This window comes from Paenibacillus sp. FSL M7-0420 (genome assembly GCF_038002345.1).
Classification (GTDB): domain Bacteria; phylum Bacillota; class Bacilli; order Paenibacillales; family Paenibacillaceae; genus Paenibacillus_AQ.
Map to the genome: position 1 here is coordinate 1,210,715 of NZ_JBBOCJ010000001.1, position 461,373 is coordinate 1,672,087.

Consider the following 461,373-nt stretch of genomic DNA (forward strand, 5'->3'; position numbering starts at 1 on the left):
GGACATCAGATGGATAATGCAGCCCGAGGTAGATCCGGGAGAAGCCGACTGTGCAGGCCAGAGGAAGCAGGACCGCAGTCAGGACAGGAAAGGCTATCATATAAGGAACCGTTGAGGCGAAGATAGCGGTCGTATGGCCTGAAGGAAAAGAATGATCCTTAAGCGGATTGCGGAACGTATTGGTGTCCGGCAGGGCCAGATAGGGCCGCAGGCGCGGGTAGAGCTTTTTGGCGATAGCGACGGGCACATGGCTTATCGCCAGCGCGACCAGTGCCTGAAGTCCTGTAGTTCTCCATGGCTGCGGGCACACTGCCCAGACCAGGAGATTGATGCCGATCGCGCTTGTTGCACCTCCGAGATGAGTGAGGTAGAAGAGCCAGAAGTTCAGAAACGGATTGTGCATCCGTCCGTTAATCCATTGAAACACCCGCTGCTCCAGGAGATGCAGTTTCTTGAATAAAGGTCTCATATCATGTCCCTCCGATAGTCCGGCTAAAAGAGTTCTGGCGCAGCTTAAGCAGCAGATTTCACGGCCTGAAGCTGTCTTTATCATACTTTTTTAAGGTAGCCCGTTCAAGAAAAAGCTCGGGTCCGCTCGAAAAATGTCTCTTTTGACTTGTGAGCCCCAAAGCGACTACAATGATTCAAGCAGGAAGATCGCGTTTATAAGGTAACAGAGAAATAAGGAGCCAGCCAGTACACTGGAATCCATATTCATATCTTGTGAAACGGGACATAACACAATTCGGAATCCTGCCCGGAACTAAGGGGAAATTCTTGTCTACAGTAAGGGATGCAACAAAAGGGTCAGATAGAACGTTAGCAAGTTAGAGAGAGAAAGAGAAAAAACATCAAGATTTGGAAAAAGGGGGCATCTAAAGATCATGACAGACGCATTGTTTGTTACGCTCCAAGTGATCTTGGCGGCAATCGCAGTTTATCAGTTTGCATTTTCGCTGTTTGGACTGCGCAAGAAGAAGAACAAGGTTAGGCATGCGCCGCAAAAGTCATTTGCCGTACTGGTCGCCGCACACAACGAGGAAGAAGTGGTTGGCGCTCTGATGGAGAACCTGAAGCAGCTTAATTATCCCCAGGAACTGTACGATGTATTTGTCATCTGTGACAACTGTACGGATAATACCGCTGCGATCGTGCGGGAGCACGGCATGAATGCCTGTGTACGTACCAACAGCAACCTGCGCGGTAAAGGCTATGCCATCGAGTGGATGCTGAAGGAGCTGTGGGCGCTGCCCCGCCAGTACGACGCTGTAGTCATGTTCGATGCCGACAACCTCGCACATACAGAGTTCCTGACAGAGATGAACAACGATCTGTGTTCAGGCGGACGGGTCATTCAAGGCTACATTGATACGAAGAACCCGGAGGATTCCTGGATCACGGCTGCTTACGGCGTATCCTACTGGTACATCAACCGGCTGTGGCAGCTGTCGCGCCATAATCTGAAGATGGCCAACTTCCTCGGCGGTACAGGCATGTGCTTCGAGACGAACCTGCTGAAGGAAATGGGCTGGGGGGCAACCAGTCTGGTTGAGGATTTGGAATTCACCATGCGCAGCGCCTCCAAGGGCGTATATCCAAGATTTAATTATGATGCCAAAGTATTCGATGAGAAGCCGCTTACCTTCAAGGCTTCCTCCAGACAGCGTCTGCGCTGGATGCAGGGTCATTTCACCGTAGCCCGCCGTTACTTCTTCCCGCTGCTGTGGCAGGGGATCAAGGAACGCAGCCTGACGAAGTTCGACCTGGCACTGTATGGAGCGAATGTATACATTGTGTTGCTTACGTTCCTGATGACTGCCGTAATGTTTGTGGATAATGCTGTGTTTGGCGGTCCGCATATTGCCAATATTTACGGACATCTGCCGCTGTGGCTCGGGTACTTTGCCGTAGGGGCGAACATTCTGACCTTCCTGCTGGCCATGGCGCTGGAGCGGGTGAAGTTCAAGAAGGTCTATCTGTACCTGCTGGTGTTCCCGGTCTATCTGCTCTCGTGGTATCCCATTACGTTCTATGCGTTCTTCACGCAGAACAACAAGCAGTGGAGTCATACCAAGCATACGCGCGTAGTCCGGCTGGAGGAAGTGCAGAGCAAGCAGGTTTCATAATCCGCACTGTAAATTAATAATTTCAGAGGATGTTGACATCTTCAGTCTGATGATGTATAGTATTCAAGTGTGCAAAACATAGGGATTGCAAGCAGAAGCACCGGCTTCTCACCTGACTGGCTAACAGCCTGCTGGTTTTGATCTCAATGCTTTATGAATGGTTACAATTCATGAACGTTGATCAAACGGGGTGTCGGGGAATTACCGGCATCCCTTTTTTATGGAGAACCGTAATATATGATCTGAAAATTATTCGGAGGTGGAGGATTATCAGTAAGGAACATATGATCAATGATGAAATTCGTGCCAAAGAGGTTCGGCTGGTCGGAGCAGAGGGTGAACAAATCGGGATCAAGCCGATCCGCGAGGCGTTACAAATGGCGATCGATCTTAATCTGGATTTAGTCAACGTAGCACCGCAGGCGAAGCCGCCGGTATGCCGCATCATGGATTACGGCAAGTTCCGTTATGAAACGCAGAAGAAAGAGAAGGAAGCCCGCAAGAACCAGAAGATCGTGGATCTCAAGGAAGTCTGGTTCCGTGCAAACATTGAGGAACATGATTATCAGACCAAGTTCCGCAATGTAATCAAGTTCCTGGGCGAAGGCGATAAAGTGAAGTGCTCTGTCCGTTTCCGCGGCCGTGAGATTACCCACGCTAGTATCGGCCAGAAGATCCTGGAGCGCGTGAAGAGCGAAGTAGAAGAAATTGCTGTTGTAGAGCGCCAGCCTAAGCTGGAAGGCCGCAGCATGATTATGATTCTGGCTCCGAAGCCCCAATAATCCTGGAGTCACTTGCATAGCAATTTGGCGCCGCATAATATTCAAGGAGGAAACACCATGCCTAAAATGAAAACACATAGCAGCCTGAAAGGCCGCTTCAAGATCACTGGAACTGGTAAAGTATTGCGTTACAAAGCTCACAAGAACCACTTGCTGTCCCACAAATCGAAACGTGCAAAACGCGTATTGAACGGCAATCCGGTAATGGCCCCTGGGGATGTAAGACGTTTGAAACAAGGACTCGCTAACTTGAAATAGTTAATCACACATTTTTGGGAGGTTTATTAATATGGCAAGAGTTAAAGGCGGATTTGTAGTTCGTCGTAGACATAAAAAAGTATTGAAGCTGGCAAAGGGGTACTTCGGTTCCAAGCACCGCATTTTCAAAACAGCTAAAGAGCAAGTAATGAAATCGATGGTTTACGCATACCGTGACCGTCGTCAGACGAAACGTAACTTCCGCAGACTGTGGATCGTTCGTATCAACGCTGCAGCCCGCTTGAACGGTCTGTCTTACAGCAAGCTTGTATACGGCCTGAAATTGGCTGGTGTAGAAGTGAACCGTAAGATGCTGGCTGATCTGGCAGTGAATGATCTGAACGCCTTCAACTCCCTGGCTGTTGTTGCCAAAGAGAAGATCAACGCGTAAGACGCTATAAACCGAAAAGCACCGCCTGCGGGTTCTCCCGTGTGACGGTGCTTTTTTTGCGCGGTGGGAACCGCCGGATGGACAGCTATTCCCAGTATTTCGTTGTGCTAAGCAGCGAAGCGAGTTTCTTGCTGCTGGAGCGTCTCAGCTTGCGCAGCGCAGACCGCTCGTCAGCAGACTGGCAGATCAGCTTCTCTTCGTCGGTCTGGGCCACGATGGCCGGAACAGGGGCTGTAGTGCCGTCTTCATTCATAGCTACGAAGGTCAGGAAGGAAGTTGCGGCAACGGCGCGTTCGCCTGTGTAGAGATTCTCGGAGATAATCTTGACGAATACCTCAATGCTGGTGCGGCCCGTCCAGGAGACAAAGGATTCGAAGCAGACGGAATCCGTCGGCCGGATCGGCAGGAGGAAGTCGACAGAGTCAGCGGATGCTGTTACCACGTTGACCCGGCAGTGGCGCATGGCCGAGATGGAGGCCACTTCATCAATGGTGCTCATCAGCTTGCCGCCGAACAGGGTCTTGTGATTGTTCACATCATTCGGGAAGACACGGCCGGTTTTGAATACGCGGGATTCGTGACAGTATTTGAAGTCGGGTGCAGCTTGTGGTGTGTGTTCTTGTTCCATTTTCAGTAACTCCCTTTGCGTACAAGATGTAATCATACATGATAATAGAAAAGCTTTCCCTGTGCAATAATAATGTTAATGCACTTGGAGCCATAAGTTACATTTTGAGGTTTTCTAACATATATCGGACATAAAGATAACAGCTTGTGTCAAGGTAAGCGATTTCTTGTTGAAAAATGCAAATTATTATTGACCTGAGGTCATTAATAGACTGGATTTTAGCTTTTTTTGCAGGTATAATTTGTACTAATGGTATGTCCAAAGCAGAACACAGAAGACATCCAATTTACTAAGGGGGATCACTTTCGATGAAGAAGTTTTACCAACTATCATTGGTTATGGTTATGGCCTTCACTGTCATTCTGGCAGGTTGCGGTAACAATAACAGCGCTAATTCCGGCTCCAACGCTGGAACAGCAACTACTGCACCAACCGACGCAGCTGCCACAGAAGCACCAGCACCAACAGAGGCTCCTAAGGCTGTCAAGCTTGGTCTCGTAACTGACGTAGGCGGAGTTAACGATAAGTCCTTTAACCAGTCTTCCTGGGAAGCACTGGAGGCTATGGAGAAGGAATTCGGCGCTGAGATCAAATACCTGCAGAGTAAATCCAATGCAGACTATGAGCCTAACCTTAACCAGTTCGTTAAAGGCGGCTATGATCTGACTTGGGGAATCGGCTTCGACCTTGGCGATGCCGTACTGAAGGTTGCCAAAGAGAACCCGAATGCTAACCTGGCGATCATCGACAGTGTAGTGGACGCTCCTAACGTTGAATCTGTAACCTTTGCCGAGAATGAAGGTTCGTTCCTGGTAGGGGTTGTTGCTGGTATGACAACTAAAACCAACAAAGTAGGTTTCATCGGCGGTATGGAAAGCCCGGTTATCAAACGTTTCGAAGTGGGCTTCAAAGCCGGCGTAGAAGCGGTTAACCCTAACGCAACAGTAAAAATCACTTATGCAGGCGCTTATGACAAGCCGGATACCGGTAAGTCCTTGGCAGCAACATTGTATAATGATGGCAACGACATTATCTTCCCTGCTGCAGGCGCAACAGGCAACGGTGTATTCAACGAAGCGAAATCCCGCAACAAAGCCGGAGGCAGTAAAGTATGGGTTATCGGCGTTGACAAAGACCAGTCTCTGGAATTTGGCGATGACGTAACGCTGACTTCCATGATCAAACGTGTGGACGAAGCAGTTAAGAAGGTTTCCCAGCAGGTTGTTGACGGAACATTCAAAGGCGGCACTACAACTGTTCTTAGTCTGAAAGACAACGGTGTAGGTCTCCCTGAAACTTCCAAAGCTAACGTTAGTGCAGATATTCTGGCTAAGGTTGACGAATACAGCAAACAAATCATTGATGGAACAATCGTTGTTCCTTCCGAGTAATTCATTGCTTCAGCTTAACCCGATTTAACATAACGACGAAGCAGGGCCGGTTCAAGTACTGGCCTTGTTCTCTGTCAGCATCTGTTATAGACAATCACAACTGTACCGTCCTGTCTGGGGCGGTACAGCCGTGTCTTGAAGGCAATATTATATATATTCTGTGATGAGGGTGATTCCATGAGTGCTGCGGCTCCTGTCGTAGAGTTGAAGCAAATCACAAAACGCTTTCCCGGTATCGTTGCGAACGACTCTATTAGTCTGACGCTGGAAAAGGGGGAGATTCATGCGCTGCTGGGCGAGAACGGGGCAGGCAAATCGACCTTGATGAATATCGTATTCGGACTGTACCAGCCCGATGAAGGCAGCATCGAAATCGACGGGAAACCGGTTATTATTGATAACCCCAATAAAGCTATTGAGCTTGGCATTGGGATGGTTCACCAGCATTTCAAGCTTGTTGATCCTTTTACGGTCACCGAGAATATTGTTCTGGGCATGGAACCGAAGAAAGGTCTTAAAATTGACTATAAATCCGCTGCGGAGCAGGTTCGTAAGCTATCTGAGCAGTACGGGCTACAAGTCAATCCAAATGCCAAAATTCATGACATTTCGGTAGGCATGCAGCAACGGGTAGAAATTATGAAAACCCTGTACCGCGGAGCGGATATACTTATATTCGACGAGCCTACCGCTGTACTTACGCCGCAGGAGATTACAGAACTGATGGCGATTATGAAGCGGCTCGTTGCAGAAGGTAAATCCATTATTCTGATCACACATAAGCTGAAAGAAATCATGCAGATTTCCGACCGTGTCACCATTATCCGGCGTGGTAAGGTAATTGATACGGTGAAGACCGCCGAGACCAATCCTAACGAGCTGGCTGAGAAGATGGTCGGACGCGGGGTAACCTTCAAAGTGGACAAGCAGCCGCCGCATATTGGCGAGAGCATTCTGAAGCTGTCTAATGTCAGCAGCAAGAGCAAGGATGGCGTGCCTGTGCTGAACGGCCTGAGCTTCGAGGTTAAGGCGGGAGAGATTCTCGGAATCGCCGGAGTGGACGGTAACGGCCAGAGTGAGCTGATTCAGGCCATTACCGGACTGCGCAAGATTGACTCTGGTTCGATCCAGGTCTCCGGCAAGGAGATTGCCAATCTGTCACCGCGCAAGGTATCTGAAATGAATGTCTCCCATATTCCGGAGGACCGTCACAAGCATGGTCTGGTGCTGGACTTCACTGTGAGCGAGAACATGGTTCTGGAGACGTATTATAAGAGTCCATATAACCAGAACGGGTTCTTGAACACAGATGTGATTAACAAGCATGCCGAAGATCTGGTCAGACAATTCGATGTGCGCACACCTTCCATAGAGAACAAAGCCCGCTCCTTATCCGGCGGTAATCAACAAAAAGCGATTATTGCGCGGGAAATAGACAAGAATCCGACTCTTCTTATTGCCGCACAGCCAACACGCGGTCTGGATGTCGGGGCGATTGAATTTGTGCAGAAGCAGCTCATTGCCCAGCGGGATCAAGGCAAGGCAGTATTGCTGATTTCTTTTGAATTGGATGAAATTATGAATGTATCTGACCGGATTGCCGTTATTTATGAAGGACAGATTGTCGGAGAAGTATTCCCGCAGGACACGAATGACCAGGAACTGGGTCTGATGATGGCGGGCAGTTTGAAGCGGGGAGGTCATGCGGATGTCTAGACTCCGGAAAATATTCGCAACAGACAGCTATATCGTTCCGCTTGTAGCGATTCTGATGGGCTTCCTGGTGGGTGCTATTGTCATGCTGTTTGGCGGTTACGATCCTATCGCAGCCTACTCTGCGCTGTTCAAGCGCGTGTTCGGCAGCCCGTATGATTTCGGTGAGGCGATCCGCGAGATGACTCCGCTCATGCTGACGGGTCTGGCTGTAGCCTTTGCCTTCCGCTCAGGGATGTTTAACATTGGTGCGGACGGGCAGGTAATGATTGGAATGACGGCTGCATCTGTTGTCGGCATTAAGCTTGGCGGGGTATTGCCGGGCTTCCTGTTAGTCCCGCTTGCAGTCATTGCAGCCGCTGTGTGCGGCGGGCTATGGGCTGGTATTGCCGGATATCTGAAGGCCAAGCGCGGAATTAATGAAGTTATCACAACGATCATGTTGAACTGGATTGCGCTCTTCCTGTCGAATTATATTGTCCGGACGTTCCTGCTTCTGCAAGGGCAGAACCGGTCGGAGGATAATCCGGCTTCTCTATCCATGACCTTCCTCTTCTCCACCTTTGATAATGCCCGCCTGCACTGGGGAACCGTGATTGCCCTGGCAGCAGCTACCTTCTTCTATGTCTATCTGTGGAAGACCAAGCAGGGTTACGAGATGCGCGCAGTAGGCTTGAACCCGCATGCTGCCGAATATGCAGGAATGAATGTTGGACGTAACGTTGTTAAGGCTATGTTCATCAGCGGCGTGTTCGCAGGCCTCGCAGGCGCTGGTGAAGTGCTTGGCGTCTTCCATTATCAATCCGTATTTGCAGCTTCACCTGGTTATGGATTTGACGGTATCGCTGTTGCCCTGCTTGGACTGACCCATCCGCTGGGTGTCATTCTCGCTGCCATTCTATACGGCACGCTGACATACGGTTCGGCAGGCATGAGCTTCGGTGCGGATGTGCCTCCGGAGCTGATCCGTATTGTAATCGGTTCGATCATATTCTTCATTGCTGCGCAAGGCATTGTACGCTGGGTGCTCAAACCGTTTTACTTCAAGCGCAAGAAAGAGAAGGTGTTATAGATGGACTTCGTAGTCTTAGGCCAACTGCTCAATACGACGCTTGTTTTTTCCACAGCGCTAATATTTGCCTCCCTCGGCGGCATCTTCTCTGAACGATCCGGCGTCGTGAACATCGGACTTGAAGGCTTAATGATGTTTGGTGCCTTTGCAGCTGCTGTAGGTGGCTACTATGCTCAAGATGCAGGCATGGGCGAATGGGCCCCTTGGGTCGGTGTGCTTTGTGCCATGGCTGTAGGAGTAATCGGTTCACTGATCCATGCAGTGGCTGCGATTACCTTCAAGGCTGATCAGACGATAAGCGGTACGGTTATTAACTTCCTGGCTGCAGGCAGCACACTGTACATGGTTAAGCTGTTCTTCGAAGGATCAGGCGAAACTCCGCTGATCGACGGATTCAGCAAAGTGGCGATTCCCGGGCTCTCCAAGATTCCGGTCATCGGAGAAGGGATATTTAACTCCTATCCCACCACTTATCTGGCGATTATCTTAGTCATTGTTATTTATTTCATCCTGTTCAAAACTCCGTTTGGACTCCGTCTGCGCGCAGTCGGTGAACATCCGAGTGCGGCTGATACCTTGGGTGTCAATGTCAACAAGATGAGATATATCGGCGTCATGCTGAGCGGACTGCTGGCAGGTATCGGCGGAGCTACCATTACCTTGACTACTACAGGTACGTTTGCGCACAATACGATCTCGGGACAAGGCTTCATTGCCATTGCTGCGATGATCTTCGGGAAGTGGAATCCGCTCGGTGCCTTCGGTGCTGCGGTATTCTTCGGCTTCTCTCAGGCGATCCGCAACTATGTCCAGCTGTTTGAATGGTCCAAGAACATTCCGCAGGAGTTCATCTTCATGATTCCTTATGTGTTAACCATTATCGTACTGGTGAGTGCAGTGGGCCGTTCTTCGGCACCCAAGGCGCTTGGTGAACCTTACGACCCAAGCAAACGTTAAGGCTATAGGTATACCATTCCTAGTGCTTAACACAACAGAGCGCATTTCCGGATTTCCGGGAATGCGCTTTTTTGATAGATAAGAATTTATATGTTTTGGGGTCCCCGCAAAGTACCTGAGTCATCACCTACGCTAAAACCCCACTTTGTGGGGGGGGGGGGGTTGTAATCATTGCAGGCAGCAGCTGCGGATACTTCAGCCCGGAGGCGGGCGGATGTACAGGCAAATACCGGGTGAGGCGAATAGACTGTTGAGAAACAACTACAGGAGGGATATTATGGCGCACCCGGTTACGAAGCAACAAGTGATCAAGCTGATTGGCAAACATATCGTGGCGGTTAAAAAAGACGGTTCCAAAGTGACGGGCAAGCTGGTCCGCATCTCAGGAAACCAGCTGATTCTACAGCGTATCAGTGGTAAAAAAGTACAAACCAAGGCACTGATTCCGCTCGTGTTGTTTGATTTGCTGGCCATTGGTACGGCTCCTTACGGTTATGGCGGAGGCTACGGGTATGGCGGTGCTCCTTACGGGGGCGGTTATGGTTATGGCCATGGTCCTGTTCCCGGCCCTTATGGCGGCTACGGCCCAGGTCCTGGTTATGGAATACCGCCGATTGGATTCTTTTAAGCTATAGAACTTGCCTGCTCCATCAGCGGAACTGTTTTTCAAGCTCATAACAGTAATTTTGCGGTTGATAACGGGCTACGCTGTAGCCCAGTTTTTCATAAAAGTTCAGACCGGCGGTATTTCCGGTATCTACAGAGACCTTTGCTCTGTGGCATGCACGGGATAGTGCAAACCGCTCCGCCCTGTCCATAAGCATATTTCCGTATCGCTTACGCCTTGCGTCCGGGGCAATGGCGAGCATATCAATGTATAATAAATCGCCATGCAGCAGAAAATGCACGAACCCCAGCGGATCACTGTCGTAGTCGGGACAAGCAACAAGTGTGACTCCCTGTCCCAGGCGGCGGGGCAGATCCTTCCTGACCTGATTAATGATGGTCTGCGGAAGATGGGATAACGGGACAAGCTGCTTTTCAATCAAGTCATAAATAATCGTGTCATCCTGCCTGGGTCTGCGGTAACGAATCATAAATATTGCCCCCTTTCCACGCATTGTCGTACATCATATGCCCCGGGCGGTGTGGGCGTTCCGGCAACAATAGAACAAGATTTTATGAAGAATTTAAGGTATAACCCGCAGATGGGTATTGACTAACCGTGTGAGGAATCATATAATGTGTCTAAACATTTAACGAGCATACATGTATCGGCAATGATGAGGACGAAGTTTTAAGGGCTCTTTTGTTCAGAGAGTGAGAGGAATTGCTGCAACCTCCACCAGAATCCCTTATATACGAGCTCACCTCGGAGCTGTTTCCCTGAAAGGTCCACCAGCAGGAGCGGTGGAATTATTAGGGGGAATCGTTTGGTCCGCGTTAGGGACTTCAGGTTACGAAGATTTGGGCCCTGCCTACATCGATGGATTTTTGTATCCTGATAAGGCATATCATCGTGAGATGTTATGCAAACATGGGTGGTACCACGGAAGCTAAACCTTTCGTCCCTCACGCGCTTCTTCTGCGCGTGGGAGGCGAAAGGTTTTTTTGTTGAAACAGGAAGGATTCAGACCTGTTCGCTAATATTAAAGGTTGGATACTGACGTCCTGTCATTTGAATAATGCATGTGAACGAACGAAGGGAGGAATACTGATGAGCGCGCAATTACCGGAAGAAGTGCGGTCGATAGAGCAGTTACGTGAGAAATGGAAGAATCCTGAGGTGGTATCGGGGTCTGAGATCCTGCTTCGCAGCCTGGTACTTGAAGGTGTAGATACGGTATTCGGATATCCGGGCGGGGCTGTACTTTATATCTATGATGCGCTTTATGGCTTCGAGGATTTCAAACACATTCTGACACGCCACGAGCAGGGAGCGATCCATGCGGCTGACGGGTATGCAAGAGCGAGCGGTAAGCCTGGCGTATGTATTGCGACTTCAGGTCCGGGAGCAACTAATCTGGTAACCGGAATTGCTACGGCCTTTATGGACTCCGTTCCGCTGGTGGTGATCACCGGGAACGTATTCTCCAGCCTGATCGGTACAGATGCTTTCCAGGAAGCAGATATTACCGGGATCACGATGCCGATTACGAAGCACAGCTATCTGGTACGGGATGTTGAAGATCTGCCGCGTATTATTCATGAAGCCTTCCATATTGCGAATACGGGCCGTAAGGGTCCGGTACTGATTGATATTCCGAAGGATGTATCGGCGGCCAAGACCTTGTTCACGCCGGTTCAGCAGCAGGGAGTTAACCTTCGCGGCTACAATCCGCGCACGGTTCCTAACAAGCTTCAGCTGGATAAGCTGGTGAAGGCCATTGCTGTTGCAGAGCGTCCGATCATCATTGCAGGCGGCGGGGTTATCTACTCCGGAGCGCATGAGGCGATGTATGAATTCGTGAAGCGTACGGAGATTCCGATTACGACTACCCTGCTGGGTCTGGGATGTTATCCGAGCGGTGAAGATTTATGGATGGGCATGCCGGGAATGCACGGCACCTATACGGCCAACAATGCCATTCAGCAATGCGATCTGCTGATTAACATCGGCGCCCGGTTCGACGACCGTGTAACCGGCAAGCTGGACGGCTTCGCTCCGAAAGCGAAGATCGTGCATATCGATATTGATCCGGCCGAGATCGGCAAGAATGTAGCAACCGATATCCCGATTGTGGGCGATGTGAAGACGGTTCTGGAAATGCTGAACCCGGATGTGAAGCGTGCCTCCCAGGCTGATGCCTGGAGAACGCAGATTGCCCAGTGGAAGCTGGACCAGCCCTACCGCTATAAGGATTCGGAGACAGAGTTGAAGCCGCAATGGGTCATCCAGATGATCAATGACACCACTAACGGCGAAGCTATTGTAACTACGGATGTAGGTCAGCACCAGATGTGGGCTGCACAATATTACAAGTTCAATCATCCGCGCTCCTGGATTACTTCAGGCGGCCTTGGAACAATGGGCTTCGGCTTCCCTTCGGCAATCGGGGCACAGATGGCCCATCCGCAGCGGCTGGTTGTCTCCATTAATGGTGACGGCGGGATGCAGATGTGCTCCCAGGAGCTGGCGATCTGTGCGATTCATAATATCCCGGTCAAAATTGTGGTTATTAACAATCAGGTGCTCGGAATGGTCCGCCAGTGGCAGAACCTGATCTATGAGAAGCGTTACAGCTATACCGATCTGGCGGGAAGTCCGGATTTTGTAAAGCTGGCTGAAGCTTACGGGGTGAAGGGCCTGCGTGCCACCAACAAGGAAGAAGCCGGCGCTGCCTGGAAAGAAGCTATGGAAACACCTGGACCCGTCCTGGTAGAATTCGTTGTTCCAAAGGATGAGAATGTCTATCCGATGGTAACTCAAGGCTCTACCATTGATCAAATGCTGATGGGGGATGAATAACAGTGATGAGACATACGATTGCTGTGCTTGTAAATGACCAGCCTGGGGTGCTGCAGCGGGTATCCGGATTATTCGGCCGCCGCGGCTTCAATATTGAGAGTATTACGGTAGGACAATCCGAAGAGGTCGGATTGTCCCGGATGGTAATTGTAACACTGGGTGACCAGCATACCCTGGAGCAGATTGAGAAGCAGCTGTACAAGCTGATCGATGTAATCAAGGTGGTTGATCTGGGCGCAAAACCAATGGTGGCCCGGGAGCTGGCGCTGATTAAGGTGAAGGCAGAGCCGTCAGAACGGCCGGAGATTATGGGTGTAGTCGAAACCTTCCGTGCTTCTGTAGTAGATATTGGTTCAACCAGCCTGCTTGTACAGGTCGTTGGGGATACTACCAAGATTGATGCCATGATCGAGCTGCTGAAGCCATATGGCATCAAGGAGCTGTCTCGAACCGGCGTAACAGCAATGATTCGCGGGAATGCCTGATCGTCACATTTTACAGCTTTAACGAATTGCTGCTTGCGTGCATTAATTTATTAAGATTAGCTTAGAGTTGCCCGCGAAAGAGCGGGGGCTTGAGGAGCGCGTCCTTATATAGTAAGACTAATAAGCAACGTGTTCTTGAAGCACCCGCTCTTTACGATGGGTCCCAAATTAAAGGAGGATTTTGACATGGCAGTTACAACGTACTATGAACAGGATGCAGAGCTTAGCGTATTGAAGGGAAAGACAATTGCAGTAATCGGGTACGGTAGCCAAGGACATGCCCAGGCACAGAACCTGCGTGACAGTGGTCTTCAGGTGGTTATCGGTCTGCGTGAAGGCAAATCATTTGATACTGCCAAGAATGACGGCTTTGAAGTATTGTCTGTAGCAGAAGCGGTATCCCGTGCAGATGTGGTGCAAATCCTCATGCCGGACGAAACTCAGGCATCTGTATATAAGAACGATATCGAACCGAACCTTAAGAACGGCGCTGCTCTGATGTTCTCCCACGGTTTCAACGTGCATTTCGGACAAATCGTAGCTCCTAAGGATGCGGATGTGCTGTTGGTAGCTCCTAAATCCCCGGGACACATGGTACGCCGTACTTATGTTGAAGGCTTCGGAGTTCCCGGCCTGATCGCTATTGAACAGGATGCAACCGGCAATGCCAAGGCTATTGGTCTGGCGTATGCCAAAGGCATCGGCTGTACCCGTGCCGGAGTCATCGAAACCTCCTTCCGTGAAGAGACAGAAACGGATCTGTTCGGTGAACAGGCTGTTCTCTGCGGCGGTGTGTCCGAACTGATCAAGGCTGGCTTCGAGACATTGACTGAAGCCGGATATGCGCCTGAGATGGCTTACTTCGAGTGCTTGCATGAGCTGAAGCTGATCGTTGACATGGTATATGAAGGCGGATTGTCCAGCATGCGCGATTCCATCAGTAACACTGCTGAATACGGTGACTATGTAACTGGACCACGCATCATTACAAGCGAAACCAAGAAAGCCATGAAAGAAGTGCTGGCTGACATTCAACAGGGTAAATTCGCCCGCGACTTTATTCTTGAGAACCAATCCGGCCGTGCCTTCCTGACAGCTACCCGCCGCAATGAAGCCGCTCATCCGGTAGAAGTAGTGGGCAGCCAGCTGCGTGAAATGATGCACTGGATTAAGAAATAGGTCATATACTTACAATTACAATGAACCATAGGTGATTCTCAGATGCGGCCGTAATTTTGCGGGCCGCATTTGAGGGTTTATGGACAATCTTCAGGAGGTGCTCAGCATGCGGAAAATTCATGTGTTCGACACGACACTGCGTGACGGAGAGCAGTCGCCGGGTGTGAACCTCAATACACGTGAGAAGGTAGAAATCGCTTACCAGCTGGAGAAGCTGGGAATTGACCGGATGGAGGCAGGCTTTCCAGCCGCTTCGCCGGGAGATCTGGCTGCGGTGAACGCAGTGGCCAGAGCGGTCAAGAACGTCACCGTAATCGGTCTGTCCCGTTCCAGAGAGAGCGATATTGATGCGGTCAAGGAAGCGCTGCAGGGAGCACAGGACCCATGCATTCATATTTTCCTGGCTACATCGCCGATACACCGTCAGCATAAGCTGCGCATGGAGAAGTCACAGGTGCTGGAAACGGCACAATCGGCGATCCGCTATGCCAAGAAGTATTTTCCCAAGCTGGAATTCTCCCTGGAGGACGCCGGCCGTACCGAGCGTGATTTCATGGCTGAAATGGTATCCATGGCGATCCGTGAGGGTGCGAATGTGGTAAATATTCCAGATACGGTCGGTTACCTGAATCCGGCGGAATACGGTGCCATCTTCAAATTCCTGAAGGATACGGTGCCGGATATCGAGCGGGTACAGCTTAGCGCCCATTGTCATAATGATCTGGGGATGGCTACTGCCAATACGCTGGCTGCCATTCAGAATGGCGCAGACCAGATTGAGGGTACGATCAACGGGATCGGGGAGCGTGCCGGTAATACAGCGATTGAAGAGGTGGCTCTGGCGCTTGAGACCCGCAGTGAGTATTTCGGCGCCAAGACCTCCCTGGTCCTATCCGAAATCTCCCGTACCAGCCGTCTCGTCAGCAAGCTGACAGGGATGGTTGTGCCGGGGAACAAGGCGATTGTCGGCGCAAATGCCTTCGCCCATGAATCCGGGATTCATCAGGATGGCATGCTGAAGGAGAAGACGACCTACGAGATTATGACACCGGAAACCATCGGCCTCAAAGAAAGCAAGCTGGTGCTCGGCAAGCATTCGGGCCGTCACGCTTTCCGCGATAAGCTGAGTGATCTGGGCTATGACATTTCTGAGGAAGAGGTCAATGCGGCTTTTGCCAAGTTCAAGGATCTCGCAGATAAGAAGAAGGAAGTCTCGGACGAGGATATCCTTGCGCTTCTGGAAGAGAAGCTGATCGATACGCCGGAGACCTTCAGCCTGCAGACAATTTATGTTACGTATGGCAATGAGGCTACTCCAACCGCCAAGGTGATTATACACGGTCAGGACCCGCAGCCGATTGTGGCGGTTGCCGAAGGCAACGGATCGGTAGACGCGATCTACAATGCCATTGACCAAGCTACAGGGGAAGAAGTCACACTTGGCGATTATTCGATCAAAGCCGTCAGCAGAGGGAAGGATGCTCAGGGTGAGGTGCACGTCGTGCTCTCTCAAGGTGAGGTGGCTGCACAGGGCCGCGGACTTAGCACCGATATTCTGGAAGCGAGTGCCAGAGCCTACCTGGATGCACTGAACAAGCTGATTGAGAAGCGCAAGACCTACACCAAGCGGGAGCATGCCAATCTCTAATTCAACTATTTAAAAGAAGCTTCACCGGACCAGTTCATTTTGTCCGGGGAGGCTTCTTTTTTTGTTCAAAAATCTGTTGAAATTTTTTTGCGCTGAGCATTCGGGGGTAGAATCCAGCTGGGGAGGATTTGAAACAACCTTTTACATAAAAAGAATGAACAAGATGAGTCGGAAAAATGAAAAATAGTTCATAATTCAGGGCGGATTCCTCATTTTCAGCGTTTGAAACCACTTTTTTGTCGATAAAAATATTTTATTTTTAAGTTATCTATGATTTATCTCATAATCTGTTCAGAAATTGTTCAGAGGCGGCAAGTAAAGTTACGGAAGTACAGTACAAGCGAAATCGAAGGCCCACATACATATTAGTGACAGGGGGACGATCGGGAAGAAGCAGGCTGGAACGAGTAATTGCGACGCTGGAGCAATCATTTTGCAGAAAGAGAGAGAGGTTATAGTGATCATGAAGAAAAAGACGATAGGCGCCTGGTTGGTTGTTGTCATGCTGATTACACAGTTTGCCAACGGTTTCGGGTTCATGACGAAGGTTAAGGCGGATGGGACGGAGAATATCATTACCAGTGTTACGATGGCTGTGTATGAGAATGGCACACAGGTCACGGATAGTGTGTATAAGCTTGATTCGGAGGTTAAAGTCGGGCTGACCTTCAAGCTTCCGGTAACGGACCCTGAGACTGGAGCGCATGGCTACAAGGGTGGAGATACGTTCGTGTATCAGTTGCCTTCCCAGTTAGCCATCGATAAAAATTACTCGGGAAAATTGTTCTACGACGGAGTGGAGTCGGGCAGTATCGGAGACTACACAGTAGGTACAGATAACAAAGTGGTGCTTACATTCAATAGTGAAATCGAAGGCTTATTTGATGTAGGCGGTACTTTCAATGTGACGTCCAAACTTAGCTCTACCAAAGTCACAGGAACCACGACTCAGGAGCTGTTATTCCCGATCGCCGGGAACCTGAATAATACGATTGTGATTAAAGTCCATCCTAAGGGCGGCACCAGCATTACCAAGGACGGAATTCCGCAGCCGCAAAAATACAATCCGTCCAGTATCCTCTGGACCGTTGATGTAAACACGGTGCAGGACGAAGTATACAAAGCGGTCGTTACGGACTCCATTCCGACAGGCCTGGAGCTTGACCCAAGTTCAATTAAGGTCTACAAGCTTGCCGTGGATGTTCAAGGGAATGCATCGCAGGGAGCTCAGATCGGTTTGGATCAATATGATGCTTCAGGCAGCACGGCAAGTAGCTTGAACGTGAAGTTTAATAATACGATTAAAGATGCGTACCGGGTGACATTCTCGACCAAGATTACAAATACATCGGCTAAAAATTTCACCAATACAGCTACACTTACGGGTGAAGGAATCGATAAGAGTTCTTCTAAGACGGTTGATATTGTGCGCGGAGCACCGTTGAAGAAAATTGCAACAGGAAACTTCGATCCCGTGACCGAAACAATTCCTTGGGAAATTCAATTCAACTATAACGTACAAACCATTACATCCGCGAATGCGGTGTTGCTGGATTATTTTAACGACTCCCAGGTGTTGGTTGAAGATTCAGTAGTGGTCTATAAGATCAAACTGGACCAGAATGGAAATGCTAGTGAAGACGGCACCCTAACTAAGGGAACGGATTATACAATTACTACTGCGACTTCGACCCCAGAAGGCAAGACCGGGTTCGAACTGAAATTTAATAATGATATCAACTCAGCTTACAAAATTGTCTATAAAACAAAGGTCAAAGACCGTGTATACGGTAATACAGAAACGATCCGTAATGATGTTACTTACAATGGTGAGACTAAAGGAGATCAACGGGATATTTTCCAGCAAATAGTTAAGAAAAATTTTGCCGATGTTGACTATTTGAATAAAACTGTAAAGTGGACCATTGAGGTAAACAAAGATGGTAGAGTGATGAACGATCTGGTGCTGAAGGATACCTTTGATAATGGCGGGTTGAAATTAAGCGAGCCGATCAATATCACTTTGACACCAGCTATGAACAGCGCAGATTATACGATTACACCAAACGGTTCGAATTATGCCAAGGGTGACGGGTTCACCATCACATTCTCTAAGCCGATCAATAAGCCGTTTACGGTGACGTATACAACCAGTTTTGACTATTACAAATTGCAGAGTGGTGCGACCAGCTTCAAGAACACCGCACAGCTTGATTGGAAGGATGCTAACGGCAAGGATCAAAGCATTAAGGGTGATGCAACCTTTGATCCGCGGTCTGAAGTCAAGAACAACGGTAATAAAACAGGTTCATACGATGTAAAGACCAAACAGCTTACTTGGACAGTAAGAGCCAACTATAATAAACGGGAGCTGGCTGCAGGAGCTACGCTGGTGGATACGATTCCCGCAGGTCAGAAAGCAACTAGCGTTACTGCAGTAGTGTATAAATTTGATTATGCTGCGGATGGAATCCCTGTTAAAGGTGCTTTGATAGACGCTTCGAAATACGATTTGACTGTCACAGACAAGCAACTTACAGTGAAATTCAAAGAGCAGGTTGATTATGCCTTCCAGGTGGTCTTCAGTACAGAGTTCATTGATGGTGATGTTAATAAAGGTACAGTTAAGAATACAGCCACCTTATATGACAAGGACAACGAACCGGTTTCTAAGCCTCTGGAAGCCACAGTAACGATTCCTAAGGGTGGAGAATATGTCGCCAAAGGGTTTACACAGGATAACAATGATCAGACTCTTCTGAACTGGAAAGTGGTCATCAACGCCAACCAGTCCGTTGTCAAAAACGTTAAACTGGTAGATGATCCTAGCTCGAATCAGGTGCTGCTGCCGGACAGCTTCCATCTCTTTGAAACGACTGTTGATCAGAATGGGAATGCAGGAACCCCGGGGAATGAACTGAAGAAGGATGTAGATTATACGCTTACTTTCAAAACCGGCACTGACGGTAAAGAAAGCTTCGAGCTTGTCTTCCTGAACCCGAACCCGATCAGCAAGCCGTACATTCTGGCTTATCAGACTGTCGTCACTGAAGCCGGAAATAATGTACAAGTGAAAAACGCTATATCGTTTAGCGGCGACGGTGTAAATCGGATTACAAAACCTATTACATCTGACAAGAGCATTCAAATTGTAGACACCTCCGGTACAGGTAGTGGTGTAAAAGGTTCGCTAATTGTAACCAAGACGAATCAGGCCGGCGATGAGAAGCTTAAAGGCGCTGAGTTCGCACTCTCACGGGTGATTGGAACTGAACTGAAGGAGACTCAAAAACAGACTTCTGCAGCAGACGGAACCCTGACTTTCACAAATCTTAAGGCTGGTAAATATGTACTAAAAGAAACTAAAGCTCCGGCAGGCTATTCGCTGGACAGCTCAGAGATTAAGGTGACAATCAATTCGTCTACGGCCGTACAGCTAACCGTCAAGAATGATTTCTTCGGTTCACTCAAGCTGACCAAGTTGGATGTGAATGATTCCTCCAAGAAGCTGGAAGGCGCAGTATTCGAACTGTACGACTCCAAGAACGCACTGGTGGGAACGAAAACAACCGATGCGAATGGTGAGCTGAAATTCACTAAGCTTAAGGGCGGGGAGTATACCCTGAAGGAGAAAACCGCTCCTGCCGGTTATATCCTGGATACCAAAGTCATTAATGTTACCATTGATCCATCACAAGAGAAAACTGTTACAGTAACTAACGCACTGATTCCTGCCGAAGTCTTCGGCTCGCTCAAGTTGACTAAGGTTGCGGAGCAGGATGCCAGCAAGAAGCTTAAAGACGCAGAGTTCGGACTGTATGATTCCGCCAAGAAGCTGGTGGCAAGCGGTAAAACAGACGCAGACGGCGTATTGGAATTCAAATCGCTGAAGCTCGGAACATACACACTGAAGGAGCTTGCTGCTCCGGCTGGTTATGTGCTGGATGCAACAGAGCACACCGTAACCATTGATTCAGGCGTACAAAAAGTACTTTTACCAATCACGAACAAACTGATTCCAGTCGAAGTCCTCGGTTCGCTCAAAGTGACGAAGGTTGCTGGTGAGGATACGAACAAGAAGCTGGAAGGTGCAGAGTTCGGACTGTATGATTCCGCTAAGAAATTAGTGGCAAGTGGTAAAACAGACACTAACGGCGTATTGGAATTCAAATCGCTGAAGCTGGGAACATACACACTGAAGGAGCTTGCTGCTCCGGCTGGTTATGTGCTGGATGCAACAGAGCACACCGTAACCATTGATTCAGGCGTACAGAAGGTATTGGCCCCAATCACGAACAAACTGATTCCTGTTGAAATCCTCGGCTCACTCAAAGTAACGAAGGTTGCTGGGGAGGATACGAACAAAAAGCTTGCAGGAGCAGAGTTCGGACTGTATGATTCCGCCAAGAAATTGGTGGTAAGCGGAAAAACAGATGCAAATGGTGAACTGGTATTCACATCTCTGAAGCTGGGGAATTATATTCTGAAGGAAATTACAGCTCCGGAAGGTTATGTTCTGAGCACAACAGAGCATTCTGTAACGATTGATTCCGGCGTGCAAAAGGTGCTGTTACCAATTACTAACCAAAAAATAACGACACCGCCGACAGAACAACCAGCGACACCAACACCAACACCGACGCCAGTTACAGTACCAACATCAACACCAGTACCAACATCACCGCCGGTGTACTATACACCGACACCTGAACCATCAAGCATTCCTGGAGTTATCGGTACACCAACGCCGACACCATCGGTAACGCCAGCGCCAACGGGGACTCCGGCTGCTTCAAGTACGCCAGGAGTAACGGCAACACCACAGGTGACGCCAGCAGCAACACCGGCCCAGCCTGGAACGGTTAGCACTCCAACGCCGCAAGCCACACAGGTGACTACGATTGAAGAAGTGCCTATCGACGGCGAGATCCCGCTGGGAGGTATTCCTAGCATCGGCGAACAGCCGGCGCATGGTACGGTAACTATTACACCGGATGGCAAATGGACGTATACTCCTGATCCAGGCTACACCGGCAAGGATAAATTCACGATTGTCATAACAGATGAAGACGGCAATGAGGAAGAGATTACAATTGAAGTTGGCGTCGATGAAGTGCCTAAGGGCACGGTTACAGAACCAACTGACAAAGGCAACAACAGCGGACTTCCCGGCAAGCTTCCACAGACCGGAGAAGAAAGTCCTCTCCCGCTGTATCTGACTGGCGGCGGATTGATTATTCTGGGAGCGGTACTGGCCAGAAGATTCAATGCCCGCAAGAAGATGTAGGAAAGTACAACTCATCAAGCATTAACAAGCTAATATGGCAGTATACAGAAAGACACCCGCAGCCTGCTGCGGGTGTCTTTCCTTTTAGAAATATAAAGGCGCTGAAATAAAACCGTCCTTACAAAGGACAGCATAGTCGTTTCTATTGACGAAGGATTACATGCTTCTGAGGTTAAGATGCTTCCATTCCTCATACCAGCGCTTAATACTCGCGGGCGGCTTCACGCCGAGTTCCCGCTTCAGTAAATCCGTCAGAGTATGATATTGTTCCTCTACCGCTGAACGCTCCCCAATGCTGTCGTAGACCTTCATCAGCCCGAGATGCCCCTGTTCAAAATAAGGCTGGAGCTGCACCACTCTTTGGTACACAGTCACCGCTTCCGGTATCCGTCCGCTGCTGACATAGAATTCGGCGATATTCATTGCGTGATGCAGCCAGATGGTCCGCAGACGCTGCCGTTCCCCTTCCGCCCAGAGGTAATCGTAATCGTTCAGATAGTCGCCCGAATAGAAATCGAACAACCGCTGATGCTCCTCATAGTTGTCCTTATTGATGGCATCTTGAGTCAGAATGCCCTTCTCCCATTCGTAGCTGTCTATCAGCAGGCTGCCGGTCTCCAGGGTGTAGCCTTCTCCTCCGCTGGCATTGCTGATCTGCAGATCGATTCCGGCCTGCTTCAGGCATTGCCGAACCTGATAAATCGTTGTATAAAGATGAGTGGAGGCCTTCTTGAGATTGAAATCGGGCCACAGCAGATCGGTTAGGGTATCTTTGCTTACGAACCGGTTGCGGTTATGAAATAAATAAGCAAATAATTCCTGTGCCTTGGAGGTGCGCCAGCGGATATTGGGCAGCGGCTGGCCGCTGCGTTCGAATCTTAAGGACTGGAAGCTGCGGATCATGACGGTCTGGTCAGGCTTGCGGGCATCCTCCTGTGCCTGGCTGACACGCTCCTCCAGCCGCTCGATGGTCTTCAGCAGACGGCCACGCTGTACAGGCTTAAGAACATAATCAAGCGCATACAGCTCGAACGCCTCGATGGCGTAGCTGTTATGGGCAGTCACAAATACGATGCTTGCCTGCGGGCACAGCCTTTGCATAGCCTCCGCAGCCTGGACGCCATTCATCTCAGGCATATCAATGTCGAGGAAAATCACATCAGGGCGTAGCAGCGGCACTGCATTAACCGCCTCGGAGGGATCTGTAAATATAGCGATTACATTTATAGTTGTCAGTTCCTCCAGCATCATTTTCAGCTTCATAAGAGCAAGCCGTTCATCATCTACCAGCAAGGCCTGAATCATGTCTATCCCACCACTTCATTAAGGAATGTTGTCTTGTCATAGGCTGTTTAAGGATAATTCGACAAGGATGCGGGTTATCCTCCCTCTGAGGTTGCACTTGAGGCTGATTTTGAATAGAAATGCTGCTATTCTAAAATAATTTAAAAAACTATGCAGGGGAACCTTAAAGCCAGACGTCTAACGTTATGTAGCTGAAGGAGGGAAGAAAGACTTGGAAGAGACGGAGTGGATCAGTGCTGTGCTAAGCGGGGAGCATCAGGCCTTCGGGAATCTGGTGAACCGTTATCAAGGCATGGTATATAGCGTATGTATCAAAATTACAGGAGAAGCCGAGTCTGCCAAGGATATGGCTCAGGAAGTCTTCATCAAAGCCTATAAAGCCCTTCCCACCTTCAGAGGACAATCTTCCTTCTCCACCTGGCTGTACCGGATTGCTTACCGCACCTGTCTGGACTGGAAACGGGCCAATGACCGGGAATGGCGGCACCGGAGTGCAGCAGATTACACAGAGAATGACTGGGTGACTTCACAGACACCTGAACAGGCAGTGCTTCGCAAGGAGGCTTCCCGGGAGCTGGGTGAGAACCTGAATAGTCTGGCGGAACCGTACCGGTCGGTTGTGCAACTGTACTATTTTCAGCGCCACTCCTATCAGGAGATCGCGGAGCAAAAAGGAATTTCGGTTAAAACGGTTGAATCGCAGCTCTATCGGGCCAGACAGATGATGCGCAAAAGCGGGGAGGAATGGCGATGAATTGTTCAACAGTAAAAGAGTGGATGCCGCATTATATAGATGGACAGTTGTCACCTGAGGCCCAGCAGGCGATCTATCTGCATACCCAGACCTGTCCCGGCTGCGCGGAATGGCTGGAGGAGGCGCGGGAGCTTGCGGCGATGTGGAGCGAGATGGAAGCCGGGCTGGATCTTAACGGGCAGGAGCCCGTGTTGCCGCATGACTTCCCTGATTTGACCGGGGATGTTATGGCAAGGATCGGCCAGTTGGAGAATGGACGCAGAGAACGGATCGTGAAACCAACCATGTCCAGACGGCGTACGGCCCGGGGTACATCCTGGATGCATTACGGCGTGGCGGTCGGTCTGACGTTTCTCCTGCTGCAGCTTGGCGTATTTGAGAATTTGGCCTATGGCATCACTGAAATCAACGGGCATATGTCCACATCGGTCAGCTCCTGGTTCGGCCCGTAAGGTAACAATAAATAAATCCATAGCGGCTTCGCCGGTTATCTAATTTATTTCGACAAAACTTTTGGGAGGGTAACATATGATTAAGAAAAGACGCTGGCTCACGTTTCTCCTGGCTATGGTTCCAGGACTGGGCCACATGTATCTGGGCTTTAAAAAAATGGGCCTGGAGTATATGATTGGAGCATCGCTCTGTATTATATTCATTCCGTCCATGCCCGCCGTGTTTCCATTCGCGCTTGCTGCGCTCTGGTTCTATCAATTATTCGATGCGCTGCAAAAGGCGGCTTGGATGAAGGTGTCGGCTGCCGAGCATGAGCGGATGATGTTCCATCCGGATAGCTTTGGAGCGCCCTGGTCGATGGGGATGTCTGCGCCCCCGATGTACCCGCATGATGATGTGAATCCGGTGTGGGTCGGTATAGGGTGTGTTATCGCGGGCATCCTGCTGCTGCTCATCACTGCATTTCCCTCTCTGTGGGAGATGCTGAGCGATATGAACATCGGAGCGATTCTGCTGTCGCTTGCCCTGATCGGGTATGGATTCAGAATGCTGAAGAATAATTCAAAAGTATAGTGAAATGGGGAATTGAAGGATGGGGAGATGGAAAATCGGCAGCTTTACCGCCGCAATAGGGTGCATAATAGTAGGAGTTATTGTAGTCATGGCTCAATATGGTGTAATCACGTACGATGTGCTGGGTTATATCTGGCCGGCCCTGCTTATCCTGTTCGGCCTGGAGATGCTGCTTAGGCTCTTCATTAAATCTGATGTCAAAAGCCGCGTAAGCGGCTGGGCCATTCTGCTGATCATTGTGCTTATCGCGGCAAGCGGGGCACAGACGGTGCTGGTCGGAGGATCGCTGAGCAGTATCTTCGGCAATACCAAGCTGGTGCCGGTGAATGGGAAGGTAGAAGTGCAACAGGATATTAAGAATGTGCGGATTGATCTGCCCCAAGGCAAGGTTAAGCTCCAGGGTGTGGATGGGAACACGCTGACGTATGAAGGAAAGCTGGAGCTGCCGGGCAATACAGACAATGAAGCGGCAAGTGCTCTGGAGCGTAAATGGAAGGTGACAACCGAGGGCGACACGCTTGTGATGGAGCTGGAGGGAGATTCAGGCTGGCTCTCCAATATCCAGATCGGCTTTAATAACAATGCGCCATATCTGAATGTCGGCATTCCGCAGAATCTGGCCGCTCAGGTAGAGACCAGTGACGGTTCCATCGAAGCCGGGGGACTGGCCGCAGGCATTAATGTGGATACGAGCAACGGAACGATGGATATTCATGATGTCTCCGGAGGTGTGAAGGCTCATAGCAGCAACGGCACGCTGACGGTAAAGAATGTACAGGGCGGAGCAGACCTGGTTAGCTCGAACGGTGCGATTACGCTGGGGAATATTGACGGCGCGGTGTCGGCCAGTAGCAGCAACGGCAAGATTACAGTCAATTCGGCAATCACAGGTGCATGGGAGCTGAAATCGAGCAACGGCAAGATTGTCTTGGGTCTTCCGGCGGTAACGGATGCCAAGATTACGGCAGATACCACTAACGGATCGCTTAAAGGCAACGTGGACTGGGGCGGCGGCGATGAGGACCATGGAACGGCTGTACTTGGAAAAGGCACCCATGAGGTCACCTTGTCCACGAGCAATGGTTCTATAACAGTGGATACGGCGCAATAAAGGACATAGAAGCATAAAGAGCTGTTCACCGGATATGTTATGCCGGTGAACAGCTCTTTATTGTTAGAGAAGAAATGATATCGGGAGGTTATGCGGGCTGCAGCCAGTTAGTCCTGATTACCATGCATAAGCCTTCGGAGCCGCACCGCCGGGTCCGGGGAAAATCTCGTCCAGACGCTTCAGCACGGATTCGTCCAGGACGACCTCCAGGCTGCGCAGCGCGCTCTCGAACTGCTCCAGCGTACGCGGTCCGATGATTGGAGCTGTTACGGCAGGGTTGGCCAGCAGCCAGGCCAGAGCGATATTATCCTGCGGCTCGCCCAGCTCCAGACTCAGCTCCGCAAAGGCTTCAAGCTGCTTCTTGTGCTGCTCCACACGCTCCGCGTTGCCGCCGCTGCGGCTGCCCTCGATCTTCTTCAGCGCATTGCGTCCCAGCAGCCCTCCGTCAAGCGGACTCCACGGAATAATGCCGAGGCCCAGATGCTGCGCGGCGGGCAGAACCTCAAGCTCCGGCAGACGGCAGGTCAGGCTGTATTTATGCTGCTCGGATACCAGTCCAAGGAACCCGCGGGCCTTCGCTTCCTGCTGGGCAACGGCAATATCCCAGCCGGCGAAGTTGCTGGAGCCGGTGTAGCCGATCTTGCCTTGGCTGACTGCAAGCTCAAAGGCGCCCCACAGCTCGTCCCAGGACACGTTACGGTCGATATGGTGCATCTGGTAGAGTTCGATGTGATCGGTCTGCAGACGCTGCAGGGAGCCCTCCAGATGGCGGCGGATAATGTAGGAGGAGAGGCCGCCTTCATCATTGGGTCCATCCAGCTTGTCACTCATCGCCCCGTAGACCTTGGTCGCCAGGACAACCTTCTCACGGCGTCCGCCGCCCTGCTTGAACCAGCGGCCGATAATAGTCTCGGTCAGACCCGAGTTCTCACCCCATCCGTACACATTGGCGGTATCAAAAAACTGGACTCCCGCATCCAGCGCCGCATCCATAATCCGGAAGGCTTCCTTCTCGTCGGTGATGGGACCGAAGTTCATCGTTCCCAGACAGAGGCGGCTTACCTTCATACCAGACTTGCCAAGCTTCGCGTATTGCATCTTAAGATCACTCCTCTTCCATATGATTAGAGATCCGATAATTTCACCTGCCCATTAATTGTAATCAATTGGCGGGACAAGGGCAAATTAGGGATATGTCTCACTTATAGGCTATATCTATGAACGTGATAGAATCTATATCTTTGTCCTTTGTCCTTCGTTATGATACAACAATATACAGAAGAACTATGTCTGCGACCAGCAGGACTACCTAAGGAGTGACAGGAATGAGCGAGGTCAAAAAAATCGCCGTAATTGCCGGGGACGGTATCGGACCTGAAGTTGTGGCGGAAGCGGAAAAGGTATTGAAAAGAACGGAAGAGCTGTTCGGGTATACATTTGAAACAGAGCATGCCCTGTTCGGCGGAATCGCCATTGATGAACGCGGAACTCCGCTGCCTGAGGATACGCTTGCAATCTGCCGCAGCGCCGATGCTGTATTGCTTGGAGCCGTAGGCGGACCGAAATGGGATAACAATCCGAAGGAGCTGCGTCCGGAGACCGGACTGCTCGGTATCCGCAAGGCGCTTGGCCTATTCTCCAATCTGCGTCCGGCGGTGGTCTTCGATTGTCTGAAGGATGCTTCGACGCTGAAGCCGGAGGTTCTGGAAGGCACAGACCTGATGGTCGTGCGTGAACTGACAGGCGGGATCTACTTCGGGGACAAGCTGCGCCGTCAAGGTGAGCATGGGGAAGAAGCGGTAGATACTTGTGTCTACAACGTCACTGAAGTGGAGCGGATCGTACGCCAGGCGTTCGAGATTGCCGGGAAGCGCCGGGGCAAGCTGGCGAGTGTCGACAAAGCCAACGTCCTGGAGACCTCCCGTCTGTGGCGTGAAGTGGTGAACAGACTGGCACCGGAATATCCGCAGGTTGAAGTTGAGCATGTGCTGGTGGATAACTGTGCGATGCAGCTGCTGCGCCGTCCTTCGAGCTTCGATGTCATCGTGACCGAGAATATGTTCGGTGATATCCTGAGCGATGAAGCAGCGATGCTGACAGGCTCCATTGGTATGCTGGCCTCCGCTTCACTGGGAGAAGGCAGCTACGGCCTCTATGAGCCGGTTCACGGCTCCGCGCCTGATATTGCCGGACAGGGGCTGGCGAACCCGATCGCTACGATCCTGTCGCTTGCACTGATGTTCCGCATGACCTTCGGCTACGAGAATGCAGCCGCTGCCATTGAAGCCGCAGTTGCGGAGGTACTGGATGCCGGTCACCGGACGAGCGATATCGCAGTGGATAAGAGCAAGGCGATCAGCACCACAGAGATGGGTGACCTGATTGTAGCCGCTATCCGCACAGCCTAGTTCTACCACATGTATCCCTTTTGACGCAGAACAAGTGGAAACGGCTTTGCCGTCCTTTTAAGGACGGTACCGTTTCAGCGAGAAATAGAAGGAGAACGTATAGCGTGAAACCTATACGTTCTTCTATTTTGAAGAAAAACTTCACAAAATGTTGCTTATTTATAATTATTATAAAAAAGTAATCAATGTAATATTGACTTTGATTTTGTACGATGATAACATTTGGTCTGTACCCGTAAGAATGTAACCATCCAATAAAATCAAGAAAAGCATATTGCATCCGGCAACGGTCCGGTAGCTGTTTTTCTTACATAATCAAAAGGAGGATTTAAGCAATGGCAGAACGTTTGGTAGGTAAACCCGCTCCTGACTTCTTCATGGAGACAGTAACAGGCGACGGTAAGGATTTCGGTAAGGTAAGCTTGTCCGACTATCGCGGCAAATGGCTTGTATTCTTCTTCTATCCGCTTGATTTCACCTTCGTATGTCCAACTGAAATCACAGCCCTGAGTGATGCTGCTGCTGATTTCGCAGAGCTTGATACAGAAATTCTAGGTGTGAGCATCGACTCGATCCATAGCCACAAGGCTTGGTTGTCTACACCTAAGGATATGAACGGTCTTGGCCAGATCAACTTCCCGCTGGCTTCTGATATCACGAAGAAGGTTGCCAGCGATTATGGCGTCCTGATTGAAGAAGAAGGCATTGCGCTGCGCGGACTGTTCATCATCGATCCTGAAGGTGAACTGAAGTATCAGGTTGTTAACCATAACGATGTGGGCCGCAGCGTTGAAGAGACATTGCGTGTGCTACAGGCTCTCCAATCCGGCGGGCTGTGCGCTATGAACTGGAAGCCAGGCGACAAGAACCTGTAAGCTTCAAGGCCTCATGAGCCGCGATCTTTGATATACTAAAAGGACCTCCTTGCGGGAAGATTTATTCCCTTCAAGGAGGTTTTTTGCAAAAAGATAAGAATGTATATGCTGAAACGGTACCGTCCTTTAAAAGGACGGCAAAGCCGTTTCCACTTGAGATATGGACAGACGTTTGAAAATGGGCATAAAGGTTAATATATAGCGTGTAAGGAGAGGAATCTCTCCCGCTGTTTTGTAATATACTAATAGGAAATCAACGACAACACTCAAGGAGGGTGAACAAAAATGAGCTTTTGCTGTGGAGCGAGTATGGTTGGAACGAAGGGAACCCTAAAGCATTATCGCACGCAAGTCCATAATGTTCCCCTGCTTTTTTGTCCGGTATGCCACCGGGTAGAGGTACATTACAAAGTCGAGAATGAATATGAAATTCTGGCGGAATATGCTCATGGCGACGGCGTCACGGATGTGGATTTCCAGGATTATGTGATGGAGGAAGAGGAAGCGATCTTCGAGAACGTCATCAATATGGAGAGCGAGGACCCGCTCGCGATCATACGCAGCCAGATCGATATGTCGCTGGACTTGCTGGCGGTTGCCAAACAGATCGGCGACTCCAAATGGGAACGTGAGCTGAAGAAGCGTCTGGCTGTCATGAGCCAGCGGCGTCACCGGCTCCAGCAGAAGGCTTGATATCTGTCTGGATCTGCCACCATCATGTTATAAATCAGTGAGCTCCCGCCGCCTGGCGGGGGCTCTTTTCAATGTATTTGCAGGAAATAAATCATTCCCCTCCTACTTAAATGTGTCTTTAGAATCATTTTAGGAATATTTTTGCCATTCGACAGATTCTCTGATTGCGTTGTCTTCTTCTCTTGGATATGATTGGAATATAGTTGAAACGGTTGGATAATACAATACGATTTTCGAATGTTCTGGCGGCTTCGTCATATACTCAGATACATAGTAATTTGATGTCGCTTAAGCGTCTTCGTCAATTGCAGTAAAAGGGGGAACTTCGTATCGTGATAAGCCAATATCAGGAAAGCTTGCTATTATCGGCAAGAACGTTTCAAACTGGTCCGATGGATACCACATTTGAGGATGTGCTGGAGCACATCGACAGCGGGATTCTGCTTTTTGATGATGAGGGTGTGCTGACTTTCGTCAACAAGCAGATGTACGGCATTCTGGAGCTTAACCGTCACTCTCTTCTGGGCTGCACCTTGCATCATCTGTTATCCCATATTCAGCTCAGCCGCTTCAAGAAGAAGCAGGTGCTCAGGAGTTACCGTGAAATGGTGCTCAAAGGTAAGCCAAGCTATGAATTCGTGGATGAATATGGACGGTACTGGCGCGCAACCCTGTCCAGCGGAGAGGAGATGAAGGGCAGCTACCTGTTCACATTCAAAGAGATCTCCGACTACAAGCTGATTGAACAGACGGCCTACCAGAACGACAGCCTGGCCATGCTGGGCCGGTTATCGGCCTCCATTGCCCACGAGATCCGCAATCCCCTGACAGCTATCCGGGGGTTCATACAATTGCTTCATCCCCATCTGCATCTGCTTGGCAAAGAAGAATATGCGAAGATTATATTAGCGGAGATTGACCGTGCCAATGACATTATTCATGAATTTCTGACTTCCTCCAAGCCTTCTGTGCCGCAGATCAGCATGATTCGTGTCTCTGCCTTGCTGAAGGAAGTGGTCCTGCTGACAGAGAGCGAGGCGCTGATGAAGGGCTGCCAGATCAACTTGCAGGTGCTCCAGGAGGACCTGGTCATCTCAGGGGATATTAAGCAAATGAAGCAGGTTGTGCTGAATATGATCAGAAATGCGATGGAAGCGATCTCGGAGCGGGTGGATGATTCTGTAGGTCGGATTGAGGTAGGCGCACGTAAAGAAGGAACAGAGGTGCGCATCTTCATCTCTGACAACGGCAAGGGAATGGATATCTGCACACTTGACAGACTATTCAATCCGTTCTTCACCACGAAGGAGAATGGGACGGGACTCGGACTTTCCGTCAGTGACCGGATCATCAAGAATCATGGCGGCTGCATCTCGGTCAGCAGCCGGCTGAATGAAGGAACCCGGTTCGTCATTTCGCTTCCGCTTACTCATTAATGCTATCTTAAGCCCATTGTTCTCGGTGGAGGGCCTACGGGTTATAATCAATATGCAAGGGCTGATTCCTGCAATGCACGAACAAGTGCGGGAGATCAGCCTTATCTGCGTTAGTGGTGTATTTGTTAATAGTGTAGGGCAACCAGGATGCGGAGGGATGGAGCTTGATCTTTGAATGGAGCAGTGATGCCGGTGAAGCTTCGCCGCAAGGAGATGCTGTATGTCTAATCATCTCAGAGGCACAGGCACAGGGAGAGGGACTTCCGGCGGATTGGGCCGCGAGAGTCCGCCTATTGTCCGCAGCGGGCCTGTTCAGCGGCAAGCAGGGGCAAGTGTATATCCTGCCCGTAATGGAGCGGCCTGAGCAGCCTGTGGTCATTCTGGCCGGAGGCGGAAAGGGCCAGATGGGGATGCACGAGCTGCGGCAGCTGATGGCGCAGACTGCCAAGGCGGCTTACAGGCTGAAGGCCGCTGCGCTGGTTGTGCAGATACCGGCGGTACCGGGCGGGCTGAGCGGGGCGCTGAAGGCGGAGCATGCCGGCCAGGCCATCGCGGAAGGGCTGGTTCTGGGATCGTACCGCAGAAGACAATATAAGCTGGACCAGGCAGCCTATGCGGGTATAGATACGGTACATCTGCGTACGGAAGGCAAGAGCGAGGCAGCAGAAAAGGAAGCCTGGAGACAGGGCATCAAGCGGGGGAAGGCTTTCGGGGAGGCTGCCAACCTTGCCCGTGAGCTGACCAACCGTCCGGGGAATCTGCTGACTCCTTCGGGGCTTGCAGTGGCTGCTATAGAAATCGCTGAACGGCACGGGCTTCCGGCTGAAGTGCTGGATGAACGGGAGCTTGCGCTTAAGGGAATGGGCGGCTTGCTTGCAGTCGGCAGCGGCAGTGTGAATCCTCCCCGCATGATTGTTATCCGCTATCAGGGGACGAATCAATGGGAGAACGCAGTGGGCTTGGTCGGCAAAGGAATCACTTTCGATACCGGGGGCATCTCCCTGAAACGGGCACAAGGCATGGAGAGCATGTTCAGTGACATGGCCGGGGCCGCAGCCGTTCTGGCGGTTATGGATGCGCTGGGGCATTTGCGTCCCAAGGTCAATGTGGTCATGCTGATTCCGGCGGCAGAGAATATGCCGGCCGCGAATGCTTTTAAACCGGGCGATATCATTACTACCCTCAGTGGAAGAACGGTCGAAATCATCAATACGGATGCGGAGGGGCGGATCATTCTGGGAGATGCGCTTACCTATGCCCGGGAATGGGGCGCACAGCGGATCATTGACGTAGCCACGCTGACAGGAGCTGTGGTGTCGATTCTGGGAGATGTGGCTACAGGGGCAGTAACGAATGATCAAGCATTCCTGGAAGAGCTTCTGGCAGCCTCAAGGCTGTCAGGAGAGCACATCTGGCCGTTGCCTGTCTATCCTGAATTCCGGGAGCTGCTGACAAGCGAGGTTGCGGATCTCCGCAATGCTGCCGGACGATATGGAGCTGCCAGCACGGCGGGGCTGTTCATCGGAGAATTCGCCGGGGGATCGCCGTGGGTGCATCTGGATATTGCAGGGACTGCTTTTCTGTCTGCGGAACGGGGTGTGAATCCTAAGGGCGCCACGGGCGTAATGGTCCGCACCTTGCTGGAATATCTGCTGAGCGCTGCGGCTGAACCGGATTACCGCTCCCCTGAAGCCTAACCCGAATCGTCCTAATAGACAAAGAGCCGCAGATTCTCAGTTTCCTGAGACCTGCGGCTCTTTGTTCATTTGGAATCCTGCTTCTCATAACTGCGGGGATAGCAGCCTATTTACGGGCCTTCATCTGGGCAGTCAGGGATTGGACGCCATTCATAATCTTATCCCGTGTATTCTTATTCTTCAGCAAGTAGGCGGCTCCCAAGGCTACCGTTGTAAACAAAGTCTTCTTGGTGTTCATGGTGATTCCTCCTTGGCAATAGTCTGGTTGTTAAAAGCTTATAACTAACATACCCGCATGCCAAGGTTTCTAAACGAAAGAATATGAAGTCTGTATCCGCTAGAACTGCATCCTAGCGCTTGCTGCCCAGTGAAGCACTGCCGCAGGACAGAGGTGAATCCATCGCTGCTGCGGGGCAGGTCTTGCCCTTGTCACAGCCCGCACAGGCCCCCTGCTTGCCCTTCTGCACATGGCGGTAGATCATCCAGCCGGAATATCCGAATATTAGCGCCACAATCACAATATTAACGATCATTGCTGTCATCGCTTCCTCTCTTAATAACTTGGACTTGCTGCGGGGCTACGACCATCCGAGCAAACGTCCTCCTTGATAGATCACCAGTGACACGGTATATGCCAATATCAGAGAGTAACCCATGGAGAAGAATGTCCATTTCCAGGACGCAGTCTCTTTCTTGATAACGCCGACAGTGGCCAGGCAAGGAATGTAGAGCAGGATAAAGGCCATGAAGCTGATCGAGCTAAGCGGTGTAAAGACTGAAGCAATCTGGCCTTCCAGCCCTGCTGCATCCGGGGCATGGTAGATGATGTTCATGGTGGAGACCACAACCTCTTTGGCGAGGAAGCCGGGCACCAGAGTAGATCCCGCCTGCCATGTTCCGAAGCCGAGCGGCTGCAGCAGCGGGGCAATGAAGCCGCCGAATTTGGCCAGGAAGGAGTGATCCATGTCCACATTGAGGCCGCCAGGACCAGCGTAGGACATCAGCCAGATCAGGACCGAGCCGGCCAGGATGATGGTCCCTGCTTTGCGCAGGAAGCCCTTGCCCTTCTCCCAGGTGCTGCGGCTCAGTGTCTTGAGCTGCGGCATCCGGTAGGGAGGCAGCTCGATAATGAAGATAGACGTCTCATTCTTGAACAGATGCTTGGAGAAGAACTTACACAGAATCAGGGCGAATACAACACCCATCACATACATAGAGAGCACAGCTGTGGCCTGCTGGGCAGGGAAGAAGACCGCTGCGAACAGCAGATAGACCGGAAGCCGGGCAGAACAGGACATCAGCGGCATGAGCAGTGTCGTCAGCAGCCGGTCCTTGGGCTGTTCAATGCTCCTTGCAGCCATAATCGCAGGTACGTTGCAGCCGAAGCCGATAATGAACGGAATGAAGGCCTTGCCATTCAGTCCCATCCGTTCCATCGTGCTGTCCATCAGCAGGCAGACACGGGCCATATACCCGGAATCTTCCAGGAAGGAGATCATCAGGAACAGGATGAATATCTGTGGAACAAATACGAGCACGCCGCCCACACCGCCGATGAGACCATCAACGATCAGTGCGTGCGTGAATTCCGAAGCCCCGATGGCCCCCAGCAGCGAATTCGTCCAATCGCTGAGCTGACCGCCGATGAAGCCATCCAAGAGATCTGACAACGGTCCGCCAATCCAGTCAAAGGTAGTTTTGAACATCGCATACATAAACAGGACGAACAGGGGCAGTCCGAGAAAACGGTGGGTAAGGATGGAATCCAGACGTTCGGTCAGATTATGCGGTTTTTGCAGGGTGGAGTCTATAGCTTCAGCGCACACCTTGCGGATGTAGTCCATGCGGACCGAGCGAATCCACTGGGGAAGAGTGAGTGCAAGCTTCTCCTGCTGCAGCCGGGTCTGAGCGGTGTCTGCAATCAGCAGCAAGCCGGAAATATCCATCCGCTTCTTAAGCAGCTCCAGGATTACGGGGTTCTGCTCCAGCAGCTGGAGAGCAACCCAGCGGAGATTAGGCAGACCAGAGATCTTGTGCAAATGTGTAACAATGGAGGCTATGGCTTCTTCAGCGAGTTCGCCATAATTCAACTGGAAGGTAACAGGCGGGATATGGGAAGGCTGCTCCAGCACGCTAAGCACCTGACCGGTTCCTTTGCCTGTCCGGGCAATCAGCGGCAGCACGGGAATACCGAGCTGTTCCGTAAGAATGTCGGGGTTCACCTGAATGCCGCGCGCCTTGGCGACATCGGTCATATTCAGTCCGAGGATCGTCGGCTTGCCATACTCCAGCAGCTGCAGGGTAAGCAGCAGGTTCCGTTCCAGCTGCGAGGCATCGACAATATTGATAAGTGCTTCAGGGCTTTCTTCGATCAGATATTGTGCGGCTACGCCCTCATCACGCGAGAGGGGGTGAAGGGAGTAGATTCCCGGCAGATCGATGAGCTTCCCGGCTCCGTTCTTCAGACTGCCGATTTTTTTCTCAACCGTAACGCCTGCCCAGTTCCCCACATATTCATAGGAGGAAGTCAGGGTATTGAACAGCGAGGTTTTCCCGGTGTTGGGGTTCCCCACAAGTGCGATAGAGCTCATGAGACCTTCACCTCTATCATAGATGCTTCCTTCCGCCGGATAGCAAATAGCTGACCGTTGCATTCAAGCGTAATCGGACCCATGAACGGCCCTTTGCCCTTGAGACGGATCATTACACCCTCAGATACTCCCAGATCTGCTAGCCGGCGGCGCAAGATAGGGTTCATGCCTTCGATTCTTTGAATGGAGCCGGTAGAGCCTGGTTGCAAACGCAGCAAGGAGCAGGATGTTAGAGCCATTGTTATCCCTCCGAAAGAGACTGATAATCAATCTCAATGATTTCTTGTAATGTAGCATTTTACTTCCATTTATTCTGTGATTAATGTCATTGTTTCTGTTCGCGAAAATCGATATGAAGATTACTGAAATTTTCTTTACAATATCTTCTTCATTAAAGTATGATTGAACGATAATATAAGCATAGTACTAAAGAGATACCCCGAAGGGAGAACAGATTGTGAAGACTAATCATAGTAAAATTGTCGATTGTACCATCCGTGATGGGGGATTGGTAAATAACTGGGATTTCAGTATTGAATTTGTTCAGAAATTATATGCCGGACTGAATGAAGCCGGTGTTGATTATATGGAAATCGGATATAAGAACTCGCCGAAGCTGCTCAAAGGGGCAGAGGGTGCAGGCCCTTGGCGCTTTTTGAATGATGACTTCCTGCGCAAGGTCATTCCGCAAAAGGGGCATACGAAGCTGTCGGCTCTGGTCGATATCGGCCGGGTGGACGAGAATGATATTCTGCCACGCAGCGAGAGCATGCTTGATCTGATCCGTGTGGCTTGTTATAGCAAGGATGTGGACAAGGCCCTTCAGCTGGTGCAGACATTCCATGACCTGGGCTATGAGACGACCATTAATATTATGGCCCTGTCCAATGTGATGGAGAATGAGCTGCTGGAAGCCTTCGAGCAGATCCGCGAGAGCGTGGTTGATGTGGTCTATATCGTGGATTCTTACGGCAGCCTGGATCATAATGACTTTCATTACCTGGTAGAGAAGTTCAAGACACATCTGCCGGAGAAGCGGCTTGGTGTGCATACCCACAACAATCTTCAACTGGCCTTCTCCAATACGCTGATTGCAGCTGAGAAGGGGGTAGAGCTGCTGGATGCTTCCTGTTATGGAATGGGCCGCGCCGCAGGCAACTGTCCTACAGAGCTGCTGGTTACCCATCTGAAGAATACGAATTATACGCTCCGGCCTGTTCTGGATATCGTTGAGAACCTGATGATCCCTCTGCGGGAGAAGGAAGAGTGGGGCTATATCATTCCGTATATGATTACAGGAACGCTGGACGAGCATCCCCGCTCGGCAATGGCGCTGCGATCTTCGGCCGATAAAGATAAGGCGGTTGACTTCTACGACACACTGACAACACCCGAGGTCAATTTCGGGGACAAATAACCGTCTGGAAGGAGAAAGCACTGGCCTCTGTTTGTAGGCAGGTGCTTTTTTTCTGCCGAAGCGGCTTCCTTGCAATATTAGTAGGTGAACAATGTAACTTTACGGAGCTGTCTGGCCGATATTTATACATAGGACATCATACACATCCATCTGACTTTATAGATATTATTTTTAGACGCGAGGGACTTATGAGACAAGAAGAGAGAAAGACGATTCATGCGGCTATTCTGGGGGCTGTGCTATTCCTTCTGATCCAGATTTTTCGTACACCGCTGGGCCGAATCGAGGACAAGGATTTACTGATGGCCTTTTACCTTATTTTGGGCTGCTGTACTGTCGCGTTCGGTTTTGCGATTTTTGCCCAGGGCTGGCTGCTGTTCGCCAATAGTTTATCTAAGGCCAGACTGTACACCTCTGCATTGTTCCTGGGGGTGAGCATTTTTGATTTCCTGCATGTACTGGGGTTTGTAGGTATTCCCGGAATCACCTCGTATATCAGCCCGGAGCAGGCCTTATGGCTCCTGACGTTCTCCCGGCTGGCCAGTGCACTGGGGATTATGCTTATTTTCAGCAGAGAAGACCAGCTTGTAGGAAACGGCGTCAAGGGGAAGGTGTTCAGGAATGCTTTTGTGGTGATTCTGCTGTGTTTGGCTGTGTTTGGTCTCGGCAACCTGATTGTCTCCGGGCTGGCGGACGAACCATGGGCAGAAACGGCAAGAGACCTGATGAATATGGCGATACTGTTCGTCTATTTGCTGGGTGCTGCGATTATTATCTATCCTGGCAAAAGCGAAAAGTCAGCCTCTCTGCTGATTATTATCCGTTCCCTTGTGTTCTTCTCACTGGCTCAGGTCTTCTTCATGAATCTGTTCAGTGTCGGAGAATTGGATTATCTCTTCGGGATGCTCAGCAGCGCAGCGGCCTATTATCTTCTGCTGACCGGAGTCTACAGATTGACGATTGAGGAGCCATTTCAGGAGAACCAGCAGGCGGAAGCGCGGATTAATTATCTGGCGTACCACGATGAGCTGACAGGTCTTCCGAACAGACGCCGCCTGATGCAGCGCATGGAAGAGGTGGTGCTCCAGAGTGAGCAGGACAAAAGCCGCGGCTTCGCCGGGCTGGTCATTATGAACATTAACCACTTCAAGAATATCAATGACTCTCTTGGCCATTATGCAGGAGATCTGCTGCTGCAACTGGTCGCCCGGCGGATCGGGGATGAGGTTAGAGTCAATGAAGAGCTCTTTAGTATGGGAGCGGACGAGTTTGCTTTTCTGATGACGGAGCGGACGGGTCTGGAGAATTGTCTGGTCCGGGCGGGTGAGCTGCTGCGCCTGTTCGAGACACCGGTAGGCCTGGAGTCGGGCGAATACCATATTTCGCTGAGTCTGGGGGTAAGCATCTATCCCGGGGATGGAGATACGGCAGAGCAGTTGATACAGAATGCAGACACGGCGGTGCACAATGCCAAGGAGCAGGGGGTGGAGATCCGCCGCTATATTCCGGCTATGCAGATGAAGGCGAAGGAACGTCTCAAGCTGGAGAACGATCTGCGCCGGGCGCTGGAGCGGGGGGAGTTCTATCTGGTCTATCAGCCCCAGGTACTGCTTGAGACAGAAGAGATTGTCGGCATGGAGGCGCTGCTGCGCTGGAACCATCCCAAACGCGGCTTGGTCTCTCCGGTGGATTTCATTCCTATCGCTGAAGAGAGCGGGCTAATTGTCCCCATTGGGGAATGGGTGCTTAAGACGGCCTGTATGCAGAATAAAATGTGGCAGGATGCCGGCTATCATCCGATTTGCGTGTCCATTAACCTCTCGATGCGCCAGTTCCTGCAGCCCAATCTGGCCGGCAAAATTGATGCCATCCTGAAGGATATCGGTCTAGATCCCTGCTATGTGGATTTGGAGATTACCGAAAGTATGACCCTGGACAAGGAGACCGCCTTCGACCAGCTGAACCGCCTCAAAAGACTTGGCGTATGCATCAGCATCGATGATTTCGGCACAGGCTACAGCTCGCTGCATTATCTGAAGAATATGCCGATTGACCGCTTGAAGATCGACCGTTCCTTCGTATCCGATGTCATGGAGGACAGCAACAATGCCGCGATTGTCTCTACGATTACCTCGATGGCCCACCATTTGAAGCTCAAGGTCACCGCTGAAGGTGTGGAGAACAAGGAGCAGCTGCACTTTCTGCGCCAGCAGCATTGCCATGAGGCCCAGGGGTATCTGTTCAGCAAGCCGGTGAAGGCGGCCGAATTCGAACAGTCCTTCCTGAAGCCTCTGCTGGAAATGCCGTCGTGACCTAACCTCCGTTATCTGAATGTAATAGGGTTGCAATTTATTCGCAGTGATGCTACAATGTTTCTTGTACTCAATTCGAGTTGCGGGTGTAGTTCAATGGTAGAACTTCAGCCTTCCAAGCTGATAGCGTGGGTTCGATTCCCATCACCCGCTCCATATTTAACTTCCGAAATCCTTGTCCGCAAGGGTTTTTTTGTTATTTCGGAGTTGTTGCAGGGAACTAGAATGTGTGGATAATGCTGATCAGGGAGGATAGGGTACAGGGAAGAAGAGTAGTGGCAGGACGTGAGGGAGTACCTAGTGATAGAAGATACGTGAGTACATAGGGACAGAACATAAGGGATAGTACATACTGGCAGAACAATTACTAAATCTGCTGAAAGTAGGGTGCGGATTCTTTCAAAGGTAAAAGTCCCTCTAATTCGGCCTGAATTGGGCGATAGGTGAAAATGAGAGGGATAAATCCCTCTGATACGGCTGAAAGTTGGCTAAACGGGAAAATGAGAGGGATAAATCCCACTGATGCATCTGAAAGTCAGTTACACGTGAAAATCAAGGGGATAAATCCCACTGATTCCGCCAGCTGTGGCCATACGAGAAATTAGATGGCTGGATTGCAAAGGTGAGTAGTAGCACAAAGACTGCATACGCTCCAGCATATAAAACTTAGCCGAAAGTTGACGGTAAGCAGAAATGAGGAGCATTAGTGCACCTGAATTCGCCGAAAGTTGAGGGTAAGCAGAAATGAGGAGCATTATTGCACCTGAACTCGCTGAAAGTTGACGGTAAGCAGAAATGAGGAGCATTATTGCCAATGTCATTAAGATAAGTTCAAAGATAAGTTTGGAATTAATAAAGAGAATCCAAAACGGTATGGGGAAACGTCCTATGCGGTTTGTTTTTGGTGTAAGGAAGGAAAAAAGCGCATAGCAAACAAAGCGGATGGAAGATCCACTTAAAAAAATGTTCATGCGAACCGAATTATGCTACTCTGTAGACGAAGCTAATGGCGGATTTGCTACGTATTCTGCGTGTATTCCTTTGCCCAGGACGGGTGAGACGAATCGGCAACATATTTTTGCGAATCAAAGCTTCCACATCAGGCGGGGGTCCATCGCCCTTGGAGCGCAGGAAATGTCTACAGACGTGAACGGCCACCGTGAAGTTGACTTGGTAGAGGTGCCGTTTATCCTTTTGGGAAATGACTACGTGCGAGGTAATCATTTCAGCGAAATTGTAGAGGATCATTCTTGCGAATATCTCTTGGGTAATGGACTCTTGCTTCTTTGCGTGAAAATGGGTCAGACCGATGGTGTATTTTAAGGCCCGGAAAGAGGTCTCAATCCCCCATCGCAGGTGATACAGTTCCCGGAGTTCATCCGGTGAGAATTCAGCAGCCGGTAGATTGGTAATGACGGTTTCATAATCGCCACTGGGCAGGAGGAAACGAACCACCCGAAAGGAAATCGGGTAAAACAGGTTCTTTTGCATGTCCAGAAAATCAAAGCTAGAGGTGGCCGGAAGAATTTTATAGATTTCGGGGTGATCCCTGAACGCTTTCGTTCGTTTTTTAGTCAGCGTCAGGTGAATCTCCTGATCAAACGCCCCTTCAAAGGTCAAGTGCAAGCCCGAAAGAATGCCATTCGAATGCAAATCCTTGACCCGTATGACGTACTTCCATCCTTTCCGTTCCAGATGCGCGAACGTATTGTAGCTTTCCAATCCTCGATCCGCCAACACAATGACGTTCCCCTGAATAGGGGACCGATCCACCATCGTGGACAGCGCCCTTCCTTCGTTGCGCAGCTTTCGAGGTTGAAGGATGGCGTCCACGTAAATCCGGTTACAGAGGTCATAAGCAGCGTTCAAGTGCAGAAGGTTAAAGCCTTTCGAGTGGGGCTGACTTTGAGAATAGGTCAACGGGTCCGCAGGATCTGTTGCAATATGCAGATCGGAACCGTCAATGGCCAATAATCGATAGCCTCGATAATCCTTGAATTCCGTATGGGACGCGGTAAAGGTGTGAAACAAAGATTCGACCGCAGACGGCAAAATTTTATTTCTTTGCTGAACAAAAGCAGAAGAAGTTGCGGTGTTAACGTCATAGCCCTGCGATTCCAACAGTTCCTTATAGAGGCTGTTGCCGCCCATAAAGATCAGGGTTTGCATAACCATTTCAAAGGGTAGTTTTTTCGTTCGGGTAAAATCCTTTCCCGGGTTTCTGACGTAAGGCGCGGGGGCAGCCGCCATCTCACGGATGAGAGATGTCAGTCTGTCTTTCAGCGAATTTGCATAAGCATTCATTGGCGTAACCTCCTCGTTTTTTCAAGGGGCTTCGCCACACGTTTTCTACGGATTGTCAAGATTTTTTTGTGCAAAAAAAGAGCAGGCTATCTTTTCGATAACCTGCCTTTTTCTTGTTTTTGGCTCTATATCTTAACTTAATGACATTGGCATTATTGCACCTGAACTCGCTGAAAGTCGGCAGTAAGAGAGAATGAGCACAGGTGTCACAAGTCACACCGGCTACACCAGCCACAGCTAATTCATCTGTTGAAAAAGGCAGGCCCCCGATCCTTAGGGGGCCTGCCTTTGCTGATAAATGTGTCCCGATGACAGGTAAGCCGTCTGCCTTGGATGTTAGACGGTCTTCAGGAACTCGACCAGGGTCAGCAGGCCTTTGTCGAAGTTCTCCAGGTTGAAGTGCTCGTCCGGAGCGTGCAGGTTCTCGTCATCGAGTCCGAAGCCCATCAGGACGACCGGTGCCTTCAGTATGCGGGCGAAGCTCTCCATGATCGGGATGGAGCCGCCGTCTTTGGTGAAGAGGGCGCGGGTGCCGTAGACCTTGCCGTAAGCATCGGCAGCGGTCTGGAGGATCGGGTGCGACGGATCGATGTTGAAGGCACGCGCCTTCTCCATCTGCTTCACCTGAACCTTGGCGCCGCTCTGGATATGGGCCTTCAGATGGGCTTCAACGGCATCCAGGATATGCTGCGGGTCCTGGTCGCCGACCAGGCGGCAGGTAATCTTGGCATGGGCTTCCTTCGGGATGACTGTCTTGCTGCCTTCGCCTTGGAAGCCTCCGTATACGCCGTTCAGCTCCAGCGTTGGACGCGCGCCGACCCGTTCCACGAAGGTGTAGCCTTCTTCGCCATACAATTGCTCCAGGCCGAGGGCGGTCCGGATTTTGTCTTCATCCACGCCTTGCTTGGCGAATTCTTCGCGCAGCAGCGGGGACAGGGCAGGTACGCCTTCGTAGAAGCCTTCTACAGATACGCGGCCCTTGTCATCGTGAAGGGTGCTCAGCAGCGACACCAGCGCATGCAGCGCATTGGGAACGCCGCCGCCGTAGGAGCCGGAGTGCAGGTCAGTCAAGGCGGTGTTCACGGTGACCTCCATCGAGCAGAGACCACGGAGCCCGGTGCAGATGGCTGGGCGTCCGCGTTCCAGCAGAGAGGTATCCGAGACGAGAACGGCATCTGCCGCAAGCTTGTCCTGATTCGTTTCGAGGAATGGCGGCAGGTTGACACTGCCAATCTCTTCTTCCCCTTCGATGCAGAGCTTGATATTGACCGGCAGAGTGCCCTCTTGCTTCAGGATAGCCTCGATGGCTTTGATATGCATGAATACCTGGCCCTTGTCGTCTGTAGCGCCCCGCGCATACAGCTTGCCATCACGGATCTCCGGTTCAAACGGAGGCGTAGTCCACAGGTTCAGCGGGTCAACCGGCTGTACATCATAATGGCCGTAGACCAGAATGGTCGGCTTGCCGGGAGCGTGAAGGTAGTCTGCATAGATCACCGGATGACCGGCAGTAGGGTGCAGCTCGATATTCTCAAGGCCCGCACGCTTCAGGGTCTCTACCAGCCAGCCGGCTGCGGTATTGATATCTTCCTTGTGGCTGGACAGGGCTGAAATGCTGGGGATCGCCAGCCATTGCTTGAGTTCGGTGAGCTGGGCTTCACGCTCAGCCTGAAAGTAAGTTTCATATGACATTGTGGTTATGTACCTCCTTGGAATTCGCTGCTTAATACCACAGCTACCCGTATTATGCGGCAACATGCATAACGGAGGGTCTCTGCGGCTCAGGTTCGGCAGTGTAATGCATTCATTATACTGGAGATATCTCCATGGATCAAAAAAGGATTGACCCAGCCCTTCATCAGAGGTTGACCGGAGCTGCGCAGCCGGGGATACAGTTCCTTGCAGGCTGTTGATTACTGGCAGTAACCGTGATAGACTTACTTAGTTTAAGCAAAGGAACCGCCGGGAGCGGCGGAAGCGACAGGAGCGAAATTGTAGTGTCAATGAATATACCTGCAAGTGTTGAACCGATATATATTTATACGTATGCCCATTCACCGGATGAGACCTCGCTGTGCGGGATGGAGCTGCGCTGCCTGTTCGGCCGGGAGATCCCTCCGGCTATATTTGCAAGCGGGGTAGAGGTGGATGTCAGCCGCAGTCCTTTTATCAAAGAGCGGATTGATGTGATGTACGAAGGGGACACGCTCCCGGAGATCTACAAGCAGACGGAGCAGGTAGAGGTTACAGGGCGGAGCTTCAAGGTTATTTTTGTGAAGACTAATGATCTGGCTCCTGAACATAAAATCGAATACGGTGAGCGCAGAGTGATTGAGCGGGAAATCGGCCTGCGGATTGAGGGAGAGGCGGATGTGAACCATCCGGAGCTGGTGTACGGGATTGTAACGCTCGGCGGACGCTGGTACTTCGGCCCTTATCATAAGAACAATGCCACCTGGTTCCGGCAGATGCACAAGCCCCGCAGCTACTCCATAGCGCTCAGTACACGGGTAGCCCGGGCGGCGGTCAATATGGCGGTTCCGCGCATACCCGGTGTGAAGCTGATCGATCCCTGCTGCGGAATTGGCACAGTTATGGTGGAAGCTCTGTCGATGGGAATTGATGTCGTCGGCCGTGATATTAACCCGCTCATTGCTGCTGGTGCACGGACGAATATCGCCCATTTCGGCTTCGAGAGTGAGGTCACGCTTGGAGATATTGCAGACATTGAGGAGCATTACGATGCGGCTATCGTGGATATGCCCTATAACCTGTATTCCCGGATTACCCCCGAAGAGCAGTTTGCGATTCTGAGCCATACGCGGCGGATTGCGGACAGAGTGGTCATTGTAGCGATTGAGGCGGTGGATGAGATGATTGCTGCGGCCGGTTTTACGATTGTAGACCGTTGTGTGGCGCGAAAAGGTGCGTTCTCCCGTCATCTGATGCTGTGCGAGTAGAACGCCTTGAATTAAGGGCGTAACTAAATCCGAGTGAAGGCGGTGTGCTTATGGAACCGAAATGGTTAACCTGGGCCAAAGAAATTCAAGGGATTGCCCAGACAGGACTGACGTATGCCAAGGATGTATATGATATTGAGCGTTATCAGGCGCTGCGGGAGCTGAGCGTGGATATCCTGGCGAACTATACGTATGAGAGCAAGGAGCGTATCCGGCTCTCCTTCGCGGGCGAAGGCGGGTATAGCACACCTAAGGTGGATATCCGGGGAGTAATTTTTCAGGATGATAAAATTCTGCTCGTACACGAGAAGCTCGACGGAAAATGGGCACTGCCCGGAGGGTGGGCGGATATCGGCCTGTCACCAAGCGAGGTAGCGGTGAAGGAGATCGCTGAGGAATCCGGCTACCAGGCGGAAGCGGTCCGTCTGCTTGCCGTGCTGGATAAGAAGTTCCATCAGCATCCCCCGGAGCCGTACCATGTCTACAAAATGTTCATCCTCTGCAGAATTACCGGCGGGGAAGCGGCGGGTGGTGTGGAGACGAGCGGTGCGGGTTTTTTTGCCGAGGATGCATTGCCCGAATTGTCTGAAGAGCGCAATACGGCGGAGCAGCTGCACACCCTTTTCCAATATTTACATCATCCCGAAAAAGAAGTAATATTGGACTAAAGGACTGCATATAATGGATAACCAAGAGTGTATATAAGTTTTATGGATACATTTTTTGGTTAATATTATTTATGTAAGCCTTTACAGTGATCATCCGCTGAGCCTTTATATCTAAAAAAATTATCGAAAACATCTCTTTTTGGGCCTGGCGGTCTACATTTTTTCCTCTGCTTTGACGATAAGAATTTTAGGAGGGGATCGCATGGAACAAGAAGAGCTAAGACTTCCGCTTGCGCAGGAGGGGATGACCCGGCCTACAGAGGGCAATATTGCCACGGGCCTGGTGTGGGGTGTCCTGATCAGTATTCCCTTATGGATCTCGTTGATCGGCTGGATGATGGGCATCTGGAAATTCTAAGACCCGTCCGCAGCAGCTATATTCCACTACTAAACTTACACATATACAATGAAGGCTGCCTCTTCGAAGTGAAGAAGCAGCCTTTTTATGCTGAAATTACAAGTCGTTGTTGATATGCACCAGCTGGAAGGTCTCGCAGACCACCCGCATATCCGGGTTGAAGGGCTTGCCCTCACGTTGCAGCTCCCTGGTGAAGTACACTTCATGCTCGTAGCGCCAGGATTCGAGGCTGCGGTCATCCTCCCCTTCGGAGTATGCAAATTCAGCGGTTACCTCAGCGAACGGAACGACCTCCACCTTCGTTGTTTCGATGATCGCACGCGGTTGCCCCTGACTGTCCAGCAGGATGGATAACCCGCCTGTAAAAGGCATGGCCAGCCCCTGTGCTTCAATCAGCTCGTAATTCTGCGCGGTTCCTGTCTTGATTCCGCTCAGAACCAGATCCAGCAGCTCATCTGCCAGCCGGGGATTGTCGCCGAATGCCCAGGCGCTGTCGAATTTGTCTGCCGCTTCCGGATGCTTCACCAGATAACTATCCCAATATTTTGCAATTTCCGGGGTTAATGTCATTACGGTCACCTCTACCTTAGATTTGTAAGTGTATATTCATCTATCGTGAAGCCAAGCCGATTCCAGTTGGGCGAGGACGGGAGAGCAGTGCAGATCAGTCCGCTTCGCTTAACCAGCCGCTATACAGGTCATCAAGCTTCTGCTGTGCAGCATCTCTCATTCCTTGCAGCCCGGCCAGCTTCTCTGCATTGCTCGACAGCTGCGGGTCCAGCATCTCGGCATCGATAAGAGCAAGCTGCGCTTCCGCTGCGGCAATGTCCTGCTCCCACGAAGCCGCCGGACGCGGCTTGCGGTTCGGACTGGCAGGGCCGGAGGGGGATGCTTCTGCCCGCCCGCTTGCCGTGCGGGTCTTGCTAATGCCGACCCCGGAAGGTTCCGGCTGGATGACCTCCTGCCGCCGGGCGGCTTCGGCCTGCTTTTCCTTATAGTACTCGTAGTTGCCCGGGAAGGAGGAGAACCGTCCGCCGTCAATATGCCAGAGCTTGCCGAAGCAACGGTTGATGAAATAACGGTCATGGGATACCGCCAGCACGGTGCCGGGGAACTCCTCCAGCGCTTCCTCCAGCGCTTCGCGGGAATCGATATCCAGATGGTTGGTCGGCTCATCCAGAATGAGCAGATTCGGCCTCTTGTGCATCAGAATAGCGAAGCGCAGCCGGGTCCATTCTCCTCCTGAGAGATTGGTGATGCTTTTGAAGACATCGCTGCCGTAGAAGAGGAAGCGGGCCAGCTGGCCGCGGGCTTCGCCTTCTTCAAGTCCGGCCTCCTCGCGGAAATACCGCAGCACGGAGTGGCCGCCCTCCTCCGGCACAGCTTCCTGGGCCAGATAACCAACGACAGCTCTGGAAGCGAGCGTACAGCTCCCGCTGTCCGGTGTCTCCTGGCCAAGGATGATCTTCAGCAGGGTGCTTTTGCCTGCTCCGTTGCCGCCGATCAGTGCGGTGGTCTCACCGTATCTGAGAATATCGCTGGCGGCCGAGAAAAGCCTGCGCTCCCCGTAAGACTTGCTGATCCGGTCCAGGATGACGACCTGGTTGCCGGTCCGGTCCTCCTGCTGGAGCTGCAGATCCATGGACTTGCGCTCCAGGATCGGGCGTTTGACCTTGACCATCCGGTCCAGCGCCTTCTGCATGGACGCCGCACGGCGGTGGAAGGAAGGGTTCGGCGGATTGGAGCGGTTGCCCCATTCAATCAGCCGTTTGATACTCTCCTGCATCTGCTTGATCTTCTTCTGCTGCTCCTGATAGTCAGCGAATTGCTGAAGCAGCCTGGCTTCCTTCTCTACCTGATAGCCGCTGTAGTTCGTATGGAAGGTGAAGGCCTCCCCGTCTTCAATCTCGATGACCTTCTTCACCACGGCATCCAGGAAGTAACGGTCATGGGAGATCGCCAGTACCGTGCCGTCATAGCTCTGCAGGAATTGCTCCAGCCACTCAATAGCCTCCATGTCCAAATGGTTGGTCGGCTCATCGAGCAGCAGGATGTCGGGACGGCGCAGCAGCAGCTCGGCCAGCCCCACCTTGGTCTTCTCCCCGCCGGAGAGGGAGGAGAAGCGGCGGTCGTATTGCTCCGTTCCAATCCCCAGCCCTGAGGCTACACGCTGGATCGAGGCTTCCAGCTCATAGCCGCCTGCGGCCTCGAACTTCTCCTGAAGGGTACCGTATTCCTTAAGCAGCCGGTTCCAGGCCTGCTCGTCTTCGCCCGCACCGGAGGAAGACATCTCCTGCTCCAGCTCCCGCAGGCGGCGCTGCCAGCCGAGCTGCTCCGCGAAGCTGCGCTGAAGTACGGCATAGACTGTGTCGCTCTCGTTCACCTCCTGAATCTGGGCAAGCAGACCGATGACGCTGCCCCGGCGGATGGAGAGCTGCCCTTGGTCCGGGCTTTCCTCCCCGCTCAGCAGGTGGAAGAGGGTGGTTTTTCCGCAGCCGTTGCGGCCGATCAGGCCGATTTTTTCGCCTTGGCGGATATCGAAGGTGACATCGCTCAGGACGAGCTGGGCACCGTGGTATTTTTGGATATTTTGGCATGAGATAATCATCGTTAGGCTCCTTTTATTAGAATGCCCTCTGCTCGCCGCTTCTGGTTATCCGAATCCTCCGGTCAAAAGCACATAAAAAAGCCGCAGGGAAATTTCCCTGCGGCCTGAGAATTCTTCGGGTTAGGACATCCGTTGAAGTGTAGGCGAGAAAGGCATTTCACAATGTTGTAGTGTTATTAAGTTCGTGTAAATGGACAGACTTCTCCCGTTGTCCGATTTCACATGAACGATGCCAGACATGATATTAATCAGCCGGCTGCTAACACTGTTGGTCACATTGCGATCCATTCTCCTACACCTCCTTTGTGATAAATGTAAAGCTAGTGTAACCAAAAATCCCGGAATAAGCAAGGGAGAATTATTCCCGCAGAGACATAAATGCATGGTTCTGCAAGTAGTATGGAGTGTGGCAAAGGGGCGTTGCCCTTATAACGGCTGCGGGAAAAGAGGAGAGCTATGGCGATTTTTAACGGATTGCTGGGCAATGCGACCCAGGTCGAGCTGGGAGAGGTGCAGCGGGAATACGGACGGATTCTGGCTCCGGATGAAAAGATTGAGCGCGCTTATAAGCTGGTCCGGGACATGTTTATTTTCACAGACAAGCGGCTGATTCTTGTAGACAAGCAGGGGATGACCGGCAAGAAAACCGAATACCACTCTGTTCCTTACAAAAGCATCACCCATTACTCTGTGGAGACGGCGGGGCATTTCGACCTGGATGCGGAGCTGTGCCTGTATATCTCGGGCGCGGGGCTGCCACTGAAGAAAACCTTCAATAAGTCGGTCGATATCTATGAGGTGCAGGCTGTGCTGTCGCAATATATTCTGAAGTGAGGGGGGAGCACAGACAGGGCGTACTATGGCTGTAGCCTGCTGCAGCTCCATCTAACAGACGGATAAAAGAGATGCCAGGCCTTGGCGGATTCCATCCGGAAATTTGTGCATGGCTCACAAAATAAGCGGCAGCAAATGTACGGTCCTGCGCAAACCGTTGACAGAGGTTCCTGGCCTGCTGTTAAATGACACTAACTTAATTAAGCGGCAGGGAAGGGAGGCGGAGGTGAACATGAGCAGAGGACCGGTGACCGGAACGAAAACGATGGTGGTCAGCCCGCACTATCTGGCCTCGGCAGCGGGCGCGCAAGTTCTGGCTAAAGGCGGCAACGCCTATGATGCGGCCGTTGCAGTCAGCGCGGCGCTGGCTGTGGTCTACCCGCATATGACCGGGCTCGGCGGCGACGCCTTCTGGCTGGGGTACAGCGCCAGTGAAGGACGCGTGCGGGCCTACAACGGCAGCGGACGCTCGGGCTACGCCGTCCGCCGGGACTGCTATGCCGGGGAGGAGGCCATTCCCCGGCGGGGTGTGCGCAGCGCCATTACGGTACCCGGAATGGCGGATAGCTGGTCAGCCGTCCAGCGGGAGTATGGACGGCTGACCCTGGCCGAGGTGCTGGAGCCGGCTATCGGCTACAGTGCCGGGGGCTTTCCGCTGTCGCCGGATCAGCATGGCGGCAGCGTGCTGGCCGGAGCCGCGCTGTCGTCTGAAGCGGCGGCGGTGTATCTTCCCGGCGGCCGGATACCGGCGGCGGGAGAGCGGTTTGTGCAGCGGCAGCTGGCCGGGACGCTGCGGGCGCTTGCGGCGGGAGGCCGGGATGCTTTTTATAAAGGGAGCATTGCGGAAGAGATCAGTGATTACATGCAGGCTTCCGGCGGGTACCTGACCCGCGATGATTTCGCGGACCACCAGGGGAGCTGGGAGGAGCCGCTCCAGACTGAATACCATGGGCATACCGTCTATCAGGTTCCGCCGAACTCGCAGGGCTTCACAGCGCTGATGGCGCTTAATATCCTGGAGCATTATAACTTTGCGGAGATCAGGCACGGCTCCTATGAGTATTATCATCTGCTGGTGGAGGCGCTGAAGCTGAGCTTCCGTGACCGCGACCAGGTGCTCACCGATCCGTCCTTCAGCAGCATTCCGCTGGACCGCCTGCTGAGTAAGCCTTATGCGGCACAACTCGCGGCGGCGATTTCTCCCCGTAAGTCGCTTGCTCTCAGCAGCGAACCTGTTGGAAGGGATACAGCTTACGCGGCGGTGGTGGATGAAGAGGGCAACGCGGTGTCATTCATCCAGAGTCTGTATTTCGAATTCGGGTCGGGGGTGGCGGCCGGGAATACGGGAATTCTGCTCCAGAACCGCGGGTCCTTCTTCTCGCTCGATCCTGCCCATGTCAATACGCTGGAGCCGCACAAGCGCACCTTCCACACGCTGATGCCGGCGATGGCCTGCCGGGACGGGAAGCCGGCTTATCTCTATGGCACACAGGGCGGTGAAGGACAGCCGCAGACGCAGACCCTGCTGCTCACGCGCATGCTTCACTATGGGATGGACCCGCAGACTGCGGTGAGTGAACCGCGCTTCGTCTGGGGCAGAACCTGGGGGGAGCCGACTCAGGAGCTGCGGATCGAGAACCGGGTGGCGGAAGAGGTGCGGGCGGAGCTGGCGGAGGCGGGGCATCTGGTCCGTGAGGCACAGAGCTATGACGGGGTGATGGGGCACGCCCATGCGATCTCGATTGACGGTAACGGCTACCGCAGCGGGGGAACGGACCCTCGATCTGATGGAGCGGCTATCGGGTGGTAGAGGGATTGAATGGGTGACGGGAGTAAGGAAATAAGGGAACTGGAAGACAGGAAGACAGGAAGACAGGAAGACAGGAAGACAGGAAGACTAATAGAGCATCAGATTTCAGCTTGTGAAAATTACTTTAACTATTCGCTTTAACTAATCGCTTGCTAACTAAACATTTGCTGAATTTTTGCCGCGCCCCGATCAGGGTGCAAGGGGGAGGCTTAATTGCAGTCTGTACAACTAATTCCTCGAATGTGCCGCCGAATCTCCGTTTAGCTGTATTTCGTACAATTAAAATGCCGCTGTACTTGGAGTTTCGCCCATTAGGGCAGATTTAGTTGCACAGAGTACATTTAGAAGAGCAAAACCTTTCATTTCACTGTATTTAGATGTACAGAATACAACTATCGCCGAATGCTCGGCTTAAACGAAGCTTCATCCCTTGCCTGCTCTGCTAGAAGAGAAGAAGGCAGAGTGATTAGGGAGGCACGCAGGGTGTGATTAACCGGGGTTGTCCGGGAGGGAAAGGGTGGAGCAGCATGGTTCTTGATAATCGGCACGGTGCATTCCGGGTCCCGGAGCTGGAGATTCCCGGCAGCGGGCACGGGGCATTGCACGGTCTGACCTTCACGGTAAAAGATGTCTTCGCAGTGGCCGGGCACCGCTCTTCCGCCGGTAACCCGGACTGGCTCCGCAGCCATGGACCTGCGGACTCTCATTCAGCTGCGGTACGCAGGCTGCTGGAAGCTGGAGCTACGCTGCGGGGGGCGGCCCATACGGATGAGCTGATGTACAGCCTGGGCGGAGAGAACTATCATTACGGTACGCCGGTGAATCCGCACGGGGAGAACCGGATTCCCGGCGGCTCGTCCAGCGGGTCGGCGGTGGCTGTGGCCTCGGGGAGTGTGGATTTTGCCCTCGGGACGGATACAGGCGGCTCTGTCCGGGTTCCATCCGCTTATTGCGGCGTCTTCGGCTTTCGTCCGACACACGGCGCGGTGTCACTGGAGGGTGTCATTCCGCTGGCCCCGGCTTTTGATACGGTGGGCTGGATTGCTGGAAGCACGGAGCTGCTGCTGAAGACAGGGCGCGTTCTGCTTGGGGCTGCGGACAGCGGTGGTGGTGCTCAGGGCAGAGAGAGTGGGAAGAAGGCAGGCGTTCAGCTTAGGTCTGCGAACTGCGGTTGTGATGCCCAAGGAGGAGAGAGGAGGGAGAAGGAAGAGGGCGTTCTACTCGGGTCTGTGGGCAGCAGCGGCGATGCCTGTGACGGCGAGAATAGGAAGAGGACGGGCGTTCTGCTCAGGTCTGCGAACAGCGGTGGTGATGCCCAGAGCGGAGAGAGTAGGAAGAAGGAGGAGGGCGTTCTACTCGGGTCTGTGGACAGGGGAGATATTGCCCAGGGCATGGAGAATAGTATGGAGCAGAGCGAGAGAGGGGTGGTTGACGAGTCTTCTGGTGATCTTCGAATGTCCCGGATGTTCTTCCCGCCAGAAGGCTGGGCGCTTGTGGAGCAGGACAGTGCAGACTACCTGAGGCGGGGGCTGGACAAGCTTCAAGCAGGCGCTTCGCTACAAGCTGCTGAAGCCGTGGTTGCCCCTGAAGGCTTGAAGACCTGGATGGACGCCTTCCGTGAGCTGCAGGGTGCCGAGATCTGGGCAACCCATGGGGAGTGGATCGGGCGGGAGCAGCCGGTCTTCGGGCCGGACATTGCCGCCCGGTTCGCTTGGGCGGCGGGGCTGGCCGGGGCGGATCACAGCCCGGCCGCTATGCTGCGCAGCCGGATCACTCAGCGGCTGCGGGTGCTGCTCGGGAAGGACGGCTGTCTCGTCCTTCCGACCGTGCCGGGTCCGGCCCCGCTGCGCGGCGCCGGACCCGGGCAGCTGGAGCGGAGCCGCAGCAGCGCCATGATGCTCAGCTGCCTGGCTGGACTGGCCGGGCTGCCGCAGGTTACGCTGCCGGTGCCCGGCCCCGGCGGACTGCCGCTGGGGTTGTCCGTCATCGGCGGGCACGGACAAGATCTGAGACTCCTGTCCTGGATACAGGAGGTATGGAAGTAGGAAGTCATAGCCCTGGTTCTCAGAACGAAGAGAACCAGGGCTATTTGCTGATTGCTCAGTGTATGCGGAAAACAGCATCCAATTGTAATCGGAAAACCGATTACATCGGGCGGCGCGATGGCTGACGGGGCGAATGTAATCGGAAAACCGATTACATTGGGCGGTGCAATGGTTGACGGGGCGAATGTAATCGGAAAACCGATTACATCGGGCGGCGCGATGGCTGACGGGGCGAATGTAATCAGAAAACCGATTACATTGGGCGATGCGAGGACTGACGGGGCGAGTGTAATCGGAAAACCGATTACATCAGGCGGCGCGAGGGCTGACGGTGCGAATGTAATCGGAAAACCGATTACATCGGGCGGCGCGAGGGCTGATGGGGCGAATGTAATCGGAAAACCGATTACATCGGGCGGCGTGATGGCTGACGGGGCGAATGTAATCGGAAAACCGATTACATTGGGCGGTGCGAGGGCTGATGGGCGAATGTAATCGGAAAACCGATTACATCGGGCGGCGCGAGGGCTGACGGGGCGAATGTAATCGGAAAACCGATTACATCGGGCGGCGCGAGGGCTGACGAAGCGATTGTAATCGGAAAACCGATTACAATGGACGGTGCGAGGGCTGACGGGGCGATTGTAATGGGCCGGTGCGGGGGTGAGTTGACCGAATGTGTGCGAAAAACAGCATACATTGGCCGGTGAGGAGATGAGTAGGTCGTATGCAGCTCCAAGGGACCGAATGAGGTTCGATGCTGCTGAATGTTACTTGTGAGTAATATTATATAACGCAAACTAATCAAACTCTAACTTTTCTCTTTCCAACAGCGGTCATTTTATCTATAATGTTACATAAAGTAACATATGACTCGAATAAACCTATTATGAAGGTAGAGAAGGAGTGGTGGCTATGCATCTTACGGTGGAAGAAGCGTTGTCCATTTATCCTTTATCCGAAGCGAAGCTGATTGCCGGGTCCAAGGGGAAGCACAGGATTGTGAAATCGATCAATGTCATGGATGCTCCCGATATCTCGGACTGGATCAAGGAAGGGGAAATGCTGCTGACCACAGCCTATCTGATCAAGGACAGTCCGGAGGATGCTTCGGCACTGCTGCAGATGCTGAACCGGCGAGGGTCAGCGGGGCTGGGCATTAAGCTGGGCCGGTTCTGGGAGGCTGTGCCGCCGCCCTTGATTGCGGAGGCGGAGCAGCTGAATTTTCCGCTGATCGAGCTGCCATTCCAGTTCACCTTCTCCGACCAGATGAACGGCTTGTTCCGCGCGGAGCTGTCGCGCAGCGTGGGCACCCTGCAGAGCATGATGGAGAAGCAGCGGCTGCTGATGCGTCTTGCCTTGCGTTCCGGGCGCAGCCGTCCGCTGCTGGATACCGTTTCCGAGATCATCGGTTATCCGCTGGCTGTAATCAGTAGCCGCGGAACGGTAGTATTCAACAACTCGGGGTACACCGAAAGTGAGCTGCTGGAAGGCTGGCCCTGGCAGTCCCGCAATCAGCGCTTCCGGCTCAGCGCGAGCACGGGCTACCGGATTCCGCTGCTACAGGCCGGGAAATGCCTGGGTTACCTACATTATTGCGATATTGATCCTTTGCTGCTGCCCGTGGAGGAAAGTCTGTTCGTCCAGGGGGCAGAGCTGATTTCTTATCATATGCATACCGGACTGGAGGATTATTTCGAGCAGGCCGGACACCGGGAGTTCAGCGGGCTGCTGCGGCGGTTCCTGAAGGACGGGCTGAAATACGCTGAGCTGGCGCAGGCAGCGCTCCGGCTGGAGATTACGCTGCTCCAGTCCCCGTTTCAACTTCTGCTGACCGATGTGGCTGCTGCGGGAGAAGCCCGGCAGGCAGAGCTGCTGCGGCTGAAGGAGGAGTATTCGGAGCATCCGGTGCTGAATGGCCTGCAGGCGGTCCACTTCCTGGTGGAGGAGGGACTGGTGTCGCTGTATCCGGCCGGGCCGCATCAGCCGGAGGAGTTCCGGGCAATGATTCAGGAATGCTTCGACAGCCTGAAGTTCGATAAAGGGTATTATCCGCAGGCGGCTGTCAGCAGCGTGAAGCTGAAGCCGGAGGAGTTGAAGGAAGCTTTTGCCGAGATTAAGGAATGTATGGGCATGGCCCGGCAATGGGGCGCACACGGAAATGTGGTGCATTACCGCCAGCTGGAGCTTGATCTGCTGCTGAGCAAGATTCCGGCAGAGACCATGGAGCGTTACTACAGCGGCAGCCTGCGGGGGCTACTTAGCCGGGAGCCTGAATATGTTAAGGAGATGCTCCACACGCTGGAGGTCTACCTGGAGAATGACGGCCATGTGAACGAGACGGCCAAGAAGCTATTCATTCACCGCAATACGGCCACTTACCGGATTGAGAAGCTCAGTGAGCTGCTGGATGTCGATTTCAAAAAAATCAATGATCTCATGAAGCTGAAGCTGGTATTCCTGTTCCGCAGAATGCTGGAGCGCGAATAACAGCCGTCCCTCAGCAGATTGCCCAAAAAAAGGAGTGGAGAACAATGAAGGTGGCCGGAATCTTTTTGGCGGCAGGCCGCAGTAATGGAGCAGGGGCCTCTGAAGGTTCTCAGAACAGGGCGGGCGCGGGTTCAGCCGGTGCGGCGATGCTCAGTGAGCTGGAGACCTGCGGGCTTGTGCCGCTGGTTGTGGTGGTTCGCGCGGATGATCCTTTGGGCTGGCTGCCGCCGGCCGGGATGGCGGAGAATATGCGGCGGATTGAGACTTGCCTGACGGCCCATTTGGGCCTGTCTTTCTCCCTGCGCTGCGGCTTGAATGCTGTAGCTTCGCTTCAGCCGGATGCGGTGGTCATTGCGGCGGCAGATCAGCCGTTTGTGGCAGCGGCTCAGATCCGCCGGTTCATCCAAGCGTATGAGCAGCACCCGGAGCTTGATTATGTCACCAGTGCGCAAGAAGGATTGCTGATGCCGCCTACTCTGTTCTCAAGCACGCTGTTCGGCGGACTTCAAGAGCTGGACGATGAAGAGGGCGTAGCTGCCATTATGCGGACCAAGGAGTATAAGGGGCTCATCCTGCCGCAAGAGCCTGTTCAGGCGTTCGCAGAGAACGGGCTGCCGGAGAGCTTCGGAGAATACCGCAGAGAATGGAGCGTGCGGAGCGGGAATAGACAGTGAATTCGCTATTTTTAAAAAGTGATGTAAGGTAATATCTCATAATTTAAGTTTAATTTGAGATGACTTCGTGCATGAAGCACAAAAGTGACCCCTCATCTTATCCACCCACACAAAGCTATGTTATATAAATTTACGTAAGTGCTGCTCCTCAGTATAGTAGAGATACATTAATGGCTGTAGCCATTGGGAGAGATATCCTGGAGGAGGAGAATTATGAAACAAAGGGGTCAGGCATTCAAATTTAGTGTTATTACGATGTTCCTGCTGGCGATGGTTCTGACGGGGTGCGCAAAGAATAATACAGCATCTAATACGGGTGCAGCAGCAACGACAGAGCCTTCGGCGGCAAGTACACCAGCAGGCAGCGAGGCGGCGGCAACCACTGAGCCGGCAGCGAAGAAGCCGACGGTTGCTTTTGTCTATATCGGGCCTCCGGGTGACGGCGGGTATACGTATCAGCATGATCAGGGCCGCCTGTATATGGAGAAGGAGCTTGGAATCAAGGCAGATTTCGTGGAAAATGTACCGGAAAGCGCCGATGCCGAGCGGATCATCACAGAGCTTGCGCAGAACCATGACATCGTGTTCACCACAAGCTTCGGCTATATGGATTTCACCTTGAACGTGGCCGGCAAATTCCCTAACGTGAAGTTCATGCATGCCTCCGGCTACAAGACAGCCGAGAACATGGGAACCTACTTCGGCAAAAACTATCAGGCAAGCTATCTGTCGGGGATCGCGGCAGGCAAAATGACAAAGAAAAACCATCTCGGCTATGTGGGAGCCTTCCCGATCAGCGAGGTGATCTATAATCTGAACGCCTTCACGCTGGGCGCGCAGAGCGTCAACCCGGCGGTTAAGGTGGATGTGGTCTGGACGAATACCTGGTATGACCCTGCCACGGAACGTCAGGCGGCCATCAGCCTGCTCGACAAAGGTGCGGATGTTCTGCTGGCGTATCAGGATTCACCGGCTACCCTTCAGGCTGCGGCGGAACGGGGAGCTTTTGCCGGGGGAAATGACTCGGATATGAGCAAGTATGCACCGGACAACTATTTAACCAACCCTGTATGGAACTGGGGTCCTTATTATGTAAAAGCTGTACAGTCTGTGATGGACGGAACCTGGAAAAGCGAGCAGTATTCCGGCGATATGGCCGACGGCATGGTGGAGCTGGCGCCATTCGGTAACAAGGTTCCCGAGGATGTGAAGAAGCTGGTGGAGGACGCTAAGGCCAAGATTATCAGCGGCGGGCTGGAGGTCTTCACCGGACCGATCTCGGACAACAAGGGCAATGTAACTGTTAAGGACGGCCAGAAGCTGACCCTTGAAGAGGTGCTTGGCATGAACTGGCTGGTCAAGGGTGTCGAGGGCACGATTCCGCAATAACAGCAGCTGCAACACATCTTCATACAGCACAGCCTTACGGGTGGGGCGGGTTCCGGATACCGGAGTCTTCCCCACCTGTACTATAACTACCCTGAAAGGAGCGTAGCATTATGCAGGACCCTTCGGTTGAAATGCGCGGGATAGTGAAGACATTCGGTGCTGTAACGGCCAGCGATCAAGTTGATTTTTCGGCAAATGCGGGGGAGATTCACGCGCTGCTCGGGGAGAACGGGGCAGGGAAAAGCACAGTCATGAGTATGCTGTCAGGAGTGTATCGGGCGGACGCCGGAGAGATTCTTATTTATGGCAAACCGGCCAGAATCCGTTCCCCGAAGGATGCGGCATTGCTTGGTGTAGGAATGGTCTTTCAGAACTTCAGACTGGTGCAGAGCCTTACAGCGGCGGAGAATATCGTGCTTGGCGAAAAGTCGTCTTTCTGGCGCGGCAGCAGGTGGATCAAACGTAAGCATGAAGAGATAGAGGCGCTTGGGGAACGCTTTGGCTTGAAATTTCCCGTCGACCGGCCGATCTGGCAGCTGTCTGTCGGCGAGCAGCAGCGCGTTGAGATTGTCAAGACGCTGTACCGGGGGGCAGACATCATCATTCTGGATGAGCCGACCTCGGTGCTGACGCCGGGGGAGGCGGAGCAGCTGTTCGAGACGCTTCAGGTGATGAAGCAGGCGGAGAAGACGGTGATCATGACTACGCATAAAATGAAGGAGGTCATGGCCTCCTCGGACCGGATCTCCGTAATGCGCAAGGGAAAAATGATTGCTTCGCTGATGACGGGCGAGACGGATGAGCTGGAGCTGGCCCGGCTTATGGTAGGCCGGGAGGTTACGATCAGCCGCCAGGAGCGCGAGGCGACGGCCGGAGAGCCGCTGCTGATCGTCCGCGATCTGGAGGTGGCTGCGGATCATGGCCGCAAGGCACTGGATTCCCTGTCACTTACTGTTCATGAAGGCGAAATTGTGGGTGTGGCCGGCGTTGCGGGCAACGGGCAGAAGGAGCTGGCGGAGGTATTGACGGGGCTTAGAGCATGGAGAACGGGCGAGATCCGGTTCGACGGCAGTCCCGTGAAAACAGCTTCGGTAAGAGGAGCGATTGATTCGGGCATCTCGCATGTGCCGGAGAACCGGATGAAGAGCGGTCTGGCCGGACGGCTGGGGTCGGTTGACAACCTGTTGTTCAAGTCTTACCGCAGCGGGGAGCATTCCCGGTTCGGCTTTCTGAAGGCGGCCAGGAACCGCTCCTGGTCGCAGGAGCTGGTCCGCCGCTTCAATGTGAAGACGCCTGAGCTGGATACTCCCGTGCAGCAATTGTCCGGCGGGAATCAGCAGAAGCTGCTGTTCGCCCGCGAGGTCAGCCACCGTCCGAAGCTGATGGTGGCCGTGCATCCGACGCAAGGGCTGGATGTCGGCGCAGCGGCAGGGGTGCATGAGCTGCTGATGGAGCTGCGCAGCTCCGGCAGCGGGGTGCTGCTGATCTCCGAGGATCTGGATGAGCTACTGCAGTTATCCGACCGTATTCTGGTGATCTATGGCGGTTCCATTATAGGCGAGAGCGATCATGAGCAGGCGGACCGGGAACAAATCGGTCTGATGATGGCCGGTATCCGGAGCAGGGAGGGAAGCGCCGTATGAGTCCGAAGCCTGGAAATGAATCTGCAACGCTTACGCCGATGGCGGGGCGTAGCGGGAGGTGGTACTCCCTCAGGCTGGAATATGATTCAAGCCGTACCCGTTCACCGTGGTGGACGCCTATCCTGTCCGTTGTTCTGGCGCTCTTGCTCTGTGCCGTATTCATTGCTGCTAATGGAATGAGCCCGCTGGTCGTCTATGAGAAAATGTTTCGGGGAGCCTTCGGCACCTCCTACGGCTTCACAGAAACCATGGTCAAGGCTATTCCGCTGCTGCTCTGCGGGCTAGGCATTGCAGTAGCTTACCGGATCTCCGTGTGGAATATCGGGGCAGAGGGTCAGTTGACAGTAGGCGCTATGGCGGCTACTGCGGTAACAATCTATTTCCCCGATCTGTCTTCCTTCTGGTCGATTACGCTGATGCTGGTTTTCGGTACAGCAGCCGGAGCCTTGTGGGGCCTGATGACGGCGGTGCCGCGAACCCACTTCGGTGTCAATGAGCTGATTACCTCGCTGATGCTGAACTACGTGGCCTTGCTGGCTCTGGATTATGTAGTATTCGGCCCCTGGAAGGACCCGAAGGGGTTCAACTTCCCGGGTTCGCCGATGTTCACGGCCGCCCAGTCCCTGCCGGTGCTTGGCAGTACCCGGCTGCACATCGGGCTGGTCTTCGGCCTCGTGGCTGTGCTGGTCTATTATCTGATGATCCGGTTCACCCGCTGGGGCTATGAGCTGCGTCTGATCGGCGCCAATCCCACAGCAGCCCGTTATGCAGGCATCCATATCAAGAAGCATATTATCATCGTCATGCTGATCAGCGGCGGTCTTGCCGGGATTGCCGGCATGGCTGAAGTGTCGGGGGTTACGCATAAGCTGATGCAGGGGATCTCTCCGGGCTATGGCTATACAGCGATCATCGTAGCCTGGCTTGCCAAGCTGAACCCGCTGGGTCTGATTGTGACTTCGGTTCTGTTCGGCGGCCTGATTGTAGGCGGCTATAGTGTTCAGACGATCGGACTGCCTTCGTCCATATCGGAAATGCTGCAGGGCGCGATCCTGTTCTTCCTGATTGCCGGCGATATGATTCACCGGTTCCGCATCCGCCGGAGCGCGTAACAGCATTCTCGTACAGGAGGGAGTTCACTCATGGATTTCACTACACAGTTATTAATCGCCGCCATCTCCGCCGGAACACCGCTGCTGCTGGCTACGCTGGGAGGCATTCTGACCGAACGGGCCGGTATTATCCAGCTTGGCGCGGAGGGTCTGATGCTTATGGGGGCAGTGACGACTTGTATCGTCTACATCCGCAGCGGGAATCTGATTCTTGCGCTGCTCGCGGCGGTAGCCATTACCGCTCTTCTGGGTATGGTTCATTCGTTCCTATGTGTCACCCTGAGGGCGAATCAGACGATGTCGGGCCTGGCGATGACGCTGTTCGGCAGCGGACTTAGCGCCTATCTCGGCAAGTCCATCAGCGGGATTCCGCTTCCCGGCAGTCTGCCCAAGCTGGATCTGGAGATACTGAAGCCGGTGCCGGTGCTCGGGGAGCTTTTTGGCAGGCTGGATATGCTGACCTGGTTCAGTCTTCTGCTCGTCCTTGTGCTGCATCTGCTGATTCACCATACCTCGTGGGGGCTGCATTTGCGGGCAGTCGGTGACAATCCGGCTACTGCGGACGTCATGGGCATTCGTGTGCAGCTGATCCGTTACTGTTATGTTACTGCCGGAGCGGCGCTGATCGGGCTGGCGGGTGCGGATATGGTGCTGGCGTATGCGCCGACCTGGAATGAAGGGCTGACCGCCGGGCGGGGCTGGATCGCCGTGGGGCTGGTGATTTTCGCCAGATGGAATCCGCTGCGCGCTCTCTTCTGCGCCTACTTCTTCGGAGCGCTTGATTCGCTGGGCTTCCGTATTCAGCTGCTGGGGAGTGCGGTGCCGTCTTATTTTCTGAAAATGATTCCTTACATCGTAACCATTCTCGTATTGATGTATCTGGGATACCGCAACCGCAACAAGCCCTCCGGTACGCCGGAATCGCTGGGAACACCTTATATCCGGGAACAGCGGTTCTAGGCCGGGAGGGCGCAGGCGGCAATATACAAATTAGAGGGATGGAGGCTGGCCTATGACTATACCGGCGGACCGGTTGACTCTGGAGCAGATTAACTCGCTGACAAAAACAGACTTTGTGGAACATCTCGGCGGCATCTTCGAGCATTCGCCTTGGGTAGCAGAGGGGGTGTACAGCAGGCGTCCGTTCGATTCGGTGCAGGAGCTGCATGCTGCCATGATGGAGGTAGCACGGCAGGCGGAGCCGGACCAGGTGCTGGCACTGCTGAGAGCTCACCCGGATCTGGCGACAAGACTTGCAGTTAGTCCGCTCTCGGCGGCTGAGCAGCAGGGGGCCGGACTGGACCGGCTGACACCGGAGGAATTCGCGCAGCTTACCGGGTTGAACGCCGCCTATACAGCGAAATTCCGCTTTCCCTTCATCTTCGCTGTGCGGGGCAAAACTAAAGAAGAGATTCTTAGCGCTATCCGTGAGCGGGTCGGCCGTTCGCTTGAGGAGGAGCATGAACAGGCGCTGCTGGAGATTGGTGCGATTACTCGTTTTCGGCTGGAGGATCTGCTGGGGGCGGAATAGAGGCAGGGCACTGCATATTATAGGAGGAAGGTGACGCAAATGTCTGGAATGAACGGACGGCTGACAACTCATGTGCTGGATCTGTCACAGGGCAGGCCTGCTGCGGGCCTGTCGCTTCAGCTCTGGCGGCTGAGTACCGGAGGGCCTGTGCTGCTGCGTGAGGCGGTCACGAATGAGGATGGCAGGCTGGACGCTCCGCTGCTGGCGGGAGAAGAAATACAGGCCGGAAGCTATGAGCTGCTGTTTATGGCCGGTGATTATTTCCGGGGCGCTCAGGCTGGTGCCGGAGAACCGGAGGCTAAGGAGGAGGAGGAGGAGGGAGCAGACGCTGTAATCCCGTTCCTGGACCAGATTCCGATCCGCTTCAATATGCCGGACCCGTCCGCCCATTACCATGTACCGCTGCTGGTTGCACCTGGAGGATACAGCACTTATCGCGGAAGTTAACGCGGCAGTTAAGTGTACCGCTGCACGCTGCATCTAATCTTAAGCCAATAGACCGGAGGTGGGCCTATCATGAAGGAAGAAGGTTATGAGCTTATCATCAGGAACGGACAGGTGGTCCTGCCCGGAGAAGTCCGCAGGCTTGAGATCGGGGTGAAGGATGGCAAAATCGCTGCACTGGGCGAAGTCTTACAGGCATCGTCCGGGACCAGAATTCTGGATGCGGCAGGACAATATGTGCTGCCCGGCATGATCGACATGCATGTTCACTTCAATGAGCCTGCGTTCGGTCACTGGGAGGGCTTCCGCAGCGGGTCGGCTGCTCTTGCGGCCGGCGGCTGCACCTGTTATGCGGATATGCCGCTGAACGGGAATCCGCCGACAGTGAATCTGGAGGCGCTCCGGCTGAAGGCGGAGGCCGCAGCGGGGAACTCGGCGGTGGATTATGTGCTATGGGGCGGACTGGTGCCCGGGAATCTGGAAGAGCTGGAGGGACTGGCGGCAGCGGGCGTTACCGGGTTCAAGGCGTTCATCTCGAATCCTGGCGGTGAAGGCGAGGGCCGGTTCCGTGAGGTGGACGATGATACCCTGTATCAGGGGATGCTCCGGATCGCCGCAACCGGCGGGATTCTCGCCCTGCATGCGGAGAGTGAAGCGATGACCTCGGCGCTGGGTGCGGCTGCCCTCCGTGCGGGCCGCAGCGGTGCGCGTGATTTTGCCGCTTCGCGTCCGCCGGAAGCGGAGCTGGAGGCTGTAGCCAGGGCGCTGCTGTACAGTGAGCGGACCGGCTGCAAGCTGCATTTCGTCCATATCAGCACAGCGGCAGCTCTGGAGCTGATTCATGAGGCCAAGCTGCGCGGCCTGGATGTGACCGCAGAGACCTGTCCCCATTATCTCGTCCTGGATGAAGACAGTATGGAGACCCTCGGAGCGCTGGCCAAATGCGCTCCGCCCCTGCGCAGCAGCAGTGAACGGGAGCGGCTATGGGCGGCACTTGCTGCGGGGCAGGTGGATCTGGTCGCCTCCGATCACTCCCCCTGTCCGCCTGAATTGAAGCTGGCGCCCGGGCTGTCCTTCATGGAAGCCTGGGGCGGAATATCGGGAGCGCAGAGCAGTCTGGAATTGATGTTCCATGAAGGTGTTCATGTACGAGGCCTGCCGGTTACGCAGATCTCGGCGCTGCTCTCCGGGCTTCCTGCCCGGCGGTTCGGGCTGGACGGGCGCAAGGGCTCCATCACACCGGGGCTGGATGCCGATCTGGTGCTGCTTGATCCAGATGCAGCTTATACCCTGCGTGCAGAGGATCTGTTGTACCGCCACCGGCATAGTCCCTATGTCGGAATGACCTTATCCTGCAAGGTAACGGCAACGATCTGCCGGGGCAATATAGTCTATACTGCTGCGGAAGGCATTGTTGCCGGCAGCGGAGGAGAATGGCTGCGGATCAGGCACAGCCAGCCGGGGCTATGAAGCCGCCGGTCCCGGCCGGAGAGATGCTGAAGCTGCTGGACGAACTCGCAGCCTACAGCGCTCCGGGTCCTGGAGTTACCCGGCTGCTGTATACGCCGGAGTGGCAAGGGGTTCAGCATTTTTTGCAGGAGAGAATGGCTGGACTCGGGCTTGAGGTCAGGATGGATCAGGTGGGGAATGTCTATGGCACACTGGCCGGTTCTCAGATCAGCGACAAGGTCATCCTGACGGGCTCGCATATTGACACGGTGGTGAACGGCGGGCGGTATGACGGCGCTTATGGTGTAGCGGCAGCTGTAACTGCGCTGCACTATCTTCTGGAGACCTTCGGTCCGCCGCTGCGGACGCTTGCGGTGGTATCCTTCTGCGAGGAAGAGGGAAGCCGCTTTCCGCTGACGTTCTGGGGCTCGGGGAATGTGACCGGGCTGTATAGCGGGAAGGAATGTACAGACTGCGCAGATGCGGATGGGATCACGCTGGGGGCAGCGATGGCGGCCTGCGGCCTGGCAGGGGATGAAGGGTTGGCCGCTGAAGCTGCGGCGGGTCTGGAGCGAAGCTTCTGGCGCAATAATAGTCCTGTGCGCAGTGATATTGCCGCATATGTCGAGCTGCATATTGAACAGGGGATTATTCTGGAACGGATGTCCCGGAGAATCGGGGTCGTGCAGGCTATCGCCGGACAGCGGCGGTATCTTGTCAAGGTCAGCGGGACGGCCAATCATGCAGGGACTACGCCGATGGGGTTAAGACAGGATGCACTCGCCGGGAGTGCGGAGATGCTGCTGGCGCTGGAGCGCTCCGCTCTGGCGGAGGGTGATCCGCTGGTAGCCACAACGGGGCGGCTAGAGGTCTATCCGGGTACATCCAATGTGATTCCCGGCGAAGTGCAGTTCACGCTGGATATCCGGCATAGCGAAGCCGGGGTGCTGGAGCGCTTCTGCGCAGCGGTCCTGGCGGAGTTCGCAGAGCTTGGCCGCAGGCGCGGCCTCACGCTTGAGGTACAGCCGCTGCTGGAGACAGCCCCAGCTCCTATGGATCAGGAGCTGCGCGCGGCTCTTGAAGAGATCTGTCTCCAGCAGGAGAAGCCTTATCTGAGCATGGTCAGCGGTGCGGGGCATGACGCCCAGCTGTTCGCCCCGCGCTGCCCGGCCGCAATGATTTTCGTGCCGAGCCGGGGCGGGATCAGCCATTCACCATGGGAGTATACCTCCCCGGAGGATCTCGCTGCTGGACTGGAAGTGCTGACAGCCATATTATATAGATTAGCTTACGAATAAGAGACACTGTTCACCGCAGCGACGACCAAGCTTCGGGTTGTAATTTTAATTTCGCTATAAATAGCGAGATCTGATCAATTGAAAGCCTGGAGGGGAGAGAATCATGAAGCGGTACGAAGATTTGTCGCCGTCCTTGCGGTGCATTATGACCCCCGGCCCCGTGGAGGTTGATCCGCGTGTGCTGCGGGCGATGTCTTATCCGGTGCTGGGACAATTCGATCCCGAATTCACAGAGATCATGAATGAGACGATGGAGATGCTGCGTGAGCTGTTCGCCACCAGGAATCAGTGGGCGTATCCGGTAGACGGGACTTCGCGTTCCGGGATTGAGGCGGTGATGGTCAGCCTGATTGCGCCGGGGGACCGGGTGCTGGTTCCGGTCTTTGGCCGTTTCGGTCATTTGCTCCATGAGATTGCTGAACGCTGCGGGGCTGAGGTACTCACGATAGAACAGACTTGGGGCCGTGTCTTTCCGCCGGAGGAGATAATTGAGGCTATACGGCGCTTCAAGCCGGATGTGGTGGCGATGGTTCACGGTGAGACCTCTACAGGCCGTGTGCAGCCGCTGGACGGGATCGGGCGGGCCTGCCGGGAGCAGGATGCGCTGCTGATTGTGGACGCGGTGGCGACGATCGGCGGGGTGCCGGTAGAGACAGATGCCTGGATGCTGGATGCCGTAGTCGGCGGAACGCAGAAATGCCTGTCCATCCCCTCGGGCATGGCCCCGGTGACGTATAATGACCGGGCCGAGGCCAAGCTGCTGAAGCGCAAGCAGGTAGAGCGTGGACTTAGAACTGACGCCTCTGCTGTCAGCGAGCTGCCCGTAGTGCGCAGTAATTACCTCGACCTTAGTATGCTTCAGGATTACTGGAGTCCCCGGCGGCTCAATCACCATACGGAGATGACCTCCATGCTGTACGCTCTGCGTGAAGGTCTGCGGCTGGTCCTGGAGGAAGGGCTGGAAGCGCGGCATGCCCGGCACAGGTTCCATGAGCAAGCCCTTACTGCCGGACTATCAGCTATGGGGCTGGAGCTGTACGGGGAGGCGGAGAGCAAGCTGACGGTAGTCACCTGTGTGCTCATTCCGGCGGGGATAGACGGGGAAGCCGTCCGTTCCATGCTGCTGCACCGTTTCGGTATTGAGATCGCCAGCTCCTTCGGACCGTTACAAGGCCAGATCTGGCGGATCGGTACCATGGGCTTCAGCTGCCGGGAGAATAATGTGCTGCGTCTGCTTGGCGCGCTGGAGGCCGTGCTAATCCGCCACGGGTACGCGGTACCTGCTGGACAGGGCGTTCAGGCGGCACTTGACGTATATGATTCAAAAGTAAGATAATCATACAATGCGATTTGTTTAAGTGACGGCTTGCGCCCCGGAAGGGGTGTCAGGGCCGTTTTTTCTAAAAAGATAAGAGTAAATAACAAAATTATATAAATTGAACTTAAGTATTTAAGTTAAGGGGAAAGTGGCGGAGGGGAATTTTGGAACTGGAGGAGCGGTAGCGACCGCCTTTGTCTGCGGATTTCAACCGTTAAAAACGGGATAAATCAAGAAATCTGCAGAAGGGCAGCGGCCGGAAGTCCAAAACTTCTCTGGAGTCACGACTCATCCCAAAACATCAAAGTCATTAGTTCAATTTATATAACAACCGGAAGGGAGTGCACATGATGACTTATACACGACAACCATTGGCCGACTGCGTGCCTGAGCTGGTAGCTACAGCCCGCGGAGATCAGAAGGCTACACTGGTCATTACAGGCGGCAAGCTAGTCAATGTCTGCTCCGGTGAGATTCTGGACGGCATGTCCGTCGCTGTACAGGGCGGGCGCATTGCTTACGTCGGCAAGGACGTCTCCCATACGATTGGGGAGAGAACGCAGGTTATTGATGCGGCGGGCAGATACATTGCTCCCGGCTTGATTGACGGACACTGCCATATCGAGAGCACTCAATTGACGGTGACTGAATTCGCCCGCGCTGTATTGCCGCTGGGGACGACCGGAGGTTTCTTCGACGCCCATGAGATTGCCAACGTATTCGGGCTTAAGGGAATTAAGCTGATGCTGGACGAGATGCGGGGAACGCCGCTGGCTGCCTATATGCAGGTGGCATCCTGTGTCCCTTCTGCGGGCGCGGAATTTGAGACAACCGGCGCGTCGATCGGACCGGAGGAAGTAGCGGAAGCCTACACCTGGGGCGAGGATGTGATCGCGCTCGGCGAAGTCATGAACTTCCCGGGTGTTGTCTACGGTGATGAGAAGATGATCGGAGAGATCCAGGCCACGCTGCGTGCAGGACGGTATGTTGACGGGCATTTCACCTGGCCGGCGAGTGACTGGAGACTTCCGGTCTATGCCGCAGCAGGGGTGACTGGGGATCATGAGTGTGTGACAGCGGAAGATGTGATCGAACGCGTGCGTCTGGGGATGTATGCCAAAATGCGCCGCGGCTCTGCCTGGCATGATGTCGCCAAAACCATCACGGCGCATACCGAGCACGGGCTGGACCCGCGCCGGATGATGCTGGTGACGGATGACCGCAGCTCCGAATCGCTGCGCGATGAGGGGCATATGGATTTTGTCGTACGCCATGCGATCTCCCAGGGGGTGAAGCCGGTCACGGCTTTTCAGATGGCAACGATCAACACCGCCGAGCGCTTCGGCGTATCCCGCGATATCGGCTCCATCACGCCTGGCTCCTGCGCGGATATCATTCTGCTGGACGGTAATCTGGCCGATGTTCATGTGGTCATGACGATTGCTGCTGGCGTTGTTGTGGCTGAGAACGGAAGCATGACGGCTGAGCTGAGTCCTTACACCTACCCGGATGAAGTACTGGCCTCTGTGCATCTGCAGCAGCCTCCGGTTCCCGCAGACTTCGTGATTCACGCGCCCATTGCGGAAGGTGTTCTGGCCACGCGGGTTATCCAGGTCATTGAGAATCATGTGGAGACCGGCGAGCTGATCATGAGTCTGCCAGTGGCTGGATCGGAGCTGGTGGTGCAGGACGGCCTGTGCAAAATCGCTGTTCTGGAGCGGCACAAGGGAACGGGCAACAAATCCGTCGGGGTTGTGCAGGGCATCGGCTTCCGCGAGCCTGCGGCTATAGCGATGACCGTAGCTCATGACAGCCATAATGTGCTGGTCATTGGTAACGATGATGGACTAATGGCGCTGGCGGCGGCTGCCGTGGCGGAAGCGCAGGGCGGTGTGGCGGTGATTACCGCTGCCGGAACCACGTTGTTCCCGCTGGCGATTGCAGGACTGATGTCCGCAGAGCCGTTTGAGATTGCCGCCGCGCAATCCGCTGCCATCAGCAAAGCGTTATATGATGCGGGCTGTACGCTGAACTATGCTTTTATGACCCTGTCTCTGCTGGCCCTGGCGGTTATTCCCGCACTGCGGATCTCCGATAAAGGCCTGGTGCGGATTTCTCCTGAAGAGGGAATTCAGCTGGTACCGTTGTTCGTCAGCTAAGGCAGCGGGATATCCTGCCGGAGAAGATATACTAGTAATCTAATCTTGAGCCATTCAGTCTTTCACAGACTGGGTGGCTTTTTGTTTGTTGTTTAGGAAATTAGAGTTCCTGTCTATTGTGGATGAGCTGTGCAACAATGCTATCCATACAATCGGTCGGTGAGAGAAAACGCTTAGAATTGGCAAGAGATAGGCGGAGCACCGCCAGGAAAGGAAGAGACAACATTGGATTCCACGTATAGTTCACCTAAACTCGCCGGAGGTGGGCGAACGTAAATGGAGAGCAGCAGTGCACTTGTATTAGGGTTTGATACTTCCACTCTTAAACAGCGGAGCGTGCTCCTAAGCATAGCCGTAATTCATACTCCATATCCTGCACCGCTTTGTCCTTCGTCTGTGGGCATAAAATAGACAATAATTAACCGATTTTTCGCAGCGTGAAACAGAAAATTTTAAGTTTTTATTGAAAAGCATTAACAATAGGGGCGGAAAAGACGATAATACTTTTAAATTAGTTAAAATTATTGTCGAATCAGCAAAATTCAGCATATACAGATAGTCCAAACATGAGGAACGGGGTGCATGAGAATGATGAGATTAGAAACACAGGACATCTTGAATATCACCAGGAAGCAAATTGCCGGTATTTTTAAAATGGAGCCGGTTGAACTGAAATTTGTCAATGATTATCAGGGTGAGCAATACCTGCTGACCAACGATAAGCTGCATCTCAGCAACCAGCATTATTGGGCAAAGGTCATGGATTGTGTGTTCGAGAACCATGTCAGACCTGTTCTGATGTGTGAGGTGCTCTACTTCCTGCGCAATGAGTTTCTGGAAAGTGACATTAAGCTAATGTTCTCCTATGATTTTGCGGAGGGCTCGGAGGGGGAAGCAGCGGCTTCGGCAGAGATCAGCTTCAAGGATTCGCCGGATCTGCAGCCTGATGAGATTGCCGAATTGATTGATTTTGCGCTGACTTTGCAGGATAAGCAGTGGTTCGAGGAACTGACTGCCAAATATAAACAGCTCACGGTTCAGTAATCGTACTATTTAAAATAAAACGCCCGGCTCACAGGATGATGGCATCCCTGAGACCGGGCGTTTGTGTTGTCTTCATTCGGCGGAAGACAGCCAGCCCTGGGCGGAGCAGTCTACCCGTTCTGCGAGGAAGCTGATCCATTCTTTCGTGTCGTTCAGACAAGGGGCCACCTCCAGCATCTCAGCGTTCCCGCCGCCCATGGCGAAGAGCTCCCGGCCTTCTACGGCCAACTCATGCAGCGTTTCGAGGCAGTCCGTGACAAGTCCGGGTGAGAAAATCAGCGGCCGCCGGATTCCGCGTCCGTGAAGCTCCTTCAGCGTATCCGCAGTCGACGGACCGACCCAGGTCTCCGGCCCGAAACGGGACTGGAAGGAGAGCTGCCACCGTTCCGGGGTCCAGCCCATCGCTTCTGCGAGCAGACGGCCTGTCTCCTGGCACTGCTGCGGATAGGGATCTCCGGTCTCGGCATAACGGCGGGGAATGCCATGGAAGGACAGGACATAATAATCCGGCTCTTCACTCATCGCGCGGATCTGCCGCTGCAATAAGGATTGCATCGCTGCTATATAGCCGGGGGCATCATGGTAGGCTTCTACGAACCGCAGCGCCGGAACGAAGCGCTTGGATACCTGCCCGTAGCGGCTATGCCGTCCCAGAGCGGCGAAGCTTGCAGCTTCATAGACGGAAGCTGTTGTTGTTGAGGAATACTGGGGAAATAACGGAAGAACGATGATACGGGTCACTCCCGAAGCTTCCAGCTTGTGAAAGGCTTCGGCCATACCGGGTGTGCTGTAAGCAAGCCCCAGCTCGACTTGATAGCTGCTGCCCAGCAGGGTCTGGAGCGCTGCCTGCTGTGCTCTGGAGTGGACGAGCAGAGGCGAGCCCTCTTCCATCCAGATCTCCTGATAGAGCTTCGCGGACCGGCGCGGACGGGTGCGCAGTATAATGCCGCGCAGCAGCGGCTGCCAGAGCAGCGGATGATAATCAATAATTCTGCGGTCAGACAAAAATCGCTTGAGATAGGGGCGGACCGCCTTGGCGCTCGGGGCGTCAGGGGTTCCGATCTGAGCAAGAATAACGCCTATACACGACTGATTCATCAGCAGCTGTTACTCCCTTCCATGGACATGACATCGTTTTAAAATATCATATTCAAGCCCAATCACACAATATAATATATCTCACCGTTATCATATGAAGGAGGATATGGGAGATTATGAGAGGTGGAGAGAGTATATATTTTGTACTATTGCAAAAAAGTGATGTTTCTTATAGGGTATGTGATTTTCTACACAGAGAAAAGAGTTTCAATTTTGTTACCATCAAGCCAGAAATATTCACCAGCAGCTTGAAGTCCACTTATGTGAATTAATTCACTGCAATATGTGAATTGTTTCACCTTTTGAAAGATTGTATATATAGATGAATCTTTTCTTACACGGGCTGGGCCGAGCAGGAATGAAGGAAGGAGTGGGAGACGTTCAGGAAGAGTTGGCTGCTCTTCGTAATCAGAAGGAAATGATACGGAACACAACGGTTTGAAAACGCTACATACTACTGGGGAAGAATAAAGGAGAATACGCATTTGAAAAAATTAATTTCTTTGACTGTAAGCGCAGCCTTGCTGCTCGCGCCATTAGCCTACACGATTAACGCACCTGCCTTGAACCTGAAGGTGGATGCGGTTTCAGCAGCCTCGGAAGAAGCGCCGGCAGCGACTGCTAAACCAGCTCCGAAGGCCACAGCCAAACCGGCAGCCACTCCGAAGGCCACAGCCAAACCGGCGGCAACTCCGAAGGCCACAGCCAAACCGGCAGCCACTCCGAAGGCCACAGCCAAACCGGCGGCAACCCCGAAAGCCACAGCCAAACCGGCAGCCACTCCTAAGGCGACAGCTGCACCGGCAGCAACGGCTAAAGCAACTGCTAAGCCGGCAGCAACCGCCAAGGCAACAGCCAAACCAGCGGCAACTGCAAAGCCTGTAGCAACAGCAGCACCAGTTACTGTGCACAAGGATGTATATCAGGATGGAGTATATGTAGCCTATGGCGATGCGTATTCCAAAGGTACAGAGGGTGCAAAGGTAACGATTAAGGACGGCAAGATCGCCGATATCGAGCTGCTCAGAACCAGCCCGAAGATCATCGACCGCAATGCCCGTGAGAATTACAGCGGTGTGTGGGCAGCCTACGGTCTGATGAAAGACAGATTGATGGGCAAAACCAGAGACGGCGCGGCTGCGGTTGACGCTGTATCCGGTGCAACCCGTACCAGCAACGGCTGGAAGCTGTCTGTAGACAGAGCTTTTGAGCGATCGCTTGCGCACCAAGCGGCTGATGCCACTTATTTTGACGGAGTCCACATGGGCGTAGACCCTGAGGCCAAATACGCAGTGTTTGCTACCTATGAAGCAAACAAGCTGACTGAGGTGAAATTGTATCCGCTGAGCGCTACCGGAGATTTCGTGGATGAGAAGACATATACGGCTGAACAGACCGCAGCGATTGCAGCAATCACTCCTGCATTGCTCGCCAAAGGTGCTGGAGCGCAGCCGGTAGCCGGCTTCGAGGCCGAGACCAAAGCCGCAGTGAACGCCTTCTGGGATGCCGAACAGAATGCCAGCATCAACAACAAGGCTGCTTATGTTGACGGATTCTACTCTTCCTACGGTACAGCAAGAAGTGTAGGCGTAGAGAGAGCGGATGTTGTGATCCGTAACGGCAAGCTGGTGGATGTGAAGCTGTTCAGACTTGGCAGCAACCTGATCGACAGAGGGGCAACCGCCTATGCCGAGGTTGTGAAGGCTAATGCTCCGATGACAGCCAAATTGCTGGCTAACGGCTCTTATATCGCTAACTATGATGAGAAGGTAGATGGAATCTCCGGAGCCACCGAGAGCAGCCATGGCTGGAATCAGGCGGTAGAGCAGGCCTTCGAGAAAGCCTTGAAGACTCCGGGTGAAGGTCAAAGCTTCGATGGTAAATTTGCCGGTGTGGATAATCAGTCCAAGGTTATGCTGCTGGTTGATATCGATGCGGATCAGGTAACGGGCATCAAGCTGAGCCTGTTCGGCGCAGATGGCAAGCTGATTGCAGATGACAAGCGTACCGAAGAACAGAAATCACTGGTCGACAAGCTGACCGCAGGACTGCTCGCAAGCGGCGTGCAGGCTCCTGATATCGCCGGACAGGAAGCCCTGTCGGCTGCTGCGAAGGCAGCACTGGCTGATGCTTTGACCAATGCTTCCAAAGTACAAGGCACTTATAAAGACGGCACCTTCACCGCTTATGGTGATGCTTATGACAAAGGCACTAACAAAGCAGACGTTACACTGCGTAACGGCAAGATCGTTAATGTGGCTCTGTCCCGTGTAGGCATGAACATGGTGGATCTGGGCAAAGCCGCTTATGCCGAGGTGCAAAAAGCAATTCCGGTTCTGACCGCCAGCTTCCTGGCCGCAGGCACAAGAGAAGGCGCTCAGGATGTGGATGCGGTATCCGGCGCTACGAGCAGCAGCAATGCGCTGAAGGCAGCCGTTGACAGAGCTTATGGTAAAGCGGAAATTACGGAAACGGATAAGGCCGCGTATTTCGACGGGATTTTCATCGGTGCAAGTGTGGATAAGACTGTAAATGTTATGGTTACTACTAAGTATAATGTTCCAGTAACTATGGCTGTGTACTACCTGGATGATAAAGGGAAAGTAAGATATAATCTGACGGATGATGAGCTGCTGGTGAAATACGAGATCGAGAATACCTCGAACGGCAAAGGACTGCATAAGTACGGGTACCGTGCAGCAGCCTTCGGAGCGAATGATGCCCAGAAAGCCATCTCCGCCAAAGCGGTAGAAGCGATCAAAGCTGCGCTTGAATCCGCCGGCAAATAACTGAATCCATTCACTAAGGGTTGTCTTTGGCCATACAAATGGCCGGGACAGCCCTTTTTTCAGGTGCGGACATAAATAGAAATGCCGATCGTATAGTAATTTAAAGGGATTTGGGAAGGGAGTGTCAAACCTCTAATATACACACTAATATACCCAGCAGGCCCAGGCCTGTAAGTCATAGGAGGCTTCACAATGACATTAATCAAACAGCTAGCCCCGCAGGATGAATTCACCGGCTTCTATCTGCTTAGAGAACTGGTGCTGAAACAGACGAACGGGACTCCTCCCAAGGATTACTTCGATATTGTACTAGGTGATGCCAGCGGCCAGATTTCGGCCAAATACTGGGACGTCAGCGTGACGGATAAGGAGACTTTTTTCCCGATGGCGCTGGTGAAGGTCCGGGGGATGGCTCATACGTACCGCGAGAAGCTCCAGGTCAAAATCACCAAGCTCAGACTGGTCAATGAATCCGACGGGGTATCGCTGACCGACTTCATCCGCTCGGCCCCGGTGCGTCCTGTGGACCTGGTCCATACCATTAAGAACGAGATGGCGAGTATTGCCGATCCGGAGATTGCTGCGATTGTCAACTTCTGTGTCGGGAAGGTTGAGGAGAAGCTGATGCATTATCCGGCGGCCAAGACCCATCATCATGCCTATTTCGCCGGGCTTGCTTATCACATGGTCCGCATGCTGGAGATTGGGGATTTCCTGTGCAAGCAACGTCCGTTCCTGAATCCTGATCTGATGAGAGCGGGGATTATCCTCCATGATATCGCCAAGCCGGAAGAGATGATCTCGCAGTATGGCATTGTGTCGGACTACAGTGTGAAGGGCAAGCTGATCGGGCATATCTCCATGGCCTCCAGCTGGATTACCGAAGCGGCAATCCGCACCGGCATTGATCTGGAATCCGAGAAAATCCTGGCGCTTCAGCATCTCGTCTTATCCCATCATAATCTGGGTGAGTGGGGAAGCCCGGTCCAGCCCCAGACGGCTGAAGCGGTTGCCCTGCATCATATCGATGCGATGGATGCCAAGCTGCAAATGGTGGAGGACGCCCTTGATACCACTCCGGAGACGGAGGAATGGACGCCGTTCATTAGAGGACTGGAGAATAAGGCCGTCTACCGGCTGAAGATATAACGATTGAGACCTTTGTTTCTCTGAAAATAGAGCAATCCCCCCATCCCGTAGTTGCGGTTTGGGGGGATTGCTTTGTTTAGGTTCAGGACGCAGAACGTATGCGAAAAACCGAACACATTTGGCGCTGCGATAGGAAATAAACCAGATGTTCAGGCAGACACCAGCATCATTCACCCGTTAGGTGATTTTGCTCAGTCTTCAGTCTCCGCAGCTGCTGCGGATTCTGCCTGTGCCTTCGCGGCGCTGTCCGCTTCCAGGCCATAGTGGCTGCACAGGGCGCGGAGTCCGCCCGCGAACCCCTCGCCAATTGCAGCAAATCTCCATTTGTCCTTATAACGGTAGAACTCGCCGATAACAACGGACATGCCTGGCATAATGTTCCGGCCGAAGGGGAATACGGCCAGTCTGACTCCCGTCCGGGAATCAACCAGTGATACGGAAGCGTTCCAGACCGGGCCCGGATTCCGGTCACCGCTGAACTCCGCAACCGTGAAGGCCAGCGCAATCCGTGTAATGGCTGCAGGCAGGCTGGTTAGCTGAAGATACAGATGTCCCATGTGCGCAGCGGGCTTAGAGCAGAAGACGGAGCCGCTAGGGTCTTCCATATTTCCAGAGAAGATAAGCTCCCGCTCTTGCTCACAGCGTCCACTCTCCCGGAGCAGGAAGGCAGCGGTCTCCGGCTGGCTCGCTTCCGGGTGCGAAGCCGGTGCATCCCACTCTACAGCAGCAAGGAGTCTGGAGGCGCTGAGCTTATCGCCGATATCGACTCGCTGCCCCCGCACCAATATGGGGACAGCCGCACCTCCGGCGGCTGGCGATGCTTCCGCCGGAAGCTTACCGGGCGATGCCGCTGGCGCTTCACCTGGCGACTGCCCGGCCACCGTTCCGCCCACCGGCAATCCTGGGCTAACATCGACCGCAGGACTGGCCGCTGCCTTCTTCCCGGCGGCCGGCTTCTTCGCGGCCTTCTTGGGCACTGCCTTGAACGGCGTATACCCGCTGTCATACATCGTCCCGGCCTTGTAGCCCTGGCTGCCGGCTAAGAGCAGCGGATCGAACTGCTGCCACTGCTCCATCAATTTCAGGAGAATCAGTGCAGAAGCTCTGGCATCCTCCAGGGCATCATGGTGCTTCAGCCGGATGCCGAAATGCGCCGAGATGACATTCAGCTTATGGGAGGGAAGGTCCTGGAGCATTTTTTTGCCGAGCAGGTAGGTACATAAATATTGAAAGCCGGGATAGCAGAGAGAGTAGTCATCCAGGCAGTAGCGCAGCACACTCATATCGAAGGCGGCATTATGCGCGATCACAATCTCTCCCTGCAGCAGCGGCTCCACCGTGGGCCACAGCTCGGCGAAGGTAGGCTGGCCTCTGACCATCGAGGGCGTAATGCCATGAATGGCAATATTCATCCCGTCGAACCGCTGCCGCGGATCAATCAGCCAGTTATGTTCCGCTGTAACGATACCGTCCCGGACCTGAACAAGCCCCAGGGCACAGGCGCTGGAGCGGCCGGAATTGGCAGTCTCAAAGTCTATCGCAGTAAAGTCCATCAGGTAAAGCCCCTATCTATCATCTAATACCTTTCATATTAAAGGAGCAAAGCTGGAAATACAATCGGTATAGGTTGTGCAATGGTGCCTCGATGGGGTATACCTTATCTATGAACTTCTGGAATAGACTGCTATGAAGAGGAGATGAAGGACTTGCAGCTGTCAAAAGGTCAAAAGGTCGAACTCACCAAAGGAAGAGAGGCTCACGAGATATCCATCCAGCTCCGCTGGAACACGCAGCATAGCGGAGTGGGCGTCGATGCGGCAGCCTTTCTGTTGTCGGATCAGAACCGGTGTGAACGGGATGAGGATTTTATATTTTACGGGAATCCGGTGTCGAGGGAGGGGGGAGTAGCGCATTCTGCGGAGGGGGAGAACGGGGCGGACCTGTCCATTTCGTTATCGAGAATACCTCAGCATTATGCCCGCATTGCGGTAACCTTGACGATCTATGAGGGCGAGCAGCGCAACCACCGGATGAAGGATCTGTCCGGCTTGCAGCTAACGCTGACAGACTGCAGGACTGGGGAAGAGCTGTACCGCTTCGAGTATGGGGCGGATCTGTCAGAGGAGACAGCCGTCGTAGCCGGGGAGCTGTACCGCCATCAGGGAGAGTGGAAGTTCAGCGCCATTGGCAGCGGGTATAATGGAGGACTTGCAGCCTTGTGCCGAAGCTACGGGCTTGAGGTGGAACAGGAGTCCGGGAACGAAGCCGCAGCGGCGGCTGAGGTATTGGAGCGAACACCTGAAGTGGTGGAGCAAACATCTGAGCTAGTGGAGCAGGCACCTGAGGTGGTGAATAAGACCCCGGAGGTAATCCGTCAGCCCGAGGCGGAGCCTCCGGTGAATATGTTGTCTTCGATTAATCTGCGCAAAAAGATTGTGGAGCTCACCCTGGTCAAAAAACAGCTCACCGGTGTAACCGCAAGAGTGGGTATCGTGCTGGACATCACCGGCTCCATGCGCAGCCTCTATGCCAGAGGGGTAGTGCAGGAGGTGGTAGAACGTATCCTCGCGGTTGCCAGCAAGTTCGATGATAACGGCTCCCTGGATGTGTGGGTCTATGATACGGAATTCAGCAGACTTCCGCCGGTTACCGAGCAGGAGCTTGGCAGCTATGTCTTCACTCATATTATGAACAACGATTCAATTCATAAGTTCGGGCGCAATAACGAACCGCCGGTGATGAATGATGTTATTGAAAAATACACCAAGGAGGAGCCGGACACGACGCCAGTGTTCATTATCTTCATCAATGACGGCGGTGTGGTCAAACTGACCCGCAAAGTCATTATGGCTGCCTCCTCGCTTCCGGTCTTCTGGCAGTTTGTCGGCATCGGCGACTCCGACTTCGAGGTGCTGAAGCAGCTCGACACGATGAGCGGCAGACTGGTGGATAACGCCAGCTTCATCCATCTGGACCGGATTGAAGACGTATCCGATGAGGAGCTGTATGACCAGCTGCTGAATGAATTCCCGCAGTGGCTGAAGGCAGCGAAGGCGAAGGGTATTCTGTAGCAGCATTCGCAGGGAAGCGTGGAACAACCGCTCAGTAGCAGCAATCACATGGAGCCGTGGTGCCCCGCTCAGTAGCAGCATTCATATTGAGTCGTGGTGCCCCGCTCTGAAGCGGCAATCACAATAAGCTGTAGTGCCACCGTACAGTAGCGGTAGCAGCATTCACATTGGGCCGTGCTGTTTCGGTCTGTGAGGGCATCCATATCGGGCTATGTTTGCTCCCTTACTGGGGCCGGATAGCACTGCAACGCGAGGAATGTTGCATGTTTTGCAGCTTTGATTCCCGGATACTTAGGCGTCCAAGGGGATTGTTGCAACAAATGCAGGAATTGCCCCGTTAAGCCGCCCGGAGGAGGAGAAATGCTGACGTTTAGACAACAATTTCGAATTTTGGTGCGGATGGGGAGGGGATTGTTGTCTTTTGGGCAAGATTTTTGCAATTTCCCGGCTCAAGTTGCCCTCGGACCAAACACAGCCCTACAGTGCTCCGCTGAATCACCGTGATAGGCCGTAATAAGCTCTACTAAGCCGTAACAAAACGATAAGCCCTAATAAGCCCCTAATATGCCGTAACAAAAGCACAGCTTAGCCCGTTATCCTGGCCGTAGAAGTTGGTTCCGCGTGTGAACCGGCGGAGACCGGCAGCTCCAGGCGGTAGCCTTTGACCAGAGTATCCCCGTTCTTCAAATCCGTTTCATAAGCCCGCTTGAAGCCCAATGCCTCGTACAATCTAATCGCAGAGGCCATCATATCCGAAGTATGAAGATTTAAGCTGGCTGCTCCTAGCGCAACAGCCCTTTCTGCGGCTTCACGGATCAGAAGTCTGGCCACCCCGCGTCCCCGGACCGCCGGAGATACGGCCAGCAGACGGATGATCGGTGTATGGATGCCAAGCTCCGGCCTGCCGTAAGCAGCCTCTGAGGAGGTGAACAGCAGCACGCTCCCTACAATTTGTCCGTCCAGCTCCGCTACAATCCGGGAGACGGGTGCATCGCCATGAACGGAGCCGAGAATAGAATCCCGGTACTCCGCCCAGAACGGTTCGGGCAGCACGGCTGCATATTCGCTGTAAGCTTCGAGCAAGACCCCGGCAATGGCTTCACGGTCGGAAGCTGCGGCTTCACGGATTACAAGTTCTGCTGAGTGATTCATCTGGTGCCTCCTGTCCGGTAATGGTGTTTTGTTATTATAATCTATAAATCCGATAAGTATAAGAGGAATTTAATGATTTTGATTAATGGATAGAAAAGTTCTATCTGTAATTGTGATCAATGTAATGGTTAAGGCCGTATGTTACACAATAAGTCTGTTGACAAAAAAAGGGCCGGTGACTAAGATATAAACAAATTCTATAGGAAAGTGCGGCCCTAATTCATTGTTAGTCAATTGGAATAGTGAAAATTATAAAATGCGGAGGGGGATTACGCTTGAATATCGAGAACATTGAGGCTTTTGTCTACATTAACCACTACGGAAGCTTCAACAAAGCGGCAGATGTGCTCTATATCTCGCAGCCGACAGTGACGGCCCGTATCCAGTCACTGGAACGGGAGCTGGACTGCAAAGTATTCGACCGGCTGGGCAAGCAGATTAACCTGACGGATAAAGGCCGCCAGTTCCTCCCCTATGCGCAGCAAATTCTGCAGGTCTATCAGAACGGCAGGCATCAGATTCAATCCAAAGGCCAAATCCCCGGCGAACTGAGGATCGGCAGCACCGTATCGGTCTCCAATTATCTGATGCCCCGTCTGCTGCTGCATTTGAAGCGGCGGTATCCCCACATCCGTATGAAGCTGACGACTGCTCCTACGGAAGTATTGATTGAGAAGCTGAAGGCGAAGGAGATCGATCTCGCTTTTATCCGCAAGGTAGTGAATCCGGCCATCCAGTCGTTCCCCTTCTGTGAAGACCCGATCTCGCTGTATGTGTATGCCGGTCATCCGCTGGCCCGCAAGGGCCGCGCTTCGATCCGGGAGATCTCTGAGCAGACCCTCGTATTCTTCGAATGCGGCTCGCTGGACTGGATGCGTCTGCACCGGGTATTCGAGAGCATGGAGCGTCCGCCGGGCATTGTCTATCAGGTGGATAACCTGGAGACCGCCAAGAAGCTGGTGCTGAAGCAAGCGGGAATCTGCTTCCTTCCAGCCTTGAGTGTGCAGGATGAGGTAGAGGCGGGAACGCTGGTAAGGGTGGATATCACGGAGACCGAAGGCATCTCCCTGCGGACCAGCCTGATCTCACTGAACGGGGAGAACGCGGAGTTCCTGGACACCCTGCTGGAGCTGGGGACGGGGACGTTGAGTAAGCTGAATTGACTTCTTGAATAACCATATTAAGAAACTCTATTAGCGCATGGCAGCGTGCAGTGATAAAGTTAATTGCATATAATCACCACTAAACAGATAGGGATTATCTAAATTGAAAAGGGGTTTGAGAGATGAACAAGACCATTTCGTTCGCATCCACACTTGTACTAACACTGCTGATCGCTGGCTGCGGCACCAATAACAGCGCAAATAACGGCAAGGTAGCGGGGGCAGCATCTCCGAATAGTCCGGAGTCCACGGCTGCTGCCGCCGATCCGGCTAAGGTGACCAAGATCGTGGTCGGCACCGGCACTGCTTTTCCCAATGTCTGCTTCATCGATGAGAACGGCAAGCTGACCGGCTTCGATGTAGAGCTGCTGAAGGAGATTGACAAGCGACTGCCGGAGTATGAGTTTGAATTCCAGACGATGGACTTCAGCAATCTGCTGCTGAGCCTTGAGACGAAGAAGATTGACCTGGTGGCCCATGTCATGGAGAAGAACCCGGAGCGGGAGCAAAAGTACGCTTTTAACAAGGAAGCTTATGCCCACTGGAGAAACCGCATTGTTGTAGCCAAAGGCAATGATTCCATCCAGACACTGGATGACTTGAAAGGTAAGAAGGTGCTGACCGGCGCGACCAGCGCACAAGCGCAAATTCTTGAGAACTATAACAAGGAGCACGGTGCGGATTCAATCCAAATTGTCTATCAGAACGGTGCCGCCAATGATACGGTCAGCCAGATTGATTCAGGAAGGGTGGATGCTACACTTGCTGCGGATTTCGTATTGCCAATCATCGACCCGCAGAGCAAGCTGCAGGCGGTGGGTCCCGAGCTGTCCTCCGCTGATATTCTGTATGTGCTGCGCAAGGATGATGCCCCTTCGCAGAAGCTGTCGGATGCCATTGACGGTGTGGTCAAGGAGCTTAAGACAGACGGCACCCTTGGCAAAATAAGCACACAGTGGCTGGGGGCGGACGTCACCACCTCATCGGTTCAATAATGCGCAGGCCCATACAGCGGAAAGGAGGTGCAGGATGGGTGCACCGTTTGATCTAGGTTTTGTCTTCTCGTTCCTGCCCAAGCTGCTGACTACGCTGAGCACCACGCTCCTTATCGTAGCCTGTTCGCTGCTCGCAGGAATGGTTGTCGGATTTATCATTGCGCTTCCCCGCCTGTATAAGGTGCCGGTCCTGAAGACCTGCGCTGAGGTGTACATCTCTTTTTTCCGGGGGACGCCCATTCTGATTCAATTATTCCTGTTCTATTACGGTCTGCCTGAAGTGCTGAAGCTGGTGAATCTGGATATGACGCGGACTCCGGTGCTGGTGTTCGTGATTCTGACTTACGGTCTGCATACCGGGGCCTTCATGTCGGAGATGATTCGCGCCTCGGTAACGGCTGTTGATAAAGGCCAGGTGGAAGCGGCTTACGCTACGGGGATGACCTCTTACCAGGCTTTTACCCGTATTGTGCTGCCTCAGGCGCTGGGAATTGCGATTCCCGTCTTCTCGAACCTGGTCATCGCGCTGCTGAAGGATACTTCGCTGGCGTTCACGCTGGGAGTGATGGAGATGACGGGCAAGGCTCAGACCCTGGGCAGCGCGACCCAGCATTTCATTGAGACGTATATTGCACTTGCTCTTATCTATCTTGTGATCAGCTTGTGCATTGAGAAGCTGCTGCTGGTAGCGGAGCGCCGGTTACTCCGGCATGAAGCTCAGGACAGCCCGGCGAAGAAGCGGTTCACTCTGCAGCGAAAAGCATCCTACCGCACAATCGTTGCGGATATGGGAGCGGGTAAAGGAGGCGGCACGTTATGAAGCTGGACCCATCGTTTATCTGGACGGCCTTCCTGCAGATTCTGGGAGCCATTCCTACGACGCTGTATATCACGGTTGTGTCGGTGCTGGCAGGCTTCGTGATCGGTACGGTTGTGGCCCTGATCCGGATTTATAGAGTCCCCGGGCTGTATCCGCTGGCCGCAGGGTATGTCACATTCATCCGCGGCACCCCGATGCTGACGCATCTGCTGCTGATCTATTTCGGGCTGCCGATGATCATCGACGGGCTTGCTGCACAGTTCGGCTGGAGCTTCCGCTCGGTATCAATACCGATGATCGGCTTCGCCTATATTTCTTTCTCCATTACAGCGGGGGCCTATATGTCTGAGGTGGTGCGCTCCGGTCTGCTGGCGGTGGATCGCGGTCAGCTCGAAGCGGCCCATTCCATCGGGATGAGCACTCCGCAGGCGTTGCGGCGGATTGTGTTCCCTCAGGCGCTGGCGGCGAGCCTGCCGAATCTGTCCAATTCCGTAATCGGGATGCTGCACGGGTCTACGCTGGCTTTTACCGTATCGGTGGTGGATATCAATGCCCAGGCGCAGATTGTCGCTTCAACCAACTGGAAGTTCTTCGAGGCCTACCTTGCGGCGGCGCTGATCTTCTGGGGACTGACGTTCCTCATTGAGCGGGCAACGGCCCTGATTGAGAAAAGGATAAATCTATATAACCGGGGGGGAGTCGCATGATTAAGCTGTCACAGCTATCGAAGTCGTTCGGGCGCCATCAGGTGCTGAACCAGATTGATCTGGAGGTGTCCAAGGGCGAGGTGGTGGTCATTCTCGGTCCCAGCGGCTCCGGCAAAACCACCCTGCTGCGCTGCGTGAATGTGCTGGAGAAGCCCAACGGCGGCGAAATCTCCATTGGGGACTTCAAGCTGGACTTCCGGCACGCCCGTAAGAAGGATATCCACCAGCTCCGGCAAAAGACGGCCATGGTCTTCCAGCAATATAATCTGTTCCGGCACAAAACCGCGCTGGAGAATGTGATGGAAGGCCTCCTGATCGTCAAGAAGCTGCCTAAGGAGGCAGCGAGGGAGAAGAGCATCGCCCTGCTGGAGAAGGTCGGACTCGGCGCCAAGCTGGATGCCTATCCGAGCCAGCTCTCCGGCGGCCAGCAGCAGCGGGTCGGCATTGCCCGGGCGCTCGCACTGGAGCCGGAGGTCATCCTCTTCGATGAACCGACCTCGGCACTGGACCCGGAGCTGGTGGGCGAAGTGCTTGCGGTGATCCGCAAGATCGCCAAGGAAGGCATCACGATGATTGTGGTGACGCATGAAATGGGGTTTGCCCGCGATGTGGCGAATCATGTGGTATTTATGGACGGCGGAGTGATTGTCGAGGAGGGCACACCCACGGAAGTATTCAACCACCCGCGTGAAGAACGAACGAAGCAGTTCCTGAAGCGGATTACGCCGGAGCTGAACTATTCCATCTAGGAGGCATATCTATGGCAATTACAATCAGCGTACTCGACCAAAGCCCGATCTATCCGGGGGAGACACCGGAAGAGGCTTTTGCACATACGATCAGGCTGGCGCAGCTATCGGAACGCCTCGGCTTCCGCCGCTTCTGGGTATCCGAGCATCATGATTCCGAGCAGGTAGCCGGGTCTTCTCCCGAGGTACTGATCTCGCACCTGCTGGCCAGGACGGAGCGTATCCGCATCGGCTCCGGCGGAATTATGCTTCAGCATTACAGCCCCTATAAGGTGGCTGAGAACTTCAACGTGCTGGCTTCGCTGGCCCCGGGACGGGTGGACTTAGGGGTAGGACGCGCTCCCGGAGGTCTGCCGCGCAGCACACAGGCCTTGCAGCAGGGAGGCGTGGAAGCCGCTTCATTAACGGACAAAATCACGGAGCTGGACAAATATGTGCATAACCGGCTGGAGGCGGAGCATCCGCTGCACGGGTTGAAGGCAGGCCCGCTCCCCGGCATCCCGCCGGAGCTGCATGTACTTGGCGCCAGTGTCGCCAGTGCCGAGATCGCAGCCAGCCTGGGCTTGCCGTATGTGTTCTCCCTGTTCATCGGCGGCGATCAGGCTGTTGCTCTAGAGGCGGTGCGGGCTTACCGCAGCGGCTTCAATAGAAGCGGCGGGCAGGAGCCGCAGGTGATTATTGCGCTGGCTGTCATCGTGGCCGATACGGAAGAGGAGGCCGGAGAATTGGCCGGAGCGCATAAGCTGATCCGCATCCGTTTCGCCAGCGGCAAGATCCTGACGCTGGCCAGCCGGGAGCAGGCCGAGGAGTTCACACGCCAGAGTGAGGAAGCGTACACGCTGGAGGAGCGGGAGCCTGAGATTACCAAGGGGACGAAGGAGACGGTACGTGAGCAGCTGCTGGCGTTGGCCGAAGCTTCCGGGGTGGATGAGTTCATCATCACTACGAATATACAGCCATTCGAGAAGCGGCAGCGTTCCTTCGAGCTGCTGAGTGAGGCGCTGGCCGGGGCTATTGCAGGGGCTTCATTATGACCAGTACAGCGGCAGAATCCGCTGCCCGTGAAGTGCATTCCCTGGCGTTCAAGGAGCGGCTGGTTGAAATCAGGCGTCATCTGCACCGGCACCCGGAGCTGTCAGGGGAAGAGGTTGAGACTACCGCATACATCACATCGCTGCTGAAGCAGGCGGGGGTGAAGATTACAGATTCCGGGCTGAAGACCGGGGTCATTGCCGAAGTCGGCGGTCAGCAGGGCGGGCCGGTGATTGCGCTGCGGGCTGACATAGATGCCTTGCCGATCCAGGAAGAGACCGGGCTGCCCTATGCTTCGCTGTATCCGGGCAGAATGCATGCCTGCGGGCATGACTTCCATACGGCAGTGCTGCTTGGAGCTGTGTATCAGCTCAAGGAGCAGGAAAGCGCTTTGAGCGGAACGGTTCGCTTCCTGTTCCAGCCTGCCGAGGAGAAGGCGAAGGGAGCGCAGCAGATCATCGCAGCTGGAGGGCTGGATCAGGTCCGTGCCGTGATCGGAATGCACAATAAGCCTGATCTGCCGGTAGGGACCCTTGGCATTAAGGCCGGTCCGCTGATGGCGGCCGCAGACGGCTTCGCTGTCAGTATCCGGGGCTTCGGCTCCCATGCAGCCGTGCCGGAGGCCGGGATCGATCCCATTGTAGCTGCCTCGCATATTGTAACGGCGCTGCAATCCATCGTCAGCCGGAATGTGAGCAGCCTGGGCAGCGCTGTAATCAGCGTCACGCAGATCCACAGCGGCAATTCGTGGAACATCATCCCGGACACGGCGGTGCTCGAAGGAACGATCCGTTCCTTCGATGGGGCGGTGCGCGGCAGGGTGCTGAAGCGGTTCGAGGAGGTGGTCACGGGTGTGGCCGCTGCGCTTGGAGCTGAAGCCAGCGTGCGCTGGATTGGCGGACCGCCGCCGGTCATCAACGATGCGCTGCTGGCCCGGCTGGGGGAAGAAACGGCAGCGAAGCTGGGCTATACCGCTGTACAGCCGGTGCCGTCACCAGCCGGGGAGGACTTCGCCTTCTATCAGCAGGAGGTTCCCGGATTGTTTGTCTTCACCGGCACGGCCGGAAGCCGTGAATGGCACCATCCTGCCTTTGAGCTGGACGAAGCAGCGCTGCCTGTAGGTGCAGAATTCTTCAGCGATCTGGCCGTCCGTGTGCTTGAATATCTCGCGGTGGAAAGGGGTGCAGATCATAGCGGAGCGTTCTGATTATGAAGTTATTATTGTCGGCGCCGGCTCCATGGGAATGAGCGCCGGCTACCATCTGGCCCGGCGCGGTGTGAAGACACTGCTGATCGATGCCTTCGATCCGCCGCATACGGAAGGAAGCCATCACGGGGAGACCCGGCTGATCCGGCACGCCTACAGCGGAGATCCTGCCTATATTGACCTGGCGCTCCGTGCCCAGGTGCTGTGGGAAGAGGCGGAGACAGAGAGCGGCCTCAAGCTGCTGGCTCCGTCAGGTGTGCTCAATCTGGCGGACAGCCGTGTGTATTCCTTCGCCGGACGCCATGCGGAAGCGCAGAAGCGGAAGGTGCGGACCGAACAGCTGGATGCGGCGGAAATCCGCCGCCGCTGGCCAGCCCTGAACCTCCCGGAATCCTTCGAGGCGATGTATGAGCCGGATGCCGGTTACCTCTATAGTGAGCGGTGCATTACCGCTTACCGGCAGCTTGCGCTGGCTCACGGTGCGGAGCTGCTGACGAATACACCCGTGCTGAAGGTGACGGCCCGCGAAGGCAGTGTCACGGTCCATACGAAGAATGGCGATTACCATGGAGCGGCTGCTGTTCTTAGTGCCGGGGCCTGGTTCAGTTCATTGTCGCCCTTCGTCAACTTGCCGATTAAAGCGGTACGCAAGGTAGTAGGCTGGTTTGGGAGTACGCCGGATTTCGATGCCGGGAGATTCCCCGGCTTCACGCTCGGTTCAGAGGATGGCGGGTTCTACGGCTTCCCAAGTATCGGCGGGGCAGGACTGAAGATCGGCCGTCATGACACAGGCGAAGAATGGAAGCCCGGTGAACCGCTGCAGGCATTCGGCAGTCTGGAGAGCGATGAAGGCGACCTGCGCCGTGTGCTCGAAGCCTATATGCCCGGCGCTGCCGGCAAGCTGCTTAAGGGCTCCGTCTGTAAATATGAGCATACGCCGGATGAGGATTTCATCATCGACCGCCATCCGGCTCACAGCCATGTGCTGCTGGCCGGAGGCTTCTCGGGCCATGGCTTCAAATTCTCCAGCGCGGTTGGCGAGATTCTCGCGGATCTGGCTGCCGGGGGACATACCGGGCAGAATATAGCTCCATTTGCATTGTCGCGCTTCAATAGCAGTGCATCCGATTTGAAATCATAGAGGGTGTGCGATGATATCTGGAGGACCGAGGAAGTGGAGCGTCCCCCCTTCATATGGCTAGGCGTAACGGACACTCGTTCGGGGATAGTTGTAGAATGTACACTTAAAAACAGCGAAAAGGCGTACATGTATCGTATAACTGTAGTCTGTACAACTAAATCTGCCCGAATGGTTGAATATCAGAAGCAAATGGATTTTTAGTTGTACGAACTACATTTAAACAGATAACGGGTTGTAAATTAGACGTTTTAGATGTACAAAGTGCAATTAAACATAGTGGCCTGAACAACGATAATCTAAACCTATACTGGAGGGAATTGCAATGAGCAGTGTGGAGCTAACGGGCTACTTGAATACACATGAGCAATTGGTGCGGGCGATAGAGGGGCTATCAGAAGAGCAATTAAGGTGGAAGGCTGGGCCGACAAGCTGGAGCGTGACCGAGGTACTGGCCCATCTGGCGGATCACAGCATTGTGGTCTCCTTCCGTATCCGTGATATTCTGGCGGATACGAAGGTTCAGCTCCCGGCGTTCAATCAGGATGCGTGGGTCAGCGGACAGCATAGTAATCAGGGGAAGGCCGCAGACATCCTGGAGCTGTTCCGCAGCCTGCTGCATTATAACAGTCTGCTGCTGGGAAGGCTGAGTCCCGCAGAATGGGAGAAAAGCGGGATTAACTTCAAAGGCGAGCCGGTGCGGATTACCGATATTGTCCGCAGCTTCTCTGCCCATGTGCAGAATCATCTGGCCCAGATTGAACGGGTAAAGCAGGGTGTACAGGCTAATCAAGCTGCTCAAGCTTCACAGCAAGCGGCTCTATAAGGATAGATCTTGAGGAATCATGCGGACTGAATACCAATTTGAGGAGGAATGAACATGACGAAATCAAGACAGTTGAAGCTGGGAGCTCTATTGCACGGAGTGGGAGGAAGCACCTCCATGTGGCGCCATCCCGATGCGAAGCCCGATGCCAGTGTGAACTTCGAGCTATACAAGGAGTGGGTACGCAAAGCGGAGGAAGGCAAGCTGGACCTGATCTTCATTGCAGACGGTCTGTTCATCAATGAGAAGTCCATTCCTCATTTCCTGAACCGTTTCGAGCCGCTGACCATTCTTAGTGCATTGGCGGCGGTCAGCAGCCGGATTGGTCTGGTAGGTACTTTATCTACCTCTTACAGTGAACCGTTCACGGTGGCCCGGCAATTCGGCTCCCTGGATGTCATCAGCGGCGGACGGGCCGGCTGGAATGTGGTGACTTCTCCGCTCGAAGGCTCCGCGCTCAATTACAGCAAGCAGGAGCATCCGGACCATGGCAAACGGTACCGTATTGCCGCCGAATACCTGGAGGTGGCACGCGGGCTGTGGGATTCCTGGGAGGATGATGCGTTTGTCCGCAATAAGGACACGGGCGTCTTCTTTGATCCGCAGAAAATGCATACGCTCGATCACCAGGGTGAATTCTTCTCGGTGAAGGGACCGCTCAATATCGCCCGCTCGAAGCAGGGGCAGCCGGTTATTTTCCAGGCAGGTTCCTCTGAAGTCGGCAAGGATTATGCCTCCAGCGTGGCGGATGCCATCTTCACGGGTCATGACTCGCTGGAGTCCGCGCAGGAATTCTATAAGGATGTGAAAAGCCGGGTGGCCTCCTTCGGGCGCAATCCCGATGAAGTGCTGATCTTCCCGGGCATCGCACCGATTCTCGGGGCCACCCCGGAGGAAGCGGAGCGCAAATATCAGGAGGTGGCCGGACTGGTGACGATTGAGAATGCGCTGAACTATCTGGGCCGCTTCTTCGAGCATCATGATTTCTCGCAGTATCCGCTGGATGAGCCGTTCCCGGATGTCGGTGATCTGGGCCGAAACAGCTTCCAGAGCGGCACGGACAAAATCAAAAAGGATGCCAGAGAGCAGGGCCTGACTCTGCGGCAGGTTGCCCTGCAATCGGCAACGCCGCGCAGCAGCTTCATCGGGACGCCGGAGCAGGTGGCTGATCAGCTTCAGGCCTGGTTCGAGGGCGGGGCAGCCGACGGCTTCATGCTGGCTGCTGCTGTACCGAACGGGCTGGAGGAATTCGTGGATCAGGTGGTTCCGATTCTGCAGGAGCGCGGGCTGTTCCGCACCGAATACGAAAGCGATACCCTGCGGGGCAACCTCGGCTTGCCGGTTCCGGAGAACCGTTACACCAAGGTCTCTGAACCGGCCGGGCAGCAGTGATTCTTAGACAAGGAAGCAAGTTCTTGGCACTCATTCCAGCCAAGAACTTGCTCCCGCTTATAGTGCATTTATTTGAACTCTCCCGTAACCGGCATCGCAGGATCGTAAGGGATAATAATGGAGCCCTTAAGAATCCGTTCATCCCAAGGCCGTGTTGGACATGTTGTATTGAGCGGAGTAAGTTCATAGACGAAATTGCCTACCGGGAACTGTTGGTACAGGCATAGCTTGACTAAGGATTTACCGGATGGTAATGCTCCTGAAGATGCGCTGTCAGGGGAAAGCCCCATGGAGTCAGACGCCGGCGAATGGCATACATACATCGTAATATAAGCCAAGTCCACGGTGATTTGTTGATAATAGTGCCTGCCGCTCCAATCCTGGAACAAGGCGCAGCCGGTTAATGTATTTCGTTTGCCTTGAATGACCCGCTGAACATAAACCCAGAGATTTCCCACATTGGTGTTGGTCCAAATATACACCCAGGTGTTTGTACACAAGGTTTCAGGAGTCGGGGGAATCGGGATGAACGGCGGGGTGGGATTTGACTGCGGCGGCAGGCCAATAGTCTCTGAATTGCAGGTTTGCGGGGACAGCATTTGATTTTCCAACAGAATCGCTCCTTGGCATTGAAATAAGTTATAGAATATATCTATGCGAATGCCTAGTTTTTGTTACATAAAATGTAAATAAAGCAATTCATATCCTGGTTTTTGTGTGTCGGGAAAATCTAAACCACAAAACAAAAAAAGGATGCCGCCCCTATAACCAGGGAGGCATCCTTTTTGCTTTACCGACGATACCGTCAGCTCACTTCCGGTTACGGAGGCGTTCCAGCTCGGCTTCCACCGCGCTATTGATGGAAGATTCATGAGCCGCTGCGGCCAGCCCCGCTTGCTCGGCCATTGCTTCCTGCATAGCGATCTTGTCTTCCATCCGCTCGAATCCGCGTGAGGCTGTGCCGTTATTCAGCACCTGGCCGGGATAGCCTGCCGGAGAAGCAGTGCTGTAAGCCTGGGCTGCTTGCTTGATCTCCGCGGCCTTGCGGGCACGTTCAGCCAGCTCGGCTCTTTTGGCTTTGAGGCGCGTATGTTCTTCCTTAACACCGGCAAGCTGTACCTCCAGCGAGTCAAGCGCTGCCTGCGTCTCTTGAAGTCCGGCGGTGCATTCCTGTCCGCTCTCCGTGTAGCGGAGCTTAGCCATTACCGCCAGGCGGGCAGCAGGTTCATTGCCCTCGCTCATGAACTGGACTGCTTCCGCTTCACTGCGCTCTGCGAGCACCTTGTATTCGTAGATCCGGCGCTCCAGCACACTGGCTGCTGCCTTGAGTTCACGCTGTTTGCCTTCCGCATTAGCGATCTTGTCCTCCAGATCCCGCAGGTATTGACCGGTCAGCAGGATCGGATCTTCCAGCTTGTTCAGTCCTTCGTGAATAGCAGCCTTGGTTAATGTTGTGATTCTTTGGAATATGCTCATTATAATGATCTCCTTTATATGTGGGTTGGTTAAGGTATGACTCAAGTATTTAATAGAAGGAATTAGTAGTTGAAGCCGTCATCGAATCCGCCGTAGGATTCTTGGGGAACAATTAGGCTGCCGATGATATACAGAAAGACTACAGTGCCGAAGCTGAATATCGTAGCGACAGCAACAATCAATCTTACGAGGGTCGCATCAACGCCCAAGTAGCGTGCCAGCCCTCCACATAAGCCGGTGAGTTTCTTGTCTGTTACGGAGCGGGTTAATTTTTTTGTCATAATATATCTTCCTCTCATATTAGATGACCGCCGGTGTGGCGTGTTCATTTCCGTTGTCTATGTATGTATTGTACGTAATTATTCATCCTGGCAAAACGGCCTGCAGACTGTTCTTGATTCCCGACCTTAGTCGGGGATGGGGACCGCAATAGGACGGGGAGAGGCCGGGAAAACACTTTAGATGCGCGCAGCCGTGCGGATTTTACACAATGGGGTGCTGAGATTCATCCGGGGTTAACACTGGAGGATTAGACTGAACTCTAGCGCAGCCTAACTAACATACGGGAGGACTAGCCTCATGGGAATTCACAAGTATTTCCGGTCACTGAATGAGCTGGAGCGCATCATCCGCTGCCCGGGCAAATTCAAATTCGAGGAGCATAGCGTAGCGGCCCATTCCTGGAAGGTCGTGCAATATGCGAAGACGCTGGCCGACATTGAAGAGAAGCACGGCGCGGTGATCGACTGGAAGAAGCTGTACGAGATTACGAGCAGCCATGATTACGGAGAGATTTTTATCGGGGATATCAAAACGCCAGTGAAGCACTCCTCACTCCAGCTCAGATCACTGATCCAGCAGGTGGAGGAGGGCATGATCGACAACTTCATCAAGGAGCATATTCCGGACGAATTCAAAAGCATCTTCTACCAGCAGCTGCGCGAGGGCAAGGATGAGTCGCTGGAGGGACTGATTCTGGAGGTTGCGGATAAGATGGATCAGGTGTATGAGGCCTTCGCCGAGCTGCAAAGAGGGAACACGGAGAAGGAATTTGTGGTCATGTACCGCAATGCGCTGATCAAGATCAAGCATATTGACCTCAAGTGCGTGGATTACTTCCTGGCAGAGATTCTACCGGACATGGTGAACGAGGAGACGTTGTCTCCGATTGATATCAGACAAATTACGGAAGAGGCGCTGGCTCTGTAGATGAGCTGTGGCTCTTTTTTTGATGCCAGACAGCCGATCCGTTAAATGCAATATGCAGCACAATGGTCAGCACTAGCGACTCCGTCACCTGCGCGAACAGCCCGAAGAAGATCCCTCCGCTCAGCGCAAACAGCATAAACCGGATACTCTCGCGGTTCAGCCGGTAATACTGCAAATGGGAGACGGCGAACAGGAAGGCGGTAAGGAGAATAGCGCCGCTGACATCGATGATTCCCGTGGCATGGAGTTGCCCAAGACCCGGATGCTGCGCGAGAATGGGCAGAACCAGCCCCCGGAAGGCAATCTCTTCAAAGATCGGGAAGCACAGCACGAAGTTGACTGTATTATAAGTACCCACTGGATTATAACCGGAGGACCGGGAGATGATCAGGTTCACAAGCAGTATGATAAGGAACAGCGGAAGCACTCTCATCACCTGATGCGGCATGCCAAACGTATAGCTGCCACTCCAGAGAACGCTGCCAGCAATCATGGCGGCTCCCCAATAATAGATTGTATACCGCACCTGTGTTTTAGCGATCAGCCCGAGAACCCGCTCGATGATCCGGTAGGAAAAAGACAGCAGTACAGCAATAACGCATAACTTCAGTAATAGCATGAATGTTAATCCTCCTGAGATGGTGAAAGTGTTATGATAAAGGAAAAATAAGGATGGTGTATTTCTGTTGCAATATTTTAATCTTATACCTATTTCTACTGCATTAGTCTGGTTCAGCGTTATGTTCCTGATCGTATGGGCTGTCGACTTCTTACAGGGCGGGTCCCACGTACAGCTTCAAGCGGGTAGCCTCCGGGAGCGGACTAAAGTCATACTGGCGGATATTCTGATCTTTGCTGCTTTGAACGGCTTACTTATGTACGTCCTTCATCCCATGAATAATCTGCTGCTGATTTCGCTGGCTGCTGCGGGACTGCTCGTTACATACTACTTGTCTTCAAAAGCGGACAGGAAGCGCTTACCCTTCCGTCCCTGGATCTTATTGATCCACGTTTTGCTTGGCGTCAGTTTCTACTTGCTGTTCGGTATGCTGCTGATGAGCAAGCTGATCTTTACCTATAACCTTAACATGACGAATCAGTTTGATATACTCTTTTTTGTCTATGGCCAGGACCGGCCGGTGGTGTATGGGGTGCTACTGATTATGGCTGTATTGTATTTCGTAATCGGGAAGCTGCTGCTGCGGCCTCTGTATAGCTGGTGCGCGGTGAATTACTACCTGCCTGCGAGAATGAACATTAAGCTGGTTGGAGGAGAGCTTCTAAGCGGAGTGTATATTCTGCGGGACACTGATAGAAGATTCCTGACAGCGAGCGACAGCCTGAACCCGGGACCGGAGGACAGACTCTACAGGATCAACCGGGAGCGGATAGAGGTTATAGAGCGGGACTCTGAATGAAGTCGCGGTAGTAGCCGTTCGAGTATAATAGAAGAAACATAGAGTATAGACGGGACAGGAGGAGCCGGATGGGACAGACAAGGGAACAATTTAGCTGGGTAGGCAGTAATGAGATGTATTTGGATCAACCCACTACATGTGCATATAAGAGTATGGTTATTGGCCGGTACGGAGGAAACACTGCGGCAGGGCCGTAACATCATCGTGATGACCACGGATGGTCTGCTGGAGGTGGGGGAAAGACTGCTGGAGGACCCGCGCAGGCTGTATGAAGCTTTTACGGGCAGAGAGGATCTTGAGGAATGTGTGGCGGGAGTATTGGCGGGGGTGCATGAACAGATTGGGCGGGATAGCGCAACGGTGGTGGCCTGGTGCTACTATAATAGTAGAGAAGCTGCGATGCCGAGTGATTGAGGGTTATTTTCGTTTTGCAACACTTGGATGAGGCCGAGAAGAACCTGTGCCAAGAGTTTTCTGTGGATGGGCTGGCACAGGACATTCGGCATGAGCCGGATAAGTTTGCCCATTTTCTAAAGTGATGTCTACTATATAATGTAGTAAAGAACAACTTAGATACAAAGCAGGTGATGAAGATGGATTTTACATTAGAAGATATCAAGGATATCTGCGGGGATACCTTTTATAAGCGCGGACGATCTTATTATAATTCGGGGCGGGTAAGCAAGCTGGTTTTGGATGCGGAGAATAACCGCTATACCGCCCAGGTAAAGGGAAGCAGAGCGTATCGCGTGCAGATCGACTTTTATTATAACTTGAATGGAGAGCCAGAAGCCCACTGTACTTGTCCCGCCTATGAGAACTATGACTGCTGTAAGCATGTGGCGGCAACACTCATGGCCATACACGCACTGCAGATCAAGAAACCGGCAGGTAGCGAAGTGCAGAAGCCGGGCTCTGCCTCCGTTGCCTCCAAAAGCAAAGATAAACGCAAATATAACCAGATGGATCTGTTGATTTCCTCACTTGCCGAGATGAAACCTGCTATGAATAGAGAGAAAGCTCCTCTGTTTGAGCATGAAGAACAATTGCAGTTTGAGTTCATCTTAAGCACGCTGTACCAGCAGCCCAGAGGATTTACGCTTGAAATGCGGGTGGGCTATAAACACCGGTATGTTGTGACGAAACTGGGACAATTCCTTGAGCATCTGGAGCAGCGGAAGCCGCTGTATTTCACCAGCAAGTTCACATTTGATGCGGAGCAGCAGCAGATAGGCGCTGCCGACCGGGAATTCCTGGAGGTCATGCTTTTACTCAAAAACTCTGAGAAATTACTCAAACCCAGCCCGAACAGCTATTATAACCCCCCTGAGACTGACGGGAGAACGCTGAAGGTCACTCCGCTGGCCTGGGACAAGCTTAAGCCGCTTCTGCCAGAAGTGAATATTACCCTAAGAAGTGTGGGGCACCCGGAGGTTCCTGCTGTTCTTGCGGGCCAAGTCCCGCCGCTTGAATTTTCGATCGGCCAAGGAAAGAAGAAGGATTATGTTCTGACGGCTGCGAATATGGATAAACTTACCTTGCTTGAGGACTATTCTACTCTAATTATGGATGGGCTGATCTATGATGTGGACAGAGCAGCGCTCCGTACAATTGCACTGCTGCAGCAGCAGTTCACGGCCTCCAGCGACATTGCAGTGGCTCCCGGACAAATCGAAGCGGTCGTGCAGCAGGTGCTGCCAGCCTTAAGAAAGCTGGGGAAAGTAAGTGTGGAACAGGCAGTAAGCGAGCGAATTGTGGAGCCTGAACTGCAGGCTAAGCTGTATCTGGATTATGCGGACGGCACCTTAACGTTTCGGCTGGAATTTCATTATGAGGAGATTGTGATCAATCCGCTGGAAGAGAATAGCGTGGATGAAGCGCGCAAGCAGAAAATCCTGATCCGAAATATGCAGCGGGAAAATAAGATCGTTGATATTCTGGACAACTCTCCGCTCAGACAGGAACGGCAGTACTGGGTTTCCGTAAGTGAGCCGGTCATCTACGAGGCGTTATATGAGCTTGTGCCGGTTCTGGAAGAGGTTGCTGAGCTGTTTGTCTCCCCGGCTGTTCAGAGACTTGTGCTGGAGCGTAAAGCTTATCCCAAAGTGAAAGCGGAGCTGAGCGAAGGTCTGGATTGGCTGGATATCTCTTTTGAGCTGGAAGGCTTGAATGAGGAGGAGACTGTTCGGGTCATGCAGGCGATTGTGGAGAAAAGGAAGTATGTCCGCCTGCGCAGCGGGGCTTTTCTGCCCATTGCCGTAGACAGCTTCAGCGAATTCGGCACCGTTGCCGAACAGCTGAATCTCAGGCAAAGGGATCTTAAACACTCGGTAATCCGCCTGCCCTCCGTACAAGCTCTTCAGCTTCCAGAGCGGGGCCATGGCTTCAAGCATACGAAGTGGGGTAAGTCCCTCCGGGAATTCCTGGACCAGCTGCGGGAACCGGACAGTCTGGAATTCGAGCTGCCCGCTGAGCTGAAGCCGGTTCTCCGGGATTATCAGGCCAGAGGCTTCCAGTGGATGAAGACGTTGTCGAAGTTCAGGTTCGGCGGAATTCTGGCAGATGATATGGGCCTCGGCAAGACCATTCAGAGCATTGCTTATATCTGCTCCGAGCTGGCTGAGATGCCGCCTAAGGTACAGGGGAGAGCTCCGGTTCTGATACTGTGTCCGGCTTCCTTAACGTATAACTGGAGCCATGAGTTTGCCCGGTTTGCACCAGCAGTCAACGTACTGGTGGCGGCAGGTCAGAAAGAGGAGCGCAGTGGACTGCTGGAGAGCAAGGCCATGGAAGAAGCAGATGTGATTATTACCTCTTACCCTCTTCTCCGCAGGGATATTGAGCTTTATTCCGGCACAACCTTTCATGCGCTAATTCTGGATGAAGCCCAGGCGATCAAAAATTCAGCTTCCCAGACGGCCCAAGCGGTTAAATCGCTTAAGGCTGCACGGAAATTCGCTCTGACGGGCACACCGATTGAGAATTCGGTGGATGAGCTGGAAGCTATTTTCAGCACAGTCTTCCCGGCGCTGTTCACCGGACGATTGACCTTCAAGGAGCTGCCCGCCGGACGAATCGCCAGCATCGTGTCTCCCTTTATTCTGCGGCGGCTCAAAAAAGAGGTTCTGGAGGAGCTGCCAGACCGCATTGATACGGTACAGCACACAGAGCTGCTGGACGAGCAGAAACAGGTATATCTCGCATACTTATCGAGGCTCCGTGACGATACCGAACAGGATCTGCTTGCGGACGGATTCCACAAGAGCCGGATGAAGATTCTGGCCGGAATCACCCGCCTGCGGCAAATCTGCTGCCATCCGTCGCTGTTCCTTGAGAATTATACGGGCGGCTCCGGCAAGCTGGAGCAATTGCTGGAGATTGTGCAGGAATGCCGTGATTCCGGCCGCAGAATGCTGGTGTTCTCACAATTCTCCAGTATGTTAGAGCTGATCCGGCACCGCCTGGACGAAGCGGGAGTTCAGCCCTTGTATCTGGATGGCTCTACTCCGGGCAAGGAGCGGGTGGAGTTGTGCAGGCTTTTCAACGAAGGTGAAGGGGAAGTATTCTTGATCTCGCTTAAGGCGGGTGGAACGGGGCTGAATCTGACTGGAGCGGACACGGTGATTCTATACGATCTGTGGTGGAATCCGGCAGTCGAGGAGCAAGCCATCGGCCGGGCACACCGGATGGGGCAACGGAATGTGGTCCAGGTGATCCGGTTGATCACCGAAGGTTCCATCGAGGAGAAGATGCTGGAGCTGCAGCAACGCAAGAAAGATCTCATCGAAGAAGTCATCGAAGCTGGCGAGAACAAGACCACCCGGCTGTCGGAGGAGGATATCCGCGAGTTGCTCCGGGTGTAGGAGGCCCGTACCTATTTTCCCCGTACATGCACTTCTAGGCACCTACCCACATACAATAAAAGGACCATGAACCCGTTGTTCTCCTAACTGATCGGTTTCATTGTACATGTGCGGGAGGTGTCGCCAAGTTGCCTGGAATCATAAGCACGATTGCGCTGCTGATCAAAGAACTGACGCTGCTGGTATCTTACGTAAGGAACAACGCTTTTCCCCAGCCTCTATCGGAGCAGGATGAGAGCAAATACTTAGGCATGATGGCAGAGGGAGATGCCAAGGCACGGAACCTGCTGATCGAGCATAACCTGCGGCTGGTTGCCCATATAGTGAAGAAATTCGACAACACCGGCGAAGACATGGAGGACCTGATCTCCATCGGCACCATCGGCCTGATCAAGGCCATTGAGAGCTACCGCCCGAACAAGGGCACGAAGCTGGCTACTTTTGCAGCTCGTTGTATTGAAAACGAAATCCTGATGCATCTCCGTTCGCTGAAAAAAACCCGCAAGGATGTGTCCCTGCACGATCCGATCGGGACAGATAAAGAAGGTAATGAGATCACGCTGATTGATATCCTCGGCTCTGAGGCGGATGATGTCATTAAAGAGGTCGATCTGAAGATTGAGAAGAGCAAGATCTATCGGAATCTGGATATCCTGGATGACCGGGAGAAGGAAGTCGTAGTCGGCCGCTTCGGACTGGACACTGGCGGGGAGGAGCGAACGCAGCGGGAGATTGCGAAGGAGCTGGGGATCTCGCGGAGTTATGTTTCGCGGATTGAGAAGAGGGCGCTGATGAAGCTGTATCATGAGTTTTATAAGGTGAAGCGATAGGTTACAAGAAGAAGTTGTTTGCGTCTAAGCATCTAGTGAAAAGTATGACTCCAAATGGGGGATACTTTTCACTAGATGCTTTTCTTTTCAGAATTTTGCGAATGGTAGTACAATCATTGAATGCCGATGGTTGGATTCTTATGAGACTACGATTGGTATCACTAAATTAGCAGTGGTTGATCAGGAGGTAAAAATTTAAGAGCACCTATTCATTCGGAGATTAGTAGTTTATGATTACTGAACTGAAGGGGTGTTTTTTAATTGGTTTGCAGAAGTGCCGACTTGCCTGCTGGACGGTAAGCTGTAAAGCAAATAAGGAAATTAATCGGGCGAAAAGAAAATTTTGCTATAAAAGAAGCATTCACGATTCAACTCATCTCCACTATCTCATTAACAAAGGATGCTCACTATGGACAAGAAAATTATACAGCTCATGGGAACGGTTATTACGATGGCCGTTCATCATCAGAATGCAGCGGCGCTCTTGGCGGATGCGGAGCAGCAGCTGATTGACTACGAGCAGCGCTTCAGTGCGAATAATCCGAGCTCGGCGCTCATGCAGATTAATAACCAAGCCGGGAAGAGTCCCGTAATTGTCGATACGGATCTGTTCGAGCTGATTGCAATCGGGAAGAGGGAGAGTCTCGTAGCAGACAGTCTGCTGAACATCGCGATTGGTCCCTTAGTCAAGGCGTGGAAGATCGGGTTTGCAGGGGCGCAGCATCCTCCGGAAGCGGTCATTGCGGAGTGTCGGCAGCTTATCGATCCGCATCATATTCAATTGGATGAGGAACGGAAGACTGTTTTCCTGGAAAAGGAAAGGATGGAGGTTGATCTGGGTGCGCTGGCCAAAGGGTACTTTGCAGATCGAATTGTGGAGGTATTCAAGCGTCAGGGGGCGAGCGCAGGGTTCATCGATTTAGGTGGGAATGTGCTGACTTTTGGTGAGAACCCGGCGTCTGAAGACGGGTTATGGCGGGTCGGGATTCAGAATCCACAGCTACCGCGAGGGAATTATGCGTTGGTCTTGAAATTGAAGAACCAATCTATTGTGACTTCTGGCGTGTATGAGCGGAAGTTGGAGGTTGCGGGCCGGAAGTACCATCATATTTTTGACGGACAAACGGGGTACCCGGTACAGAGCGATGTAGCAAGCTTGACGATTGTATCGGAGCAGTCATTGGAGGGAGAGATTGGTTCTACCCGTCTATTTGGCAAGCGTGCGGCCGAGATCATTCGTACGCTGAATTCGACCGCTGAGATTGAGGGTATCGTGATCACGGAACATAACGAGCTGGCTGTTACGGATGCTCTGCGTGCATACATGGAACATCTGTAGTAAAGAGTGCGATCAAATCTTGTTCCACCGAAGATAGAGGTTTGTTTTTGGAATAGGCAATAAAATAATCGAGCGACAACAAATCCAGTGATAAGGGCAACAGGCGGTAGCCCTGAGGGACTTCCGACATGCAGATACTATAGGGGACGAATGCGATACCAACGCCTTTCTTGGCTAACTCCAGCGTGGTGAAAATATTCGTGCTTTCCAATATAACAGTTGGTTTGATCTTAAACTTCTGAAACAGGTGATCAAGCTGCCGGCGAATCGAAGAACCTTTTTTGGTCAGCACAAGGGGACTTTGCAGCAGCAGCTTCGGATTGGCATGGCTCTCCTCTAACGTCTTCGGATTAATGTCATACAACGGGGAGTTCTCTGTCACCACCGCATAATAACCGTGAGGCCCCCATGAGACAACATTCAGATTGGGCGAGAGGGTCTCTGGATTTTGTCCGATAAAAAAATCCAGTTCATGGTTCAACACGCGGATTTCATTGACCTCGGAGTAATCCTCTTGAATCTCGATCTTAATAGACGGGTAATTTTTCATGAAATCGGGCAAAAACAAAGGCAATAAATACGAACCTAAGCTGGATAAGATACCGAGCTTGATCGTCTGGGTGTCTCTTATGGAATAGTGAGCGATTCGTTTGTGGAATTGTTCCTGTGCCATTTCGAGGGACATCAGATACTGATAGTACAGCTTGCCTGCCTCAGTTAGTTGCAAGGGAGAGGTCTGTCGATTCAAAATTTCTGTGCCGATTTCATGCTCGATTCGCTTGATAAGCTGCGTGAGGTAAGGTTGCGAAACATACAGGTCCTTGGCGGCCTTAGTATAGCTTCCGTGCTTGAGAATCGCGTCAAGATAATGAAGGATATTGGAAGAATCAATCGTAGTCATAAGGATCACCTGCTCTCACTAAAGATGGTATAAGAGAACTGTTATAGAACGATAAGAAAATGGATATTTCACAAATGTATTTTTTCATACTAAAATTTATTTGTAAAGGTAAGTGACCAAGTCAAAAGGAATTCGTAGAAATCCGTTTTATATTGTGCAATTATTCACAAAGTAAGAGAGGAAGAAAATTATGAAACTAATCGGTATTGTCGGAACGAACTCGAATACTTCGACGAATCGCAAGCTGTTGCAATTTATGCGAAAGCATTTTTCCAGCCAGGCGGAGATTGAGATCTGCGAGATTAAGCACCTCCCTGCTTTTGATGAACCGGAAGATCGTCAGGCGCCCACTGAAGTACAAGCCTTATGCGAGCAGATTGCGGCAGCGGATGGCGTCATTATCTCGACCCCTGAATACGATCATACCATCCCAGCGGCGCTCAAGAGCGCCATAGAATGGATCTCGTATACCACCCGTCCTTTGATTAATAAACCAGTTCTGATCGTGGGTGCTTCCCACGGTTTGCTTGGTACATCTCGCGCCCAGATGCATCTACGTCAGATTCTGGATGCTCCAGAGCTTAAGGCTCGCGTTCTGCCGAGCTCGGAATTTTTGTTGGGACATTCACTTGCCGCTTTTGACGAGTCAGGTGATCTGGTCTACGCAAATAAGGTTCAGGAGCTGGAGGAGATCTTCGAAGAGTTCCAATTGTTCGTGAAGATTAACCAACAGTTGGTTAAAGAGAACCACTTCAAGACAGAGCAAAGCAAAGCATTTAGCTGGGAATCGGCAATCTGGGGAGGCGAACGGGCATGAAATTTGTCGGAATTGCAGGAACCAACGCGTCGAAGTCTTATAATCGGAAGCTACTGGAATTTATGAAGTCTCATTTTAGCGAAAAAGTGGACATTGAAATTCTGGAACTGAAGGGTGTCCCGATGTTTAATGAGTCGGACGATCAATCGCAGAGTCCGATTATTCAGAACTTTAATACGAAGATTACGGAAGCGGATGGCGTCATTATCGCTACACCGGAGCATAATCACTCGGTCCCCTCCGCGCTGAAAAGTATTCTGGAATGGTTGTCTTGGAATCTTCACCCGTTCGATGGCAAACCGGTCATGGTTGTCGGTGCGGCGTATGATGTGCAGGGGTCCTCCCGTGCACAACTACATCTGCGTCAGATTCTAGATGCACCCGGTGTCAATGCTAGCGTGATGCCTGGCTCGGAGTTCCTGTTGGGCCGTGCGAATGAAGCCTTTGATGAAGCGGGGAAGATCAAGTCGGAGCGGACGGTTGATTTCTTGGAGAGTTGCTTCCATCGCTTTATGCATTTTGCCAAAATCGCTAATCTGCTGAATGTCCCTGAAGACGTTAGCTTTGAACCGGGAACCTATGAAGTAAAGGCGGTCGGACACAACGGTGATCTGCCGATGATCGTTGAGATGAGTTCGACTCGTATAGAGAAGATCGACATCGATACAGCGGGCGAATCACAGGGGATTGCGGATGTGGTATTTACCCGGATTCCGAGTCAGATCATCGAAGGACAGACGCTGAACGTGGATATTTTGTCCGGCGCATCCGTCACTAGCAATGGGGTTATCGACGGAGTAGCGAAGGCGGTCAAGATGGCAGGCGCCAACCCGGATGTATTAAAAAAACGGCCAAAAGCCCAGAGTGCGATCAATCACGGCGACGAAGAGTATACAGCGGACGTTGTGGTCGTTGGTGCGGGTGGTGCGGGACTCGCAGCAGCAGCCAGCGTGCTTCAGCAGGGCAAGAAGGTTATCATCGTCGAGAAGTTCCCAGCCATAGGTGGTAATACGGTACGAACAGGTGGTCCAATGAACGCTGCCGATCCAGAGTGGCAACGTAAATTTGCGGCGATTCCGGGTGAAAGTCATACGATTGAAGAGCTGGCAGCAACCCCGGAAGAACAGGTAGATGCCGAGTATCTGGCGGACTTCCGTATCTTCAAACATCAGGTGGCTGATTATCTCCGCGATACGAAAGAGGGCAAAGAATTCTTGTTCGACTCCGCGATCTTCCACCGGATGCAGACCTATTTCGGCGGCAAACGGAAGGACCTTCAGGGGTATTCCATTTACGGGCAATATGATCTGGTTAAGGTATTAACCGATCAGGCGCTAGCCTCCGTTAAATGGTTGGAGGAACTGGGTGTCGAATTTGACTATAACGAAGTGACTATGCCGGTAGGAGCGTTGTGGCGCCGTGGACATAAACCAGTGAAGCATGAAGGCTATGCCTTCGTAGCGGCTTTAGAGCAATTTGTACGTGCACAGGGTGGTCAGATCCTCACCGATACTCCGGTGAAGCGACTGATTATCGAAGCAGACGGCCGAGTTAGCGGCGTAATTGGTACCGGAGTAGCCGGGCAAACGGTAACGGTTCATGCGCCGGCGGTGGTGCTGGCTTCCGGTGGCTTTGGGGCCAATACGCAGATGCTGAAGCAGTACAATACGTACTGGAGCGAGATCGATGACGACATCAAGACCTCGAATTCTCCGGCGATTACCGGCGATGGTATTCTGCTGGGACAAAGTGCGGGCGCTGATCTGGTCGGCATGGGCTTCTCGCAGATGATGCCAGTGTCCGATCCGCAGACGGGCGCCTTGTTTAGCGGGTTGCAAGTGCCGCCACAGAACTTTGTCATGGTCAATCAGCAGGGCAAACGTTTCGTCAACGAATATGGTAGCCGCGATCAGTTGTCGATAGCAGCAATCAATAACGGAGGCCTGTTCTATCTGATTGCGGATGACAAGATCAAGGAGACGGCCTATAACACAAATCAAGCGAAGATCGATAAGCAGGTGGAGCGAGGCACGCTATTCAGAGCGGACACACTGGAGGAGCTGGCCCGGCAAATTCATATCGATCCGACTACGCTAGTGGATACGATCGCGATGTACAACTCTTACGTTGATCAGGGACATGATCCGGAATTTGGTAAAAATGCGTTCGATCTTAAGGTTGCAGTGGCTCCGTTCTATGCGACACCTCGTAAGCCAGCTATTCACCATACGATGGGCGGACTCAAGATTGATACACAGACGCATGTTCTTCGCGAATCTGGCCAGATCATCCCGGGGTTGTACGCAGCCGGTGAGGTGGCAGGCGGTATCCATGCCGGTAACCGTCTGGGTGGTAACTCGCTCACCGACATTTTCACATTCGGTCGAATTGCCGGACGGACAGCTGTTGAGGAGCAGGCTGTTTTGTGGAGCTGACTCATAAGTAGACTTACTACGAAGATAACAGCTCATCTTGATTCTAAATGTTGTTAAAAAAGCAGCGATTCTCTTGTTATTGGAGGATCGCTGCCTTGCGTTTTTGGTCCGCTGCGGCTTGCTTCAACACATTGTGGGCGAGCGGAAGCTACCCGACCTCAAGGGTCACTTTGGACAGCCCTCGAAGCAGAAAATGCCGGAATCCCCGGTTATTTTTCAGTTGCCCAAACACACTTTCTGGCTCAATCATTCGGCGGACGGCTAAGGTATACCCTTCCTCGCTTCGAAGCAGTTCCCGTGCTTGGTGTTGGTATCTTAGTCGTTCCTGACTAACGACCACCTCTCGGTTTCCTTTTGGTTTCGTAGAGTGATCCTTCAGAGGGCACCCTTCGCAGGAGCGACTTCGATAATGTCGTTTGTGAATTTCGTATCCACTCGATAAGGTTTCCTTGTGTTCTCTATGAATCTCCAGGGTTTGACCGGTCGGACAGGTCCATGTATCCTCATTTTCGTGATATGTCCAGTTCTCGATCTTAGAGATGACGAAGGAATGTAAGGGCAAAGACCCCGCGTGACATGGGAGGGTAAGCCGTCAGGAGACAGATTTGAAGTGATTCATATGCAACTTGAGCTGCAGGCAACCAGATAGCCGAATTTACAGCAGGGCCGCCGCTCACTCCTGTCAACACTTCCCGATAGATTTTTTTTATGAAATGAATTAACAATTAAAATGACATCGTATCGTGTCCACAACCTCAAGAAATTCGGGCAACACTGGCGAAGACATGGAGGACCTGATCTCCATCGGGACCATCGGCCTAATCAAGGCCATCGAGAGCTACCGCCCGAACAAGGGCACGAAGCTGGCTACTTTTGCCGCCCGTTGTATCGAGAATGAAATCCTGATGCACTTACGCTCGCTGAAAAAAAACCGCAAAGACGTATCCCTCCATGATCCGATCGGAACGGATAAAGAGGGCAACGAGATCACTCTGATCGATATCCTCGGCTCGGAAGCGGATGATGTGATTAAAGAGGTCGATCTGAAGATTGAGAAGAGTAAAATCTATCGGAATCTGGATATCTTGAATGACCGGGAGAAGGAAGTCGTGGTCGGCCGCTTCGGACTGGACACCGGCGGGGAAGAGCGGACACAACGGGAGATTGCGAAGGAGCTGGGGATCTCGCGTAGTTATGTGTCCAGGATAGAGAAAAGGGCACTCATGAAGTTGTATCATGAGTTTTATAAGGTGAAGCGGTAAGCACAAGATAAAGTTTAGACAGAAAACAACTTTTAAATGAAACATGGGAAGAGGTCGAACAAAATCTAAAATTTGAAAAAGAGACGGAACTAAAAGTATTAATTACTAGAGTCTTGTGAATTCCACTGGTTTAGGGCATAAAAGGGCAGACCTGTAGTATCTCGGCCAATCGACATTTCAGGCAGACAATTTGAGTTGCTTTAGAATGTCGAAAAGAGGCTTTTTCTCGAGGGCCTGCTGGTACACATAGACGATGATTTGCCCGAAGTACTCTTCTCGAATGCGGAGTACCACATCCCCAAGCGTCAACTCGGCTTGCTTCTTCATTCTTCCTGCCGTAGAGACTCCAGAACGTTTTGTGTCAGGAAATGGATCGCCCAAAAACGCTGAATGCCCGTAAAGGAAAGCAATTGGTATTAATCGAAGCCCAGTGGTTCTTTGAAGTAGCGATACCCTGTCTCGATGTTCCAGCGTACGGCATAGTACCCCTGAATCGTGACGAGATCCAAAGACTAATCCATACCCAAGAGACAAACCTGTAGTTTGCTCGACGCGGTGTATGCGTCCTTCCGGGACAGCAAGAGCTTGGCGTTTTCGATATCGCTGCCCGGTCCTTCGTAAGGATAGATCCAGTACGTCCCTGGCCCTCCACCGTAATGGAGTGAAGGTCAGACTATCGGATGTAGCGCTCAGCAAAATCATCCAGGGGAAGAGATACCCCTGCAGGATGAATTCGGCGGTTGGTTTTCACCGCAGCAATGATATGGAATCCCCTGCGGTTACAGGCGTTGATGACTTTTTCGCTCGTGTACCAGCTGTCCATGAGAACATAGACTCGCTCGTCCTTCTTGGGCTGGAAAAGCTTCGATGATTTCAAGGGCCAGGTTGTTCTTGCTTTTAAAGGGTAGTCGTCCGGCCTGGGAATACGTCTCTTGATAGTAGGGGCGGTAATCCCAAGCGTAGGAACAGCCTCTTGCGACCACGTGAGCCGTAACCAGGCAATGACACCAGACGGATTTGCCGGCTTCATGGGAATACTGGAAGCTTAGCGCCTCCATCTTCTTGGTCGACTTGTCTCTTTTGCAGCATGTGTCGTCCACGATGAGAAACACAAGTTTCTGCCCTACGATTGGCTTGCTTGGACTGAATTTGATTCATGACCATGTCCAGACGACGGCGCTGCATGCGATTGACACACCAAGGGGAGTGATTCAGGAAATTCGTGACGTTGCTCAGGTGACATTTGCCCTTGGCCGCTTGTTGGGTTTGGGGAACATTCTTTCGTTCGGCACACAAAATGATGCCATGGACGAGGGTGAACAGATGACTCAGCTGCGGCTTGAAGAATTCCAATTTCAAAGCCAAAATGAACTTGACGATGGGCAGGTAGAGGGATACCATGATTGTGGGACCTTTATCTTGGAAATTTGGCGTGGTAACCAAAATTTCTCCCATAAAGGCTCGATGTCCTTCTTTTATTCCTGTACTCGACAAAACTTCTTATTTCGTAATTGACTTTAACTCTGTTGACTCGACAGTACAGCTTTCGCAATACTCAAGTAAATACTTAGCAAAGTGCATAATTAGAACGATTGTTTGTAATCAACAATATCACAGAAACGGGCCGATTTTTTTTATAAAAAGGGAGGTTATTATGAGCAATGCAAAAAAAAGAGAAAGCTATATTACAAGTTAAGTATCCAATCATTACATCTTATACGTCCGATGCACATATGCTGGCTATACTCAATAATTACCCATATACGGAAGGGTGGATATTTAATAATTACATTAATTTATGGGGAGAAGAACCGTCATATAATAATCAATTTTCAATGTTAAGATTTCACTCTTGGTTAATTAGAAGAGTGTGCCCTTATTTTAAAATAAATTATTTTGATAAGGTTTTTTTTGTTTCAGATATAGTTGAATTTATTATTTCAAAAATTGATTCAGGCAATTATGTTATTATATTGTATGATCAATATTATATTCCGAATTCAAGAAATTATAATAAGAACCATTTTGAACACGAAATGTTGATTTATGGTTATGATCGATTAAATGAAATGTTTTTGGTTGCAGATTTCTTCGAAAATGGTAAATATTCATTTGAAACTACACCATTTAATTGTGTTGAAAGTGCAATACTAAGTGTATTAGAATCAGAATTATTCTCATGTAGTGAAATAGAATTCTACAACGCAAATTATAAATTTAATGATTATTTTTTGTATAATTCACTAAATAATTTTCTGTATTCCCTAAATACAGTAGCAGAAGGCGAAAATGTTATTATTGCGGATTATGAATTAGAACAAATACAACAAGGTCGGTATATATTTGGTGTAAAAACTTACAGTCTATTGAAGCAAACATTATCGAAAGTATTGCATGATGGAATAGATTTCAATGACATTAGGCCATTACATGTAATCTCTGATCATAAGCTAATGATGTGTGAACGATTAAAGTATTTAGCAAATGCAGGTGTAATAGAAACTAATGATTCTATTATAGATGAATATTTGAACATAAAGAATATAAGTTTAACTAATCGCAATCGTTATTTGAAATTTTTGATTACAAAGGATTATAGGCTAATAAAGGAAATTATTTTTAATATAGATAAAATGGAATCATTGGAAATTAAAGCGATAACTCACCTCGTCAATAAATTATCTGCGAATTATTGAATTATTTAGCAGGTAGCATTTTTAAAATTTCCACGATGATTTTGTGGTATTATTTCAATGATATTAGCCCCAGGGAAATTTGAACGCATAATCATAACTTCTCTATTTAAATGAACCATGATGATTTGCTTGAAGCCTGCATCATATAATGGTTTAATGGGCAGAGTATCTCGTAACCCTCCATCGACATACTTGTTACCGTCAATTTCTTCTACTCCATATATAATGGGAAGATCTGAAGAAGCGAGAAGAATAGATTGTAAACGATTAGAGTGACAATGGTTAGATTGAAATAAGACGACTTCAAAAACGAGAGCTCACAGCAAGTTGCGAATCCTTTTATTTTTGAATTGCATATGTATTCCAAATTTAGATTTTCATCAATGATTTGCTTCATTCCATCACGGGGAAATATGCCATGACGGTGTTTTTCATGCTAACAATCTACCGAAGCAAGCAGTGAATGATTGAAAACGTAGAGCAGCGATCTCTAATAACAGGAGAATCACTGCTCTACTTTATTTTTACTATTTTCCAAAAAAGAAGCTATCGCCTTCGTAGAATACTACTTATGGGATAGCTCTATTTATTTCTAGAATAAGAAAAAATACAGGAAATATATAAATATACAGATTTATGGAATGATATTGAGGATTTTGTTATGGTAATGATATTAAAATAATAATTCATGAAAAGAAAGGGCTGGTCGCTATGAATAAAATGTATCCTTTAACACACGAAAATACCATTCGATCTTTACGAGGAATTTCTGTATCATTTTTCAATTTTCAAACTTGGTGATGGGCATTATGCCTATTACATTAAATTTCACCATAGTATCTCCGATGGTTGGTCGCTAAAGTTACTTACAGAACAGATAAATAATTATTACAATGATTTCAGAAATAATAGTGATAGTGCTTACGAGGATAATGACTCTTATATTCACTTATTAGAAAATGAGACAAAATATTCATTGTCCGAAAGAGCAATGAGTGACAAGAAATTTTGGGTGGACAGATATCAGGATTTTTTGGAAGCTTACACCGGATGAGTCCTAAGCAATACCATGAAGCATGGAGAGCAGGCACGTTGTAAGCTGTAGAGATCCTCCTGTAGTGTATAACCCCAAAAACTCAAAAACTGCGAAAAACAGAGATTTCAACAGAAAGACTCCATAATTAGTGGGCCGAACCGTAAAGATACAGATCCGGGCTATTTATGAAGGGTACAACTAGACCGTGAGCTACCGACGTATCCAAGATGAACTCTGGCGCAGGAACAGGCTTATCGGTAATCAAAAGAAGGTTTTACGCCCCATGAGAGAACTGGGAATTCAAGCAGTCATCCGTCGGAAACGGACATATCGTACGAGCCAAGAGGCTGCGATAAGCGATGGACGTATTACAGAGAATCTGTTGAAATAAGGTTTTACAGCCACAAAACCAAATAAAAAATGGGGTAACCGATGAGACTCGGTATAGCGTAGAGAACGAAAAAGTATATCTTTCAGCGATTAAAGTTCTGTATAGAAACGATATTGTTACCAACCATCTTAGCGGAAATAATGCTAATCCCATGGTTCTGGAGACCTTCCGAAAAGCGTTCGATAGACATAAGGACGTAACCGGCTTGATTGTTCACAGCGATCAAGGTTCCCATCACATGTCCAATGATTACCACAACATGCTGCCAAAGATTTACGCCCGAATCAGCATATCTCGCGTAGGTAATTGTTATGACAATGCTTCCTAGAGAGCTTCTTTTCCCATCTCAAGGTAGAGTAACTCTATCTTTATGACATACGAAGTATAGTTGAAGCATAAAGAAGAATCGAAAAATTCATCCGATTCTATAACAAAGAACGAGTACAACGAAAGCTGAAAATACTGGCGCCGATAGACGTATTGGTGTCAGTTAATGGGCTATGGTTTTTTCCAATGTCCAATAAATGAGGTTTTGACCAGGGATCAGTTTAGGTTTTTTTATTTTTTGTCAATGAAAATTGCATAAAACGCCGACAGATGTAACGATATTCTTTCTCTTATGTTGTTCAATAGTGAAAGGTGGACATGGCGGTAGACCTCCGTCCCGAAAATTCCTAAAAGCATGATGTCCAGGATGACGAGATCAAAACTGGCCTTGCTTAAGCTGCTCCAGCGCCGCTTCGTCATCATAGACCGATTCGAATTCCATGAGTTCCGCCAAAAGATAAGCAGAGATGCTCTGTACACATTGTCGTCGCAGATCAATACTCTAATCTTCGCCTACATGGTTATCTGCCTGTCTGAAGTAAAAAATTGCGGGTTTCTCAAATTTATATTGACATGATCGGAGAAAAAGATAATGCGGCGGCGGTTCACTGTATGTCCGAATGGAAGGCATTACCGCTGCGGAATTGACTTGTTATGCACAAACTTTTGATATCAAAGGGATAAATTCACAAAAAGTTCACTAAATTCCAGCAAAATTCGACAATATATGCCAGACTTTTAAGTTAAACTTAAAAATACCATTATGTATCGTTAAAAGTCTATTGTCCTATGGATTTCCAAAACATGCAGTATTCATTGATTCCTATAACCTAAGCAAAGAGGTCCTGAAGCTATGATAAATTGCAAAAGCGATACGAGACTTTATCCGTTAACCCATCCTCAGAAGAGAATCCTTTATTTGGAAAATATCTATCCCGCCACTTCTTTGTACAATATTGGTGGAACAATTAGAATCAAAGGATTCGTTGATTTCATGTTACTTGAGAAATCGATTCATATCCTGATCGAACGGAACGAAGGATTACGGCTTAAGTTTATTCAGGCTGATGGAGAAGTCAGGCAGTTCGTAGCTTGCTATGATCCTATACATCTTGAATATATAGACTTTTCACAATGTCTTGATCCTGAAGCCGAATTGAAAAAGTGGGCTGAAGCAGAAGCTGAAAAGCCTTTTGTGTTGGAGGATAGCCAACTATTTTATTTTGCTATGTTCAAATTGTCTGACAGTGTGAACGGTTATTATGTCAAACTTCATCATATTGTTGCTGACGGCTGGTCCATTCATATTATGACGGAACAAATTACAGAACATTATATGAAGCTACTGAATGATGAATCAATAAATTTTAACTCACATTCTTATATTGAATATATAGATTCCGAGAAGAAATATTTACTGTCAGACCGCTTCCAGAAAGATAAGCTGTACTGGTGCGAGAAGTTCAGGGATTTAACGAGTCTCGATTTGAACAAAAGTTCAAATAGCATCTCCGGCCGACGAATGACATTTGAACTTGAAACAGGCTTATCTGCAAGAATCAAGGAATTTACCGACTTGCGGAACATTTCACTCAATACATTTTTTGTATCTTTATATTTGATTTATCTATACAGGACCACACAGCAAGAAAATTTTGTTGTAGGAACTCCTGTTATGGGCAGATCTGGGAAAAAGGAAAAAAATATATTTGGAATGTTCACAAGCACAATGCCATTCCGATTCACCTTCGAGAGAAATTTTACAGTTAATGAGATGATAATGAGCGTCAATGAACAGCTCATGGGATGTTATTTTCATCAAAAATATCCTTATGACTTGCTGGTACAGGATTTGGAACTGAAACGCAAGGGCTATGACAACCTATTTCAGACATGCGTGAATTATTACAATACAAGACTTAATCAAGAACTCAACGGTTCGCCGATTGAGAACATTGAATTTTATAATGGCAACCAGATCTATGCTCTGCAACTGGTGATTAAAGATTGGTCCTCTACGCAAGGCTTGACTTTGGATTTTGATTACAAGCTGCATGTCTATTCTGAAGAACAGATCACTGAATTGTATTCTCGGTTGATGAAATTGATTTATCAAATGCTGGAATGTCCTGAAGGAGAAATAGATCGTTTAGCTTTAATCGGCGTTGAAGAGGAAATGGGATTATTATATGAGTTTAATGCTACACGAGCAAAATATCCCAAAGATAAACTTATATATGAGCTGTTTCAGGAACAGGTGTGCAAAACGCCTGATCGGATCGCAGTTAGCTTTAAAGGGAAAGGGCTTACATATTTGGAATTGAACTTTAGGTCCAACCAGCTTGCACGCTATTTAATTGATCAAGGAACAGGCGCTGAAACGGTTATTGGACTGATGACCACGCATTCTATGGAAACTGTTATAGGCATCATGGGTATCCTGAAGGCTGGGGGGACTTATCTCCCTATTGATACCGACTATCCACAGGAGCGGATAGTCTATATGCTCAAAGACTCGAAGTGCAGTTTGCTGCTCACTAATGTAGAAGTTAGCTTTAATTTTGGAGAAAATGTGGAAGTGGTCATCCTTGATAATCTAAGGCTCAACGCAGGTAATGGAACGAACCTGAAATCCCGAAGCACTCCCCAGAATGTGGCTTACATTATTTACACCTCCGGTTCGACCGGGCAGCCCAAGGGAACGATGATTGAACACCGAGGTCTGGTTAATTATATTTGGTGGGCCCGAAAAATCTACGCTCCAGGTAAAGATGAGGTGTTTGCTTTATATTCGTCGCTGGCCTTTGATTTGACAATCACCTCAATTTTTACTCCCTTAATAAGTGGTAACCGGATTATTGTGTACAACGGGAATGACGATGAACAGGAGTATGTATTGTATCGAATTATACGGGATAATCTGGCAACCGTAATCAAATTGACTCCTGCACATTTAGCCTTGCTGAAGGAGTTGGATAATCGAAACTCATCTGTCAGAAGATTTATAGTAGGCGGAGAAGATTTGAAGACACATCTGGCTAAAGAAATCCATGAAAGCTTTGAGGGTAATGTTGATATATTTAATGAGTACGGACCTACTGAGACAGTCGTAGGCTGTATGATACATAAATATGAGTACGGGTTCGATAGCAAGATTTCAGTTCCAATAGGGATACCGGCTGATAATGTACAGATTTATATTCTGGATAAACAATTGAACCCTGTTTCTCCGAATATAACGGGTGAAATTTATATTTCAGGAGATGGGATCGCCAGAGGCTATGTGAACAGACTTGAACTGACAAAAGAAAAATTTCTTGCAAACCCGTATATAAATGGAGCTAAAATGTACAAGACCGGTGATCTGGCCCGCTTCTTAAGCAACGGAATTGTTGAGTATGTAGGAAGGGCCGACCAGCAAGTCAAAATTCGCGGTTACCGGATTGAATTGGGCGAGATTGAAGCCATTATTTTGAGCCATGAATCTATTAAACAAACTGTTTTAATCGATCTTGAAGATCAAAACCATAACAAATATCTGTGCGCGTACATCGTTACCAAACTCGAGGCTAGGGTGTTTGAAAGCGATATCAGAAGATTCCTGCGGCAGTATTTACCTGAATATATGGTTCCCTCTCACATTATTGAACTGGAGCAAATTCCGTTGACCCTCAACGGAAAAGTTAACAGAGAGCTGTTACCTTCACCACTAAATCAATCAGTACATCCTACGGAAAGCATCACCCACAGAAATGAGCAGGAAAGAGTTCTTGCTGCAGAGCTTTGTGAAATTTTGAACTTGAAGCAAGTAAGCATGAAGCATAACTATTACCACCTTGGGGGAGATTCGATCAAAGCGATACAAATTGCTTCCAAGTTAAGCGGGTACGGCTTCAAGATTACCGTCAAAGATATTCTCTCCCACCCAATCATCGAGGAAATGGCATTATGCATACAAAAGAAAAAAATAGCCATCGCTCAACGTGGCCTTTGTCAGGGAACTGTCAAATCTACACCTGTTGTATCGTGGTTTATGTCGCAGAATTTCATCTGCCGGAATCATTACAACCAGAGTATTTTGCTGGAAGTAGGCCGGGAGATCGGAACCACGCAACTGGAGACTATAATGTATCAACTGATCGCACATCACGATGCTTTAAGGCTCAATTATCATCCGCGAAAACAGGAAATGTATTACAATAATGAACATTTAAACAACCCTTATTTGATTCCAGAATATATACTTTCTGTTCTGCCGCCTTCCGCTCAAAGCGATGCAATGCAAAATATGGCTGAACAGATAAAAGGTAGCCTGGATATCGAGAAGGATCTTCTGATCAAGGCCTGTATTTTTATAACAGGCAGTCTTAAGAACAAGCTTTTAATTACCGCCCATCACCTGGTAGTTGATGCTGTGTCCTGGCGAATAATACTTGAAGATATGGCCAATATGCTTAAGCAAATTAGTCTTGGTCAACCGTTGACGCTTCCTGACAAGGGCCACTCCTATCAGGAATGGGCCATTGCGTTAGAATACTACGGGAGCAGACTGCTGACAGAAGAACTGTTGTATTGGGAAGAGTTGCTGAACAAGGATTTTCATTTTCCGATTGAATATGATTTGGGTCCAGATACCGTCAGCAGTTTGCAGACATTCTCCTCCCAACTTAGCAAGCAAGATACTGGAAGGCTGATGATGGAAGCCAATGTGGCTTATCGTACGGAACCAAGGGATATCTTAATTGCCTCTCTGGCCAGAACCATAGAACAATTAACCGGAATCAGTGAGATTGTCATCGAACTTGAAGGCCACGGCAGGGAGGATATTGCAGAGGATATCAACGTTTCGCGGACGGTAGGTTGGTTTACATCTTTCTTCCCGCTCTATATTTCTCGGAGCAGCGATGATTTGGAAATTAATATAAAAGAAGTTAAAGAAAGTATCCGACGAATTCCGGGCAATGGCATCAACTTCGGTGTGCTCAAATATCTGACTGGTGCTTTTAGAGAAGAAATTAACAGGAATATCCGGTTTAATTATCTAGGAGATTTCACGGCAGACTATAGACCCGGGGAAATGGAGCTTCTGACTGAACAGTCAGATGGGGATATCGGAAGTGATAACCATTTATCTTGTCTTATTGATATCAATTGTCTGGTGGTCGGCAGTGAGTTGAAGGTCATGATTTCATCCAGTAGCAACAAATTTTCTGAGTCCTTGATGAAAAGATTCTTACATATTTATATGGATAATCTAACAATGATTATTAACCATTGCTGCGATAAGAAAACTGTTGAATTTACCCCTTCTGATTTCGATACGCTGGATATTACCACTGAGGAACTCGAGAGTCTGTTTAATTGATTAAGAATGAATTGTGAGGTCTGAGCTATGCAAAAGCGAATAGTTGCTGCTGTCTTGCTGGCAATCTTTGTTGTCTTGATGCCGGTTTCACTTATGGTAAAGGCTGAAAGTCAATCTGTCAGTTCGGAGAAACAAATCAAGCGGTCCGAAAACGAATTTTCCAGGATAGAATCGCAGATCCGTATGAATATGAAAAAGGGGAAGATTCCGGGTTTATCGGTAGTAATCATCGACGGAAATAAAACGGTGTACAGTAAAGGATTCGGCTATTCCGACACAGCAACCCAAAAAAAGGTAACCCCGGATACCCTGTTCGAACTAGGTTCGACAAGCAAAGCATTTACCGGGCTTGCAGTCCTAAAGCTCGAAAAAGAAGGATACCTGAATTTAAGCAACCCGGTATCGCAATATATTCCATGGTTCAAAATGAAATTCACAGGCAAGCACAACGGTCAGAAGATTCATGGTGACGTAGAGATCACGTTGGAACAGTTGCTGCACCATACGAGTGGAATACCCTTTAAATCGATTGGCGATATCCCTGCTTCTGAGGAGAACGATGCTCTTGAGCAAAATATCAGGAAATTGACCGGAAAAGAACTGGACTTCTATCCTGGCTCCGAGTTTCTGTACGCCACTATTAACTATGACATTCTCGGATTGGTCATTCAGCAAGTGACAGGGGGCAGTTATGAAGAATATATCGACGAAAAAATACTGAAGCCGCTGGGTATGAACAACACCTTCTTGTTCAGAGAAGAAGCAATGAACCACGACTTTTCAAAAGGATTTAAATATCACTTTCTGGGAGCATCGGAATATAACGCGCCGATGTATCGGGGGAACACTCCGGCAGGCTACATTATTACGAACGTCAATGATCTTTCCGCATGGCTGAAATTTCAGTTGGGAAACTTGGCTATACCTGGACTTGACACTGCTCTGGTAGAAGCTTCTCATGTACCGGATCGAACAGTCACGCCGGATCTCAACGGCTCTTCATATGCTGCGGGCTGGTCGGTTTTTCAAGATGGAACCGGAGAAATCGCTCATTACGGTACCAATCCTAATTTTTCCTCATCCCTTATCATTCGGCCGAATGATAAGGTAGGCGTAGCCATTCTGGCAAATATCAACACAATATATACAGGCAGAATTGCAGAAGACATCATGAGTATTCTTCAAGGAGAAGTAAACGAGAATGATAGCATCACGGATATTTTTAAATCAGTCGACGCGCTAGCGACGGCCATCGTCTTTGGGTCTGTACTATTCATCGTCATGTCATTGGGGTTCCTTGGGGTATTGGTATACGAAATTTGCCGTGGAAAAAGGAGATATAACGGTCAGTTCTCACGCAACCTGAAGAAAATACTATATCTTACCTTATTTGTTATTTCCGTAGGATTCTGCCTTTATAAGATACCAAACATTATATTCTGGGAGCTGAATTGGGATTTCGTGAAGGTTTGGGCTCCACAAAGCTTTCTCATCTCTGTCAGACTTCTTCTAGTAGCCATTGTAATTTTCTGTTTATATTATTTTGTTTCCAGTGTCTATTCGGATTATGGCAAAAACCATTTGTTCCTTATCTCTGTAGTCAGCGTTCTGAGCGGCTTCGGAAATTCACTAATCATTTTTGTCATTAATGAGTCGCTGAACAGAGAAAAGAGCCTGGAAAGCGGATTATGGTTGTACTTCATTGCCGGAATTATTCTATATATTTGCGGGCAGAAGGTGGTCCGAACCAAGCTGGTAACCTGGACCAACGAACTGGTTTACAGTAAAAGAGTCGGGTTGATTAATGGCCTTTTGCGGACACGCTTTCAAAAATTTGAGACCATTGAGAACGGGAAAATACACGCCGGACTAAACAATGATCCAGAGATCATAAGCAATGTTGTAAATATTATTATTGCCGGAGTAACCAATCTGGTGACTTTAATTAGCTGCTTCCTTTATATGGGTATGATTAATTTCTATGGATTAATGTTATCGGTCGCCATCATCCTTTGTGCAGCAGGGCTGTACTTTATCGTTGGCAGATCAACGCATAAACTGTGGGAGCAGACGAGAGATATTCAGGACTTTTTTTTCCGGTTTGTAAACGATTTAATTAACGGATTCAAGGAACTGGCGCTTCACTCAGGAAAAAAAGCTGAATTCAAGAAAAACATGGTAGAGACCTGCGATGAATATAAGCAGAAGCGGATTCTCGGCGACATAAATTTTGCGAATGCGTTCATTGTAGGTGAGTTGTTATTCACGTTTGCGATTGGCTCGGTAGCATTTTTCTTTCCGATTATTTTCACAGATATGCAGAATACCACTTTACGCAGCTACATTTTCATTTTTCTATATATGACCGGTCCGGTTAACGGGCTCCTCAATGTTATCCCACAAATATTGAGGGTTAAAGTAAGCTGGAGACGCTTGAATGAATTTCATGATTCGTTGCAGAGCGAAGCGGTTGAAGAAACAACAGGCGAGCAGGTTTATTATGAAGCTGGCAATCCCAACCGGGGTTTTTCGGCCATAGAGCTGAAAAACGTGGAGTACACATACCAAACAGATGAACAGGAGAGCTTCACGGTAGGACCAGTCAATATATCCTTTAAACCAGGAGAAATCACCTTCATTACAGGGGGGAACGGCAGTGGCAAATCGACACTGGCCAAATTGATTATAGGCTTATATAAACCAAATCAGGGCGAAATCCTCCTTAATGGCCAATCCATTGAGGAGATGGAGTTGTCCCAGAAATATTCCGCAATATTCAGCGATTTCTACTTGTTCAACAAACTTTATGGGATTGATTATGTCAAGCGAGAAGAGGAAATAGTTAAATATCTGAAGCTGTTGAATATAGACGACAAAGTGAATATTACGGACGGAGTATTCAGTACGACCAAACTCTCGACCGGGCAGAAAAAGAGATTGGCGTTACTGGTAAGCTACCTTGAAGACCGCCCCGTTTATCTTTTTGATGAATGGGCGGCTGACCAGGATCCTGAATTCAGAAAATTTTTCTATAATACTTTGCTTATTGATCTAAAAAATATGGGAAAATGCGTAATCGCTATAACCCATGACGACAGATATTTCGATATAGCGGATCAGATGGTCAAGCTAGAGCGAGGCAAGGCTTTGGAGCAGACCGAGCCCTTACTGGTTGCACATATTTAAGTATTTAACATTAGGGAGGAGACGTATCATCCATGGCAAGGTGCGTATTTTTCATTAATCCTTTTTACGGGCATATCAACCCCACGCTAAGCCTGGTAAAGGAGTTGGTAAACAGCGATGAAGAAGTAATCTATTATTCACTGAACAAATTCAAAGACTTGGTTGAGGGTGCGGGGGCAATCTACAAGGAATATCACAAAAGGTATGGGAATAGCATTTTCAATTGGGATCGAATAGATGACCCTGCCAAGGAGAGAGGAGATAACCGTTTACTGGAATACCATTATGGAAAACACTCTTTTATCTTCACAGACTCCTGTAAGCAGATCGTTGATGATTTTGTTGAACAACTGGCAGACATCAAGGTGGATTATATTATATACGATTATTTTGATGCAGTGTGGGGCAAACAGGTTGCCCTTAAATTGGGTATACCAGCGATTTCTACGGTTCCATCCTTTGCTATAAGCAAAAAGATGGTAGAACGGATCAGTGATGAACAATTCCAGAACCAGTATTTACGCTTATCGGGAATGCAAGCCGGGGAACTTGGGGGCGGATCGAAAAGAACGCTCGAACTGGTAGAGCAGACCATAAGGTTTAAGTATAGGCAAAGAGATTTTTCCATATACGATTACGGCAATTCCGAATTGCTTAATATTGTGTTTACCTCGAAATATTTTCAGCCATACGGTGAAGCGTTTGACGATACCTTTGCCTTTGTTGGAGCGTCGGTTGAGCACAGAGACGGGGAATACCCATTCTCTATCGAATTCCCCGATGATAGGCAATTGATTTATATTTCGTTAGGGACAACCAAGGCAAATGAAAATGAACATTTTTATCAGGATTGCATTAAGGCTTTTAGCGGGATGGAAGTAAATGTTCTGATGTCGGTCGGTGACAATATTGACATCCACTCGTTAGGAGAGGTACCTGAGAATGTTATCGTCAGGCAGTCTGCACCGCAGCTTCAAGTATTGGAACATGCGGCACTCTTTATTACCCACGGTGGGATGAACAGCGTGACTGAGGCACTGCACTATGAAGTGCCGATGCTGTTATTCCCGCAGCATGGAGACCAGTATGCCAATGCGAGCCGTGTAATCGAATTAGGTGCAGGAATCATCCTGGAAGGAAATGCCCCGAATTTTCATGAACAGATCAGAGAAGCGGCCTTGGCCGTACTCGAAGACGGCATATATAAATATAATGCCGGACAAATATCGGAAACTTTGCGAAGCTCAGGAGGAGTTAAAAAGGCTGTGGGAAAAATCACTATCTTGAAAGAGCAAGGAATTATTTCAATATAATCATTATATCTTTTTTTGGAGGGAAATATGAAAGTTACATTACTAGCTTTATACACGGAAGGAATGCAACTTTGGCAGGAAGAAATAGGATTATGTTCTCTTGCCTCTTTTCTAAGAAGAGCGGGATACGAAGTTCAACTCATAAGCTATCTGGAAAGCGATATTGACTATAAAGAAATCCTTGATTTCAAGCCCGATCTGCTAGGAATTTCACTGTATGATATCAATAAAAATGCTGCGTACAGAGTAAGTGGTAAATTACGTCAGCTCATGCCGGAGTTGTTTCTCTGCTTCGGTGGAAATCTGCCGACATATTTCGATGAAGGAATTCTGGAAGAATGCAAAGATGTTGACTTTGTTATTAGAGGAGAAGGCGAGAACGTCTTGTTGGAGGTTGTATCCAAGAGTGATCTTAAAGCTTCGATGAGGGAAATTAAGGGGGTGACCTTCAGAGAGGGAGAACAAATTATTGTTAATGAAAGCCAGGAGTTGATCTGTGATTTGGACAGCCTGCCTTTTCCGGCAAGAGATTTGCTGATCCAGAATCATTCGAAATCCGCACAGATTTCAACCTCCAGAGGCTGCAAGGCCAAATGTACCTTTTGTGCCTCCCAGTTATTCTGGAAACGCTGGCGAGGTCGCAGCGTTAAGAACATTGTGGATGAGCTTGAGTACATTGTGAATACCTACGGTATCCGAACTTTTAATTTTATTGACGGAAGCTTCGAGGATCCTGGTGATGATTCGGATCGTCTCTGGCAAATCGCTCGTGAAATTGTTGACCGGAAATTATTCATCTCCTATTTCTGCCATATGCGAGCCGAGTTCTACAAGAATGCAAGCGATGAGCAGCTAAGGTTACTTAAGGAATCGGGGCTTTGCGGTGTTTGCACAGGGTTAGAATCTGGAAATAAACGTGACCTGAGGCTATACGGAAAGATTGCTAACCATTACGACATGGATAGGGCTATTCATATATTTAACGAATACGGAATCAATATCGAACCGGGATTCATCAATTTCAATCCTTATTCTACGTTGGAAGGATTGCGTGAAAACATCCAATTTCTTGAAAAGTACGGGTTTGCCTCCAATATAGAGCATATTTCTACTATATACAAAATGTATAAAGGGACGAGATTGTACGATGTCATTAGAGCCGATGGCCTACTGAAGCCTGATAAATTTAATGAATTTGGATATAAATTTAGGGATCGACGGGTTGAAGTGCTATTTCAAAAGGTTCACAAGTTTATCATGAACAATGACGATCAGGGCATTGTGGATTTATTCGGTAAACTGGTCTATTTCACTACTAAACAATGGACGCTCACAAATTACTATAAACGGATACTACTGGACAGGGGGTCTACAGATGCTGTTGATGCTATAACGGAATTTGAACTCGCAGGCATGCAATACAGAGACAATTTAAACAGTACGATAGCAAACTGGTTCAACGAATTACTTGATTTGGCTGAAAACCAGTGGAGTGAGGAGCAGTCGGATAAAATCACTGGCAATTACTTAAACAAGCAATATATCACAGATATACTAAAAAGTTTTCAAAAAGCAAAAACGGCGCTATACAAGAATTTGATTAAGTATGATATGAACTTTTTAACTAATACTATCGATTTTATCTAGAGAGGAGGGAGGCTGTCTTGATCAAAATTTCCAAGCAAATGCTGGACAGAATGACCAAGAAATTTGGAGCCGATGTGGATAGCCTGGTATTTGTGGGTGGAGGAAAAGAGGAATCGGACGGTATCCTTTATAGTTATAGCTCCGGTTCCAAGGAGATGGTTCTCAAGATTCTATCTATTCCGAAGGAAAATGCCGATACAGCATTCGAAGAAATGGAAGAACGTACTCGGTTTGTAAATTATCTAGGAAGACAAGGTATGGACATCGCTTATCCGGTAAAAAACAAAAATAACAATATCATTGAAACGATAGAAACAGAAGAATATATTCTGGCAGCTTATGAGATGAACAGAGTCTACGGCAATATTCCTCAAGCCCATGATTTTTCTAAAAACTTCTACATCCGATACGGGAAAATTATAGGAAAGCTTCACCAGCTCTCTAAGATCTATCCCAAGTGGAAAGGAAATGCACCGGATGGGGACAGTAAAGTGCTGCACTGGAGTGATGAATGGAAATTCTTTTATTCATGGTGCCAGGATTCAGAGGTGAAACGGGCATGGCAGAATATCAAAGCGGAACTGTCCTCCCTTCCTGTAACGCGTGATACCTTTGGTTTCATTCATAATGATCCTCATGTGGAAAATATTATGATAGAAAAGGGCCGAGTCGTTCTAATCGACTTCGATGTCGCCAATTTCCATTGGTTTATGAATGATATTGCTATAGCTTCGCAGTTTCTGATGTTTTCGACGACTGGAGGAATGGGTGCACCGTTTAAGGATATGGATAAATTGAAATCGTTCTATATGCATTTTATGAATGGTTACGAAACTGAAAATCATATGGATGCCATTTCACTAGATAAGTTAGAGCTATTTATCAATTACCGTAGATTGCTGATGTATACCATTTCACAGCATTGGCTGGAGTCGAATCCGGAGCAAAAGAAATCGTGGAAGCAGATGATTCTTAACAGTCCGTCGCTTCATTTGTTCAATTAACCAAAGCACAAGCGCATGTGGGGAAGCGAATTTGGATACGTTGAAAAACCGAATTGCCACACTACCAATCATGAGAGGCTATGATTCCATGGAACTTGTAAAGAAACTGGACAAGGGCAATGTCGAAGATATTGTAGCGGTAACTCCAATGCAGGCAAGCATGCTATTCCATTATTTCAGCGATCCTTCTAGCGGTATGTATTTCGATCAGTCCTGCTACAGATTGAAGGGCAAGATTAGTGCAGATGCGCTGGTTCAAGCATGGAATGTCGTAGTGCATAACAATGAAATTTTGCGGACCGTATTCCGTTGGCAGGGAATCAGGTTCCCACTACAGATTGTTCAGAAGGAATATGATCTTCCCATCACTCATTATCGGCTTAGTAATTTGAATACAATAGCTAGACAAAGAGACATTGAGAGCATCAGACTTGCGGATATCCAGCGGTTGGCAGATATAACGGATGAGCCCTTCCGGGTAATATTGTGTGAATTATCACCTGACGAGTACGAAATGATTGTAAGTACTCATCATGTTTTGTACGACGGCTGGAGTAATGCGTTGATGCTAAAAGAAGTATTGCAGGCTTATGGGGCTATTACCAACAATGAAGAGCCTAGACAGGTAAGAAAGCCAAGATATAAGGAGTTGGTCAGATGGTATCAGCGGCAGGATAAAGAGCATCATAAAAAATTCTGGAAAAATTACTTGAGGGAATATAAGCCGCAGACCTTGCATGAAGAAGTAAGGTACAGAAAAGCCGAGCGACCTGAAGAATATTCGTTGGTACTGGAGGATAGCCTGGTACAACAAATTCAAAGGTATTTACGAAGTAAGGAAATCACACTTGCTACCTTCATTTATGCCGTATGGGGCATATTGCTATATCAACAGAAAGGCCATAAAGATACCCTTATAGGAGTAACTCTCTCCGGTAGGACTCCAGACATTATTAATGTGGAATCAATGATCGGTTTGTTCATCAATACCCTTCCGCTTAGAATCACATTTGATTCAGAGAAGACTGCCGGTGAACTCCTCCATGATATTAACAACGACCTGTTGATTTTTAAAGAATATGAAGGAACCTCATTGTTGGATATTCACGACTGCGTAACGTCTCCACTTGACGGGCAGTTATTCGACACTCTAGTCGTCATTCAAAACTATCCGGTCGATAAAATTATTACCAATGAAGATGCTAATATTCAACTAAGCTTTGTATCTTCTTATTATTTGACAAATTTTAAACTAACGCTGAGTGTTAAAAATTTTAATGGCCTCCAACTGGATTTTAGTTTTACTAAAGACGATTACCGATTGGATGAAATTGAAGCAATGGGCCAACAGTTAGCCTCCCTTCTTGGCTGGATGGCCGCTGGAGATTACGATGAAATGGCTGTTTCAGATATAACTATGCTCTTGAATCAAAGAAAAAGTGAAGGATTATTCCGAATTCAGGAAACGATCCATCAACTTGATTCGATAGGAAGGATAAACTTCGATGAAATATTTTAGCGTACCTGCGGATTTCAAAAAAGAAACCATCGATAGATATGAGGCACTCAACAGACGGTACAAAGATGCCAAAGTGCTAGAAACCTACGGCCAATTAACATCGGTTGGCCTTGTGAATTCAGGCAGAGTTACGGAAGTGTTACCTAATGTCGATGTCAAAAGCTTTACCGAATATGTGTCCTACTCGAAGGATAAAGGTATTGACTTTAACTATACCCTGAATCCGTCTTGCTTAGGAAATATGGAGTTTTCGGAGGCAGGAATGGAGCAACTGATTGCTCAGCTTAAGCTCATCAAGAGCCTGGGTGTAGATTCGCTTACGCTTACCTCACCTCAACTGATGGAACTGGTGAAAGGCGTTGGCCTCGGATTTAAGATTAAAGCCTCGGCAATCTGTGAAATTACATCTCCCAGCAAAGCACTCTTCTATAAAAAAATGGGTGTGGAGAGAGTTGTTGTAGACCCGGATATTACAAGGAATTTCGAAAAGCTTAAAAATATTTGTAAGGGATTCGGCAGCGGAGTTGAGATTATCATCAACAATGTGTGCTACAAGGACTGCGCATACAAAATGTTTCATTATAACCACGAAGCGCATTGCACCAAAGATCATCCGGAGCAGACAATCAGGAATTATTATTTCAATCGATGCTCGATGCAAAAAGCGAGCGGATATAAAAATTCGGTCAGGCTGAACTGGATCAGGCCTGAGGATCTAAAATATTATACGGAGTCAGGAATATCGTACTTCAAGCTCCAGGGCCGGCAAAATATTGTAAATGGTGATGGCGCTAAGACACTTGAACATTATTTTAATGGAGACTTTGATGGCAATCTATTTGATTTGATTACTATGTTTGCACCGTATAATTCGTTCCAACCTTACATGGACAACAAGAAACTGGACGGATTCGTAAAGACGTTCTACGATCATCCGACATTTTGTAAAGACTTATGCGATTCGTGCAAATATTGCGAGAAATATGCTATGAAGTGTATTGACAGAAGCAGCGTGGAGGAATTAAACAAACAGGCATTAGATTTTTATACTGCCTATGATGACTACACGCATGGCATCCGAAGACATGTGCGGTCAACATCCCGAAATGAAGGTTTTACTAACACAGAGTTGGATTGTGAATTCGAATTCTAGGCCAGAACAATGAAAGGAACATTAACTATGAAATATTTCAACATTCCCGCAGATTTCAAAATGGAAACTATTGATAAGTATGATGAATTAAACCAGCAATACAGTGACTCCAAAGTAATTGAAACCTATGGACAGATTACTTTGGGTAACAGAATCGGCTCCGGAAGGGCTTATGATTTGATCCCCAAACTGGATATTACGGGTCTCCAGAAGTACATTGATTACTCGGCTCAAAAAAATATTGGCTTTAACTATACAATGAATACCACTTGTATGGGCAATAAGGAATTTACCAAGCAAGGGATAAATGAAATTCTGGGGTTCCTGGATGAACTGTATGCAGCAGGTGTCCGTTCATTAACGGTCACTTTGCCTTCCATGATTGAGATTATTCGGCTGAAGAATTACGATTTCGAAATCAAGGCCTCAACCGTTTGTCAAATCATTAATGCTAATAAAGCGTTGGCTTATAAAAATTTGGGTGTTGATAAGATTGTAATCGATGAATCAATCAACCGGGATTTTGAGATGCTGAAGCGAATACGAAACGCATTTGGCGAGAAAGTTGAAGTCATCACCAATGTAATATGCCATAAAAACTGTATATATGAAATGTTTCACCATAATCAGACTTCCCATGACGACGGTATTCGATCTGGTGATTCCAGTGCGACCTATTACTCTCACCGCTGTATGATGAAACGCTCGGAGAACTTCGCCAACATCATGAAGCTGGCCTGGATCAGACCCGAGGACCTAAAATATTACACCGGAATAGGTATAAATTATTTTAAGCTGCAGGGAAGACAAGCGATTCTTAAGGGGGATCCGGTCCGGGCGACCAAATGTTATTTTGAGGAGTCATTTGACGGTAACTTGATGGACCTACTGGACATGTTTTCACCAACGAACTCGTTCAATGTCTATATTGATAATAAAAAGTTAGACGGCTTCCTGAAGCCTTTTTATGAGAAGCAAAATTTTTGCAATAATGACTGTACCTCTTGCCGATACTGCGAATCCTACGCCAGAAGGCATACAGAGTATGAAAAAGTACAAGAGATGTTTGATTTGGCTACAGATTTTTATCAGGAATTCGATCAATTCACTAATATGGTAAAGGAATCCAGTCATGCGGCTACTCCCGCAAAGCCAAAAAAAGATAACGCTGAGCTCAACAAAATCGCCGAATTGAATTTCGAGTTTTAATACGGTATACGACGGAGGAACTATATGTATACAGGGATGATAAGTACGTTAGAAGAATTCAAAGAGTCCAGAAATTATTGGATGGATAAGCTGGGAAGTGAATTTGACAATACGGAATTTCCTGCCGACTTCAGCCCTGAAGCCGCAGGAGCTAAAACTATTTTCCATTTCTCGTTCGATCAGGAGATGTCCGCAAGCCTGTTGAATATGTCCAAAGACCAGGACGTGCTTCTATATATCATGTTAACAGCTGCATTTAAGATTCTGCTCAACAAGCTGACGAACGAAGAGAATATCATAGTGTGTTCTCCGATTTTTAACACATCAGCTGCAGTTAACCCTTCATTTAAAGGTATCTTGCTCAAAGAGCGGATCGTCAGAGCGATGAGCTGCAAGGAGTTTTTGCTCAATGTAAGAAATACCGTTATTGAAGGTTATAAGAATCAGCATTACCCGATAGAGCAACTCCTTGAAGGTGAGGAACGCCGGCAAGCTGCATTTTCCAGAACCATTATACTTCTAGAAAGCATACATGGTTCCACACAGCCGGAGAGCCTAATAAATAATATAGATAACAACGTTACTTTTGCATTTCATAAGAATGATGAGCTTATTGGTGGGAAGATTATTTATCCGTCCGGTATGTACTTGGAAAAGACTATTGGCACCTTCTGCGATTGTTATACGTTCCTGCTGAAACAGATGCTCGCCAACATCAATGCTCCAATCAGAGACTTAGAGCTGGTTGCGGAGGCAGACCGGGACAAGCTATTGCATACATTCAACAATACCGAACGGACTTACCCGTACAATAAACCGTTAAGCCAATTGTTTGAAGAACAGGTGCTGCTGAATCCGGACCGAACCGCTGTCGTATTTGATGGCCAACAATTGACCTACAGTCAACTCAATGAACGGTCTAATCAATTGGCTGCTCTACTGATTGACCTAGGAGTAACGGATAGAGATATAGTGGCTATACAAGCCGAATATTCCCTAGAGATGGTTGTTAGCATTTGGGGGGTTCTGAAAGTCGGAGCCGCATACCTGCCGATCGACCCCAAATATCCTCAAGAGCGAATTCGTTATATGCTTGAGGACAGCAAGGCCAAGTACCTGCTTGCCCAAAGCGAATTCATAAGCACCAGTCCAATTACCGCCATTGATTTGAACGATGAAGTGCTGTTTGTCAACAAACCAGTCCACAATCCGGGGACTTTGGTAAAAGCCGAGAATGCCGCATGCATGATTTATACTTCTGGATCAACAGGATTGCCAAAGGGTGTCGTAATCCGACATAACAGCCTTGTGAATTTTATTGACTGGCGGATTCAGGAATATCGCTTTACAGCTGCTGACGTCATTATGCAACTGCTCTCTTTTTCTTTTGACGGATTCGGAACGAATTTCTATTCCAGTTTGCTTTCAGGGGGGTGTCTAATCCTTCCTGCCGGTAACCGCTGGGGTGATTTCAACTATATTGCGCAGTTGATGAAAGATAATAGGGTAACCAGCATGAGTGTTGTTCCGGTGATGTATGAGGCGATTTTGAACCATGCAGAGAAAAGTCAATTGGAATCGCTTAGGCTGGTTGTTCTTGCCGGTGATAAGTGTAATTCTGAGCTTATCGCCATGAGTGAACAGCAAGCAGGTCATATCTTACTTGTTAATGAATATGGCCCCACAGAAAATACCATAACAACCACAGCGCAAGTTGGGATGCAGGCGGACCAACCGAATATTATTGGCTATCCAATCGCTAACCAGAGCATATATATCATCAATCAAGACAATAATCTCATGCCTGTCGGCATTAAAGGAGAGCTGTGCGTCTCCGGTGCGGGACTGGCAAGTGAATATTGGAACAATCCGGAGTTAACTATTGAGAAATTCATTCAAAATCCGTTTGTTCCCGGTGAACGAATGTACCGGACCGGTGATATTGCCAAGAGGCTTCCAGACGGAAACGTTGAGTTTCTGGGGAGGGCGGACTATCAGGTCAAAATCAGAGGGTACCGCATCGAGCTTGTAGAGGTCGAGAGGGCAATAATGAATACGAATCTGTTAAGGGAAGCAATTGTCATGGAGAGGGAGGATCTCGCCGGAAAGCAATATTTATGCGCATATATTTTGGCTTCCGAACCGATTGATCTGGATGTTCTTAATGAATTGCTGCTGCAGAAATTGCCGAATTATATGATTCCGACGCGATACATCCAATTGGACAGCCTGCCTTTGACTCCGAACGGCAAAATCCATAGAAAGGCTCTGCCCGATCCGTATATGCTTCCAGGGCAATCTGCCGAATATGTTCAGCCTACCCATTATATTGAACATGAAATAGTAGCTATTTGGGCCAACGTCTTAGGAATTGATCAGGATAAAATCGGGATTAATAATAGTTTTTTTCACTTGGGTGGAAACTCCTTGCTGCTAATGCAGGTACACCATGCTATTGATCGGCTGTATCCGGATACAGTATCCATTCCTGAGCTGTTTGTTTACCACACTGTTTCCAAGCTTGCACTGTTTATTGAGGATAAGCAGAGTCAGAATACCGGACAATTCATGCTTGATGGCGTAAAGCTGCCCGAGGATTATTTCCATGTTGAGCCGATAGGGCGCTTAAATGACCGCATTTATTTTGAGGTGCCAGCAGACGTATTCTGCAAAATCAAGCATATAGAGCATGCTACCCCAGAGAATATATTGATTTTCGCCTATGCTTATCTGCTGATGAAGCTGTCTGATACCTCAACTGTGTGCCTGCAAGCGATAACCGGCAGTAAAAATGTAATTCGAAAGGTAACGCTGGATTTCCGGGAGCAGAATGATTTTACAACATTGTTCAGCATGATGGACCGTCAAATCGCTGCGGATGAATCAGCAGGGCTACGGGTTTCGAAACTGGCCCGCAGTAAAGTTGTTCAACAGGTATATACCGTTCTTCCGTTGTTTTACACCAAGCATTCCGTTAATAGGAGCAACACTCTGCACGAATTCTTTGATTTGCTGTTGGAGTTGAATCTGCTTGATGACAGTGCGCAGTTTGCCTGTGAATACAATTCCGCTCTGCTCAAGGATGACAAAGCAGAGGAGATCGTTCACATGTATCTTAAGCTTCTTGAATTAATGGCAGCGCAATTTAGCTGATTGGCTGGCGCAAAATCGGCTCTATGAGGTGAACGTATGACCAAGGGATTGGTAGACTTATTTTCGCTCAATGAAATGAAATCAGCTTCGAAAAATAATATTAAAAAAGCCTCTAATCAGGATATTGCAGTAATCGGCATGTCGGCTAAACTGCCCGTAGTCGACGATCTTGAGGATTTCTGGAACAGCCTTGCTGCGGGGAACGATTTCATTAGGGAAATACCTGAGCAGAGAAGGAAAGATGCGGAGAGTTATCTGAATTTTATCGGCAAGGAGAGCGATGCGGAACGATTCGAAGAAGCGGCTTATTTGCAGGAAATTGATAAATTCGATTACGCTTTTTTTGGGCTTTCGCCAAATGAAGCTGCGTTGATGGACCCGAATCAGCGTCTTTTTCTGGAAACGGCTTATCAGGCAATTGATGATGCCGGCTATGGCGGGGAACAAATCAGGGGAACGCGAACAGCAGTATTCGTTGCTTTCTCGAACGAAAGCGAGTACCGGAGAATTATTAACGATACGGCACCTGATTTATATCCGATTGCAGTAACAGGCAATTTGCCACCGATCATTGCAAGCAGAGTTTCCTATCTCCTCGACCTAAAAGGGCCTAGTATGATTATCAATACCGCATGCTCTTCATCACTTGTGGCTTTGCATCTTGGCTGTCAGGCACTAAAGAATGGCGAGTGCAGCATGGCTATCATCGGCGGTGTACAAGTGCACATGTTGCCGGTTAGACAAGTACAGATTGGAATTGAGTCTCCGGATCGCCGGGCCAGATCTTTTGATGACAGTTCTAATGGAACAGGCGGAGGTGAGGGCGTCATTGCAGTAATGCTTAAGCCTTTGGACAAAGCACTTCAGGACGATGATCATATTTATGCCGTCATTAAAGGAAGCGCTTATAACCAGGATGGGGCCACGATGGGTATATCTGCTCCAAATCCCGCCGCACAGGAGGATGTCATCGTCCAGGCTTGGCAGAACGCCGGCATTGATGCTTCCACGATCAGTTATATCGAGGCACATGGGACAGGGACAAAGTTGGGGGACCCCATCGAGATTGAGGGTATTCAACGGGCGTTCGAACGCTATACGGACAAGAAGCAATTTTGTGCCATTGGCTCGGTGAAATCCAACATCGGACATCTGGATGCTTCTGCGGGCTTGGTCGGTTTTCTGAAGGCTGTTCTGGCGCTGAAGCATAGACAAATTCCGCCTACCCTGCACTTTGAAAGGCCGAACAGAGCAATTCCATTTTTCAACTCGCCAGTTTACATCAATAGCAAGTTACGGAAATGGAAGCAAAACGGCGGAATTCCCAGAAGATGTGGAGTTAGTTCCTTTGGTTTTAGCGGAACAAATTGTCATGTTGTGCTTGAAGAAGTCATACAACGTGAGCCATTTTCGTCAGTTTCATCAAGCTGCTCGCATGTATTGGTACTTTCGGCAAAATCAGAAACTGTTCTGCACTCGTTAATTGAACACTACGCCGTATGGAATACTGAAGGGCTTGCTGTTGACGACATCTGTTATACCGCAGCGATTGGCAGAGGTCATTATAAATGCCGATTGGCACTAATGTTCCAGAATCATGAAGACCTTAAGCAGAAACTGAATGAACTGCTAACGCAAGGCACCGGGAACTACAGCGGTCAGGGTATATTCTTTAAAAGATGTGCCCCTAGCGATGCTGACAAAATTAAGCGGGCAGATGCTCCAAAAAGCCGAAAAAAGGAAAATCAGCAATCGACTGAAATTCTCCTCTCACTATTGCGTTCGGAAGGAGATATTGTTGAAGCTTTGTTGATCCGAATATGTGAACTGTATATCAAGGGCGCAGACATTGAATGGAGCGATTTATACAGATTTAAGAGCAGAAGAAGAGTAAGCTTGCCGGGGTATCCTTTTGAAAGAACAAGATGTTGGGTGAATATTCCGAGTAAGCAAGAACAGCAAATGAATGAATGTTTCTTCACTCAGGACTGGATTGCCAAAGAACTGAAGTCTCCGGCTGATCCTGTTAAGAAAGGGACTTTTCTGGTTATTGGCAATTCACAGCAGGGGCGGGCAATTAGTACTGAGCTTCGAAACAGAGGCCATGGAGTAATTGAAACTGACACTGTCGAGGATGAGTTCATTAGTTTTACGCCGTTTCAGAATACTGGCATCAAGGATTTTACCAATGTGATCTTCGCACTCGACCATGGCTACTCCCCATCTTCGAGCATTGAAGCCCGACTGGAGAAAGAATTATATACCTGCTTTAGGGTGATCAAGCAGATTTCTGCTTCTTCCTTGGAAGCATTAGATATTGTAATTGTAACCCGATACGCGAACAAAGTGGATGGCAGTGAAACTGCTGTGTTCCCTGAATCGGCGGCTGTATCTGGATTGGGCAAAGTCATAAATGTTGAAGATTACCGTCTGAAATGTCGAAGCATTGATATCGATGATTTTACAGACCCGAAGAATACAGCGTCGGAGATTGAAGCAGGGTATCAAGACTACCAAGTGGCTTACCGAGGCGGGCAAAGGTATATTCAGCAACTGAACAATTTGCGGCTGGAGGATTCTCTGAATCGGGAAATAGAGATCCGAGAAAAGGGGGTCTATCTTATCGCTGGCGGTATGGGAGGAATTGGTTTGGAAATCGCCAAGTATTTTGCCTCCATTGCCTGTACGAAGCTCATTCTGATGAACCGCACCGTGTATCCCGACAGGGAGCAATGGGAAGAGATAATCCGGTGTAATCAGCAACCTGAACTTGCAGGCAAGCTGAAGACGGTTCTCGAAATCGAAAAAAGCGGAAGCACTGTGAATATCTGCAGTGTGGACATTACGCAAAGAGAACAACTGCACATAGCGATATCTGATATCAGATCAATGTATGGGAGCATTAGCGGCGTGGTCCACTGTGCCGCAATCGGTGTCGGAAGCCAGGGGGAACTTCTTAAAAATGATGATTTTGATACTTTTAGGCTTGTCCTTTCTCCCAAAATTCATGGAACCTTTTGGCTTGACGAAGAGACCCGGATGGATGATCCCGATTTTTTTGCGGCGTTCTCTTCGCCAATTACGGTTACTGGAGCTATAGGTTCAGGAGGTTATACTGCTGCAAATGCTTTTCTTGACTCTTTTGCGGCCTATAGAAGCTTTTGGGCGAAAAACACAGTCATTATGAGTTGGGCACCATGGATTCAGACTTTGGCGTCTTCAAATTCCGAATATGCAAGCGGCACTCACTTGTTCAATCCGCTGTCTACAGATGAAATTACCGGAGCCTTTAATTATCTGCTGCGCAAAAAAGCGGATTATGCGATTGTTGGACAGATTAACCGGACCGGAGATATTTTCGGCCTTGAGGGGGTATTACCTTTCCGGCTGTCAGAGAATGTTCGCAGAATGGTTGCCGGGGACAAAGCTGTGAAGCCCGCAGAATCGCAGTCTTCCATCAAGAATGGAATCATTTTGAAAGGGGAAGTAATCAACAGGTATTCCGAGTCGGAAAAAACGGTTGCCGCGGTCTGGGGGCAGGTGTTCGGATACAACGAGCTGTCTGTCAATGATAATTTTTATGAGCTTGGCGGAAACTCCATTATCGCAATGAAGGTTATCAACAATATCAATCAGGTTATGGGGCTCAATCTGAATGTTTCACATCTATTGTCCAATCTGACTATCCGGCTGCTGGCAGCTTTAATTGATGCTGGAATTTCCGACGCACATAACCATACTCCAATCGTCATCAAAAAGTATGAGGACAGAGATTACTATCCAGTCTCTATGGCTCAAGAGCGAATGTTCTTGCTGAGCGAAAAAAAAGAGCATGATATCAGCTGGAATATGTCGTGGATTTATCAGATCAATGGAAGACTGGACTTCGCTAAACTTGAGACTGCTTTTCATAAATTAATCGAAAGGCATGATATCTTAAGGACCTCTTTTGAATTGATGGATGGAAAATTGGTGCAGAGAGTCCATCAAATGTTGGAGTTCCATATTCAGACGTTGCCGCAAGATTCGGGCTCTATTGAAGAAATTGCGAAGCGATTTTTCAGACCCTTTAATTTTACGCAAGCGCCTCTAATGAGAGTTGGAGTGATTGAGGTAAATGAGAATGAAAGTTGCTTGCTTCTTGATATCCACCACATCATTGCCGATGCAGCGTCAATGCATATGCTAATCCGGGAAGTGGTTTCCTTTTATAAAGATATAAATATTCCTCGCTTGCCTATTCAATATAAGGATTATGCCATCTGGCAAGAAGAGTGCAAAGCTTCCGGAGAGCTTGTAAATCAACGGGAGTACTGGATTAGCAAATTTGCTGATATCAATGCACTCAAGGTTTTACCTCCCGATTTTTCGGGAGTGGAGAATGGAAGTGTCAGCGGCAGCAGGCTTGGATTTGGACTCACCGAAGACCTTGTCGGCAAGCTCCGGCAATTGGCCTTGGCGACTGACACAAGTCTGTTTCTGGTCTTGCTTTCTGCATTTTATGTGCTGATCTGGAAGTTTTCATCCGGGGAGGACATCACCATTGGGGTGCCGATTGCGAACAGAAACCATGCGCTGCTTGAAGGCTTGATTGGAATGTTTGTAAACACTATTGCTCTACGCACGACCCCAGCAGGGGAGAAGTCGTTCAAAGAATTTTTGGCTGAAGCCAAGGCTGAATTTCTTGAATCCTCACAACATAGCGATTATCCGCTGTTGGAATTGGTGCATGAGTTAGGTATAGAAACAACACACGATAGAAATCCGTTGTTTGATATTTCTTTTGTCATGCAGAATACAGGCAATGAGGAAATTAACCTTGGTAATGATCTGCACTTTATTCCTTACGAGCTTGAACATTCGTTAGCCCGGAACACATTGCTCCTCGAAGTGATCGATAACGGCGATAAATTGGCCTGCTGGTTTGAATACCGCACTGGGCTGTTCCGGCAGGAGACAATAGAACAACTGAAGATGCACTTTATGCGAATACTGAATGAAATTGTCCGTGATTCCGCGGTGAGATTAAAGGATATTGAAACGGTTTCCTTCGGGGAACAAATGTTGATTATTGAAGACTTCAACGAAGTACTGTAAGTCCAAAAATTAATGCAATGGAATATGGAGGAAATGATGGAACGCAGAACCTTTCAACTTCCCAAGTGGCAATACGACGAGTTGCAGCAAATCGGCATTGATTTTGGAAGTGATCAGGAAGTAGAGACATATGATTCCTACATGAATAATATCAGAAGCATTGAACAGGAAATCAGGCAGGCGCTGGAGAGTATTAATTTACAAAGTGACCATACGCTTCTCGAGATAGGCACTGGAACTGCAGAATTGGCAATTGCGGCTGCCCGCCAGTGCAACAAAGTCATTGCTATTGATATTTCAAGTTCCATGCTTGATTACGCCAAGCGTAAAGCAAAAAGATTGGGCGTTCATAATATTGAGTTTTACCTAGGCGGATTTCTGTCTTTCGCAGGAGCGGGTCGGTCGCTTGACGCTGTAGTTACGCAAAATGCCCTGCATCACCTTCCGGATACCTGGAAAATGATAGCTCTGACACGGATATACGACATGCTGAAAACCGGAGGCAAGTTCTATCTTAAAGATGTTATCTATTCATTTGATATCCAAAATTACAATGTGTTTTTCTCCAACCTAGTGGATGCCCATAAGTATTTCCACGGCGATAAAGCTGAGGAGATCGCTCTTTCCTTTATTAAGGAAGAATATCCCACACTGGACTGGATAATGGATGGGATGTTACGGAGAGCAGGGTTTGCGATTGAGAGTGTGGAGCATTTTGAAGGCTTTACCTCAACATTCGTATGCGTGAAAAAGTAGAGCCTGCCGACTTATAAGATTAAACAGGAATTTTTGTGGGAGGGTTAGGATTATGCAGAATACGCTGCAGCATCAATTCAGAGAAACTGTGGGGAAATATGCAGAGAAAATCGCTATTGAATACGGCGAATATACCGTCTCCTACCGGGAACTGGACTACAAGTCGGATCAGATAGCATGTTCGTTGGCCCGGAATGGAGTGCAAAAAAAGGCGCATGTCGGGGTGCTTGCTTCTAGCCGCATAAATCTGATTTATGCCATGCTTGGAATTTTGAAAGCCGGAGCTGTATTTGTCCCACTCGATGGCTCCTACCCCGCAAGCAGGCTAACTGCAATGCTTGCAGCCAGTGGAACCAGTCTGCTGCTCGTTGACAACGATATATGCGGAAATCAGCTGGAAGATATCCGGCGGAACCATTTCGGTATGAAGACGTTCAGCATCGAAGAGATATTTGCAGTAGAACCAGCACATGACGGATTCTCTAACGTGGCCGAAATCTCGCCGGAGGATCATGTATATATTTATTTTACCTCTGGCACCACAGGGCAACCCAAGGCAATCGTCGGCATCAATAACAGCCTACTGCATTTCATAAACTGGGAAATCAAGGCTTTCCAGATTCCCGACAATATAAAGGTTAGCCAACTGACGCCACCCTGCCATGATCCTTTTCTGCGGGATGTGTTTGTACCTTTATTAACTGGAGGGACGCTTTGTATTCCGCCAAGCAAAGTGTTCATCTTATCAGATACAGCTTTGGTCGAATGGATTGAAGCAAACGGCATCTATCTCGTACATTGTACACCCAGCCTCTTTCGGATCATGAATTCCAAAGAACTTACTTCAGAACATTTCAGTCGTTTGCATCATGTCGCTCTGGCAGGCGAGCGAATTAAGCCCAGGGATCTCAAGAACTGGTATGAGATATTTGGCAGCAGAATACAACTGGTCAATCTCTACGGACCAACAGAGACAACCTTGGCGAAGCTCTATTATTTGATTAATCCCGAAGATACAGAGAGAGCTTCAATCCCAATCGGCAAACCGATAGACGGTTGCAGGGCTATCATTTTGAACAGTGATATGAAAGTATGCAGTCCCGGCGAAAGCGGTCAAATCGTTATCCGTACCCCCTTCAGAACAGCTGGTTACTACAATGAACCCGATTTGACTGCCAAAACCTTCGTCCCTAATCCATTCAGTAATCAAGCAAATGATATTGTTTATAAGACGGGTGATCTAGGCCGACTATTGGAAGATGGTAATATTGAGTTCCTGGGAAGAGTGGATCGGCAGGTGAAAATCCGTGGCTTTCGGGTTGAACTGGATGAAATTGAGAATGAAATGCTTAAATTCCCGGGAATTCGTGAGTGTGTCGTCAATATTAAGGAAAGTTCAAGCCGAGAACAGGAAATAATGACTGCTTTTTACACATCTCCACGTCCGCTAGAGGAACAGGAAATTAGGGGATTCCTTGAAACTAAGTTTCAGGATTATATGGTCCCCTCTTATTTGATTCAGCTGGATTCAATTCCTTTGACTGCGAATAACAAGGTAGACTATGCTAAGCTGCCCCATCCGGAACGGTTCAGCTTCAGCTATCTCGCTCCGCAGAATGATATTGAAGTGAGACTGGAACGAATCTGGTGTCAAATCCTACATGCCGACCGGATTGGTCTGAATCGAAATTTTCTGAAGATCGGTGGCACTTCTCTGGATTTAATGACTTTAATTTCTAAAATATATCAGGAATTCGGTGTGAATGTGCCGCTGGGCGAAATTTTCAGAGGAGCAACTATTGAGAAGATTGCCTGCAGTATTGCGTATTTACTGGGGGAAGAGGATGAAAGGAACGGAATCTTCATAGAACCAACTGTCGGTAAAAAGGAGTTTTACCCGTTATCCTCGGTCCAGTCGAGAATGTACACGCTTAGTTTTATAAAAGATATCGGTACGGGTTACAATGTGTCAAGCGCTTTCGTGGTAGATGGAGAGTTTAATACATGGAAGGCCGAACAGGCAATTACGGCCATAACCGAAAGACATGAGGCGCTAAGAACCACGTTCCACCTGGTGAATAACAAGCCCATGCAGAAGATCCATGAACATATTGATATTCATATAGGTAGGGTTGAACTGGGCCACAGTACGCCGGAAGCGCTGGTTCAAAGTATGGTACAACCCTTTAACTTGGAACAACTCCCTTTATTTCGAATTTCACTTATCAACTTGTCCAGCAACAAAAAAATAATCTTTTTTGATATTCATCATATTATCTCGGATGAAGCTTCTATTGATAACTTTATTCATGAATTTACCCTTCTGTATAACGATGAGCGCAAAGCACTTCCCCAATTGTCGATTCAGTACAAGGATTATTCATATTGGCAAGAGGAACAGGCAAATTCGGCAATGACAAAAAAACAGGAGCAATTCTGGCTGGAGTATTTGAAAGGGAGCGTATCCAAACTGCATCTTCAACTGGATAAAACCGCAACCAAGAACCGGAGGTTCCATGGCAGCAATGTATATTTCGATCTCGACGAATCCTTGACCAGTCAACTAAAGAGGATGGCAGAGCAGCATGAATGCACTTTATTTATGGTCCTGATGGCCCTTTATAATGTGCTTTTGGCCAAGTATACGGGCCAGACGGATATCGTTGTAGGAACGCCAGTCCTGGGAAGAACCCATGGCGAGCTGGAGCACTTAGTCGGCGCTTTTATCAATACGCTTGCATTGCGGAGTTTTCCTGGAGAAGAGCTCAGGTTTGTCGAATTTCTGAAGCAAGTGAAAACCCACTCAATACAGATTTTTGAACATCAGGAGTATCCTTTTGAGAAAGTCGTAGACCAACTGGGTACCGGCAGAGGACTTAACCGGAATCCGGTTTTCAGCACTTTGTTTGTTTTTCAGCAGAACAAGGAAGCGGAGATCAGTTTGAAGGATGCTATGCTGACCCCCTTTCATATTGAAGGAAATACAGCGAAATTTGATATATCCCTATACACCGAAGATCGCGGAGAGCGGATCAGATGCTGGTTTGAATACAAGGTGGATCTGTTTAAACAGTACGCCGTGGAGGAAATGGCGGATGAGTTTATAAATATCGCTAATCGAGTTGCCGATTTTCCAAGTATTCATCTCAAGGAAATTGAACTGGCCAGTGTTAAGATGCCTTGATGACAGACCGTGGTGTTTACCGGAAAAATAACCAATGAAAAGAGTGCGATTCTGATGATTTATGACCATATTCTGCAGTTGTCCGGAAATACGCCGTTGATATTATTACATTCTAAAGATATTGAACACATTGATCTGTATGCAAAACTGGAATTTTACAATCCGACCGGCAGTGTTAAAGACAGGGCTGCATCCTACATCATTTCAAAAGTGATAAATACCGGAGAAATTAATCAGGATACGATGATCGTCGAATCTTCCTCCGGAAATTTCGGTATCGCCTTAGCGGCGATATGTAAGAGGAAGGGCCTAAAATTCACCTGTGTCATTGACCCGAATATAAACGAAATCAATGAAGTGCTGATCCGTAAACTGGGTGCCGAGGTTGTAAAAGTTACCGAGGTGGACGAGAACGGGGGATATCTTCTCAACCGGATCAAGAAGGTCAAGGAACTATTGGCCAACACTCCCAATTCCTACTGGGTCAACCAATACGGAAATCCCTATAATTCGGATGCCTACTACCATTTGCTGGGCGGAGAAATATGCGATGGGTTGGATGATATTGACTATGTTTTTTTGGGAGTAAGCTCCGGGGGAACCATTAGCGGCGTATCCAGACGTATCAAGGAGAAATTTCCCCATGCCAAGATTATTGCCGTTGATATTTATGGCTCCGTCATCTTTGGCGGAAAGCCCCATAAACGCTATATACCAGGGATAGGCTCCAGTATGGTGCCCTCTATATTAAGTGAAGCCATGATTGACGACGTTGTGATTGTAGATGAAGAGTCGGTCATTCAGGCATGCTACGAACTGCTGGATGAGAATATCATTTTTGCCGGAGGATCATCCGGATCTGTGTATTGCGCTGTCAAAAAATATTTCCATGATAAAAAGTTTAGTCGCAGACCGAAGGTAGTGTCTGTCTTTGCTGACAGGGGAGAGCGGTATTCTAATACCATATACAATGATTGCTGGGCAACAGAGTTTATCAATAAAAGTCATAGTTTGGTTAATTGACTTGTTGAAATTTGATTAAGGTGGGAGCGACATGATTTATCTGAACGAACATGATCTTTTAGAAATCGGAGTCGATTGGGAGCATGCAATTGCGGCAATTGAACAGGCAGTGCACTGTATCGATAAAGAGGATTATGCTCAGCCGATTAAACCTTATCTTCGGTTTAAAGATCTCAAGAACCGCATTATTGCCATGCCTGCTTATGTTGGCGGCGATATCGATCTGTGCGGCATCAAGTGGATCGCCAGCTTTCCGGACAATATTTACAAGGAAAAGCCAAGGGCGCACAGTGTGGTTGTTTTAAATGATACATCTACAGGCGAACCTGTCTCTATAATTAACACTTCATTGCTAAGTGTAATCCGTACTGCTGCAGTTAGCGGATTAATGATGAAATATTATCTCAAAGAAAGAAAGTCTGCAAAGTATAAGCTCGGTATCATAGGCTGGGGGCCAATTGGTCAATACCATCTGCGAATGTCTCTGGCTGTGCTTGGCGACAGGGCTTCGGAGATCTGGCTTTACGACATCAGACAGATTATACACCTGGAAGATGTGCCTGAAGCGTACAGGGATAAGGTGAAAATTGCCGAATCATGGAAGGAAGCGTATGGGCAGTCGGATATCCTTATAACTTGTACTGTAGCCAGTGAGTCGTATATCGATATGAAGCCCAAAGTGGGGGCTTTGCTGCTGAATGTCTCTTTAAGAGATTTCAAGACAGATGTTTATGAATATGTGAGCCATTCTATCATTGTCGACGATTGGGAAGAGGTATGCCGGGAAAATACGGATATTGAAAATTTCAGCAAATATAAGGGGCTGCGCCAGGAGGATACACGCTCAATTACAGATATCATCTGCAGAAATGGCATGGCGGAGTATCGCATGAATGACACTGTAATGTTCAACCCGATGGGAATGGCGATTTTCGATATGGCAATTGCTTCATATTATCTGGACTGTGCAGTGAAGAATGGGATTGGGCTATTGCTTGAATAGGCACCTAAAATACTCACAAAGGTCTGATGAAAATTGAAAAATAATCTAATTTTCGAGATGTTGGCCACAAGCGCCATGAAGTTCAAAGATAAGACAGCCGTCACCTACAAAAATGAAACGTATAGCTACACGGCAATGCTGGATGAGATTCATATGCTGTCCAAGCATATCCATGAATTAACCGTGACGCTGGATCATCCTGTGGGATTGTTATTTAAAAATTGCCCAGAATTCATCATTGGTTACTATGGCTTAATTAAGGAAGATATTGTGACCATGCTTATAGACCATAAGCTCAAGGGCGATGAGCTGCAGGCGCTGGTTAATGATTGCCATCTAGGAGGCTTTCTGCTGCATCGTGATGAGTTGGAGCATTTCGCGCTTAAGGACAAGTTCGATTGCGTCTTGGAATACAAAAATTTTGCCTTGTTGTACAAGACCGATCATCAATACAACCGGCCTTATAATCAAGCCGAATTGATGGCAGTGACATCCTGCAGATTCTCATCGGGTACTACCGGTGGACCTAAATGTATGATGTACGCAGAGGACAATATTATAGCTGCTGCGACCAATTGGAAGAATACTATTCATTTGAATGAGCAGGATAAAATCCTCTGCCTGGCCAATTATACGCATGGTCTGGCGTTTAACACCTCTATGCTGTCTCCGTTATCCGTTGGGGCGGAGATTCATATGCTGGACAGCCTGATGCCCCGAGCAATCGCAAAATATATCGAGCAAAAACGCATCACGAAACTTGTCGCCTTCCCGGTGCTTTATCAAATTATGGCAGAAAAAAATATGAAGGATGCATATGATCTGGCATCGCTCAGAATATGTGTCTCTTCAGGCACTGTATTGCATGCGGAAATCAAACAAAAGTTCAAAGAAAATATCGGTATCCATATCGCAGATTTGTACGGAGTAGCGGAAACAGGTCTATGCATCCTCAATAATAGCAACAAAACGGACTCGGTAGGCCAGCCATTAGCGGGTGTGGAAATAGCAATTATGGATGATCATGGCAATAAATTGCCAATTGGTGGGGAAGGGCAAATCGCTATTAAGAGCGGTTCCATGGCTAAAGGCTACTATAACGTTCCGGGACTATTTGAGAATCGGGTAACACAGGAGGGATTCTATCTCTCTGGAGATATTGCCGTGATGGATGAAAATAGCTTTGTCTTTGTGAAGGGTCGCAAACAGGATTTTGTCGATATTGCCGGCAAGAAAGTAGATCCTAAGGAAATTGAGGAGGTCCTGCTGAGGATTGAAGGAATTGATGATGTAGCTGTTTTCGGTAAAAAAAGTACTAAAACCAAACTCGAGGTATTATGTGCCGCCGTCGTTTCCAGACATGGAGTCAGTAAAGAGGATATTGTTGAGTTTATCCAGCCGCGGTTAGCTGCCTACAAAATTCCGCAGCGGATTTTATTTATGGAGCAGTTGCCCAGAAATACGTATGGAAAAGTATTGCGGAGAGTACTAATTGATAGCATGAGCGAAATTTGATTAAAACTATGATGTTAGGAGACATGCTATGAGCAGGTTGCAAGTGTCACAAAGGGTACTAGATTTGCCGCCGTATATTTTCGCAAAACTGGAGCAAATGAAAAGTGATTATATCATGAGCCATTCGGATCTTATTGATCTGGGGGTTGGTGATCCAGATTTCCAGACGCAAGAAAATATAGTGCGCATGATGAAGGAGCAATTGGATAATCCGGACAATCATCGTTACCCGAGCTTTAAAGGTGAGAAAGAGTTGAGAGAGGCTATAAGCCGGTGGTATAAAACCAATTATGAGGTAGAACTTGATCCGGAGACGGAAATTTTGGTGCTTATCGGTTCTAAAGAAGGCTTGGCGCATTTGCCCATGGCCATTCTTAACGAAGGAGATTACGCACTTGTACCCGATCCGGCTTATCCGGCTTACCTGTCGAGTATTATTCTGGCCGGAGGAATCCCGTATTTTATGCCTTTGACAAGAGGGGAGAAATATTTCCCAATTATGGAGGATATTCCGCAGGGGATAGCGTCAAAGGCCAAACTGATGTTTCTCAATTATCCCAACAATCCAACTTCCGTAATGGCGGATGAAGCTTCTTATGCAAAGGCCATCCGATTTGCCGAGAAAAATGGTACAGTTATCGCTCAGGACTTTGCCTATTCTGAGTTGGCATTTGACGGTTTGAAGCCACTCAGCTTCTTGTCCGTGAAGGGGGCGAAGAATGTGGGAGTGGAATTCCACTCTTTCTCCAAAACCTTTGCGATGACGGGCTGGAGGCTCGGTTTTGTCGTCGGGAACAGCGAAGTGCTGGCCGCACTTGCCAAGGTGAAGAGCTGTATGGATTCCGGTGTCTTTAAAGCAGTGCAGTATGCCGGTATAGAAGGATTAACTGGGCCTGCGGATGCGCTCGAAGCGATGAAAAAGGAGTATTCGGTACGCAGGGATCTGCTGGCTAAGGGACTTAATCGGTTGGGATGGGATTTCGATAATCCTGGTGCCACTTTTTATTTCTGGGTCAAGGTACCAGAGAAATACAATATGGATTCCATCCGTTTCGCCGAGTATTTGCTTGAGAAGAAAGGAATCATGGTCACTCCTGGCATCGGTTTCGGCAGCATGGGAGAAGGCTATATCCGGATAGCCATCAATCTGCCCAGTCACCAAATCGAGGAAGTATTAAAAAGGTTGGAAACGCTATGATTCTATATAACGATATACTGGGAACGGTTGGGAATACACCGATTGTCCGGATTAACAAGCTGGCGGATCATAAACGGAAGAATATTTTTGCCAAGCTAGAATTCTTCAATCCCGGCAAAAGTGTTAAGGACAGAATTGCCTTGAATATTATCAGCGAGGCAGAAGCCGAAGGGAAACTGAATAAAGACAGTATCATTCTGGAATCATCATCGGGAAATACCGGCATTGGGTTAAGTATCGTGAGCAGGGTCAAGGGTTATCCCAATATCATCGTCGTTGACAAGAATTGCCCCAATGAAAAAATCAAACTGCTCAAGGCGCTCGGAGCTACTATTGTCATGATAACAACAGAAAAGAATGACAGCGAAGATTTAACCGAAAGAAGAATTGAATTTGTCAATCAAGCCAGAGATATACTGGATCATGTGTTTGTTCCCAATCAGTATGAAAATCCGAACGCTCCTCTTGCCCACTATAAACATACCGGACAGGAAATCATTAATTTCATGGAAGAAACCGGTATATATTTCAAAGCAATATTTATTAGTGTCGGGACAGGGGGAACCATAAGCGGTATTTCCAAAAGAATCAAAGAATTCGATCCATCGATCCAGATTATCGGTGTAGAGCCCTTGGGGTCAACGTTGTTCGGTGGGGAAAAGGGACCATATTTACAGCAGGGCCCAGGAAACTATTTTCAGCCCAAAAATCTCATCTACCACGATATTGACTTAGGTATTAAAGTGTCGGATCAAGATGCTTTTAATATGTGCAGAAGATTGGCGCTGCAGGAAGGAATATTGGTCGGCGGTTCCTCCGGGGGAGTGATGCACTCTGCAATAGACATGTGCAATGAAATAGCCGGAAATGTTCTGTGCGTTCTGCCCGACGGAGGAGAGAAGTATCTGGACTCTATTTACTCTGACAAATGGCTGATGGAGAAAGGCGTTGTTGTAGAACAGCAAAATATCAATGATGTCCATATTTTGAACATTGACGGATTGACGGATTACAGCGAATTTATCCGTAAGTTAAGAGGAGTGGTGCTGAAAGATGAGGATCAAGGAACCTTATGAAAATCTATTTGGGTTTGTGCCGGAACTTACAGAAAAAAGACATCAGTTTTCTACGGAAGTAATGCCAGAAATTCTTGAAATTCACGAACTTTTCCGGGAGAAAAGCATGCATTCAGGCGAGCTTGATGAAAAGACGGGTCAAATGATTTTGTTCGCACTGTTAGCCTCGCATATGAGGGAAGGCGCACAAGTCCATGCCATATCTTCAAGAAGACTAGGAGCTACATGGAAGGAACTTCATGCGGTAGCAAATCTGGTGTTTCTATTCTCGGGATTGTCGGCGATGAATTTCGCGATACGTATCCTTTTTGACTTGAAAAGCAAGGAAGAGGCTGGCCTATGATTCTCGGAGAGCAGCGGCAGAAGGCTGTATTATTTTAAAGGGGGAGCTTACAAATGACAACGACTAAAACAGAAGTGGAAGCCAAAGTAAAGGAGATTGTTGCATCCATTGCTGATTTTGAGTTAGAGGCAACTGCAATTGATTCCGGGAAGGACGGACTGAAAAAACTCGGATTAAATTCGCTGGCTCTCATTCGAATTATGGTAGAGATCGAAAAAGAATATGAAATCGAAATGAACATTGACGAAGAGAACGATTATATTATGAACTCTGTCTGCGATTTGGCGGAGTATATCCTATCTTGGGAATCGGATAATTTGGGCCTATAAGAAGGTTGGTGTTTAGAATGAACAAAATCGGGTTTATTGGGCTTGGAAATATGGGGAGTATGCTGGTCGATCGGTTTCTCAACACCCACTGCCTGCAGCCTGAACAAATCTTAGTATCAACAAGATCGGTGTCCACGCTTGAGCTACCCGTGGAACGCTGCGCGGATAATCGGTCATTGGCGAAGCAGTGCAAGTATATTTTTATATGTGTGAAACCTCGCGAAGTGAGGGAGGTACTTGCCGAAATCAAAGCGGAAATATTGCCGGATACGCATCTGATCTCCATTGCTGCTTGCGTAACTCTGGATAATATCTGCCAGGTGATCCCTTGTAAAGCGACCAAAGTGATTCCAAGTATAACATCTGAGGTGAACGAAGGCTATTCGTTGGTGTGTCATAATCTATATGTCAGTCCGGAAGAGGCAAAGTATGTAGAATTACTTTTTTCTTCAATCAGCCAGGTTAAACTTATCGCCGAAACGGGCTTTGAATCGGGTGCCGATTTGACAAGCTGCGCTCCCGGACTGTTCGCTGCTATGCTTGAGAACTTTATTTTGGCGGGAACCAGATGCGGTGACTTTTCGCGGGAAGAGACCGAGTCAATGGTGATCCGGACGTTTTATGCCACCTTGAAATTACTGATCGAAAAGGAATTGACTCTTTCCGAGTTAATGTCCAAGGTTGCCACAAAAGGAGGAATCACGGAAGAGGGGATTAATAGTATCAACAAATATCTTCCAGGAGCCTTTGATGAAGTATTTCGGGTAACCCTGCAGAAACATGAAATGGTTAAAGAAATCTTAAGTAGAGAATATTTGACTGCAGAAGTCAGCGATGGCTAGAGAAATATAATTAACTGTCGTAGGGAGTGAGAAATGTTGGAGGCCTTACTCGATATCAAGCCATTATGGTACGAAAATAGCGACTGTTTTGAGAGTATAATTGCATCTGTCGCTGACTGGAAAGGTTATAACTATGAAATGATTTTTACGCAATCCTGGGGCTTTGGCATTGACGAGGAGAATCCTGACTATCCCGGACTACTAGGCTGGAGAATTCATTCAGGTAAGGGACGAATTGCCCCTGTTCTCCGGGAATTTCATCGTATTGAATTCGTGATGCAGCGCGCGGTCAATTTCGGAGAACTGATGAATATAATTCTTAATGAGTTGAACAAAGGGCTTCCCATAGCGATTGAAGTAGATATTTATAATTGCCCTTGGCAAAACGACTATCAAAAGATCCATAACAGCCATTTTGTTCTGGTTGTCGGAATGGATAACGCAACCTGCAGTCTGATATGTGTAGATACAATGCCTCCTAAGAACAATGTTTCACTTCCCGTAGACTTTTTACAAGACAAGCTTGTCATGTGCGGTATCTTTAATTATTTGCCCGCTGAGAGTTCACCTTTGGATGCGCGACCAGTCTTGCGGGAGGTTACCGCTAAAGTCTTGGGACATAAAGGGTATTACAACAATTTTGGGGACGAATTCGGTCCGAAGAATAATTTTGAAACCATGCGGTTATTCGCAATGTTTGTCCGGGAGAATATGAACTTGCGCGATGAAGTGTACGGATATGACCAGTCAAACTTGAATATGGCTCCTATCATCTGGCGGCTGAAAAACATCGGTTGGAACCGCAAATTGTTTACCAAATCTCTGGAATATATGAGCCGGATTACTCCGCAGCTTGATTTTTCCGGATCTATTGAACAATTGAATCACGCGGCCCTATTATGGGATTGGGTCAGCAATTTATTATGGAAATCAGCTTTATCAGGTAACTTATCCAATAATAATGTGAAAATCGCGGACAAGATTATGCAAGCCGCCGATCTCGAAGAAGAGATCGCCTACATGTTCACCGAAATGTGCTAATGAAGAAGGAGTGTTCACGACTATAATGAACAGTTATATGGATGTGCGCAAAGCGCATAATGGGATGACTTCAACCATACATTCCCTGTTTGAGGAACAGGTATTGCGAACGCCAGAAAGCATCGCTCTTCGTTTCGGCGATGATGAGATTTCGTACAGAAATCTGAATGAAGAAGTCAATTGTCTTGCCAACCATTTAAGGGAAATGTCAATCAGCCACGGTCATGTCGTCGGAGTATTGTTGAACCGTTCTATGAAAATGATCGTAAGCATACTTGCGATTCTGAAATCCGGTGCCGCTTATTTGCCGATTGACCCTCAGTATCCACTGGAACGGATTCAATACATGCTTGAAGACAGTCAAGCGAGGCTTCTGATTACCGAGACTTTGTTCGCTGGCTTAAAGCTGGATATTGAATGCATGTTCATCGATGAGAAGCCATTTGTCCACACTATTATGGAGAATCCCGCAGACATAAACCAACCGGATGATCTGGCTTACATTATCTACACTTCAGGTTCAACAGGCAAGCCAAAGGGTGTACTAATCGAACATAGAGCGGTGGTCAATTTTTTTCAGGGAATGAGAGAAGTTATTGATTTTCAACCTGGAAAGAAAATTCTCGCGGTGACGACGGTATCCTTTGATGTTTTTGTGCTGGAAACACTTTTGCCCTTGACTTGCGGTTTAAATGTTGTTATTGCCGGTGAGGCTGAGCAGAACAATCCTAGACTGCTAAGTCATTTCATCTTCAACAATGGCATAGAAATGATTCAGCTAACCCCAACTCGTGCCCAGTTGCTGGTGAAAGATGAGAAAAATGTGTTTTGCTTAAGAACACTGTCGGAAATAATGATCGGCGGAGAATCATTCTCCCAGATGTTGTTGAACAAGCTGAAGCAGCTAACACAAGCAAAAATATATAATATGTACGGAGCAACTGAAGCAACGATCTGGGCAACGGTCAGCGATGTAACGCAGCAAAAAATGATTGATATTGGCATACCCATCATGAACACCCAGGTATATGTACTGGATGAGGAACTGAACGCAGTCTCCGACAACGAAATTGGTGAGCTATGCATAGCGGGCAAAGGCTTAGCGAGGGGCTACAATAATCTTCCGGAGCTAACTGAGGGGAAATTCGCAATTAATCCGTTTGCAGCAGGTGAGCGGATGTACCGGACTGGGGATTTGGCTAGACGATTGCCTAACGGTAAGCTGGAATGCATCGGCCGGAACGACCATCAATTCAAGCTCAATGGTTTTCAGATAGAATTGGAAGAAATTGAGTACCACATGTTAAATCATGAAGCGATTAAGCAGGTTGTAGTTGTCGGTAAAGAAAGCAAGGGTTCCCATAAATACTTGTGCGCATATTACATCTCAGAATCGCAGCTGAATTCAGCTGAAATTCATGATTATTTGATAGATAAACTGCCTTTAGCGATGATTCCTTCATACTTTATCTGCTTGGACCAGATTCCTGAAACACTGTACGGCAAAGTGGATAGAAAAAGATTGCCAGAGCCTGAAACCGCCATTACGCAACCAGATGAGGATTTGCAGCTGGATAATGACAGCATTGAATATAAGGTGATTACAATTCTAAATCAAAACATCGAAATACCTGTTAACATAAGCCGCATCGATATCCACGAAGAACTGAAAGAGTACGGGGTGAATTCTATTGTATTTATAAAGTTTATCGTTGATCTAGAGGCTGAATTCGGCTTCGAATTCGATGATATGAATCTAAGTATTGAGATGCATCCAACGTTGAACAGTATAATCTCTTATATCAAAAGTTGTACATTTATGATTCATTTGTAAGCCGCAAGATAAATAAATTTTTGAAGGGTGAGAAGTATGTGTGATAGCATAACGGCTAAATATCGGGAAGTGCTGGATTCTTTCATTAAGAAGATTAAAGAAGATAGACTGGTCATTGCCGCAATTCTCGCAGGAAGTCTCTATCATGATAAGGTATGGAGAAAGTCCGATATTGACCTGATTCTCATTGTTGATGATCCAAAGAAACCGTACAAATTTCACAGCCTTATTGAAAACGATATTATTATTAATACAGGTATTTATGACCGTAGCCAATTCAAACGTGAATATGAATCAGCATTGGAGAGCAGCTCGTGGATATTGAAGTCTACTTTGCTGTTCTCCAAGGATGAAACCTTAAACGACTTACTAGGAAGACTGTCAGTAATAGCTGATAATGATCGCGATCTCCTTTTGCTGAGATATGGAACTTTGTCTGTGGCCGGGCTGGCCAAGTCTCAAAAATTTCTTTATATCAAGCAAGACCCGCTATACAGCATGTATATGGCCCAAAGGAATCTGGTCAATGAATTGGCGAGTATTGAAGTTCTGCTGAACGGCGGCGTTCCATTCAGGGAGGTTGTCGATCAAGCGCTCAGCATCCATCCGCAGTTTTTCAATTCGGTTTATACCCAGCTATTGCAACTACACAAAGACGAGAACGTAATGGACAGCATGTTGCGTCTGATCGAGAGTTACCTTGAAGAAAGAACGATGGTGCTTTTCCGACTAATCTTGGATATCCTTCAGGAAGCCGGAATGGAGGTAGCCATGAGCGAAATCCACAGGAAATTGTCTAGAGCGAATATAGACCCGGCGCTCTTGGCGGAAGCATGTGAATGGCTGGTCGAGAAAAAGGTGATCCAGAAACTATCGTCTCCGGTCAGATTAACAACCAAGAGTAGAATGCAGGTGGACGAAGCTGCTTATTATTACGAGGGAGGCAACCAGTAATGATCAAACATATCGAAGTGAAAGGCGCCAGGGAAAATAACCTTAAAAATATTAGTGTGGATATTCCCAAGGATGCTCTCACCGTCGTTACCGGCGTCAGTGGCTCCGGTAAATCATCGCTTGTGTTTGACGTCATATTCAGCGAAGGTCAGCGGAGGTATCTGGAATCGTTCGGGACCTATGCCCGGAGGTTTACTCCCCTCTTGAAGAAGCCTGATGTCGATTTTGTGTTCGGGCTGTCTCCGGTACTGGCGATCGAACAGAAGAAAGGGATCCGAAATCCCCGTTCTACGGTCGGCACCATGACGGATATAACGGATTATCTCCGGCTGCTGTTTGCATCTCTTGGTGTGGCGGCTTGTCCGCACTGCGGGCATGAATTCTATCCCAAAAAGATTAACCAGATTGCCGAGCATATTCTGTCCCTTCCTCATGGGACATCAGTGGAAATTTATGCGCCAGTATATAAAATCTATGGAGAAAAATATACATATTTGTTCGATACAATCAGAAAAAAGGGTTATCGTACATTCAGGATCAATGGAGAACTGTTCGATTCAGGGCAAAAGCATATCCTGGATGAGACTAAGGAATATAAGATCGAAGTTCTAATTGACAAGTTTATTGTGAAGGAGAATATATATAAACAACTAACGGTGGCTATCGAAAGCGCTCTGTTGATTGGGGAAAGATTTGTATGCTTGGAATTGTCGGGAGAAGCGGTAAACGATACTATACGAGAGACGTTTTTTCGGGAGTTCGGTTGCGCGGAGCATCGTACCCTTGTTGGAGAGCTATTGCCTTATTACTTTACACCCAACGACAGCGAAAGTGCATGTATAACTTGCCGTGGTCTTGGGATCTACAAGAAGGCGCAGCCTCATCTTGTCGTGGAAAACTGGAACAAGAGCATCAACCAGGGAGCATTGACCAATACTTTCTTTAACATTAAACACCCGTATAAGTACATGCTGCTGTACAGCCTTGCACAGAATTACCATTTCAGTCTGGATACTGCGTTCAGTGCATTGCCTAAGGAAGCGCAGAATGTGATTTTTTATGGAACCAAAGACCGTAAGATCATGCTGATTCAGCCACCGGGCGCCACCAGGAAGAGTGCAGAAGAGGGTAAGACCGTCATGTACCAAGGTTTAATAAATGAGCTGGATAAATCGTATAAGGATGCGAGCCGGGAGAACAGGGAAGGTGATCTTGATAATTCATGGAGCGCCATGGAATATATCTTCAAAAAGCATATGTCTGATCAGATTTGTCCCGATTGCGCTGGAACAAGATTACGCAAAACACGTTTAGGTGTCAAGCTCAATTCCAGAAATATCTATGAACTGGGTGAAATGCCTGTCGATGAGTTATATGAGTTCATGATTGCATTACCTATGCCGGAAGATAAGATTCAGATCGGCGAATCTATTGTCAAAGAGATCACGACTCGGCTCAAGTTACTGATTGACATCGGTGTGCATTACATCAGCCTTAACAGACGTGGAGATTCGCTCTCTGGAGGAGAAGCACAACGGATCAGGCTGTCCACGCAAATCAGCTCAGGCCTGTCCGGCATGTTATATGTACTTGATGAGCCCAGCATTGGACTGCATTCCAGGGATAGCTACAGAGTCATTGACACAATGAAGAAGCTTAGAGATTCGGGAAATACTGTCATCGTAGTTGAACATGATATGGACACCATATGCGAAGCCGACAATATTATTGAAATTGGGCCTGGCCCCGGCGAACATGGCGGGCACATTATAGCGCAAGGCAGCGTTCAGGAAATTATGAACGATCCGGAATCATTGACCGGGGATTTCATGGCAGGACGCAAAAAAATTCCTGTTCCCGCGTTCAGAAGAATGCCAACAGGCTTTATAAGCATTACAGGGGCCAAAGAACATAATCTCAAAAATATTGATGTGGACATCCCCTTGGGTGTGCTTGTCTGCGTGACCGGAGTTTCAGGTTCAGGAAAAAGCAGTCTCGTCAACGGCATTCTATATAAAAAGTTGCATTCACTGTACCGGGATCAACGGATTGTACCGGGAGAACACGAGTCTATCAGCGGTTACGAACATATCAACAACGTAATTAATATTGATCAATCGCCTATCGGAAAGAACTCCCGTTCTAATCCGGCAACTTACGTTGGGTTCTTCGACCGAATTCGTGAGATGTTTGCCAATACGGAAAAAGCGAAATCCAGAGGATATGAAGTCGCCTATTTCAGTTCCAACAACAAGGACGGCCGATGCGATGAATGTGCAGGCAATGGTATTCTCGTCACGGAATTGCAATTCATGCCCGATGTTGAAACAATATGTCCGGTATGTAAGGGAACCGGATTTAGCAAGGATATTCTGGAGATTGAATTCAAGGGGCAAAATATTGCGCAGGTGTTGAATATGTCCGTGGAGGAAGCAGCCTTCTTCTTTCAGGATCACAAATACATTTTGCACAAATTAAATGTTATGAACGAGTTGGGTCTCGGTTATGTCAAGCTGGGACAATCCTCCAGTACGCTTTCTGGAGGCGAAGCACAAAGAATCAAGCTGGCCACAGAACTCGGCAAAATAAAAAAAGGTGCTCACAACCTATATATTATGGACGAACCCACAACAGGACTGCACTGGATAGACATAGAACGGTTGTTGATTTGTCTAAATAAGCTCGTAGAGGCGGGGCACACCGTATTGGTCATAGAGCACCATATGGATGTGATTAAATCGGCAGATTATATTATTGATGTTGGGCCGGAAGCGGGCCGGAACGGTGGTTATATAGTGGCAACCGGTACTCCAGAGGAAGTGATACATGTACCGCAGTCATATACCGGGAAATTTCTGGGAAAAGCATTGAACTACAATATTTTTTGATATTAAAGGGGGAGTAATGATTGACAGAACAAATCGCGCTAATCGACTCCTGTAAGCTTCGGCTACATGAACAATATGAAATCAGACGAGTTGATGAAGTATTCCAATCCCTGCAGAACGAGAAAATTTTAAAAAATCCCATAATTGTAGTAAAGATGGAGTTTGGATTAAATTATCTAATTCTTGACGGGGTTCACCGGTTCCTGTCCTTAACAAGGCTTGGATATACGCAAATTCCCTGTCAAATCCTTGAACAGAAGGACTTCATCCTGCAATCGTGGTCGCATGTTGTTGAATACGGTGATTGGGTGGAAAGTTTGAGTGATAAAGTGGAGAAATACAACGGCGCTCCGGAAAGTGAAAGTGAGAAAATTAGAATTTGGGTTGGAAATAATCATGACCATCGGGAAATATGGGCAACGAAATTTCCTCCCTCTTCTATTCATGAGCTGGTTACAGAGTGGAATGAAATAACTAGTCTTTATATTAACAGGTATCCGCTGACACGTGTGGAGCATCCTTTCGTGTCAATGGCCGGAGAGAACAAGATTATCGTGCAATATCCGTCATTGCAGTTCGATGAGATTATTCAGCTGGTTAGAGAAGGATGCGTTTTGCCACCGGGTGTAACCAGATTCATTGTCCATCATAAATTCGAGAACGTGAATATCAGGTTAAGTGAATTGGATAGATCACAGTTTTTGGAAGAAAGCAGTTTGCAGCTTAAATAAAGAAAAAAGATCAGGATGAACATATTTATGGCCGCTTGTCTATCGATTTAACATAACAGGAGGGATAACCGCTTGAATATTATTGGAGTTATCGGTGCAGGGGTCATGGGAAGGGGGGTTGCCCAAACATTGGCGTCCTCTGGCTTTCAGGTAATATTGCTCGATAAGAGTACCGATATTTTACAAAGTGCGCAAGAGGAAGTTCGCAATAAGCTGCGAATGACAGCAATGTTTAACCGGAATAAGATTCCAAAAGAGGATATGGAGCTGACGTTGGCTCGTATTTCATATACAACCGAGTATGAGCAATTAGAGCAAGCGGAGTTCATTATTGAAAATGTAACTGAAAACTGGGATGTCAAAAAGGAGGTTTACAACAAGATTGATAGGGTTTGTTCTAAAGAGAGCATTTTTGCTGTGAATACCTCATGCCTGCCAATCACACGGATTGCAGCTTTGACCGAAAGACCTGATCGTATAATCGGAATTCACTTCATGAATCCGGTGCCTATGATTGCCGCAGTAGAAGCCATCAAAGGCTTTCACACATCCCCAAAAACTATCGAGACCACCCGGGGACTTCTTGATCGTATGAATAAGGAAATGATTTTGGTCAATGATTCCCCGGGATTTGTTGCTAATCGTCTTTCACATCTCCTGATGAATGAAGCGGCGTTTGTAGTGCAGGATGGGGTTGCCAATCCATCTGATGTTGATGATATTTTCAAGAAATGTTATGGACATAAGATGGGCCCCTTGGAAACTGCAGATTTAATCGGATTGGACACTGTCGTTCTGTCATTGAAAGTTTTATACGAAGATTATCAGGATCCTAAATTTCGTTGCTGTCCGTTACTGAAGAAAATGGTGGACGCCGGATTGTTGGGAAGAAAGTCAGGGAAAGGTTTTTATGATTATGAGACTTAGCTTGTTTTCGGATAGCAGGGTGTTCTATATCCTTAACTATATTAAAGGAGTGTAATCAATGGAAAATATGATTAAGGAAAAGACAAAAGCGTTTTTATCAAAATACTTCAAAAAGCGCGAACTGGCAGAGGATGAGGACATTTTTTCTCTGGGTTTTGTAAACTCACTGTTTGCCATGCAACTGGTCATGTTCATCGAAAAAGAATTTCTTGTAAGGCTTGAGAATGAAGATCTTGATCTGGATAATTTCCGGTCTATTGACTTGATAGCGGAATTGGTAGAAAAGAAATTGGCCGCTGTTTCATAGTGAATTTGTATTGTAGGAGGAGAGGCTGTGAACATCCAATTGTTGAATACTCACGAAGACCAGACTGTCGTGGAAAAGAAAATCAAATGTGTGGTTTGGGACCTCGATAATACCCTTTGGGAGGGGGTGCTGCTTGAAGATCATGAAGTTGTGCTGCGCGATAGCATCATCGATATCGTTCAAGAGTTAGACAACCGAGGCATTCTTCAATCTATCTCTAGCAAAAATGATTATGACACAGCAATGAAAAAGTTGAAAATGTTTCAAATGGATCATTACTTTCTGTATCCTCAGATAAATTGGAATGCAAAATCCTCTTCCATTCAAACGATTAAGGAGCATCTAAACATTGGCATGGATTCCATTGCATTTGTGGATGATCAGGATTTTGAACTGGATGAAGTCGTTTTCGCCCTTCCTGAAGTTCTATGTATTGGAGCACCAGAAATTCATTCAATGTTGGATTATCCAGCTTTGCATCCAAAATTTATTACGGAGGATTCCAAAAACCGCAGATTGTTGTACATAAATGATATACGGCGAAATGAAGCGGAAGAAAATTATAAAGGAGTTAAAGAAGACTTCCTTGCTTCACTCAAGATGAAGCTTCATATTTCAACCGTGACGGAAAAAGACTTGCAGCGTGTGGAGGAATTAACTATTCGCACTCACCAGTTGAATACGACAGGCTACACTTATAGCTATGAAGAATTATTGGAGTTTATGCAGTCGGACCAACATCTTCTGCTGATTTCCAGTCTTGATGACGCATACGGATCATATGGAAAGATTGGACTTATACTTATTGAAAAAGGAGAAGAAGCTTGGGAAATTAAGCTTTTACTTATGTCTTGCCGTGTGATGTCCAGAGGTATTGGAACAATTATGCTTTATTTCTTAAGTGTACTGGCTTCCAAGAATAAGGTCAGGCTTGAAGCAGAATTTGTGCCGAATGGAAGAAATAGAATGATGTATATTACTTATAAATTTGCAGGTTTCAAAGAGGCGGAGAGCAACGGTGTTATTACCATTTTAAGAAATGATTTGCTCGAAATTCAACAGTGTCCGGATTACATTCAGCTAACCAGTGACGTTAATTTGCAGGAGAGGTGACACTACATGCCTAAAACAGTATTTGTATTTCCCGGGCTGGGGTCGCAGTATGTAGGAATGGTTAAGTCCTTTTATGATCAGTTTGAAGTGGCAAGGCAGACGTTTGAGGAAGCAAGTGATATATTGGGTTACCCTTTAGATAAAGTATGTTTTGAAGGCTCACTCTCTGAACTGTCCAAACCGGAAATTATTCAGCCTGCATTGCTAACCACAAATGTCGCTATGTTTCGGGCGTTTATGGAGGAGATAGGTGTACGCCCATCCTTTTCATGTGGGCATAGCTTGGGAGAATATGCAGCATTAACCTGTGCCGGAGCAATTCGGTTTGCGGATGCTGTTGCAATTGTCAATAAACGTGGCCTTATTACCAGCGCACTCATTCAGCGTTCGATTGGTACAATGACGATATTGGATCAGGTAAATCCACGGAAATTTGAAAAAGAATGCTCAAGGATTTCTAGCGAGGGAAGGGTTGTCTCAATCTCCTGTTACAATTCCCCAAATCAAGTGGCAATCTCCGGGGAAATGGATGCCGTCGAGGAGATCGAAGAAATATGTTTGAATCATGATGGACAGGTAACTCCACTTTTTATGAGTGCACCGATGCATAGTATATTAATGGAAAAAGCTGCACTGGAATTTCGCGAGGAACTGGGAAAACACACGTATTACCCCTTCAAATGGCCTGTCCTTTCTAATGTTACCGGCAGGCCTTACGCTCAACCCGAACAGATTGCGGACTTGTTAGCCAAACAGATGTATATGCCGGTAGAATGGCAATCGACTATATCCTATTTGTTAAAATACGGAGTAAACACTTCTATTGAGATAGGACCTAAAAATGTCCTTAGTAAGCTTATCGGAGAAAGCAATCCGAATATCAAATCTTTATGCTATGGAACGAAAGAGGAGCGCCAGACCATTAAGGAACTGTTTAACGAAACGGGTTTCTGCAAAACTTCTCCCACTGTTATTTCCAAGTGCCTTGCCGCAGTGGCAGCCACACCCAATAAAAATTGGAATGTGGAAGAGTATAACAAGGGTGTGGTTGAACCGTACCGCAAACTACAGTTTATACAGGAAACTTTGGAGAAGGAAAATGCTAAACCTACCGTTATGCAGATGAGAGAGGCGCTAAATTTGCTACAGCTCATATTTGAGACTAAGCGGGTAAGCGAGAAGGAAAGGAATGATTGTATTCATCATATCCTTGATTATACGGGGAATTATTATATGCTGACAGAACAAAAGGATGCAGTGCTAAGCAAGAATTAAGAGGTGTATACAGACATTATCTTTGTTCGTGTGTTTCCAGACACGAATGGATCGGGCACAACATCTATCAGAATTCTGGCGCCAGAGCCTAACACAGCATCGATCAATAATATAACGAGGTGAAAGCAATTGAATACTCAAATCCAACACGATATTGGACAGCTCCGAAGCCAAGAGCTTGTTATTGAAGAAGCGAAAGTATTTGCTGATCAATATATTAGACCTTTGGCCCGTGAACACGATGCAACTGGAAAACTCTCAAGGACTTTAATTAATGAGATTGCCAAACGTGGGTATTTGGGAGCTACTTTCCCCGCTGAGTACAGCGGACTTGAGTTAGATCCAGTATATTACGGCATGCTCAATGAAGAGATCGGAAAGGCGTGCTCTTCTACAAGAGCGCTATTAACGGTTGGGACATCTCTTATCGGGGAAAGTATTTTGCGTTGGGGGACAACTGATCAAAAGAAAAAATGGTTGCCTCTTATTTCCTCAGCAGAGAAAATAGGCGCATTTGCGCTCACCGAACCGAAGGCGGGCACAGACGCCAAGGGGATTGAGAGCAGCTATGAGAAGGACGGAGACAGTTATATAATTACAGGTCATAAGAAATGGATTACTCTTGCAGGTATAGCTGATTTCTTCTTGGTAATAGCAAAGAATGCCGAACAACAAATATCGGCTTTTTTGGTCGATCGGAATCCAGATATAGAGATCAAAGAGATGCTGGGATTAATGGCTGCAAAAGGAAGTCATATCGCTGAAGTCAAATTCAACCGAGTAAGGGTACCAAAAGAGAACCTGCTCGGTGCAGAAGGCAGAGGCTTCAGCTGCATCGTTTCCACAGCGCTCGATCACGGAAGATACAGCATCGCATGGGCTGGTGTGGCGTTGGCTCAAGAAGCTCTTGAGGCGATGGTGAATTATGCGAGGCAGCGCAAGCAATTTGGCAAAAAAATATATCAGTTTCAGCTGATTCGGGGTATCATTGCTGACAGCATTACTGAGATTCATGCGGCTAGAGCGCTTTGTCTTCGGGCTGGTGAACTTCGTAAACAAATGGAACCGGAATCAATTGTTGAAACTACAGTAGCAAAATATTTTTCGTCAAAAGTAGCTATGAAAGTTACAATGGACGCTGTCCAAGTTCATGGGGGTAATGGGTGCTATAACGAATATCCTGTAGAGAGATTATTCCGTGAAGCTAAGGTGTTGGAAATCATCGAGGGCACTTCACAAATTCAACAGGAGATGATTGCTAGTTACGCTTTAAGGGAATATTACAATGGAAAGAAGACGATAGAATAAATGGGCATCTAAAAGGCTTCGGCGCCAGGAGATTCGTGCCAATAATCCTGCCTTATTACTTCGATTCTGATAAAGCGTCGAATCATTGATAATTAATATATCTTTACTCTCTTGGCTAAAGTCAACATTTCGAACTGATGAACAACATGAAGATTTAGCGAATGAAGGAAGGTTTACCAAGAAAATTGGGAGTGGATGGAGGAGCGAATTAGGTATTGGACCTGGATGCAGGGGGAAACCGTATCGAAGAGACGCTGAATTTTGTCCTGAGAAAAGGAATAAAGGTTGCATATATCAAGGGTAAAAGGCTGGTGCTGCCGAAGCACGAGAATTACGCCATGAATAAGCCTTATCCCAGACCCTTGAGTATATTAAAGAGCGAAGTAGAAACGTGAGTGTCTAAAGAAGGAACTAAATCCCCATCAAGTTGGCGAGGATGCGCTATTTTATTATTTTGATACCTGCAAAATACATGGAATGTTTGATTTACCAATAAGAGGATCGCCTGGGAGTTAACGATTATGGCTAAATCATCTTTTATAAGGGCTGGAGCTTGATTATATTTCATGGGGCTAGAGCAAGTGGGAAAAGAGAGACCGGAGTGGCAAAACGTAGAGGACATTCTGGCATCGAGCCCGATGCAGGAGGGGATTTTGTTTCAGTGCTTGAGCGCCCGTAGCTTTATCTAGAGCAATTCATTCTTTGGCTTTCCGGGTCAAGGAGCCGATGCCCATGTATAGGGCTTAGCATCAAGTGGTGCAAGCTAACGAGATGCTGAGGATGATTTTCAGGTGGAAAGGGATGTAAGACCCTGTCCAGATCGTATTAAAATAAGAGGGCACCGGATTGAGCTGGAGGAGATAGAGGATGCGCTGCTGTAATGCATGCCGATTAACCAGGCTACCGTAATCTCATGGAAGGATAAAGAAAACAATAATTATTTATGCACCTATTATGTATCGGACAGCAGTCTGACGCCTGCCGCGATATGCGATTCTTTGAGCCGGACCCTGCATGAAATTATGATTCCTTTCTATTTCTTCAGGCTGGAAGAGATTCTGCGTAAGCCAAACGGGAAGCGGGACCGGAAGGTCCTACCCCCACCAGAAGACTAGCTTATTGCTGAGCAGCCGCAGCCTTGGCCCGATAATCTGCCCGAGCTTGTTGTGAGAATTACAAGAAATTCTCCGGAGTAATCTGGAGTTGTCGATTCCCTTGGAGCAAATCAATTTAAACGGTAGCCTAGCCGATTTAGGCATTCATTCCATCACTTTTATTAAAATACAGGTTTCCATTGAGGCCGAGTTCGGCTTTTAATTTGAAGATGATGAGTTAAATACCGACAAGCTCCCGACGCCCCAGCATCTGGTTTCTTTTATCGAAGCCAAGGAGTCGGTCGGAAGTCAATAAATGTCATGCGAAACAGCGAATCTACATAAAGGGGGTTCGTTGTTTGGATATGTGCCAGCCATCTATGCCTGTGATGAATTAGCCTGCGGGAGAAAAGTGTCTGCTTCACGCCCGAGCTGCTGCACTAGAGCGGAGAGAAGCTGCACTTCCCGCTCTATTAATACGTCAATTATTTTAGCAAAAAGACCGGGCGGAGTCTTTTGTCTGGAAATTTGCTCCTTGAGCATCCGGTTCCGCAGATTGAGAAAATCCTTTTGAAGTTCATCGGAGACGGATAGCAGATGGCTTAAGACAGTCCCAGTGTACTTCTGGATGAAATCTATTCTTTTGCACATGAGATTCTTATGCTCCCAGAGCAGATGGAAGGGACGCACATCGAATGCCGTGAGGGAATGAAACCAGTTGTGATAATAATCCTTAAGCAGCCCGTAAACGGAAATGCCGCATACGGTGCCCGGCATCAGGTCGAATTCGGTGGATTGCAGATAAGATTCAATGGACTGGATAATTAGCTCTAGATCCAGGGGATAATGGTTCGCTTTATATTCCAATTGATAGTCGAAATGCATCCAGTGGCAATCCGCGTAATTCGCTGTAATCAATGCACTTGCGCTGGTGTACGCCTGAACGAAATCCTTAAACGTCACTGTTTGTTCTCCGGGAATTCCGGGTCCCTGGTAGCCAAGTGCGTAAAATACAGCAGAATCTAAATCATATCCGTACAGGAACAGTTCATGCGGCAAATGTTCAGTTTGGTACCACCCCCTGAAAGGAAGCTCGTAGTCATCTGCATAAACGCTTAAGTATTTCTGGTTGTCCAATAATTGAATAAAACTAGTGATAATAGAGTCCTGATTTCCAATACGTTCGGTTCTGGTATTTGCCGCAAAGGGAGATGTGTCATAGAATGGATGGTCAAAATCATAATTAAAGAAGTTCATGATTTTGGTGCGGTCATGGGGGAATTCTGGCGGACACGACAGCTGAATATAATTGCTGTAGAACCAAGGCTCATAGTCAGTGTTTCTGGAGATAACGGACAAGTGGTTCAGATGTACAGGATATGCAACAATAGCAGGCTGGCCAAGCGGTAGTTTCATTGAGACGTTCCTCCTTATTGGTTACGGAATGTGATGAGATATGCATTTAAGTAAATTATATTATATATACCATATTATACGTTAAGAAAATATTCTATAAAAGGAAAAAATATATAATCGGTGAGATCAATAAAACAGGAAGACCGCACAAATCATTCCCATAAGTCGCTGTATGAAATACGGGATAGCGAAGATCATGCCGAACAAAGCAAGTAGTAAAACCCATTGCCCCAAAAGCTGTCACCCGAGAGGATATCGCAGCCGTCCGAAGAAGAGCTGAAGGTTTACAACGAATCTTTCGCCAAAGCGTTTAGGCTGATGATTAAGCAGACGTTCTTCCTAACGGATATACTGCTTCAGGATTTAAATGGGTCATATCTCCAATTGTCCGGCAAGCTTGCCCAAGCTCTAGACCAGTTTCAGGAAAAACTCGTCGCCTACTTTGATAGTGGCATTATGCTAGTTCCTTACGATGAGCAACTAATGGGATATACTCGAACTATAAGCGGAAATGAGGTGTTTTTATATTGATGAATATTACACAGGACCGTGCCAAATTGATTCGACTAACAGGTGACCGTGCCAAATTGGATGCTAAAACAAATGGGATATATATAGTATATAAGACAAATGAAGGGGATAATGTTAGGGGATATAGTCCGGTAAAATCGAGGAGATGAATGAACAGGATTTTATCCATGAATGAGACAGAGGCAACGATGTTTGTGTTTGCGGGTAATAATGGAAGTGGCAAGAGCACAATCCGCAACTTGATTGTGGACCGACTTGGAGTCAGTGTGAATATTGATCCAGATGCACTAGCTCATAAGATCAATAGCTTTCAACCTGATAAGAGTAGAGTTTCCGCAGGGAAAGTGGCTATAAAGATAGCCAGGGAATGTATCCGGAATCCGTTAACAATAGCGCATTTATAAAGCAACCTGTCTGCGGATGAGTTGCTTTTTTTGTGTGCGCCTCACAGTCGCATCATCTAGGTGGTTCAAATCCACCTGGTAACTTTTCCCTTTAAAGTGCCGTAGCCGAAGCAGAAATCCGGCACTCACGTGCGGGATTGGCAGGGTGTCTTCCGTGAGGAAGAATCCGAAGGGCCTGCAGGCAAAGTCCAGCCCGGAATGCGGTGAACCAGAGGTGGCGGCGATGGTAGGGTGACCCGCATAGAAAACGGGGAAACTTATACACAAGTATATTCTACAGGAAAACAAACAAAGGGAGATGACCCGTAGGACTCATCGACGTGATTAGGGTCAGGATGGATGGAACAGAAGATGCAGGTGACTGAGGGAAGTCCCGTAGTCTCCTTGACGCAAACGCGATAAGGTAGGGGCGGTATAACCGAAAGGGAAAGCCAATGCGAAGGATTGCGAGATGGCGGATCGTTTCGTAGTAGTGAGTAAATTCGGGCCAATGAAAGCTGGTAACAGTCTGGATGAGAAAACCCGGATGAGTATGCGCCTGATTTTTTTTGAAAGGCAATTAGTCAGAAAAAAAGTGGTGTCGCATACCCTGCTCTCACTCCAAAAGAGGAGAGACAGAGGCGAAGGGAACGTGCTTTGTCAAAGCTTGTGAGTGTTCGTGAGTGGAGATCGTAAACGTCTTAAACCAGCGAGGGTTTGACCGAGAGGGTACGTCCCGCCGAGAGCGAAAGAACGCTTGGGGATGAGGCAAACTGGCGACCTGAGTACATCCAAAGGCAGCAGGAGCGATTGAAGTTTTTTTCTAGCACGCAGTTGCCGGGATGGAACGAGCAAGGAATCGATGCTCTGTAGCGAAAACAAGACCAGCTTGGTGAGTCACGGTAAAGGTGGTGAAACACCAATGAAACCGAAAAGACGTTACTACTCCTTAATCGATAAGGTATACCAAATGAACAATCTGCACGAAGCGTGGCTATCGGTGAAGAAGAATCAAGGAAGTGGCGGTGTGGACGGCGTAAACACCCTAATGTACGAAAAGAATCTGCACATAAACCTAAGGGAACTTCAGAGGTTATTGCAGCAGGGTCGGTAACTACCCGATCCGGTGCGCAGACGTTATATCGAGAAGGGGAATGGGAAATTAAGACCGCTAGGCATTCCCACGGTCCGGGATCGGATCTGTCAGCAAGCCGTCCGTCAAATCATTGAGCCTATCTTCGAAGAGGAATTTTACTATTATAGCTTTGGTTTTCGGGCAGGATACTCGGCACATCAAGCCATACGGACCATTCGGAGAGCCAAACGAAACGGATATGAACATGTGGTAGACCTGGATATTGTATCTTTCTTCGATGAAATTCCACACGAAGGACTCATGGAGAAGGTGCGAGAGAGAATCACCGATGGAAAAGTGCTGACGCTCATTCGCGATTGGCTAACGGCGGGAATCATGGAAGATGATCAGTTCCATGAAACAGAAATCGGGTCTCCTCAGGGTGGAGTGATCTCGCCGCTCTTGGCGAACATCTATCTGAATACGTTTGACTGGGGAATGAAGGAGCAGGGATTTGCTGTAGTAAGGTATGCGGACGATGCGGTGATCCTATGCAAGACTAAGGAGCAGGCAAAGACGGCATATCTGGCGGCAAAGAAGATACTGGAAGAAGACCTGCGTCTACGGATGCATCCGGAGAAAACAAAGGTTGTGGATTTTGATGAAGGATTTCGTTTTCTGGGTTTCGACTTGAAGAGGGAATATGTGACCTTGCCGGACGCGAAATTGAAGAAATATAAAGAGAAAGTGCGAAACGCGACCCGCAGGCAACAAGGAAACAACCTAGACGGAATACTCAAGAAATTAAATGGAATTGTCCGAGGCTTTGGAAATTATTTCGGTATAGGAAATGTGAAGAAGAAGTTTGAACGTCTGGATCAATGGATGCGAATGAGGGTGCGAGACTTTATGCGTCACAAGAAATCTACGGTGTCAAACCGGCTGAGTTTAAATAAGGTATTGGAATCAGCGGGAATGGTATTTCTAACAAGCTTACTCACCACACGTTCCTAATTCAGGAGTGAAATAGGCAATCCGGCGACGGATGAAGGAAGCTCACTCCTGAAGATGGGGAACTGACGAAGGAAAGCCGTGTGCGGGAAATCCGCATGCACGGTTTGACGGGGAGTCCGAGGGAGTAATCCCTTGTCTTACCCTACTTTTCAGACCTAATTTTGAACAGGTTTTGTTTTACGAATATATCGTCCTGGAGATACCCCTTCTGACTTCGTAAATTGTTTGGTGAATGAATATATATCCCCGTAACCAAGACTGACGGCTACGTGTTTGATGGGAAGTCCAGACAGCAGCATCATTTTTGCCTGTCTCATTAAATGTTCAGTGTGGTATCGCTTAGGGGAAATTCCCGTAGTCTCTTTAAACAATTTCCGAAAGTTCTCGTAGCCCATATTCACGGCAGATGCCACTTCCTGAATATCAAAGTGAATATCATTGGAGGCACTAATCAGCTCGCAGGCTTTTGTTATTTTACTTTCATTTTCATTGCTATGAGCATTTTGAATGCTGCTGTGTAATCTGATAATCAAATCCTGAGACTTCATTAGCAGGGAAGGAAGACTTTCATCTGTTGCACTTTTCAAGGCTTTCAGCAAGGAAACAAAATCAAAGAAAAAATCATTCGTATGCTGTGTCGATTGGACTTCCTTATCGGAATTAATAATGCCAAGTGTCTGTAAGTATGAATAGACAGGATACCCGATACTGATATAAAACTCGATCCAATTCCCATCTGGTTCAATTGCAGTAGAGTGCAAACGTTCAGGTAGACGTTGAACCAAATCGCCTGCTTGCATAGGAGTAACAGTACCGTCCGCAGAAATAAACGTTCCACTGCCTTGCAATACTACAAAACAGCTGTAATATCCTATCTTGAAATCATATTGAGAACGCTCTGCTGATCTTTTCCGCATAAAGCCGCAAGATAAAATACCCTGATTAAAATCTTTGCCGATACACCGGTAGATTACATCATTTTCATTAATGTCTTCAAAATTCATGTATTCACACTCCTGCCAAAATGGATAAATGAAATACCATAATCAACATTTAATATAAGGAATTTTCCTTATATTATAAGGTTATCTACATTGAAAGATCAACCAATTAGAACAATCGATGGGAGTGTTATTTAAGCCTATGAAGCTAAGCAGAGATTGGGAAAATCAATATGTTACTCAAAAAAAACGTTATCCCATGCATGAGCCCTACGGAGTATACGAAACCGTTGAACAGGCTTTAAGCGGAGACCGGAGAAAGTCTAAATACGTAAAAAGCCTGAATGGAATATGGAAGTTTAAATGCTTTGGATCTCCCGATGAAGTAACGGATGAATTCTATAGTCCTGAACATGATGTTTCCGATTGGGATCATATTCCGGTTCCTTCCCATTGGGAGCTTTCGGGGTATGGAAAACCTGTATACACCAATATGTTGTATCCCTTTGTTCAAAAAGGGGAGGGTTCACATCATGAGATTCAACTCAAGCCTAATGAATACATTTTGAATCCGCCTCATGTGCCGGAGAGTAATCTTACCGGTTGTTACGTCCTAACGTTTGAAATTGACGAACATTTTTACGAAAGGGATATATTTATTGATTTTGGAGGTGTAGAATCGTGTTTTTATCTTTGGTTAAACGGCAAGCTGGTTGGTTATTCTCAGGACAGCAAGCTTAACGCTTCTTTTGAGATCACGGATTACATTCAAAAGGGACAAAACCGTATAGCTGTTCAGGTGATGCGGTTTGGAGCCGGTACTTATCTGGAGGATCAGGATTACTGGCATCTCTCGGGAATCTACCGGGATGTTCTCATTTATGCAAAACCACAGATGCGCATCCATGATTATAAGATCGAAACCCTCTTTTCCGGTAATTACAGCAATGCCGAATTATCTGTGAAGGTTGTACCTAACAATCAAGTGAATGGTTATGGTGATGCGCATGTGCGGTTGTCCCTGTATGATAGCGATCAGCAATTGGTGACTGCGTTTGAAACGCCAAAGTTTGCGGACTTTGCATTCTACCTGCAAGAAAAATATGTAGCAAAGGTTACGAAAACCATTTCAAATCCTCACTTGTGGAGCGACGAAAATCCGTATCTCTATAAATTGGTGTTAGAAATGATTGATTGTTCTGGAAATGTGGTTGATATTGAGAGCGCGAATGTCGGCTTCCGTGAAGTGAAGATCGATCGCAAAGGGGTCCTGAGAATTAATGGGAAGCGTCTCATTATACGGGGAACCAATCTTCACGCCTTTTGTCCTGAAACGGGACGAGTCGTAACAACAGAATATATGCGTGAGCAAATCAAGGTCATGAAATCGCTGAATATCAATGCGGTAAGAACAAGTCACTATCCGCACGCCATCGAATGGTATGACCTGTGTGATGAACTGGGCATTTACCTGGTGGATGAAGCGAATATTGAAACACACGGTCTTGGCGGTCAATTAAGCGCATCCCCCGAATGGACAAATGCGTATATGGAACGGGCTACACGGATGGTTCTTAGAGATAAAAATCATCCATCCATTATTCTCTGGTCTCTGGGTAATGAATCCGGTTATGGAGCGAATCATGCTGCTATGTACGGCTGGATTAAGGAGTATGACAAAACAAGGTATGTTCAGTATGAGTCTCTGAGTCCTCCGGCAAATATCTCCGATATTGTGGCGCCTATGTATCCTCAGAAAGATTGGATCTTGGATGTCATGGCTGATAGCGAAGATTTGCGTCCTTTTATTATGTGTGAATATGCGTATGCGAAAAGTAACAGTAACGGAAACTTTAAGGAATTTTGGGATCTCGTTCATAAATTCCCGCGGTTTCAAGGAGGATTTATTTGGGATTTTCAGGATAAAGCGCTAGTTAGGCAGGATAAAGACGGAAATAAAAAGTATGTCTATGGCGGGGCATTCCAGGAAGAGGTTACTGATCCTGCACCTGATATGTGCCTGAATGGTGTTGTTTTCCCTGATCTAACGCTCAAGCCGGCTGCGAATGAAATAAAAAATGTACAAGCTCCTATCCAGATCGATTACATGCCTGGGAATAATGGCTTTCGAATTTATAATCATTACACGCATCGGGATTTAAGCCATTTGAATATGGTTTGGGAGCTGGTTTGCGATGGAAAGGTGACTGAAAGCGGTAGTTTGCCTAGATATCACACAGCACCCGGATCCGTTGATAAGCTGCAAGCGCCATACGATTCGTCTAAAGTCTCCGGGGAAGCTTTTCTGAATTTCTATGCTTATTTGGACGAGGACACCTTTTATTCTAAGAAGGGAGCCTGTATTTATGCCTGCCAGATAGAGATTAAGGATTCTGTGAATAAAGTGCATACCGGAGATATAGAAAAGGATAGCTTGAAGTATGATGAAACGGCAAATGAAATTCATATCTATAATGAAAATACAATGGTTCTTTTCTCGAAAGAAACCGCAGAGTTCATCTCTGTAAAATACAATAACAAGCATTATTTCACGGGAGGAACAAATAACTTCTATCGCCCTCCGACAGGCATTGATGCAGGTATTCATCTCGAATCGTCCAATTATGCAGATGAATGGAAAGCGCTCGGTCTCCATTCCCATCAAAAAGAAATCAAGAATATCCGGGTATTTGCAGCACCAGCTGCTGTTATCATTCAAGTTCATTGTCTATATCATGGATGCATTGAAACCAAAACCAATTACACCGTTGGCGGCAAAGGTATAGAAATCAATAATACCGTTGTGAACAATGCCAAGGTCGACACTCTCCCGAGAATTGGGCTAAGCTTTAAGTTCTCTGATGCCTGGAAGAAGTTGAAATGGTATGGTCGCGGACCATGGGAGAACTACGCGGATCGTAAATCTGCCGCATTCGTTGGAGTATATGAGAGCACTGTAGAACAGCAGCACGTACCCTATATCTTACCGGTAGAATGCGGTGGTAAGGAGGATGTCCGGTATTTATATTTGTCATCCGAAGAACAAGCAGTAAAAGTATCGGCAGCGGGACATTTCCATTTTGATATTCATGGACACAGTATTGAGCAATATGACAATGCCGCCTATGAAGACGAGCTGGGACATTCAGATTCTGTTTATCTTCATATTGATCACAAACATGCAGGTCTTGGTGGAGATACCGGCTGGACCAAAAATATTCACGATCCCTATCAAATTAAGAAAGGTATTTATGTGTATACGGTAACTATAGAAATTATTTCTTAAGAAAAACGCATCCGCTGCAAACTTCAGATGATATCCTTTCGTTTATATGCCGAAATTATTTGAAAAAGATGAGCAACTGGAGATGCCGACAATGATAAGTGAGGGGCAAATGGTTAGAGAATATTGTACAGGAAAGATCGAGAATATGACTGAGCAGGACTTCATCCATGAATAAGACAAAGGCCATCCTTTTTAGGATGGCCTTTCCTTTACACTTTTAACTCCTCTTACTTCCCACTCTCCAGCAATCTCGCCACCATAGTAGCAAACTCTGCCCGGGTAATGTCTTTTGCAGGCTTAAAGGTACTGTCTTCGTAGCCTGTAATAATTTTATTCGATGCCAGGGCATCAATGGAGTTATAGTACCAGGCCTCTTTGTTAACATCTTTGAATGATGTGTTTCCGGTACCTGTCAGCTTAAACGCTCTGGTGATCAGTGTTGCTAATTCACTGCGGCTAATCTTCGCGTTCGGACGGAAGGTGCCATCGCTGTATCCGTTCATCAGGCCGGCACTGGCTGCTGCGCCGATATACTTATTGGCCCAATGTGCCCCAGATACATCGGTGAAGCTGCTTGCTTGTCCTTCAAGTCCCATGTGCGTTGTAATGACCTTAATGGTCTCGGCACGGGTCAGGCCTGAATTCGGACGGAAGGTTCCATCTTCATAACCTGTTAGTAATCCTTTGGAAATCAGCAGGTCAATGCTTGCTTTTGCCCAATGATTCAGTGTATCTGTGAAGCTGACCACTTCCGGCGCAGGTGTTGGTGCTGTTGTTTCTGCTGGTGCTGGTGTAGCTGTAGGAGCCGGTGTAGCTGTAGGTGATGGCGTTGGTGTTGCCGGTGGAGTTACGGTACCTCCTCCAGGACTTGGATTGCTTGGTTCATTGTCTACTGGATCAGGATCAGTAGGGGTTGGAACATATGGGAGTGCTGGTGCAAAAGCGGTAAGCAGTCTGGCTTGACTTTGCTGCTCAAGCGCATAGCCCATGCCCAGAACCTTGGCATCGTCCCACGCTCTGCCCACAAGCTGCATCGAGATCGAATATCCGCTGTCGTTCGTTCCCACAGGAACCACTACCGTAGGGAGACCCACATTAGATGTTAATACGCCCGTGTTGCGGTCCGAACTTAATTGAGAGGCTGATGCGTCATTGTTGTAGACGTCACTGATGAAGCCTGCATAGACAATGGCATCCACGCCATTCTCGTCCATCCAGCCTTTGATCACTTCTTTATAGTCCGTTCTATACTTGATGTAATCTTGTACAGCCTGTTCCGTCATCCGCGTAGGTGCAGTGTAACCTCTCTGATTATAGATAAGCACCTTATCTGAAGCGAGTACACTTGCTCCGTCCGCGTAAGGGAAGGCTTTGTGAAGCTCAATGTAGCGCGCCCAGCCTTCAGTAGATCCGTTAATGCCTTGAGGACGGGTAGGAGCTGCTGGCATTTTTGTCATTTCAACCATTTCCGCTCCCGCAGCTTGCAGTTCTGAGAACTTATTCTTTACGGCTAGTCCGGTATCATCATCCGCATAACTGGAGACAAAGGATTCGGGGATGAATCCGATTTTCTTTCCTTTCAGTGCACTGGCATCCAGAGATTCCTTCCAGTTCACCGGACGTTTATGATCTGCATCAGCAGTTACGGTGAAAATATCCTGCGGGTCCGTACCCGTTGTAGCATTCAGCATAATAGCCAGGTCCGTTACGGTTTTGGCAATGGGTCCCGCATAATCCTGTCCCCAAGTGAGCGGGAGCACACCTGTCGTACTCGCCATGCCGTCTGTACCACGGAAGCTTTTTAGACTGGCACCTGTTGTAGGTGCATAGAGAGATACCCCGGTCTGCGATCCCATAGCTGCCGCTGCGAAATCAGCTGCAACCGATACTGCCGATCCTCCGCTGGAGCCGAAAGAGGTTTTGGAAGGATAGAGTGCGTTCCATGTCTGCATCCAGCCGCTTTCACTAAAGCTTCCGCTGTTCGCGAACTCCGAAGTGTTGACTTTACCAATAATGACCGCGCCGGCTTCCCGCAGCTTATTCACCTGGAAGGCATCCGATTCAGGGCGCCACCCTTCAAGTGCTTTACTGCCGCCTGTTGTAGGCATGTCCTTGGTGTCATAGATGTCTTTGATCGCAATCGGAATTCCCAGCAGATCGCCCTTGGCGCCTTGTGCACGGGCTTCGTCAGCCGCTTTGGCCTGAGCCAGCGCAGTTTCGGATACATGCAGGAAGGCATGGAAGCCGAGTTGCCCCAAATCGTAAGCTTTGATTCGATCAAGATACGCTTGCGTAATTTGGACAGAAGTTGTTTTACCGCTAATCATATCCTGTTGCATCTCTGCAATGGATTTATTCACTACATTATAGGGGGAGGAGGTGATGAAGCTTTGCGCTGCCGGAGCCTCTGGAATGAACAGGTTATCTCCAGTATTAAGTCCCTCTATGCCTGAGATATCCCAGTTGCTGATGGAGCGGATCTGTGCAGGGATTAAGCCGGATACATCCAACTGCTGATGGAGTCCATTAAGCGTGGCAACCAGATTGTTCAGCCCGGCTTCACCAGCTTCTCCAACTTGTACAAAATTCACCAGGGATTTCGACTGGCCCGGTTCAAGATTCAAGGTATTAATGAAGCCATAGAAATTCGCCTCATTACCGGACTTGGCCAGAGGTGTGGTGAATGGATTCTGCTGCTGATTCCCAAGAGCGGTTAATCCATTATTAAATGGATGTGGAGACCCGACTGCAACACCTAGAGGTTTATTGTTTCTGGCACTGCTATCGACCACAATCCATGAATCGTCTGTCGTCACCTCAAGATCATTGGAGTAGGTTGCCTTGACCACTGAAGCATTAGCTGCTGTGCCATAGCCTAAGGAGCCGCCGAAGGAGACATCTACTTTTACAGCCATATCATTCTTATTGGTAAAAGTATCAAAGAATCTAGTTCTATTATTAATAGTGTCCACATACACATCACGGGTGACGGTGACATTTCCGAGATTAACAGATTGAGAGGAAGTGAATCTATTAACGCCATCGTATTTGAGGTCGAACCCGCGCATCATTTGTCCATTCATCAGGGAAGCTGAAGGTGAGGATACTTTAACAAAGATATTACCGAAGCCCTGTACTTGTGTAGTGCCGACGGTACGCAAGCTTCCTGTGTCTAAGCTGGGAGCAAAAGCATCGTGAATCTCCCATACGGTGCCACTAGAAGAAGTAACCCTCGTTAAAGCATCAGCCGTTTGAAACGGAATGACTCCTGAAGCAATGACAGATAACGCAATGGAAGTAGCTATAACTTGCCTCTTCGTTCTACGCAGACGTTTCAACTTACTCATGTAGGCAATCTCCCTTTCCTCTATGTATATTATTAATTGTGTTAAGAAATATAACATTGTATATTAATTCAGTCAATGAATAATATGAAATTGAACTATTTTTAGAGATTTTAACAAAGGGGGAGTACTGTATTTATTAAAAAGTGTATAAAAAATAATATAAAGGTGTTTTATATAACATTTATTGTTATGTATATGGTAGTTATCCTGGTTAGTTTTTTCATAACCCTACTTTTCTGCTGATAGATTATGGAATGTGCTACAATTCACCCATCCTGATCGTTACAGGGGCTGTGGCGGCTTTTCTCATTGTTTTTACAATCCAATTCTATTACCCGGCAGTTTTGGAAAAGCGTGTGGATCGCGTGGAGTCCTTTTTACGCAGCCAGAAAAACAATCCTGCTCTCTACATTCAGTATGTTCTTGCGAACAGGCTTGAGGATGAAGCGGGAACGGTTATGGAGCAGCTGATGAGCAAGCATAAAAGCCGACAACAGGGAGCTTGCGATTAAGTATGCGAGGGAAGCAGTAGAGGCTTCGAGGGGCGTCCAGCGTTATGTGTTATGTAAGGAGTACGAACGAACGTTACCGCAAGCGGTTGAAGTATAGTTTGAAAAAACGGGTATCATCCTCATTCAAGGATGATACCCGCTTCTGTTAGTTAGGATGCCAGTCTTACTGTCCCAAACAAAGCCTGATCAGATCATCGACATGCGCGGTGGCCAGACATTCCACGGTGTCGGCGGCGCCGTAATAGATTTTCACTTCGCCATCGTCCTCCAGGATCATGCCGCCGGGGAAGATGACGTCGTTGCGGAAGCCTCCGTCCATTTCGTAGGGGGCTTCCGGGGCAAGCAGCGGCGAAGCGCTCATCCCGAGAATTTTCTTTGGATTGTTCAGGTCAAGCAGCATAATCCCAGCAGTATACCGCTTCTTCCAGGACGGCTCCCAGCCGTTCTTCCCTCTGGCGGGATCAACATCCACCGCATGGAAGGTGGTCAGCCAGCCCTTATCTGTCTTCACGGGCGGTGCTGCCGGGCCGATCTTGTCATTGGCGAACGGAACCTGCTCCACCGCCAGCAACAGATCCGACCGTCCCCAGTAGACCAGATCCGGCGACTCCGCGATCCAGGTGTCGAAACGGTCCTTGCCTCCGCGGCTATATACGGTGAACGGCCGTTCCAATCGCACATAGTTACCGTTGATCTTCTCCGGGAACAGCACCATATTCCGCAGGTCCGGCGTAGACAAGCTCAAGATTTCAAAGGATTCGAAGTCATCCGTTACGGCGATTCCGCCCCGGATCCCATGCCGCGTATCTACAGCGAAGCACATGTAGCAGCGGCCGCCAATTACCGTCAGGCGCGGATCATATGCACGCACGAACTCTTCATCGTTTAGCTTGAACACTGGCTTCGGCCCGGCCGTCCAGTTAACGCCGTCTTCACTGAATGCGACACCGAGATCCGTTGTATGAGAGGGCTCAAGGGTCTGCTTCTCAAGGGAGCCGTAGTCATTGCGGAATACCATCACATACCGGCCGCCGAACTTCACCACTCCCGCATTGAACACAAGTGCGGTGGGGTAAGGGACCCGAGCCGCATCCAGTACTGGGTTGGCCGGATGACGGCGGATGAGCGGACTTGATGCCAAAGCTCCTATGACGGGTGTACTTGCCTGATTCATCGTTTGAATATCCTCCTTATGAGTAAGAACTGTATTCTAAACAATATGTCCATGGGGGGCGAACGGATAGTCGATTGTAATCCGCCCGGCCTGGCAATCGCCAACTCCGCTGTACAGATCGGCCTTGCCGTCCTCCCGCATCACGATCCCCGAAGAGAAGACGCAGTCCGTCAAATAGGGTAACTTGGCAGGTCCGGGCGGGTAGCAGGAACGGCTTCCGATCAGATGCAGGTCATGGGATTCCCGGGTCACGGGATCGAAGACGAAGGCCATGTTCAAATATACTTTGATTTCCTGCCCGTTCTCATCCTTATGCTGATAACAAATATGGCCGATGATTCCGATTTTGCCGCTGCTCAGCAGGTAAGCCTGATTGACGCCTCCCCATTCACCAGCTCCGAAGATACCGTGGATGTAAGGGGCATTCTCAATGACTTCAGCAGTCAAATCCTCCAGCTTGTCAATCACCGTGAAGCCGATCATGGACTCACTGCCGTATTGGCCTTTCATTTCATGGTTGCGCGGACGCGAGAAGACGCCAATTCTGCCGTCTGCCAGAGCAACCAGGCGAATATCCTTCATTTTGTTCGGACCGGTAGTGAAGTAGTACAAATCGTGGAGGTCCGTCCCCCGGTAAAAATAACCGAAAAACGTACTGTATTTGCCGCTCTGATATTGCACATGGGTTCCGCCCAGTACAAGCTCATCACCTATTTCGCTGATAAACGGGTCTTCCAGCGTGTAGATCATGCTGTTCTCCACCAGGGTCCATTCATCCTGGCCTGTTTCCTCGAACAGCCGGACCCAGGAGCGGGCCCATTCCTCCCGGCGTTCTACCCGGCCGAACAAGTAACGTTTGCCATCCCGTTCAAAAGGAATTGAAATATTATAGACATCGAATCCGTCCACGTTTTTAAATACCAGAGTTGTGCTGTCATAGATGGTTTTGGTTGCTTCAAATTCTAGTTTTTGCTGATGCAGGCTCACGATTTCTCCGCTCCTTTTGTATAGCAGCTCTTTTATTGAAGAGAAGCTTGATATTCCTTGAACTGCTTTTGGTATTCGGCAACGACCTTGTCCAGACCTGCTTTCTTCATTTTATCCAGAGCCTCGGGGAATGCCTTGTCGTAATCCAGAACACCCATATAGATCGGAGTGATGCTGGCGGAAGCTTCCGAGAGAATATTGGTATATTCGGTTCTTACATTCGTCGGGTCAAAAATGAAGTTGGCTGCGATACTATTGACCGCACTCGGATTAGGCTCAAATAAGACCTTGTTATTCTCAGGAATACTGCTCTCCGGGTCAAAGCGCATAAAGTTCACATTCCCGTTCTGCGAATCAGAGCCCCTGTATCTTGGATTATTATTGTTATTCGGGTCTTTGATCGGCTTTAAGCCTTTGTCGCCATCTTTGGTGTAGTGCTCACCCTCGATGCCGTATTGAACGAGATCGTAGTTATCCTGGCTGGCCAGCATCCAATCCATAAACTTAACGGCGGCCTCCGGATGCTTGCTGTTCGCCGGCACGGCATTTCCGTTCTTGAAGGAGAGGGGACGCAGATACTCTTTCTCCGGGTTAAACCATACGACGCCGATATCGTCCACTGTAGCTGCCGGGTTGTATTTCTGGAGCCCGTTCAGGCTTCCGCCGGTTCCCAGGCGTACGAACCATTCTCCGCTGTCGAGCTGGGCATCTACCTGTTCCTGCTTCATGACCAGGATGTCAGGATTCGTAATTCCCTTGGTGTACAGCTCGTGCATGAAGGCAGCATCCTTCTTGAATTCGTCAGTTTCAATCCAGGATTTGACCTCTCCGTTCTGGTTGACATAGAAGAACTTATCCTTAACGGTGAACGGGAAGGTGTCATAGGTCCGGTGCAGGATGGAGGTATGCAGATTGATCGGGTCAAAATCGGCCCGGGTGCCTAAGTAAGGCTTGTTCTTTCCCTTCCAGTTCTTCATCACCGTCTCCCAGGCGCTAATCAATTCAGCCGGAGTTTTAGGCTCCTGCAAATTATTTTCGCGGAGAATATCGCGGCGGATATTAAACTGGCCTTCGCTCGCCATTTCAACCCAGTAGGAGGGGACGATATAATATTTCCCGCCGATGGTTGCGCCGCTAAAGATATCCTCCGGAATATACTTTTTCAGGTTGGCTCCATACTTCTCAATCTCATCCGAGATATCTGCCAGTGCGCCACGGGTATAGTAGTTGGAGAACGGAGTACGGTCCTGCATGACATGGAACAGATCGAAATCATCGCCGGTGGACAGCATCAGGTTTAGCTTCTGGTCCCAGGCATCCCAGGGGATGAAGATTTTCTCCACTGCAACGCCGACACCATCTGCAGCCAGCTTCTCATTGACCTTCTCGAACACCTTCTGGTAGTCTTTGGGCTCGGTGCCGGGAACCACGTATTTGATCTTGACGACCTCAGAAGCATTAGCCTTCTCTGAATTCGGGGATGAAGCATTGCTTGCTCCATTTGCGGCAGGGCTGGCATTATCGGCTTTGCCGCACCCAACCAGGGTGGACAGGGCAAGCACCACAGCTAACAGGGTTGCATAGGATTTTCTCATGAATAATACGGACCTCCTCTTATGATGTCTTCTATATGTTAACCCCTAAGGGATGACATCAGCCTTTCACTGAACCGATCACGAGCCCTTTCACGAAGTATTTCTGTAAGTAAGGATAGAGGAAAACAATCGGCCCGATGGTTACGATGGCTGTCGCCATCTTGACCGACTCCGAGGGAAGCGTAACATCGCTTGTTCCCGCCAGCATGGCCATATCGTTCAGCATACTGATCTCCGATTGCATCTGCAGCAGCATGAATTGCAGCGGGTACAAATCCTTCGTGTCAATCAGCATGATCGCATTCCACCAGTTGTTCCAATAATCCAGTCCATAGAAGAGGGCAATCGTCGCCAATACCGGTTTACATAACGGAAGATAGATCTTAAAAGCAATGACAATATCACTGGCTCCGTCTATGGTGGCTGATTCCCGCAGCGAGTCAGGAATACCGTTCATGAAATTGCGCACCAGGAAGAGATTGAACGGGCTGAACAGCAGTGACGGAATAATCAGAGCGAGAATATTATCGGTTAATCCGAGCGCACGGTTCATCAGATACCAGGGCACAATGCCGGCTGAGAAAATCATGGTGATAAAAAAGTAAAGGGCCAGCAGATTGCGGTGCCTCACATTTTTGTTCGCCAGCGTGTAGCCTGCCATAGAAGTAATCAGCAGGGCCAGCGTGGTACCGGCGAGAGTGACAAAGATCGAAATGCCGTAGCTCTGAATGACCTGGGAACCGCTGGTAAAGATCAGCTTATAGGCATACAGAGAGAATTTCTCCGGAAACAGGCTATAGCCGTTCTTAAGAATAGCATCCTCATCCGTGATTGAGATCATCAGCACGAGCAGCATCGGAAGCAGGCACAGTGCCGAATAGACCGCAGTCAGCGTGTACATGACCGTCCTGCTGATTGAGATTCTTTTCATTAATACTCCTCCTCCTTCCTGGATTTAATATAATGCGCCATCTTTGAAGTACTTGCGGGTAATGGCATTGGTACCAAAGACAAGGATAAATCCGATAACGGACTGGAACAGTCCCACGGCCATGGCTTCGGAAGGGTCACCGATCTGGCGCAAGGAACGGAATACATACGTATCAATAATATCTGTGGTCGAATACAGGGTGCCGTTGTCCCCGATGAGCGCGTAGATCATCCCGAAATCACCGTACATAATTTTGCCGACCGAGAGCATTGTCAGAATAATAACCGTTGGCATCATTAGCGGAAGTGTGATCCGAAAGCACATCTGCAGGCGGCCCGCCCCGTCAATTTCTGCTGCTTCATACAACGTCTCATCGATGCCGGTAATGGTCGCCAGGTAGATGATGGCACTCATGCCGGCGCCCTTCCAGACATGCATGATGGTCAGAATCGCCGGCCAGGACTGGGCTTCGGTGTACCAGTTCACGGAGGTCATACCGAACTGGTTCAGAATTCTATTGATTACGCCCATATCCATGGAGAAAAGCGCATACAGCACATAGCTGATGACGATCCATGAGATGAAATTCGGGAATAACATCAGCGACTGGCTGATCTTCACAAACAGCTTCTTGCGCAGCTCGTTCAGCACCAGTGAAATGGCGAGCGCCATCAGCGTGCCGAAAATAATAAACAGTAAATTGAGGTAAATGGTATTAAAGGTAACTGTAAGCGCTTTATTGGAACGGAAGAAAAACTCAAAGTTTTTGAAGCCCACCCATTCACTATGGAAAATTCCCTTTGTATAATTGAAGCGCTGGAAAGCAATAACCATATAAGGATAGGTCATATAGCCGAAAATAAACGTGTATGCCATGGCCGGCAAAACCAACAAATAGGATGTGCCATTCCTGCGGATGTCTGACAGTATGCTGAGTCCTGGACGCCGTTTTTTCTTCAATTCCTGTTCCCCCCCTATTTGTTTGTTATAGATGACGTTGCCTTGATTTCAGCTTAGCTATAGCCGCAGTAAGAGTCTATTTTAAAACCAGGTAAACGCTTTCGAATTCGCCCACGAGGCTTTCAAAAAAACGGAATGGCTTTCATTTTCCCTTGATTCAGTACCTTTTCAGCCGGAAATGTACTATATTTAGAAATGATACCGAGCAGCATGGGGGGAATACAGCATGCGGGCAACCATCAAGCGGCTTGTTCGATACAAGGCCTTTCAAAAACTCACCATTTCATATTTCCTTCTCGTGCTTTTAACCGTAAGCCTGCTGTCCAGTGTACTCTTCTCCCTGTTCTCCCGAAGCGCCATCAAGGAGATCGAACGCAATTCCCGGGCCATGTTATCCCAGATCACATACGCTTCGGATGTCGTCTATAATCAGGTCATGACAATCGGAAATACACTGCTGATTCAACCGGAGATCCTGTCCTTTCTGGATGAGACGGTGGAGAACAAGGTAAGCAATTATCATATTTATCAGCAGATCGAACAAATTGCCAATCTGAACCCGTATATCCACAGTATCGGAATCCACCGGCCTTCTACAGGCACGACAATCGATACCGCCGGGCTTCCGTTCGACGCATCGCTCACCGCGCTCAGTGCGAAGCAGTACATGGAGTTCAATCCGCGCAGCCTGAAGGTTGCGGGCCGGAATAACGGCAGGCCGTTACAGTTCCTGACCTTCTTGCTGTACCCGAACTTCGCATACCAGACCGCAGGCAATCCGCTGATCTATATCAATGTAGAGGAACAGTCGATTCTGACGACCATCCGCAAGATCGGCAAAGCGGACGCGGCTAATAATGTCTTCGTGATCAATAATGAAGGTAAAGTATTATCTCATACCGATTCCAATCTGTTCCTGGATGATTTATCCGGGGATGAGTATGTGCGGACCCTATTAATCGAGAACCAACCGGAGAACAGCTTCACCACAACGATCGGAAACGAAAAGAATCTGGTCACTTATGTGAAATCAGAGGGACTGGACTGGTATTTTGTAAGCGTTTCACCGTATTCTGAGCTCATCACTGACATTGACAGGCTACGGAGTATTACGCTGCTGGTCACAGCCGGTATTGTACTTGCAGGTTTGTTGATCTCTATCCTGTTGACCTCGAACATGAATAGGCCCTTATCGGCGCTGCTTGAAAAAGTAATGCCTAACCCGGCTAATCCCGCACGCGGATTGGCGCTTATAGATGAGTACAAGATGATGAACGAGGTGTTCCATTCCTATCATGAACGCGAGAAATCGATGCAGTTTGTCATCAGCCGCTCTTCCCGGACCGTCCGTGAGCATTATCTGCATGCCTTGCTGCGTGGTCATTCCCTGGAGGACTCGGCCTCCAGCGAGATGATTAAGGAGATCGGCGAGGAGGTTGCGGGACCGTTCTTCGGCGTGCTGGTGTTCAAGATCAATGAGTTTGAACCGGTAGGGGAGAGGGGAGAGGGGAAACAGCAGTCCTTGCTGCGCTTCGCACTAGGGAATATTGCCAAAGAGCTGCTGGAGCATATCGGCCCCTGTGATGTTCTTATTATGGGAGGGAATGAAGCCGTTGCCATCCTTCAATACACGAAAAATCAGCTCCCGGAGGAGCTGAAGCCTGCCTTGCGTAATGTTCAGAGCTTCCTTAATCGTTACTTCAAGGTGACGGTATCTATAGGGATAGGGGATATGGCCTTTGGAAAAGGAAATATTCCGTCCTCGTATACATCAGCCCAGCAGTATGTGAAATACCGCTTAATCTATGGAAAGGAAGCGATTCTGGATGCAGCAGCGACACGGCACCATGTGTTAACGGCCTTAAGCTATCCCGCCGCCTGCGAGAAGAAGCTGATTGATGCCGTGCAGCAGTGCAAGACGGAACTCATTGTTAGCGCAATCGGAGAATTTATAGATACCATATCCGGCGGTTCCGTTCATCAGGTCATCACCTTCAGCAGTCAGCTCATGTTGTCTTTGCATAAAGCTTTTGACTATTTACAGCATGTGCCGGATTCGAATTTCAATGATTACCTGCAGGCCGTAACCGAGATTGAAGATGCTGAGGATCTGACGGAGATCCGTAACCTGTTTGGCCGCTATTGCAGCACAATATGCACTTTAATTGAAGAGAAAAACCACTGGCTGAATGCGCAGAAGCATAATATTCTCATTGAAAAAGCACAGAATTACATTCATGAGCATTATACCGAGCCTAATGTCTCCCTCGATCTGGTGGCCAAAATCGCCGGACTGTCTCCCAGCTATCTGGGCAAGCTGTTCAAAGGAGCGACCGGGCAATCCTTCAGTGAATACCTGAACAACACCCGGCTGGACAAAGCGAAGGAGCTGCTTGCTTCCACGCCTGACACGGCGGCTAAGATCAGTGAAGCGGTCGGGATCTACAATATCACTTACTTCTCCACCTTGTTCAAGAAAAAATACGGGCTGACCCCTTCGGCCTTCCGTGAGCAGGAGGCGATGAAGAGCGCCGCAGGTGATGATGAGTGATCATTTCCCGCTTAAACAGCGGAGTGGACGGAACGATTGTGGAAAAGCGGCAGCGGTCGCCTTTATCCCCGGATTTTCACCGCTAAGGAGAATCAATAAAATCTGGGGATAACAGCGATTGGAACAACGGTCCGTTCGCGGAGCGTCCATCGAAGAGCTCACGTTGATCCTGCTCCGCAATAAAAAGCTGTCCCTAGCAGCCATTTCATGGCTTTGGGGACAGCTCTTTTCTTCATATGATGTGAGATGATCCGGCCCTCTTAAGGCTGCTCAGCATATCTCCACCAGGCAAAGGTTCCGGCGATTCCGATGATCCCGGTATACGCAACAATGATGATACTGCTTAGCTGCAGCGAACCGGTGCTCTGAAATACCGACGGGATGGTCCATGGGAAGTAGGGAGCAAATCCGAAGGAGGAGAGCACATTGGACAGAATGACGATGATCAGGATGAGTCCCAGGGGTGCCAGATAGCCTTTGGTTACATTAGCCAAAAGAATGCTTGGCGCAGTTACAAAAATGTACAACAGCGAGGTGACCAGGAACTTAAGGAACAAGCTCCAAATGAAAGCGGCGGACCCGCCTTCTACGCCCAGGATGGCCCCTACGGCAAAACCTACAGCAAACATATAAACGGAAAGCAACAGGCACCATGCCAAAATGACCAGGAATTTGGACAATACAATTTTCGCCCGGGAAATGGGCTTGGCCAGTAAATCCTTGATCGTCCGATCCGAAAACTCCCGCCCGAATACCCATGCTGCAACAAAGGTGTATCCGATCAGTCCCAGCGGGGCAAGCGTCTCCAGCAATCCGGTTAAATACGCTTCCCAGGTAACACCGCCAGCGGCACTGGATAATACATTTCCGACGCCCATCATGATGGGCCCGAAGCCCAGAACCAGAAACATGATCCAGAACACATTCGAGCGGATAATCTTGCGGAGCTCACAATGTAACACCGATAGAATATTCATTATTTAATCCCCCTGTTAACCCCGATAGTGCGGAGAAAATAGCCTTCCAGATCCTCTGTAACTACCCGGAGCGATGTGGGCGGCTGATTGGATTGAACCAGCAGTTCGGCCAGCCGTTCAGGATGATCTGCCGCATGTTCATTGGTGAGTCTGATATAGCCGTCCGAGGTATCCTCGAAGGCATAGCCATGCTCCTCCAGCACCTTCTTTAAGGCAGGCTTGTTCCGGCCGTTAACGACCAGGCTTTTCTCTAAGGACTGCTCCAGCTTGTCCATTGCGACTTCTTGCACCAGCTGACCGCCGTGGATAATTCCAATCCGTGTGGACACCTTCGAGAGCTCCTCTAACAGATGGCTGGATATGAACACCGTGATGCCGAAATTGTGCGCCAGATTATATAACATATTTCGTATCTCAGCTACGCCTGCTGGATCAAGGCCGTTGATCGGCTCGTCCAGGATCAGAATTTCCGGGTTGTGAATCATCGCTTTGGCCAGTCCCAGGCGCTGTTTGTTCCCGAGTGAGAGATGTTTTGCTTTTTTCTTTTGGTGCGGCGCAAGCCCCAGCTTGTAGATTACCTGAGATACGGCATCCTTGTCCGGCATCCCTTGCATGCGTCTTGCGATCTCAAGATTCTCTGCTACAGTCAGATCCGGATAAAAGGTAGCCTCTTCTAAATATCCGACGTTGCTCCATAACTTAGAATTTCCGGCGTCAACCTTCTCACCTAACATATAGAGCTTGCCGGAGGTAGGCTTCAACATGGCCAGCAGCATCTTGATCGTCGTTGTTTTCCCGGCGCCGTTCAGTCCCAGGAATCCGTAGATCTCGCCCCGGCTGACCTCCAGCGAAAGATTGTTTAATACGGAATAGTCGCCAAACCTTTTGTGCACTCCGTCAATTTGGATGGCGGGCGTGCTGCCGATTCTTTTCTTGGATAAAATACTCATTCTTCAGACCTCCTACTTGTAAAGCCAGTGTTTGTTGTGTTCTGCTGTAACCTATTGTCACATCCAAACATGAAGCTTTATTAAAAGAAAAATAAAGAGATCTGAAGAAAATATAAAAAACTATAAAGGCAGGCTGAATCTGATCCCGAGACCGCCATATTCGGAGGAGAAGGCCGTAATCTCGCCCCCGTGATGCTCAATAATCGATTTACAGCTGGCCAGTCCCAGTCCAAGCCCGCCCTTGCGGATCTGCCGCGACGGGTCCACCGTGAAGAATTTGAGGAACAGCGAAGACATATCCTTATCCGGCACGCCAATGCCATTATCCTCTATTTGAAAATAGGCATGATGCTCCCGCAGATATCCGGTCATATAGACCTTCAGCTTAGGCTTCCCTCCATATCTTACGGCGTTGCTGAAGAGGTTGCCGAACACCCGGCGGAGCATCGGTTCATTGACCATAAGCCTTATACTGTCGGTGAAGTCATGGCGGCAGGTTAGTTCGATATCCAGTCCAGCAAGCTCGTACTCATATTCAAAAGCGATGTCTGCAAACAGTTCTGTCGCCTTAACAGGTGTAGCGGTCATGGATTCAAGCTCCAGTTTTTCTTTGGTGAAGCGGGAGAAATCATTGAGCAGTTCGACCATAAAGGCTGACTTCCGCTGAATCAATTCATAAAATTCCTGCTTTTCAGCATCAGGTAAGTCCCCATGTGTAGCCAGAAGTTCGGTGAAGCCGTTAATCGAGGTCAGGGGTGTCTTCAAATCGTGGGCGATGGCGGCAATCATATCGGTCTGTTCTCTGTGGGCAAGCTGAAGCCGATGCTCCATTTTATTAAAGTGCTTATACAGCTCTCCGATCTCGTCCTTACGCTTCAAAGCCAGCGGAGGCAGGGGATGGACGACGTTGACTTCCTCCAGCCGGGCATTCAGACGCCGGATAGGCTTCTCAATATAATAATGAATATAGATGATCAGAATAGAAAATATGCAGCCGGCGATGACGAAGATGGGCAGCAGTAATACTACATATGGTGAGTCCAGCAAAGTGGTACGTATGGGGGAATATACGGCGAAGACAAACTTCAAGTACAAACCAATAGAGAACATCAGAATCAGCAGCATCAGCAGGAATAACAGGGGAAGCTTTATTTTCAGTTTCATCCTATTGCTCTCTTTCTGTGTATTTATAGCCTATGCCCCAGATGGTTTTAATGAAGTTATGCTCAAAACCCAGCTTCTTGCGGATATTTTTGATATGAACCGTTACGGTATTGATCTCTCCGTATTCGTCTCCCCACACGTTCTCATAGATCTGCTCCCGGCTGAGTACCTGGTTGGGGTGACGCATCAGGACAGACAGAATTTGAAATTCCTTCGCGGATAAGTCGAGCTTCCGGCTATAGAGGAAGGCTTCATACGTTTTATCATTCAAAAGGAGCGGAGCATCGGCCTTTTCTTTAGCGGGACTAAGCTCGCCCCACTCTTTGTGCAGCCTGTCCACCTTGCGGAAATGAGCCTTGATTCGGGAAGCCAGCTCCTGAATACTGAATGGCTTGGTCATGTAATCGTCTGCGCCGATTTCCAGACCGACAATTTTATCAATGTCCTGATCCCGCGCACTTAATAACAGAATCGGAACATTATAAGACGACCGGATCGTTCGGCAGACATCCAGTCCGCTCATATCAGGCATGACGATATCGAGAACAATGAAATCAATAGGGTGATCCTCCACGGCAGTTAAAGCTTCCCGCCCGGAGCTTGCCGTGATTACGGCAAATTGCTCGTATCTTAGCGTCTTGCTGATGAGCTTCACGATTTCTTGTTCATCGTCTACCACTAGTATTGTTTTTGACATTTGACTACCTCCCGGGCACTAACCGTTCTGAGGTTAATCATAATTGCTGGATAGTGTTGTTGCAATCCTCAGCAGGTCTCTTAATTGGAGAGATTAGGTCCGGTGTATGTTCATAAATAATAGTCTTTCCTGTTAAGGCAATATCATCATTTGCGCCGGGTAATTCCCAGTCAGGGAAAGAAACCTTAACTTCCATTGTTGTCTCGTTATCTTGAATAAAAACAATGTTCTCAGAAAATGTCCCCCACTCTGAACATCCGAGGAAGGAGAGAGAAGAAAGTGATGAAAAATGAGGGAGAGAGATTTGCTGACCTAGACAAGAAATATGATCATCTAATTCTTTGTGTAAAGATGGAATATTATATTTCTCGTTGATTGTATTAGGAAAATAATCATTTAGATTAGGTACCATTATTTCCGGATAAGAAATGGGTGAAATTTAATTTATTATTATTAGAACTGTACATAGGATCAATACAGATCAAAGTTCGATCTTCTTCCGAATAGCCAATGACCAGTATGAAATGACCACGGTCCTCTTTTTGATAGCCGTCAACCCATGGAATCCAAAATGTACTCATATAAATACCAACCGGGTAATTCTAGCCCCCAAGCGCTGGTGTACATTAGTTCATAGTCTCTCCCCCAAAACGAAGAAACACTCACTATTAGGTCTTGTGTACATGTTTTCTTAGGATCATAAACAGGCATTATTTCAAGTAACATAAATTACCCCTTTCATTTAAAATGGGTAGAGAATTAAGAGAAATACATAAAATGTGAAGTAAAACGTTAATTTATTTATTGAGAATATAATTTTATGTATGTGACTGAAGTGAACTTAATCACTATTAGATTCATTATTAGGGATTTTATTACAATCCGGTTACGATGATTGCGCTTTCTAAAAATTAAACTTATACTTTCTTAAAGCCTGTGCCAAAGAGGTGAACTTAAAGCGAATTCTCAATGTTATGCGAATTGAAATTTCAGTATGAAGTCGATTACTTAACAGATTAAGATGGAGGTGTTATTTATGAATGTATACACATTGCCTGTATGCATACCGCAGGTTTATGGATTTCTACATCATGCACATAAGCTCTCTATAGTGCTGGAGAATGAAAAGAACTTACCTTGGTTTTATAGCAATTATCTCCAGTTATACACAGCCGAATACTCAAATGAATTTAAACTGGACTTTTACTCTTTTGATGGGAAATATCCCCGTCATCCCGGAATCAATGAGAACTGGTACGAAAAGGAATTTTTTTTAGACATGCATTTTAATATAGTTCCATTTATTATAAATTGTATAAAAAATGGACGTTATGTTGAAATTTTAATGGATGAATACTATTTGTCCTGCAAACCATCCTATCAAATTTCTCATTTCACACATCAGAGTTTAATTTATGGATTTGATAAAGAAGAAGAATGTTTTTTAATTCTGGGTTTTAATCGTTCGGGGAATTTTAGCAGAATTCAGGCGTCCTTTGAAGAGATTGAAAAGGCATTTCACAATTCCAGTATAGGTGGAGTTGGTTTTTTTGACTGTACTACTTCACTTGATTATTCCAATTCTGATCCTTCACTTAATCTTGCAGTCATAAAAACTTATATAAGCGACTTTATTCATTCTACTAATTCTTTTTTAACATACAATCCCCCAGGGGCTACTTATGGATTAGGTATATACAAAGAATTATGCAACCGATTAACTCTAGTAGAATCCTTCAGAGAAGATATCAGACCGATACATATTATACTCGAACATAAAAGTTGTATGGTTAACAGATTGCGTTATCTGCAAAAAGAAGGGATTTTTACTGATGCTTCTTATTTAATTGATGGATTTTCCGGTCTTGTTAAGGATGTAAGTAGAATAAAACAAGTACAACTAAAATATGTTTTATCAAAAAAACAACAGTTGATAAATTATGTAATACAAGAAATCCTTACTATTATGGAGCGGGAAGAGGAGCTTTTGCATAACTTTTTAAAGAAATTGGATTAGTTGCCCTCCAGACAACCTAGCTCTTATTTTGCTCACATCCTGCGCTTTTTTGTTAAAGCTATCTATTTCGGCGTAAACTGTCGGGATAGATTTTTTTTGATTTAAATTTAAAAAGGAAAAAAGACACTATCGTAAAATATACCATGGTCTTATGTGATTATACATGATGGTCATCACAATTTTTTATATTATTAGGATAAATTATCAATTATGTTACAATGGTTGTGCTTTCATGAATTCGAACGTATACTTTCATTATTGTACGAAAATAGGTATTTTATAGAAAAATATATAAAATATTTGGTTGTGATACTATTTTTGATGATCTAAGGGAGTGCGAAGAAAATTGTATAAGAAGAAGGCATTTATTTTTCCGGGACAAGGTTCACACTACGCTGGGATGGGACAGACGTTCTACAACGACTTTCATTCTGTACAGATATTGGTTGAGGAAGCCGGTGATCTGCTTGGCCTTAATATAAAGGATGTGTTACTTCATTATACAATAGATGAATTGGAACAATCGGAGTTGGTACAGACTGCAATAGTAATAGTAGGTTATTGTTCGTTTAAGGTTTTAACGGAGGAGTACGGCATCTATCCCGATTTACTGGCCGGACATAGTCTGGGGGAATTATCGGCACTCGCCTGCTCTGGTGCGATAACGTATAAAGATACTTTAGCATTGACCCGAAAAAGGGAAAAAATTATGAATATGATTGGTCCCGGGCAAGGGGGCATGATAGCAGTTATGGGAATTGACGCTGATTCGGCAGACAAAATATGTAAAAGCATATCAAGTCATCTCGGATATGTTGCTGTTTCAAATTACAACTCGGATGAGCAAGTGACGATTTCAGGAACGGAACAAGCTTTGAAAGAACTGATATCTCAACTAAACAATCAGGGAGTCAGAATATTACCGGTTCCAGTTCCCGGACCCTATCACAGCAGATTAATGGAATCTTCGCTCCCCTTCATGAAAGATGAATTGAATAAATGTGATTTTTCCCCTCTTGAGTATCCCGTCATTTCCAGCATTACAGGAACCCTATACAGATCAGAAAAAGAAATTTATGAGCGTTTGGCAATTCAATTAACCAACCCCGTTCGCTGGACACAAGTGTTGGCCTGTTTTGCTGAGGGTGGGATAAAAGAATTGATTGAAATTGGTCCTCAGTCAGTCCTGCGCAATCTCTCAATGACTAATTGTATTGACTTGACTGTTCTGGCAATAGAAAACCGTCGTGACTTTCAAGAAATTCTTCGCAGGTTTTCAAAGGTACGAGAGCTTGAAACAGTAAACTCCGTTAGTCGTAATCAACTTCTGAATGATTGTCTGAAAGAAGCGTTGTGCGCTCCTAATTATAATGATGATGATAAGGAGTTTGAACAGGGGTTCCTGAAACCTTACAGAAAAATACTATCGAATTCAAGAAATTCAGAAAAATTGGGAGGAGTGCCAGGATATAAAGAAATGAAAGAAGCTTTAGACATGCTTCATCAAGCTCTAATCATAAAAAAAGTGGCGGATTCTGAACGTCGTGAAATCATGCAAGATGTGCTCTATGTAAACGGGTTGTTTGACGTTTATCCTGATTATCTGAAAATGCAGGTATAAGGAGGTATGAATATGGAGAGTTCGAAGGATATAGCAGTAATAGGGATAGGTGTTAGGTTTCCCCAAGCGGAAAATCCAAAAGAGTTTTGGGAGTGTTTGCGCAACGGAGTGGATTGCGTAGGTTCCCTGCCTGAGGGTAGACGCCAGGATGTAGAGGAATACGTCAAGGCGGTGTATCACGAAGATGAAATCCCCCACTATCGTGAAGCAGCGTACTTGGAACGAATTGATACGTTTGACTATGAGTTTTTTAAAATATCGCCTAAAGAGGCAGCTTTGATGGATCCACATCAGAGGTTGATGCTTGAGACGGCGTTTCAGGCTGTTAACAATTCCGGCTATGCTCAAAAGATAAGGGGGACCCGTACAGGCGTATTTATTGGATTTCCAACGGAATTTTCTGCTGTTATGTATCAGCATTTAATTATGAAACTGAATCCGGAAGAAGCAGATAACTCCTTTTCAGGTAATTTGCCTGCGGTTATCGCGGGGCGCATTTCCTATTTCTTTGATCTCAAGGGACCTTCTCTGCTAGTAGACACCTCTTGTTCATCCTCCTTGGCAGCTGTACATATGGCTTGCAACAGTCTGAACAGCGGTGACAGTGAGTTAGCCCTGGTCGGTGGAATCAATTTATTTATTATGCCAACAGAAAATAAAGTGGTTAAAAATATAGGTATTATTGCTCCAGACGGGCGCACAAAGTCTTTCGATGAGGACTGCGACGGGGTAGGGCAAGGTGAGGGAGTAGGCGTTTTAATATTAAAGCCGCTGTCCCGGGCCCTGGATGATCATGACTATATCCATGCCGTTATTAAAGGCAGTGCAGTGAACCAGGACGGCAAATCTATTGGAATTACTGCCCCTAGCGCAGGTGCTCAAGGACAAGTGCTGATGCAGGCCTGGAAAAATGCTGGAATTGATCCATCATCCATAAGCTACATTGAAACGCATGGAACAGCAACAAAACTCGGTGATCCAACCGAAATTCAGGGAATACGCAAAGCTTTTTCCAATTACACTTCACATAAGCAATTCTGCGGAGTTGGATCAGTGAAAACCAATATCGGGCACACGATCGGCGCAGCTGGGGTAGCGGGTATGATAAAGGCGATCCTCTCACTTAAACAGCGTCAAATTCCGCCCAGTCTTAATCTTATAAAGCCTAACAGGAAAATTAAATTTGAAGATTCACCGGTTTACATTAATCACAGACTCCGCCACTGGACCGTAAGTCCCCGTAGGTGCGGAGTAAGCTCTTTTGGAATCAGCGGAACAAATGCCCATGTCGTATTGGAAGAAGCCCCTGAGTTATACAGGGAGAAATATTTAAGACCGGACTCTAGCATTTTCACTTTATCCGCTAATGGACGGGAACAGATATTAGAGCTTGTAGACCTCATGACGTCCTATCTTAAAGGAGAACGCTCTGACTCACTGGCAGATATCTGTTATACCTCTGCTGTTTGCAGACTTCATTTGAAATACCGCATAGCCATAATAGTGCAGGATGCAGGTGAATTAATAGCTAAACTGGATAATTTAAGACTTAATCCAGAGACGCCGCAGCCCAGTGTGTGGACCAACCTTGGAAATTGCATATCGGTTAATGAGATAGCAACGAAATCAACGACCGATGATTTGCCTGTTATTTGTAGGCGTTATGTTCAAGGTGAGGATATCCCCTGGGAGGCTTATTATGCAGACTTACCAGTATACAAGGTTCCTCTTCCCGATTATCCCTTCAAAAAAACACGCTGCTGGATTCAGAGTGATCCACGTGTACTAGCCTACAAAAAGCGGAATTCCGCTGAGAAGATGTATCGAACGGTTTGGAGTGCCGAACCGCTCCTCTTATCAACGGTACCATGGAACGGCAAGCGAGTAATCCTTCTTACAGATCGCTCAGTTGCGGGAACTTCGATGGCGGACCTTCTGCGGCATCAGGGCAACAACGTACTAGAGATCGAGATAGGCTCCTCCTATGTTCCTTTAGACAAGGACCGTATAAAGGTTCCCGCACGTGAAGAGGATTTCGAGCGGCTGCATCCTCATTTGGAAATGTTTATGCCGGAGAAAATTATACATATGACGACAGCTTTCAGAGATAGAGATCCTGACACTCTTGCGCAATTGGAATTGAATTTAGAAGAAGGTGCCTACAGCCTGTTATATCTAGTCAAAACACTTCAGAAGCTTAAATCACCTGTTGGAGTCGAGCTTGTTATTGTGACCTCAGGTACTGCCCGCATTGAAGCAGATGATCTTGTCCAACCGCATAATGCAGCGTTGGCAGCTCTAGGTAAAACGGTAAAATGGGAAAATCCGCAGATAAATTGCCGAAGTGTTGATGTTGGTCGGGGTATTACAATCGATGAGCTAATGGCAGAAATCCAATATCCGGGCAGTCCATACGCAGTGGCTCTCAGGGAGAGACGGCGATATGTTGAAACGATCGAAGCGGTCTCTGCGGATTCCATTGAACTTCGGTCAGGACCAGTACTTCGTAAGGGCGGTACTTATGTGATTACGGGAGGTATTGGACGTATCGGCAGCCGTCTGGCAGAGACATTGTCTGGACATGAGAGAATCAATTTAGTGCTACTCAGCCGTTCCAGCTTCCCCCCGAAAGAACAATGGGAGAACATTCTTAACAGGTCCGGTGAATTGGAAGACGGTATTGGAGAAATCCTTCTTAAACTTTTGAGGATTGAGCGTAGTGGTTCCTACGTGGATGTGCGTTCTTGTGATATTAGCGATCCGGATCAAGTGAACGCTACATTCCAGAGTATACGGCGAGATTGCGGAAGTATCGACGGCCTGATTCATCTGGCTGTATCTGATGAAACCTGTAGCTTGGCCGAACTAACGAAGAAAGCGATGAATCGTTCGACCAGAGCAAAGGTTCATGGTACATGGATTCTGGACCAGGAGACACGTGAGGATAATTTATCCTTCTTTATTCTGTTTTCATCGGTGATGACATTAGTATCGGGAGCCGGGAATGGGACCTATACGTTATCGAATGCCTACATGGATGCTTATGCCGAATACAGGAACAACAAATTTCCTGGTTCGATGGCAATCAACTGGCCGGAGTGGGAAGGTATTGGTCTCGCTGAGGATAAGCAAACCGATGAAGAACGTTCCATTTTCAAAAAGATTTCTTCAGAAAAAGGTCTGGAGATGTTCTCCAGGATAATGGAGCTGAAGGCGGAGCGTCTTATCCCGGGAGAACTTAACGTAAATAGTCCAATCTTTCAGTTGTTGGATTACATGCCTTTTCAATTATCTGGCGATTTGGTCTCACAGCTCAAACACTATAGAAAAACTAAGCCTTCCGCCAACCACCTGCCCATTGAGAAGAATAGCGGCGTATCGCAGCGGCAGGTATCAGCCGGGAGTATGGATATAAGCCGCACAACTGTTCCTGTTCAGACAGCGGATTCTTTACAGGTCCGTTCTTTACAGGCGAGCGAAGCTTGCGCTTTAACAGGAAGAGCATCAGGTATGTATACACATTATGAACAGCAGCTGGCAATGGTATGGCGTGATATGTTTGGTTATGAAACGATTAATGTTACCGACAATTTTTTTGAAATAGGCGGGGACTCAATTTTTGCTTTCAGGCTTGCAGCAATTCTCTTAGATAAGGGAGTAAATGTGGATGCGGAAGATATCTTGCGCTATCAATCCATTGAATCTATTGCCAAGATTATGGAGAGCAAGGTTGAAGAGGGGGCTGTCCCTACATGATGGATCATGATGAGTATTTTATGCGATTGGCAATTGAGACTGCCCGTCAAGGGATCGAACGTTTTGAATTTCCGTTTGGTTGTTGTATAGCCCAGGACAGCTATCGTTATGTAGTTACCGGAAATCATTGCTTTACTTCCGCCGATCCAACTGCTCATGCAGAGATTACTGCAATACGTGAATGGAGTCGGTTATACGGTGCAATCAGCTTGCAAGAAACAGTCATTTATTCAACTAGCGAACCATGCCTGATGTGCCTTGGAGCCATAAATTGGGCACGCATCCCGCGGATTGTATACGGAACCTCGCTGCACAGCTGTATCCATCACGGATTTGGAGAAGCAGATATTAACTCTGCTGCTTTGCTGAATACCTTTTTGCATTCTGTTTCTATGGAAGGGGGGGTACTGGAGCAAGCGTGTGAGCAACTATTTGAATCGTGGGAAAAAAAGAAGAGGTTGACAGCCTTATTCTCTAAACAGCCATCTAAGCTAAGTACGACGTAAAGGAAGGAGAGGCAATGAAGAAAATCGGAGTATATGAAATCTTCTCTTCCATCCAAGGAGAAGGGATTTTGCAGGGGATTCCTTCTGTTCTGATTCGCCTAGTCGGTTGTAATCTGGACTGTTCCTGGTGCGACACCCAGAGCTTTCTGAAAGGAGGAAGAGGGACTTACTATAAGCTGGAGCAAATAGTTGATGCACTTGATAGCTACTGCTGCAAAAATGTTGTTATCACCGGAGGAGAGCCCTTTATTCATCAAGAACTTCCTATACTCACCCGTGAATTACATGAGCGCGGATATCATATTACGATCGAAACGAATGCGACACTATACCAGGAGGTAGTCTGCGACCTCATAAGCATGAGTCCCAAGTTGTCTAATTCCGTTGTTACAGATCCCGACACGAAGAGCAACAAGATTGATATTGGAGTTATACGTAAGTTCATTTCCAATTTTGACTACCAGATTAAATTCGTTGTCAACGATCAGGAAGATATGGAAGAGGTTAGTTCTATTCTGAAAGAGATCGGAGATTATGATCCTTTTCGGGTGATGATTATGCCTATGGCAGCTACCTTGAAGGATCTGCAGCTAGTGCAGAAAAAAGTGCTCAAATTGTGCATTGATTATAACATGAGATACGCGAACCGTCTTCAGCTGCAAATCTGGGACAATCAAAGTGAGGTTTTAAACTAAAAGGGAGGCTATAGAATGAAAGGACCACTGAGTTTAAAAGAACGTATGGATGATTTTTGGGTGTATCCGAAATTATCGAAAGTGAATGATAAACGCGAGTACAGAGATGATTTTTTTCAATTCCTGCAACAACCTTCTTTAGATAGTAAAGCAGCACTTAACTTGTATATACACATTCCATTCTGTGATTCTGCCTGTATTTTTTGTCCTTATTATAAAGTTCACGGTAGTAAAAATCTGGAAATCAAAATATCAGAGTACATCGACACTCTTATCGCTGAAATGAAGCACTATGCCTCAACTCCATATTTCTATGGGAAAAAGATTGATTCCGTTCATTTTGGTGGGGGCAACCCGCTGCTTATGCAACCTGCAGATTTTGAACGGATCATTCTGGCTGTTAAAACATATTTTCAGGTGGATTTTAAGGAAAATTGGTCAGTTGAAGGATCGATCAATTGTGTGAGAAGCGTCGATCAAATTCGCCAAATGATGGATTTAGGAATTAACAGGATTAGCTTCGGTATTCAGACATTTAAAGAAGATATTCGTAAGGATATGAATATGAGAGTGACTCTGGATGATATTTACCGTGGGGTAGACATCCTGAACTCTGCTGGTCTGACTGATTATTGCATCGATATGATGTACAATATGCCGAATCAATCAATTGATGATGTCATAGAAGATCTGGAGAAAGTGACAGCTTTGAATCCCTATCATATTGATATTTACAATATGGCTGTCTTTCCAAACACTTATCTTGACCGTCAGATCAAGAAAGGTGCCTATCGAATTAAACCATCCAACCCGAACCAGCTTACAGCCTTCCGTGAGGCCCATAAGTGGCTGAAAGAGCATGGATACCAGCAGATAACGACCAATACCTATTCCTTGCGTCAAAAGGAAACACATATTGGCGACCGCCTATACTTAACTAATAACAATGTACTTGGAATCGGAGTATCTTCAAGAGGTTATTTAGACGGTTATGTCTACAAGAATGTGTGTGATATGAAGCAATATACGGAACAAGTGAGTCAGGGTTTATTTCCTGCCAATCTGGCACACAAGCTGACTGAAGAAGAACACAATGACCGGACAATGGTCTTTTTCCCGATCACTTTGGCGATCAGCAAAGCTTCCATCCCCAATTATGCCTTCTATGAAGAAAAGATAAATACCGTTATCGGTATGGGACTTGCCGAATGGACAGGCGACACTCTAAAGCTGACAGAGGAAGGCATCGTATGGGCCGGCAATATAGCGGCACATTTTATTAGTGAGGAACGATGGAACACGTACATGAGTTCATTTTTCCAGTCTGTTCGAGACAAGACGAACTTCTACAACGAAGATGATACAGGGATGAAGGTTGTGGAACTGGAGGTTTAGTTCATGTTGTACTCGAGTCTTCAACAAGCAAAGAATAAATACTCAGAGCGGTGTGCAGTAGTCTGTAACGGACACCATATGAGCTATGCTGAACTCTTGAAAGAAGTTGACTATGCCTCGGAGCGGTTTGGCGAACTGGGACTTGGGGGCGGTCAAACAGCCGCTTTGGTTTTGAGCAACTCACTGGAGTTCATCATCTGTCTGTACGCGTTGTCTAGCAGGCATGTATGTGTGGTGTTAATAAATCCGCAGAATGACGTAGAGAAAATATGCGAAAACCTGCAAATGACTCACTTGGATATTGTAATTATGGAGAATCACGTTTACGACAACCTTAAGGATACGGGCGCATCTTTTCCTTTCCAAGTTATTTTGCGTGAACATCTTTCCGGGTATTGTCGTCCCGGTGCATCAAAGCTTATGAACAGGGACGATAATCTGTATCAATCCAGAAACGAACATGCTCCGGTTGTTATCCAATGTTCTTCGGGGACTACAGGGTTGCCTAAAATGGCCATCCGGACGAACCGGAACCTGTCAGTGGATACGGATAACATTATCTCGACATTTGCTTATACAGAGGAAGATGTTGTCTACTGCGCAGTTCCGGTATGCCATGGATACGGGTTGACCATGGGGTTGTTAGCTCCACTTAAGGCAGGAGCTCAAATATGGCTGGAACGCTGGTTCATGCCGAACCGTCTAATCAGCGACTTATCCAAGACAAGGCTGTCTGTATTTCTGGGAACGCCAGAGTACTATGATATTCTGAACCGCCGTCAATACAGCGAAAGAAACATCAACTTAAGTGAAGTCCGGCTGCTGTTGTGCTCCGGCTCTCCTTTACAAAAAGAGACCGGGTTATCGTTCCACACACGGTATGGATGCTGGATTCAGCAGTTGTACGGAATGATGGAAGTGAGCACGATGTCCTGTAATTTGGCTGCGGATGAAAACAATGTAACAAGTGTAGGACTGGCAGTGAATAATGTCTTGATCAGGCTCGGTGCAGGAGGGGAGATTGAGGTTTTCAGCGAGACGATCTCCGAGAGCTACGTTGGAGACCGAAAGATAACTCCAGCAGAGAAACACGGATGGTTCAGGACTGGTGACCGGGGATATCTCGATGAGACAGGACGGCTGTATATCCAGGAGCGTATCAAGGCTTCGGAGCAATTTGCAGAAATGGAGGCGAACCTATGAAAGTGACTATCGGTAAAGAGTTTTTATTTGAAGCAGCACATCAGTTGCCGCAGAGAGAAGAGTACGGCGCTTGCCAGAACCTGCACGGGCACCGTTACGAATTGACTGTGGAAGTAAGGGGAGAAGTAAATGAACTGGGGTGGGTTTGCAATTTTAAGGAAATAAAATCTATTGTTAAAAATAATGTAATCGAACTGTATGATCATGCATATTTGAACGATCATTTCGACTTACCGACAGTTGAAGTCATGGCTGTACATATTTTCAAGGTGTTGTCTGAGAAATTACGAGACAAACCGTACGACTTGAACCGAATCTTATTATACGAGACTCAGGACAGTTATGCGGAAATTAGAGCATAACTCGAATTAACTATTCTAACAATCATTTAAGGGGAGAAAAACGTTATGGGGAAACCGGAATTTCAAATATCGGAGCGGGAACTGCGGCTTTTCATTATGGATAAAATCAGCGAGGAAAGCACAGATTTAGATGCATTTGATGAGAATACCGAGCTTGTCGACAGTAAAATTATTTCATCAATCTCTTTGATTAATCTGCTTGCAGGAATAGAGGAATATCTGGGTCAAGAGGTTGTTACCAATGAATTCGGCATAGAAGATTTTACATCAGTGAATAAGATCATCCAATCTGTCAGATCCTCCTTGCAGTGGCCGGATCAATCTCTATGAACGCCAGTTCATTTATGGAGTCAGAGTTTGTCTTTCCTAAGGAGTTTGAGTATTACTGCTTTAAAAATTGCTATTGGAATCTTTTGAAATATTATGGTGTTGAAAGTCCCGAGTTATTTCTGGATTGCGGAATCGAATGGCTATTTACTGAAGATGGATCGGATAAATATGGCTACTCATTCAGCACGGGAGATTTTTTCTCCAGCTTTCTGCCTTCTTGGGCTGGGCAAGCACATTTCCACTCTAATTCAGATAACAAGTATCAATGTGAGGAAATTTGGGAGTCCAATCGTCTGAAGTTAATGGCAGGAGTACCTTTAATTGCTGGAGTTGATGTATTCGAACTGGATTATACTCCCTTCTATCACAAAAAGCATTCCTTTCACTCCTTACTACTGACTGGGTATGAGGAAAGGACAGAACAGTATCAGTTAATTGATTGGTACCCTCCCTGGTTCTTTAAGGGAGAACGTACGCAAGCTTTACTTGACCCGGCAAGGTCCTCAGCGAATCAAGCAGACGGAATTCTGAGCGGGAATCCTATCGATTATCTCTGGGTAGAGGTAGAGAGAGAGGGATGGACAGCGGCCAAGAAACATCAAATTGATGAAGCGTTATCTTTGTGTCTAGATCAGTTTTACAGCAGCCCTGAAGAAAGAGGTAATGCGCAGAGAGGCGTTTACGCTCTCCACGCATTGTTGGAGACAATTGAGAAAATGATGGAAGAAACCAAGGGACAAAAGGAGTTTATGGAAGACCTGCATGGTAAATTATTTTTTACAGCACCGCGAAAATCCTTTCTGAAGTTTTATCTGAAATCAGCAGCCCGAGAGTGGCCATCATCCAAATTGTATGGTTGTATCAAGTGCTTGGAGGATACAATCACGGAGTGGAAGAAGCTCTCCTCCATCGTGATTAAGGCATCACTCTCGGAAAGAACCGAACTATTTCAGCAGGTGATCGATTTATTGAGACGTCAGATCTCTCTGGAGAAAAATTTCTACTATGAACTGTATAGCGTAAGCAAAAGTCTAAAGGTGGAAGGATTTCCGATATGGATATAAAACGAGTTGCGGTTATTGGCGCCGGTATCATGGGCAGAGGAGTGGCGGAGGTATTGGCGGCAGCAGGGATCTCAGTCGTTCTGATTGACCGGAAAGATGATGTACTGCGGCAATCCAGAGACCAGCTCCAGGATGATCTGCGGATCCGGGCACTTATTCGCCAATCAGAAATAACGGCTCAGGAGCCTGAGGCGATCATGGAACGCATAGAATGGACAACCCGTTTAGATGTTCTGACCCAGGTCGATTATATTGTGGAAAATGTCCCCGAAGTGACACACGTGAAGAAGGAACTGTATCAACAGATAGCTCCGTATCTTCCAGAATCGTGCTTTATAGCTGTTAACACATCCTGTGTTTCCATTACTGAACTGGCTGCCGGATTACACCGGCCGGAACGGGTTATTGGTGTGCATTTTATGAATCCAGTGCCGTTGATCCCTGCTGTTGAAATTATTCGGGGTTATCATACGTCAGCAGATACTCTGAATATAACCACCTCCTTAATGGAGAGACTTGGAAAACAATCAATCGTAGTAAATGATTTACCTGGTTTTGTATCTAATCGGATATCCCATCTGATGATGAATGAAGCCGTGTTTGTTGTTCAGGATCAGGTAGCAACTGCCTGGGAAGTCGATGAAATATTTAAGAAATGTTATGGACATAAAATGGGACCCCTGGAAACAGCCGACTTAATCGGCCTTGATACAGTAAAAAATTCCCTGGACGTTTTATACAAAAGTTACCAGGATTCTAAATTCCGTTGTTGTCCGCTTTTAAAGAAAATGGTAGACGCAGGCCTTCTGGGGCGGAAGACGGGACAAGGATTTTATCAATACACTTAAACCTATTTCAGAATTTAAGAATGGGAGAGGAATAACCGATGGATGATGTGCAATTGAAAATTGAGCATTTTCTGCTTCGCATGTTCCGTGTCAAACAGATCGGTCTGAATGATGATATCTTTGCGCTGGGTTCAATGAATTCCTTATTCGCGATGCAATTAATTCTTTTTCTTGAGAAGGAGTTTCAAATTCGGATTGAAAGCAAGGATATGGATTTGAACCAGTTTAAGACACTGGGAACTATTATTGAGCTGGTAGAAAGAAAACGTCTTATTCTTAAATCTTCTGGAGAATAAAGGAGGCATTTATGGGGACATTTGGAGTTCAGGAGGCTTTGCGTAAAGAAGAGTTTAGACGTTTTACCGAGTTAGAGGTATTCCCGCTTGCAGACAAGATTGACCGGGATGAACAGATGCCGAGGGAATTAATTCGTAAGTTGGGCGAGTCGGGATATCTGGGAGCCTTTCTGCCAAAACGGTATGGAGGGCATGAAATGAGTATGTCTGATGTGGGATGTCTGAACGAAGAATTGGGGAGAGGCTGTTCTTCAACACGGGGAATTTTGACAGTGCAAGGTATGGTTGAAATAGCCATAGACCGCTGGGGAACACCAGAGCAGCGACAGGAATGGCTGCCGGAGTTGGCACAAGGTTTGGCCATTGGCGCGTTTGCCCTTTCTGAACAAGGAGCCGGGACAGATGCCAAGAGTATTGAAACTGCTGCCGTTGTCCAAGATGGCGTATATATTCTGAATGGTCATAAAAAATGGATTACAATGGGACAACTGGCCGATGTGTTCATTGTGTTTGCCAATTATAACGAGAAGGTAACAGCCTTCTTGATGCCAAGGGATACTCCCGGCTTGACAGTCCGGCCGATCGGCGGAATGTTGGGTCTAAAAGGATCCATGCTGGCTGAACTACAACTGAACAATTGCCGGATACCGCTGGAGAACATGATAGGGTCTGAGGGAACGGGATTGACCAATGTTGCGATGTCCTGTTTGGATTACGGACGTTATACGGTAGCCTGTGGTTGCGTCGGACTTGCGCAAGCCTGTCTGGATGAATCGCTGCTCTACGCCCGTAAAAGAAAACAGTTTGGGAACTCGCTAAGAAATCACCAGCTTATTCAAAAAATGATAACTGAGATGGTAGTAGGTGTTCAAGCGGCCAGAGTATTGTGCACAAATGCAGGGCGCCTGAAGGATGAGGGAGATCCCGAATCCATCATGGAGACTTGGAATGCAAAGTACTTTGCTTCCAAGGTGGCCGTTAAATCGGCCGCTGATGCTTTACAAATTCAAGGTGCTGTCGGGTTCAGTGCGAATAGTCCTGCACAAAGACATTATCGGGATTCAAAAGTTTACGAGATTATTGAGGGTACCTCCCAAATTCACGAGTTAATGATCGCTACGAACGCTTTCCGGAGAATGTAAAATTTCGGAGCAGCTATGGGAAGGGGGAATTAAACGGTGGGCAAAAATATAAAATGTGTGGTCTGGGATTTGGATAATACATTATGGAATGGTGTGCTTAGCGAAGGGGACCCTGTTGAGCCGGATAATGCCGCCTTGGAATTGATACGGGAGCTTGACAGAAGGGGGATTCTCCAATCCATTAGCAGTAAAAATGATTATGACAAAGCGATGCAGAAACTGGATGAGTTTGGCCTAAGGCATTTCTTCCTTTATCCCCAGATACATTGGAATCCTAAGTCGGAAGCGGTGCAGGCTATCATCAACCGGTTAAACATTTCGGAGGATACAGTTGCCTTTATTGACGATCAACCCTTTGAGCGTGATGAAGTAGCGGCTCATCTTCCGGATGTGATGACAATAGATGCTGCTTTTATTAGCAGAATTCCTGATTTTCCAGAAATGAATCCTAAGTTTATTACGGAAGACTCTCTCCGCCGTAGGGAAATGTACATGCAAGATCAACAGAGGAACGAGAGCGAACAGGAGTTCACGGGGACCAAAGAAGAATTTCTTGCCGGGCTGGGCATGGTGATGTCCATTTCTGAGGCAGAGCTAGAGGACCTGCAGCGTGCGGAGGAACTGACAGTCCGGACACATCAATTGAACTCGACGGGTATTACATACGATTTAGAAGAGCTTGACAGTCTCAGGAGATCACCGAACCATCTTCTTCTAATAGCGAATCTTGAAGATCGTTACGGGGATTATGGAAAAATCGGACTTATGCTGGTGGAATGTGGTCCAGAAGAATGGACAATCAAGTTGCTGCTCATGTCCTGCCGGGTCATCTCCAGAGGGGTGGGAACCGTAATGCTTAGTTATATCCAAAAGGAAGCAGAATCATCAGGGGTAAGGCTGCTGGCTGAGTTCCTGCCGAATGAACGAAACCGTATGATGTATGCGACCTATAAATTCGCAGGATTCACCGAATTGCCCGGTAATTGCGGTGGGGATGTCCTTGTGCTGGAGCATGACGCAGATAACCGGGCTGTTTACCCTAAGTATATGACAATCCATACAGGTAACGAAGGGCGACAAAAAAGGAGAGAGAGGCTAGCGAATGGGAGAATTTAAGGATGTCTGCATTCCAGAGCGTACCGAAGCTAATACGGAGGAGATCTCTAAGTATATTCGAAAAATTATAAGCTTAATCGGAGAGGATCCCGACCGGGAAGGCCTGCTGGATACACCGAAGAGAGTAGCCAAAATGTATAATGAAATTTTCAAGGGTTATTCCACAGATTGTGCGGAACTCTTGTCGGCCACCTTTAACGAAAACTACGACGAGCTGGTCGCTCTTAGCCATATTAAGTATTTCAGCATGTGCGAGCATCATATGGTTCCCTTTTACGGACAGGTCCACATTGGTTACATTGCAAATAATAAAATCGTTGGTCTGAGCAAGCTGGCGCGATTGGTTGATGCACTATCAAGCAAGCTGCAGGTTCAAGAACGGTTGACAACAGAAATAGCTGATATGATTGAGCGGCATTTAAAGCCTCTTGGTGTAATGGTGATTGTGGAAGGTGAGCATCTTTGTATGTGTGCCAGAGGCGTCAAGAAACCAGGGGTAGTAACTACTACCTCCGTCAGCCGGGGCGTGTTCAAAACTGATTCCGACCGCAAAAACGAATTCCTGCATTATATCAGACGAGATTAACCGCGTTCTATAGACTTTAGTACTATAAAGGAGCTTTATGATGGTTTTGAAGAAAAAAAAGTATACCTTACTCGACTCCATTTCTATTGCGTATAAAGCAAACCCGGTTATTGTACTTTGCATTTTGCTGTTTGCTGGAGCTAACGGTTTTGTTCCATTTCTACTCATTCTTATGAATTCGAGTTTTATCAATTCCGCGATTGATTATGTGAATCAGAAATCATCCTTTAGTGATGTGTTAGGGCCGCTAATTACAATTTTTCTTTTAATCGGTTATGTTCAGATGTACGCTGTAATCTCTCAAATTCTGTTCTCCAGAGTCACGATCAGCCTTAGAGAAAGCTTTAATACGGCAATCATTCAAAAACAACTGTCGATTAAGTACGAACATATTGAAAATGAAGAAACAAATGAATTATTGAACCGTATCGTTAAAAATCCCGGATTTTACTCCATTAATGAAGTATTCAGGCATCTTGTGGATCTAATTGGAATTCTGATCAATTTTGTTGCCGTAGGCTGGCTGGTATTTGAACTGAAATGGTGGCTTGGTGCGGTTCTGTTTCTGGTATGCATTCCGCTTGTTCTGATCTCTTACGTCTCACAACAAAAAATTTATACTATTCTGCGATCCACCAGCGATCTGGACCGGAAATCAGGATACATCGAATTTGACGTCCTCCGCGGCCGTGATTTAGCTGCAGAGCGCAGACTGTTTGGCTTCACAAGCTATTTCAACGAAAAATTCGAGCAATACTTTACCGGTGCCATCAATTTATCGAAGAAAGTTAAATTTAAATGGCTGGCATTAAACAAAGTTTCTGTCATGTTTATTATTATCACCTGTGTGAGTTTTGCCGTTATGCTGTTGACGCCTTTAAAGAATAACGAAATTACTCTGGGCTTTTTCATTTCACTTGTAACAGCAATCTTTCAGCTACAGGAGAAAATGGCTAACCAAATGTCGGAAATTATCGGATTTTTATCAAAGGACAATGAATATATGAAGGATCTCAACCGCTTTGTCCAGCTCGAAGACGAAGAGGAAAATATAACTGGCTCCCAAGAAAAGAACATCCCTATTCTACGGGTGCAGACAATTGAATTTAAGAATGTGTACTTTAAATACCCGGGGACGTCCAATTATATTCTGAAAGGATTATCTTTTACTATACAGAGCGGGATGCATTATGCAGTGGTGGGTAAGAATGGTTCCGGCAAAAGCACGATTACAAAATTATTATTAGGTCTGTACACACCTGATCAAGGAGAAATTCTTATTAACGGAATCAATATTAGGCATATTCAGTCCCAAACACTCCATATGCTTTTTTCCGTCGTATACCAGGATTTTGCTAAGTATTCTGTAACTGTCGGCGAGAACATTGCAGTGGGCGATACCCGCCAATTTACCGGTAAAGAGAAGTTGGAGGCAGCTAAAATCATTGAAATTGCCGATTATGTAAGATTAAAAGAAAATGTGGAGCAGCTTCCGCAACAGTTTGATACCCCTCTGGGAAAAATTTTACCAAACGGAATTGACCTCTCAGGTGGGCAGTGGCAAAAAATTGCATTGGCCCGTTCGCTGATGAAGAAAGACACCGTGCGAATTTTGGATGAACCGACGGCGGCGCTTGATCCGCTGGAAGAAAGTAATTTGTACACACATTATTCAAGAATATCATCAGAGGATACGACCATCTTTATTTCACATCGCCTTGGCTCTACTAAACTTGCAGACATAATCCTGGTTATTGATGACGGACGGGTAGCGGAATGCGGATGCCATGAGGATTTAATGCAGAGTAGAGGGATTTACAATGATATGTTTAATTCACAAAAGGAATGGTACTATGAAGCCTAAATCCATGTCTTTTCCGAAAATTTTAAAGAGAACCTTATCTTATGGATTTCAGAAGCTACCCGGATACTTTGTTTATTACATCTTAATTTCTTTATGTCTGGCTGCGCTGAATTTCCTGTCTATTGATATTATCAAACGAATGTTCGATACGGTTTCGCTTGCATTCTCTACAGGAGTATGGGAGGGAACCATATCTATCATTTTGTTGGGAGGCCTGGTATTAGTATTATTCCAGTTCATTAGTGGTTATCACAGTTTTCTGAATGAAGACTATTTTCTTCAATTTATTAGCAAAATTCTAAAAGATATGAATGCCAAAGCAGGCAGGCTTGAGCTTATAGAATTCGAATCGATAGAGCTGTATGAAAAAATAAGTTTGGCAATCGGGGGCGTTCATCATGCCATTAAATCAACTATCCTGCTGCTAAACGGTGTGATTTTTCACTTGGTATTCTTTATAAGTATCAGCGTCTATTTCTTTTCGATCAAGCCTATTCTTGTTCTGCTGTGTTTCTTATTTTTCATTCCTAAATTTATCTCCCAACTGATTAAAGGGTCCAATTTATACAAGCTGCAGGAGGATCTTGTACAGACTACAAGGGAGATGGAATATTATCAAAAATGTCTTACCGATAAGGAGTACTACAAGGAAACGAAAACCTTGGAAGCAAGACCGTATTTTTTTAGCTTATATCAATCTAAACTTCGAGAATGTAATCAGAAGGAATGGAAAGCTAATTTAAAAATTGGCATGATCGATCTGCTGCTCAGTTTCATTACATATTTGGGCTATATAGGTTCTTTTGTTTTAATTACGTATTTCCTTCTAAAAGGAGAGTTATCCATCGGGATATTTGCCGCTGTGTACTATTCTTTGAACAAGTTGATGAATAGTATGAGTGACATGATGGAGTTGTTTGGTAGTATCTATCAAAATGCCAACCTGGCCGGTAAGCTCTATGATTATTTAGAAATTCCAGAGAATCCGACGGAAACGGTAGAGCTCCCCCCATTGGAAAAAATTACGTTGCATGATGTTTCATTTACGTATCCCTATAGAAACAAAGAATCACTAAAAAATATTAATTTGGAAATATATAAAGGTTCTAAACTGGCGATTGTCGGTGCCAATGGATCGGGGAAAACCACTCTGGTCAAAATTATTACAGGGTTATTTCAAACCTCCGGAGGGGAGATTTTTTACAACGATATTAATCTGTCTGGTAAGCAGAAAAATCTATACAGCAAAATATCGGCTGTTTTTCAGAATTTCGGTAAATATAAGCTGACATTAAGAGAGAATGTCATCCTTAGTGAGATTGAAAAACCATATGATGTCGAATATCTAAATACCACGCTAGATAAGTCAGGATTCAACAGAAATAAAGACGGGCTGACAGAGGGTGTTGAGACGATGATGTGTCGCTCTTTCGGAGGAATAGATCTATCCGGAGGAGAGTGGCAGCGCTTGGCTATTGCAAGAGGACTATATAAAACGAATGATCTCATCGTACTGGATGAGCCTACTTCAGCGATCGACCCCATCGAGGAAACAAATGTGTATAAGCGTTTTAATGAAATATCAAAGGACAAAACAACGATTTTCGTTACTCACCGTCTGGCTTCAGTCAAATCGGCAGATAGAATTATTGTAATGGATTCAGGAGCTATTCTGGAAGAAGGGAGTCACGAACAACTCATGGCACTCAAAGGTAAATATCATGAAATGTATATGTCCCAAGCCGAATGGTATGTTCGCTAAGAAACATTTCTAACACCCTTAAAAATGTTTTGTGATAAGGAGGTAAAGATGGAGATTATAGAAATTTCTAAGGAAGAATTAAAGTCATTTTTAGTCACCTATCAAGGTTTGCATCCAAACAAGCCTAAGGCTGACAGATCAGAGATTATTCAATTTATTAAGAGAGTGGGGTGTATTCAATACGACCCTTTAAACATGGTTGGGCACAACCCGGATCTTATGCTCCAATCACGCTTCTACAATTACGACCCATCCATTTTAAATCGACTTCTTTATGAAACAAGAGATGTGATTGACGGATGGGATAAGATGATGGCGATATATTTAACGGAGGATTGGCCGTACTTTAGAAGAATGCGAGTTAAAAAGCGTGAGGAGATCGAAGGGATTCTGACATATAGAAATTCAAGTAGTGCTCTTCAGTATGTAGAAGAAGTAAAGGAACACATTGTAAATAAAGGTCCAATTTCTCCTGCCTTTATAGACTTTGGCCGCGCTGAGAAAGGACGATGGGGCCATGGAAAGCTGTCAAGTGCTACGATGGATTACATGTGGAACGTAGGGATTTTGTCGGTGAAGGAAAAGAAAAATACTCAAAAAATATATGATCTTACTGAAAATTTACTTCCTTCTCATGTTTTAGAACAAGAAGATCCTTTTGTGGATGATTACTCCTTTTATAAATGGTACTTTAAAAGAAGAATTGGGAGTCTGGGAGCCTATTGGCTTCGTAACGGAGGAGGGTGGCTAGGACACTTTGTATCAGATAAAAAACTTCGAATCCATGTACTAAATGAATTGTTTGAAGATGGCGAATTAGTTCAACTTAAGATTAAGGGCTCGAAGGAGATTTTCTATATGCGCTCTGAGGACAAAGAAGTTTTGAATCAGATGAGTATGGAGATCCCTGTCTCCAAAGCGCTCTTTCTAGCCCCTTTAGATAATCTTTTGTGGGATAGAAAGCTGATTAAAGATATTTTTGATTTTGAGTACAGTTGGGAAGTGTACAAGCCGGTATCCAGCCGAAAGTATGGTTACTATGTGCTGCCGGTACTTGTGGGCAACCAATTAGTGGCGAGATTTGAACCTGAGAAACATCGTGCTAACGAACCACTTAATGTAAAGAATTGGTGGTGGGAGGATGGAATCACGATAACGGGCCAATTAATTGACGCGGTGTTTGAAGGAATAAACGACTTTTGCTCCTATCTTAAAGCGGACGGTTTATCGCCAAAATCAACTGAGAGAATTACAACCAGTAGACTGAAAGGTATTGATGGGAAGAATACAGATAACAATGTTAATTATGTAGCAAAGGGTTGACGTCCATGTATAATGATCGTTACGACTTAGATACCGGCACTCTCATCCCATACATCCAAATGTTTCAAGAGAGTCTTCAAAAAAATAGGACGAAAACTGCTCTTCTCTACGGCGAAGATGAAATAACATACGAAGAACTGGACCTGCGATCAAGCCGGGTGGCTGCATATTTGAGTCACAATGCTGTTACTAGCCGGAGTATCGTTGGACTCTTTATGAAAAGAACTTTAGACCTACCTATTACACTTCTAGGCATAATGAAGACGGGGGCTTCGTTCCTCCCGCTCGATCCTGACTATCCCCAGCAGCGAATTCGTCATATTATTGAAGATAGTGGCTGTCAACTGATAATTGTAAATCAAGCGCTCAAAACTAGCCTGGATTACTATGGACATACTGTAGTTGCCTATGAGGAAATCCACCAGTATGAAGAAATCGGCTATCAGCTGCCAACAGTGAGTATGGTGGCGGCAGCGTATTTATTGTACACGTCTGGATCGACCGGTTTACCTAAAGGGACGGTTATAAACCAGCAAGCGTTAGCTTCGTTTGTTTACGGAGTTACTAAAGAAATTCAATTCTCACAAGCCCAGACGATGCTCTTTCTAACTACAATCTCATTTGATATTTCATTGTTAGAGTTGTTAATTCCACTTTTATATGGTATGAAGATCGTCATCGCTGATGAGAGGGGACAACGAAATCCATACCTATTGAAGAAAATTATCACTGAGAAGGATATAGACATGCTTCAAATGACTCCATCTGCTATGCAACTGCTAATTAATTATGATAAAGAACTAGATTGTCTGCGGCGGGTAAGCCATGTACTGCTTGGTGGAGAAGCACTTCCGTCACCGGTACTCGAGCATATACGAAACTACACAGACGTTAACATTTATAATCTTTATGGCCCTACAGAAACAACAATTTGGTGCATGGTTTCAGATTTAACGAACCAAGATACTGTTACTATCGGAATTCCGTTTCATAGTGTAAAGGTATACGTGCTTGACTCGGCAATGAATGAGGTAGAGCCTGGGGGAGTAGGAGAGTTATATATTGGAGGCCCTCAAGTGGCTGGGGGATATTGGAATAGTCCAGAACATACGACAGAGAAGTTTAAGAATTATTCGAATATTGAAGCAGGAATAATCTTTAAAACTGGTGATTTAGTACGACTTTCTGAGGTAGGAAAATTCGAATTTATGGGTAGAAGTGATCACCTGGTAAAAATTCGTGGATTCAGAATCGAACCCGGTGAGGTTGAAGCTGTACTCTTGCGGCAAGAAGGAATTACTCACGCAGCTGTGGTGCCAAGAATGGGTAAAAACGGAAATTTGTATTTAAGCGGATATTATGTATCGGATGAATTGGTGGACAAACAGACGCTGGTTGATAGTCTAAGAAACGTTCTACCCAGTTATATGATACCGGAACAGTTGACTCAGCTGGAGCAGCTGCCCTACACTCCGAATTTCAAAGTTGATCGAAAATATTTAGCTAGCTTAGATTTTAATGCTTGCAGATATAATAAAGTAATATCCGATCAGGGAGTGTGAAAAATGGTTTCTATTGAACAAAAAGTGAGAGAAATTATTACAAGTCATGTAGACGTTTCAGTTGATATAGATAAGGTTCATAGCAATTGCTATCTTAATACGATTGGAGTGAATTCTATAAACTTTATCCGCTCAGTGCTTGATTTGGAAACAGAATACTCCATAGAGTTTGATATTGATATGCTAGGGTTTGATAGCTTTGAGACATTTGGCAATCTTGTAAAGTATGTTGAACGAAAGGTTAGCTGATGTATTCAGCGGAGAGATGAGACAAGCAAGCAGCTATATTTTCGAGTATGAACATGTTAATCGGGATGAAGCATCTATGAATTAAAGGTTAATAGTTCTATATTTATCCCCGCCCCCCAATGAAGGTAAAAACTTCATTGGGGGGTTTGCTATGGTTTTGTATAGAAAATTTGAATCAAAGTGATAAAAATTTTTAATATATTTACATTTATTAGGATAGAAGTGTATGATGCAAATGTATTTATTTTACTTTTTATAGAAAAATTTATGAGAATATGCCTTGGGAGGTGATAGGTTTGATCTACGACAATGTGCTGCAATTAATTGGGAACACGCCTATTGTTAAACTGAATTATCTTCCGGACCCGTATGGGGCGCAGGTATTCATCAAGCTGGAGGGGCTTAATCCCGGCGGCAGCATGAAGGACCGCACGGCGCTCTACATTATCAGCCAAGCGGAGGCAGCGGGACAACTGAAGCCGGGCGGCACGATTGTCGAATCCTCCTCCGGGAATCTGGCCATCGGGCTGGCGCTTGTGGCACGGCAAAAGGGGTACAAGCTGATCTGTGTGGTCGATCCCAAGATCAGTCTGGTCAATCTCAGTATTATCCAGGCCTATGGTGCGGAGACGGTAATGGTTGATCAGGCTGATGAGTATGGCAACTATCTTAGAGCCCGCCTGGACAAGGTACAGGATCTCGTCAAGCAACTGGGAGCATTCTGGCCTAATCAGTATAATAACCCGAGTAATCCTGAGGCACACAGACAAACGACCGCGCTTGAAATCTATGAGGCGTTCGGTAATGAGCTTCAGTGGGCGGTGATACCGGCAGGGACCTGCGGTCTCATTACCGGGTGCAGCCTGGGGCTGAAAGAACATATCCCGCACATAAAGATTATGGCTGTTGATGCTGCCGGCTCGGTTACCTTCGGGAAGCCGCCAGGTGTCAGACATCAGATTGGCATTGGTTCCGCTATAGTACCGGGCAATGTGCGAAGAGAGCTGTATGACGAGATTACGCATGTCTCGGATGCGGAGGCCTTCTCCACCACCCGCCGGCTGGTTAAGGAAGAGGGGCTGCTGGTCGGCGGCTCCGCAGGAGCAGCGGTGTTCGCGGCCCTTAAGCTTGCGCGACGTCTGCCCAGCAGGGACAAAGTGCTTACGATTCTTCCAGATCGCGGAGACCGGTACTACAATACTATTTTTTCGGATGAATGGCTGGAGCAGATTGGAATTGAACTGGGGAAGAACCCTGTGAAAATATGATCGGAGGTGCTGGAGATTACCGTTTCCACACGTAATGAGGTTATCGACCGTGCTGTCAGACAGACCCGAAGGCAGCTCGACAAGCTTGCTTCTATGCAATCCTCCGGTGAGATTAGGCTTCCTTATGTTACGAACAACGGAAGATATATGCTGGAGGATAAGTGGTCTTCAGGATTATTCATTGGACTTCTCTACCGGCTCTATCAGTTGACTGGCGATACTCTTTATATTGAGGAAGCTGACCGCTGGATGGGCGGGATTGAGCCTTATAAGAATCAGGGGGATTATCAGGACATTGGCTTCCTGTTCTATTATTCTTATGCGCTCGGGTACGATCTGACCGGTAAGGAAGCATACAGAATGATTGCGCTTGAAGCTGCGGACAGCCTCTTTGATTCGCGTCTCCCGGGCGGTTATCTGGAATGCAATTGGCTGCCCGAGGGGAAGCACTATGCAGGCGTTGACAGTATGATGAACATCCGGTTGTGGCTATGGGCCTACCGGATAACCGGTGAGGAGCGCTATCGCGCCGCTGCCATCGGATCAGCACAGATTACAAGTGCTGCGCTGATGAGGGAAGACGGCTTCACTTACGAATATATGAGAATGAACTCACTTACGGGAGCCCCGGAGCAGCCCTACAACAAGAACGCCAAATTCAGCTCAGCATCGGTGTGGGCCAGAGGCCACACATGGGCACTCTATGGAGCAGTTCAAATGTATGTGCTGGGCCATGAAGAGGAGTGGAGGACAAAGGTTGAGCAGCTCTCCGCCTTCTACTTAGCCCATGTCTGTTCGGATGGGGTTCCGGCCTGGGATCTGATGCTGTCCCATCAGGAGACGGCTATGAGGGATGCTTCCGCTGCTGCGATCGCTTGCTCTGCATTCTACCAGTTTGCCGCAGCCTTAAGCCCTAATGATCCTTTGCACCAGCAGTTCCGGCAAGAAGCAGAGAGGGTGCTCGATATTCTGATTTCTGCGGAGTATGCGCCCCCGGGTCCGGAGCATGAAGGACTGCTGGTGCACGCCAGCACGCCTCTGCATGTCGTTCAAGCCGCAGGCGAATCCCAGATCTGGGGCGATTATTTTCTGCTGGAGGCTCTATATTACTCATTGGAGGTCGGTTCTTAATGAATGTCAGTGCCGGATCGATAGAATCTAGCGATATTAAAATTGTCATCGAAGAAGGTCATGCTGCAATGCAATGCATGAATATGGTGCCGGAGCTTACGGACCGCCAAGTCTATGAATATGTTGTTCCCATTCTGAAGCAGTATGGCTTGGCGGATCTGTCCCCCCAGATCTGGTTCAATGGAGCCAATGAGTGGGTCATCCGCAGCCGCTGTGAAGCCTTGACATGCATGCTGAACGCTGCCTTAGAGCGGGAGGAGGTTACAGGATGAATCAGGCTGCCGAACCCTTAGTCTATTTCTATGTTCCGGGATACAAACCGAATTACATAGAGTACGCTATGACCTTCTATCCTATGAATATTATTCTCTGTCTGGAAGACGGTACACCGGAGGATAAGAAGCTTGAAGCAAGATACGTGGTCAAGAACGCCCTTCAGGAATTCAGTGACTCGGAGCATACTCTTATTGTCCGCGTGAATAGTGTTCATACCTCTCACTGGGAGCAAGATCTGGAGGAGCTTGTGCCAGAGCGCCCTGCCCGAATCCGGCTGCCCATGGTCCGGACGGCGGAGGATTTACGGCAAGTGGAACGCAAGGTGCAGGATATTATACACAAGCGCAGCTTGAACTATTCTCCCAGCTATGAAGTCATGATTGAATGCTGTGAGGCTATATTCAATCTCGGAGAGATTCACCAGGCCAGCCGGAATATTTATGCGTTTACCTTTGGAGGAACAGATTATTTCAATGATTGTGTGGCTAAGGGGCTTGTGGACCCGGCCCTGGAGGTCCGGAAGGCCAAGCAGAAGCTGGGGGAATACTGCCGCAGTGTGGGCCTTCAATGCTTTGACACCACTTACATGGCTTTTCGTGATATGGAGGGGTTCCGCGAGGATTGTCTGCTCTCCAGGGAATACGGCTTCACGGGGCGTTCTGTAATCCATCCGGACCAGGTGGCCGTTGTCCAAGAGATATACGGAATTTCAATAGCGTAGGAGGCTGTTATGTTCACAACATACCGATTGGAATTGCCAGAGCCTGTGACTCTGAATAAGCTGCAAATCCCTGTTTTCACCCATATGTTCCTGCAACATGTATCTGCCCATAAGGTGCAGGTCGATCCGATTCAAGGGAAGCGCATCAGCGTCACTTATTTATCGTCTTATCCCAGAGAGCAGATCGAGCGGGAGGTCGCTAGTTTCCTGGAGCGTTTCACCCCGGAGCATGATGAGGCATCCGCATCATCCGCTGAAGTGCAGGAGCCTGGGCTAAATGTGGTGGAGCTGCATGAGCCGCCGCTTGAGCGGCTGTGCTCCTGCTGCACACCGGGCAATCAGCGGAATGTCTCGGATGATCTGCTGGAGCAGAGGTGGCTGACTTTATTGAAGAATCAGGAGCTGGCCTACCATCGCCCGATCATCCGTCTGCTGGAGTATTTTGACCAGAGTTATGTGGATTATGTCGGCCGGAGGATCGGGGATTGTCAGGAGCGGCAGTATTCAGTCTTGTTGCCTGCTTCCTTTGCCGAGAAGATGAATTACTTCCATAGTGCCCCGATGCATTTGCTGCTGGCCACACATCTTAGCCATGACCAGGACAAAATGATATCCTTCGCGGAGGACGTCTCAGCCAATAACGGCAAGCTTCCCCAGGACTGCGGACCTTATCTGGAGACGCCTCCCTATATTCTGCAATCCGCACCGTGCTATAAAGTGTATATGGAGATGGAGGATCAGGTGTTTGAGGATAATACCGCTTTTGTACTCAAAGGCCAGTCCTTCCGCAATGAGGGGAAACGTGTATATCTGCTTGAACGGTTATTGAATTTCACTATGCGTGAATTCGTATTTCTGGGTACTCCCGAATATGTTACCCGGATGCGTGACTTGACATTAGGGTGGACCATCGAGTGGATGGAAGAGGTAGGGCTGAAAGGCGGGTGTGCCTTAGCCAATGATCCTTTTTTTCTGCCGGGTAAGGTGAAACAGAATTTCAAAGTGCCAAAGCATGTCAAATATGAGGTTCGTGCGGATATTCCGTATAAGAACGATACGATTTCCATTGCTTCCTATGACACGCACGGTGATTTTTTTGCGAAGACCTTTAACTTCGGGCTTAAGGATCATTCCGAGACATGGTCGGGCTGCATCGGGCTTGGCCTGGAACGGGTGGTCTGGAGCTTCCTTCAGCAGTACGGTCTACAGAGTGAACACTGGCCTGCGGCCATCCCGGAGAGCGTAAAGTGACAGCTTCGCAACAGGATACATCCTATTCGCTGGCAGAGGCGATGACCTATAGTGTTCTGGCGGAGGCTGTAAGCTGGCCTTCTCCCGGACTGGTCTCCGCCGTCAGCACGGGTTGTCACGGGGATATGGATATCTACACTTTTCTGAGAAGCGCACTCCGCATTCAGCCATATTACCAGGCAGCAGCCCGCTTGGGCATAGAAGAATCCACGGACAGAACCGGAACGGAAGATCTGTTCAGGATGCTCCAGAAGCTCGGGCGGCGTGCCGAAGCTGGCATGCTGAGGGCTACCGGGGGAGTGAATACCCACAAGGGAACGATCTTTCTGGGACTGATTCTATGTGCGGCTGCGGGAATGACCAGCCAAGGACCATCCGGCGGCGCAGAACCACGGGACATCTGCCGGCTGGCCGGAGGGATCGCCGGGAGTCCGCTTCGCAAGCAGCTTACGGACATCCTGAAGGAGACACAGGTTACAAGTACAGGCGGACGCGCGTACAAGGAATGGCGGATCAGAGGTATTCGTGGTGAAGTGATCGACGGATTTCCTTCCATTCTGCAGCAGGGCCTGCCTTCCTTCCGTTCTGCGCTTGATCAGGGGGCCGATATGCGAACGGCGGTTATTCATTGCTTGTTCTCACTGATGTCTGTGGTTCAGGATACAACGCTTCTGAACCGTGACTTTGACAAGGCACGGATCAGTTATACGCAAGCGTGTGCGCTGGAGGCTCTGGACCGGGGGAGTCTGTTCACCTCTGAGGGCAGGGCCTATATCCGCAATATGGAGCAGGATTTCCAGCTTCGTTCCTTGTCGCCCGGGGGATCAGCCGATCTTCTGGCCATGACGGTTGCCCTGCACTTGTGGGACGGGCATCGAAGGGGGGAAGTGTGTGGAGAACCATTCCGCTATGTCTGCCATTCTTCGTGACCGTGAGCGCCTCCCTGAGCTTAGAGAGGCGAGGGTTCCGGCGGCAGGTTCGCTGATACAGATCATGATGAATATTCCCGGACCATGCAAGAAGCTGGATTGCACCTATGAATTGTTCGAGCTCTGTATCAGGGCTTTGCAGGAGGAGCTGGCTTCAGCAGCTTGTGCGGTGCTGTCCTTGGAGCGGACCGACTTAGATGTTGGTCCCGTAGCCTATATGCAGGTATCCTGGGAAGCTAGAGCATTGAAACGGTTCTGTTTATTATTGGAACAGGGACATCCGCTGAGCGCTTATTGGGATATGGATATTTACAGTCCCTCGGGAAGAGCGGTGGGCAGGAGGGAGATCGGGGCCCCGCCGCGCTCCTGTTATCTGTGCAGCCAATCTGCCAAAGTGTGCGGATCACAGCGGCGCCATTCCCCGGAGGAATTAATAGGCCGCATGACCGCTGATTTGACAGCCTACAGACAGGCGCAGATGGGTGTGCCAGTTGAAAGGAGGGCAGGGACATGAACCTTTTCCGAAAGCTAAAGGTGCCCCGGCCGATATTCTCCATTTGTCTGAACACACTGGTTACCCATCTTGGCTTCTACGCTATGACGGCGATATTAACGGTCTATCTGTCTCAGGTCAAAGGGCTGCCGCTTTCGGTTACCGCTGTAGTTACCATGATCTTCACTGTGTCTTACCGCAGTGCGAGATTCCTTACCGGACCCTTGCTGGACAACATGGACCCGTTCAAATGCATGTGGTTCGGCTGCCTGCTAACAGGAGTCTCCATCGCTATGGTGGATTTCTGGCAGTCTCCGGTGTTGATTACTATACAGCTTATCCTTGCAGGGATCGGCTACTCTGTCAGAGGTTTATCCTCCAAGGCCTCTTTATCCTTCGTGGGGAGTAAGGATGGCAATGCCCTGTTTTATTTTGCGAATTCCAATATGTATACGAACGGTGCAGCCATTGCCGGGCCCTTAATCGGCTCCTTTCTTCTGACAAGCTCCTTGAAGAGCTTCACGTTGTCCTTCGTTGGAGGGTTTTATATTGTGGGTGCCATCCTGCTCAGTATCTTCCCGCCCGGGTGCAATCTGCAGGACCGGGAACGGAAGCCGGTAAGCTTCTGGAAAGGATATCAGACCGTTCTGCTCGATAAAAGCTTCCGTAAGGTGCTGCTGTTCAATATGATCGGCTGCTTTTTCTTCACCCAATTGTTCAATTCCTTTCCTTATTTAATCGGCACTTATTATAACTCACCGGAAAGGCTGGGGAGTCTGCTGATGCTGAACGGAATCCTTGTGGTGCTCCTGCAGATTCCCGTCGGGCGCTGGATGAATACCGCGTTGTCCGGCCAGCGTGAGGGATACCGGCTGATGCTGGCGTTTCTGCTATTCGGCATTTCTTTCTCAATGAATGCGATAATTGGCTCGATCTGGGGCTACTACGTATTCGTTGCGTTGTTCACCCTTGCGGAAATGTTATTCATCCCCACGATAGATGCGTATGTCTCTAACGCTGCCCGCCCGGATCTGCGTATCACATATTTCAGTGTCATCGGATTGTCCACAGCCCTTGGAGAAGGAATCGGTGTATATACCGGGCTGCAATTCATACATATGTGGAGCATATACGGAAAGCTGTCCTATTTCTGGTTGTCCCTAGCTCTTCTGTCTGGGCTGTCCCTTGTACTATACGTAATGCTAAACCGGTCACCTGTTCATCACAAGGAGGAGGAGAAACTATGGCGGTATTAATTCTGAATCAGAGGAGGCGGGCCTTCGCTCCTTATCTGACCTGGCTGGAGGATCTGGATGAAGAAGTATACCTGTATACTTCGCCGGCATATGGTGAGATAACGGAACCCTTTGCCCTTGTGCAGGTGTTCGACAACTGGGTGAGCAATGACAGGGTAGAGATCGATGCGTTACGATTGTATGAGGAACATCCTTACCGTCTGATCATCGCTCTCGATGAGAGTGATCTCATTCGTGCAGCCCGGCTGCGTGAACGGCTGCACCTGCCTGGTCAACAGCTGGAGAGTGCAGTGGCTTACAGGGATAAGGCCGTGATGAAAAGCTTAGTCAGCCCGCAGGTATCCTGCCCGGCATTCCGCAGACTGGCTTCACCGCTTCACTTGTATGATTTTGTGCTGGAACACGGCTTGCCGGTTGTGGTTAAACCGGTGGACGGTATGGGCTCCATGAATACGGACATCATACAGACCCAGGAGCAATTGAACGGTGTATGGGAACGCGGCCTCGGCAGCGGCTTAATGGTTGAAGCCTATGTTGAGGGAGAAATGTATGAGATCGATGGGCTCATGATGGGCCAGGAGATCCGTTTCGCTTCTGTGGGCAAATATTCCTGCAAGCCGCTGGAGATTCTCCGGCAGGATTGCTTCGTGGAATTGCTCAGCCCCGGCTGCGCGGTGTATGAGCGGCTGGTTCATGAAGTTCAGCAGGTCATTGAAGCCTTGCCCTCACCGGGCGTCTCAACCTTTCATTGTGAAATGTTCCATACCCCGGAGGATGAATGGGTATTCTGTGAAATTGCCAGCCGGACCGCAGGCGGGCGGATCAGTGAGTCGGTCAGCGCCATGTATGACGTTGATCTGAACCGGGAGTGGGTCCGGGGGCAATGCGGACTGCCGCTGAAGCTGCCGGTGCCAAGGCCGTCACAGGTAGCAGGGGTATATCTAATGCCGAAACGTCCGGGAACGGTAGAGACCATTCCGCAGACGCTGCCCTTTGAATGGGTGAAGGAATATGTTCCCCGCGTCAGAGCAGGCGAACAGCTGGACGCGGCTCATTCCAGCGTGGATGCCGTGATGACCGTAATCATCGTTGGCGAGAATTCGGCCTCGCTGCAAGCCAGGCTGTCACAGCTGCTGCGGTATCTGGAGCAAGAAGTGCAAATTCTGCCCGCCTACAAGGAGGATACAACCCATGAAGCACCTGTTATTAGTGGAAAGCAATGAGTCTATCGCAGGTATCCAGGCCTGCAAGGAGATGGGGTACACCGTAACGTTGCTGACCCAGAATATTCAGCATTACCTGAAGGGTCAGCCGCTGGAGTCCCATCCGCTCCGGTTGGTAGATTACATTCATGAAGTGGACACCTTTAATGAAGAAGCTGTGGTTGACTTTGTCAAAGCGTACCATCAAGCGAACCCTTTGACCGGAGTGATGTCTTTTGCGGAATTCTATGTGGTTCAGGCAACAGCTGCGGCGCATGCGATTGGTGTGCCGACCATGCAGCCGCTGGCGGCCAAGAATGCCCGGAATAAATATAAATCCAGAGAAATCTGCGTTCAGAGCGGCGTTCCGGTTCCCCGTTCACTGCTCGCAGGCAGTGTGGAGGAAGCTTGCAGACATGCCCATTCCATGGGTTATCCCTGTATCGTTAAGCCGTGTGACGGGGCTATGAGTATTGGGGTGGTCTTTATCAACAATGAGCGAGAGCTGCGCCAGGCTTACGAGAGCTATGTGAACAACAGGAATTTTGGGCGTAATCTCTATGGAAGTACGGATGTGCTCATTGAGGAATATGCAGCCGGGCCTCTGGTCAGTGTGGAGATGGTCACTTATCAAGGGCAGGATCACCTGATCGGGATTACGGACCGCCGTCTGGTTGGATTTCCCTATTTTGTAGAGACTGGCGCCAGCTTTCCGGTTCGGCTAAACCATGAGGCGGAGATCGTGGAGGTGGTCCGCCGGGGACTGCATGCGCTTGGGGTTGACTTTGGCCCCACACATACAGAGGTTGCTCTCACTCCTGAAGGTCCCAAGATTATCGAATTCAATCCGCGGATGGTAGGCGGGCCTGTTCCGGAGATGATTAAATACGCAACCGGCATTGACCTGCCGCGTGAAGTGCTTCGTATGCATATGGGGGAGGCCCCGGAGTTGACGCCGAGCGTCACGCGTGGTGCTGCTTCACGGGAATTCTGTTCCCCGGTTGACGGGAGGCTGATCGAGGTTACGGGGCTTAAGGAATTAGAGGGGCGTGCGGACATTCTGCGATCGCATTTCATTGCTGCCGGGCGCGAGGTGTCCTTTCCGAGATCTAATTTTGACTGGATTGGCAGAGTGATGGTTGGAGGGGACGATGCAGAGCAGGCTGAGCAGAAGTGCAGTGAAATCCAGAATACGATCGGCTTGCATATTGCAGCCAGACCTATAAGCTGAGGAGGCCTTTGAGCATGTTATATCTGAATACCACAAACCTGGAGCAGATGAATCTTCCCTGGGCACTGTGCATGGATACGATACGGAGTACTGTCCAAGTGATGGCAGCGCATGAATTCTCCCAGCCGATTAAACCTTATCTGCTCTTTGATAAAGATCCAAGCAGCCGGATTATTGCCATGCCCGCTTATGTGGGCGGAGAGATCGGGATGGCAGGCATCAAGTGGATCGCCAGTTTTCCCGGTAACCATGGCAGGCAGCTTCCCCGTGCCCACTCGGTTACGATACTGAATGATTCCGGCAGCGGGAAGCCGGTGGCTATCATCAACAGTCCGCTTATCTCCGGGATTCGCACAGCTTCAGTCAGTGGACTGATGATCCAGGAATACGAGAAGGTACACCCTTTTGCCGGTAAAATGATTGCCGGTATTGTCGGGTTCGGACCGATCGGTCAGCTCCATCTGTCGATGCTGAATCAGCTGCTCGGGGACCGGCTGGAGGAGGTTCGGATCTTTGATCAGAATCCGGGTGCTCTGGAGCATATCCCGGAAGAGCTTGGGACAAGGGTGCGTCCCGTGAATTCCTGGGAGGAAGCCTACGAAGGGGCTGATCTGTTCATCACCTGTACAATTTCCAGCTCCGGTTATATTGACCGTAAACCCAAAGACCAGAGTCTGCTGCTGAACGTGTCACTGCGCGATTTCACCCCGGCTATCTTAAGCTACACCTCTGCCATTATTGTCGATGACTGGGATGAAGTGTGCCGTGCGAATACGGATATTGAACATATGCATCATCAAAGAGGGCTGCGGAAGGAAGACACGGCGTCCATCGTCGAGGTGGTCTGCGGCAACGCGCTGGCCAAATTCCCGAAGGAGGAAGCGGTCATGTTCAATCCGATGGGAATGGCTGCCTTTGATATTGCCATAGGATCACTATATTATCGTGAAGCGCTGAATCGCGGGTATGGTAAGGAGTTAGAGGAGTAGGGGGCAGGATCAGCATATAAAATAACCGGGCCGGATAAGAGATACTCTTGTCCGGCCCGGCTGTGTACTGCCTCGTCACAAGGCTACGGATTCTTGCGGTTCTTCTTCTCTTCCGGGTCTGGTGCAAGGCCGGGAGCCGCTACCTCCGGGTCATTCCCCAGCACGGCGCCTACGAGCTCATCCAGCTTGTCTGTTTCCGATTGACCGTCCGCCGGACTGGATTCGCCCTCCGGGATCGGGTGGACACCTGCGGTGCGTCCGTCAAGCGGAGCTTTTGTATCATCCTTCATCTGTATGTCTCCCTTCTAAGTGCAGGTTCTGTCTTAGGATGTGTCTGCGATAACCGTTCTATGTAACGATAACCGCTGCGGGGGCTGATGAAACCATGCGGGGAGCAAATAAAAGCCGGGAGTCCTGATCATGCGGGACTCCCGGCTTTTTCCTGGCTTCTACTATAAAAGGCTATACAGCCGCACCCCGTGCGGAGGCACGGTGGTCTGCAGCACGCCGCCGCCGCTAAGCTCAGCAGGCGTCTGGCTCCACAGCTCCGTACCTGCGGCTGCGCCGCCGAGGCCGATCTCTTCGAGGCTCAGGTCAACCGGCAGCGGACTGTTGCTGGTGTTGAAGACGGCTGCATAGCGGGTACCGTCGTCATGAGCTGCGGTCCAGACGATCAGCTCATCGCGGTACAGGGCTTCCCTGGCGCCATGGCTCTCGCGCTGCATGCGCAGCACCTCGCGGTTGGTGAGCAGCGACAGGGTCCAGTCGTCATTGTCCCGCAGCTCGCCGCCGAAGATCAGCGGCGAACGGAAAATACTCCAGAGCGACATCATCGTCAGCTGCTCGTCCCGGGTGAAGCGGGTCCAGCGGTCATCCCCGCCGCCGTCAACGGAGCGGACGCCGATGTGGCCGAGCGGCAGCATGTCGCAATCCGGCCAGGAGCCGGCCTGCGGGATGCCCTGCCAGCTGCGGCAGCGGCTGAACATGTCCAGCAGCAGCTCCCAGCGGTCCCAGAAATCATCCGTGATGCGCCACATGTTGGCGTGTTCGGTGAAATGTTGTGCGTATTCTACCGGAGCCGGGCCGGGGGAGAGACTCAGGACCATGGGGCGGCCGCAGTTCTCGATTGCCCGGGAGATCAGGGCAATCTCCGGCTGATGGGTATCGTATAGTCTGGAAGCGGCGATGTCATCCACCTTGACCAGATCGACGCCCCACTGCGCGTACAGTTCAAAGAGTGAATTATAGTAGGCCTGAGCGCCTTCCTTGGAAGCATCGACACCGTACATATCTGTATTCCACGGACAGATGGAGTTCGTGTGCGCGATCTCGCGGGCAGTTGCTTCCGTACCGAGAATAGCGGTGCCTGCATGAGCGGCCTGGCGCGGGATACCGCGCATAATATGAATGCCGAACTTCAGTCCCAGGCTGTGGACATAGTCGGCCAGCGGCTTGAAGCCCTGACCGCCTGCTGCGGAAGGGAAGCGGTTCTCGGCAGGCATCAGCCGGGAGTATTCATCCATGACCAGCGGGACAAAGGGGCGGTACAGGGAGGACACGGCACCAGGCTCATACCACTGAATGTCAACGGTAATGTAGCTCCAACCGAAGTCTTTGAGATGCTCGGCCATATATTCCGCATTGCCGCGGATTTCCGCTTCGGTTACGGCTGCGCCGTAGCAATCCCAGCTGTTCCAGCCCAGCGGGGGGACAGGTGCTGCAAGCTTATGATTCATTGTGTAATCTCCTTATCAGATGGATTATTGCTCCTCATAAGTCCATCATAATCAAGGATAAATCCAATATCTATAGTAATCTTATAAGCCGGATAGCACTATATTGCGCTTAGTCAAAAAAGAGCTGGCGGTAAGTCAGGCTCTCGCCCCCACTGCGGAAATCGCCCGGGGTCAGCCCAGTCAGGCTGCGGAACGCCTTGATAAAGTAGCTTCCGCTGGAGTAGCCGATCTGCTGCGCAATAGCTTCAATGCTTAAGCTCGTCCCCCGGAGCAGTTCCATCGCCTTCTCCGTTCGGACCCGGGTCAGATAAGCGCCGGGCGTATGGCCGGTGCTGGCCGAGAAGCGGCGGATGAGATGATACTTGGACAGGGAGACATGCTCCGACAGCTGGTCGATGCTGATCATCTGCGAATAATGCTGCTCGATGTATGCGGCGGCGCGCTTGATATTCTCTGACCAGTTGTCCCTGTCGCGCAGCGTAGCCGCCTGCATTCGGGTCAATTCGGTCATGAATTGATAGACGCTGGACGAGGCGATCAGCGGATCGGAGATTCTGCCCGCTCCGGCATCCATGACAATCATCCGCGCCAGCCGGACAGGGGCACAATCTGCGGGCAGCCGGGGCACCTCGCCCGCTTCGCGCAGGAATCTGCGCCAGTGGGGCAGGATCAGGCTTGGGCGCAGCAGGAGGAACAGGAACTCCCAGGGCTCTGCCGCATCCGGCGGATAGTAATACCGGTGAGATCCCGGGATTTCCGCCAGCAGAGCCTGTCCGGCCCGGACCCGGTAGGTCCGGTTCTCTGACTCGAATACGCCCTCACCGGAGAGCGTGTACTGGAACAGCAGCAGCGGGCCGTCGCTGCGCTCCATCCCGTCCCAGCGGTATGCGGGATCGGAGACGGAATCATAACCGGCTGCGAACAATACGCACAGCTGCAGCTCCTTATCTTCGGCAAAGCGAAAGCCATAGGTCCCTCTGGGGATGTCCATGGATAGCCTCCTTTTTCTTGACAAGTACTTAATATCTTAACATATCATTGCTAATATAAAGCGCCTTTGCTACTGTTACGAATAGAAACGAGAGAAGGAAGGTTATGGAATGTCCCAGATGCAAACGTACCAACCGGCAGCTAATCAGGTCAGACTCATCGGACGGACCCACTGGATGGGGGAGGTGCTGTGGCTGGCTCTTTCGGGGAGCGGAGTGGAATTCTCATTCTACGGCCGGGCGGCCCGGATCACTCTGCAAGGCGATGATATCGCTGTAACCGGCAACAATCTGGCCCGGATCGGAATCAGCGTTAACGGCCAGCGGGTGATAGACGATCAGGTGGATCAGCTACGCAAAACGTATACAGTGTTCGAAAGCGACACCGGGCAAGAGGTTACTGTAAGAATTACGAAGCTGTCTGAAGCAGCCATGTCAACGGTTGGCATTGCGGAGATCGCGGTGCTGGCTGAGGAAGGGATTAAGCCGACTCCATCTCCGCAGCATACGATCGAATTCATCGGTGATTCCATTACCTGCGGGTATGGTGTGGATGATGAAGAAGCGCTGCATACCTTTTCTACGGCTACAGAAGATGTAACGAAAGCTTATGCCTACCTGAGCGCAGAGCAGCTTGGTGCGGATTACAGTATGGTGTGTTACAGCGGATACGGCATTATTACCGGCTATACCGAAAATGATCAGAAGCTCACCACGCATCTTCTGCCCGATTACTACGAGAAGGTAGGCAAGTCAGAAGGGAGGTTCGGCGGCAGTCTGCTGCCTCAGGAGATAGCTTGGGATTTCAGCAGATTCACGCCGGAGCTGATCGTCATTAATCTGGGGACCAACGACGATTCGTACACGAAGGATGACCCTGCCAAGCAGGCGGATTATGCAGAGAACTATGTCGCTTTTCTACAAATGGTCAGACGGAATAATCCCGATTCGGCCATACTATGTACGCTGGGAATCATGGGGGACAGGCTGTATCCTGTTCTGGAGCAGGCGGTTGGCCGCTATACCAAGGAAACCGGCGACAGCAGGATCTCTGTGATGAAATTCGAGGTGCAGCTAGAGGCGGATGGCCACGCTGTTGATTATCATCCTTCGCAGGTGACGCATCGCAAAGCGGCGGATAGACTGGCGTCAGAGATCAGGAAGCTGATGAAGTGGTGATTGACGGTCACCGGTGAATTCCCTTCTCGCGCACAAACCTCTCCAGCACCCCGAACTCCTCCGTCACCTTGGTGAACGGCAGCGCGGCAAGGACCTGCTCCCGGTACGGGTTGCGGGCTCCAGCCGACAGGCGCGAATCCAGGATGCTGAGCACGCCGAGGTCTGTCTCGCTGCGGATCAGGCGCCCGGTGCCTTGCCGCAGGCGGAGCAGCATGTCCGGCACATAGACCTCCATGAGCGGATTCGCCGCCTGCTCCGCCTTGTATTCGTAGACAGGATCCGCCGGAACCGGAAACGGCAGCCGGAAGACGATCAGATGCGACAGATCTGCACCCTCGATATTCACGCCTTCCCAGAATACACCGGTACTCAGCAGCACGCCCTTACTCGCCCGGAACTCAGCGATCACCCCGTCTTGGGACGAGCCTTCCCGCTGCATATGCAGCGCCCATTTCAGCTTCTCCCCACTCAGCTTCTTGTGAATGTATTTCATATCCTCTTTGGCCGAAAAAAGCACCAGCGTCCGCCCGTCCGTTACATTGCACAGCCGCAGCAGCTCCTTATACGCCGCTTCCAGATAAGCTTCCCGGTTATGGTGGTTATAGTAAGGAACGTTTTTGGCAATATACATCATCGTGTGGTTGTCATAATCGAACGGTGAAGCCTGACGCTCCATATACTCCCCCCTGTAGCCCAGCGAGCGGGACAGATAAGCGTATTGCTCCTCCAGCGTGTCACCGGACTGGCTGAGGGTTGCGGAGGTCAGGATGACAGAGGTTTTGCCGCTAAACAGACTGTATTTCAGGAATCGGCTGATCCCCTTGGGGCAGATGCTGACGGCAGCTTCTCCCCGGGGCTGGCTGGCCCAGAGCAGATAGTTGTCCTCCGTCCCGGCAAGCACCTGGAAGAGGCCGATCATTCCGTTCACCGCTTCGAAGGTATTGTCAATCTCCCGTTCATGCCGGGAAGTCAGCACCGAGAGACTGAGGCGGAAATCCTGCAGAAGCTGCACGGCCTGCTGCAGCGGGACTCCTGTAATCTCCGATACTTTAATCCGGTCAGTGTCCTGCTTCGCCGTGTGCAGCAGGTCTGCTTCAATCTGTCTGAATACCTCTTTGGCACAGCGACGGACAAACTGGAAGGACTTCATCAGGCTGCGGTCTGCGGATTGCTTAAAGAGCAGCTGCATAGCATCCTCCAGCACCCGGGAGATCTGCCGGAAGGTGAATTCGAGCGTCTGGGCATCTCTAACCTTGGCTTCCAGATTATGCGCTTCATCTATAATGATCAGCGCGGGGCGTTCTGCGATCAGGCCCTTGGTCCCTTCCTTTTTCTTGATCAGGTCACGGATCAGCAGGTCCTGGTTCACGATGATGAAGTCCATCTCGCCCGGGCCGGCGTTGATCTTGGCCCGCATGTCGTAGAAGGTGCAGGTATGCTTGTAGTGGCAGTGCTCGAACTTGCAATCCGTCACACACACGTTAGACCATAAGGCATCACTGACCCCGCCCTTCAGGTCTGCCCGTTCGTTGATTTCTGCATTCAGGATACGTTCTGCCATTACCGTGAGCGGGGAGCCGGACTCCCCGGACGGGAACAGGTCCGCTGCCCGGTACCGGCAGGCATATTGCCCCATGCCCTTGCCGACTACAGAGCGGACCATGGAGAAGCCGAGCCGGCTGCCGATGAACCGCAGATCCTTATGGATCTGTTCGGAGAGCTGGATGGACGAGGTGGCGATAATGACCGGCTGCCGGGAGAACTGGTTGATGAGCAGGCCGGGAATCAGGTAGGCGAAGGATTTGCCGATGCCGACACCGGCTTCAATCATGGCATTCCGGCCATGGATATAAGCGTCGGCAATATCCAGCGACATATCCTGCTGGCCGAGCCGTTCGGTGAGACCGAGCCGTTTGAACCGGTCATACATGCGGAAGATCGCATTGACTAGAGCAGGCTCGGCGTCTTTGGCCGGCTCCTTCTTCTGTAATTTGTAGAGATCATTTAACCAGCTGATGACGACCGCCCCTTTTCCTGTCAATTGTCCTGTCAATGTTAGTCTTGTCCTGCATGGATTACGGCAGAGGTTGTTATTATCTTAGATGGCGGGCGAAGAGTCAAGGGTTAAGGCTGAATTTGTAATCTAGATTCTGGAAGTTCGTCCCTTGCAGGCGGGAGCGGGGCTACATTCGATCGGAAGGTCCGTATCTATTATAATGAGGGCATAATCTGCGTACTGATCATGAAGGGAGAGAGAGGATATGAGCGAACGTCTGCCTTGTCAGACCCCCGGCTGCACGGGAAAGATTCTTCCAGCAACCGCACTGAAGACCGGAGGCATCTGTATGCCCTGCTACCAGCAGAAGAAAGCGATGGAAAGACAGGCTTATATTGAACAGAACCGCAAAGAGGTGAACAGGTATGCGGGTATCCATGATCCGGTTGAAATTCTCACCATTATGCACAGCCCCCGGAAGCCTGACCCGCTGATCAAGGAAGTTCCTTACCCCCGGACTGCACAGGAGCTGTATCATGATCTGACAGAGGAAGAGAGAGAACGGATGGAGAGCTATGCCGTTCATTTATTGGAAGAAGAGGATATAGACCAGGCAGAGATGGTTCTGGTGTCCCTCCTCTGCTTCACGGATACACAGCTTGGGCCGGGTCTGGAAATGCTCCTCCGCACAGGGAATTATGCACCCGCGATTCTTTTCAAGGATGCTGACGCGAAGGTCCGGGACCGGCTCATTGCCCAGGTGGAGTCGGATCCGGTTAACCGTAATCTGCTGCTGCTGGGGCTGGCCTGGATTGGCGATGAAGAGGTGGTCAGGCTGTTCGCGGCATGGCGGCAGTCCCCGCCGGAGTGGGCAGCAGCGTTATATCAGGCGCCCGAGACATATGCCCTTGAAGCAGGCTGGGAGCTGGATGCCGGAGGCGGCAAAAGGCAGCTGTACCATTCCGAATGTTACCCCTTCCTGGTAAGCAGGGAAGACACTCCGCAAGCCCCCGGCGCTCCGGCGGCAGTTCAAATGCTCCAGACAGGAACGGACGCCTGTCCTTGGTGCGGAGGTGCGCTAACTGTCTTATTCGATTATGATTTGCAGCATCCGCAGGTTAGGTTCATGGAGCTGCCCGGCAAGCGTCTGAGGATTGCAGCCTGTATGCACTGCAACTGTTATGGCACTATATATATGAAGGCCGACCTGGAGGGCGGGTATTCATGGAGTGAATATAATGCTGTTCCCGGATATCTGCCTGACAATACAGGAGGAGCATTGGCGTTCAACACATGGCATGTCATGCAGCTGTCGGAACAGCCGGCAGGCACATATGAGAGTGCATACTGGGTTCTGGAGGCACCGGCCTCGCAGATCGGAGGTCATCCGGCCTGGATTCAGGATGCGGACTATCCGCCCTGTCCCTGCTGCGCACAGACGATGACTTTTGCGGCGCAGGCGGATATGGGCCAGGTGGCGGAGGACGAGGGGATTTATTATGCTTTTCTGTGCCGGAAGTGCCTGATTACAGCGGTGAATTACCAGCAGACCTGAGTTTCGGGATTTGAAATTTTGGGTATATAAGCTATATTTTCGAAATATAAACGCAAGGCATGCCACAAGCTGGAAAGTGAGGGTTCTCATGGATTTTCCGGTCAACATCCTGCTCGTAGACGATCATCCCGAGAATCTGCTTGCCCTTGAGGCCGTTCTCCGCGGAGAGCCTTACCGGTTGTTTCGGGCCTATTCCGGGATTGAAGCTTTACGTTGTCTGCTGGAGGAGGAATTCGCCGTCATTGTGATGGATGTGCAAATGCCGGGCATGGACGGGCTGGAGACGGCGAGCCTTATCCGTACCCGGGAGAAGAATCATGTGGTGCCGATTATTTTCATGTCCGCGAACAGTACTACGATGGAGGATATCTTCGCCGGCTACTCTGTCGGTGCGATGGATTACATGACGAAGCCCTTCGTCCCGCAGCTGTTCAAGTCCAAAATTGAGGGTTACGTCAGCATGTATGAAGCGAATAAGAAGCTGCAGCTCCAGAGCGAGATGCTGAAGCAGCAGGCCCGGCAGCTGGAGAAGACGAATCAGGAGCTGAGGGAAGCCAAGGAAGCCGCAGAAATTGCCTCCAAGGTGAAATCGGAGTTCCTGGCGATGATGAGCCATGAAATCCGCACGCCGCTGAACGGGATCATCGGGATGTCTGATCTGCTGCTCGCCTCGGATCTGCCGGAGGAATATTGTGAGATGGCGGGGATTATCCATACAAGCAGCAATGCCCTTCTGTCGGTGATCAATCCCATTCTCGATTATTCCAAGCTGGAATCCGGGAAGCTGGTGGTGGAAGCGGCGCCGTTCTCCCTGCAAGACTGCCTGAGCGAGACAGTTGCTCTATTCACCGCGAGGACCCGTGAGCGGAAGCTTGATATGGTGGTGGAGATTGATCCTGCTGTGCCGCCTGATCTGGTGGGAGATGTGAACCGCCTCCGCCAGGTACTGAATAATCTCGTAGGCAACGCCGTGAAGTTCACCCATGCAGGCAGTGTATACATAATGGTTAACAAGCAGGAGGGACCGGCGGAGAAGCTTACACTTGAATTCACAATCAGAGACACAGGGATCGGGATTCCCCCGGATAAAATCGGCGAGCTGTTCCAGCCCTTCTCCCAGCTCGACGCCTCTACCACACGCAGGTTCGAAGGTACGGGACTTGGCTTATCGATCAGCAAAGCTCTGGTGGAGCTGATGGGCGGAAGTATCCGGGTGGAGCCGTCGGATGAACCCGGGGCTACGTTTGTTTTTACAATTGTCGTTCAGGAGTATCATGGACCGGTGGCGTAGAAGATGTCATCGCCAGGCCGGTCAGGCTGGAGGCTATACAACAGGTCATGCAAAAATACGTGCTGAATAAGGGGCAGGGTTGATACTATGAGCGATGACAACCAAATTAAAGAAAACCAGGGCGATGGAATAGACGCCGGTGAACTGCTGAGCGCCTTGATGGCGATGAAGAAGGGCAATTTCTCCCACCGGATGCCGTATGACCGGACGGGAATCGCCGGTAAGGTAGCGGATACGTTCAACGAGATTATGGATATTCAGGAGAGCCTGGTGAACGAGGTTCAGACGGTGGCCAGAGTGGTCGGCAAGGAAGGGAATCTGTCCAGGCGGTTCGTGCAAAAGAATCTGGGCGGGTCCTGGGAGACGGTGACCGATTCCTTGAACGGACTGGTGATTGACCTGATTCAGCCGACCAGCGAGATGGTCCGGGTCATTAACGCCGTAGCCAAGGGCGATCTGTCCCAGCAGGTGGAGCTGGCGATTGAAGGACGGCCGCTTACCGGCGAGTTCCAGCGAACGGCAAGCAATATCAATATGATGGTGAATCAGCTCAGCACGTTCGCCTCTGAAGTTACACGCGTAGCGCGTGAGGTGGGTACCGAAGGTATTTTGGGCGGACAGGCTGATGTGAAGGGGGTCTCCGGCACCTGGAAGGATCTGACCGATAGCGTCAATTATATGGCGACGAATCTTACGGATCAGGTGCGCAATATCGCGGCGGTGACCACGGCCGTAGCGAACGGCGATCTGTCGAAGCAGATTACGGTCAATGCACGGGGCGAAATCATGGAGCTGAAGAATACGATCAACACGATGGTGGACCAGCTCTCCATGTTTGCCTCTGAGGTGACCCGGGTGGCGCGCGAGGTCGGGACCGAAGGCAAGCTCGGCGGACAGGCCGATGTGAAGGATGTCTCAGGCACCTGGCGGGATTTGACCGAGAGCGTCAATTACATGGCGTCCAACCTGACGAACCAGGTGCGGAATATCGCGGTCGTGACCACGGCGGTAGCCAACGGCGATCTGTCGAAGAAGATTACCGCCGATGTGCAGGGTGAAATTCTGGAGCTGAAGAACACGATCAATATCATGGTGGATCAGTTATCGACCTTTGCTTCCGAGGTGACCCGGATGGCGCGCGAGGTCGGTACGGAAGGCATTCTTGGCGGGCAGGCTGACGTTAAGGGCGTGTCCGGCACCTGGCGGGATTTAACCGAAAGCGTCAACTATATGGCGTCCAACTTAACGAATCAGGTGCGCAATATCGCGGAAGTGACCACGGCGGTAGCCAAGGGCGACTTGTCGAAGACGATTACCGTCGATGCGAAGGGCGAGATTCTGGAGCTGAAAAGCACCATTAACATCATGGTGGACCAGCTCAGCAACTTCGCCTCCGAGGTCACGCGTGTGGCGCGCGAGGTATCTACGGAAGGGATTCTCGGCGGACAGGCCGATGTGAAGGGGGTCTCCGGGACCTGGAAGGATCTGACCGACAGCGTGAACTTCATGGCGGGCACGCTGACGGATCAGGTGCGCAATATCGCCGAAGTAACGACAGCCGTGGCGAAGGGGGATCTGTCGAAGCAGATTACGGTGAATGCGACCGGCGAGATTCTGGAGCTGAAGAACACCATTAACACCATGGTGGAGCAGCTGTCGATCTTCGCCTCCGAGGTAACGCGCGTGGCGCGTGAGGTCGGCACTGAAGGGATGCTGGGCGGACAGGCGCAGGTGAAGGGCGTAGCCGGGACCTGGCGCGATTTGACCGAGAGCGTGAACTATATGGCGTCTAACCTGACGAATCAGGTGCGCAACATCGCGGTGGTAACGACAGCGGTGGCGAACGGGGATCTGTCCAAGAAAATCACTGCGGATGTACAGGGTGAGATTCTGGAACTGAAGAACACGATCAATACGATGGTGGACCAGCTCTCCATGTTCTCCTCCGAGGTAACGCGTGTAGCGCGCGAGGTCGGTACAGACGGCAAGCTCGGCGGCCAGGCGCAGGTGAAGGGAGTCGGCGGCACCTGGAAGGACTTGACCGAAGGCGTAAATAACATGGCCCGCAATCTGACGGACCAGGTGCGTAATATTGCAGATGTGACCACGGCGGTAGCCAAGGGCGACCTGTCCAAGAAGATCACCGTAGACGTCAAGGGCGAGATTCTGGAGCTGAAAAATACGATCAACACGATGGTGGACCAGCTCTCCATCTTCGCCTCCGAGGTGACGCGTGTAGCGCGCGAGGTAGGCACTGATGGCAAGCTTGGCGCGCAGGCCGAGGTGAAGGATGTCTCCGGCACCTGGAAGGATCTGACCGATACGGTGAACTTCATGGCGAGCAACCTGACGATTCAGATGCGCAATATTGCCGGTGTAACGACGGCGGTCGCGAACGGGGATCTGTCCAAGAAGATTACGGTGGATGTCAAAGGCGAATTGCTGGAGCTGAAGAACACGATCAATACGATGGTGGATCAGCTGAATTCGTTCGCCTCCGAGGTGACGCGTGTAGCGAGCGAGGTCGGCACGGACGGGAAGCTGGGCGGACAGGCCCAGGTGCGCGGTGTCGGGGGCATCTGGAAGGATCTGACTGACAACGTGAATATCATGGCCACCAATCTGACCGATCAGGTGCGGGGAATCGCCAAGGTCGTGACGGCAGTGGCGAACGGTAACCTGAAGCAGAAGCTGACGGTTGAGGCTAAGGGCGAGATTGCCGAGCTGACGGATACGATAAATAACATGATCGAGACGCTGGCCACCTTCGCTGATCAGGTGACTACCGTGGCCCGCGAGGTTGGAGCTGAAGGGAAGCTGGGCGGGCAGGCCAGCGTGCCGGGGGCTGCGGGCACCTGGCGTGATCTGACCGACAACGTCAATTACATGGCGAGTACGCTGACCACACAGGTGCGGGCAATCACCAATGTGGCGACAGCAGTGACCAACGGCGATCTGTCACGGGCGATTGATGTGTCCGCCTCCGGGGAGGTTGCCACGCTCAAGGATAACATCAACGAGATGATCCGTAATCTGAAGGAGACGACCCGCATCAACACCGAGCAGGACTGGCTGAAGACCAATCTGGCCAAGTTCTCGCGGATGCTCCAGGGGCAGCGTGATCTGTATGCAGTCAGCCGGATGATCCTGTCCGAGCTGGCTCCGCTGGTATCGATGCAGCATGGCGTCTTCTACATTAATGAACCCTCCGGCGGGGAAGCGGTGCTGAAGCTGTTCGCCAGCTATGCGTATCAGAACCGCAAGCATCTGGCGAATGAATTCCGGGCGGGGCAGGGGCTGGTCGGCCAGTGCCTGATTGAGAAGCAGCGGATTCTATTAACCAACGTTCCGGGCGACTATGTCATGATCTCGTCCGCACTGGGAGAAGCGACGCCGCTTAATATCATTCTGCTGCCGATCATCTTCGAGGATCAGGTGTTGGCGATTCTGGAACTGGCGACCTTCCGGCCTTATAGCGATATCGACATCGCCTTCCTGGATCAGCTTACTGAATCCATCGGCAGTGTAATTAACACGATGCAGGCGAACCAGCGTACGGAGGAGCTGCTGATCCAGTCCCAGTCGCTCACCGAGGAGCTGCAGAAGCAGCAGCTGGAGCTGCGGAGCACGAATGACGAGCTGGAGGATAAGGCGAAGCTGCTCGTACTCCAGAAGGCAGAGGTGGAGAGCAAGAACCATGAGGTGGAGGTGGCCAAGCGTTACCTGGAGGAGAAGGCGGAGCAGCTTGCCCTGACCTCCAAGTACAAATCCGAATTCCTGGCCAACATGTCCCATGAGCTGCGCACTCCGCTCAATTCCTTGCTGCTCCTGGCAGAACAGCTGGCCGAGAATCCGGATGAGAATCTGCATGAGCTGCAGGTGAAGTTCGCCAAGACGATTCAGGATTCCGGGCTGGAGCTGCTGAACCTGATTAATGATATCCTCGATCTGTCCAAAATCGAATCCGGCACAATCACGCCGGATTTCAGCGAAGTCTCGCTGGCGGAGCTGACGGACGGGCTGGACCGTTCTTTCCGCCATATGGTGGATGCCAAGAAGCTCGACTACCGGATCAAGATTGATCCCGGTGTACCGGCCAGCATCGCTACGGATTCCAAGCGTCTGCTGCAAATCCTGAAGAACCTCCTGTCGAACGCCTTCAAGTTCACCGAGCAGGGACAGATTATGCTGCAGATCCGCAAAGCGGCCGACGGGTGGCACCCGGATAAGGAGTCGCTTGAGCGGGCGGCAACGGTCATCTGCTTCTCGGTAAGTGATACGGGAATCGGCATTCCGGCGGAGAAGCAGCAGATTATCTTCGAAGCGTTCCAGCAGGCGGACGGCAGTACGAACCGGGAATATGGCGGAACGGGTCTCGGTCTGGCCATCTCCCGCGAGATCGCCGAGATGCTCGGCGGAGAGATTAGCCTGTACAGCGAAGTGGGCAAGGGAAGCGTATTTAACCTGTACCTGCCGACAGATGCGGAATTCACTGAACCGGAGCCTCCGAAGGCTCATGTTCCGGAGGTCATTGACATTACCCCGGCCAAACGCAGAAGCAGCCTTGTCAAGCCGGAAGAGGAGCCCTTCGCGGATGACCGCGATGGGATTGAACCGGGAGACCGGGTGTTCCTGATCGTTGAGGATGACCAGAAGTTCAACGAGATCATTCTGGGGATGCTCCACAAAAAAGGAATTAAAGCGGTTATCGCCACCAGCGGCTGGGATGTCCTGGAGCTGGTTCAGAAATACCAGCCGTCGGCCATCACGCTGGATCTGCATCTTGGCGGAGATACGGACGGCTGGCTGGTGCTTCAGCAGCTCAAGAACGATATCGGGGTAAGGCATATTCCGGTCTGCGTAATGACCGTGGATGAAGACGAGGTGCAGCTGCTGCAGAAGGGGGCTTACGACTATTTCCGCAAGCCCGTGACCAATGAGGAGCTGGAGAATGCGCTGGACCGGCTGAACCGGTTCGCGGATCACACCACGGCTAATCTGCTGGTCGCCGTCCAGGATGAACAGGAGCGCAAGCATATAGCCGAGCTGCTGGACAATCCGGATCTTACACTCACTCTTGTAGAGACCGGGCGCAAAGCCTTGAACCAGTTGAACAGCAAGACGTTCGATGCGATCGTGCTGGACAGCAGCCTGGCAGATATGAATCTGATCCGCTTCCTCCGGGAGATGTACAAGAACGCCAGGAACAAGAGAATTCCCGTGCTGGTGCAGATGAACCGGAAGCTGACGCCGGAGGAAGAAACCGAATGGGATGAGCTGGCCAAGATGGCGGTGCTCAAAGAGGTGAAATCAGATGCCCAGCTGATTGATGAATCGACGCTCGCCCTGCACCGCAAGGCAGAGAATCTGCCGCCGCTCTCCAGAGAGAAGCTGGTGAAGCTGTATCAATCGGATGAGATGATCGAGTATAAAAAGGTGCTTGTCGTGGATGATGATATCCGCAACATCTTTGCGCTTACCTCTATTCTGGAGCGTCATCAGATGAAGGTGATCCCTGCGGAGAATGGCCAGGATGCGATCACGCTGCTGGAGCAGACGCCGGATATCGGAATTGTCCTGATGGACATCATGATGCCGGGAATGGACGGCTACGAAACAACCCGGGCGATCCGGGAGAAGCCGGAATGGAGGGACCTCCCGATTCTTGCGCTTACCGCCAAGGCGATGAAGGGGGACCGGGAGCTGTGCCTGGAAGCAGGCTGCTCCGATTATATTACCAAGCCGGTGAACAGCGGACAGCTGTTATCGATGATGCGTACCTGGCTGGACAAATAGGACAGAACGTATAGGACAGGACTATGCAGACAGGAACAGGAGCCAACCCCTTAGCCGCGATCAGGCGGTTAGGGCTGGCTCCTGTTTTTTGCGTATAAGCGGTTAATGCAGCTTACTGATCCGCAGAGGGTTCGAGCCGCCGGCAGGAAGCTCTCTCAATCAAGAGGGTGTCGACTTTGACCTTGGTGCTGACTGTAGACTGCCGGTGAAGAGAAGCGGTGAACAGCTCCACGGCCCATGCAGCCATCTGTTCTTTCTCCACATGAACGGTGGTCAGCTCCGGGGTTACAATCTGTGATTCATTGATATTATCGAAGCCGATGACGGATACATCCTCGGGGATGGAGAAGCCCAGCTCGCTGAGCGCCTTGATCGCGCTGATGGCGATGTAGTCACATTCACAGAAGAAGGCGGTGGGAAAAGGCTGTCCGCTGTCCTTCAGCCGCTGCAGCTTGTCCCGTAACGGTCCCTGGGAGGAAAATAAAGTCGGCGGCACCGCCAGCAGGCTGCTCCGGGGGATCTCCACCTGCGCCTCTGCCATGGCGTCCATGAACCCGCGCTGCCGTTCCCCGAAGTTATGAATCCGCTCCTCGGATGCGATATAACCGATGCTCCGGTGCCCGTGGCCGGTCAGATAGGTGCCTGCCTGATAAGCCCCCATATAATTATTGATCTCGACAAAATGGACAGGCAGCGCATCGAAGCAGGTGTCCAGCACGATCAAGCCGGGCAGCTTGTCCGCGATATCGGCTATTCTGGCCGCATCCAGGCTGGTGCCGAGCAGAATCACGCCGCTGGCGGGCTCCTCCATCACGGATTGAATGCCCTGCTCATAGTGCTTTTCTTCAATCGCGGAGAACATCAGACTGTAGCCCCCCATCCGGCAGCGCTCCTCGATATGATGAATCAGCTCCCGGAAGAAGGGCTGCTGATAGTACTCCTGATGGACCAGTCCGGCATTGGTGAACACCAGGAACCGCAGGGTGGTGGGGTTCGCCTCAGCGGCTGCTGCTCTTCCCCTGCCTGTATATCCGTAGGTCTCCGCCAGGCGCAGGATTCGCCCGCGTGTCTCCGGCCCGACCCCCGGCTTCCCGTTCAGCGCCAGCGAGACGGCCCCTTTGGAGACCCCGGCCAGCCGGGCAAGCTCCTCCATATTCAATGACAAGACCTCCATTCAGCATCGTAGCTTAAGTATGTTTAGTGTAAGGGAAGGTGGTGAATTTAGCAATGAAGCAGGGATTGAGTGTATCTGTTTAGTTTTGTTTAGCAATTAATAATAACATTGACGATAATTATAAGGTGATGTAGGATGGTTTTATCATGGTCGTATAGTTATTTAATCTTATTTTGTTTAGTTATTGTTTAGTTCAGTGTTACTTATTGTATATCTTAGGATTCATACAGAAGGGAGCAGGACTTATGGCTAATCCGAAGGAAGCCGGGCGGGCTGAAGCATTTCAGGGGAGGGCCTCCGTATCGGTGCCTGACCAGACTTCACAGTGGGGCGTATGTGAAATTGTATTGCACGGAGGCCCTGCCGGGGGCAATCCGTTTACGGAGGTAGCGCTGCAGGCGGAATTTTCGATGGGAGAATGTTCGGTTCTTGTTCTGGGCTTCTATGATGGAGACGGGGTATACCGCATCCGCTTCATGCCGGAGCAGCAGGGGAAGTGGACGTTCCGGACCAGCAGCAATGAGCCTGCGCTGCATGAGCTTGAAGGGGAACTGGAATGCACGGCTGCGGCAGGCGGGAATCACGGTCCGGTCCGGGTGCGGAATACCTTTCATTTTGCTTATGCGGACGGAACGCCCTATCTTCCTGTCGGCACGACCTGCTACGCCTGGACCCATCAGGGGGACGAAATGGAGCGCCAGACGCTGGATACGCTGAAAGCGTCTTCTTTTAACAAAATAAGAATGTGTGTGTTCCCGAAATCCTACTCCTATAACGAGAATGAACCGGAGTACTATCCCTATGAAGGCTCGGCCCAAGCAGGCTGGGATTACAGCCGGTTCAACCCGGCATTCTTCCGGCATCTGGAGGAGCGGATTGCAGACCTTGGGGAGCTGGGCATCGAGGCTGACCTGATTCTGTTCCACCCTTATGACCGTTGGGGCTTCGCGGATATGGGCAAGGAGGCGGATGACCGCTATCTCCGGTACCTTGTAGCCAGGCTCTCGGCTTACCGCCATATCTGGTGGTCGCTGGCCAATGAATATGATTTTATGAGAAACAAGATGCCGGCTGATTGGGAGCGGTATGCCCACATTGTAACGTCGTATGATCCTTACGGGCACCTGATCTCTAATCATAATGGCATTGCCTTCTATGATTTCAACCAGCCCTGGGTTACGCATTGCAGCATTCAGCGTGTAGATGCTTACAAGACCTCCGAGAATACGGACGAATGGAGACGGCGCTGGAATAAGCCTGTCGTGATCGATGAATGTGCCTACGAGGGCAATGTCGAGCATGGCTGGGGAAATATTACCGGGGAAGAGATGGTCCGCCGTTTCTGGGAAGGCGCGGTCCGTGGAGGATATGTCGGACATGGGGAAACCTATCTGCACCCGGAAGATAAGCTCTGGTGGGCCAAGGGCGGCCGGCTGTATGGCACGAGCCCTGAGCGGATTGCTTTTCTGCGCCGCGTGCTGGAGGAGGGGCCTTCAGAGGGGCTGAATCCGCTGCCTTCGGAGTGGGATCTGCCCAGAGCCGGGGTGGAGGATGAATATGTTCTCTATTATTTCGGGTTTAACCGGCCGCAGTTCCGCCAGTTCACGATGAACCCGGAGATCCGCTATAAGGTGGAGCTGCTGGATACCTGGAATATGACGGTGGAGGAGCTTGCGGGCAGCTATCAGGGAACCTTCAGGGTCGATCTTCCGGGACGGACTTATATGGCGGTGAGAATGACGCGCCTGCGCGATGAGTATGACCTGGAGGCGAAATAAGATGTGGAAGGTTGGTGTTGTGGGCGCCGGGTATTGGTCGGATAAGCATTTGCAGGCATGGCAGCGTATCCCCGGCGTTCAGCTTCAAGGCCTGTGCGACCTGGATTCGGACAAGATGCGCAGGAAAGCGGAAGCATACGGGATTCCCGGGGACATGCTGTACTCCACGCTGGAAGACATGCTGACTTCCGCAGACATCGATATCGTCGATATCATTACTGCGCCGGATACTCACCCTGAGCTGGTCGGACTGGCCGCACGGGCCGGGAAGCACATCCTGTGCCAAAAGCCTTTTGCCCGCTCCATGGAGGAAGCCTGTGAGATGGTGGAAACAGCCCGTGCTGCGGGCGTCCGGCTGATGGTTACAGAGAACTGGCGCTGGCTGCAGCCGATTCAGGCCATCCGCAAGCTGCTGGATCAGGGAACGGCAGGACGGCTCCAGACGATCCGTTATATCCACACGGATTATTATTCACCGCGGTTTGCCCCGGAGAATGAGCTTCCGCAGCCATTCTTCCGGGAGATGCCGAAGCTGCTGTTCTATGAGATGGGGGTTCACTGGTACGATACGTGGCGCTTTCTGTTCGGGGAGCCGAAACGGCTGTATGCCGAGACCCGGAAGGTCAGTCCGTATATTGCCGGAGAGGACGCCGGGCTGATCACCCTTGGCTATGAGGATTATATGGGCCTTATGGATATGAGCTGGGCCACCCGGCAGAATCTGCCCGGCCCGCTAATCCTGCCGGTGCTGCCGGACCATAAGGAGCAGTTGATTATCGAAGGCGATCAGGCAACGATCAAGCTGTACAGCAGCGGCAGGCTCAGCCTGATTGATAATAACGGGCTGGAGACGGCGATTTCGGAGGATAACGGCCTTGATTTTGAAGAGAGCCATTACCGGCTGCAGTCGCATTTCATTGAATGCCTGGACACTGGAAGGGAATTCCAGACGAGCGGCGAAGATAATCTGAAGACGCTTGAGCTTGTATTCGGGACCTACCGAAGTGCGGAGGAGCATGAGGTCATTCATTTAGCTTAACTCCAAGGTGGCGGCGTGGGATGATGGGCGAGTGTACCTATACGTTCAAATATACGAAGAGCCGGAGAGCCGTTGTCCGGTTCTTCGCCATGCTTACCGGCAAGATTGGCTGATCGCCGGGGAATAGCGTACACTGGGTGGATAGAGTCATTACTGAACTTAAGCTGCGGGGTGAGAAGGATGGACAAGCTGCTGGAGCAGATCACGGGCGAGCTGCTGGGACAGGTTAGTATTGAGAGCGTGAATCCGCTGGAGCCGGTGAAGGTCAGCGGTGTACCAAAGCCCTGGAGTGTGCTCGGAACCGGAAATTATGCAGCTGTCTTCTGCCGACAGGGAGCTGAGGAATTCGCAGTGAAGATCTACGCGCCGGGCAGGCCGGGCATTGAGGAAGAAGCAGAGGTATACCGCCGCCTCGGGTACCATCCAGCCTTCTCGGAGTGCTATTATGCCGGAGCGGATTTCCTGGTTCTCAAAAGGCTGGGCGGAGTCACCTTCTACGATTCCATGCAACGCGGCATTCTCATTACCGGACAGGCTATTGAAGACATTGACAACGCGCTTCAATATGCAAGGTCCCGCGGGCTGCGTCCGCATGATATCCATGCCAAGAATGTGATGCTCCGGGACGGACGGGGACTGATTGTAGATGTCTCTGATTTCCTGAAGGATGACGACTGCAGCATGTGGGAGGATTACAAGCGGCTGTATTACCGGTTGTACCAGCCGGTGGCTTCCCGCCGGGTATTTCCGGTTCCCCGTCTGATTCTGGAGACGGTCCGCAGAGGGTACCGGTTATGGCGTCGGCGGAAGCAGAGGCGGAGCGGCTTCAATCATTTGAAAAGGTAACTATATAACATCTGCACGGAACTAAGCGCGGCCATGTCTGGATTTTGCTATTCCCGTGACTTGAAAGTGAAGGTTTGGCAGAGCGATTCCATTTATAATCGATATAGAACCTAGAATTCAATTGAAAATGGACAGGAGCGCCTCTTCATGCATTATACCAATCCCATCATATCCGGTTTCCATCCCGATCCCAGCATCTGCAGGGTAGGGGATGATTATTATCTGGTGACCAGCACATTTGAATATTATCCGGGCGTCCCTGTCTTTCACAGCAGGGATCTTGTTCATTGGCGGCAGATCGGCCATTGCCTTACCACACCCAGCCAGTTGCCGCTGGAGAATTCGTGGAGCTCAGGCGGAATATTCGCGCCGACCCTCCGTTACCATAACGGCTGGTTCTATATGGTGACCACGAATGTAAGCGGGATGGGCAATTTCTTCGTCAAAACACAGCATCCCGAGGGACCCTGGTCGGAGCCTTACCTGATTGCACAGGGCGGCATTGATCCTTCCCTGTACTTCGATGAGGACGGGCGCGTATATTTCCAGTCCGCCATGGACGGCGGACAGGGGAACGGTATCTACCAGTGCGAGATTGATATCGGGACCGGGGAAATGCTGACCGGGAGCGTGCTGATCTGGACAGGAACGGGCGGCGCTCATCCCGAGGCTCCGCATCTGTACCGGAAGAACGGCTGGTATTATCTGATGATCGCCGAAGGCGGAACGGAGTACGGACATATGGAGACCATCGCCAGAAGCCGCCAGCCTTATGGCCCGTATGCTGCTTGTCCCCATAATCCGATTCTGTCCAACCGCAGTACGGCAATCAGCATACAAGCTACAGGCCATGCCGATCTGGTTGAGGCGCAGGACGGGAGCTGGTGGGCGGTGTGCTTAGGTATCCGTCCGGTCTCCTATCCGATGGGCCATCATCTGGGCAGAGAGAGCTTCCTGGCTCCCGTAAGCTGGACATCCGAGGGCTGGCCGGTTATCGGGAACGGCGGCCGCATCGAGCCGGTTATGGACTCCCCGCTGCTGCCGGAGGTCCGCTGGCCGGCGAAGCCCGTAAGAGACCATTTCGATGATACCCAGCTGGGGCTGGACTGGACTTGTCTGCGTAATCCGGCAGAAGGAAGCTGGTCGCTCGAAGAACGGCCGGGCCATCTCGTTCTGCATGGCTACGAGGCTACGCTGAATGAAGCCGCGGCACCTGCCTTTGTAGGCCGCCGCCTCAGCCACTTCACGACCAATATAGCAGCAGAGCTGGATTATGAGCCGCAGCATGAAGGGGAAGAAGCCGGAATTGCAGTGTACAAGAACGAGAAGCATCATTATGAGCTGGTGATCCGCTCTGTCAGCGGGCGGAGAGCCGCCGTATTCCGGCGGACGGTCGGTTCACTCCGGGTGGAGCATGTGGAGGAGTGTCCTGACGGGCCGGTCATCCTGAGAATCAAGGCGCTGCCCGGCAGCATAGAAGCCTCGGTTGAGGCACCGGATTCCCGGGTGATCGGGCTGGGGTCTGGAGAGACACATTATCTCAGCACAGAAATCTCAGGAGGGTTCACCGGGGTATTCGTTGCCATGTATGCAACGTCCGTGACGGGACAGGCCGCTCCGGCAGCGTATGACTGGTTCGATTATGAGCCGCTGGATCAGCCGGCGGTATAAGGTGTGAGCAGCAGTTCCTTGGGACATGCTGCTCTTTTTTGCGTTAAACGGCGTATGGACCTGGCTGCTGCACAACTACTGCTGATTGCGGTAGGCCTTCGGGGACTTGCCGTACGTTTTTTTGAAGAGACGGGCGAAGTAGTTACTGTCATTAAATCCGCATCTATAGGAGATGTCTGTAATAGGGTGTCTGGTGTGCTTGAGCAGTGAGCAGGCATGTTCCAGCCGCAGACGCTGAATATAAGCAATCGGTGTAGTCAGATAATACGCCTGGAATATTCTGTTCAAATGACGGACGGAAATATCCGATTTGGCGGCAATGGCATCAAGAGTAACCGGTTCATGATAGTGATCCTCAATATAGGAGATCGCACTGGCGAGGTGCATCAGGCTGTGGTCCACGCCCTTCTCCTGAATGTCATAATGTCTGGACAGATACACGACCAGCTCCATGAATTTGGAGGCGAGCATGGTCTGATAGCCGTGCTGCTTCTGTTCATATTCGGTAATCATGCCGGCCACAAGCGATGAGACAGCCTCCAGGCTGACGATGGGGAGGTTCATTTTGCTTTTATAGGCGTTAATGCTGCGGTAAAAGGGTTCTAAGACAAACAGCGCCTGATAGCCGTTCAGCGTTCTTAAGTCCGGTCCGGCCAGCTTAAGCATGCCTGACTTGTACATAATGTTGCAAATTCTGAAATCATAAGGGTCCTTATAAGCATGGGGAGTGCCGCCGTTAATCACGAATACATTGCCTTTCTTGATAAAAGCCTCTTCGTCGTTGACGATATGCGCAGCATGTCCGTTCAGCACAATGACAAGCTCGGAGAAGTCTGCATGCTGATGGAGGGAGGTGTCTTCTTCGTGCCCGCCATATTGGATAAAGAAAGGAAAATGCTCGTCAGTCGTGAACCAGTTCAAATATACATTGCTCACAAAGCTCCCACCTCAGAAATACGTATTTGTCTATATAATGCTAGTCTGCGACTTGAAAATCAAGGTTATCCGCCAAAGGTGACGCTAAAATATAACTGTAAACGCATTCAACCAAAGGGGATGAGACGGATGAAAAAACAAATGCCAAGAAGATTAGGGATGGGTCTGCTGGCAAGTATGCTGCTCATTTCGGCAGGCTGCAGCAACGGCAGCAGTGCCGGAAATAACACAAAGAATATAACGGACGGAAATAACAGCGCAAATGATACAGCTCCCGTAACGTTTACCTTCTTCGGCGCCGATGCCAGTCCGAATTGGAACAGGATGGAGGATGATATCGGCAAGGAGATTGTTGCCAAAACAGGTGTTACCCTGAACGCGGAATATGATGTGGGCAGCGGAGGGGGACAGGACAAAATCTCAATGATGGCAGCCAGCGGAGAGTATCCTGATATGATTTATGCCAAGGGAGAGCTGGGCAAGCTGGTGGATGCGGAAGCCATTATCGACCTGACCGAGCTGATTGATAAATATGCCCCGAATATAAAGAAGGTCATGGGCGGGAACATGAACCGGATGAAATACAGCAACGATAATCAGGCGATCTATTCGATCCCGACGAATGTCGGCATTGATCAGCAGAGCTTCGATGCGACGAACGGATTTCAGATTCAGCACCGCGTATTGAAAGAGCTTGGATATCCCGAAGTCCGGACGGTGAAGGATTTCGAGAATGTCCTCAAGGCGTATGTGGCTAAGCATCCAACGACGGACGGGCAGCCGACCATACCGCTGACCGTCAATGCTGACGGCTGGAAGATCATGATTACGGTGACCAACCAGGGCGATATCACTACCGGAGGAACCAATGACGGCGAATATTATGTGAACCCTGAGACGTACGAGACGATGCTGCATTATAAGAAGCCTGAAGAGAAGGAGTACTTCCGCTGGCTGAACCATATGTACAATGAAGGGCTGCTCGACAAGGAATCCTTTGTTCAAAAGGATGACCAGTACAAATCCAAAATCTCCAGCGGCCGGGTGTTGGGGCTTACCTCAGTGGAATGGGAGTATCAGGATGCGGAGAACGCCCTGAAGGCTGCGGGCAAAGACGAATATACGTACGCCCACTTCCCGGTTACGCTGAGTGAGGAGTACAAGGATCACGCCATGCAGTCTGTCGGAGTGGACGGCTACGGGATCAGTATCACCGCGGCTTGTAAAGATCCGGTCCGCGCGATTAAATTCCTGGACTGGCTGTCCTCGGAAGAAGGCCAGGTGCTGAGAAACTGGGGGATCGAAGGCAAGCATTATAATGTAGAGAACGGGAAGCGCGTCATCCCTGCCGACATTCTGGATCAGAAGGTCAACGATGCAGCAAGTTTCACCAAGGCGACAGGGGTGGGGTTGTATTCCACGCTGGGAGTCCGCTACGGGGACGGTGTGAAGGATTCTACAGGCAATTACTATACAACGAACTTCCCGGAACAGATTCTGGCCGAATATTCGGGTGCGGAGAAAGCGAGCCTGGCTGCGTATAACGCAACAACCTGGAAAGACCTGTTCCCGGCGGAGGATGAATTCCCGGTCAAGGAATGGGGCGCGCTGTACAATATGCCGGTGCCGACAGATGGGGATTATCAGGTAATCTATCAAAAGACGCAGGATATCGTCCACAAACGGATTCCCGAAGCCATCCTCTCCAGCACAGCCGATTTCGATAAAATCTACGACGATTTTATTGCGGAGCTGAATAAAGCGGGTGCAGAGAAAATGGAGAAGGAATATACAGAGCTGGTTAAAGCGAGAGTCTCGCTGTTTACCGGGAAGGAGATTGAGTAGCAGAGCCGCTTAGCTTACGCGGCAGAGATATTCAGAGATATTCAGAGATATTCAAAGATATTCAAAAGGGCCTTCCTGCAGCTGAGAAATTAGCCTGGAAGGCCCTTTTCGTTCGAGTACAGATTCAGCCCTTCGGGATCTTCCGGTAGCTTGAAGGAGAGAACCCCGAAATCTTCTTGAACAGCCTGGAGAAGTAATAAGGGTCGTTGATCCCTATAGCGGAGCCGACCTCCTTAATGCTGAGTTCGGTAAGATCGAGTAGATGGCCTGCGCGCTGGATTTTGAGCCGCAAGAAATACCCGATCGGGGAGACCCCGGTCTCGGCGTTGAAGATATAGATCAGATGCTGCTTCGACACGCCGACCTGCTTAGCCAGCTCAGGCAGGGTGAGGTTGCTGCCCAGCCGTCCGTTCATATACTGGATCGCCTGTTCCAGATAGGTCCCGCGTTTCTTCTCCTGCGCGGACGGGCCTGCCGTAATGCCGATGCCGGAGAGCAGCTGTCTGGCCGTCTGGGCGATGTGCACATGGGTAGCCAGGGCGTAGGTCCGCTCAGCCAGCAGCTCATAGGCAGGGACGAACCATTCAATGAGCCGGGCCTTGCCGCTCGGGGCCAGGGCGAGGGGAGCGCCCGACAATCCGAACAGCTTCACCAGCCGGTCCGCATGATTTCCTTTGAAATGGAACCAGTAAATGCTCCATGGCTCTTCCTGCATGGCCCCGTACCGGTGTGGGGTGTGTGGAGGAATAATCACCATGTCCCCCGGCTGCATGGTCATCTGCTCTCCATGATTCAGCTCCACCCAGCCCTCCCCCGCTTCACACAAGATCAAGATATGCGACGGGCTGCCTTCCAGGCGTTCCCTGAAATGATAACGGGCATTCGGGAAATAACCAATGTCCGTAATGAACAAGGAGGCGGTCAGCTCCTCCTGCTCCAATTCCTTCATCCAGTACTCCGGCAGCACATACAGCTTCTCCTCCACAAACCCTTCCGGCTTGCGGATATTGCCATCATTCATGCCGCTTCCCCTCCTGACAGATCGTATATAAACCAAACGTTAGACACCCTGGCCCAACAAGTAACTTCCCAATCTCTTCTCGCAGGCATCAGCGTATTCATCCGAAGGCTTAGAACGGAATAGCCCCTTCCAAAAGAAGTGCAATGAGTTTGTTGGGAGCTGTAGAGGCTGAATATAGGGAATGCGAGATGCTTGGGTGCTGGAATGCTACGGTGCTTCGGTGCTCGGTGCTCGGTGCTCGGTGCTGGGATGCTGAGATGATGAAAATGTTGCACATTTTGCAATTTTGATTCTCTGGTACAGTGGTGCCGGGGCGGATTGTTGCACAAAATGCAGGAATTTCCCCGTTTGGCCTCAGGAAGGAGGACAGATGTTGATTTTTGTGCAACAATTCCGGTTTAAGGCTGAATTCAGGAGCGGAATGTTGCATTATGGGCAGGATTTATCCCAACCCCAACCCAACCCAACCCAACCCAACCCAACCCAACCCAACCCCAACCCCAACCATCGGTCGGGAAATCGTATCCTCATCGCAGTGACGCCGGGAATCCAAGCTTGCACAGAATAAGAATATAATCCATCACTTCCCGCATTTCGTCAATTGGAAACTCCCCGGCCAGAGGCTAGAGTAGAAGTATCAAGTTAAGGGGGGCCGTGAAGTCATGAAGCGAGCAGCTAGTGGTTATACACCGGAGCTGGCCGGGAGTAACGCGAACAACACGCACAGCGCAGACAACGCAGACAACGCGGACAACGCGAACAACACGCACAACGCTGACTACGGTGGCAATGGGGACAATGCGGACAACACGCACAACGCAGACCGGGTACAGGTACGGGAGACCAGTGTGATCATACCAACCTATGAGGCGGGCGCCGCTGATCCGAACCCCATGTTTCTGGAGAAAAGAGTCTATCAGGGAAGCTCAGGGCGTGTATACCCGCATCCCGTGATTGAGAGCATCTCGGATGTGAAGCAGGATAGACAGTACAAGCTGATTACTCTGGAGAACGAATATCTGCGGATAGAGATCCTGCCGGAGCTTGGAGGACGGATCTACCGGGCGCTCGACAAGACGAATCATTATGATTTTGTCTATTATAACCGCGTCATCAAGCCTGCGCTGGTCGGCCTTGCAGGTCCCTGGATCTCTGGGGGCATTGAGTTCAACTGGCCGCAGCATCACCGCCCGAATACGTTCGGCCCTGTTGAATATAAGCTTGAGGCTGCTGCGGATGGAAGCGCTGCCGTATGGGTGAGCGAGATTGACCGGATGTACGGGACGAAGGTTACGGCTGCGTTCAGACTCTATCCCGGGAGAGCCTATCTGGAGGTCTATGCGCAGTGTTATAACCGGACGCCCCAGGCGCAGACCTTCCTCTGGTGGGCCAACCCGGCGGTTGCGGTGAATGATCAGACGCAGTCTGTTTTTCCGCCCGATGTCACAGCCGTCTTCGATCATGGTAAAAGGGATGTATCGCGGTTCCCCATTGCGACCGGTACCTACTACAAACAGGATTATTCGGAAGGCGTGGACATCTCCCGCTATAAGAATATTCCGGTTCCGACCTCCTATATGGTCTATAAGTCGGATTATAATTTCGTCGGCGGATATGATCACGGCGTCCAGGCGGGGCTGCTGCATGTGGCTGATCATCACATCTCACCGGGGAAGAAGCAATGGACCTGGGGGAACGGGGAATTCGGGCAGGCCTGGGACCGCCAGCTGACCGATGAAGACGGACCTTATATTGAACTCATGACAGGCGTGTACACCGATAATCAGCCTGACTTCACCTGGCTGCAGCCGTATGAGGAGAAGAGCTTCACCCAGTATTTCATGCCGTATAAGGGCATCGGTCTGGTGAAAAATGCCTCGGTAGACGCTGCGGTCAATCTGGAGGCGGATGCAGTATCGGCTCAGGCGGTGGTGAAGGTATACGTGACCTCACGGCTGGAGCAGGCTGTTATCCGCTTAAGCGGAGCCGCAGGCGAATATCTGCGGGAGACTGCAGATCTGTCTCCGGCAGAGGCTATAGAGCGTGCGGTTATGCTGAACCATGGAGAGCAGGAGCATGACCTCAAGCTGACGGTTCATAGTGCAGAGGGCAGGCTGCTGGTCGCCTATCAGCCGAAGCGGCGGGAGATTGAGCGCATCCCTGGGGCGGCGAAGCCGCTGGCAGTCCCGGAAGAGCTGCGCTCAGCAGAGGAGCTGTACCTGGCAGGCCTGCATCTGGAGCAGTACCGGCATGCCACCTTTGAGCCGGAGGCCTATTATATGGAAGGGCTTAAGCGGGACAGCGGGGATATCCGGCTGAATGTAGCATATGGAACGCTGCTGCTCCGCCGCGGGCAATACGCGCAGAGTGAGCCGTTGTTCCGCCGCGCCATTGAACGTCTAACCTCGCGTAATCCTAACCCGTATGACAGCGAAGCCTATTATCAGCTGGGGGTTGCTCTGCGCGGCCAGAACCGATTGGATGAGGCTTTTGCCGCTTATTACAAAGCGGTATGGTCGGCAGCCTGGCAGGCTGCGGGGTATTTCTCGCTCGCTCAGATAGCCTGCCAGCAAGGCCATTATGCCGAAGCGCTGGAGCTGGCGGAGCGTTCGCTGACCCGCAATACGCGTAATTATAGGGCAAGGAATCTCCAGTCTGCTCTGCTGCGCAGGCTTGGCCGGCTGCAGCAGGCGAGGAGATTCGCCAGTGAGACTATGCAGATTGATCCTGCTGATTTTGGCGCATACAACGAACTGGCCCTGGCCCTTGCAGCACTGGAGGATCCTGCTGCGGCCGAAGATGCGCTGACAGAATTAGAACGTCTTATGCGTGGTGACGCACACAACTACCTTAATCTTATGGCGGATTATATGGACTGCGGGCTGTATGCGGAAGCTCTTGCTGTAGGGCGGAGGGCAGTCAAATGCGGAACATCCGAATCTGAAATCGACACCGACACCGACACCGACTCCGTCTACCCGATGCTGCATTATGCCCTTGGCGAATGTTATGAGCGTACGGGACAAGATGAGCAGGCACGGGAGGCCCGCCGCCAGGGGCAAGCAGCCTGTCCGTTGTACTGCTTCCCGAACACCCTGTCCGAGCTTGAATGGCTGTTAAGCGCCATCCGGGCGAATCCCCTGGATGATAAGGCCTATTACTATCTCGGCAATCTCTATTATGACAAGAAGCGGCCGGAGGAAGCGGCGGCAAGCTGGGAACGTTCACGTGATCTGAGAGGGGATTTCGCCATCGTTCACCGCAATCTGGCTCTGGCCTATTACAATAAGCAGAACAATCCTGAGGCGGCGCTCGCTTCACTGGAGCAGGCATTTGCCTGTGCGCCGCAGGATGCGCGGATTCTGTATGAACTGGATCAGCTGCGCAAGAAGCTGGCCTGGTCCCCGGAGGAACGCCTTCAGATTCTGCAAGAGCGGCGGGCGCTGGTCGGGAAGCGGGATGATCTGTATGTGGAATATGTGACCCTTCTTAACAATCTTGGACGCTATCAGGATGCTATTGCTTCACTGTCTCAGCGTAACTTCCATCCCTGGGAAGGCGGAGAGGGTAAGGTGACCGGACAATATAAATTCGCTCATACCGAGCTTGGCAAGCAGGCACTGCAAAAGGGCAACTATAAGTCAGCAGCTGAGCACTTGGAGCAAGCGCTGGTCTATCCGCTGAATCTGGGCGAAGGCAGGCTGGAAGGCGCCCAGGAGAATAATATCTATTATTATTTGGGCGCAGCCTATGAAGGTCTTCAGCGGGAACAAGAAGCCGTCACCAGCTACACCATAGCTTCACAAGGACTGGCCGAGCCGGCAAGTGCGATGTTCTACAATGACCAGCCGCCGGAGATGATCTACTACCAGGGGCTGGCCTGGTTGAAGCTCCGTAACGGGAAGGAGGCCAAGCGCCGCTTCAATATATTGATCGATTATGCCGAGCGTCATCTTTTCGATGATATCAAGCTGGACTATTTCGCCGTATCGCTGCCGGATTTCCTGGTGTTTGAGGATGACCTCAACCGGCGTAATGTCATACATTGCCGCTACATGCGGGGGCTCGGGCTTCTCGGGCTGGGCCGGTATGAAGCAGCGGTAGCGGAGCTTGATTCCGCTCTTGCCCTGGACCCCAATCATCAGGGAGCCGGAGTTCACAGACGGATGGCCGATCATGCCTTGAACCGGGACATCTCTAAGCAGAAGGAGGACAACAGAGTATGCATACAACAGGACGGCATAATATAAGCCTGGACGAAGACTGGTGTTATCAGGCAGATACAGCAGGCATAGGAGAGCGAGAGGAATGGCAGATTACAGGCTTGCCTGCTCCAAGGGAGGCTGCGGTTCCGCATACCTGGAATGTGGAGGAAGGTCTGGAGGAACACCGGGGGGCCGGGTGGTATGAGTATACTCTCAGCATTCCTGAGGAGTGGAGCGGCAGCCGGTTCCGTCTGCATTTTGAAGCCGTCTACCGTGATGCGGTGGTCTGGGTCAACGGCCGGAAGGCCGGTTCGCATGTCAACTCCGGGTATACTGCCTTTGAGCTGGAGGTGACCGCGCATATTCTGCATGGCAAGGAGAACCGGATTACGGTAAAAGCGGATAATTCCCCGGCCGCTCAGGCGCTCCCGCAAGGCCGCAGCTTCGACTGGGCGGACGACGGGGGGATCATCCGGCCCGTACAGCTTATAGTAACCGGGCAAACGGCCGTCAAGCATATCCGCGTCTCCCCGGAGGTCCGGTTCGGACCAGCGGGCCAGCAGGCGTCCGGCCGGTTACTGGCAGACGTACAGCTATGCGGACCCTCTGCTTCAGCAACAATAGGGGCCGCTATTTTCAAGAATGGTACACAAATATGGGAGGATCACCGCCCCCTGCCCCCGCAATCCGGGACCTGGCAGCTTGCAGGGATGGAGTGGCTCCCGGTGGACTTATGGCATTTCGATCATCCGCATCTCTATCAGCTTCAGATCACCATCCGTGAGGGCGGACAGCTTCATGATGAGGTAACCGTCAATTTCGGGTTCCGTGAGATTGTGGTCAGAGGGCAGGAGCTATGGCTGAACCGTGAGCCGGTCCGCCTGATGGGTGTCGAATGGATGCCGGGTTCGAATCCGGCGGTTGGCATGGCCGAGAAGCGGGAGGATCTTGGCGCGATGCTGGAACGGCTCAAGGAGGCGAACGCTGTGATCACCCGTTTTCACTGGCAACAGGGGAATGAGCTGCTGGACTGGTGTGACCGCAACGGCATTCTTGTCCAGGAGGAAATTCCGCATTGGCAGCAGCCGGAGGAGCCGGATCAGCACACCTTCGCGGTAGCCTTGTCCCAGGCGAAGGAGATGATCCGCGATCATTCCCATCATCCGTGTATCTTCGCTTGGGGGATGGGGAATGAGCTGAACGGGCAGTCGGAGACCACCCTCCGGTACATGAAGCAGCTGAAGCAGGAGATCCATACGCTGGATTCACAGCGATTGATTAACTATGTGAGCAACACGGTCCACCTGAATCCGCGTAGTGATGCTACGGGAGCCGGGGACCTGCTGATGTGGAATGACTATATCGGAACCTGGCATGGCGAGCTGGATGAGGAAGAGGTCATCCGGCAGATGCTGGCCGATTACCCGGATAAGCCGGTGGTGGTGGCTGAATATGGCCTCTGCGAGCCGGTGTACGAAGGCGGAGATCCCAGAAGAACAGCGATTCTTCTGCACAAAACAGAGCTCTACCGCAAGTATCCCCAGTTTGCTGCGCTGATCTTTTTCAGTCTGAATGATTACCGCACGCAAATGGGAGAAGACGGGCAGGGGAGATGGAAGCAGCGGGTGCACGGTTCGGTGGATGTACATAACCGGGTGAAGCCTTCGTTTGCAGACTTGCGTGAGGTGGCTTCACCGCTCCTCCTCGCAGATGCCCCTGTGCGGCGGAACGGACGGGAGCTTGAGGTCACCCTGAAATGCCGGAAGGATATTCCCGGCTATGCCGTCCGGGGCTATTATGTAAGGGTGTCAATAGATGGCGCAGAGGAAGCAGCGCAGGTACAGGTGATTCCTGATATGCAGCCCGGAGAGGTCCGTACGCTGAGCCTCAAGTTGCCTGCTGCTCCTGGATCGGAGCTGACCCTAACGGTCTATCGTCCGAACGGCTTCAGCGTGCTGGAGCTGGAAATGGGCCAGTAGTTGACCCGGTAATTCAACTAATCCTAAGGAGTGAAAAGAATGGATGCAGTGCTGAGCAGATTGCCCCGCAAGCTTACCCTCACCATGTGGGATTTCTCCTGGTACACAATGACCTTGCCGGACGAGCCTTATCATGATCTGGCGGCAAGATGCAAGGAGGCAGCCGACAGAGGATACAACAGCATCCGGATCTGTGCCATGCCGTTCCTGTTATTCACAGCGGAAGGCAAACGCCCCGGACCGCTGCACTTCGGCAGTCTGGGGGAAGTGGGACAGCGTACCCGCTGGTATAACTGCCGCGGCGGTGCCGAGCTGGACGGACATGCGCATCTGCTGGAGCTGTTCAGACAGGCCAAGGCGCACGGACTCTACATTATGCTGTCTTCCTGGGAATATCAGCAGAGCCCCAGCTTCCTGGCCTACCCCGCACTGCGTGATGAGCTGGCTGCAATTGCTCCCGCAGAGCGGTTCATGACCCTGGCCCGGTCGATGGACCAGCTCATCCGGTATATCAAGGGGGAAGGCTTCGCTGATCGAATTGTTTATGCCGAGCTGCATAATGAAGTGGAATTCGGGCAGCTTACCGCCGTGGGTACCGTGCAGGGAATCGGCCCAGCGGATACGCCAAGGCTGGTGGCGGCCATGCAGCCTTATATCGAGGAAGCGGTGGGCTATCTCCGGGGGCAGCATCCCGATGTTCTGATCACGGCCAGCTATACGCTGAACGAAGCTTATCCGAAGGCATATGTAGCCCGTAATCTGCAGGTGGCCCACTATCATCTCTATATCAAGGGCGTACTGAATGAGCTTATGGACGCGGCGGGGTTGAATGATGAGGGGGTGTCTTTTCCGAATGCTTTTGTCCGGTCTATGCTGAGGGAAGATGCTCCGCCCTTCGGGGAATGGACCCTGCCCGCAGGGCAGGAGTGGCGGATGGAGGGCAATCCGGTCGGGATGAAGCTGATCTATCTGCATGATTGGGCCGACCCTGATCTATGGGATCTCTACCTGTATGACCGCTATGGAGCCCACAAGCTGGCGATGCTGCAAAAAGCGGCCATGCGCCTGGAAGAAGCGCAGGAATGGGCTATACATTCGGGCCTGCCGGTGGTGATCGGCGAAGGCTATGTCGGCTATACCCCGCTGCTTGCGGGCTTCGAGGAGGGCCCGGTCGGGAAATTCATTGCCGAGTATGCGCTGCGTAAGGGGATGGCGCTGGGCTTCTGGGGCATGACGCTGTGCTCCAACTGTGCGCCGCATCATCCGTTTTGGCAGGATGTAGACTGGCAGCAGCGGTGGAACCGGTACATTCTTGACGCGGAGTAGCATAGCTGTGAAGCGGCATAGTCAGCGCGGCAGACCGGCAGCTTGTCATGCCGCTGGAAGCAGAATAGACCCCGTGGTATATTGGGTGTATTTAGTGGTGAGCAGGAGGGATGCAGCATGGGAGAGCCATCCGGCGGGAAAGCCGAAGATGCTCCGTACTCTATTGGCCTGAAGCGAATCTATGAACCTGCGGACCCCGGGGACGGATACCGGATTCTGGTGGACCGGCTGTGGGCGCGCGGAGTGACGAAGGAGCAGGCAGCCATTGACGAGTGGATGAAGGAGATCGCGCCCAGCCCGGCGCTGCGCAAGTGGTTCGGACATCTGCCGGAGCGGTTCACGGCATTCAAGGAACGGTATACCCTGGAGCTGGAGGAGAATCCGGAATGCGCGGGGCATGCGGAAGTGATCCGGGAGCGGGCGCTTAATCAGAGGGTCACACTGGTCTATGCCGCGAAGGACCCGGTCCATAACCATGCGAAGGTACTCTATGAATGGCTGATTTCACGTTGAAGAAAGCGGGCTTCCTCCGAACCGGTAAGGGTTCGGCAGGCGGCCCCTTTGCTTTTAGATGAACAATCTACGCGTTGCTTAGCTGCAGTGCCGGTCCGAAGAACTCATAATGAATCTGGGTCTCAGTCATTCCCAGCTTCCGCAGTTCGCCAATCATGGCTTCCATAAAAGGAACAGGCCCGCACACGTAAGCATCTCCGGTAACATCTACATAGCTCTTCAGAATTTCGCCTGTAATCACGCCATCCGGTCCGCCGGAGTAGAAGGTTCTGGTCTTGACGTTGCTCAGCGCGGCCGCATGCTTCTCAATATCTGTACCGAAGGCAGCAAGCGATTCGTTCCGTGCAGAGTGCAGGAAGACGACCGGCCGGTCCGGTGTTACATTAGCTACTGTCTCGAGCATGCTCATCATAGGGGTGATGCCGACACCGCCTGAGATGAAGGCTACAGGGGTAGTTAAGGAAGTATCCAGCAGGAACTCGCCGGCAGGGGCGCTCGCCTCAACGGTATCGCCCTCATTCACCCCGTTATGAAGATAGACGGATACCACGCCATTCGGGTCATTCGTCTCCTCGCGTTTCACCGAAATGCGGAATTCATCCGGCTTCGGTGCTTGGGACAGGCTATACTGGCGGATCATGGTGTATTGCTCTCCAGGGATCAGCACACGGACAGAAATATACTGGCCCGGCTTATAGTCTGGTACATTCGAGCCGTCTGCCGGCTTCAGATAGAACGATGTAATGCTGCCGCTCTCCTGAACCTTACGCACCACGGTAAATGGCTTGAAGAAGTTCCAGCCGTGCTCCTGCTCCCGCGCTTCCTTGTACATGCTGTCTTCCACGCCGATGAATGCACCCGCAATCACTCCGTACGCTGCTTCCCAGGCACTCAGGATCTCATCCGTAGCAGCATCGCCCAGCACCTCCTTGATGGCCTTCAGCAGGAATTCTCCGACGATCGGGTAATGCTCCGGCTTGATGCCGAGGCTGACATGCTTGTGGGCGATCTGGACCACCGCAGGGAGTATATTCTCAAGGTTGTCTATGTGGACTGCCGCTGCGTAGACCGCATTGGCCAGTGCCGCCTGCTGGCGGCCTTGCGCCTGGTTGGCGTGGTTGAACACATTCAGCAGTTCCGGGTGGGCCTCGAACAGGTTACGGTAGAATACCGTTGTAATGGTGGTGCCGTGTTCCGCCAATACTGGCGCTGTGGATTTGACAATGTCACGAGTCTCTTGTGTTAAAATATGAATCATCCCCTCTCCATATAGTACAAAATTAATATATACGGTTTTGAAGATAAAAGATATATTTAAAATACCACTTTAACAAATTAGACAAAGAATATGATAAACTTTGTAATAAATATCACTTACGTGAAGCTAAGTTAATATAGAACGGAGCATGACTATGCGGCTGACCTTATATACCGATTACTCCCTGCGAATCCTCATGTATCTGGGAGCCAAGCAGAGGGAGGAGTTGACTACAATCCAGGATATCTCCAGTGCCTACGGCATCTCCAAGAATCATCTGATGAAGGTCTCGCATGAACTCGGCAAGGCGGGCTATCTCGAAACGGTGAGAGGTCGCGGGGGAGGGATCAGGCTTGCGCTTGCGCCGGAGAGGATCAATATCGGGGAGGTTGTGCGCCGGATGGAGGATGATTTCTATCTCGTTGAGTGCTTCAATCCCTCAGGCGGAAGCTGTCCGATCTCACCGGTGTGCAGACTCAAAGGCGTGCTGGGCAAGGCCCTGCACGCCTATCTGAAGGTGCTTGAAGAGTATACACTTGAGGATCTGCTGATGAATAGAGATGATCTGCGTGCTATTCTGCAGGAGAGCGGCAGCAGTCATGCTACTCCCCGAACAGCAGCCGTTCCTCATCCCGGCTATGAATCGCATTCACAACCAGCAGGGCATGGAACTGGTGCAGCACCTCAGGGGTGAGGCCGTCTTCGGCAAGCATGCTTTTGACATCCTGCACGATGATCCGCAGCAGCTCATGATCCCGCTTCAGCCGGATAACGGGTTCTTCCAGGTTCGGATTCTTCACAATCATCTCCTGATAGAATCCGTCTTCCTCCGCATCGGCATGGCTGAGTATCCGCGTCTCCCAGTACTCAATCAAGTGGTCAGCCGCCTGGCGGGCCACCTCCACTTCCTTAAGCGCCAGCAGCTCTTCCACTTCTTCTGTCTTGGCTACAGCGCCGGAGAGCCCGCCCTGATGTATGGCATGATGGGCATGCAGCTGGCGCAGTGAGGATCCTGACATTCTTCTTCATCCTCCCGTACTATAACTATCACAGACGTATCTACTGGTCAGTATAGCATACAGAGCTGCCATGGAATTCCCGCTAAGAGCTTCCCCTGGGCATAAAGAGGGAACTCCCTAATGGGGACCCCTGTCCGGCAGTACACATGCAGAATCAGAGCTTTTCTCCTCAAGGGGGAAGGCTTTTTTGCTGCGGGGTGAGATCAAGGGAATTCCCGAGGTTCAATAGGTGTTTCCCTAATGGGAAGCGCGGCCGGGGAGATCCATAATGAGATTAATTGAATAGATTCGTACAAAGGAGTGTTCTGGACAGATGAAGAAGAAATTCGGCCTTAACTTTTTTAAGCCGGTGGAGAGCTATTCCGGGAACTGGTCCATTCTTGAAGAGAAAAATAGAGATTGGGAGAACATGTACCGCCAGCGCTGGTCTCACGATAAAGTAGTCCGCACCACCCACGGCGTGAACTGTACAGGCTCCTGCAGCTGGAAGGTGTTCGTGAAGAACGGGATCATCACCTGGGAGAACCAGCAGATCGATTACCCGTCCTGCGGACCGGATATGCCGGAGTTCGAGCCGCGCGGCTGTCCGCGCGGAGCTACCTTCTCCTGGTACGAATACAGCCCGCTGCGCGTGAAGTATCCGTATATCAGAGGGAAGCTGTGGCGGCTGTGGCAGACGGCGCTCCAGGAGCATGACAATTATGTCGATGCCTGGGCCAGCATTGTGGAAGATCCCGAGAAGGCCAGCCAGTATAAGAAGGCACGCGGCAAGGGCGGCCATGTCCGGGTAGCCTGGGATGATGCCCTGCGGCTGATCGCAGCGCAGCTGATCTATACGATCCGCAAATACGGCCCTGACCGGATCGCCGGGTTCACCCCGATTCCGGCCATGTCGATGGTCAGCTACGCTTCAGGAGCGCGGTTCATCTCGCTGCTGGGCGGTCAGATGCTGAGCTTCTATGACTGGTATGCCGATCTTCCTCCGGCTTCGCCGCAGATCTGGGGCGAGCAGACGGATGTCCCGGAATCCTCGGACTGGTACAACGCCGGTTACCTGATGATGTGGGGCTCGAACGTGCCGCTGACCCGGACGCCGGACGCCCACTTCATGACCGAAGTGCGCTACAAAGGCACCAAGGTCGTATCGGTCGCCCCGGATCTCGCCGAGAACGTGAAGTTCGCCGACAATTGGCTGGCTCCGAATCCCGGCTCGGATGCAGCGCTTGCCCAGGCGATGACGCATGTTATCCTGCAGGAATTCTACCAGGAACGCCAGGAGCCGATGTTCCTGAATTATGCCAAGCAATATACCGACATGCCGTTCCTGATTCTGCTCGATCCGCATGAGGACAGCCTGAAGGGCGGACGCTTCCTGCGGGCCAGTGATCTGGGCGATGCTTCTCCGCACTCGGACTGGAAGCCGGTGATCTTCGATGAAGCCACAGGCGAGATGATTGTGCCGAACGGGACGATGGGGCAGCGCTGGGAGGAAGGCAAGAAGTGGAACCTGATTCTTGAGCGGGAGGACGGCAGCAAGGTGGAGCCGGCCCTGACCATTGAAGGCCATGGGGAAGAGTGGACGGAGATCGTATTCCCGTACTTCGATAATGCCGGTAACGGCACCTTCAGCAGAATCATCCCGGCCCGGAAGATGAAGCTTGCGGACGGCACGGAACGTTATGTCGCTACCGTATACGACCTGATGATGAGCCAGTACGGCATTAAGCGCAGAGACAGTCTGCTGAACGCCAAGGGATATGAGGATGAAATGTCTCATTACACTCCGGCCTGGCAAGAGAAGATTACTACAGTAAAAGCAAGCGTCGTTGTGCAGATTGCCCGCGAGTTCGCCCAGAACTCCATTGAGACCGGCGGACGCTCCATGATTATCATGGGCGCAGGTATCAACCACTGGTTCAACAGTGATACCATCTATCGTTCCATCCTGAATCTGGTGGTGCTGACCGCATCTCAGGGAGTCAACGGCGGCGGCTGGGCGCATTATGTCGGCCAGGAGAAATGCCGTCCGATTGAAGGCTGGTCCACCGTTGCCTTCGCGAAGGATTGGCAGGGTCCAGCGCGGCAGCAGAATGCAACCTCGTTCTTCTATTTTGCCACCGAGCAGTGGCGGTATGAGGAGAGTGGCACCGATTCCCTGAAATCGCCGACCGGCGGGGATGTTGCTTACCAGCACCCGGCAGATTACAACGTGCTGGCTGCGCGGCTAGGCTGGCTGCCGTCCTTCCCGCAATTCAACAAGAACAGCCTGCTGTTCGCCGAGGAAGCGGCGCAGCAAGGCAAGAAGACGAATGCGGAGATTATCGGCCATGCCGTAGAAGAGATTACATCGCGGAAGACGCGCTTTGCTGTAGAAGATCCCGGCGCACCGGAGAACTTCCCGCGCTCCCTGTTCATCTGGCGCTCGAACCTGATCTCAAGCTCCGCCAAGGGACAGGAATACTTCATGAAGCATCTGCTCGGAGCCTCGGATGGTCTGCTGGCCGAGCCGAATGAGGAGCAGAAGCCGGAGGAGATCGTCTGGCGGGAGGATGTGGAAGGCAAGCTGGATCTGATGGTCGCCCTGGATTTCCGGATGACCACGACGCCGCTGTATGCCGATATTGTCCTGCCGGCCGCAACCTGGTATGAGAAAACAGATCTGTCGTCCACCGACATGCATCCGTTCGTCCATCCGTTCAATCCGGCCGTGAATCCGCTATGGGAATCCCGTTCCGACTGGGATATCTACCGCCAGCTCTCGGAGGTATTCTCCGAAATGGCGAAATCGCAGCTGCCCGGCGTCTATAAAGATGTGGTAATGTCTCCGCTGGGCCATGACTCCATCAGCGAAATCTCACAGCCGATGGGTCTGGTCAAGGATTGGGCCAAGGGCGAGGTGCCGGCCATTCCGGGTAAAACCATGCCGAACTTCACCATTGTCGAGCGGGATTACACGCAAATTCACCATAAATACAGCTCGCTCGGACCGAATCTGGCTACCGGCAAAGCAGGCGCACACGGCGTCAGCTTCTCGGTTGCCGAAGAATACGAAGAGCTGAAGAAGATCAGCGGTGTGCATTACGACGAAACGATCCGGCACGGACTGCCGAAGCTGCAGACGGCCCGCCAGGCGGCGGATGCCATTCTGCATCTGTCTTCCGCCACCAACGGCCGCGTCTCCCAGAAGGCTTATGAGTCGGCCGAGAAGGATCACGGGGTCGAGCTGCGGGATATTTCGGCAGACCGGGCCGCCGAGAAAATTACGTTCCAGAGCATTACCGCACAGCCGCGAGAGGTGATTCCGACACCGGTATTCAGCGGCTCGAATAAGCAAGGCCGCCGGTATTCGCCGTTCACTACGAACATCGAACGTCTCGTGCCGTTCCGTACCCTGACCGGGAGACAACATTTCTATATTGACCATGAGATCTTCCAGCAGTTCGGCGAAGCGCTGCCGGTCTACAAGCCGACCCTGCCTCCAATAGTCTTCGGGCCGCGCGACAAGGCCGTGAAGGGCGGAACCGATGCGCTGGTTCTGAGATACCTGACGCCGCACGGCAAATGGAATATCCACTCGACCTACCAGGATAACCAGCACATGCTGACCTTGTTCCGGGGAGGTCCGACGGTGTGGATCAATAACGAGGATGCGGCGGCTCATGACATTGCGGATAACGACTGGCTTGAGGTCTATAACCGTAACGGGGTCGTCACTGCGCGCGCCGTGGTCAGCCACCGGATGCCGAGAGGCACCATGTTCATGTACCACGCCCAGGATAAGCATATTCAGGTGCCGGGCTCCGAGATTACGGATACGCGCGGCGGAAGCCATAATGCGCCAACCCGGATTCACCTGAAGCCTACCCAGATGGTCGGCGGATATGCACAGCTCAGCTACGGCTTCAACTACTACGGTCCGATCGGCAACCAGCGTGATGTCTACGTAGCCGTCCGCAAAATGAAGGAGGTCAACTGGCTTGAAAATTAAAGCGCAAGTGGCAATGGTAATGAATCTGGATAAATGCATCGGCTGCCACACCTGCAGCGTGACCTGTAAGACCACCTGGACAAACCGCAAGGGTGCGGAATATATGTGGTTCAACAACGTGGAAACGAAGCCGGGTATCGGCTATCCGAAGCGCTGGGAGGACCAGGAGCTGTACAAGGGCGGCTGGCAGCTGCGCAAGGGCCGGCTTGAGCTGAAATCCGGCAACAAGCTGTCCAAGATCGCGCTCGGCAAAATCTTCTACAACCCTGATATGCCGGAAATGAAGGATTATTATGAGCCTTGGACCTATAACTATGAGCATCTGACGAGTGCCGGGGAGCAGAAGCATTCCCCGGTCGCCCGGGCCCACTCTGCTGTCACCGGCGAGAAGATGGATCTGGAATGGGGACCGAACTGGGAGGATGATCTGGCGGGCGCGCATGTGACCGGCCCGCTGGACCCGAACATTCAGAAGATCGAGGAAGAGATCAAGTTCAACTTCGAGAAATCCTTCATGATCTATCTGCCCCGTCTGTGCGAGCACTGCCTGAACCCGAGCTGTGTGGCTTCCTGTCCGTCGGGAGCGATGTACAAACGCGATGAGGACGGCATCGTTCTCGTGGACCAGGAAGCCTGCCGCGGCTGGAGATATTGCATGACCGGCTGTCCGTACAAGAAGGTGTACTTCAACTGGCAGACCAACAAGGCGGAGAAATGCACCTTCTGCTTCCCGCGTGTGGAGGCAGGCCTGCCAACGGTATGCTCCGAGACCTGTACGGGCCGTATCCGCTACCTTGGCGTTCTGCTGTATGATGCCGACAAGGTGCTGGATGCCGCATCCACCCCGAATGAGAAGGATCTGTACCAGGCCCAGTGTGATCTGTTCCTGAATCCGCATGATCCGGAAGTCAGAGCGCAGGCGAGAAAAGACGGCATCTCCGAGGACTGGCTGGAGGCTGCGCAGAACTCGCCGGTCTACAAGCTGGCGATTGAGCATAAGCTGGCCTTCCCGCTGCACCCGGAGTACCGGACGCTGCCGATGGTATGGTACGTACCGCCGCTTAGCCCGATCATGAACTACTTTGAGGGCAAGGATTCACTGAAGAACCCGGATATGATTTTCCCTGCGATCGAAGAGATGCGTACACCTATTCAATATCTGGCGAATATGCTGACGGCTGGCGACACGGAGACCGTGAAGGAAGCTCTGCAGCGGATGGCGATGATGCGCTCTTACATGCGCGCCCAGTCTACCGGCCAGGAGTTCGATCTTAGCCGTCTGGAACGTGTCGGCATGACGGCGCAGCAGACCGAGGAAATGTACCGCCTGCTGGCCATTGCCAAATATGAGGACCGCTTCGTGATCCCGACCTCCCACAAGGAGCAGCACATGAACCCTTACCGTGCCCAAGGCTCTGCCGGTTACGGCAGCGGAATGGGCGATATGGGCTCCGGATCCGGCTGTGACGGCTGCGGACCGGCGAGCCCTTCCGGCGACACCTTGAAGACCGGCAAGGAGATGTATGAAGAGAATTTCTACGGGGGGATCTGGCGTGATTGATCTGAGCAAACTGCATCATTACAAGCAATCCTTCGGTTATTTCGCCCTGCAGCTCATGTACCCGGAGAAGCTGGATTTCCATCCGGCTTTTCTGGAAGAGGCGTTTGACCCCGGCCACCCGGCATATTCCCATGTCCAGACCTACTGGAAGCTCATGCAGAGCTTCAGCCTGGAAGAGATCCAGGAGAATTATGCGGCTACGTTTGATTTTCATAAGGACTGCGCACTCTATATGACCTACTTCAAATTCGAGGATGCCAAGGAACGCGGGCAAATGCTCGCCAAGCTGAAGCTGCTGTACGAAATGTTCGGCCTTGAAATGCCGGAGAATGAGCTGCCGGATTACCTGCCGCTGATGTGTGAGTTCATCTATGCCGCGCAGTGGCTGGACGTCCCCGGCGCGCCGGAGAACTTCCGGATGCTGATGGCGATTCTGGAGGATGGCTCGTATCATCTGGTGAAGGCGCTGGAGCAGCGGGAGAGTCCTTATTATCACCTGGTTAAAGGATTGCGAGAAACCTTCAAAGCTTGTGCGGAACAGGAGGCCCTAAGTCAATGAATATGCTGGGTCAGTTTTTATGGGTTATTTTCCCGTATATGTGTATGGTCGTATTTATCGGCGGGCATATTGCCCGCTACCGCAAGGATCAATTCAATTGGACCGCCAAATCCAGTGAATTCATTGAGAAAAAACAGCTGAAATTCGGCAGCATTCTGTTCCACCTCGGCATCATGCCGGTCATTCTGGGTCACATCGGCGGTCTCGCCGTGCCCAAGTCCTGGCTGGAGGCTGTCGGCGTCAGCGATCATATGTACCACATTGGCGCCGTATACATCGGAGGGATCTTCGGTGCGGCCACCCTGGCTGGAATGCTGATCCTGACCTCACGGCGCTTCACCCTGAAGAACGTCCGCCGGCTCAGCAGCGCCTCCGATCTGATCGTCAACTCGCTCCTGCTGTTCATTGTGTTCATGGGGATGTACTCCACTATTGTCACGAATGCCGTACAGCCTGAGTTCGATTACCGGGATACAATCTCCGTGTGGTTCCGCGGCTTGTTCATGTTCCGCCCGGACCCGTCGCTGATGAGCGGAGTGCCGTTCTCCTTCAAGCTTCACATCCTGTCAGGGTTCGCGATCTTTGCCTTCTGGCCGTTCACCCGGCTGGTTCACGTATGGAGTGTTCCGTTGAATTATGTAGGCAGAAGTTATATCCTATACAGAAGAAATAAATCAAATTAACGGAAGAGCAGCGTGGACTTCTTTCCCTGTTCAATCCGAGGAGAGAAAGCGATGATGAATAAGGTGGATTACCAGACCCGGCTTGACCAGATCCGTAAGTGCCTGGGATATGACTTCATGTCGCTGGCGTTCGCCGAACCGGCGGAGTATGACTATGCGATCCGCTGGAAATACGCCTCAGGCAATATAAGTGACCGATACAAACGGATTGTGCTGCAATCCGGCAGAGGGATTGCCGGCATCGTGTTCAAGACCGGCAAGCCGTTCCTGATCCCTTCGGTGAAGCTTATGGTGAAGCCCGACAGCCTGTTCAATTATCCCATCACCAAGATGGAGAATCTGAACAGCATCGGGGCGGTGCCGATGTGGAATGATGCCCGCGTGGCAGGCGTGCTTCTCGGCGGCTTCAGAGGGGACCGGCAGGTGACCGCTGAGATGCTGGGTGACCTGGAAGCGACGGCGCGGGGCGGCATTGGAGACTTGGACGGGAAGGAATTGTTGCTCAGTTGATGAACCCCGCTACGGATTTGCGCAGTGAGCTAATGACGAAGCTGTTCGAGAACAGCTCGGAGGCGATGTTCTTTTTTGACCGGCAAGGGAAAGCCCTGGCGATGAATCCGGCTGCCGAGACGATCGTCGACAAGGATATTCTGAGGCAGCTGTATCAGGGGAATCCTGAAGCGCTCTGCGGAACCTGCCGGGGATATACCAGCGAGACGGAGCTGCGGACCTGCCTGAATTGTTATTTTCACACCCCGGACTCGGAGGAGTTCACCTCTTATCAGGTCTATCTGGAGACCAGAGACAAGGGGATTGTCCCGTATGCGGCAACCTTTCACACTATAGATGAAGAGAACGGAATCCGGGTGTTCATGCTCAGGGATCTATCGAGACAGTTCAAGACGCAGGAGAAGTTCTACCAGAACAAAATGATGAAGCATATTATTGAAGCCCAGGAGAATGAACGCAAGCGGATCTCCCGTGAACTGCACGACAGCGTTGCGCAAGAGCTGATGAGTGCCGTGATTGATCTGCGTGTGCTGAAATATATGACAGCCGATGACGGCCTGTTGAAGAAAGTGAAGCAAACCGAAGTGTCGATGACCCGCCTGCTGAGTGATATCCGCAACCTGTCGGTGGAGCTTAGGCCGGCTGCCCTGGATGATTTCGGTCTGGAGGCGGCTTTCCGCTCCCACTTCAAGCGGGTGGAGCAAACGTATGGCCTCGTGATTGAGTATGAATCCCGGCTGCCCGAGAAGCGGTACGGGAGTGAGATTGAGACGGTCATGTACCGGGTATGCCAGGAAGCGGTGCTGAATGCCCTGAAGTACGCCCAGGTAGACAGCGTCAAGGTCTCGCTTACCGAGAACGGCGGCATGCTGCAGCTTCTGGTTCAGGATGACGGCATCGGCTTCCAGCTGGGAGATGAGCCTGCCGGAACCGGACTCGGCCTGTTCGGGATGCAGGAGCGGGCGGAGCTGGTGGGTGGAACTTTCAGCGTAGATTCAGAGACCGGCAAGGGGACCCGGATTATGCTGCAGGTTCCTGTATGATGGGCCGAAGGAAAGGAATGAGCTTCTGATGAAGATCGTCATTGCGGACGACCATGCGATCGTGCGCAGCGGGTTCTCCATGATTCTTAATTTTCAGGATGATATTGAAGTGATCGGAGCAGCGGCGGACGGCAGGGAAGCCTACACCATGGTCGCCAAGCTCCGGCCGGATATCCTGATCATGGATTTAAGCATGCCTCCGGGAGAAAGCGGTCTGACCGCAACCGGCAAGATCAAAGAGGATTATCCCGACACCCGGATCCTGATTCTGACGATGCATGACGATGATGAATATCTCTTCCATGTCTTGAAGAACGGGGCCTCCGGGTATGTGCTCAAGAGTGCGCCGGACGAGGAGCTGCTGCTGGCGATCCGGACGATTTACGAAGGCGGTACTTATATTCATCCCAAGATGGCTACCTCGCTGGTCCGTGAGTTCATTAAGCAAGACAAGACCGGCGGGACGGAAGATCTGTTCGAGCTGCTGTCCAAGCGGGAGCTGGAGATTCTGCCGCTCATTGCCAAGGGATACGGGAATAAGGAGATTGCAGAGAAGCTCTTTATTTCCGTTAAGACCGTGGAAGCCCACAAGGCCAAAATTATGGAGAAGCTTAACCTTAAAAGCCGGCCCGAGCTGGTCGAATACGCTTTGAGGAAAAAAATGCTGGATTTCTGACCGGCCACTGGAGGGTTAGCTGTATGCCGGAACATACAGACCTTAAGTTTACGCTGCCCGCGATGCGCATCCTTGAGAATGAACACCGCTATCTATCTTTTCTGATGGAGGAATGGCATGCCATTGTCCTCTGGTTTGAGCAGGAGCAGATTACGCTGGAAGAGGCTAAGGCCCAGCTTGAGAAGCTGCGTAAGGCAGTGCTTGCGTTCAGCGTTCCGCTGAAGCGGCACACGGAGAAGGAAGAGACGTATTTCTTTCCGCTGCTGGGCCAGTATATCGGCTTCGACCAGGGTCCGCTGGCCGGCATCCAGGAGGAGCACCGTGAGATTGACGGGTACATCGGGCATTTCCTGCATCACTCCGAGGGAGATATCAGCCAGATGACACTCGCGGGAATCCGCTCAGCCGTACAGGATGCGGGAGAGGCCTTTGAGGTGCTGACGGTCCATTTTGTCAAAGAAGAGACCGTGATCTTCCCGATGGGCGAGAACCAGCTGAGTCCGAAGGACAAGGAGCGCCTAGGCGGACAGTTGAATACGCTGATTACGTGACAAAAAACAGGCCGCTCCATTCTAACTGGGGCGGCTTTTTTGATACTTTTGATATTTGATAATAGAGGAATTTATACTTTTCAACAGGGGTTCGGTCAGTGCTTCCCCATCTGTGCTTTCAACCTTAGGATTTGTTGTTCTGTGAGACCTGAAGCTTTAAGAATAACTGAGGTCTCTACTCCAAGCGCAAGAAGTTCAAGTACTATAGCCTCTGCCCTTTTTTGTTCACCCTTAGCAATTCCCTCCGCAATTCCTTCCGCACGTCCTTCCGCACGTCCTTCTGCTTTAGCACCATTCATCCGTGAAGCCTCATCACGCAAATACTTCATCCGGGCATCATACTCCATACGTGTAGCGGCATCCTGGCTCAGAAATTCAAGTGTATCCATTGCTTTTTTTAACATGGGTTCATTCATGGTCAGCACCTCCCAGTTTGGTTGTTCAACACCCTTCAGGAATAATAACCAGTTGATTAAACCGCCTGTTAACGGTATGGCCTGATCCTCAAGCTCGGCTTATTATATCATGGCAGAATTACGCGTTGTAGACAAAATCAGCCTTTTTGGATACATATAATGCTATTCTGTCCCTAAAACTCTGTAACGCATACACTCAATTAGGCGGCGTTATTTTTTACAAGAATGTATATGTTTTAGGGTCCCCGCAAAGTACCTGAGTCATCACCTACACTAAAGCCCCACTTTGTGGGGTTATTTTAGGGTTTACCCTGTCAGGGAAAGGGGACTCCCCTATATCTGAGCCGGGGAACGGCGGATACAATGAGTACAGGAAGTATCAATAACAGGAAATCATCACAAGAAAAAACGGCGGAAAGGTGAAACGAATGATTAAAAAAATGCAATTGCCGCTGCAAACCTTAAACTTGATTACCGGATTCATGGTGTGGGTGATTATCTCTTCGCTGATGCCCTTTATCTCGGAGGATATCAGCATTCCTTCCGGACGGCTGGCGATGGTCACGGCGATTCCGGTAGTGCTTGGCTCGATTCTGAGAATTCCGCTGGGCTATTATGCGAATATTCTGGGGGCGCGGATTATTTTTATGTCGAGCTTCGTGCTGCTGCTGTTCCCGGTCTACTTCATCAGTGAAGCGTCCACAGTCACACATCTTATTATCGGAGGCCTGTTTTTGGGGGTAGGAGGAGCTGTATTTTCAGTAGGCGTAACCTCATTGCCGAAGTACTATGCGAAGGAGAAGCATGGTCTGGTTAACGGTATCTATGGAATCGGGAATCTCGGTACAGCGGTTACGACCTTCTCAGCGCCAATCCTGGCAGCACAGTTCGGCTGGCAGACTGCGGTCAAAATGTATCTGATTCTGCTGCTGGTATTCATCGTTCTTAACTTCTTCTTCGGTGACCGTCAGGAGCCCAAGCTCCGCACTCCGATTATTGAACAGATCAAGAGCGTGTCCAGGAACGAGAAGCTTTGGCTGTTCTCCCTGTTCTATTTCATTACCTTTGGCTCCTTCGTAGCCTTTACCATTTATCTGCCTAATTTTCTGGTATCCAGTTTTGGTCTGGAAAAGGTAGATGCCGGGATGCGCACCGCCGGCTTCATCGCGGTAGCGACCTTCTTCCGTCCGATTGGCGGCTGGCTGGCTGACAAGTTCCAGCCTTTATTCTTACTTATCTTCACCTTCAGTGTATATACGGTGGCTGCTATTATTCTGGCCTTCATGCCGGACATGGGCCTGTATACGGCAGGCTGCCTGGCGATTGCGGTAAGTGCCGGAATCGGCAACGGTGTTATTTTCAAGCTGGTACCTCTGTACTTCAATAAGCAGGCGGGGATTGCCAACGGGATTGTGTCGATGATGGGCGGTCTGGGCGGATTCTTCCCTCCGATTATGCTATCTGTGATTCATGCGGCAACCGGACAATATTCCATCGGCTTCATGCTGCTGTCCCAGGTAGCGTTGGCCAGTCTGGTGCTTGTGGTGTGGCTGTACTTCCAGGACCGGCTTGCTCTTACCTCTGAGGTGTTCAATTCGACCGGCCAGGGGATTCTGGTTACGGATGTGTCCGGCCACATCAAGACGGTCAATCCGGCCTTCACGAGGCTTACCGGCTACACCGAAGAAGAGGTGCTGGGCAAACAGCCGAGCCTGCTGAAATCCGGCCGCCAGCCGAAGGACTTTTACCGCGTGATGTGGGGTGAGGTCAAGTCAAAGGGCATGTGGCAGGGCGAGATCTGGAACAAGCGCAAGAACGGGGAAGAATACCTGCAGTGGCTGAATATTAGCGCCGTGAAGGATGAGACCGGTGAAGATGTCCGGTATGTAGGCACCTTCAGCGATATTACGCAGAAATAAACGGATGTACGGATGCTCAGTCCGGTACCCGCTGAGGAGCAGATGAGGGTGGAGATGAACAGAATCTCGGTTACTGTAGCGGAAGCTGTGCTGCGGGTAACCGGAAGAGTATGCCGCACAGGTACAGAGAACGTTCCGCTTCATGCAAGCTATGGACGTATTCTGGCCGGGCCGCTCACCGCAACCCATGATGTACCGCATTTCACCCGGTCCCCGTATGACGGCTATGCCATCGCTTCCAGAGATTCGGCCGGTGCTTCCGGCAGTAACCGGGTAAGCTTCACCGTGGTGGATCATATCGGCGCAGGGGAAGTGTCGCAGGCTGTAATCGGCCCTGGTGAAGCGGTACGGCTGATGACAGGGGCAGCGCTCCCGGCCGGGGCAGATGCGGTAGTTATGTTTGAACAAGCAGTCTCCGCAGGGCGGACATTTACGATCCGCAAGGCGTTTGCGCCGCAGGAGAATCTCTCTCTGCAAGGGGAGGATATGCAGGCGGGGGAGACAGTCATTCCGGCCGGGAGCTTCATTCATCCCGGGGTTGTGGCGCTGCTGGCTACATTCGGTTACGGGGAGGTTAAGGCAGGGAAGCGGCCGGTGGTGGGGATTCTGTCTACAGGCACCGAGCTGCTGGCAGTGACAGACCCGCTCGTACCCGGCAAAATCCGTAACAGCAACGGGCCGATGATTGCCGCCCAGCTCGCGCGGATGGGCATTCCTTACCGGATCTATGATACAGCAGCGGACCGGCTGGAGGAATGCCTGCAGACCGTCCGTCAGGCGCTCGCTGAGACCGACTGTCTGATCACAACGGGCGGAGTGTCAGTGGGCGATTATGACTACCTGCCGGAGATCTACAAGCGCCTTGGAGCTGAGGTGTTGTTCAACAAGGTAGCGATGCGTCCCGGCAGTGTGACTACAGTGGCAGTAGCCGGGGATCAATTCCTGTTCGGACTGTCCGGCAATCCGTCGGCTTGCTTCACCGGCTTCGAGCTGTTCGTAAGACCTGCGCTGCTTAAGATGATGGGGGCGGAACAATTATATCTCCCGCGTACCACAGCCGCTCTGGCGGAGGATTTCACCAAGGCGAGCCCGTTCACCCGGTTCATCCGGGCGGTATATGACGGCACTGCGGTCCGGCCGGCCGGCTTCAACAAATCGAACGCCGTCTCCTCCATCGCACGCGGTAATTCCCTAATAGTACTGCCGGGCGGAACAAGAGGCTTCGCCGCAGGAGATCAGGTGGATGTCCTGCTGCTCGGGGTGGAAGAGGGCATGAATGATTGGGTACTGTAAGGTTAAGTGTACGGGAAGGGAGATAGACGCATATGAATTATCATCCACTACAAGATCAGCTGCGGCGGCCTATCCACGATTTGCGGATTTCGGTCACGGACCGGTGTAATTTCCGCTGCTCCTACTGCATGCCAAAGGAGATATTCGGTGACGACTATGCTTTTCTTCCATCCGGTGAGCTGCTCACCTTCGAAGAGATTGGCCGGCTGGCGGGGCTGTTCGTCTCGCTTGGCGTAAGCAAGATCCGCCTGACCGGAGGCGAGCCGCTAATGCGCCGCCATCTGCCGGAGCTGGTTGCCTGCCTCTCTGCCATTCCCGGTGTCGGGGATATGGGACTGACGACGAACGGGGCTCTGCTGGGCGGACAGGCTGCGCCGCTGTATGCTGCGGGCCTGCGCAGGCTGAATGTCAGCCTGGATGCGCTGGACCCGGAGCTGTTCGGCAGAATGAACGGGCGCGGCTTCAGTCCGGGAATGATTCTGGACGCTATAGATCAGGCGGCGGCCGCCGGGTTCGAGGTCAAGGTGAATATGGTTGTCCAGCGGGGCGTGAACGAATCAGAGATTCTTCCGATGGCCGCCTACTTCAAGAAGCGGAAGATCACGCTGCGCTTCATCGAGTTCATGGATGCCGGCAACGATAACGGCTGGAGCTATGATAAGGTCGTCACCAAGCAAGAAATCCTGCAGCAGTTGCACAGCGTCTATACGCTGGAAGCTCTTGAGCAGAATTACAGCGGCGAGGTCGCGCAGCGCTACGGCTATCTTGGCAGTCCGGCCCAGATCGGCTTCATCACTTCCGTGTCCGAATCGTTCTGTTCCACCTGCTCGCGTGCCCGGCTGTCTTCTGACGGCAAGCTGTATAGCTGCCTGTTTGCCTCCAAGGGCTTTGACCTTAGGGCCATGCTGCGCGGAGGGGCTGGCGATGAAGAGCTGCTGGCAGCGATTAAGCAGGTATGGGAGCAGCGCAGCGACCGTTATTCCGATGAGCGGACGGAAGAGACCCGCAGAAGCAAGGCCAAGATTGGCATGTCCTATATTGGAGGATAATGTCTATCCCATTGTGCCGCCGGGCTCAAGCAATCAGGATATGATCGTAGAATAGGCTGCAGACCTGAAGGAAGCTCCTCACGCGCGGGTTGGCGAAGGAGCTTCCTGGTTTTTGTCCAAATAAGTATTGTGGTTCTCTTAGAAATAGAGCATCAGCACAGACACATACAGCATGACGGAGAAGCCGATCTCGATGATTCCCGTACGTTTGGCCGTAATTCCTGTCCTCGGCAGAATGGCTGCCCGCAGCAGCAGAACCAGCAGCGGGACCAGCAGTGAAGGGAACAGGTACAGCCCGGCTGCTGCGAACAGCAGATGATACAGCACGGAGCCGTAATAGAAGCGGATATTATTCCGCTCACGGATGACGGTTTTGACATAGAAGGCAGTTCCTGTGAAGTACAGCACCGCCAGCACGAACAGCTCATTCACGGCCCTCCAATTCTCCCCCTGCCCTACATAGAAGACCGGATAAATCACCAGACAGAACGCCACAATAGCGGAGATGTCATTAAGCAAGGCACGTTCATTCTTGGTCCGGGCATAATAGAGGTTAACAGCGAATAACGGCAAGAGCAGCAGCACGAATCCCAGCAGTACAGGCTGGACAATTACCAGATAGAGGGCGAACGGAAGCAGCAGCAGCCCATATAAACTTAGCGGCTGGGCATACCGTGCGAACTTCCGGGTCTTCACCCCCTGCAAGAGCGGGAAGCTGAACAGATAGATCAGCAGCCAGCAGATAAACAGCGGAATATGTATGAACTGCCCCTTGGAAGCGGCGACGCCCAACAGAAACGGGAGAACGAGCATCGCCCAGGCGCCGTGCTGGTTGGGGATGTATTTTTTCATGCAGCCATAGACCTCCTTCGCGGATATATCATGGCATGTAAGCTGCCAGACTCTTTAACTATACTTGTATCCGGCGGAGAATGATGGTGATTTGAAGCACAGTGGCGCTGGCAGACGATTGGTCGGGGAATGGGAAGCGGGCAGAATGGAATAGTGTATAATCGGAATAGATCTTCAAGCGAAGGAGCAGACACAGTGACTATGGAATCCCAGCATGCGGCGGTACAGCGCCCAGTTCCTGTACTGCAAATCGTCGGATACAAGAACAGCGGCAAGACAACTCTCGCCTGCCGGTTAATCCACGCCCTGTCTGCGCAGGGACTGCGGGTTGGCTCTGCCAAGCATGATGCCCATCAGTTTCAGCTGGATGATCCGGGAACGGATAGCAGCAGGCATCTCCTGCACGGTGCAGTGGAGACGGTATTGACCTCGCCGGAGGCGACCAGGATCATGCGCAGATCTGCGGCTTCACTGCGGGAAATCGCCGAGTCGATGCGCGGCAGAGTAGATCTGGTAATTGCTGAAGGGTTCAAAGCTGCAGATTATCCCAAGATCGCCCTAATTCGCCGCACAGAGGACCAGATAACGCTGCAAAAGGAAGCGACGAACATACGCCTGTGGTTAAGCTGGGAAGAGGCTGCGGAATGGCAAAGTGCAGCGTTTGATTCCCGGATTAGCCAGGATACTCCTCCGGTATTGTCTCTGCGGGAGCAGGCGCTTGCGGATCAGGCGGTCATCGCGCTGGCGCTGGCGCTGCTTCAGTCCTAAATTCTACTACAGGAGGTGCCCTTGGTGCTGACAGGAATTATACTGGCGGGCGGACAGAACTCCCGGATGCAGGGCCGCAATAAAGCCCTCCTGACTTACCACGGGGAACCGTTCATTGTCCGGCAGGTGAGGGAGCTGCAGACCCTGTGCTCCAGCGTGATTGTAGTCACGAACGATCCTTCCCCGTATCTGGAACATCTTCCATTGGATATTCAATATATACCGGATGTCTATGCCGGGCATGGGCCGCTGAGCGGATTTCATGCCGCTTTTGCCAGCGCGGAGACGGACTATGCCTGGGTGGTAAGCTGTGACAGCCCTGATATATCAGCTCCGGCCGCCTCATGGATGCTTGCCCGGCTGGAAGCAGGCGGTTATGATGCGGTTCTGCCGGTGATTGGCGGCAAGCATCAGATGCTGCATGGCGTATACCGGGCGCACCGGATCTTGCCGGACATTACAGCAAGACTTGCGAACCGTGAGTACCGGCTGGCTGGTTTATTAGAATCAATGCACTGGCTAGGGGTGGGAAGGGATGAGCTGGCCGGTGCGGGGTTAGAGGAAGATTTCGCGGCAGATATAGATACACCCGAGCAATATGAGCAGCTGCTGCATCTATCGAAGGGAAGTGAGCGAATGGGCCATTCGTTATTTGAAATTACAGAGTCCGCGATTATACCCGCTGAGGTATCCGATAAAGTTCTGCGCAGAGAAGCCGGGGCGATTACCTTATTCATCGGGACGGTGCGTGAGTTCACGCAGGGGAAGAAAACCTTGTATCTTGAATATGAAGCATACCCGTCCATGGCTGTAACGCAGCTGAAGCGCATCGGGCAGGAAGTGCTGGAGCGCTGGCCGGATACGAAGGTTGCAGTCACCCACCGGATCGGCAGGCTGGAGATTACCGATATTGCCGTGGTCATCGCAGTCTCCTCGCCCCACCGTAAGGCTGCCTATGAAGCGAATGAATACGTGATTGAGCGGATCAAGCAAATCGTCCCGATCTGGAAAAAAGAAACCGGCGAGGACGGCAAAGCGTGGATTGGCGACCAGCTCGGGCAGCAGACGTACCCCGAGGGACGGCCCGACTTGCCGGATATTCCGGCGGAGGACGAGAGGTAGCTAAAAGGAGGAACGTTCAATGAATGCAGAACAGGTCATGCAGGAGCTTGAAGCGCTTGGCAAGGAACGGACCAAGAAGATATATACCGCAAACGGCGCACGGGAACCGCTATTTGGTGTGGCTACCGGTGCCATGAAACCGATCTTCAAGCAAACCGGAATCAATCAGGCGCTGGCTGAGGAGCTGTATGCCACAGGTAATTATGATGCGATGTATTTTGCCGGGATCATTGCCGACCCGAACGGGATGACAGAGGCGGACTATAACCGCTGGATGGACGGGGCTTATTTCTATATGCTGTCCGATTTCGTGGTGGCTGTCACCTTGGCTGAAGCAGATATTGCCCAGCAGGTGGCGGATGAGTGGATCAGGAGCGGAGAGGATCTTAGAATGTCGGCAGGCTGGAGCTGTTACTGCTGGCTGCTGGGAAGCCGCCCGGATCAGGAGTTCCAGCGCGACAAGCTGGCCGGGATGCTGGAGCTTGTGGGTAAGACCATTCATGACTCCCCGGAGCGTACCCGGTACTCTATGAACAATTTTATGTATACCGTAGCCGTGTCCTATTCACCGCTGCATGATCTGGCATGTGAGACGGCGGAGCGGGTGGGTCCGGTCGAGGTGGGCAAGGACAAGCCGAAGAGCAAGCTTATCAGCGCTTACGATAATATTATGAAGGCTGTGGACAAAGGACGGACCGGCTTCAAACGCAAACATGTGAGATGTTAGTCCGCAAGGATAGGTGAACATCCGGTAACGCTTCGTCTTTTCTGGTTAATAAATGCTATGCATTTGGACAACCTATTCCCTATCCTGGAAGAAAAGAGGCGGTTAAGATGTCAACTACACACCATAGTCACGAGGAAGCCGTTGAGACGGTCCGCAAGCTGATCAAGGGTATTGATATGGCTATGCTTACCACGATTTCGGAGGAAGGGCTGGTCTCCCGGCCCATGAAGACACAGGAGGTTGAATTCGACGGAGACTTGTGGTTCCTGACCAAGAAGGATACGAGCAAGTTCGGGGAGATTCTGTATGATCCCCGGGTGAACGTGGTCTATGCAGATAAGTCCTATGTCTCCATCCGTGGAACGGCTGAGATTGTAACCGACGTGAACAAGAAGAAAGAGCTCTGGAGTGCAGGGTACGATACGTTCCTGAAGACAAGCTATGATGACCCGGATGTGATTCTGATTAAAGTCCATGCCGAAGCGGCGGAGTACTGGAAGAGCGGCAACCTGGCCGAGAAGGCGGTATACATGTTCAAGCGGATGACCGGCCAGGACACGGACAAGCTGAATCTGAATCAGACGGTCGAGCTGGAATAGAGTAGACAGACAGACGGTTTTGGAAGCTTACAGGTTCATAGGTTCTGCAACGGAGAGATCAACAGAGTTCATCTGGGGGTCTCTTTTTTTGCTGTGGAGCCGTAAATAAGATCATTGTCACATTACATACTGCTCATGTGTTATATCTATATGTTTCGCAGAAAGGAGACTATCGTGGACGCTATTGGAGACAAGATTAAGAGGATACAGGACGGGGAAGGAGGCCTTTACTCCGATGTGATCAGGCTATACCAGCAGCGGATTTACCTCTACTGCTATCGCTTGCTGAATAACAAGGAAGAGGCGGAAGATGCGGTACAGGACATCCTGATCAAGGCCTACCAGAATATCGGACAGTACAAGCCGCAGGCAGATTTCGCATCATGGCTCTACAAAATTGCTTACCATCACTGTCTGAACCTGCTGCGGCGGCAGAAATTCCAGCAACAGGTGCGGAAGCTGCTCCTGCAGGAGGTTACGGTGAAGAGCGCCGAGCAGACGGCCCATAACCGGCTGTTCAGCGAGCCTGTCGCGGCCGCCCTGGCGAAGCTCGGTGTGGACGACCGGAATTTGTTGATCCTGCGGATTTATGAAGATAAATCATTTGCGGAAATCAGTGAAATTCTGGGTGTGAGTACGGCTACCGTACGCAAAAGATATGAACGGACGAGGGGAAAGCTGAAAAAAGCGATTGAGAGAAAGGAGAAACAATTATGGGCAAGCGTGAATTAACGCCGGAGGAGCAGTTTCTGAAGGAGGGTGACCGTTCAGCACATTGGAACACCGTTGATGTTCATGAACCAGTCATGAAGGCGCTCGGGCTTGAGGGGGCCTTGTCTGCTGAAGAAGACGAGAACCTGCTGCAGACCCTTCCGCCAAGCGGAGAAGAACCAAAAGTAATGCGCAGAATGGAAACAAGAACCGGGCGGAGACAGAAGCGGATTCCGGTGAAGAGCTGGGCGGCGGCGGTCCTGGCATTGGTCTTGCTGGGCGGCGGCTACACCCAGTTCTCCGGCAAACTTCAGCAAGGGGCTGAAGCCCAGAGTTCGGATGAGGTCCGGCAAGGGGCCGGAGCCCGGTATAAGGTGCTGCCGTATCAGCCGCTTCCGGCGACGGCTTCCGGCGGAACGCTGATTGAGAAGGCGAAAGAACCCTTGAAGCCTTATATTCCAGAAGCACAGCCGGGTATAGAGGATGAAGCCAACCAGAAGCTAAGTATTCTCTATAACCAGAAGTATTCAAAAGGGGCAGAGCTTATGAAGGAGCTGCTGCTTCCTGGAGAGTATGCCACCTATGTAATTACGCGTGAAGACGAGGAGGGAGAGGGGAGTATGAACATGTACCGTCCGCCCCTCACGTTCAAGGACTATACCGCCTATAAGACCAGTGTAGAGAAGTACAACGCTCTGGTCCTGGAGCAGCCGGCGTATCTGCCGGAAGGGTATGCCCTGGACGAGGCAATCATCAAGCCTTCTTTCTTAAAAGTTCCGGATGTGCAGGAGCTGGAAGGCGGAAACGAGAGAGACCTGGGAGACAGCTTCCGGTTAACCTGGAGAGTGGAGAAGGCGGAGAACATTGCCTACCCGTATTCCTCACTGGTATACAAGAAGGGGGAGGTCCAGGTAAGAATCAGTGTCTCGCGTGTGGATGACAACCAAAACCCGGCAGATCCGCTGTCGTGGAGTGAACATACAAAGATGGAAAATATTGAAATCGAAGGCAGACAAGCCGTTTTTTCGGATGACTCCGGCAACAAGGAACTTGACTTGGGGTATAAGTATAAGCTGGTTTGGTCTGACCCCGGTGCAAAGGTTATCTATTCTGTGATCTCCGGCCAGGAGAATGCGGAGCTAACGAAGGATGAGCTTATCGGCATTGCTGCCAGTATGATGAAGTAAGTAACGCAGAGTTGACACTCAGGGCTGTTTCGCTATCTTAGCATAGCGGAGCAGCCCTTGAATGTTTATGGCCTGTCTGCAGGACGGCATATTCGTAAGATTTTATAAGAATTCGTGCATCGCTCTCCTATGAACTTCCAACCTGTCTTGTTACTATAGCAATGTAGCAAGAGAATACAGATGTATACAGGAGGGTTAAAGATGTTGAAATGGAAGCGTTCTCTTTCGGTCCTGGCGATGACAGCGATATTAGGTACACTGGCTGCCTGCGGCGGCGGAGGGAATAAAGTAAACAATGCAGGAGGGGCTACAGAAGCACCTGCCGGCACCAATGCTGCTGCGACGGCTGCTGCAACGGAAGCGCCAAGCACCAATGAGCCGGTCAAGCTGCGGATTATGTGGTGGGGCTCCCAGCCGCGTCACGAAGCTACCCTCGCCGCCCTGGAATTGTACACGAAGAATAATCCGAACGTAACCTTTGAGCCGGAGTATTCCGGTATGGACGGTTATCTGGACAAATTATCCACGCAGGCTGCGGCCAACAATGCACCCGATGTGGTTCAGCTTGACCCGGGCTGGATGCCGGACTGGATGGCCCGCCAGCAATTGGCCGACCTGGCTCCTGAGGTGGATGTCAGCAAATTCGATACGAAGCTGCTGTCCGGCGGACAGCTTGACGGCAAGCAGTACGCTGTTCCGCTCGGTTCCGTAGCCTTCGGTATGGTATATGATAAAGCGGCTATGGATAAGCTGGGGATTGCGAATCCGGCCAACGGCTGGACCTGGGATGAGTTCTTCGCTTTAGCGAAGGAATCCAAGTCCAAGCTGCCGAAGGGTCAATATTTCACCCTCGACTATGCAGGTAACTATTTCATGTACTCGGCGTATCAGTATGCCAGAGGCAAAGGGCAGGTCATCACGGATGACGGTCACTTCAACGTGGATGAAGCCACCTATCTGGACTGGACCCGCAAGTTCGAAGAGCTCCGCAAGGAAGGGCTTGTTCCTCCGGCGGATGTGAATGCCTCCGATAAGGAGAATGATCCGCAAATGGATCTGCTCGCAGCAGGCAAGGTGCTGTTCCGTTACAGCTTCTCCAACAATCTGGGAACCTGGGACAGCATTAAGCCAGGAGCCTACGCACTTGTAACCATGCCACGTGCCGAAGAGGCCGGAGGCTGGCTGAAGCCGTCGATGTACATGGCAGTCTCCAAGAACTCCAAGCATGCTGAAGAAGCCAAGAAATTCATCAACTGGTTCGTGAATGATGCTGAGGCTGCCCAAATCACCAAGACCTTCCGTGGCCTCCCGGCCAACAAGGATAACGCCGCTCTGCTGGAAGCGAATATGAGCGATCTGGATAAGGTAGGCTTAGGCTTGCTCCGTGCTACGGAGCCGGATGGCCAGACCTGGTCGGCCGGAGCCGGCGGCTGGACGAACTTCGTGGATAAAGACTGGGTACTGGTCCGTGACCAGCTCAGCTTCGGTAAATCCACACCGGAAGAGGCGTTCAAGCAGCTGAAGGAAGCCTCGCTATCCTACGAGAAATAAGGTATGAACTGTAAGCCCGGGACAGCAATGTTCCGGGCTTTATCTTTTTATAACGCGGCTATACTCGTGTTTTCGAATTAATCGTTATATTTTGAAAGAATTCGAGCATTGCCCTCCTTTAGCCGGAGTGTGGGCCAATACTATACTTAAGCTATACAAATTGACCACAAGAGGTGACCACAGATGAACCGCTCCACAACCACTTTAGCCCAAGCCTCGCCAGCGCCGAAAAAAAGCTCCTATTTCAAAAGCCGGTGGAACGCTCCGCTTGCAGGCTATTTGTTTATTTCGCCCTGGCTGATCGGGTTCCTGGTACTGACGGCGTATCCGTTGTTCTTATCCCTGTACTATTCGTTTACCGACTACACCCTGATGCAGCCGATGAAATGGATCGGGTCCCGCAATTACGAACGGATTTTCACCGCAGACCCCAAATTCATTCAATCCGCCAAAGTCACAGTCATGTATGTGCTGGCCTCCGTGCCCCTTAAGCTGATTGCGGCCCTGCTCGTGGCCATGATACTCAGCAGAGCGGTCAGAGGGATCAGCGTCTACCGCACAGCGATCTATTTCCCTTCTCTAATCGGAGGCAGTATCGGGGTATCGCTGCTCTGGCGCAACATCTTCGGGGTAGACGGGATTTTCAACAAGCTGATTGCTGTCTTCGGCATCGAGGGCAAAAGCTGGATTACCAATCCCGACACCGCGCTTAGCACACTGATTCTGCTGACCGTCTGGCAATTCGGCTCCACCATGGTTATTTTCCTGGCAGGGTTGAAGCAGATTCCCAATGACTTGTATGAAGCTTCCTCGGTAGACGGGGCGAACAGGTTCATTCAATTCTTCCGCATTACACTGCCTATGCTGTCGCCGATTCTATACTTCAACCTGATCATGGCCGTGATCAACGCCTTCCAGATGTTCACCTCGGCCTTCGTGATTACGAATGGCGGTCCGATGAACGCTACATATGTATATGCCATGTATTTGTATGAACGGGCCTTCAGCCGGTACGAGCTGGGCTACGCTTCTGCACTGGCCTGGATTATGCTGGTCGCGATCGTCGCTGCAACGCTGCTGATCTCCTACACCTCGAAGTACTGGGTATTCTATGAGACTGACACTGGAGGGAAAAAACGCAAATGACAACTCTGAATTGGAAGCCTGCATTCCGGCATGTGTTCATGATTCTCTTCAGCTTCATCATGGTCTATCCGATTGTCTGGTGGATCGGAGCTTCGCTGAAGGACAGCACCGAGCTGAGTTCACCGGGAATCTTCCCGTCCGTTCCGCAGTGGGAGAACTTCACCAAAGGCTGGAACTCGGTGCCCGGACATACGTTCACTGATTTCTACCTCAACACCTTCTGGCTGGAAATTATGGTGCTGATCGCAACGCTGTTATCCTGCACGCTGGTTGCCTTCGGGTTCGCCAGACTGGATTTTCCGCTGAAGAAATTCTGGTTCTCGATTCTGATGCTGACACTGATGATGCCGGGCCAGGTGCTGATCATTCCCCAGTACGCCTTGTTCCATCAGCTGGGCTGGGTGAACACGTATTTGCCGTTTGTCGTTCCCCATCTGCTGGCGGGCGGGGCCGGCGGAAGCTTCTTCGTCTTCCTGCTGATCCAGTTCATCCGCGGTGTGCCCAAGGAGCTGGACGAATCGGCCAAAATCGACGGCTGCTCCTGGTTCGGAATTTTCTGGAGAGTGGTCATGCCGCTGGCCTTCCCGGCGGTCGTTACGGTGACGATCTTCTGCTTCCTGTGGAACTGGGATGACTTCCTGGGACACCTCCTGTACATCAACACGGTAGACAAATACACGGTGGGCCTTGCGCTGCGTATGATTAATGACTCCCAGTCTGCAGCCGAGTGGGGCCAGCTTCTGGCCATGTCGCTTGTCTCTATTGTTCCGGCAACGCTTGTGTTCACCTTCCTGCAAAAGTATTTTGTGGACGGGATTGCGACAACAGGCATAAAGGGATAAGATGCAAGTGGAAACGACTTTGCCGTCCTTTTAAAGGGCGGTACCGTTTCAGCGAGAAATAGAAGGATAAGTTATCGTGTGCAACATATAAATTCTTATATTTTTAAAAAACATCCGTCCGATAACGGTAAAGCGCCTGAGCCTTATTCGACGCTTTACCGTTTATTTCTTGTGAGCCGGAGGCGAAGGAAGGGGATCACTTGACCAATCCTTTTAAAAAGTACAGGATCGACCGTCTGTTTTTTCACAGCTTTGCCATTATAATTATTCTGGTGATAGCGGTTACGGCTTGGACCAGCTACAGCAATTCCTCCAAAGCCCTTGTGCAGACCACCTCCCACTATCAGCAGCGGCTGCTGGATGAGTTGAACAATGAGATTACCACCCGGCTGGATATGATCGAGCAGATCTCACTCTCCACCTCACGGGACAACGAGCTGACGACCTTTCTCTTGAACAGGCAGGATGATTTCGAACGGTACCGCAAGCGTATAAGCGTTGAGAGTGCGCTCGGCAATCTAACCTATGCCATTCCGTTAATTCAGGGGATTGACCTCTATATGGATCAGCCGATGCCGAGCAGCGGGCAGAGCTATATTCAATTCCGCAATATTCTCGATCTGGATAAGCAGTCCTGGGCCAGGAATCTGGTGAAAAGCGATTTCGCCTGGTCGGGGGAACATTCCATTCCCAGTGTGCAGGGAGACATTCCAGTGCTTAGCTTCGCCCGGAAAATCATGAACGAGAACGACTATCTCGGTGTGCTTGTCGTTCATATCAAAGCCAGGGAAATCCGTGCGCTGCTGACCGGCAACTCCTCCGGGTCGAACCGGATCATGGCGGACAGCGCCGGCAAGCAGATTCTGAGCATCGGGGAGACGCTGGAGCAGAGCGAGTGGTCGAAATGGATCGACCTCAAGAGCAACAAATCCGGCTATGTCCACATTCCCGGCGATAAGGATACCGGCAATACGCTGCTGGTCTACTCCAGAATGGATAATTCCATCTGGACGCTGATTGAGTTCACCTCCTGGAAGCAGATTACGGCAAGCAGTCTGGAACTGGCGGAATGGATCGGGCTGATCGGGATTGGAGCGATTCTGCTGGTCCTGCTATTGACGCATTATCTGAGCAGGCAATTCTCCAAGCCGATTAAGCAGCTTGTAAGCGCTATGAGAATATATTCAGTCGGCGGGCACAAGGAGGAGCTGCCAAGCGACTACGAGAATGAATTCGGTTATTTATTCTCCGGCTACCGCAAGCAGACCGAGCGTATCGAGGAGCTGTACCTGTCGCTGGAGCGGCGGTATGAGCAGCAGCGCAAAGCGGAGATTGAGGCCTTGCAGGCCAATATCAATCCCCATTTTCTCTACAATATGCTGGACCAGCTTAACTGGATGGCCATTGAGGCCGGGCAGGATGAGCTGAGCCGGATTCTGGAGCTGATGGGCCAGATGTTCAGGATCGGCTTATCCAACGGGGCGAGCTTCATCATGGTATCGGAGGAATTGCAGCACATCCAGTGTTATCTCGAAATCCAGCAGCTCCGCTGGGGCGACGGTCTGGAGTACACCATCGAGGTGGAACCGGGGCTTCAGGAGGCTTATCTTCCCAAGCTCACCCTGCAGCCGTTCGTGGAGAATTCCATTGTACACGGCTTCAATAAGCAGCGCAGCGGCCATGTGTCGATCTCCTTAACTAAGGTAGAGGAGACGCTGCAGATTATAATTGATGATAACGGGGCAGGCCTGAAGCAGCCGGAGGCGCGGCCGCACAGGCGGCATACCGGCGGCTATGGCATACGGAATGTGAGAGAGCGGATTGCCGGATATTTCGGAAAAGACTACGGGGTTACGCTGCAGGAACGTGAAGAGGGAGGGACCCGGGTAGAGATTGTTCTGCCGCTGCTCACAGAGGCTCCGGCACAGATACTGACTGCTTCTCTCGCTGCGAAGGAAGGCTGATAAGGCTGCTGCGGGCCAGAGAAGCTTAAGGAGGCAGACATGATGTGGAAGATCGCTATTATTGACGATGAGCGCCAGGTACTTCAAGGGATGAAACGGGCGATTCCATGGGAGGAGCTGGGGGCGGAATGGGCCGGTGAGGCGCTGAACGGGGAAGATGGTCTGGCGATGATCCGGGCAACCAGCCCGGACATTGTAATCACGGATATCTATATGCCGGTAATGAGCGGCCTGGAGATGATGGAGCAATTAAGGAACGAGGGCTTCAAGGGCAAAATCATTATTCTGAGCGGTTATTCAGACTTCGAGCATGCCAGACAAGCCCTTCGGCTTCAGGTCAGTGACTATGTCTCCAAGCCGATCAGCCTGCCTACGCTTAGAACGATCCTTCACAAGGTTATTGCAGAGCTGCTCAGAGAGCAGGAGAAGGTGATCAGACAAGGCGAGCTGGAGCTGAAAATGATGCTGTATGAGCCTTTTGTCGAGAAGGAATGGGTCCGGTCCGCTGCGGTCGGCACCCTGGAGCCTTCATACCGGAACAATTCCCATCTTCCGCCTTCGTATCATTATTGGCTGGAAGGCAGGCATGCAAGCATCGGGATCGAGCTGATCCGTGATGACCGGGCCAGTTCCTTCTCGGTCTCGGACTGGAATCTGCTGCGCTTCGCAGTCAGTAACATTGCCTGTGAGGTTACGCGCAAGCATTACGCTAATATGGAATACACCGAGCTGAACAGCTACCGGGCCTTGCTGATTATTCATCCTGAGGCAGAATGCACGCAGCAGCTCGAGGAGCTGGGGACCCGGCTGGTCGACAGCATCCACTCGTATCTCAGGCTGGTAGTCCGCATAGGGATTGGAGGACTGAAGGATACCTGGACGAAGATTCCAGAATCGACGGAGGAGGCGTTCCGCGCTATGGATCACGGAGCCTTACGGATCAGTCCGGCCTATGAGGTGTACTGCTACCGGGAGAGCCACAGCAGCGGGCAGGACCGCGGGGTGCTCTTCCCGGTAAAGTTCTCCTACAAGCTGGCCGCCGCGATGAAGGCTTCACAGGAGGCGGAGGCGCAGCAGCTTGTATACGGATACATTACCGAGCTGCAAGCGCAGCAAGGGGTCTCCGCCAGCTACGTACAGATGCTCGGCAGCGAGCTATGGGGCATTATCACCTACTCCCTGTATGAGTCCGGATTCGTGCTTGATGATCTGTTCACCAATGACCAGATTGCCCAGGAGATCGGCAACCTGGCCATACCCGACCAGCTGGCAGGCTGGTTGTCCGCCAAAATCACAGCCATCTGTGCCAGCCGCCAATGGAAAGGCAGCAGCAAGCACCGGCAGGTCGTTGATTTCATGACGAACTACATTCATGAGCATTATGCCGAGGAGCTTACGCTGGCTGATCTGTCGGATAAAGTGTTCATCTCCCGGAATCATTTGTCGATTATTTTCAAGAACATTACCGGGGAGACCTTCAACAACTATCTGACCCGGGTACGGATTGAGAAGGCCAGGGAGCTGCTCATGGAACGCAATATGCTGGTCTATGAAGTGGCGGAGCGGGTTGGCTACAAGAACATTCCTTATTTCAGCACGCTATTCAAGAAGATCACCGGGATGAATCCCACGGAGCTGATCAAATGATGACACATATAATCCGCTAGAGACAAGTATGATGATAGAAGCCGCGATGACGGAGCAGGGACTTGCGGCTGAGCTGCATCAACATCAATGAGTCATCAAGGAGGACAGGGGTATGCCCGTTAACTTCAGCATTATCGGCGGAGGGGGATTCCGCGCACAGTATTATTTACGAATTGCCCGGGCCTTGCCGGACCTGTTCCGGATCGGCGGCCTTGTAGTCAGGGACCGGGCCCAGGGACAGGAGATAGAAACGGCGTGGGGTGTTCAGACATACCGCTCCCTTGACGAGCTGCTGCGCAGTGAGGACCCGGATTTCGCAGTAGTCTCCGTCAGCGGCGGGGCGGCAATGAACTATTTGTACCGGCTGGCCGAGATTGGCCTTCCGGCACTTACAGAGACGCCGCCTGCCTCCAGTCTGGAAGAGCTGGAGCAGCTGCACAAGGAGCTGACCGTGCACGGGGCTTGGATACAGGTCGCAGAGCAGTACCCGTACCATCCGGTTCAAGAAGCACGGCTGTCATTGATCCGCTCCGGCAGGCTGGGCAGAATCACCGAGACGACGGTTTCGGTATCCCATCTGTATCATGGGGCAGCCCTGATGCGCAGGATGCTTGGCATTGGGTTCGGGGAGGCGGTCATCCGGGGGATGCGGTTCGACTCCAGCTGGGTCGGCGGCCCAACCCGCAGCGGCCCTCCGGCTGAAGACAAGCTGATTCCGCTGCACAGGGAACTGGCCTGGCTGGATTTCGGAGACTGCTTAGGCATTTACGATTTCACCAAGGACCAGCACCGCTCCTGGACGCGCTCGAATCATCTTAGCGTGCGCGGAGAACGCGGGGAGATCTTCGACAACCGGGTGCTGATCCAGCAGGAGAATCTGGTGCCTCTGCAAATGGAGCTGAAGCGCATCAACCGTGGAGAACAGGAGAATGCCGAAGGCTATTACCTCCAGGGAATTATTTGCGGAGAGCAATGGCACTATACTAATCCGTTCATCCCTGCCCGGCTGTACGATGACGAGCTCGCCATTGCGTCCTGTCTGGACAAGATGGCCCTCTATGCGGCTGGCGGCCCCGGCTTCTATGGACTGGAGGAAGCTTCGCAGGATGTATACCTCGGCAAGATGATCGAGAAGGCCATAGAGTCCGGCGAAGCCGTAAGAGCAGAGCGGATGTGCTGGGCGGAGGGGAAGTAGGGTTGCGGCGGGGAGTATAGCTGCTGGTTATGCTGCTATGCTCGCATTACGTCCACATGTATGCCAACTTACACTACCACCGGTGAAGGATGTTATTGACGGTTGCAGTGTGGCGATACTATAATTTGTAAAACGGATGAAGCACATCCCGCACCTTGATTGATTGGGTGCGGGATTTTTTGTGCGCGAATATGCCTGATTTTATAGAGGAGGAAGAGAGAAATGGGATTTGCTGAAGAGCATCAGAGATGGCTGGAGTATCATAAGAAACGCAGGACAGGGGAACGTCTGGACCGGCTGGACCGGGGCCATCGGCATGGGGAGCAAATGTTTGTGGAGCGGGTATGGTGGCCGATTTTCGGGAAGTTGGATGATCTTCATCCGGAGTACGAGGTAGCAGACTGGCGGGGCAGGCCGTATTTTGTGGATTTTGTGTGGAAGCCGGGACAGGTTAAATTCGCTATTGAGATCAAAGGATATGGGCCGCATGTTCAGAACACGGACCGGACCCGCTACCGCCAGGAGCTGAACCGGGAGATGTATCTGCAGATTGCCGGATACCGCGTCATCGCCATCCCGTACGATGATCTGGAGTCTGCACCGGAGCAGACCATCTCCCTGCTGAAAGCTTTGCTAACCCCAAGTTTGTTGAAAACCAGTTCGGAGGGAAGCGGCCAGTTTACGAGGATAGAGCGTGACATGCTGCGGATGGCGAGCCGGATGAATGGCATGATACGGCCGGTGGATGTGGTGAAGGGGCTTGGTATTGATCCGCGAACGGTGAAGAAAAACTTGAATAGTTTGTGTGACAAAGGCAAGCTTACGCCTGTCTTGTTACAAGGAAGTAATAGAATCTGCCGGTATGAGCTTGTTCCATCTATTATGGATAATGAGATATGGTAGATAGTAACGCCTGATCCCGCCAAAAGTGGGCGCGGGGAGGAAACGAGAGGGATAAATCCCTCTGATCCCGCCGAAAGTGGGCGTGGGGAGGAAATGAGAGGGATAAATCCCTCTGATCCCGCCAAAAGTGGGCGCGGGGAGGAAACGAGAGGGATAAATCCCTCTGATCGCGCCAAAAGTGGGCGTGGGGAGGAAATGAGAGGGATAAATCCCTCTGATCCCGCCAAAAGTGGGCGTGGGGAGGAAATAGGAGGGATAAATCCCTCTGATCCCGCCGAAAGTGGGCGCGGGGAGGAAATAAGAGGGATAAATCCCTCTGATCCCGCCAAAAGTGGGCGCGGGGAGGAAATAGGAGGGATAAATCCCTCTGATCCCCCGCAAGCGGCCACAAAAGGGCGCACGCCCAACCCCTCAAGCCGCGCCCCCCGGCGGCCATTCGGTCAGCCGCGCCCCCCGGCCGCCTTCCCCTCAAGCCCCGCCTCGCGGCAGCTTGATCGTGAACGCCGAGCCTTGGCCCGGCTCGCTGCGCACCTCAATGGTGCCTTTGCTCAGGCTGATGATGCGCGCAGCGAGCGGCAGGCCGAGGCCGTTGCCCCCGGCGGCGCGGGCGGGGTCGCCCTGGTAGAACTTCTCGAAGATGTGCTTGCGCACCTTCGGGGTCATGCCGATGCCGGTGTCCGCGATGACCACCGAGATCCAGGCCCCGTCCGGGTGGAGCGCGACCGAGATCGTTCCGCCCTCCGGCGTGAACTTGATCGCATTGCCGAGCACATTAAGCCACACCTGCATCATCAGCTCCTCGTTGCCATAATACCGCTGCTCATCCAGCTCAATATCCAGATTCAGCTGCTTGGCGGACCAGAGGGATTCCAGCAGCAGCAGGGCCTGGCGGAGCTGCTCGTCCAGCGGATATTCGGCCAGTTCGGAGAGCATCTCCTGGTTCTCCAGCTTGGATATCTTGAGGATGTTACCGGACAGGTTGGAGAGCTGCCGTGAGCTTTCAATGATCATTCCGGTGTATTCGTCATGCTCCTCCTTGCTCAGATTCTCTTCCTGCAGCAGCATGGCGTACCCTTCGATTGCGGCAATGGGCGTCTTGAATTCATGAGACACATTCACGACGAAGTCATTGCGGAGGGTCTCGATGCTGCGTAGCTCCTGAACCATAAGGTTGAAATGATGTGCCACCTCACTGATCTCATTGATCCGGTGGGACTCATTCAGGTAGATATTGAAGTTGCCGTCTGCAATCTCTTTGGCTGCCTTGCTGAAGTCTGTAATCGGGGCCAGGATCTTCTTGCCTACCAGGATAGTGATCGTGGTCCCGACGACCAGGCTGAACAGCATCATCGTGAGAACAGGCGGAAACGGATTGCCGTGCTCCCTGGTATGATTGCCCAGCCGGTAATACAAGAAGGCTGTGATTCCCAGGATGAAGACAAAGAATAGAATGATCACGAACACCATTGAGACGAAATACCACCATAGCCCCCTGTCTCTTCTCCGAATCATCCCTGCTTCACCGCCTTATAGCCAAGCCCTCTGACCGTGACGATTTCAAAATCCGGATTGTCCCTGAAACGCTCCCGCAGCCGGTTAATGTGAACCACCACCGTATGCTCATCCGACTCGGAGTCCATCCCCCAGATTTCATCCATGAGCTGCTGCTTGGTGAAAATTTTATTCGGATAAGAGATCATTTTATAGAGGAGATAGAATTCCTTCTGCGGCAGCACGATGCGCTCTGGCCCCTGAATCACGGTTAACGTATCATAGTCGAGCACCGTTTCTGCCCATTCGATTTTGCGTTCGCTGATGATTTTGGCCCGGCGCAGCAGCGCCCCGACACGCAGGAGCATCTCATTCACATTGACCGGCTTGACCATATAATCATCAATGCCAACGAGGAAGCCCTGCTGCTTATCGGCAAAATTCTCCCGCGCCGTCACCATCAGGACCGGAAGCTGACTGTTGTTGTCCCGGATCATCCGTGTCAGCTCGAAGCCGTCCATCACGGGCATCATAATATCGCAGATCATCAGATCGATATAATCCTTATCCAGCATCGCCAGCGCATCCTCGCCATTCACAGCCGGAACCGTGCGGTAGCCGTGTCTGGTCAGTACAGTACAGAAAAGCTGCCGCAGCTTGGCGTCATCCTCCACTACAAGAATAGTAAACATAGGTTCTCCTCCTGGAACGGTTCCATGTTATAGAACGTATAGCCTGTATAGATGTTCTGTGGTTTTTTTTTAAGTATACCTCATCAAGATCAACTTAATCTCAACCGGGAGTTTAGGTTTAGTTTATATTGGACGATTATACTGGGGAACAGCAGGACAGGAAGTGCGTCGCACCTACAGAGAATAAGAGTATAGGAATGGAAAGGGAGACTGGACAATGCTGCAATTAAAAAACATTACCAAGAGCTATAAGACCGGTGAATTCACTCAAGTTGCACTGGATAAAGTAAATCTCAATTTCAGAGAAAGTGAGTTCGTTGCGATTCTGGGCCAGAGCGGCTCAGGTAAGACCACGCTGCTTAATATCGTCGGCGGACTGGATCAGTATGACAGCGGAGAGCTGATCATTAACGGCCAATCGACGGAGCGCTTCAAGGACAGCGAGTGGGATGCGTACCGCAATAACAGTGTCGGCTTTATTTTTCAGAGCTATAATCTGATCTCGCACTTAAGCATCACGGACAACGTGGAGATGGGGATGACACTCAGCGGGGTATCTTCAGCCGAGAAGCACCGCAAGGCGCTGGAGGTACTGGAGAAGGTCGGACTTAAGGATCATGTGCACAAAAAGCCGAACCAGCTCTCAGGCGGACAGATGCAGCGTGTGGCGATTGCCCGTGCGCTCGCGAACAATCCGGATATTATCCTGGCCGATGAGCCTACCGGAGCTCTGGATTCGGAGACCAGTGAGCAGATCATGGAGCTGATCAAGTCGATTGCCGAGGATAAGCTCGTCATCATGGTTACCCACAACCCTGAGCTGGCAGAGAACTATGCAGACCGCGTGATCCGCTTCTCGGATGGTCATGCGATCTCGGACAGCAATCCGCTGCCTACACAGAAGACCTCAAGTGCTTATAAGCTGAAGCAGACAAGCATGAGCTTTTTCACAGCCCTCAAATTATCCGGCAAAAACATTGCCACCAAGAAATGGCGCACGGGGTTGACCGCTTTTGCCTCCAGTATCGGAATTATCGGTATTGCCCTGATCCTGTCCCTGTCCAATGGCTTCGACAAACAGATCAGCTCCTATGAAACCGGGGCCTTATCCAACTTCCCGATCTCCATCAACCAGACGGCAATGAATTTGCAGAATGCAGGTCCTCCAGGGCAGGAAACAACGGAGCTCCCCTCCTATCCGGCTGAGAAAAAGCTGTATCCATACGACCCTACGGTGAATTCAGCCATCCACACGAACGTGCTGACCAAGGAGTATATCGAGTACCTTGACGGAATCGATCCCAAGCTGATTGACGGCGTCTCTTACACCCGTACCGTGAATATGAACTGGCTGGTGAAGAATGGGGACAAGGCGTCGGTTCTGGATAAAAGCAAGATCACAGTAGCACCGTATCCAAGCAAACAGGGCAGTGCCTCGGGCAGCTATCTGGAGCAATACTATGATCTGCTGGAGGGGAAATTCCCGACAGAGAAGACGGATCTTGTGCTGATCGTGGATCAGTACAACCGTCTGACCGATGGAGCAGTGAATGCGCTTGGACTGGATTATGAAGCAAAGAGTATCAATCTGAGTGATCTGGTCGGAACTCCGCTCAAGCTGGTCATGAACAATGATTATTATAAGCAAAATGGTGAACAGTTTGTAGTCAATGCAACCGGAGGAAATCTGAATGACCTCTACAACAGCCCCAAGGCAGTAACACTTAATATTGTCGGTGTGCTGCGCGCACAGGAGGGGTCGACAATCTCAACGCTGTCGCCCGGCCTGGTCTACTCCGATGAGCTGGCGGCTTCCTTCATTGCAGATGCACAGAAGTCGGAAATTGTACTCGCACAAGAGAAATCCGATATCAATGTATTGACGGGGCAAGCCTTGTCGGAGGGGGTCGCAGGCGGGGGCTCCAGTACCGGAATGGGCGAGATGCCGCTCGTGAACGCCGGAATGGCAGCGGCAGCCAACATGTCATCCATGACGAAGGAGAATGCCCTTGCAGCGCTGGGGGCCACGGATATTCCAAGCGCAGTCTCGCTGTATCCGATTGATTTCAGCGCCAAGGAATCTGTAACGGCTTATCTCGATAAGTGGAATGAAGGCAAAGCGGCGGAGGATCAGGTGCAGTACACCGATCTTGCGGCGATTGTGACGAATATTTCCGGCGGAATTATGGACGGGATTACGATGGTGCTGGTTGCTTTTGCGGCGATTTCCCTGGTGGTCTCCCTGATCATGATTGCGATCATTACTTATATCTCCGTAATGGAACGTACGAAGGAGATCGGCGTACTGCGTGCACTGGGTGCCCGTAAGAAGGATATCACGCGGGTGTTCAATGCCGAGACCTTCATTATCGGGGCATGCTCGGGGATTCTGGGCATCGGCATCACTTATCTGCTGACCATCCCGGTCAATGCAATCCTCTACAACCTGACGGAGCTGAAAAATGTCGCCCAGCTGAATCCGCTCCACGCGCTCATTCTTGGTGTCATCAGCGTCCTGCTCACTATGCTGGGCGGAGCTATTCCGGCCAAGATGGCGGCGAAGAAGGACCCGGTGACTGCCCTGCGCAGTGAATAACCAGCCTCAGTCCAGATCCGCCAGATTGAAATAATGAAATGACGAAATAACAAAGAACCAAGGGAATCCGTTCCTTTGGTTCTTTCTGCATTTAATTTCCGCATGATAAATTGCCATAGATCACAGACATACAGGGATATTGTGGGATAAAATAACAGGAAATAGAGATTTAATCATGTATCCAGGAGGGATTAAATGAAGACCAGAGGCAAGTTGCAGGTCGTTGCAGGTTTTCTTATGCTGGCGGCTATCATTACCTTGCACGATGTGCTGGAGAATCAGACGCTGAGAATCGTATTATCGATCACTGTAGCGGTAGCCGCTGCTTATTTTCTTTCCAAAATCAGTCTTCCGAAGCAGGTATCCGGCAGAACGATGACAGTAGCGTTAGTATCACTGCTGATATTCACTTGCGCATACCATATCCTTTTGTCCGTAGTTCTGGAGCAGAGTATATTTGCTAATGGCTTTTGGATGTTCTTATGCGTAATTTATTTGTTAATCTGGATGCGTGTCCGGCTAAGCCTCTCAAGATAACGGCAGCCGCTTGCATTGGAAGCAGCCGGAACAGCAGTCTGGGATTACTCCGCAGAAGGCAGCTGGGCGCGTAGCGTTTTCTTTTTGTTAATCTCCTTGGACAGCTCTAGCTGCTGCTGGGAGATTTTTTTGAGTTCGGCCTGCAGCTTGGTAATGCGGCTCATTTTACTGCTGAGGGAGCTTGGGGATGAGCTTAGCTTGCAGTCTTTTTCCAGCTGGTAGATCTTGAGCTTGGTCTTGCGGGTCTTCTTCTGCAGCTCTGTAATACCAGCTTCCATCTCTGCGATCTCCTGGTTTAAACGTTCCAGCACCGGTCTTGTGAAATTAATAGCCATTCGGGCACCTCTTACTTTTCTTAATAATATGCAGTCAGGATATCATTGTACTATAAGCGCTACGTATATGCGAGGGTGCAGAAGAAGACCCGTGGAGTGCGCTCCGCGGGTCTTCTTCTGTCTGCAGCCTCTGAAACAGCACAGCATCAGGTGCTCTCCTTAGACTTCCTCAGCGACAACAATCTTCTGCTTCACACCCGGTTCTTTGGCCTGCCCCACCTGCTTAATGAAGAAGGAGAGGATCAGCCCGATTATTCCGATGCCCACAATAATCAGATAGGAATCGTTGATGCCCTGGATGGAAGCCTCCATGACCATATGCTGCTGAGTCTCGCCGGCAGCTCCGCCGCTGGCTGCGAGTTCCTGGAAGTGGGTGGCGGTACGGCTGGTCATCACGGTGACCAGCAGAGAGGTACCTACTGCGCCGGCAACCTGCCTTACGGTATTGGAGATCGCTGTACCATGTGAATTCAGCCTGGAGGGCAGCTGATTCAGCCCGAGGGTCTGAATAGGCATCAGCAGCAAGGCCATTCCGATCCGGCGGCCGGTGGACATCAGCATCAGATAACTGTAGCTTGTCGAGTCTGTAAGATTCACGAAGCTGAGTGTAGTCAGAATCGTGATCGTCAGGCCGATAATGGCGAGCCATTTCGCTCCGAAGCGGTCGAACAGCTTGCCGGTGACCGGCATCAGCGCCCCCATAATCACCGCGCCGGGCAGCAGCAGCAGGCCGGATTCCATAGCGGTGAAGCCGCGAGCATTCTGCAGATAGAGCGGCAGCAGCATCATATCCGCATACATCACAATCGTAACCGCCACACTGATGACGGTGGTCAAGGAGAACATATTGTATTGGAAGGCCCGCAGATCCAGCAGCGGGCTCACGGAGGTGAGCTGCTTCCATATGAATAATCCTAGCGACACGGCGCCGGCGGCCAGCGACAATAGCACCTCTGCGCTGGACCAGCCAGCACTGGCTGCCCGGCTGAAGCCGTAGAGCAGGGTGCCGAATCCGATGGTGGACAGGATTACGCTGGTGATATCGATTTTGGGAAAAGAACGCTCGGCCACATTTCTCAGATAAATAAAACCGCATACGATGACCATAACCGTGAGCGGAAGCATGCCGTAGAACATCATCTCCCAAGAATAACGCTCCATAATATATCCGGCCAGCGTAGGGCCGATGGCCGGGGCGAAGATAATAGCCAGCCCGACCATCCCCATGGCGGCGCCTCTTTTCTCACGCGGGAAGAGGGTCAAAATAACCTGGGTGAGCAGCGGCATGATAATGCCGGCACCGGCAGCCTGAATCATCCGTCCGGTCAGCAGCACCGGGAAGCTTCCCGCGAGCGCCGATACAAGGGTACCCGCAAAGAAAATAAACATCGAGGCCTGGAACAGCTCCCGTGTAGTGAAGCGCTGCATCAGATAGGCCGTAATGGGAATCAGCACACCGTTAACCAGCATATAGCCGGTAGTGAGCCACTGGGCCGTGGCCGCCGTAATATTGAAGTCATGCATCAGCTCCGGTGTAGCCACGCTCATGATGGTCTGATTTAGTGTAGCCAGAAAGGCACCCAGAATCATTACGAAAAGAATAGGTCCCTTGGAAATGGATGGGGCTTCTTTGCTTGCTGTCTTGTTACTCACTATTCTTCATCCTTTCAAACCGCCAACTCATGGACTAAATTTACAATGTGTCGTATAGTTTACAATGTATAAAGTAGATTATAGATGAAAATATCATGTAATCAAGCAACGATTTTCGGGAAAATGTAAATTAGTTTACACTTAGAGGACATGTGTAGTGTATGTAGTAAAAAAACGACACTTTCGAGTGAAATTGTAGCCTGCACTTGGGCAGCACAGATTGGAGAGAACAGAAATGACGAATTCCGCCGAGCGGACAGATCCGCGTGTCCTTCGTACACGCCAATTTCTTAAAGAGGCTCTAATAGAGCTGATGGAAGAGATGAGTATTGAGAAAATTACCGTCAACCGCCTTGCGCAGCGGGCCCAAATTAACCGTGTGACCTTCTATCTGCATTACCGGGATATCCCGGATATGCTGGAGAAAATGGCGGATGATATGGCTGAGGAGGTTCTGGAAGTGGTGAGAGAGGATCCGGACTTTATGGAAGCCGCACAGCAAGAGAAGTGGCCGATGCTGGAGCACCTGCTTGTGCATATTGCAGAGAACGCCAAATTCTACAAAATCGTACTTACATCGCGGAAGAGCACGATATTTACCGACCGGCTGTTTAAACTGATGGCAGACATTATTTCTGCACGGGTGGAGAGCAGGGTTAGCGCGCATGACGCTTCTGAAGTAACGGTACAGAAGGACATTGCTGTGTGGTATGGCTCGGCGGCCCTCATTGGTACCATCATCGCCTGGCTTCGGGAGGATATGCCGTATACGCCGCAGTATCTGGCCAAGCAGATCACTTCGCTACGGGCGAATTGATTGCCGGAGGCAGATCAGGAAGGCTCCACAGGTCCAAGAGCAGCCAATTCCTCCCGCATATAAATAGTAGAGACTACTATGTATTCTGAAGCTATTTTGATGAGGTGGGGTGGTGCGAGATGAAGAGACGGGCAAGACCGGCACGGAAGCGGGGGCTTCGCGCCAAGCGGCAGGCTGTACCCGGAGTGAAGCGCAGAATCAAGGTGCAGACAGTTGAATTTGCGGTGTTTGGTGACAGTCACGTGGGATATGGGAACAGCTTGAGCATCTTTAAGAGTCTTTTGCCTAAGGCAGTGGGCAGCGGGAACAAACGGTTTATCATCTTCGGGGGAGATAACACCCAGGCGGGGGCGGATCACGGGAATAACGCCGGGACGTACTATAAGGAATTCAAGGACACCGTTACCAGTACGCTGGGAAGCATCCCTTACAAGGCGTCGATCGGGAATTGGGAGGCCAGCACACGGTCGTTGTTCACCCAGTATTTAGGGGCGGTGGCCGGACAGATGAATTTCCCGGGAACGCAGGGCAAGGTGAGATATGTATGGCTGGATTGCGCACTGGGGCAATTCACGCCGGCCAGCCTCAATCTGCTGCGTAATCTGGATGACAGGTATTTCTATATTATTGATTTCCATTGGCCGCTGCGGGTGCAGGGCATTACGGTGGATTCCAGCCATGTGCTCAGCGCGGCCGAGACCTCCAAGTTCTTCACGGCCATTCCGGCAAAAGCCAGAGAGAAGGTGCTGGCGATCTTCACTCATCACGGGCACAAATTCTACCGGAAGCTGAACAACATCTATCCGGGGTACACCAAGACCAAATTCTTCGTCACCGGCTGCTCCGGGGACTACAAATGCAAGCCCGGCGGGAATATGGGCTACTATAACGCCACATTAACCAGCAGCGGGCCAGGCTATAAAGTTGAGGCTTATATCGCGCACTGAGGGGCTAAGGGAATGAGACATAGCAGCGGGAGAGTGTCGTGAAGACATTCTCTTTATTTTTGGGCGGGCGTCCTGGCGGTAAACTTGACAGCCCTTTCATGGGTTGGGTATGGTTTAACAATACCGAATAATAAAAGTCATCAATACAAATAGAATTACGACAGGAGGAACAATACAATGAATATTCTAATTACAGGGGCGGGACGCGGACTGGGCCTTGAATTGGCGGCAGCTGCGCTGGAGCGTGGACATGCTGTTATTGCCGGGGTGCGGGATCTGACGCGCGGGCAGGCAGCATTAGCTGATCTGGCGGCAGTATACGGGGATAAGCTTACTCTTGTGACGCTTGATGTGACGGACGAGGCCGGAATAGCAGCGCTTGCTGCCAGCCTGACAGAGCAGGCCCGGACACTCGGCGTCATCATCAATAATGCCGCAGTGCTGAATGCCACGGACACCGCACTTGAAGCGCTGGATATGGAAGAGATGCAGCGTGCCATGGATATCAATCTGTACGGGCCGATGCGGGTGGTCAAGCACCTTCTGCCGCTGCTGACCGGGCCGGATGCTTCAATCATCAATATCTCATCAGAGGCAGGCAGTATCACCAATGCTTACCCGGGCAGCTATCCGTATACGATCTCCAAGACCGCGCTCAATATGTTCACGCAGAAGCTCCATGTCACGCTGAAGGACCGCGGCATCCATGTGCTCAGCGTCCATCCCGGCTGGATGCCTACCGATATGGGCGGAGCTAAGGCACCGCTTCACCCGCGCACCAGTGCCGAAGGCATTCTGGACCTGATCGGGCAGAGAGCCGAGCCGTCCGGCCATTTCAGATTCGTGGATTACACGGGTGAGGATATGGATATCTAGCTGGGCATCTCCAGCACTTCACCTGTTAAGAGGCAAGTGGTGTGGTGATTTTCTCGTCCGGTGAGCGGCGGGGCCAGAGCAGCAATCCCAGTGAGCAGACTACCAGAACTACGCAGAGCAGGTAGGAATGGCGGTATCCTAACCACTGGGCTGCGGCTCCTCCCGCCAGGCTTCCGGCCAGTCTGCCGATGGTTGTAGCATTGGTATACAGCGTGGAGGCATAGCCGGGAAGGTCCGGCAGCAGATCCTGAATATAGCTGATGCCAATTGCAGAGATCACAGCGACAAAAAAAGCCAGCAGCACCTGTCCGGCGATGAGCTGCCACAGCTCACCTACTCCGATTACCAGCGCATAATAGATTCCCCCCATTGCCATTCCCCAGCCCAGCAGCACCTTGCTGTCGTATTTGGCTGACAGCAGCCCCAGCACCAGCATGAACGGAATTTCCATTAACGCACAGATACTGGCCACCGAAGCTACATTCTGTGTAGTACCTCCCAGCGTATTGACAATAAACAAGGAGATATTCAGACTATTGGCCCAGTGTCCGGTATAGAGCAGGGTCAGGATGAGAAAAGGAACCAGTACCCTGGCGCTGCGTTGCAGCCCGGACGGCTGCTGGATACGTCTGTGGACCTGCTGCTTAGCGGCTGGAGGCCGTACGAAGCTGAACACCAGAAGGGCATTGAGCAGGAAGATCAGAGTGGTCGATGAGAAGATCCCCTGAAATCCGAAGCGGCTCAGGAGTGCGGCTCCTACCAGCGGACCGCTGATGAAGCCAAGGGAGAACATCGAGCGCAGAGCCGAGTTAGCCAAGGCATGATCAGGAGAGCTGCTGGCGCTCACAGCTTCTCTGGCACTGGCGAATAATTGCGGCATCGCCGGGGCGCCTAATGCGGTGAATATGGTCATATAAGCCAGCAGCGGGTAGAAGTCATGGATGAATATGTATCCGGCAAAAGCAACGGCGTTGAACATCATACAGATCACCATCAGCCTGCGGCGGTTCAGCCCGGCGTCGGAGCGTTTGGCAATGAACATGCTTAAGGCTACTCCGCTAAGGAGCGTCACCGCTGTAAATATTCCGAAGGTTCCGGCACTGACACCGAGTTCTTCTGTGAAGTAGACCGCCAGGAATGGAGCGCTGATAGAGATGGCCATTCCCTGGAACAGCATGCAGAGCAGGAATATAGGGTAGGTTGGAATGAGGAGCAGAGCATAGGTTCTTTTGAGCATAGAGTGTGAGGACTTCCTTTCAGCATCGCTTGTAGTCTTATCTTTGATTTAATTATAGTATAACGTCAATAGCATATGATGTGTCTGATTAGTATCTTTACCATACGGAATCCCTAATAATGAACTGATTTTTGGGCCAATTGTTCAGGTGTTATTGTCCGGGAGAATCTTCTAAGATGGAGGAGGATAGGACAGCCGGGCTGTGCGGACGTTCGGTTTGGCTGGAGATGAAACCGTTATCATGAAGAATGAAGGAGAGATTATATATGGACGCTGCTATGTATCCTTTTAGACAAATGAAATTGCCATTAGATGAACGTGTTCAGGATCTGCTCTCCCGGCTGACGCTGGTGGAGAAGGTCAGTCTGATGCCGCAATATCAGGCTGCCATTGAACGGCTGGGTGTAGGCGGTTACAAGCATGGAACGGAGGGAGCGCACGGGATTTCCTGGCTCGGCAAAGCCACCTCATACCCGCAGCCAAGCGGCCTTGCCTGCACCTGGAACCCGGCGCTGCTGCAAAGAATCGGCTCGGCGATCGGCGATGAGGCCAGAGCCTTTTACCGTAAGAATCCCACCATTAACGGCTTGACCCTGTGGGCACCGACTGTGGATATGGAGCGGGACCCGCGCTGGGGGAGAACAGAGGAAGCCTACGGGGAAGACCCTGAGCTGACAGGCCGATTGAGTACAGCGCTTGTTCAAGGAATTCAAGGCGATCACCCGGTGTATCTGAAAGCGGTCGCAACCCTGAAGCATTTCCTCGGGAACAACAATGAGATTGACCGGGGCGTGGCTTCGTCCAGCATTGACCCGCGCAATATGCGCGAATATTATCTGGAAGCGTTCAAGCCTGCCTTCAAGGAAGGCGGCGCACAATCCATGATGACCGCCTACAATTCGGTGAACGGCGTGCCGGTTATCCTCCATCCGGCGGTGATGGAGATTGTGAAGGGCGAATGGGAGATGGACGGCTTCATTGTCAGCGATGCCGGAGACCTGTTCGGGATTGTGAAGGATCATAAGTATTATGATTCCTTCGCCCAGTCTATGGCGGAGTCGATCAAGAACGGCATAGACAGTGTAACTGAAGAGACAGAGGAGACCATTAAGGTCATTCACGAGGCGCTCCGTGAAGGTTTGCTGACGGAGGAGGATCTGGACCGCGCGCTGGCGAACACCTTCCGCGTCCGCTTCCGGCTCGGTGAGTTCGACCCGGAGGAAGGTAATCCGTATACGATGATAGACGACTCAGCCATTCTCAGCAAAGCGCATGGCGAGCTGTCACTCGAAGCCGCGAAGGAATCCATCGTGCTGCTGAAGAACGATAACGCAGCCCTTCCGCTGAATGCAGCCGCGCTCTCCAAGGTGGCTGTGATCGGCACGCTGGGGGACGAAGCATTCAGAGACTGGTATTCCGGTACGCTGCCGTATGCGGTGACCCCTATGCAGGGAATCACCAAGAAGCTGTCAGGCAAGCAGGTCACCTTCGAGAGCGGGGATGACCGGATCATTCTGACCTCCGCTGCCAGCGGACAAGCGGTGGGGTTAACAGGTGAGGACGGACGGCTCGCAGTGCTGCATGATCAGCCGGAGCGGGGAGAGATGTTCCGCCATACGGCGTGGGGCTGGACCGCTCATACCCTTGAATCCGCCAGCAGGGGACAATATGTTACCCTGACAGATGCCGGCACACTGACCGCTTCCGCGGATGAAATCTATGGCTGGTATGTGAAGGAATCGCTGAACATGGTTCAGGAAGGCGAAGGAACTGTCAGCCTGCGCACCTGGAATGATCAGCCGCTTGTTATCAGTGCTGAGGACGGAACCATTCGCGTTGCTGAAGAAGAAACGTCTGCCGAAGCAGCCCAATTCCATAAGAAAGTTGTCGTGAACGGCGTAGAAGCAGCGGTAGAAGCGGCCCGGGCCGCTGAGGTTGCCGTTGTCTTCGTCGGTAACCATCCGCTCTTGAACGGCAAGGAGGAGATTGACCGGCCGGATATTGTACTGCCCGTAGAGCAGGAGAATCTGGTCAAGGCTGTCTATGCCGCCAACCCGAACACCGTCGTGGTGATCGTCGGCAGCTATCCGATTTCCTCCACCTGGATCGACGAGCATATTCCGGCCGTGCTGTACACCTCGCACAGCGGACAGGAGCTGGGCCATGCCGTCGCAGATGTCCTGTTCGGCGATTACAGCCCGTCCGGCAAGCTGAATATGACCTGGTACCGCAGTGTCAGCCAGCTGCCTGAATTCATGGACTACGATATTATCAAAGGCAAGAGAACTTATATGTACTTCGACGGTGAACCGCTCTATCCGTTCGGTCACGGTCTGAGCTATGCGCAGGTGGACTACAACAAGCTGTCCCTGGCAGCAGAGGAAGTGCAGCAGGACGGCACGATCAATCTGAGCGTAGAGCTTGAGAACAGCGGCGGCGTTGACGGTGACGAGGTAGTCCAACTCTATGTCCAGTGCTTGTCTACCCGGATCAGGCGTCCGCTTAAGCAATTGAAGAGGTTTGACAAAATCCGGCTGGCTGCCGGACAGAAGCAGACGGTCACATTCACCTTACCGGCCGCTGAACTCTCCTTCTGGGACGTCAGCCGCGAACAGTACTGTGTGGAGGATGGGGAATACATGCTAATGGCAGGCCGTTCCTCGGGAGATATCCGGCTGTCCGCCACAATCAGGGTGCATGGCGAGACAGTTCCGCCGCGTGATCTGTATACGCCAGTGAAGGCTGAGAATTACGATGATTACGATAGCGTCTTCCTTGATGAATGCAAGGCAGGCGGCGCTGCGGTGCATCCGGTGAAGGAAGGGGCATGGATCGCCTTCCATAATGTCCGTTTTGCAGAGGGTGCAGCAGGTGTCGAGATGCTGGTATCCTCCGTCCAGGGAGGTATGGTTGAAGTCCGGACCGGCAGCCCGTCCGGCAAGCTGGCGGCTACCCTTACAGTTCCGTCCGGCGGCGTTCAGCAGTGGCACAGCCAGTCCGCTATAGCGAGTGTGGATGCAGGGACCACAGATGTATATCTTGTCTTGCGGGGTGAGGTTCTGCTCAGCCGCGTGCAGTTTACGGTGTAAAAGTCAGCCCTGTTACTGTTCAAATGTAAATTTCTCGCTGAAACGGTACCATCCTTTAAAAGGACGGCAAAGCCGTTTCCACTTGTCCAACATGCAAGAAGCTAACAGAGCAGCGTTTCTCCTGTAACGGGAGAAGCGCTGCTCTGCTGTGTATCCGGTCCCCGGATAAGTCTAGCTTAATTCATCCGTCACATCTGACCATGTGGAATAAGCAGGCAGCTTCTGCAAGCCCCAATAATCCAGCAGTATACGGATCACGCTGTCCCTGTCAGTCATCTCCCGGGAGAAATGCCTGAAGGACCCGTCTGGATAGCCGAGGCGCAATTCAACGACGATGCTGCGGGGAGTATGGCGGATAGGGGCGGCCTGCATATACAGACTTCCCTCTACCGGCGTACTGGGATCAATGACGATGAAATCATCCGGATCTTCGGTGAAGCCGTTAACGATATGGGTGATAAGCGAGGCTTCAATGGCGTAGTTTGCAAAGGTTTCATATTGGGTGCTGATTGTATACGTGACACCGCTGCTGTTATCTTTGCTGGAGTTTAGCGTTTCCATGTTCCATTTTCCTCCTCGATATTTAATTCAATACGAACTCAAAGACGAAGCCCCGCCAGATGCCCCCTGCGCCTTGCGGAATGCGGAGGGGGACATGCCGCTCTGCTTATTGAAGATGCGGTTGAACTGGGAGAAGCTGTTGAAGCCGCATTGCCCGGCGATGTCGGAGATCTTGTACCGGGTATGGAGCAGGAGCTGCTGGGCTTTGCGGACGCGGGTCATCTGGATGTACCCGGTCAAGGTGAAGCCGGTGACGGTTCTGAACTGGTGCGATAAATAATAAGGGCTGATATAGAATTCCTTGGAGATGGAGTCCAGGGACAGCTCGCTGCCGTAATGGCTGTGAATGTGGGCGGTGATTGAATAGATTTTTTGCATCATGGCATTGCCGATCTCCTCAAGCACGTACGCATTCTTGTCATTCTGCTGGGACAGACTGCATAAGAACTGCTGGAACAGACTGTGAATCAGTACCGGATTCAGCGGTGAAGTGTTGCGGGAACAGTTGAAAATAGCATTGAGCGGCTCAAACACGGCACTGCGCAGCCCTCCGGTGAACCGGTAGATCGGAACCTCCTCGGCGAACGGCTGCAGCATTGCATTGTAAGCGGTCTCAAATCCGGGTATATTCCTGGGCAGGTTGAAGTTGATAATTAGTCGCTTATGCGGCGGGCCTGCGGGATACTGGGTCATATGCAGCCGGTACGGAGCAAGCAGAACAATGTCATATTGCTGCAGGGCATGTACATTACCTTCAATAATATGAGTAGCGCTGGAATCCAGCAGAATATGAATCTCATAAAAGTCATGATCGTGCTGGAACTCCATATTGATGTCGTGAGAGCGCTGATCGTAGTCGAAATAGTAAAAGAGCGGATCAGCCGGGGTATTGATACGTATGCTATATCCTTGGTCATATAACAGGTCGCTGTCAAGCATAGCCTCTCTCCTCACCGTTGCCGTTTACTATAGAAGTCCAAGCCGTTTCCACCTGTATATTATAGGCCCAAAAAAGCAAAATATGCAATGAATAGGGCGGAATACAGCAAGAGTAGGGTAGTTTTTGGAGTGAAAGGTTTGCTATAGTGACCATATGAAAGCGGATACAGGGAGTGATAGAGATGTTATTCACAGAAGAAAAGCTGATCAAACGCCAGGCTGAAGTGGAAAAGTATAGATATCTTAAGGTTCAGGAGCTTACAGAGTTCGCGTTCGCTGAGGATGAGGAAGGGGCTAACGGTGTATACCCGGAGTCGGTCTCCTTTGATGGCATCATCAGGCTTCAGGAGCATTGGCGCGGGCGGGACCGTTACATCTGGCTGCGCACAGAGATCGTGCTGCCGCCTGGTCAGGCAGGCTTCAAAATTGCCGGCAGATTTGATTTTGGCAAAACAGGGGACTTCAATAACTCCGGCTTCGAATCGCTGCTGTTCGTGAACGGATCGCCTTATCAGGGCGTAGATAACAACCATAGAGAGGTAATCTTCGGCGATGAATGGGGCGGACAGACGGTAGAGCTGGCCTTCCGGCTATGGTCGGGACTTGAGGGCGGCGGAGTGCCCAGAATTCAGGAGCACCGGCTCAGCGAAGCGTTCATCGGCTATCTGGACGAGAGCATTGATGACCTGTTCTATATGTCGAAGGCGGCGCTCGACACCTTCCGTTATCTTGGCAGAGACCAGCCGGAGAAGCAGTGGCTGTTAAGAGCGCTGAACGAAGCCTTCCGTCTGATTGACTGGTCGGAGCCGGGCTCGCCAGAGCATACTGCTTCGCTGTATAAGGCAGGCGCCAGTCTGAATCAGGCGATAGAGGCGATGCCGCAGACTTTTGACGTAACGCTTACGGCTGTGGGCCATACCCATATTGATGTTGCCTGGTTGTGGAGGCTGAAGCATACCCGTGAAAAGACAGCCCGTTCCTTCTCCACCGTTCTGCGGCTGATGGAGGAGTTCCCGGAGTACCAGTTCCTGCAGACGCAGCCTCAATTGTACGCATATCTGGAGCAGGATTATCCGGAGTTGTTCGGGCGGATCACCGAGAAGGTGAAGGAAGGGCGCTGGGAAGCGGAAGGGGCGATGTGGCTGGAGTCGGATTGTAATATCCCGTCCGGTGAGTCGCTGGTCCGCCAGATTATGCTGGGCAAACGCTATCTCAGTGAACAATTCGGCGTAGAGAGCAAGTACCTGTGGCTGCCGGATGTCTTTGGATACAGCTGGGCGTTGCCGCAGATTCTCCGTAAATCGGGCATCGACACGTTCATGACGACCAAAATCAGCTGGAATCAGTTCAACCGGATGCCGCATGACACCTTCTGGTGGCGGGGGATGGACGGCTCGGAGGTGCTGACACATTTCATCACGACCTCCGAGAAGGATGGGGCAGAGTACACGTATAACGGCCGGATGACGGCGGGGCTGCTGCGCGGAATCTGGAATTCCTATCAGGATAAGGAGATCAACGATCACCTGATGTTTGCATACGGCTGGGGTGACGGAGGCGGCGGGCCGACGCGGGAGATGCTGGAGCTTCGGCGGCGCTTCGACAAGCTTCCGGGCATTCCGAAGATTGAGATGGGCAGTGCCGGGGAATATTTCACCGGGCTGCATGAACGGATCGGGAAGGCGGAGTCGTTCGTACACACCTGGAACGGGGAGCTGTATTTCGAATGCCACCGGGGTACGTATACCTCACAAGCCCGCAACAAGAAATATAACCGCCGCCTGGAGCTGCTGCTGCGCGATGCCGAGTGGCTGCATACGCTGACGGGTGTAAGACAGGGGAATCTTGAAACCGCTTATCCTGCGGCTGAACTGACCGGGATCTGGGAGATTCTGCTGCGCAACCAGTTCCATGACATCATTCCCGGTTCGTCGATCGCTGAGGTCTATGAGGACAGTGATGCTGAATATGCAGAAGGCGAGGCGCGCTCACTGGCTCTGATTAACGGTGTTGTCCAAGAAAAAGCTGACAGCAGGTTCACGCTGCTGAACAGCTCGAACTGGAACCGTCCGCGTTATGCACTGCTTCCTATAGCTGCAGCAGATTCCGCAAGTGTTCATGACGCAGACGGGAACCGGCTGTGGCAGCAGCGGACGGCAGACGGGGAAGTGCTGGTCTACGTTCCGTCTGTGCCTGCATTGGGTACGGCGGTGCTGAAGGTAGTTCACGGGCAAGCAGGCAAGGCTCCTCAGGAGTCACAGGTTCAGCCGCTTGCAGCTGTATCCGGCAACACGCTGAGCACACCGCTTGTGGAAGTGGTGTGGAATGAGCAGGGGCATTTCACTTCGATGATCGACCGGAAGAGCGGCCGTGAGCTGCTGGCTCCCGGGCAGCGCGGGAATGTACTACAGGTGTTTGAAGATAAGCCGCTGGATTTCGAAGCGTGGGATATCGATATTTTCTACCAGGAAAAGATGACCGAGATCTCGCAGCTGACCGGATGTGAGCTGACCGAGAATGGTCCGCTGCGGGCGGTGCTGCGTATGACCTGGACCTATCACCGCACAGCGGTTACCCAGGATATCATCTTCTACCGTGATACTGTGCGGATTGACTTCCATACTGAGCTGGATTGGCACGGACATAACCAGCTGCTGAAGGTGGCTTTCCCGGTGGATATTCATGCGCTGGAGGCTACCTATGATATTCAGTTCGGTAACGTGAAGCGTCCTACACACTGGAATACGAGCTGGGATTACGCCCGCTTCGAAACGGTGGGCCATCAGTGGGCGGATATCAGCGAGAAGGGGTATGGCATTGCGCTGCTTAATGACTGCAAATACGGCTACGATATCAAGGATAGCGTGCTCCGGCTGACGCTGCTGAAATCGGCGGTGCATCCCGATCCGCAGCAGGATCAGGGGCATCATGAATTTACGTATGCCCTGTACCCGCATACCGGTGATTTCGTCGAAGGCAGGGTGGTCCAGGAGGCGTGGGAGCTGAATAATCCGCTGCGCAGTGTGGCAGGTGAGCTGGAAGGGAACCCGCTGCTTTATATCGATGGTGCGCATGTGACAGTGGATGCTATCAAACGTTCGGAGGACGGCAAGGATGTGGTGGTGCGCCTGCATGAGTACGCCGGTTCCCGGACACAGATTACTGTAGATAGCGCCTATTCTATGGCTTCCTGGCAGGAATGCAACCTGATGGAGGAGCCGCTGGGAGACTGGCAGGAAGCAGAGGAGCTGAGCTTCCAGGTGAAGCCTTATGAGATCAGAACGTTCAGAATCAAGCTGCGCGGGACGCAGAGCTGAGAGGAGAGAGGCTAGGATGGGAGCAGGAGAGAAGCAAGCGGTGCCGGTTAGCTGTGTGAGCAAGGAAGAGGTTATGCAGAAGCTGGACCTGGTCACGAATAAGCTGCTGAAGCTGGGCCGGCCGGATAATGAAGCGGAATTGCAGAACCTGGGGGAAGACGCGGGACGCCGGGGGTATTTTGCAAGGGACTTCGGGATGGAAGAGTGGGATTGGCCGCAGGGAGTGGGGCTGTATGGCCTGCAAAAGCTGGACCGGCATTTCGGGGACGGCCGTTATGCGGCATACACCAAGCCATGGATGGACCGGCAGCTGGAGAAGGGATTGCCCAGCCGGAATATTAATACGACTGCCCCGATGCTGTCGCTGATGGAGCTGGAAGAGGCCGGAGAGCTGAGTCTCGAATGGATAGAATGGCTGATGCAGGGGCTACCCCGGACGCTGGAGCAAGGCTATCAGCATGTGACTACAGGGACTCAGAAGCATGAGATTTCGCTCCATGAGAACGAGATCTGGATTGATACGCTGTTCATGGCGATTCTGTTCACTGCCAAAATGGGGGTGAAGTACGATAACCCGCAGTGGCGCGAGACCTCGCTGCATCAGCTGCTGCTGCACATTAAATATCTGTATGACAAAAAGACCGGCTTCTTCTTCCATGGCTGGCATTTTGCAGAGCGCCACAACTTCAGCGAAGCTTTCTGGTGCCGTGGCAACGGCTGGTTCGCGCTCGGTCTGCCGGAATATCTGGAGCTGATGCGGCCCTATCTGGCAGACGGAGTCTTCAGCTATCTCCAGCAGACGCTACAGGCCCAGGCCGAAGCCTTGCTCGCTTGTCAGAGCGGGGACGGACTATGGCATACCCTGCTGGATGACCCCGGCAGCTATACCGAGACTTCGGGTTCGGCTGCGATTGCCGCCGGAATTCTGAACAGTGTGCGCCGGGGGCTGCTCCCGGAGGCCTATAGCGAACCTGCACTACGGGCAATCCGCGCCATCCTGGACAGAATTGACGGCGAAGGCACAGTGCTCGGCGTGTCCGGCGGTACTCCCATCGGCGCAGCCAAGGAGGACTACAAAGGGATCATCATTGCCCCTATGGCCTACGGACAGGCGATGGCGCTGGTCGCGCTGGGCGAAGCGCTGCATTACTGCTGAGGGGTCAGGTGTGTGAATTGAACAAGCGGCAGCCAGGGACGAATGATTCGTCTGAGGCTGCCGCTTGTCGTATTGTTGGGGGAACGCACAGGGGACGGGGGCTGGCCTGTATGCGCAAACCGAATACATTTGGTGTTGGCGAGAGTGTGCGGCCGAATGTAATCGGAAAACCGATCACAATTGGTGTTGGCGAGAGTGTGCGGCCGAATGTAATCGGAAAACCGATCACAATTGGTGTTGGCGAGAGTGTGTGGCCAAATGTAATCGGAAAACCGATCACAATTGGTGTTGGCGAGAGCGTGTGGCCGAATGTAATCGGAAAACCGATCACAATTGGTGTTGGCGAGAGCGTATGGCCGAATGTAATCGGAAAACCGATCACAATTGGTGTTGGCGAGAGCGTATGGCCAAATGTAATCGGAAAACCGATCACATCAAGTATCCAATCCGTGGTCCTCATCGATACACCAATGGAATTCGTCAACAATGGCCATCACCAACCCGGTTATCGCACGCTCCAATGGCTCATCTATCTTAGTTGCTGGCAGAATGACCTCTACCAGGTTCACCGCTTCAATCCCTTCCAGGGTGTAGTAAGCATAACTGCCATCCGAATTTGCGGAGATTCCCTTTACCCCGATATGTGCTCCATGGAGCGCCTTGGAGAAAGATAGAGGACCGATTTTTTCAAACCTCATCGTACTAATAAAAAATCGCTCCAGTACCTCCGTCCTTACCGTCTTGGCGTAGTCCACAGAATGGAGGCTAATGTAGTCATACACTTCACTCACCTCACGTATGCATATACTCAATCTTGCTTCTGTACAGATTCAGAATCCGCACCTGCTCCTCGCTAAGCTCCTCGAAGTTCCAATACATATGCATCAGGTTGTATTCAAACAGCTCTTTCAGTCTCATAAACAGCGGCAGTTTTCTGGCCATCTCAGCGGAGAGGGGATGCTCTTCCTTATATCCGTCCGTGATTGCCTTGGTAATCGTGCGCTTATAGTCCATGAGGTTTTGTCCGCCCGCGAATGAGTACTCCAGCGCAGAATAGATCGGTACAGCTAAATCGTAGGCATAATAATGTCGCTCACAATCCTGCCAGTCAATCATCGTCAGCGCAGAGTCACTGTCCACCAGGGTATTGTTCAGCCACAGGTCCCCGTGGATTAACCCGTAGTTCGCCTCATCTTTGGGCAGCATTCGGATCTGCTTGAGCACATCCTTCGCAATATCCCGTATGGCCCGCTCTTCAGCAGGAATGTACTTGAGAAAATCATATTCATCGTTATCATACCAATGCGGAATCGGCTGGGCAGCGTCAGACTGCTGATATTCTTTGCTCACCTGATGCATTCTGCCTATTTGCTGTCCGAGGGTTCTGAGGATGGTTTTGTCCCATTTGGCCCGGGGCAGGTGGATTCCGGCTGCCGCCCGGAACAAGACCACGAACTTCTCTTCTTCATCCAGCAGCAGGGTGCCGATAAGCGAATTATGTTCAGTAGGTATAACCTCCGGCACCCGTACGCCCCGATTGAACAGATAGGTTGTCCAGTTCACTTCAGCTAATTGTTCCTCATAGGTCTTATAATTCGTAATTCGGGCGAAAAATGTCTCCTTTCCCGAGTGACAACGGTACATTTCGTTGGTGACCGCCTCCACACTGGAGAGTTGAACCGGATAGGTAGTATTCAGAAATTGCAATATTTGTGCTTGCATAGGTTGGTTAACCTCCATTTGACTTACAGATCCTGAGACAGGCGGATCATATCCACCACCTGCATCCCGTTCTCATAGATTTCTTCACTATAATGTCTGATGAAAAAGTCCCTGTCGATCCCCGTGATTCTGAATCCGCATTTCTGATACAACGCAAGCTGGCCGATACTAGAGTTGCCTGTGCCGATCTCCAGCGTTTTGAATCCGAGATGCTTAGCCTCCTGAATCGCGTGATTCACCAGTTGCTTCCCGATCCCCCGGCCTTGGAACTCCTCATCCACTGCAATATTGACCAGCTCGGCGGTCTCCGGTCTGGTAGGCAGTAACACATAGACTCCGACCACTTGTTGATCCGCCTCAGCAACGAAGCATTGTCCTCTTGCAATATAGTCCTTAACCAGCTTCGGTGCAGGGTCTGCCAATAAAAGCAATCCGGTTGGGGGCGGTTCATCTGTGTGTAACGCTCTAATTTCCATTCTAGCATTCGCTCCTTATTCATTAACAGGCCAGATGCAGCCAGTCCGCGATATGAAAGCTACCCTATTAACATTCGTGAAGTCCTGTTAGAGTCTCACAAAAGTGATGTAATCAACGGGAGCCGGTTCTGCCGATTCCATCCGAAGGGCCCGGTTGATCTGTCCCCGGTGATATTGCCCATGTAAAAGCACCTGCAGCAGGATGTCCCGGACGGAGGTCTGGAACGAGGTTCCATTTTGGCTGCTGTAGCTAATCATCTGATCCAGCGCAGATTCTTCCAGCTTGCCGATATAGCTGCGGTATTGCTCAGCATTCTCTTCGAACAGTTGCCGGATTGCCGTCAGGTCTTCCGCTTCTTCCCATAATGCGTATTGTGTGCTGCGCTTACCCTGCAAGCGCGACAGCCAGACTTGCTCCGCCACCGCCACATGCCGCACCAGCTTCAGCAGCTCCGCGTCCTTCGTGTGACTCGCTTCAAGCGCATCCAAAATCCGTCCGTCCGCCCAGTACAGATGGTCCATCATGCGCACGATTGTCTTCATTGGAGTTCCTCCTTAGAGTTTTTTAGCTTATTTCATCTCATTCAGCCTATACAGACAAGCTATTTAGGTAAGCTCCATGAATGAATTAGGGCCCCGTTCTTTTCCAATTGGCTGTAACGTATAGCATTCCTGTTCTTGAGTTCATCAAATAACTGATAATAGTCCCGTTCCAAGGCTTCCCAATCGCTATAATGTCCATTCCCCGCCGATTCTCCGCTTGGACAGCTGACATTGGTCTCATTGTACAGGATGCCATGGGAAGTTTGCCATTCAGGCAGGATGTCCTTCCATTCTCCAAATACATGCCCCCGCCACTGCTCCCCTAAAGCCGACCGTAACAGATTCTTATTCACAGGATCAACTGCCCTGAACATCTCCAGTCCGGCAGGACCAAGATCCATGAAGAGGTTCCCGCAATTGGAGCACTGGTAAGCGGATTTGAACAGTCTAGTGATTAAGGATCTAATCCTCATAGCAGCTTCTTCCTTATCCCGCGGCGTCGGACCCGATTTCTCAATAGCATCGTCAATCTCATCCATAAGATCATCCTGATCCTGGTCCGCAAGGAAGTATCCTTTATAGGGCAAATAATCCGTATTGTCGTGGATTCGGTGTCCGCATTCACATCTGAAATTCATCGGCTCACCTCGCATCAGAACGCAGGCTTGCGTACCAGGAAAGCGCCTGTTGTTCCATCGAGCTCACAAATGCTTTTTTGGCCGGGCCGTACTGGCTGGTATCCTCGAAGTGATCCGCTAATTCTTGTTTGAACTGACTGTATCTTGCCGCTTCCGCCGGATGGGCTCTTAAAAAATCTCTGAACACGAGATGCCGTTCAATCTGAGGGTTGTCTGCCTGATAACAATGAATATGATGCGTCCTTGCCTCACCGCCTTTTCGGAATAATCTTCTGCCAGGAATTCCCCAATCTCCGGCAACATCATATCCGAGCAGTGTCATCTTATCGTTGTACGAGTCGATTTTGCCTATGTCTTTTACAATACACATCATATCAATGACGGGTTTAGCTTTTAAACCGGGTACTGAGGTGCTGCCAAAATGCTCAAAACGTACAATTTCATCTGTGAAAATAGTAGTTAAAAACTCAGTCTCCTGCTGATAAAGTCTGATCCAGTCTGGATTATAGTCGCTAAGTCTGATCTTCATCAAATGTCCTCCAGGTTAATGGCGTTTGGGTATCATTTCATGCTAATCAATGGGCGTTAGCTTATACTTGGAGATCTCTTTCTTCAAATAATAATGAGTATGGCTGCCGGCATTATGTATCGTTCCGAACACTCCTTACCCTTACTTTAAGTAAAATTCCAATGCCTGAAAGCTTAGGGTATCTAATTTGATGAAATCGCATTTGGAACACTCCTTCAAGCAAGAGTTATGATAGCTTAAGTGTATCATTGAGTACCCGTATTTAGCTGTAAAGAACATTTAAAATTAAGCAATACTGCCCCTGCAACTACGTTTATCAATTCATGCTAAGTTCCTACAGGTTCACCCTCTGCGTTGATGGGAACAACGGTTTCTCCAGACTGTAAAGCGAAATTTCGGCCCGCCTCACCCTTACAAAAGACCGCCTCCATGAATGCGGTTGCAGCTTCTGCGGTAACGGCATGAACGGGAACTGCGTGTTGATCACCGTAATGAAGCGGAATATCCGAAAACGACATGTGCTGAGCCCCTTTTACCCGATAGAAATGGGCATTATTCAGAGAGTTGAAGGCATAGCGCTGCCCATCGATGTAATCGTATGCAATGGTCTCATTCATTGATGCTGCCATCGCCCGGTACGCCGAAGCTTCTTGCCGCAGCAGCAAAACTGGAACAGAAGACTGTACGTCTTCGCGGCGTATGAGGTGAAAACTGGGATCGAGCAGGACAGCCGCCTTGATCCGGTGATCCTGCTTGGCGGCCTCCAGGGAGGCGGCACCTCCGAGCGAATGTCCCAAGACAGCAACCTTATCCAGGTCGAACAGCCCGGCGAGCTCAGCATCATCGGAGCAGTTAAGCGTCTCAAGAATGTCCATAACTGCGTTTATGTATTGAACCCGGTTGAGGAGCAGACGGGACCAACTGGTGTAGTCGCTGCTTGCCAGCTCCGCCATTTCCGGTGCCTGCTTGAGATAGCTGCCGTCTGGAAATACGGTGAACACGGACTCATGCGGGGCGCTAATCGTAATTACCACGTAGTTTTTGGAGACTAACTTGGAAATCACTCCGAGATACATATCGCGTTCAACACCAAATCCAGGGGAGAAGAGGACGACGGGATACCCTCCCTGTTTTGGAGCTATGGCCCCGTTGGTTGTTACACTGGTAATATTTAAGTTGTCCAGATCCACGCCCATCTCTGTCAAAAGCTTAGCTGCCTCAGCCTGGCAAGGTGAGTACAGGTCGATACCCTTCACCGGTTCTCCCCCGATGGCTGGATGAAAAATACTAATAACGAGTCTGGAACTTCCTTCCAGAACTCTTGTGAATCTCCCGATCATGTTAGCTCCCCTTTCTTAATGGATATATATTCCTACTAAATAGACGCCTGCTTGTCTGTTTGGTTGCGATGATTATCTCTTAATAAACTCAGTACTAAATCTACGACAGCTTGCGGATAATATAGTTGAATGGAATGCCAGCTGTCCTCTATCACGATCTGCCGGGTTTTTGCGGTTAACTGGAGGAGCTTCTTCTGCGCTTGTTGCCAATCCTCATTCTGCCTTCCGGCAGATAATACGATGATTGGTAATTCCGGAACTAAAGGCTCTGACTCTATTAATTGGAGGGCACTTTCTATAGTGCAGAGAGATTCCAGATATGCCGCTTTATACGCATTATTTCGATATCCGAGTGTATTCACTGTATGTTGAACTGGTGGAGGCAGCCGTTTGGCACCAATAGGTTGTTTTAATAGACGGGGCAACCCAATAGGGGATAAAAGATAACCCAGTCTTAGCCGTCTCAGGTGCCGCAGCCGTTCTTCATATCTGATTTGATTAAAAGTGGATTCTATGAATCTTTGCTCATGTGTGGAGTCCACAAGAATAATCCCGGAGACCTCTTCAGGATACTTAGAAGCAAACAGCCGCATGATCATTCCACCATAGGAGTGCCCTACAAGAATGTATGGGGGTACTAATTCAAGCTGCGTCAATAATTCCCGCAAATCACGAACATAGCCTTCGCAAGTCGGCTCACTTATAGGTGTAGTGCTCCAACCGAAACCGGCCCGGTCATAGGAGAGGACCTTGGTATGCTTGGCTAATGCGGGCTGAACCAATGACCAATCCAGAGCACAACCGCCCATTCCTGCTTCTAATAAAATCGTCGGAAGATTACTTGTGTTATTGCCATCAACAATCGCATGAAGACGGCGTGTTCCCACTGAGATCATTTCTCCTGGAGCCTTATATTTATGTAGAAGATATTTGGAAAGAGCGGCCTGAATCCATGTGAATGGAAGTCCGATCAGAGAAATAATTACACGAAGCAGGCTTTCGGTAAAATTAATTTTGCTCATGAGACAACACCTCTTTTCCTGTTCTAATTTGCATAATATAGGATTCATTTAATTGTTAAAGAGAAATCTCACGGTATCTATTTCCTATTTTATTTCGGCCTACGCTTATCTGATCTTTTTGAGAAAAGATTTGCTTGAAGCTTTCCCGGGCATGAAGTATACTATTCTCGGGAAGGTTAAGCGCTTACCCTCTGAGGAGGATAAGCGAACATGGTTAAACCGATTGTAGTTGGCATTATCGGAGCGGGAAGAATTGGCCGCCTCCACGCAGACAATCTGCGTGCGATGCCGTCGTTCAAGCTGAAGTCCATAGCTGAAGCTATGATGAGTGAGGAATTGCTGGCCTGGGCAGAGAGCAGGGGGCTTGGCTCTGTTTTTGCTGCGGGTGAAGATATACTGAATGATCCTGAGATTGAAGCGGTGTTCATCTGCACGCCGACTGATTCGCATGCGTCCTGGATTGAGCGGGCTGCGCACGCGGGCAAACATATCTTCTGTGAGAAGCCGATTAGCCTCTCCTCGGAAGAGACCCAGCGGGCTTTGCAGGCGGCAGAGGACGCTGGTGTGCTGCTGCAAGTCGGCTTCAACCGCCGGATGGACCCCAGCTTCCGCAAGCTGAAGCGGCTGGTTCAATCTGGAGAGCTGGGGAATCCGCATATTGTGAAGATTACCTCACGTGACCCGCAGCCTCCCGGTGAGGCTTATGTGCGGTCCTCGGGCGGGATGTTCATGGATATGACGATTCATGATTTCGATATGGCCCGTTATCTGGTAGGCAGTGAAGTGGCTGAGGTCTACACCCGGGGGGCGAACCTGATTGATCCGATGTTCGGCCGTTGCGGGGATGTGGACACTGCCGTCATTACACTGACGTTCGGGAACGGGGCGATCTGCGTGATCGACAACAGCCGGCAGGCCGTATACGGCTATGATCAACGGGTAGAGGTCTTCGGAACGCTGGGTTCGGCGACGGCAGACAACTGCCGCCCGACAACAGTGGAGGTATCCACCGCGGCTTCGGTTACCCGCGATCAGCCGGAGCATTTCTTCCTGGAGCGCTATAACCAGGCATTCACGGAGGAGGTTGCTGCGTTTGCCCGTTCGGTAAGGCTACAGGAGCCGGTGATCTGCAGCGGCCGTGACGGCGAAGCCGCACAGCTCATTGCTGAAGCAGCCAGAGAATCGTATCTGAGCGGACTTCCCGTCAAGCTGTCTGTAACTGCTGCGGAAGCAGGATTTTCTGAACTGCAGGCCTTGTAAGCGGATACAGATTCTGAAGACAGAGGAGGTTGAACGAGGATGTCTGATCTACTGATTAAGGCCGGAGCGCCGGATAAGGATGGCTGTATCGCTGCGGTCAGCCCCGAGAGTGCCGGATGGAAGTATGTCGGGTTCGAGGTGTACCAATTGCAAGCTGGGGCTACCCTGGAGCGTGATAGCGAAGAGAATGAAGTCTGTTTGGTACTGCTGGCGGGCAAAGCAGATATAGAGGTGGATGGCGAGCGGTTCGCCGATATCGGCGGACGCATGTCAGTCTTTGAAGATATGGCTCCTTATGCTGTGTATGTTCCGGCGGGAGCGCATTATGAGGTTACTGCACTGACAGAGCTGGAGCTTGGAGTCTGTCTTGCTCCGGGAAGCGGCAAATATCCGGCACGGCTGATTACCCCGTCAGATGCGGCAATCGAGGATCGCGGCTATGGCAGTATGTCACGCAAGGTTGTTAATATCCTGCCTGAGCAGAGTGTGGCCGAGAGCCTGCTGGTGGTCGAGGTGCGCACGGGCGGCGGCAATTGGTCCAGCTATCCGCCGCACAAGCATGACCAGGATAACCTGCCGGCCGAATCCTATCTGGAGGAGACGTACTATCACCGGGTCAATCCCGCCCACGGCTTCGTGGTGCAGCGGGTCTATAATGATGACCGCAGTCTCGACGAGACTATTGCTGTTCCGGATAAGAGCATTGTGCTTGTGCCGGAGGGCTATCATCCTGTCTCAGCACCGCCGGGATATGATTCGTATTATCTTAACGTGATGGCCGGACCGGTGCGCACATGGGTGTTCCACAATGATCCCGATCATGAGTGGCTGTTCAAGCCGGGACAGAGCGTGCCTGCGGCTGCGTCAGCAGCAGAGTGAATAGAGTCGATTAGGGTAGAAGGTTATCCAGCTTGGCAGACAAGTGAATGGATGATTATGGGGCTTCCGCGCAGCGGGAGCCTTATTTAGTATAGAGGAAATTGTGGATAAGTGGCGCGCAGGCGTGTAGCTCGAATATATGCGGAAAACAGCATACATTTGCTGGCGCGCAGGCGTGTGGCCCGAATGTATGTGAAAAACAGCATATATTTGCTGGTACGCAGGCATGTGGCCCGAATGTATGTGAAAAACAGCATATATTTGCTGGCGCGCAGGCGTGTGGCCCGAATGTATGTGAAAAACAGCATACATTTGCTGGTACGCGCAGGCGTGTGGCCCGAATGTATGCGGAAAACAGCATACATTTGCTTGCGCGTAGGTAATCTCATTCACCTGTAAGGGTTAATTAATAGCTGCGTTGGAGAAGACACACATACCCGATAGATAGACAGCATGGGAGGACTTCCTTATAATCGAAGGATAAGAAGGCATGAACGCAAAGGCGGGCTTAATAACGATGAAACCTACGATCTATGATGTGGCACGGGAAGCAGGCGTCTCTATCGCTACGGTGTCCAAGGTATTGAATAAGAGCGGCCGGATCAGCGACAAGACGCGGGAAAAGGTAGGGCGGGTCATGGAGGAGCTGAACTACCAGCCCAGTCTGGTAGCCTCTGCCCTGACCAGCCGCCGGACGGGAACCATCGGACTGATGATCCCCGATATTGCCAATCCGTTCTTTGCGGAGACGGCCCGCGGCATCGAGGATTACGCCCAGGAGCAGGGCAGCGACTTAATCGTATGCAGTACGGACCGCAGCGATGAGAAGGCGGCCCGGTACATCTCGCTGCTGCTGCGCAAACGGGTCGATGGCCTGATTATTGCCTCACATACGGGGAATCCTGAGCTGATTCGCGGAATGGTGGCTGATCATGTGCCGCTTGTGCTGTTCTCAGCCGATATCCGTATGCTGGAGGGCAACAGCGTCACCGTCGATGATTACAAAGGCGGCTATCAGGCCACGGAATATTTGCTGTCCCTCGGTCACCGCAGGCTGGGAGTGATCTCTGACAATCTGCCGGGGAGCAGGCTGCGGGTGGAGGGATTCCTGGATGCGCTGAAGGCGGCGGGGATTTCTTTTGACAATCCGGCGAATATGATCCACACCTCGGCAACGCTGGAGAACGGGCGTACGGCAGCAGCAGAAATGTTGAACCAGGCACAGAACATACGCCCGACCGCCATCTTTGGCTGCAATGATCTACTGGCGATCGGGGTGCTCAAGGAGGCGCGCAGTGCGGGCCTGTCCATTCCCCGCGACCTGTCCGTAGTCGGCTTCGACAATACGATGCTGGCAGAAATCTGCCATCCCTCGCTGACCAGTATCGCCCAGCCTCTGCGCGAGATGACCGAGCAGGCGATGCTTCTGCTGAATGAATCGATCAGTAACCCCACCAGCCCCAAGCGCAAAATCATGCTGATGCCCGAGCTGGTCATCCGCCATTCGACGGGTCCGGTTCCGCACTAACCACACACTATCTATTCAAGACCTGTTCCGGCTGCGGCTGGGAGCGGGTCTTTTTTGCGTGCTACAGTGGGGCGAAGAGCCAGTGTGTGGGGACGCGGGCCGGATGTATGCGAAAAACCGAACACATTGGGCTAACCCAGTCTCCCCGTTTAGCGGCAGAGTGTGCTAAGTGGATTTACTACAGCTACTGGCGAACGATTGCCCGCCGGAGGAGTAGTAGTTGGAAAAATGGCACTTAAATAATCCCGACATCCACCTTGGCTGCAAAATCAATCACGGTAGTTGCTTTTTTTCCACTTGCTTGCTCCTAAGTGTCAAAAAACGAGGAATTAAGCTACGTTTTCCCACCTGTTTTTCCGGGGGGAAATGTTCCCCTTCAATTCATTCTACCGGCTTGTTGAGATCGCTTTCAAATTGAGGATTGCCAAAAGCGCGCTTCTAAACTATACTAAAGTAGAAAATTAGGTTAAGCGCTTACCCTCCCCCCAGAGATGAAATGAAACATTCTGATCCAAAGGCAACAATCAATCGTTGAAATACTCAACCTACACGCCAAGTTATACGCCAAATGACTCTTACAGCAGCATATCAATCTAACCTTACGTTAATGCGATGTATAGCTTCATTGTACGAATTACAACTTTACTGTGTAATTTACAGCCTCACTGTCCAATTGACGACGATTTACAGCCATTCGTATTACCGAACGAACTACCTTTTCCCTAGCTTGATCAAGGAGGCATCACTATGAACGGTTTACAGTTCGACCCTGACCGGCGGCTGGATGTAGTTGCTGTTGGCCGGTTGTGTATTGATTTGAACGCTAATGAGACCGGGCGGCCGATGGAAGAGACGATGACCTTCACCAAATATGTCGGCGGCTCTCCGGCCAATATTATCATTGGTGCAGCGCGGCTCGGGATGCGTACCGGCTTCATCGGCAAGCTGGCCGACGACCAGATGGGCAGGTTCATCCGCAGCTATCTGCGCAAGGATGGCATTGACGACAGCCAGGTGTGCGTGGACCGGACGGGTGCGGTGACGGGGCTGGCTTTTACCGAAATTAAGAGCCCGCAGGAGTGCAGCATTCTAATGTACCGCGACCATGTGGCCGATCTGCTGCTGAACACGGAGGAGATCTCGGAGGATTACATTGCCAGCTCCAAGGCGCTGCTCATCTCCGGTACGGCGCTGGCGCAGAGCCCCTCGCGTGAAGCAGTGTTCCTGGCACTGGAGTTTGCCCGCAAGCATAATGTGACCGTGTTCTTCGATCTCGATTACCGCCCTTATACCTGGACATCAGCCGCTGAAACGGCGGTCTACTATAACCTCGCAGCCGAGAAAAGCCACTGCATCATCGGCACGCGCGAAGAATTCGACATGATGGAGAATCTGTACAATCTGGCTGGCGCTGATGATCAGGCCACGGCAGCCCGCTGGTTCTCGCATCAGGCAGAGCTGGTGGTCATCAAGCACGGCGGCAGCGGTTCGATCGGCTATACAGCGGATGGGCAGAGCCACCGGAGCGGGATTTTCCCGGCAAAAGTGCTCAAGACGTTCGGCGCAGGCGATTCCTATGCGTCAGCCTTCATCCACAGTCTGATGAGCGGGCACAGTGTCAGTGAGGCGATGCGGCGCGGCAGTGCCTCGGCCTCGATTGTCATCTCCCGCCACAGCTGCTCCGATGCTATGCCAACCCTGGAGGAGCTGGAGGATTTCCTGCGAACGAACGAGGAGGTTCCAGCAGGAGCGCAATAAGTAAGGTTAGTCAGCAGACTTTATATAGAACAGAAGGAGTGGACATAAATGACAGAGCAAACGGCACAAGTATTGAAAAACTATATCGGCGGGCAATGGGTAACAGCCGATACGGCACAGACGGAGCCGGTAGTGAACCCGGCCACAGGTGAGCTGCTGGGCAGAACGCCTCTATCCGGCAGAGCGGATGTAGACCGGGCGGTGGCGGCGGCTAAGGCCGCTTTTGCAGGCTGGTCCGCAACACCGGTGCCGCGCAGAGCACGGATTCTGTTCAAATATCAGCAGCTGCTGGTCGAGAATTGGGAGAAGCTTGCGAAGATCATCACTCTGGAGAACGGAAAAAGCTTCAAAGAAGCCTACGGCGAGGTTCAGCGCGGCATTGAATGCGTAGAATTCGCGGCAGGTGCTCCGACACTGATGATGGGCCGGCAGCTGCCGGATATTGCGACTGGTATCGAATCAGGGATGTACCGTTATCCGATTGGGGTGGTCGGCGGGATTACCCCGTTCAATTTCCCGATGATGGTGCCGTGCTGGATGTTCCCGCTGGCGATTGCCTGCGGCAACACCTTTGTGCTGAAGCCTTCGGAGCGTACACCGCTGCTGGCGGCCCGCCTTGCGGAACTGCTGGAGGAAGCCGGACTGCCTAACGGTGTGCTGAATGTGGTGAACGGCGCGCATGAGGTGGTGAACGGGCTGCTGGAGCACCCGGATGTGAAGGCGATTTCTTTTGTCGGATCGCAGCCGGTGGCGGAATATGTGTACAAAAAAGGAACAGACCACCTGAAGCGTGTCCAGGCGCTGGCCGGAGCGAAGAACCACTCCATCGTGCTGGCGGACGCGAACCTGGAAGCCTCAGCCTCCCAGATTGTGAATGCGGCCTTCGGCTCTGCCGGGGAACGCTGCATGGCCTGCTCAGTGGTAACGGTTCAGGAGGAAGTGGCCGATGAGCTGATCTCCATTCTGCTGCGGGAGTGCAACAGCATGACCATCGGGAATGGGCTGGAGGAGGATACGTTCCTGGGGCCGGTGATCCGTCAAGGCCATAAAGAGCGGACAGTTAGCTACATTGAACAGGGGATCGCCGAAGGCGCGAAGCTGCTCAGGGATGGCCGTGAGGATGCGGCGGTACAGGGAGACGGTTATTTCATCGGACCTACGCTGTTCGACGGGGTGACAGAGGAGATGAAGATCTGGCAGGAGGAGATTTTTGCGCCGGTGCTGTCGGTGATCCGGGTGAAGGATGTAGCCCAGGCGGTGGAGATTGCGAATCGCTCGCGGTTTGCGAACGGAGCTTGTATCTTCACCAATGATGGCGGTAAAGTCCGTTACTTCCGCGAACATATCGAGTCCGGCATGCTGGGAGTCAATGTTGGAGTGCCTGCACCAATGGCCTTCTTCCCGTTCTCGGGCTGGAAGGATTCGTTCTACGGCGATCTTCATGCGAACGGAAGCGACGGGGTGGAATTCTATACGCGCAAAAAAGTCGTCACTGCCCGCTGGCAGTAGACAAGGCGAAGGGAGGACATGAAGTGGAACGTATCCGATTAACGACAGCGCAGGCGCTGGTTAAATTTCTGAATCAGCAGTATGTGGATTACGGCGGCGGGCCGGAACGCTTCGTGCACGGGGTATTCACCGTGTTCGGGCATGGCAATGTACTTGGATTGGGGCAGGCACTGCAGGAGGCACCGGGAGAGCTGACGGTCTACCAGGGACGCAATGAGCAAGGGATGGTTCACGCGGCAACCGCATTTGCCAAGCAGAGCCGCAGACGGAAGATTATGGCCTGTACAGCTTCAGTAGGGCCGGGGGCTGCTAACATGCTGACGGCTGCTGCAACAGCAACGGCGAATCAGATTCCTGTGCTGCTGCTGCCGGGAGATACCTTCGCTACCCGCCAGCCTGACCCGGTGCTCCAGCAGATGGAGCATACGTATAATCTGTCGATCACGGTCAATGACGCCTTCAAGGCGGTCAGCAAATACTGGGACCGTGTCACCCGGCCGGAGCAGCTAATGTCGGCCATGCTGAACGCGATGCGGGTGCTGACTGATCCGGGAGATACCGGGGCAGTTACGATTGCGCTGCCGCAGGATGTGCAGGGCGAAGCCTGGGAGTATCCGGCTGATTTCTTCCGCAAGCGGATTCACCGGGTCATCGCCCGGCTGCCTCATCCGCAGGAGATCGCGGCTGCAGCTGAGCTGATCGCCGGCAAGCAGCGGCCGCTGCTGGTCTGCGGCGGGGGCGTCCGGTATGGGGATGCCGGAGCGGCGCTGCGTGCTTTTGCCGAGAAATTCGCCATTCCGTTCGGAGAGACCCAGGCCGGCAAAAGCGCCGTAGCCAGCAGCTTCGAGTACAACCTCGGCGGCATCGGCGTCACCGGCAACGGCTGCGCGAATGCGCTGGCCCCGGAGGCCGATCTGGTGATCGGCGTCGGCACCCGGTTCACGGACTTCACCACCGCCTCGAAGAGTCTGTTCAGTCATCCTGAGGTGGAATTCCTGACGCTGAACGCTTCGCCATATCATGCGGCCAAGCTGGATGCGCTGGCGGTGGTCTGCGATGCTGCCGAAGGCTTGAACGCCTTAGCCGCAGCGCTGGAAGAGCGGGGATACCGCTCTGCATATACGGATGAGATCACCCGGGCGAAGAAATCGTGGGCTGCGGAGCGGGAACGCCTGGCTGGTGTGGAGTATCCGGCAAACACCGGCAACACAGGTGCGTTCACCCCGGAGGTAGCCGGTCATCTCGATGAGAAGCTCCCGGAATATGCAGAGGTGCTAGGCACTTCGCTGACCCAGACGCAGGTGCTGGGGATCATTAATGAAGCTATTCCGCAGGATGCGATTGTCATCGGAGCGGCGGGTAGTCTGCCGGGAGATATGCAGCGGATGTGGAACTCGGAGGTGCCGGATACCTATCATATGGAATACGGCTTCTCGTGTATGGGCTATGAGATTGCCGGGGCGCTGGGCATCAAGCTGGCTGAGCCGGGGCGTGAAGTCTACGCGCTGGTCGGGGACGGCAGCTACCAGATGCTGCATTCCGAGCTGGTAACCAGCTTACAGGAGAACCGGAAGATCAACGTTCTTCTGCTGGATAATGCAGGCTTCGGCTGTATCAATAACCTGCAGATGGAGCAGGGAATGGACAGCATGGCCACAGAATTCCGCCACCGGGGTACGGACGGCCAGCTCAGCGGTGAGCTGATGCGGATCGACTATGCGGCGAGTGCGGCCGGTTATGGGGTGCAGACCTTCCGCGCGTCTACAGTTGAGGAGCTTCGCACGGCCCTGGCGGCGGCCCGCCAGTCGGACCGCTCCACGCTGATCGACATCAAAGTGCTGCCGAAGACGATGACCCACGGCTATGGGGCCTGGTGGAATGTCGGGGTTGCGGAAGTGTCCGGCCAGGAAGCGGTGCAGGAGGCTTACGACCGGAAGCGCAGCGGACTTAAGACAGCCCGGAGCTACTGAGCGGGCGCTGAATGTGCGCGAAGCAGGGCAGACGGCGCACAGTGAATCAAGGATTATGCCACACTTGGGATAGTGGAAGGGGTAGAACATGAGCATGTTCAGAGACAATGCCGTCCGGCTGGCGATCGCTCCGATTGCCTGGACGAATGACGATATGCCTGAGCTGGGGGGCGGCAATACGTTCGAGCAATGTATCAGCGAGATGGCGCTTGCCGGATATGAGGGCAGCGAGGTGGGCAACAAGTATCCGCGTTCCCCGGAGCGGCTGCACAGGGCACTGGAGCTGCGCGGTCTGAGTATCGCCAGTGCCTGGTTCAGCGCCTTCCTGACGGTGCGCCCATATGAGGAGACAGCGGAAGCCTTCCGTGCGCACCGGGATTTCCTGCATGAGATGGGCGCCAAGGTCATTGTCGTATCCGAGCAGGGCCGGAGCATTCAGGGGCAGATGGATACGCCGTTGTTCGCTGATAAGCCGGTATTCACCGATAGCGAATGGACCACGCTCGCAGAGGGTCTGGGCGGACTCGGGCGGCTGGCGGCAGAGAAGGGCATGACGCTGGTGTATCACCATCACATGGGCACCGGGGTGCAGACCGCAGCGGAGATTGCCCGGCTGATGGAGCTTACAGATTCTAATGAAGTATCACTGCTATACGATACGGGACATCTGGCCTTCTCCGGCGAGAATCCTCTGGAGGTGCTGCGTGAGCATCTGCCGCGGATTAAGCATGTTCATCTGAAGGACATCCGGCCGGAGGTAGTCGAGCGGGTGAAGGCAGAGAACCTAAGCTTCCTTCAGGCGGTAAAAGCGGGAGCCTTCACTGTACCGGGGGATGGCTGCCTCGCGTTCGGAGAGATTTTTGCCGAACTGGCTGCCTCGCCCTATACGGGATGGTTCGTTGTTGAAGCGGAGCAGGACCCGGCGCTGGCCGATCCGCTGGAATATGCAATCAAGGCGCGGCGGTATATCCGGGAGCATAGCGGTTTGTAGCCTGCGGGTTTAGGGTGACCGCCTTAGGATAGTTGATGTATAAAAGAGTATATGGTTTGAACATCTCACCCTTCGGGGTGATTTTGTTATTGTACGGGCTGCGGGTGGAATGACTTTATCTGGTTAGCTGGAGGGGAAGCGCATGTGCTATAATGGCAGGAATTCGAACGGCGGTTAGTTCTGCCAGTTGCACAGTTGAAATAGGCCTGATGTCCAGGATTGCCGCAGAGCACCTTTGGATGACGGGTGTTTGAAGCGGCCGGATACGGCCGGGTATCCTGATGGTTGTGGAGGAGGTTGACGAATGTCCCGTTCCTGGTATCGCCGGTTGCTGCTGTCTTATTTCCCTATATTTCTGCTGACGGTGACGATTCTGATCTTTGCCTCATTTGTGTTCATTAATGATATCTCCCGGACGGGGACGAAGAAGGCAGACCGCATCTCCGCCAGCTATCTCAGGGATAGTGTAGACCGGACGATCAAAGAAGCCGAGCTGTCGGTGCTGGATGCGGTAGAGCGGAGCGAGGTCTACAAACGTTATTTCAATACGCAGAGCCAGCCGGACCAGGCGACGATCTATGCGGTTGCCCAGAGTCTGCGCAATCTGATACAAGAATCCTCATATATCCAGTCAGTCTATTTGTATGACCGGGTGCGTGGAAGCGTTCTAACCGATACGGGGCTGAAGGAGCTGGAGGGATTCGCCGATGAGGACTGGATCAGGGCCATGACTTCGACTCCGGCAGTACCGGAAGGCTGGCAACCGGTCAGGGATTATCATTCGGGTCTGTCCCAGCGTACAGAAATTCGCGTACTGACTACCAATAAAGCAATGCCGCTTCCTTTCGGCTCCGGGGGGATACTGGTCATCAATATCAAAATGAGTGCCCTGGAGCAGCTCATCGACAGCATGGTTAACCAGCAGCTCTCGTTCATGACTATTCTGGACGGCAATGGCAACACCGTATACCAGGCTCATTCCGATACAGAAGGTGCTGCTGACGGCAAGGTGCTGAACACACTTAAGCTGGAGAGAAACGGCTGGACGTTCGCAAGTGGAATCAAGGCGGGGAATCTGTTCAGCTGGGTCTCTGTGATCTCTTATCTCTGGGTAGCGATTGCGGTGGGGACCGTGGTCTGTGCGGTATTGTATCTGATCTATGTCACCCGGCGCAATTATAAGCCGATCCAGGTGATTATGAACCGGATTGAGGGCCATCAGATCCGCACGATGGATCAGTCTACCGACAGGCCGGACGAGATGATGCTGATAGACGGCGTGCTGGAGAATCTGATTAACCACATGACCGATTATGATACCAAAACCAGGGAGAACCTGCTGCTGCAGCGCAGCAAGCTGTTCACCGATCTGCTGCACAGCGAGCGGCTGGAGCAGGTGACCCGGCGGCTGGAGGAGCTGTCTCCGCTTACCGGTGCGAATGCTTCCTCGCGCTTCATCGTTGTGCTTGGGGAGATTAACCGCTATGAGCAGGTATTCGAGGACCGGTATACCCGGGGGGATCAGAATACGCTGAAGTTTGCCCTGATGAATGTATTTCAGGAATTGGCACGGAATGCGGAGCTGCAGGGATGGGCAGAATGGGTGGGAACCGAACGTGCAGCGATTCTGTTCCTGGCGACCGGCAGCGATCAGGAGATGGAGACCAAGCTCCGGGTCTTCGCGGAGGATTGCCGCTCCTGGGTCGAGCAGAATCTGCGGATCTCGCTCAGCTTCGGCATCGGCTCCGCTGCCGCCGGACCGGGGATGATCCGGGAGTCTTATGCGGCAGCCGAATATGTAATGCAGCACAAGCTGCTGATTCATGAGGATATTGTCCTGGCAGGCAGCGGCGAAGCGCGCCAGCCGCTGCTTGAGACGTATAAATATCTGCAGATGATTGCTGAATTCGTGAAGTATTTCCGCATGTCGAGCGGCCAGTGGCGGGAGCAGCTGGAACGGATCTTCGAGGCGTTTGAACAGGATTTCCTGAAGGACGAGGAGATCCGTTCCCTGATCCAGGCTATGCTGCAGATGCTGAGCCGGGAAGTGGCGGTGATGTCTGAGCAGCTGCAGGACGAGCTGTCGGCAGAGAATGCCGAGGTCCGGCTGAAGCAATTGGAGGAGGCCGAGGCGCTCCATGAAGTGAAGACGGTTCTATTCGAATATGTCACCGATTTATTCCGCACCTATGTCTCTGCCAGCGAGACGAAGAGCTACCGGGCCATGGTCAATGAGATGAAGGATTATATCGAAGAGAATTTCACTAATCCCGATCTCTCGCTGAAGCATCTGAGCGACCGGTTCCAGGTCTCCGGCAAATACGCCAGCTATCTGTTCAAGACCGAATTCAAAATGAAGTTCGTGGATTTCCTCACCGAGCTGCGGATGAAGGAAGCGGAGCAGCTGCTGATAGATACGGATTGTTCCCTCCAGGATATCGCACTTCAAGTAGGGTATGCGAATGCCATTTCATTCGGAAGAGTCTTCAAGCGGATTGCCGGCATCACGCCGGGTGATTACCGCTCCTCCAGACGCCGCGAAGCAGCCTCCAGATTGGAGCCGCAGGACTAGAGTGAGCTGGGGCAATGAAGAAATTCCGTTTGATGGTGAAGCATGGGATTCATCTGCCGCATTCGTGTAAGGTCCAGGCCGCATTTCTCTTACGCCAACCTCTGAACAAGGGGGCGAATAGCGATGCGGCCTGTATTTTTGCCGATATGAAAGCGGTTTATTGTACGAAAATCGTTGGTCGGATAAACCGGATGTCCGAATTCAGGCGCTTTACCGCATCCGAAACAGGTTTATTGTCAGACCTGCGAAAGTTATGGAATACTGTGGTCATCCCGCAGCAGCAAGCAGCTTTGAAACACTGGGGCCAGCCTACATGAACGGGATGAACGAATAAGAAATACGGGCATCATCAAGCTCGGGGGTATCATGAAGTCACCATTATAGCCTGCTAAGGCGAGGGAGATGGAACAATGACAGTGAACGTAAACCAAAGAGTTCTGAAGAAGGCAATCGGCATCGGCTTGACCGCAGTAATGGGAGCTACTCTGCTTGCAGGCTGTTCCTCGGACGGTAAATCGAATTCGGCAGCCGGAGGTACAGACGCACCCGGGAAGAGCGCAGAACGCGTAACCTTGAAGGTGGAGATCTTCGACCGCGGTAAAACGCCGAAGCAATACACCATTACCAATAACTTCATGTCCCAGATGATTCAGAAAAATTTCGGTGATCCGAATAATATCAATGTAGAATTCGTCCCGGTGCAGCGTTCGGAGGAAGTGACCAAGCTGAACGTGCTGATGGCCAGTAATACGGATGTGCCGGATATTGTCTTCACTTATGATTCCAGTGTCTTCTACCGTTACGCCCAGCAGGGCGGGTTGACCGACGTGGGCTCCTTATTAGAGGAGCACGGCCAGACGCTGAAGAAATTCATTGGTGACGAGACGATGGCCTTCGGCCAGCTCGACGGCAAGCAGTTCGCGATCCCGGGTAAACGGGCGATTACAGGCCGCTACGCTTCATACATCCGCCAGGACTGGCTGGATAAGCTGGGGCTGCCGGTACCGAAGAACACCGATGAGCTGTACACTACTTTGAAAGCGTTTAAAGAGAAGGACCCGGGCGGTCTTGGCAGCAAAACCATTCCGATGGGCATGTCCCTCGGCTCCGCTCAGCTGGAAACCCTGATCTACTCCTTCATCAAGCCGATCAGCGGCGACCTTACTTACAGCCAGCGCTACGAGCTGCCGCTGCATGAGGGCTTCAAGGATGCGGCACAGTTCCTCAACAAGCTCTACAATGAAGGGCTGGTCAGCAAGGACTTCAGTCTGGATGAAGACAAAGCCCAGGTATCCAAGGATATTCAGAACGGCAACGTCGGCTTCTGGTCGGAGGATGTGGATAGTATGTTTTATGCAGATGGCACTCTTGATAATCTCTACAAGAATGTGCCGGGCAGCAAGGTGCTGCCGGCGGATATCCTCACCAATGCCAAGGTGGACAATAAATATATCAAATCCCGCTATGCCTCGAACGGCATGTACATCATGATCCCTAAGAGCAGCAAGCGTGCGGTGGAAGCGGTGAAATATCTCGATTGGATGGCGACTGGCAACAACCTGATCGACATCTACAACGGCGTTGAAGGCGAGAACTATGATATGGTGGACGGCATCCCTGTCGTTAAGGCTGATGTGTCCCAGGAATTCCAAGACCGTCTGTTCACTTCCGGGGACACCGCGATCATCTCTAACGGTAAGAACCTCGGCGATCAGGCTACCAATGAGAAAGCCTGGATTCTGGGCTTCCCTGCCAACAACCAGGAGGCGCTGAAGCAGTCGATTGACATTGCCAACACGGATACTGTGGGCCCTATCGTCTTCGGCAAGCCGATTGAATCGGAATCGAAATACGGCACTACGCTCAGCGACAAGCTTAACGTGATTATCGTGAAGACTGCGATGGCGAAGCCGGATCAATTCGATACTATTTTCGAACAGGAAATGAAGGACTACATGTCTCTGGGCGGAGACAAGCTGAAAGCGGAGCTGGAGCAGGCGCTTACAGAGATTTCAGCCAAATAAACTAAAAAAAGTGAAAACCGGGGGGAGCTGGCATGCTGCTCTGCCCGGTTTTTTCTCCATAGGAGGAGAGGAACTTGAGCAAAGCGTCTTACATCAGAAGGTACTGGCAACTATACGCGCTGCTTTCACTGCCCATTATGTATTTCCTGATTTTCCGCTACGGCCCGATGTACGGGGTGCAGATTGCCTTTAAGGATTTCAACCTGTTCCAGGGCATCAACGGCAGTGAGTGGATCGGCCTCGATGCATTCCGCGAAGTGTTTGGCATGAAGGAGTTTTACAGCAGTCTGCGCAATACGTTTATGCTGAATTTTCTCGATTTGATCGTGTCTTTCCCGGCCCCGATTATTCTGGCTATTATGCTGTATGAAGTGAAGTCGGTATGGTTCAAAAAAATATCACAGACCCTCCTCTACATTCCCCATTTCATTTCCTGGGTGATTATCGGGGGGATCGTCTATCAATTGTTCGGCAACCAATCCGGTATGGTAAACGGTGTGCTGGAGAGCATGGGGCTGAACCCTATTCCTTTTTTGACCGAAAAAAATCCATGGCTGATTACCTACCTGTTCACGGGTGTCTGGCAAAGTGCCGGCTGGGGGACCATCCTGTATCTGGCGGCGCTTACCGGTGTCAACCGCGAGCTGTTCGAGGCTGCTGAAGTGGATGGGGCTACCCGGATGAAGAAGATCTTCTACATTACGCTCCCGAGTATCAAACCAACCATTATTACCCTGCTCATTCTCAACCTGGGGAAAATGGTCAGCATCGGCTTCGATCGTCCTTACATCATCGGGAATACGGCAGTGCGCGAATACTCCGATGTGCTTAGTACCTTCGTCTACCGGATTGGTCTGGAGTCGGGCCAGTATACGCTGGCAACTGTAGTTGGATTGTTCCAGGCGGTGGTTGGACTGGTGTTCATCCTTGGTTCCAATTATATATCGAAAAAAGTGACCGGCGACGGCATTCTATGATTATACAGAAAGGAGGCGGAGTACGATGAGTGAACGTACCTCTAACCGGATATTCGATATCGTTAACGTTACCTTTATTGCGCTGTTCGTGCTGTTCTGCCTGGCTCCGTTTATACACGTTATTGCGGTGTCCCTCAGCTCCACGCGGGCTATTACTTCCGGGGAAGTTACGATTTTCCCGATTGAGCTGAACTGGAAGGCGTATGTGCAGGTCTTCACCGACAATGCGATGATCCGCTCGCTGATCTTCACCATTATTTTGACGATTGCGACTACGGTATTATGTATGCTTTTCACCGTTGCAGCTGCTTACCCGCTGACCAAAAGCAAGCTGAAGGGCCGTACGATGTTCATGTACCTGATCATCATCACCATGTTCTTCAGCGGCGGTATTATTCCTGAATATCTGCTGATCCGTGATCTGCATATGATCGATTCCGTGTGGTCGCTGATTCTGCCCGGTCTGGTCAGCCCGTTCAACCTGATTATCCTGATCTCCTTCTTCCGCAGCATTCCGCCGAGTCTGGAAGAGTCCGCAGAGATTGACGGCAGCTCGCATTTCCGCACCCTCATGAAAATTGTTCTGCCATTATCCATGCCGGTTATGGCTACACTCGCGCTCTTCTATGCGGTGGGACGCTGGAACGGATTCCAGGATTCCCTGATGTATATCAATAATCCCGATCTGTATCCGCTTCAGCTGAAGCTTTTCCAGATGGTTCAGAACAATATGATCACTGAGCTGACGAATCTGGAGGGGGCGGCCCGCACCAAGCTTCCGCCGGAGAGCCTCAAGGCCGCTACTGTCGTCTTCGCCACGGTACCGATTCTGGTCGTCTATCCTTGGCTGCAGAAATATTTCGTCAGCGGTGTTATGCTGGGAGCTGTGAAGGGCTAATTCAACATACTTAAGCGTTGCGAGAGGAGACACGGTCATGGAGGATAAGGGAGAATTCTCCTTCTCCACCTGCTGGAATATGAGACGTCATTCTACAGGTGATGGATTACTTAATGAGATCCGGGAGCTGGGGTTCCGCAGGGTGGAGCTGAATTATAATGTGACGGAGGCAATGCTGGTTACCATCGAGCCGATGATTGAACGCGGGGAGATCGGCATATCGAGCGTTCATAATACGTTCCCCCATGTCCCGGACCCTGACTACGGCACGGATTCGGTCCTGCTGGGCTTCGAGGACAAGGAGAAACGGAAGCGGGCGATAGACCTGCTGGTCCGCTCGGCAGAGTACGCTCAGCGTTACGGCGGCGAAGCTGTGGTAGTGCATCCGGGCGAGGTACCGTTCCCGTATGATATCTCCGGGGAGCTGGAGCAGATCTACGAGGGGCAGGGCAGGGATTCGGCGGCTTACCGCAGCAAGTGGGCGGAGCTGATGGAGCGGCGTGAAGCGTACAGTGCAGGCTATGTACAGACCATTATCGAGAGTCTGGACGAGGTGTGTAACCGCGCGGTGTCCAAGGGGCTGAATATCCGCTTCGGCATCGAGACCCGCTCCAAGCCGCAGCAGATTCCAACGCTCGCCGAAGCGAAGACGATCATCAATGCGTTAAAAGGAGCGCCGGTCGGCATTTGGTATGATACCGGCCATGCCATTATGATGGACCGTCTGGGCCTGTACGACAGTATCGGGGAAATGGAAGGGCTGATGGATGATATCGTCGGCGTCCATATTCATGAGACGATCGGCCTCTCCGACCACTGGTGCCCTTATGTGAACAGCGGAGATCCGGATTTCTACGATGCCTATCTGCCGATGATTGAACGGGCGCAGGTCAAGGTGTACGAGCTGAAGGCTGCCTGCCGCCCGGAAGAGATACATGAGAGCCACCGTCTGCTTACAGCCAAGCTGGCGCGCAGGGGATAGGGCAGAAGGCTGATTGGCATCAGAGGAATCAGAGAAATTAGCCAGAGAGCTTCGAGCAAGGAGGAAGAACCCTAATGTATAAGCAACTGGTGGATAGCAATGACAAGGCTGTAGAGCTGGGGATTCCCCGGCAGGTGCTGGATCAGAGCAACCTGTATTATGGAGGAACCCTCGATCCCCACACGGGCATTGCCTGGGTGAATCACACCACCGGTACCCCGACGGATATGTGTTACTGGGGTGCGGCGCTGGTGAACCCGGATTCGAAGTATTACCGGGATGAGGAGCTGCTGGACCGGCTGAAGCTGGCGACAGAGTTCGTGCTGCGCTTCCAGCATCAGGACGGCTCCATCTCCCCGGGCTGGACGAATTATCATTCGCCGCCGGATACGGCCTTCGTTGTGGTTGGCTACGCGCAGTTATATCAGCTGCTGGCGAAGCAGGAGTGGCCGCCGCTTCAGCCGGTGCTGGACAACATGCTCCTGTTCCTGGAGCAGTCCCTCCCCGTTATACTTACGGGCGGGGTCCATACGCCGAATCACCGCTGGGTGATGTGCGCGGCGCTTGGGTTTCTCTATGAGCTGTTCGGCAGAGAAGAGGCCCGGCAGCGGGCGGATGAATGGCTGGCGGAAGGAATGGATATTACACCGGACGGGGAATGGACCGAGCGGAGCAACGGCATCTACAGCGCTGTAAGTGATATTATGCTGATTCATGCCGCCCGGCTGCTGGATAAGCCGGAGCTGCTGGACCCGGTGCGCCGGAACCTGCACATGATGGTCTACCTTGTTCACCCGTCCGGTGAAGTCGTGACCGATTATTCCGGGCGGCAGGATCTGGGAGTGCTCCATGATCTGTCTCCTTATTATCTGCCGTATGCGATTCTTGCCCGTTCGGACAAGGATGCCGTGCTGGCGGGTATGGCAGAATGGGCTGGACGCTCCCTTTCGAATCCGGGTGTCTGCTCGGTGAACGCCCTCGTACGGATGCTGCTGGAGCCGGAGCTGCAGCAGCCGCCGGAGGTTACAGCAGAGCTGCCTGTGCAGTATGAGCAAATCCTGAACGGTGATTTCCTGCGGGAAGGCTATCTGCAAAGAATGGAGTCGGTTGGTCACCAGGGGCGGATCTACCACAGCCGGCTGCATACCGACTTCGGGGCGCCTGTGGCCCGGCTCAGAGACGGGGCGACCAGCGTGACGCTGATCACGGAGACGCCTTCGTTCTTCGCGATGCGTCACGGTGCTGTAAGGCTGCTGGCCGTGCAGCTGAATACCAGCTTCTACCCCGGATTCGTGCCGATGCAGGAGATGACCCGGCTGCCGGAGGGCTACTTGCTGAAGGGCGTGCAGAAGAAGGGCTACTACGGTCCGGTGGAGGGTGCGCTTCTCCCGCCGGAAGCGGGTACGGCTGTCAGTCCGTGGTATCTTTTGCCGCATCAGAGCCGTCCGCTGACCCATGAACAGACGTTGTCTGTGGAGACAGAGGTACACCGTACGGAGACGGGCTGGACGATCCGGCTGCACTGCGCGGAGCCTGCCCAGGTCCTGGCTCAGTTGTCCTTCAAATTCGGCTGGGAAGGCAACTTCGCTTCCGGTGAGCTGGAGCCAGCGGATCAGAACAACTTCACGCTGGGAGAACTGCAGTCCGTGGACGAGGATCACTTCCTGTGGAGCGGCGGGCAGATTCGTTACACTTCTGGTGGGGAATGGATCGACCTGACGGGTGGAGAGATGGCTCATTTCGGCAGAACAGCCCCGGAACCCGGCCCGCCAAGGAGCTACAAAACCGTGCAGGTTAACCTAGTGACCCCGTTTGACAAGACATTTACGCTTACGCTGTCTCCTGCGCAGTAGAGTTGGCTGGATTTTGAGATAGGATTGTGTGGGCGCTGTCATGTTCGCTTGGACATGCGCAGAGACACCAGCATCTTCGGAGGCTGGTGTCTTTGGCGTGGAGGGAGGCGGATGCGGGAGTCTGGTCAACAGGAGAGGGAATAATCCCGTTGAATCTGGAGGAAATGGGTGGGGCGGTGTGATCAGAGGGATAAATCCATTTGAATCCGTTGGAAGCGGGCGCTACGGTTGAAATGGAAGGGATAAATCCCTTTGAATCTAGAGGAAGTGACTGAAATGGAGGGGAAAGAGGGATAAATCCCTCAGAATTCCTAGAGTTTGATGGTGATGAAGAGTAATGAGGAGCACTAGTGCACCTGATTTCGGAAGAAGTGGGCGGGATGGGCGAATGAGGAGCACTATTGCCAATGTCATTAAGATAAGTTCAAAGATAAGTTTGGAATTAATAAAGAGAATCCAAAACGGTATGGGGAAACGTCCTATGCCGTTTGTTTTTGGTGTAAGGAAGGAAAAAAGCGCATAGCAAACAAAGCGGATGGAAGATCCACTTAAAAAAATGTTCATGCGAACCGAATTATGCTACTCTGTAGACGAAGCTAATGGCGGATTTGCTACGTATTCTGCGTGTATTCCTTTGCCCAGGACGGGTGAGACGAATCGGCAACATATTTTTGCGAATCAAAGCTTCCACATCAGGCGGGGGTCCATCGCCCTTGGAGCGCAGGAAATGTCTACAGACGTGAACGGCCACCGTGAAGTTGACTTGGTAGAGGTGCCGTTTATCCTTTTGGGAAATGACTACGTGCGAGGTAATCATTTCAGCGAAATTGTAGAGGATCATTCTTGCGAATATCTCTTGGGTAATGGACTCTTGCTTCTTTGCGTGAAAATGGGTCAGACCGATGGTGTATTTTAAGGCCCGGAAAGAGGTCTCAATCCCCCATCGCAGGTGATACAGTTCCCGGAGTTCATCCGGTGAGAATTCAGCAGCCGGTAGATTGGTAATGACGGTTTCATAATCGCCACTGGGCAGGAGGAAACGAACCACCCGAAAGGAAATCGGGTAAAACAGGTTCTTTTGCATGTCCAGAAAATCAAAGCTAGAGGTGGCCGGAAGAATTTTATAGATTTCGGGGTGATCCCTGAACGCTTTCGTTCGTTTTTTAGTCAGCGTCAGGTGAATCTCCTGATCAAACGCCCCTTCAAAGGTCAAGTGCAAGCCCGAAAGAATGCCATTCGAATGCAAATCCTTGACCCGTATGACGTACTTCCATCCTTTCCGTTCCAGATGCGCGAACGTATTGTAGCTTTCCAATCCTCGATCCGCCAACACAATGACGTTCCCCTGAATAGGGGACCGATCCACCATCGTGGACAGCGCCCTTCCTTCGTTGCGCAGCTTTCGAGGTTGAAGGATGGCGTCCACGTAAAGCCGGTTACAGAGGTCATAAGCAGCGTTCAAGTGCAGAAGGTTAAAGCCTTTCGAGTGGGGCTGACTTTGAGAATAGGTCAACGGGTCCGCAGGATCTGTTGCAATATGCAGATCGGAACCGTCAATGGCCAATAATCGATAGCCTCGATAATCCTTGAATTCCGTATGGGACGCGGTAAAGGTGTGAAACAAAGATTCGACCGCAGACGGCAAAATTTTATTTCTTTGCTGAACAAAAGCAGAAGAAGTTGCGGTGTTAACGTCATAGCCCTGCGATTCCAACAGTTCCTTATAGAGGCTGTTGCCGCCCATAAAGATCAGGGTTTGCATAACCATTTCAAAGGGTAGTTTTTTCGTTCGGGTAAAATCCTTTCCCGGGTTTCTGACGTAAGGCGCGGGGGCAGCCGCCATCTCACGGATGAGAGATGTCAGTCTGTCTTTCAGCGAATTTGCATAAGCATTCATTGGCGTAACCTCCTCGTTTTTTCAAGGGGCTTCGCCACACGTTTTCTACGGATTGTCAAGATTTTTTTGTGCAAAAAAAGAGCAGGCTATCTTTTCGATAACCTGCCTTTTTCTTGTTTTTGGCTCTATATCTTAACTTAATGACATTGGCATTATTGCACCTGATTTCGGAGAAAGTCGGCGGAATGAGCGAATGAGGAGCATTAGTGCACCTGATTTCGGGGAAAGTGGGCGGAATGAGCGAATGAGGAGCACTAGTGCACCTGATTTCGGAGAAAGTTGGCGGCAGGTGCGGTTAACCGCTTCTATCTACTTATTGCAAGAGTAATTGGAAACTTCTATTTTCCTGCTTTTTATATCATTTAATAGATTATTTCCTATTTTATGACTTTTATCATAGTTGTCCATCAGGAAAAGTTTTACATTATTTACAAGTTAGTAAATGCAACTCTATCAGTCCTGAGGAGGAAGAGGGCGTATGAGAGTGTCTAAGTATAACTTCAAACACAGATTAAGCGATGATGTTCTGCTGATCATGAATACATTAACCGGAGCTGTAGACTTGGTTGAGCCCAAGGTAGCCCGTGTTCTTTTTAATAGAAGCTCCGATACATTTGCATTAAACGATCTGGACCCGGAAACGCGTACCCTGCTTAAGAGCAGAGGGTACCTCACGGACATGAACGAAGAACAATATGTCCGTGAATCACTAGAAACCTACTACCGCTCTCATCCGGCCTTACAATTCACAATCTGCCCCACCTACAAATGCAACCTCGCCTGCCCTTATTGCTTCCAATCGGACATTCACCAGGACTCGCCGACGCTTGACCTTGCACAGATTAATGAGATATTTCAGGCGATGGATCAGATGGTCTATCAGCAGCCTGAGGCGGCCGTCCAGTTCGAGCTGTTCGGCGGCGAGCCCTTCCTGGCCCGTAATCAATCTCAGGTGGAGTATATTTTACAGCAGGCTATTGAGCGGAGTTGGCCTATTCTCTCCATTACGAACGGTACCGAGCTCGGTGCGTATTTCCCTTTTCTGCAGAAGCATTCGGCGCATTTCCGCCATATGCAAATCACACTGGACGGCCCGAAGGAGATCCACGACCAGCTGCGTAAATACAGGAACAACAGCGGCAGCTATGATCTTATCTGCTCGAACATTACTTTTCTTCTGGAGCACCATATACCCGTAACCGTCCGAATCAACACAGGCCGGGAGAATGTCCGGCATTTGCCGGAGATGTTCGCCGGGTTCGAGCGGCTTCAGTGGACAAGCTCACCGGATTTCTCCTGCCAGATTGCCCCGATCAATGATAATTTCAATACGGGGAAGGTTGCCGGCTTCCAGCCTGAATCTGATCTTCTGAAGCAGCTTCATGTACTCTTCCCGGATTGGGAAGCCACCCGGCGCAGGTATAAGGTCAGCCTGGGGTATTTCATGGAGAAGAAGCTGCGGATACTCCGCAAAGCTATGTTTGACACAGACGATGACCACTATTACTTCGATCTGTCCGGCTGCAGTGCTTCAAAGCGTCATAATCTCGTATTTGGTGCAGACGGGCGGCTGTATCCTTGTGTAGAAACCGTCGGATTCCCGGATTATTCGATTGGAAGCTACCTTCAAGGGCTGCAATTGGATGAAGAGAAGTGGCAGAGATGGCACCGGGATATCGTGGTGAATGACAAATGCAGTCACTGTAATCTTGCGCCTCTCTGCGGGGGCGGCTGCGTACTGAAAGGAAGCAGAGACGGGGAATTAAGAGATTTCGAATCGAACTGCAGCGATACAAGGCAATATCTGAAGACCTATCTCGATCTTCACCGGGACCGTCTGCTCGAAAGCTATTGCCAGTGAACTCCATTACCCTGATGTCAAGGTATTTACCTTGCCATAAATATTCTTAGAGGAGAGGAGGTAATGTACATGAAATCACTGACGAAGAACAAGGATCTCTGGACGAATCTCTCAGCCAAAGACCTTGAAGAAATTACGGTTCCAATGGCATGTTGCCAGAAAGCATCCATTCAAATCAACAATCCTGCCAAAAAAGCCATCTAACAGCATCCTTATATTTGGGAAATAGCGGGAAGCGCATCCTTATGCCTTCCCGCTGTTCATACCAGGGGGGATAGACATTGTATATTTCAGAATATATTCTTACGTATCGCTTAAGAAACAGACGTCATCTTATCTTCAATTCCTTGTCAGGCGCAATGGATATTGTGGAAGAGCATATCAGCCGGTTCCTCCAGAAACAACAGCCTGCTGCCTATTCTCTCACCGCTGAAGAAGAACAGTTTCTGGCCGGCAGAGGTTATCTGTACAGGGAGCGTGAAGAGGAGCAAGCTCTGATCCGCCGGTACCAAGAATACCAGGATCAGCATGGATCAGGTGACATTTCCTTTGTGTTCTGCCCTTCCATGACCTGTAATTTGAAATGTGTCTACTGCTTTGAGCCCCAAGAGATCCGCTCCAGCCATGAACGGATGACTGAAGATCAGGTGCAGGCTGCCTTCCTGGCCATGGATCAAATCATGCAGCAGCAGCAGTCTACCCGGCATCATTTTGTTATTTTTGGCGGAGAACCGCTCCTGCCCCTGAACCGCTCCATCGTCAGGCTTATTCTTGAGCAGGCCCAAGCAAGGGGAATCACAGGAACGGTCATATCAAATGGGGGGTTCCTGTCACATTATCAGGAATTGCTAGAGCCTTACAAGGACATGCTCAGAATCCAGTTAACCATAGACGGCCCCCAGGCGGTCCATGACCGGCGGCGGATCACCCGGGCCAATGAGGGAACCTTTATGAAAATAACCGCTCAGATTGACTCCTTCCTGGAGCATGATTTCGACATCGCTATTCGTGTCAATCTGGATGGTGAGAATATAGAGCATCTGAATGAACTTCTGGATTTCTTCCAGGAACGGCAATGGAATGCTTACCCTAACTTCTCGGTTTCACTGTCTCCCGTTGAGAATTATGCAGGGAATTCCGCCCCGGGCCTGCTGCCCAGCTATCAGCTCACGGAATTTATCAAAGCGCATGTGCCAAACGATAAACTACAAAGGCTAAATACCACGTTAAACAGTGATCTAACCAGACTCTCCCTGCCATTTGAGAACGTGCTGGGAACAGGTCTCGCTAAAGATAGCTATTTCCCTAACTGTTACTTTTGCGAGGCGGCCGGAGGCAGAACATTCACCTTCTCGCCGGACCACCAGGTCTACCCTTGCACCAGTATTATAGGGGATCAAAAATGGAGTCTCGGAACGTATTACCCTCAGCTTGAGCTGGATGAACAGAAGCTGGCGCTCTGGAAGGAACGCCATGTCTTGAATCAGCCGGAGTGTAAAGCGTGCAATATCGCTTTTCTATGCTCCGGGAATTGTCCGGTTCAAGCCGGCCGAACCACCGGTTCGATCTTAGGCGCCTACTGCGGAAATGTGAAGCGTGACCTTGACAGCCATCTGGAGCTGCTGAATGATTCATTCACCGCCTTAAGTTAAATCTTCTCTTACGTGAGGTGTTGGGAAATGATCCAATTGATATGTCCGCCCTATAATGCAGCTGTGGATACCGTTGATCCCCCGCTTAATCTGCTTGTGCTCGGCGCTGCACTTCTTGAAGCGGGGTACGGGGTGTGTCTCACCGATCTGGCATTACTCTATTCAGGCACCAGCCATTTCGATGCAGCAGCCCTTGCCGGTATTGCCCGGTTAATCATCGGCAAGCCATCCAGAGTGCTCGGATTCACGGCGATGTGCGGCAATTATTCGATCGCGCTGAGAATTGCGGAGGAATGCAAACGGCTGGACCCGGACAGAATCATTATTCTTGGCGGCCCCCATGCGAGCTTCGTAGCGGCCGAAACCTTGACCCATTTCCCGGCGATAGACTATATCGTTGCCGGAGAAGGCGAGCTGACGCTGCCGGAGCTGATTGCAGCCCTGGAGTCGGGCCAACCGCTCTCAGAGGTTGAAGGAATCTGCTTCCGTGAAGAGGGGACCATCCGCACCAATCCGCCGCGGCCGATTCTGAGGAATCTCGATGATACGCCTTTCCCCGCCTTTCATCTAATAGAGGATATTGAAGCCTATTTTACCACTCCGGAGAGCCGTTTCTTTCCGGTTGAGGCGGGGCGAGGCTGTCCTTTTAACTGCAGCTTTTGCAGTACCTCCACCTTCTTTTCACGAAAATACAGAACCAAAAGTCCTGCCCGGATCATCGCCGAGATGAGATACGTCAGGGATCGTTGGGGAATCACCCATTTCAGCTTAACGCATGATAATTTCACGGTTAATCAGAAGTTTGTCAGACAATTCTGCCGGGAGCTGCTGGATTGCAGCGAGCCCTTCACCTGGAGCTGTTCCTCCCGGACAGACCACGTCAATAAAGAACTGTTTGAGGTGATGATGCAGGCGGGGTGTAATGGCGTTTTCTTCGGGATTGAGAGCGGCAGCCAGCCCATACAGCAGGTCATTGGCAAAAAGCTCGATCTGAACCAGGCCTACGAACTTCTCCGCGAGCTACACCGGCTGGGTCTGTCATGTACGGCTTCATTTATTACCGGATTTCCCGAAGAGACAACCGAAGACCTGAATCAGACGCTGGATATGATTGTCCGGCTGCTCTCCATAGGAATAGCGGATGTGCAGCTGCATCAGCTGTCCCTTTTTCCCGGGACCCAATTATTTGACGCAGCGAAGGACAGCCTGGTGCTGGACGGGCAGTTCTGGAGCACGAACGATATGAACAGTGATTTCCAGCTATCCGGCACTGAAAAGAACTGGATTGCCAGCTACCCGCAAATCTTCAGCAACTATTACTCCTTGCGGTCTGTGGATACACATACGCTGCACAGGATCAGAAAGCTCTACTACCCGCTGGCTCGTTCGTTCTTCCGCACCTTGTATTATCTCAATCATCTGGCGGCTGTATCATACACCCGTACAATCGATTATGTCTCAACCAGGCTGGATATCCATGGGGCAATGCCCCAAGAAGCGGAGCTGGCCCTCATTCTTGATGAGCTGGTGCAGGGTCTTGTGCCGGAAACCGGGCGGGTCCTTAAGGACTTCCTGTCTTATGAGCGTGCGGTGATGGAATTGATGCAGCAGGATACAGCACCGCAGGACACAACTGCTATGAAGCCTGTCAAAGTGATGCAGCCGCACTATTCCATCCCTGCGCTGAAGCTGCACAGTCCCCTTCCGGCAGAGCTTGAGCTTGCGGAAGGGCATGAAGATTGGATTCTGCTGGTGCTGGAGAGCGCACCGGCTCTTGAAGGGCGCAGGCGCTACGTCCGGGTGATGAGCATGGACCCTTTAAGCATTGCCATTATTCAACAGATGGAGGGCGGGAGCGACTTCCGGACGGTTGTACACAACCTGGCGTTAGAGAATCCTTTTGCTGCCAGCGAACAGGATCGGCAGGAATGGATCAGCCGGGTGTACGACCATTTCCATACGCATGAATTGCTGACTTCCTAGGGTGACAATACCGAAAGAGAGGGGGCCTTGCTTTGTGGAGTATGCTGAAGAACGGAGTGTTCCGCCGGTTATGGTGCACGCAGACCTTATCCTCTGTAGGAGATGAGATCAGGAACTGGGCCATCCTGTTCTGGGTATTTGCGGAAGCGGATCAAGCTGTCTTTTACCGGACGGCTCTTTTGTTTGCCCAGATGCTCCCGGTCTTTATCATGGCTCCTCTTGCCGGAACATGGGTTGACCGCAGGAAACCAAAGAAGGTGCTGCAGGCGACACTGGTGATCCGGGCTGCGATGTCTTTTGTACTGGCCGGATTAATCTGGATGGAGCAGGTGCCGCTTTTGCTGGTCATGCTGGCCTTCACGTGTACGGTTCAGCAATTTTTTCAGCCCGCCATCAGTAAATTGACGGTTACGGCCGTGGACAACGAGGATTACGGTACAGCCAGTTCCTCAGTGAAGACGGTTGATACGCTGATCAGTCTTGCCGGTCCTGCGATCGGAGCCTTTGTCTATGAGTGGTGGGGGGCCTCTACTTCTTTAATTGTGGACGGCTTTTGTTTCATCGCTGGCAGCCTGTTCATTCTGAGTCTTAAGGTGAGCCCGGCCCCCCTGGCAGCACCCTCCGGTTCCGGTCCGGCAACCTCCTTTTGGGTGGATGTCCTGGAAGGCTTCCGGTATATCTTCGCTTCTGCGCTCACCAAACGCTTATTTATCATGTTGGCGGTAATGGGGGCGTGCACAGGGGCGATTAATCTGTTAAACATCTATTTCGTGGTGAAAGAGCTGCATTTAGACCAGAATTACTTAGCCTGGGCAAGCACCGCCGGGGGCATCGGTATGTTCGCGGGGGCGCTCGGTCTGAACCTGCTTGGGGCGAAATTCAAAAATTATGTGCGAATTAACATTTGGGGAGCAGCGGTCATGACGCTGGGACTGTTGCTGCTCACGCTCTCCTTCGGCTCCTGGTCGATGCTGCTCAGCCGTGTCATTATCGGGATTGGCATCTCCCTGCTGAGCATTACGCTGTCGACTCTGTTAATGACCTATGTTCCTGAGAACCTGCTCGGCCGCGTCGGTTCCGTGTTTGAAGGCGGCCCGCTGGCGACCAATATGTTGTCTTATCTGTTCTTCGGATGGTTGTATGTGTACACTGGCGCCAGATGGATCTTCGGTATCTCCACTATGCTATTCTTCATGGCGTTTCTGCTGGCCCTTAGCCTTCAGTCTGTACTCTCCCCGGCCCGGAGAGTCCGTGCCGAACAGCAGGAGTTCATCAGCCCGTCCCAGTAACAACCTAACCCGGGATGCACCGGCGGGATGAGCAAATGAGGGGCATAAGTGCACCTGATTTCGGGGAAAGTTGGCGGAATGAGGTGAAAACTATCGCTACATGAGATGAGCCCCCAGGCTGCTGAACTACAACAGCCTGGGGACTCTAATGTCAATTGTATCAGTCTCCACCGCCACCGCCGCCGCCAGAATCTCCACCGCCGGAATCCCCGCCGCCCCCGAAATCGCCGCCTCCATGGCTGCTGTGACCGCCGCTGTCCCAGCCCCCGTGGCTGCCGTGATGATGATCAGGGGTATGATTCCCGTGGTGGTGGCCATGATGATGGCTGGCGCTGCTGTGTCCGTCCGAGTCCGGATGAATTTTGTGGCGGCTGTCTTCGTTGAAGCTTCCCGCATCGGCTCCCGTACCTGCGATGAAATAATGATCCCCCGAGTGAGAACGGGTTCTATTGCCGTAATTTTTGTACCGGGCATTACGATTGCTTCGATTAATAGCCATCACCGCAACGAATATAACTGCTACTACGAATATTAAGCTTCCCATCATGCAGAACCTCTCCTTTAACCAAATGTAGGATTGCCCTCATAGCAGAATCATACCATAATTCTGGAAACTACTTGGAGTGCTGCTTGAATTGTCTCGGGGTGAGGCCGGTATACTTCTTGAATACTTTGGTAAAATAGCTCTGGTCGTTAAAATGCAGACGGGTAGCAATATCCGACAGCGTGATACCGGGCAGCTGGATCAGACGCTTGGCTTCTTCGACCCGCTGCTGCTGGATATAGTCGCTGATGGCGGTGCCGGTTTCTTTTTTGAACAGCTGGGACAGGTAACTGGCGCTCATTCCGGCGTATTCAGCCAGCCTGCCGAGTGGCAACTCCTCATACAGATGATTGTAAATATAATTCCGGCACCGGTCGGAGATGCGGGAATGTCTTGCGCTGCGGCTGTCCTCTACCTGATCGGCAAAGTCACAGAGCGCAGCCAGCATAGCCCGGTCCACCGCCGGAATATCGCGGAGCTCCTCAATATACTGGATATGGAAGTCGCTTAGCGTATAGGCAATCTCCCAGAACAGCCCGCCTTCAATCGCCGCGCGGGTGGCCAGCGTGATGGAGGAGACGGCCAGATTTTTTTTGCTGCGCAGCTGGCTTTTGCGGGACAACCTTCCGTAGCTCTCTTCGGCAAAAGAAGCATGGGTCCGCAGCAGCCCCGCCTTGTCCCCATTGGTAATATAGCGGAACATTTCGCGTTCCTGCATCGGGTCATGGTGCAGCCAAGTATGCTCGCGGCGGTAGGACAAGTCCAGATCCGGGCTGTCGTCCGCCGGATGCTGCGGTTCCGCCAGCGTACCCGCCGCCAGCAGCAGCTCCGTTACGGATAATGCCTGCCCGGTGACAAGCGTGTAGAGCAGCAGCGCCGCATGATACCAGCGCCTCCGGCTAATTATAGGCAGGTTGCCGTAATACTCTAGCCAGCTTGCCTGCTGCCCGGGCGGGATGTTGTGGTCGCGCAGCAGGCTGGCTGCATTATCACCGGTAACAGGTGCATTCAGCGCAGGGCCGGTGACGATGGCCCCTTCAGCGCCGGGAAGCTGGAGAATAATGAAATTCTCCAGGAAGCCAGTCGTGTACAGACGCGGTAACGCGGGTGCGGCCGCAGCAGCAGTTCTGTCCGTCAACGCGTTAAGCGTCCCGCCTTCAGCTGCTGTCCTGCTGCTAACCGTACTATACGACTCGTCCGTCTCCACATTGAGCGTCCTGCCCGCTGCCGCTCCTCCGTGCCCCCGGACTAGCTCCATCACCTCAACCGGCAGGCCGCCCGTTCCCTGCACGGCTGGCCGGTCCACGACAGCCGGTCCCAGGGCTAGACGGGGCGCAGCCGCTTCATCAAGCCACAAGACCGGGACCCGGTAAGCTTCGTAGATCAGCTTGCAGATGTATTGTATACCTTCGTCATTCCCGATTCCCTTCGCCATAGGCCGCCCCCTCTATTCTCTACTTAGAATACCAAAAATCGAATGAAACTACCATAATTGGCCGGAACAGTCCTATAGAATGGAGTCAAGAAACCGTATTCATAGGAGGCTATATAATGGCAAAGGACGTAACAGAGCTTCAAAAGCTCATTTCGCAAATGACACTGGAAGAGAAGGCCGGACTCTGCTCCGGGCTGGATTTCTGGAACACCAAAGGCATTGAACGTCTGGGTATCCCCTCAGTGATGGTAACAGACGGTCCCCACGGTCTCCGCAAGCAGCAGGGTGACGCAGACCATCTTGGATTGAATAACAGTGTACCGGCAACCTGTTTTCCGTCAGCGGCCGGACTGGCCTCCTCGTGGGACCGCGATCTGATCTTCCGGGTGGGCGAGGCGCTGGGAACGGAATGCCAGGTGGAGAATGTCGCCGTTCTGCTTGGACCAGGCAATAATATCAAGCGCTCTCCGTTGAATGGGCGGAACTTTGAATATTTCTCGGAGGACCCGTTCCTGGCCTCAGAGATGGCTGCGAATCATGTGAAGGGTGTGCAGAGCCAGGGAGTGGGGACGTCGCTGAAGCATTTTGCCGCCAATAACCAGGAACACCGCCGCATGTCAGTGGATGCGGTTATTGATGAGCGGACGCTCCGCGAGATTTATCTAGCCAGCTTCGAAGGCACCGTGAAGCAGAGCCAGCCGTGGAGTGTGATGTGCTCGTACAATCAGGTGAATGGAGAGTATGCTTCCGAGAGCTATGAGCTGCTGACCAAGGTGCTGCGCGAGGAATGGGGCTTCGAAGGCTTCGTCGTGTCCGACTGGGGAGCTGTCAATGAGCGGGTAAAGGCACTGGCAGCAGGGCTGGAGCTGGAAATGCCGTCAAGCGCAGGAATCGGAGACGCCAAGATTGTAGCGGCTGTGAAGAGTGGAGAATTGGCTATGGAGACGCTGGATCTCGCTGTAGAACGGATACTGGCCTTTATCTTCAAAAGTGTCGAAAACCGCAACCCGCACGCGGTCTTCGACCCGGAGAAGCATCATCAGCTTGCGCGCGAAGTGGCCCGGGAGAGTATGGTGCTGCTGAAGAACGAAGGCGGGATTCTGCCACTTGTGAAGAGCGGCCGGATCGCCGTGATCGGTGAATTCGCCAAGCAGCCGCGCTATCAGGGCGGGGGCAGCTCGCATGTGAATCCATCCCGGATGGATGATGCCTTCGTTGAATTGCAAGCCGTTGCCGGGGATGCGGCCAGCTTCCTGTACGCACAGGGCTATGAGCTGGAGAGCGATGACATCAATGCTGATCTGCTGCGCGAAGCCTGTGATACAGCAGCTAAGGCGGATGCAGCTGTGCTGTTCCTTGGTCTGCCTGACCGCTACGAATCGGAGGGCTATGACCGTAGCCATCTGCTGCTTCCTGCGAGCCATAAGGCGCTGATTGAAGCGGTGGCCGAGGTTCAGAGCGAAATTATTGTAGTGCTGAGCAACGGCGCGCCGGTCGAGATGCCTTGGCTGCATAGGGCGAAGGCGGTGCTTGAAGGCTACCTGGGCGGTCAGGCTTTTGGCGGTGCGGTTGCGGATCTGTTGTTCGGCGAAGTGAGCCCGAGCGGCAAGCTGGCGGAGACCTTCCCGATGAAGCTGAGCGACAATCCGTCCTTCCTGAACTTCCCCGGTGAAGGCGATACGGTGGAGTACAAGGAAGGCTTGTTCGTAGGCTACCGCTATTATGATAAAAAAGAAATCGAGCCGCTGTTCCCCTTCGGCTTCGGACTAAGCTACACGGAATTTGAGTACAGCAACCTGGTGCTGGATCAGACCCGCATTCAGGATACAGACACTGTGCAGGTATCGGTCACCGTTAAGAATACCGGCAGCAGAACAGGCAAGGAAGTTGTGCAGCTGTATGTCAGTGATATGGAGAGCAGTATGATCCGTCCGCTGCAGGAGCTGAAGGGCTTCGCCAAGATCGAGCTGCAGCCTGGGGAAGAACGCATCGTAACCTTCACCTTGGATAAGCGTTCTTTTGCCTACTACAATGTGAAGCTGGCTGACTGGCATGTAGAGAGCGGGATGTTCACAATCTCTGTCGGATCTTCGTCACGCGATATCCGTCTGAGCACGCAGCTTGAGCTGGAGTCCACCGTGAAGCTGTCCGGCCGCTTCCACCGCAACACCACAGTCGGCGATCTGCTCGCCAATCCGCTGACGGAGGAGAAGGCGAAGAGCTTCAGCAGCGTGTTCGGGCTGGAGGATGTGCTTGGCGACAATCCGGAGATGCTGCTGGCCATGATGAAATATATGCCGCTGCGCGCCATGATCGGATTCGGCCAGGGCAAGTATACCGAGGCGGATCTGGAAGCGGATCTGCAGGAGCTGAACAGGCTGGCCGGACAGGAGTAAGAGATGCAGGGGTTGCATTCCGCAGCGTAGTTTGCTAACATACGGTGTAAGTTCATAAGCAGTTAATAGTTCTCTAGGGTTCCGCAGCAGGTACACACCGCTGGCCTGGTCCGAGGGAGAACACACGGATGAAGCCAATCCGTGTATACACGGAGGGACAAAAGCCCGGGAGGTATCGTCAATAATGACGATAACCTTCCGGGCTTATTTTATGAAACAGGAGGCAGGAGAAATGAAGAAGAGCACTAAGAGCTGGATCATGATTGCAGGCGCTGCTTGCTTTGAAGTGGTATGGGTCATCGGGCTGAAGCATGCCTCCGCTCCATGGGAATGGGCGGTTACGGCAGCGGCGATACTGATCAGCTTCTACGCCCTCATCTGGGCCAGCGGCAGGCTGCCGGTCGGGACGGTCTATGCTGTATTTGTCGGACTTGGAACCGCAGGTACCGTTCTTGCGGGCGGAGTCCTGTTCGGTGAACCGCTGCGGCCGCTGAAGCTGCTGCTGATTGGCCTGCTGCTGGCAGGGGTCGTCGGACTGAAGCTGGTTACCCCGGCTCAGGCTGAATCTGAACAGACAAAGGGGCTGAACTGATATGGCATGGGTTATGCTGATTGCCGCCGGTATATGTGAAATGTTCGGGGTTGCCATGATTGGCAAGCTGCACAAGGACCGCAACTGGCAGTCTGTCTGCCTTCTGATTCTAGGCTTCGGGGCAAGCTTCCTGCTGCTGTCTCTGGCGATGGAAAGTCTGCCGATGGGAATTGCCTATGCGATCTGGACAGGGATTGGAGCGTCAGGGGCAGCGGTTATGGGCATGTTGTTCTACGGTGAAGCCCGCGATCCGCGGCGGATCTTCTGCATCGTGCTGATTCTGGGAGCCGTAGCCGGCTTGAAGCTGATTGGCTGAGAATTCCGCTGAAACGTTACGGAGTTGGACACTTAACGGATGTTTCGCTGCCCCGGTTATGGTAAGTATAGTTAGTAAGAACATTATTCTTAATAAGGAGACTTATCACATATGAGCAGACCTGTATCTGAGAATATCCGCCTGAAGGACGGAGCTGTGCTGCCCAGACTGGGGCAGGGAACGTGGAGGATTGGCGACCAGCCGGCGAACCGGGCAGAAGAGATTGCTGCGCTTCGCCAGGGTGTGGAGCTGGGTATGAATCTGATTGATACGGCTGAGATGTACGGGGACGGCCGTTCTGAGGAGCTGGTTGGTGAAGCGCTGCGGGGAATCCGCGACCGCGTATTCCTGGTCTCCAAGGTCTATCCGCATAATGCGGGCGGGACTAAGCTGATTAACAGCTGCGAAGCCAGCCTGAAGCGGCTCGGCACGGACCATCTGGACCTGTACCTGCTGCATTGGCGCGGCAACATTCCTCTGGAAGAGACCGTGGAGGGGATGGAGGCACTGGTGGCTTCCGGTAAAATCGCCCGCTGGGGCGTATCCAATCTGGATACGGCAGATATGCAGGAGCTGCTGAGTATTCCCGGCGGCAATCACTGCGCAGTCAATCAAGTGCTCTACCATCTGGGCTCAAGAGGGATCGAGCATGATCTGCTGCCCTGGCTGAGAGGACATAAGATTCCTGTCATGGCCTATTCTCCGCTGGCCCAGGCAGGCACGCTGAGAAAAGGGCTGACTGAGAATGAAGCTGTGCAGCAGATTGCCCGGAATCATGAGGTCACTCCGCTGCAGGTTCTGCTGGCCTGGAGTATCCGGGACGAGGATATCCTGGCTATCCCCAAAGCCGCCACCCGCGAACATGTGAATGAGAATGCCGCTGCCGCGAAGCTTGTGCTTTCAGACGAAGAGTTGTGGCAGCTCGACGATGCTTTTCCCCAGCCGTCGTGGAAGATTCCGCTGGACATGATTTAATCATAGCTTAACCGCTGCTGTATGGTATAGCTGTCTCCGCTTAGGGGGCGGCTTTTTTGTTGTTCTAGGAGACAAAAATATGAAGCTGCTAAGGTGCGCTTGCCGGATAGCGGTACAGACCGCGAATGAGGCGCGTACATAGGTTGATTCCGTTCTTGTACGCTTTCTAAGCCTTAGATGATATTATACGGGAATTTGTGCATCCTATGAGGAAGCTTGTAGGTCGTTGGAAGCAAGGCGGATACTGGACTTAAGCCCCTTGGCAGGAGCTCTTAAATGTTGTCAACAATGTTCATGCCGAAACCGTGTTTTCAATTTGGTGACAAAGAAAGCGCTTTGATTTACGATGTGTTCAAAGGGAAACACCTTTCAGGAAGAGTTGCGGAAGGTTCCCGTTCATTACAATAAGGGGGCATCTTAAATGGCCACAACGGCAACGAAACAAGCTTCATCCGGCGGTGCAAGGGTGAAGGTTCAACAATTCGGACGTATGCTCAGCGGTATGGTTATGCCGAATATCGGCGCTTTCATCGCTTGGGGATTGATTACAGCATTATTCATTCCAACGGGCTGGTATCCCAATGAGAGCCTTGCAGCTCTAGTAGGTCCAATCATTAACTATCTGCTTCCTCTATTGATCGGTTACACCGGCGGACAGATGGTTCACGGCAAACGCGGTGCTGTCATTGGTGCGCTGGTGACCATGGGGGTTATCGTCGGCTCGACGATTCCTATGTTCCTGGGTGCGATGATTGTCGGTCCGCTGGCTGCCTGGGTGCTGAAGCAGTTCGACAGAGCTGTGGACGGCAAAATCAGAGCCGGGTTCGAAATGCTGGTTAACAACTTCTCGCTGGGTATCATCGGCGGCGCGCTGACTCTGGGAGCCTTAAAGGGTGTTGGACCGCTGGTTCAAGGCCTGACCAATATCCTCTCGAATGGCGTGGAGTTCCTGGTGAACCATAACCTGCTGCCGCTCATCAACATCATCATTGAGCCGGCCAAGGTATTGTTCTTGAACAATGCGATCAACCACGGGGTACTGGGACCGATTGCGCTTGAAGAGTCCCAGAGAATCGGCAAATCCATCCTGTTCATGCTTGAATCGAATCCGGGTCCCGGACTTGGTATCCTGCTTGCATACTGGCTGGCGGGCAAAGGCTCTGCCAAATCCTCTGCACCGGGCGCTATTATCATTCACTTCCTGGGCGGGATTCATGAGATCTACTTCCCTTACATCCTGATGAACCCGCGTCTGATTCTGGCGGTCATCGGCGGCGGAATGTCCGGTACATTCACCTTCCAGATGCTGGGCGCCGGTCTGGTAGCTTCTCCTTCACCAGGCAGTATCTTTGCCTATTTCGCAATGACACCTAAGGGCGGATATCTTCCGATGATTGCCGGGGTTGTCGTGGCTACCATCGTATCGTTCCTGATTGCAGCTGTGCTTCTGAGATCTTCCAAGAGTAATGATGAAGAGGAGATGGATCTGGAAGCGGCAGAAGCCAGAATGAGAGACATGAAGTCGGCCGGTACTGCAGCTCAGACTGCGGCTACAGCAACCGTGGCTTCCAATATCCGCAACAAAGCAAGTGTCCACAAAATCGTATTCGCTTGTGATGCAGGGATGGGATCGAGTGCCATGGGGGCATCGGTGCTGAGAAAGAAACTGCAGAACGCAGGGGTTAACATCACGGTGACTAACTCTGCTGTCAGTGAAATTCCTGCCGACGCGGATATCGTGGTTACCCAGAAGACGCTGACGGACCGGGCGATTGCCAGCAATCCGAATGCCGAGCATATTTCTATCGATAACTTCCTGAAGAGCCCGAAATACGATGAGCTGGTGGAACGTTTGAAGTAAGAGGCACAAGTGTAAAATCTAAGTATATAGTTCTCGCTGAAACGGATGCCGTCCCTTATAGGACGGTATAGCCGTTTTTGCTTGATGCAAGGCGGAGGGTTAGCGGAAATGACGAAAATTACCGCCAGACAGCGCCAGATCCTGTGGCTTCTGCTTGAAGCGACCGGAGAGATTACCGCTGTAAAAATTGCCGAGGCTACCGGGGTAAGCGTAAGAACCGTACACCGGGAGATGGAGGATATAGAGTCCGCGCTTGAGGACTTTGGTCTTGATCTGATCAAAAAATCAGGCAAAGGCATCCAGTTGAGCGGCCCGGAGGCCGGTCTTGCGGAGCTGCGCCTGTTCCTGCGGGAAGAGAAGCCGGCGGATTATTCCGGCGAAGACCGCAAGGTATTCGAGCTCTGCGTGCTGCTGGAGGCAGAAGAGCCGGTGAAGCTGTTCACACTTGCGCATTCCCTCAAGGTTACAGTTGCTTCTATTAGCTATGATCTGGATGAACTGGAGCATTGGGTCCGTAAGTTCGGTCTGGAGCTGGTCCGCAGGCGAGGCTACGGCGTAGAAATCACCGGCAGCGAGATCGACAAGCGCCGGGCGATTGGGCGGTTAGCCGCAGAGCATCTGGATTTGTCTGATCTGGTCGGCCATGGTTCTCTGGCTGAGAGCAATCCGGCTTTTCGTTTTCTATTAACTACAGTTGGAAAGTCCAACCTTATGGAAGTAGAGAATACGCTGTGGGATATGGAATGGAAATGGACCGCGGAGCTGCCCGAAATTGTCTATATGGAGATGCTCCTGGCCCTTGCTGTCACTACCCGGCGGATTGAGCTTAACCGGAGCATCGACAGCGGGGCGGAAGCGGGCTATTCCAGGGTGTCCGATCACCGGAACATTGCCGGAGCCGAGCGGTTTGTGGGGCAGCTCGCTGAGGTGCTTAAGCTGAAGATCCCCCGGGTAGAGATTCTGTATATCGCCGGGCTGTTCGACCGGGTCCAGGATTCCTTCTCCTCGTCGGGCTACGCCTATGGCGATATTGAATTAATGGAGATTGTCTACAAGCTGACGGAGAGTGTGGTCAAGCGGACAGGGCTGCCCTTCCAGAGTGACCGTTCCCTGCGCGAGGGGCTGCTGGAGCATATTGATCCGGCGCTGAAGCGGATCCGGGAAGGCACACGCATCCGCAACCCGCTGCTCGGCCCGATCCGCAGGGATTACGAATATCTGTTCAACATCATCCGCGCAGCCGTGGAGGATATGGAACTGGAGCTTGAGATTCCGGATGAAGAAATCGGATTTCTGGTCATGCATTTCGGAGCTTCTGCAGAGCGGCTGAACCAGCTAAGGCGCAACGTAAGAGCCATTCTGGTCTGTGCCAGCGGCCTCAGCTCTTCCCGTCTGCTCGCCACCCGTCTGACCAAGGAAATGCCGCAGATTGAGATTCTCGGCAACATCTCCTGGTATGAAGCGGCACGCCTGCCGGATGAAGATTACGATCTGATTATATCTACCATTGATCTGCCGATTGATAAGGAGCGTTACATTAAGATCAGTCCCCTGCTCACAGCGGAGGAGATTGAGAAGCTGCTGAATTACATCCAGAATACTACCCTGCGGGAACGAGGGAAGGGGATGTCCGGTGAACCGGAACATGCGGCACGGGAGGAAGCCTCGCTTGAACGGCTCAGGAGCTACAAGGGCATTCTGGATGAGATCGTCAGCCTGCTGGAGCGGTTCCGCTTCCATCCGATTGATAATAAGGGGATGGATCTGTCAGCGACGATAGTGGAGATGCTGGAGACACTGAATGGAAACGGTGTGGTCGGGGATGCCGGTATTGTGCTGGAGCGTCTGCTCGAACGGGAGCGGATGACCAGCCAGGTGATCCCGGATACCGCATTGGCGCTGTTCCATACCAGAAGCAGCCATATTCACCTGTCCTCGCTGACCCTGTACCGGCTCGATCAGCCCGTAATTCTGGAGGGGGATACAGAGGTCAGAGTCATTCTGCTCATGCTGGCTCCGCGCAGACTCTCCAAGGAGAGCCTGGAGGTGCTCAGCGAGATCAGCGCACTGCTGCTGAACTCCGAGCTGGTTCAATTGCTGGAAGAGCGTTCAGAGTCAGAGATCCGGGGGTATTTGTCCTCGGAGCTGCTTCATTTTTTCCAAAATAAAAGTTGAAAGCGGGAGAAACCATATGAGTATACTGTCAGAAAATAAAGTGATTATGCACGGAGCCGCAAACGATAAATACGAAGCCATCAAGATGGCGGGCAAGCTGCTGGTTGATGCAGGGCATGTAACGGAAGAATATGTTCCCAAGATGCTGGAGCGCGAGGAAGTGGTGTCCACTTATATGGGCGGCGGATTGGCTATTCCGCATGGTACCAAGGAAGCGCGGCCTTTTATTAAGTCAACCGGGTTGTCGATCATCCGCTTTCCGGACGGGGTGGATTTCGGCGGCGATGAGCCGGCGTTTGTAGTCATCGGTATTGCAGCCGCAGGTGACGGGCATATGGAAGTTCTGACGAACGTGGCGATGATATTCACCGAGGATGATGCCATTGACCGCGTCATGAACGCTCCTACGGCTGCTGATGTTATCGCAATCTTCGAAGGGGGACTGGAGTAATGAAGGCGGTCCATTTCGGCGCGGGCAATATCGGCAGGGGCTTCATCGGGCTGTTGCTGTCGCAGGCGGGCTATGAAGTTACCTTTGTGGATGTAAATGAGGCCTTTGTTACCCAGCTTAAGGAACGCGGTGAGTATCCGGTCACGCTGGCCAGCGACGGTCAGGAAACGGTCATCGTGAAGAATGTAACGGCTCTTAGCAGTGTCACGCATGCGGATGAAGTGGCGGCCGCCATTGCTGAAGCCGATCTGGTTACAACAGCAGTCGGCGTGTCCATTTTGAAGCATATTGCCGGTACTGTGGCGGAGGGCATCCGCAGAAGAGTGGCTGTCTCCTCCGCGCCGCTGCATGTGATCGCCTGCGAGAATGCGATTGGCGGCAGTGCACAGCTCAAGGAGCTGGTATATGCGAAGCTGGATGATGAGACCCGTGCGAAGGCTGAATCTTCGGTTGCTTTTCCGAACGCGGCTGTGGACCGGATCGTTCCGCTCCAGCAGCATGAGGATATTCTGAAGGTGGTCGTGGAGCCGTTCTATGAATGGGTGGTGGACGCCTCGCAGATGATCCCGGGCTATACGCCGGTTGAAGGGGTGCATTATGTAGAGAATCTGGAGCCGTATATTGAACGCAAGCTCTTCACTGTGAACACGGGTCACTGCTCTGCGGCGTACCTTGGCTATCTGCAGGGCTACGAGACTATACAGCAGGCTATGGCGGATGAGGCGTTAACGGCGAAGGTTCGTGAGGTACTTGAGGAGACCGGCGCGGTGCTGGTCCAGAAGCACGGCTTCGATGAAGCGGAGCACAGTAAGTATATCGATAAAATCCTGGAGCGCTTCCGCAATCCGGCGCTTACCGATGAGGTGTCCCGTGTAGGCCGTTCGCCGCTGCGCAAGCTGTCGCCGAATGACCGTCTGGTATCCCCTGCAACGCAGGCGTATGACAGAGGGCTGAGCTACACGGCGTTGACTCGTTCCATGGCCGGTGCGCTGCTGTTCAAGGCGGGGGATGACCCGGAAGCGGTGGAGTTGGGGGCCGCAATCGCGGAGCTTGGAGCAGAAGCAGCGCTGACGAAGTACACCGGGCTTGCTGCTGACCATCCGATCCATCAGTCTGCGATGGAGCAATACGCGATTTTGAGATAAGAACATAAAAGTACAGCCGCAGGGAAAGCCTATAAGCTTATCCCTGCGGCTGTTTGCGTTAATGTGTGACTCTTAAAAGTCTGGGGTCCCCGCAAAGAACCTGAATAGGCTTCGGAGCTAAAGCCTCACTTTGCGGGGAGATTGATTAGCTGTTCTCCAGAATCGTCTGCAGTGTCGTGCGGTCCAGTCCTTGCACGAGCTTGATCAGCAGCTCTTTGGCTGCCGCATAATCATCACTGTGGATAATTGAGGTTGCCGTGTGGATGTAACGGGAACAGATCCCGATCACCGCTGAAGGAATACCGATTCCGCTGAGATGCACCTGACCCGCATCCGTTCCTCCCTGGGAGACGAAATACTGGTATTTGATCTTATGGGTGTCAGCCGTATCCTGCACATATTCAATCAGTCCCCGGTGAGTAATCATCGTCGGGTCAAAAATACGCAGCAGCGCGCCCTGGCCCAGATGGCCGAAGGCCTGGCGGTCGCCGGTCATATCGGCAGCGGCGCTGGCGTCCAGCCCGAAGAAAATATCCGGTGCCAGCAGATTGGCAGCTGTCCGGGCACCGCGCAGCCCGACCTCTTCCTGAACGGTAGCCCCGCAGTAGAGCGTATTCGGCAAGGCTTGCCCGTGCAGTTCCTTCATTAATTCAATAGCCAGTCCAACGCCATAGCGGTTGTCCCAGGCTTTGGCCATAATCTTCTTCGGATTGGCGAGTGGTGTGAACGGGCAGACCGGCACGACCTGCTGTCCTGGAGCTACACCGAAGCTCTGCGCCTCTTCCCGATTGTCTGCGCCGATATCGATGTACATCTTGCTGATCTCCCCGGCTTTGCCGCGTTCATCCGCGCTCAGCAGATGGATAGGTGTACTGCCGACCACGCCGTTCAGCGTACCCTTCGGCGTAATAATCTGCAGGCGCTGTGAGGCCACGGCCGAAGCCAGCCATCCGCCCAGCGGTGTGAAGCGGATCATCCCGTTGTCTGTAATGCCGGTAACCATGAAGCCTACCTCATCGAAATGGCCGGCCACCATAATCTTGGGACCGCTTACTTCACCGCGCATCACGCCGAACAGGCTGCCCAGCCGGTCCTGTACGAATTCGTCCGTATAAGGCGTCATAGCCTCCTTGACATAAGCGCGCAGCTCGCGCTCGAAGCCGGAGGCTGAGGGGAATTCTGTTAATGTTTTGAACAATTCAAGTGTGTCTGTATTCATACATATATCGCTCCTTTATGTTATGACATCTAGTATGAACATTCTTACTCCGCTTGTCCATGCCGGGAGGGCAAATGAACACAGAGACTCCCTGTGCGAATACTATACCGTAAGGGCTCTGCAGGCAGGAGCCGGAGAAAGGAAGCGAGGAGAATGTGGCTCTCGGGGAGCGTAGCCCAGGCAGGCAGCCGGAGCGGATTCCGGAAAGTGCCGGGCCGCAGGCAGGGCTTGCCCAGGCGGTACCGCCGCCGGTACGGGCGGGAGAATGAGGCAGTGCTGATCCTGGTGCTGTTTCTGCTGCTGATTGTTGTGCTGTTTTATTTTTCCTGAGCAGGAGGGACATAACGGGGCCGCCTGAAGTGAACAATAAGGAAAACTTAATTCCGCACAGCACGAAGGGACGGGACTACAGCACAGCTTACCCGCTGCCCGTTCCCTTTCGTATCCAACAGTTCAGGGGGTGTCTGCATTGCCGGCAAAAACAAAAAAGTCAGGCGTCAAGCTGAACCTTGACGGTCTGACCCCGAAGTCTTATCAGGAATTGGCCAAGCCTTATGTACCCTCCCGTCCGGTATTCAAGAATTGTATACGTGCCTTCCTGTCGGGAGGCTTGATCTGTGTGCTGGGACAAGGCATCCAGGAAGCGTTCATGGCGATATTCGATATGACCTCCCGGGAGGCGGCAAGCCCGACAGTTGCCATTCTGATTCTGCTCTCCGTCATACTGACCAGCTTCGGGGTGTATGATAAGCTCGCCCAGTGGTGCGGTGCCGGCACAGCGGTTCCGGTCACAGGATTCGCCAACAGTATGTGCTCCGCCGCACTGGAGCACCGGGCTGAAGGGCTGGTGCTGGGTGTGGGGGGGAACATGTTCAAGCTGGCCGGGTCGGTTATTGTGTTCGGTGTCGTTGCCGCTTTTATCGTGGGTGTAGTGTATGCCGTTATGGGCTGGGGAGGTGCACATTAAACGATGAAGCAGCTCGGCAGTCAGACCTGGGAATTTACGAACCGTCCGGTGATCCTTGGGACCTCCGCTGTGGTGGGACCTGAAGAAGGGGAAGGGCCGCTGGCCTCAAGCTTCGACTTCATCTATGATTCGCTGGAGATGGGCGAGAAGACATGGGAGAAGGCAGAACGCGCCCTGTTCGAAAAAGCCGCCAAGCTCGCCCTGATGAATGCGAATCTGGAGCAGGATAAGCTGGAATTCTTCGTCGGCGGGGATCTGATGAATCAGATCATCAGCAGCTCCTTCGCCGCGCGGAAGCTCGGCGTGCCTTACTTGGGAGTGTTCGGTGCCTGCTCCACCTCGATGGAGAGCCTCGCCATCGCCTCCATGATTGTGGATTCCGGCGGTGGTAAGTACGCGCTGGCCGGTACATCCAGCCATAACTGTACAGTTGAGAAGCAGTTCCGCTACCCGACAGAGTATGGATCGCAGAAGCCGCCCACCGCCCAATATACCGTTACAGGCTCCGGCTGCGCAGTGGTAGGAGTGAACGATGGGGCGGTTCAAGGGCCGCAAGTGGTGTACGCAACGCTTGGGCGCATCATGGATCTGGGGCTGAAAGATCCGTTCAATATGGGAACTGCTATGGCCCCGGCCGCCGCCGATACCATCACGGCACATTTCCGCGATACGGGGCTGTCGCCCGGTCACTATGATCTGATTGTTACGGGCGATCTGGCTTCCGTCGGCTTGCCGATTGCCAAGGATCTGCTGGCCAAGGAAGGCATCCCGATGGAGGAGACGGTCTTCAATGACTGTGGACTCATGATGTACGACCTGGACAAGCAGAAGTATGTCATTGCCGGGGGAAGCGGCGCGGGCTGCTCCGCCACGGTAACCTACGGGCATATTATCGGCCGGATGAAGAAGGGGGAGTTGAAACGGGTATTGATCGTGGCGACTGGAGCGCTGCTCTCGCCGCTGTCTTATCAGCAAGGGGAGAGTATTCCGTGCGTAGCCCATGCGGTAGCCCTGGAGATCGGAGGTGAGGGAGCATGATTTATTTATGGGCTTTTCTGGTCGGGGGTGCGATATGCGTGATCGGCCAGCTGATGTTCGATGTGCTGAAGCTGACTCCGGCCCATACCATGAGTACGCTGGTGGTGCTTGGTGCGGCTGCCGATGCTTTTGGCATCTACGATCCGCTCGTGAAATTCGCCGGAGCCGGGGCCAGCGTGCCCATTACCAGCTTCGGGAATTCTCTGGTCCACGGCGCGCTGACTGAGCTGGAACGCGATGGCTGGGTCGGTGTCGTCACCGGGATCTTCGATGTGACCAGCGCCGGGATTTCCTCGGCGATTGTCTTCTCTTTCCTGGCGGCGCTGGTGGTCCGGCCGAAGGGGTAACTGACGGCAGATGGAGCATATACAGATATGTTGATTCCGGGATCGCCCATGGCGGTCCCTTTTTATATGAAGGGGGTGTACGACGCCGGATGCGGGTTTCTTTTAGACAAATCTAGCATGCCGCTCTATAAATTCACTTGGCCTAACATGTACTTTCGGTACTCCTATCATGTAAAATGTATATATTACTGCTTATTCTGATATAGGAGGGTTTAACATACATGCCCGTACGTCAAGAATCCACGCAAATTATGAACGCTGTCCGCACTAATCTGGAATCCTGTATTCTCGGTAAAAGCTTTGAAATAGAACTGCTGCTGACCGCACTGTTAGCGGGCGGACATGTCCTGATTGAGGATGTTCCGGGAACTGGCAAAACCCAGCTGATCCGCGCGCTCTCCCGGTCGATGTCCGGCGAATACCGGCGCATCCAGTGTAACCCGGATATTCTTCCGAGTGATATTACCGGCGTATCCGTCTATCATCCGCGTGATGAGATGTTCCACTTCCGTCCGGGTCCGGTGATGACCAATATCCTGCTGGCCGATGAGATCAACCGGGCGACCACCAAGACCCAGTCCGCACTGCTTGAGGTAATGGAAGAACGCAATGTTACGGTCGATGGAGAGACCTATCCCCTTCCGCATCCGTTCATGCTCTGTGCGACCCAGAATCCGATAGATTTCGAGGGAACCTATACCCTTCCCGAAGCTCAGCTGGACCGCTTCATGCTGCGCATCAGCCTGGGCTACCCCGATGCCGATACCGAGAAGAACCTGCTGCTAACCCATCAGCAGGGCCAGCCGGTGGACAGGCTGGCTCCCGTAACCAGCATGGAGACGATTGCGGCCATTCAGGAGGAGATCCGTGATGTGTTCATCAGCGAGCCGGTGCTGAACTACCTGCTGGATGTGGTCCGCCAGACGAGGGTACATCCGCTGGTGATGCTGGGCGCAAGCCCCCGGGCATCCTTATCGTTCATGATGGCCTGCAAGGCCTACGCTTTTCTCCAGGAACGGGATTATGTGCTGCCTGACGATGTGAAGACCCTGACCCCTTATACACTGGGACACCGGATCCTGCTGCGGCCGGAATCACGCCTGGACAACGTCAGCATGGACTCCCTGCTGCAGAAGCTGCTTCAGAGCATTAATGTGCCTGTAACCATGAGGCAATAAGATGAGGGCCTTACTTACGCGGGCTGCCGCTGCGGTTCAGCTGAGGAAGTTCACGGGCGTTCTGGCAATTTGGGTCATTACACTCTTCTACGTGCTGTTTCAGGGCGGCAAAACCTCGTTCATGCTGTTCATCATGGTCTCTGTTCTTTTTCTGTATCTGTTCATTGGCGGTCTTGAAGGGGTCCGGCGGGCCAGAGGCGCACGCAGCTTCTATTCCGAACAGGATAAGCCGGATCTGCTCTATGCCGGGGGCTTTCTCAAGGTGAAGCTGGAAGTGACCATTCCGGGATTTCTGCCTTTGCCCTACGTGGTTGTAAGAGAAATTCTGAAGCGCCATAACGGAGAGTCCTGGGTGTTCGAGGAGAGCCTGATTCCGAACATGGGCGGACGGGGCGAGCTGCTGTTCCAGACGCCGCTGCTGGAGCGGGGCCGTTATTCTTTTGAGAATACGGATATTCTCAGCGAGGATATCTTCGGTCTGATGGAGCATAAGGGGACCTTCAAGGCAGAAGGCCAATTCCGGGTGATGCCCCGGGCCGTCGTAGTGCCGCGCTGGCAGCTGTATGAGCGCAAGGCGCGCCTGTCGGGGCCGCAGGTATCACTGCTTCAGTCCAGGCGCGAGACCACGCAGATCAACGGTGTCCGTGATTATGTCTACGGGGACCGGCTGACGCGCATTCACTGGAATGCAACGGCGAAGACCGGCGAGTGGAAATCGAAGGAATTCGAGCATGAATCCGTTCCCAGAACCATTCTGGTGCTGGACGGAACCTCCAGCGGCTATTATAACTCTGCACAATTCGAGCTGGCAGTCTCGGTCACGGCTTCTCTCCTCGGCTTCGGCATCCGGGAGCGGATCGGCATCGGCCTGTGCTGTCTGGATAAGCATAATAAGGTGTTCAGTCCGGCGGAAGGCAATGCCGAGCGGCAAAAGATGATTCAGTATCTGATTGACATCAACGCAGAAGGCAAGGGGCCGCTGATTGACAGGCTGGAGAGTGTCCAGCGGCTGTTCCCCAAGGGGTCGTATTTCGTACTGATCAGTCCGCAGAGCGGCAGAGTGGTACTGGATACGCTGCGCTGGGCGGAGAACCGGGGGATGACCCCTTCCCATATTCATGTTCTGCATCCTTCCGGGAAATACCGGGCCGGAGAGTGGCAGAATATTCTGCACTCGCATGGCGTTACCGGACATAGCATCAGCACACTTCAGGAGCTTCCTGCGGTACTTGGAGGTGATTCTGTCCGATGAAGCACTGGTTCCAGGCAATACGTTCCTCATGGCATCACGGGCTGACGCTGCTATGGCTGAGCATGATCGCTATGCAGTGGGTGTCCTATACGGTGCCCTTCTGGCTGCAGGAGACCACCGTTTCTGTGGCGCTAACCCTGCTGGCTGTTACAGCTATTGAAATTATTTTTCCGTTCAAAAGAGTGTACCGCATACTGCTGGAAGGCGCGGCAGTGGTATTAATTGTATACAACGTGATTATCAGCTACGGGATTTACATTCCCGATCCTCTGCTGCCGGCATTTCTTGACCGGCTGCCCGGGATAGCGGTATCGATGATTCCGTACATGTGGTTTGTGCTGGGGGCTTGGGCGCTGCTGCTTATGTCCGCTTGGTGGGTGAACGGCAAGGCGCGGATTCTGATGTTCATCGCGGCGAATATCACAGCCTTCGCCGCGCTGGATTCATTCACGACAGCGGTAATGTGGCAGGAGGTAGCCTGGACGGTCTTTGCCGGGATGGGCTGGCTGGTCACCCGGCATCTGAGGAATTTCCAGCTGCATTATCCGCGCGGCTGGACCTATATGCTGAGGTATCCGATGAAGGTTGCCTTGAATATAGCGATAGTTTTCTCACTGGTTATCCTTGCCGGGGTGAATATGCCGGGCGTGCGTCCCACCTTGACCGACCCTTATACCGCCTGGCAAAAGTGGAATGGGAACTCCGTCTCTTCCAGACCCTCCTCCGGGAGCGGGGATGCTGCAAGCGGCGGGTCAGCGGCGAACGGGACGACCTCGGGCTACAGCTTGAATGATGACAATCTGGGCGGGGGCTTCAACTTCGATTATTCGCCGGTCATGCAAGTGACCTCCGATCTGCGCACCTATATGCGCGGCGAGATCCGCAGCGTGTATTCGGGCAAAGGCTGGACAGACGATGATACCTCCGGCCGGGGAACGCATAACGAGGTGCAGGTGGGCGAGCCGCTGGAACGTGCTGCCGCCTCCAAGACAGAGACGCGTACGCTCAAGCAGACCGTCAAGCTGCTCGGAGGGAACAGTTATCCGGTTCTGTTCGGCGGCTATTCGATCTCGGGGGTAGACTCGGTGGACGGGCAGGAACAGAGCACCGGCTTGTCCTGGCGGAGTGAAGACAGTGAGCTGCTGTGGAATCCCGGAGGCAAGACAAGGGCTTACCCGCAGACCTATGTGGTAACCTCGGAGGTGCCGGTGGTTCCCCTTCAGGAGTTAAGCAAGCAGACCTTCGAGCAGCTCTATGGGAACAAGAATATCGACCCGCAGTATCTTCAGCTCCCGGATAACTATCCCGAGCGGGTGAGCGCGCTGGCCAAGGAGATTACGGACAGAGCGCAGACGCCATACGAGAAGACGATCCTGCTGCAGCAATACCTGCAAGCAACCTTTCCCTACACGAATCAGCCGGATACCTCACGGGCCAGAAGCAAGGACATGGTCGAGAGCTTCCTGTTTGAGATCAGGGAAGGATACTGCGACTACTATTCCACGGCGCTTGTCACCATGGCGAGGTCACTGGATATACCGGCCCGCTGGGTGAAGGGATATGCTCCCGGGGAGCAGGCCGAGATTCCGGATAGCGTAATGCTTCAGCAGGGTGCTGCCGGTTATGTAAATAACAATTACACGATTACCAATGCAGACGCCCACTCCTGGGCCGAGATCTATTTCGGCGATTACGGATGGGTTCCTGTTGAGGCAACACCAGGATTCGATGTTCCGGTGCTGACGCAGAGTGAGCAGGATAATCCGGACCAGCCTGAAGTAGAGGTAGAGGAGCCTGAAGAGCTTGAACCGGCGGCAGCGGGCCAGACGGACAAGTCTTCCGGATTCCATCCCGGCACCTGGGCCGTGGCTGGAGCAGCGGCTGTACTCCTGCTCTGGACCCTATTCCTGATCTGGCAGCGCCGGCTGAGCCTGCGCTTCCTGATTACCCGTATCCGCCTCGGCGGCCAGCCCACTCCGGCGCAAAAAGTTGCCGCAGAAACGGAGCGCTGGGTAAGGTATATGCGCAGGAAGGGTATGCTGAAGAAAGAGCATGAAACCCTGCGTGAATCCGTGGCACGGTGGAGCGTGGAACGCCCGCAAGCTGCAGGCAGTCTTGCTGCACTGCTGAAGATGTTCGAGCGGGCGAATTACAGCCCTGAGGTTATTGAAGACAAAGACTGGCACAGCGTGTATACTGAAGCTTTGCGGCTGCGAAAAATCATGAAGTCCGGCAAGTAATGCCCACTGGTGGTGAAATGCTGGCGGACCCTGGGATTTTTGCAGTCCTATAGAGCCGGGTTACAAGTTTCCTGTATGAAAATGAGGTGAATGTATTGTTTGAAAGATTAGTCCCCAAGCTCCGGGTCAACACGGTGTTTGATATCGCTCTGGAGGAGCTGTACCGCCAAGGCTACCGGGGAATTATTACGGATCTGGATAATACGCTGGTCGGCGCCAAGGCGCCGCTGGCTACTCCTGAGCTGCTGCTCTGGTTCGCCAAGGTGAAGGAGCTGGGCTTCAAGCTTGTGATCGTATCCAACAACAATATGGACCGGGTGTCGCGTTTTGCCACCCCGCTGAATATTGAATTTGTACATCAGGCCAAGAAGCCCAGCAATTCCCCGTTCCTGCGGGCCATGAAGCTGATGGAGCTGGGACCGGAGCAGACGATTGTAGTCGGCGACCAGATGCTGACCGATGTATACGGCGGCAACCGGCTGGGTCTGTTCACGGTACTCGTGCTGCCGATCTCCGTCAAGGATGAAGGCATAGGAACAAGAATTAACCGCAGAGTGGAGCAGATAGCCTTGACCCGTCTGCGTAAGCAAGGATTGTGGCAAGAGGAGGATAAATCTTAATGAATGCAATGAACGATGGAACAGCGCGGCCTGAGAAATGCAGCGGCTGCGGCATTAAGCTACAGAGCGTAGACAAGGAGCTCCCCGGCTATATTCCGGAGGTTGCCTTCGAACGGGAGCCGGTAATTTGCCAGCGCTGCTTCCGGATCAAGAATTACAATGAAGCCTCTTCCGTATCGGTGAACCAGGATGAATTCCTGAAGCTGTTAAGCGGAGTAGGCGAGAAGAATGCACTGGTAATCCATATTGTGGATCTGTTCGATTTCGAGGGCAGTCTGATTTCCGGGCTGCAGCGGTTTGTCGGCAATAATCAGGTCATTCTGGCAGTGAACAAGATTGATCTGCTGCCGAAGGTGACCAACTGGAACCGATTGCGCAACTGGATGCAGCAGCGCTGCAAGGAAGAGGGACTGCGCACGGCGGAGATTGTCCTGGTCAGCGCGAAGCGTAATCAGGGCTTCGACCGTCTGCTGGAGGCCGTTACCGAGCTGCGCGGCCAGCGTGATGTATACGTTGTCGGGGCTACCAATGTAGGCAAGTCCACCTTGATTAACCGGCTGATCTCCGATTACAGTGACCTGGAAGAGGAGCTGACCACCTCCCGTTATCCGGGCACTACCCTCGATATGGTCAAAATCCCGCTGGATGACGGCCATTCCATCATTGATACGCCGGGAATCGTGTACCCGTGGCGGTACAGCGAGCTGGTCGAGCGCAAGGATCTGGGCGCAGTGATGCCCGAGAACCCGCTCAAGCCTGCGGTCTATCAGCTGAATGAAGGCCAGTCGCTGTTCTTCGGCGGACTGGGACGCTTCGACTTCATTCAGGGGGAACGCCAGTCCTTCACCTGCTTCATCAGCGGCACACTGAAGATTCACCGCACGAAGCTGGAGCGTGCAGATTCCCTGTATCAAGACCACCGGGGCGAGCTGCTGTCTCCGCCGGGGACTGCCGACATGGATAAGCTGCCGCAGTGGCAGCGCCATGAATTCCGTATCGCCAGGAATAGTGAGACCGACCTGTTCATCTCCGGTCTGGGCTGGATCAAGGTGAACGGTACAGCCGGAGCGGTAGTAGCTGTCCATGTGCCGCGCGGCGTCAAGGTGCTTACCCGTCCTTCGCTGATCTAATTGTACAGGAGGAAGGCGACATGACTGAGACAAACAGGAACACGCAGAGTCACGGGGAGCTGCTGCTGGGCGTGATGGGTGACCCGATTGCCCAGTCCAAATCCCCGCTGATGCACGGGGCGGCGCTCCATGCGCTCGGTCTCTCCGGGGCTTATGTGCCGCTGCACATTACGCCTGACAAGCTGGGCGATGCGGTGCAGGCGATACGGACGCTTGGCTTCCGGGGCGTGAATGTAACGATCCCCCATAAGGTTGCCGTGATGGAGTATCTGGACCGGCTGGATTCAAGTGCGGTGGATGTCGGCGCAGTCAATACCATCGTCAACGACAATGGTATACTGACCGGCTTCAATACGGATGGCATCGGTTATGTCCGCTCACTGAAGACAGAGGCTGCGCCGGATCTTACCGGCGCCCGCATCCTGGTGATTGGAGCCGGCGGTGCGGCCAGAGGGATTGTCTCGGCGCTGCTGAAGGAGCAGCCGGCAAGAATCCTGATTGTGAACCGAAATGAGGTACGGGCCCGTCAGCTGGCAGACAGCTTCAGCAGCCGGGGCAGCTTAACCGGAGCAGGGATGGATGCCGTTCCCGGCGTGCTGGGCAGCATGGATATTGTAATTAATACGACATCCGTAGGCATGTATCCGCATATGGAGGACATGCCGATCGATCCGGCCGGGCTGCACGAAGGGATGATCGTCAGCGATCTGATCTATAATCCGCTGCATACCCGGCTGCTTACAGAGAGCCTGAAGCGCGGCTGCACCGTTCACGGCGGGCTGGGCATGTTCGTCTACCAGGGAGCTTACGCCCTGGAGTATTGGACGGGGCTTACGGCTCCCGCAGCGATTATGCGGCAGACTATTGCGGATTGTCTCGGCCAGGTGCCGGGCAAATGATTTTCACTGAACAGGGTAATAATATATGTTAATTAAGGAGTTTTCACATTTATGTTAACAGGCAAACAAAAACGTTATCTGCGCTCTTTGGCTCATCATCTGGATGCTGTATTCCAGGTTGGCAAAGGCGGCGTAAACGATCATCTGATCCGTCACATTGAAGAAGCTATTGAGAAACGCGAGCTGATGAAGATCAGTGTACTGAATAACAACGCTGATGATCCCAAGGAAATTGGTGCCGCGCTTGCCGAGCAGTCCGGTTCGGAGCTTGTTCAGGTTATCGGCAAGACTATCGTTCTGTACAAGGAATCACGCGACAACAAAACGATTGAGCTTCCAAGATAGGAGGTTGACCTCTTGAGAGTAGGCATAATGGGAGGGACCTTCGATCCTCTGCATATCGGCCATATGATGGCCGCTGAGACGGCGCGCGAGAGCTACGGTCTGCAGGAGGTCTGGTTCATGCCTTCGCATATTCCGCCTCATAAGCATGAGGCCGGGGCAACCGGTGAAGAGCGGCTGGCAATGGTGGAGGGAGCGGTGAAGAATCACCCTTCCTTTGGCATTCTTGACTGGGAAATCGTGCGGGGCGGAGTATCCTATACGCTGGAGACGGTGATTAGTCTGCAGGAGGAATATCCGCAGCATGAGTTCTTTTTCATCGTGGGTGCGGATATGGTTCAGTATCTGCCCAAGTGGCAGGGGATCGAAGAGCTGGTGCAGCGGCTGACCTTCATCGGTGTCGGACGTCCGGGCACTCCGCTGGATCTGGGACTGCTGCCGGAGTTCATTGCCGGTAAAGTGCTGCTGGCGGATATGCCGCTGGTCGATCTCTCCTCCACCATGCTCAGAGCCCGGGCCGCCGAAGGAAAGTCGATCCGCTATATGGTTCCGGATGCTGTATATGAATATGTTCAAAGGAGTGGATTGTATGGAGTACAGCCGTGAAGCGCTGATTGAGGCGGTATCCGGCCAGATGCCGGACAAACGCTGGAAGCATACACTCGGTGTGATGGAGTCTGCTGTGAAGCTGGCGCAGCGGTATGGCGCTGACCCGCAGCGGGCCGAGACCGCTGCCATCCTGCATGATGTGGCCAAATATTGGCCGGTGGAACGGATGCGGGAGATCATTGAACAGAATGGATTATCCGCTGAGCTTTTGAAATATGACAAGCAGCTATGGCATGCTGAGGTTGGTGCTTATACCGCCGAGCATGATTATGGCATTACGGATTCGGAGGTACTGGATGCGATCCGTTACCATACCTCGGGCCGGGAGAACATGAGTCTGCTGGAGCGGATCGTCTGTCTGGCTGATTATATTGAGCCTGGACGGGACTTCCCCGGTGTGGAGGAGATCCGCAGGCTATCGAAGGTCAGCCTGGAGGAAGGGCTGATTGCCGGACTGGATTCCACTATACGAGTGCTGCTGGAGAAGCGCCGGGTCGTATTTCCGCTTACGGTGCTGGCGCGCAACGATTTAGTTAGAACATTGGAGGATAAACTATGAGTGTACAATCAAACAAGCTGTTTGAGCTGGCGTTACACGCCGTTCAGGATAAAAAAGCAATGAACGTGGTGGCTCTCGATCTGCGTAGTGTGTCGCCGATCAGCGATTATTTCATCATCTGCCACGGTAATTCCGATACCCAGGTTCAGGCGATCGCCACTGAGGTGCGCAAGGTAGTCCATGAAGCAGGCGGGGTAATCAAAGGCATCGAGGGGATGGATGCGGCACGCTGGGTACTGATGGACCTTGGCGATGTGATTGTCCATGTCTTCCACCGCGATGAGCGTGAATATTACAATATTGAGCGTCTGTGGTCGGATGCCAAGGTCGTGGAGACGGTATGAGTCTGATTGCAGGAACTACGGTTACGCTTGAAGTGATGCGGGAGGTATCCCCTTACGGATACTTCCTGAGCGCGGGCGACCAGGATATTATGCTTCATTACACCGAGCTTGTGGGCAGTAAGCCGAAGATCGGCGACAAGGTGGAGGTCTTCCTCTTCTTCGATACCGAGGACCGTCCTGCGGCGACGATGAAGAAGCCGTATCTGACGCTTGGCGAGATGGCGCTGCTGGAAGTGGCGGATATCCATCCGCGGCTGGGCTGCTTCCTGGAGATGGGGCTTGGACGGCAGCTGCTGCTGCCGCTCAGCGAGCTTCCCGAGCTGGTGGAGCTGCGTCCGCAGATTGGCGACAAGGTCTTCGCAATTATGGAGCATGACAAGCAGGGACGTCTCCGTGCCAAGCTGGCCGGAGAGCAGGAGCTTGCGCCGCTGGCCTTGCCTGCACCGGAATCGTGGCAGGGGCAGACGGTCACAGCCCGGGTATATAAGCCGCTGCAGATGGGCACCTTCGTGCTTGTAGATGCCAGTGTGCTCGGCTTCGGCATCATCGGAATGGTCCACTCCTCTGAACGCGTTCGCTTGCTGCGTCTGGGTGAAGTGATTGAAGCGCGCGTGGCCCATATCCGTGAGGATGGCCGCGTCAACCTCAGCATGGGCCACCGCAAGGAAGTGGGCCGTGATGTGGATTCGGCGGCTCTGCTAGATTTTCTGGCTTCCCGTCCGGGCGGCGGAATGCCATATTCGGATGCTACGCCTCCCGATATTATCAAGCAGCGCTTCGGCATCAGCAAATCAGCCTTCAAGCGCGCGCTTGGCAAGCTGATGAAGGAAGGGCTGGTTGTCCAGAAGGAGAACTGGACCTATCTGGCTTCCCGCGAAGAGGAGCAGGCCGGACCGGACAGCGATTCTGACAACCAATAGTATAGAGAAAGCGGTGTACGCAGTGTCTTCCTATGGCAAATTTGCTTATGTATACGATGCGCTTATGGCGGATATGCCGTATCCGGATTGGCTGGCCTTTGCCGAGACGGCATGGGGCAAATACGGCAAGCCGCGCACGGTAGCCGAGCTCGGCTGTGGTACCGGCAGCCTGACGATTCCGCTGGCGGGGGCAGGGTATCACATGACGGGGATTGATCTTTCTTCGGACATGCTGTCCGTTGCTCAGCGGAAGCTGGAGCAGCAGCCGCAGGGACGGCGCTTTTTGCGCGAGGGCAGTGTGCAGTGGGTTCAGCAGAACATGAAGGAATGGGAGCTGCCGGAGCCGGTGGATTCCGTGATTTCCTTCTGCGACTGCCTGAATTATGTGCTGGAGGAGCAGGACATCCGCAAGGTATTCTCCTGCACGTATGACGGGCTTAAACCGGGCGGGACCTTCCTGTTCGATGTGCATCATCCGAACACGCTGATCCGCTATGAGGAAGAGCAGCCCTTCGTACTGGATGAGCTGGATGTATCCTACATCTGGACCTGTGAGCTGGATGTGCCGCGCCGGGAGATTGAGCATCACCTGTCCATCTTCGCCCGCGAGGAGGGCCGCTCAGACACGTACCGGCGCTTCGAAGAGACTCATACCCAGCGTGCCTATGACCCGGAGTGGATGAAGCAGGAGCTGCTTGCCGCCGGATTCAGCGAGGTGTCGGTGTATGCGGACTTCGAGTGGGTGGCGGCAGATGATTCGGCGCAGCGGCTGTTCTATGTGGCTGTGAAATGAAGCTGCTACAGAGTTGAACTTGAAGCGTAATCGTCACTGCGGAGAACATTTGGACTTACGGCCGCTGTTGTCTGCAGATTTCATGATTTAATACCGCTGTTCGCGGTAGAAATCCGCAGACAAAGGCGGACGCTACCGCTCCTACAGTTCCAAATTTCCCCTCCGTTCCTTTTTGCTTCTCGTTAAATTCTTTAGAGCTTCATATATGGTTGAGGTAGTATGGAGGTCCTTACCCGAAATTGGGTAAGGGCCTTCTTTGATCTTGATATGGACCAAATGTATGCGGAAAACCGAACACAATCGGCGCTGCTTAGGTGCATAGACCAAATGTATGCGAAAAACAGCATACAATCGGCGCTGCTGAGGTACATGGACCAAATGTATGTGAAAAACAGCATACAATCGGCGCTACTGGGTCACATGGACCAAATGTATGTGAAAAACAGCATACAATGGGCGCTGCTGAGGTACATGGACAAAATGTATGTGGAAAACAGCATACAATCGGCGCAACTGAGGCCGCGTGGAGCAAATGTATGTGGAAAACAGCATACAATCGGAGCAATGTGCTGGTGCGAGGGCGAGTGAGGCAGATGTACAAGTACCATCTGTACAAAAGGACGCATCAGCCGTTCTAATCTGCATGGCATAGCAAACCGGGCCGTATCTTCAGATACGGCCCGGCCATCTTCCAAGCAGGCTTACCGGTGTTCGAACAAATCGATGGTGCCGAGTACAATATGCGCCAGACCAAATCCAAGAATGCCGGTTGCCGCGATCTTATATCTGCTCCCCAGAAAAGCTGCACTCGAAGCAGTAACTACGGTCCCCAGTACGGCGGGTATCATCCCTTCACGCATTCGAAACACTCCCTCACGGTAGTTTGAAAGACATTCGTTAGTGTGGGTTAAGGCCCGGACAATTATACTTCGAGTTTATGCCAGCGGCGGCAGGGAAGCGGCTGTCTGTTATAAACGGTCAATCTGCCACTCCTGCTGTGGTCACCCGGCCGGAAGGGTCTTCGACCTCATGCACATTGTAGAGCACGCGCGCCAGCAGATCCTGGCTGTAATTGCCGAAATGCTTGCCGTAGATCGTCAAGCCGCGCTTGTTCACCGGTTTGTCGGTGACGGCAATGCGGAAGGTCAGCTCGCTTTTGTAATCCAGCTTGATGTCGTCAAGGGTAATGTCTGAGATGCGGCAGCCGTCAATGAAGCTGCCCTCCTGATTGATGCGGATCAGCTTCAGCATGCCGTACTGGTTGAGGTGGGGAGGCCACCAGTCCGGGTTGAAGGTGCCGCGCGCATCGCCGAAGTCACCGGGGCTGGTCCAGAAGCCGATCTCGATGCCGTTCACATAGAAATACAGATCCGAGGGATAATTGTCGCTGAACCCGGGAGCCTCGGAGCCGATCTCCATGGAGAACTGGATTTCCCTGAAGGTCTGGTTGGCTTTGAGATAGTTAGGGATGCGGTACTCCAGGAAGCCTTCGGCCATCCAGATGATCTCGGAGTCGATCCGCTGGGGATCGGCGAAGTAACGCGGCTCGTCGAAGTCCCCGATAATGCTGTCCTTGGTGGCCAGTCCGCAGGTGGGAACAGCCTGATAATTACTGTAATGGCCCACCTGAATCTCGACCTCGTACAGATTATCGACATCCTTGCTGCGCAGATCCACCATCAGCTTATCTTTATTCAGGTAGCAGACCTTCTGAATTCCGTGCTTGCCTACGGCCGTATTAATCTCAATTAAGCCGCTCTCCTCCAGCTTCTTGATATGCATGGTAATGGCCCCGTTGCTGAGATTCAGCTTCTTGGCAATTTCGTTGAGATTCAGGGCCTGATTGGTCGCCAGCAGCTCAAGAATCTGGATGCGGATTTCTGAGCTGAGCGCCTTGAAGATATCAATCCCGCTCATCAGATCTTTAATATAAATCATATTTAGAGTACCTTCTTCCACTGAGGTCATGAGAATCGAAACTATTTTATAAAATTATAAACTAACCGACCCTAAAAGGAAAGTATTCTGCCTTTATTTGTAGAAACCGATTAAATTTAAGCTAAAAGTAAAAGTTAAAGGCTGTTTGTTTTATATAATTATGAATACTTAATGCGCGGTTAAGTCAATATTAAATGATTTTTTTCAGTAAAAAGACAATAAATAACGTTTAGTTTGAATGTATTTAAAAAGATTTAAACTTTTATATTTACACTCCACTTTATATATGCTATTTTATACCTGTAAGCGAATACATTCAATTGAATTTCAATTATTTAATTAAAGAGTGAAACATAATGCGTCATGCGGTAGCTTGAACTAACAGAGCCGGTGAGGTTCCCTAGTTCTTCTATATAGATTGTATCAATCGAATTGCTCAGCAAATCCTAGGAGGGGTTACAGTGTTAAAGAAAAAGGGCTGGTTCACACTGCTGTCGTTGGTTCTGATGGTATCGGTTGTACTTACAGGCTGCGGCGGGAAGAACAATGCATCGTCCGGGGGCAATAGCGGAAGCGAAGCTACGGCGAATGCCGGCAGCAAGGATTCCAAGGAAACCAAGAATCTCACCTTTATGTTCCGCGGGGGAACCGATGAGCAGAAGGCCTATGAGGGTGTTGTGAAAAAATATGAAGCCGATCATCCGAACGTCAAGGTTAAGATCGTTGTGACTGCGGCGGATCAATATGCGACCAAGCTGAAAGCCTCTATTACGGGGAACAGCGTTCCGGACGTTTTCTATTTTGAATCCGGTGACCTGAAGGCTTATGTGAACAGCGGCGTGCTGCTGGACCTGACCAGCTATGTGGAGAAGAACCCTAACATTGACTTGAATAACATCTGGAAATATGGCGTGGATCTGTACCGTTACGACGGCACCATGGCCGGGCAAGGCAATCTGTACGGGATGCCTAAGGATGTAGGCCCTTTTGCACTCGGCTATAACAAGACCATGTTCGAAGCTGCGGGTATCCCGCTGCCGGACAAAGACAAACCGTACACCTGGGATGAATTCATCAAAGTCGCTCAGCAGCTGACGATTGACAAGGACGGGGACGGCAAGCTGGATCAATTCGGCGCAGGCTTCAACGTACAGTGGGCCTTGCCTTCCTTCGTCTGGAGCAACGGGGCGGACTGGCTGGATGCGACCAAGACCAAGGTTACGATTGATGATCCGAAATTCATCGAAGCCCTGCAATTTTTCACTGACATGCAGCTTAAATACGGCATTACGCCGTCCACAGAACAAGCACAGACTCTGGATACCTACCAGCGCTGGATGAAAGGTGAAATGGCCTTCTTCCCTGTAGGTCCGTGGGATATGAGCACTTACGAGAAGCTTCCCTTCGATTATGACCTGATTCCATATCCTGCCGGCTCCACAGGCAAATCCGCCACATGGACCGGCTCACTCGGCATCGGTGCTTCCGCCAAAACCAAGCATCCCGATGAAGCCGTGGATCTGATCAACTATCTGACGGCCTCCAAGGAGGGAATGGAAGCGCTGGTGAAGGCTAAGGTGCAAATTCCGAACCTGATGGATATGGCTAAGGAATGGGCTGCTGATACTACGACCAAACCGGCGAACAAGGAAGAATTCCTCCAGGTCGTGAATGAATACGGACGGGTGCTGCCTGGCCACTACACGTACAATGCTGAATGGTATAACCTGTTCTACACGGACATCCAGCCGGTGCTTGACGGCAAGGTTACCCCGGAGGAATATGTGAAGACGGAACAGCCGAAGATGCAGAAGCTGCTGGATAAAGCGGTTGAGCAAGAGGCGAAATCCAAGAAATAAGCGGTACACATCGTTCTTATCCAGCATACCAAGTGATGTCCGGTCTCCTGTAACAGCGGGCCGGCATCACTTTGTTGCTGGACCATCCGAATTTGAGGTGATTCTAATGAACACTAAGCTGGGTCTGTACCGCAAGGAGAAAATCTACGGGTTTCTGTTTATCCTGCCTCCGCTGCTGGGACTGCTGATCTTTACGCTGTACCCGATGATTTATTCGATCTATGGCTCATTCACGGATTGGGATGGTCTCGGCCAGATGAACTTCATCGGCCTCGGCAACTTCAAGGATCTGTGGTCGGATGAGCTGTTCCATAAGGCCTTATTCAATACCTTGTTCATGATGCTTGGCATTCCGATCGGCATTACGCTGGCGCTGCTGCTGGCGCTTGGGCTGAACCGGGGGGTGCCCGGGACTACAGCGTTCCGGGTCATCTATTATGTTCCGGTCATTTCTTCTCTGGCCGCAGTATCGATCATGTGGAACTGGGCCTATAACGGTGATTATGGTCTCGTCAACCAGTTCCTTGATCTCTTCGGAATCAGCGGGCCGAACTGGATGGCGAATAAATATACGGTCAAGCCGGCGCTGATCATTATGGCGGTATGGAAGGGCCTCGGTTATACGATGCTGCTCTATCTGGCGGCGCTGCAGAGTGTCTCCAGATCTTATTATGAAGCGGCGGAGCTGGACGGAGCCAGCGGCTTCAAGTCCTTTTGGCATATCACCTGGCCGATGGTGCGCCCGGTAACCTTTTTCATCATCGTGACCAACATTATTGGAGGATCGCAAATTTTTACCGAGATGAACATTATGACCCCTACAGGCGGGCCTGAATATGCTTCAGCCTCCGTGGTGTTCTACATTTGGCAAAAGGCCTTCGGCAACTTCCAGATGGGCTATGCCTCTGCTATGGCGGTATTCCTCGGCGTGTTCATATTTGTTGTGACTCTTATCCAATTCCGAATGAACGAGAAGCAATCGTTCGATGTCGATTAACTGAAGAGGGAGGAGACCATAAATATGACGAGCAGAAGAAGAGTTACCCATAGCATTATCTTTGTTCTACTTTTAATCGGCGCGGTGTTCATGATCGGCCCGCTGCTCTGGATGCTGTCCACCTCATTCAAGGATAAGCAGGATGTGTTCGCCTTGCCTCCGGTGTGGATTCCGCGGCCGTTCCATTTCGATAAATACAGTGAGATCTGGACGGCGGGTCCGCTGCTAAGCGGGATCAGGAACAGCTTGATCATCGCGGTGACGGTGACGATTGTAGGTACGTTCACCTCCAGCCTTGCGGCGTTTTCCTTTGCTAAATTGCGGTTTCCGGGTAAAAATAAAATATTCCTGCTGATGCTGTCATCCCTGATGATTCCGTATCCGGCAGTCATGATTCCGCAGTTCTTCATGTTCTCGAAGCTGGGCTGGATTGATACGCTGCTGCCGCTGATCGTGCCGGGCCTGTTCGGCAATATCGTCATGATCTTCTTCCTGCGGCAGTATCTGAGCAGTGTGCCCAATGCCATTATCGAAGCGGCCAAAATCGACGGAAGTTCGTACTTCCGCCTGTACAGCTCGATCACCTTCCCGCTGATCAAGCCGGCGGTGGCAGCGCAGCTGATCCTGTGGTTCATGGGTATCTGGAACGACTACCTGTCTCCGATTATCTATCTGAATTCACCGGAGAAGCAGACGCTCCAGCTGGTTATCGCCAACTTCAATGCGACCTATGCGATCCAGACGGACTATCCGCTGATTATGGCGGCTTCGATTATTGCCCTGCTGCCGATGCTGATTATCTTCCTTGTATTCCAAAAGCAAATCATTGAATCTGTTGCCATCTCCGGAGTGAAGGGCTGACCCTTCCTTCGGAATACCGAATTACCGGCTGAGCACCGCCAGCCACCAGTTCAAGGCCAAAGGAGAAACCATAATGAATACAAATAGAGAGTACACTAACCCGCTTGTCGAACAGCGTGCAGATCCCTGGGTATACAAGCATACCGACGGTTATTACTATTTCACCGCTTCCGTGCCGGAATATGACCGGATTGAAGTACGCAGAGCGTTAACGATTGAGGGGCTTCGGGAAGCACAGCCGGTAGTCGCCTGGCGCAAATATGAGAGCGGCCCGCTCAGCGCCAATATCTGGGCACCCGAAATCCATTATATTGATAGCAAATGGTATATTTACTTCGCGGCGGCCCGCACCACGGAGACGAAGGAAGGGCTGTTCGACCACCGGATGTACGCCCTGGAGAATACTTCAGCGAACCCGCTGGAAGGAGAGTGGACCGAGAAGGGGCAGGTGAGAACCGCCTGGGAATCCTTCGCCCTGGACGCTACGGTGTTCGAGCATAAGGGCGTGCATTACTATGTATGGGCGCAAAAGGACCCCGAGATTGACGGCAACTCCAATCTGTATATCTCAGCCATGGAGAACGGCTGGACGCTCAAGGGTCCGCAGACAATGATCTCTTCGCCGGAGTATCCTTGGGAGGTCATCGGCTTCAAGGTAAACGAGGGGGCTGCCGTGCTGAAGCGGGGCGGCCGGATCTTCGTGAGCTTCTCGGCCAGCGCCACCGATCACAACTATTGTATGGGGCTGCTCACTGCATCGGAGGACAGCGATCTGCTGGACGCCTCATCCTGGGCCAAGCATCCCGAACCGGTGTTCCAGACCAGTGAGGAGAACGGGCAGTACGGCCCGGGACATAACAGCTTTACGGTGGACGAGCACGGCGGGGATGTTCTGATCTACCATGCCCGCAGCTATAAGGAGATCACCGGAGACCCGCTCTACGACCCGAACCGCCACACCCGTGCGCAGCACCTGCGCTGGAACGCGGACGGCACGCCGGATTTCGGCGTGCCTGTGAGGGATGGCGCGAAGTAGGGCAGAGTTCAGTCGGGAAGAGAGTGGGGTAGCACGCAGAACTGCGGAGTTCCGTTGAAGGCCGCTCCGAGGGTTGGCTACCGGCTGCATAGAGTGAAATGCAAAGAGTCCCGCAACCCTTTGGAGGGGAGCGGGACTCTTTGTGCTGAGCCTCTGAATTAGCCAATGGTCTGGTGGCAGAGCGCCCTGGTACGGCAGCTGCCGTTGCATTTTATGCAGGATTTCCGCACAGGCCGCTCTTATTGGGCTACATTGTTGCATTTTATGCAGGATTTTTCTGAATTTGTTGCTGTCTGTGGCACATTGTTGCACTTTATGCAGGAATTCCAGCAGTTTGGTGCTGATTTAAGTTGTAATGTTGCATTGTGTGCAGGATTTCCGCACGGGCCGCTCTTATTGGGCTACATTGTTGCATTTAGTGCAGGATTTTCTCATAGGCCGGTTCTATTGAGCCGCATTGTTGTATTCCGTGCAGGATTGTCGTGCTGGCTGGTCGCCGTGCTTTATTCTGCACTAACCCCCTTATTTGTCCCCTAGAGGAACCGGAACAGTCTGTCTATAGAACTTAATATAGTGGAAGCCATCCATCATCAGGAATTCCGGCTTCTCCGTGGTCTGGAAGGAATATGTGCGTTCCCACAGGATATTGCCGTTCTTGAGATCCCACGGGCGGGAATCGGATATCGAACTGACGGGAACGGCGGCTCCTCCGGCTTGAACAGCCAAAGTATCCTTATCCAGCATAGTGAACTGCTTCCCGGCAATCACGATAGCATAGCCGTCAGCAGTCCTGGCGACACTGCGAATCCAGAGCTTCTCCTCGCCGACCAGAACCGACCGGTCCGAAGGCGAGGCCAGAGAGATCGGCTCTTCAACGTTCTGATATCCGCTGAAATTATCCAGTACAAGTTCAACACTCTGCGGCTTGTCTGTCGGCAGCACATCGTATTCTATGATAAATTCCGGGGCTCCCTTTTTACTGGAATTCGTACCCCGCATCGACCGGAAATCAACCTCAGTCCCATTCACATATAGTTTGGTTACAGCAGAGAATCTTGGATTTTCGCCATTATCCATCTTATAATGTCCCTTTACGATAGTTGACGTAGGAGAAGCCGTAATCGTGTCATAGAAGACGGTTCCCTGATCCACCGGTACAGCCTGGTCAATATCTGCGACGAGCAGGCTTTTCATGGCAAGGTTCGGGTCATATTTGAAGGAGATAGGATAGTGTGCCACTTTCCCGTTCTCCAACAGCTCGCTGAAGGTAACGGTCAATGTTCTGGAGAAGGGGCTGGCCGGCTCGAATTTGTATACTCCTTCGAAGCGGCTACTGTCCTTGTTGCCGCCGCCGCTCCCCCCCAGGGGATCTGAATCCGTCATGAACCCTTCCAGTTTATCTACTCCGTAACGGAGTGAATAGTTGCCGTCAGGGAAGTCGCCGGTATATATACTGCCTGAAGACGGATCAATACTGTAATACATCGTCAAGGCGTTGTCGTCTGCAATTACCCCGTTAATGGTAATCACCGTTCCGTCACCTAATGTTTTGCTTTTATTGACGCTTTGACCGTATCCGTGGTCCGCCAATTCAGAAAAGGCCATGGTATTCAGCTCAGTCTGACTGAACAGCTTCCCCCCGTAATAGGCCAGCGCAGGATACTGATAGACGCCCACTGTCAGTAACATGGCTGCTGCGGCTGTGGCGACCCAGGACCGTGCCCGTCCAGCCCGTGATTTCCGTCTAACCGGAGCCTGCTCCAGCGCCTTCCGCAATCTGCCTTCAAGTTCTGACGGCGTCTTGATCTGCTGATGTTTCTGTAATCTCTCCTCGATCGTTCTCATAACGGTCACCTCCAATCATAGCTTTTAGTTTCTGTATCCCCTGCGAAATTCTGGACTTGATCGTGCCGACCGGCGCTTCGGTGATATCGGCAATGGTCTGATACGGCAGATCGTGGACATAACGCAGCTCAATCGCCTCCCGCTGCCGGGGATTCAGCTGAGCGAGCAGAACGGACAGATCCATTTCAGACTCGGTATCGCGGTACGGGTTAGTTGCAGTCCATGCCTCCATTGCAGGCTCCGGCGCCTCGTCCTCCTCCAGGGGAACGAACCGGTTCTGGTTGCGGAGGACCGTTTTGCAGCGGTTAACCAGAATGGTTTTGCTCCAGCTGTAGAAGGCCTCGCTCTTCTTCAGTTGCGCAAGCTTCTCATAGAGCGTGACGATCATGTCCTCCATTACATCCATCGCGTCATGCTCATTCCTCATATAGCTATAGGCAAGACGGTAATAAGCGTCCTGTTCGGCTAGGATCAGTTCTAATAATGCTTCTTTGTTGCCGCGCTGTGCGGCTCTGACAAGACGGCTTATATTCATGTGCTCACCCCTTTCACAGATAAGAGTGCGTAGCCGCCCGGAAAGTTCATTATGCTCTCAAAAAAATATCCACAGCCTATTCCAGAGAAATTCTTAGTCTCTGGAATAGGCTGTGGAGGGAGCGAGGAAGAGGCAGGAGCTGGCGGATGCTCTCACGCTCATTCGTAGAACAGCAGGCGCTTGGCATAAGCGTTGCGGAACTCGGTGGGAGTGAGGCCGACAATTTTTTTGAACGATTTCATGAAATTATGGCAATCCTTATAGCCAAGCTGCAGTGAGACTTCGCTGACATTCTGGTTGGTGTCGGTCAGCAGGAATTTCGCCAGCTCCATCTTCTGCTGCAGAATATATTGCTTCAGGGAGATCCCGGAGATGACGGTGAACAGATGGGAGAGATACTTCTCGTTATAGCCGAAATAGGCGGCGATCTGCGATACCTTAATATGCTCGCTGCGGCTCCATTTAATGTAGTCCACAATATCGTGGTAGAGCTGCTCCTGCTTCGTTCTTTTGAACGGATCGGCATCGGTTGGCAGGGTCTGGTTGTACAGCTCGCACAGAATAACGGTAGACATATAGTTGCCCAGCACCGTCTGATTGTAGCTCCGCACCGAGTCCTGGAGCTGCTTCATCATGACGATGATTTTCTCGACATTCCGCAGGGTTCCGTATTGGGGCAGGTGAATAACGTATTCTTCCTTGTCGCCGTTTGACGGAGGGGGGGCCGCAGTCTGACTACCGTTCGCAGCATGAAAATGCAGCCAATAAAAGCTACAGTCCGAAGACTTGTACCCGTATTGTCTGGTAAGCGGAGGCAGGAGCAGGAACTCGCCTTTGGAGACCACGAACTGCTCGTTGTCACCCGCCAGATAGAGCACGCCTTCGGTCATAACAATCAGCTCATAATCCTGTAAAATCCGGCTTAAGTGAATCCACTCCGCCGAGGGGGCCACGAATTTGCCGGTCATCTCCAGATGTACCGGCTTATCTACCAGCAGTGTGAATGCAGTCATGTTATCATCCCCCTCGGTGTGGAAATAGTCTTATCCTATTACCATATCAAATAAGGGCTATCTTGCATACAGCAGAAGCTGCATCCGAGATAACCCTTGTGTGGAACAGTGTGTTGCATTATGCCAATGGTTATTCTTTCACAATCTGAAGCTTATATTCCTGCACGGTGACATGATCCTCCGCCTTGACCGTGAGCTTCACCTCAGTGCGGCTATGCGGCAGCTTGATCTCGCGCGGGAGTGAATCCTCGATCAGAATCCCGTCTGCATAGACCAGGGCATTGTGATGGTGTGGTGTAACGTTCAGTTGTACCTGGCTTGCCGCTTGCGGAACGCTCAGGCTATACGTGGTTATGCCGCTGCTGAAGGAGGTAGACAGCGTTCCTTCACTGAAGGCAAGCTGGCGCAGTCCGGCATTGTGATCATAACCGGTCATCATGCGCAGCAGGTCGAAGATGCCATTTTCCTTCTCAGGAACCACGAATTTGACTTCCACCTCAGTCTTGCCGCCAATTGCTTCAGCAGGAATCAGATAACTCCGCTCGTAGAAGCTGCGGGCTTCATCCGTATGCAGCACCTCGCTCGCAATCAGCTCCCCGTCTACATAAATCGCTATTTTCTTACCATTATTTCCTGAGAAATAAGTGACCGAGAGGTAGTTGTCCGTGCGCGGTGCCACCTTCATCCGGTAGCTGAACCAGCCGCCGTTCTCCGCTTTGCGGATGTTATATCCGTCCCAGGTGGCTACAGAGGTGTTCTCTCCCTCAATGCCATGCTCCAGCTCATACTGGTCATTGCCGACAGGCAGGCTGTCCAGTGTAGCGTCCTGCACACGCTGCCGGATTTTGCCCTGTAAAATATGCTTCTGCAGCTCAGCCGAATCCGCCTCCACCAGACGCCAGTAGATGCCGTAACGCTCACTATGCTGCTTATAATGCGGGGTGAAGACCAGCCGCTGATCCTCATCCGTTCCCCGCAGCGCAAAGGCCAGTTCTTCCTGCTCCAGCCGGACTACACGGTCCGCAAGCTGCTCCAGCCACTCCTGCGGGCTCTCGTTCACCGTCGTGATGAAGTCCTTCACCAGCATGTTGCGGGTCGGCACACTGACAGCAACCCCTGTAGCGGATACGGACAGGTCGCTGTCGCCCAGAGCGGCGCTCAGCACCACCGGCCCATACTTGAACGCGACCACCTGGCGGGCATCCGGCAGGCTGAAGTGCGTCAGCTTCACCGGCAGCTTGAGCTGAAGCATGTCGCCGTCTTCCCATACTCTGCTAGTCACGATGTAATTTCCGCTGACCGCTGAGTTCACAGGCTGCCCGTTCAATAGAAGCTCAGGTTCTCCGGCCAGCCAATCCGGCAGACGAAGCTTCAGCGTGGTGGACTGAGCCTGAGGCTGCATCACTGAGATCTTGAACTCTACAGTATCACTATAAGGCAGATTGGCCGACTGGATCAGCATCAGGCCGTGCGCGGCAGAATCCAGGGTAGAGCTAAGGTACTGGTTGACCACTATGCTGTCCGCATCGTAGAAATACAGGCTGTCATTCAGCTTGGTGAAGCTCTCCATGCCGGTTCCCGTACAGCACCAGAAATGCTCGAACGGCGAGCTGTACACCTTGAAATACCCGGTAGCCATAGGCTGGAAATACATCGTCATCCCGGTAAGCGGGTGCTGTGAGGACACAATAGCATTCAGATACGTGTTCTCGTAGAAGTCGGCGTAACGGGTATCTCCCGTGAGTTTGAACAGCTCGCGGGTCAGCTTGAGCATATTGTAGGTGTTGCAGGTCTCCGCTGTGAAGTTGGAGCGTTCCCGGTCCAGCATATCCGGATCACCGAAGTGCTCCCATTCGCTGTTCCCTCCGGTGATGTAGCTGTGATGATGGACAACCATCTCCCAGAACTGCACCGCCGCTTCCAGATAAAAGGCTTCACTCTCCCCAAGTGTCCGGTAACGGTTCAGCGCACCGAGGAATTTCGGAATCGTGGTATTAGCGTGCTTGCCCTTGAGAATATCCCTGCCCTCATGGACAGGAGTGAAGAGAGTCAGCTCGTCGAAGCTGTGTGCGGCGCTTAAATGGCCTGCTTTTCCGGTGATTCTGTACAGGTCGTAGAGGCAGTCATTCATCCCGCCGTATTCCACCGATAATACACGCTGATGGACCTCTTCAGACCAGGAGGCTGTGCGGCGGTATACCCAGTCCCCGAGCTTATCCGCCAGGGCATAGGCCGTCTTGCTGCCGGTGGCAGAGTAGGACGCTGTGAGTCCGGCGATGATTTTGTGCATCGTATACCAGGGGACCCAGGCCGGCTGCTTGTTCTCCACATGATCGAAAAGGCGTTCCTCGAACGCGGAGAGGTAACCGCTCTCATGCTGGCACAGGGCCAGCTCTTCCAGGAGATAGTTCAGCCTGAGCGCCAGCCCGTCATCCCGCGTACAGGCATAGGCCTGGGACAGCGCCGACAGATAGTGGCCCAGCGTGTGTCCGCGGATCTCTGTGTTCTCCCAGCCGGGATATTTGTCGGCACGCTTCGGCAGTCCCCGGTTCTCGCGGAAGCCCGCCAGCAGACGGTCTGGATCATAGCTGGTCAGATAATCAATCTCCTTGGCAAAGGCGTTCGCGATATACGGATCGGACACACGGACCTGGTCCATGCGGTATTCCTCGTACAAAGGCTTACCCTGAATCGGGGCCGCAAGCGGCTGATGGGGTGTAATTGTCATTTTGTATCCTCATTCCTATAGGTTCTGTAGGGTTACTGCTGGATGAATATCCTACATTTAAGCTTATAGATAAAGGGCTGGTGGGTAAATAGTGATTGGATTGAATATGTGTGAAAAGGTTAGATTGGTGGGGGGAGACGCAAAAAAAGCCACAACCGCTGCTGGGCAACAGGCTGTGGCTTAAGGTTTGTGAAAGGTAAGGGATTAAGGAGGTAGCAGCTCCTTATGGAGTGTACTGCTGCACGATCGATACAATCTGGTTATCCTGAATCGTGAGGTGATAAGGCGAACCGCTTAGATCGAATATATCCGTCTTGGCGAATTCATGAATGAACTGCTTCAGCGTGAGCGATTCGTTCCAGTTAATGTCCAGGTCTTCGAGCTTGCCGGTGCGGTCATAGATCTGCATGATGACCTTGGCATCCGGGGCTACCGTATAAGTGGTCAGCGTGTCGCTGTCGTTCACGATATAGTAACCGTCCGGGGCACCGCCGATTTCGGCTGCGGATTCCGGCTCCCGCTGGGCGAAGACCGCGTCGGCTGCTGCGCCTTCATACCATTCGATTTCATCTCCGGTGAGCGTCGTCTGACCGTTATGGTTCTCTAAGGAATGTATATACACTGTCAGATGCTGGGCCAACCCCTCGCTCTTGGCATCTGCGGTTTTGATGGTTGTGCTCGCCGTAGTCACGAGGGAAAGAAACAACAGGACCAGTACAGGAAGCAGGTAGACGTTTTTGTTTTTTAACATTATGAATTTCCCCCTTGGCGTAATCTTACACGGCATAAGTCTACACTCTTTATTTACCCTGCCGGAATATTCTCAAACTTGTTTATACCCTAATAAACGTTAGTCCAGCAGAAATGTTGCAAAAGATTTTTTAACTGGGTATATATAACAAATATTCCGTCTTTGTCAACCTCTTTTGAACCGTTCAAACCAGATTGACCTGCCTAATTAAGGGATTTATGATATAGGAATATCTGGATTTTTACTAGAATATCTGGTTCTTGAGGGGCGGTATTGGTTTGCAACAGCACACTACAATTCAAACAGAACTGGCTGCTTTTCTTAGAAAAGAAGGCCAGACAATCAATCAGTTCGCAGGAATCTCCGGTGTCAATTCGGGAACGCTCAGCAGCATTATTAATGGTAACCGTCCTATTGCCATGCAGCAGCTGGACCGGATTACCGCCGGAATGGGGCTTCCTGAAGGAGCATTTTATGAGTTATATATAGATGAATGTGTCGTACATTCCGCACCCGACTGGCGTCGGCTGGGACCCTTCCTGCACCGCTGTGCGGAGCTGGACAAGCTGGAGTGTATCCGGCAGGTGGTTCAAATCATCATGGACAATATTACATATGCCCCGCTCCTGTTCGATACGGCGGAGGAATTCTACGGGCAAGGCAAGCTTCAGGCAGCGGCTCTGCTGTATGAAGGGGTAGCCGACACTGAGAAATATCAGCATTCGGAGCGGCTGGCCCTGTGTCAGTACCGGCTGTTCACGATCCGGATCGGCCAGAGCCCGGAGGCGGATTTCCGTGCGGCGACCCGGTTTGAATATTTTGTAGAGCGCCTGGAGGAAATAGACCAGTTGGAAGCGCTTCGGCAGCTGGCAGATATCTATATTGCTCTACAGCACTGGGAGAAGGCCAGACTACTGGCAGAGGAGCTGCGTCATAAGACATCTATCCAGTACGAAATCAGATTCTACAAAACGAAAAAGAAGAAGGAGCTGAGGCAGGCGCCCAGACCACTTTGCTTCTATATATTGTATGCTTACTGGCTGCAATCCAAGGTATGCGAGGAATCCGGTGAATATGAGCGGGCGCTGGAATATGTGGGCCTTTACACTGAAATGAGCTGGATTGTCGAGGAATCGGAAGAGGTTCAGCAGATCCGGGCGCAGTTCAGCAGGCTGGGGACAGTCTACAAGTCTCTATACCGTCTAATGTGCGGTGAGCTTGAGGCTCTTCCCGAGGTGATGGAATCTATCGGCACCTCCGGGCTTGGACTGCTGGACGGGCTGCTTAAGACAGTTCAAGCGGCTAACCGTTATGGCTGGGAAGTGGACGGGCTTATCAGCCGCTTCCAGCCGCTGCTCACACCGGAGGGAGCAGCCTTCGGGCAAGCCGAAGGAACTCCGGGCAGGGAGACGCCGGAGCAATATCCGGTACTGCTCTATGAGCTGGCGCTGTACTCTCTCAAAGCAGAGAAGATCGAGCAGGGGATACGTTATATCTTCGGTAGCCTGGAGGCTTCCGCCGCACTTGGCAGCATAGCCTGTGTGATCCGCTGTGTAAGATTATTCGAGCAATTCCGGCCGCATGCTTCAGCAGAAGACCAGGATCGGTATAAGCAGCTTATTAATAGGGTGCAGGTTGCTCATGCAGAGCAGACGGTTAAGACACAAGACCAGTTGTAGTATGCCATAGTTCGTATGCAAGGAAGCCCCTTCCGGGATGGAGGGGGCTTCCTTGCATGGACCGAATGTATGCGGAAAACCGATTACATTGCGCCGGGTGGTGGTGTGCGGGCGTAATGTAATCGAAAAACCGATCACATTACGCCGGGCGGTGGTGTGCGGGCGTAATGTAATCGAAAAACCGATTACATTGCGCCGGGTGGTGGCGTGCGGGCCGAATGTAATCGAAAAACCGATTACATTACGCTGGGTGGTGGCGTGCGGTCCGAATGTAATCGAAAAACCGACTACATTGCGCCGGGTGGTGGCGTGCGGTCCGAATGTAATCGAAAAACCGATCACATTGCGCCGGGTGGTGGTGTGCGGGCGCAATGTAATCGAAAAACCGATTACATTGCGCCGGGTGGTGGTGTGCGGGCCGAATGTAATCGAAAAACCGATTACATTGCGCTGGGTGCTTTGCGGTCCGCAATGTAATCGAAAAACCGATTACATGACGCCAGCCGCCACACCATCTCGCCCTCACCACGCTCGGCCCCACCACGCCCCGTCCCCACCACGCTCGGCCCCACCACGCCCCGTCCCCACCACGCCCTTGCCCTACCCTCCAACTCGCCCCGGCCCTATCGCGCCGGTGCGAAGCCGGCGACCTCGCTGAGGATCGCATCGATCGCCTTCAGCGTATCCGGCTGAAGCACGACTTCCACAGCCTGCGCGTTCTCCCGCACCTGCTCGGGTCTGCTGGCGCCGATCAGCGCCGAGCTTACGCCGGGCTGGCGCAGTACCCAGGCCAGGGCAAGCTGGGAGAGCTTCAGGTCCAGCTCTCCGGCAAGCGCATCCAGCTTGCCAACAACCTCCAGCACATCATCCCGCAGGTAGCTGCGGATGACGCCGTTCACGGAAGCATCCGCGCCGCGCGTACCGGCCGGGGGCTGTTGGCCCGGCTTGTATTTGCCGGTCAGAATGCCCTGGGCCAGCGGGGAGAAGACCACTTGTCCCAGACCTTCCTGCGCCGATACTTCCAGCACCTCGTCCTCGATATACCGCTCGAACATGTTATAGATCGGCTGATTGGCGGCGAGCGGCCGCAGGTTCAGTCTGCGGCTGATGCCAGCCGCCTGCGAGATCTGGGCGGCGCTCCATTCGCTGACGGCGGAGTAGAGGATTTTCCCCTGGGCGGTAAGGTCATCAAGGGCGCGAAGCGTCTCCTCCACAGGGGTCTCCCGGTCGAAGCGGTGGCAGAAGTACACATCGATATAATCCGTGCCCAGCCGGCGCAGGCTGGCTTCGCATTGCTCCATAATATGCTTGCGCGATAACCCGCGGTCATTCACCCCGTCCCCCATCGGAAAATACACCTTGGTACTCAGGACGTAATCGGACCGATTGTACGCGCGGAGTGCAGCACCCATGGCTTTCTCACCTTCGCCTCGGTTGTAGGCATTGGCCGTATCGAAGAAATTGATACCGCATTCAAAAGCAGCGGCAATACACTCATCCGCCGCCTTCTGCTCGGCAGCCGTGCCGTATGTAAGCCAGCTCCCCAGGCCAATCTCGCTAACCTTAAGTCCGGTGTTGCCCAGTCTTCTGTATTTCATATTATATTCATTCCTTCCATAGAAGATTATGATGAAGAACGATCCCGTCTATCGTATCATATCCGCCGCGTCAAGCGAATGCACACCGGGTTATTCCCCCTTTTGCTGGAGGGCGTGCACGTTTTCCTTGTAGATAAGCCTGTACATATGTCAGCACATACGTCAGCGCATATGTCTGTACATACGGTAGATCCATCGTCCGCATACGGTGAATCTACTTTTTCATCTGCTGTGTATTGTCGGAGCGGACGTTCAGGTGACATAATCGAAGAGCAGAGCATCTGCACACAGGAAGGCGTGAAGGACTTGAACTATTTCCGGAAGCAATCATTCAGCAGCAAACTAAAAACCGCATTCTTGGCCGTGATCCTCCTCTCCGTACTGATGACCGGGGGATTGTCGTATTCCATCTCGGCGGCGACTCTGGAGAAGAATGCGCTGAAGCTTACCCAGGATAACGTTGTCAAATCGGCGCAGATTATCGACGAGAAGCTGAACAAGCTGATGCTGATTATGATGACCTTTATGATCAGCCAGCCCTTTCACGATATGATGAGGGATGTCGTCACCGGGGACACGGGCCGGTATTATACTCACCTGAATGATCTTGATAACGTTTTCTCACAGGCGCGGATTGCGGAGCCGCTGATCCATTCGATCTATGTGTCCACGCCGATCGGGGAGTTCTACCCTTCCTCGATGAACCGGAACCGTCTGACGGAGTTCAAGGATACCTTACTATATGAGCGGATCGAACAGGAGAAGAAGAATACATGGGTGGAAGGCCATGAGGACATGCTCTTCTCCGGGAAGGAACGGGTGATTTCACTGATTCTGGAGCCTATCTTTGATACAGCGGTCCGCGGGGTCTATATTATCGTCAACATCCGTGAAGACGGCTTCCGCAAGCTGGTGAGCGGGGACACCGGCGGAGGGGCGCGCAGCTTCCTGCTGAACGCGGCAGGCAGTCCCGTCTATTCTGTGAAGGACCCGCTCGTTCTGCAGGCGGTGGAGGGCAGTGATCTGACCGGAATGATCAGCAGCAGCCGGGATCTCAGCAATACCTTCAAGCTGGGAGGCGAATCGTATCTGCTGAACTATGCCCATCTGGGCATTGCCGATTGGACGATGACCACGATTCAGTCCAAGGCCGGCGTGCTGAAGGATATGATCTACGTGAAATGGCTGCTCGTGGTGGTAGCCCTCTTCGCCTTCACGGTTACAATGATGGTATCAGGAGCCTTTACCCGTTATCTGCTGCGTCCGCTGCAAGGTCTGATGAAGGTGATGAGGCGGGTGGAAAGCAATGATCTGACTGCCAGATTCGAGAGCGGGAGCGGGGACGAGCTGGCCCAGGTCGGGATGCGGTTCAACCAGATGCTGGAGCAGATCGTAGTGCTGATCGGAGAGGTCACACAGGCGCAGACCAATAAGCGCTCGGCAGAGATCAAGGCCTTGTCGGCGCAGATGGACCCCCATTTCCTGTACAACACGCTGAATACGATCTACTGGAAGCTCAATCTGCAGCAGGTGAAGCAGTCGCAGAGCATGGTCATGTCGCTGTCCCGGCTGTTCCAGCTCGGGCTGAACAAGGGGCAGGAGATTACTACGCTGTCTAAGGAACTGGAGCATGTCCGCATGTATCTGGAGCTGCAATGCAGCTGCTATGAAGGGTTATTCCGTTATGAGATCTTTGTCGAGGATGAAGCGCTGGTTACCCTCCCGATTCCGCGCATTCTGCTGCAGCCGCTGGTCGAGAACAGCATTCTGCATGGCTTCCGCAACCGGGAGAGCGGGGGGCAGATCGATATCGAAGTCTTCGATGAGGGAGCACGCTGGTGTCTTAAGGTCAGTGACAATGGAGCTGGTATGGACGAGGAGGCGGTCCGTGCGCTGTTCCGGCGGGAATCGGAGAAGGGCTATGCCGTATCCAATCTGATCCGCAGGCTGCAGCTCTACTATGGGGACAGTGCAGCATTACGGGTGGACAGCGGCCTTGGCCGGGGGACGGCGGTTATCATATCTTTACCCAAACGGGAGGAGCATCAGGATGGACGATCATAGTGTAACCCTGTGTATCATTGATGATATTAAAAGCGTCGTGGAAGGCCTGACCTGCATGAATTGGGCGGAACACGGCATCCGGGTGGCAGGAACGGCGGCTAACGGTGAGGATGGGCTGGACCTGATCGCGAAGCAGCAGCCGGATCTGGTCATTACGGATATCCGTATGCCGAGGATGGACGGGCTGGCCATGCTGCGTGCCGTACTGGAATACCACCGGAACTGTAAAATCATTCTGGTCAGCGGGTATGCCGACTTTGAATATGCGCAGCAGGCGGTACAGCTCGGCGCGTTCGACTTCGTGGTCAAGCCGTTCACGGAAGAGGAGATTATGAAGGCGGTGCTGCGGGCGAAGTCGGAGATTATGGAGGCGCGTTCCAGACAGGATACCCTACGGGAGATGGAGAACAAGCTGCGGGAGAGTCTGCCGGTGCTGCGGCAGGAATATTTCGCTCTGCTGGTCAGCCACAGAACGTCGTGGGAGCAGGCGAAGGCGCGCTGGGAATTCTTAGGCATCGATCTGAACCCCAAGGGGTTCGTGGTGATGCTGCTGGAGATCGATCACTTTCAGGAGCGGGCAGCAGAGCTGTCTATCCACGAGGTGGAGCTGATCCGCTTCTCCCTGCTGAATATCACCCAGGAGACCATTGCCGGGCATACGCGCTGCGTGGTGTTCCGGGCCAAGCATAACCGCTATCTTGCGGTGATGAATGACTGTGGTCCGGCCAGTGCAGTGGAGATTGCCGAGCGCTGCTGCAAGAACATTGAACGGTATACCAAGTTCACGGTATCGGCCGGGGTCGGAGGCCGGGTGGAAGAGACCAGCGAGCTGCCGGATTCCTACCGCCAAGCGCACCGGGCGCTGGCTCACCATCTGTTCACCGGAGGCAATGCGGCCATTATGTATACAGATGTTCACCAGAACGGAAGCCAGGAGCCGCTGGCGCTGGAATACAAGGACGAGCTGCTGCTGGCGCTGCGCTCCGGCAATGTCAGCCGGACAGGCGCGATCCTCGCAGCGATCTCAGAATCGCTGCAGAATCTGAGCTCCGGGCACAATCCCGATTATTTGCTCGTTCTGTATGAGGAGCTGGCCGCATCAGCGATCCGCACCTTCTATGAGCTGGTTCCGTACGGGGAGATTCAGCCGCTGATCCAGCGGTTCCGGACGGTGCAGGGAACAGCGGGACTGCCGCTTGCCACTCTTCAGCGGCTGCTGCTGGAGCTGTGTACAGAAGGGGCCGCCCTGGTGCGCAGAAGCAGCTTGTCGGAAGGGCAGAAGGTGATCTATGAAGCGGTAGAGTATATCAAAGGCCGTTTGTCCGAGGACATCACGGTCGGGGAATGTGCGGCACATGTTCATCTCAGCCCCAGCTATTTCTCCAGCCTGTTCAAGAAGGTGAACGGAGTGACCGTTACCCAGTATATTACCGCAGAGCGTATTCACCGGGCCAAGCTGCTGCTGGTGGAAGGGGCGCAGGTGCAGGAGGTGGCTGCCGCTGTGGGGTATGAGGAGCGCAGATATTTCAGCGAGATGTTCAAGAAAATCACCGGCCAGACGCCGTCGGAATTCAGGGCGGGGTACCACCCGGACCGCCACGAGGAGTCCTACCCGTGACAGCGTCCGATCCGCAACGGTGCAGCGTCCTGTATGCCAATTACTTCACACACACGCAGCCTCACTCCGTTCAGTATCAGGACGGGTTATCCTTCTATCTCTTCAGACTTCAGATGGAAGGGACCTGTCGTGCGCTGGTAGGAGGAGTGTACGAGACGATCATCCCCGGCGATCTGCTGATCTATGCTCCGGATCAGCCGTACGAGCTGATCGTACAGCCCCGCAGCTATCCAGGTTCTGGCGGAGTTCAGCCCGCCTCGGATTATTTCCTGATCGCCAGCGGCGAGTGGCTGGACTCGTGGTGGCAGGACCGCAGGCTGCCGGCCCGGACGAATATCGGCTTCGATGATACGGTCATTACCCTATGGAAGCATATTGCCGGCGAGAAGAGGAAGGTGATGCGGCATCAGGAGGAGCTGCTGGATTATTTGCTTAGAACGTTCTGCCTGACGCTGGAGCAGGTGATCCAGGCACGGCGGCGCACCAAAGGGGCGGAGACTGCCTACAAGCTGAAGCAGTTCATTGACAATCATGCCCATGAACCGCTCAGCCTGGAGCAGATCTCCGCCTCCGTAGGGTTAAGCATCTCCCGTGCTTCCAGTCTGTTCAAAGTTGCTTTTGGCCAATCGCCATTCGCCTACTGCATTGATGTCAGGCTGAAGTCTGCCGAGCAGCAGGTGCTCTACAGTACACTCTCACTGGAGCAGGTTGCCGACAATACGGGCTTCCAGAGCTACGCCCATTTCTGCCGGATGTTCCGGGAACGGTATGGCGCTCCCCCGGGAGAGTACCGGCGCAGCTTCGGCTTCCGGTTCAATCCCGGGTGAGCCCGGTGGTGTAGAGCACCTGATTGGACGCAAGGAGTAAGGCTTGCAGCCGCTCATACTCCACATCCTGAACCACGCCGTCCGCCTCAAGCGCCAGTACAGCAGCGGCGGCCGCCGATTGTCCCAGAATCATGAAGACCGGCTCCATCCGGATGGAGCCGTAGGCCGCATGAGTGGCCGACAAGCATACCGGTACGATCAGGTTGGTGCATTCGCTGCGTTTCGGCACCATCGCCCGGTAGCTGATCGGATAAGGCTCGTCCAGCCGGATGTAGAATCCACCCTCTGTGCTGACATGCCCGTCTTCGTTCACATAGTATTGGGTATGGTGCGAGTCCATGGCGAAGGAGCCCATCCCGGCGGAATCCGGCACCGGGTGCTCCCGCCTTACATCATGCTCCGTCACCACATAATCTCCGCTCATTCTGCGGGATTCCCTGATGTAGAGCTGGGAAGGCCAGTGGCCGCTGTCCGTGAATTCATCGAGCGGCAGGCCCCACTGCTTATAGGCTTCCCGGATCTCCTCCGGCACCCGCAGATGGTTCTGGATCGTCCAGACATATCCCTGCTGGTAGATGCGGTGGGCCTCCCATATCTGTTCCCGCGCCGCATAATCCGCCTCTGGATAGCAGTGGTTCATCCCGTTGTAATCTGTTGATATACCGCTGTTGTTATTGGAATCGGTCTTGTCCGCAGTGACCCGGTTCAGCTTGAAGAAGCGTGAGCGCTGCCCCTGCTCAATGGCCCGGAACAGAATCTCATAATCGGCTTCGTGATAGCCCTCAGGCTTGCCGACCATCATCCGGTTGCCCGGATTGTCTGTCAGACACATACGGAAGTTATAGGCTTGCAGCTTGCGGTCCCCCTCGCCGGCATCGCCGCCGCGGCCCGCATTAACACGCGAGAGTAATCCGCTCGAAGGCACTCCTTTAATGACATAGGGGTCAATTCCCGGAGGGAGTTCGTTCAGTTCAGGTCCGGGCTGAATGCCGTTTAACGTCTCCCCGTACTGTGCGTTCGGCTCCCGGCCGACCACATAGGACACGCCGGAATGGCCCATCAGGTCTCCCTCGTAAGAGGCGTCAATGAACATTTTACCGTGATAGACCTTCCCGGATTCCATAGTAATGGAGGTGATTCTTGCGCCTTGCCGGGTTACCCCATTCTTAAGCTCCAGCCTTTCCCCGCAGACGACTTCAAGATGATGCTCCGCCACCCAGTCCTGCAGCACCTCAAGCGCAACCTTGGGCTCGAACAGCCAGCACGCCCCGTCCTGCGCATATTTCTGCGCAATCCGCTGGTAGAATTCCAGAGACAGGCCGCCGACTGCCTCTTTCATTCCCACATCCGTATCCCCCAGCCCTCCGGTGGTCATGCCGCCGATCCTCCGGCTCTGCTCGATAACTACCGCACTTTTCCCCATGATAGCTGCCTGGACAGCCGCTGTAATGCCTGCAGCCGTTCCGCCGTATATGACAAGATCATACTGTTTCATCCGGCTCATCTTCCTCCTTGGTAACGATTTTGCCTGCAAAAATGATTATAAGCCGCTGCCCGGACCCGCGTGAATGATGGATCTTCCTGATTCAATTGACGGATCTTACTGTTTTGCCCGGAAGGCCGGTTTCAGGGGAAAAGTCTTTTGAATTCGCGGATGGTCTATGATAAGTTGTTTGCTGAAAAACGGAATATGCCCCTGCTTCAGGAGGCAGACCAGGAGGAACTATGAAACCACAATTTCGCTATTTGAGCAAACCGGCGCTTGAACCTGTACCAGGCTGTGACTGGGCGGACAAAATGGTTCTGAATCCGGCGATCATTCAGGACCCTGATTCGGATGACATTCATATGCTGTTTCGGGCAACCGGCCCGTGGCCGCAGAAGAGAAGAGAGGGCTGTCATGATCCCTATCCGATTTTTTTGGGCTATGCGCGGAGCAGGGATCGGGGAGAGACCTGGGAGGCAGATTTTTCAAGACCAGCTCTGGCTCCGGCCCTCGGGTATGAAGAGGATGAATTGTACATCACGGACATTTACGGAAAAAAGGTGCGGAATTATGCCAACGGCTGTGTGGAGGACCCCCGTATCTTTTATATCGGGAACGAGCTGTATGTCACGGTGGCCTGCCGGGCCTTTCCCCCTGGCCCCTACTGGCTTAGCAGCCAGCAGCCTCCGGTCCAGACGCGCTTTGAATATGTGCCGGATTGGATCTTCGCGGGAGAGAGCACAGACCCGTTTATTCAATCGGCCCGGGCGAATGATACGGTCAGCGTTCTGTTCAAGCTGGATTTGGCCAAGCTGAAGGAGAGGAAATATGAAGACGCTTTCGTGTATGTAGGCCCGCTTACCGAGGGGCATGTCAGCGATAACCGTGATGTGTTCCTGTTTCCTGAGAAGATGAGGATTGCAGGTAAATGGCAATATCTGATGCTGCACCGGCCGATGAATGTCCTTCCCTTTGCAGGCGGGGAGCAGGCGGGCAAGCCCTCTATCTATCTGGCGGCGGCAGAATCGATTGCAGATTTCGCTTCACCTGCAGCAGTCCACCGGCTGCTGGCCAGTCCGCTGTTCGATTGGGAGGAGAACCGTGTGGGGGCAAGCTGGCCGCCGGTCGCCCTGGGAAATCAGGAGTGGCTGGTGGCTTATCACGCGAAGAAGAATGTACAGTTTGGCTATACGCAGTCCTTTATGATCCTTAAGGAGCAGGAGAACGATTTTCCGGTTATTATTCACCGGTGCTCTGACCGCCTGATGTACGCTGAGCGGGATTGGGAGATGCCGGAGGATTACCCTACGCCCTGCCTGTTTACCACGGGAGGCATTGTTATGGGGGAGGATTTAATCATGTCTTATGGCGCTGCGGATCAGAAGGTTGGCATCGCCTGGGTTCATTTTGCGGAATTATTGGAGTATATCCGGACATTTGATGAGAACGGCATCCTGCTGTAACGGGAGAGCCCGGCCGCTGCCGCCTGCCGCAAAGAATAGAATTCTGTCCCTCAAGAGTGAGTCTGCCGCACTCCTTTTGCGGGAGGGGTGGCCTATAATAGAGAACGAGCTCACAATACAAATGTCAATCAAAGGGGTAGAACGTATGCAGAAAAAATGGTTGGGCCTCAGCCTGAGCCTCATGCTGGCCGCCGGAATCGCCGGCTGCGGCGGGAACGGGAACAATAACAAGAGCGGCGGTGCGGCAGAGGGAACACCCGGAGCGGCAACAGCGAGTCCGACAGCTTCGGCCGCAGTAGAAACAGGCGAGCCGGTACAGCTTAAGTACTGGACGGATGACCGTCATGACCAGGAATATATCAAGGAACTGATCAACAAGTTCAATGAGACGAACGGCGAGAATATCCAGGTGGAACTGACAGTCATGTCTGAGAATTACGCGCAGAGCGTTGACATTGCCTTCACCAGCAACCAAGCACCGGATATCCTGCGTCTGAAGAGCGGCAACACCCCCGAATTTGTCAAAAAAGGCTATCTGGCTCCGATTGACGATTACTTGACCGACGAGATCAAAACGAAATTCGGCAGCTTGCTAATCGACAATGTCAACCGTTTTGACGGCAAAGTGTATTCTTTGGCCAACACCGGCCTGACCCTGCGTCTGATCTACAATAAGGATCTCTTTGACAAAGCAGGCATCGCGAATCCTCCGGTATCGTTGCAGGAAATGGTCGATGACGCCAAAAAAATCACTGAAGCCGGCAAAGCCGAGGGCATATACGGCTTCGCGCTGAACTTCAAAAGCCCGAAGGCGGCCTTCGACCGTTCGATCCGCGAGATTCTCTCCTTGAGCGGCTACCAGGGCCTTGGCTTTGACCTGAAGACAGGCCAGTTCGACTTCGCGCCTTACTCTCAGGTTATCGAGTATTTCAAGCAGATGTACGAAGACAGAAGTATTCTGCCGGGGGCGGAGACACTGGATATCGACCCGCTGCGCGCCCAATTTGCCGCAGGCAAAATCGGTATGTACCTCAGCTTCTCGACGGAGCCGGGGGTATACCAGGACCAGTTCCCGACAGAGATCAACTGGGCAGGTGCGCTGGCCCCTACGCTGGACGGGCAGATTAAGGGAACCTCGGAGATCGTATCCGCCGGCACCTGGCTCGGGATCAGCGCGAAATCGGCGCACCAGGAGGCCGCCTGGAAATTCATGCAGTATATGTACGGCGACGATATTCTGAAGACGTATCATGAGAAGGGCTTCGGGATTGCTGTAGTGCCGAGTATTGTGGAGCAGGCTCAGAAGCCGGAAATTGGCGGTATGGAAGGCTTCCTGGTCGGTGAGCATGACTCGCTCTGGCCTGCTGTGCCGAACGTCACGCCGGAAGGCTCTACCTATGCGGATGCTTTCTTCAAATATATGCTTTCGGGTGGGGACTCCAAGGCCATTGCTGCTGATCTGAATACAAGATACAATGACGCATTGTCCAAAGCAGTGGAGAAGGGCGAGGTTACCGTTACACCGGACCCGGCCTTTGATCCAATGAAGCCGCAGGGAGAATAACGGGTTACACAGGGGCTTGTACGGGATTCCCGGATCAGCCCCTTTGCTTTCCCTGAAGGAGACTAATTATGATCTACAAATGGAAAAGGCTTGGGGAGAATTCCCTGTTCCTGGCACCGAGCATCATTCTGACACTCACGCTCGGCATCTATCCTCTGATCTGGATGCTGCGCTATATGTTCTATGATTATGCCGGATACGGCGAGGCGCTGTTTACCGGGCTGGACAATTTCAGCCGGCTGCTGCGGGATACCCTGTTCTGGGAATCGGTCGGCAATACCTTCATTTTTGCCGGAGGGAAGCTGCTGCTGACCCTGCCGCTGTCCCTGCTGCTGGCTGTTATTCTCAACGGCAGACTGCGCGGGTCGAATCTGCTCCGGGGCATTTATTTCATGCCGACGGTTATAAGTACCGCAGTGATCTCTGTTGTTTTTTATAACATCTTCAATTCCTATAACGGGATGGTTAACACAGTTCTGATGAAGCTGCATCTCGTCTCCCAGCCGGTTGACTGGCTTGGTCCGAAGCACGCCATGCTGACGGTTATTCTTGTGGCGGTGTGGGGTGCCGTCGGGAACTATATGCTGCTCTTCCTCGCCGGGCTGCAGAGCATTCCGCAGGACCTGTACGAGAGCGCGTCCATCGACGGAGCGAACGCCGGAAGACGCTTCTGGAATATTACGCTTCCGATGCTGGCTCCGGTAGCCCAGATGGTCATTATGCTGGCGATTATCGCTTCGCTGAAGGGCTATGAGAGCATCATGGTCATCACCGAAGGCGGACCGATCGGCAAAACGGAAGTCATGTATCTCTATCTATACAAGCTGCTATTCCCTGTATCCACCGGTTCACCGGTAACGCAGCAGCTCGGTTACGGCAGCGCCGTGGGCTTCGCCACCGCTGTGATTGTCGGAGCGGTAACCGGACTGTATTTCTTCTTCAGCCGCAAAATGAACAAGGTGTATTAGGAGGCTTATCCCAATGAACGAATCTGTGATATCCAAGCAGTCCGCAGGGCGGCCGCAGACAGCTGGCCGGACGCCCGGTCTTGCCGGGAGAATCGTGACCCGGACCGTGATGTGGCTTTTTCTGCTGGCAACGGCGGTCCTGACCTTGTTTCCGCTGCTGATGACGCTGACCGGTTCCTTGAAGACCGGGGCCGAGATGATGACCGGGGGAACCCTGTTCCCCGCCAAGCTGCAATTGAATAACTATGCCGAAGCCTGGAAGCAGGCCAATTTCGCCCGCTATACCTGGAACAGTGCTTTTATGAGTGTGATGGTGACGGTGGGGACGCTGCTGGTGGCCTCGATGGCTGCTTATGTGGTGGACCGGCGTGATTTTCCGGGGAAAAGGATCTATGTCACAGTGCAGGCGTCCATGATGTTCATCTCAGTGGGAGCGATTGTCCTGCGCCCGCAGTTCGATCTGATGGTTGCGCTGCATCTGAATACGACGCTGTGGGGGGTTATTCTGATTCTGGTCAGCGCCCATTCCAGCACCTTCTTCATGCTGCAGGGCTTCTTCAAGGCGATTCCCCGGGAGCTGGATGAGGCGGCGATGGTGGACGGGTCGGGCTTCATCCGCACGTTCTTCCGCATTATTCTGCCGCTGCTGACTCCAGGGCTTGGCGTGGCCGGACTCTTCGCCTTCCGCCATGCCTGGAACGAATACATTCTGCCCCTGGTCTTCACGATGACCAATCCGCAGCTGCAGACGCTGACGGTCGGACTGGCGAATCTCCGCTACGGTTCCTCGGCTGCGATGCAGATTCATCTGATGATGGCCGGGGCCTGTCTGTCGATCCTGCCGATGCTGCTGGCGTATATTCTGGCGAATAAGACCTTCATTCAGGTGACTGCCGGATCGGTTAAGGGGTAATAAATCTAAAGTCATAGCGTATAGGAGGATAAAGATGAATTACGGACATATTACAGTGCCGCAGGCAGAGGTGCCGGTCTCCTGCGAGGTGGATGTGCTGGTTATCGGCGGCGGGGCGGCAGGGATTGCCGCCGCGATCTCCGCTGCCGAAGGCGGAGCAAGCACCATGATCGTGGAGCAGCGCGGGTATCTGGGCGGAATGGGCACCGTGGCGCTGGTGCCTGCCTTCTGTCCCTATACGGACAAGGTTAAGCCGATTATCCGCGGCCTCGGCCTGAAGCTGATGGAGCGGATGAAGCAGGCTTGTGATCCGGGCTATCAGGAGGAATACCGCGAGCAGCTGGACTGGGTGCCGATTGATCCTGAAGTGTTGAAGCGCGTCTATGACAGCGCTGTGCTGGAGAGCGGTGTGACGCCGCTGTTTCACACCTTTGTCTACGATGTGGTGCGGTCGCCGGACGGCCAGACGATAGAGGGTGTAATGATTGTCAACAAATCCGGGAGGTCCTTCATCCGCTGCCGTTATATCATCGACTGCACCGGCGACGGCGACATTGCTGCCCTGTCGGGCGTGCCTTTCCAGAAGGGCGGCGATGACGGAGAGCTTCAGCCGGGCAGCATGTGTTATCTGCTGGCGAATGTTGACCGGCCAAGCTTCAGCCGCTTCCTTGAGGAGACCGGAGATACAGGTCAATTGCACCGGACCGTGGAGCAGGCCATCCTGGAGGGAGCTCTGCCGGAAGGCCGCAAATCCATCTCAGGCCTGGCCTGGGTGAGCGATCAGCTGGTCGGCGTGAACTTCGGCCATGTGTTCGGGGTGGACGGAACGAAGGCCGAGGACCTGACACGGGGAGCCATTGAAGGCCGCCGGACGGTGCTGCGGCAGCTGGAATTCTTCCGGAAGTATGTGCCCGGCTTCGAACAGGCGCATCTGGTGGCAAGCGGAGAGCAGCTTGGCATTCGGGAGACGCGGCGTATCCAGGGCGATTATACGCTGACTGTGGATGACTTCGTGGCCGCGCGTTCTTTCCCTGACGATATCGCCCGTAATGCCTACTACATTGACATCCATCTGGCGACCAGCAAAAGTGATATGACCTTCAATCATCTGCCGCCGGGCGTCTCCCACGGGGTGCCTTACCGGGTGATGCTTCCGGTGGGCATCCGCAATCTGTGGGTAGCGGGACGTTCCGTGTCTTCGGACCGGGCGGTGCAAGGCTCGCTGCGCGTCATGCCGAACTGCTTCTCGATGGGCCAGGCCTGCGGGACGGCAGCAACGCTTGCGCTCCGGGACGGCACAGACTCCCGCAGCATTTCGATTCCTGAGCTGCAGCAGCGCCTGCTGGAGCAGGACGTGTGGCTCGGGGAGAATTTCGCTTCCGGGGCAGCGGCTCAGGATGCGGAAGCGGGGCAGGCGCAGTGAGCAGTGCGAAGGACTTGAAGAGCGAGAAGAACGGGAAGAGTGTGAAGAGCGTGAAGAGCGGGAAGAGTGTGGAGAACGTGAAGAGCGCGGAGAGTGAGAAGAGCGTGAAGATCGCGGAGAGCGTGAAGAGCGTGGAGAGCGTGAAGAGCGCGGAGAGTGTGAAGAGCGCGGAGAGTGTGAAGAGCGCGGAGAGTGTGAAGAGCGTGAAGAGCGCGGAGAGTGTGAAGAGCGTGAAGAGCATGAAGAGCGTGAAGAACGTGGAAAACGAGAAGAGTGTGAAGAATGTGAGGAGCCTTCCTTTGCAGGAGGCGTGGTTTCACGGGGCGGTCTCGCTGGAGCACCGGCAGGAGGGCATCAAGCCCTGGCGGATTCCCTTCCGGGACTACGACTTGTATCCGCCGGATGGGATCGGCGGCAAGGCGGAGATCTGCTCCGGTATCCGGCTGCGGCTGGCATCCGGCTCGGAGACCCTCCTCCTCTGGTTTGAGCCGCTGGCTGAGGACGCTTCGCTGGATTGTGTGGCTGACGGCCGGCTGGTGCAGACGCTCCGGCTTGCTGCGGGAGCTGCGGACGCCCGCTTCACCCGGCTTCCCCCAGGTATGAAGGAACTGGATATCTATCTGCCGCAGAACACCGGTATGACTATCAGCGGTCTTGCGATTGATGATGACGCTGTTGCTGAACCGCTGGCGGACCTGAGGCCGCGCTGGGTGACGTATGGAAGCTCGATTACCCAGTGCGTGGCAGCTTCTAGCCCGTCGCGCACCTGGCCGGTGATCGCCGCCGGGGAAATCGGCTATCACTTGACCAATCTCGGCTTCTCCGGCAACTGCCTGATGGAGCCGATGATAGGCCGGCTAATCCGGGATCTGCCGGCTGACCTGATTACCCTGTGCGTTGGCGTGAACATCTATGGCGCAGCGTCCTCCAACCCGCGGATGTTCAAGCCGCTGCTGATCGGTCTGCTGGAGACCATCCGGGAGAAGCATACAGAGACCCCGTTGGTGGTCATCTCGCCTATCTACGGAACGGAGCGGGAGACGGAGGAGAATCCGCTCGGCTTCACCCTGCCGCTGATGCGCGGGGAGATCGCGGAGACGGTGAAGCTGCTGCAGGCGCGGGGAGACCGCCATCTGCATTACCTGGATGGTCTGAAGTGGTTTGGTCCGGCGGACGGAGAGCTGCTGACCGATGGCCTGCACCCCGGCCCCGAAGGCTATGAGCTGCTGGGCAGCCGCTTCGGAAGCAGGCTGGCGGCTGCGCTCCGGGGCGAAACGCTGGATTAGTACAGCATCAGATTTAGAACTGTAAGAATGAACCTCAGGGGTGTTAAAGTCTGAGTATGAACATCGAGCTAGTATTAGGCTGAACCTGCACCCGTTGCCGACTTTTACTCTTACATTTAAGTATCTGATTGTATTTCCTGCAATAGAAAATGGTTTACAGACCGTAAAATGAGATTCTATTGTATTTCATACAGTAGAATGTTGTGTTTTGGGTGAAAAATGGCCTTTGTTCAACATTCAATTGTACAGAATACAATAGATTCTATTTCGAAGCCTTTTTTACAGTATTCCATTGTACAAAATGCAGTTACTATCGTTCCAGCGCCTACAGCATCCGAATGACTGCTGTGCGAATGAGACGCTGGCTCGTTAAGGTCTGGTAATGGTCATATTCACAATATCAGCTCTGATGCGCTACTAGCTGAAAATGGAAGATTTCATGTGAACATTCTATAGATTAACTATGCAATATGATGCATAATAGGGATGCAAAGTCACTGGTTGCGCTTTCATCTATTAACTTACAGAGGGGAATCTGCACAATGAACGAGCTGACAACAGGCACGCTGACTTCAAGTCCGGTAATGGTCCGGCATCCGCTTAACCCGATTCTGAAGCCTTCCGATGTACCCTATGGACCGGCCATGGTATTCAACGCCGGGGTGACGAAATTTAAGGGCAGATATGTCATGGTGTTCCGCAACGATTACGGGGATGAGAACAAGGGGATCGTGGCTCCTCATCATACGACCAATCTGGGCCTGGCCTTCAGCGATGACGGCGTAAGCTGGGAGGTACAGCCGGAGCCCTGCTGGTCCTGGCATGATGAAGAGGTGGTCCGGGTGTATGACCCGCGCCTGAGTGTCGTTGGAGACCGCTGTTATATGTGCTTCGCAGTTGATACGCGTCACGGGTTGCGCGGCGGGATCGCTGTCACTGACGATTTCAGTTCGTTTGAAGTACTAAGCCTGTCGCTGCCTGATAACCGCAACATGGTGCTCTTCCCGGAGATGATCGGAGGCAAGTATGTAAGACTGGAGCGCCCGCTTCCGGTCTACAGCCGGGGCGGCCGCGACCGCTTCGATATGTGGATGAGCGATTCCCCGGATCTGAAGTACTGGGGGAATCATAAGCTGCTGCTGGCCGTTGAGCAAGTGGCTTATGCCAATGATAAGGTAGGTCCCGGTGCGCCGCCGGTGAAGACGGACAAGGGCTGGCTGACCACCTTCCATGCGGTGGACCTCGACCCTGTCCGGGGTAAGAACGGCTGGGAGGACAGCTGGAAGAAGCGTTACACCGCCGGCATTATGCTGCTGGACCTCGAAGATCCCAGCAAGATTATCGGCCGGGCGGAAGCTCCGCTGCTGGTGCCGGAGGCGGTGTACGAAACTTCGGGCGGCTTCCGCAACGATGTCATTTTCCCCGGCGGGATGATTCTGGAGGACACCGGAGAGGTCAAAATCTATTACGGTGCGGCCGATACTGTGGAATGCCTGGCGACGGCCCATGTGGACGATCTGCTCCGGCTCTGCCTGGAGCCACAGAGATAATTAGACCGGTTGTATAGGCAGGGGGACTTCCGTTATGCGGAGGGCTTCCTGCCTTTTTCATTAATAAGGAAATTATGATGCATCGGCAGGATGACTATATTCTGGATCAGTAACAGGAATGACTTCACTGATTTCACCGGACACATGGACAGCGCGTGGTCATCTGGGCCGAATGTGGTCGGAAAACCGACTACATTCGGTGCGGCAGAGATGTGTGAGCCAGATATGGTCGAAAAACCGACTACATTCGGTGCGACAGAGATGTGTGAGCCAGATATGGTCGAAAAACCGACTACATTCGGTGCGGCAGAGATGTGTGAGCTGGATATGGTCGGAAAACCGACCACATTCGGTGCGGCGGAGGTGTGAGGGCGGGATGTAGTCGAAAAACCGATCACAATGGGGATGCTGCAGGCGTTTTGTTCGAATTATCATAACCTGTCTTGACGCCGGGCCGGGAGCAGCCGTATTGTACAAGTGACAAGAACTGACAATCAATAGGGAGGTACAAGGTACATGCTTCAGAAGGAAAAGCTATGAATACATTCACAGCCTATGTCCGGCAGCTCCGGCGGCAGATCGCCGGCAGGTATTACCGGATATCCATCAAACAGAGGATTCTGTTCTCGTTCATCGTGCTGATCACGCTGTCCATCGGTGCAATGGGCACCTTCTCGTATTGGATTGCCGCGCAGGAGATCGAGGATAATGCCTACGCCGGCAGCCGGGAGACCGTAAGCAAGACGGCCCAGCTGCTGGATTCCCGCCTGAATGATGTGGCGCTGTCCGTGCAGTCCCTGATGCTGAGCGATGCGTACCGCAAGATGATGCTCGATGTGTTCAGCCATGAGGTGTCCAATTACTATGTACATTTGTCGGATCTGCAATATGTGCTCTCCCAGGCAATGTTCAATCAGCCGATCATTGAGAGTGTGCTAATCGTAACCCCGATTGGCGATTTCTATCCCACTACGCAGATCCGGGCGCAGGACAACTCGTTCTACGGCTCGGAATTATATGATCTGAGCAAGGAGCAGCCGGGCGGCTACTGGGCCAAAGGACATTATGATCGGTTGTTTACAGGCAGCCAGCGGGTGGTCTCCTTCATAGTCCGGGGAATTTATGAATACCCTTACACGCCGATCAGCAATGTATTTATTGTGGTCAATATCAGGGAGAGCCGGATCGATGAGCTGCTGAATCAAGGCGGAGAACAAGCAGGGAGGAATTATTATCTGGTGAGCGGGGAAGGAGAGGCGGTGTTGGAGTCCCGCTGGCCGTTCCGGGGCAGATTCCCCTGGAAGCCGGTGCTCGCCGGAGCCGGGAAAGCGGCCGATCCGCAGGATCACTACTACAGCTATGGCGGCAAGGAATATTTGGTGAATTATACAAGCTCAGCCGCATCACCCGACTGGATCATCTCCGGCATGCAGTCGCGGGACCAGCTGCTGGGCAAGCTGCAGCGGGTGCAGCGCATTACCTTTTATGTCATCGTTGTCTTCCTGCTGATCACCTGGCTGATCTCCAATCAGCTGACATCTGTGCTGCTGAAGCCCCTGTTTAAGCTCCGGCGGCTAATGCGCAGAGTCGAAGAGAACCAGCTCAGCGTGGTGTATGAGAGCCGTTATGAGGACGAGGTTGCCCAGGTCGGCTTTCAGTTTAACCGGATGATGTCGGAGATTCAGGCGCTGATCGCGGATGTGAAGACCAAGGAGGAGGACAAGCGGCATGCCGAGATCCGTGCCCTTACGGCGCAGATGGAGCCGCACTTTCTGTACAATACGCTCAATACCATCTATTGCAAATCGGTCATGGGCGAGAATGACGATGTGAATGAGATGATCCTGTCCTTGTCGCAGATGTTCCAGCTCGGGCTCAGCGGCGGCAAGGATATGATTCCCCTTGGGGATGAGCTGTCCCACATGCGGCAGTATTTCGCCATTCAGCAGAAATGCTATGAAGGATTGTTTGAATACACGGTGACGGTGGAGGATGAGTCACTGCTTACTTGTCTGCTGCCCAAAATTATCCTGCAGCCGGTGGTGGAGAACAGCATCCAGCACGGATTCAGTGACCGGACTATAGGAGGCAGGATAGACATCACGGTCAGCCGGGAGCAGGGGGTGCTGCATATTTGCATTACCGACAATGGACGGGGGCTTGACGCTGCACGGGTCAAGCAGGGGATGGCCTCGGCTCCGCAGTCGAGGAAAGGCTATGCCCTGTTCAACATCAGGCACCGGCTGGCCCTGTATTACGGGGACGAAGCCCGTATGGATGTGGGTGGCGAGCCAGGTAAGGGATCACGGACGGATCTGTGGATTCCGCCTAGGGAGGAGAGATGAAGGATGGACCGGAAGCAGGAGCCGGAAAGGTTCAAATTATGTGTAATTGACGATATCAAAAGTGTGGTGGAGATGGTCTCGCGCAAGCCGCCGTGGCAGGAGCACGGTATTGAGGTCGCCGGTACGGCGCTTGACGGTGAAGCGGGGCTGCAGATCATCCGCGAGACCCGGCCCGACATTGTGCTGACGGATATCCGGATGCCAAGAATGGACGGCCTGCAGATGACCCGGGCGATTCTGGAGGTACTGCCGGATTGTAAGATTATTATCCTCAGCGCCTACTCGGAGTTCTCTTATGCCCAGGAAGCCATGCGGCTGGGGGCGCTTGATTTCGTGAAGAAGCCCTTTTCCCTGGAAGAGATTGTGAATGCAGTGCTGAAGGCCAGGGAGCTGTGCCGGGAGGAGCGTCAGGAGACCGCCAGACTTGCTGTGATGGAATCCAAAATCAAGGAAAGTCTGCCTATCCTCCGCCAGGAATATCTCACCTTCCTGCTGCACCACCAGACGACAGAGGCGGATGCCCGTTCCCGCTGGGCCTATCTCGATATCCCGCTGGACCAGCATGATTTCTTCGTGTTTGTCGCCGAGATCGATCATTTCGCGGAGAAGCTGGGCGGCCAGCCTGTGCAGGAGGTCGAGCTGCTAAGGTTCAGCCTGCACAATATTTTCGAAGAGACGATTTCCGCCCTGACCCGCGGCGTTATTATCCGGGAGTCGACAGACCGGTACGTCTGCATCATGAACGGCTCGGACCCGGAGACCGCCGCGCGGATTACGGAGGCCTGCTGCATGAATGTCAGCCGCTTCTCGCGTCATACCATTTCTATTGGCGTGGGTCTGGGTACGGTGGCGATTCAGGAGCTGGGCACGGCGTACAGGCAGGCGCTCAGCGCACTGGGGTATCATTTCTATACGGGGGGCAACGGGGTATATCATTATAGCAATATTGAGAACAAACCACTCTCGCTTCACAGCTATTCCGCCGCCGCCGAGCAGGAGCTGCTGTTCGCCCTGCGTTCCGGCAATTCTGCCAAAAGCCTTCAGATGCTGGACCAGCTATTCTCGGAGCTGCTGGACAGCGGGCTTTTGCCCGATCCGCGTTATGTTGAAAGTGTCGGCTATGAGCTGGGCTCCAGGATCTGCCGGGTCCTGCTGGAGCAGTTCCCTTACGGGCAGGTGGAGCCGCTGGAACTCCGAATTGCCGCCATGAAGAACCAGGTGCATCCATCCCTGCAGGATATCCGGGAACTGCTGTCCTGGCTGTGCCGGGAGGCCTGTGCGCTGGTGGAGGAAGCCCGTTCTCAGGAATCCACGCGGATTATCCGTCAGGCCGTCGAATACATCCATAGTCATCTGGATACGGGGCTGTCGCTGGAGCAGGTGGCGAAGCAGATTAACCTCAGCCAGGGATATTTCTCCAATCTGTTCAAGAAGGTGCAGGGGATTTCGTTCCAGCAGTATGTGATGCATGAGAAGATGGAGAAGGCCAAGGCGATGCTGATCGGCGGCCGGCAGGTTCAGGAGATCGCCCAGGATCTCGGGTATGAGCACAGGCGTTATTTCAGCGAGGTGTTCAAGAAATATACCGGCATGACCCCGTCCGAGTTCAAATTGCATTATCTTGGAAAAGAATAGAAATCAGCAGGGGAGGAATTTCCGCGGGGCGGAGATGACCTCCCTTAACTCTATCTAACTCCTGCAGAAACCTGCCCTTAATGTGGGCTTACCCGCCTTATCCGTTGTGTCCAATCGATCTATAATCAGGTTGTAAGTGAATACAGCAGGGATATATAAGGGGGAACTACCAATGATGAAGCGTACGCTAATAACATCTCTGAGCCTGGTCCTGGCACTTGGCCTGACAGCCTGCGGCAACGGCAACGGTAACGGCGGCAACGCAGTTGAAGGCAAGGGAGAAGGGGCGAAGGCTGGTTCGGGAGAAAAAACTAAAATCAGCTATTGGACAGGCGACCGCCACGATGCCGATTTTATAAAGGAGAAGGTAGCCGAGTTCAACGCATCCAATAAGGATGGGATTGAAGTAGAGCTTGTCGTCAAGGGCGATGACTTTGATACCGCGCTCGATCTGTCCTTCCAGACCTCCGATGCGCCGGATGTGATCCGGGTGAAGGAGAATACCATCCAGACCTTTTACAAAAAAGGCTTTCTCGCTCCCATTGACGAGTTCCTCACCGATGAGGTGAAGACGAAATTCCCGGCTATGCCGGATTTGAATGAATTTGACGGCAAGCGTTACAGCCTGCCTAACTTCGGAACGACCATGCGTCTGGTATACAACAAGGATCTGTTCGCCAAAGCAGGCATTGAGCATCCGCCGACCACTCTGCAGGAGCTGGTGGATACAGCCAAGAAACTGACAGCAGCCGGCAAGGCGGATGGTGCTTACGGCTTCGCCCTGAACTTCAAGAACCCCGGCAGTGCGTTCGCACGTTCGGCGCGGGTGGTTGCAGAGATGAGCGGCTATGGCGGCTTCGGGTATGATTTCAAAACGGCCCGCTACGACTTCAGCGGCTTCGAGCCGATCATCAATGCCTTTAAGCAGATCAAGGACGACGGCAGTATGCTGCCGGGTGTAGAATCGCTGGATATTGACCCGCTGCGGGCGCAGTTTGCAGAAGGCAAGATCGGAATGTACATGTCCTACTCCTCGGAGCCGGGCGTCTACAAGAATCAGTTCCCGGCCAAGATTGACTGGGCGGCCGCTCCGGTTCCGACCATCGACGGCAATGTGAAGGGGGCTTCCGGCTTCCTCGGGGGCCAATGGCTGGCGCTCAGCTCGAAATCAGAGCACAAAGAAGCAGCCTGGAAGTTCATGGAGTTCATGTACGGCGATCAGGTGCTGACGGATTATCAGGAAAAAGGCTTCGGCATCTCCATGGTTCCATCCATCAGCGCAGCCGCCAAGACACCGGATGTGAACGGCATTGAAGGCTTCCTGCCGAACAAGCACGATGGAGTGTGGCCGGTCTATCCGTCTGTAGCCCCGGAAGGAATGAAATCGGATGACGCCTTCTTCAAATATATGCTGAACGGCGGCGACCTGAAGGCGATTATCGCTGATCTGAACAAACGCTATAATGCTGCACTGGACAGCGTGATTGCGAATGACGGCGTGAAGGCCGAGCCGGATGCCGGCTTTGATCCCGCCGCGCTGGGCGGCAAGTTCGCCAAGTAGATCGAAGGTTAGGGATAGAGATACAGGCCGGGATAGCGGGGGATGAGGGAGCAACTCTCTCATCCCTCTGCTCTGGCCGTAAGGGAGAGGAGCCGGAAGAAACCAGATGAACAAAACAAAACATGCCTTATTTTCATATAGCTTTATCTTTCCAAGTGCCTTGCTCACTGTGGTCCTTGGAATTTACCCGATTGCCTGGGCGTTCCGCTATATGTTCTATGATTACAAAGGGTTCGGAACGGCCCGGTTTACCGGTCTGGCTAATTTCAGCCGCATTCTGAAGGACACCCAGTTCTGGGATTCGGTGGTGAACACATTTGTCTATGCAGGCGGCAAGCTGCTGATCACCATTCCGCTGGCCCTGCTGCTGGCAGCGATATTAAACCGGGGGCTGCGGGGCAGACAGCTGCTGCGGGGGATTTTCTTCATGCCGACCGTTATCAGTACAGCCGTAATGGCCGTAGTCTTCTTCACGATTTTCAACTCGTATAACGGAATTCTCAACCAGTTCCTGATCCGCTTGGGCCTCACAGATTCCGGCGTGGACTGGCTGGGGCCGAAATATGCCATGCTCACCGTCATTCTGGTTGCGGCCTGGGGCGCGGTCGGCAATTATATGCTGCTCTTCCTCGCCGGTCTGCAGAATATTCCCGAGGATGTGTATGAGGCCTCTTCCCTGGACGGGGCAGGGAAAATTCAGCAGTTCCGCTATGTCACCCTGCCGATGCTCGGGCCTGTCATGCAGATGGTTATTATGCTGGCGATCATTACAGCTCTGAAGGGTTACGAGAGCATCATGGTTCTGACCGAAGGAGGTCCTGTAGGCAAGACGGAGGTCATGTTCCTGTATTTATACAAATTATTCTTCCCTGTCGGCGGGGGCAGCGCGGGTGTTCAGGTCCAGGAGTTCGGATACGGCAGTGCGGTCGCCTTTGTGTCTGCGGTCATTGTAGGGATGATATCACTCATTTATTTCTACGCATCCAGACGCATGAATCAGACCGATTGAGGAGAGAGGCTATTATGAGACTAAGAACCATACTGGGCAAAACAATCCTGTGGACTTTTTTGCTGTCATTTGCTTTTATCACCCTGATTCCTGTTGTGATCACTATTCTCGGCTCCTTCAAGACGAATGCCGAGCTGACTGCGGGAGCAACCTTCCTGCCGGATAGCTGGCACTTCTCGAACTATGCCGAAGCCTGGTCGCAGGCGAATTTCTCCAGATATACGCTGAACAGTCTGCTGGTGTCTCTGGCGGCAGTGGTAGGCACGCTGCTGGTCTCCTCCATGGCGGCTTATGTGGTGGACCGGATGGATTTTGCCGGCAAAAAATTGTATATCGGACTGCAGTCCTTCACCATGTTCGTGGCTGTAGGGGCGGTTGTGCTGCGTCCGCAGTTCGATCTGATGGTTAAGCTTCATCTGCATAGCAGCCTGTGGGGGGTTATATTGATTCTGATCTCTGCCCATGCTTCGATCTTCTTCATTCTGTTCAGCTTCATGAAGGGAATTCCCCGCGAGCTGGACGAGGCGGCGCTGATAGACGGCTGCTCCCCCGGCCGGACCTTCTGGCGGATTATTCTGCCGCTGCTCGGACCCGGTCTGGGCGTAGGCGCCCTGTTCACCTTCCGCGGCGCGTGGAATGAATATCTGCTACCGCTCGTGTTCACGATGACGAAGCCGGAGCTGCAGACGCTAACCGTCGGGCTGGCGAACCTGAAATACGGGATTTCGGCCGCTTCCCAGACCCACTATATGATGGCGGGAGCTTGCTTATCCATTCTGCCGATTCTCGTCGCCTACCTGTTTGCGAACAAATCCTTCATGCAGATGACGGCCGGTTCCCTGAAGGGGTAACTGTCCGGCCTTACACATAACACTCAACATTCAACACACAACATTCAACATTCAATATTCAAGGAGGTACACCCCATGACTCAACACGTTTCGGCGATTCTGCAATCCGCCCCTTTCATCCGGCGGTATCACGGCAATCCGGTGCTGGATGCAGCGAAGGTTCCTTACCCCACCGCACTGGTATTCAATGCCGGTGTAACGAAATTTAACGGCAAATATGTGATGATCTTCCGCAACGATTACGGCTCACTGGACGATCAGACGCTGGAGCCGCACCACACTACGGATCTCGGCATTGCTTACAGTGACGACGGTCTGAGCTGGACCGCCGGCCCGAAGCCGGTGTTCAAAATGCATGACGAGGAAATTATCCGCGCCTATGATCCGCGCCTGACCGTGCTCGGCGGCCGCTGTTTCATGTGTTTTGCCGTGGATACGCGCCATGGCATCCGCGGCGGCATTGCCGTTACCGATGATCTGGAACACTTCGAGGTGCTCAGCCTGTCTACACCGGACCTGCGCAATATGGTACTGTTCCCCGAGACCATCGGCGGCAAGTATGTCCGGCTGGAGCGTCCCTTTACGGTGTACAGCCGCGGCGGCCGGGACCGCTTCGATGCCTGGATCTCCGAGTCGCCGGACCTTGTGCATTGGGGCAACTCCAGCCTGCTGCTCGCTGTCGAGCAGGTGCCGTTTGCTAATGATAAGGTCGGTCCGGCTGCACCTCCGGTCCGGACAGACAAGGGCTGGCTGACCACCTTCCATGCGGTGGATGTGGACCCGGCCAGAGGCAAGCACGGCTGGGAGGACACCTGGAAGAAGCGCTATACCGCCGGAATTATGCTGCTGGATCTGGAGGACCCCCGCAAGGTGATCGGCATGAGCAGGCAGCCGCTGCTGGCACCGGAGACAGATTATGAGATTGGCGGGGGCTTCCGCAATCATGTGATTTTTCCCGGCGGGATGATTCTGGAGGATGACGGCGAGGTCAAAATCTATTACGGCTCTGCGGATACGGTAGAATGCCTGGCCACGGCCCATGTGGACGATCTGCTCCGGCTCTGTCTGGAGTCAGGGGAATAAATAAGATGGCAGCTAGCTGAAGGCTGAAAGGTGGAACAACATTGGGGCCATCTGCCATGATTGGAGCGGCGTGCGCGGAGATTGTGCATGAAGTGCAACAATCCAGCTCCATAGGAGCCGCCAGCGCGGAAATCCTGCACAAAATGCAACAATGTAGTTCAATAGGAGCGGCCATAAGGAGATTGTGCATGAAGTGCAACAATTTAGCTACATAGGAGCCGCCAGCGCAGGAATCCTGCACAAATAGCAACAATCCAGCTCCATAGGAGCGGTCAGCGCGGAAATCCTGCACAAATTGCAACAATACAGCTCAAATTAGCACCGGTTCGCCGAAATTCCTGCAAAAGTTGCAACAATAACTCCACAGCCAGTAACCAATTTAGATAAATCCTGCAAAAGGTGCAACAATGCCGGAGACAACCGGCACCGTAAGCGGGCTGAGGTGTATAAATACACCAGATCCAGCCGGAAGCAGGCGCAGAGCGGGAATGAGGTGTATAAATGCACCAGATTCAGCCGAAAGCAGGCGCAGGGCGGAAATGAGGTGTATAAATACACCAGATTCAGCCGGAAGCAGGCGAAGGGCGGAAATGAGGTGTATAAATACACCAGATTCAGCCGAAAGCGGGCGCAGGGCAGAAATCAGGTGTATAAATGCACCAGATCCAGCCGGAAGCGGGCGAAGGGCGGAAATGAGGTGTATAAATACACCAGATCCAGCCGAAAGCGGGCGCAGGGCGGAAATAAGGTGTATAAATGCATCACAGCGGGAGCGGCTGGCATCCGGTCAGCCCGTCAACTGCTGGAGCAGCATGTGCAGCACCCTCAGCTCGTCAACTGGTGCAGCACCAGCGCGCATGCGCCTGTTGCAACTGCGTGCTCGCCCAGGCTGCTCCGGGTGAAGCGGACGTTATATTGTCCGCGGTAGTAGGTCCGCTCCAGGGCGATCCGCGTGGCTGTCTCGTAGAAATCTGCCGCTAGGAACAGCGGGCCGCCGAGAATAACCTCCTCGGGATGCAAAATATTGATCAGGTTCGCCAGCCCGATGCCGCAGGCTACCGCCATCTCATCGAATAACCTGACCATCACTGGATCGCGCTCCTGGAGCGCTTCCAGCAGATGGACGAATTCTAAAGCCTCCGCATGCTCTGCCAGAGCACGGAGGCTTGTGCTGCTGCCCAGCCGCCAGGCCTCGCGGGCCTGCCCCTCCAGCGTCCGCACCGACACATAGCTCTCCCAGGCCCCGGCATTACCGCCGGGGATCTGCGGCGGCACTCCCGCGCGGTCAATGATCATCTGCCCGACCGCTCCCTCGGTATCGATTATGCCGTAGAGCAGCCGCCCATCGTTCATAATAGCGGAGCGCAGGCCGATTCCGGCATGGAGATAGAGAAGGTGCTGCTGCATCCGGTTGCTGCCGGCCCAATACTCGCCGAGCAGTGCCGTATTAGCTCCATTATCCAGATAGACAGGCACCCCCAGGCGCTGCTCCAGCTGTTCCTTAATATGTACTTGTGACCAGCCCTCTGCAGGAAAGCGGGCCGGATTCAGGATGACTCCGGCTGTACGATCCAGCGGACCAACCGCGCCGATGCCAAGACCGGCGACCCGGCTGAGCTGGACAGAGGCTGCGTCAAGCATCTGTAAGCCTTGTCTATGAATCGACTCCATGAGAAGCTCGGGGGTAAGCCCTGCATCCATGCTCCAGGTATGCTCGCCCAGCAAGCGCAGATGAAAGTCTGTCAGCACAAGCTTAGCATGGGTCCGGGAGATCTCCAGTCCGAGCAGATAAGCGTATGACGGATTCGTCTCATAAAGGGTAGGGCGGCGTCCTCCGGTGGATTCGCCGAAGCCGACCTCAACCAGAAGCTCCTGGGACAACAGTTCATCCAGGATGCGTGTTAACGTGCTTATGGTCAGTCCGCTTTCGTCCAGCAGGGTCTGCTTGGAGACGGTACCGTGTTTTCTGACCGTGAAATAGATCTCTTTGGCTTTGGGATTGGCGATGACTTCATGAATAGGCAGCACAGATGGTTCTCTCCTTATGAAAAGATTATACCTGACGAATGGACTACATCTGCTTCAACAATGACATAAAAAGCAGGGTGCCGCAACTATCACAAGGAGAGCGTAAGCGCCATTTCGAACTTGTAGCTGCTGCCGGGGAGAGACGCAGGACGGTCTGGCAGCATATGAGGATAAGCAGGCGCTAGTGAAGGGGATTGTTCATCCTAGAGCAGCGCCTTGAAGGAATGGCGGATCACATCGCCGCGGCTGATGATGCCGACCAGCACACGGTTCCGTTCAACGGGAACCTTTTTGATCTGCTTTTTGCCGAGGATGGTGGCGATGGCTTCAATATCTTCTTCGGCATGCACAGTGATAACCTTCTTCTTGGCGATAGCCATTACGTTCAGACCCAGCAGCTTCTGCGCCCGTTCCTCGAACAGATCATTATCCCCGACGAACACATTAATCTGGAAAAAAGAATCCACAATCAGATCCTCATGCCTGCCGATATAGCGCATAATATCCCCGTCGCTGAGGTAGGCGACAATCTCATTCCGGTCATTCACGACAGGCATGCCGCTGATCCGGTGGGCAATACATTTCTCAATAAAAGTCCGTACGGTGTCTTCCTGCTTCACCTTATACACCTGACGGACCATGAATTCATGGGCTTTCATACCGGTTCCCCCTGAAAATTAGCTTTTGCAGAAATAAGTTGTATCATGAAAGTATATACTTGTATTATACAAGTGGAAAGAGTAAAGTCAATGAATAAAAGAGAAGAGGGGCAACCGGCATGGACAAACATTCAATTGAGACAATAGAGCTGGAAATGGCGGTTCTGTTCCGCCGTCTCACTTCAATTACTACGTTCAAAAAAATCGGCAATCTGGATCGTGCGGCCTACCTGCTGCTGCATCACATTGCATCTCGTGAAGGAACTGCCGGGATCAAGGCAATCTCCGATGAGTTTCAGCTGGATATTTCTACGGTCAGCCGGCAGGCTGCCTCACTGGAGAGTAAGGGGTACATCACCCGGGTACCGGACCCTGTGGACGGGCGGGCTTATTCGCTGCAGATTACGGAGACGGGCCAAGCGAGTCTGGAGGAGAACCGGCAGGTCCGGCAGGAGATGATCGAACAACTGCTAAAGGGCTGGTCGGAGGAGGAGGGACAGCTGTTCGGGGAGCTGCTGCGGAAGTTCAATGCAACTTTTCTGGAAGAGGGCTGATGGGTCCCGGAAGTCTCTGGAAGCCCACTGCAGACATCACAGCAAAAGGGCCGTGCGCAGCGTTACTTCACGCTGCGGACGGCCCTTTGCATAGTATTCAGGGAAGCGGAGCAGGTCTCAAGCAAAGCCTGCATTCCCGCTCATCCCCACCCACAGCGGGGATTGCTCCAGACAAGCGGCGAGCTGGAGCAGCAGGTCCTCGCGCCCTTTGGAGGCCATGACCTGGACGCCGATCGGCATTCCTTCGGCCGTAAGATGCACCGGCACGCTCATGGCGGGCTGGCCGGTCAGGTTGGCGAGCTGGGTGAAGGGCGTGTAGGTCAGGCTCGGCTCGAACATCTCATAGATCATCCGCCGCTGTGCATCCTTCGGCAGCCCGCTGACCTGCATCAGCTCCTCTGTCTCCGCCGTGGTCTGGGTCAGCTCTCCGACCTTCGGGGCGGAGTCGGCATTAGCCGGAGTAATATACAGATCGAAGCGGTCCATCAGCGCGGCCATTTGCGCAGCGGCTACATCCCATTCGTGCAGACTGTGCACGAATTCTGCCGCCGAGACCTGCTTCCCGGCTTCGGCCAGCACCCAGGTGACAATATCCACTTCCTCTGCCTTAATTGCACGGCCCATGGCGCTCTCAAGCGACAGGAACATGGCGGATACTTCCCCGGCGTTCATCGTATAGTAGTTGTCCATCAGCCGCACCCCGTTGACCGGGCTCAGCTTCTCTTCCACCTCATAGCCCTCGGACTCCAGCCACTTGACCGTCTTCAGCACGGCCTCTACCGCCTCAGCGGATACCGGTGTTCCCACCGGCGAAGCGGTGGTGAAGGCGATCCGCAGCTTCCGCTGTGCAGGCTTCAGCAGATCGTCCAGGTAGACGCCCGGATACAGCGGCGTCTGAAAAGCCGCTTCCGGCTGCACCACCTGCAGCAGATCCAGCATCGCGGCGCTGTCCCGCACAGAGCGCGTCAGCGCAAAATCAATCGACGCGCCCTGCCACTGGCGGCCGATCCCCGGGCCGACCGGCGTGCGCCCGCGCGTCGGCTTCAGCCCGAACAGGCCGGTGAACGAGGCCGGTATGCGGATGGAGCCGCCGCCGTCACTGGCTCCGGCGGCCGGGACGATCCCGGCGGCAACCGCTGCCGCCGCACCGCCACTGGAGCCGCCGGGTGAACAGGCGGGGTTCCAGGGGTTGCGGGCCGGGCCGTGGAGCAGGGGCTCGGTGATATTTTTGAGCCCGAATTCCGGCGTATTCGTATGGCCCAGCGGAATGAAGCCGCCGCGCCGGATACGGGCCACATAGTTAGAGTCCCGCTTCGCGACATTGTCCTTCATCAGCAGAGCGCCCGAGGTCAGCGGTTCGCCGCCAATCGCCTGCGAGATATCCTTCAGCAGGAAGGGGACGCCGGCGAACGGACGGGGGGTATCCCCGGCCCCGTAATCAAGGGGCATCTCCGCAGCCTCCTTCAGTGCGGCCTCCCGGCGGGTGCGCACCACCGCATTCAGCAGCGGATTCACCTCATCCATCCGGGCATAGGCGGCTTCCACAAGCTCACGCGCCGAGACCTCCCGTGCCTTAACTAGGGCGGCAAGCCCCAGCGCATCATAACCGGAATAAGCAGACAACGACATAGGTATAACCTCTTTCTGGCAGGAACAGGCAGGCTACTTAGCGGTCAGGCTATAGCTGCAGTCTCGCGCATAGTATATTGCGTTATAAGGAGGGCAGAGACTTTTCAAGTGCGCTCATCTGTAAGATATTGTTTCACTGGAGGCGGCGTGTACTCTGCGAACTGCTGCAGAATGCCCTCCGGCGTGGTAGCGTTCAGCATGATGGAATGATGCTTCTCCTGCATGAATTGTTCCCGGGCCATGTTGCTGAACAGGGTAATCAGCGGATCATAATAATGGTTCACATTAAGCAGTCCGCAGGGCTTCTGATGCAGGCCGAGCTGCGCCCAGGTGAAGATCTCGAAATACTCCTCCATCGTGCCCGGGCCGCCCGGCATAGCAATGAATCCGTCCGCCAGCTCAGACATCTTAAGCTTCCGTTCGTGCATAGAGTCTACCATGATCAGCTCCGTCAGACGGGTGTGCTCGATCTCCCTTTGCTTCAGAAAATGCGGCAGCACCCCGATCACCTGACCTCCGGCCTGCATCACACTATCTGCAATAGCACCCATCAAGCCTACAGTAGCTCCGCCATAGATCAGCGTAATATTACGTGCGGCAAGCTCCTTGCCGAGTAGAATAGCGGATTCCTTGTAAACGGGCGAAGCCCCTTCACTGGAACCGCAGAACACTGCGATACTCTTCATAAGCTGCTGACTCTCCTTTGTCTTAAGATAATGTAATGTGCTTTGAAGAACGGTTGTTTCCTCTACCTAATGTATCACGGATTCAGGTGCATGTAACATTTTTCTCGCTGCCGGAGCAGGCGGTTTACTTGCGGTAGTGCGCCGCATTGACAACCTTTTGCGGAGCGGCTATACTTTCTGTAATCTTATAGTTGGTATACGTTGAACGAGCCAGTAGCAGCCTTGTCCCTGTTCCCAGAGAGCCGGGGGTCGATGGAACCCGGTACACACAAGCGGACTGCGAATTACGCCTCGGGAGTATCTTGGGTAATGCCAAGCGGAGCTAAGCGAACGATAACTCGCCTGAGAGTGGTATGGACCTGCGTGCAGCATCAGGTCTGTGCAATTTGGGTGGTAACACGGTTAATGATAATCGTCCCTGTGTCTGAATAGACAAGGGGCGATTTTTTGTTGTCTGTGCGAATTTGCTGGCTGGGTGCAGGGCGGGCTTAAGCTTCAGAGGCTGATGCGGTATGGCTGCTGTTTTTTTGACGGATACCAAATGATATAGAACAATCACTTACACAAAAGGGGCTGTACATGTTGAACATTATCGACGAGCTATTGTGGCGCGATGCCATTAACCAGCAGACAGATGCGGACGGACTGCGTGAATTGACGGAGAGTAAGGCGGTATCGCTGTATTGCGGCGTGGACCCGACAGGCAACAGTATGCATATCGGCCACCTGATTCCATTCATGATGCTGCGGCGCTTCCAGCTGGCCGGTCACCGTCCGGTGATTCTGATCGGGGGGGCTACGGGAACGATCGGCGATCCGAGCGGACGCCAGAGTGAGCGCTCTTTGCAGACGATGGAGCAAGTGCAGGAGAATGTGGAGGCGCTGAGCGCCCAGATGAAGAAGCTGTTCATTACCGATGGCGACAATCAGGTGCGGATGGTAAACAACTACGACTGGACCAAGGATATGAACGTCATTGATTTCCTGCGTGATTTCGGCAAAAACTTCAGCATCAACACGATGCTCGCCAAGGATGTAGTCGCCAGCCGCCTGGACAGCGGCATCTCGTTCACGGAGTTCGCTTACCAGATTCTGCAGTCCATTGACTACCTGCATCTGTACCAGAATGAGGATGTGCAGCTCCAGATCGGCGGCTCGGACCAATGGGGGAATATTACGAGTGGCCTCGATCTGATCCGTAAAAAAGAAGGCAACGAAGCCAAAGCCTTCGGCCTGACCATTCCGCTCATGCTGAAAGCAGACGGTACGAAGTTCGGTAAAACCGCCGGCGGCGCCATCTGGCTCGATCCGAAGCAGACCACCCCTTATGAGTTCTACCAGTTCTGGGCGAACACTGATGACCGTGATGTGGTTAAGTACCTGAAGTACTTCACCTTCCTGAGCAAGGAAGAGATTGAGGCGCTTGAGGAGAAGGTAGCCACAGAGCCGCATAAACGCGAAGCGCAAAAAGCGCTGGCCGAGGAAATGACCCGCTTCGTGCACAGCGAGGAGCTGCTGGAGCAGGCTAAACGCATCAGCGCGGCACTGTTCAGCGGCGATATCCGCTCCCTGACTGCGGACGAAATTGAGGAAGGCTTCAAGGAAATGCCGACCTTCACAGCGGGCACTGAGACCAAGAACATTGTAGACTGGCTCGTGGACCTGGGAGTGGAGCCGTCCAAACGCCAGGCGCGCGAGGATATTACTAAGGGCGCAATCTCGATCAACGGGGAGCGTGTGAATGAGCTGGAGACGGAGATAACAGCTGACGATGCCATCGGCGGCAAGTTCATCATCGTCCGCAAGGGCAAGAAGAATTACAGCCTGGTGAAGCTGGTCTAAGCGCAAGCTGCCGGGTGATGGTTTGCGGAAGGCGAGTAGCGCGGGCCGGATGTTGAGCCAGATCTGGAGCGTTGTTAGGCTGGAACAAGGCTGAGGGTGAACTGGAACGAGGTTGATGGTGTTTAGGGTGAGGTAGATGAGTGAGGCTGAGCAAGGTGAGCTAGAATAAGGCAGCTGAGTGAGGCTGAGCAAGGTGAGCTAGAATAAGGCAGCTGAGTGAGGCTGTGCTAGGTGAGCTGGAATGAGGCAGCTGAGTGAGGCTGTGCTAGGTGAGCTAGAATGAGGCAGCTGAGTGAGGCTGAGCAAGGTGAGCTAGAATAAGGCAGCTGAGTGAGGCTGTGCTAGGTGAGCTAGAATGAGGCAACTGAGTGAGGCTGTGCTAGGTGAGCTAGAATGAGAATGGTGTGAAGTAACTGAGTGATTGGGCTATCCCGCTGTCAGCAGTGACGGGGATAGCCTTTTTAGGTGGTCGCGGAAGGTGAGACGGTCTCCCGCCTTCCTCCCCTGATCACCGTAGGCCGGAAGCGTGGCTGCGTCGTGAAATCACAGGGATAAATCCCTCTGATTTTGCTGGATGTAAGCTGAATGAGGAAATCAAGTGTATAAATCCCTCTGATTTTGCTGGAAGTGGGCTGAATGAGAGAATCAAGTGTATAAATCCCTCTAATCTTGCTGGAAGTAGGCTGAGTGAGGAAATCAAGTGTATAAATCCCTCTAATAGCTGCCAGGTGGGAAGAGGGAGGCCGATGAGGAGCACAAGTGCACCAGAATTTGGCGCAAACGGTCGAAATGAGCAAATCAGGTGCATTAGTGCCCTTGATTTCGCCGAAAGTGGGCTAGAGTAAGGGAATCAGGAGCACAAGTGCACCCGAATTCAGCCGAAGAGGCCGAAACGAGCAAATGAAGTGCATTAGTGCACCTCACCCGTCCAGCCCGCCATCAGGCCGGGCGAGTCAGGCTTCAAAACAAATAGAAAACAATACCTTTACCAGCAGCGGCAGTCTGGCTGTAGAACCCCTGGATCTCGGTGAAGAACTGGAGCAGGTAGGCAAAGAACGCATCCGCGTCATCGTCAGACACCGTATCAGGGTCCAGCGGGTAGACCTCCTCCTCGGCCATGGTCCGGAAATCATATTGCTGGCGCAGCTGCGCTTCATCTAGTCCGGAGATGGCGTCAAGCGCTTCGGCCACTTGTCCGGCACGCAGGCAGAATGCCCCGTATGACCCGAACTCAATACCTTGGTCTGAATGCAGCGGGACCACATATCCGAGCGGCGCTGGCCCATCCGATATATCACCGCAGAGCAGGTAGTGAATCGCCTCCCAGGTACGGTCGATATCCAGCCCCGGGTACTTGTCTATGTTCAAGCTCGCCAGCGGGGTGCTGCCTGCGGCAATTTGCTGCACCAGTTCATCATCCATTGCAAAGTAATATCCGCGTATCGCCATTCTATCAGCCTTCCTTCCATCGTTGGGATAGAGTAGTTGTACTTAATCCTCAAGCAGCGCAAGCTTGTCTTCGAGTTCAGCAATCTTAAGCCGGATAGCTTCTGCCCGGGGCTCGTCCTGTGCTTTCACCGCGACTGCCAATTCATCGGTAGCTATGCCGATCTGATATTCCAGATACGTGTAGTCGGATGCGGCAGCGGGGTGGGTGGAGCGTTGGGAATAGGTCATATGCCGAAGCCTCTTTTCTGTGATCTGTGATATATTCATGATACTGGGTTTGCAGGAAGAGCTCAACCTCGTTCCAGAGAAACTCGGCACAGGTTGCGACATTGTTCACAGACAATGAACCCGGTTCTGGTTTTACCATGAGTAGTATTGAAAATGTTAGCTTAATTTTTCAGTAACAGCATGCGGGAGGAAGTTCCGTAAAGGAAGGTTTGGTATACATAATGATAGCTGTATCTTTTAACACCTTGGATGGGGCCAGGAACTATCTGGAGGAGCTGGATGTGAACCGTGGACTGGTGCTGTTCGCTGCGGCTGCGGCTGTCCGGGAATTATCCCCTCATGCGCCTTCGCGGGCTGTATTGTGCTCAACCAAGGGGGAATATACTCCGCAGGGCTACCGCAGTGGCGTAATTACAGGTTTTGAATACGAAGCCGGTATAGCAGATATTGTGGAGATTCTGCATCCTCCCGTGCTTAGCTCAAGTACGCTGGAGATTGCTTACCGCAAGGTCTGCGGCAATCCGAATGCTTTTCTGATGCTGCTCTGTGACGGCACAGGCGGAATGGAAGAGATGCTGCTCTCCTCGCTGTACTTCATGGACCCGCAATTCAAGGTGATTGGCGGCAGTGCGGCTGATGATGAACGCGGCGAGACTTACCTCTATATAGGAACCCGCCGGGTGCGGAACCTGGGGATTTATTTCAATATGCCTGCCCGCACAGCCCTGGTCAAAGAGAATATATATGTCCCGGCCGGGAAGACGCTGCTGGTGACAGAAGCCGATGTGTTCGGCAGAAGGGTGTATTCCTTCAACGGGCGGCCTGCGGCCGGGGAATATGCGTGTGTCCTGGGCGTGCCGGAGAAGGAGCTGGCAGAGCATTTTCTGAGCAGCCCGCTGGGCAAAAGATACGAGGATGATCTGATCATAGCCTCCCCGAAGGCGGTTCATCCGGACGGCTCTGTCACCTTTTACAGCCAGATGATGTCTAGTACTTATGTGGAGCTGCTGAGTTCAGCCGATCCGCTGGCAGTGCTGGAGGAGACGCTCGGCGGCAGTCCGTTCAAGCCTTCGTTTGTCCTCAATATTAACTGTACGCTTCGGGACCAGCTGTTTACACGGGACGGTCTTTGGGGAGCTTTTGACCAGAGGATGCTTGGGTTCTGCGGCAACACTACAGGCTTCATCAGCTATGGAGAGCAATATTATACTAAGCATGCCAATCAGACCATGATTCTGCTGCTGGTTGAATAAGGGAGAGTTGAAATCGGATGGAGTGGTTAAGCAAACTGCGCACAGCTTGGGGGAGAACCCCCTCTGCTGAAGTCGTTCAAAGTCACAGTAATACAAGCGGGTTAGCGGAGAAAGCCATGGCAGAGCGTGTGATCGCAGCTAAGGATACAGTTGCATCAACAGAAACGGTTATAGCACAGGGAAAAGTCGCAGTAGAGGAAACGGGTGCTAGCACACCTGTACCTCACAGCGGTAAAGATAGCGTAGAACCGTCTGCACACGCTTCAGGCACGGCGTCTTACGGCGAACATGCCTATGCCCTGGCGGAGCAGATCCGCCTTGAGACTGGAGCTATCCTGAAGGAAGAGGCCCGGCTGGTGGAGGACTTCGAGGCCTTACGGGCAGGCGGCGGGGAGATGATCGGCCAAATCGCCGGGACTCAGCGGCTCCTGGAGCATTTGAAGGCTAACAACGGACAGACTGAAGATCTGATTAATGAAATGTACGGCAGCCTGTCCTATTCCTCCAACAAGATCGAATTTGCCAAGGAAGCCAATATCCAGATCTCTGCGGAAATGCAGAAGGCCTCGGAGGTGTTCACTGAATTCGTAGCGCTGAATGAGGATCTGCGGGAGCATTTCCACAGCATTGAGCAGCTGGCCAAGATCATCACGGATATTGCCGAGCAGACGAATCTGCTCTCGCTGAATGCGGCGATTGAGGCGGCGCGGGCTGGTGAGCATGGACGCGGCTTCGCCGTTGTCTCTACGGAGATCCGTAAGCTTGCTGACGGTACCCGCAGCCATGTGAAGGAGATTATGGGTTCACTCTCAGGAATGACCCGCGTCATGGAGCAGATCCATAGCAAGTCCGGGGACGGGATGCTCGCGATGAACGAGACCACGGCGAAGATCGGTGAGTCCACCGTATATATGAATGAAATCGTAGTCGCCGAGGAGCAGGTCTTCGAGCATCTGGAGAAAATCCAGGAGTCCCAGGAGAGCAGCATGGAGGATGTGGAGCAGATCAACAGCGACCTGCTGCGCATTCTGGAAAAATCGGGCCAGGACACAGACCAGTTCCGTAAGCTGGTTCTTACCGTCCAGAAGAAGGCCGACCATTACCAGCAACTGCTGAATCATCTGCATCAGATCGGGCTGCTCCAGCAGGCGGAAAAAGCAGAGAAGACTGGCGAATAAGTAGAGAAAACTAACGTATAAGCAAATATGGTAAAAGAAAAAACACCTGGCAGCGGGAAATGCTGCCGGGTGTTTTTGTGCTGTGCCCGGCATGGGCACAGGTAAGCGCTCCTCCTCTTGCTGGTGAAACACGCCTAAGGGGAGGGCCCAGCCAGCGTAAAATTCACGCGCCTTTAATTAGACAACTCGCGTATGATACGGTGGGGAAAGAATTGGATAAACTCCACCTGCTGACCGGCAACCGCCCTCTGCCAATACAGCAATTGGATAAACAGCACTTAAATGAACCCATTTTCTCCAAACTGGCCTAAACAGACATGAATAGTTGTTGTTTATCCACTAGCTTCCGGAAATTCCTTGGAAACCAGCATAACAAGCTGCATTTTTCCACTTGTTTGGTGGGAGGTAGCGTTCTCCGCAATCCGCAGAAGGATATTTTACTACTACAGGGCAATCAGCCTGTATTCATAAGCGCCAATGGACAGTGGACCGGCGGGTATGGCTGCGCCGGTCAACACATCCTGCCCGCTGCGAGGCAGGGTGATGCTGCCGCCCAGCCCGTCCATGTTGACGAGCGTCCACAGCTCTCCGGCAGCGCCGCGTCTGGGGCAGACGATGGTGCCCGGGGTGACATCACTGCGCCGGGTGACCCCGGCGCGGGAGGCGTAATACTCAATCAGCGCGCACAGCTGCTTGTCGCCCTCGCCGCCTGCGGGCAGCGAGCCGAGCATCACGATGGCTCCCCGGCCATAGGGCTGCTCGGTCACGTAGGCCCGGCCCGGCGTCCGGCCTTCGGTAATGACGCCGACCACGAAAGCTCCTTCCGGCAGCGGCTCGAAGACCGCGCTCCACAGGGACAGCGGCGCGGAGTGGCCGAAGGCCTCCCCGATGCTGCCGGTCCCTTCCATGGGGTAGACGAAGGTAGTTTTCACCCCGGCAAAGCGCTCCAGTTCTCCCAACGCTGCATCTGTATGCAGGGTATGCTCCGCCGTGCGGCCTCCGCTAAGCGGGCCGGCGATCCAGATGCCGCCGGCTTCAGCGAAGGCGAGTGCCTTCTCCATGTATTCCGGTGACAGATAATGGACAAAAGGCGTGAACAGCAGCTTATAGCCGCTTAAATCGCCGCCTTCCGGCAGCAGGTCACGGTGAATCCCCAGATCGAGAATCCGTCTGTAAAAGTCCCCCAGCAGAGAACGGTAGTTCAGCTGCCGGTGCGGCTCCGTGGCCAGGAACGCCTTGGCCCGGTCCGAATAAGTAATCGCCACCTCGGCCTTGAGTGGCCGGGTATTCAGCATGTGCGGCTCGATCTGCAGCCTGGCGGCGGAAGCTGCGCGCACATTGTCATAGCCGAGCGCAGGCTGGCCCCAGGCGCTGATAATCGAGCTGTGCGTCTGCTCGCTGCCCGTGCGCTGCTGCCGCCACAGCCAGTAGCAGAAGGCGCCTGCCCCCAGCGCATAGGCGGCCACGGCTTCGGCGGTGAGATAGCCGTCCGGGTGCGGCTCGCCGTAGCTTGTAAGCGAAGCGGCATAGGCCGGGCTGGTCTCCATCAGCCAGAAATCCCGCCCGGGCTTGAACCCGCGCCATAGGTCACAATTCAGCAGATAAGCGTGCCTGTTCGCCTGAGAGGCGTAGGTGTCGAACGAAGCGAAATCAAGCTCCCAGAACAGCTGCTCATTGTCCAGATGAAAAGGGACATTGCTGTTGTGCGTGATCGGAGCCGCCGAATAGCGGCGGATGATCGCCGCCTGTTCCCCTGCGAATTCCGCAACCTTCTCCATCTGGAACAACCGGTACTGGGTGACGAGCGATGAATTATGCAGGAAAGGCGTAGCCACCGGCTGCGGCACCTGATCGAAACGCTGGTAGGTGTGGCTCCACACTCCGGTTCCCCACGCTACATTCAGCTCGCCGATGCTACCGTAACGGTGCTCCAGCCACTCATGCCACAGGGAGCGGCAGGACGCGCACATGCATTCCGCCACATGCGCCTTCAGCTCATTGTCGAGCTGCCAGGCGACTAGGCCGGGGAGCGGCCCCAGCACCCGGGCCAGCTCTTCCGTGATCAGCGCAGCACGCTGCCGGAAATAAGGGTTATTCGTGCAGACATGCTGTCTGGACCCGTGGCTCATGACCGCGCCGTCTGCCCGGATGTGCAGACGCTCCGGGTGCCCGTGGGTCAGCCAGACCGGCGGGGTCGCGGTCGGCGTACACATGACCGTATCGATTCCGTAATCATGCAACTTAAGGATATGCTCAGCGAACGGCCTGACATCGATGGAGTCTTCCTCCGGCTCCAGCAGCGACCAGATGAACTCGCCCATACGTACCAGATTAATGCCTGTCTCCTGCATGAGCCGAAGATCCTGCTGCCGCTCAGCCTCCCCCCATAGCTCGGGGTACCACGCGGCGCCGTAATATAGCTTTTGCTTCATTCTTTTAACCTCCTTGAAAAAGCCCGCACGGGCTCTGTATGATCTTATCTTTCTATTCCCCATCCCTAAGCTATATAGTTTGAACTTGAAAACATAAATTTTGGGAAAAGTGGCGGAGGGGAATTTTGGAGCTGTAGGAGCGGTAGCGTACGCCTGAAAGCTTTCCGCAGGAAAGCTCGCATCGTAAGCATCAGCTGTCTGCGGATTTCTACCGCGAACAGCGGTCTAATCAAAGAAATCTGCAGAAGGGCAGCGGCCGCAAGCCCAAAACTTCTCTGGAGTCACGGCTATCCCATACTGAGTACTTACAAGGTTCAATTTATATAGTGTCCGCCCCCCACATGCAATAGTAAAGTTTTGCCGGTTTTGGACTTTATTGCGGAAGCGGCGCTGAAGCCATACCGGGCGCTGTCCAAAAAGTCCGATTGTCGGAAAAACACCCGCCTACCATAATAGAAAGCGCAACCAAAGCAGTGCAGGACGGAGGCTGCTTATCCATACGGAGGTGAATGTCAATGAAGCAAGGAGCGGCAATGGGGGCAGCAGAGATCAGCGCGGGTACAAGCTTCCGCCGCAGCAGGCGCGAGCAGCGCTTCAGACGTCTGAAGCGGGACAAATGGCTCTATATTCTGCTCAGCCCCGGACTCCTGTATTTCCTGCTGTTCAAATATGTGCCGATGTGGGGAGTGCTGCTCGCCTTTAAGGATTATCAGCCATTTCTGGGCTTCTGGAAGAGCGGCTGGGTCGGCTTGGAGCATTTCCGCACGTTTTTCCAGAACCCTGATTTCTTCATGCTGCTGCGCAATACGCTGGTGCTGTCGCTGTATAACCTGGTTTTCTTTTTCCCGGCACCGATTATCCTGGCCCTGCTGCTGAATGAGATCCGGCTGTCCTTCTACAAAAGGACGATTCAGACGCTGATCTACGTGCCCCACTTCATCTCCATGGTCATCGTCGCCAGTATCTCCTACGTGTTCCTTACGACACAGGGCGGTGCGGTCAACGAATTCCTGTTCGCGGCGACCGGGCGCAAAATTGATTTTCTCGCCAGTCCCGACTGGTTCCGCCCAATGATTATTCTGCAGACCATTTGGAAGGAATGCGGCTGGGGGACGATTATCTTCCTCGCTGCCCTGGCCGGTGTCGATGTGGAGCAGTATGAAGCAGCCGTGGTGGACGGGGCCAGCCGCTGGCGCCAGACCTGGCATATTACACTGCCCGCGATCCGCAGCACGATTGTCATTCTGCTCATTCTGCGGATGGGCACGATTCTGGATAACGGGTTCGAGCAGATCTATCTGATGATGAATGCGCTGAACCGTGAGGTGGCTGAGGTCTTCGATACTTATGTGTATGCGCTGGGGATTACCCAGGGAGCGTTCAGCTACAGCACCGCCGTCGGCTTGTTCAAATCGGTCATCGGGGTCGTGCTGGTGCTCGGCACCAACTGGCTTGCCAAGAAGTCAGGCGAATCCGGATTATATTGAAAAGGAGGCCAAGAGTGTGGCTAAACGTTACCGCAGCGCCGGAGAAATCACCTTTGACGTTTTTAATTACGTGGTGCTGGGCATCATCGGGATCGCGGCCATCCTGCCGTTCCTGTTTGTAGTCGCCGGTTCCTTCGCCACCGAGGCGGAAATTACGAAGCGCGCTGTCTTTTTGATTCCGACGACGATCTCGCTGGACGCTTACCGGTTTATTTTCTCCACAGATACCATTGTCCGCAGCATCGGGGTCTCACTGTACGTGACGGTGATCGGTACGGCAGTTAATTTGTTCTTCACGGTTACCATGGCCTACCCGATGGCGAAGCGGTACCTGATGGGCCGCAATCTGATCCTCAATCTGGTCATCTTCACCATGCTGTTCGGGGGCGGGATGATTCCCACCTATCTGGTGATCCGCGAGCTGCATCTGCTCGATACGCTGAATGCCCTGATTCTTCCGGGGGCGATCAGCGCCTTCAACCTGATTATTGTCAAAAACTTCTTCCAGGAGCTTCCCGCCGAGATGGAGGAGGCGGCCCGCATTGACGGATGCACGGAGCTGGGGCTGCTGTGGAGAATCGTGCTGCCGCTGTCGAAGCCGGTGCTGGCGACGTTCACGCTCTTTTATGCGGTCGGACACTGGAATAACTTCTTCTCGGCGCTGCTCTACATCAACGATCCGTCCAAGTGGCCGCTGCAGGTGATGCTGCGCCAGATCGTCATGCTGTCCCAGTCGGCAGCGGGGGATCTCAGCTCTATGGACCCGAATTTCGTGCAGCCGCCGGAGCAGTCAATCAAAATGGCCGTCATCGTGGTCGGCACCCTGCCGATTATGTGCGTGTATCCGTTTCTGCAGAAGCATTTTGCCAAAGGGGTGATGCTGGGTTCAGTCAAAGGGTAACCGGTTAGTCAACATATAAAGGGAGGCCAAGTGATAATGAAGATGAAGCGGAGCAGAGGTTCACGGTCTGCGAAAAAAGGGTTGTTCATGCTGCTGGCTATGATTATGATTCTAAGTGTATTGTCCGGCTGCGGCGGGAATGGGGAGAATGCGGGAGCGGGACAGAAGGAGCCTGCCGGGGACAGCGGGAAGGCGGACGGCACAGCCAAGGCTGAGGAGCCGCTTGCGCTGACATTGATGCTGCCGATTTTCAAAACCAATTATCCGAAGGACGGCAGTCCGGTCGCCGCCAAGCTGGAGGAGCTGACGAACACCAAGATTCATTTCGAATGGGTGCCTAATGCGTCCTATGCCGACAAATTCAACATTACGCTGGCTTCCGGCAAGCTGCCTGATATTATGTATGTAGGTGATGTGAAGGCCTCCAGCTTCGTGAATGCAGCGAGATCCGGCGCGTTCTGGGAGGTGGGTCCGTATCTCAAGGATTATCCGAATCTCAGCGGGGCGAAGGAGGTCATTCTGAATAACTCGGCCATCGACGGCAAGAATTACGGAATCTACAGAGGGCGGGCGCTGGGACGTAACGGCGTGGTGTTCCGCAAGGACTGGATGGAGAAGCTCGGGCTCGCGGAACCGAAGACCGTTGATGATTTCTATTCGATGTTAAAAGCGTTCAAGGAGCAGGACCCGGACGGCAACGGCCAGGCGGATACGTACGGTATGGTGCTGGTCAAGTGGACCGGCCAGTGGGCCAGCGGCTTCGATACGATGAAGCTGTGGTTCGGTTCTCCGAACAAGTGGGGCGTTCAGGAAGGGAAGCTCGTGCCTGAGCATGAATATCCCGGTTATTTGGAAGCGCTTAAATTCATGAAAAAGCTGTACGATGAGCAGCTGATCAACGCGGACTTTGCGGTGATGGACAGCTCTAAATGGAATGATCCGGTCGTCAACAACAAGGCCGGCGTCATTGTCGATGTGGTCGATAACGCGGCCCGTCTGGATGACAAGATTCATGCCGCTCTCCAAAAAGAAGGCAAAGACGAGCCGGAACGCCATTATATGGATGTGATCGGCGGTGTGACTGGAGCAGACGGCGCGCTGCATACCCTCCCGACCTCGGGCTTCTCCGGCATGCTGGCCATTCCGAAGTCTTCGGTCAAAACCGAGGAGGAGCTGAAGCAGGTCCTGGCCTTCCTGGACCGGCTGAATGATGAGGATCTGCAGACGATGCTGAACTATGGTATTGAAGGCGTGCATTACAAGCTGGTGGACGGATATATCGAACGCTCCAGCGATACCGTTCTGCTGGAATCGGAAGTGGAAGGCCTGAACCAGATGCTGCCGTTCATCCCGGAGGACAAGGCGAAGCAGGTGAAGCAGACCCCGCTGCGGCTGAAGCAGACCGAGGTACAGAAGACGAATGAAGCGACGATTGTGACCAATCCGGCGGAAGCGCTGATCTCGGCAGTCTATACGCAAAAAGGCTCACAGCTGGATAACGTAATCAACGATGCGCGTATCAAATTCATTGTCGGCCAGATGGATGAGGCCGGGTTGAAGTCCGCTTTTGAGGTATGGCGGAAGACCGGCGGAGATGAGCTGGTGAAGGAAATGAATGAATTGTACGCCTCAGCGGGCAAGTAAAATCCGGTCCTGCTCCAGTCTCCGGCCGGTCTGTGCCCGCTGCGGCTGCATAGCTGCAACTCTAAACTAAGGATTCGGCTGGTGAATGCAATGGAGAATGAAGGGGCAGGAGCACGGAACAGGTATACGCGAGGCCGGGCGGGACGCAAGGGCCGTTATTACCGCAATAATCTCATTATTGTGCTGATCGTCTCGTCCATTCCCGGGCTGATCATCGGGCTGCTGGTCTATTTTATGGCCGGGGGCAATCTTGAGAAGGAGCTGCTCCGGATGCATAACCGGCAGATTGAGCAGCGGGCGGACAACATTAATGATCAATTGTCCAATCTGGAGCTGATGCTGGCCCACTGGGCCTTCGATCCGAAGTTCGACTATGGGCTGAGCAACATGGATTTCATCCGCAATCATGAGCGGGCCTGGGATATTACGAAGACGCTGGTAGTCATGCAGGGCTCGAATTCCATGGTGCGGCAGGTTGAGCTGTATCTGGCCGGTAATCAGCCGGTGCGCTTCGGCACGGAGTACGGGACACTGGCTGCGGAGGAGGAAGCGCTGTACTCGAAGCTGCTGAAGCAGGAGCGGAGCACGTACTGGACGGAATGGGCTTTTGATCCGGTGAACCCGGAGCAGAAGGAGCTGACGCTGGTGCACCATATCCCCGGCGGCAGCCGGGAGCCCTTCGGGGCGCTGCTGCTGCGGATGGATACAGAGAAGGTATCCGCGCTGCTGCGGACCATGACCCCATACAACACGGGGGAGGTGTTCATGGAGCAGAAATCCGGCGGATTGTTCATCTCGGGGAGCGGGATGGATGCGCCCACGCCGCTGGTTACGGCGCTGCGGACTGCGATTACAGCCAAAGGCAGCCAGGATAGCGGATCATTTCTGTATGACTGGAATGGGGTTACTTATGCGGTGACCTATGGTGATTTCTCGCGGATTGCCAGTGAATGGCGGTATGTGTCGGCTTCGCCGATCTCCAGCGTAACCTCTCCAGTGGTCTGGCTGTCCCGGATGATTATCCTGGTCAGCCTGTGCGCCTTGCTGCTGGCGGCGGTCTTGTCCTGGATTGCTTCCCGCAGAATCTATTCGCCGGTCCGCCGCCTGCTTCAGACGCTGCTCCCTGAGCATGCGGCCTCCGGGGACCGGGTGGATGAGCTGACGCTGATCGAGCGGCACTGGCAGAACCTGCACGGACAGCAGCACGCCCTCCAGTACACGCTCTCGGAGCAGCTTCCGCATGTGCAGCAGAGCTTCCTGCACCAGCTGTTCCAGGGGTATCTGTATGCCTATTCCGAACAGGATCTCCAGAGCCGGATGAAGCAGTATAAGTGGGAAGTGGAGAACTGTACGTTCGTGGTGCTGTATATCCAGCTGACCGGCATCTCCAGCCTGGAGGCCAAGTTCCGCAGCGGCGACGAGAGTCTGGTGTCGTTCGCGGCCGTCAATATTACCTTGGAGCTTGCCCGTGAGCATTTCGGCCGGGCGGAGACGGTCAATCTGCATGACCTTACCTCCGGTATGCTGCTGATGGAACCGGGAAGCGGCCCCGATCCGGCCCGCGTAGGCGCCTTCGGTGAAGAGCTGGCGGCTACCTTGAGCCGGATGCTTAAGCTTCAGGCCACGGTGGCGTACAGTGCAGGGATCGGGAGTATCTCTGCGATTCCGAGGTCGTTCGAGGCGGCGAAGCAGGCGGCCAGCCACAGCAGGTACGGGGGCGGGAACCAGATCATCAGCCTGGAGCAGCTGGAGCGGGAGGGGCAGGGCACTCCCTTGCCGCAGTATTCCTTCGCGCTGGAGCGCGGGCTGATTCAGGCGCTGCGGACCGGAGAAGCAGAGGAGGCGGACCGGCTGCTGGAGGAATTCCTGGAGACGCTCTCCGCAGGCGGCGCGAAGGTGATCGACGTACAGCAGGGCATGCTGCATCTGCTCGGCGCGATCCTTCATGCGGTGCTGGAGGCCGGGATGGCCCAGAGCCAGCTATTGCGCGGCAGGAATCTGTATGCCAGTCTCTCGCAGATTCATGAGCCGGGCCTGATTCTCTCCTGGTTCCGTACGCAGGTCATCGCCCCCTTCCTGAAGGAGCTGTGTGAACGATCGGACGCCGGAATAAGACGGACGATTGATCAGGCGATGCTGTACATTCAGCAGCATTATATGGACAATATCTCGCTGGATAGCTGTGCAGATGTTACAGGCACCAGCCCTTTTCTGCTCAGCAAGTCGTTCAAGCGGGTCACCGGGCAGAATTTCATCGATTATCTGACGGAGCTTCGGCTCGCCAAGGCGAAGGAGCTGCTGAGGGACACGGATCTGAAGATGAACGATGTTGCCTTGCAGGTCGGCTATCAGCAGAGCTATTTCAACCGGATTTTCAAAAAACAGGAGGACATCACGCCGACACGTTACCGTGAACTGAGCCGACAGGAGGGGGATAAGGAGAACGGGACCCGGTAAGCGGGAACCAGGTGAGAATGCCAGCGGCTCACTTCCCGTGATCCCGGTGTCCGCAGGCCTCCTGCTCCGGGAACGGTTCATTCGTCCGGGTGATGTCTCATAAAGGAGATGACAGAAGATGACCTCTTTATCATCGGCCCTGCCGGTCCAGTTACGGTGGCTGAACCCGCCTGCTGCGGCTGCGGGGGTGACCTGGGGAGTTCCCTGGTCCAAGGGCGATCTGAAGCGCGGAGAATTGGCTGCGCTATGTCTGAAAGGGGAGGCAGAAGATTTCAGTCTGCCGCTGCAGAGCCGCCCGGCTGCGTATTGGCCGGACGGCAGCATTAAATGGTCTTTGCATTCTGCCGTATGCCCTGAAGGGAGTACGGCAGGATACACGCTGGAACGCTCTGCCGGGCAGAGCGCTGTGACCGCAGCCTTCCAGGTATCCGTGGAAGAGACGGAGGAGGCTTATATCGTCGATACCGGCAGCATTCGTTGCACCGTGGTCAAGCGTGGTCCAGGTGTGATCTCCCGGATCATCCGCCGGGACACGGCGGAATCCGGGGGACCGGACGACGATCATGGATATTATGGAGCTGTGGAGGCGGGGTTAGGATCAGGCTCGGGTAAGCTGGTGTGCAGCGGAAGCGAGTTGGTCTGTCTCCGCGAGCAGCGGGACATCCTCAGCGGGGAGCTGACGCTGCGGCAGGAGCGGTTCACCGGAGTAACGCTGAAGGCTAGCCTGGAGGAGCGGGGACCGGTACGTGCCGTGATCCGGCTGGACGGGCGGCATAGAAGCACAAGGAGAGCCAGGGAGTGGCTTCCTTATACTTTGCGGCTCTATTTCTATGCCGGGCTTGCGTCCATCCGGCTGGTGCATACCTTCCATTATGACGGCAACCCGCAGCAGGATTTCATCAAGGGACTGGGCTTGCTGTTCAAGGTGCCGCTCAGCGGTCCACTGTATAACCGCCATGTCCGGCTGGCGGGCAGCGGGGGAATCTTCAGCGAATCCCCCAAGACGCTCCAGACCCGCAGAACCCGGGGCAAATATGCTGGTATGTTCGCCGGGCAGCTTGAGGGGCAGAGCCAGGAATTTGATCCTGTGGAGGATGCCTATTTCACCAGCCTGCTCCAGGACTCGGCAGTATGGGATGACTTCCGGCTGGTGCAGGATTCGTCTGAACATTATGCCGTGCATAAGCGGACCGGACCGGATTGCACCTGGATTAAAGGGGCGGAAGGCCGGAGGGCCGGAGGACTGGGTTATATCGGCTGTGACGGCGGAGGACTGGCTGCCGGAGTGAAGGATTTCTGGCAGAAGCATCCGTCCGGGCTGGAGATCAGCGGCACCTCCGGCGCGGAAGCGGCGTTAACCGTCTGGTTCTGGACGCCGGAGGCGCAGGCGATGGACCTGCGCCATTATGATACGAAGACGCATGTCGAATCCTCCTATGAAGGCGCGGAGGAGCTGCGGGCAACCCCTTACGGCATCGCCAATACGAACGAGCTGACCTTGTGGTGTACCTTGCGGACGCCGGATTCCGGGCAGCTCCGGCAGATGCAGCGGCAGGCGGATGAACCGCCGCTGCTGGTCTGTGAACCCGAATATTTTCACCGCAGCCGGGCGTTTGGACTCTGGAGCCTGCCGGACCGGAGCACCCCGGCCAAGGCGTACCTGGAGGACCGGCTGGACGGGATTATCAGCTTTTACCAGAAGGAGATTGAGCAGCGGAAGTGGTACGGCCTGTGGGATTATGGCGACTTCATGCACAGCTATGATCCGGTCCGCCATGTCTGGAATTATGATCTGGGCGGCTGTGCGTGGCAGAACGCCGAGCTGGTGCCGAATATGTGGCTGTGGGTGAGCTTCCTGCGGACCGGACGCGCAGATATTTACCGGATGGCTGAAGCGATGGCCCGGCACACGAGCGAGGTGGATGTATATCATTTCGGGGAATATGCGGGTCTTGGCTCCCGGCATAATGTCGTGCATTGGGGCTGCGGCTGCAAGGAAGCGCGGATTGCTATGGCGGGTCTGCACCGCTATTACTATTATCTGACCGGTGATGAGCGGACCGGCGACATCATGGACAGTGTGAAGGATGCGGATTATTCCACGGTGACGCTGGACCCGATGAGGGCTTATTTTCCGAAGGATGAATTCGAGACGCATGTGCGGGTGGGACCGGACTGGGCCGCGTTCAGCTCCAATTGGATGACCCGCTGGGAACGTTATGAGGATACGGCCTACCGCGACAAAATCCTAACCGGCATCGACTGCATCAAAGCGGCCAATCTGCGGCTGATCTCCGGTCCAACCTATGGATACGATCCCGCAACGGGCATTCTCAGCCCAATGGGCGATGACAACTGGGGACGGCATCTGGCGATCTGCATGGGTGGTCCGCAGGTGTGGTTCGAGCTGGCGATGATGCTGGAGGACCCGGAGTGGGAGGACATGCTTGCTGAGTTCGGTGTCTTCTATAACTTGCCGGAGGAAGAGCAGCTGCTTAGATCCGGAGGTGCGATTACAGGCAAGCTGCGCTTCGAGCATCCGGTGCTGAGTGTGGCTATTGCCGCCTACGGCGCTTGGGTCAAGGATGACCGGGCTACGGCGGAACGCTGCTGGAGCATTCTGCTTGAGAACCCGTTCGGCATCGTCAATCTTCAAGCGGAGCTGAAGCAGGTGACTTATACGGAAGCGCTGAATGAGATCGACTGGATGAATACGAATGAAGCCTCGCAGTGGTCGCTGAATACGATCATTGCACTGGAGCTGATTGCCGAAGCTCTGCCTGCAAGGGAAGAAGGTTCCGGGGGAGAAGCCGGAGCCGCTGGAGCTAGAGCTAGTGCAAGAGCTGGTGCGGAAACTGAAGCTAGTGCTGGTGAAGAAGGCTATGTGGAAGCTGGAGCCGCTGCAGAAGCTGCAGAAGCTGATACAAAAGCGGGTGCAGAAGCTGGCGCAGGAACTGGTGATAAAGCGGGTGCAGGAACTGATCCCGTAGCTGGGGGTAGTGAACAGGCAGGAGCTAGTGACGGTGCAGGTCGCGGGAAGGGAGCGGATGTCCGATGACGGTGCAGCAGGACTTAGCAATGATTCCGGAAGGCTGGCGCAAGATTTACCGCAATACCCTGGAAGGACCCGTACAGGTGGAAGGCTTCCGTATGGAAGGCGACGGAGCAGTTTCGTTTCCGCAGGGACGGCTGCGGCTGGAAAGCACCCGGAGTGCAGAGGAAGGGCAGAAGGCGAATGTGGTCTTTTGGTGCCCGGAGATCTTCCCCGCCGAGGTTGCCGTATCCTGGAGGTTCCGCCCGCTGCGCGAGCCGGGGCTGGCTATTCTGTTCTTCGCGGCTGCCGGTGCCGGGGGCAAGGATCTGTTCGACCCGTCCCTGCCGGTCCGCACGGGCGAATATGACCAGTACCATCATGGGGAGATGGATGCCTATCATATCTCTTATTTTCGCCGGATGTGGGAGGAGGAGCGGGCTTTTCATACCTGTAATCTGCGCAAAAGCTACGGCTTCCACCTGGTCGCCCAAGGGGCTGATCCGCTCCCGGATACCGCCGATATGACCGAGGCCTACCGGATGCTGGTGGTGAAGCGGGGGGCTGCTGTGACTTTTGCTATCAATGAATTGCCGGTGCTGCACTGGTTGGATGACGGCTCGTCCTTCGGTCCGCTGCTGGGCGGAGGCCGGATCGGCTTCCGGCAAATGGCACCGCTGATTGCAGAGTACAGTGATCTGACGGTCTACGCGCCTTGAAGCTTGGATAGGTGGCTGGGCGGGTGAACATATGCGTCCACTCCAAACATTCTCTGGAGTCACGGCTATCCCGTAACAAAAAATATACAAGTTCAATTTATATAGGGACTGACGATTATGAAGGAGGCTTAACTGCAATGCCGGGAGTCTATTACTGCTACCCGCAAGGCCGTCATAAGGCGCTGACCATGAGCTATGATGACGGGCGGCGGGCGGATGAACGTCTGGTTGGCCTGTTCAACCAGCACGGGATCAAGGGCAGCTTCCATTTGAATTCGGGGCTGCTTGGTGAAGGGGACCGCATCAGGCCGGACGAGGTTGCGGCCCTCTACCATGGACATGAGGTCAGCGTGCATACGCGGAGTCATCCGACGCTGGCGCGTTGCCCGCAGGAGTCAGTCGTGGAGGAGATTATGGAGGACCGCAGGGTGCTGGAAGGGCTGGTCCGCCAGCCTGTGCGCGGCATGTCTTACCCGAACGGCTCGTATACGCAGGAGATCAAGGCGCTGCTGCCGCATCTGGGCATTGAGTATGCCCGCACAGTGCAGTCTACCGGGGGGTTCGCCCTCCCGGAGGACTGGCTGGAGTGGCAGGCGACCTGTCATCATAACCGGGAGCTGCTTGCTCTTGGGGAGGCTTTTGTGGGGCTGCATAAGCGGCAGTATCTGTACTTGATGTATGTGTGGGGGCATAGCTACGAGTTCGACAATGACAACAACTGGGAGCTGATGGAGCGCTTCTGCGCCATGGCGGGCGGATGCGGGGACATCTGGTATGCGACCAATCTGGAGCTGGTGCATTACATGAAGGCTTGCCGGGGGCTGCTGTTCTCGGCGGCAAGGGACTTCGTCTATAATCCGGGAGCGTCTGCTGTATGGCTGGAGGTTGGCGGTACGGTAGTCGAGGTGCCCGGGGGACAGACTGTGGATTTGGGCTGATACAGAACAGGGATAGAGTGAAGGAGGATGTATGGTGAATCATATGGATCATAGTCAAAAGCTGCACCGGCTGGCCGGGTTGGATATCTCCGCCGCCGGTCCAAGATGTAAAATGCTGCTCGGCGATCTGGACGGGGACGGCCGGGCTGAGCTGCTGCTGGTGCAGCCGGATAACCGTCAGGATGTTCGTTATATTCCGCACCAGGTGCAGTGCCTGACGGCTTACAATCTGGATGGCCGTCTGTTGTGGCAGACGGGAACGCCGGACCCGGGCGCAGGCAGCCAAGGCTCCGATTATCCGGCGCAGATTGCCGATATCGATGGTGACGGGGTGCTGGAGGTGCTTTGTGTGATGAATGACCAGCTGCATATTCTGGAGGGGGCGACAGGCAAGGTCAAAGCGGTTCACCCGCTGCCGGCGAAGGAGGCTCATGACTGCATCATTATTGCCAACCTGTCAGGCGGCGATTATCCTTCCGACATCATTCTCAAAGACCGCTACCATCAGCTGTGGGCGCTGGATCGGGACTTCCGGCTGCTCTGGACCCATCAGGGCAATGTGGGGCACTATCCTTGGGTGTACGATCTGGACGGTGACGGGCGCGATGAGGTGATGGCCGGATATGATCTGCTGGATGCGGACGGAAATAAGCTGTGGAGCTGCCATGATCTGGACGATCATGCCGACTGCCTGTGGGTCGGCGATGTGAACGGGGACGGGGTGCCGGAGCTGGTCATCGGCGGCAGTGTGACGGTGATGTACGATAGTAACGGGCAAGAGCTGTGGCGGTACGAAGGCTCTGTCGAGTCGCAGCATCTGGCGCTCGGGCGGTTTCGCCCGGACCTGCCCGGCCTGCAGATTGCCGGTCTTGACCGTATGGTCCGCGAGGATGACGGCAAGGGTCTGCGGGGCAAGGATGCCATGTTCCTGCTGGATTGCTCCGGCCGCGAGCTGTGGAAGGAAGAGCGTACCACTGACGGCTGGCTGACCATTGTCGAAGCCGTCAGCCGGTTCTGGCCGGGTGCACCCGACTATAATCTGGTGTACCGCCGGGGCGAAGCGGTGCTTCCCGCACTCTATGACGGCCATATGAATATCGTAGCCGAATTCGCCGAGCAGGGCTACGCCGTGCACGGGGATCTGCTGGGCAGTGGAAGTGAGCAGGTCATTATTTATACGGATGAGCTGGCCGCTGTCTATGCGGGTGAAGCGCTCCCGCTGCAAGCGGCACACCCCGGACAACAGCTGCCCCAGCCCAAACGGCTGTACAGCTCCACCCTGTACCCCGGCGGTGAGGTGACGTTGTGATGGGGGGCGGGGAAGGGAAGGCAGTGGTGAGCGCAGAGGAAGGACATGGGGTGATAGGTGATGTGGTGCAGGATGGTACTTTGGGGGGGCACGCCGTGAAGGGTGCTGCTATACAGGATAGTGCCTTGGGAGGGGATGCGGTGAAGGGTGATGCCGGGCAGGCCAATGTTCCCGTCTACTTTCATCCGCGTCATTCCATCGTCCGCACAGCCGGAGAGCATACGGAAGCGATGCTTGCCATCATAGCGAACCGCTATATCGGTGCAAATCCGCCGCAGCCTCCGGTCTACCGCGTTCATCTGGAGAACAGCTTCCCGCGCCTGTCGGATTGCCGGTATGAGATGAATCTGAAAGAACGGCTGCCTGAGCTGCGGGACGGGGAATTTGTCTATGCCTGGGGGAAGCTGTGGAGCGATACGGACAGCGAAATACCGCTCGCGCTCAGCTGCTTCGGTCCGGTGACAGTCTATGTCGGCGGCGTTGCCGTTTTCGCTTCCAATCTGAACGATGATGTGTTCCCGGACCGCAAGGCGTTCTTTCGTACCGGGCTGAAGGCAGGCTGGAATCACTTCCTGCTGGAATGTACCGCTGTCGGCACCGGCTGCGGCGGGATTTTTGGCACCGGGAGCGTGAAGGGCGCGCCGCTGCATTTTCTGGCCCCGACTGCGGAGCGCAGCGGCTGTGAGGGCTGGATCTACAGCGCGCCGCAGCAGAGCAGATGGACGCTGCAGCCGGAGGGCGGCGGCGTTCCTGAGGGAGAGGCTGCGGCGCACCGCGCGGAGCCTTCGCAGCGCGGAAGTGTCCGCTGCGGCGAAGCCGCGGAGGCCGCCGAAGCTGAGCTGGCGGCCCGCTGTGCGTGGTATCCGGCGGCCGGATGGCCGGATGACAAGGCGCAGGGCGGCAACCTCGCGCGCGTGCTTGGCGCGGTGCCCGGCGCGGCGGCGCTGGCCTGGAGCCGGCTGGCGGTGACGGCGCCGGGCGGAGCGGACGCGCGGCTGCTTATCCGCAGCCGGGATGTAGCGGCACTCAAGGTCTATGTAGATGGCAGGCTTGCCGCCATCCAGCCCGAAGCGAGTGCCGGCCTTGAGTGTGTGCTGCCGCTGGACTTCGGCAGCCATGACCTGCTGGTCGAGGCCGTGTGCGGCGGCCCCGGCTGGGGCTTCCGCCTGGAAGCGGCAGAGGCTGGGAACACATCAGAGGTACAGGTGGAAGCGGAGTGTAGCGCGGCTCTTGCGGAAGCTTCACCCTGCTGCTCTCCGCAGGGAACCTTGAATAAGGGAGCCGGTGCCAGTGGAGTCCACAGCACCGTGAAGCTGGTGGGTCCCTATCCGGTGGAAGGGCAGACCGGTCCATGGCTGTACCTTGGTCCGTTTCTGCAATCGGTGGCACCGCTGCCTGCGGAAGCGGCTTCTATGGATGCTCCCTTCGGTGAAGGGGCGGAGGAATGCTTTTGGCGGGTGGACCGTCCTGGTGGGGCAGTCAGGCCATATCTGGAGAGTGCGCTGTACGGACGCTGGAATTATCCGCTGGGGGTGACCCTCTATGGTCTGCTGCGTACCGGTCAGACTCTGGGCGATCCTCATTATTCCACTTATGCCAGAGGACATATTGAGCAGTGTACCCGGCTACATGCGTATTCGCTCTGGGACCGCAGCCGCTACGGTGCTCCGGGTATTAACCAGCAGCTGGCGCTTATGGACTCTCTGGACGACTGCGGCTCCTTCGGTGCTACGATGCTGGCGGCCCATGCAGAACAGCCGCTGCATGGAGCGCCCGAAACAGCGGCGTATATCGCCCGGTATATTCAAAATACGCAGTCCCGAGATGAGGATGGGGCGCTCTACCGTACACGGGGCACCACCGATTTCATGCAGGGAACGATGTGGTGCGATGATCTGTATATGAGCACTCCGTTCCTGAGCCGGTATTATCTGTTGACGGGCGATCCCGCTTATCTGGATGATGCAGTGTCACAGTTTCTTCATTACCGTAATCGGCTGTTCCAGCCGGAGCTTGGCATAATGCATCATGTGTATGACTACAAATTCGGCAAGCCGAATGGAGTAGCCTGGGGCAGAGGCAACGGCTGGGTGCTGTTCTCGCTGACTGAGCTGCTGGAGGTACTGCCGGAGCAGCATCCGCAGCGGGAAGAACTGCTGGCCTTTTACCGGACGCTGTGCGAAGGATATATACGGCTGCAGGACGCCGCAGGATTATGGCATCAGGTTCTGACCGATCCCGAATCTTATGCGGAGGCATCGTGTTCTTCGATGTTCGTATATGCCTTTGCGCGCGGTGTGCGCAGAGGTTGGCTGACAGAGCCGTATCCATATGCAGATGCAGCGCTGCGCGGCTGGATGGCGCTGGCCGAATACTGCATCGACCATCAGGGGAACGTCTATGGCGTCTGCCGGGGATCGGGGTATTCCTTCAACAAACTGTATTACAAAGAACAGCTCACCTGGCAGCTCAACGATACTCACGGAATTGGCATTGTGCTGCTGGCCGGTATTGAAGCGCTTGAGCTTAGGAGGGAGCTGGAGGCGCAGCGTATATAAGAGTTGTATTGTGGAATTGCTGCCGAAAAGAGTAATTTGTCAATCAGAGTCAATCAGAGGCTATGAAAGGGAAAAATCCCATTGATTCAGCTGAAAGTGGATGATAAGCCCAAATGAAAGGGAAAAATCCCATTGATTCAGCTAAAAGTGGATGATAAGCCGAAATGAAGGGGATAAATCCCATTGATACGGCTAAAAGTGGATGATCAGTCAAAATGAAAGGGATAAATCCCATTGATTCAGCTGAAAATGGGCGGTGAGCGAAAATGAGAGGGATAAATCCCTCTGAGCCGTCAGAATGAAGAGCAGAAGTGCACCTGAATTCGTGAATAGTTGGCTGAGCGAACGAATGAGGTGCATTAGTGCACTTGAATTAGCCGAAAGTGGGCGTGGAGAGCGAATGAGGTGCATTAGTGCACCTGAATTCGCCGAAAGCGGGCGGACAGCGTAAACGAAGAGCACAAATGCCCCTGAATCCCCCATAGGCACGCAAAAAAACCGCAGGCGGAAATTCGCTTCCTGCGGTTTTTTTGCGCGGAGTGCCTTACGGGTATGTAGCACAGGCAGGCTGTGCGGTTAATCCTTATCGATTAGCTCCAGCTTTTCAAGGATCTTAAGGGTGGTAACGGCGGACAATTGCACAGCTAGTTGAATGCTGGCTTGGCTGTTTCCACTCTGCTCCAAGGCAGCTTGGTTCTCGGCTAACACTTCTTCCGTCACCTGCTGGATAAGACTTTTAACGATCTCATTGTTCATAATAGGCTCCTCCTTCCGAATGTAAATACTCTCATTCTATATTTCGGCCGGACCCAGGATTTTACTTAGGGAGCAGGGAATGTTATCCGGTAATCTGAACGAATTCCACTCTTAACACAGACTTGAAGCGGAATCTGTAGTAAACTGGAAGGAATGTATAGTACGCCTGCAATTATTCTACAGAAAAGAATGTGATCAATGTATGCAGCTTCAAGCTCCTCAACCGGCCAAGAAATGGCTGGAAAAATATCTGTCCGGAGACAGCATGGATTACCGGCAAATTATCGCTTTGTTTATCCCGATTCTGATTGACCAGGCCTTCATTATCGGGCTGAACCTGGTCAACACCGCAATGATCAGCTCGTCGGGTATGGCGGCAGTCAGTGCGGTGAATATGGTGGATTCCCTGAATATTTTTCTGATCAATGTATTTGTGGCGATTGCGACCGGGGGGACGGTGGTGGTTGCGCAGTATAAAGGAAGCGGGAATGACCGCATGGTCTCCCAGGCCACGGCCGGATCGGTTACCTCGGTCTCGCTGCTTGCGGTGGGAATCGGTCTGCTGCTGATGTCCTTCCATACGCCAATTCTGAATTTGCTGTTCGGAACGGCCTCCGCCGATGTGCTGGACAATGCCCGGGTATATATGATCGGCAGCAGCATTTCGTATCTGGGGATTGCCGTGGTTCAGGCTGTATGCGGTGCGCTGCGGGGCGTGGGCCGGACGCGGGCTTCGCTGATGCTGTCGCTGATTATGAACCTGCTGTACGTTATCCTCAACATTGTCTTTATTAACCTGCTGGACATGGGTGTACTGGGCATGACACTTGCGGTCAATATTGCTCGTTATGTGGGGATGGCCTGTGCCTTGATCTATCTGTTCAAGTTCGATTCGGTGCTGCGTGTGCAGTTCCGCGACCTGTTCCATGTTCCGCTTATGATGCTGCGCAAAATCATGTTCATCGGCGTACCGTTCGCCGCAGAGCAGATGTTCTTCAACGGCGGCAAGCTGCTGACGCAGATCTTCATTGTCAGTCTGGGCACGTATGCCATCGCCACCAATGCGATTGCCGGATCGCTGGCGATGGTCTTTCAGATTCCGGCCAGTGCGCTGTCGCTGACGATTGTAACCGTGGTCGGCCAGTGTATCGGACGGGGGGATGTAGCGGATGCCCGGAAGTTCATCAAGTCCTTCCTGTGGATCGGTTCCGCCTCTTACGCCCTGGTGGCCTTGATCCTGATGCCGCTGTTCCATCCGCTGGTGTCGATCTTCTCTCCGCCTGCGGAGATCATCGATGATCTGTTTGTGGTACTGCTGGTGAATGCGATTGCCCAGATTCCGCTCTGGGCCTTCAGCTTCATTCTGCCGTCTGCCCTGCGGGCAGCGGGAGATTCCCGCTTCACCTCAATTGCTTCAATGCTGACCATGTGGCTGTTCCGGGTGGTCTTCGGTTATATTCTCGGGATCGTGCTGGGCTATGGAGTGCTGGGGGTATGGCTGGCGATGAACTGCGAATGGGCAGTGCGCGGAGCGGTGTTCCTGTGGCGCTTCCGGGGCAAGAAGTGGTATGCGCACAAGCTGATCTAGATCCTGCCGGTTAGAAGACTCCTAATTCAGGGGTCTTCTTTGCTATGCAGTCAGCCGGAATCATCTATAAAAAGCACGGTACAACCTTTAGTTTCAGGTAAGACGCACTTTGGTCCATATGCTACGATTTGGGTGGTGAAGGGGGAGGCTTCCACATTAGCTGTAAGCGCTTAACTCATTGAAACCCAAATTCATACAGAGGAGTGCAACGCATGAAGAGAATAATTAAGCAGGTCTCTCTGGTGCTGCTGGCAGCCCTTCTGCTTCTTCCGGCAGGGGGATATCTTCCGGCTGCTCAGGCAGCCGAGGCACAGACCACGGTATATCACGAGACGTTTGCGAATGGTGCAGGCAAGACTAGCCAGTCTGGGGGAGCCAGCCTGAGTGCGGTGAAGGAGGTTCCTTTTACAGGGAATGCCGATGGTGCAGCATTATACGTAAACAACCGGAAGGATAACTGGGATGGAGTTGATTTCAAGTTCACCGATCTCGGTCTCCAGCATGGAAAAACGTACACGGTAACGGCAGTTGTCTACGTTGATGCGAAGGTGACGCTCCCAGAGGGAGCAGAGGCAGCGCTGCAGACTGTGAACAGCTACGGGAATTATGCAGCAATACCCTATGTGGCAGGGCAATCGGTCACACTGACGAAGACATTTACTGTGGACACCAGTGCCACGGATTCTACTAAGAGAGACCATTCTTTGCGCATCAACTCCAACGATAAGGGAGCCACAGTACCCTTCTACCTTGGCGATCTTCTGATAACGACAGAGTCCACTCCGGGCGGCGGGGAAGAGCCTGTGCGTGAACCGGCTTTGCCGTTCAGTACAGTGACTTTTGAAGATCAGCAAGAGGGCGGCTTCACCGGCAGAGCCGGAACCGAGACGCTGACCGTAACGAATGAAGCGAATCATACCGAGGGCGGTTCATATTCCCTGAAGGTCGAGGGCAGAAGCAATACCTGGCACGGGCCTTCCCTGCGTGTGGAGAAGTACGTGGACAAGGGCAGCGAATATACCCTTTCTGCCTGGGTGAAGCTGATCGAACCGGCGAGCGCACAGCTCCAGCTGTCTACGCAAGTAGGCACAGACAGCAGTGCAAGTTATGTGACCCTGTCCCCTAAGACGATCAGTACGGCTGACGGCTGGGTGAAATATGAGGGCAGCTACCGCTATAACAGCGTGGGCGGCGAATACCTGACCTTGTATATCGAAAGTTCCAATAATGCAATCGCTTCCTTCTATATCGATGATATTAATTTCGAGCATACAGGTACCGCTCCGGTGGATATTCAGAGAGATCTGATTCCGCTAAAAACAGCCTATCAAAATGACTTCCTGATCGGCAACGCGCTATCCGCCGAGGATCTGGAAGGCGTACGGCTGGACCTGCTGAAGATGCATCACAACGTTGCTACCGCAGGTAATGCCATGAAGCCGGATGCGCTGCAGCCGGCCAAAGGCAATTTCACTTTTACAGCAGCGGATGCGATGGTGAACAAGGTGCTGGCTGAAGGGATGAAGATGCATGGGCATGTACTGGTATGGTATCAGCAATCGCCTGACTGGATGAACCTGACGACGGATGCAGCAGGCAAAAGCGTTCCCCTGGGGCGTGACGAAGCACTCGCTAACCTGAGAGCCCACATCAAGGGAGTCATGGAACATTTCGGAGACCGGGTCATCTCCTGGGATGTGGTCAACGAGGCAATGAATGATAACCCGTCCAATCCTTCGGACTGGCAAGCGGCGCTGCGCAAGGCTCCGTGGTATGAAGCCATCGGTCCGGATTATCTGGAGCAGGCATTCCTGGCGGCCAGAGAAGTGCTGGACCAGCATCCGGAATGGGATATCAAGCTGTATTACAATGATTACAATGACGATAACCAGAACAAGGCCCAGGCTATCTACAGTATGGTCAAGGAACTGAATGACAAGTACGCGCTGACCCATCCCGGCAAGCTGTTGATTGATGGTGTGGGGATGCAGGCGCACTACAATATCAATACGAATCCAGATAACGTCAAGCTGTCGCTGGAGAGATTCATCTCCCTTGGCGTAGAGGTCAGCATTACCGAACTGGATATTCAGGCCGGCAGCCAGAATACGCAGACAGAGAAGGAACGGATTGCCCAAGGCTATCTGTACGCGAGGCTGATGGATCTCTACAAGGCCCATGCCGACCATATTGCGCGGGTAACCTTCTGGGGCATGGATGACCGCACAAGCTGGAGAGCGGAGTCAAGCCCGCTGCTGTTCGACAGGGATTTGCAGGCGAAGCCGGCTTACTACGCGGTCATTGATCCGGCCAAATTCATGGCTGAGCATGAGCCGAATACGGCAGAAGCCAACGTGTCAGAGGCAGTCTACGGCACGCCGGTTATTGACGGAACAGCGGATGGAATCTGGGCCTCTGCGCCTGAGATGGCTGTGAACCGTTATCAGATGGCCTGGCAGGGCGCAAGCGGAAGCACGCGCACTCTGTGGGATGACCAGAATCTGTATGTGCTGGTTCAGGTCAGTGACGCCCAGTTGGACAAGAGTAATGTGAATGCATGGGAGCAGGACTCTGTCGAGATTTTCGTGGATGAGAATTTCGGCCGCACGACCTTCTATGAGAGTGATGACGGACAATACCGGGTCAATTACGACAATGAAGCCTCTTTCAGTCCCGCAGCCATCAGTGCAGGCTTCGAGTCGGTAACCAAGGTTAACGGAACCAACTATACGCTCGAAATGAAGATTCCGTTCAAAAAGATTACGCCAGCCGGAGGCGCCAAAATCGGCTTCGATACTCAGATCAACGATGCCAAGAACGGCGTCCGGCAAAGTGTGGCCGCCTGGAATGATACCACCGGCAACGGCTATCAGGACACCTCCGTCTTCGGGGTGCTGACGCTTAAGGCTAGAGACGGCGGCGAGCCGTCAACGGAGCCGACGCCAACACCGACTCCGGAACCAACACCTGCGCCAACGCCAACATCGGCACCGGATTCCGGCGGCACCAGCTATACCAGCAGCACACCTGCGCCTAAGCCTGCACAGTTTGATGTCAAGGACGGCATAGTGACGATCAGACCTGAGGTGAAGACCGAAGGCACAGCGGCCAAAGCCACTGTGACGGGCGAGCTGTGGCAGCAAGCCTTGAAGCAGGCGGCCCCGGCAGCAGACGGGCGGAAGCAGATCATCATCGATCTGGCGAACCAGACAGGTGTGGCCTCCTATGAAGCCCAGCTGCCGCTTCAAGGCCTGAAGACGCAGGAGAAGTTCCTGCTTGTCCTCCAGAACGGCTTTGCTACGCTGTCCATTCCAAGTGAGCAGCTCGCAGGGATTACAGCAACCACTGAATATGTCAGCATCCGGGTCAAGCATTCCACAGCCGAAGGCCTGAATGCCGGTGCTCTCCAGCAGACCGGCAGCCGTCCGGTGGTGGAGCTGAGTCTGCTTGCAGGCGGGCAGAAGGTAGCCTTGTCTGGCAGCGGCGCGATAACCGTCTCTATTTCTTACAAAGCGTCAGCAGCAGAGCTTGGCAGCCTGGAATCCCTTCTGGTCCGTTCGCTCGCCGGCAGCGGTGCGTGGTCTGCTGTGGTGAACAGCCGTTATGATGCAGTGAAGGAAGCGCTGGTGTTCCGTACTCTGGATTTCGGCACCTTTGCCGTTGCCTATGCTCCGCTGGCCTTCACAGATATCGGGAACGTGTCCTGGGCTAAGCAGGCAGCCTCTGCCATGGCTGCCCGCAGTATCATCCCGGACGGGAACAGCCTGTTTGCTGCGGACCCTGTGAACAGGGCAGACTTCACGGCCTCCCTTGTGAAGGTGCTGGAGCTTAAGGCTGCTGCTGAAGCAGTTGCAGGCTTCAGCGATGTCCAGAACAATGCGGCATACAGCAAGGAGCTTGCGGCCGCGAAGCAGCTCGGTATCGTCACAGGCTATGCGGACAATACCTTTAAGCCAGCGGGCATCATCACCCGCCAGGAGATGATGGTAATTGCGGCGCGTGCCCTGAAGGCGGCTGGAATCATCGCTGAAGGCAGCGGATCGCTAGCATCTTACACCGATGCCGGTCACATCTCCGCCTATGCCAAGGACAGCGTGTCCGCCTTGCTGAAATACGGCGTAGTGAACGGTAAGAACGGCAAGCTTGCTCCGGGGGACACCCTCTCACGCGCGGAAGCAGCGGTGATTCTGTACCGGATCTGGAAGCTGTAGCCTGAGTGAGAGGCTGAAATTATTGAAGAAAGTAACTGGACAGCGGTGCACCCACTACGGGGGCACCGCTGTTTCGCATTACGCCCAGCGCCCAATGTAATCGAAAAACCGAATACATTCTGGTTGGTTTCCAGAGCAAGAACACCCCTTTGCAGCGTGCCGCCTGGCGTAAGCTATTACGGAGATAAGGAGTTACGAACGTCAATTTTTTGGGTAAACAATATGGTTAGATTGTGAAGAAACGTAGAGGACCCCCGCGCCGAAGTTTGGCGTCAGGGTCTTGAAGGAGGGACACAACATGGGCTATCCGCCGTATAACGATGGAGGTTACCAGCCGTTCGTAGTGGAAGCCTCCCGGGTGAAGCAGCTTTTGCTGTTCACGGGATCGCTGCTTTTTATGCTCTTGGGGGTCCTGCTGCTCAAAACGTCCGGGGAGGTGACGCAAGATCCTGCCATCCTTCTGCGGACGCTGGGAATCGTCTTCACCGTGCTGTTCGGCCTGGGAGTAGTGGTCTATCTCTTCATGCTGCTGCGCCGTTCACCGCTGCTTGTGGCAGATGCCCAGGGCATCGATGACCGCTCTTCTGCAATTCCCGGAGGACGGATCATGTGGGAGGACATTAAGGATATTCGCCTGATCCGCTTCTCCGGACAAAAAAACATCTGCGTCTACCTTGCTGATCCCAAAGCGTATCTGGCCCGGCAACGCGGAGTGAAGCGGTGGCTGATGGCTATCAACCTCCGTCTCGTCGGCACTCCCGTAAATATTGCGAGTCAGGCCATGCGGCTGCCGCTGGAGCGGGTATATGAAGAGCTGGAGCTGAGAAGACGGCTGTGGGCTGGGCAGTAGAGCGGTTTGGGGGCCGGAGAACGTGGCTGTTCTCACTGTGCATGTTCTTCCTCGGCTCGGTGCTGTGTGTTCCTGCCGGTTATGGCTTCAGCCTATGTGGGCCTGACTTCCGGGCAGATTCCCCATGCCAGCAGCACCACCCGGATTATGCAGCAGATCGGCGGCGCTTTTGGTGTTTCGGTGATCGCAGTTATTTTGCAGAAACAGCTTCATGCTGTGCTGTCGCATGAGCGGGCTGCTACGGTTATTGCCTTCGACCATACGTTAATGTGGACGATTGCCTTCTCTGCGGTAGCATTGATCCCGGCGGCGCTCCTGCCCGGAAGAAGAAGCTCATAGCTCAGGTGTCCGGATGAAGCAGGAGATCCCGAAGGCGGCAAGCAGAAGTGCAGCCAATGCTTCAAAAGCCGTCAGGCCGCCGCCTGCGTGCATAAGACTCAGTGCCGCCTGCGGACCAGCAGAGGCCCCGGTGAACAGCATCAGTGAATATATGGTGATAGCCGGCCCGCGCCGCTCCCCTGCAAGGAGGCCGATCAGTGAGATCAGCACCGGAATCAGGATGGAGATTCCCGCAATATACACAATGCTCATCCCGACCAGCAGAGGCAGGGTACTGCTTAATCCTGCGGCGGCAAGGCCTGCGGCGGCGAGCAGAAGGCCGGCCTGGAGCATCCGCTTGGAGCCGAACCTGGCGGAGAGACATCCCGAGAACGGCGACAGGATCATCCCCGCGAGTCCTGCGGCTCTTACCTGCATAAGCTGGGCGGCAGTCAGAGCAAAGGGGGGCTTCGTCAACTCCTCCTGAAAGATTGTGTACATCCCGACAAAAGACAGGAGAATCGTCAGGCAGATCAGATAACACAGCACCAGCCGTTTGTTCAGGAATTGTGCGGGCAGCTGTCTGTAGAGTACGGCCAGGCTTGCCCGGGTCCGCACCGTTTTGCCTCTTGGAACGAAGAGGCCAGTCAGTAACGCAGCCGCCAGGCATAAGCCTCCGTGAATATAGAAGACATAACGCCAATCCCAATATCCGCTAACTGTGCTGCTGAACAATTGTCCGGCGATGGCCGAGACGAGAAATCCGGTGCTGATAAGTCCCATGGCCGCCACCCTGCGCTGCGGCGGGAAGCTCTCGGTGATGTAGATCATCACCGTCGGTGCGAAGGTTGCTGCGGCCAGTCCCTGTACGGCGCGGAGCGCAATAAGAATAGAGAGATCCTGTGCCAGTCCCAGCAGAGGGGTTATGAGGCCTAACGCAAGCAGTCCCCAGAACATGACCGGCCAGCGGCCGAGACGCTCGGAGAGCGGGGCGAACAGCAGGAAGCCCAAGGCGTAAGCCAATGTAAAAGCGCTGCTTGCCCCTGCTGCCCGGGCTGGTGATGCCTGAAAGGCATCAGCTAACAGGGAGCCTAACGGCAGCGTCACATAAATGCCTGATACAACAACAAGCGAGCATAGGACCAGAACGGCGGTTATCACGGAATATTGTGAAGTGAACGTACTAGGTTGCTGAACAGGTTCTGCCATTCGAATCCTCCATTCTTCTCAGTTATTCGTTGCAAAAATATGGGTCACGGTTAAGGTCGGCCAGAAGCGCCGGATGTACAGGCTGCCAGCCGAGCAGCGCCCGGGTTTTATCGCTCGAAGCCGGGATATCCAGGGAGACAAAATGCGCCAGCCAGCCGAAATGCTCCGCAGCTTCCTTAACGGGAATGCTGGCGGCCGGCAGTCCGAGCCGGCGGGCAATCACACCGGCGATCTCAACAAGCGGCACTCCTTCGTCGCCGGTCGCATGAAGTATGGTCCCGGCAGGGGCTCCTTCAAGTGCCAGACGGTACAGACGCGCAGCGTCCAGCCGGTGCACAGCAGGCCAGCGGTTTAAGCCATTGCCTACGTATGCAGATATGCCTGTGCGGCGGGCAAGCTGGATTAGGCCCGGAACAAAGCCGGTATCGCCATCCCCATGCACCGACAGCGGAAGCCGCAGCACGGATACCCGGACGCCCTCGCTGGCGAGTGCAAGCGCAGCTTCTTCAGAACCGGCGCGGTGCTTGACTGAAGCGTCCGGATCGGGTGCCGTATCCTCCGTGGCCAATTGACCCGGGGTAAGATGCCCGATGACGGAGGTTACGACCAGCGATCGGCCGGACCCCGCGAGCTCGGCACCCATAGCCCCGATTGCCAGCCGGTCTGTCTCGCCCGCAGCAGTGAGATCCGCATAGTTATGGATGAAGGCGGCATGAATCACGCCATCCGCTGCCGCCGCTCCCCGGCGCAGGCTGTCCGGATCATCCAGAGCGCCGCGGTGTACAGCGGCTCCTGCCGCCATAAGTGCTGCTGCGGCCTGATCCGAACGGGCCAGGCCGGTGACCATATGCCCCGCGTCTATCAATTCCCGTACTACAGCCGAGCCGACAAAACCGCTCGCCCCTGTGACAAATACATGCATAATCATTCCTCCTCTATCGATTACATTCATTATAATTTGCGCGGCGGCGGCAGCTTTGCCTGTTCCTGTTCGCTTTTTGCCCGATCCTGCAAGAATTGCCGCGGGTCCATGGACGACGGAGATTCACTGCACACGCAAATAAGCCCGCAAGCCGTGACGGCTGCGGGCGTTCAATTGATGCTTATGGTGTACTTTGGGCCGGCTGGCGCAATCTGGCGATATCCCTGCTGGGCGGACAGCCGAAGAACCGGCTGTAATCCCGGCTGAACTGGGAATCGCTCACATAGCCGACAAGCCGGCAGGCTGCTGCTGCATCCATGGAGGAGTTCAACATCAGCCGCCTTGCTTCATGAAGACGCAGCGCCTTCTGGTATTGCAGCGGACTCATGGAGGTGACCGATTTGAAATGCACATGAAACGAAGAAGCGCTCATATGTGCCAATTCAGCCAGTTCGGCCACCTTGACCTGCTGGGAGAAATGCTTCTGCAGCCAGGTAATTACCTTCGTCACCCGCTGAACATCCGACGCAGCGAGGCAGGTCTGGGCCAGCCGGGCACCGACCGGACTGCGCAGAATCCGCAGCAGGAGCTCATCTGCTAGCAGCGGAGCAAGCAGTTCCACATCAGCGGGATGCTGGAGACATTCGAGCAGCCGGACCACAGCATTCAGAATCGCCGGATTGGCATCAGTCATGTACGGGTTGTCCGTCTGACTTACCGCTGGGAGTCCCCGGGGATACAGCTTCAAGACCCAATCGCCAATCTTCTGCGGATCAAGCTCCAGCTTAACGCCCAGGTAAGGCTCAGACGGGCTGGCTTCCGTAAGCCGCATGGCCACCGGCAGGGCAACAGGCAGCAGGATCATCTGTGTTTTGTCAAAATCATAAAGCTCCTGCCCGATCGTGATCCGCTTTGCCCCTTGGACTACGATTATCAGTGAGGCGGAATAGAACGTTTTGATCGTGTCTGCATCTGCTGATGAATAGCGGCTGACATACACACCGGGGATGGGCTGGCTATATATGCCGTCGCCAGGAGCAAGAGCAGAGATCAGGCGCACCAGCCTGGCCTGCTCAGCCTTCAGCGCTTCACCTGCATATTGCTCTTGAATTGTGTTCATCAGGCCACGGCTCCTTAGATAGTCAAATGCGAAAAACAGCAACCCTCCAACATGGGAGAATCACTGCTCTGCTTGAATGTATGGTAGACTTTAGGTTTAACAGAATATGGTCGAGACGACAGGATTCGAACCTGCGGCCTCTTACTCCCGAAGCAAGCGCTCTACCAAGCTGAGCTACGTCTCGACGCTATGAATAATGTAAATTATACGCCTGTCTGTAAGCGCTGTAAATATACTTTTTCGCACAGGCTATCCGCCTTGTCCATCAAATTCCCGGTACTTGATTGACAGATATCCACCCGCTGGCTATACTTGAAATGTTAAAAAGCAAATCGGACAAAGCGTTGATGAAAACAAGTACGCCGGAGAATGCTTCATCAGAGAACAGGTTCCTTTGCGGATGGTCCGCATCGGGTGTGAGAACCTGGAAGACAGACCGGCCGAAAGCTGATTTCGGAGTGCGGGGACAATCCCGCCGGGGGCACCCGTTAACAGCCGCACAAGGCGATCGTTTGCAGTTGTCCGTGTTCACGGATCAAGGCGATAACCAGGGTGGTACCGCGATAATCATCGTCCCTGAATATATATTCAGGGGCGTTTTTTGTTTTTGATTTTTCGTGTAACGGTTACGGCAAGAATGTGTTTTCCGGCCAGCGTGCCGCATTTTAATGAAGAGACGGGAGCTGTACATGATGAAAGCAAGTGAAATCCGTTCCAAATGGCTGCAGTTTTTTGAGAGCAAGAACCACCGTATTGAGCCGAGCGCCTCGCTCGTGCCCCACAATGACCCTTCGCTGCTGTGGATTAACGCAGGGATGGCGCCGCTGAAGGCCTACTTCGACGGCCGGGAGATTCCGGAGAATCCCCGCCTGACGAACTCGCAGAAATGTATCCGCACCAATGATATTGAGAACGTGGGCAAGACGCGCCGCCACCATACGTTCTTTGAGATGCTGGGCAACTTCTCTATCGGCGATTATTTCAAGGAAGAAGCGATTACCTGGGCCTGGGAATTCCTGACCGGCAAGGAGTGGATCGGCTTCGACGGCGACCGGATCTCCGTGACCGTGTATGCTGAGGACGAAGAAGCGTTCAAGCTGTGGAATGAGAAGGTCGGCCTGCCTGCAGAACGCATCATCAAGCTGGGCGACGAGAACTTCTGGGATATCGGCGAAGGCCCGTGCGGCCCGTGCTCGGAAATTTTCTATGACCGCGGTGAAGCGTACGGCAGTGATATGAGTGATCCGGAGATGTATCCGGGCGGTGAGAATGAGCGCTGGCTTGAGGTCTGGAACCTCGTATTCTCGCAGTTCAACCATAATAAGGACGGCAGCTATACGCCGCTTCCCAACAAGAATATTGATACCGGCGCAGGCCTGGAGCGCTTCGCTTCCATTCTCCAGGATGTGGATTCCAACTTCGATACTGATCTGTTCCAGCCGATTATCCAGAAGACCGCCGGGCTTGCCGGTGTAACCTACAAGGATAATGTTGAACAGGATATCGCGTTAAAAGTCATTGCCGACCATGTACGTACCGTTACATTTGCTGTGGGGGACGGCGTGCTTCCTTCCAATGAAGGACGCGGCTATATTATCCGCCGTCTGCTCCGCCGTGCCGTACGCTACGGCAAGACGCTGGGACTGGACCGCCCGTTCCTGCATGAGCTGACTGAGACGGTTGGAGAGATTATGGGCGTATATTATCCTTCCGTGGTCGAGAACCGTGACTATATCGCCAAAATCATCCGTCTGGAAGAGGAACGCTTCCACGAGACGCTGTCCGATGGTCTGGCGATCCTCGGCGAGATCAGTGCCAAAGCCAAAGCGGACGGCCTGAGCACCATTGCCGGTGCCGATGCGTTCAAGCTCTATGACACCTATGGCTTCCCGTTTGACCTGACCGAGGACTTCGCGTCCGAGCAGGGGCTTGCCGTTGACCGCGCCGGCTTCGATGCCGCGATGCAGGAGCAGCGTGAGCGGGCCAGAGCTGCCCGTCAGGACAGCGCCAGCATGAAGATTCAGGGCGGTGCCCTCGCCGAGCTGACGGTTAAAAGTGAATTTGTTGGATATAATGACACGGTAACAGAGTCCAAGGTGCTGGCAATTGTGGTAGACGGTGCGCTTCAGGATACAGTAAGCGAAGGCGCCGAGTGCCAGGTGATCCTGGAGACAACACCGTTCTATGCAGAGAGCGGCGGCCAAGTCAGCGACACCGGTGTTCTGACCGGCGGATCGGTGACCGCTAAGGTAACTGGGCTATTTAAAGCACCGCACGGACAGCATGTTCATCTGGTTACGGTGGAAGCAGGCGATCTGAAGGTCGGCGATACCGTCCGTGCCGAAGTGAACCGGGCGGAGCGCGAGGATATCGTGAAGAACCACACGGCCACTCACTTGCTGCACAAGGCGCTGAAGGAAGTGCTCGGCAGCCATGTGAATCAGGCAGGTTCTTTAGTAGAAGGCTCACGCCTGCGGTTTGACTTCTCGCATTTTGGAGCCATCACTCCAGAGGAGCTCAGCGATATCGAGCAGCGGGTGAATGCCCAGATCTGGCGCAGCCTTCCTGTAGTCATTGAGAATAAGCCGATAGATGAAGCCAAAGCCATGGGAGCGATGGCCCTCTTCGGAGAGAAATACGGCAATGTTGTCCGTGTCGTTCAAGTCGGCGACTACAGCCTGGAGCTGTGCGGCGGATGCCATGTGTCTAATACAGCGCAGATCGGAATCTTCAAGCTGCTCAGCGAGAGCGGAATCGGTTCCGGGGTGCGCCGGATTGAAGCTGTGACTGGCCGTTACGCCTATCAGTTCACGGAGAGTCAGCTGGACCTGCTGAAGCAATCGGCAGCCCTGCTGAAATCGTCGCTGACCGATGTGCCGAAGCGGATCGAGGCGCTGCATGCCCAGGTACGCGAGCTGGGCCGCGAGAATGAATCGCTTCAGTCCAAGCTGAGCGCAACCTTCGCAGCAGAGCTGACCAGCAGTGTAGTCACAGTAGGCGGAGGAACGCAGCTTCTTGCGGTTTCTGTGCAAGCCGGCAATATTGATGCTTTGCGCTCGACAGCGGACGAACTGAAGTCCAAGCTCCCGGATGCCATACTGGTGCTCGGTGCTGCAATGGAGGACAAGGTGAACTTCGTGGTCGCCGTGCCTCAGGAGCTGGTGAAGAAGGGCTTCCACGCTGGCAAGCTGGTGAAGGAGATCGCTGCAGTCTGCGGCGGCGGCGGCGGCGGACGTCCGGATATGGCGCAGGCCGGAGGCAAGGACGCTTCCAAGCTGGGCGAAGCCCTGAAGAAGGCAGAGGAACTGGTAGCCGCACAGGCTTAAGCAGTATGCAGTAATTCTTGTCTGTAAGAAACTGTAGATTTCTATCAAGGGTTGGGAAGCAGCGGTGCTGAGGGCAATTTCTCGGTGCCGCTGCTTTATTCACACAATGTATATTTTTTGGGGTTATTCATTATTGACCCAGGGCTTGCAATAGCTTAAAACCCAAAAAAACATCTGGTTTTGTAGACAAAATGCCAAAAAAAGCGCTTTAACCAAGGCAGGATTTCCTCGTTGGGGCATGAATATGTTATGATGAGGGCAGCAAGTGAGCTGTACAGCAGCAACTTTGCGAAGCCGCCCGAATCAGGGTGATTTTGCAGAAGGAAGGTGTCACCACATGGACTCCATGGACAAAACGGTCAAATTCAATGTGAAGGGCGACGAAAAGGAAGCCTCTCCCCAGGAAATACTGCTCGCCGTGTACGACGCGCTGGTGGAGAAAGAATATCATCCGATCAATCAGATCGTAGGGTATCTTCTTTCAGGAGATCCGGCTTACATTCCCCGCCACAACAATGCGAGAAGTTTGGTCCGGAGGAAAGAGCGTGATGAGCTGATCGAAGAACTGGTCCGTTTCTATCTGGCCAATCATCGGGTGGACCAGCCCAAATGATGAAGAAGCTGGGACTGGATTACGGCGACCGCAGAATCGGTGTCGCCACAAGCGATATTTTCGGATGGACAGCACAATCTCTGGAGACTATTGAGCGGCGCGGAAACGGCAATGAATTCGAACGTATCCGTGAACTGGTCAAGGAGTACGAAATCGGCGAGATTGTTGTCGGGCTGCCGAAGAACATGAACGGCTCCGTAGGACCCCGTGGTGAAATTTGCATCGAATTCGCAGATAAGCTGCGGGAGCAACTCGATTTACCCGTACACCTTTGGGATGAGCGTCTGACGACGGTATCTGCTGAGCGGGTGCTGATAGACGGGGACGTCAGCCGGAAGAAACGCAAGGGGCTGGTGGACAAAATGGCCGCAGCGCTGATTTTGCAAAATTTTTTGGATGCTAACAGTAAAAGGTGAGGGGTGTGCGGATATGACAAACGAACAGATCGGCCAAGAAGAGGAACCGGAAATTATCTATATTCCCGATGAGGAAGGTAATGAAGAGGAATTCGAGGTCATCATGAAGTTTGAAGTGGACGGATCGGATGCCAAGTATATGATGGTGGTTCCGCTTGATTCCGAGGATGAGGAGACAGATGAGGTCTACGCGTTCCGCTATGAGGAAGACGGCGACGATCTGCAGCTCTTCATGATTGAGAACGACGAGGAGTGGGCCATCGTAGAGGAGACCTTCAATACCTTGGTTGACGAGCTGGATGGAGGAGCAGAGAATGACTGAGTTTTCCGCTGATCAGGCGGTATGGACTTCTAAGCTCAAGGAAGTATATGGAGAAACAGTAGAACTGGAGGATGAGCAGGGCAAGTCTTCCGTTTACGATATTATTGCAGAATTTGCTGTGGGTGACCGTGCTTATGCCGTTCTGGCCGGATCGGGAAGAGCTGCGGAGCAGGAAATTCTGCGCATCGTAGTTTCTCCGGACGGACTTCCGGAACTGGAGAGCATTATGGACGATGAAGAGTGGGAGGATATTTCCGAGCTGTACGATGAGCTCACCTTCCCTGCGGATAGCGAGTAGGCGTCTGTGGCAACTTCATGTATGGCAGATACGGAAGAGGGCGGAATTTTTCCGCGCTCTTTTTGCTTATGAGGAGCGGAAGGATCTTTCCGTTTGCCTGAAAAAAGCTTATGCTATAAAAATAGGTTGAATTTTGGACAATACAATTTTATACTTTATAGTCGGAAAGTGAGGCGTAACATTTGAAAGCCGTGATCCGCACTGTGCTTATCTTAATTCTGGTCCTGGCAGCAGCTGCAGGAGGAGGAGCATGGTACATCTGGAATGGAATGCAGCCGGTCAAGCCCGCAGGGCCGGCCGTAACGGTTACGATAGAGAAGGGTATGGGAAGCTCGCAAATCGCCGACCTGCTTGAGCAAGAGGGCATTATTAAGCATAGCCTGTTCTTTAAAGGCTATCTGAAATGGGTCCAGGAAGGCTCCAGCTTCAAGGCCGGCACGTATCAGGTAAGCCCCGGCGACTCCTACGATACGCTGATCAGCCGGTTGAATGCCGGAGATGTTGTGAAGGAAGCTACCGTTACTTTTACAATTCCTGAAGGGTATACTGCGGTCCAAGTGGCAGAGAAGCTGGCCGCTGCATGGAATCAGAAGCCGGAGGTCTTCCTTGCGCTGATTGATTCCGGTAAGGGCATGGAAGCCGTAAGCAAGCTGGAGATTCCGGACAATCCGCTGCTGCGCCACCGGCTGGAGGGGTACCTTTTCCCGGAGACCTATGAACTGGCTAAAGACAGCACCCCGCAGGAAGTCATCGGGGCGATGCTGGAGCAGCTGGTGAAGAAGCTGGATACGATTCCTGAGTGGAAGGCCAAGCTGGCGAACCGCGGGCTCTCCCTGCATGAGCTGCTGACCGTAGCTTCACTGGTGGAGCGTGAGGTGGTAGTAGACAAGGAACGCCCGCTGGTGGCCGGTATTATCTATAACAGATTGGATAAAGGGCAGAAGCTGGAGATCGACGCTACCGTCCAGTACTTACTGGACAAGCAGAAAGAGCGGTTGTATGAGAAGGATCTGAAGGTAGATAGTCCTTATAATACGTATAAGCAGGCAGGCTTGCCGCCTGGACCGATCAGCAGCCCCGGGCTGGCGTCGATTGAAGCAGCTATGACGCCGGAGGTCTCGGATTATTTCTTCTATGTCACTAAGAAGGACGGCTCACAGGGGCATTTATTTGCCAGAACCTACAAGGAACATTTAGCCAATATTCAAAAAAGCAAACAAAATCCGTAAGAACCCGCTACAATAGTAAGGATGAGCAATGCACAGGAGGTAACACGATGAATAACACACCGGAGCTGCTGGCGACAGCGGCTTCTCTGGAAGAAGCTGCAGCGCTGCTGGATGCAGGAGCGAGTGCGCTGCTGGTTGGCGATGACCGCTTTGGGATGCGTCTTGCCGGACATTTTACACTTGAAGATACCGCCGCAGTAGTTAAGCTGGCACATGCCCGGGGCGGTAAGGTATATGTAAGCATCAATGGATTGATTCCCAATACGATGCTGGAGGAGCTTCCGGCTTATGTGAAGGCGATCGGCGGGCTCGGTGTGGATGGGATAGAGTTCGGTGATCCCGCCGTACTGGCGGCCGTCAAAGCCGAAGCGCCGGGAATGAAGCTGCACTGGAATGCGGAAATGACCTCGACCAACTATGCTACAGCCAATTACTGGGGCCGCAAGGGAGCCACGCGGGTCGTTCTGGCCCGTGAGCTCAATATGGATGAGATGACCGAAATGGTTCCTAACCTTGAGGTGGAAGCCCAGGTCCAGGTGCACGGCATGACGAATATCTATCATTCCAAGCGCAAGCTGGTTGCAAGCTATATGTCCCACCAGGGCCGTCCAAGCGATGGCGGAAGCCTGGGTAAGGAGCGCGGGCTGTTCCTGATTGAAGCGGAGCGTCCGAATGAGAAGTTCCCGATCTATGAAGACGAGAACGGCACGCATATTATGAGCTCGGATGATATTTGCATTCTGGAGGATCTTCATTTCTTGTTAAAAGCTGGCGTACACAGCCTGAAGATCGAGGGTCTGCTGAAGCCGGTGGCTTATAACGTGGCTGTCGTTAAGGCTTACCGTCATGCTATGGACATCTACGCCGCTGATCCCGCTGAATATGCATTCGAGGAGTCTTGGCTGGAGGAGGTCCGGTCTTTGCAGGACCCTGAGCGTGAACTGTCATTCGGCTTCTTCTACAAAGAGCAGGTATATTAATATAAAAGGTATTGTCTCAGCTCTTGTAAGGTTTATCCCATCATCATTGGGTTCAGCGGCGGAGGGGAATTTGGAACTGTAGGAGCGGGTAGCGTCCGCCTTTAGGTTTGGATTTCGACTGCGACTGCAGATTAAAATGAAGAAATCCAAACCTAACAGCGGCCGAAAGTCCAAATTCACCGCAGCAGCGTGTACCACCCGATGTATGCTTTGAAATCTTGCAGAAGATGAGACACAGAAAGGAGAACAGGAATGGGAACCATGACCAAGCCCCAGTTCAAGGGCAAGCGTTACCGTCTGGACAGACCGGAGCTCCTGGCTCCGGCAGGAAACTTAGAGAAATTGAAATTCGCCGTGCATTATGGCGCGGATGCAGTCTATATCGGAGGGCAGAAATACGGCCTGCGCTCGGGAGCGGATAACTTTACCTTCGAGGAAATGCGCGAGGGTGTTGAATTTGCCAAGAAATATGGTGCCAAAGTATTCGTAGCCACCAATATCTATGCTCACAATGAAGATGTCGCGGGGATTGAAGAATACCTGCGTAATTTATATGAGGCCGGAATTGCAGCGATTATCGTAGCCGATCCGGTGATTGTCGATACAGCCCTGCGCCTGGTGCCGGGTCTTGAGGTGCACCTAAGCACCCAGCAGTCCACGCTCAACTGGCAGGCAGTGTCCTATTGGAAGGAGGAAGGTCTGCCGCGCGTAGTATTGGGCCGGGAGACTAGCCTGGAGGAAATCGCCGAGATCAAGCAGCATGTGGACATTGAGATCGAGAGCTTCATCCATGGCGCTATGTGCTCCTCGTACTCCGGACGCTGTGTGTTATCCAACCACTTCACCGACCGTGACTCCAACCGCGGGGGCTGCTGCCAATCCTGCCGCTGGAAGTATGATCTGTTCGAAGACGCCCGTCCCGAAGGGAACTGGGTATCCGAAGAGGAGCAAGCTGAGGCGCCTCAGGCCTTGCAGCCCGGAATTACCCAGCTGCCGCTGCATCAGCCCGAGGACAACCCGTTCACGATGGGATCGAAAGACCTGTGCATGCTGGAGAGTATTCCCGACCTGATTGAAGCCGGGATCGACAGCTTCAAGATTGAGGGCCGGATGAAATCGATTCACTATGTGGCGACCGTAGTGAATGCCTACCGCAAAGCCATAGATGCTTACATGGCCGACCCGGAAGGGTATGTGCTGAAGCCCGAATGGCTGGAGGAGCTGCAGAAGGCGGCTAACCGTCCGCTGAATACAGGCTTCTTCTACGACACACCGGACCATGAGGACCACATCTATGAACCGGAAGAGAAGGCGGCTCCGTATGATTTCGCGGGACTGGTGCTGGAGTATGACGCAGAGAGCGGGATGGCGCTCGTTCAGCAGCGCAATAACTTCAAGCCGGGACAGGAAGTGGAGTTCTTCGGCCCGGATGACACCTTCTTCAAGCAGACCGTAGGAGAGCTATGGGATGAGGCCGGCAATCCGCTGGATGTGGCCCGTCACCCGCTTCAGCGTGTGCGGATGAAGGTAGATCAGCCTGTTGCTTATTTTGATATGATGCGCAAGCGAAAATAATGGCTTTACAAACTAAGGGATGCCCGTTTACACAAGGGCATTCCTTTTTTTTGCATGCTAAAAAAGGAGGTGTTTTGGGGCCCCCTTAAAGTATCTGAGTAAGCATCGATGCTAAAGCTCCACTTTGTGGGGTTATTATATGCCAAATTGCTTATGCAATTCGACAAAAATATATGAGTATTGAAGCAATTTGCAAATAATGCTAAGAAAAATGAGACTTTGTGCCGATATATAGGGCAGGTAACGCTTACATACGTCTTCCAATCTAAGGGATGGGCAGGTGATGGTTATGGGAGCTCCCAATCCGGACAACAAGACAGATAAACCGAAGGAGAGTAGGATAAAAGTGGCGAAAAACAGTAAAAAGCCAAAGAGCACACAAAAGGCTAAGGCCCAGAAGACAGAAGCTTCGCAGATAACAAGCAACACGGCAGAGAAGAGAAATTACAAGACAGTATTGAACGGCTCGCTACGCCAGGTGAAAAGGGTGAACCCGACCAAATCCGTAGGGGTGAAGCTGTTCCTGATCTTCTTATCTTCTATCGTGGTGGTGGTCCTGTTCTTAGGACTTCTGTCTTACAACAAAGCGAAGAATACCATTAAAGATAATGTGTCTGAAGCGAACAGGCAGACGATTATTCAGACCTCAGAGAAGCTGGACATTACCTTGAAGCAGTATGAGAGTCTCGCACTTCAGTTATATTTTGATACACAGATGCAGGCGAATCTGACAGAGCTGTCTTCGGCGAAGAGCAGCTACGATAAGTTCGTGGCTACGGATGCGATCAGCAAGAAGCTGTCCAGCCAGACTACAACAGATGCCAATATCGTCGCAATATCACTCATTCCGGAGGACCCTGAGATGGGGATCGTCTCCAGCGGAAGCACCGGTCTCGCGGGCGAGGATGTGAGAGCGCAGGAATGGTACAAGACCGTGGTCAAGAATTCAAGCTCTTATGAGCCTTATTATACGGCAGAAGCCAAATCCGCCCAGAACTACTGGTTCCCTACTGCCATTGAAGGCAGCGGCGGCAAGAATCTGGCGATGGTCAGAACGCTTAAGAATCTGGGCTCCAATGCCTCATATGTAGTCATGCTGGAGCTGAAGAGCACCCTGCTGGAAGAAGCCTTCAAGAGCGTAGAGCTTGGCGATGGCTCGCGGATTCAACTCGTTGCCCCGGATGGAACGGTAGTAGCTTCCTCGCAGCCTGAAGAGGACGGCAAAGCCACCGCACTGAATTTCATCAAGGACAGCAAGGTGAACAATGAAAGCACGGAAGCGAAGGATGAGAACGGCAAGGATATCCTTGCTGTATACAACCCGATGCAGAAGGCAGACTGGAAGCTTGCCGGTGTAGTTCCTACGGGAGAACTGGTTCAAGCTGCCACGCCGATTCTGTTTACCACCTTCCTTGCTGCCGGAGCGGCAGCCCTGCTTGCCATGATTGTCGGCTTCTGGATGGTCCAGATGATCGCCAAGCCGCTGGCACGCCTCAAGGACCTGATGCTGGAGGGAGCCGAAGGCAACCTGAGTGTCCGCACGCAGTATGTCTCGAAGGATGAGATCGGCCAGCTGTCAGCCTCCTTCAATATGATGATGGGTAAGATTACGGAGCTGGTAGCCCAGACTACAGATACAGCCCGCGAAGTCCTTGAGACTGCGGGTGAGCTGGGGGATGCCTCGCGCAAGACGGCGATCTCCGCCAAGGAGATTGCTGCGGCCACGGAAGAGATTGCCGGCGGTGCCGGAAGTCTGGCCCAGGAAGCCGAGCGCGGCAATGAGCTGACTGACCTGATTGCTACGCAGATGCAGAGTGTTATTGCAGCCAACTCTGAGATGGATCAGGCAGCCCGTGGAGTTGGGGAAGCCAGCGGACAGGGTGCTGTACAGCTGGAAGAGCTGCTGGATCAGACCGGACGCACAGGTGAAATGACCTCTGCTCTGGTGGATAGAGTCAATAACCTTAAGGAAACGGTATATTCCGTAATCAAGGTGCTGGATGTGATGAAGAATATTACCCAGCAGACGAACATTCTGTCTCTGAATGCAACGATTGAAGCAGCGAGAGCAGGCGAAGCCGGCCGTGGCTTCATGGTAGTCGCAGGGGAGGTCCGGCAGCTTGCCGACCAATCCAAGCAATCCATTGCTCTGGTCGCCGGAATTACAGATAAGATCGTAGCGGAGATGGATGAGACGGTTGCTGTCCTGTCTGAAGTGGCTCCGCTGTTCAAGCAGCAGATGGTGTCCGTGAAGAGTACCAGTGAGATCTTCGTATCCGTGAAGGGTCAGATGGAAGACTTCATTATGAGTCTGGAGTCTGTAACAGGGGCCATCGACAGTCTGAACCATTCGCAGGGTGTGCTGTCCGATGCTATGGGGAATGTGAGTGCGGTAGCGCAGCAATCCTCGGCAACCTCGGAAGAGGTGGCATCCCTCAGCAGTGAGCAGCAGAATGTCAGTGACCATCTGGTAGCCTTGTCGAACAAGCTGCAAGGGGCTTCCACCCAGCTGGAGAGCAAGCTGTCACTGTTTACGATCAAATAATGTCAGAACTGTTCTGATTCAAGGGCGTCACGCAAGCCGCATTCGGCTGCGTGACGCCCTTTTTTAGTTGATGTTTAGGAATGCTGCGCCGATAGATGGGCCTCATGCTTCACAGCTGTAACATTTATAAAGGAATCCTGCAAAAAGTGCAACAATACTACTCCATACAAGCGACCGGTGAGAGAAGGCACACCTTGGTCGGGGATCGAAGATAAAACGTATGCTGTCTTCATTGCTGGAAATGTTTTTCTAAATTCAAGGGGGCCACCAAACTTTCCTGCCCGTTGGCTTATAGACACTTATTTTCTTCTGACAGTACCTCCTTCCTTGTACATCCTTAAGCGAATGCGTATAATGGTTTTGTTAGGGTTTTGTTATTGTTGTTTGCTGGATTAGTTATGTAATTTGAACCAGGGAGAAGGCCGAATGAGAGCAGCACGCAATCACAACTGGTGGTCTTATATCGAGGACATGTCCATGGAGCGCAAGCTGTTCCTGGTATTTCTGGTCATTATTACGCTCCCGCTGTCCTTCATCAGTGTGATCAGCTTCAAGAGCTATTCCGAATCCATCCAGGCGAACACGATCGCCTATTCCGAGAAGCTGATTGATCAAATGATGGATTCCATCGATGATTACATAGAAGATATGAAACGGATTTCTTCCATGCCCGCCTACGTCAATGAGATTAAGCAGAACCTGATCCGCTCGAACCGCTATTATGAGCAAAAGCAGATGATGGAAGGCAAGCAGGACACGGCTCAGGTGGCTCCCGGCGATTTGGATCTCCTGCTGTCCATTCAGCGCGGCATCGAAGAGAATATATCATTTATTAACAATATTAAGCGGGGAACCAATTCGGTCTATATTTTTGATGCCTACGGGAATGGTTATTATTCTGCCAAGGATGGGGGAGTCCGGCTGGATCTGCAGCAGAGCTACAGGTTCTGGAGCGAGCAGGTAAAGGGCTCCGGCGGAGAAGCGACCCTGCTGGGAACACAGGCATATACAAGCAATTTGCAGAGTACCCGATATGCCTTTACGGTGGTACGTCCCATTCTGGACGGGCTATGGAAGCCAGCCGGCCTGATCGCGGTGGAGGCTAACTTCAGTAATCTGGAGAATCAGGTGGCGGAGCTGGACAAGGTGACCCGGGGGAAATCTATCCTTGTGGATCAAGCGGGCAAAGTCATATATGACAGTGAGCAGAAGCTGCTGACTGCGGATATTTCCCGGTCCTCCTTATTCCGAGCTGCGCAAGGGAGCTCCGGGAGCTTTTATGACACCGTATCCGGCAAAGACCGGCTTAATATTTATTCAAGCTCAACCAAGACGAACTGGAAGGTGATTATTTCCATACCGGTGGACGAATTGACCCGTGGAGTGAAGCTGACCCGCAATGCAACTATAGGCGCTACTCTAATCATCATTGTACTGGCCCTGATCATCTCGCTCATTCTGTCGTTTGCCTTGACCAAGCCGCTAACCCAAATGATCCAGCTGATGAAAAAGGTGCAGAACGGCGACCTTGATGTGACCTTCCGCATTAAACGCCGTGACGAGATTGGTCTCCTGGGGCATCAATTCAACCGTATGCTGGCCCGAATTCGTCAATTGATCCAGGATATTTACCGGATTGAGGAACAGAAGAAGGAGGCAGAGCTGCAGGCGCTTCAGAGCCAGATCAATCCGCATTTTATCTATAACACGCTTGAAACCATCCGGATGACCGCAGAGATTAATGATGATGTGGAAGCCGCTGACATGATCTCTATCCTGGGGAAGCTGCTGCGCTACAGCACCAGTGACTTGAGCGGCTGGGCGACGATGAAGCAAGAGCTGCTGTATGTGCGTAACTACGTGGAGCTGCTGGGCAGCCGGTACCCTGGCAGATTTGAGCTGACGATTGATGTTCCCGAGACGCTTGACAGCTATTCCATGATTAAGCTGGTGTTTCAGCCGATTATTGAGAATGCTGCTTATCACGGGCTGGATGATACCAAGTCCCGGATGCAGCTGAGCATCAAGTGTGAGTATACAGAGCAGAAGCTTCTGTTCCATATCCGTGATAACGGCTGCGGAATGGATCAGGTTACACTAGATAAGCTAAGGGAGCGGCTCCGGCACGAGCTCCCCCCGAAGAAGGGCATTAATGGAGGGATTGGCATGGCCAATGTACACCAGCGCCTTCAGCTTCATTACGGTCCGGCTTATGGGATCGAGGTGTTCAGCAAGCCGGGCGAGGGTACGGATGTAATCTTGTCATTGCCGCTGCCGGGGCTTGCCGCCGGGAATGGAAGGGAAGATCCTTTTAAGGAGGAATGAGCTTGAGACGGAGGATTGTACGCTTTCCGGTGTATGCTGTACTGCTGCTAATGCTGCTCCTGCTGGCAAGCGGCTGTAGCAGCCGGAGCAGCATAGGGCGGGAATCGGTCCCGGCTGCTTCTGCCGGAGAGGAAGCGGCTTCCGGGCTGTCCGGGACCATCGTGATGCTGACGAACCGGATTGACCTGATTGAGAATGGGACCTTCAGGGACTACGCGGATGAATTCAGGAAGCGGTATCCTGAGGCGCATGTGGAATTCGAGGGGCTGTCTAACTATGCCACGGATATCCTGGTCCGGTTGTCTACCAAGGATACAGGGGATGTGCTGTTGCTGCCGGTCAATCTGCCTGCGAAGGAGCTGGAGCTTTTCTTCGAGCCTTTGAGCGGGGAGCTGGCGGCGCAGGAGCGATTCACAACCTTTGCAACCTTTGGCGGCAAGCGATACGGTCTGTCTACAGGTACGACTACGAGCGGAATCGTCTACAACAAGAAGGCTTTTGAGCAGGCGGGAATTGAGCAGGTACCGCAGACGCTGGATGAGTTCTACGCGGCCTGTGCCAAGCTGAAGCAGGCGGGCATTATCCCGCTGTATATGAATTATGGGGCAGTCTGGCCGCTGCGGGAGTGGGGCAATAACCTGGTTAATTATATGACGGGTAACCCTGATTATTTGAATGATATGGTCCATGAGGACAGCCCCTGGCAGATCGGTAACGAATGGGGGCAGGCTCTGGGAATTGCCAGGACGATGCTGGCCAAGGGCTATGTCGAGGAACAGCTATTCTCCAACAGCTGGGAGATCTCCAAAGCCAGGCTGGCCAAAGGGGAAGCGGGCATGTATCTCCAGGGGAACTGGACCATCCGGCAGATTATGGATGCAGGTGCTTCACCGGAGGATATCGGCTTCTTTCCTTTTCCCTATGATAATCACCAGGTCCACTATGCTGCGCTGAATCCCGACTGGTTCATGGGGGTCAGCAGGTACAGCCGCAATAAAGAGCTTGCGATGGCTTGGCTGGAGTATTTCATTACAGAAACGCCGTATGCGAGAGACTGGGGGTTTCTTCCGGCGAAGGGTTCGGACGAACCCGCTTTACAGCAATACAGCGAGTTCCTCTCCTATCATCCGAAGCTGGTTGAGGCTACGGTGCAGACGGATGCGTTCATCGATTTGGCGAACCGGACGAAGCTGAGCTTCTGGTCGGGCGATTATATTCAAGATGTGCTCGCGGCACCGGATCTGCAGAAGTCCTTTGACCAGTTGAATGCGAAATGGAAGGAAGCGCGTATGAGTCAGCAGTCTGCTCCGTAACCGCCGGGGGCTGCGAACAAGCAAGATCAAATTCTGGAGGTAGTGTTGTGGCCAAAAAAGTAACGATGCAAAAAATAGCCGATCATCTTGGGGTCTCCAAGTTCGTCGTATCCAAATCGCTCTCCGGCAAGGAGGGGGTCAATGAGACCACCCGCGAGCGGGTGATTCAAGCTGCTTCTCAGCTGGGATATTTCACCCAAAAAAACGCCTATGTGCAAAGCCCCAAGCGCCGCTCCCTGTCTGGAGAGCAAGACCGCAATAAGCAGTCCGTGCTGGTGCTGATGCCCAATATCCGCTCTCAGACCCAGGATTCACTATATTGGGGCAAAATTGTCGATGGCATTGCGCTGGCGCTGGATCAGGAGGGGCTGGGCATGGTGATTATTTCAGAACACCGGGCTGATAATTTCGTTAATGTGCTCAATCCTGACGGCCTGCTCGGTCTGATCGGAGTAGGGCAGATCTCCACCTCACTCCTGCTCGAAGTGCACCGGATCGGGCTTCCGCTGGTCATGATCGACCATGAGGATGCTTTAATTCCGTGTGATACTGTATTTGCGAATAACATCGATTCGATGACCCGGCTCGTCAATCATCTGATAGGCACCGGACATTCTCTATTTCACTTTATCGGCAATATCCGTTACTCCCGCAGCTTCCGTGACCGCTGGATCGGGTTCCGCAGCGCCTTGGAGGAGAATCATCTGAGGGTCCCGGCCATAGGTGACGAACTGCTGCTGGAGGGAATGGATGACCAAATGCTCCGCGACGAATTCAGACGCTGGGTAGCCACCCGGAAAGAATCGGATACGCTGCCTACGGCAATTGTGTGTGCCAACGACTTTACAGCCCTCGACGTCAGTGAAATGCTGCGGGAAGCCGGGCTTAGTATTCCCGCTGATATTTCGGTCACAGGCTTTGACAATATCGAGGATTCCCTGCGGGGGGTTACTCCGCTTACAACCGTGCATGTTCCTAAGGAGGCTATGGGCCGGGCAGCTGTAGAGAAGCTGCTGAACCGTATCCAGAATCCCGCTGTACCGCTGGAGAAAATTCTGATCTCCGCAGATATCGTCCACCGGGACTCTGTGAAGAATCCCAGGGCTTGAAGCAGCATAATAACTCCGCAAAGTGGAGCTTTAGCTGAAATATAAGAATTTATATGTTGCACACGATAACTTATCCTTCTATTTCTCGCTAAAACGGTACCGTCCTCTAAAAGGACGGTACCGTTTCCGCTTGTGTGCGTTATTTCAATTGCAAGTTCCGGTCGATCAAAGCGATGCGCTGCTGTACGCAAGCATAGGAACGAAGCGGATCTTCAGGAGTATTCATGACATAATCGAGCAGTTGGTCTACGGTGGTGGTAGCTACATGGATACGGGTATCGGAGGAGGCATAGTAAATGAATACCTCTCCGTTCTCACGGGCGATTATACCGTTGCAAAAGACAACGTTAGATACGTCACCGACGCGTTCTTCGCCGTCCGGAGCAATGAAATGCCCGCCTGGGGCATGAGTTACGCGGTTAGGCTCCGCAAGGTCAGACAAGAAGGCATACAGCACATAGCGCAGTCCGGCAGCAGTGCCCCGGACACCATGGGCGATGTGCAGCCAGCCGAGCGGAGTTCTGATCGGGGCCGGGCCTTGGCCGTTCTTCACTTCTTTAATGGTATGGTAGTACCGCTGGTCTATAATCGTCTCACGGGTGATAACAGCATTCTCAATCTGCTCCGATAAGCCCCAGCCGATGCCGCCGCCGGAACCGGCGTCGATGAACCCGTCCTGCGGGCGCGTGTAGAAGGCGTACTTGCCGTCAACGAACTCTGGATGCAGGACCACGTTGCGCTGCTGGGCGGAGCCGGTCTTAAGATCGGCGAGACGCTCCCAGGTCTTGAGATCCTTGGTGCGAGCAATCCCGCACTGGGCAACTGCGCTGGACAAATCACCAGGGGGAGCGTCTGGGTCCTTGCGTTCGCTGCAGAACAGGCCGTAGATCCAGCCGTCTTCATGCTGCACAAGGCGCATATCGTAGACGTTAATATCCGGGTCTGCGGTCTCGGGAAGCACTACCGGGTGATCCCAGAAGCGGAAGCCGTCCACCCCGCTGCTGCTCTCGGCGACAGCGAAGAAGGATTTGCGGTCATTGCCTTCCACACGGGCTACGATGTAGAATTTGCCGTTCAGCTCAATGGCGCCGGGATTGAATACGCCGTTCACTCCGATTCTCTCTGCGAAATAAGGGTTGCTCTCTTCATTGAAGTCGTAACGCCAGATCAGGGGGGCGTGCTCCGCAGTGAGCAGGGGATATCTGTAGCGGTCATAAATACCGTTGCCGTAAGGCAGCTTCTCATTGGTGCGGCCGATGAGCGCTTCATAGCGCTGCGTCAACGCCTGCTTCCGTTGTTCAAAGATTGTGCTCATTCAATAATCTCCTCTACATGTAATGGTTCGCCAAGCCGTCTAATCATCTCGAAGCAGGCCCGGCTGTTATGATAGGGACATTTCCAGGCGCTCACCTTAGGTGCATGGGCCAGCGGCTGCAGGGATTCATCCACACCCCAGTGCCATTCGCCCAGCTTATGATCAATAATATATTTCTCTGTGAAGCTCCATGAGTTCTCAGCGGCTTCCAGGAACCGCGAATCTCCGGTTAACTGATACGCATTGTAGAATCCGACCATGGCTTCAGCCTGCGGCCACCAGTCTCTGGACTCATGGGCTTTATCGATGAAGCCGCTACGATCGGCCTCATTCCAGATTCCGCCATCCACTTCAATCCCCTCTGCCAGCGCGGCTTCGGCCATCGACAGGGATGCCTTACGCACACGCCCAAGCAGTTCCTCGTCCCCAAGGGTCTCTGCAGCTTCATAGAGCAGCCAGCTTCCTTCTATGTCGTGGCCGAAAGAGACAAGCTCAGACTTCACCCGCCACTCTTCATCCATGAACAAATGGAAGTGCTTGCCGTCCGAATCCAGGATATGCTCCAGCATGGTTTCGATCAGCTCAGCGAGCTTGTGTCCCAGCACTTCTGATTTCCATACCCGGTACAAACCGGTGTACCCTTCCAGCACATGCAAATGCGTATTCATGGATTTCTTCTCATTCATGTCCTTCGAACTGAGGCTTAGGGAGTCGGTCATCTCCCACTCCCGTGACAAGGCTTCGATATACCCTGTGTGAAGAGAGTCATAACCGTACTTCTCAATTAAATGGAACAATTGGGTTGCTTGGCGCAGGACGTCTTCCCGGCCGGTGGCATGATGGTACTCAGCCAAGGCATAGATGACAAAAGCAAGTCCGTAGATTTGCTTCTTAGGCTGGGAAGCAGCACCGTGTTCATCCACCATCCAGAAGAATCCGCCAAATTCGGGATCTGTGAAATGCTGAATGAGATAATCATAGGCGCGTTCCGCCATAGTCAAATATTCTGCCGTTCCATAGATTCTGTAAGCACTTGCAAATGTCCAGAGAATCCTTGCATTCAGTACAAGGCTTTTGTCTGCACCGGGTATCACCTGCAGCTTGTTGTCCATCTCACCGATAAAGCCGCCATGAGTTTCGTCGACAGTCTGCTTCATCCAGAAGCCGAGAATATTGTCTTTCAGCTCTGCTTCCAGCCGGGTGCGCCATACTTCGGTTGCATTGTTCATCCTGTTTTGTTCACTCCTTAATATTGCTTGCTGGTATGGGAGTTATATTTTTTATAATTGTTATGATTATATTAGTATATAATAATAACTATATATAACCATGTTATAACCCTTTTCGGGCTGGAATTCAAGCGGGAAATGGATGAAGTAAATTGAAGACTATAAAAGTGGATATAGACACATTTTCTATTGGATCTGTAAAGTTTATAATTAATGATAA

Annotated in this window: 365 protein-coding genes, 2 tRNA genes, 7 pseudogenes and 1 riboswitch (1 of these 375 running past the window's edge); of the genes and pseudogenes, 282 read left to right on the top strand and 92 right to left on the bottom strand. The window is 51.9% G+C overall.

The window, feature by feature from the left end; translation table 11 throughout:
- A protein-coding gene (locus MKX51_RS05285; RefSeq protein ID WP_076081835.1) for a phosphatase PAP2 family protein crosses the window boundary here: on the bottom strand, nucleotides 1–469 show its 5' portion. The gene continues 59 nt to the left of window position 1, outside the view; only the first 469 of its 528 coding nucleotides appear in the window; the start codon lies at nucleotides 467–469; its stop codon lies beyond the left edge, outside the window.
- Nucleotides 470–884: 415 nt separating this feature from the next.
- Here MKX51_RS05285 and MKX51_RS05290 point away from each other — a divergent pair, with 415 nt between their 5' ends.
- The 4 genes from MKX51_RS05290 (at nucleotide 885) to rplT (ending at nucleotide 3,557) form a co-directional block, all read left to right on the top strand.
- A complete protein-coding gene (locus MKX51_RS05290) occupies nucleotides 885–2,126 on the top strand; it encodes a glycosyltransferase family 2 protein (RefSeq protein WP_036727659.1) in 1,242 nt (413 codons plus the stop codon).
- Nucleotides 2,127–2,410: 284 nt separating this feature from the next.
- A complete protein-coding gene (gene infC, locus MKX51_RS05295; RefSeq protein ID WP_036696103.1) occupies nucleotides 2,411–2,908 on the top strand; it encodes a translation initiation factor IF-3 in 498 nt (165 codons plus the stop codon).
- A 57-nt stretch (nucleotides 2,909–2,965) separates the two neighbouring features.
- Nucleotides 2,966–3,166 (top strand): 50S ribosomal protein L35, encoded by a 201-nt coding sequence (gene rpmI / locus MKX51_RS05300; protein ID WP_036696104.1) that lies wholly within the window; start codon nucleotides 2,966–2,968, stop codon nucleotides 3,164–3,166.
- 31 nt (nucleotides 3,167–3,197) lie between these two features.
- On the top strand, nucleotides 3,198–3,557 hold the full coding sequence (gene rplT / locus MKX51_RS05305) for a 50S ribosomal protein L20 (protein WP_036649386.1): 360 nt from the start codon (nucleotides 3,198–3,200) through the stop codon (nucleotides 3,555–3,557).
- Between the two features lie 85 nt (nucleotides 3,558–3,642).
- On the opposite strand, the gene MKX51_RS05310 is transcribed toward rplT, so the two are convergent.
- On the bottom strand, nucleotides 3,643–4,185 hold the full coding sequence (locus tag MKX51_RS05310; protein WP_036696107.1) for an acyl-CoA thioesterase: 543 nt from the start codon (nucleotides 4,183–4,185) through the stop codon (nucleotides 3,643–3,645).
- Nucleotides 4,186–4,493: 308 nt separating this feature from the next.
- Here MKX51_RS05310 and MKX51_RS05315 point away from each other — a divergent pair, with 308 nt between their 5' ends.
- From MKX51_RS05315 to MKX51_RS05335, 5 genes are all read left to right on the top strand, one after another.
- A complete protein-coding gene (locus MKX51_RS05315; protein WP_340991464.1) occupies nucleotides 4,494–5,576 on the top strand; it encodes a BMP family lipoprotein in 1,083 nt (360 codons plus the stop codon).
- A 177-nt stretch (nucleotides 5,577–5,753) separates the two neighbouring features.
- Entirely contained in the window at nucleotides 5,754–7,292 is a 1,539-nt protein-coding gene (locus MKX51_RS05320; RefSeq protein ID WP_340943285.1) for an ABC transporter ATP-binding protein, read from the top strand.
- Nucleotides 7,285–8,361 carry an ABC transporter permease gene (locus tag MKX51_RS05325; RefSeq protein WP_340943281.1) on the top strand — a complete coding sequence of 359 codons (1,077 nt, stop codon included), beginning with the start codon at nucleotides 7,285–7,287 and terminating at the stop codon, nucleotides 8,359–8,361. Before MKX51_RS05320 ends, MKX51_RS05325 begins: the two co-directional genes overlap by 8 nt.
- Entirely contained in the window at nucleotides 8,362–9,318 is a 957-nt protein-coding gene (locus tag MKX51_RS05330) for an ABC transporter permease (protein ID WP_340943280.1), read from the top strand.
- A 277-nt stretch (nucleotides 9,319–9,595) separates the two neighbouring features.
- The gene (locus tag MKX51_RS05335) at nucleotides 9,596–9,946 is read left to right on the top strand and encodes a hypothetical protein (protein WP_340991465.1); all 351 of its coding nucleotides are present in this window, start codon (nucleotides 9,596–9,598) and stop codon (nucleotides 9,944–9,946) included.
- Nucleotides 9,947–9,968: 22 nt separating this feature from the next.
- Here the strand turns inward: MKX51_RS05335 and MKX51_RS05340 are convergent, their stop codons facing one another.
- Nucleotides 9,969–10,415 (bottom strand): GNAT family N-acetyltransferase, encoded by a 447-nt coding sequence (locus MKX51_RS05340; RefSeq protein WP_036727669.1) that lies wholly within the window; start codon nucleotides 10,413–10,415, stop codon nucleotides 9,969–9,971.
- 620 nt (nucleotides 10,416–11,035) lie between these two features.
- Between MKX51_RS05340 and ilvB the strand changes: the two genes are divergently transcribed.
- The 5 genes from ilvB (at nucleotide 11,036) to MKX51_RS05365 (ending at nucleotide 21,386) form a co-directional block, all read left to right on the top strand.
- Nucleotides 11,036–12,787: a biosynthetic-type acetolactate synthase large subunit gene (gene ilvB / locus MKX51_RS05345; protein ID WP_340943276.1), complete on the top strand. Its 1,752-nt coding sequence runs from the start codon at nucleotides 11,036–11,038 to the stop codon at nucleotides 12,785–12,787.
- 5 nt (nucleotides 12,788–12,792) lie between these two features.
- The gene (ilvN, locus tag MKX51_RS05350) at nucleotides 12,793–13,272 is read left to right on the top strand and encodes an acetolactate synthase small subunit (protein ID WP_036696181.1); all 480 of its coding nucleotides are present in this window, start codon (nucleotides 12,793–12,795) and stop codon (nucleotides 13,270–13,272) included.
- Between the two features lie 186 nt (nucleotides 13,273–13,458).
- On the top strand, nucleotides 13,459–14,451 hold the full coding sequence (gene ilvC / locus MKX51_RS05355; RefSeq protein WP_340943272.1) for a ketol-acid reductoisomerase: 993 nt from the start codon (nucleotides 13,459–13,461) through the stop codon (nucleotides 14,449–14,451).
- Between the two features lie 106 nt (nucleotides 14,452–14,557).
- On the top strand, nucleotides 14,558–16,099 hold the full coding sequence (locus MKX51_RS05360; RefSeq protein WP_036727673.1) for a 2-isopropylmalate synthase: 1,542 nt from the start codon (nucleotides 14,558–14,560) through the stop codon (nucleotides 16,097–16,099).
- A 433-nt stretch (nucleotides 16,100–16,532) separates the two neighbouring features.
- The gene (locus tag MKX51_RS05365; protein WP_340991467.1) at nucleotides 16,533–21,386 is read left to right on the top strand and encodes a SpaA isopeptide-forming pilin-related protein; all 4,854 of its coding nucleotides are present in this window, start codon (nucleotides 16,533–16,535) and stop codon (nucleotides 21,384–21,386) included.
- Between the two features lie 156 nt (nucleotides 21,387–21,542).
- Here the strand turns inward: MKX51_RS05365 and MKX51_RS05370 are convergent, their stop codons facing one another.
- Nucleotides 21,543–22,691 (bottom strand): response regulator, encoded by a 1,149-nt coding sequence (locus MKX51_RS05370; RefSeq protein ID WP_340991468.1) that lies wholly within the window; start codon nucleotides 22,689–22,691, stop codon nucleotides 21,543–21,545.
- Nucleotides 22,692–22,902: 211 nt separating this feature from the next.
- Between MKX51_RS05370 and MKX51_RS05375 the strand changes: the two genes are divergently transcribed.
- From MKX51_RS05375 to MKX51_RS05390, 4 genes are all read left to right on the top strand, one after another.
- Nucleotides 22,903–23,445 carry an RNA polymerase sigma factor gene (locus MKX51_RS05375; protein ID WP_340991469.1) on the top strand — a complete coding sequence of 181 codons (543 nt, stop codon included), beginning with the start codon at nucleotides 22,903–22,905 and terminating at the stop codon, nucleotides 23,443–23,445.
- Nucleotides 23,442–23,897 (top strand): zf-HC2 domain-containing protein, encoded by a 456-nt coding sequence (locus tag MKX51_RS05380; protein ID WP_340991470.1) that lies wholly within the window; start codon nucleotides 23,442–23,444, stop codon nucleotides 23,895–23,897. The genes MKX51_RS05375 and MKX51_RS05380 overlap by 4 nt, the downstream gene beginning before the upstream one ends.
- 76 nt (nucleotides 23,898–23,973) lie before the next feature.
- Nucleotides 23,974–24,471, top strand: a complete 498-nt coding sequence (locus tag MKX51_RS05385) for a hypothetical protein (RefSeq protein WP_340943264.1) — start codon at nucleotides 23,974–23,976, stop codon at nucleotides 24,469–24,471.
- A gap of 19 nt (nucleotides 24,472–24,490) precedes the next feature.
- Nucleotides 24,491–25,582 (top strand): LiaF transmembrane domain-containing protein, encoded by a 1,092-nt coding sequence (locus MKX51_RS05390; RefSeq protein WP_340991471.1) that lies wholly within the window; start codon nucleotides 24,491–24,493, stop codon nucleotides 25,580–25,582.
- A 117-nt stretch (nucleotides 25,583–25,699) separates the two neighbouring features.
- On the opposite strand, the gene MKX51_RS05395 is transcribed toward MKX51_RS05390, so the two are convergent.
- A complete protein-coding gene (locus MKX51_RS05395; RefSeq protein WP_036696143.1) occupies nucleotides 25,700–26,680 on the bottom strand; it encodes an aldo/keto reductase in 981 nt (326 codons plus the stop codon).
- Between the two features lie 227 nt (nucleotides 26,681–26,907).
- On the opposite strand from MKX51_RS05395, the gene leuB reads away from it, so the two are divergent.
- The 5 genes from leuB to MKX51_RS05420 all read left to right on the top strand — a co-directional run bounded on the left by leuB (nucleotide 26,908) and on the right by MKX51_RS05420 (nucleotide 32,691).
- Nucleotides 26,908–27,990, top strand: a complete 1,083-nt coding sequence (leuB, locus tag MKX51_RS05400) for a 3-isopropylmalate dehydrogenase (RefSeq protein ID WP_340943260.1) — start codon at nucleotides 26,908–26,910, stop codon at nucleotides 27,988–27,990.
- 335 nt (nucleotides 27,991–28,325) lie between these two features.
- Nucleotides 28,326–28,865 (top strand): peroxiredoxin, encoded by a 540-nt coding sequence (locus MKX51_RS05405; RefSeq protein ID WP_036727686.1) that lies wholly within the window; start codon nucleotides 28,326–28,328, stop codon nucleotides 28,863–28,865.
- Between the two features lie 285 nt (nucleotides 28,866–29,150).
- Entirely contained in the window at nucleotides 29,151–29,558 is a 408-nt protein-coding gene (locus MKX51_RS05410) for a hypothetical protein (protein WP_036727687.1), read from the top strand.
- A 332-nt stretch (nucleotides 29,559–29,890) separates the two neighbouring features.
- Nucleotides 29,891–30,994: an ATP-binding protein gene (locus MKX51_RS05415; RefSeq protein WP_340943255.1), complete on the top strand. Its 1,104-nt coding sequence runs from the start codon at nucleotides 29,891–29,893 to the stop codon at nucleotides 30,992–30,994.
- A gap of 164 nt (nucleotides 30,995–31,158) precedes the next feature.
- Nucleotides 31,159–32,691 carry a leucyl aminopeptidase gene (locus MKX51_RS05420; RefSeq protein WP_340991472.1) on the top strand — a complete coding sequence of 511 codons (1,533 nt, stop codon included), beginning with the start codon at nucleotides 31,159–31,161 and terminating at the stop codon, nucleotides 32,689–32,691.
- 106 nt (nucleotides 32,692–32,797) lie between these two features.
- Here MKX51_RS05420 and MKX51_RS05425 read toward each other — a convergent pair whose 3' ends face one another.
- The 4 genes from MKX51_RS05425 to MKX51_RS05440 form a co-directional block, all read right to left on the bottom strand.
- The gene (locus MKX51_RS05425) at nucleotides 32,798–32,929 is read right to left on the bottom strand and encodes a hypothetical protein (RefSeq protein WP_256707444.1); all 132 of its coding nucleotides are present in this window, start codon (nucleotides 32,927–32,929) and stop codon (nucleotides 32,798–32,800) included.
- Nucleotides 32,930–33,041: 112 nt separating this feature from the next.
- Entirely contained in the window at nucleotides 33,042–33,233 is a 192-nt protein-coding gene (locus MKX51_RS05430) for a FeoB-associated Cys-rich membrane protein (protein WP_340991473.1), read from the bottom strand.
- A 36-nt stretch (nucleotides 33,234–33,269) separates the two neighbouring features.
- Nucleotides 33,270–35,282, bottom strand: a complete 2,013-nt coding sequence (feoB, locus tag MKX51_RS05435) for a ferrous iron transport protein B (protein WP_340991474.1) — start codon at nucleotides 35,280–35,282, stop codon at nucleotides 33,270–33,272.
- Nucleotides 35,279–35,521: a FeoA family protein gene (locus MKX51_RS05440; protein ID WP_339222940.1), complete on the bottom strand. Its 243-nt coding sequence runs from the start codon at nucleotides 35,519–35,521 to the stop codon at nucleotides 35,279–35,281. The genes feoB and MKX51_RS05440 overlap by 4 nt, the downstream gene beginning before the upstream one ends.
- 218 nt (nucleotides 35,522–35,739) lie before the next feature.
- On the opposite strand from MKX51_RS05440, the gene MKX51_RS05445 reads away from it, so the two are divergent.
- The 3 genes from MKX51_RS05445 (at nucleotide 35,740) to MKX51_RS05455 (ending at nucleotide 39,167) form a co-directional block, all read left to right on the top strand.
- Nucleotides 35,740–36,699 (top strand): aldolase catalytic domain-containing protein, encoded by a 960-nt coding sequence (locus MKX51_RS05445; RefSeq protein WP_179090501.1) that lies wholly within the window; start codon nucleotides 35,740–35,742, stop codon nucleotides 36,697–36,699.
- A gap of 188 nt (nucleotides 36,700–36,887) precedes the next feature.
- Complete coding sequence (locus MKX51_RS05450) at nucleotides 36,888–39,011, top strand: putative bifunctional diguanylate cyclase/phosphodiesterase (protein WP_340991475.1); 2,124 nt, start codon at nucleotides 36,888–36,890, stop codon at nucleotides 39,009–39,011.
- An 82-nt stretch (nucleotides 39,012–39,093) separates the two neighbouring features.
- Nucleotides 39,094–39,167, top strand: a tRNA-Gly gene (locus MKX51_RS05455).
- 825 nt (nucleotides 39,168–39,992) lie between these two features.
- Here the strand turns inward: MKX51_RS05455 and MKX51_RS05460 are convergent.
- Nucleotides 39,993–41,315 (bottom strand): IS4 family transposase, encoded by a 1,323-nt coding sequence (locus MKX51_RS05460; RefSeq protein ID WP_340991476.1) that lies wholly within the window; start codon nucleotides 41,313–41,315, stop codon nucleotides 39,993–39,995.
- 336 nt (nucleotides 41,316–41,651) lie between these two features.
- The gene (locus tag MKX51_RS05465) at nucleotides 41,652–43,007 is read right to left on the bottom strand and encodes a dipeptidase (RefSeq protein WP_340991477.1); all 1,356 of its coding nucleotides are present in this window, start codon (nucleotides 43,005–43,007) and stop codon (nucleotides 41,652–41,654) included.
- 311 nt (nucleotides 43,008–43,318) lie between these two features.
- On the opposite strand from MKX51_RS05465, the gene MKX51_RS05470 reads away from it, so the two are divergent.
- The 3 genes from MKX51_RS05470 to MKX51_RS05480 all read left to right on the top strand — a co-directional run bounded on the left by MKX51_RS05470 (nucleotide 43,319) and on the right by MKX51_RS05480 (nucleotide 45,301).
- Nucleotides 43,319–44,275: a TRM11 family SAM-dependent methyltransferase gene (locus tag MKX51_RS05470; protein ID WP_340995509.1), complete on the top strand. Its 957-nt coding sequence runs from the start codon at nucleotides 43,319–43,321 to the stop codon at nucleotides 44,273–44,275.
- Nucleotides 44,276–44,325: 50 nt separating this feature from the next.
- A complete protein-coding gene (locus MKX51_RS05475; protein ID WP_340943239.1) occupies nucleotides 44,326–44,943 on the top strand; it encodes an NUDIX hydrolase in 618 nt (205 codons plus the stop codon).
- Nucleotides 44,944–45,145: 202 nt separating this feature from the next.
- Nucleotides 45,146–45,301, top strand: coding sequence for a hypothetical protein (locus tag MKX51_RS05480; RefSeq protein WP_156949647.1), 156 nt, complete (start codon nucleotides 45,146–45,148; stop codon nucleotides 45,299–45,301).
- Between the two features lie 96 nt (nucleotides 45,302–45,397).
- Here the strand turns inward: MKX51_RS05480 and MKX51_RS05485 are convergent, their stop codons facing one another.
- Together MKX51_RS05485 and abc-f are read right to left on the bottom strand one after the other, a co-directional pair.
- Nucleotides 45,398–45,871, bottom strand: a complete 474-nt coding sequence (locus tag MKX51_RS05485; protein WP_340991478.1) for an ASCH domain-containing protein — start codon at nucleotides 45,869–45,871, stop codon at nucleotides 45,398–45,400.
- A gap of 94 nt (nucleotides 45,872–45,965) precedes the next feature.
- Nucleotides 45,966–47,909 carry a ribosomal protection-like ABC-F family protein gene (abc-f, locus tag MKX51_RS05490; protein ID WP_340991479.1) on the bottom strand — a complete coding sequence of 648 codons (1,944 nt, stop codon included), beginning with the start codon at nucleotides 47,907–47,909 and terminating at the stop codon, nucleotides 45,966–45,968.
- Between the two features lie 456 nt (nucleotides 47,910–48,365).
- Between abc-f and MKX51_RS05495 the strand changes: the two genes are divergently transcribed.
- The 17 genes and pseudogenes from MKX51_RS05495 (at nucleotide 48,366) to MKX51_RS05575 (ending at nucleotide 69,149) form a co-directional block, all read left to right on the top strand.
- Nucleotides 48,366–48,743, top strand: a complete 378-nt coding sequence (locus tag MKX51_RS05495) for a PH domain-containing protein (protein ID WP_340943235.1) — start codon at nucleotides 48,366–48,368, stop codon at nucleotides 48,741–48,743.
- A 232-nt stretch (nucleotides 48,744–48,975) separates the two neighbouring features.
- Nucleotides 48,976–50,553, top strand: a complete 1,578-nt coding sequence (ggt, locus tag MKX51_RS05500; protein WP_340991480.1) for a gamma-glutamyltransferase — start codon at nucleotides 48,976–48,978, stop codon at nucleotides 50,551–50,553.
- A 527-nt stretch (nucleotides 50,554–51,080) separates the two neighbouring features.
- A pseudogene (locus tag MKX51_RS33130) lies at nucleotides 51,081–51,665 on the top strand (amidase family protein); the annotation flags it as partial.
- 1,050 nt (nucleotides 51,666–52,715) lie between these two features.
- Nucleotides 52,716–53,093, top strand: coding sequence for a hypothetical protein (locus MKX51_RS05510; protein WP_340991482.1), 378 nt, complete (start codon nucleotides 52,716–52,718; stop codon nucleotides 53,091–53,093).
- A 420-nt stretch (nucleotides 53,094–53,513) separates the two neighbouring features.
- Nucleotides 53,514–55,088 carry a PucR family transcriptional regulator gene (locus tag MKX51_RS05515; protein ID WP_340991483.1) on the top strand — a complete coding sequence of 525 codons (1,575 nt, stop codon included), beginning with the start codon at nucleotides 53,514–53,516 and terminating at the stop codon, nucleotides 55,086–55,088.
- A gap of 44 nt (nucleotides 55,089–55,132) precedes the next feature.
- Nucleotides 55,133–55,762 carry an NTP transferase domain-containing protein gene (locus tag MKX51_RS05520; RefSeq protein ID WP_340991484.1) on the top strand — a complete coding sequence of 210 codons (630 nt, stop codon included), beginning with the start codon at nucleotides 55,133–55,135 and terminating at the stop codon, nucleotides 55,760–55,762.
- A 213-nt stretch (nucleotides 55,763–55,975) separates the two neighbouring features.
- The gene (locus MKX51_RS05525) at nucleotides 55,976–57,151 is read left to right on the top strand and encodes a BMP family ABC transporter substrate-binding protein (RefSeq protein ID WP_340991485.1); all 1,176 of its coding nucleotides are present in this window, start codon (nucleotides 55,976–55,978) and stop codon (nucleotides 57,149–57,151) included.
- 110 nt (nucleotides 57,152–57,261) lie between these two features.
- A complete protein-coding gene (locus MKX51_RS05530) occupies nucleotides 57,262–58,794 on the top strand; it encodes an ABC transporter ATP-binding protein (protein WP_340991486.1) in 1,533 nt (510 codons plus the stop codon).
- A gap of 38 nt (nucleotides 58,795–58,832) precedes the next feature.
- The gene (locus MKX51_RS05535; RefSeq protein ID WP_340995512.1) at nucleotides 58,833–59,906 is read left to right on the top strand and encodes an ABC transporter permease; all 1,074 of its coding nucleotides are present in this window, start codon (nucleotides 58,833–58,835) and stop codon (nucleotides 59,904–59,906) included.
- A 30-nt stretch (nucleotides 59,907–59,936) separates the two neighbouring features.
- The gene (locus MKX51_RS05540) at nucleotides 59,937–60,866 is read left to right on the top strand and encodes an ABC transporter permease (protein WP_340991487.1); all 930 of its coding nucleotides are present in this window, start codon (nucleotides 59,937–59,939) and stop codon (nucleotides 60,864–60,866) included.
- Nucleotides 60,867–60,918: 52 nt separating this feature from the next.
- Nucleotides 60,919–61,437 (top strand): 2-oxo-4-hydroxy-4-carboxy-5-ureidoimidazoline decarboxylase, encoded by a 519-nt coding sequence (gene uraD, locus MKX51_RS05545; protein WP_340991488.1) that lies wholly within the window; start codon nucleotides 60,919–60,921, stop codon nucleotides 61,435–61,437.
- A gap of 48 nt (nucleotides 61,438–61,485) precedes the next feature.
- A complete protein-coding gene (gene uraH / locus MKX51_RS05550) occupies nucleotides 61,486–61,884 on the top strand; it encodes a hydroxyisourate hydrolase (RefSeq protein WP_340995514.1) in 399 nt (132 codons plus the stop codon).
- A 69-nt stretch (nucleotides 61,885–61,953) separates the two neighbouring features.
- Nucleotides 61,954–63,351 carry an allantoinase AllB gene (allB, locus tag MKX51_RS05555; RefSeq protein WP_340991489.1) on the top strand — a complete coding sequence of 466 codons (1,398 nt, stop codon included), beginning with the start codon at nucleotides 61,954–61,956 and terminating at the stop codon, nucleotides 63,349–63,351.
- Complete coding sequence (locus tag MKX51_RS05560; protein WP_340991490.1) at nucleotides 63,315–64,628, top strand: Zn-dependent hydrolase; 1,314 nt, start codon at nucleotides 63,315–63,317, stop codon at nucleotides 64,626–64,628. The genes allB and MKX51_RS05560 overlap by 37 nt, the downstream gene beginning before the upstream one ends.
- A 103-nt stretch (nucleotides 64,629–64,731) precedes the next feature.
- Nucleotides 64,732–65,964, top strand: coding sequence for a pyridoxal-phosphate-dependent aminotransferase family protein (locus MKX51_RS05565; protein WP_340991491.1), 1,233 nt, complete (start codon nucleotides 64,732–64,734; stop codon nucleotides 65,962–65,964).
- A 332-nt stretch (nucleotides 65,965–66,296) separates the two neighbouring features.
- Entirely contained in the window at nucleotides 66,297–68,105 is a 1,809-nt protein-coding gene (locus MKX51_RS05570) for an adenine deaminase (protein WP_340995516.1), read from the top strand.
- 588 nt (nucleotides 68,106–68,693) lie between these two features.
- The gene (locus MKX51_RS05575) at nucleotides 68,694–69,149 is read left to right on the top strand and encodes an IDEAL domain-containing protein (protein ID WP_076076971.1); all 456 of its coding nucleotides are present in this window, start codon (nucleotides 68,694–68,696) and stop codon (nucleotides 69,147–69,149) included.
- Nucleotides 69,150–69,221: 72 nt separating this feature from the next.
- Here the strand turns inward: MKX51_RS05575 and hemH are convergent, their stop codons facing one another.
- Complete coding sequence (gene hemH, locus MKX51_RS05580; protein WP_340991492.1) at nucleotides 69,222–70,247, bottom strand: ferrochelatase; 1,026 nt, start codon at nucleotides 70,245–70,247, stop codon at nucleotides 69,222–69,224.
- A gap of 485 nt (nucleotides 70,248–70,732) precedes the next feature.
- Here hemH and MKX51_RS05585 point away from each other — a divergent pair, with 485 nt between their 5' ends.
- Nucleotides 70,733–73,036 carry an FMN-binding protein gene (locus tag MKX51_RS05585; protein ID WP_340991493.1) on the top strand — a complete coding sequence of 768 codons (2,304 nt, stop codon included), beginning with the start codon at nucleotides 70,733–70,735 and terminating at the stop codon, nucleotides 73,034–73,036.
- 192 nt (nucleotides 73,037–73,228) lie between these two features.
- Entirely contained in the window at nucleotides 73,229–74,185 is a 957-nt protein-coding gene (locus tag MKX51_RS05590) for a 3'-5' exoribonuclease YhaM family protein (protein WP_340943211.1), read from the top strand.
- 191 nt (nucleotides 74,186–74,376) lie between these two features.
- On the opposite strand, the gene MKX51_RS05595 is transcribed toward MKX51_RS05590, so the two are convergent.
- Entirely contained in the window at nucleotides 74,377–75,738 is a 1,362-nt protein-coding gene (locus MKX51_RS05595) for a TerD family protein (RefSeq protein ID WP_340991494.1), read from the bottom strand.
- Between the two features lie 144 nt (nucleotides 75,739–75,882).
- On the opposite strand from MKX51_RS05595, the pseudogene MKX51_RS05600 reads away from it, so the two are divergent.
- Both MKX51_RS05600 and MKX51_RS05605 read left to right on the top strand, forming a co-directional pair.
- Nucleotides 75,883–76,356: pseudogene (locus MKX51_RS05600) on the top strand (TerD family protein); the annotation flags it as partial.
- A 234-nt stretch (nucleotides 76,357–76,590) separates the two neighbouring features.
- The gene (locus MKX51_RS05605) at nucleotides 76,591–77,256 is read left to right on the top strand and encodes a vWA domain-containing protein (protein WP_340944699.1); all 666 of its coding nucleotides are present in this window, start codon (nucleotides 76,591–76,593) and stop codon (nucleotides 77,254–77,256) included.
- Between the two features lie 585 nt (nucleotides 77,257–77,841).
- Here the strand turns inward: MKX51_RS05605 and MKX51_RS05610 are convergent.
- Nucleotides 77,842–78,408: a GNAT family N-acetyltransferase gene (locus MKX51_RS05610; protein WP_340991495.1), complete on the bottom strand. Its 567-nt coding sequence runs from the start codon at nucleotides 78,406–78,408 to the stop codon at nucleotides 77,842–77,844.
- Nucleotides 78,409–78,683: 275 nt separating this feature from the next.
- Here MKX51_RS05610 and MKX51_RS05615 point away from each other — a divergent pair, with 275 nt between their 5' ends.
- The 10 genes from MKX51_RS05615 (at nucleotide 78,684) to MKX51_RS05660 (ending at nucleotide 88,437) form a co-directional block, all read left to right on the top strand.
- Nucleotides 78,684–79,571, top strand: coding sequence for a LysR family transcriptional regulator (locus MKX51_RS05615; RefSeq protein ID WP_340943206.1), 888 nt, complete (start codon nucleotides 78,684–78,686; stop codon nucleotides 79,569–79,571).
- Nucleotides 79,572–79,693: 122 nt separating this feature from the next.
- Nucleotides 79,694–80,566: a transporter substrate-binding domain-containing protein gene (locus MKX51_RS05620; protein WP_340991496.1), complete on the top strand. Its 873-nt coding sequence runs from the start codon at nucleotides 79,694–79,696 to the stop codon at nucleotides 80,564–80,566.
- Between the two features lie 34 nt (nucleotides 80,567–80,600).
- Complete coding sequence (locus tag MKX51_RS05625; RefSeq protein WP_340943202.1) at nucleotides 80,601–81,386, top strand: amino acid ABC transporter permease; 786 nt, start codon at nucleotides 80,601–80,603, stop codon at nucleotides 81,384–81,386.
- Complete coding sequence (locus MKX51_RS05630; protein WP_340991497.1) at nucleotides 81,383–82,093, top strand: amino acid ABC transporter permease; 711 nt, start codon at nucleotides 81,383–81,385, stop codon at nucleotides 82,091–82,093. The genes MKX51_RS05625 and MKX51_RS05630 overlap by 4 nt, the downstream gene beginning before the upstream one ends.
- Nucleotides 82,090–82,842, top strand: coding sequence for an amino acid ABC transporter ATP-binding protein (locus tag MKX51_RS05635; protein WP_340991498.1), 753 nt, complete (start codon nucleotides 82,090–82,092; stop codon nucleotides 82,840–82,842). The genes MKX51_RS05630 and MKX51_RS05635 overlap by 4 nt, the downstream gene beginning before the upstream one ends.
- A gap of 11 nt (nucleotides 82,843–82,853) precedes the next feature.
- Nucleotides 82,854–83,876, top strand: a complete 1,023-nt coding sequence (locus MKX51_RS05640) for an LLM class flavin-dependent oxidoreductase (protein ID WP_340991499.1) — start codon at nucleotides 82,854–82,856, stop codon at nucleotides 83,874–83,876.
- Complete coding sequence (locus tag MKX51_RS05645) at nucleotides 83,873–85,081, top strand: amidohydrolase (RefSeq protein ID WP_340991501.1); 1,209 nt, start codon at nucleotides 83,873–83,875, stop codon at nucleotides 85,079–85,081. The genes MKX51_RS05640 and MKX51_RS05645 overlap by 4 nt, the downstream gene beginning before the upstream one ends.
- Nucleotides 85,065–86,222 carry an N-methyl-L-tryptophan oxidase gene (gene solA / locus MKX51_RS05650; protein WP_340995517.1) on the top strand — a complete coding sequence of 386 codons (1,158 nt, stop codon included), beginning with the start codon at nucleotides 85,065–85,067 and terminating at the stop codon, nucleotides 86,220–86,222. Before MKX51_RS05645 ends, solA begins: the two co-directional genes overlap by 17 nt.
- 322 nt (nucleotides 86,223–86,544) lie before the next feature.
- On the top strand, nucleotides 86,545–87,045 hold the full coding sequence (locus tag MKX51_RS05655; RefSeq protein ID WP_340991502.1) for a DinB family protein: 501 nt from the start codon (nucleotides 86,545–86,547) through the stop codon (nucleotides 87,043–87,045).
- A 54-nt stretch (nucleotides 87,046–87,099) separates the two neighbouring features.
- On the top strand, nucleotides 87,100–88,437 hold the full coding sequence (locus tag MKX51_RS05660) for an LLM class flavin-dependent oxidoreductase (RefSeq protein ID WP_340943189.1): 1,338 nt from the start codon (nucleotides 87,100–87,102) through the stop codon (nucleotides 88,435–88,437).
- A gap of 68 nt (nucleotides 88,438–88,505) precedes the next feature.
- On the opposite strand, the gene MKX51_RS05665 is transcribed toward MKX51_RS05660, so the two are convergent.
- The 3 genes from MKX51_RS05665 to MKX51_RS05675 all read right to left on the bottom strand — a co-directional run bounded on the left by MKX51_RS05665 (nucleotide 88,506) and on the right by MKX51_RS05675 (nucleotide 90,194).
- Nucleotides 88,506–89,048 (bottom strand): hypothetical protein, encoded by a 543-nt coding sequence (locus MKX51_RS05665; RefSeq protein WP_340991503.1) that lies wholly within the window; start codon nucleotides 89,046–89,048, stop codon nucleotides 88,506–88,508.
- Nucleotides 89,049–89,247: 199 nt separating this feature from the next.
- The gene (locus tag MKX51_RS05670) at nucleotides 89,248–89,913 is read right to left on the bottom strand and encodes a PspA/IM30 family protein (RefSeq protein ID WP_340991505.1); all 666 of its coding nucleotides are present in this window, start codon (nucleotides 89,911–89,913) and stop codon (nucleotides 89,248–89,250) included.
- 62 nt (nucleotides 89,914–89,975) lie between these two features.
- Nucleotides 89,976–90,194, bottom strand: coding sequence for a PspC domain-containing protein (locus MKX51_RS05675; protein WP_340943172.1), 219 nt, complete (start codon nucleotides 90,192–90,194; stop codon nucleotides 89,976–89,978).
- Between the two features lie 298 nt (nucleotides 90,195–90,492).
- Here MKX51_RS05675 and MKX51_RS05680 point away from each other — a divergent pair, with 298 nt between their 5' ends.
- Nucleotides 90,493–91,122, top strand: coding sequence for a YfbR-like 5'-deoxynucleotidase (locus MKX51_RS05680; RefSeq protein WP_036691104.1), 630 nt, complete (start codon nucleotides 90,493–90,495; stop codon nucleotides 91,120–91,122).
- On the opposite strand, the gene MKX51_RS05685 is transcribed toward MKX51_RS05680, so the two are convergent.
- Nucleotides 91,097–91,741, bottom strand: coding sequence for a CPBP family intramembrane glutamic endopeptidase (locus tag MKX51_RS05685; protein WP_340943170.1), 645 nt, complete (start codon nucleotides 91,739–91,741; stop codon nucleotides 91,097–91,099). The two genes, MKX51_RS05680 and MKX51_RS05685, sit on opposite strands and share 26 nt — an antisense overlap.
- A 67-nt stretch (nucleotides 91,742–91,808) precedes the next feature.
- Between MKX51_RS05685 and MKX51_RS05690 the strand changes: the two genes are divergently transcribed.
- The 5 genes from MKX51_RS05690 (at nucleotide 91,809) to MKX51_RS05710 (ending at nucleotide 98,572) form a co-directional block, all read left to right on the top strand.
- Nucleotides 91,809–92,540 carry a hypothetical protein gene (locus tag MKX51_RS05690; RefSeq protein WP_340991506.1) on the top strand — a complete coding sequence of 244 codons (732 nt, stop codon included), beginning with the start codon at nucleotides 91,809–91,811 and terminating at the stop codon, nucleotides 92,538–92,540.
- 159 nt (nucleotides 92,541–92,699) lie between these two features.
- Complete coding sequence (locus tag MKX51_RS05695; protein WP_340991507.1) at nucleotides 92,700–92,954, top strand: hypothetical protein; 255 nt, start codon at nucleotides 92,700–92,702, stop codon at nucleotides 92,952–92,954.
- Nucleotides 92,955–93,133: 179 nt separating this feature from the next.
- The gene (locus MKX51_RS05700; protein ID WP_340991509.1) at nucleotides 93,134–96,403 is read left to right on the top strand and encodes a DEAD/DEAH box helicase; all 3,270 of its coding nucleotides are present in this window, start codon (nucleotides 93,134–93,136) and stop codon (nucleotides 96,401–96,403) included.
- Between the two features lie 128 nt (nucleotides 96,404–96,531).
- On the top strand, nucleotides 96,532–97,233 hold the full coding sequence (gene sigK / locus MKX51_RS05705) for an RNA polymerase sporulation sigma factor SigK (protein WP_036691086.1): 702 nt from the start codon (nucleotides 96,532–96,534) through the stop codon (nucleotides 97,231–97,233).
- Nucleotides 97,234–97,642: 409 nt separating this feature from the next.
- Nucleotides 97,643–98,572 (top strand): FAD:protein FMN transferase, encoded by a 930-nt coding sequence (locus MKX51_RS05710; protein WP_340991510.1) that lies wholly within the window; start codon nucleotides 97,643–97,645, stop codon nucleotides 98,570–98,572.
- Here MKX51_RS05710 and MKX51_RS05715 read toward each other — a convergent pair.
- The gene (locus tag MKX51_RS05715; RefSeq protein WP_340991511.1) at nucleotides 98,535–99,473 is read right to left on the bottom strand and encodes a LysR family transcriptional regulator; all 939 of its coding nucleotides are present in this window, start codon (nucleotides 99,471–99,473) and stop codon (nucleotides 98,535–98,537) included. The genes MKX51_RS05710 and MKX51_RS05715 overlap by 38 nt on opposite strands.
- Nucleotides 99,474–99,663: 190 nt before the next feature.
- Between MKX51_RS05715 and MKX51_RS05720 the strand changes: the two genes are divergently transcribed.
- Complete coding sequence (locus tag MKX51_RS05720) at nucleotides 99,664–100,290, top strand: NADPH-dependent FMN reductase (protein ID WP_340991512.1); 627 nt, start codon at nucleotides 99,664–99,666, stop codon at nucleotides 100,288–100,290.
- Nucleotides 100,287–102,725 (top strand): flavocytochrome c, encoded by a 2,439-nt coding sequence (locus MKX51_RS05725; protein ID WP_340991513.1) that lies wholly within the window; start codon nucleotides 100,287–100,289, stop codon nucleotides 102,723–102,725. The genes MKX51_RS05720 and MKX51_RS05725 overlap by 4 nt, the downstream gene beginning before the upstream one ends.
- A 76-nt stretch (nucleotides 102,726–102,801) precedes the next feature.
- Here the strand turns inward: MKX51_RS05725 and MKX51_RS05730 are convergent.
- A pseudogene (locus MKX51_RS05730) lies at nucleotides 102,802–103,266 on the bottom strand (transposase); the annotation flags it as partial.
- Between the two features lie 199 nt (nucleotides 103,267–103,465).
- Here MKX51_RS05730 and sigK (MKX51_RS05735) point away from each other — a divergent pair.
- A complete protein-coding gene (sigK, locus tag MKX51_RS05735) occupies nucleotides 103,466–103,987 on the top strand; it encodes an RNA polymerase sporulation sigma factor SigK (protein ID WP_340995518.1) in 522 nt (173 codons plus the stop codon).
- Nucleotides 103,988–104,164: 177 nt separating this feature from the next.
- Here the strand turns inward: sigK (MKX51_RS05735) and MKX51_RS05740 are convergent, their stop codons facing one another.
- On the bottom strand, nucleotides 104,165–104,314 hold the full coding sequence (locus MKX51_RS05740) for a hypothetical protein (RefSeq protein WP_340991515.1): 150 nt from the start codon (nucleotides 104,312–104,314) through the stop codon (nucleotides 104,165–104,167).
- 774 nt (nucleotides 104,315–105,088) lie between these two features.
- On the opposite strand from MKX51_RS05740, the gene MKX51_RS05745 reads away from it, so the two are divergent.
- Nucleotides 105,089–105,502: a hypothetical protein gene (locus MKX51_RS05745; protein ID WP_340991517.1), complete on the top strand. Its 414-nt coding sequence runs from the start codon at nucleotides 105,089–105,091 to the stop codon at nucleotides 105,500–105,502.
- A gap of 146 nt (nucleotides 105,503–105,648) precedes the next feature.
- Complete coding sequence (locus MKX51_RS05750; protein ID WP_340991518.1) at nucleotides 105,649–106,683, top strand: hypothetical protein; 1,035 nt, start codon at nucleotides 105,649–105,651, stop codon at nucleotides 106,681–106,683.
- A gap of 5 nt (nucleotides 106,684–106,688) precedes the next feature.
- Here MKX51_RS05750 and MKX51_RS33135 read toward each other — a convergent pair.
- A pseudogene (locus MKX51_RS33135) lies at nucleotides 106,689–106,961 on the bottom strand (patatin-like phospholipase family protein); the annotation flags it as partial.
- Nucleotides 106,962–107,425: 464 nt separating this feature from the next.
- Between MKX51_RS33135 and MKX51_RS33140 the strand changes: the two are divergent.
- From MKX51_RS33140 to MKX51_RS33155, 35 genes are all read left to right on the top strand, one after another.
- Entirely contained in the window at nucleotides 107,426–107,737 is a 312-nt protein-coding gene (locus MKX51_RS33140; RefSeq protein WP_445322059.1) for a condensation domain-containing protein, read from the top strand.
- Nucleotides 107,738–107,924: 187 nt separating this feature from the next.
- Entirely contained in the window at nucleotides 107,925–108,110 is a 186-nt protein-coding gene (locus tag MKX51_RS33145) for a transposase (RefSeq protein WP_445321986.1), read from the top strand.
- A gap of 22 nt (nucleotides 108,111–108,132) precedes the next feature.
- Complete coding sequence (locus tag MKX51_RS33150) at nucleotides 108,133–108,438, top strand: DDE-type integrase/transposase/recombinase (RefSeq protein WP_445322060.1); 306 nt, start codon at nucleotides 108,133–108,135, stop codon at nucleotides 108,436–108,438.
- Between the two features lie 852 nt (nucleotides 108,439–109,290).
- Nucleotides 109,291–113,802: an amino acid adenylation domain-containing protein gene (locus MKX51_RS05755; RefSeq protein ID WP_340991519.1), complete on the top strand. Its 4,512-nt coding sequence runs from the start codon at nucleotides 109,291–109,293 to the stop codon at nucleotides 113,800–113,802.
- Between the two features lie 27 nt (nucleotides 113,803–113,829).
- Complete coding sequence (locus MKX51_RS05760) at nucleotides 113,830–116,988, top strand: cyclic peptide export ABC transporter (protein ID WP_340991520.1); 3,159 nt, start codon at nucleotides 113,830–113,832, stop codon at nucleotides 116,986–116,988.
- A gap of 32 nt (nucleotides 116,989–117,020) precedes the next feature.
- Nucleotides 117,021–118,301, top strand: a complete 1,281-nt coding sequence (locus MKX51_RS05765) for a macrolide family glycosyltransferase (RefSeq protein WP_340991521.1) — start codon at nucleotides 117,021–117,023, stop codon at nucleotides 118,299–118,301.
- Between the two features lie 27 nt (nucleotides 118,302–118,328).
- Nucleotides 118,329–119,948: a B12-binding domain-containing radical SAM protein gene (locus MKX51_RS05770; RefSeq protein ID WP_340991522.1), complete on the top strand. Its 1,620-nt coding sequence runs from the start codon at nucleotides 118,329–118,331 to the stop codon at nucleotides 119,946–119,948.
- 17 nt (nucleotides 119,949–119,965) lie between these two features.
- Entirely contained in the window at nucleotides 119,966–120,952 is a 987-nt protein-coding gene (locus tag MKX51_RS05775; protein ID WP_340991524.1) for a phosphotransferase enzyme family protein, read from the top strand.
- 31 nt (nucleotides 120,953–120,983) lie between these two features.
- Complete coding sequence (locus tag MKX51_RS05780) at nucleotides 120,984–122,471, top strand: condensation domain-containing protein (RefSeq protein WP_340991525.1); 1,488 nt, start codon at nucleotides 120,984–120,986, stop codon at nucleotides 122,469–122,471.
- Complete coding sequence (locus MKX51_RS05785) at nucleotides 122,458–123,624, top strand: U32 family peptidase (RefSeq protein WP_340991526.1); 1,167 nt, start codon at nucleotides 122,458–122,460, stop codon at nucleotides 123,622–123,624. The genes MKX51_RS05780 and MKX51_RS05785 overlap by 14 nt, the downstream gene beginning before the upstream one ends.
- A 27-nt stretch (nucleotides 123,625–123,651) precedes the next feature.
- On the top strand, nucleotides 123,652–124,833 hold the full coding sequence (locus MKX51_RS05790) for a U32 family peptidase (RefSeq protein ID WP_340991527.1): 1,182 nt from the start codon (nucleotides 123,652–123,654) through the stop codon (nucleotides 124,831–124,833).
- Nucleotides 124,834–124,857: 24 nt separating this feature from the next.
- Nucleotides 124,858–127,986, top strand: a complete 3,129-nt coding sequence (locus MKX51_RS05795; protein WP_340991528.1) for a non-ribosomal peptide synthetase — start codon at nucleotides 124,858–124,860, stop codon at nucleotides 127,984–127,986.
- 36 nt (nucleotides 127,987–128,022) lie between these two features.
- Nucleotides 128,023–133,083, top strand: coding sequence for a condensation domain-containing protein (locus MKX51_RS05800; RefSeq protein ID WP_340991529.1), 5,061 nt, complete (start codon nucleotides 128,023–128,025; stop codon nucleotides 133,081–133,083).
- A 36-nt stretch (nucleotides 133,084–133,119) separates the two neighbouring features.
- Nucleotides 133,120–133,839 (top strand): class I SAM-dependent methyltransferase, encoded by a 720-nt coding sequence (locus MKX51_RS05805; protein WP_340991530.1) that lies wholly within the window; start codon nucleotides 133,120–133,122, stop codon nucleotides 133,837–133,839.
- 52 nt (nucleotides 133,840–133,891) lie between these two features.
- A complete protein-coding gene (locus MKX51_RS05810; protein WP_340991531.1) occupies nucleotides 133,892–137,023 on the top strand; it encodes an amino acid adenylation domain-containing protein in 3,132 nt (1,043 codons plus the stop codon).
- Between the two features lie 54 nt (nucleotides 137,024–137,077).
- The gene (gene sbnA / locus MKX51_RS05815; RefSeq protein ID WP_340991533.1) at nucleotides 137,078–138,046 is read left to right on the top strand and encodes a 2,3-diaminopropionate biosynthesis protein SbnA; all 969 of its coding nucleotides are present in this window, start codon (nucleotides 137,078–137,080) and stop codon (nucleotides 138,044–138,046) included.
- 31 nt (nucleotides 138,047–138,077) lie between these two features.
- Nucleotides 138,078–139,049: a 2,3-diaminopropionate biosynthesis protein SbnB gene (locus MKX51_RS05820; RefSeq protein ID WP_340991534.1), complete on the top strand. Its 972-nt coding sequence runs from the start codon at nucleotides 138,078–138,080 to the stop codon at nucleotides 139,047–139,049.
- Nucleotides 139,050–139,082: 33 nt separating this feature from the next.
- On the top strand, nucleotides 139,083–140,564 hold the full coding sequence (locus MKX51_RS05825; RefSeq protein WP_340991536.1) for a class I adenylate-forming enzyme family protein: 1,482 nt from the start codon (nucleotides 139,083–139,085) through the stop codon (nucleotides 140,562–140,564).
- Nucleotides 140,565–140,592: 28 nt separating this feature from the next.
- A complete protein-coding gene (locus MKX51_RS05830) occupies nucleotides 140,593–141,762 on the top strand; it encodes an LL-diaminopimelate aminotransferase (protein ID WP_340991537.1) in 1,170 nt (389 codons plus the stop codon).
- On the top strand, nucleotides 141,759–142,838 hold the full coding sequence (locus MKX51_RS05835; protein ID WP_340991538.1) for a PLP-dependent cysteine synthase family protein: 1,080 nt from the start codon (nucleotides 141,759–141,761) through the stop codon (nucleotides 142,836–142,838). The genes MKX51_RS05830 and MKX51_RS05835 overlap by 4 nt, the downstream gene beginning before the upstream one ends.
- Nucleotides 142,816–143,181 (top strand): carboxymuconolactone decarboxylase family protein, encoded by a 366-nt coding sequence (locus MKX51_RS05840; RefSeq protein ID WP_340991539.1) that lies wholly within the window; start codon nucleotides 142,816–142,818, stop codon nucleotides 143,179–143,181. Before MKX51_RS05835 ends, MKX51_RS05840 begins: the two co-directional genes overlap by 23 nt.
- Nucleotides 143,182–143,234: 53 nt before the next feature.
- Nucleotides 143,235–143,510 carry an acyl carrier protein gene (locus tag MKX51_RS05845; protein ID WP_340991541.1) on the top strand — a complete coding sequence of 92 codons (276 nt, stop codon included), beginning with the start codon at nucleotides 143,235–143,237 and terminating at the stop codon, nucleotides 143,508–143,510.
- Nucleotides 143,511–143,527: 17 nt separating this feature from the next.
- Nucleotides 143,528–144,352 carry a pyrroline-5-carboxylate reductase dimerization domain-containing protein gene (locus MKX51_RS05850; protein ID WP_340991543.1) on the top strand — a complete coding sequence of 275 codons (825 nt, stop codon included), beginning with the start codon at nucleotides 143,528–143,530 and terminating at the stop codon, nucleotides 144,350–144,352.
- A 33-nt stretch (nucleotides 144,353–144,385) separates the two neighbouring features.
- Nucleotides 144,386–145,393, top strand: a complete 1,008-nt coding sequence (locus MKX51_RS05855) for a BtrH N-terminal domain-containing protein (RefSeq protein WP_340991544.1) — start codon at nucleotides 144,386–144,388, stop codon at nucleotides 145,391–145,393.
- 25 nt (nucleotides 145,394–145,418) lie between these two features.
- Complete coding sequence (locus MKX51_RS05860) at nucleotides 145,419–147,227, top strand: non-ribosomal peptide synthetase (RefSeq protein WP_340991545.1); 1,809 nt, start codon at nucleotides 145,419–145,421, stop codon at nucleotides 147,225–147,227.
- Between the two features lie 36 nt (nucleotides 147,228–147,263).
- Nucleotides 147,264–148,181, top strand: a complete 918-nt coding sequence (locus tag MKX51_RS05865) for a hypothetical protein (protein ID WP_340991546.1) — start codon at nucleotides 147,264–147,266, stop codon at nucleotides 148,179–148,181.
- Complete coding sequence (gene uvrA, locus MKX51_RS05870) at nucleotides 148,181–151,069, top strand: excinuclease ABC subunit UvrA (protein WP_340991548.1); 2,889 nt, start codon at nucleotides 148,181–148,183, stop codon at nucleotides 151,067–151,069. Before MKX51_RS05865 ends, uvrA begins: the two co-directional genes overlap by 1 nt.
- 20 nt (nucleotides 151,070–151,089) lie before the next feature.
- Entirely contained in the window at nucleotides 151,090–151,800 is a 711-nt protein-coding gene (locus tag MKX51_RS05875) for a ParB N-terminal domain-containing protein (protein WP_340991549.1), read from the top strand.
- Between the two features lie 72 nt (nucleotides 151,801–151,872).
- Entirely contained in the window at nucleotides 151,873–152,727 is an 855-nt protein-coding gene (locus MKX51_RS05880) for a 3-hydroxyacyl-CoA dehydrogenase family protein (protein ID WP_340991550.1), read from the top strand.
- Nucleotides 152,728–152,785: 58 nt separating this feature from the next.
- Nucleotides 152,786–153,034, top strand: coding sequence for an acyl carrier protein (locus MKX51_RS05885; RefSeq protein WP_340991551.1), 249 nt, complete (start codon nucleotides 152,786–152,788; stop codon nucleotides 153,032–153,034).
- Nucleotides 153,035–153,061: 27 nt separating this feature from the next.
- Entirely contained in the window at nucleotides 153,062–154,147 is a 1,086-nt protein-coding gene (locus MKX51_RS05890; protein ID WP_340991552.1) for an HAD-IIIC family phosphatase, read from the top strand.
- Between the two features lie 6 nt (nucleotides 154,148–154,153).
- Nucleotides 154,154–155,422 (top strand): ACP S-malonyltransferase, encoded by a 1,269-nt coding sequence (gene fabD, locus MKX51_RS05895; RefSeq protein ID WP_340991553.1) that lies wholly within the window; start codon nucleotides 154,154–154,156, stop codon nucleotides 155,420–155,422.
- Between the two features lie 129 nt (nucleotides 155,423–155,551).
- Entirely contained in the window at nucleotides 155,552–156,730 is a 1,179-nt protein-coding gene (locus MKX51_RS05900) for an acyl-CoA dehydrogenase family protein (RefSeq protein ID WP_340991556.1), read from the top strand.
- Nucleotides 156,731–156,945: 215 nt separating this feature from the next.
- Nucleotides 156,946–157,125 carry a hypothetical protein gene (locus MKX51_RS05905; RefSeq protein ID WP_340991557.1) on the top strand — a complete coding sequence of 60 codons (180 nt, stop codon included), beginning with the start codon at nucleotides 156,946–156,948 and terminating at the stop codon, nucleotides 157,123–157,125.
- A gap of 787 nt (nucleotides 157,126–157,912) precedes the next feature.
- Entirely contained in the window at nucleotides 157,913–158,047 is a 135-nt protein-coding gene (locus MKX51_RS33155; protein WP_445322061.1) for an acyl carrier protein, read from the top strand.
- A gap of 155 nt (nucleotides 158,048–158,202) precedes the next feature.
- Here MKX51_RS33155 and MKX51_RS05910 read toward each other — a convergent pair whose 3' ends face one another.
- Nucleotides 158,203–159,240: a hypothetical protein gene (locus MKX51_RS05910; RefSeq protein WP_340991558.1), complete on the bottom strand. Its 1,038-nt coding sequence runs from the start codon at nucleotides 159,238–159,240 to the stop codon at nucleotides 158,203–158,205.
- 2,040 nt (nucleotides 159,241–161,280) lie between these two features.
- Here MKX51_RS05910 and ltrA point away from each other — a divergent pair.
- Nucleotides 161,281–162,243, top strand: coding sequence for a group II intron reverse transcriptase/maturase (gene ltrA / locus MKX51_RS05920; protein WP_340991559.1), 963 nt, complete (start codon nucleotides 161,281–161,283; stop codon nucleotides 162,241–162,243).
- 155 nt (nucleotides 162,244–162,398) lie between these two features.
- On the opposite strand, the gene MKX51_RS05925 is transcribed toward ltrA, so the two are convergent.
- Nucleotides 162,399–163,247: a helix-turn-helix domain-containing protein gene (locus tag MKX51_RS05925; RefSeq protein WP_340991560.1), complete on the bottom strand. Its 849-nt coding sequence runs from the start codon at nucleotides 163,245–163,247 to the stop codon at nucleotides 162,399–162,401.
- 139 nt (nucleotides 163,248–163,386) lie between these two features.
- Between MKX51_RS05925 and MKX51_RS05930 the strand changes: the two genes are divergently transcribed.
- Nucleotides 163,387–166,470, top strand: a complete 3,084-nt coding sequence (locus MKX51_RS05930; protein WP_340991561.1) for a glycoside hydrolase family 2 TIM barrel-domain containing protein — start codon at nucleotides 163,387–163,389, stop codon at nucleotides 166,468–166,470.
- Between the two features lie 227 nt (nucleotides 166,471–166,697).
- Here the strand turns inward: MKX51_RS05930 and MKX51_RS05935 are convergent, their stop codons facing one another.
- From MKX51_RS05935 to MKX51_RS05960, 6 genes are all read right to left on the bottom strand, one after another.
- Complete coding sequence (locus MKX51_RS05935) at nucleotides 166,698–169,817, bottom strand: amidase family protein (protein WP_340991562.1); 3,120 nt, start codon at nucleotides 169,815–169,817, stop codon at nucleotides 166,698–166,700.
- A gap of 675 nt (nucleotides 169,818–170,492) precedes the next feature.
- A complete protein-coding gene (locus tag MKX51_RS05940; protein WP_340991564.1) occupies nucleotides 170,493–171,503 on the bottom strand; it encodes a glycoside hydrolase family 130 protein in 1,011 nt (336 codons plus the stop codon).
- 36 nt (nucleotides 171,504–171,539) lie between these two features.
- Complete coding sequence (locus tag MKX51_RS05945; RefSeq protein ID WP_340991565.1) at nucleotides 171,540–172,490, bottom strand: MTP-1 family protein; 951 nt, start codon at nucleotides 172,488–172,490, stop codon at nucleotides 171,540–171,542.
- A 32-nt stretch (nucleotides 172,491–172,522) separates the two neighbouring features.
- Complete coding sequence (locus MKX51_RS05950; RefSeq protein WP_340991566.1) at nucleotides 172,523–174,085, bottom strand: extracellular solute-binding protein; 1,563 nt, start codon at nucleotides 174,083–174,085, stop codon at nucleotides 172,523–172,525.
- 58 nt (nucleotides 174,086–174,143) lie between these two features.
- Nucleotides 174,144–175,016: a carbohydrate ABC transporter permease gene (locus tag MKX51_RS05955; RefSeq protein ID WP_340943101.1), complete on the bottom strand. Its 873-nt coding sequence runs from the start codon at nucleotides 175,014–175,016 to the stop codon at nucleotides 174,144–174,146.
- A gap of 24 nt (nucleotides 175,017–175,040) precedes the next feature.
- A complete protein-coding gene (locus MKX51_RS05960; protein WP_340991567.1) occupies nucleotides 175,041–175,976 on the bottom strand; it encodes an ABC transporter permease in 936 nt (311 codons plus the stop codon).
- A gap of 226 nt (nucleotides 175,977–176,202) precedes the next feature.
- Here MKX51_RS05960 and MKX51_RS05965 point away from each other — a divergent pair, with 226 nt between their 5' ends.
- Complete coding sequence (locus tag MKX51_RS05965) at nucleotides 176,203–178,527, top strand: helix-turn-helix domain-containing protein (protein WP_340991568.1); 2,325 nt, start codon at nucleotides 176,203–176,205, stop codon at nucleotides 178,525–178,527.
- A 260-nt stretch (nucleotides 178,528–178,787) separates the two neighbouring features.
- Here the strand turns inward: MKX51_RS05965 and MKX51_RS05970 are convergent, their stop codons facing one another.
- The 5 genes from MKX51_RS05970 to MKX51_RS05990 form a co-directional block, all read right to left on the bottom strand.
- Entirely contained in the window at nucleotides 178,788–179,504 is a 717-nt protein-coding gene (locus MKX51_RS05970) for an ABC transporter permease (RefSeq protein WP_340991569.1), read from the bottom strand.
- A complete protein-coding gene (locus MKX51_RS05975) occupies nucleotides 179,504–180,454 on the bottom strand; it encodes an ABC transporter ATP-binding protein (protein WP_340991571.1) in 951 nt (316 codons plus the stop codon). The genes MKX51_RS05970 and MKX51_RS05975 overlap by 1 nt, the downstream gene beginning before the upstream one ends.
- Nucleotides 180,455–180,574: 120 nt before the next feature.
- A complete protein-coding gene (locus MKX51_RS05980) occupies nucleotides 180,575–181,618 on the bottom strand; it encodes a HAMP domain-containing sensor histidine kinase (protein WP_340991572.1) in 1,044 nt (347 codons plus the stop codon).
- 1 nt (nucleotide 181,619) lies between these two features.
- Nucleotides 181,620–182,315 (bottom strand): response regulator transcription factor, encoded by a 696-nt coding sequence (locus MKX51_RS05985; RefSeq protein WP_340991573.1) that lies wholly within the window; start codon nucleotides 182,313–182,315, stop codon nucleotides 181,620–181,622.
- A gap of 37 nt (nucleotides 182,316–182,352) precedes the next feature.
- Nucleotides 182,353–182,727, bottom strand: coding sequence for a hypothetical protein (locus MKX51_RS05990; protein WP_340991574.1), 375 nt, complete (start codon nucleotides 182,725–182,727; stop codon nucleotides 182,353–182,355).
- Between the two features lie 624 nt (nucleotides 182,728–183,351).
- Here MKX51_RS05990 and MKX51_RS05995 point away from each other — a divergent pair.
- The 31 genes from MKX51_RS05995 (at nucleotide 183,352) to MKX51_RS06145 (ending at nucleotide 216,759) form a co-directional block, all read left to right on the top strand.
- Entirely contained in the window at nucleotides 183,352–184,332 is a 981-nt protein-coding gene (locus tag MKX51_RS05995; RefSeq protein ID WP_340943089.1) for a hypothetical protein, read from the top strand.
- Nucleotides 184,333–184,678: 346 nt separating this feature from the next.
- Nucleotides 184,679–185,953 (top strand): ACP S-malonyltransferase, encoded by a 1,275-nt coding sequence (locus tag MKX51_RS06000; protein ID WP_340991575.1) that lies wholly within the window; start codon nucleotides 184,679–184,681, stop codon nucleotides 185,951–185,953.
- 12 nt (nucleotides 185,954–185,965) lie between these two features.
- Complete coding sequence (locus MKX51_RS06005) at nucleotides 185,966–189,709, top strand: type I polyketide synthase (RefSeq protein WP_340991577.1); 3,744 nt, start codon at nucleotides 185,966–185,968, stop codon at nucleotides 189,707–189,709.
- Entirely contained in the window at nucleotides 189,706–190,215 is a 510-nt protein-coding gene (locus MKX51_RS06010; protein ID WP_340991578.1) for a nucleoside deaminase, read from the top strand. The genes MKX51_RS06005 and MKX51_RS06010 overlap by 4 nt, the downstream gene beginning before the upstream one ends.
- Before the next feature lie 14 nt (nucleotides 190,216–190,229).
- The gene (locus tag MKX51_RS06015; RefSeq protein ID WP_340943079.1) at nucleotides 190,230–190,910 is read left to right on the top strand and encodes a 7-carboxy-7-deazaguanine synthase QueE; all 681 of its coding nucleotides are present in this window, start codon (nucleotides 190,230–190,232) and stop codon (nucleotides 190,908–190,910) included.
- 15 nt (nucleotides 190,911–190,925) lie between these two features.
- On the top strand, nucleotides 190,926–192,305 hold the full coding sequence (locus MKX51_RS06020; RefSeq protein ID WP_340943077.1) for a coproporphyrinogen-III oxidase family protein: 1,380 nt from the start codon (nucleotides 190,926–190,928) through the stop codon (nucleotides 192,303–192,305).
- Between the two features lie 3 nt (nucleotides 192,306–192,308).
- Complete coding sequence (locus MKX51_RS06025) at nucleotides 192,309–193,508, top strand: class I adenylate-forming enzyme family protein (RefSeq protein ID WP_340991579.1); 1,200 nt, start codon at nucleotides 192,309–192,311, stop codon at nucleotides 193,506–193,508.
- The gene (gene queD, locus MKX51_RS06030; RefSeq protein WP_340943073.1) at nucleotides 193,505–193,870 is read left to right on the top strand and encodes a 6-carboxytetrahydropterin synthase QueD; all 366 of its coding nucleotides are present in this window, start codon (nucleotides 193,505–193,507) and stop codon (nucleotides 193,868–193,870) included. Before MKX51_RS06025 ends, queD begins: the two co-directional genes overlap by 4 nt.
- A 45-nt stretch (nucleotides 193,871–193,915) precedes the next feature.
- Entirely contained in the window at nucleotides 193,916–194,200 is a 285-nt protein-coding gene (locus MKX51_RS06035; RefSeq protein WP_340943072.1) for a hypothetical protein, read from the top strand.
- Nucleotides 194,197–195,264, top strand: coding sequence for a BtrH N-terminal domain-containing protein (locus tag MKX51_RS06040; protein ID WP_340991580.1), 1,068 nt, complete (start codon nucleotides 194,197–194,199; stop codon nucleotides 195,262–195,264). Before MKX51_RS06035 ends, MKX51_RS06040 begins: the two co-directional genes overlap by 4 nt.
- Entirely contained in the window at nucleotides 195,255–196,112 is an 858-nt protein-coding gene (locus tag MKX51_RS06045) for a 3-hydroxyacyl-CoA dehydrogenase family protein (protein WP_340991582.1), read from the top strand. Before MKX51_RS06040 ends, MKX51_RS06045 begins: the two co-directional genes overlap by 10 nt.
- A 38-nt stretch (nucleotides 196,113–196,150) precedes the next feature.
- The gene (locus MKX51_RS06050) at nucleotides 196,151–196,408 is read left to right on the top strand and encodes an acyl carrier protein (RefSeq protein WP_340943068.1); all 258 of its coding nucleotides are present in this window, start codon (nucleotides 196,151–196,153) and stop codon (nucleotides 196,406–196,408) included.
- An 11-nt stretch (nucleotides 196,409–196,419) separates the two neighbouring features.
- Nucleotides 196,420–197,550: an acyl-CoA dehydrogenase family protein gene (locus MKX51_RS06055; RefSeq protein WP_340943066.1), complete on the top strand. Its 1,131-nt coding sequence runs from the start codon at nucleotides 196,420–196,422 to the stop codon at nucleotides 197,548–197,550.
- 36 nt (nucleotides 197,551–197,586) lie between these two features.
- Nucleotides 197,587–198,666 carry an HAD-IIIC family phosphatase gene (locus tag MKX51_RS06060; protein WP_340991583.1) on the top strand — a complete coding sequence of 360 codons (1,080 nt, stop codon included), beginning with the start codon at nucleotides 197,587–197,589 and terminating at the stop codon, nucleotides 198,664–198,666.
- Nucleotides 198,653–199,252: a GTP cyclohydrolase I FolE gene (gene folE / locus MKX51_RS06065; protein ID WP_340991585.1), complete on the top strand. Its 600-nt coding sequence runs from the start codon at nucleotides 198,653–198,655 to the stop codon at nucleotides 199,250–199,252. Before MKX51_RS06060 ends, folE begins: the two co-directional genes overlap by 14 nt.
- Nucleotides 199,253–199,298: 46 nt before the next feature.
- Entirely contained in the window at nucleotides 199,299–201,116 is a 1,818-nt protein-coding gene (locus MKX51_RS06070; protein WP_340991586.1) for an ABC transporter ATP-binding protein, read from the top strand.
- Entirely contained in the window at nucleotides 201,106–202,878 is a 1,773-nt protein-coding gene (locus MKX51_RS06075) for an ABC transporter ATP-binding protein (RefSeq protein ID WP_340991587.1), read from the top strand. Before MKX51_RS06070 ends, MKX51_RS06075 begins: the two co-directional genes overlap by 11 nt.
- A gap of 48 nt (nucleotides 202,879–202,926) precedes the next feature.
- Nucleotides 202,927–204,201, top strand: a complete 1,275-nt coding sequence (locus tag MKX51_RS06080; RefSeq protein WP_340943054.1) for a DNA glycosylase AlkZ-like family protein — start codon at nucleotides 202,927–202,929, stop codon at nucleotides 204,199–204,201.
- A 5-nt stretch (nucleotides 204,202–204,206) separates the two neighbouring features.
- Nucleotides 204,207–205,763: an amino acid adenylation domain-containing protein gene (locus MKX51_RS06085; protein WP_340991588.1), complete on the top strand. Its 1,557-nt coding sequence runs from the start codon at nucleotides 204,207–204,209 to the stop codon at nucleotides 205,761–205,763.
- A 3-nt stretch (nucleotides 205,764–205,766) separates the two neighbouring features.
- The gene (locus MKX51_RS06090; RefSeq protein ID WP_340991589.1) at nucleotides 205,767–206,012 is read left to right on the top strand and encodes an acyl carrier protein; all 246 of its coding nucleotides are present in this window, start codon (nucleotides 205,767–205,769) and stop codon (nucleotides 206,010–206,012) included.
- A gap of 296 nt (nucleotides 206,013–206,308) precedes the next feature.
- Complete coding sequence (gene sbnA / locus MKX51_RS06095; protein ID WP_340991590.1) at nucleotides 206,309–207,280, top strand: 2,3-diaminopropionate biosynthesis protein SbnA; 972 nt, start codon at nucleotides 206,309–206,311, stop codon at nucleotides 207,278–207,280.
- A gap of 6 nt (nucleotides 207,281–207,286) precedes the next feature.
- Complete coding sequence (locus MKX51_RS06100) at nucleotides 207,287–208,411, top strand: glycoside hydrolase family 88 protein (RefSeq protein ID WP_340991591.1); 1,125 nt, start codon at nucleotides 207,287–207,289, stop codon at nucleotides 208,409–208,411.
- Nucleotides 208,411–208,683 (top strand): hypothetical protein, encoded by a 273-nt coding sequence (locus tag MKX51_RS06105; protein WP_340991592.1) that lies wholly within the window; start codon nucleotides 208,411–208,413, stop codon nucleotides 208,681–208,683. The genes MKX51_RS06100 and MKX51_RS06105 overlap by 1 nt, the downstream gene beginning before the upstream one ends.
- Nucleotides 208,680–209,408 (top strand): HpcH/HpaI aldolase/citrate lyase family protein, encoded by a 729-nt coding sequence (locus tag MKX51_RS06110; RefSeq protein ID WP_340991593.1) that lies wholly within the window; start codon nucleotides 208,680–208,682, stop codon nucleotides 209,406–209,408. The genes MKX51_RS06105 and MKX51_RS06110 overlap by 4 nt, the downstream gene beginning before the upstream one ends.
- Nucleotides 209,409–209,417: 9 nt before the next feature.
- Nucleotides 209,418–210,659 carry a hypothetical protein gene (locus tag MKX51_RS06115; protein WP_340991595.1) on the top strand — a complete coding sequence of 414 codons (1,242 nt, stop codon included), beginning with the start codon at nucleotides 209,418–209,420 and terminating at the stop codon, nucleotides 210,657–210,659.
- Nucleotides 210,656–211,588, top strand: coding sequence for a triphosphoribosyl-dephospho-CoA synthase (locus MKX51_RS06120; RefSeq protein ID WP_340991596.1), 933 nt, complete (start codon nucleotides 210,656–210,658; stop codon nucleotides 211,586–211,588). The genes MKX51_RS06115 and MKX51_RS06120 overlap by 4 nt, the downstream gene beginning before the upstream one ends.
- A complete protein-coding gene (gene citX, locus MKX51_RS06125; protein WP_340991597.1) occupies nucleotides 211,551–212,102 on the top strand; it encodes a citrate lyase holo-[acyl-carrier protein] synthase in 552 nt (183 codons plus the stop codon). Before MKX51_RS06120 ends, citX begins: the two co-directional genes overlap by 38 nt.
- Nucleotides 212,099–213,337, top strand: coding sequence for an MFS transporter (locus MKX51_RS06130; protein WP_340991598.1), 1,239 nt, complete (start codon nucleotides 212,099–212,101; stop codon nucleotides 213,335–213,337). The genes citX and MKX51_RS06130 overlap by 4 nt, the downstream gene beginning before the upstream one ends.
- Nucleotides 213,325–214,560 (top strand): hypothetical protein, encoded by a 1,236-nt coding sequence (locus tag MKX51_RS06135; protein ID WP_340991599.1) that lies wholly within the window; start codon nucleotides 213,325–213,327, stop codon nucleotides 214,558–214,560. The genes MKX51_RS06130 and MKX51_RS06135 overlap by 13 nt, the downstream gene beginning before the upstream one ends.
- The gene (locus MKX51_RS06140) at nucleotides 214,529–215,770 is read left to right on the top strand and encodes an ATP-grasp domain-containing protein (protein WP_340991600.1); all 1,242 of its coding nucleotides are present in this window, start codon (nucleotides 214,529–214,531) and stop codon (nucleotides 215,768–215,770) included. The genes MKX51_RS06135 and MKX51_RS06140 overlap by 32 nt, the downstream gene beginning before the upstream one ends.
- 14 nt (nucleotides 215,771–215,784) lie before the next feature.
- Nucleotides 215,785–216,759 carry a 2,3-diaminopropionate biosynthesis protein SbnB gene (locus MKX51_RS06145; RefSeq protein WP_340991601.1) on the top strand — a complete coding sequence of 325 codons (975 nt, stop codon included), beginning with the start codon at nucleotides 215,785–215,787 and terminating at the stop codon, nucleotides 216,757–216,759.
- A gap of 83 nt (nucleotides 216,760–216,842) precedes the next feature.
- Here the strand turns inward: MKX51_RS06145 and MKX51_RS06150 are convergent, their stop codons facing one another.
- The 3 genes from MKX51_RS06150 to MKX51_RS06160 form a co-directional block, all read right to left on the bottom strand.
- Entirely contained in the window at nucleotides 216,843–217,049 is a 207-nt protein-coding gene (locus MKX51_RS06150) for a hypothetical protein (protein WP_340943028.1), read from the bottom strand.
- 162 nt (nucleotides 217,050–217,211) lie between these two features.
- Complete coding sequence (locus tag MKX51_RS06155; RefSeq protein WP_340991602.1) at nucleotides 217,212–218,495, bottom strand: glycoside hydrolase family 27 protein; 1,284 nt, start codon at nucleotides 218,493–218,495, stop codon at nucleotides 217,212–217,214.
- A gap of 109 nt (nucleotides 218,496–218,604) precedes the next feature.
- Entirely contained in the window at nucleotides 218,605–219,486 is an 882-nt protein-coding gene (locus MKX51_RS06160) for an AraC family transcriptional regulator (protein WP_340991603.1), read from the bottom strand.
- A gap of 109 nt (nucleotides 219,487–219,595) precedes the next feature.
- On the opposite strand from MKX51_RS06160, the gene MKX51_RS06165 reads away from it, so the two are divergent.
- Nucleotides 219,596–220,663 carry an SGNH/GDSL hydrolase family protein gene (locus MKX51_RS06165; protein WP_340991604.1) on the top strand — a complete coding sequence of 356 codons (1,068 nt, stop codon included), beginning with the start codon at nucleotides 219,596–219,598 and terminating at the stop codon, nucleotides 220,661–220,663.
- 7 nt (nucleotides 220,664–220,670) lie between these two features.
- Here the strand turns inward: MKX51_RS06165 and MKX51_RS06170 are convergent, their stop codons facing one another.
- Nucleotides 220,671–222,716 (bottom strand): ATP-dependent DNA helicase, encoded by a 2,046-nt coding sequence (locus MKX51_RS06170; RefSeq protein WP_340991605.1) that lies wholly within the window; start codon nucleotides 222,714–222,716, stop codon nucleotides 220,671–220,673.
- Between the two features lie 208 nt (nucleotides 222,717–222,924).
- Between MKX51_RS06170 and MKX51_RS06175 the strand changes: the two genes are divergently transcribed.
- The 3 genes from MKX51_RS06175 (at nucleotide 222,925) to MKX51_RS06185 (ending at nucleotide 231,301) form a co-directional block, all read left to right on the top strand.
- Nucleotides 222,925–224,214, top strand: coding sequence for a DUF1963 domain-containing protein (locus tag MKX51_RS06175; protein WP_340991606.1), 1,290 nt, complete (start codon nucleotides 222,925–222,927; stop codon nucleotides 224,212–224,214).
- A gap of 88 nt (nucleotides 224,215–224,302) precedes the next feature.
- Nucleotides 224,303–225,505: an ATP-binding protein gene (locus tag MKX51_RS06180; protein WP_340991607.1), complete on the top strand. Its 1,203-nt coding sequence runs from the start codon at nucleotides 224,303–224,305 to the stop codon at nucleotides 225,503–225,505.
- Nucleotides 225,506–225,592: 87 nt separating this feature from the next.
- On the top strand, nucleotides 225,593–231,301 hold the full coding sequence (locus MKX51_RS06185; protein WP_340991608.1) for a HAMP domain-containing protein: 5,709 nt from the start codon (nucleotides 225,593–225,595) through the stop codon (nucleotides 231,299–231,301).
- Nucleotides 231,302–231,413: 112 nt separating this feature from the next.
- Here the strand turns inward: MKX51_RS06185 and MKX51_RS06190 are convergent, their stop codons facing one another.
- Nucleotides 231,414–232,454, bottom strand: a complete 1,041-nt coding sequence (locus tag MKX51_RS06190; protein ID WP_340995519.1) for a LacI family DNA-binding transcriptional regulator — start codon at nucleotides 232,452–232,454, stop codon at nucleotides 231,414–231,416.
- Nucleotides 232,455–232,720: 266 nt separating this feature from the next.
- On the opposite strand from MKX51_RS06190, the gene MKX51_RS06195 reads away from it, so the two are divergent.
- From MKX51_RS06195 to MKX51_RS06210, 4 genes are all read left to right on the top strand, one after another.
- The gene (locus MKX51_RS06195; RefSeq protein WP_340991609.1) at nucleotides 232,721–234,253 is read left to right on the top strand and encodes a DUF5605 domain-containing protein; all 1,533 of its coding nucleotides are present in this window, start codon (nucleotides 232,721–232,723) and stop codon (nucleotides 234,251–234,253) included.
- Nucleotide 234,254: 1 nt separating this feature from the next.
- A complete protein-coding gene (locus tag MKX51_RS06200) occupies nucleotides 234,255–235,292 on the top strand; it encodes a Gfo/Idh/MocA family protein (protein WP_340991610.1) in 1,038 nt (345 codons plus the stop codon).
- Nucleotides 235,293–235,472: 180 nt separating this feature from the next.
- The gene (locus MKX51_RS06205) at nucleotides 235,473–236,138 is read left to right on the top strand and encodes a serine/threonine protein kinase (RefSeq protein WP_340991611.1); all 666 of its coding nucleotides are present in this window, start codon (nucleotides 235,473–235,475) and stop codon (nucleotides 236,136–236,138) included.
- Between the two features lie 147 nt (nucleotides 236,139–236,285).
- Nucleotides 236,286–237,809: a glycoside hydrolase family 43 protein gene (locus MKX51_RS06210; protein WP_340991612.1), complete on the top strand. Its 1,524-nt coding sequence runs from the start codon at nucleotides 236,286–236,288 to the stop codon at nucleotides 237,807–237,809.
- Between the two features lie 75 nt (nucleotides 237,810–237,884).
- Here the strand turns inward: MKX51_RS06210 and MKX51_RS06215 are convergent, their stop codons facing one another.
- Nucleotides 237,885–238,745 carry a helix-turn-helix domain-containing protein gene (locus MKX51_RS06215; RefSeq protein ID WP_340991613.1) on the bottom strand — a complete coding sequence of 287 codons (861 nt, stop codon included), beginning with the start codon at nucleotides 238,743–238,745 and terminating at the stop codon, nucleotides 237,885–237,887.
- A gap of 129 nt (nucleotides 238,746–238,874) precedes the next feature.
- Between MKX51_RS06215 and MKX51_RS06220 the strand changes: the two genes are divergently transcribed.
- Nucleotides 238,875–240,590 carry an ABC transporter substrate-binding protein gene (locus tag MKX51_RS06220; protein ID WP_340991614.1) on the top strand — a complete coding sequence of 572 codons (1,716 nt, stop codon included), beginning with the start codon at nucleotides 238,875–238,877 and terminating at the stop codon, nucleotides 240,588–240,590.
- Nucleotides 240,591–240,714: 124 nt separating this feature from the next.
- Here MKX51_RS06220 and MKX51_RS06225 read toward each other — a convergent pair whose 3' ends face one another.
- On the bottom strand, nucleotides 240,715–241,611 hold the full coding sequence (locus tag MKX51_RS06225) for a helix-turn-helix domain-containing protein (RefSeq protein WP_340991615.1): 897 nt from the start codon (nucleotides 241,609–241,611) through the stop codon (nucleotides 240,715–240,717).
- Between the two features lie 662 nt (nucleotides 241,612–242,273).
- Between MKX51_RS06225 and MKX51_RS06230 the strand changes: the two genes are divergently transcribed.
- The 4 genes from MKX51_RS06230 to MKX51_RS06245 all read left to right on the top strand — a co-directional run bounded on the left by MKX51_RS06230 (nucleotide 242,274) and on the right by MKX51_RS06245 (nucleotide 249,634).
- Nucleotides 242,274–245,861: a DUF5107 domain-containing protein gene (locus MKX51_RS06230; protein ID WP_340991616.1), complete on the top strand. Its 3,588-nt coding sequence runs from the start codon at nucleotides 242,274–242,276 to the stop codon at nucleotides 245,859–245,861.
- On the top strand, nucleotides 245,834–247,795 hold the full coding sequence (locus tag MKX51_RS06235) for a glycoside hydrolase family 2 protein (RefSeq protein ID WP_340991617.1): 1,962 nt from the start codon (nucleotides 245,834–245,836) through the stop codon (nucleotides 247,793–247,795). Before MKX51_RS06230 ends, MKX51_RS06235 begins: the two co-directional genes overlap by 28 nt.
- A gap of 39 nt (nucleotides 247,796–247,834) precedes the next feature.
- Nucleotides 247,835–249,121: a cellulase-like family protein gene (locus MKX51_RS06240; protein ID WP_340991619.1), complete on the top strand. Its 1,287-nt coding sequence runs from the start codon at nucleotides 247,835–247,837 to the stop codon at nucleotides 249,119–249,121.
- Between the two features lie 117 nt (nucleotides 249,122–249,238).
- Nucleotides 249,239–249,634: a DUF488 domain-containing protein gene (locus tag MKX51_RS06245; RefSeq protein ID WP_340991620.1), complete on the top strand. Its 396-nt coding sequence runs from the start codon at nucleotides 249,239–249,241 to the stop codon at nucleotides 249,632–249,634.
- Between the two features lie 67 nt (nucleotides 249,635–249,701).
- Here the strand turns inward: MKX51_RS06245 and hmpA are convergent, their stop codons facing one another.
- Nucleotides 249,702–250,883, bottom strand: a complete 1,182-nt coding sequence (hmpA, locus tag MKX51_RS06250; RefSeq protein ID WP_340995521.1) for an NO-inducible flavohemoprotein — start codon at nucleotides 250,881–250,883, stop codon at nucleotides 249,702–249,704.
- A 163-nt stretch (nucleotides 250,884–251,046) separates the two neighbouring features.
- On the opposite strand from hmpA, the pseudogene MKX51_RS06255 reads away from it, so the two are divergent.
- Nucleotides 251,047–251,472, top strand: a pseudogene (locus MKX51_RS06255) (RrF2 family transcriptional regulator); the annotation flags it as partial.
- A gap of 22 nt (nucleotides 251,473–251,494) precedes the next feature.
- Here the strand turns inward: MKX51_RS06255 and MKX51_RS06260 are convergent.
- The gene (locus MKX51_RS06260; protein WP_340991622.1) at nucleotides 251,495–251,911 is read right to left on the bottom strand and encodes a hemerythrin domain-containing protein; all 417 of its coding nucleotides are present in this window, start codon (nucleotides 251,909–251,911) and stop codon (nucleotides 251,495–251,497) included.
- Nucleotides 251,912–252,224: 313 nt separating this feature from the next.
- Between MKX51_RS06260 and MKX51_RS06265 the strand changes: the two genes are divergently transcribed.
- The 8 genes from MKX51_RS06265 to MKX51_RS06300 are packed head-to-tail and all read left to right on the top strand — an operon-like array spanning nucleotide 252,225 to nucleotide 261,482.
- Nucleotides 252,225–255,899: a nitrate reductase subunit alpha gene (locus MKX51_RS06265; protein WP_340991623.1), complete on the top strand. Its 3,675-nt coding sequence runs from the start codon at nucleotides 252,225–252,227 to the stop codon at nucleotides 255,897–255,899.
- A complete protein-coding gene (gene narH, locus MKX51_RS06270) occupies nucleotides 255,889–257,460 on the top strand; it encodes a nitrate reductase subunit beta (protein ID WP_340991624.1) in 1,572 nt (523 codons plus the stop codon). Before MKX51_RS06265 ends, narH begins: the two co-directional genes overlap by 11 nt.
- Nucleotides 257,453–258,019 (top strand): nitrate reductase molybdenum cofactor assembly chaperone, encoded by a 567-nt coding sequence (gene narJ / locus MKX51_RS06275; protein ID WP_340991625.1) that lies wholly within the window; start codon nucleotides 257,453–257,455, stop codon nucleotides 258,017–258,019. The genes narH and narJ overlap by 8 nt, the downstream gene beginning before the upstream one ends.
- A complete protein-coding gene (narI, locus tag MKX51_RS06280) occupies nucleotides 258,016–258,702 on the top strand; it encodes a respiratory nitrate reductase subunit gamma (RefSeq protein ID WP_340942984.1) in 687 nt (228 codons plus the stop codon). The genes narJ and narI overlap by 4 nt, the downstream gene beginning before the upstream one ends.
- A gap of 51 nt (nucleotides 258,703–258,753) precedes the next feature.
- Nucleotides 258,754–259,212, top strand: a complete 459-nt coding sequence (locus tag MKX51_RS06285) for a GAF domain-containing protein (RefSeq protein ID WP_340942981.1) — start codon at nucleotides 258,754–258,756, stop codon at nucleotides 259,210–259,212.
- Nucleotides 259,212–260,255 carry a sensor histidine kinase gene (locus tag MKX51_RS06290; protein WP_340995522.1) on the top strand — a complete coding sequence of 348 codons (1,044 nt, stop codon included), beginning with the start codon at nucleotides 259,212–259,214 and terminating at the stop codon, nucleotides 260,253–260,255. The genes MKX51_RS06285 and MKX51_RS06290 overlap by 1 nt, the downstream gene beginning before the upstream one ends.
- A 28-nt stretch (nucleotides 260,256–260,283) precedes the next feature.
- On the top strand, nucleotides 260,284–260,931 hold the full coding sequence (locus tag MKX51_RS06295) for a response regulator transcription factor (protein WP_036691001.1): 648 nt from the start codon (nucleotides 260,284–260,286) through the stop codon (nucleotides 260,929–260,931).
- A gap of 23 nt (nucleotides 260,932–260,954) precedes the next feature.
- Nucleotides 260,955–261,482: a hemerythrin domain-containing protein gene (locus MKX51_RS06300; protein WP_340991626.1), complete on the top strand. Its 528-nt coding sequence runs from the start codon at nucleotides 260,955–260,957 to the stop codon at nucleotides 261,480–261,482.
- Between the two features lie 95 nt (nucleotides 261,483–261,577).
- Here MKX51_RS06300 and MKX51_RS06305 read toward each other — a convergent pair.
- A pseudogene (locus tag MKX51_RS06305) lies at nucleotides 261,578–261,994 on the bottom strand (PD-(D/E)XK nuclease family transposase); the annotation flags it as partial.
- 332 nt (nucleotides 261,995–262,326) lie between these two features.
- Here MKX51_RS06305 and MKX51_RS06310 point away from each other — a divergent pair.
- The 3 genes from MKX51_RS06310 to moaA are packed head-to-tail and all read left to right on the top strand — an operon-like array spanning nucleotide 262,327 to nucleotide 266,159.
- Nucleotides 262,327–263,817: an MFS transporter gene (locus tag MKX51_RS06310; protein ID WP_340991627.1), complete on the top strand. Its 1,491-nt coding sequence runs from the start codon at nucleotides 262,327–262,329 to the stop codon at nucleotides 263,815–263,817.
- Nucleotides 263,818–263,865: 48 nt separating this feature from the next.
- Nucleotides 263,866–265,110: a molybdopterin molybdotransferase MoeA gene (locus MKX51_RS06315; protein WP_445321987.1), complete on the top strand. Its 1,245-nt coding sequence runs from the start codon at nucleotides 263,866–263,868 to the stop codon at nucleotides 265,108–265,110.
- Between the two features lie 32 nt (nucleotides 265,111–265,142).
- Complete coding sequence (gene moaA / locus MKX51_RS06320) at nucleotides 265,143–266,159, top strand: GTP 3',8-cyclase MoaA (RefSeq protein ID WP_340991628.1); 1,017 nt, start codon at nucleotides 265,143–265,145, stop codon at nucleotides 266,157–266,159.
- 138 nt (nucleotides 266,160–266,297) lie between these two features.
- On the opposite strand, the gene MKX51_RS06325 is transcribed toward moaA, so the two are convergent.
- Entirely contained in the window at nucleotides 266,298–267,011 is a 714-nt protein-coding gene (locus MKX51_RS06325; protein ID WP_340991629.1) for a YwiC-like family protein, read from the bottom strand.
- A 201-nt stretch (nucleotides 267,012–267,212) separates the two neighbouring features.
- Between MKX51_RS06325 and mobB the strand changes: the two genes are divergently transcribed.
- The 14 genes and pseudogenes from mobB (at nucleotide 267,213) to MKX51_RS06395 (ending at nucleotide 281,373) form a co-directional block, all read left to right on the top strand.
- Nucleotides 267,213–267,779 carry a molybdopterin-guanine dinucleotide biosynthesis protein B gene (gene mobB, locus MKX51_RS06330; RefSeq protein ID WP_340995528.1) on the top strand — a complete coding sequence of 189 codons (567 nt, stop codon included), beginning with the start codon at nucleotides 267,213–267,215 and terminating at the stop codon, nucleotides 267,777–267,779.
- 24 nt (nucleotides 267,780–267,803) lie between these two features.
- Nucleotides 267,804–268,244: pseudogene (gene mobA, locus MKX51_RS06335) on the top strand (molybdenum cofactor guanylyltransferase); the annotation flags it as partial.
- A 171-nt stretch (nucleotides 268,245–268,415) separates the two neighbouring features.
- Nucleotides 268,416–268,901 (top strand): molybdenum cofactor biosynthesis protein MoaE, encoded by a 486-nt coding sequence (locus MKX51_RS06340; protein WP_340944684.1) that lies wholly within the window; start codon nucleotides 268,416–268,418, stop codon nucleotides 268,899–268,901.
- A gap of 19 nt (nucleotides 268,902–268,920) precedes the next feature.
- Nucleotides 268,921–269,628, top strand: coding sequence for a DNA alkylation repair protein (locus tag MKX51_RS06345; protein ID WP_340991630.1), 708 nt, complete (start codon nucleotides 268,921–268,923; stop codon nucleotides 269,626–269,628).
- A 107-nt stretch (nucleotides 269,629–269,735) separates the two neighbouring features.
- On the top strand, nucleotides 269,736–270,227 hold the full coding sequence (locus MKX51_RS06350) for a pyridoxamine 5'-phosphate oxidase family protein (protein ID WP_340942965.1): 492 nt from the start codon (nucleotides 269,736–269,738) through the stop codon (nucleotides 270,225–270,227).
- Nucleotides 270,228–270,401: 174 nt separating this feature from the next.
- Entirely contained in the window at nucleotides 270,402–270,959 is a 558-nt protein-coding gene (locus MKX51_RS06355; protein WP_340991631.1) for an RNA polymerase sigma factor, read from the top strand.
- Nucleotides 270,941–272,125 carry a DUF4367 domain-containing protein gene (locus tag MKX51_RS06360; protein ID WP_340991632.1) on the top strand — a complete coding sequence of 395 codons (1,185 nt, stop codon included), beginning with the start codon at nucleotides 270,941–270,943 and terminating at the stop codon, nucleotides 272,123–272,125. The genes MKX51_RS06355 and MKX51_RS06360 overlap by 19 nt, the downstream gene beginning before the upstream one ends.
- A gap of 201 nt (nucleotides 272,126–272,326) precedes the next feature.
- Nucleotides 272,327–273,676, top strand: coding sequence for an ABC transporter substrate-binding protein (locus MKX51_RS06365; protein WP_340991633.1), 1,350 nt, complete (start codon nucleotides 272,327–272,329; stop codon nucleotides 273,674–273,676).
- 183 nt (nucleotides 273,677–273,859) lie between these two features.
- On the top strand, nucleotides 273,860–274,822 hold the full coding sequence (locus MKX51_RS06370; RefSeq protein WP_340942958.1) for a carbohydrate ABC transporter permease: 963 nt from the start codon (nucleotides 273,860–273,862) through the stop codon (nucleotides 274,820–274,822).
- Complete coding sequence (locus tag MKX51_RS06375) at nucleotides 274,819–275,664, top strand: carbohydrate ABC transporter permease (RefSeq protein WP_340942957.1); 846 nt, start codon at nucleotides 274,819–274,821, stop codon at nucleotides 275,662–275,664. The genes MKX51_RS06370 and MKX51_RS06375 overlap by 4 nt, the downstream gene beginning before the upstream one ends.
- Before the next feature lie 200 nt (nucleotides 275,665–275,864).
- The gene (locus tag MKX51_RS06380) at nucleotides 275,865–277,628 is read left to right on the top strand and encodes a sensor histidine kinase (RefSeq protein WP_340991634.1); all 1,764 of its coding nucleotides are present in this window, start codon (nucleotides 275,865–275,867) and stop codon (nucleotides 277,626–277,628) included.
- A 42-nt stretch (nucleotides 277,629–277,670) separates the two neighbouring features.
- Nucleotides 277,671–279,275 carry a response regulator transcription factor gene (locus tag MKX51_RS06385; protein ID WP_340995529.1) on the top strand — a complete coding sequence of 535 codons (1,605 nt, stop codon included), beginning with the start codon at nucleotides 277,671–277,673 and terminating at the stop codon, nucleotides 279,273–279,275.
- A gap of 112 nt (nucleotides 279,276–279,387) precedes the next feature.
- A complete protein-coding gene (locus MKX51_RS06390; protein ID WP_340991636.1) occupies nucleotides 279,388–280,470 on the top strand; it encodes a Gfo/Idh/MocA family protein in 1,083 nt (360 codons plus the stop codon).
- 222 nt (nucleotides 280,471–280,692) lie between these two features.
- Complete coding sequence (locus tag MKX51_RS06395; RefSeq protein ID WP_340991638.1) at nucleotides 280,693–281,373, top strand: RAP domain-containing protein; 681 nt, start codon at nucleotides 280,693–280,695, stop codon at nucleotides 281,371–281,373.
- 468 nt (nucleotides 281,374–281,841) lie between these two features.
- Here MKX51_RS06395 and MKX51_RS06400 read toward each other — a convergent pair whose 3' ends face one another.
- Complete coding sequence (locus MKX51_RS06400; protein WP_340991639.1) at nucleotides 281,842–282,885, bottom strand: HAMP domain-containing sensor histidine kinase; 1,044 nt, start codon at nucleotides 282,883–282,885, stop codon at nucleotides 281,842–281,844.
- A complete protein-coding gene (locus MKX51_RS06405) occupies nucleotides 282,882–283,556 on the bottom strand; it encodes a response regulator transcription factor (RefSeq protein ID WP_340991641.1) in 675 nt (224 codons plus the stop codon). Before MKX51_RS06405 ends, MKX51_RS06400 begins: the two co-directional genes overlap by 4 nt.
- 217 nt (nucleotides 283,557–283,773) lie before the next feature.
- On the opposite strand from MKX51_RS06405, the gene MKX51_RS06410 reads away from it, so the two are divergent.
- On the top strand, nucleotides 283,774–286,152 hold the full coding sequence (locus tag MKX51_RS06410) for an ABC transporter ATP-binding protein/permease (protein ID WP_340991642.1): 2,379 nt from the start codon (nucleotides 283,774–283,776) through the stop codon (nucleotides 286,150–286,152).
- Nucleotides 286,153–286,347: 195 nt separating this feature from the next.
- Nucleotides 286,348–286,689: a hypothetical protein gene (locus tag MKX51_RS06415; RefSeq protein WP_340942943.1), complete on the top strand. Its 342-nt coding sequence runs from the start codon at nucleotides 286,348–286,350 to the stop codon at nucleotides 286,687–286,689.
- A 44-nt stretch (nucleotides 286,690–286,733) separates the two neighbouring features.
- On the opposite strand, the gene MKX51_RS06420 is transcribed toward MKX51_RS06415, so the two are convergent.
- Entirely contained in the window at nucleotides 286,734–287,024 is a 291-nt protein-coding gene (locus MKX51_RS06420) for a hypothetical protein (RefSeq protein WP_340991644.1), read from the bottom strand.
- Between the two features lie 159 nt (nucleotides 287,025–287,183).
- The gene (locus tag MKX51_RS06425) at nucleotides 287,184–288,614 is read right to left on the bottom strand and encodes a DHA2 family efflux MFS transporter permease subunit (protein WP_340995531.1); all 1,431 of its coding nucleotides are present in this window, start codon (nucleotides 288,612–288,614) and stop codon (nucleotides 287,184–287,186) included.
- Nucleotides 288,615–288,912: 298 nt separating this feature from the next.
- Between MKX51_RS06425 and MKX51_RS06430 the strand changes: the two genes are divergently transcribed.
- The 3 genes from MKX51_RS06430 to MKX51_RS06440 all read left to right on the top strand — a co-directional run bounded on the left by MKX51_RS06430 (nucleotide 288,913) and on the right by MKX51_RS06440 (nucleotide 291,317).
- On the top strand, nucleotides 288,913–289,494 hold the full coding sequence (locus MKX51_RS06430) for a TetR/AcrR family transcriptional regulator (RefSeq protein WP_340991646.1): 582 nt from the start codon (nucleotides 288,913–288,915) through the stop codon (nucleotides 289,492–289,494).
- Between the two features lie 119 nt (nucleotides 289,495–289,613).
- Nucleotides 289,614–290,441, top strand: a complete 828-nt coding sequence (locus MKX51_RS06435) for a metallophosphoesterase family protein (protein ID WP_340942939.1) — start codon at nucleotides 289,614–289,616, stop codon at nucleotides 290,439–290,441.
- A gap of 177 nt (nucleotides 290,442–290,618) precedes the next feature.
- Nucleotides 290,619–291,317, top strand: a complete 699-nt coding sequence (locus MKX51_RS06440; RefSeq protein WP_340991647.1) for an SDR family NAD(P)-dependent oxidoreductase — start codon at nucleotides 290,619–290,621, stop codon at nucleotides 291,315–291,317.
- Between the two features lie 25 nt (nucleotides 291,318–291,342).
- Here the strand turns inward: MKX51_RS06440 and MKX51_RS06445 are convergent, their stop codons facing one another.
- Nucleotides 291,343–292,554 carry a sugar efflux transporter gene (locus MKX51_RS06445; RefSeq protein WP_340991649.1) on the bottom strand — a complete coding sequence of 404 codons (1,212 nt, stop codon included), beginning with the start codon at nucleotides 292,552–292,554 and terminating at the stop codon, nucleotides 291,343–291,345.
- Nucleotides 292,555–292,820: 266 nt separating this feature from the next.
- Here MKX51_RS06445 and MKX51_RS06450 point away from each other — a divergent pair, with 266 nt between their 5' ends.
- On the top strand, nucleotides 292,821–295,643 hold the full coding sequence (locus tag MKX51_RS06450; RefSeq protein ID WP_340991650.1) for a glycoside hydrolase family 3 C-terminal domain-containing protein: 2,823 nt from the start codon (nucleotides 292,821–292,823) through the stop codon (nucleotides 295,641–295,643).
- 171 nt (nucleotides 295,644–295,814) lie between these two features.
- Here the strand turns inward: MKX51_RS06450 and MKX51_RS06455 are convergent, their stop codons facing one another.
- Nucleotides 295,815–296,204: a hypothetical protein gene (locus MKX51_RS06455; protein WP_340991651.1), complete on the bottom strand. Its 390-nt coding sequence runs from the start codon at nucleotides 296,202–296,204 to the stop codon at nucleotides 295,815–295,817.
- A gap of 27 nt (nucleotides 296,205–296,231) precedes the next feature.
- Nucleotides 296,232–297,143 (bottom strand): helix-turn-helix transcriptional regulator, encoded by a 912-nt coding sequence (locus MKX51_RS06460; RefSeq protein WP_340991652.1) that lies wholly within the window; start codon nucleotides 297,141–297,143, stop codon nucleotides 296,232–296,234.
- Between the two features lie 182 nt (nucleotides 297,144–297,325).
- On the opposite strand from MKX51_RS06460, the gene MKX51_RS06465 reads away from it, so the two are divergent.
- Complete coding sequence (locus MKX51_RS06465; protein WP_340991653.1) at nucleotides 297,326–300,460, top strand: alpha-mannosidase; 3,135 nt, start codon at nucleotides 297,326–297,328, stop codon at nucleotides 300,458–300,460.
- A gap of 16 nt (nucleotides 300,461–300,476) precedes the next feature.
- A complete protein-coding gene (locus MKX51_RS06470; protein WP_340991654.1) occupies nucleotides 300,477–301,616 on the top strand; it encodes a glycoside hydrolase family 88/105 protein in 1,140 nt (379 codons plus the stop codon).
- A gap of 4 nt (nucleotides 301,617–301,620) precedes the next feature.
- On the opposite strand, the gene MKX51_RS06475 is transcribed toward MKX51_RS06470, so the two are convergent.
- The 9 genes from MKX51_RS06475 to MKX51_RS06515 all read right to left on the bottom strand — a co-directional run bounded on the left by MKX51_RS06475 (nucleotide 301,621) and on the right by MKX51_RS06515 (nucleotide 307,886).
- Nucleotides 301,621–302,100, bottom strand: coding sequence for a hypothetical protein (locus MKX51_RS06475; RefSeq protein ID WP_340991655.1), 480 nt, complete (start codon nucleotides 302,098–302,100; stop codon nucleotides 301,621–301,623).
- Complete coding sequence (locus MKX51_RS06480; RefSeq protein ID WP_340991657.1) at nucleotides 302,051–302,398, bottom strand: hypothetical protein; 348 nt, start codon at nucleotides 302,396–302,398, stop codon at nucleotides 302,051–302,053. Before MKX51_RS06480 ends, MKX51_RS06475 begins: the two co-directional genes overlap by 50 nt.
- A 10-nt stretch (nucleotides 302,399–302,408) precedes the next feature.
- Nucleotides 302,409–303,338: a phosphotransferase enzyme family protein gene (locus tag MKX51_RS06485; RefSeq protein ID WP_340991658.1), complete on the bottom strand. Its 930-nt coding sequence runs from the start codon at nucleotides 303,336–303,338 to the stop codon at nucleotides 302,409–302,411.
- A 23-nt stretch (nucleotides 303,339–303,361) separates the two neighbouring features.
- Nucleotides 303,362–303,814 (bottom strand): GNAT family N-acetyltransferase, encoded by a 453-nt coding sequence (locus MKX51_RS06490; RefSeq protein ID WP_340991660.1) that lies wholly within the window; start codon nucleotides 303,812–303,814, stop codon nucleotides 303,362–303,364.
- An 87-nt stretch (nucleotides 303,815–303,901) separates the two neighbouring features.
- Complete coding sequence (locus MKX51_RS06495) at nucleotides 303,902–304,357, bottom strand: DinB family protein (protein ID WP_340991661.1); 456 nt, start codon at nucleotides 304,355–304,357, stop codon at nucleotides 303,902–303,904.
- 59 nt (nucleotides 304,358–304,416) lie between these two features.
- Nucleotides 304,417–304,995, bottom strand: coding sequence for a hypothetical protein (locus MKX51_RS06500; RefSeq protein WP_340991662.1), 579 nt, complete (start codon nucleotides 304,993–304,995; stop codon nucleotides 304,417–304,419).
- Nucleotides 304,996–304,999: 4 nt separating this feature from the next.
- On the bottom strand, nucleotides 305,000–305,524 hold the full coding sequence (locus MKX51_RS06505; RefSeq protein WP_340991663.1) for a GrpB family protein: 525 nt from the start codon (nucleotides 305,522–305,524) through the stop codon (nucleotides 305,000–305,002).
- Nucleotides 305,525–305,850: 326 nt separating this feature from the next.
- Nucleotides 305,851–306,864 (bottom strand): alpha/beta hydrolase family protein, encoded by a 1,014-nt coding sequence (locus tag MKX51_RS06510; RefSeq protein WP_340991664.1) that lies wholly within the window; start codon nucleotides 306,862–306,864, stop codon nucleotides 305,851–305,853.
- 35 nt (nucleotides 306,865–306,899) lie between these two features.
- A complete protein-coding gene (locus tag MKX51_RS06515) occupies nucleotides 306,900–307,886 on the bottom strand; it encodes an alpha/beta hydrolase (protein ID WP_340991665.1) in 987 nt (328 codons plus the stop codon).
- 210 nt (nucleotides 307,887–308,096) lie between these two features.
- Here MKX51_RS06515 and iolG point away from each other — a divergent pair, with 210 nt between their 5' ends.
- The 14 genes from iolG (at nucleotide 308,097) to MKX51_RS06585 (ending at nucleotide 327,087) form a co-directional block, all read left to right on the top strand.
- Nucleotides 308,097–309,146, top strand: coding sequence for an inositol 2-dehydrogenase (iolG, locus tag MKX51_RS06520; RefSeq protein ID WP_340991666.1), 1,050 nt, complete (start codon nucleotides 308,097–308,099; stop codon nucleotides 309,144–309,146).
- 39 nt (nucleotides 309,147–309,185) lie between these two features.
- Nucleotides 309,186–310,025 carry a 5-deoxy-glucuronate isomerase gene (gene iolB, locus MKX51_RS06525; RefSeq protein ID WP_076076421.1) on the top strand — a complete coding sequence of 280 codons (840 nt, stop codon included), beginning with the start codon at nucleotides 309,186–309,188 and terminating at the stop codon, nucleotides 310,023–310,025.
- Nucleotides 310,026–310,515: 490 nt separating this feature from the next.
- Nucleotides 310,516–311,553, top strand: coding sequence for a LacI family DNA-binding transcriptional regulator (locus MKX51_RS06530; RefSeq protein WP_340991667.1), 1,038 nt, complete (start codon nucleotides 310,516–310,518; stop codon nucleotides 311,551–311,553).
- Between the two features lie 747 nt (nucleotides 311,554–312,300).
- A complete protein-coding gene (gene iolC, locus MKX51_RS06535) occupies nucleotides 312,301–313,311 on the top strand; it encodes a 5-dehydro-2-deoxygluconokinase (protein ID WP_340991669.1) in 1,011 nt (336 codons plus the stop codon).
- A 48-nt stretch (nucleotides 313,312–313,359) separates the two neighbouring features.
- The gene (locus MKX51_RS06540) at nucleotides 313,360–314,820 is read left to right on the top strand and encodes a CoA-acylating methylmalonate-semialdehyde dehydrogenase (protein WP_340991671.1); all 1,461 of its coding nucleotides are present in this window, start codon (nucleotides 313,360–313,362) and stop codon (nucleotides 314,818–314,820) included.
- A gap of 23 nt (nucleotides 314,821–314,843) precedes the next feature.
- Entirely contained in the window at nucleotides 314,844–316,790 is a 1,947-nt protein-coding gene (gene iolD, locus MKX51_RS06545; RefSeq protein WP_340991673.1) for a 3D-(3,5/4)-trihydroxycyclohexane-1,2-dione acylhydrolase (decyclizing), read from the top strand.
- Between the two features lie 94 nt (nucleotides 316,791–316,884).
- Complete coding sequence (gene iolE / locus MKX51_RS06550; protein ID WP_340995532.1) at nucleotides 316,885–317,781, top strand: myo-inosose-2 dehydratase; 897 nt, start codon at nucleotides 316,885–316,887, stop codon at nucleotides 317,779–317,781.
- A gap of 304 nt (nucleotides 317,782–318,085) precedes the next feature.
- Nucleotides 318,086–320,353, top strand: coding sequence for a helix-turn-helix domain-containing protein (locus MKX51_RS06555; protein ID WP_340991674.1), 2,268 nt, complete (start codon nucleotides 318,086–318,088; stop codon nucleotides 320,351–320,353).
- A gap of 14 nt (nucleotides 320,354–320,367) precedes the next feature.
- On the top strand, nucleotides 320,368–320,670 hold the full coding sequence (locus MKX51_RS06560; RefSeq protein WP_340991676.1) for a hypothetical protein: 303 nt from the start codon (nucleotides 320,368–320,370) through the stop codon (nucleotides 320,668–320,670).
- A gap of 93 nt (nucleotides 320,671–320,763) precedes the next feature.
- The gene (locus MKX51_RS06565; protein WP_340942897.1) at nucleotides 320,764–322,377 is read left to right on the top strand and encodes an extracellular solute-binding protein; all 1,614 of its coding nucleotides are present in this window, start codon (nucleotides 320,764–320,766) and stop codon (nucleotides 322,375–322,377) included.
- 137 nt (nucleotides 322,378–322,514) lie between these two features.
- Nucleotides 322,515–323,354 (top strand): ABC transporter permease, encoded by an 840-nt coding sequence (locus MKX51_RS06570; RefSeq protein WP_340995535.1) that lies wholly within the window; start codon nucleotides 322,515–322,517, stop codon nucleotides 323,352–323,354.
- Nucleotides 323,355–323,379: 25 nt separating this feature from the next.
- Nucleotides 323,380–324,252 (top strand): carbohydrate ABC transporter permease, encoded by an 873-nt coding sequence (locus MKX51_RS06575; protein ID WP_076076402.1) that lies wholly within the window; start codon nucleotides 323,380–323,382, stop codon nucleotides 324,250–324,252.
- 37 nt (nucleotides 324,253–324,289) lie between these two features.
- Nucleotides 324,290–325,234, top strand: a complete 945-nt coding sequence (locus tag MKX51_RS06580) for a sugar phosphate isomerase/epimerase family protein (RefSeq protein WP_340991678.1) — start codon at nucleotides 324,290–324,292, stop codon at nucleotides 325,232–325,234.
- Between the two features lie 74 nt (nucleotides 325,235–325,308).
- A complete protein-coding gene (locus tag MKX51_RS06585) occupies nucleotides 325,309–327,087 on the top strand; it encodes a hypothetical protein (RefSeq protein ID WP_340991680.1) in 1,779 nt (592 codons plus the stop codon).
- 574 nt (nucleotides 327,088–327,661) lie between these two features.
- Here MKX51_RS06585 and MKX51_RS06590 read toward each other — a convergent pair.
- Nucleotides 327,662–328,984, bottom strand: coding sequence for an IS4 family transposase (locus MKX51_RS06590; protein WP_340991681.1), 1,323 nt, complete (start codon nucleotides 328,982–328,984; stop codon nucleotides 327,662–327,664).
- Nucleotides 328,985–329,462: 478 nt separating this feature from the next.
- Between MKX51_RS06590 and MKX51_RS06595 the strand changes: the two genes are divergently transcribed.
- From MKX51_RS06595 to MKX51_RS06615, 5 genes are all read left to right on the top strand, one after another.
- Nucleotides 329,463–330,845: a radical SAM/SPASM domain-containing protein gene (locus tag MKX51_RS06595; RefSeq protein WP_340991684.1), complete on the top strand. Its 1,383-nt coding sequence runs from the start codon at nucleotides 329,463–329,465 to the stop codon at nucleotides 330,843–330,845.
- Nucleotides 330,846–330,914: 69 nt separating this feature from the next.
- On the top strand, nucleotides 330,915–331,049 hold the full coding sequence (locus MKX51_RS06600) for a hypothetical protein (protein WP_339223142.1): 135 nt from the start codon (nucleotides 330,915–330,917) through the stop codon (nucleotides 331,047–331,049).
- 77 nt (nucleotides 331,050–331,126) lie between these two features.
- Nucleotides 331,127–332,497 (top strand): radical SAM/SPASM domain-containing protein, encoded by a 1,371-nt coding sequence (locus tag MKX51_RS06605; RefSeq protein ID WP_340991686.1) that lies wholly within the window; start codon nucleotides 331,127–331,129, stop codon nucleotides 332,495–332,497.
- 27 nt (nucleotides 332,498–332,524) lie between these two features.
- Nucleotides 332,525–334,480 (top strand): B12-binding domain-containing radical SAM protein, encoded by a 1,956-nt coding sequence (locus MKX51_RS06610; protein WP_340991687.1) that lies wholly within the window; start codon nucleotides 332,525–332,527, stop codon nucleotides 334,478–334,480.
- 41 nt (nucleotides 334,481–334,521) lie between these two features.
- Nucleotides 334,522–335,769, top strand: coding sequence for an MFS transporter (locus MKX51_RS06615; protein WP_340995537.1), 1,248 nt, complete (start codon nucleotides 334,522–334,524; stop codon nucleotides 335,767–335,769).
- A 160-nt stretch (nucleotides 335,770–335,929) separates the two neighbouring features.
- Here MKX51_RS06615 and MKX51_RS06620 read toward each other — a convergent pair whose 3' ends face one another.
- Both MKX51_RS06620 and MKX51_RS06625 read right to left on the bottom strand, forming a co-directional pair.
- A complete protein-coding gene (locus MKX51_RS06620; protein ID WP_340991689.1) occupies nucleotides 335,930–336,316 on the bottom strand; it encodes a hypothetical protein in 387 nt (128 codons plus the stop codon).
- Nucleotides 336,317–336,383: 67 nt separating this feature from the next.
- Entirely contained in the window at nucleotides 336,384–337,748 is a 1,365-nt protein-coding gene (locus tag MKX51_RS06625; protein WP_340991691.1) for a helix-turn-helix domain-containing protein, read from the bottom strand.
- A gap of 116 nt (nucleotides 337,749–337,864) precedes the next feature.
- On the opposite strand from MKX51_RS06625, the gene MKX51_RS06630 reads away from it, so the two are divergent.
- From MKX51_RS06630 to MKX51_RS06665, 8 genes are all read left to right on the top strand, one after another.
- A complete protein-coding gene (locus tag MKX51_RS06630; protein WP_340991693.1) occupies nucleotides 337,865–340,144 on the top strand; it encodes a glycoside hydrolase family 3 C-terminal domain-containing protein in 2,280 nt (759 codons plus the stop codon).
- A 62-nt stretch (nucleotides 340,145–340,206) separates the two neighbouring features.
- Nucleotides 340,207–340,318: riboswitch (guanidine-I (ykkC/yxkD leader) on the top strand.
- Between the two features lie 58 nt (nucleotides 340,319–340,376).
- Entirely contained in the window at nucleotides 340,377–340,736 is a 360-nt protein-coding gene (locus MKX51_RS06635) for a DMT family transporter (RefSeq protein ID WP_036725854.1), read from the top strand.
- 1 nt (nucleotide 340,737) lies between these two features.
- Nucleotides 340,738–341,052, top strand: coding sequence for a DMT family transporter (locus tag MKX51_RS06640; RefSeq protein ID WP_036725732.1), 315 nt, complete (start codon nucleotides 340,738–340,740; stop codon nucleotides 341,050–341,052).
- A gap of 111 nt (nucleotides 341,053–341,163) precedes the next feature.
- Nucleotides 341,164–342,027, top strand: coding sequence for an aldo/keto reductase (locus tag MKX51_RS06645; RefSeq protein ID WP_340991694.1), 864 nt, complete (start codon nucleotides 341,164–341,166; stop codon nucleotides 342,025–342,027).
- Between the two features lie 421 nt (nucleotides 342,028–342,448).
- Entirely contained in the window at nucleotides 342,449–343,888 is a 1,440-nt protein-coding gene (locus tag MKX51_RS06650) for a PTS mannitol transporter subunit IICB (protein ID WP_340942869.1), read from the top strand.
- A 108-nt stretch (nucleotides 343,889–343,996) separates the two neighbouring features.
- The gene (locus MKX51_RS06655) at nucleotides 343,997–346,063 is read left to right on the top strand and encodes a BglG family transcription antiterminator (RefSeq protein WP_340942867.1); all 2,067 of its coding nucleotides are present in this window, start codon (nucleotides 343,997–343,999) and stop codon (nucleotides 346,061–346,063) included.
- Between the two features lie 16 nt (nucleotides 346,064–346,079).
- On the top strand, nucleotides 346,080–346,514 hold the full coding sequence (locus MKX51_RS06660) for a PTS sugar transporter subunit IIA (protein WP_076079725.1): 435 nt from the start codon (nucleotides 346,080–346,082) through the stop codon (nucleotides 346,512–346,514).
- A complete protein-coding gene (locus tag MKX51_RS06665; RefSeq protein WP_340991695.1) occupies nucleotides 346,514–347,659 on the top strand; it encodes a mannitol-1-phosphate 5-dehydrogenase in 1,146 nt (381 codons plus the stop codon). Before MKX51_RS06660 ends, MKX51_RS06665 begins: the two co-directional genes overlap by 1 nt.
- Nucleotides 347,660–347,804: 145 nt before the next feature.
- Here MKX51_RS06665 and MKX51_RS06670 read toward each other — a convergent pair whose 3' ends face one another.
- Nucleotides 347,805–348,878, bottom strand: coding sequence for a M42 family metallopeptidase (locus MKX51_RS06670; protein ID WP_340991696.1), 1,074 nt, complete (start codon nucleotides 348,876–348,878; stop codon nucleotides 347,805–347,807).
- 153 nt (nucleotides 348,879–349,031) lie between these two features.
- On the opposite strand from MKX51_RS06670, the gene MKX51_RS06675 reads away from it, so the two are divergent.
- From MKX51_RS06675 to MKX51_RS06750, 16 genes are all read left to right on the top strand, one after another.
- Nucleotides 349,032–349,208 (top strand): hypothetical protein, encoded by a 177-nt coding sequence (locus tag MKX51_RS06675; protein WP_340942860.1) that lies wholly within the window; start codon nucleotides 349,032–349,034, stop codon nucleotides 349,206–349,208.
- A 139-nt stretch (nucleotides 349,209–349,347) separates the two neighbouring features.
- Nucleotides 349,348–349,845, top strand: coding sequence for a stage V sporulation protein AC (gene spoVAC, locus MKX51_RS06680; RefSeq protein WP_340942859.1), 498 nt, complete (start codon nucleotides 349,348–349,350; stop codon nucleotides 349,843–349,845).
- 3 nt (nucleotides 349,846–349,848) lie between these two features.
- Nucleotides 349,849–350,883 (top strand): stage V sporulation protein AD, encoded by a 1,035-nt coding sequence (gene spoVAD / locus MKX51_RS06685; protein ID WP_036725720.1) that lies wholly within the window; start codon nucleotides 349,849–349,851, stop codon nucleotides 350,881–350,883.
- Nucleotides 350,880–351,230, top strand: a complete 351-nt coding sequence (spoVAE, locus tag MKX51_RS06690) for a stage V sporulation protein AE (protein ID WP_036697920.1) — start codon at nucleotides 350,880–350,882, stop codon at nucleotides 351,228–351,230. The genes spoVAD and spoVAE overlap by 4 nt, the downstream gene beginning before the upstream one ends.
- Before the next feature lie 221 nt (nucleotides 351,231–351,451).
- Complete coding sequence (locus MKX51_RS06695) at nucleotides 351,452–352,408, top strand: AAA family ATPase (RefSeq protein WP_036725719.1); 957 nt, start codon at nucleotides 351,452–351,454, stop codon at nucleotides 352,406–352,408.
- A gap of 1 nt (nucleotide 352,409) precedes the next feature.
- A complete protein-coding gene (locus tag MKX51_RS06700) occupies nucleotides 352,410–353,660 on the top strand; it encodes a DUF58 domain-containing protein (protein WP_036725716.1) in 1,251 nt (416 codons plus the stop codon).
- Nucleotides 353,657–355,900: a DUF4129 domain-containing transglutaminase family protein gene (locus tag MKX51_RS06705; RefSeq protein WP_340942856.1), complete on the top strand. Its 2,244-nt coding sequence runs from the start codon at nucleotides 353,657–353,659 to the stop codon at nucleotides 355,898–355,900. Before MKX51_RS06700 ends, MKX51_RS06705 begins: the two co-directional genes overlap by 4 nt.
- 95 nt (nucleotides 355,901–355,995) lie before the next feature.
- Nucleotides 355,996–356,520 (top strand): YqeG family HAD IIIA-type phosphatase, encoded by a 525-nt coding sequence (locus tag MKX51_RS06710; RefSeq protein WP_036697929.1) that lies wholly within the window; start codon nucleotides 355,996–355,998, stop codon nucleotides 356,518–356,520.
- An 8-nt stretch (nucleotides 356,521–356,528) separates the two neighbouring features.
- Entirely contained in the window at nucleotides 356,529–357,650 is a 1,122-nt protein-coding gene (yqeH, locus tag MKX51_RS06715) for a ribosome biogenesis GTPase YqeH (protein ID WP_036725851.1), read from the top strand.
- Nucleotides 357,651–357,670: 20 nt separating this feature from the next.
- On the top strand, nucleotides 357,671–358,549 hold the full coding sequence (gene aroE, locus MKX51_RS06720; protein WP_340991700.1) for a shikimate dehydrogenase: 879 nt from the start codon (nucleotides 357,671–357,673) through the stop codon (nucleotides 358,547–358,549).
- 51 nt (nucleotides 358,550–358,600) lie between these two features.
- Complete coding sequence (gene yhbY, locus MKX51_RS06725; protein WP_036697934.1) at nucleotides 358,601–358,894, top strand: ribosome assembly RNA-binding protein YhbY; 294 nt, start codon at nucleotides 358,601–358,603, stop codon at nucleotides 358,892–358,894.
- A 12-nt stretch (nucleotides 358,895–358,906) separates the two neighbouring features.
- Entirely contained in the window at nucleotides 358,907–359,497 is a 591-nt protein-coding gene (locus MKX51_RS06730; RefSeq protein ID WP_036725703.1) for a nicotinate-nucleotide adenylyltransferase, read from the top strand.
- On the top strand, nucleotides 359,481–360,059 hold the full coding sequence (gene yqeK / locus MKX51_RS06735; protein WP_036725702.1) for a bis(5'-nucleosyl)-tetraphosphatase (symmetrical) YqeK: 579 nt from the start codon (nucleotides 359,481–359,483) through the stop codon (nucleotides 360,057–360,059). Before MKX51_RS06730 ends, yqeK begins: the two co-directional genes overlap by 17 nt.
- Nucleotides 360,056–360,403, top strand: coding sequence for a ribosome silencing factor (gene rsfS / locus MKX51_RS06740; protein WP_340942849.1), 348 nt, complete (start codon nucleotides 360,056–360,058; stop codon nucleotides 360,401–360,403). Before yqeK ends, rsfS begins: the two co-directional genes overlap by 4 nt.
- Nucleotides 360,400–361,323: a CvfB family protein gene (locus MKX51_RS06745; protein WP_340991703.1), complete on the top strand. Its 924-nt coding sequence runs from the start codon at nucleotides 360,400–360,402 to the stop codon at nucleotides 361,321–361,323. The genes rsfS and MKX51_RS06745 overlap by 4 nt, the downstream gene beginning before the upstream one ends.
- 22 nt (nucleotides 361,324–361,345) lie before the next feature.
- Complete coding sequence (locus MKX51_RS06750; RefSeq protein ID WP_340991704.1) at nucleotides 361,346–362,116, top strand: class I SAM-dependent DNA methyltransferase; 771 nt, start codon at nucleotides 361,346–361,348, stop codon at nucleotides 362,114–362,116.
- A gap of 701 nt (nucleotides 362,117–362,817) precedes the next feature.
- On the opposite strand, the gene MKX51_RS06755 is transcribed toward MKX51_RS06750, so the two are convergent.
- Both MKX51_RS06755 and MKX51_RS06760 read right to left on the bottom strand, forming a co-directional pair.
- Complete coding sequence (locus MKX51_RS06755) at nucleotides 362,818–362,976, bottom strand: hypothetical protein (RefSeq protein WP_036725695.1); 159 nt, start codon at nucleotides 362,974–362,976, stop codon at nucleotides 362,818–362,820.
- A 118-nt stretch (nucleotides 362,977–363,094) separates the two neighbouring features.
- Entirely contained in the window at nucleotides 363,095–364,054 is a 960-nt protein-coding gene (locus MKX51_RS06760; RefSeq protein WP_036725693.1) for an ArsR/SmtB family transcription factor, read from the bottom strand.
- Between the two features lie 461 nt (nucleotides 364,055–364,515).
- Between MKX51_RS06760 and MKX51_RS06765 the strand changes: the two genes are divergently transcribed.
- The 5 genes from MKX51_RS06765 (at nucleotide 364,516) to MKX51_RS06785 (ending at nucleotide 369,344) form a co-directional block, all read left to right on the top strand.
- Nucleotides 364,516–365,913 (top strand): ABC transporter substrate-binding protein, encoded by a 1,398-nt coding sequence (locus MKX51_RS06765; RefSeq protein ID WP_036725692.1) that lies wholly within the window; start codon nucleotides 364,516–364,518, stop codon nucleotides 365,911–365,913.
- A gap of 106 nt (nucleotides 365,914–366,019) precedes the next feature.
- Entirely contained in the window at nucleotides 366,020–366,910 is an 891-nt protein-coding gene (locus MKX51_RS06770) for a carbohydrate ABC transporter permease (RefSeq protein ID WP_036725691.1), read from the top strand.
- 24 nt (nucleotides 366,911–366,934) lie between these two features.
- Nucleotides 366,935–367,771 carry a carbohydrate ABC transporter permease gene (locus tag MKX51_RS06775; protein ID WP_445321988.1) on the top strand — a complete coding sequence of 279 codons (837 nt, stop codon included), beginning with the start codon at nucleotides 366,935–366,937 and terminating at the stop codon, nucleotides 367,769–367,771.
- A 73-nt stretch (nucleotides 367,772–367,844) separates the two neighbouring features.
- Entirely contained in the window at nucleotides 367,845–368,807 is a 963-nt protein-coding gene (locus MKX51_RS06780; protein ID WP_340991706.1) for a glycoside hydrolase family 43 protein, read from the top strand.
- A 165-nt stretch (nucleotides 368,808–368,972) separates the two neighbouring features.
- Nucleotides 368,973–369,344: a hypothetical protein gene (locus MKX51_RS06785; protein ID WP_340991707.1), complete on the top strand. Its 372-nt coding sequence runs from the start codon at nucleotides 368,973–368,975 to the stop codon at nucleotides 369,342–369,344.
- Here MKX51_RS06785 and MKX51_RS06790 read toward each other — a convergent pair.
- The 5 genes from MKX51_RS06790 to MKX51_RS06810 form a co-directional block, all read right to left on the bottom strand.
- Nucleotides 369,330–370,652: a DUF4179 domain-containing protein gene (locus MKX51_RS06790; protein ID WP_340991709.1), complete on the bottom strand. Its 1,323-nt coding sequence runs from the start codon at nucleotides 370,650–370,652 to the stop codon at nucleotides 369,330–369,332. The genes MKX51_RS06785 and MKX51_RS06790 overlap by 15 nt on opposite strands.
- Nucleotides 370,591–371,187: a sigma-70 family RNA polymerase sigma factor gene (locus MKX51_RS06795; protein WP_340991710.1), complete on the bottom strand. Its 597-nt coding sequence runs from the start codon at nucleotides 371,185–371,187 to the stop codon at nucleotides 370,591–370,593. The genes MKX51_RS06790 and MKX51_RS06795 overlap by 62 nt, the downstream gene beginning before the upstream one ends.
- A gap of 158 nt (nucleotides 371,188–371,345) precedes the next feature.
- Nucleotides 371,346–372,200: an AraC family transcriptional regulator gene (locus tag MKX51_RS06800; protein ID WP_340991711.1), complete on the bottom strand. Its 855-nt coding sequence runs from the start codon at nucleotides 372,198–372,200 to the stop codon at nucleotides 371,346–371,348.
- Between the two features lie 130 nt (nucleotides 372,201–372,330).
- Entirely contained in the window at nucleotides 372,331–374,928 is a 2,598-nt protein-coding gene (locus MKX51_RS06805; protein ID WP_340991712.1) for a beta-L-arabinofuranosidase domain-containing protein, read from the bottom strand.
- A 223-nt stretch (nucleotides 374,929–375,151) separates the two neighbouring features.
- Complete coding sequence (locus MKX51_RS06810) at nucleotides 375,152–375,679, bottom strand: hypothetical protein (RefSeq protein WP_340991714.1); 528 nt, start codon at nucleotides 375,677–375,679, stop codon at nucleotides 375,152–375,154.
- A gap of 278 nt (nucleotides 375,680–375,957) precedes the next feature.
- Here MKX51_RS06810 and MKX51_RS06815 point away from each other — a divergent pair, with 278 nt between their 5' ends.
- On the top strand, nucleotides 375,958–377,358 hold the full coding sequence (locus MKX51_RS06815) for a transcriptional regulator (RefSeq protein WP_340991716.1): 1,401 nt from the start codon (nucleotides 375,958–375,960) through the stop codon (nucleotides 377,356–377,358).
- Here MKX51_RS06815 and MKX51_RS06820 read toward each other — a convergent pair.
- A complete protein-coding gene (locus MKX51_RS06820; protein WP_340991718.1) occupies nucleotides 377,266–377,730 on the bottom strand; it encodes a hypothetical protein in 465 nt (154 codons plus the stop codon). The genes MKX51_RS06815 and MKX51_RS06820 overlap by 93 nt on opposite strands.
- 251 nt (nucleotides 377,731–377,981) lie before the next feature.
- A complete protein-coding gene (locus MKX51_RS06825) occupies nucleotides 377,982–378,956 on the bottom strand; it encodes an aldo/keto reductase family protein (protein WP_340991720.1) in 975 nt (324 codons plus the stop codon).
- A 297-nt stretch (nucleotides 378,957–379,253) separates the two neighbouring features.
- On the opposite strand from MKX51_RS06825, the gene MKX51_RS06830 reads away from it, so the two are divergent.
- The 3 genes from MKX51_RS06830 to MKX51_RS06840 are packed head-to-tail and all read left to right on the top strand — an operon-like array spanning nucleotide 379,254 to nucleotide 383,465.
- Nucleotides 379,254–381,020, top strand: a complete 1,767-nt coding sequence (locus tag MKX51_RS06830) for a cache domain-containing sensor histidine kinase (RefSeq protein ID WP_340991721.1) — start codon at nucleotides 379,254–379,256, stop codon at nucleotides 381,018–381,020.
- Nucleotides 381,007–382,638: a response regulator gene (locus MKX51_RS06835; RefSeq protein ID WP_340991722.1), complete on the top strand. Its 1,632-nt coding sequence runs from the start codon at nucleotides 381,007–381,009 to the stop codon at nucleotides 382,636–382,638. Before MKX51_RS06830 ends, MKX51_RS06835 begins: the two co-directional genes overlap by 14 nt.
- On the top strand, nucleotides 382,635–383,465 hold the full coding sequence (locus tag MKX51_RS06840) for an AraC family transcriptional regulator (protein WP_340991723.1): 831 nt from the start codon (nucleotides 382,635–382,637) through the stop codon (nucleotides 383,463–383,465). Before MKX51_RS06835 ends, MKX51_RS06840 begins: the two co-directional genes overlap by 4 nt.
- On the opposite strand, the gene MKX51_RS06845 is transcribed toward MKX51_RS06840, so the two are convergent.
- The gene (locus MKX51_RS06845) at nucleotides 383,452–384,960 is read right to left on the bottom strand and encodes an FAD-dependent oxidoreductase (protein WP_340991725.1); all 1,509 of its coding nucleotides are present in this window, start codon (nucleotides 384,958–384,960) and stop codon (nucleotides 383,452–383,454) included. The genes MKX51_RS06840 and MKX51_RS06845 overlap by 14 nt on opposite strands.
- A gap of 230 nt (nucleotides 384,961–385,190) precedes the next feature.
- Between MKX51_RS06845 and MKX51_RS06850 the strand changes: the two genes are divergently transcribed.
- The 14 genes from MKX51_RS06850 to MKX51_RS06915 all read left to right on the top strand — a co-directional run bounded on the left by MKX51_RS06850 (nucleotide 385,191) and on the right by MKX51_RS06915 (nucleotide 402,602).
- Entirely contained in the window at nucleotides 385,191–386,414 is a 1,224-nt protein-coding gene (locus MKX51_RS06850) for a glycoside hydrolase family 130 protein (RefSeq protein WP_340991726.1), read from the top strand.
- Nucleotides 386,415–386,559: 145 nt separating this feature from the next.
- Nucleotides 386,560–387,978, top strand: a complete 1,419-nt coding sequence (locus tag MKX51_RS06855; protein ID WP_340991727.1) for an ABC transporter substrate-binding protein — start codon at nucleotides 386,560–386,562, stop codon at nucleotides 387,976–387,978.
- Between the two features lie 68 nt (nucleotides 387,979–388,046).
- Complete coding sequence (locus tag MKX51_RS06860; protein ID WP_339223194.1) at nucleotides 388,047–388,946, top strand: carbohydrate ABC transporter permease; 900 nt, start codon at nucleotides 388,047–388,049, stop codon at nucleotides 388,944–388,946.
- A gap of 13 nt (nucleotides 388,947–388,959) precedes the next feature.
- Nucleotides 388,960–389,859 (top strand): carbohydrate ABC transporter permease, encoded by a 900-nt coding sequence (locus tag MKX51_RS06865; protein WP_340991728.1) that lies wholly within the window; start codon nucleotides 388,960–388,962, stop codon nucleotides 389,857–389,859.
- 34 nt (nucleotides 389,860–389,893) lie between these two features.
- Nucleotides 389,894–391,282 carry an FAD-dependent oxidoreductase gene (locus MKX51_RS06870; RefSeq protein ID WP_340991729.1) on the top strand — a complete coding sequence of 463 codons (1,389 nt, stop codon included), beginning with the start codon at nucleotides 389,894–389,896 and terminating at the stop codon, nucleotides 391,280–391,282.
- Nucleotides 391,279–392,568 (top strand): SGNH/GDSL hydrolase family protein, encoded by a 1,290-nt coding sequence (locus MKX51_RS06875; protein ID WP_340991731.1) that lies wholly within the window; start codon nucleotides 391,279–391,281, stop codon nucleotides 392,566–392,568. The genes MKX51_RS06870 and MKX51_RS06875 overlap by 4 nt, the downstream gene beginning before the upstream one ends.
- 542 nt (nucleotides 392,569–393,110) lie before the next feature.
- Nucleotides 393,111–394,118 carry a glycoside hydrolase family 130 protein gene (locus tag MKX51_RS06880; protein ID WP_340991732.1) on the top strand — a complete coding sequence of 336 codons (1,008 nt, stop codon included), beginning with the start codon at nucleotides 393,111–393,113 and terminating at the stop codon, nucleotides 394,116–394,118.
- Between the two features lie 90 nt (nucleotides 394,119–394,208).
- On the top strand, nucleotides 394,209–394,487 hold the full coding sequence (locus MKX51_RS06885; RefSeq protein ID WP_340991734.1) for a hypothetical protein: 279 nt from the start codon (nucleotides 394,209–394,211) through the stop codon (nucleotides 394,485–394,487).
- A gap of 167 nt (nucleotides 394,488–394,654) precedes the next feature.
- Nucleotides 394,655–396,463, top strand: a complete 1,809-nt coding sequence (locus tag MKX51_RS06890) for a cache domain-containing sensor histidine kinase (RefSeq protein WP_340991735.1) — start codon at nucleotides 394,655–394,657, stop codon at nucleotides 396,461–396,463.
- A gap of 3 nt (nucleotides 396,464–396,466) precedes the next feature.
- Nucleotides 396,467–398,098: a response regulator gene (locus tag MKX51_RS06895; protein ID WP_340991737.1), complete on the top strand. Its 1,632-nt coding sequence runs from the start codon at nucleotides 396,467–396,469 to the stop codon at nucleotides 398,096–398,098.
- 172 nt (nucleotides 398,099–398,270) lie between these two features.
- On the top strand, nucleotides 398,271–399,659 hold the full coding sequence (locus MKX51_RS06900; protein ID WP_340991739.1) for an ABC transporter substrate-binding protein: 1,389 nt from the start codon (nucleotides 398,271–398,273) through the stop codon (nucleotides 399,657–399,659).
- Nucleotides 399,660–399,765: 106 nt separating this feature from the next.
- Nucleotides 399,766–400,668: a carbohydrate ABC transporter permease gene (locus MKX51_RS06905; RefSeq protein ID WP_340991741.1), complete on the top strand. Its 903-nt coding sequence runs from the start codon at nucleotides 399,766–399,768 to the stop codon at nucleotides 400,666–400,668.
- Between the two features lie 14 nt (nucleotides 400,669–400,682).
- Nucleotides 400,683–401,519, top strand: coding sequence for a carbohydrate ABC transporter permease (locus MKX51_RS06910; protein WP_340942786.1), 837 nt, complete (start codon nucleotides 400,683–400,685; stop codon nucleotides 401,517–401,519).
- Between the two features lie 75 nt (nucleotides 401,520–401,594).
- Nucleotides 401,595–402,602 (top strand): glycoside hydrolase family 130 protein, encoded by a 1,008-nt coding sequence (locus tag MKX51_RS06915; RefSeq protein WP_340991742.1) that lies wholly within the window; start codon nucleotides 401,595–401,597, stop codon nucleotides 402,600–402,602.
- Nucleotides 402,603–403,427: 825 nt separating this feature from the next.
- On the opposite strand, the gene MKX51_RS06920 is transcribed toward MKX51_RS06915, so the two are convergent.
- A complete protein-coding gene (locus MKX51_RS06920) occupies nucleotides 403,428–404,630 on the bottom strand; it encodes an ROK family protein (protein WP_340991744.1) in 1,203 nt (400 codons plus the stop codon).
- A 203-nt stretch (nucleotides 404,631–404,833) separates the two neighbouring features.
- The gene (locus MKX51_RS06925; protein WP_340942781.1) at nucleotides 404,834–405,289 is read right to left on the bottom strand and encodes a CBS domain-containing protein; all 456 of its coding nucleotides are present in this window, start codon (nucleotides 405,287–405,289) and stop codon (nucleotides 404,834–404,836) included.
- A 119-nt stretch (nucleotides 405,290–405,408) separates the two neighbouring features.
- On the opposite strand from MKX51_RS06925, the gene MKX51_RS06930 reads away from it, so the two are divergent.
- Nucleotides 405,409–405,843 carry a MarR family winged helix-turn-helix transcriptional regulator gene (locus MKX51_RS06930; protein WP_076079684.1) on the top strand — a complete coding sequence of 145 codons (435 nt, stop codon included), beginning with the start codon at nucleotides 405,409–405,411 and terminating at the stop codon, nucleotides 405,841–405,843.
- A gap of 117 nt (nucleotides 405,844–405,960) precedes the next feature.
- Here the strand turns inward: MKX51_RS06930 and MKX51_RS06935 are convergent, their stop codons facing one another.
- Both MKX51_RS06935 and MKX51_RS06940 read right to left on the bottom strand, forming a co-directional pair.
- Nucleotides 405,961–407,472 (bottom strand): amidase, encoded by a 1,512-nt coding sequence (locus MKX51_RS06935; RefSeq protein ID WP_340991747.1) that lies wholly within the window; start codon nucleotides 407,470–407,472, stop codon nucleotides 405,961–405,963.
- A gap of 104 nt (nucleotides 407,473–407,576) precedes the next feature.
- Nucleotides 407,577–408,158: an LOG family protein gene (locus tag MKX51_RS06940; RefSeq protein WP_340991748.1), complete on the bottom strand. Its 582-nt coding sequence runs from the start codon at nucleotides 408,156–408,158 to the stop codon at nucleotides 407,577–407,579.
- A gap of 582 nt (nucleotides 408,159–408,740) precedes the next feature.
- Here MKX51_RS06940 and tyrS point away from each other — a divergent pair.
- The gene (gene tyrS, locus MKX51_RS06945; RefSeq protein WP_340995539.1) at nucleotides 408,741–410,000 is read left to right on the top strand and encodes a tyrosine--tRNA ligase; all 1,260 of its coding nucleotides are present in this window, start codon (nucleotides 408,741–408,743) and stop codon (nucleotides 409,998–410,000) included.
- A 960-nt stretch (nucleotides 410,001–410,960) separates the two neighbouring features.
- Here the strand turns inward: tyrS and MKX51_RS06950 are convergent.
- Both MKX51_RS06950 and MKX51_RS06955 read right to left on the bottom strand, forming a co-directional pair.
- The gene (locus MKX51_RS06950; RefSeq protein WP_340991750.1) at nucleotides 410,961–411,449 is read right to left on the bottom strand and encodes a YfbM family protein; all 489 of its coding nucleotides are present in this window, start codon (nucleotides 411,447–411,449) and stop codon (nucleotides 410,961–410,963) included.
- Between the two features lie 42 nt (nucleotides 411,450–411,491).
- A complete protein-coding gene (locus MKX51_RS06955) occupies nucleotides 411,492–411,677 on the bottom strand; it encodes a hypothetical protein (protein ID WP_076079676.1) in 186 nt (61 codons plus the stop codon).
- Nucleotides 411,678–411,898: 221 nt separating this feature from the next.
- On the opposite strand from MKX51_RS06955, the gene MKX51_RS06960 reads away from it, so the two are divergent.
- Both MKX51_RS06960 and MKX51_RS06965 read left to right on the top strand, forming a co-directional pair.
- Nucleotides 411,899–412,930, top strand: coding sequence for an FIST signal transduction protein (locus MKX51_RS06960; protein ID WP_340991753.1), 1,032 nt, complete (start codon nucleotides 411,899–411,901; stop codon nucleotides 412,928–412,930).
- Between the two features lie 116 nt (nucleotides 412,931–413,046).
- Complete coding sequence (locus tag MKX51_RS06965) at nucleotides 413,047–414,108, top strand: methyl-accepting chemotaxis protein (RefSeq protein ID WP_340991755.1); 1,062 nt, start codon at nucleotides 413,047–413,049, stop codon at nucleotides 414,106–414,108.
- 443 nt (nucleotides 414,109–414,551) lie between these two features.
- On the opposite strand, the gene MKX51_RS06970 is transcribed toward MKX51_RS06965, so the two are convergent.
- Nucleotides 414,552–416,540, bottom strand: coding sequence for a beta-galactosidase (locus MKX51_RS06970; RefSeq protein ID WP_340991756.1), 1,989 nt, complete (start codon nucleotides 416,538–416,540; stop codon nucleotides 414,552–414,554).
- Nucleotides 416,541–417,055: 515 nt separating this feature from the next.
- Between MKX51_RS06970 and MKX51_RS06975 the strand changes: the two genes are divergently transcribed.
- The 9 genes from MKX51_RS06975 (at nucleotide 417,056) to MKX51_RS07015 (ending at nucleotide 431,584) form a co-directional block, all read left to right on the top strand.
- Complete coding sequence (locus MKX51_RS06975) at nucleotides 417,056–418,027, top strand: ABC transporter permease (RefSeq protein WP_445321989.1); 972 nt, start codon at nucleotides 417,056–417,058, stop codon at nucleotides 418,025–418,027.
- Nucleotides 418,028–418,043: 16 nt separating this feature from the next.
- Nucleotides 418,044–418,928 (top strand): carbohydrate ABC transporter permease, encoded by an 885-nt coding sequence (locus tag MKX51_RS06980; RefSeq protein ID WP_036722627.1) that lies wholly within the window; start codon nucleotides 418,044–418,046, stop codon nucleotides 418,926–418,928.
- A gap of 36 nt (nucleotides 418,929–418,964) precedes the next feature.
- Entirely contained in the window at nucleotides 418,965–420,572 is a 1,608-nt protein-coding gene (locus tag MKX51_RS06985) for an extracellular solute-binding protein (protein WP_340991759.1), read from the top strand.
- Between the two features lie 90 nt (nucleotides 420,573–420,662).
- On the top strand, nucleotides 420,663–423,029 hold the full coding sequence (locus tag MKX51_RS06990; RefSeq protein ID WP_340995541.1) for an AraC family transcriptional regulator: 2,367 nt from the start codon (nucleotides 420,663–420,665) through the stop codon (nucleotides 423,027–423,029).
- 118 nt (nucleotides 423,030–423,147) lie between these two features.
- Nucleotides 423,148–426,087 (top strand): exo-rhamnogalacturonan lyase family protein, encoded by a 2,940-nt coding sequence (locus MKX51_RS06995; protein ID WP_340991761.1) that lies wholly within the window; start codon nucleotides 423,148–423,150, stop codon nucleotides 426,085–426,087.
- Nucleotides 426,084–426,779, top strand: a complete 696-nt coding sequence (locus MKX51_RS07000) for a DUF1961 family protein (protein WP_340991763.1) — start codon at nucleotides 426,084–426,086, stop codon at nucleotides 426,777–426,779. The genes MKX51_RS06995 and MKX51_RS07000 overlap by 4 nt, the downstream gene beginning before the upstream one ends.
- A gap of 137 nt (nucleotides 426,780–426,916) precedes the next feature.
- Entirely contained in the window at nucleotides 426,917–427,717 is an 801-nt protein-coding gene (locus MKX51_RS07005; protein ID WP_340991765.1) for a polysaccharide deacetylase family protein, read from the top strand.
- A 31-nt stretch (nucleotides 427,718–427,748) separates the two neighbouring features.
- Nucleotides 427,749–429,026, top strand: a complete 1,278-nt coding sequence (locus tag MKX51_RS07010; RefSeq protein WP_340991767.1) for an FG-GAP-like repeat-containing protein — start codon at nucleotides 427,749–427,751, stop codon at nucleotides 429,024–429,026.
- Entirely contained in the window at nucleotides 429,026–431,584 is a 2,559-nt protein-coding gene (locus MKX51_RS07015) for a glycoside hydrolase family 88/105 protein (RefSeq protein ID WP_340991768.1), read from the top strand. The genes MKX51_RS07010 and MKX51_RS07015 overlap by 1 nt, the downstream gene beginning before the upstream one ends.
- 576 nt (nucleotides 431,585–432,160) lie before the next feature.
- On the opposite strand, the gene MKX51_RS07020 is transcribed toward MKX51_RS07015, so the two are convergent.
- The gene (locus MKX51_RS07020) at nucleotides 432,161–432,340 is read right to left on the bottom strand and encodes a hypothetical protein (protein ID WP_340942748.1); all 180 of its coding nucleotides are present in this window, start codon (nucleotides 432,338–432,340) and stop codon (nucleotides 432,161–432,163) included.
- A 202-nt stretch (nucleotides 432,341–432,542) separates the two neighbouring features.
- Here MKX51_RS07020 and MKX51_RS07025 point away from each other — a divergent pair, with 202 nt between their 5' ends.
- From MKX51_RS07025 to MKX51_RS07040, 4 genes are all read left to right on the top strand, one after another.
- Nucleotides 432,543–433,928 carry an MATE family efflux transporter gene (locus MKX51_RS07025; protein ID WP_340991770.1) on the top strand — a complete coding sequence of 462 codons (1,386 nt, stop codon included), beginning with the start codon at nucleotides 432,543–432,545 and terminating at the stop codon, nucleotides 433,926–433,928.
- 212 nt (nucleotides 433,929–434,140) lie between these two features.
- Nucleotides 434,141–438,139: an endo-1,4-beta-xylanase gene (locus MKX51_RS07030; RefSeq protein ID WP_340991771.1), complete on the top strand. Its 3,999-nt coding sequence runs from the start codon at nucleotides 434,141–434,143 to the stop codon at nucleotides 438,137–438,139.
- A gap of 298 nt (nucleotides 438,140–438,437) precedes the next feature.
- The gene (locus tag MKX51_RS07035; RefSeq protein ID WP_340942741.1) at nucleotides 438,438–438,989 is read left to right on the top strand and encodes an STM3941 family protein; all 552 of its coding nucleotides are present in this window, start codon (nucleotides 438,438–438,440) and stop codon (nucleotides 438,987–438,989) included.
- 81 nt (nucleotides 438,990–439,070) lie between these two features.
- Entirely contained in the window at nucleotides 439,071–439,328 is a 258-nt protein-coding gene (locus MKX51_RS07040) for a hypothetical protein (RefSeq protein ID WP_340991773.1), read from the top strand.
- Here the strand turns inward: MKX51_RS07040 and MKX51_RS07045 are convergent.
- The 4 genes from MKX51_RS07045 to MKX51_RS07060 all read right to left on the bottom strand — a co-directional run bounded on the left by MKX51_RS07045 (nucleotide 439,323) and on the right by MKX51_RS07060 (nucleotide 442,742).
- Entirely contained in the window at nucleotides 439,323–440,516 is a 1,194-nt protein-coding gene (locus MKX51_RS07045) for an MFS transporter (protein WP_340991774.1), read from the bottom strand. The two genes, MKX51_RS07040 and MKX51_RS07045, sit on opposite strands and share 6 nt — an antisense overlap.
- Before the next feature lie 22 nt (nucleotides 440,517–440,538).
- The gene (locus MKX51_RS07050; protein ID WP_340991776.1) at nucleotides 440,539–441,438 is read right to left on the bottom strand and encodes an SDR family oxidoreductase; all 900 of its coding nucleotides are present in this window, start codon (nucleotides 441,436–441,438) and stop codon (nucleotides 440,539–440,541) included.
- Between the two features lie 181 nt (nucleotides 441,439–441,619).
- The gene (locus MKX51_RS07055; RefSeq protein WP_340991778.1) at nucleotides 441,620–442,558 is read right to left on the bottom strand and encodes an AraC family transcriptional regulator; all 939 of its coding nucleotides are present in this window, start codon (nucleotides 442,556–442,558) and stop codon (nucleotides 441,620–441,622) included.
- Nucleotides 442,559–442,665: 107 nt separating this feature from the next.
- A tRNA-Pro gene (locus tag MKX51_RS07060) sits at nucleotides 442,666–442,742 on the bottom strand.
- 508 nt (nucleotides 442,743–443,250) lie between these two features.
- Here MKX51_RS07060 and alaS point away from each other — a divergent pair.
- The 12 genes from alaS to MKX51_RS07120 all read left to right on the top strand — a co-directional run bounded on the left by alaS (nucleotide 443,251) and on the right by MKX51_RS07120 (nucleotide 458,609).
- Nucleotides 443,251–445,884, top strand: coding sequence for an alanine--tRNA ligase (alaS, locus tag MKX51_RS07065; protein ID WP_340995542.1), 2,634 nt, complete (start codon nucleotides 443,251–443,253; stop codon nucleotides 445,882–445,884).
- A gap of 337 nt (nucleotides 445,885–446,221) precedes the next feature.
- Nucleotides 446,222–446,497, top strand: coding sequence for an IreB family regulatory phosphoprotein (locus MKX51_RS07070; RefSeq protein WP_036696603.1), 276 nt, complete (start codon nucleotides 446,222–446,224; stop codon nucleotides 446,495–446,497).
- A complete protein-coding gene (gene ruvX / locus MKX51_RS07075; protein WP_200869510.1) occupies nucleotides 446,497–446,913 on the top strand; it encodes a Holliday junction resolvase RuvX in 417 nt (138 codons plus the stop codon). The genes MKX51_RS07070 and ruvX overlap by 1 nt, the downstream gene beginning before the upstream one ends.
- A 13-nt stretch (nucleotides 446,914–446,926) precedes the next feature.
- A complete protein-coding gene (locus MKX51_RS07080; protein ID WP_036696606.1) occupies nucleotides 446,927–447,235 on the top strand; it encodes a DUF1292 domain-containing protein in 309 nt (102 codons plus the stop codon).
- Nucleotides 447,228–447,533 carry a DUF1292 domain-containing protein gene (locus tag MKX51_RS07085; RefSeq protein ID WP_036722601.1) on the top strand — a complete coding sequence of 102 codons (306 nt, stop codon included), beginning with the start codon at nucleotides 447,228–447,230 and terminating at the stop codon, nucleotides 447,531–447,533. The genes MKX51_RS07080 and MKX51_RS07085 overlap by 8 nt, the downstream gene beginning before the upstream one ends.
- A gap of 182 nt (nucleotides 447,534–447,715) precedes the next feature.
- Nucleotides 447,716–448,762 (top strand): endolytic transglycosylase MltG, encoded by a 1,047-nt coding sequence (mltG, locus tag MKX51_RS07090; protein ID WP_200869505.1) that lies wholly within the window; start codon nucleotides 447,716–447,718, stop codon nucleotides 448,760–448,762.
- Nucleotides 448,763–448,809: 47 nt separating this feature from the next.
- On the top strand, nucleotides 448,810–449,742 hold the full coding sequence (locus MKX51_RS07095; protein ID WP_340991779.1) for a peptidase U32 family protein: 933 nt from the start codon (nucleotides 448,810–448,812) through the stop codon (nucleotides 449,740–449,742).
- 252 nt (nucleotides 449,743–449,994) lie between these two features.
- The gene (locus MKX51_RS07100) at nucleotides 449,995–451,317 is read left to right on the top strand and encodes a peptidase U32 family protein (RefSeq protein ID WP_036722597.1); all 1,323 of its coding nucleotides are present in this window, start codon (nucleotides 449,995–449,997) and stop codon (nucleotides 451,315–451,317) included.
- Between the two features lie 346 nt (nucleotides 451,318–451,663).
- Nucleotides 451,664–453,862 (top strand): methyl-accepting chemotaxis protein, encoded by a 2,199-nt coding sequence (locus MKX51_RS07105; RefSeq protein ID WP_340942730.1) that lies wholly within the window; start codon nucleotides 451,664–451,666, stop codon nucleotides 453,860–453,862.
- 426 nt (nucleotides 453,863–454,288) lie between these two features.
- Nucleotides 454,289–456,187: a cache domain-containing sensor histidine kinase gene (locus MKX51_RS07110; protein ID WP_340991781.1), complete on the top strand. Its 1,899-nt coding sequence runs from the start codon at nucleotides 454,289–454,291 to the stop codon at nucleotides 456,185–456,187.
- Between the two features lie 2 nt (nucleotides 456,188–456,189).
- On the top strand, nucleotides 456,190–457,500 hold the full coding sequence (locus tag MKX51_RS07115) for an ABC transporter substrate-binding protein (RefSeq protein WP_340991783.1): 1,311 nt from the start codon (nucleotides 456,190–456,192) through the stop codon (nucleotides 457,498–457,500).
- A gap of 47 nt (nucleotides 457,501–457,547) precedes the next feature.
- A complete protein-coding gene (locus tag MKX51_RS07120; RefSeq protein ID WP_340991785.1) occupies nucleotides 457,548–458,609 on the top strand; it encodes a LacI family DNA-binding transcriptional regulator in 1,062 nt (353 codons plus the stop codon).
- 139 nt (nucleotides 458,610–458,748) lie between these two features.
- Here the strand turns inward: MKX51_RS07120 and MKX51_RS07125 are convergent, their stop codons facing one another.
- Nucleotides 458,749–459,924, bottom strand: a complete 1,176-nt coding sequence (locus MKX51_RS07125; protein WP_340991787.1) for a glycoside hydrolase family 130 protein — start codon at nucleotides 459,922–459,924, stop codon at nucleotides 458,749–458,751.
- Nucleotides 459,921–461,153, bottom strand: a complete 1,233-nt coding sequence (locus MKX51_RS07130) for an AGE family epimerase/isomerase (RefSeq protein WP_340991789.1) — start codon at nucleotides 461,151–461,153, stop codon at nucleotides 459,921–459,923. The genes MKX51_RS07125 and MKX51_RS07130 overlap by 4 nt, the downstream gene beginning before the upstream one ends.
- Between the last annotated feature and the right edge of the window lie 220 nt (nucleotides 461,154–461,373).

What these genes read in the sequence shown, in the direction of transcription:
- MKX51_RS05290 (WP_036727659.1), top strand. Translation starts at nt 885, where the DNA reads ATGACAGACGCATTGTTTGTTACGCTCCAAGTGATCTTGGCGGCAATC.
- infC (WP_036696103.1), top strand. Translation starts at nt 2,411, where the DNA reads ATGATCAATGATGAAATTCGTGCCAAAGAGGTTCGGCTGGTCGGAGCA.
- rpmI (WP_036696104.1), top strand. Translation starts at nt 2,966, where the DNA reads ATGCCTAAAATGAAAACACATAGCAGCCTGAAAGGCCGCTTCAAGATC.
- rplT (WP_036649386.1), top strand. Translation starts at nt 3,198, where the DNA reads ATGGCAAGAGTTAAAGGCGGATTTGTAGTTCGTCGTAGACATAAAAAA.
- MKX51_RS05310 (WP_036696107.1), bottom strand. Translation starts at nt 4,185, where the DNA reads ATGGAACAAGAACACACACCACAAGCTGCACCCGACTTCAAATACTGT.
- MKX51_RS05315 (WP_340991464.1), top strand. Translation starts at nt 4,494, where the DNA reads ATGAAGAAGTTTTACCAACTATCATTGGTTATGGTTATGGCCTTCACT.
- MKX51_RS05320 (WP_340943285.1), top strand. Translation starts at nt 5,754, where the DNA reads ATGAGTGCTGCGGCTCCTGTCGTAGAGTTGAAGCAAATCACAAAACGC.
- MKX51_RS05325 (WP_340943281.1), top strand. Translation starts at nt 7,285, where the DNA reads ATGTCTAGACTCCGGAAAATATTCGCAACAGACAGCTATATCGTTCCG.
- MKX51_RS05330 (WP_340943280.1), top strand. Translation starts at nt 8,362, where the DNA reads ATGGACTTCGTAGTCTTAGGCCAACTGCTCAATACGACGCTTGTTTTT.
- MKX51_RS05335 (WP_340991465.1), top strand. Translation starts at nt 9,596, where the DNA reads ATGGCGCACCCGGTTACGAAGCAACAAGTGATCAAGCTGATTGGCAAA.
- MKX51_RS05340 (WP_036727669.1), bottom strand. Translation starts at nt 10,415, where the DNA reads ATGATTCGTTACCGCAGACCCAGGCAGGATGACACGATTATTTATGAC.
- ilvB (WP_340943276.1), top strand. Translation starts at nt 11,036, where the DNA reads ATGAGCGCGCAATTACCGGAAGAAGTGCGGTCGATAGAGCAGTTACGT.
- ilvN (WP_036696181.1), top strand. Translation starts at nt 12,793, where the DNA reads ATGAGACATACGATTGCTGTGCTTGTAAATGACCAGCCTGGGGTGCTG.
- ilvC (WP_340943272.1), top strand. Translation starts at nt 13,459, where the DNA reads ATGGCAGTTACAACGTACTATGAACAGGATGCAGAGCTTAGCGTATTG.
- MKX51_RS05360 (WP_036727673.1), top strand. Translation starts at nt 14,558, where the DNA reads ATGCGGAAAATTCATGTGTTCGACACGACACTGCGTGACGGAGAGCAG.
- MKX51_RS05370 (WP_340991468.1), bottom strand. Translation starts at nt 22,691, where the DNA reads ATGATTCAGGCCTTGCTGGTAGATGATGAACGGCTTGCTCTTATGAAG.
- MKX51_RS05380 (WP_340991470.1), top strand. Translation starts at nt 23,442, where the DNA reads ATGAATTGTTCAACAGTAAAAGAGTGGATGCCGCATTATATAGATGGA.
- MKX51_RS05385 (WP_340943264.1), top strand. Translation starts at nt 23,974, where the DNA reads ATGATTAAGAAAAGACGCTGGCTCACGTTTCTCCTGGCTATGGTTCCA.
- MKX51_RS05390 (WP_340991471.1), top strand. Translation starts at nt 24,491, where the DNA reads ATGGGGAGATGGAAAATCGGCAGCTTTACCGCCGCAATAGGGTGCATA.
- MKX51_RS05395 (WP_036696143.1), bottom strand. Translation starts at nt 26,680, where the DNA reads ATGCAATACGCGAAGCTTGGCAAGTCTGGTATGAAGGTAAGCCGCCTC.
- leuB (WP_340943260.1), top strand. Translation starts at nt 26,908, where the DNA reads ATGAGCGAGGTCAAAAAAATCGCCGTAATTGCCGGGGACGGTATCGGA.
- MKX51_RS05405 (WP_036727686.1), top strand. Translation starts at nt 28,326, where the DNA reads ATGGCAGAACGTTTGGTAGGTAAACCCGCTCCTGACTTCTTCATGGAG.
- MKX51_RS05410 (WP_036727687.1), top strand. Translation starts at nt 29,151, where the DNA reads ATGAGCTTTTGCTGTGGAGCGAGTATGGTTGGAACGAAGGGAACCCTA.
- MKX51_RS05425 (WP_256707444.1), bottom strand. Translation starts at nt 32,929, where the DNA reads ATGAACACCAAGAAGACTTTGTTTACAACGGTAGCCTTGGGAGCCGCC.
- MKX51_RS05430 (WP_340991473.1), bottom strand. Translation starts at nt 33,233, where the DNA reads ATGACAGCAATGATCGTTAATATTGTGATTGTGGCGCTAATATTCGGA.
- feoB (WP_340991474.1), bottom strand. Translation starts at nt 35,282, where the DNA reads ATGAGCTCTATCGCACTTGTGGGGAACCCCAACACCGGGAAAACCTCG.
- MKX51_RS05440 (WP_339222940.1), bottom strand. Translation starts at nt 35,521, where the DNA reads ATGGCTCTAACATCCTGCTCCTTGCTGCGTTTGCAACCAGGCTCTACC.
- MKX51_RS05450 (WP_340991475.1), top strand. Translation starts at nt 36,888, where the DNA reads ATGAGACAAGAAGAGAGAAAGACGATTCATGCGGCTATTCTGGGGGCT.
- MKX51_RS05460 (WP_340991476.1), bottom strand. Translation starts at nt 41,315, where the DNA reads ATGAATGCTTATGCAAATTCGCTGAAAGACAGACTGACATCTCTCATC.
- MKX51_RS05465 (WP_340991477.1), bottom strand. Translation starts at nt 43,007, where the DNA reads ATGTCATATGAAACTTACTTTCAGGCTGAGCGTGAAGCCCAGCTCACC.
- MKX51_RS05470 (WP_340995509.1), top strand. Translation starts at nt 43,319, where the DNA reads ATGAATATACCTGCAAGTGTTGAACCGATATATATTTATACGTATGCC.
- MKX51_RS05475 (WP_340943239.1), top strand. Translation starts at nt 44,326, where the DNA reads ATGGAACCGAAATGGTTAACCTGGGCCAAAGAAATTCAAGGGATTGCC.
- MKX51_RS05480 (WP_156949647.1), top strand. Translation starts at nt 45,146, where the DNA reads ATGGAACAAGAAGAGCTAAGACTTCCGCTTGCGCAGGAGGGGATGACC.
- MKX51_RS05485 (WP_340991478.1), bottom strand. Translation starts at nt 45,871, where the DNA reads ATGACATTAACCCCGGAAATTGCAAAATATTGGGATAGTTATCTGGTG.
- abc-f (WP_340991479.1), bottom strand. Translation starts at nt 47,909, where the DNA reads ATGATTATCTCATGCCAAAATATCCAAAAATACCACGGTGCCCAGCTC.
- MKX51_RS05495 (WP_340943235.1), top strand. Translation starts at nt 48,366, where the DNA reads ATGGCGATTTTTAACGGATTGCTGGGCAATGCGACCCAGGTCGAGCTG.
- ggt (WP_340991480.1), top strand. Translation starts at nt 48,976, where the DNA reads ATGAGCAGAGGACCGGTGACCGGAACGAAAACGATGGTGGTCAGCCCG.
- MKX51_RS05510 (WP_340991482.1), top strand. Translation starts at nt 52,716, where the DNA reads ATGGCTGACGGGGCGAATGTAATCGGAAAACCGATTACATTGGGCGGT.
- MKX51_RS05515 (WP_340991483.1), top strand. Translation starts at nt 53,514, where the DNA reads ATGCATCTTACGGTGGAAGAAGCGTTGTCCATTTATCCTTTATCCGAA.
- MKX51_RS05520 (WP_340991484.1), top strand. Translation starts at nt 55,133, where the DNA reads ATGAAGGTGGCCGGAATCTTTTTGGCGGCAGGCCGCAGTAATGGAGCA.
- MKX51_RS05525 (WP_340991485.1), top strand. Translation starts at nt 55,976, where the DNA reads ATGAAACAAAGGGGTCAGGCATTCAAATTTAGTGTTATTACGATGTTC.
- MKX51_RS05530 (WP_340991486.1), top strand. Translation starts at nt 57,262, where the DNA reads ATGCAGGACCCTTCGGTTGAAATGCGCGGGATAGTGAAGACATTCGGT.
- MKX51_RS05535 (WP_340995512.1), top strand. Translation starts at nt 58,833, where the DNA reads ATGGCGGGGCGTAGCGGGAGGTGGTACTCCCTCAGGCTGGAATATGAT.
- MKX51_RS05540 (WP_340991487.1), top strand. Translation starts at nt 59,937, where the DNA reads ATGGATTTCACTACACAGTTATTAATCGCCGCCATCTCCGCCGGAACA.
- uraD (WP_340991488.1), top strand. Translation starts at nt 60,919, where the DNA reads ATGACTATACCGGCGGACCGGTTGACTCTGGAGCAGATTAACTCGCTG.
- uraH (WP_340995514.1), top strand. Translation starts at nt 61,486, where the DNA reads ATGAACGGACGGCTGACAACTCATGTGCTGGATCTGTCACAGGGCAGG.
- allB (WP_340991489.1), top strand. Translation starts at nt 61,954, where the DNA reads ATGAAGGAAGAAGGTTATGAGCTTATCATCAGGAACGGACAGGTGGTC.
- MKX51_RS05560 (WP_340991490.1), top strand. Translation starts at nt 63,315, where the DNA reads ATGGCTGCGGATCAGGCACAGCCAGCCGGGGCTATGAAGCCGCCGGTC.
- MKX51_RS05565 (WP_340991491.1), top strand. Translation starts at nt 64,732, where the DNA reads ATGAAGCGGTACGAAGATTTGTCGCCGTCCTTGCGGTGCATTATGACC.
- MKX51_RS05570 (WP_340995516.1), top strand. Translation starts at nt 66,297, where the DNA reads ATGACTTATACACGACAACCATTGGCCGACTGCGTGCCTGAGCTGGTA.
- MKX51_RS05575 (WP_076076971.1), top strand. Translation starts at nt 68,694, where the DNA reads ATGATGAGATTAGAAACACAGGACATCTTGAATATCACCAGGAAGCAA.
- hemH (WP_340991492.1), bottom strand. Translation starts at nt 70,247, where the DNA reads ATGAATCAGTCGTGTATAGGCGTTATTCTTGCTCAGATCGGAACCCCT.
- MKX51_RS05590 (WP_340943211.1), top strand. Translation starts at nt 73,229, where the DNA reads ATGACATTAATCAAACAGCTAGCCCCGCAGGATGAATTCACCGGCTTC.
- MKX51_RS05595 (WP_340991494.1), bottom strand. Translation starts at nt 75,738, where the DNA reads ATGGACTTTACTGCGATAGACTTTGAGACTGCCAATTCCGGCCGCTCC.
- MKX51_RS05610 (WP_340991495.1), bottom strand. Translation starts at nt 78,408, where the DNA reads ATGAATCACTCAGCAGAACTTGTAATCCGTGAAGCCGCAGCTTCCGAC.
- MKX51_RS05620 (WP_340991496.1), top strand. Translation starts at nt 79,694, where the DNA reads ATGAACAAGACCATTTCGTTCGCATCCACACTTGTACTAACACTGCTG.
- MKX51_RS05625 (WP_340943202.1), top strand. Translation starts at nt 80,601, where the DNA reads ATGGGTGCACCGTTTGATCTAGGTTTTGTCTTCTCGTTCCTGCCCAAG.
- MKX51_RS05630 (WP_340991497.1), top strand. Translation starts at nt 81,383, where the DNA reads ATGAAGCTGGACCCATCGTTTATCTGGACGGCCTTCCTGCAGATTCTG.
- MKX51_RS05635 (WP_340991498.1), top strand. Translation starts at nt 82,090, where the DNA reads ATGATTAAGCTGTCACAGCTATCGAAGTCGTTCGGGCGCCATCAGGTG.
- MKX51_RS05640 (WP_340991499.1), top strand. Translation starts at nt 82,854, where the DNA reads ATGGCAATTACAATCAGCGTACTCGACCAAAGCCCGATCTATCCGGGG.
- MKX51_RS05645 (WP_340991501.1), top strand. Translation starts at nt 83,873, where the DNA reads ATGACCAGTACAGCGGCAGAATCCGCTGCCCGTGAAGTGCATTCCCTG.
- MKX51_RS05655 (WP_340991502.1), top strand. Translation starts at nt 86,545, where the DNA reads ATGAGCAGTGTGGAGCTAACGGGCTACTTGAATACACATGAGCAATTG.
- MKX51_RS05660 (WP_340943189.1), top strand. Translation starts at nt 87,100, where the DNA reads ATGACGAAATCAAGACAGTTGAAGCTGGGAGCTCTATTGCACGGAGTG.
- MKX51_RS05670 (WP_340991505.1), bottom strand. Translation starts at nt 89,913, where the DNA reads ATGAGCATATTCCAAAGAATCACAACATTAACCAAGGCTGCTATTCAC.
- MKX51_RS05675 (WP_340943172.1), bottom strand. Translation starts at nt 90,194, where the DNA reads ATGACAAAAAAATTAACCCGCTCCGTAACAGACAAGAAACTCACCGGC.
- MKX51_RS05680 (WP_036691104.1), top strand. Translation starts at nt 90,493, where the DNA reads ATGGGAATTCACAAGTATTTCCGGTCACTGAATGAGCTGGAGCGCATC.
- MKX51_RS05685 (WP_340943170.1), bottom strand. Translation starts at nt 91,741, where the DNA reads ATGCTATTACTGAAGTTATGCGTTATTGCTGTACTGCTGTCTTTTTCC.
- MKX51_RS05700 (WP_340991509.1), top strand. Translation starts at nt 93,134, where the DNA reads ATGGATTTTACATTAGAAGATATCAAGGATATCTGCGGGGATACCTTT.
- MKX51_RS05710 (WP_340991510.1), top strand. Translation starts at nt 97,643, where the DNA reads ATGGACAAGAAAATTATACAGCTCATGGGAACGGTTATTACGATGGCC.
- MKX51_RS05715 (WP_340991511.1), bottom strand. Translation starts at nt 99,473, where the DNA reads ATGACTACGATTGATTCTTCCAATATCCTTCATTATCTTGACGCGATT.
- MKX51_RS05720 (WP_340991512.1), top strand. Translation starts at nt 99,664, where the DNA reads ATGAAACTAATCGGTATTGTCGGAACGAACTCGAATACTTCGACGAAT.
- MKX51_RS05725 (WP_340991513.1), top strand. Translation starts at nt 100,287, where the DNA reads ATGAAATTTGTCGGAATTGCAGGAACCAACGCGTCGAAGTCTTATAAT.
- MKX51_RS05740 (WP_340991515.1), bottom strand. Translation starts at nt 104,314, where the DNA reads ATGAAGAAGCAAGCCGAGTTGACGCTTGGGGATGTGGTACTCCGCATT.
- MKX51_RS05745 (WP_340991517.1), top strand. Translation starts at nt 105,089, where the DNA reads ATGAGAAACACAAGTTTCTGCCCTACGATTGGCTTGCTTGGACTGAAT.
- MKX51_RS05750 (WP_340991518.1), top strand. Translation starts at nt 105,649, where the DNA reads ATGCAAAAAAAAGAGAAAGCTATATTACAAGTTAAGTATCCAATCATT.
- MKX51_RS05755 (WP_340991519.1), top strand. Translation starts at nt 109,291, where the DNA reads ATGATAAATTGCAAAAGCGATACGAGACTTTATCCGTTAACCCATCCT.
- MKX51_RS05760 (WP_340991520.1), top strand. Translation starts at nt 113,830, where the DNA reads ATGCAAAAGCGAATAGTTGCTGCTGTCTTGCTGGCAATCTTTGTTGTC.
- MKX51_RS05765 (WP_340991521.1), top strand. Translation starts at nt 117,021, where the DNA reads ATGGCAAGGTGCGTATTTTTCATTAATCCTTTTTACGGGCATATCAAC.
- MKX51_RS05770 (WP_340991522.1), top strand. Translation starts at nt 118,329, where the DNA reads ATGAAAGTTACATTACTAGCTTTATACACGGAAGGAATGCAACTTTGG.
- MKX51_RS05785 (WP_340991526.1), top strand. Translation starts at nt 122,458, where the DNA reads ATGAAATATTTTAGCGTACCTGCGGATTTCAAAAAAGAAACCATCGAT.
- MKX51_RS05790 (WP_340991527.1), top strand. Translation starts at nt 123,652, where the DNA reads ATGAAATATTTCAACATTCCCGCAGATTTCAAAATGGAAACTATTGAT.
- MKX51_RS05795 (WP_340991528.1), top strand. Translation starts at nt 124,858, where the DNA reads ATGTATACAGGGATGATAAGTACGTTAGAAGAATTCAAAGAGTCCAGA.
- MKX51_RS05800 (WP_340991529.1), top strand. Translation starts at nt 128,023, where the DNA reads ATGACCAAGGGATTGGTAGACTTATTTTCGCTCAATGAAATGAAATCA.
- MKX51_RS05805 (WP_340991530.1), top strand. Translation starts at nt 133,120, where the DNA reads ATGGAACGCAGAACCTTTCAACTTCCCAAGTGGCAATACGACGAGTTG.
- MKX51_RS05810 (WP_340991531.1), top strand. Translation starts at nt 133,892, where the DNA reads ATGCAGAATACGCTGCAGCATCAATTCAGAGAAACTGTGGGGAAATAT.
- sbnA (WP_340991533.1), top strand. Translation starts at nt 137,078, where the DNA reads ATGATTTATGACCATATTCTGCAGTTGTCCGGAAATACGCCGTTGATA.
- MKX51_RS05820 (WP_340991534.1), top strand. Translation starts at nt 138,078, where the DNA reads ATGATTTATCTGAACGAACATGATCTTTTAGAAATCGGAGTCGATTGG.
- MKX51_RS05830 (WP_340991537.1), top strand. Translation starts at nt 140,593, where the DNA reads ATGAGCAGGTTGCAAGTGTCACAAAGGGTACTAGATTTGCCGCCGTAT.
- MKX51_RS05835 (WP_340991538.1), top strand. Translation starts at nt 141,759, where the DNA reads ATGATTCTATATAACGATATACTGGGAACGGTTGGGAATACACCGATT.
- MKX51_RS05840 (WP_340991539.1), top strand. Translation starts at nt 142,816, where the DNA reads ATGAGGATCAAGGAACCTTATGAAAATCTATTTGGGTTTGTGCCGGAA.
- MKX51_RS05845 (WP_340991541.1), top strand. Translation starts at nt 143,235, where the DNA reads ATGACAACGACTAAAACAGAAGTGGAAGCCAAAGTAAAGGAGATTGTT.
- MKX51_RS05850 (WP_340991543.1), top strand. Translation starts at nt 143,528, where the DNA reads ATGAACAAAATCGGGTTTATTGGGCTTGGAAATATGGGGAGTATGCTG.
- MKX51_RS05855 (WP_340991544.1), top strand. Translation starts at nt 144,386, where the DNA reads ATGTTGGAGGCCTTACTCGATATCAAGCCATTATGGTACGAAAATAGC.
- MKX51_RS05860 (WP_340991545.1), top strand. Translation starts at nt 145,419, where the DNA reads ATGAACAGTTATATGGATGTGCGCAAAGCGCATAATGGGATGACTTCA.
- MKX51_RS05865 (WP_340991546.1), top strand. Translation starts at nt 147,264, where the DNA reads ATGTGTGATAGCATAACGGCTAAATATCGGGAAGTGCTGGATTCTTTC.
- uvrA (WP_340991548.1), top strand. Translation starts at nt 148,181, where the DNA reads ATGATCAAACATATCGAAGTGAAAGGCGCCAGGGAAAATAACCTTAAA.
- MKX51_RS05885 (WP_340991551.1), top strand. Translation starts at nt 152,786, where the DNA reads ATGGAAAATATGATTAAGGAAAAGACAAAAGCGTTTTTATCAAAATAC.
- fabD (WP_340991553.1), top strand. Translation starts at nt 154,154, where the DNA reads ATGCCTAAAACAGTATTTGTATTTCCCGGGCTGGGGTCGCAGTATGTA.
- MKX51_RS05910 (WP_340991558.1), bottom strand. Translation starts at nt 159,240, where the DNA reads ATGAAACTACCGCTTGGCCAGCCTGCTATTGTTGCATATCCTGTACAT.
- MKX51_RS05925 (WP_340991560.1), bottom strand. Translation starts at nt 163,247, where the DNA reads ATGAATTTTGAAGACATTAATGAAAATGATGTAATCTACCGGTGTATC.
- MKX51_RS05930 (WP_340991561.1), top strand. Translation starts at nt 163,387, where the DNA reads ATGAAGCTAAGCAGAGATTGGGAAAATCAATATGTTACTCAAAAAAAA.
- MKX51_RS05935 (WP_340991562.1), bottom strand. Translation starts at nt 169,817, where the DNA reads ATGAGTAAGTTGAAACGTCTGCGTAGAACGAAGAGGCAAGTTATAGCT.
- MKX51_RS05940 (WP_340991564.1), bottom strand. Translation starts at nt 171,503, where the DNA reads ATGAATCAGGCAAGTACACCCGTCATAGGAGCTTTGGCATCAAGTCCG.
- MKX51_RS05950 (WP_340991566.1), bottom strand. Translation starts at nt 174,085, where the DNA reads ATGAGAAAATCCTATGCAACCCTGTTAGCTGTGGTGCTTGCCCTGTCC.
- MKX51_RS05955 (WP_340943101.1), bottom strand. Translation starts at nt 175,016, where the DNA reads ATGAAAAGAATCTCAATCAGCAGGACGGTCATGTACACGCTGACTGCG.
- MKX51_RS05965 (WP_340991568.1), top strand. Translation starts at nt 176,203, where the DNA reads ATGCGGGCAACCATCAAGCGGCTTGTTCGATACAAGGCCTTTCAAAAA.
- MKX51_RS05970 (WP_340991569.1), bottom strand. Translation starts at nt 179,504, where the DNA reads ATGAATATTCTATCGGTGTTACATTGTGAGCTCCGCAAGATTATCCGC.
- MKX51_RS05975 (WP_340991571.1), bottom strand. Translation starts at nt 180,454, where the DNA reads ATGAGTATTTTATCCAAGAAAAGAATCGGCAGCACGCCCGCCATCCAA.
- MKX51_RS05980 (WP_340991572.1), bottom strand. Translation starts at nt 181,618, where the DNA reads ATGAAACTGAAAATAAAGCTTCCCCTGTTATTCCTGCTGATGCTGCTG.
- MKX51_RS05985 (WP_340991573.1), bottom strand. Translation starts at nt 182,315, where the DNA reads ATGTCAAAAACAATACTAGTGGTAGACGATGAACAAGAAATCGTGAAG.
- MKX51_RS05990 (WP_340991574.1), bottom strand. Translation starts at nt 182,727, where the DNA reads ATGGTACCTAATCTAAATGATTATTTTCCTAATACAATCAACGAGAAA.
- MKX51_RS05995 (WP_340943089.1), top strand. Translation starts at nt 183,352, where the DNA reads ATGAATGTATACACATTGCCTGTATGCATACCGCAGGTTTATGGATTT.
- MKX51_RS06005 (WP_340991577.1), top strand. Translation starts at nt 185,966, where the DNA reads ATGGAGAGTTCGAAGGATATAGCAGTAATAGGGATAGGTGTTAGGTTT.
- MKX51_RS06010 (WP_340991578.1), top strand. Translation starts at nt 189,706, where the DNA reads ATGATGGATCATGATGAGTATTTTATGCGATTGGCAATTGAGACTGCC.
- MKX51_RS06015 (WP_340943079.1), top strand. Translation starts at nt 190,230, where the DNA reads ATGAAGAAAATCGGAGTATATGAAATCTTCTCTTCCATCCAAGGAGAA.
- MKX51_RS06020 (WP_340943077.1), top strand. Translation starts at nt 190,926, where the DNA reads ATGAAAGGACCACTGAGTTTAAAAGAACGTATGGATGATTTTTGGGTG.
- MKX51_RS06025 (WP_340991579.1), top strand. Translation starts at nt 192,309, where the DNA reads ATGTTGTACTCGAGTCTTCAACAAGCAAAGAATAAATACTCAGAGCGG.
- queD (WP_340943073.1), top strand. Translation starts at nt 193,505, where the DNA reads ATGAAAGTGACTATCGGTAAAGAGTTTTTATTTGAAGCAGCACATCAG.
- MKX51_RS06035 (WP_340943072.1), top strand. Translation starts at nt 193,916, where the DNA reads ATGGGGAAACCGGAATTTCAAATATCGGAGCGGGAACTGCGGCTTTTC.
- MKX51_RS06040 (WP_340991580.1), top strand. Translation starts at nt 194,197, where the DNA reads ATGAACGCCAGTTCATTTATGGAGTCAGAGTTTGTCTTTCCTAAGGAG.
- MKX51_RS06045 (WP_340991582.1), top strand. Translation starts at nt 195,255, where the DNA reads ATGGATATAAAACGAGTTGCGGTTATTGGCGCCGGTATCATGGGCAGA.
- MKX51_RS06050 (WP_340943068.1), top strand. Translation starts at nt 196,151, where the DNA reads ATGGATGATGTGCAATTGAAAATTGAGCATTTTCTGCTTCGCATGTTC.
- MKX51_RS06055 (WP_340943066.1), top strand. Translation starts at nt 196,420, where the DNA reads ATGGGGACATTTGGAGTTCAGGAGGCTTTGCGTAAAGAAGAGTTTAGA.
- folE (WP_340991585.1), top strand. Translation starts at nt 198,653, where the DNA reads ATGGGAGAATTTAAGGATGTCTGCATTCCAGAGCGTACCGAAGCTAAT.
- MKX51_RS06075 (WP_340991587.1), top strand. Translation starts at nt 201,106, where the DNA reads ATGAAGCCTAAATCCATGTCTTTTCCGAAAATTTTAAAGAGAACCTTA.
- MKX51_RS06080 (WP_340943054.1), top strand. Translation starts at nt 202,927, where the DNA reads ATGGAGATTATAGAAATTTCTAAGGAAGAATTAAAGTCATTTTTAGTC.
- MKX51_RS06085 (WP_340991588.1), top strand. Translation starts at nt 204,207, where the DNA reads ATGTATAATGATCGTTACGACTTAGATACCGGCACTCTCATCCCATAC.
- MKX51_RS06090 (WP_340991589.1), top strand. Translation starts at nt 205,767, where the DNA reads ATGGTTTCTATTGAACAAAAAGTGAGAGAAATTATTACAAGTCATGTA.
- MKX51_RS06105 (WP_340991592.1), top strand. Translation starts at nt 208,411, where the DNA reads ATGAATGTCAGTGCCGGATCGATAGAATCTAGCGATATTAAAATTGTC.
- MKX51_RS06110 (WP_340991593.1), top strand. Translation starts at nt 208,680, where the DNA reads ATGAATCAGGCTGCCGAACCCTTAGTCTATTTCTATGTTCCGGGATAC.
- MKX51_RS06115 (WP_340991595.1), top strand. Translation starts at nt 209,418, where the DNA reads ATGTTCACAACATACCGATTGGAATTGCCAGAGCCTGTGACTCTGAAT.
- MKX51_RS06130 (WP_340991598.1), top strand. Translation starts at nt 212,099, where the DNA reads ATGAACCTTTTCCGAAAGCTAAAGGTGCCCCGGCCGATATTCTCCATT.
- MKX51_RS06135 (WP_340991599.1), top strand. Translation starts at nt 213,325, where the DNA reads ATGGCGGTATTAATTCTGAATCAGAGGAGGCGGGCCTTCGCTCCTTAT.
- MKX51_RS06140 (WP_340991600.1), top strand. Translation starts at nt 214,529, where the DNA reads ATGAAGCACCTGTTATTAGTGGAAAGCAATGAGTCTATCGCAGGTATC.
- MKX51_RS06145 (WP_340991601.1), top strand. Translation starts at nt 215,785, where the DNA reads ATGTTATATCTGAATACCACAAACCTGGAGCAGATGAATCTTCCCTGG.
- MKX51_RS06150 (WP_340943028.1), bottom strand. Translation starts at nt 217,049, where the DNA reads ATGAAGGATGATACAAAAGCTCCGCTTGACGGACGCACCGCAGGTGTC.
- MKX51_RS06155 (WP_340991602.1), bottom strand. Translation starts at nt 218,495, where the DNA reads ATGAATCATAAGCTTGCAGCACCTGTCCCCCCGCTGGGCTGGAACAGC.
- MKX51_RS06160 (WP_340991603.1), bottom strand. Translation starts at nt 219,486, where the DNA reads ATGGACATCCCCAGAGGGACCTATGGCTTTCGCTTTGCCGAAGATAAG.
- MKX51_RS06165 (WP_340991604.1), top strand. Translation starts at nt 219,596, where the DNA reads ATGTCCCAGATGCAAACGTACCAACCGGCAGCTAATCAGGTCAGACTC.
- MKX51_RS06175 (WP_340991606.1), top strand. Translation starts at nt 222,925, where the DNA reads ATGAGCGAACGTCTGCCTTGTCAGACCCCCGGCTGCACGGGAAAGATT.
- MKX51_RS06180 (WP_340991607.1), top strand. Translation starts at nt 224,303, where the DNA reads ATGGATTTTCCGGTCAACATCCTGCTCGTAGACGATCATCCCGAGAAT.
- MKX51_RS06185 (WP_340991608.1), top strand. Translation starts at nt 225,593, where the DNA reads ATGAGCGATGACAACCAAATTAAAGAAAACCAGGGCGATGGAATAGAC.
- MKX51_RS06190 (WP_340995519.1), bottom strand. Translation starts at nt 232,454, where the DNA reads ATGGAGGAGCTTGCCCGGCTGGCCGGGGTCTCCAAAGGGGCCGTCTCG.
- MKX51_RS06195 (WP_340991609.1), top strand. Translation starts at nt 232,721, where the DNA reads ATGGCTAATCCGAAGGAAGCCGGGCGGGCTGAAGCATTTCAGGGGAGG.
- MKX51_RS06200 (WP_340991610.1), top strand. Translation starts at nt 234,255, where the DNA reads ATGTGGAAGGTTGGTGTTGTGGGCGCCGGGTATTGGTCGGATAAGCAT.
- MKX51_RS06205 (WP_340991611.1), top strand. Translation starts at nt 235,473, where the DNA reads ATGGACAAGCTGCTGGAGCAGATCACGGGCGAGCTGCTGGGACAGGTT.
- MKX51_RS06210 (WP_340991612.1), top strand. Translation starts at nt 236,286, where the DNA reads ATGCATTATACCAATCCCATCATATCCGGTTTCCATCCCGATCCCAGC.
- MKX51_RS06220 (WP_340991614.1), top strand. Translation starts at nt 238,875, where the DNA reads ATGAAAAAACAAATGCCAAGAAGATTAGGGATGGGTCTGCTGGCAAGT.
- MKX51_RS06225 (WP_340991615.1), bottom strand. Translation starts at nt 241,611, where the DNA reads ATGAATGATGGCAATATCCGCAAGCCGGAAGGGTTTGTGGAGGAGAAG.
- MKX51_RS06230 (WP_340991616.1), top strand. Translation starts at nt 242,274, where the DNA reads ATGAAGCGAGCAGCTAGTGGTTATACACCGGAGCTGGCCGGGAGTAAC.
- MKX51_RS06235 (WP_340991617.1), top strand. Translation starts at nt 245,834, where the DNA reads ATGCATACAACAGGACGGCATAATATAAGCCTGGACGAAGACTGGTGT.
- MKX51_RS06240 (WP_340991619.1), top strand. Translation starts at nt 247,835, where the DNA reads ATGGATGCAGTGCTGAGCAGATTGCCCCGCAAGCTTACCCTCACCATG.
- MKX51_RS06245 (WP_340991620.1), top strand. Translation starts at nt 249,239, where the DNA reads ATGGGAGAGCCATCCGGCGGGAAAGCCGAAGATGCTCCGTACTCTATT.
- MKX51_RS06260 (WP_340991622.1), bottom strand. Translation starts at nt 251,911, where the DNA reads ATGTCAGGATCCTCACTGCGCCAGCTGCATGCCCATCATGCCATACAT.
- MKX51_RS06265 (WP_340991623.1), top strand. Translation starts at nt 252,225, where the DNA reads ATGAAGAAGAAATTCGGCCTTAACTTTTTTAAGCCGGTGGAGAGCTAT.
- narI (WP_340942984.1), top strand. Translation starts at nt 258,016, where the DNA reads ATGAATATGCTGGGTCAGTTTTTATGGGTTATTTTCCCGTATATGTGT.
- MKX51_RS06285 (WP_340942981.1), top strand. Translation starts at nt 258,754, where the DNA reads ATGATGAATAAGGTGGATTACCAGACCCGGCTTGACCAGATCCGTAAG.
- MKX51_RS06290 (WP_340995522.1), top strand. Translation starts at nt 259,212, where the DNA reads ATGAACCCCGCTACGGATTTGCGCAGTGAGCTAATGACGAAGCTGTTC.
- MKX51_RS06295 (WP_036691001.1), top strand. Translation starts at nt 260,284, where the DNA reads ATGAAGATCGTCATTGCGGACGACCATGCGATCGTGCGCAGCGGGTTC.
- MKX51_RS06300 (WP_340991626.1), top strand. Translation starts at nt 260,955, where the DNA reads ATGCCGGAACATACAGACCTTAAGTTTACGCTGCCCGCGATGCGCATC.
- MKX51_RS06310 (WP_340991627.1), top strand. Translation starts at nt 262,327, where the DNA reads ATGATTAAAAAAATGCAATTGCCGCTGCAAACCTTAAACTTGATTACC.
- moaA (WP_340991628.1), top strand. Translation starts at nt 265,143, where the DNA reads ATGAATTATCATCCACTACAAGATCAGCTGCGGCGGCCTATCCACGAT.
- MKX51_RS06325 (WP_340991629.1), bottom strand. Translation starts at nt 267,011, where the DNA reads ATGAAAAAATACATCCCCAACCAGCACGGCGCCTGGGCGATGCTCGTT.
- mobB (WP_340995528.1), top strand. Translation starts at nt 267,213, where the DNA reads ATGGAATCCCAGCATGCGGCGGTACAGCGCCCAGTTCCTGTACTGCAA.
- MKX51_RS06340 (WP_340944684.1), top strand. Translation starts at nt 268,416, where the DNA reads ATGGGCCATTCGTTATTTGAAATTACAGAGTCCGCGATTATACCCGCT.
- MKX51_RS06345 (WP_340991630.1), top strand. Translation starts at nt 268,921, where the DNA reads ATGAATGCAGAACAGGTCATGCAGGAGCTTGAAGCGCTTGGCAAGGAA.
- MKX51_RS06350 (WP_340942965.1), top strand. Translation starts at nt 269,736, where the DNA reads ATGTCAACTACACACCATAGTCACGAGGAAGCCGTTGAGACGGTCCGC.
- MKX51_RS06360 (WP_340991632.1), top strand. Translation starts at nt 270,941, where the DNA reads ATGGGCAAGCGTGAATTAACGCCGGAGGAGCAGTTTCTGAAGGAGGGT.
- MKX51_RS06365 (WP_340991633.1), top strand. Translation starts at nt 272,327, where the DNA reads ATGTTGAAATGGAAGCGTTCTCTTTCGGTCCTGGCGATGACAGCGATA.
- MKX51_RS06370 (WP_340942958.1), top strand. Translation starts at nt 273,860, where the DNA reads ATGAACCGCTCCACAACCACTTTAGCCCAAGCCTCGCCAGCGCCGAAA.
- MKX51_RS06375 (WP_340942957.1), top strand. Translation starts at nt 274,819, where the DNA reads ATGACAACTCTGAATTGGAAGCCTGCATTCCGGCATGTGTTCATGATT.
- MKX51_RS06385 (WP_340995529.1), top strand. Translation starts at nt 277,671, where the DNA reads ATGTGGAAGATCGCTATTATTGACGATGAGCGCCAGGTACTTCAAGGG.
- MKX51_RS06390 (WP_340991636.1), top strand. Translation starts at nt 279,388, where the DNA reads ATGCCCGTTAACTTCAGCATTATCGGCGGAGGGGGATTCCGCGCACAG.
- MKX51_RS06395 (WP_340991638.1), top strand. Translation starts at nt 280,693, where the DNA reads ATGGGATTTGCTGAAGAGCATCAGAGATGGCTGGAGTATCATAAGAAA.
- MKX51_RS06400 (WP_340991639.1), bottom strand. Translation starts at nt 282,885, where the DNA reads ATGATTCGGAGAAGAGACAGGGGGCTATGGTGGTATTTCGTCTCAATG.
- MKX51_RS06405 (WP_340991641.1), bottom strand. Translation starts at nt 283,556, where the DNA reads ATGTTTACTATTCTTGTAGTGGAGGATGACGCCAAGCTGCGGCAGCTT.
- MKX51_RS06410 (WP_340991642.1), top strand. Translation starts at nt 283,774, where the DNA reads ATGCTGCAATTAAAAAACATTACCAAGAGCTATAAGACCGGTGAATTC.
- MKX51_RS06415 (WP_340942943.1), top strand. Translation starts at nt 286,348, where the DNA reads ATGAAGACCAGAGGCAAGTTGCAGGTCGTTGCAGGTTTTCTTATGCTG.
- MKX51_RS06420 (WP_340991644.1), bottom strand. Translation starts at nt 287,024, where the DNA reads ATGGCTATTAATTTCACAAGACCGGTGCTGGAACGTTTAAACCAGGAG.
- MKX51_RS06425 (WP_340995531.1), bottom strand. Translation starts at nt 288,614, where the DNA reads ATGATTCTGGGTGCCTTTCTGGCTACACTAAATCAGACCATCATGAGC.
- MKX51_RS06430 (WP_340991646.1), top strand. Translation starts at nt 288,913, where the DNA reads ATGACGAATTCCGCCGAGCGGACAGATCCGCGTGTCCTTCGTACACGC.
- MKX51_RS06435 (WP_340942939.1), top strand. Translation starts at nt 289,614, where the DNA reads ATGAAGAGACGGGCAAGACCGGCACGGAAGCGGGGGCTTCGCGCCAAG.
- MKX51_RS06440 (WP_340991647.1), top strand. Translation starts at nt 290,619, where the DNA reads ATGAATATTCTAATTACAGGGGCGGGACGCGGACTGGGCCTTGAATTG.
- MKX51_RS06445 (WP_340991649.1), bottom strand. Translation starts at nt 292,554, where the DNA reads ATGCTCAAAAGAACCTATGCTCTGCTCCTCATTCCAACCTACCCTATA.
- MKX51_RS06450 (WP_340991650.1), top strand. Translation starts at nt 292,821, where the DNA reads ATGGACGCTGCTATGTATCCTTTTAGACAAATGAAATTGCCATTAGAT.
- MKX51_RS06455 (WP_340991651.1), bottom strand. Translation starts at nt 296,204, where the DNA reads ATGGAAACGCTAAACTCCAGCAAAGATAACAGCAGCGGTGTCACGTAT.
- MKX51_RS06460 (WP_340991652.1), bottom strand. Translation starts at nt 297,143, where the DNA reads ATGCTTGACAGCGACCTGTTATATGACCAAGGATATAGCATACGTATC.
- MKX51_RS06465 (WP_340991653.1), top strand. Translation starts at nt 297,326, where the DNA reads ATGTTATTCACAGAAGAAAAGCTGATCAAACGCCAGGCTGAAGTGGAA.
- MKX51_RS06470 (WP_340991654.1), top strand. Translation starts at nt 300,477, where the DNA reads ATGGGAGCAGGAGAGAAGCAAGCGGTGCCGGTTAGCTGTGTGAGCAAG.
- MKX51_RS06485 (WP_340991658.1), bottom strand. Translation starts at nt 303,338, where the DNA reads ATGCAAGCACAAATATTGCAATTTCTGAATACTACCTATCCGGTTCAA.
- MKX51_RS06490 (WP_340991660.1), bottom strand. Translation starts at nt 303,814, where the DNA reads ATGGAAATTAGAGCGTTACACACAGATGAACCGCCCCCAACCGGATTG.
- MKX51_RS06495 (WP_340991661.1), bottom strand. Translation starts at nt 304,357, where the DNA reads ATGAAGACAATCGTGCGCATGATGGACCATCTGTACTGGGCGGACGGA.
- MKX51_RS06500 (WP_340991662.1), bottom strand. Translation starts at nt 304,995, where the DNA reads ATGAATTTCAGATGTGAATGCGGACACCGAATCCACGACAATACGGAT.
- MKX51_RS06505 (WP_340991663.1), bottom strand. Translation starts at nt 305,524, where the DNA reads ATGAAGATCAGACTTAGCGACTATAATCCAGACTGGATCAGACTTTAT.
- MKX51_RS06510 (WP_340991664.1), bottom strand. Translation starts at nt 306,864, where the DNA reads ATGATCGGGAGATTCACAAGAGTTCTGGAAGGAAGTTCCAGACTCGTT.
- MKX51_RS06515 (WP_340991665.1), bottom strand. Translation starts at nt 307,886, where the DNA reads ATGAGCAAAATTAATTTTACCGAAAGCCTGCTTCGTGTAATTATTTCT.
- iolG (WP_340991666.1), top strand. Translation starts at nt 308,097, where the DNA reads ATGGTTAAACCGATTGTAGTTGGCATTATCGGAGCGGGAAGAATTGGC.
- iolB (WP_076076421.1), top strand. Translation starts at nt 309,186, where the DNA reads ATGTCTGATCTACTGATTAAGGCCGGAGCGCCGGATAAGGATGGCTGT.
- MKX51_RS06530 (WP_340991667.1), top strand. Translation starts at nt 310,516, where the DNA reads ATGAACGCAAAGGCGGGCTTAATAACGATGAAACCTACGATCTATGAT.
- iolC (WP_340991669.1), top strand. Translation starts at nt 312,301, where the DNA reads ATGAACGGTTTACAGTTCGACCCTGACCGGCGGCTGGATGTAGTTGCT.
- MKX51_RS06540 (WP_340991671.1), top strand. Translation starts at nt 313,360, where the DNA reads ATGACAGAGCAAACGGCACAAGTATTGAAAAACTATATCGGCGGGCAA.
- iolE (WP_340995532.1), top strand. Translation starts at nt 316,885, where the DNA reads ATGTTCAGAGACAATGCCGTCCGGCTGGCGATCGCTCCGATTGCCTGG.
- MKX51_RS06555 (WP_340991674.1), top strand. Translation starts at nt 318,086, where the DNA reads ATGTCCCGTTCCTGGTATCGCCGGTTGCTGCTGTCTTATTTCCCTATA.
- MKX51_RS06560 (WP_340991676.1), top strand. Translation starts at nt 320,368, where the DNA reads ATGAAGAAATTCCGTTTGATGGTGAAGCATGGGATTCATCTGCCGCAT.
- MKX51_RS06565 (WP_340942897.1), top strand. Translation starts at nt 320,764, where the DNA reads ATGACAGTGAACGTAAACCAAAGAGTTCTGAAGAAGGCAATCGGCATC.
- MKX51_RS06570 (WP_340995535.1), top strand. Translation starts at nt 322,515, where the DNA reads ATGTATTTCCTGATTTTCCGCTACGGCCCGATGTACGGGGTGCAGATT.
- MKX51_RS06575 (WP_076076402.1), top strand. Translation starts at nt 323,380, where the DNA reads ATGAGTGAACGTACCTCTAACCGGATATTCGATATCGTTAACGTTACC.
- MKX51_RS06580 (WP_340991678.1), top strand. Translation starts at nt 324,290, where the DNA reads ATGGAGGATAAGGGAGAATTCTCCTTCTCCACCTGCTGGAATATGAGA.
- MKX51_RS06585 (WP_340991680.1), top strand. Translation starts at nt 325,309, where the DNA reads ATGTATAAGCAACTGGTGGATAGCAATGACAAGGCTGTAGAGCTGGGG.
- MKX51_RS06590 (WP_340991681.1), bottom strand. Translation starts at nt 328,984, where the DNA reads ATGAATGCTTATGCAAATTCGCTGAAAGACAGACTGACATCTCTCATC.
- MKX51_RS06595 (WP_340991684.1), top strand. Translation starts at nt 329,463, where the DNA reads ATGAGAGTGTCTAAGTATAACTTCAAACACAGATTAAGCGATGATGTT.
- MKX51_RS06600 (WP_339223142.1), top strand. Translation starts at nt 330,915, where the DNA reads ATGAAATCACTGACGAAGAACAAGGATCTCTGGACGAATCTCTCAGCC.
- MKX51_RS06610 (WP_340991687.1), top strand. Translation starts at nt 332,525, where the DNA reads ATGATCCAATTGATATGTCCGCCCTATAATGCAGCTGTGGATACCGTT.
- MKX51_RS06615 (WP_340995537.1), top strand. Translation starts at nt 334,522, where the DNA reads ATGCTGAAGAACGGAGTGTTCCGCCGGTTATGGTGCACGCAGACCTTA.
- MKX51_RS06620 (WP_340991689.1), bottom strand. Translation starts at nt 336,316, where the DNA reads ATGATGGGAAGCTTAATATTCGTAGTAGCAGTTATATTCGTTGCGGTG.
- MKX51_RS06625 (WP_340991691.1), bottom strand. Translation starts at nt 337,748, where the DNA reads ATGGCGAAGGGAATCGGGAATGACGAAGGTATACAATACATCTGCAAG.
- MKX51_RS06630 (WP_340991693.1), top strand. Translation starts at nt 337,865, where the DNA reads ATGGCAAAGGACGTAACAGAGCTTCAAAAGCTCATTTCGCAAATGACA.
- MKX51_RS06635 (WP_036725854.1), top strand. Translation starts at nt 340,377, where the DNA reads ATGAAGAAGAGCACTAAGAGCTGGATCATGATTGCAGGCGCTGCTTGC.
- MKX51_RS06640 (WP_036725732.1), top strand. Translation starts at nt 340,738, where the DNA reads ATGGCATGGGTTATGCTGATTGCCGCCGGTATATGTGAAATGTTCGGG.
- MKX51_RS06645 (WP_340991694.1), top strand. Translation starts at nt 341,164, where the DNA reads ATGAGCAGACCTGTATCTGAGAATATCCGCCTGAAGGACGGAGCTGTG.
- MKX51_RS06650 (WP_340942869.1), top strand. Translation starts at nt 342,449, where the DNA reads ATGGCCACAACGGCAACGAAACAAGCTTCATCCGGCGGTGCAAGGGTG.
- MKX51_RS06655 (WP_340942867.1), top strand. Translation starts at nt 343,997, where the DNA reads ATGACGAAAATTACCGCCAGACAGCGCCAGATCCTGTGGCTTCTGCTT.
- MKX51_RS06660 (WP_076079725.1), top strand. Translation starts at nt 346,080, where the DNA reads ATGAGTATACTGTCAGAAAATAAAGTGATTATGCACGGAGCCGCAAAC.
- MKX51_RS06665 (WP_340991695.1), top strand. Translation starts at nt 346,514, where the DNA reads ATGAAGGCGGTCCATTTCGGCGCGGGCAATATCGGCAGGGGCTTCATC.
- MKX51_RS06670 (WP_340991696.1), bottom strand. Translation starts at nt 348,878, where the DNA reads ATGAATACAGACACACTTGAATTGTTCAAAACATTAACAGAATTCCCC.
- MKX51_RS06675 (WP_340942860.1), top strand. Translation starts at nt 349,032, where the DNA reads ATGTGGCTCTCGGGGAGCGTAGCCCAGGCAGGCAGCCGGAGCGGATTC.
- spoVAD (WP_036725720.1), top strand. Translation starts at nt 349,849, where the DNA reads ATGAAGCAGCTCGGCAGTCAGACCTGGGAATTTACGAACCGTCCGGTG.
- spoVAE (WP_036697920.1), top strand. Translation starts at nt 350,880, where the DNA reads ATGATTTATTTATGGGCTTTTCTGGTCGGGGGTGCGATATGCGTGATC.
- MKX51_RS06695 (WP_036725719.1), top strand. Translation starts at nt 351,452, where the DNA reads ATGCCCGTACGTCAAGAATCCACGCAAATTATGAACGCTGTCCGCACT.
- MKX51_RS06700 (WP_036725716.1), top strand. Translation starts at nt 352,410, where the DNA reads ATGAGGGCCTTACTTACGCGGGCTGCCGCTGCGGTTCAGCTGAGGAAG.
- MKX51_RS06705 (WP_340942856.1), top strand. Translation starts at nt 353,657, where the DNA reads ATGAAGCACTGGTTCCAGGCAATACGTTCCTCATGGCATCACGGGCTG.
- yqeH (WP_036725851.1), top strand. Translation starts at nt 356,529, where the DNA reads ATGAACGATGGAACAGCGCGGCCTGAGAAATGCAGCGGCTGCGGCATT.
- aroE (WP_340991700.1), top strand. Translation starts at nt 357,671, where the DNA reads ATGACTGAGACAAACAGGAACACGCAGAGTCACGGGGAGCTGCTGCTG.
- yhbY (WP_036697934.1), top strand. Translation starts at nt 358,601, where the DNA reads ATGTTAACAGGCAAACAAAAACGTTATCTGCGCTCTTTGGCTCATCAT.
- yqeK (WP_036725702.1), top strand. Translation starts at nt 359,481, where the DNA reads ATGGAGTACAGCCGTGAAGCGCTGATTGAGGCGGTATCCGGCCAGATG.
- rsfS (WP_340942849.1), top strand. Translation starts at nt 360,056, where the DNA reads ATGAGTGTACAATCAAACAAGCTGTTTGAGCTGGCGTTACACGCCGTT.
- MKX51_RS06745 (WP_340991703.1), top strand. Translation starts at nt 360,400, where the DNA reads ATGAGTCTGATTGCAGGAACTACGGTTACGCTTGAAGTGATGCGGGAG.
- MKX51_RS06755 (WP_036725695.1), bottom strand. Translation starts at nt 362,976, where the DNA reads ATGCGTGAAGGGATGATACCCGCCGTACTGGGGACCGTAGTTACTGCT.
- MKX51_RS06760 (WP_036725693.1), bottom strand. Translation starts at nt 364,054, where the DNA reads ATGATTTATATTAAAGATCTGATGAGCGGGATTGATATCTTCAAGGCG.
- MKX51_RS06770 (WP_036725691.1), top strand. Translation starts at nt 366,020, where the DNA reads ATGAACACTAAGCTGGGTCTGTACCGCAAGGAGAAAATCTACGGGTTT.
- MKX51_RS06775 (WP_445321988.1), top strand. Translation starts at nt 366,935, where the DNA reads ATGACGAGCAGAAGAAGAGTTACCCATAGCATTATCTTTGTTCTACTT.
- MKX51_RS06780 (WP_340991706.1), top strand. Translation starts at nt 367,845, where the DNA reads ATGAATACAAATAGAGAGTACACTAACCCGCTTGTCGAACAGCGTGCA.
- MKX51_RS06785 (WP_340991707.1), top strand. Translation starts at nt 368,973, where the DNA reads ATGGTCTGGTGGCAGAGCGCCCTGGTACGGCAGCTGCCGTTGCATTTT.
- MKX51_RS06790 (WP_340991709.1), bottom strand. Translation starts at nt 370,652, where the DNA reads ATGAGAACGATCGAGGAGAGATTACAGAAACATCAGCAGATCAAGACG.
- MKX51_RS06795 (WP_340991710.1), bottom strand. Translation starts at nt 371,187, where the DNA reads ATGAATATAAGCCGTCTTGTCAGAGCCGCACAGCGCGGCAACAAAGAA.
- MKX51_RS06800 (WP_340991711.1), bottom strand. Translation starts at nt 372,200, where the DNA reads ATGACTGCATTCACACTGCTGGTAGATAAGCCGGTACATCTGGAGATG.
- MKX51_RS06805 (WP_340991712.1), bottom strand. Translation starts at nt 374,928, where the DNA reads ATGACAATTACACCCCATCAGCCGCTTGCGGCCCCGATTCAGGGTAAG.
- MKX51_RS06810 (WP_340991714.1), bottom strand. Translation starts at nt 375,679, where the DNA reads ATGTTAAAAAACAAAAACGTCTACCTGCTTCCTGTACTGGTCCTGTTG.
- MKX51_RS06825 (WP_340991720.1), bottom strand. Translation starts at nt 378,956, where the DNA reads ATGAAATACAGAAGACTGGGCAACACCGGACTTAAGGTTAGCGAGATT.
- MKX51_RS06835 (WP_340991722.1), top strand. Translation starts at nt 381,007, where the DNA reads ATGGACGATCATAGTGTAACCCTGTGTATCATTGATGATATTAAAAGC.
- MKX51_RS06845 (WP_340991725.1), bottom strand. Translation starts at nt 384,960, where the DNA reads ATGAAACAGTATGATCTTGTCATATACGGCGGAACGGCTGCAGGCATT.
- MKX51_RS06850 (WP_340991726.1), top strand. Translation starts at nt 385,191, where the DNA reads ATGAAACCACAATTTCGCTATTTGAGCAAACCGGCGCTTGAACCTGTA.
- MKX51_RS06855 (WP_340991727.1), top strand. Translation starts at nt 386,560, where the DNA reads ATGCAGAAAAAATGGTTGGGCCTCAGCCTGAGCCTCATGCTGGCCGCC.
- MKX51_RS06860 (WP_339223194.1), top strand. Translation starts at nt 388,047, where the DNA reads ATGATCTACAAATGGAAAAGGCTTGGGGAGAATTCCCTGTTCCTGGCA.
- MKX51_RS06865 (WP_340991728.1), top strand. Translation starts at nt 388,960, where the DNA reads ATGAACGAATCTGTGATATCCAAGCAGTCCGCAGGGCGGCCGCAGACA.
- MKX51_RS06870 (WP_340991729.1), top strand. Translation starts at nt 389,894, where the DNA reads ATGAATTACGGACATATTACAGTGCCGCAGGCAGAGGTGCCGGTCTCC.
- MKX51_RS06880 (WP_340991732.1), top strand. Translation starts at nt 393,111, where the DNA reads ATGAACGAGCTGACAACAGGCACGCTGACTTCAAGTCCGGTAATGGTC.
- MKX51_RS06885 (WP_340991734.1), top strand. Translation starts at nt 394,209, where the DNA reads ATGACTATATTCTGGATCAGTAACAGGAATGACTTCACTGATTTCACC.
- MKX51_RS06890 (WP_340991735.1), top strand. Translation starts at nt 394,655, where the DNA reads ATGAATACATTCACAGCCTATGTCCGGCAGCTCCGGCGGCAGATCGCC.
- MKX51_RS06895 (WP_340991737.1), top strand. Translation starts at nt 396,467, where the DNA reads ATGGACCGGAAGCAGGAGCCGGAAAGGTTCAAATTATGTGTAATTGAC.
- MKX51_RS06900 (WP_340991739.1), top strand. Translation starts at nt 398,271, where the DNA reads ATGATGAAGCGTACGCTAATAACATCTCTGAGCCTGGTCCTGGCACTT.
- MKX51_RS06905 (WP_340991741.1), top strand. Translation starts at nt 399,766, where the DNA reads ATGAACAAAACAAAACATGCCTTATTTTCATATAGCTTTATCTTTCCA.
- MKX51_RS06910 (WP_340942786.1), top strand. Translation starts at nt 400,683, where the DNA reads ATGAGACTAAGAACCATACTGGGCAAAACAATCCTGTGGACTTTTTTG.
- MKX51_RS06915 (WP_340991742.1), top strand. Translation starts at nt 401,595, where the DNA reads ATGACTCAACACGTTTCGGCGATTCTGCAATCCGCCCCTTTCATCCGG.
- MKX51_RS06925 (WP_340942781.1), bottom strand. Translation starts at nt 405,289, where the DNA reads ATGAAAGCCCATGAATTCATGGTCCGTCAGGTGTATAAGGTGAAGCAG.
- MKX51_RS06930 (WP_076079684.1), top strand. Translation starts at nt 405,409, where the DNA reads ATGGACAAACATTCAATTGAGACAATAGAGCTGGAAATGGCGGTTCTG.
- MKX51_RS06935 (WP_340991747.1), bottom strand. Translation starts at nt 407,472, where the DNA reads ATGTCGTTGTCTGCTTATTCCGGTTATGATGCGCTGGGGCTTGCCGCC.
- MKX51_RS06940 (WP_340991748.1), bottom strand. Translation starts at nt 408,158, where the DNA reads ATGAAGAGTATCGCAGTGTTCTGCGGTTCCAGTGAAGGGGCTTCGCCC.
- MKX51_RS06950 (WP_340991750.1), bottom strand. Translation starts at nt 411,449, where the DNA reads ATGGCGATACGCGGATATTACTTTGCAATGGATGATGAACTGGTGCAG.
- MKX51_RS06955 (WP_076079676.1), bottom strand. Translation starts at nt 411,677, where the DNA reads ATGACCTATTCCCAACGCTCCACCCACCCCGCTGCCGCATCCGACTAC.
- MKX51_RS06960 (WP_340991753.1), top strand. Translation starts at nt 411,899, where the DNA reads ATGATAGCTGTATCTTTTAACACCTTGGATGGGGCCAGGAACTATCTG.
- MKX51_RS06965 (WP_340991755.1), top strand. Translation starts at nt 413,047, where the DNA reads ATGGCAGAGCGTGTGATCGCAGCTAAGGATACAGTTGCATCAACAGAA.
- MKX51_RS06970 (WP_340991756.1), bottom strand. Translation starts at nt 416,540, where the DNA reads ATGAAGCAAAAGCTATATTACGGCGCCGCGTGGTACCCCGAGCTATGG.
- MKX51_RS06975 (WP_445321989.1), top strand. Translation starts at nt 417,056, where the DNA reads ATGAAGCAAGGAGCGGCAATGGGGGCAGCAGAGATCAGCGCGGGTACA.
- MKX51_RS06985 (WP_340991759.1), top strand. Translation starts at nt 418,965, where the DNA reads ATGAAGATGAAGCGGAGCAGAGGTTCACGGTCTGCGAAAAAAGGGTTG.
- MKX51_RS06990 (WP_340995541.1), top strand. Translation starts at nt 420,663, where the DNA reads ATGGAGAATGAAGGGGCAGGAGCACGGAACAGGTATACGCGAGGCCGG.
- MKX51_RS06995 (WP_340991761.1), top strand. Translation starts at nt 423,148, where the DNA reads ATGACCTCTTTATCATCGGCCCTGCCGGTCCAGTTACGGTGGCTGAAC.
- MKX51_RS07000 (WP_340991763.1), top strand. Translation starts at nt 426,084, where the DNA reads ATGACGGTGCAGCAGGACTTAGCAATGATTCCGGAAGGCTGGCGCAAG.
- MKX51_RS07005 (WP_340991765.1), top strand. Translation starts at nt 426,917, where the DNA reads ATGCCGGGAGTCTATTACTGCTACCCGCAAGGCCGTCATAAGGCGCTG.
- MKX51_RS07010 (WP_340991767.1), top strand. Translation starts at nt 427,749, where the DNA reads ATGGTGAATCATATGGATCATAGTCAAAAGCTGCACCGGCTGGCCGGG.
- MKX51_RS07015 (WP_340991768.1), top strand. Translation starts at nt 429,026, where the DNA reads ATGGGGGGCGGGGAAGGGAAGGCAGTGGTGAGCGCAGAGGAAGGACAT.
- MKX51_RS07020 (WP_340942748.1), bottom strand. Translation starts at nt 432,340, where the DNA reads ATGAACAATGAGATCGTTAAAAGTCTTATCCAGCAGGTGACGGAAGAA.
- MKX51_RS07025 (WP_340991770.1), top strand. Translation starts at nt 432,543, where the DNA reads ATGCAGCTTCAAGCTCCTCAACCGGCCAAGAAATGGCTGGAAAAATAT.
- MKX51_RS07030 (WP_340991771.1), top strand. Translation starts at nt 434,141, where the DNA reads ATGAAGAGAATAATTAAGCAGGTCTCTCTGGTGCTGCTGGCAGCCCTT.
- MKX51_RS07035 (WP_340942741.1), top strand. Translation starts at nt 438,438, where the DNA reads ATGGGCTATCCGCCGTATAACGATGGAGGTTACCAGCCGTTCGTAGTG.
- MKX51_RS07040 (WP_340991773.1), top strand. Translation starts at nt 439,071, where the DNA reads ATGGCTTCAGCCTATGTGGGCCTGACTTCCGGGCAGATTCCCCATGCC.
- MKX51_RS07045 (WP_340991774.1), bottom strand. Translation starts at nt 440,516, where the DNA reads ATGGCAGAACCTGTTCAGCAACCTAGTACGTTCACTTCACAATATTCC.
- MKX51_RS07050 (WP_340991776.1), bottom strand. Translation starts at nt 441,438, where the DNA reads ATGCATGTATTTGTCACAGGGGCGAGCGGTTTTGTCGGCTCGGCTGTA.
- MKX51_RS07055 (WP_340991778.1), bottom strand. Translation starts at nt 442,558, where the DNA reads ATGAACACAATTCAAGAGCAATATGCAGGTGAAGCGCTGAAGGCTGAG.
- alaS (WP_340995542.1), top strand. Translation starts at nt 443,251, where the DNA reads ATGAAAGCAAGTGAAATCCGTTCCAAATGGCTGCAGTTTTTTGAGAGC.
- MKX51_RS07070 (WP_036696603.1), top strand. Translation starts at nt 446,222, where the DNA reads ATGGACTCCATGGACAAAACGGTCAAATTCAATGTGAAGGGCGACGAA.
- ruvX (WP_200869510.1), top strand. Translation starts at nt 446,497, where the DNA reads ATGAAGAAGCTGGGACTGGATTACGGCGACCGCAGAATCGGTGTCGCC.
- MKX51_RS07080 (WP_036696606.1), top strand. Translation starts at nt 446,927, where the DNA reads ATGACAAACGAACAGATCGGCCAAGAAGAGGAACCGGAAATTATCTAT.
- MKX51_RS07085 (WP_036722601.1), top strand. Translation starts at nt 447,228, where the DNA reads ATGACTGAGTTTTCCGCTGATCAGGCGGTATGGACTTCTAAGCTCAAG.
- MKX51_RS07095 (WP_340991779.1), top strand. Translation starts at nt 448,810, where the DNA reads ATGAATAACACACCGGAGCTGCTGGCGACAGCGGCTTCTCTGGAAGAA.
- MKX51_RS07100 (WP_036722597.1), top strand. Translation starts at nt 449,995, where the DNA reads ATGGGAACCATGACCAAGCCCCAGTTCAAGGGCAAGCGTTACCGTCTG.
- MKX51_RS07110 (WP_340991781.1), top strand. Translation starts at nt 454,289, where the DNA reads ATGAGAGCAGCACGCAATCACAACTGGTGGTCTTATATCGAGGACATG.
- MKX51_RS07125 (WP_340991787.1), bottom strand. Translation starts at nt 459,924, where the DNA reads ATGAGCACAATCTTTGAACAACGGAAGCAGGCGTTGACGCAGCGCTAT.
- MKX51_RS07130 (WP_340991789.1), bottom strand. Translation starts at nt 461,153, where the DNA reads ATGAACAATGCAACCGAAGTATGGCGCACCCGGCTGGAAGCAGAGCTG.